Origin of the sequence: Burkholderia aenigmatica (genome assembly GCF_048627025.1) — a bacterium.
Taxonomy (GTDB): domain Bacteria; phylum Pseudomonadota; class Gammaproteobacteria; order Burkholderiales; family Burkholderiaceae; genus Burkholderia; species Burkholderia aenigmatica.
Genome location: NZ_CP184469.1, coordinates 2560875 through 3017525, shown reverse-complemented (window position 1 = coordinate 3017525; position 456651 = coordinate 2560875). Strand labels below are relative to the sequence as shown.

Annotated in this window: 428 protein-coding genes, 5 pseudogenes and 2 riboswitches (2 of these 435 running past the window's edge); of the genes and pseudogenes, 240 read left to right on the top strand and 193 right to left on the bottom strand. The window is 65.3% G+C overall.

The window, feature by feature from the left end; all coding sequences use genetic code 11:
- Positions 1-28: the 3' portion of a hypothetical protein gene (locus ACN8ZM_RS30645; protein ID WP_043186194.1), read on the top strand. 893 nt of this gene lie to the left of the window's left edge; only the last 28 of its 921 coding nucleotides appear in the window; its start codon lies off the left edge, out of view; the stop codon is at positions 26-28.
- Here ACN8ZM_RS30645 and ACN8ZM_RS30640 read toward each other — a convergent pair.
- On the bottom strand, positions 16-1137 hold the full coding sequence (locus ACN8ZM_RS30640; RefSeq protein WP_420211662.1) for a hypothetical protein: 1122 nt from the start codon (positions 1135-1137) through the stop codon (positions 16-18). The genes ACN8ZM_RS30645 and ACN8ZM_RS30640 overlap by 13 nt on opposite strands.
- Entirely contained in the window at positions 1130-1855 is a 726-nt protein-coding gene (locus tag ACN8ZM_RS30635) for a hypothetical protein (protein ID WP_080741718.1), read from the bottom strand. The genes ACN8ZM_RS30640 and ACN8ZM_RS30635 overlap by 8 nt, the downstream gene beginning before the upstream one ends.
- A 122-nt stretch (positions 1856-1977) precedes the next feature.
- Between ACN8ZM_RS30635 and ACN8ZM_RS30630 the strand changes: the two genes are divergently transcribed.
- The 3 genes from ACN8ZM_RS30630 (at position 1978) to ACN8ZM_RS30620 (ending at position 6935) form a co-directional block, all read left to right on the top strand.
- A complete protein-coding gene (locus tag ACN8ZM_RS30630) occupies positions 1978-3402 on the top strand; it encodes a fatty acid desaturase family protein (protein ID WP_420211661.1) in 1425 nt (474 codons plus the stop codon).
- Positions 3403-3781: 379 nt separating this feature from the next.
- Positions 3782-5236, top strand: coding sequence for an aldehyde dehydrogenase family protein (locus tag ACN8ZM_RS30625; protein WP_420211660.1), 1455 nt, complete (start codon positions 3782-3784; stop codon positions 5234-5236).
- Between the two features lie 85 nt (positions 5237-5321).
- Positions 5322-6935, top strand: coding sequence for a GMC family oxidoreductase (locus tag ACN8ZM_RS30620; protein WP_420211659.1), 1614 nt, complete (start codon positions 5322-5324; stop codon positions 6933-6935).
- Positions 6936-7002: 67 nt separating this feature from the next.
- On the opposite strand, the gene ACN8ZM_RS30615 is transcribed toward ACN8ZM_RS30620, so the two are convergent.
- Entirely contained in the window at positions 7003-7890 is an 888-nt protein-coding gene (locus ACN8ZM_RS30615) for a SphA family protein (protein WP_420211658.1), read from the bottom strand.
- A gap of 421 nt (positions 7891-8311) precedes the next feature.
- On the opposite strand from ACN8ZM_RS30615, the gene ACN8ZM_RS30610 reads away from it, so the two are divergent.
- Positions 8312-9286, top strand: a complete 975-nt coding sequence (locus tag ACN8ZM_RS30610) for a helix-turn-helix domain-containing protein (protein WP_244912153.1) — start codon at positions 8312-8314, stop codon at positions 9284-9286.
- 151 nt (positions 9287-9437) lie between these two features.
- Here ACN8ZM_RS30610 and ACN8ZM_RS30605 read toward each other — a convergent pair whose 3' ends face one another.
- The 5 genes from ACN8ZM_RS30605 to ACN8ZM_RS30585 form a co-directional block, all read right to left on the bottom strand.
- Positions 9438-10529 carry a porin gene (locus ACN8ZM_RS30605; protein ID WP_420211657.1) on the bottom strand — a complete coding sequence of 364 codons (1092 nt, stop codon included), beginning with the start codon at positions 10527-10529 and terminating at the stop codon, positions 9438-9440.
- Positions 10530-10704: 175 nt separating this feature from the next.
- A complete protein-coding gene (locus tag ACN8ZM_RS30600; protein ID WP_420211656.1) occupies positions 10705-11427 on the bottom strand; it encodes an SDR family NAD(P)-dependent oxidoreductase in 723 nt (240 codons plus the stop codon).
- The gene (locus ACN8ZM_RS30595; protein WP_420211655.1) at positions 11405-12526 is read right to left on the bottom strand and encodes a 2,3-butanediol dehydrogenase; all 1122 of its coding nucleotides are present in this window, start codon (positions 12524-12526) and stop codon (positions 11405-11407) included. Before ACN8ZM_RS30595 ends, ACN8ZM_RS30600 begins: the two co-directional genes overlap by 23 nt.
- A 1-nt stretch (position 12527) precedes the next feature.
- Positions 12528-13832, bottom strand: coding sequence for an MFS transporter (locus tag ACN8ZM_RS30590; protein WP_420211654.1), 1305 nt, complete (start codon positions 13830-13832; stop codon positions 12528-12530).
- Between the two features lie 18 nt (positions 13833-13850).
- Entirely contained in the window at positions 13851-14384 is a 534-nt protein-coding gene (locus tag ACN8ZM_RS30585; protein ID WP_043186175.1) for a 2,4'-dihydroxyacetophenone dioxygenase family protein, read from the bottom strand.
- A gap of 175 nt (positions 14385-14559) precedes the next feature.
- Here ACN8ZM_RS30585 and ACN8ZM_RS30580 point away from each other — a divergent pair, with 175 nt between their 5' ends.
- Positions 14560-15540: a helix-turn-helix domain-containing protein gene (locus ACN8ZM_RS30580; protein WP_420211653.1), complete on the top strand. Its 981-nt coding sequence runs from the start codon at positions 14560-14562 to the stop codon at positions 15538-15540.
- Positions 15541-15622: 82 nt separating this feature from the next.
- Here ACN8ZM_RS30580 and ACN8ZM_RS30575 read toward each other — a convergent pair whose 3' ends face one another.
- From ACN8ZM_RS30575 to ACN8ZM_RS30560, 4 genes are all read right to left on the bottom strand, one after another.
- A complete protein-coding gene (locus ACN8ZM_RS30575; RefSeq protein ID WP_420211652.1) occupies positions 15623-17188 on the bottom strand; it encodes a GMC family oxidoreductase in 1566 nt (521 codons plus the stop codon).
- A gap of 152 nt (positions 17189-17340) precedes the next feature.
- On the bottom strand, positions 17341-18321 hold the full coding sequence (locus tag ACN8ZM_RS30570; protein ID WP_420211651.1) for a helix-turn-helix domain-containing protein: 981 nt from the start codon (positions 18319-18321) through the stop codon (positions 17341-17343).
- Positions 18322-18802: 481 nt separating this feature from the next.
- Entirely contained in the window at positions 18803-19750 is a 948-nt protein-coding gene (locus tag ACN8ZM_RS30565; RefSeq protein ID WP_420211650.1) for an aldo/keto reductase, read from the bottom strand.
- A 386-nt stretch (positions 19751-20136) separates the two neighbouring features.
- Positions 20137-20757 (bottom strand): LysE/ArgO family amino acid transporter, encoded by a 621-nt coding sequence (locus tag ACN8ZM_RS30560; RefSeq protein WP_043186165.1) that lies wholly within the window; start codon positions 20755-20757, stop codon positions 20137-20139.
- A gap of 119 nt (positions 20758-20876) precedes the next feature.
- Between ACN8ZM_RS30560 and ACN8ZM_RS30555 the strand changes: the two genes are divergently transcribed.
- Positions 20877-21770 (top strand): LysR family transcriptional regulator ArgP, encoded by an 894-nt coding sequence (locus ACN8ZM_RS30555; protein ID WP_043186162.1) that lies wholly within the window; start codon positions 20877-20879, stop codon positions 21768-21770.
- 48 nt (positions 21771-21818) lie between these two features.
- Here ACN8ZM_RS30555 and fnr read toward each other — a convergent pair whose 3' ends face one another.
- From fnr to ACN8ZM_RS30540, 3 genes are all read right to left on the bottom strand, one after another.
- Complete coding sequence (gene fnr / locus ACN8ZM_RS30550; protein WP_043186160.1) at positions 21819-22565, bottom strand: fumarate/nitrate reduction transcriptional regulator Fnr; 747 nt, start codon at positions 22563-22565, stop codon at positions 21819-21821.
- 103 nt (positions 22566-22668) lie between these two features.
- Complete coding sequence (locus ACN8ZM_RS30545) at positions 22669-23136, bottom strand: universal stress protein (RefSeq protein WP_043186158.1); 468 nt, start codon at positions 23134-23136, stop codon at positions 22669-22671.
- Between the two features lie 585 nt (positions 23137-23721).
- Positions 23722-24132, bottom strand: coding sequence for a DUF3005 domain-containing protein (locus ACN8ZM_RS30540; protein WP_043186157.1), 411 nt, complete (start codon positions 24130-24132; stop codon positions 23722-23724).
- A gap of 278 nt (positions 24133-24410) precedes the next feature.
- Between ACN8ZM_RS30540 and ACN8ZM_RS30535 the strand changes: the two genes are divergently transcribed.
- Positions 24411-24644: a hypothetical protein gene (locus tag ACN8ZM_RS30535; RefSeq protein ID WP_043186155.1), complete on the top strand. Its 234-nt coding sequence runs from the start codon at positions 24411-24413 to the stop codon at positions 24642-24644.
- Between the two features lie 137 nt (positions 24645-24781).
- On the top strand, positions 24782-25702 hold the full coding sequence (epsC, locus tag ACN8ZM_RS30530; RefSeq protein WP_043186152.1) for a serine O-acetyltransferase EpsC: 921 nt from the start codon (positions 24782-24784) through the stop codon (positions 25700-25702).
- Between the two features lie 36 nt (positions 25703-25738).
- Here the strand turns inward: epsC and ACN8ZM_RS30525 are convergent, their stop codons facing one another.
- From ACN8ZM_RS30525 to ACN8ZM_RS30515, 3 genes are all read right to left on the bottom strand, one after another.
- On the bottom strand, positions 25739-26542 hold the full coding sequence (locus ACN8ZM_RS30525; protein ID WP_043186151.1) for an SDR family oxidoreductase: 804 nt from the start codon (positions 26540-26542) through the stop codon (positions 25739-25741).
- On the bottom strand, positions 26542-27174 hold the full coding sequence (gene folE / locus ACN8ZM_RS30520; protein ID WP_420211649.1) for a GTP cyclohydrolase I FolE: 633 nt from the start codon (positions 27172-27174) through the stop codon (positions 26542-26544). The genes ACN8ZM_RS30525 and folE overlap by 1 nt, the downstream gene beginning before the upstream one ends.
- Before the next feature lie 377 nt (positions 27175-27551).
- Complete coding sequence (locus tag ACN8ZM_RS30515; protein WP_089454047.1) at positions 27552-28478, bottom strand: LysR family transcriptional regulator; 927 nt, start codon at positions 28476-28478, stop codon at positions 27552-27554.
- A 116-nt stretch (positions 28479-28594) separates the two neighbouring features.
- Here ACN8ZM_RS30515 and pobA point away from each other — a divergent pair, with 116 nt between their 5' ends.
- The 7 genes from pobA (at position 28595) to ACN8ZM_RS30480 (ending at position 35786) form a co-directional block, all read left to right on the top strand.
- A complete protein-coding gene (pobA, locus tag ACN8ZM_RS30510; protein WP_420211648.1) occupies positions 28595-29827 on the top strand; it encodes a 4-hydroxybenzoate 3-monooxygenase in 1233 nt (410 codons plus the stop codon).
- A gap of 143 nt (positions 29828-29970) precedes the next feature.
- On the top strand, positions 29971-30687 hold the full coding sequence (locus ACN8ZM_RS30505) for a 3-oxoacid CoA-transferase subunit A (protein WP_043186141.1): 717 nt from the start codon (positions 29971-29973) through the stop codon (positions 30685-30687).
- Positions 30688-30755: 68 nt separating this feature from the next.
- Complete coding sequence (locus ACN8ZM_RS30500) at positions 30756-31412, top strand: CoA transferase subunit B (protein ID WP_124456744.1); 657 nt, start codon at positions 30756-30758, stop codon at positions 31410-31412.
- A gap of 87 nt (positions 31413-31499) precedes the next feature.
- The gene (locus tag ACN8ZM_RS30495; RefSeq protein WP_420211647.1) at positions 31500-32873 is read left to right on the top strand and encodes a 3-carboxy-cis,cis-muconate cycloisomerase; all 1374 of its coding nucleotides are present in this window, start codon (positions 31500-31502) and stop codon (positions 32871-32873) included.
- Positions 32873-33658 carry a 3-oxoadipate enol-lactonase gene (gene pcaD / locus ACN8ZM_RS30490; protein WP_043186128.1) on the top strand — a complete coding sequence of 262 codons (786 nt, stop codon included), beginning with the start codon at positions 32873-32875 and terminating at the stop codon, positions 33656-33658. Before ACN8ZM_RS30495 ends, pcaD begins: the two co-directional genes overlap by 1 nt.
- A 10-nt stretch (positions 33659-33668) precedes the next feature.
- Positions 33669-34055: a 4-carboxymuconolactone decarboxylase gene (gene pcaC, locus ACN8ZM_RS30485; RefSeq protein ID WP_034206288.1), complete on the top strand. Its 387-nt coding sequence runs from the start codon at positions 33669-33671 to the stop codon at positions 34053-34055.
- A gap of 372 nt (positions 34056-34427) precedes the next feature.
- On the top strand, positions 34428-35786 hold the full coding sequence (locus ACN8ZM_RS30480) for an MFS transporter (protein ID WP_420211646.1): 1359 nt from the start codon (positions 34428-34430) through the stop codon (positions 35784-35786).
- A 60-nt stretch (positions 35787-35846) separates the two neighbouring features.
- Here the strand turns inward: ACN8ZM_RS30480 and ACN8ZM_RS30475 are convergent, their stop codons facing one another.
- The 4 genes from ACN8ZM_RS30475 to ACN8ZM_RS30460 form a co-directional block, all read right to left on the bottom strand.
- Positions 35847-36095, bottom strand: a complete 249-nt coding sequence (locus tag ACN8ZM_RS30475) for a hypothetical protein (RefSeq protein ID WP_043186116.1) — start codon at positions 36093-36095, stop codon at positions 35847-35849.
- 110 nt (positions 36096-36205) lie between these two features.
- A complete protein-coding gene (locus ACN8ZM_RS30470) occupies positions 36206-36820 on the bottom strand; it encodes a LysE family translocator (protein ID WP_043186113.1) in 615 nt (204 codons plus the stop codon).
- A gap of 391 nt (positions 36821-37211) precedes the next feature.
- Positions 37212-37991 carry a hypothetical protein gene (locus ACN8ZM_RS30465; protein ID WP_420211645.1) on the bottom strand — a complete coding sequence of 260 codons (780 nt, stop codon included), beginning with the start codon at positions 37989-37991 and terminating at the stop codon, positions 37212-37214.
- Positions 37966-38994: a type VI immunity family protein gene (locus ACN8ZM_RS30460; protein ID WP_420211644.1), complete on the bottom strand. Its 1029-nt coding sequence runs from the start codon at positions 38992-38994 to the stop codon at positions 37966-37968. Before ACN8ZM_RS30460 ends, ACN8ZM_RS30465 begins: the two co-directional genes overlap by 26 nt.
- Positions 38995-40171: 1177 nt before the next feature.
- Between ACN8ZM_RS30460 and ACN8ZM_RS30455 the strand changes: the two genes are divergently transcribed.
- Positions 40172-41296 carry a porin gene (locus ACN8ZM_RS30455; protein WP_043186104.1) on the top strand — a complete coding sequence of 375 codons (1125 nt, stop codon included), beginning with the start codon at positions 40172-40174 and terminating at the stop codon, positions 41294-41296.
- Positions 41297-43477: 2181 nt separating this feature from the next.
- On the opposite strand, the gene ACN8ZM_RS30450 is transcribed toward ACN8ZM_RS30455, so the two are convergent.
- The gene (locus tag ACN8ZM_RS30450) at positions 43478-43942 is read right to left on the bottom strand and encodes a glycine zipper domain-containing protein (RefSeq protein WP_043186102.1); all 465 of its coding nucleotides are present in this window, start codon (positions 43940-43942) and stop codon (positions 43478-43480) included.
- Positions 43943-44663: 721 nt separating this feature from the next.
- On the opposite strand from ACN8ZM_RS30450, the gene ACN8ZM_RS30445 reads away from it, so the two are divergent.
- The 7 genes and pseudogenes from ACN8ZM_RS30445 to ACN8ZM_RS30415 all read left to right on the top strand — a co-directional run bounded on the left by ACN8ZM_RS30445 (position 44664) and on the right by ACN8ZM_RS30415 (position 54630).
- Positions 44664-45563, top strand: a complete 900-nt coding sequence (locus ACN8ZM_RS30445; protein ID WP_420211643.1) for an MBL fold metallo-hydrolase — start codon at positions 44664-44666, stop codon at positions 45561-45563.
- 7 nt (positions 45564-45570) lie between these two features.
- Positions 45571-45963, top strand: a complete 393-nt coding sequence (locus ACN8ZM_RS30440; RefSeq protein ID WP_420211642.1) for a DUF2345 domain-containing protein — start codon at positions 45571-45573, stop codon at positions 45961-45963.
- A gap of 581 nt (positions 45964-46544) precedes the next feature.
- Positions 46545-49328, top strand: coding sequence for a type VI secretion system Vgr family protein (locus ACN8ZM_RS30435; RefSeq protein WP_420211641.1), 2784 nt, complete (start codon positions 46545-46547; stop codon positions 49326-49328).
- Between the two features lie 23 nt (positions 49329-49351).
- Positions 49352-51600: pseudogene (locus tag ACN8ZM_RS30430) on the top strand (T6SS effector phospholipase Tle3 domain-containing protein).
- 26 nt (positions 51601-51626) lie between these two features.
- On the top strand, positions 51627-53081 hold the full coding sequence (locus tag ACN8ZM_RS30425; protein WP_420211640.1) for a virulence factor: 1455 nt from the start codon (positions 51627-51629) through the stop codon (positions 53079-53081).
- A gap of 386 nt (positions 53082-53467) precedes the next feature.
- Positions 53468-53806 (top strand): PAAR domain-containing protein, encoded by a 339-nt coding sequence (locus ACN8ZM_RS30420; protein WP_420211639.1) that lies wholly within the window; start codon positions 53468-53470, stop codon positions 53804-53806.
- A 440-nt stretch (positions 53807-54246) separates the two neighbouring features.
- Entirely contained in the window at positions 54247-54630 is a 384-nt protein-coding gene (locus ACN8ZM_RS30415; RefSeq protein ID WP_420212693.1) for a c-type cytochrome, read from the top strand.
- A gap of 223 nt (positions 54631-54853) precedes the next feature.
- Here ACN8ZM_RS30415 and ACN8ZM_RS30410 read toward each other — a convergent pair.
- Positions 54854-55873, bottom strand: a pseudogene (locus tag ACN8ZM_RS30410) (IS110 family transposase).
- 479 nt (positions 55874-56352) lie between these two features.
- Here ACN8ZM_RS30410 and ACN8ZM_RS30405 point away from each other — a divergent pair.
- Positions 56353-56892, top strand: a complete 540-nt coding sequence (locus ACN8ZM_RS30405) for a hypothetical protein (protein WP_301768651.1) — start codon at positions 56353-56355, stop codon at positions 56890-56892.
- A gap of 405 nt (positions 56893-57297) precedes the next feature.
- Here ACN8ZM_RS30405 and ACN8ZM_RS30400 read toward each other — a convergent pair whose 3' ends face one another.
- Positions 57298-58422: a M14-type cytosolic carboxypeptidase gene (locus ACN8ZM_RS30400; protein WP_420211638.1), complete on the bottom strand. Its 1125-nt coding sequence runs from the start codon at positions 58420-58422 to the stop codon at positions 57298-57300.
- Between the two features lie 220 nt (positions 58423-58642).
- On the bottom strand, positions 58643-59866 hold the full coding sequence (locus ACN8ZM_RS30395) for an MFS transporter (protein WP_420211637.1): 1224 nt from the start codon (positions 59864-59866) through the stop codon (positions 58643-58645).
- 439 nt (positions 59867-60305) lie between these two features.
- Here ACN8ZM_RS30395 and ACN8ZM_RS30390 point away from each other — a divergent pair, with 439 nt between their 5' ends.
- Positions 60306-60692 (top strand): nuclear transport factor 2 family protein, encoded by a 387-nt coding sequence (locus tag ACN8ZM_RS30390; RefSeq protein ID WP_420211636.1) that lies wholly within the window; start codon positions 60306-60308, stop codon positions 60690-60692.
- 73 nt (positions 60693-60765) lie between these two features.
- On the opposite strand, the gene ACN8ZM_RS30385 is transcribed toward ACN8ZM_RS30390, so the two are convergent.
- The 7 genes from ACN8ZM_RS30385 to ACN8ZM_RS30355 all read right to left on the bottom strand — a co-directional run bounded on the left by ACN8ZM_RS30385 (position 60766) and on the right by ACN8ZM_RS30355 (position 66792).
- Positions 60766-61800 (bottom strand): helix-turn-helix domain-containing protein, encoded by a 1035-nt coding sequence (locus ACN8ZM_RS30385; protein ID WP_420211635.1) that lies wholly within the window; start codon positions 61798-61800, stop codon positions 60766-60768.
- A gap of 406 nt (positions 61801-62206) precedes the next feature.
- The gene (locus ACN8ZM_RS30380) at positions 62207-62677 is read right to left on the bottom strand and encodes a hypothetical protein (protein ID WP_420211634.1); all 471 of its coding nucleotides are present in this window, start codon (positions 62675-62677) and stop codon (positions 62207-62209) included.
- Positions 62678-62757: 80 nt separating this feature from the next.
- Positions 62758-63156: a hypothetical protein gene (locus ACN8ZM_RS30375; protein WP_420211633.1), complete on the bottom strand. Its 399-nt coding sequence runs from the start codon at positions 63154-63156 to the stop codon at positions 62758-62760.
- Positions 63157-63296: 140 nt separating this feature from the next.
- Complete coding sequence (locus ACN8ZM_RS30370; protein WP_420211632.1) at positions 63297-63737, bottom strand: hypothetical protein; 441 nt, start codon at positions 63735-63737, stop codon at positions 63297-63299.
- A gap of 176 nt (positions 63738-63913) precedes the next feature.
- Positions 63914-64960, bottom strand: coding sequence for a bifunctional transcriptional activator/DNA repair enzyme AdaA (locus tag ACN8ZM_RS30365; protein ID WP_420211631.1), 1047 nt, complete (start codon positions 64958-64960; stop codon positions 63914-63916).
- Positions 64947-65720 carry an isocitrate lyase/PEP mutase family protein gene (locus ACN8ZM_RS30360; RefSeq protein WP_420211630.1) on the bottom strand — a complete coding sequence of 258 codons (774 nt, stop codon included), beginning with the start codon at positions 65718-65720 and terminating at the stop codon, positions 64947-64949. The genes ACN8ZM_RS30365 and ACN8ZM_RS30360 overlap by 14 nt, the downstream gene beginning before the upstream one ends.
- Positions 65721-65856: 136 nt before the next feature.
- Positions 65857-66792: an AraC family transcriptional regulator gene (locus tag ACN8ZM_RS30355; protein ID WP_420211629.1), complete on the bottom strand. Its 936-nt coding sequence runs from the start codon at positions 66790-66792 to the stop codon at positions 65857-65859.
- 279 nt (positions 66793-67071) lie between these two features.
- On the opposite strand from ACN8ZM_RS30355, the gene ACN8ZM_RS30350 reads away from it, so the two are divergent.
- The 6 genes from ACN8ZM_RS30350 (at position 67072) to ACN8ZM_RS30325 (ending at position 72413) form a co-directional block, all read left to right on the top strand.
- On the top strand, positions 67072-68292 hold the full coding sequence (locus ACN8ZM_RS30350; protein WP_420211628.1) for a cytochrome P450: 1221 nt from the start codon (positions 67072-67074) through the stop codon (positions 68290-68292).
- 6 nt (positions 68293-68298) lie between these two features.
- Positions 68299-68532, top strand: a complete 234-nt coding sequence (locus ACN8ZM_RS30345; protein ID WP_420211627.1) for a ferredoxin — start codon at positions 68299-68301, stop codon at positions 68530-68532.
- Positions 68525-69514, top strand: a complete 990-nt coding sequence (locus tag ACN8ZM_RS30340; protein ID WP_420211626.1) for a PDR/VanB family oxidoreductase — start codon at positions 68525-68527, stop codon at positions 69512-69514. Before ACN8ZM_RS30345 ends, ACN8ZM_RS30340 begins: the two co-directional genes overlap by 8 nt.
- 85 nt (positions 69515-69599) lie before the next feature.
- Entirely contained in the window at positions 69600-70478 is an 879-nt protein-coding gene (locus ACN8ZM_RS30335) for a fumarylacetoacetate hydrolase family protein (RefSeq protein WP_420211625.1), read from the top strand.
- Between the two features lie 72 nt (positions 70479-70550).
- Positions 70551-71369 (top strand): polysaccharide deacetylase family protein, encoded by an 819-nt coding sequence (locus tag ACN8ZM_RS30330; protein ID WP_420211624.1) that lies wholly within the window; start codon positions 70551-70553, stop codon positions 71367-71369.
- A 114-nt stretch (positions 71370-71483) separates the two neighbouring features.
- The gene (locus ACN8ZM_RS30325) at positions 71484-72413 is read left to right on the top strand and encodes a SphA family protein (RefSeq protein WP_301768636.1); all 930 of its coding nucleotides are present in this window, start codon (positions 71484-71486) and stop codon (positions 72411-72413) included.
- Positions 72414-72532: 119 nt separating this feature from the next.
- Here ACN8ZM_RS30325 and ACN8ZM_RS30320 read toward each other — a convergent pair whose 3' ends face one another.
- Both ACN8ZM_RS30320 and ACN8ZM_RS30315 read right to left on the bottom strand, forming a co-directional pair.
- On the bottom strand, positions 72533-72997 hold the full coding sequence (locus ACN8ZM_RS30320; RefSeq protein ID WP_043186032.1) for a hypothetical protein: 465 nt from the start codon (positions 72995-72997) through the stop codon (positions 72533-72535).
- A gap of 44 nt (positions 72998-73041) precedes the next feature.
- Complete coding sequence (locus ACN8ZM_RS30315) at positions 73042-73260, bottom strand: hypothetical protein (RefSeq protein WP_301768634.1); 219 nt, start codon at positions 73258-73260, stop codon at positions 73042-73044.
- A gap of 262 nt (positions 73261-73522) precedes the next feature.
- On the opposite strand from ACN8ZM_RS30315, the gene ACN8ZM_RS30310 reads away from it, so the two are divergent.
- From ACN8ZM_RS30310 to ACN8ZM_RS30300, 3 genes are all read left to right on the top strand, one after another.
- Positions 73523-73699 (top strand): hypothetical protein, encoded by a 177-nt coding sequence (locus tag ACN8ZM_RS30310; RefSeq protein ID WP_420211623.1) that lies wholly within the window; start codon positions 73523-73525, stop codon positions 73697-73699.
- Positions 73700-73894: 195 nt separating this feature from the next.
- Positions 73895-74500 carry an alpha/beta hydrolase gene (locus ACN8ZM_RS30305; protein WP_420212692.1) on the top strand — a complete coding sequence of 202 codons (606 nt, stop codon included), beginning with the start codon at positions 73895-73897 and terminating at the stop codon, positions 74498-74500.
- Positions 74501-74806: 306 nt separating this feature from the next.
- A complete protein-coding gene (locus ACN8ZM_RS30300; RefSeq protein ID WP_420211622.1) occupies positions 74807-76063 on the top strand; it encodes an MFS transporter in 1257 nt (418 codons plus the stop codon).
- 27 nt (positions 76064-76090) lie between these two features.
- Here ACN8ZM_RS30300 and ACN8ZM_RS30295 read toward each other — a convergent pair whose 3' ends face one another.
- Genes ACN8ZM_RS30295 through ACN8ZM_RS30285 form a run of 3 tightly spaced genes read right to left on the bottom strand, consistent with a single transcriptional unit; the run spans position 76091 to position 78560 of the window.
- Positions 76091-76825, bottom strand: a complete 735-nt coding sequence (locus ACN8ZM_RS30295; protein ID WP_043186011.1) for a polysaccharide deacetylase family protein — start codon at positions 76823-76825, stop codon at positions 76091-76093.
- Between the two features lie 23 nt (positions 76826-76848).
- Positions 76849-77415, bottom strand: a complete 567-nt coding sequence (locus tag ACN8ZM_RS30290; RefSeq protein ID WP_241017500.1) for a hypothetical protein — start codon at positions 77413-77415, stop codon at positions 76849-76851.
- Positions 77415-78560 (bottom strand): glycosyltransferase family 4 protein, encoded by a 1146-nt coding sequence (locus ACN8ZM_RS30285; RefSeq protein WP_420212691.1) that lies wholly within the window; start codon positions 78558-78560, stop codon positions 77415-77417. Before ACN8ZM_RS30285 ends, ACN8ZM_RS30290 begins: the two co-directional genes overlap by 1 nt.
- Positions 78561-79147: 587 nt before the next feature.
- Between ACN8ZM_RS30285 and ACN8ZM_RS30280 the strand changes: the two genes are divergently transcribed.
- The 4 genes from ACN8ZM_RS30280 to ACN8ZM_RS30265 all read left to right on the top strand — a co-directional run bounded on the left by ACN8ZM_RS30280 (position 79148) and on the right by ACN8ZM_RS30265 (position 84114).
- Complete coding sequence (locus ACN8ZM_RS30280) at positions 79148-80452, top strand: dicarboxylate/amino acid:cation symporter (RefSeq protein ID WP_089454010.1); 1305 nt, start codon at positions 79148-79150, stop codon at positions 80450-80452.
- A gap of 57 nt (positions 80453-80509) precedes the next feature.
- Positions 80510-80641, top strand: coding sequence for a hypothetical protein (locus ACN8ZM_RS30275; protein WP_420211621.1), 132 nt, complete (start codon positions 80510-80512; stop codon positions 80639-80641).
- Between the two features lie 343 nt (positions 80642-80984).
- Positions 80985-82919: an SMP-30/gluconolactonase/LRE family protein gene (locus ACN8ZM_RS30270; protein ID WP_420211620.1), complete on the top strand. Its 1935-nt coding sequence runs from the start codon at positions 80985-80987 to the stop codon at positions 82917-82919.
- Between the two features lie 355 nt (positions 82920-83274).
- Positions 83275-84114, top strand: a complete 840-nt coding sequence (locus ACN8ZM_RS30265) for a peptidylprolyl isomerase (protein WP_420211619.1) — start codon at positions 83275-83277, stop codon at positions 84112-84114.
- A 25-nt stretch (positions 84115-84139) separates the two neighbouring features.
- Here the strand turns inward: ACN8ZM_RS30265 and ACN8ZM_RS30260 are convergent, their stop codons facing one another.
- Together ACN8ZM_RS30260 and ACN8ZM_RS30255 are read right to left on the bottom strand one after the other, a co-directional pair.
- A complete protein-coding gene (locus ACN8ZM_RS30260; RefSeq protein ID WP_043186003.1) occupies positions 84140-84577 on the bottom strand; it encodes a GNAT family N-acetyltransferase in 438 nt (145 codons plus the stop codon).
- A gap of 129 nt (positions 84578-84706) precedes the next feature.
- Positions 84707-85612, bottom strand: a complete 906-nt coding sequence (locus tag ACN8ZM_RS30255) for a LysR substrate-binding domain-containing protein (protein WP_420211618.1) — start codon at positions 85610-85612, stop codon at positions 84707-84709.
- 162 nt (positions 85613-85774) lie between these two features.
- Between ACN8ZM_RS30255 and ACN8ZM_RS30250 the strand changes: the two genes are divergently transcribed.
- Positions 85775-86275 (top strand): lipocalin-like domain-containing protein, encoded by a 501-nt coding sequence (locus tag ACN8ZM_RS30250; protein WP_089454008.1) that lies wholly within the window; start codon positions 85775-85777, stop codon positions 86273-86275.
- A gap of 132 nt (positions 86276-86407) precedes the next feature.
- Here ACN8ZM_RS30250 and ACN8ZM_RS30245 read toward each other — a convergent pair whose 3' ends face one another.
- On the bottom strand, positions 86408-87445 hold the full coding sequence (locus ACN8ZM_RS30245) for an LLM class oxidoreductase (protein ID WP_420211617.1): 1038 nt from the start codon (positions 87443-87445) through the stop codon (positions 86408-86410).
- 248 nt (positions 87446-87693) lie between these two features.
- Between ACN8ZM_RS30245 and ACN8ZM_RS30240 the strand changes: the two are divergent.
- Positions 87694-87981, top strand: a pseudogene (locus ACN8ZM_RS30240) (LysR substrate-binding domain-containing protein); the annotation flags it as partial.
- Between the two features lie 245 nt (positions 87982-88226).
- On the opposite strand, the gene ACN8ZM_RS30235 reads toward ACN8ZM_RS30240, so the two are convergent.
- Entirely contained in the window at positions 88227-89183 is a 957-nt protein-coding gene (locus tag ACN8ZM_RS30235) for a hypothetical protein (protein WP_420211616.1), read from the bottom strand.
- 308 nt (positions 89184-89491) lie between these two features.
- Between ACN8ZM_RS30235 and ACN8ZM_RS30230 the strand changes: the two genes are divergently transcribed.
- Complete coding sequence (locus ACN8ZM_RS30230) at positions 89492-90784, top strand: MASE1 domain-containing protein (RefSeq protein WP_089454004.1); 1293 nt, start codon at positions 89492-89494, stop codon at positions 90782-90784.
- Positions 90785-90797: 13 nt separating this feature from the next.
- Complete coding sequence (locus ACN8ZM_RS30225) at positions 90798-91613, top strand: alpha/beta hydrolase (protein WP_089454003.1); 816 nt, start codon at positions 90798-90800, stop codon at positions 91611-91613.
- An 87-nt stretch (positions 91614-91700) separates the two neighbouring features.
- On the opposite strand, the gene ACN8ZM_RS30220 is transcribed toward ACN8ZM_RS30225, so the two are convergent.
- Together ACN8ZM_RS30220 and ACN8ZM_RS30215 are read right to left on the bottom strand one after the other, a co-directional pair.
- Entirely contained in the window at positions 91701-92315 is a 615-nt protein-coding gene (locus ACN8ZM_RS30220; RefSeq protein ID WP_420211615.1) for an FMN-dependent NADH-azoreductase, read from the bottom strand.
- Positions 92315-92764 carry a GNAT family N-acetyltransferase gene (locus ACN8ZM_RS30215; RefSeq protein WP_420211614.1) on the bottom strand — a complete coding sequence of 150 codons (450 nt, stop codon included), beginning with the start codon at positions 92762-92764 and terminating at the stop codon, positions 92315-92317. Before ACN8ZM_RS30215 ends, ACN8ZM_RS30220 begins: the two co-directional genes overlap by 1 nt.
- A gap of 84 nt (positions 92765-92848) precedes the next feature.
- Here ACN8ZM_RS30215 and ACN8ZM_RS30210 point away from each other — a divergent pair, with 84 nt between their 5' ends.
- A complete protein-coding gene (locus ACN8ZM_RS30210) occupies positions 92849-94261 on the top strand; it encodes a PLP-dependent aminotransferase family protein (RefSeq protein WP_420211613.1) in 1413 nt (470 codons plus the stop codon).
- 85 nt (positions 94262-94346) lie between these two features.
- Here the strand turns inward: ACN8ZM_RS30210 and ACN8ZM_RS30205 are convergent, their stop codons facing one another.
- Positions 94347-95372: a MerR family transcriptional regulator gene (locus tag ACN8ZM_RS30205; protein WP_420211612.1), complete on the bottom strand. Its 1026-nt coding sequence runs from the start codon at positions 95370-95372 to the stop codon at positions 94347-94349.
- 208 nt (positions 95373-95580) lie between these two features.
- Here ACN8ZM_RS30205 and ACN8ZM_RS30200 point away from each other — a divergent pair, with 208 nt between their 5' ends.
- Positions 95581-96267 carry a hypothetical protein gene (locus ACN8ZM_RS30200; protein WP_089453998.1) on the top strand — a complete coding sequence of 229 codons (687 nt, stop codon included), beginning with the start codon at positions 95581-95583 and terminating at the stop codon, positions 96265-96267.
- 333 nt (positions 96268-96600) lie between these two features.
- On the opposite strand, the gene ACN8ZM_RS30195 is transcribed toward ACN8ZM_RS30200, so the two are convergent.
- From ACN8ZM_RS30195 to ACN8ZM_RS30165, 7 genes are all read right to left on the bottom strand, one after another.
- The gene (locus ACN8ZM_RS30195) at positions 96601-97224 is read right to left on the bottom strand and encodes a hypothetical protein (RefSeq protein ID WP_420211611.1); all 624 of its coding nucleotides are present in this window, start codon (positions 97222-97224) and stop codon (positions 96601-96603) included.
- The gene (locus tag ACN8ZM_RS30190; protein ID WP_420211610.1) at positions 97224-97985 is read right to left on the bottom strand and encodes a hypothetical protein; all 762 of its coding nucleotides are present in this window, start codon (positions 97983-97985) and stop codon (positions 97224-97226) included. Before ACN8ZM_RS30190 ends, ACN8ZM_RS30195 begins: the two co-directional genes overlap by 1 nt.
- Before the next feature lie 2 nt (positions 97986-97987).
- On the bottom strand, positions 97988-98509 hold the full coding sequence (locus ACN8ZM_RS30185) for a PAAR domain-containing protein (RefSeq protein ID WP_420211609.1): 522 nt from the start codon (positions 98507-98509) through the stop codon (positions 97988-97990).
- Between the two features lie 384 nt (positions 98510-98893).
- Entirely contained in the window at positions 98894-99289 is a 396-nt protein-coding gene (locus ACN8ZM_RS30180; protein ID WP_420212690.1) for a hypothetical protein, read from the bottom strand.
- A gap of 332 nt (positions 99290-99621) precedes the next feature.
- Positions 99622-100707, bottom strand: coding sequence for an ATP-binding protein (locus tag ACN8ZM_RS30175; RefSeq protein ID WP_420211608.1), 1086 nt, complete (start codon positions 100705-100707; stop codon positions 99622-99624).
- Between the two features lie 2 nt (positions 100708-100709).
- Positions 100710-101447 carry a response regulator gene (locus tag ACN8ZM_RS30170; RefSeq protein ID WP_205821198.1) on the bottom strand — a complete coding sequence of 246 codons (738 nt, stop codon included), beginning with the start codon at positions 101445-101447 and terminating at the stop codon, positions 100710-100712.
- A gap of 179 nt (positions 101448-101626) precedes the next feature.
- A complete protein-coding gene (locus ACN8ZM_RS30165; RefSeq protein ID WP_301768614.1) occupies positions 101627-102073 on the bottom strand; it encodes a PaaI family thioesterase in 447 nt (148 codons plus the stop codon).
- 140 nt (positions 102074-102213) lie between these two features.
- On the opposite strand from ACN8ZM_RS30165, the gene ACN8ZM_RS30160 reads away from it, so the two are divergent.
- From ACN8ZM_RS30160 to ACN8ZM_RS30130, 7 genes are all read left to right on the top strand, one after another.
- Positions 102214-102708, top strand: coding sequence for a GNAT family N-acetyltransferase (locus tag ACN8ZM_RS30160; protein ID WP_420211607.1), 495 nt, complete (start codon positions 102214-102216; stop codon positions 102706-102708).
- 133 nt (positions 102709-102841) lie between these two features.
- Positions 102842-103516: a histidine phosphatase family protein gene (locus ACN8ZM_RS30155; protein WP_420211606.1), complete on the top strand. Its 675-nt coding sequence runs from the start codon at positions 102842-102844 to the stop codon at positions 103514-103516.
- A gap of 19 nt (positions 103517-103535) precedes the next feature.
- Positions 103536-104567 carry a phosphotransferase gene (locus ACN8ZM_RS30150; protein WP_420211605.1) on the top strand — a complete coding sequence of 344 codons (1032 nt, stop codon included), beginning with the start codon at positions 103536-103538 and terminating at the stop codon, positions 104565-104567.
- A gap of 58 nt (positions 104568-104625) precedes the next feature.
- Positions 104626-105390 (top strand): SDR family oxidoreductase, encoded by a 765-nt coding sequence (locus ACN8ZM_RS30145; RefSeq protein ID WP_043179052.1) that lies wholly within the window; start codon positions 104626-104628, stop codon positions 105388-105390.
- A gap of 7 nt (positions 105391-105397) precedes the next feature.
- Complete coding sequence (locus ACN8ZM_RS30140) at positions 105398-106156, top strand: SDR family NAD(P)-dependent oxidoreductase (RefSeq protein WP_420211604.1); 759 nt, start codon at positions 105398-105400, stop codon at positions 106154-106156.
- A gap of 33 nt (positions 106157-106189) precedes the next feature.
- Positions 106190-107434 (top strand): acyl-CoA dehydrogenase family protein, encoded by a 1245-nt coding sequence (locus tag ACN8ZM_RS30135; protein ID WP_420211603.1) that lies wholly within the window; start codon positions 106190-106192, stop codon positions 107432-107434.
- A 76-nt stretch (positions 107435-107510) separates the two neighbouring features.
- Positions 107511-108416 (top strand): LysR family transcriptional regulator, encoded by a 906-nt coding sequence (locus ACN8ZM_RS30130; protein WP_043179047.1) that lies wholly within the window; start codon positions 107511-107513, stop codon positions 108414-108416.
- 79 nt (positions 108417-108495) lie between these two features.
- Here ACN8ZM_RS30130 and ACN8ZM_RS30125 read toward each other — a convergent pair whose 3' ends face one another.
- From ACN8ZM_RS30125 to ACN8ZM_RS30105, 5 genes are all read right to left on the bottom strand, one after another.
- Positions 108496-109518, bottom strand: a complete 1023-nt coding sequence (locus tag ACN8ZM_RS30125; protein WP_420211602.1) for an AraC family transcriptional regulator — start codon at positions 109516-109518, stop codon at positions 108496-108498.
- Between the two features lie 100 nt (positions 109519-109618).
- Positions 109619-110815, bottom strand: coding sequence for a porin (locus ACN8ZM_RS30120; protein WP_043179035.1), 1197 nt, complete (start codon positions 110813-110815; stop codon positions 109619-109621).
- A gap of 137 nt (positions 110816-110952) precedes the next feature.
- On the bottom strand, positions 110953-112134 hold the full coding sequence (locus ACN8ZM_RS30115; protein WP_420211601.1) for an MFS transporter: 1182 nt from the start codon (positions 112132-112134) through the stop codon (positions 110953-110955).
- Entirely contained in the window at positions 112131-113537 is a 1407-nt protein-coding gene (locus ACN8ZM_RS30110; protein ID WP_420211600.1) for a D-arabinono-1,4-lactone oxidase, read from the bottom strand. The genes ACN8ZM_RS30115 and ACN8ZM_RS30110 overlap by 4 nt, the downstream gene beginning before the upstream one ends.
- 74 nt (positions 113538-113611) lie before the next feature.
- Positions 113612-114838, bottom strand: coding sequence for an amino acid deaminase/aldolase (locus ACN8ZM_RS30105; RefSeq protein WP_420211599.1), 1227 nt, complete (start codon positions 114836-114838; stop codon positions 113612-113614).
- A 430-nt stretch (positions 114839-115268) separates the two neighbouring features.
- Here ACN8ZM_RS30105 and plcR point away from each other — a divergent pair, with 430 nt between their 5' ends.
- A complete protein-coding gene (gene plcR / locus ACN8ZM_RS30100; protein WP_301768600.1) occupies positions 115269-115982 on the top strand; it encodes a phospholipase C accessory protein PlcR in 714 nt (237 codons plus the stop codon).
- Between the two features lie 66 nt (positions 115983-116048).
- Positions 116049-117425, top strand: a complete 1377-nt coding sequence (locus tag ACN8ZM_RS30095) for a pectin acetylesterase-family hydrolase (RefSeq protein ID WP_420211598.1) — start codon at positions 116049-116051, stop codon at positions 117423-117425.
- Between the two features lie 105 nt (positions 117426-117530).
- Here the strand turns inward: ACN8ZM_RS30095 and ACN8ZM_RS30090 are convergent, their stop codons facing one another.
- From ACN8ZM_RS30090 to ACN8ZM_RS29990, 21 genes are all read right to left on the bottom strand, one after another.
- Positions 117531-118238: a GntR family transcriptional regulator gene (locus tag ACN8ZM_RS30090; RefSeq protein ID WP_301768598.1), complete on the bottom strand. Its 708-nt coding sequence runs from the start codon at positions 118236-118238 to the stop codon at positions 117531-117533.
- Between the two features lie 64 nt (positions 118239-118302).
- Complete coding sequence (locus tag ACN8ZM_RS30085) at positions 118303-119349, bottom strand: proline racemase family protein (RefSeq protein WP_089453964.1); 1047 nt, start codon at positions 119347-119349, stop codon at positions 118303-118305.
- A 15-nt stretch (positions 119350-119364) separates the two neighbouring features.
- The gene (locus tag ACN8ZM_RS30080; RefSeq protein WP_420211597.1) at positions 119365-120846 is read right to left on the bottom strand and encodes an aldehyde dehydrogenase family protein; all 1482 of its coding nucleotides are present in this window, start codon (positions 120844-120846) and stop codon (positions 119365-119367) included.
- 15 nt (positions 120847-120861) lie between these two features.
- The gene (locus ACN8ZM_RS30075) at positions 120862-122154 is read right to left on the bottom strand and encodes an NAD(P)/FAD-dependent oxidoreductase (protein ID WP_420211596.1); all 1293 of its coding nucleotides are present in this window, start codon (positions 122152-122154) and stop codon (positions 120862-120864) included.
- The gene (locus tag ACN8ZM_RS30070; protein ID WP_420211595.1) at positions 122151-123167 is read right to left on the bottom strand and encodes a 4-hydroxyproline epimerase; all 1017 of its coding nucleotides are present in this window, start codon (positions 123165-123167) and stop codon (positions 122151-122153) included. Before ACN8ZM_RS30070 ends, ACN8ZM_RS30075 begins: the two co-directional genes overlap by 4 nt.
- Before the next feature lie 56 nt (positions 123168-123223).
- Positions 123224-124102 carry a dihydrodipicolinate synthase family protein gene (locus tag ACN8ZM_RS30065; RefSeq protein WP_420211594.1) on the bottom strand — a complete coding sequence of 293 codons (879 nt, stop codon included), beginning with the start codon at positions 124100-124102 and terminating at the stop codon, positions 123224-123226.
- 33 nt (positions 124103-124135) lie between these two features.
- Positions 124136-124801 carry an amino acid ABC transporter permease gene (locus ACN8ZM_RS30060; RefSeq protein ID WP_043179023.1) on the bottom strand — a complete coding sequence of 222 codons (666 nt, stop codon included), beginning with the start codon at positions 124799-124801 and terminating at the stop codon, positions 124136-124138.
- A gap of 10 nt (positions 124802-124811) precedes the next feature.
- Entirely contained in the window at positions 124812-125483 is a 672-nt protein-coding gene (locus tag ACN8ZM_RS30055; RefSeq protein WP_420211593.1) for an amino acid ABC transporter permease, read from the bottom strand.
- 10 nt (positions 125484-125493) lie between these two features.
- Complete coding sequence (locus ACN8ZM_RS30050; RefSeq protein ID WP_420211592.1) at positions 125494-126333, bottom strand: amino acid ABC transporter ATP-binding protein; 840 nt, start codon at positions 126331-126333, stop codon at positions 125494-125496.
- A 99-nt stretch (positions 126334-126432) separates the two neighbouring features.
- Positions 126433-127266 (bottom strand): substrate-binding periplasmic protein, encoded by an 834-nt coding sequence (locus tag ACN8ZM_RS30045; RefSeq protein ID WP_043179019.1) that lies wholly within the window; start codon positions 127264-127266, stop codon positions 126433-126435.
- A 419-nt stretch (positions 127267-127685) separates the two neighbouring features.
- Positions 127686-128000: a DUF4148 domain-containing protein gene (locus ACN8ZM_RS30040; RefSeq protein WP_043179016.1), complete on the bottom strand. Its 315-nt coding sequence runs from the start codon at positions 127998-128000 to the stop codon at positions 127686-127688.
- 272 nt (positions 128001-128272) lie between these two features.
- Positions 128273-129388, bottom strand: a complete 1116-nt coding sequence (locus ACN8ZM_RS30035) for a J domain-containing protein (RefSeq protein ID WP_420211591.1) — start codon at positions 129386-129388, stop codon at positions 128273-128275.
- Positions 129389-129496: 108 nt separating this feature from the next.
- Positions 129497-129832: a DUF4148 domain-containing protein gene (locus ACN8ZM_RS30030; protein ID WP_420211590.1), complete on the bottom strand. Its 336-nt coding sequence runs from the start codon at positions 129830-129832 to the stop codon at positions 129497-129499.
- A gap of 155 nt (positions 129833-129987) precedes the next feature.
- Entirely contained in the window at positions 129988-130953 is a 966-nt protein-coding gene (locus tag ACN8ZM_RS30025) for a LysR substrate-binding domain-containing protein (protein ID WP_420211589.1), read from the bottom strand.
- An 80-nt stretch (positions 130954-131033) separates the two neighbouring features.
- Positions 131034-131333, bottom strand: a complete 300-nt coding sequence (locus tag ACN8ZM_RS30020) for a hypothetical protein (RefSeq protein WP_420211588.1) — start codon at positions 131331-131333, stop codon at positions 131034-131036.
- 452 nt (positions 131334-131785) lie between these two features.
- Positions 131786-132733: a transcriptional regulator CynR gene (gene cynR, locus ACN8ZM_RS30015; protein WP_043179008.1), complete on the bottom strand. Its 948-nt coding sequence runs from the start codon at positions 132731-132733 to the stop codon at positions 131786-131788.
- A gap of 113 nt (positions 132734-132846) precedes the next feature.
- Entirely contained in the window at positions 132847-134259 is a 1413-nt protein-coding gene (locus ACN8ZM_RS30010; protein WP_420211587.1) for an efflux transporter outer membrane subunit, read from the bottom strand.
- Complete coding sequence (locus ACN8ZM_RS30005; RefSeq protein ID WP_089453952.1) at positions 134253-135152, bottom strand: efflux RND transporter periplasmic adaptor subunit; 900 nt, start codon at positions 135150-135152, stop codon at positions 134253-134255. The genes ACN8ZM_RS30010 and ACN8ZM_RS30005 overlap by 7 nt, the downstream gene beginning before the upstream one ends.
- Before the next feature lie 2 nt (positions 135153-135154).
- On the bottom strand, positions 135155-135379 hold the full coding sequence (locus ACN8ZM_RS30000) for a DUF1656 domain-containing protein (RefSeq protein WP_043179006.1): 225 nt from the start codon (positions 135377-135379) through the stop codon (positions 135155-135157).
- Complete coding sequence (locus ACN8ZM_RS29995) at positions 135376-137442, bottom strand: FUSC family protein (RefSeq protein ID WP_420211586.1); 2067 nt, start codon at positions 137440-137442, stop codon at positions 135376-135378. Before ACN8ZM_RS29995 ends, ACN8ZM_RS30000 begins: the two co-directional genes overlap by 4 nt.
- 501 nt (positions 137443-137943) lie before the next feature.
- Entirely contained in the window at positions 137944-140328 is a 2385-nt protein-coding gene (locus tag ACN8ZM_RS29990; RefSeq protein WP_420211585.1) for a DNA polymerase II, read from the bottom strand.
- 142 nt (positions 140329-140470) lie between these two features.
- On the opposite strand from ACN8ZM_RS29990, the gene ACN8ZM_RS29985 reads away from it, so the two are divergent.
- Positions 140471-140968 carry a hypothetical protein gene (locus ACN8ZM_RS29985; RefSeq protein ID WP_420211584.1) on the top strand — a complete coding sequence of 166 codons (498 nt, stop codon included), beginning with the start codon at positions 140471-140473 and terminating at the stop codon, positions 140966-140968.
- A gap of 129 nt (positions 140969-141097) precedes the next feature.
- On the opposite strand, the gene ACN8ZM_RS29980 is transcribed toward ACN8ZM_RS29985, so the two are convergent.
- Positions 141098-141394 (bottom strand): hypothetical protein, encoded by a 297-nt coding sequence (locus tag ACN8ZM_RS29980; protein WP_420211583.1) that lies wholly within the window; start codon positions 141392-141394, stop codon positions 141098-141100.
- 214 nt (positions 141395-141608) lie between these two features.
- Here ACN8ZM_RS29980 and ACN8ZM_RS29975 point away from each other — a divergent pair, with 214 nt between their 5' ends.
- Both ACN8ZM_RS29975 and ACN8ZM_RS29970 read left to right on the top strand, forming a co-directional pair.
- Positions 141609-142733: a sel1 repeat family protein gene (locus tag ACN8ZM_RS29975; RefSeq protein WP_420211582.1), complete on the top strand. Its 1125-nt coding sequence runs from the start codon at positions 141609-141611 to the stop codon at positions 142731-142733.
- A 51-nt stretch (positions 142734-142784) separates the two neighbouring features.
- Positions 142785-143705, top strand: a complete 921-nt coding sequence (locus ACN8ZM_RS29970) for a hypothetical protein (protein WP_420211581.1) — start codon at positions 142785-142787, stop codon at positions 143703-143705.
- A gap of 202 nt (positions 143706-143907) precedes the next feature.
- Here the strand turns inward: ACN8ZM_RS29970 and ACN8ZM_RS29965 are convergent, their stop codons facing one another.
- A complete protein-coding gene (locus tag ACN8ZM_RS29965) occupies positions 143908-144123 on the bottom strand; it encodes a hypothetical protein (RefSeq protein WP_420211580.1) in 216 nt (71 codons plus the stop codon).
- 702 nt (positions 144124-144825) lie between these two features.
- On the opposite strand from ACN8ZM_RS29965, the gene ACN8ZM_RS29960 reads away from it, so the two are divergent.
- From ACN8ZM_RS29960 to ACN8ZM_RS29935, 6 genes are all read left to right on the top strand, one after another.
- Entirely contained in the window at positions 144826-145110 is a 285-nt protein-coding gene (locus tag ACN8ZM_RS29960) for a hypothetical protein (RefSeq protein ID WP_420211579.1), read from the top strand.
- Positions 145111-145383: 273 nt separating this feature from the next.
- Positions 145384-145587, top strand: coding sequence for a cold-shock protein (locus ACN8ZM_RS29955; protein ID WP_174914418.1), 204 nt, complete (start codon positions 145384-145386; stop codon positions 145585-145587).
- Between the two features lie 792 nt (positions 145588-146379).
- Positions 146380-146658 carry a hypothetical protein gene (locus ACN8ZM_RS29950; protein ID WP_420211578.1) on the top strand — a complete coding sequence of 93 codons (279 nt, stop codon included), beginning with the start codon at positions 146380-146382 and terminating at the stop codon, positions 146656-146658.
- 47 nt (positions 146659-146705) lie between these two features.
- The gene (locus tag ACN8ZM_RS29945; protein ID WP_420211577.1) at positions 146706-146915 is read left to right on the top strand and encodes a hypothetical protein; all 210 of its coding nucleotides are present in this window, start codon (positions 146706-146708) and stop codon (positions 146913-146915) included.
- Between the two features lie 33 nt (positions 146916-146948).
- Positions 146949-147161: a 30S ribosomal protein S21 gene (gene rpsU, locus ACN8ZM_RS29940; RefSeq protein ID WP_420211576.1), complete on the top strand. Its 213-nt coding sequence runs from the start codon at positions 146949-146951 to the stop codon at positions 147159-147161.
- An 18-nt stretch (positions 147162-147179) separates the two neighbouring features.
- Complete coding sequence (locus ACN8ZM_RS29935) at positions 147180-147377, top strand: hypothetical protein (RefSeq protein ID WP_420212689.1); 198 nt, start codon at positions 147180-147182, stop codon at positions 147375-147377.
- Between the two features lie 368 nt (positions 147378-147745).
- On the opposite strand, the gene ACN8ZM_RS29930 is transcribed toward ACN8ZM_RS29935, so the two are convergent.
- Positions 147746-149320, bottom strand: a complete 1575-nt coding sequence (locus ACN8ZM_RS29930; RefSeq protein ID WP_043178999.1) for an EAL domain-containing protein — start codon at positions 149318-149320, stop codon at positions 147746-147748.
- A 489-nt stretch (positions 149321-149809) separates the two neighbouring features.
- On the opposite strand from ACN8ZM_RS29930, the gene ACN8ZM_RS29925 reads away from it, so the two are divergent.
- Positions 149810-150106: a hypothetical protein gene (locus ACN8ZM_RS29925; protein WP_301768579.1), complete on the top strand. Its 297-nt coding sequence runs from the start codon at positions 149810-149812 to the stop codon at positions 150104-150106.
- Between the two features lie 35 nt (positions 150107-150141).
- Here the strand turns inward: ACN8ZM_RS29925 and ACN8ZM_RS29920 are convergent, their stop codons facing one another.
- Together ACN8ZM_RS29920 and ACN8ZM_RS29915 are read right to left on the bottom strand one after the other, a co-directional pair.
- Positions 150142-150447 carry a hypothetical protein gene (locus tag ACN8ZM_RS29920; RefSeq protein WP_043179279.1) on the bottom strand — a complete coding sequence of 102 codons (306 nt, stop codon included), beginning with the start codon at positions 150445-150447 and terminating at the stop codon, positions 150142-150144.
- 83 nt (positions 150448-150530) lie between these two features.
- A complete protein-coding gene (locus tag ACN8ZM_RS29915) occupies positions 150531-151592 on the bottom strand; it encodes an AraC family transcriptional regulator (protein ID WP_420211575.1) in 1062 nt (353 codons plus the stop codon).
- A 79-nt stretch (positions 151593-151671) separates the two neighbouring features.
- Here ACN8ZM_RS29915 and ACN8ZM_RS29910 point away from each other — a divergent pair, with 79 nt between their 5' ends.
- The 3 genes from ACN8ZM_RS29910 to ACN8ZM_RS29900 all read left to right on the top strand — a co-directional run bounded on the left by ACN8ZM_RS29910 (position 151672) and on the right by ACN8ZM_RS29900 (position 154168).
- The gene (locus tag ACN8ZM_RS29910; protein ID WP_420212688.1) at positions 151672-152691 is read left to right on the top strand and encodes a sterol desaturase family protein; all 1020 of its coding nucleotides are present in this window, start codon (positions 151672-151674) and stop codon (positions 152689-152691) included.
- 36 nt (positions 152692-152727) lie between these two features.
- Positions 152728-153408: an alanyl-tRNA editing protein gene (locus tag ACN8ZM_RS29905; RefSeq protein ID WP_420211574.1), complete on the top strand. Its 681-nt coding sequence runs from the start codon at positions 152728-152730 to the stop codon at positions 153406-153408.
- Positions 153409-153637: 229 nt separating this feature from the next.
- Positions 153638-154168 (top strand): YcxB family protein, encoded by a 531-nt coding sequence (locus tag ACN8ZM_RS29900; RefSeq protein WP_420211573.1) that lies wholly within the window; start codon positions 153638-153640, stop codon positions 154166-154168.
- Between the two features lie 305 nt (positions 154169-154473).
- Here the strand turns inward: ACN8ZM_RS29900 and ACN8ZM_RS29895 are convergent, their stop codons facing one another.
- Both ACN8ZM_RS29895 and ACN8ZM_RS29890 read right to left on the bottom strand, forming a co-directional pair.
- Positions 154474-154908 carry a phosphatase gene (locus ACN8ZM_RS29895; RefSeq protein WP_043178987.1) on the bottom strand — a complete coding sequence of 145 codons (435 nt, stop codon included), beginning with the start codon at positions 154906-154908 and terminating at the stop codon, positions 154474-154476.
- Positions 154909-155240: 332 nt separating this feature from the next.
- A complete protein-coding gene (locus ACN8ZM_RS29890) occupies positions 155241-156599 on the bottom strand; it encodes an NAD(P)/FAD-dependent oxidoreductase (RefSeq protein ID WP_420211572.1) in 1359 nt (452 codons plus the stop codon).
- A 100-nt stretch (positions 156600-156699) separates the two neighbouring features.
- On the opposite strand from ACN8ZM_RS29890, the gene ACN8ZM_RS29885 reads away from it, so the two are divergent.
- Positions 156700-157653 (top strand): LysR family transcriptional regulator, encoded by a 954-nt coding sequence (locus ACN8ZM_RS29885; protein WP_043178984.1) that lies wholly within the window; start codon positions 156700-156702, stop codon positions 157651-157653.
- A gap of 39 nt (positions 157654-157692) precedes the next feature.
- On the opposite strand, the gene ACN8ZM_RS29880 is transcribed toward ACN8ZM_RS29885, so the two are convergent.
- The gene (locus tag ACN8ZM_RS29880) at positions 157693-157893 is read right to left on the bottom strand and encodes a hypothetical protein (protein WP_420211571.1); all 201 of its coding nucleotides are present in this window, start codon (positions 157891-157893) and stop codon (positions 157693-157695) included.
- A 194-nt stretch (positions 157894-158087) separates the two neighbouring features.
- On the opposite strand from ACN8ZM_RS29880, the gene ACN8ZM_RS29875 reads away from it, so the two are divergent.
- Complete coding sequence (locus ACN8ZM_RS29875; protein ID WP_420211570.1) at positions 158088-159005, top strand: helix-turn-helix domain-containing protein; 918 nt, start codon at positions 158088-158090, stop codon at positions 159003-159005.
- A 363-nt stretch (positions 159006-159368) separates the two neighbouring features.
- Positions 159369-160256 carry an NAD(P)H-binding protein gene (locus ACN8ZM_RS29870; RefSeq protein ID WP_420211569.1) on the top strand — a complete coding sequence of 296 codons (888 nt, stop codon included), beginning with the start codon at positions 159369-159371 and terminating at the stop codon, positions 160254-160256.
- 25 nt (positions 160257-160281) lie between these two features.
- On the opposite strand, the pseudogene ACN8ZM_RS29865 reads toward ACN8ZM_RS29870, so the two are convergent.
- Positions 160282-160437: pseudogene (locus ACN8ZM_RS29865) on the bottom strand (benzoate/H(+) symporter BenE family transporter); the annotation flags it as partial.
- Here ACN8ZM_RS29865 and ACN8ZM_RS29860 point away from each other — a divergent pair.
- The 3 genes from ACN8ZM_RS29860 (at position 160373) to ACN8ZM_RS29850 (ending at position 161911) form a co-directional block, all read left to right on the top strand.
- Positions 160373-160504 (top strand): hypothetical protein, encoded by a 132-nt coding sequence (locus tag ACN8ZM_RS29860; RefSeq protein WP_420211568.1) that lies wholly within the window; start codon positions 160373-160375, stop codon positions 160502-160504. The pseudogene ACN8ZM_RS29865 and the gene ACN8ZM_RS29860 sit on opposite strands and share 65 nt — an antisense overlap.
- 228 nt (positions 160505-160732) lie before the next feature.
- Positions 160733-161287, top strand: a complete 555-nt coding sequence (locus ACN8ZM_RS29855; protein ID WP_205822890.1) for a PAAR domain-containing protein — start codon at positions 160733-160735, stop codon at positions 161285-161287.
- A gap of 3 nt (positions 161288-161290) precedes the next feature.
- Positions 161291-161911, top strand: a complete 621-nt coding sequence (locus ACN8ZM_RS29850; RefSeq protein WP_420211567.1) for a type VI secretion system amidase effector protein Tae4 — start codon at positions 161291-161293, stop codon at positions 161909-161911.
- 367 nt (positions 161912-162278) lie between these two features.
- Here ACN8ZM_RS29850 and ACN8ZM_RS29845 read toward each other — a convergent pair whose 3' ends face one another.
- The 3 genes from ACN8ZM_RS29845 to ACN8ZM_RS29835 all read right to left on the bottom strand — a co-directional run bounded on the left by ACN8ZM_RS29845 (position 162279) and on the right by ACN8ZM_RS29835 (position 165202).
- Positions 162279-163481: a benzoate/H(+) symporter BenE family transporter gene (locus tag ACN8ZM_RS29845; RefSeq protein WP_420211566.1), complete on the bottom strand. Its 1203-nt coding sequence runs from the start codon at positions 163479-163481 to the stop codon at positions 162279-162281.
- Positions 163482-163633: 152 nt separating this feature from the next.
- A complete protein-coding gene (locus tag ACN8ZM_RS29840; RefSeq protein ID WP_420211565.1) occupies positions 163634-164065 on the bottom strand; it encodes a hypothetical protein in 432 nt (143 codons plus the stop codon).
- 111 nt (positions 164066-164176) lie between these two features.
- The gene (locus tag ACN8ZM_RS29835) at positions 164177-165202 is read right to left on the bottom strand and encodes a fatty acid desaturase (protein WP_420211564.1); all 1026 of its coding nucleotides are present in this window, start codon (positions 165200-165202) and stop codon (positions 164177-164179) included.
- Between the two features lie 301 nt (positions 165203-165503).
- Here ACN8ZM_RS29835 and ACN8ZM_RS29830 point away from each other — a divergent pair, with 301 nt between their 5' ends.
- Positions 165504-166331: a phosphate/phosphite/phosphonate ABC transporter substrate-binding protein gene (locus ACN8ZM_RS29830; RefSeq protein ID WP_420211563.1), complete on the top strand. Its 828-nt coding sequence runs from the start codon at positions 165504-165506 to the stop codon at positions 166329-166331.
- A 24-nt stretch (positions 166332-166355) separates the two neighbouring features.
- On the opposite strand, the gene ACN8ZM_RS29825 is transcribed toward ACN8ZM_RS29830, so the two are convergent.
- Together ACN8ZM_RS29825 and ACN8ZM_RS29820 are read right to left on the bottom strand one after the other, a co-directional pair.
- On the bottom strand, positions 166356-167111 hold the full coding sequence (locus ACN8ZM_RS29825; RefSeq protein WP_420211562.1) for a GntR family transcriptional regulator: 756 nt from the start codon (positions 167109-167111) through the stop codon (positions 166356-166358).
- A gap of 1 nt (position 167112) precedes the next feature.
- Entirely contained in the window at positions 167113-168801 is a 1689-nt protein-coding gene (locus tag ACN8ZM_RS29820) for a sigma 54-interacting transcriptional regulator (protein WP_420211561.1), read from the bottom strand.
- Between the two features lie 304 nt (positions 168802-169105).
- Here ACN8ZM_RS29820 and ACN8ZM_RS29815 point away from each other — a divergent pair, with 304 nt between their 5' ends.
- The 17 genes from ACN8ZM_RS29815 (at position 169106) to ACN8ZM_RS29735 (ending at position 182901) form a co-directional block, all read left to right on the top strand.
- On the top strand, positions 169106-169318 hold the full coding sequence (locus ACN8ZM_RS29815; RefSeq protein WP_366918937.1) for a phenol hydroxylase subunit: 213 nt from the start codon (positions 169106-169108) through the stop codon (positions 169316-169318).
- 16 nt (positions 169319-169334) lie between these two features.
- Complete coding sequence (locus ACN8ZM_RS29810) at positions 169335-170330, top strand: phenol hydroxylase (RefSeq protein WP_420211560.1); 996 nt, start codon at positions 169335-169337, stop codon at positions 170328-170330.
- A 35-nt stretch (positions 170331-170365) separates the two neighbouring features.
- Positions 170366-170635 (top strand): MmoB/DmpM family protein, encoded by a 270-nt coding sequence (locus tag ACN8ZM_RS29805; RefSeq protein ID WP_043178963.1) that lies wholly within the window; start codon positions 170366-170368, stop codon positions 170633-170635.
- Between the two features lie 38 nt (positions 170636-170673).
- The gene (locus tag ACN8ZM_RS29800; protein ID WP_043178962.1) at positions 170674-172224 is read left to right on the top strand and encodes an aromatic/alkene/methane monooxygenase hydroxylase/oxygenase subunit alpha; all 1551 of its coding nucleotides are present in this window, start codon (positions 170674-170676) and stop codon (positions 172222-172224) included.
- Between the two features lie 80 nt (positions 172225-172304).
- Positions 172305-172661 carry a phenol hydroxylase subunit P4 gene (locus tag ACN8ZM_RS29795; protein WP_043178960.1) on the top strand — a complete coding sequence of 119 codons (357 nt, stop codon included), beginning with the start codon at positions 172305-172307 and terminating at the stop codon, positions 172659-172661.
- A gap of 25 nt (positions 172662-172686) precedes the next feature.
- The gene (locus ACN8ZM_RS29790; RefSeq protein WP_420211559.1) at positions 172687-173751 is read left to right on the top strand and encodes an NADH:ubiquinone reductase (Na(+)-transporting) subunit F; all 1065 of its coding nucleotides are present in this window, start codon (positions 172687-172689) and stop codon (positions 173749-173751) included.
- Between the two features lies 1 nt (position 173752).
- Positions 173753-174109: a 2Fe-2S iron-sulfur cluster-binding protein gene (locus tag ACN8ZM_RS29785; protein WP_205822904.1), complete on the top strand. Its 357-nt coding sequence runs from the start codon at positions 173753-173755 to the stop codon at positions 174107-174109.
- A gap of 18 nt (positions 174110-174127) precedes the next feature.
- The gene (locus ACN8ZM_RS29780) at positions 174128-175072 is read left to right on the top strand and encodes a catechol 2,3-dioxygenase (RefSeq protein ID WP_043178953.1); all 945 of its coding nucleotides are present in this window, start codon (positions 174128-174130) and stop codon (positions 175070-175072) included.
- A gap of 21 nt (positions 175073-175093) precedes the next feature.
- Positions 175094-175543: a GlcG/HbpS family heme-binding protein gene (locus ACN8ZM_RS29775; RefSeq protein ID WP_420211558.1), complete on the top strand. Its 450-nt coding sequence runs from the start codon at positions 175094-175096 to the stop codon at positions 175541-175543.
- A gap of 102 nt (positions 175544-175645) precedes the next feature.
- Positions 175646-177157, top strand: a complete 1512-nt coding sequence (locus ACN8ZM_RS29770; RefSeq protein ID WP_420211557.1) for a 2-hydroxymuconic semialdehyde dehydrogenase — start codon at positions 175646-175648, stop codon at positions 177155-177157.
- Between the two features lie 28 nt (positions 177158-177185).
- Entirely contained in the window at positions 177186-177968 is a 783-nt protein-coding gene (gene dmpE, locus ACN8ZM_RS29765) for a 2-oxopent-4-enoate hydratase (protein ID WP_420211556.1), read from the top strand.
- Between the two features lie 40 nt (positions 177969-178008).
- Positions 178009-178929: an acetaldehyde dehydrogenase (acetylating) gene (locus ACN8ZM_RS29760; RefSeq protein WP_301768561.1), complete on the top strand. Its 921-nt coding sequence runs from the start codon at positions 178009-178011 to the stop codon at positions 178927-178929.
- Between the two features lie 38 nt (positions 178930-178967).
- Positions 178968-180014 carry a 4-hydroxy-2-oxovalerate aldolase gene (gene dmpG, locus ACN8ZM_RS29755; protein WP_420211555.1) on the top strand — a complete coding sequence of 349 codons (1047 nt, stop codon included), beginning with the start codon at positions 178968-178970 and terminating at the stop codon, positions 180012-180014.
- Positions 180011-180799 carry a 2-oxo-3-hexenedioate decarboxylase gene (gene dmpH / locus ACN8ZM_RS29750; protein ID WP_420211554.1) on the top strand — a complete coding sequence of 263 codons (789 nt, stop codon included), beginning with the start codon at positions 180011-180013 and terminating at the stop codon, positions 180797-180799. The genes dmpG and dmpH overlap by 4 nt, the downstream gene beginning before the upstream one ends.
- Before the next feature lie 28 nt (positions 180800-180827).
- Positions 180828-181019: a 2-hydroxymuconate tautomerase gene (locus ACN8ZM_RS29745; RefSeq protein ID WP_043178943.1), complete on the top strand. Its 192-nt coding sequence runs from the start codon at positions 180828-180830 to the stop codon at positions 181017-181019.
- Positions 181020-181055: 36 nt separating this feature from the next.
- Positions 181056-181877, top strand: a complete 822-nt coding sequence (locus ACN8ZM_RS29740; protein WP_420211553.1) for an alpha/beta fold hydrolase — start codon at positions 181056-181058, stop codon at positions 181875-181877.
- Positions 181878-181998: 121 nt separating this feature from the next.
- Complete coding sequence (locus ACN8ZM_RS29735; RefSeq protein ID WP_089453919.1) at positions 181999-182901, top strand: SphA family protein; 903 nt, start codon at positions 181999-182001, stop codon at positions 182899-182901.
- 77 nt (positions 182902-182978) lie between these two features.
- Here the strand turns inward: ACN8ZM_RS29735 and hndA are convergent, their stop codons facing one another.
- A complete protein-coding gene (hndA, locus tag ACN8ZM_RS29730) occupies positions 182979-183929 on the bottom strand; it encodes a 2-hydroxy-1-naphthoic acid nonoxidative decarboxylase (protein ID WP_420211552.1) in 951 nt (316 codons plus the stop codon).
- A gap of 122 nt (positions 183930-184051) precedes the next feature.
- Between hndA and ACN8ZM_RS29725 the strand changes: the two genes are divergently transcribed.
- On the top strand, positions 184052-184936 hold the full coding sequence (locus tag ACN8ZM_RS29725) for a LysR substrate-binding domain-containing protein (RefSeq protein WP_420211551.1): 885 nt from the start codon (positions 184052-184054) through the stop codon (positions 184934-184936).
- A gap of 21 nt (positions 184937-184957) precedes the next feature.
- Here ACN8ZM_RS29725 and dbpA read toward each other — a convergent pair whose 3' ends face one another.
- The 5 genes from dbpA to ACN8ZM_RS29700 all read right to left on the bottom strand — a co-directional run bounded on the left by dbpA (position 184958) and on the right by ACN8ZM_RS29700 (position 189840).
- Positions 184958-186355 carry an ATP-dependent RNA helicase DbpA gene (dbpA, locus tag ACN8ZM_RS29720; RefSeq protein ID WP_011356542.1) on the bottom strand — a complete coding sequence of 466 codons (1398 nt, stop codon included), beginning with the start codon at positions 186353-186355 and terminating at the stop codon, positions 184958-184960.
- Entirely contained in the window at positions 186352-186549 is a 198-nt protein-coding gene (locus ACN8ZM_RS29715; RefSeq protein ID WP_039344264.1) for a hypothetical protein, read from the bottom strand. Before ACN8ZM_RS29715 ends, dbpA begins: the two co-directional genes overlap by 4 nt.
- A 277-nt stretch (positions 186550-186826) precedes the next feature.
- Positions 186827-188488 (bottom strand): malate dehydrogenase (quinone), encoded by a 1662-nt coding sequence (mqo, locus tag ACN8ZM_RS29710; protein ID WP_179258849.1) that lies wholly within the window; start codon positions 188486-188488, stop codon positions 186827-186829.
- Positions 188489-188998: 510 nt separating this feature from the next.
- Positions 188999-189286, bottom strand: coding sequence for a hypothetical protein (locus ACN8ZM_RS29705; RefSeq protein ID WP_089453916.1), 288 nt, complete (start codon positions 189284-189286; stop codon positions 188999-189001).
- A gap of 65 nt (positions 189287-189351) precedes the next feature.
- Positions 189352-189840: an Lrp/AsnC family transcriptional regulator gene (locus ACN8ZM_RS29700; RefSeq protein WP_043178926.1), complete on the bottom strand. Its 489-nt coding sequence runs from the start codon at positions 189838-189840 to the stop codon at positions 189352-189354.
- Between the two features lie 115 nt (positions 189841-189955).
- On the opposite strand from ACN8ZM_RS29700, the gene ACN8ZM_RS29695 reads away from it, so the two are divergent.
- From ACN8ZM_RS29695 to ACN8ZM_RS29680, 4 genes are all read left to right on the top strand, one after another.
- Entirely contained in the window at positions 189956-190993 is a 1038-nt protein-coding gene (locus ACN8ZM_RS29695) for a histone deacetylase family protein (RefSeq protein ID WP_420211550.1), read from the top strand.
- A 68-nt stretch (positions 190994-191061) separates the two neighbouring features.
- Positions 191062-192138: an ornithine cyclodeaminase gene (locus ACN8ZM_RS29690; RefSeq protein ID WP_420211549.1), complete on the top strand. Its 1077-nt coding sequence runs from the start codon at positions 191062-191064 to the stop codon at positions 192136-192138.
- 76 nt (positions 192139-192214) lie between these two features.
- Complete coding sequence (locus tag ACN8ZM_RS29685) at positions 192215-193348, top strand: branched-chain amino acid ABC transporter substrate-binding protein (RefSeq protein WP_043178920.1); 1134 nt, start codon at positions 192215-192217, stop codon at positions 193346-193348.
- Between the two features lie 426 nt (positions 193349-193774).
- Positions 193775-195172 carry a DUF389 domain-containing protein gene (locus ACN8ZM_RS29680; RefSeq protein WP_420211548.1) on the top strand — a complete coding sequence of 466 codons (1398 nt, stop codon included), beginning with the start codon at positions 193775-193777 and terminating at the stop codon, positions 195170-195172.
- A 51-nt stretch (positions 195173-195223) separates the two neighbouring features.
- On the opposite strand, the gene ACN8ZM_RS29675 is transcribed toward ACN8ZM_RS29680, so the two are convergent.
- Positions 195224-196090, bottom strand: coding sequence for a mechanosensitive ion channel family protein (locus tag ACN8ZM_RS29675; RefSeq protein ID WP_420211547.1), 867 nt, complete (start codon positions 196088-196090; stop codon positions 195224-195226).
- Between the two features lie 340 nt (positions 196091-196430).
- On the opposite strand from ACN8ZM_RS29675, the gene ACN8ZM_RS29670 reads away from it, so the two are divergent.
- Entirely contained in the window at positions 196431-197795 is a 1365-nt protein-coding gene (locus ACN8ZM_RS29670; RefSeq protein WP_420211546.1) for a M23 family metallopeptidase, read from the top strand.
- Positions 197796-197852: 57 nt separating this feature from the next.
- Here ACN8ZM_RS29670 and ACN8ZM_RS29665 read toward each other — a convergent pair whose 3' ends face one another.
- The 4 genes from ACN8ZM_RS29665 to ACN8ZM_RS29650 all read right to left on the bottom strand — a co-directional run bounded on the left by ACN8ZM_RS29665 (position 197853) and on the right by ACN8ZM_RS29650 (position 201123).
- Positions 197853-198692, bottom strand: a complete 840-nt coding sequence (locus tag ACN8ZM_RS29665) for an AraC family transcriptional regulator (RefSeq protein ID WP_420211545.1) — start codon at positions 198690-198692, stop codon at positions 197853-197855.
- Between the two features lie 150 nt (positions 198693-198842).
- The gene (locus ACN8ZM_RS29660; protein WP_420211544.1) at positions 198843-199583 is read right to left on the bottom strand and encodes a fucose-binding lectin II; all 741 of its coding nucleotides are present in this window, start codon (positions 199581-199583) and stop codon (positions 198843-198845) included.
- A 193-nt stretch (positions 199584-199776) separates the two neighbouring features.
- Positions 199777-200610 (bottom strand): fucose-binding lectin II, encoded by an 834-nt coding sequence (locus ACN8ZM_RS29655; RefSeq protein WP_043178913.1) that lies wholly within the window; start codon positions 200608-200610, stop codon positions 199777-199779.
- Between the two features lie 123 nt (positions 200611-200733).
- Positions 200734-201123: a fucose-binding lectin II gene (locus ACN8ZM_RS29650; RefSeq protein ID WP_043178912.1), complete on the bottom strand. Its 390-nt coding sequence runs from the start codon at positions 201121-201123 to the stop codon at positions 200734-200736.
- 953 nt (positions 201124-202076) lie between these two features.
- Here ACN8ZM_RS29650 and leuA point away from each other — a divergent pair.
- Entirely contained in the window at positions 202077-203786 is a 1710-nt protein-coding gene (gene leuA / locus ACN8ZM_RS29645) for a 2-isopropylmalate synthase (RefSeq protein ID WP_420212687.1), read from the top strand.
- On the opposite strand, the gene ACN8ZM_RS29640 is transcribed toward leuA, so the two are convergent.
- Both ACN8ZM_RS29640 and ACN8ZM_RS29635 read right to left on the bottom strand, forming a co-directional pair.
- The gene (locus ACN8ZM_RS29640; protein WP_420211543.1) at positions 203704-204759 is read right to left on the bottom strand and encodes a LysR family transcriptional regulator; all 1056 of its coding nucleotides are present in this window, start codon (positions 204757-204759) and stop codon (positions 203704-203706) included. The genes leuA and ACN8ZM_RS29640 overlap by 83 nt on opposite strands.
- 113 nt (positions 204760-204872) lie before the next feature.
- Complete coding sequence (locus ACN8ZM_RS29635; protein WP_080741444.1) at positions 204873-205646, bottom strand: AraC family transcriptional regulator; 774 nt, start codon at positions 205644-205646, stop codon at positions 204873-204875.
- Between the two features lie 134 nt (positions 205647-205780).
- On the opposite strand from ACN8ZM_RS29635, the gene ACN8ZM_RS29630 reads away from it, so the two are divergent.
- The 4 genes from ACN8ZM_RS29630 to ACN8ZM_RS29615 all read left to right on the top strand — a co-directional run bounded on the left by ACN8ZM_RS29630 (position 205781) and on the right by ACN8ZM_RS29615 (position 210483).
- Positions 205781-207199: an efflux transporter outer membrane subunit gene (locus tag ACN8ZM_RS29630; RefSeq protein WP_420211542.1), complete on the top strand. Its 1419-nt coding sequence runs from the start codon at positions 205781-205783 to the stop codon at positions 207197-207199.
- Positions 207200-207246: 47 nt separating this feature from the next.
- Positions 207247-208365, top strand: a complete 1119-nt coding sequence (locus tag ACN8ZM_RS29625; protein ID WP_089453908.1) for an HlyD family secretion protein — start codon at positions 207247-207249, stop codon at positions 208363-208365.
- Entirely contained in the window at positions 208362-209954 is a 1593-nt protein-coding gene (locus ACN8ZM_RS29620) for a DHA2 family efflux MFS transporter permease subunit (protein ID WP_420211541.1), read from the top strand. The genes ACN8ZM_RS29625 and ACN8ZM_RS29620 overlap by 4 nt, the downstream gene beginning before the upstream one ends.
- A 124-nt stretch (positions 209955-210078) precedes the next feature.
- The gene (locus ACN8ZM_RS29615) at positions 210079-210483 is read left to right on the top strand and encodes a hypothetical protein (protein WP_043179268.1); all 405 of its coding nucleotides are present in this window, start codon (positions 210079-210081) and stop codon (positions 210481-210483) included.
- Positions 210484-210655: 172 nt separating this feature from the next.
- Here the strand turns inward: ACN8ZM_RS29615 and ACN8ZM_RS29610 are convergent, their stop codons facing one another.
- The 3 genes from ACN8ZM_RS29610 to ACN8ZM_RS29600 all read right to left on the bottom strand — a co-directional run bounded on the left by ACN8ZM_RS29610 (position 210656) and on the right by ACN8ZM_RS29600 (position 212335).
- On the bottom strand, positions 210656-210976 hold the full coding sequence (locus ACN8ZM_RS29610; protein ID WP_205824401.1) for a helix-turn-helix domain-containing protein: 321 nt from the start codon (positions 210974-210976) through the stop codon (positions 210656-210658).
- Complete coding sequence (locus ACN8ZM_RS29605) at positions 210973-211302, bottom strand: SymE family type I addiction module toxin (RefSeq protein WP_420211540.1); 330 nt, start codon at positions 211300-211302, stop codon at positions 210973-210975. Before ACN8ZM_RS29605 ends, ACN8ZM_RS29610 begins: the two co-directional genes overlap by 4 nt.
- 433 nt (positions 211303-211735) lie before the next feature.
- Entirely contained in the window at positions 211736-212335 is a 600-nt protein-coding gene (locus ACN8ZM_RS29600; protein ID WP_420211539.1) for an NAD(P)H-dependent oxidoreductase, read from the bottom strand.
- A gap of 5 nt (positions 212336-212340) precedes the next feature.
- Here ACN8ZM_RS29600 and ACN8ZM_RS29595 point away from each other — a divergent pair, with 5 nt between their 5' ends.
- Positions 212341-213363, top strand: a complete 1023-nt coding sequence (locus tag ACN8ZM_RS29595; RefSeq protein WP_420211538.1) for a LysR family transcriptional regulator — start codon at positions 212341-212343, stop codon at positions 213361-213363.
- Positions 213364-213400: 37 nt separating this feature from the next.
- Here the strand turns inward: ACN8ZM_RS29595 and ACN8ZM_RS29590 are convergent, their stop codons facing one another.
- The 3 genes from ACN8ZM_RS29590 to ACN8ZM_RS29580 all read right to left on the bottom strand — a co-directional run bounded on the left by ACN8ZM_RS29590 (position 213401) and on the right by ACN8ZM_RS29580 (position 216596).
- The gene (locus tag ACN8ZM_RS29590; RefSeq protein WP_089454080.1) at positions 213401-214210 is read right to left on the bottom strand and encodes a TlpA disulfide reductase family protein; all 810 of its coding nucleotides are present in this window, start codon (positions 214208-214210) and stop codon (positions 213401-213403) included.
- A gap of 565 nt (positions 214211-214775) precedes the next feature.
- Positions 214776-215366 carry a DUF4410 domain-containing protein gene (locus ACN8ZM_RS29585; RefSeq protein ID WP_420212686.1) on the bottom strand — a complete coding sequence of 197 codons (591 nt, stop codon included), beginning with the start codon at positions 215364-215366 and terminating at the stop codon, positions 214776-214778.
- A gap of 222 nt (positions 215367-215588) precedes the next feature.
- A complete protein-coding gene (locus ACN8ZM_RS29580) occupies positions 215589-216596 on the bottom strand; it encodes a hypothetical protein (protein WP_420211537.1) in 1008 nt (335 codons plus the stop codon).
- 183 nt (positions 216597-216779) lie between these two features.
- Here ACN8ZM_RS29580 and ACN8ZM_RS29575 point away from each other — a divergent pair, with 183 nt between their 5' ends.
- A complete protein-coding gene (locus ACN8ZM_RS29575; protein WP_420211536.1) occupies positions 216780-217505 on the top strand; it encodes a class I SAM-dependent methyltransferase in 726 nt (241 codons plus the stop codon).
- Between the two features lie 157 nt (positions 217506-217662).
- Here ACN8ZM_RS29575 and ACN8ZM_RS29570 read toward each other — a convergent pair whose 3' ends face one another.
- Positions 217663-218139, bottom strand: a complete 477-nt coding sequence (locus tag ACN8ZM_RS29570) for a GNAT family N-acetyltransferase (RefSeq protein WP_043178885.1) — start codon at positions 218137-218139, stop codon at positions 217663-217665.
- Between the two features lie 103 nt (positions 218140-218242).
- On the opposite strand from ACN8ZM_RS29570, the gene ACN8ZM_RS29565 reads away from it, so the two are divergent.
- Positions 218243-218593 (top strand): hypothetical protein, encoded by a 351-nt coding sequence (locus ACN8ZM_RS29565; RefSeq protein WP_420211535.1) that lies wholly within the window; start codon positions 218243-218245, stop codon positions 218591-218593.
- Positions 218594-218634: 41 nt separating this feature from the next.
- On the opposite strand, the gene ACN8ZM_RS29560 is transcribed toward ACN8ZM_RS29565, so the two are convergent.
- Positions 218635-219672, bottom strand: coding sequence for an aldo/keto reductase (locus ACN8ZM_RS29560; protein WP_043178881.1), 1038 nt, complete (start codon positions 219670-219672; stop codon positions 218635-218637).
- Between the two features lie 129 nt (positions 219673-219801).
- On the opposite strand from ACN8ZM_RS29560, the gene ACN8ZM_RS29555 reads away from it, so the two are divergent.
- The gene (locus ACN8ZM_RS29555) at positions 219802-220686 is read left to right on the top strand and encodes a LysR family transcriptional regulator (RefSeq protein ID WP_420211534.1); all 885 of its coding nucleotides are present in this window, start codon (positions 219802-219804) and stop codon (positions 220684-220686) included.
- 13 nt (positions 220687-220699) lie between these two features.
- Here ACN8ZM_RS29555 and ACN8ZM_RS29550 read toward each other — a convergent pair whose 3' ends face one another.
- Complete coding sequence (locus ACN8ZM_RS29550) at positions 220700-221818, bottom strand: hypothetical protein (RefSeq protein WP_420211533.1); 1119 nt, start codon at positions 221816-221818, stop codon at positions 220700-220702.
- Positions 221819-221949: 131 nt separating this feature from the next.
- Between ACN8ZM_RS29550 and ACN8ZM_RS29545 the strand changes: the two genes are divergently transcribed.
- From ACN8ZM_RS29545 to ACN8ZM_RS29535, 3 genes are all read left to right on the top strand, one after another.
- The gene (locus ACN8ZM_RS29545; RefSeq protein WP_043178878.1) at positions 221950-222249 is read left to right on the top strand and encodes an ArsR/SmtB family transcription factor; all 300 of its coding nucleotides are present in this window, start codon (positions 221950-221952) and stop codon (positions 222247-222249) included.
- A 20-nt stretch (positions 222250-222269) separates the two neighbouring features.
- Positions 222270-223622 carry a pyridoxal phosphate-dependent decarboxylase family protein gene (locus ACN8ZM_RS29540; protein ID WP_420211532.1) on the top strand — a complete coding sequence of 451 codons (1353 nt, stop codon included), beginning with the start codon at positions 222270-222272 and terminating at the stop codon, positions 223620-223622.
- 560 nt (positions 223623-224182) lie between these two features.
- Positions 224183-225145, top strand: coding sequence for a hypothetical protein (locus ACN8ZM_RS29535; RefSeq protein WP_420211531.1), 963 nt, complete (start codon positions 224183-224185; stop codon positions 225143-225145).
- Between the two features lie 202 nt (positions 225146-225347).
- Here the strand turns inward: ACN8ZM_RS29535 and ACN8ZM_RS29530 are convergent, their stop codons facing one another.
- Positions 225348-225980 carry a TetR/AcrR family transcriptional regulator gene (locus ACN8ZM_RS29530; protein WP_301768530.1) on the bottom strand — a complete coding sequence of 211 codons (633 nt, stop codon included), beginning with the start codon at positions 225978-225980 and terminating at the stop codon, positions 225348-225350.
- Positions 225981-226125: 145 nt separating this feature from the next.
- Between ACN8ZM_RS29530 and ACN8ZM_RS29525 the strand changes: the two genes are divergently transcribed.
- The 4 genes from ACN8ZM_RS29525 to ACN8ZM_RS29510 all read left to right on the top strand — a co-directional run bounded on the left by ACN8ZM_RS29525 (position 226126) and on the right by ACN8ZM_RS29510 (position 229980).
- Positions 226126-226719 carry a DUF4336 domain-containing protein gene (locus tag ACN8ZM_RS29525; RefSeq protein ID WP_241017997.1) on the top strand — a complete coding sequence of 198 codons (594 nt, stop codon included), beginning with the start codon at positions 226126-226128 and terminating at the stop codon, positions 226717-226719.
- Between the two features lie 37 nt (positions 226720-226756).
- Entirely contained in the window at positions 226757-228391 is a 1635-nt protein-coding gene (locus ACN8ZM_RS29520; RefSeq protein WP_420211530.1) for a DUF2306 domain-containing protein, read from the top strand.
- Positions 228392-228592: 201 nt separating this feature from the next.
- Positions 228593-229060, top strand: coding sequence for a cupin domain-containing protein (locus ACN8ZM_RS29515; protein ID WP_089453894.1), 468 nt, complete (start codon positions 228593-228595; stop codon positions 229058-229060).
- A 98-nt stretch (positions 229061-229158) separates the two neighbouring features.
- Entirely contained in the window at positions 229159-229980 is an 822-nt protein-coding gene (locus tag ACN8ZM_RS29510; RefSeq protein ID WP_420211529.1) for an SDR family NAD(P)-dependent oxidoreductase, read from the top strand.
- Between the two features lie 119 nt (positions 229981-230099).
- On the opposite strand, the gene surE is transcribed toward ACN8ZM_RS29510, so the two are convergent.
- The 3 genes from surE to ACN8ZM_RS29495 all read right to left on the bottom strand — a co-directional run bounded on the left by surE (position 230100) and on the right by ACN8ZM_RS29495 (position 232092).
- On the bottom strand, positions 230100-230879 hold the full coding sequence (gene surE, locus ACN8ZM_RS29505; RefSeq protein WP_043178865.1) for a 5'/3'-nucleotidase SurE: 780 nt from the start codon (positions 230877-230879) through the stop codon (positions 230100-230102).
- A 177-nt stretch (positions 230880-231056) separates the two neighbouring features.
- Positions 231057-231365, bottom strand: a complete 309-nt coding sequence (locus tag ACN8ZM_RS29500; RefSeq protein ID WP_011356491.1) for an AzlD family protein — start codon at positions 231363-231365, stop codon at positions 231057-231059.
- Positions 231358-232092, bottom strand: a complete 735-nt coding sequence (locus ACN8ZM_RS29495) for an AzlC family ABC transporter permease (RefSeq protein ID WP_043178862.1) — start codon at positions 232090-232092, stop codon at positions 231358-231360. The genes ACN8ZM_RS29500 and ACN8ZM_RS29495 overlap by 8 nt, the downstream gene beginning before the upstream one ends.
- Before the next feature lie 124 nt (positions 232093-232216).
- Here ACN8ZM_RS29495 and ACN8ZM_RS29490 point away from each other — a divergent pair, with 124 nt between their 5' ends.
- The 3 genes from ACN8ZM_RS29490 (at position 232217) to ACN8ZM_RS29480 (ending at position 234299) form a co-directional block, all read left to right on the top strand.
- On the top strand, positions 232217-232675 hold the full coding sequence (locus ACN8ZM_RS29490; protein WP_006486309.1) for an Lrp/AsnC family transcriptional regulator: 459 nt from the start codon (positions 232217-232219) through the stop codon (positions 232673-232675).
- A gap of 229 nt (positions 232676-232904) precedes the next feature.
- Positions 232905-233474 carry a hypothetical protein gene (locus tag ACN8ZM_RS29485; protein WP_043179265.1) on the top strand — a complete coding sequence of 190 codons (570 nt, stop codon included), beginning with the start codon at positions 232905-232907 and terminating at the stop codon, positions 233472-233474.
- Between the two features lie 144 nt (positions 233475-233618).
- Positions 233619-234299, top strand: a complete 681-nt coding sequence (locus tag ACN8ZM_RS29480; RefSeq protein ID WP_420211528.1) for a YebB family permuted papain-like enzyme — start codon at positions 233619-233621, stop codon at positions 234297-234299.
- Positions 234300-234361: 62 nt separating this feature from the next.
- On the opposite strand, the gene ACN8ZM_RS29475 is transcribed toward ACN8ZM_RS29480, so the two are convergent.
- The 5 genes from ACN8ZM_RS29475 to ACN8ZM_RS29455 all read right to left on the bottom strand — a co-directional run bounded on the left by ACN8ZM_RS29475 (position 234362) and on the right by ACN8ZM_RS29455 (position 237986).
- Positions 234362-234994: a LysE family translocator gene (locus ACN8ZM_RS29475; RefSeq protein WP_043178857.1), complete on the bottom strand. Its 633-nt coding sequence runs from the start codon at positions 234992-234994 to the stop codon at positions 234362-234364.
- Positions 234995-235203: 209 nt separating this feature from the next.
- Positions 235204-236073, bottom strand: coding sequence for a PASTA domain-containing protein (locus ACN8ZM_RS29470; RefSeq protein WP_301768522.1), 870 nt, complete (start codon positions 236071-236073; stop codon positions 235204-235206).
- A 122-nt stretch (positions 236074-236195) separates the two neighbouring features.
- A complete protein-coding gene (locus ACN8ZM_RS29465) occupies positions 236196-236708 on the bottom strand; it encodes a DUF2199 domain-containing protein (protein WP_420211527.1) in 513 nt (170 codons plus the stop codon).
- A gap of 181 nt (positions 236709-236889) precedes the next feature.
- On the bottom strand, positions 236890-237222 hold the full coding sequence (locus ACN8ZM_RS29460; protein ID WP_420211526.1) for a DUF2322 family protein: 333 nt from the start codon (positions 237220-237222) through the stop codon (positions 236890-236892).
- A 53-nt stretch (positions 237223-237275) separates the two neighbouring features.
- Positions 237276-237986 (bottom strand): flavin reductase family protein, encoded by a 711-nt coding sequence (locus ACN8ZM_RS29455; protein ID WP_420211525.1) that lies wholly within the window; start codon positions 237984-237986, stop codon positions 237276-237278.
- Positions 237987-238214: 228 nt separating this feature from the next.
- On the opposite strand from ACN8ZM_RS29455, the gene ACN8ZM_RS29450 reads away from it, so the two are divergent.
- Positions 238215-238541 carry a thioredoxin family protein gene (locus ACN8ZM_RS29450; protein WP_021160574.1) on the top strand — a complete coding sequence of 109 codons (327 nt, stop codon included), beginning with the start codon at positions 238215-238217 and terminating at the stop codon, positions 238539-238541.
- 10 nt (positions 238542-238551) lie between these two features.
- Entirely contained in the window at positions 238552-238971 is a 420-nt protein-coding gene (locus ACN8ZM_RS29445) for a secondary thiamine-phosphate synthase enzyme YjbQ (RefSeq protein WP_043178851.1), read from the top strand.
- A gap of 33 nt (positions 238972-239004) precedes the next feature.
- Here the strand turns inward: ACN8ZM_RS29445 and atsR are convergent, their stop codons facing one another.
- From atsR to ACN8ZM_RS29430, 3 genes are read right to left on the bottom strand one after another with little or no spacing between them, the layout of a single operon-like run.
- Complete coding sequence (gene atsR, locus ACN8ZM_RS29440; protein WP_420211524.1) at positions 239005-240825, bottom strand: hybrid sensor histidine kinase/response regulator AtsR; 1821 nt, start codon at positions 240823-240825, stop codon at positions 239005-239007.
- A complete protein-coding gene (locus ACN8ZM_RS29435; protein ID WP_043178848.1) occupies positions 240822-241325 on the bottom strand; it encodes a molybdopterin-dependent oxidoreductase in 504 nt (167 codons plus the stop codon). The genes atsR and ACN8ZM_RS29435 overlap by 4 nt, the downstream gene beginning before the upstream one ends.
- 42 nt (positions 241326-241367) lie before the next feature.
- Positions 241368-242240 (bottom strand): response regulator, encoded by an 873-nt coding sequence (locus ACN8ZM_RS29430; RefSeq protein ID WP_043178847.1) that lies wholly within the window; start codon positions 242238-242240, stop codon positions 241368-241370.
- A gap of 360 nt (positions 242241-242600) precedes the next feature.
- Between ACN8ZM_RS29430 and ACN8ZM_RS29425 the strand changes: the two genes are divergently transcribed.
- From ACN8ZM_RS29425 to ACN8ZM_RS29395, 7 genes are all read left to right on the top strand, one after another.
- Entirely contained in the window at positions 242601-243188 is a 588-nt protein-coding gene (locus ACN8ZM_RS29425) for a tetratricopeptide repeat protein (protein ID WP_043178844.1), read from the top strand.
- Between the two features lie 119 nt (positions 243189-243307).
- Positions 243308-244135, top strand: coding sequence for a hypothetical protein (locus ACN8ZM_RS29420; protein ID WP_175022744.1), 828 nt, complete (start codon positions 243308-243310; stop codon positions 244133-244135).
- A gap of 115 nt (positions 244136-244250) precedes the next feature.
- On the top strand, positions 244251-245288 hold the full coding sequence (locus ACN8ZM_RS29415; protein WP_420211523.1) for a hypothetical protein: 1038 nt from the start codon (positions 244251-244253) through the stop codon (positions 245286-245288).
- A 352-nt stretch (positions 245289-245640) separates the two neighbouring features.
- On the top strand, positions 245641-248682 hold the full coding sequence (locus ACN8ZM_RS29410) for an ATP-binding protein (protein ID WP_420211522.1): 3042 nt from the start codon (positions 245641-245643) through the stop codon (positions 248680-248682).
- Between the two features lie 109 nt (positions 248683-248791).
- Positions 248792-248974, top strand: coding sequence for a hypothetical protein (locus ACN8ZM_RS29405; protein ID WP_420211521.1), 183 nt, complete (start codon positions 248792-248794; stop codon positions 248972-248974).
- 353 nt (positions 248975-249327) lie between these two features.
- Entirely contained in the window at positions 249328-249999 is a 672-nt protein-coding gene (locus ACN8ZM_RS29400) for a response regulator (RefSeq protein WP_043178832.1), read from the top strand.
- A gap of 111 nt (positions 250000-250110) precedes the next feature.
- Positions 250111-253149, top strand: coding sequence for an ATP-binding protein (locus tag ACN8ZM_RS29395; RefSeq protein ID WP_420211520.1), 3039 nt, complete (start codon positions 250111-250113; stop codon positions 253147-253149).
- A gap of 290 nt (positions 253150-253439) precedes the next feature.
- On the opposite strand, the gene ACN8ZM_RS29390 is transcribed toward ACN8ZM_RS29395, so the two are convergent.
- The 3 genes from ACN8ZM_RS29390 to ACN8ZM_RS29380 all read right to left on the bottom strand — a co-directional run bounded on the left by ACN8ZM_RS29390 (position 253440) and on the right by ACN8ZM_RS29380 (position 261847).
- The gene (locus tag ACN8ZM_RS29390) at positions 253440-256997 is read right to left on the bottom strand and encodes a GLUG motif-containing protein (RefSeq protein ID WP_420211519.1); all 3558 of its coding nucleotides are present in this window, start codon (positions 256995-256997) and stop codon (positions 253440-253442) included.
- Between the two features lie 243 nt (positions 256998-257240).
- A complete protein-coding gene (locus ACN8ZM_RS29385; RefSeq protein ID WP_420211518.1) occupies positions 257241-260102 on the bottom strand; it encodes a GLUG motif-containing protein in 2862 nt (953 codons plus the stop codon).
- A 179-nt stretch (positions 260103-260281) separates the two neighbouring features.
- Positions 260282-261847, bottom strand: a complete 1566-nt coding sequence (locus ACN8ZM_RS29380; RefSeq protein ID WP_420211517.1) for a ShlB/FhaC/HecB family hemolysin secretion/activation protein — start codon at positions 261845-261847, stop codon at positions 260282-260284.
- Between the two features lie 1542 nt (positions 261848-263389).
- Between ACN8ZM_RS29380 and ACN8ZM_RS29375 the strand changes: the two genes are divergently transcribed.
- The 16 genes from ACN8ZM_RS29375 (at position 263390) to ACN8ZM_RS29300 (ending at position 283645) form a co-directional block, all read left to right on the top strand.
- The gene (locus tag ACN8ZM_RS29375; RefSeq protein WP_420211516.1) at positions 263390-263974 is read left to right on the top strand and encodes a fimbrial protein; all 585 of its coding nucleotides are present in this window, start codon (positions 263390-263392) and stop codon (positions 263972-263974) included.
- A 118-nt stretch (positions 263975-264092) separates the two neighbouring features.
- Positions 264093-264833 carry a molecular chaperone gene (locus tag ACN8ZM_RS29370; RefSeq protein ID WP_420211515.1) on the top strand — a complete coding sequence of 247 codons (741 nt, stop codon included), beginning with the start codon at positions 264093-264095 and terminating at the stop codon, positions 264831-264833.
- A gap of 92 nt (positions 264834-264925) precedes the next feature.
- Positions 264926-267571: a fimbria/pilus outer membrane usher protein gene (locus ACN8ZM_RS29365; RefSeq protein WP_420212685.1), complete on the top strand. Its 2646-nt coding sequence runs from the start codon at positions 264926-264928 to the stop codon at positions 267569-267571.
- 151 nt (positions 267572-267722) lie between these two features.
- Entirely contained in the window at positions 267723-268709 is a 987-nt protein-coding gene (locus ACN8ZM_RS29360) for a fimbrial protein (RefSeq protein WP_420211514.1), read from the top strand.
- A 668-nt stretch (positions 268710-269377) separates the two neighbouring features.
- Positions 269378-270661, top strand: a complete 1284-nt coding sequence (locus tag ACN8ZM_RS29355) for an undecaprenyl-phosphate glucose phosphotransferase (protein ID WP_420211513.1) — start codon at positions 269378-269380, stop codon at positions 270659-270661.
- Positions 270662-270798: 137 nt separating this feature from the next.
- A complete protein-coding gene (locus ACN8ZM_RS29350; RefSeq protein ID WP_420211512.1) occupies positions 270799-271929 on the top strand; it encodes a polysaccharide biosynthesis/export family protein in 1131 nt (376 codons plus the stop codon).
- Positions 271926-272411 carry a low molecular weight protein-tyrosine-phosphatase gene (locus ACN8ZM_RS29345; protein ID WP_420211511.1) on the top strand — a complete coding sequence of 162 codons (486 nt, stop codon included), beginning with the start codon at positions 271926-271928 and terminating at the stop codon, positions 272409-272411. Before ACN8ZM_RS29350 ends, ACN8ZM_RS29345 begins: the two co-directional genes overlap by 4 nt.
- A gap of 12 nt (positions 272412-272423) precedes the next feature.
- Positions 272424-274673 (top strand): polysaccharide biosynthesis tyrosine autokinase, encoded by a 2250-nt coding sequence (locus tag ACN8ZM_RS29340; protein ID WP_420211510.1) that lies wholly within the window; start codon positions 272424-272426, stop codon positions 274671-274673.
- Between the two features lie 19 nt (positions 274674-274692).
- The gene (wecB, locus tag ACN8ZM_RS29335) at positions 274693-275871 is read left to right on the top strand and encodes a non-hydrolyzing UDP-N-acetylglucosamine 2-epimerase (protein WP_420211509.1); all 1179 of its coding nucleotides are present in this window, start codon (positions 274693-274695) and stop codon (positions 275869-275871) included.
- 26 nt (positions 275872-275897) lie between these two features.
- On the top strand, positions 275898-277142 hold the full coding sequence (gene wecC, locus ACN8ZM_RS29330) for a UDP-N-acetyl-D-mannosamine dehydrogenase (protein WP_420211508.1): 1245 nt from the start codon (positions 275898-275900) through the stop codon (positions 277140-277142).
- A 19-nt stretch (positions 277143-277161) separates the two neighbouring features.
- Entirely contained in the window at positions 277162-278442 is a 1281-nt protein-coding gene (locus tag ACN8ZM_RS29325) for a hypothetical protein (protein WP_420211507.1), read from the top strand.
- Positions 278435-279751 (top strand): hypothetical protein, encoded by a 1317-nt coding sequence (locus tag ACN8ZM_RS29320; RefSeq protein WP_420211506.1) that lies wholly within the window; start codon positions 278435-278437, stop codon positions 279749-279751. The genes ACN8ZM_RS29325 and ACN8ZM_RS29320 overlap by 8 nt, the downstream gene beginning before the upstream one ends.
- Positions 279741-280871, top strand: a complete 1131-nt coding sequence (locus tag ACN8ZM_RS29315; RefSeq protein ID WP_420211505.1) for a glycosyltransferase family 4 protein — start codon at positions 279741-279743, stop codon at positions 280869-280871. The genes ACN8ZM_RS29320 and ACN8ZM_RS29315 overlap by 11 nt, the downstream gene beginning before the upstream one ends.
- Entirely contained in the window at positions 280864-281676 is an 813-nt protein-coding gene (locus tag ACN8ZM_RS29310; protein WP_420211504.1) for a heparin lyase I family protein, read from the top strand. The genes ACN8ZM_RS29315 and ACN8ZM_RS29310 overlap by 8 nt, the downstream gene beginning before the upstream one ends.
- Positions 281673-282872, top strand: coding sequence for an aspartate-semialdehyde dehydrogenase (locus ACN8ZM_RS29305; protein ID WP_420211503.1), 1200 nt, complete (start codon positions 281673-281675; stop codon positions 282870-282872). Before ACN8ZM_RS29310 ends, ACN8ZM_RS29305 begins: the two co-directional genes overlap by 4 nt.
- A gap of 8 nt (positions 282873-282880) precedes the next feature.
- Positions 282881-283645: a WecB/TagA/CpsF family glycosyltransferase gene (locus ACN8ZM_RS29300; RefSeq protein WP_420211502.1), complete on the top strand. Its 765-nt coding sequence runs from the start codon at positions 282881-282883 to the stop codon at positions 283643-283645.
- Between the two features lie 125 nt (positions 283646-283770).
- Here the strand turns inward: ACN8ZM_RS29300 and ACN8ZM_RS29295 are convergent, their stop codons facing one another.
- The gene (locus ACN8ZM_RS29295; RefSeq protein WP_043178806.1) at positions 283771-284787 is read right to left on the bottom strand and encodes a 1-aminocyclopropane-1-carboxylate deaminase; all 1017 of its coding nucleotides are present in this window, start codon (positions 284785-284787) and stop codon (positions 283771-283773) included.
- A 189-nt stretch (positions 284788-284976) separates the two neighbouring features.
- On the opposite strand from ACN8ZM_RS29295, the gene ACN8ZM_RS29290 reads away from it, so the two are divergent.
- The 3 genes from ACN8ZM_RS29290 to ACN8ZM_RS29280 all read left to right on the top strand — a co-directional run bounded on the left by ACN8ZM_RS29290 (position 284977) and on the right by ACN8ZM_RS29280 (position 287984).
- Positions 284977-285477: an Lrp/AsnC family transcriptional regulator gene (locus tag ACN8ZM_RS29290; RefSeq protein ID WP_420211501.1), complete on the top strand. Its 501-nt coding sequence runs from the start codon at positions 284977-284979 to the stop codon at positions 285475-285477.
- A 243-nt stretch (positions 285478-285720) separates the two neighbouring features.
- Complete coding sequence (poxB, locus tag ACN8ZM_RS29285) at positions 285721-287442, top strand: ubiquinone-dependent pyruvate dehydrogenase (protein ID WP_420211500.1); 1722 nt, start codon at positions 285721-285723, stop codon at positions 287440-287442.
- 101 nt (positions 287443-287543) lie between these two features.
- Positions 287544-287984, top strand: coding sequence for a GNAT family N-acetyltransferase (locus ACN8ZM_RS29280; protein ID WP_420211499.1), 441 nt, complete (start codon positions 287544-287546; stop codon positions 287982-287984).
- A gap of 78 nt (positions 287985-288062) precedes the next feature.
- Here the strand turns inward: ACN8ZM_RS29280 and ACN8ZM_RS29275 are convergent, their stop codons facing one another.
- Positions 288063-288980, bottom strand: coding sequence for a LysR family transcriptional regulator (locus ACN8ZM_RS29275; RefSeq protein WP_420211498.1), 918 nt, complete (start codon positions 288978-288980; stop codon positions 288063-288065).
- Positions 288981-289099: 119 nt separating this feature from the next.
- On the opposite strand from ACN8ZM_RS29275, the gene ACN8ZM_RS29270 reads away from it, so the two are divergent.
- The 5 genes from ACN8ZM_RS29270 (at position 289100) to ACN8ZM_RS29250 (ending at position 294701) form a co-directional block, all read left to right on the top strand.
- A complete protein-coding gene (locus tag ACN8ZM_RS29270) occupies positions 289100-290083 on the top strand; it encodes an aldo/keto reductase (RefSeq protein ID WP_420211497.1) in 984 nt (327 codons plus the stop codon).
- 227 nt (positions 290084-290310) lie between these two features.
- Entirely contained in the window at positions 290311-290901 is a 591-nt protein-coding gene (locus tag ACN8ZM_RS29265; protein ID WP_420211496.1) for a class I SAM-dependent methyltransferase, read from the top strand.
- A 153-nt stretch (positions 290902-291054) separates the two neighbouring features.
- Entirely contained in the window at positions 291055-292491 is a 1437-nt protein-coding gene (locus tag ACN8ZM_RS29260) for an alkaline phosphatase (RefSeq protein ID WP_420211495.1), read from the top strand.
- Between the two features lie 32 nt (positions 292492-292523).
- Positions 292524-293915 carry an alkaline phosphatase gene (locus tag ACN8ZM_RS29255; RefSeq protein ID WP_043178797.1) on the top strand — a complete coding sequence of 464 codons (1392 nt, stop codon included), beginning with the start codon at positions 292524-292526 and terminating at the stop codon, positions 293913-293915.
- Positions 293916-293948: 33 nt separating this feature from the next.
- Entirely contained in the window at positions 293949-294701 is a 753-nt protein-coding gene (locus ACN8ZM_RS29250; RefSeq protein WP_420211494.1) for a hypothetical protein, read from the top strand.
- Positions 294702-294827: 126 nt separating this feature from the next.
- Here ACN8ZM_RS29250 and ACN8ZM_RS29245 read toward each other — a convergent pair whose 3' ends face one another.
- The 4 genes from ACN8ZM_RS29245 to ACN8ZM_RS29230 form a co-directional block, all read right to left on the bottom strand.
- Positions 294828-295976 (bottom strand): acyltransferase family protein, encoded by a 1149-nt coding sequence (locus tag ACN8ZM_RS29245; protein WP_420211493.1) that lies wholly within the window; start codon positions 295974-295976, stop codon positions 294828-294830.
- Positions 295973-296782, bottom strand: a complete 810-nt coding sequence (gene blaOXA / locus ACN8ZM_RS29240) for an OXA-1043 family class D beta-lactamase (protein ID WP_420211492.1) — start codon at positions 296780-296782, stop codon at positions 295973-295975. Before blaOXA ends, ACN8ZM_RS29245 begins: the two co-directional genes overlap by 4 nt.
- 328 nt (positions 296783-297110) lie before the next feature.
- The gene (locus tag ACN8ZM_RS29235) at positions 297111-298100 is read right to left on the bottom strand and encodes an RDD family protein (protein WP_420211491.1); all 990 of its coding nucleotides are present in this window, start codon (positions 298098-298100) and stop codon (positions 297111-297113) included.
- A gap of 504 nt (positions 298101-298604) precedes the next feature.
- Positions 298605-299756, bottom strand: a complete 1152-nt coding sequence (locus ACN8ZM_RS29230) for a porin (protein ID WP_043178791.1) — start codon at positions 299754-299756, stop codon at positions 298605-298607.
- 569 nt (positions 299757-300325) lie between these two features.
- Here ACN8ZM_RS29230 and ACN8ZM_RS29225 point away from each other — a divergent pair.
- From ACN8ZM_RS29225 to ACN8ZM_RS29215, 3 genes are all read left to right on the top strand, one after another.
- Positions 300326-301363 (top strand): ABC transporter substrate-binding protein, encoded by a 1038-nt coding sequence (locus tag ACN8ZM_RS29225; protein WP_011356435.1) that lies wholly within the window; start codon positions 300326-300328, stop codon positions 301361-301363.
- A 70-nt stretch (positions 301364-301433) separates the two neighbouring features.
- Positions 301434-302399, top strand: a complete 966-nt coding sequence (locus tag ACN8ZM_RS29220; protein ID WP_043178788.1) for an ABC transporter permease — start codon at positions 301434-301436, stop codon at positions 302397-302399.
- 14 nt (positions 302400-302413) lie between these two features.
- On the top strand, positions 302414-303235 hold the full coding sequence (locus ACN8ZM_RS29215; RefSeq protein WP_051889691.1) for a quaternary amine ABC transporter ATP-binding protein: 822 nt from the start codon (positions 302414-302416) through the stop codon (positions 303233-303235).
- 50 nt (positions 303236-303285) lie between these two features.
- On the opposite strand, the gene ACN8ZM_RS29210 is transcribed toward ACN8ZM_RS29215, so the two are convergent.
- The 3 genes from ACN8ZM_RS29210 to ACN8ZM_RS29200 all read right to left on the bottom strand — a co-directional run bounded on the left by ACN8ZM_RS29210 (position 303286) and on the right by ACN8ZM_RS29200 (position 305258).
- The gene (locus ACN8ZM_RS29210) at positions 303286-303753 is read right to left on the bottom strand and encodes an immunity 22 family protein (RefSeq protein WP_420212684.1); all 468 of its coding nucleotides are present in this window, start codon (positions 303751-303753) and stop codon (positions 303286-303288) included.
- A 159-nt stretch (positions 303754-303912) separates the two neighbouring features.
- On the bottom strand, positions 303913-304476 hold the full coding sequence (locus tag ACN8ZM_RS29205; RefSeq protein WP_420211490.1) for a hypothetical protein: 564 nt from the start codon (positions 304474-304476) through the stop codon (positions 303913-303915).
- A 74-nt stretch (positions 304477-304550) separates the two neighbouring features.
- Positions 304551-305258 (bottom strand): hypothetical protein, encoded by a 708-nt coding sequence (locus ACN8ZM_RS29200; RefSeq protein WP_420211489.1) that lies wholly within the window; start codon positions 305256-305258, stop codon positions 304551-304553.
- A gap of 109 nt (positions 305259-305367) precedes the next feature.
- Here ACN8ZM_RS29200 and ACN8ZM_RS29195 point away from each other — a divergent pair, with 109 nt between their 5' ends.
- Positions 305368-306270, top strand: coding sequence for a LysR substrate-binding domain-containing protein (locus ACN8ZM_RS29195; protein ID WP_420211488.1), 903 nt, complete (start codon positions 305368-305370; stop codon positions 306268-306270).
- Between the two features lie 39 nt (positions 306271-306309).
- Here the strand turns inward: ACN8ZM_RS29195 and ACN8ZM_RS29190 are convergent, their stop codons facing one another.
- From ACN8ZM_RS29190 to ACN8ZM_RS29170, 5 genes are all read right to left on the bottom strand, one after another.
- Positions 306310-307977, bottom strand: coding sequence for a GMC family oxidoreductase (locus tag ACN8ZM_RS29190; RefSeq protein WP_420211487.1), 1668 nt, complete (start codon positions 307975-307977; stop codon positions 306310-306312).
- Positions 307978-307992: 15 nt separating this feature from the next.
- A complete protein-coding gene (locus tag ACN8ZM_RS29185) occupies positions 307993-309210 on the bottom strand; it encodes a mandelate racemase/muconate lactonizing enzyme family protein (protein WP_420211486.1) in 1218 nt (405 codons plus the stop codon).
- A complete protein-coding gene (locus tag ACN8ZM_RS29180; RefSeq protein WP_420211485.1) occupies positions 309207-310544 on the bottom strand; it encodes an MFS transporter in 1338 nt (445 codons plus the stop codon). The genes ACN8ZM_RS29185 and ACN8ZM_RS29180 overlap by 4 nt, the downstream gene beginning before the upstream one ends.
- 133 nt (positions 310545-310677) lie before the next feature.
- Positions 310678-312102, bottom strand: a complete 1425-nt coding sequence (gene aldA, locus ACN8ZM_RS29175) for an aldehyde dehydrogenase (protein WP_420211484.1) — start codon at positions 312100-312102, stop codon at positions 310678-310680.
- 314 nt (positions 312103-312416) lie between these two features.
- Positions 312417-313355 (bottom strand): LysR substrate-binding domain-containing protein, encoded by a 939-nt coding sequence (locus ACN8ZM_RS29170; RefSeq protein ID WP_011356424.1) that lies wholly within the window; start codon positions 313353-313355, stop codon positions 312417-312419.
- A 182-nt stretch (positions 313356-313537) separates the two neighbouring features.
- Here ACN8ZM_RS29170 and ACN8ZM_RS29165 point away from each other — a divergent pair, with 182 nt between their 5' ends.
- Positions 313538-314413 carry a LysR family transcriptional regulator gene (locus tag ACN8ZM_RS29165; protein WP_420211483.1) on the top strand — a complete coding sequence of 292 codons (876 nt, stop codon included), beginning with the start codon at positions 313538-313540 and terminating at the stop codon, positions 314411-314413.
- A gap of 172 nt (positions 314414-314585) precedes the next feature.
- On the opposite strand, the gene ACN8ZM_RS29160 is transcribed toward ACN8ZM_RS29165, so the two are convergent.
- From ACN8ZM_RS29160 to fae, 6 genes are all read right to left on the bottom strand, one after another.
- On the bottom strand, positions 314586-314939 hold the full coding sequence (locus ACN8ZM_RS29160) for a hypothetical protein (RefSeq protein WP_205821927.1): 354 nt from the start codon (positions 314937-314939) through the stop codon (positions 314586-314588).
- Complete coding sequence (locus ACN8ZM_RS29155) at positions 314936-315706, bottom strand: hypothetical protein (protein ID WP_420211482.1); 771 nt, start codon at positions 315704-315706, stop codon at positions 314936-314938. The genes ACN8ZM_RS29160 and ACN8ZM_RS29155 overlap by 4 nt, the downstream gene beginning before the upstream one ends.
- 63 nt (positions 315707-315769) lie before the next feature.
- Positions 315770-316489 carry a hypothetical protein gene (locus ACN8ZM_RS29150; RefSeq protein ID WP_420211481.1) on the bottom strand — a complete coding sequence of 240 codons (720 nt, stop codon included), beginning with the start codon at positions 316487-316489 and terminating at the stop codon, positions 315770-315772.
- A 263-nt stretch (positions 316490-316752) separates the two neighbouring features.
- A complete protein-coding gene (locus ACN8ZM_RS29145) occupies positions 316753-318204 on the bottom strand; it encodes an NAD-dependent succinate-semialdehyde dehydrogenase (protein ID WP_420211480.1) in 1452 nt (483 codons plus the stop codon).
- A gap of 31 nt (positions 318205-318235) precedes the next feature.
- Complete coding sequence (locus tag ACN8ZM_RS29140; protein ID WP_122948660.1) at positions 318236-319258, bottom strand: aldo/keto reductase; 1023 nt, start codon at positions 319256-319258, stop codon at positions 318236-318238.
- 48 nt (positions 319259-319306) lie between these two features.
- A complete protein-coding gene (gene fae / locus ACN8ZM_RS29135) occupies positions 319307-319831 on the bottom strand; it encodes a formaldehyde-activating enzyme (RefSeq protein WP_043178765.1) in 525 nt (174 codons plus the stop codon).
- 326 nt (positions 319832-320157) lie between these two features.
- On the opposite strand from fae, the gene ACN8ZM_RS29130 reads away from it, so the two are divergent.
- The 3 genes from ACN8ZM_RS29130 to ACN8ZM_RS29120 all read left to right on the top strand — a co-directional run bounded on the left by ACN8ZM_RS29130 (position 320158) and on the right by ACN8ZM_RS29120 (position 322522).
- Positions 320158-321075, top strand: coding sequence for a LysR family transcriptional regulator (locus ACN8ZM_RS29130; protein ID WP_205821932.1), 918 nt, complete (start codon positions 320158-320160; stop codon positions 321073-321075).
- A 394-nt stretch (positions 321076-321469) separates the two neighbouring features.
- On the top strand, positions 321470-321820 hold the full coding sequence (locus tag ACN8ZM_RS29125) for a hypothetical protein (protein WP_043178762.1): 351 nt from the start codon (positions 321470-321472) through the stop codon (positions 321818-321820).
- Positions 321821-321961: 141 nt separating this feature from the next.
- On the top strand, positions 321962-322522 hold the full coding sequence (locus ACN8ZM_RS29120) for a hypothetical protein (protein WP_089453853.1): 561 nt from the start codon (positions 321962-321964) through the stop codon (positions 322520-322522).
- On the opposite strand, the gene ACN8ZM_RS29115 is transcribed toward ACN8ZM_RS29120, so the two are convergent.
- The gene (locus ACN8ZM_RS29115; protein ID WP_006485479.1) at positions 322523-323398 is read right to left on the bottom strand and encodes a LysR family transcriptional regulator; all 876 of its coding nucleotides are present in this window, start codon (positions 323396-323398) and stop codon (positions 322523-322525) included.
- A gap of 92 nt (positions 323399-323490) precedes the next feature.
- Between ACN8ZM_RS29115 and ACN8ZM_RS29110 the strand changes: the two genes are divergently transcribed.
- The 3 genes from ACN8ZM_RS29110 to ACN8ZM_RS29100 all read left to right on the top strand — a co-directional run bounded on the left by ACN8ZM_RS29110 (position 323491) and on the right by ACN8ZM_RS29100 (position 326279).
- A complete protein-coding gene (locus ACN8ZM_RS29110) occupies positions 323491-324543 on the top strand; it encodes an RNA-guided endonuclease InsQ/TnpB family protein (RefSeq protein WP_205821934.1) in 1053 nt (350 codons plus the stop codon).
- Between the two features lie 178 nt (positions 324544-324721).
- Positions 324722-326041 (top strand): DUF3422 family protein, encoded by a 1320-nt coding sequence (locus ACN8ZM_RS29105; protein ID WP_420211479.1) that lies wholly within the window; start codon positions 324722-324724, stop codon positions 326039-326041.
- 34 nt (positions 326042-326075) lie between these two features.
- Positions 326076-326279: a hypothetical protein gene (locus ACN8ZM_RS29100; RefSeq protein ID WP_043178755.1), complete on the top strand. Its 204-nt coding sequence runs from the start codon at positions 326076-326078 to the stop codon at positions 326277-326279.
- Between the two features lie 68 nt (positions 326280-326347).
- On the opposite strand, the gene ACN8ZM_RS29095 is transcribed toward ACN8ZM_RS29100, so the two are convergent.
- A complete protein-coding gene (locus ACN8ZM_RS29095) occupies positions 326348-326803 on the bottom strand; it encodes a DUF3304 domain-containing protein (protein WP_420211478.1) in 456 nt (151 codons plus the stop codon).
- An 85-nt stretch (positions 326804-326888) separates the two neighbouring features.
- Complete coding sequence (cynR, locus tag ACN8ZM_RS29090) at positions 326889-327785, bottom strand: transcriptional regulator CynR (RefSeq protein WP_089453849.1); 897 nt, start codon at positions 327783-327785, stop codon at positions 326889-326891.
- A 113-nt stretch (positions 327786-327898) separates the two neighbouring features.
- Between cynR (ACN8ZM_RS29090) and ACN8ZM_RS29085 the strand changes: the two genes are divergently transcribed.
- The 3 genes from ACN8ZM_RS29085 to ACN8ZM_RS29075 all read left to right on the top strand — a co-directional run bounded on the left by ACN8ZM_RS29085 (position 327899) and on the right by ACN8ZM_RS29075 (position 329633).
- Positions 327899-328558, top strand: a complete 660-nt coding sequence (locus tag ACN8ZM_RS29085) for a carbonic anhydrase (RefSeq protein ID WP_043178750.1) — start codon at positions 327899-327901, stop codon at positions 328556-328558.
- Positions 328559-328588: 30 nt separating this feature from the next.
- The gene (gene cynS, locus ACN8ZM_RS29080; RefSeq protein ID WP_420211477.1) at positions 328589-329059 is read left to right on the top strand and encodes a cyanase; all 471 of its coding nucleotides are present in this window, start codon (positions 328589-328591) and stop codon (positions 329057-329059) included.
- Positions 329060-329165: 106 nt separating this feature from the next.
- Positions 329166-329633, top strand: coding sequence for a nucleoside deaminase (locus tag ACN8ZM_RS29075; protein ID WP_043178747.1), 468 nt, complete (start codon positions 329166-329168; stop codon positions 329631-329633).
- A gap of 162 nt (positions 329634-329795) precedes the next feature.
- Here ACN8ZM_RS29075 and ACN8ZM_RS29070 read toward each other — a convergent pair whose 3' ends face one another.
- A complete protein-coding gene (locus ACN8ZM_RS29070; RefSeq protein WP_420212696.1) occupies positions 329796-330158 on the bottom strand; it encodes a hypothetical protein in 363 nt (120 codons plus the stop codon).
- On the opposite strand from ACN8ZM_RS29070, the gene ACN8ZM_RS29065 reads away from it, so the two are divergent.
- The 4 genes from ACN8ZM_RS29065 (at position 330136) to ACN8ZM_RS29050 (ending at position 333681) form a co-directional block, all read left to right on the top strand.
- Positions 330136-331257: an ABC transporter ATP-binding protein gene (locus ACN8ZM_RS29065; RefSeq protein ID WP_043178746.1), complete on the top strand. Its 1122-nt coding sequence runs from the start codon at positions 330136-330138 to the stop codon at positions 331255-331257. The genes ACN8ZM_RS29070 and ACN8ZM_RS29065 overlap by 23 nt on opposite strands.
- A gap of 10 nt (positions 331258-331267) precedes the next feature.
- Positions 331268-332254, top strand: a complete 987-nt coding sequence (locus ACN8ZM_RS29060) for an ABC transporter permease subunit (RefSeq protein WP_043178743.1) — start codon at positions 331268-331270, stop codon at positions 332252-332254.
- A complete protein-coding gene (locus ACN8ZM_RS29055) occupies positions 332251-333090 on the top strand; it encodes an ABC transporter permease subunit (protein WP_043178742.1) in 840 nt (279 codons plus the stop codon). Before ACN8ZM_RS29060 ends, ACN8ZM_RS29055 begins: the two co-directional genes overlap by 4 nt.
- Positions 333091-333246: 156 nt before the next feature.
- Positions 333247-333681, top strand: a complete 435-nt coding sequence (locus ACN8ZM_RS29050) for a GNAT family N-acetyltransferase (protein WP_043178741.1) — start codon at positions 333247-333249, stop codon at positions 333679-333681.
- Between the two features lie 174 nt (positions 333682-333855).
- Here ACN8ZM_RS29050 and ACN8ZM_RS29045 read toward each other — a convergent pair whose 3' ends face one another.
- Together ACN8ZM_RS29045 and ACN8ZM_RS29040 are read right to left on the bottom strand one after the other, a co-directional pair.
- A complete protein-coding gene (locus ACN8ZM_RS29045) occupies positions 333856-335139 on the bottom strand; it encodes a cystathionine gamma-synthase family protein (RefSeq protein WP_420211476.1) in 1284 nt (427 codons plus the stop codon).
- A 145-nt stretch (positions 335140-335284) separates the two neighbouring features.
- The gene (locus tag ACN8ZM_RS29040; protein WP_420211475.1) at positions 335285-336175 is read right to left on the bottom strand and encodes a LysR substrate-binding domain-containing protein; all 891 of its coding nucleotides are present in this window, start codon (positions 336173-336175) and stop codon (positions 335285-335287) included.
- A gap of 137 nt (positions 336176-336312) precedes the next feature.
- Here ACN8ZM_RS29040 and tam point away from each other — a divergent pair, with 137 nt between their 5' ends.
- Positions 336313-337098 carry a trans-aconitate 2-methyltransferase gene (gene tam / locus ACN8ZM_RS29035; RefSeq protein ID WP_420211474.1) on the top strand — a complete coding sequence of 262 codons (786 nt, stop codon included), beginning with the start codon at positions 336313-336315 and terminating at the stop codon, positions 337096-337098.
- 51 nt (positions 337099-337149) lie between these two features.
- On the opposite strand, the gene ACN8ZM_RS29030 is transcribed toward tam, so the two are convergent.
- Positions 337150-337740 (bottom strand): GNAT family N-acetyltransferase, encoded by a 591-nt coding sequence (locus ACN8ZM_RS29030; protein ID WP_089453845.1) that lies wholly within the window; start codon positions 337738-337740, stop codon positions 337150-337152.
- 178 nt (positions 337741-337918) lie between these two features.
- On the opposite strand from ACN8ZM_RS29030, the gene ACN8ZM_RS29025 reads away from it, so the two are divergent.
- The 3 genes from ACN8ZM_RS29025 (at position 337919) to ACN8ZM_RS29015 (ending at position 340489) form a co-directional block, all read left to right on the top strand.
- On the top strand, positions 337919-338224 hold the full coding sequence (locus ACN8ZM_RS29025; RefSeq protein WP_420211473.1) for a hypothetical protein: 306 nt from the start codon (positions 337919-337921) through the stop codon (positions 338222-338224).
- Positions 338225-338502: 278 nt separating this feature from the next.
- Positions 338503-339666 (top strand): porin, encoded by a 1164-nt coding sequence (locus ACN8ZM_RS29020; protein ID WP_089453848.1) that lies wholly within the window; start codon positions 338503-338505, stop codon positions 339664-339666.
- Positions 339667-339829: 163 nt separating this feature from the next.
- Positions 339830-340489: a M24 family metallopeptidase gene (locus tag ACN8ZM_RS29015; RefSeq protein WP_420211472.1), complete on the top strand. Its 660-nt coding sequence runs from the start codon at positions 339830-339832 to the stop codon at positions 340487-340489.
- Positions 340490-340591: 102 nt separating this feature from the next.
- Here ACN8ZM_RS29015 and ACN8ZM_RS29010 read toward each other — a convergent pair whose 3' ends face one another.
- The 4 genes from ACN8ZM_RS29010 to ACN8ZM_RS28995 form a co-directional block, all read right to left on the bottom strand.
- Positions 340592-343042 (bottom strand): phosphocholine-specific phospholipase C, encoded by a 2451-nt coding sequence (locus ACN8ZM_RS29010; protein WP_420211471.1) that lies wholly within the window; start codon positions 343040-343042, stop codon positions 340592-340594.
- 44 nt (positions 343043-343086) lie between these two features.
- Positions 343087-343224, bottom strand: coding sequence for a hypothetical protein (locus ACN8ZM_RS29005; protein ID WP_226127085.1), 138 nt, complete (start codon positions 343222-343224; stop codon positions 343087-343089).
- A 169-nt stretch (positions 343225-343393) separates the two neighbouring features.
- Positions 343394-344074, bottom strand: a complete 681-nt coding sequence (locus ACN8ZM_RS29000; RefSeq protein WP_301766779.1) for an HAD family hydrolase — start codon at positions 344072-344074, stop codon at positions 343394-343396.
- A 22-nt stretch (positions 344075-344096) separates the two neighbouring features.
- On the bottom strand, positions 344097-345041 hold the full coding sequence (locus ACN8ZM_RS28995) for a choline ABC transporter substrate-binding protein (protein ID WP_420211470.1): 945 nt from the start codon (positions 345039-345041) through the stop codon (positions 344097-344099).
- Positions 345042-345309: 268 nt separating this feature from the next.
- On the opposite strand from ACN8ZM_RS28995, the gene ACN8ZM_RS28990 reads away from it, so the two are divergent.
- The 4 genes from ACN8ZM_RS28990 to ACN8ZM_RS28975 all read left to right on the top strand — a co-directional run bounded on the left by ACN8ZM_RS28990 (position 345310) and on the right by ACN8ZM_RS28975 (position 347877).
- Positions 345310-345990, top strand: a complete 681-nt coding sequence (locus ACN8ZM_RS28990) for an MgtC/SapB family protein (RefSeq protein ID WP_043178727.1) — start codon at positions 345310-345312, stop codon at positions 345988-345990.
- 43 nt (positions 345991-346033) lie between these two features.
- A complete protein-coding gene (locus ACN8ZM_RS28985; RefSeq protein ID WP_301766781.1) occupies positions 346034-346801 on the top strand; it encodes a DeoR/GlpR family DNA-binding transcription regulator in 768 nt (255 codons plus the stop codon).
- A gap of 141 nt (positions 346802-346942) precedes the next feature.
- Positions 346943-347434: a molybdopterin-dependent oxidoreductase gene (locus tag ACN8ZM_RS28980; protein WP_420211469.1), complete on the top strand. Its 492-nt coding sequence runs from the start codon at positions 346943-346945 to the stop codon at positions 347432-347434.
- A 119-nt stretch (positions 347435-347553) separates the two neighbouring features.
- The gene (locus tag ACN8ZM_RS28975) at positions 347554-347877 is read left to right on the top strand and encodes a winged helix-turn-helix domain-containing protein (RefSeq protein WP_043178724.1); all 324 of its coding nucleotides are present in this window, start codon (positions 347554-347556) and stop codon (positions 347875-347877) included.
- Between the two features lie 107 nt (positions 347878-347984).
- On the opposite strand, the gene ACN8ZM_RS28970 is transcribed toward ACN8ZM_RS28975, so the two are convergent.
- The 4 genes from ACN8ZM_RS28970 to motA form a co-directional block, all read right to left on the bottom strand.
- The gene (locus ACN8ZM_RS28970; protein ID WP_420211468.1) at positions 347985-349331 is read right to left on the bottom strand and encodes a DUF2325 domain-containing protein; all 1347 of its coding nucleotides are present in this window, start codon (positions 349329-349331) and stop codon (positions 347985-347987) included.
- A 120-nt stretch (positions 349332-349451) separates the two neighbouring features.
- Positions 349452-349979: a hypothetical protein gene (locus tag ACN8ZM_RS28965; RefSeq protein ID WP_420211467.1), complete on the bottom strand. Its 528-nt coding sequence runs from the start codon at positions 349977-349979 to the stop codon at positions 349452-349454.
- Positions 349980-350217: 238 nt separating this feature from the next.
- Positions 350218-351165 carry a flagellar motor protein MotB gene (gene motB, locus ACN8ZM_RS28960; protein WP_420211466.1) on the bottom strand — a complete coding sequence of 316 codons (948 nt, stop codon included), beginning with the start codon at positions 351163-351165 and terminating at the stop codon, positions 350218-350220.
- A 10-nt stretch (positions 351166-351175) separates the two neighbouring features.
- Positions 351176-352045, bottom strand: coding sequence for a flagellar motor stator protein MotA (gene motA / locus ACN8ZM_RS28955; RefSeq protein WP_089453833.1), 870 nt, complete (start codon positions 352043-352045; stop codon positions 351176-351178).
- Positions 352046-352567: 522 nt separating this feature from the next.
- Here motA and ACN8ZM_RS28950 point away from each other — a divergent pair.
- Positions 352568-353452: a patatin-like phospholipase family protein gene (locus ACN8ZM_RS28950; protein ID WP_043179234.1), complete on the top strand. Its 885-nt coding sequence runs from the start codon at positions 352568-352570 to the stop codon at positions 353450-353452.
- 131 nt (positions 353453-353583) lie between these two features.
- Here the strand turns inward: ACN8ZM_RS28950 and ACN8ZM_RS28945 are convergent, their stop codons facing one another.
- From ACN8ZM_RS28945 to ACN8ZM_RS28935, 3 genes are all read right to left on the bottom strand, one after another.
- Entirely contained in the window at positions 353584-355065 is a 1482-nt protein-coding gene (locus ACN8ZM_RS28945; protein ID WP_420211465.1) for an aldehyde dehydrogenase family protein, read from the bottom strand.
- 22 nt (positions 355066-355087) lie between these two features.
- The gene (gene speB, locus ACN8ZM_RS28940) at positions 355088-356038 is read right to left on the bottom strand and encodes an agmatinase (RefSeq protein ID WP_043178716.1); all 951 of its coding nucleotides are present in this window, start codon (positions 356036-356038) and stop codon (positions 355088-355090) included.
- Positions 356039-356205: 167 nt separating this feature from the next.
- Positions 356206-357090 (bottom strand): helix-turn-helix transcriptional regulator, encoded by an 885-nt coding sequence (locus ACN8ZM_RS28935; protein ID WP_301766793.1) that lies wholly within the window; start codon positions 357088-357090, stop codon positions 356206-356208.
- Positions 357091-357287: 197 nt separating this feature from the next.
- Between ACN8ZM_RS28935 and ACN8ZM_RS28930 the strand changes: the two genes are divergently transcribed.
- From ACN8ZM_RS28930 to ACN8ZM_RS28915, 4 genes are all read left to right on the top strand, one after another.
- Positions 357288-357632 (top strand): cupin domain-containing protein, encoded by a 345-nt coding sequence (locus ACN8ZM_RS28930; protein ID WP_027789860.1) that lies wholly within the window; start codon positions 357288-357290, stop codon positions 357630-357632.
- A gap of 85 nt (positions 357633-357717) precedes the next feature.
- Entirely contained in the window at positions 357718-359175 is a 1458-nt protein-coding gene (locus tag ACN8ZM_RS28925) for an NAD(P)/FAD-dependent oxidoreductase (RefSeq protein WP_089453828.1), read from the top strand.
- A 104-nt stretch (positions 359176-359279) separates the two neighbouring features.
- Positions 359280-360470: an MFS transporter gene (locus ACN8ZM_RS28920; protein WP_420211464.1), complete on the top strand. Its 1191-nt coding sequence runs from the start codon at positions 359280-359282 to the stop codon at positions 360468-360470.
- Between the two features lie 133 nt (positions 360471-360603).
- Positions 360604-361524 (top strand): LysR family transcriptional regulator, encoded by a 921-nt coding sequence (locus ACN8ZM_RS28915; protein ID WP_039353976.1) that lies wholly within the window; start codon positions 360604-360606, stop codon positions 361522-361524.
- Between the two features lie 15 nt (positions 361525-361539).
- Here ACN8ZM_RS28915 and ACN8ZM_RS28910 read toward each other — a convergent pair whose 3' ends face one another.
- Positions 361540-362370: a helix-turn-helix transcriptional regulator gene (locus ACN8ZM_RS28910; RefSeq protein WP_043178701.1), complete on the bottom strand. Its 831-nt coding sequence runs from the start codon at positions 362368-362370 to the stop codon at positions 361540-361542.
- A gap of 238 nt (positions 362371-362608) precedes the next feature.
- Here ACN8ZM_RS28910 and ACN8ZM_RS28905 point away from each other — a divergent pair, with 238 nt between their 5' ends.
- The 4 genes from ACN8ZM_RS28905 (at position 362609) to ACN8ZM_RS28890 (ending at position 368547) form a co-directional block, all read left to right on the top strand.
- Positions 362609-364339: an amidohydrolase gene (locus ACN8ZM_RS28905; RefSeq protein WP_420211463.1), complete on the top strand. Its 1731-nt coding sequence runs from the start codon at positions 362609-362611 to the stop codon at positions 364337-364339.
- A 211-nt stretch (positions 364340-364550) separates the two neighbouring features.
- A complete protein-coding gene (locus ACN8ZM_RS28900; RefSeq protein ID WP_043178697.1) occupies positions 364551-365666 on the top strand; it encodes a polyamine ABC transporter substrate-binding protein in 1116 nt (371 codons plus the stop codon).
- A 97-nt stretch (positions 365667-365763) separates the two neighbouring features.
- Positions 365764-367350, top strand: a complete 1587-nt coding sequence (locus ACN8ZM_RS28895) for a DUF3138 family protein (RefSeq protein ID WP_043178694.1) — start codon at positions 365764-365766, stop codon at positions 367348-367350.
- Positions 367351-367470: 120 nt separating this feature from the next.
- Positions 367471-368547 (top strand): C45 family autoproteolytic acyltransferase/hydolase, encoded by a 1077-nt coding sequence (locus ACN8ZM_RS28890; protein ID WP_420211462.1) that lies wholly within the window; start codon positions 367471-367473, stop codon positions 368545-368547.
- A 69-nt stretch (positions 368548-368616) separates the two neighbouring features.
- Here the strand turns inward: ACN8ZM_RS28890 and ACN8ZM_RS28885 are convergent, their stop codons facing one another.
- Both ACN8ZM_RS28885 and ACN8ZM_RS28880 read right to left on the bottom strand, forming a co-directional pair.
- A complete protein-coding gene (locus ACN8ZM_RS28885) occupies positions 368617-370002 on the bottom strand; it encodes an MFS transporter (protein ID WP_043178690.1) in 1386 nt (461 codons plus the stop codon).
- A 122-nt stretch (positions 370003-370124) separates the two neighbouring features.
- Positions 370125-370403, bottom strand: coding sequence for a hypothetical protein (locus ACN8ZM_RS28880; RefSeq protein WP_420211461.1), 279 nt, complete (start codon positions 370401-370403; stop codon positions 370125-370127).
- On the opposite strand from ACN8ZM_RS28880, the gene ACN8ZM_RS28875 reads away from it, so the two are divergent.
- Positions 370390-370938 carry a YbhB/YbcL family Raf kinase inhibitor-like protein gene (locus ACN8ZM_RS28875; protein WP_420211460.1) on the top strand — a complete coding sequence of 183 codons (549 nt, stop codon included), beginning with the start codon at positions 370390-370392 and terminating at the stop codon, positions 370936-370938. The two genes, ACN8ZM_RS28880 and ACN8ZM_RS28875, sit on opposite strands and share 14 nt — an antisense overlap.
- On the opposite strand, the gene ACN8ZM_RS28870 is transcribed toward ACN8ZM_RS28875, so the two are convergent.
- The gene (locus ACN8ZM_RS28870) at positions 370935-371303 is read right to left on the bottom strand and encodes a hypothetical protein (protein ID WP_420211459.1); all 369 of its coding nucleotides are present in this window, start codon (positions 371301-371303) and stop codon (positions 370935-370937) included. The two genes, ACN8ZM_RS28875 and ACN8ZM_RS28870, sit on opposite strands and share 4 nt — an antisense overlap.
- Positions 371304-371334: 31 nt before the next feature.
- Entirely contained in the window at positions 371335-371727 is a 393-nt protein-coding gene (locus ACN8ZM_RS28865) for a winged helix-turn-helix transcriptional regulator (protein ID WP_420211458.1), read from the bottom strand.
- A 136-nt stretch (positions 371728-371863) separates the two neighbouring features.
- Here ACN8ZM_RS28865 and gstA point away from each other — a divergent pair, with 136 nt between their 5' ends.
- From gstA to arsH, 10 genes are all read left to right on the top strand, one after another.
- Positions 371864-372496 carry a glutathione transferase GstA gene (gene gstA / locus ACN8ZM_RS28860; RefSeq protein WP_420211457.1) on the top strand — a complete coding sequence of 211 codons (633 nt, stop codon included), beginning with the start codon at positions 371864-371866 and terminating at the stop codon, positions 372494-372496.
- Between the two features lie 87 nt (positions 372497-372583).
- A complete protein-coding gene (locus ACN8ZM_RS28855; RefSeq protein WP_420211456.1) occupies positions 372584-372961 on the top strand; it encodes a hypothetical protein in 378 nt (125 codons plus the stop codon).
- A 92-nt stretch (positions 372962-373053) separates the two neighbouring features.
- Positions 373054-374346, top strand: a complete 1293-nt coding sequence (locus ACN8ZM_RS28850; RefSeq protein ID WP_420211455.1) for a TolC family protein — start codon at positions 373054-373056, stop codon at positions 374344-374346.
- 11 nt (positions 374347-374357) lie between these two features.
- Positions 374358-375899, top strand: coding sequence for an efflux RND transporter periplasmic adaptor subunit (locus tag ACN8ZM_RS28845; RefSeq protein WP_420211454.1), 1542 nt, complete (start codon positions 374358-374360; stop codon positions 375897-375899).
- Positions 375896-379102, top strand: coding sequence for an efflux RND transporter permease subunit (locus ACN8ZM_RS28840; RefSeq protein ID WP_420211453.1), 3207 nt, complete (start codon positions 375896-375898; stop codon positions 379100-379102). The genes ACN8ZM_RS28845 and ACN8ZM_RS28840 overlap by 4 nt, the downstream gene beginning before the upstream one ends.
- The gene (locus ACN8ZM_RS28835; RefSeq protein ID WP_420211452.1) at positions 379099-379470 is read left to right on the top strand and encodes a copper-binding protein; all 372 of its coding nucleotides are present in this window, start codon (positions 379099-379101) and stop codon (positions 379468-379470) included. The genes ACN8ZM_RS28840 and ACN8ZM_RS28835 overlap by 4 nt, the downstream gene beginning before the upstream one ends.
- Before the next feature lie 197 nt (positions 379471-379667).
- Positions 379668-380000 carry an ArsR/SmtB family transcription factor gene (locus ACN8ZM_RS28830; protein ID WP_043178668.1) on the top strand — a complete coding sequence of 111 codons (333 nt, stop codon included), beginning with the start codon at positions 379668-379670 and terminating at the stop codon, positions 379998-380000.
- Positions 379997-381067: an ACR3 family arsenite efflux transporter gene (arsB, locus tag ACN8ZM_RS28825; RefSeq protein ID WP_420211451.1), complete on the top strand. Its 1071-nt coding sequence runs from the start codon at positions 379997-379999 to the stop codon at positions 381065-381067. Before ACN8ZM_RS28830 ends, arsB begins: the two co-directional genes overlap by 4 nt.
- Before the next feature lie 20 nt (positions 381068-381087).
- Complete coding sequence (gene arsC, locus ACN8ZM_RS28820; RefSeq protein WP_043178666.1) at positions 381088-381510, top strand: arsenate reductase (glutaredoxin); 423 nt, start codon at positions 381088-381090, stop codon at positions 381508-381510.
- On the top strand, positions 381503-382225 hold the full coding sequence (arsH, locus tag ACN8ZM_RS28815) for an arsenical resistance protein ArsH (protein WP_420211450.1): 723 nt from the start codon (positions 381503-381505) through the stop codon (positions 382223-382225). The genes arsC and arsH overlap by 8 nt, the downstream gene beginning before the upstream one ends.
- A gap of 82 nt (positions 382226-382307) precedes the next feature.
- Here arsH and ACN8ZM_RS28810 read toward each other — a convergent pair whose 3' ends face one another.
- On the bottom strand, positions 382308-383318 hold the full coding sequence (locus ACN8ZM_RS28810; RefSeq protein ID WP_420211449.1) for a sodium:calcium antiporter: 1011 nt from the start codon (positions 383316-383318) through the stop codon (positions 382308-382310).
- An 81-nt stretch (positions 383319-383399) separates the two neighbouring features.
- A riboswitch (yybP-ykoY riboswitch) is annotated at positions 383400-383568 on the bottom strand.
- A 120-nt stretch (positions 383569-383688) separates the two neighbouring features.
- Between ACN8ZM_RS28810 and ACN8ZM_RS28805 the strand changes: the two genes are divergently transcribed.
- The 4 genes from ACN8ZM_RS28805 to ACN8ZM_RS28790 all read left to right on the top strand — a co-directional run bounded on the left by ACN8ZM_RS28805 (position 383689) and on the right by ACN8ZM_RS28790 (position 386774).
- Positions 383689-383964 carry a metal/formaldehyde-sensitive transcriptional repressor gene (locus ACN8ZM_RS28805; RefSeq protein ID WP_039354022.1) on the top strand — a complete coding sequence of 92 codons (276 nt, stop codon included), beginning with the start codon at positions 383689-383691 and terminating at the stop codon, positions 383962-383964.
- Between the two features lie 12 nt (positions 383965-383976).
- Entirely contained in the window at positions 383977-385281 is a 1305-nt protein-coding gene (dmeF, locus tag ACN8ZM_RS28800; RefSeq protein ID WP_420211448.1) for a CDF family Co(II)/Ni(II) efflux transporter DmeF, read from the top strand.
- Positions 385282-385283: 2 nt separating this feature from the next.
- A complete protein-coding gene (locus tag ACN8ZM_RS28795; RefSeq protein ID WP_080741428.1) occupies positions 385284-385469 on the top strand; it encodes a DUF1289 domain-containing protein in 186 nt (61 codons plus the stop codon).
- A 96-nt stretch (positions 385470-385565) separates the two neighbouring features.
- Positions 385566-386774 (top strand): MFS transporter, encoded by a 1209-nt coding sequence (locus ACN8ZM_RS28790; RefSeq protein WP_420211447.1) that lies wholly within the window; start codon positions 385566-385568, stop codon positions 386772-386774.
- A gap of 19 nt (positions 386775-386793) precedes the next feature.
- Here the strand turns inward: ACN8ZM_RS28790 and ACN8ZM_RS28785 are convergent, their stop codons facing one another.
- Together ACN8ZM_RS28785 and ACN8ZM_RS28780 are read right to left on the bottom strand one after the other, a co-directional pair.
- Positions 386794-388203: a heavy metal sensor histidine kinase gene (locus tag ACN8ZM_RS28785; protein ID WP_089453809.1), complete on the bottom strand. Its 1410-nt coding sequence runs from the start codon at positions 388201-388203 to the stop codon at positions 386794-386796.
- A complete protein-coding gene (locus ACN8ZM_RS28780; RefSeq protein ID WP_420211446.1) occupies positions 388200-388871 on the bottom strand; it encodes a heavy metal response regulator transcription factor in 672 nt (223 codons plus the stop codon). Before ACN8ZM_RS28780 ends, ACN8ZM_RS28785 begins: the two co-directional genes overlap by 4 nt.
- Before the next feature lie 244 nt (positions 388872-389115).
- Here ACN8ZM_RS28780 and ACN8ZM_RS28775 point away from each other — a divergent pair, with 244 nt between their 5' ends.
- The 8 genes from ACN8ZM_RS28775 (at position 389116) to ACN8ZM_RS28740 (ending at position 396439) form a co-directional block, all read left to right on the top strand.
- Complete coding sequence (locus tag ACN8ZM_RS28775; RefSeq protein WP_420211445.1) at positions 389116-389505, top strand: hypothetical protein; 390 nt, start codon at positions 389116-389118, stop codon at positions 389503-389505.
- Positions 389506-389595: 90 nt separating this feature from the next.
- Complete coding sequence (locus ACN8ZM_RS28770; RefSeq protein WP_420211444.1) at positions 389596-389877, top strand: hypothetical protein; 282 nt, start codon at positions 389596-389598, stop codon at positions 389875-389877.
- A complete protein-coding gene (locus ACN8ZM_RS28765; RefSeq protein ID WP_420211443.1) occupies positions 389874-391358 on the top strand; it encodes a TolC family protein in 1485 nt (494 codons plus the stop codon). Before ACN8ZM_RS28770 ends, ACN8ZM_RS28765 begins: the two co-directional genes overlap by 4 nt.
- A 1-nt stretch (position 391359) precedes the next feature.
- Entirely contained in the window at positions 391360-392655 is a 1296-nt protein-coding gene (locus ACN8ZM_RS28760; protein ID WP_420211442.1) for a multicopper oxidase family protein, read from the top strand.
- 67 nt (positions 392656-392722) lie between these two features.
- Entirely contained in the window at positions 392723-393070 is a 348-nt protein-coding gene (locus ACN8ZM_RS28755; protein WP_420211441.1) for a copper-binding protein, read from the top strand.
- Between the two features lie 14 nt (positions 393071-393084).
- A complete protein-coding gene (gene copC, locus ACN8ZM_RS28750; protein ID WP_420211440.1) occupies positions 393085-393465 on the top strand; it encodes a copper homeostasis periplasmic binding protein CopC in 381 nt (126 codons plus the stop codon).
- Positions 393462-394403 (top strand): copper resistance D family protein, encoded by a 942-nt coding sequence (locus ACN8ZM_RS28745; protein ID WP_420211439.1) that lies wholly within the window; start codon positions 393462-393464, stop codon positions 394401-394403. Before copC ends, ACN8ZM_RS28745 begins: the two co-directional genes overlap by 4 nt.
- 221 nt (positions 394404-394624) lie before the next feature.
- Positions 394625-396439, top strand: a complete 1815-nt coding sequence (locus tag ACN8ZM_RS28740) for an ExeM/NucH family extracellular endonuclease (RefSeq protein WP_043178641.1) — start codon at positions 394625-394627, stop codon at positions 396437-396439.
- Between the two features lie 247 nt (positions 396440-396686).
- On the opposite strand, the gene ACN8ZM_RS28735 is transcribed toward ACN8ZM_RS28740, so the two are convergent.
- Entirely contained in the window at positions 396687-396917 is a 231-nt protein-coding gene (locus ACN8ZM_RS28735; protein ID WP_420211438.1) for a hypothetical protein, read from the bottom strand.
- Positions 396918-397151: 234 nt separating this feature from the next.
- Here ACN8ZM_RS28735 and ACN8ZM_RS28730 point away from each other — a divergent pair, with 234 nt between their 5' ends.
- Both ACN8ZM_RS28730 and ACN8ZM_RS28725 read left to right on the top strand, forming a co-directional pair.
- A complete protein-coding gene (locus tag ACN8ZM_RS28730; RefSeq protein WP_301766839.1) occupies positions 397152-398996 on the top strand; it encodes a S10 family serine carboxypeptidase-like protein in 1845 nt (614 codons plus the stop codon).
- Between the two features lie 53 nt (positions 398997-399049).
- Positions 399050-399481, top strand: a complete 432-nt coding sequence (locus ACN8ZM_RS28725) for a 2-oxoglutarate dehydrogenase (RefSeq protein WP_420211437.1) — start codon at positions 399050-399052, stop codon at positions 399479-399481.
- A gap of 68 nt (positions 399482-399549) precedes the next feature.
- Here ACN8ZM_RS28725 and ACN8ZM_RS28720 read toward each other — a convergent pair whose 3' ends face one another.
- Entirely contained in the window at positions 399550-400554 is a 1005-nt protein-coding gene (locus ACN8ZM_RS28720; RefSeq protein ID WP_420211436.1) for a helix-turn-helix domain-containing protein, read from the bottom strand.
- Positions 400555-400723: 169 nt separating this feature from the next.
- Between ACN8ZM_RS28720 and ACN8ZM_RS28715 the strand changes: the two genes are divergently transcribed.
- The 3 genes from ACN8ZM_RS28715 to glyA all read left to right on the top strand — a co-directional run bounded on the left by ACN8ZM_RS28715 (position 400724) and on the right by glyA (position 404273).
- Positions 400724-401971 (top strand): D-arabinono-1,4-lactone oxidase, encoded by a 1248-nt coding sequence (locus ACN8ZM_RS28715; protein WP_420211435.1) that lies wholly within the window; start codon positions 400724-400726, stop codon positions 401969-401971.
- 32 nt (positions 401972-402003) lie between these two features.
- Positions 402004-402783 carry an SDR family NAD(P)-dependent oxidoreductase gene (locus ACN8ZM_RS28710; protein WP_175040705.1) on the top strand — a complete coding sequence of 260 codons (780 nt, stop codon included), beginning with the start codon at positions 402004-402006 and terminating at the stop codon, positions 402781-402783.
- A 242-nt stretch (positions 402784-403025) separates the two neighbouring features.
- Positions 403026-404273, top strand: coding sequence for a serine hydroxymethyltransferase (gene glyA / locus ACN8ZM_RS28705; RefSeq protein WP_420211434.1), 1248 nt, complete (start codon positions 403026-403028; stop codon positions 404271-404273).
- Positions 404274-404392: 119 nt separating this feature from the next.
- Here glyA and ACN8ZM_RS28700 read toward each other — a convergent pair whose 3' ends face one another.
- Together ACN8ZM_RS28700 and ACN8ZM_RS28695 are read right to left on the bottom strand one after the other, a co-directional pair.
- Complete coding sequence (locus ACN8ZM_RS28700) at positions 404393-405925, bottom strand: amino acid permease (protein WP_043178631.1); 1533 nt, start codon at positions 405923-405925, stop codon at positions 404393-404395.
- Positions 405926-406256: 331 nt separating this feature from the next.
- Positions 406257-407267, bottom strand: coding sequence for a GlxA family transcriptional regulator (locus ACN8ZM_RS28695; RefSeq protein WP_420211433.1), 1011 nt, complete (start codon positions 407265-407267; stop codon positions 406257-406259).
- A gap of 88 nt (positions 407268-407355) precedes the next feature.
- Here ACN8ZM_RS28695 and ACN8ZM_RS28690 point away from each other — a divergent pair, with 88 nt between their 5' ends.
- Positions 407356-408456 carry a DJ-1/PfpI family protein gene (locus ACN8ZM_RS28690; RefSeq protein ID WP_420211432.1) on the top strand — a complete coding sequence of 367 codons (1101 nt, stop codon included), beginning with the start codon at positions 407356-407358 and terminating at the stop codon, positions 408454-408456.
- 8 nt (positions 408457-408464) lie between these two features.
- Here the strand turns inward: ACN8ZM_RS28690 and ACN8ZM_RS28685 are convergent, their stop codons facing one another.
- The 9 genes and pseudogenes from ACN8ZM_RS28685 to ACN8ZM_RS28645 form a co-directional block, all read right to left on the bottom strand.
- Complete coding sequence (locus ACN8ZM_RS28685) at positions 408465-408884, bottom strand: hypothetical protein (RefSeq protein WP_205821705.1); 420 nt, start codon at positions 408882-408884, stop codon at positions 408465-408467.
- Positions 408885-409091: 207 nt separating this feature from the next.
- Positions 409092-410576 carry an aminotransferase class V-fold PLP-dependent enzyme gene (locus ACN8ZM_RS28680; RefSeq protein WP_420211431.1) on the bottom strand — a complete coding sequence of 495 codons (1485 nt, stop codon included), beginning with the start codon at positions 410574-410576 and terminating at the stop codon, positions 409092-409094.
- A 413-nt stretch (positions 410577-410989) separates the two neighbouring features.
- Complete coding sequence (locus ACN8ZM_RS28675; protein ID WP_205821707.1) at positions 410990-411322, bottom strand: TrfB-related DNA-binding protein; 333 nt, start codon at positions 411320-411322, stop codon at positions 410990-410992.
- A complete protein-coding gene (locus tag ACN8ZM_RS28670; RefSeq protein ID WP_205821736.1) occupies positions 411323-411580 on the bottom strand; it encodes a PAAR domain-containing protein in 258 nt (85 codons plus the stop codon). It abuts the gene before it with no gap.
- Positions 411581-411650: 70 nt separating this feature from the next.
- Positions 411651-411869 (bottom strand): annotated as a pseudogene (locus tag ACN8ZM_RS28665) (virulence factor); the annotation flags it as partial.
- 42 nt (positions 411870-411911) lie between these two features.
- Entirely contained in the window at positions 411912-412916 is a 1005-nt protein-coding gene (locus ACN8ZM_RS28660) for a hypothetical protein (RefSeq protein WP_420211430.1), read from the bottom strand.
- Between the two features lie 172 nt (positions 412917-413088).
- The gene (locus ACN8ZM_RS28655; protein ID WP_420211429.1) at positions 413089-414570 is read right to left on the bottom strand and encodes a virulence factor; all 1482 of its coding nucleotides are present in this window, start codon (positions 414568-414570) and stop codon (positions 413089-413091) included.
- Positions 414558-416807 (bottom strand): T6SS effector phospholipase Tle3 domain-containing protein, encoded by a 2250-nt coding sequence (locus ACN8ZM_RS28650; protein WP_420212683.1) that lies wholly within the window; start codon positions 416805-416807, stop codon positions 414558-414560. The genes ACN8ZM_RS28655 and ACN8ZM_RS28650 overlap by 13 nt, the downstream gene beginning before the upstream one ends.
- 91 nt (positions 416808-416898) lie before the next feature.
- The gene (locus tag ACN8ZM_RS28645) at positions 416899-419661 is read right to left on the bottom strand and encodes a type VI secretion system Vgr family protein (protein WP_420211428.1); all 2763 of its coding nucleotides are present in this window, start codon (positions 419659-419661) and stop codon (positions 416899-416901) included.
- A gap of 808 nt (positions 419662-420469) precedes the next feature.
- Between ACN8ZM_RS28645 and ACN8ZM_RS28640 the strand changes: the two genes are divergently transcribed.
- From ACN8ZM_RS28640 to ACN8ZM_RS28595, 10 genes are all read left to right on the top strand, one after another.
- Positions 420470-421723, top strand: a complete 1254-nt coding sequence (locus ACN8ZM_RS28640) for an MFS transporter (RefSeq protein ID WP_043178624.1) — start codon at positions 420470-420472, stop codon at positions 421721-421723.
- Positions 421724-421868: 145 nt separating this feature from the next.
- Positions 421869-422798, top strand: a complete 930-nt coding sequence (locus tag ACN8ZM_RS28635; RefSeq protein WP_043178622.1) for a LysR family transcriptional regulator — start codon at positions 421869-421871, stop codon at positions 422796-422798.
- Positions 422799-422913: 115 nt separating this feature from the next.
- On the top strand, positions 422914-423408 hold the full coding sequence (locus tag ACN8ZM_RS28630; RefSeq protein ID WP_420211427.1) for a hydroxyquinol 1,2-dioxygenase: 495 nt from the start codon (positions 422914-422916) through the stop codon (positions 423406-423408).
- A gap of 38 nt (positions 423409-423446) precedes the next feature.
- Positions 423447-424466: a hydroxyquinol 1,2-dioxygenase gene (locus ACN8ZM_RS28625; protein WP_043178619.1), complete on the top strand. Its 1020-nt coding sequence runs from the start codon at positions 423447-423449 to the stop codon at positions 424464-424466.
- A 57-nt stretch (positions 424467-424523) separates the two neighbouring features.
- Positions 424524-425990 (top strand): aldehyde dehydrogenase family protein, encoded by a 1467-nt coding sequence (locus ACN8ZM_RS28620; RefSeq protein WP_420211426.1) that lies wholly within the window; start codon positions 424524-424526, stop codon positions 425988-425990.
- An 8-nt stretch (positions 425991-425998) separates the two neighbouring features.
- The gene (locus ACN8ZM_RS28615; RefSeq protein WP_420211425.1) at positions 425999-427066 is read left to right on the top strand and encodes a maleylacetate reductase; all 1068 of its coding nucleotides are present in this window, start codon (positions 425999-426001) and stop codon (positions 427064-427066) included.
- A 28-nt stretch (positions 427067-427094) separates the two neighbouring features.
- On the top strand, positions 427095-427967 hold the full coding sequence (locus tag ACN8ZM_RS28610) for an intradiol ring-cleavage dioxygenase (protein WP_420211424.1): 873 nt from the start codon (positions 427095-427097) through the stop codon (positions 427965-427967).
- 5 nt (positions 427968-427972) lie between these two features.
- Entirely contained in the window at positions 427973-428284 is a 312-nt protein-coding gene (locus ACN8ZM_RS28605) for a YciI family protein (protein WP_043178613.1), read from the top strand.
- Positions 428285-428287: 3 nt separating this feature from the next.
- Positions 428288-428623, top strand: a complete 336-nt coding sequence (locus ACN8ZM_RS28600) for a Rieske (2Fe-2S) protein (RefSeq protein ID WP_420211423.1) — start codon at positions 428288-428290, stop codon at positions 428621-428623.
- 203 nt (positions 428624-428826) lie between these two features.
- The gene (locus ACN8ZM_RS28595; protein ID WP_043178609.1) at positions 428827-429915 is read left to right on the top strand and encodes a porin; all 1089 of its coding nucleotides are present in this window, start codon (positions 428827-428829) and stop codon (positions 429913-429915) included.
- Between the two features lie 50 nt (positions 429916-429965).
- On the opposite strand, the gene ACN8ZM_RS28590 is transcribed toward ACN8ZM_RS28595, so the two are convergent.
- Entirely contained in the window at positions 429966-430625 is a 660-nt protein-coding gene (locus ACN8ZM_RS28590) for a glutathione S-transferase family protein (RefSeq protein ID WP_420211422.1), read from the bottom strand.
- A 127-nt stretch (positions 430626-430752) separates the two neighbouring features.
- Here ACN8ZM_RS28590 and ACN8ZM_RS28585 point away from each other — a divergent pair, with 127 nt between their 5' ends.
- The 3 genes from ACN8ZM_RS28585 to ACN8ZM_RS28575 all read left to right on the top strand — a co-directional run bounded on the left by ACN8ZM_RS28585 (position 430753) and on the right by ACN8ZM_RS28575 (position 434260).
- Positions 430753-431568: a DUF6597 domain-containing transcriptional factor gene (locus tag ACN8ZM_RS28585; protein ID WP_420211421.1), complete on the top strand. Its 816-nt coding sequence runs from the start codon at positions 430753-430755 to the stop codon at positions 431566-431568.
- A gap of 131 nt (positions 431569-431699) precedes the next feature.
- Complete coding sequence (locus ACN8ZM_RS28580; RefSeq protein WP_420211420.1) at positions 431700-432773, top strand: hypothetical protein; 1074 nt, start codon at positions 431700-431702, stop codon at positions 432771-432773.
- Entirely contained in the window at positions 432770-434260 is a 1491-nt protein-coding gene (locus ACN8ZM_RS28575) for a phenylacetate--CoA ligase family protein (protein ID WP_420211419.1), read from the top strand. Before ACN8ZM_RS28580 ends, ACN8ZM_RS28575 begins: the two co-directional genes overlap by 4 nt.
- Positions 434261-434412: 152 nt before the next feature.
- Here the strand turns inward: ACN8ZM_RS28575 and ACN8ZM_RS28570 are convergent, their stop codons facing one another.
- Positions 434413-435606, bottom strand: coding sequence for an MFS transporter (locus tag ACN8ZM_RS28570; RefSeq protein WP_420211418.1), 1194 nt, complete (start codon positions 435604-435606; stop codon positions 434413-434415).
- Positions 435607-435866: 260 nt separating this feature from the next.
- Between ACN8ZM_RS28570 and ACN8ZM_RS28565 the strand changes: the two genes are divergently transcribed.
- The 9 genes from ACN8ZM_RS28565 to ACN8ZM_RS28525 all read left to right on the top strand — a co-directional run bounded on the left by ACN8ZM_RS28565 (position 435867) and on the right by ACN8ZM_RS28525 (position 447468).
- Positions 435867-436778, top strand: coding sequence for a LysR substrate-binding domain-containing protein (locus tag ACN8ZM_RS28565; protein ID WP_420211417.1), 912 nt, complete (start codon positions 435867-435869; stop codon positions 436776-436778).
- Between the two features lie 288 nt (positions 436779-437066).
- Positions 437067-437170: riboswitch (SAM-I-IV-variant riboswitch) on the top strand.
- Positions 437171-437212: 42 nt separating this feature from the next.
- Positions 437213-437545 carry a hypothetical protein gene (locus ACN8ZM_RS28560; RefSeq protein ID WP_420211416.1) on the top strand — a complete coding sequence of 111 codons (333 nt, stop codon included), beginning with the start codon at positions 437213-437215 and terminating at the stop codon, positions 437543-437545.
- A gap of 83 nt (positions 437546-437628) precedes the next feature.
- Positions 437629-437976 carry a hypothetical protein gene (locus tag ACN8ZM_RS28555; RefSeq protein ID WP_420211415.1) on the top strand — a complete coding sequence of 116 codons (348 nt, stop codon included), beginning with the start codon at positions 437629-437631 and terminating at the stop codon, positions 437974-437976.
- Positions 437977-438125: 149 nt separating this feature from the next.
- Complete coding sequence (locus ACN8ZM_RS28550; protein ID WP_420211414.1) at positions 438126-438938, top strand: hypothetical protein; 813 nt, start codon at positions 438126-438128, stop codon at positions 438936-438938.
- Positions 438939-439005: 67 nt separating this feature from the next.
- Complete coding sequence (locus tag ACN8ZM_RS28545) at positions 439006-439179, top strand: hypothetical protein (protein WP_420211413.1); 174 nt, start codon at positions 439006-439008, stop codon at positions 439177-439179.
- 1060 nt (positions 439180-440239) lie between these two features.
- Positions 440240-441850 carry an SIR2 family protein gene (locus ACN8ZM_RS28540; protein WP_420211412.1) on the top strand — a complete coding sequence of 537 codons (1611 nt, stop codon included), beginning with the start codon at positions 440240-440242 and terminating at the stop codon, positions 441848-441850.
- A gap of 283 nt (positions 441851-442133) precedes the next feature.
- A complete protein-coding gene (locus ACN8ZM_RS28535; protein ID WP_420211411.1) occupies positions 442134-443201 on the top strand; it encodes an AbiJ-NTD4 domain-containing protein in 1068 nt (355 codons plus the stop codon).
- A gap of 151 nt (positions 443202-443352) precedes the next feature.
- On the top strand, positions 443353-446796 hold the full coding sequence (locus ACN8ZM_RS28530) for a hypothetical protein (RefSeq protein WP_420211410.1): 3444 nt from the start codon (positions 443353-443355) through the stop codon (positions 446794-446796).
- 90 nt (positions 446797-446886) lie between these two features.
- On the top strand, positions 446887-447468 hold the full coding sequence (locus ACN8ZM_RS28525; protein WP_420211409.1) for a hypothetical protein: 582 nt from the start codon (positions 446887-446889) through the stop codon (positions 447466-447468).
- A gap of 427 nt (positions 447469-447895) precedes the next feature.
- Here ACN8ZM_RS28525 and ACN8ZM_RS28520 read toward each other — a convergent pair whose 3' ends face one another.
- A complete protein-coding gene (locus tag ACN8ZM_RS28520) occupies positions 447896-448108 on the bottom strand; it encodes a hypothetical protein (protein WP_420211408.1) in 213 nt (70 codons plus the stop codon).
- 901 nt (positions 448109-449009) lie between these two features.
- Here ACN8ZM_RS28520 and ACN8ZM_RS28515 point away from each other — a divergent pair.
- From ACN8ZM_RS28515 to ACN8ZM_RS28500, 4 genes are read left to right on the top strand one after another with little or no spacing between them, the layout of a single operon-like run.
- Entirely contained in the window at positions 449010-450032 is a 1023-nt protein-coding gene (locus ACN8ZM_RS28515) for a CBASS cGAMP-activated phospholipase (RefSeq protein ID WP_420211407.1), read from the top strand.
- Positions 450032-451204, top strand: coding sequence for a CBASS cGAMP synthase (locus tag ACN8ZM_RS28510; protein WP_420211406.1), 1173 nt, complete (start codon positions 450032-450034; stop codon positions 451202-451204). The genes ACN8ZM_RS28515 and ACN8ZM_RS28510 overlap by 1 nt, the downstream gene beginning before the upstream one ends.
- 7 nt (positions 451205-451211) lie before the next feature.
- On the top strand, positions 451212-452891 hold the full coding sequence (locus tag ACN8ZM_RS28505; RefSeq protein WP_420211405.1) for a ThiF family adenylyltransferase: 1680 nt from the start codon (positions 451212-451214) through the stop codon (positions 452889-452891).
- Positions 452873-453361 (top strand): Mov34/MPN/PAD-1 family protein, encoded by a 489-nt coding sequence (locus ACN8ZM_RS28500; protein WP_420211404.1) that lies wholly within the window; start codon positions 452873-452875, stop codon positions 453359-453361. Before ACN8ZM_RS28505 ends, ACN8ZM_RS28500 begins: the two co-directional genes overlap by 19 nt.
- A gap of 81 nt (positions 453362-453442) precedes the next feature.
- Here the strand turns inward: ACN8ZM_RS28500 and glmS are convergent, their stop codons facing one another.
- Positions 453443-455272 carry a glutamine--fructose-6-phosphate transaminase (isomerizing) gene (glmS, locus tag ACN8ZM_RS28495; protein WP_043178597.1) on the bottom strand — a complete coding sequence of 610 codons (1830 nt, stop codon included), beginning with the start codon at positions 455270-455272 and terminating at the stop codon, positions 453443-453445.
- A gap of 156 nt (positions 455273-455428) precedes the next feature.
- Between glmS and ACN8ZM_RS28490 the strand changes: the two genes are divergently transcribed.
- On the top strand, positions 455429-455920 hold the full coding sequence (locus ACN8ZM_RS28490; protein ID WP_034181959.1) for an Lrp/AsnC family transcriptional regulator: 492 nt from the start codon (positions 455429-455431) through the stop codon (positions 455918-455920).
- 51 nt (positions 455921-455971) lie between these two features.
- On the opposite strand, the gene panB is transcribed toward ACN8ZM_RS28490, so the two are convergent.
- Positions 455972-456651, bottom strand: partial view of a 3-methyl-2-oxobutanoate hydroxymethyltransferase gene (gene panB, locus ACN8ZM_RS28485; RefSeq protein WP_420211403.1) — the 3' portion only. The gene runs 178 nt beyond the window's last position; 680 of the gene's 858 nt are visible here — the last part of the coding sequence; the start codon falls outside the window, past its right edge — the gene reads right to left on this strand; its stop codon occupies positions 455972-455974.

The following is a 456651-nucleotide window of genomic DNA, read 5'->3' as shown; positions in this document are numbered from 1 at the left end:
AGCGGTCGCGAGCGGTCAGACGAGATAGATCTCGAATCCCGGGATCGCTTCGGCGCCACCCGGATCGAATGCGCTCGCGCCGGGCGTGGATAGCGTGTATAGATCCATCGGCAATGCGGTGTACCGATAGCCGTGCAAGGCGGGCCATAGCGGATCGTGATCGTACAGGCAAAGCTGCAGCAGGGCATAGCGGCTCCGCTCTCGTTGCCAGACCGCATCGAGCAGTGCCTGTGCGATGTCCGGGTCGCGTCCGCTCACATGCAGATGGGTCAGGTAAGTGTCCTGAAGCGGCTGGCCGGGTGCTGCGATGGGAGGGCGTCCGAGCAACGGGGCGATCGCGTTGAAGCCGTAGCGCAGTGCACCGAGGGAGCGCGGCAGACGTTCCAGCATGATGCGTTTGATACGTCCCGCATCCCACGGAGCAACGCAGCCCACGATACGACCTTGCGCGTTGCGTGCGATCATGAAACGTTCGATCCCGAAGTCGGGCCATGCGCTCAGGCGGCGCGCGAATTCGTCCGTCGTAAAGACGCAACCGAAGGGCTGGGAGCGCGATTCATGGTCCAGGAATGCGCGGAGTGCGTCGGCATCCGCGCCCGATGCGTTCGTGATCCTGACGGAGCCGCAGCGTCGCCCAGCGAAACGCCGTGCATAGATCGATACATTACTGTAGCCGCGCCAATGCCGAAATCCGAGCCGGGTCCGCTTGCCCGCCGTCCCGAATAGCGATTGCGTTGCGATCCGGTTGTCGCGGATGACGCAGCAGTACGTATGTTGCACATCCTCGTGCCGGGCGAGATCTGCGAGGCGATCGGCGACATAGTCGACCCATATGCGCGCCAACTCGCGATCGGGTGCGATGCGCAAGTCGCCAAGGTAAGCGATACGCTGTTTCTCACCGACGAGGTAACCGTCGCGAACGACCATGCTTGCCATTCCCTTGACGCGCCCGGTGTGGTCCTCCGCAAGCCAGGTTCGGTAGTCGTCCGAATGACACCGATGTAGCGCGAAGTAATCCGGTGACCGATCGAAGCGAAGCGGTAGCCCGCCGCGCATTGCATATCGCGCTTGAAATGCCAGGAGTCGCTCGTTGTCGGCCACAGTGGCCGGACGGATCCGCGTCGTCGGCTCATTCACCGGTGAAGATCCGCCTCGCCATCGGCCGGAGGTTTTCCGGCGTCAGTTCGCACAGACAGACGAGCTCGTTGCCGCGCGCATAGTCCGGATTACGTTCGAGAAAATACGCGACGTCGGGCATACGCCGGTGTATGTCCGGCACATCGGCAAGGGCGGGGGAGAGGCGGCCTTGCGGTACCGCAAAGTCGAGTATGCCCGACGCGGCGTCGTATGCCTGCCCGAAGCGTTCGACAGCCAGATGATCGAGCAATGCCTGACTCGCGGGTTCAGTTGGCCGATCGAATCGCGGGGAGAAGTCGTGCGCGAACGCGCGCAGGTAGCGGTACGTCCGATGTCCCTTGCAGATGAGAAACCAGTAAAGCGCGGCGTCGGGCGCGCGGCGCTTGAGCTCACCGGCGAGCCGGATCCAGCAAAACGCGAGTTGTTGGCTGCCCCAGCACGCGGGATCCACGATCGTATCGCCGGAAAACAGGATGCGTAGCGTAGTGCCGCGCCACTGCTGTTCGTAGAGTTTGAGCGTGGAGAAGCCGCGCAGCACGCCCGTGTCATCGCGCATGATGACGCAGTGCGTCTTGTCGTCGAGGTCGTGTTCGAAGCGTGCCCGTTCCGTATCCCGGTAGCAGGTCGAGTAGAGCGCATACATATGTGCAACGTCGACGTCGCGCAGTTGCGCACGTTGGATGGAACTGGCTCGAAGCGGCATAGCGTCGTTAATCATGCAAAACGATTTATTATGATACGCGATCGAGCCGCTCCCTTTTTATCATGCGCGCCATACCTCCCGTTTCCGTTTCCCGCGTACCGTCAGCGTTCCATGCGTGGCGCTGGCTCGCAATCTACGTGACCGTCTCGGGCGCGCTGTACTTCTGGGTCACGCACGCACCGATGGCGCCCGTGGCGCTGTTGCGGCCGGGACCGTACGATGCGTTTGTGCCGCACGTACCCGCCAGCGTGCCGCTTTATTTGAGTTACGCGCTCGTGATGCCGTCGATCGTCTGGTTCGGCCGGCGCAGCGATTGGCTGCTGCCCGCCTTTTTCGCGGGTGCGCTTGCGGCAGGCCTGTGCCTCGTCAGTCATCTGTTCTGGCCGACCGCGGTCATCCGGCCACCGGTCGCGACCGGATGGCTCGCTTGGCTGTATCGGATCGACACGCCGCTCGCAGCGAGTCCATGCGGACATGTTGCGCTGCCGGTGGCGGTAACCGTCGTGCTGGCGCTGCTACGTGTCCGTGCCGCGCGCTATTACGCCGCGTGGAGCGTAGTGTTGGCGCTCACGGTCCTGACGACCGGGCAGCATCTAGTCACGGACATGCTCGTCGGTGCCGCGCTCGGCATTGGCGTGGGCTGTGCGACGGCCCTGCTCGTCCGTCTCGACGTTGACTTGCGTACGGCCGGCGCATTGCTGCTCGAATGGCTTTGCATCGTTGTAACGCTGCGCGTTGCGTTATCGGCTGCGCACTGGGGCGGTTACCTCGCCGCGGCCGTCGTTGTCGCGACCCGACAACACGCGCTATTCATTCTGTACCACGATGCGACGCACTATCATTTGACCCGCCGCCGTTTCGCGAACGACTTTCTGATCAACGTCGCAATCGGGGTACCAGGCCTCGTGCCCATCGAATTCTATCGCCCGCTGCATCTCACACACCATCGGCACGTCGGGACTTCGCAGGATCCTGAGCGGAATTATCTCTATCACGCGCAGCCATGGAAGTTCGAGCCGCTCGACACGCTCCCGCTCATTCGACAATTGCTCGGTGATCTGCTCGTCGTCAACATGGTGAAAAACATGCGTGCATACCGGCGTGCGAACGGGCGAGGTGCACCCATGTCGCGCGCGCTGCTTGCGGCGATGGCGACCTGGGGTGTCCTGCTGGCGCCGCTGGTGCATGGATGCACGGTGCGCGAGCTGCTGACCCTTGCGGCGCTTTGGTTCATTCCCCTCGTGACGATCGGGGCGCTGCTGCAGAAAATCCGCAGCATTGCAGAACACAGCGGCGGCCCGGGTGTCACGGCGGGCTGGCACGACTGGACCTATTCGTGGCGCGTCGGGTTACTGGGGCGCTTTTTTATCTGGCCGTACCACATCAACTATCACCAACAGCATCATCGCGAGCCTGGCGTGGCGTGGCATCGCTTGCCCGGATTGCGTGCGGCGGACGAGCCGGTTCTGTCGTCGCGGCAATTGCCGGCGTTGCTCTGGTCCGGCGCATCCAGTGCCGCCCGGGTTGCCAAAGAGGGAAAGGGCTCGGCGACGATGCAGTGAAGTTGCCTGCCGGTCCTCGCACGTCAGGTTGACAACGGTTCGCTGCGATTCATCTGACACCCGCGCGCGCTCCGGACGCGGATCGCGTCACGCCACGGGGGCATGCCGGCGTGCGTCGCAATATGCCCCCGGACTACACTCGAACGGCGCCTTGAACGCCCGCCCGAAACCGACCCATCGTCTATGGGTGAGCACGCCGATACCGTCCGACATGTGTACCCGCGTTCGCCGCCGACGAACACTTCGCACGCGTGTGCATGTGAATCCTGCATCCGGTGCACGGATATCCCAGCGCCGCCAGAACCCGCGTCCTACAGTGGGCCAGATATGCCGATCCGCCTTTCAGCGCGGGATCGGCCTTTAATCTGGAGACAGCCACATGACAGCCGAATACACCCTTCAACACCGGATCGCGGGCGAGGCGTGCGACGCCGCCCAGGGCGAGTGGTTCGAGAAATTCGAGCCATGCACCGGACACCTGCTTGCGCGCGTGGCGGCCGGCACCGGCGCCGACGTCGACCGGGCCGTACGCGCGGCCCGCGCGCAATTCGACGGCGGGCACTGGAGCCGGTTGTCCGGCGCAGAGCGGGCGAAGCTGCTGAACCGGCTGGCCGACCTGCTCGAGCACGACGCGGAGCGCTTCGTCGACCTGCTCGCGCGCGAACAGGGGCGCCCGGCCATGGAGGTCCGCATGATGGACCTGCCGATGTCGATCGACACGTTGCGCTACTTCGCCGGGTGGGCGGACAAGCTCGAAGGCCGCCAGATTCCGACCGGCGGCTTCATGGGGCGCCCGACCCTCAACTACACGGTGCGCGAGGCGGTCGGCGTCGCAGGCCTAATCGTGCCGTGGAATGCGCCGCTGATGATCGCGTGCTGGAAGCTGGCGCCCGCGCTCGCGGCCGGTTGCACGGTCGTGGTCAAGCCGTCGGAGGACGCGCCGCTCGCAGTCGGCGCGCTGGCGGACCTGGCCGTGCAGGCGGGCTTTCCGCCGGGCGTCGTGAATCTCGTGCACGGCATCGGCGCGTCGGTCGGGGCCGCGCTGGTCAATCATCCGGGTGTCGACAAGATCAGTTTCACCGGAAGCACCGAGGTCGGCCGCTCGATCGCACGCGAAGCCGGCGCGCAGTTCAAGCGGCTGACGCTGGAACTCGGCGGCAAGGCGCCGCAAATCATCTTCGACGACGCGAATCTCGAGCAGGCGATCGCCGGCGTCGCGATGGGGCTGTTCGTCAACCAGGGGCAAACCTGCGCGGCCGGCTCGCGCGTGCTGGTGCAGCGCCGTCACTACGATGACGTGGTCGGCGCGCTCGCGCATGCGGCGCGGTCGGTCAGGGTCGGCACGCCGTTCGACCCGGCGACGCAGATGGGCGCGCTGATCAGCGCCCGCCATGCCGATCGCGTGAAGTCGCATATCGCAGCGGCGCTTCGCGACGGCGCGACGATGGTCGCGGGCGACGAGCCGGTGCCGTCGCAAGGCTTCTTCGTGCGGCCGACGGTGTTCGCGAACGTCGATCCGGCGATGCGCATCGCGCGCGACGAAGTGTTCGGGCCGGTCGGCACGATCATTCCGTTCGATACGGAAGACGAGGCCGTCGCGCTGGCGAACGACACCGTCTACGCGCTGTCCGCGTCGCTGTGGACCCGCGATCTCGCGACCGCGCACCGCACCGCTGCCCGTCTGCGGGTCGGCGCGGTCGCGGTGAACGCGTGGAGCCCGCTCGACGCGCGGCTGCCGTGGGGCGGCTTCAAGGACAGCGGCGTCGGGCGCGACCTGTCGCAAAGCGGGCTCGATGCGTACCTCGAGGAGAAGGTCGTCACGATCGCGATGTAGCCGCGCACGTTTCGGCACGGAGACACCACAACAACAAGATAGCGGGCATTGCGTCGCTTGCCCGCCCATCCCTATCGACAGACACATGACTACTCAAGACCTGACCTTCGATTACGTCGTCATCGGCGCGGGTTCCGCCGGTTGCGTCGTGGCCGCGCGGCTGATTCAGCAGAATGCCGGTTCGGTGTTGCTGCTGGAGGCCGGCACGCGCGACGACAATCCGTTCCACCGGATTCCGGGCGGCGTGATGCAGGTGTTCCAGAAGAAATCGTGGCCCTACATGACCGAGCCGCAGCCGAACGCGAACGGTCGCAGCATGATCATCGCGCAGGGCAAGGTGCTGGGCGGCGGCAGTTCCGTCAACGGGATGATCTACATCCGCGGGCAGCGCGAGGACTACGACGACTGGGCGACGCAGTGGGGATGCACGGACTGGCGCTACGACGACGTGCTGCCGTATTTCAAGAAGGCGGAAGCGAACGAAAGCCTGGGGCCTGCGTATCACGGCCAGACCGGCCCGCTGCCCGTCAGCGAGAACCGCTATCGCCATCCGTTGACGGCCGCGTTCATCCGGGCCGGGCAGGAAATGGGCTTGCCCTACGTCAACGATTTCAACGGCGAAGTGCAGCAGGGCATCGGCTATTACCAGACGACGACGCGCAACGGCGAACGCGCGAGCACCGCGCAGACCTATCTGGCATCGGTGCGCAACGACGCGAAGCTGAAGGTGGTGACCGGCGCGCTCGTGCACCGGATCCGGACCGAGGCGGGGCGTGCGGTCGCGGTCGAATTCAGCGAGGGCGGCAATGCGCCCGTGTCGGTGCGCGTGCGCAACGAAGTCGTGGTGAGCGCGGGGGCGATCGGGAGTCCGAAAGTGCTGATGCTGTCCGGCATCGGGCCGGCGGAGCAGCTCGCCGCGCTCGGGATCGAGACGGTTGCCGCGTTGCCGGCCGGCAAGAACTTCCACGATCATCTGCACATGTCGGTGCAGGCGTCGATTCGCACGCCGGCGAGCCTCTACGGCGAGAACACGGGGCTCCGCGCGATGCGCCATTTCCTGCAATGGAAGTGCTTCAGGAGCGGCCTGCTGACCAGCAACATCCTTGAAGGCGGCGCATTCATCGACACGCAGGGCACCGGGCGGCCCGATGTCCAGTTCCACTTCCTGCCGCTGCTCGACAATTTCGACAATACGCCGGGCGAGAAGCCGCCGGCGAGTGAGCACGGCATGTCGGTCAAGGTCGGCCATCTGCAACCGAAATCGCGCGGGCAGGTGGGGTTGCGCAGCCAGGATCCGGCGGACCTGCCGACGATCGATGCGAACTTCCTGAGCGACCCGGCCGACCTCGACGGTCAGATCCGGGCCGTTCAGGCCGGGCTCAGGATCCTGTCGGCGAAGGCGCTCCAGGCGCACGTGAAGGAAATCGTCGCGCCGGCCCGGATCGATCCGGACGATCTGCCGGCGATCGAGCGATTCGTGCGGCAGGACATCAAGACCGTCTATCACCCGGCCGGCACCTGCAGGATGGGCACGGATCCGCGCACGTCGGTGGTCGACCAGAAGACGCTGCGCGTGCACGGCTTCTCCAATCTGCGCGTGATCGATTGCTCGATCTGCCCGCAGGTGCCGAGCGGCAATACCAATGCGCCGGCGATCATGATCGGCGAACGCGGCGCCGATCTGCTGCTCGGACGCTGAAACGGGCGGCGCAGGGATGACCTGCGCCGCCTTCGCGTCGGGCGACGCCGACGCGAATCCATTCGAATCAGAGCGGAAACACGGCCTTGAGCCAGAACGCCGCGCCTTCCGGGCGGTTTCGCACATCGGTTTCCATCTGGTATTTGGCGGTCACGAACCAGCCCTTTCCGCTGTCGTACTTGATCGACGGGCCGATCGCGAACGAACGGCCGCGGTTGCCGGCGATGGTGTGCCCGGCCTGCGAATCGTCCGTCATCTGCCGGTAGACATAGCCGCCCGCGCCGACCGTCAGGCCGTTGCCGAAACCCCAGCCCGCCGAATAGTCGACGATGAATTCCTGGCCGGACTGGTAGTCCGTCGCGTGGTTGCGCTGGTTGAAGGTCCACATGAGCTTCGCGTCGAACACCGGCCCGGTACGGCCGCCATACGAGATGCCGGCGATCGGCTGGATCGCCCAGTAGTTTCGGCCGATGTTGGCCAGATCGCTTTTGTCGTACTGGCCCGTCGGCGCGAAGAAATCGACGGCGAGCAGCGTGTGCAGCGTCGGGGTGACGTGCCAGCCGAGCGCCGGCCCGAACGTCATGTCGCCGACGCCGGTTCGCCGTTGCGATTGCCCGCCCGCATGCACATCGAGCGTCACGAGCGGCAGCAGCGCATGCATGGCCAGCGATGCGCCGGCAAACGTGTAAGGCGTGACCCACACGATCCGCGGCGTTACCGAATAGGCGGTGATGCTGAAGTCCGGCGGCGCGACGTTGCGGCCGTCGTTGTCGCGCAGTTCGCCGGCGTGATAGCGCTCCGCATAGATCAGCGCATAGAGCCCGGGCGGCGGCAGTGCGCAGCACAGGTAGCCTTCTGCCCCGGTCGGGTACACGGAGCCGCCACCTTCGGTTGCGTGGGCGCCGTGCGCGACGGCGAGTGCGCACAGCATCAGGGAAATGGATCGTCGTTTCATCGTTTGTCTCCTGCTGCGGCGCGTGAGCGGCCGCTGTTTGTCTTTGGACGGGGTGCGTGACGGCATGGGCCGGTTGCGTGAAGCCCGGCCGGAAACCGGTTTCCGCCCGTCAGCAGGGTGCCGCGCCAGTTTTCCGCTCGCATGTGTTTGCGTGCAGAGCCATCAGGAGTGCGGTGCATCTAGGTGAAATCTTTACTGCGTCAGGTAGCGTTCCGGTCGCGCATGGGAGTTGTGCGAATGTTCTTTTGCGTCGACGCGCCGTACGCTACGAGCCGATCCCCTCTCATCGATGCTTGCCGAGTGCGTGTCGCCGCACGCGACCGGAAGCCGGGCGAGTCGATCGTCGAGCCCGCTGCCTGCGCATGCAGTCGGCCAGGCAATGGACGTACTTGAAAGCCGGATATTTCTGGAGGCGAACGTCATGATCGATTCGGGATCGCATCCGCCGCTGCGGGAGGGCGCACTATCGTGCTGGTCGGAGCAGATCCGGCATCGGTTCTTTCCGCTGGAGCTCAACGCCGGCGCGTCCGGTGCATTCGACGCCAGCGTCGACGTGTTCGATCATGCGCGCTGCCGCGTGGCGCGCATTGCGGCAAGCGCGCATAGCGCCTCCATCGGACGCGACGCCTGCAAGACGCTGAAGCACCGCTACGTCAAGGTGATCTGGCAATTGAGCGGCGTGGCGAGACTCGAGCAGGGTGCGTGCGAAGTGGTCGTGCCGCCAGGGCATTTCACGGTGTACGAGGCAAGCAGCCCGTACTGGATTCAAAGCGACGCACACGGCGAATTCGTCACGATGCTGTGCGAAGTGGCCGATCATGACGCGCTGCTGACGTTGGCCCGGCACGCGATCGGCCGCGCGATGCCGACGACGGGCGGCGCGGCCGTGGCGCTCGCCAGCCTGCAGGCGATGATCGCCGAGGGCCGGCGCATGAATCCGCGCAGCCGCTTCGGCGTGCTGGAACTGGTGGCGACGTTGCTCGCCGAGGCAATCGATTTCACGGACGGCACGGCGCCCGCTTCGCGGCGCAAGATCCGCGAGACGTTGCTGCGCGACGCGCAGCAATACATGCATCGGCATCTGGACGACGGCGAACTGTCGCCCGATCGCATTGCGGCCGCATTGAAGGTGTGCCGCCGCACGCTTTACCAGGCGTTCGAGTCGATCGGCGAGCGGCCGCAGGCGATGATCCAGCGCCTGCGGCTCGAGAAGTGCCACGAAGTGCTGTCGCAGACCGGCGCCGACGGCGCGAGCATTACGCGTCTCGCGCTGCAGTCGGGGTTCTCCGATCCGGCCTATTTCGCGCGCCTGTTTCGCCGGCGCTTCGGCGTCACGCCGTCGCAATGTCGGGAAGCAGCGATGCAGGACGGGGGCGGCGCGGAATCGTCGGGTTAGCAGCGGCTGCGTGCATCCATGCTGCGCGATCGGAATCGGCGGGTGGCCGGCCGCGTGTGACGACGCGGGCGGGCAGGGAGGCTGGCGCCGCGCCCGTGTCGTCAGGCGATCCGGACGCAGGATCGCCGACCGGATCCGCCGAGGCAGCGGCCTAGAACCGCGTGCTGAACCCGATCCGCGCGATCGATTGCAGCGCGCCGCTCGACGCGCCGTTCGCGTCCATCACGCCGTTGATCTGCGCATTGCTGCTGTGGTTTGCGCGCTGATGCACGCCCGCCACGTAGACCATCGTGCGCTTCGACAGCCAGTACTGGACGGCGGCCAGGAACTGGTGCGCGTGCGCATTGTCGAGCGTGTCGTTGCCCTTCATGTACGTGTAGCTCGCGCCGATCACCCATGCCGGCGCCGGCCGCCACGCGGCGCCGGCTTCCGCAGACCACGCGCCCGCGCCGTTCTGCGCGTTGCGTACGGTCGTGAAGAGCGCTTTCCCCGTGACGGTGCCGAGCGTGTAGTGCACGCCCGCACCCCAGTTGCGCACGCTGGTCGGCGGCAGCCCGTCCGTCGCGCCGTACTTCTGGTTCGTATAGGCCGCGCCGGCGCCGAACGGGCCGTTGTCGTAGCTCGCGCCGACGCTGACCGTGTTGTTCGCGCCGACCGACCCCGCGACGTTCCCGAAACCGTACAGCGCGCCGAAGGTCAGGCCCGACAGCGACGGGCTCGTGTACTTGACCGAATTGGCCACGCGATTGCTGCCCGCGACGCGATCCCAGTCGAATGCGCCGGTCGGGTTGTTCGGCAACGCGAGCTTGTCGAACGGGCCGTTGCGAAAGCCGTACAGGCCGACGAGATCCTGCGCGATCTCGTTGCCGCTCGCGGCCAGCGCGTCGACCATGAACTCGTACTGATTGCCGAGCGTCAGCGTGCCGTACCGGTCGTTCTGCAGCCCGACATAGGCCGTGCGCGCGAACAGCCCGCCGCCGATGATCGAGCCGTTGCCGAGCGAATACTGGTTGACGAGCCGGAAGATCGCGCGCGTGCCCGCGCCGAGATCCTCCTTGCCTTCGAAACCGAGCAGGTTCGGGAAGAAGATGTTGTCGTCGAACTTCGCGGCACCGTGGCCGCCCTGATTGCTGACATAGCTGATGCCGGCATCCATCAACCCGAACATCGTCACGCTGCTCTGCGCGAACGATGCGGCGGGAAGGGCGCATGCCGCAAGCGCCAGAAGGGTCTTTTTCGTCATCTCCAATGTGCTCCTCACATGTTTCCGATCGGGTCGGATATTTTTGATTGGACTACTGATTGATATGAACAAACCTGAGCCGGTCGAATCCCGGTTCGGCGGCAACCAAAGAAAACCGGTGTGCGACGGGCATCGGCGGAATTCACGCGCCTGCCGATGCCCGTCGAGCCGCGCGCTAGACCGTCGAATACCCGCCATCGACCGGCACGACCGCTCCGGTCACGAACGATGCACCGGGCGAGCACAGGAACAGGATGACTTCCGCAACTTCGTCGGCCGTGCCCCAGCGCGCGAGCGGCGTGCGCTCGAGGATGCGCCGCGACGCCTGCGTGTCGGCCATCAGGCCGCTGCTGAGCGGCGTGTCGATCCAGCCGGGCGCGACTGCGTTCACGCGGATGCCGCGATCGGCCCACGCCTGCGCGAGCGAGCGCGTGAGCTGCGCGATGCCGCCCTTGCTCGCGCTGTACGCGGGGCGGTCCTTGCTGCCGAAGTACGTGTACATCGACGCGACATTGACGATGCTGCCGCCGTGCGCCGACAGCGCCGGCCGTGCGGCGTCGGAGGCCCGCATCACCGACGTCAGGTTCACGCTCAGCACGCGCTCGAACTGGTCCATCCGGTATTCGTCCGCGTGCCGGCTGATGCCGACACCGTTGACGAGCACGTCGAGCCGCGGCAGCGCCGCGATCGTGCGCGTCAACGCATCGCTGTCGGTCACGTCGAGTTCCACGCACCGGATGCCCGCATGCACGGGCGCATGCGGGCCCGCCGCATCGAGCCCGAGTGCGACAACCGACGCGCCGGCTTCGGCAAAGCGCATCGCCGTGCGCGCGCCGATGCCCGATGTACCGCCCGTCACGATGACGGACTGGCCCTCAAACGCCCACTGACGACTCATGCTCGACGCTCCCGATGGTGTGCGCGCGACGGGCCGGCCGTTGCGCGGGTGAAACGAGGATCTTGATCTGCGCGCGGTCGGCGAGCAGCGCGTCGAAGCCGTCGGCGACGGCCTCTTCGAGCGACACGGTGCGCGTGACGATGGACGTGAGGTCGAGCGCGCCCGATGCGACGATGCGCAGCAGGTCTTCATACGCGTGCCGGTAACCGACGCTCGTCGTGATGGTCAGCTCGTCGTTGACCGCGCGGAACGCGTCGAAGCCTGCGCGCGGCATCAGGCCGACCATGACGACGCGGCCGCCCTTGCGCAGCGCCTGCATCGCCGATTCGAACGTGGCTGGCAACCCGGCCGCTTCGAAACTCGCGTCGACGCCGAACCCGCCCGTGGCCGCGCGGATCGCGTCCTGCAGCGCGGGGGCGCCGAGTGCGCGCGCATCGAACGTATGCGTTGCGCCGAAGCGTTTGGCTGCCGCGAGCCGTTCGGGCGACACGTCGACGGCCACGAGCGTCGTTGCCCCCTGCAGCTTGGCGAGCATGATCAGCAGCAGGCCGATTGGCCCGAGCCCGAACACCGCGCAGGTCTCGCCGAGCCGCAGTTCGCCACGCCGCAACGCGTGCAGCGCGACGGCGGCCGGCTCCATCACGGCGGCCTGTTCGAGACTCACGCCGTCCGGCAGGCGATGCAGCATGTAGGCCGGCACGACCGCGAAGTCGGCCATCCCGCCGTCGCCCATCAGCCCGGCGAAGCCCATCGACACGCACAGGTTGTACGACCCCGAGTGGCAGTACGCACACTGGTGGCAGCGATACTCGGGCTCGACCGCGACGCGATCGCCCACGCGTAGCGCCGTCACGCCGTCGCCGACTTCGACGACGGTGCCGCTGAACTCATGGCCGAGCGTCAGTGGCGCGGTGCGGCGCGACAGCGGATGCGGCGTGTCGACCGGTATCGCGTGGGGGCCGTCCGCGTATTCGTGCAGGTCGCTGCCGCAGATTCCGCAATACGCGACCGCGATGCGCACGTCGCCGGGGCCGACGCACGGTGTGTCGATTTCCACGAGACGGACGTCACGTGGGCCATGCCATTGAAGTGCCCGCATCTCAGCGCCCTCCGAGGTTGTGTGCATCGAGACGGCTCGCGGCCGTGCCGGCGAGCGCGCGCTTGCGCAGCACGGCGGGTGCGGTCTCGACGAGGCCGAACGACAGCACGCACGCGAGGATCGCGCCGGCAGCCGACGTCCACATCGCAAACTGCAGACCGTACTTGTCCGCCGCGAATCCGGCGACGGTCGGCGCGACAAAGCCGCCGATCAGCTCGCCCGCGCCCATGATCAGGCCAAGCGCGCTGGCGATTGCGCGCGGCGGCACCGTTTCGGCCGGGATCGTCGCCATGAACAGCGTGAAGCAGCCGAGGCCCGTGTACGTGGCGAACACGAGCGCGCCGAGCGCCCAGAGCGAGCCGGCATGGATCAGTACGACCGGGCACACGGCGGCGATCAGCGCGAACGCGATCATCGTCGGCTTGCGGCCGATCCGGTCGGAGATCGCCGGCACCGCGAAGCCCCAGAACACCCAGGCGGCGCCGAGGCAGGTCATCACGACGCCCATGTCGGACGGCGATAGATGGCGGCTTTCCACGAGGAATACCGGCGCGAACGAGATGATCACGATGAACCACGTGAGGAAGAAGCAGCTGATCAGCATGCAGAGCAGGATGTTGCGTTCCTTCAGCAGCGCCCAGCGGCTGACTGCCGCGCCGCTCGTGGCCGGCGCGCCGGCGGTATCGGCCTGCGCGTGCCGCACGCCGCCGGGCGGCACTTCGCGCACCCAGCGCCAGATGCAGAACGCGATCAGGAAGCCCGGAATGCAGGACACGTAGAACGCTTCGCGCCAGCCGTACGTGGTCGCGATGCCGATGACCACCGGCGGGCCGATCATCGCGCCGAGCAGGCCGGCGGCGGAGCCTTGCAGCAGGCCCATGTTCAGCCCGCGGCGGCTCGGCGTCGAGCTTTCGACCATCAGCGATTGCGACAGCGGCAGCACGGGGCCTTCGGCGATGCCCATCAGCGCGCGGAACGCGATCAGGCTCGCGAAGCCGCCGACGAGCCCCGACAGCGCAGAACACACGGAAAAGCCGAGCACGGCCGCGATCAGCAGCGGCTTGCGCGTGCCGCGCGCGTCGGACCACGCGCCGGTCGCAGCGCCCGACAGCGCCCACGTGAGCGCGAGCGCGGACGACACCATGCCGAGCTGCGTGTTCGTCAGGTGCAGCTCGGCCGACATGAACGGGAACAGGAACGACAGCGCGAGGCGGTCGAAGAACACGAAGCCGAACGTCATGAACAGGATCAGCAGCAGCCTGTTTTCATACGTCCAGGCGGATCTGGAGGAGGAAGGGGATGTCATGGTGAGCCTCGCCGCGCGTCAGCGGAACAGCTTCTCGATCGCTTGCGCGCCGAGGCCGACCTTCTCGTAATGCGCCTTGCACATCGCGATGTACGAGTGCACGTCGAAGTAGCCGTCGGGGTTGCCGGCTTCGTCGAGCCAGATCAGCGGCCCCTTGACGATGAAGAACGCGCGCATCGGTTCCGGGTGATCGAACGCGACGAGCGTATGGCCCTCGCCCGGCGTCTCGTACACGAAATCGCCGCGCGTCGCGGTCCATTCGTGCTCCAGATAACCCCACTTTCCTGACAGCGTGTAAGCGAACACCTCGTGCGGGTGATAGTGCCGGTTCACGAGCCCGGCTTCCTTGGCCATCAGGATGTCGCACCATTTGTTCTGCGACGGCGAGATCCACAGCGGCCGCGACGAAACCGTTTCGGTGAACGGAACGTAATAGCGCTCGTCGTCGGTGGCCGCGTTCGCGATGTACGCTTCGGGCAGCGCATCGGGCTTGAACGGATTGGCAATCGGCGGGATGTTTTGCCAGAATTCGGCTACGGCTTTGTCGACCACGGTCTGTCTCCTTGTATGGGTGTCGTGGGCTCGACTTTAGCCAGCCGGTGCGCGCCGCTCTTGACTGGGCTGGACGAATTGCTTGACCGCGCCGGACATTGCATCGCACCAGAATCCAGACGAACCATCCCCCAATCCGTGCCGCTCCGCACGACAGGCGCCAGCAGGAGGCGACGTGACGAATACGACCGTTTTTGCCCGCACGCGAGGCTCGACCGCCGACGTGCCGGCGCGCGACAGGATGGCGTACTGGGATGCGTTCAATGCGGCGACGCTGGTCGGCCTGCGCTGCTCGTCGCTGTCGCCGGCCGGGCTCGAGGTCGAGAAGACCGATCTCGCGCTGCCAGGCTTGGGCATCGCGGACATCAGCGGCCAGGATCACGTGATCGAGCGCAGCCCCGCCTTGGTGCGCCAGTTGCCGAAGGAGTCGCTGTTCGCGTGCCAGATCCTGAGCGGGCGCGCGTATTTCATCCAGCGCGATCGCTGCCTGCTCGCGGACACCGGCGATGTCGTCGTCTACGACACACGCGTTCCCTATCTGTTCGGATTCCTGACGCCGATGCGGCAGCTGCTGATCGATATTCCGATCACGACGTTCGACGATCGGCTCGATGCGGAACTGGCGGCGCTGCCGCTGCGGATCGCGCCGAAGCCGGGCGCGGGCGCGATGCTCGGCGCGACGTTGCGCGCGAGCGTCGAGCGGTTTATGAAGGATCCGGTCGAGCGCGATGCCGCACGGTTCGCCGAACACACGCGCACGCTGATCGCGGAACTCATCGACGCGGAAGTGAATGGTGCGGGCGCGTCGCGGGCTTCGCTGTCGTATCTGCTGACGGCGAAGCAGTACATCGCGACGCACCTCGGCGACCCGGAACTCGGGCCGCAGGCCGTCGCCGACGCGGTCGGGCTGTCGCTGCGGCATCTGAGCCGGCTCTTCGCGGCCGAAGGCGAGTCGATCACGCAGCACATCTGGTCGGAGCGGCTGTCGCATGCGCATCGCGAGCTGACCGATGCGCGGCTGCGCAAGACGAGCGTCGGCGAGATCGCGTTTCGCTGGGGGTTTTCGAGCCAGGCACACTTCAGCCGTGCGATTCGCGATCGCTATGGTGCGTCGCCGATGGCGCTGCGCGAGGCGGCGCGCGCGGCCGGGAGCTGATTCCGGCAGTTGATGTGGCGGCGCGTGTCTCACGCGCCGTTTTTTATTGTCGTGAACGAAAGCGCCCGCGCGCCGCGTTGCGTTATTCCGCCAGCATGAACTCCGCACAGCGCTCCGCGATCATGATCGTCGGCGCGTTCGTATTGCCGGACACGATGCGCGGCATCACCGACGCATCGCAGATCCGCAATCCGTCGACGCCTTGCACGGTGAGGCGCGGCGTCACGACCGCATGTTCGTCGTTGCCCATGCGGCAGGTGCCGGCCGGGTGATAGACGGTTTTCGCGCGATGCCGCACGTAGTCGGCGAGTGCCGTGTCGGTCAGCGTCTCGGCTTCGCGCACGATGCGGGCGAGCGACGGCGCACGGATGATCTGCCGCGCGAGCGCGACGCCGCGCACGAGGCCGTCGACATCGGCCGGGTCGGACAGCGCACCGCTGTCGAACAGAATGGGCGCGGCCGGATCGTTGCCGCGCAGTTGCACGGAGCCGCGCGAGCGCGGCCTGAGCAGGCACGGGTTGATCGACAGGCCGTGGCCGGGCAGCGGCGCGCGATCGACGTCGCCGACGAGCGTCGGCAGCACGTGGAACTGGATGTCCGGACGGCCGCTGCCGGTCGTGTCGACGAACGCGCCGGATTCGACGACGTTCGACGTCAGCAGGCCGGTGCGGCACAGCATCCACTGCAGCCCGTGCCGCACCGCCTTCAGTCCGCGATCCTCGCCCAGCAGGCTGACGGGCGCGTGGCTGCGGCCGTAGATCGAGACTTCGAGATGATCCTGGTAGTTCGCGCCGACGTCGCGGCTGTCGTGCAGCACGTCGATGCCGTGCGCGTGCAGGTGCGCGCCAGGCCCGATGCCCGACAGCATCAGCAGTTTCGGTGTACTCAGCGCACCGGCTGCGAGGACGACGTCGGCGCGTGCGGCAGCCGAACCCGTCGCGCCGCTTTCCGTCCGCCATTCGACGCCGGTCGCGCGCCGGCCGTCGAAGCGGATGCGTGTGACGCGGCAGCCGGTCAGCACGCGCAGGTTCGAATGGCCGAGCGCGTCGGCGAGATAGGTGGCCGCGGTACTGCCGCGTTGCCCGTCGAAGATCGTCGTGTGGTAGAAGCCGGCGCCATGCTGCGCGGCGCCGTTGAAGTCGTCGTTGTACGCGATGCCGGCTTCCTGTGCGGCTTTCACGAACGCGAGGCTCAACGGATGCCGGAAGCGCGTGTCGCCGACCTTCAGCGGCCCGTCGGTGCCGTGAAACGGCTCGGAGAGCCGCAGGTGCGATTCGGCGCGCTTGAACACGGGCAGCACGTCGTCCCAGCCCCAGCCCGTGCAGCCGAGCGCGGCCCAGTCGTCGTAGTCGTCGCGCGTGCCGCGCACGTACAGCATCGCGTTGACCGAACTGCCGCCGCCGAGCGTGCGGCCCTGCGGCACGTAGGTCTTGCGTCCCGCCGCACCGGGTTGCGGCTCGCTTTCGAACGTGACCGTGCGCCGCGTGCCGAGCACGCGGATGAACGTCGCCGGAATCCGGATGAACAGGCTGTCGTCCTTCAGGCCGTCCTCGAGCAGCAGCACGCGCCTGCCGGCCTTCACCAGCCGGTGCGCGACCGTGCAGCCGGCCGAACCGCCGCCGACGACGATATGGTCGTACGTCTCCATCCCGCTTCTTCTCCTTGCTGTCGGGCGGCGAAACGAGTGCCGCCGCGCAGGAAGCCAGCTTAGCGAGCGCCATGCCGCCCCATTTGACCGGGACGGACGCCGTGCTTGCCTCGCAGGGACAAGGCGGCGGGTGGAGGGTGGCAGGTGGCGGACTAGCGCGCGTCGGCCGGTGCCGGCACAGGCGCGCGGGTATCGCTCGGCGTTTCGCCGAAGCGCGCGCGATAGCTGCGGCTGAAGTGCGCGCTGTTGTTGAAGCCCCAGCGGAATGCGATCTCGCTGACCGTCAGGTGCTTCAGCGACCGGTCGCGCAAGTCGGCGCGGCAGCGTTCGAGCCGTCGCGCAAGGATGTAGCGGGTGAGCGGCATCCCTTCGATCTCGAATACGCGCGCGAGCTGGCGCGGCGACAGGTTGATCGCGCGGCTCACCGCCCGGCTGTCGAGGTCATCGTCGGCGAGATGGCTGTCGATGAACGCCTTGGCGCGCGACAGCGTGTGGACGGTCGACTTGGTCGGCGACGCGTCGCCGTCGCGCAGCCGCAGCATCGACTGCACGAGATCGAGGATCGCGGCGGCGCGCCGTTCGCGCGCATCGGGCGTCGGCTCCTGCGGCGCGGCGAGCAGCGCGTAGACCTGCCGCACGGCCCACGACGCGACGCCGTCGTCGCGATCGATCTTGACGAGGCTGCGGTAGCGCCACGGGCCGACGCGCGCCTCGAATACGTCGCGCGGCACGTCGAGCACGGTCATCGCCATGTCGGCGGGAAAGCCGTGACCGTACGGCATCGACGTGTCGTACAGCACGAGATCGCCGGGCCCGTGCTGCATGCAGTCGACGTCCTGGAACGTATAGCCTTGCCCGGCGTGCATCAGGCAGACGAACACGGCGTCGCGCTGGTCAGCATGGATGTTGTGCGGCGTGCGCACGACCGCGTGCCGGTTCGCGACGATGTCGCATGCGCCGAACAGCCCGAGGTCGCGCTTGCGCAGCGTCGCGTCGATGCCTTCGGACGACTTGCCGCTGCATTCGATCCGCACGAGCGTGCGCGCGACATGGTCGACCCAGAAGTCGACGCGCTCGTGGCCGCGTACGGCGCGCGTCGAGATCGTGGCGATCTCCGTGCTGGTGTTCGGCATGACGTTCTCCCAATGACCGCCCGAGCGGCGCAGTCTCGGGTATGGCGGAGGGCATGGTCAATCGGTGAAAGACCGGGGCGGGCGCGTGATGCGCTTGCAGCGGGGCGTTGCGGCTGCAAGCGTGAGCGATGTCCGGCTGAGTCAACACAAGCGGCCGTGCCAGTCAAAACGCGACGACGGTTTTCGTCTATGTGGCGTGCATTTCGGTACGCACTGCAGACAGGTGTCGCCCGCTTATCTCGACGAAGACGACGTCAGCCCAAGCGAAACGTCCTGCTCGTAACCCATCCTGTTGTCGCGGAATTCGACGGTCACATGGCCGGGCCGCGCCGCTGGCCCCCGGGGCGCACGCCATTGTATCCATCCGCCACTCACGAATTACCCGCCCCCGCGAGTGCGGCGACACGGGAGCGCACATGACACCGGCCGGTCGTGGAACCGCACAGACGGCGCGATCCGATCGACCGGCCCGCCACCGACTTCAGCCCGCGCTCGCCTCGTCGATCCGGCGAACGTCGTCCTGATCGAGCTGAACGCGAATCGCTTCGCCGAGCGATTCCAGCTGCGCCAGCGACGTCGCGCTCGCGATCGGCGCGGTGATCGTCGGCCGCGCGATCTGCCACGCGAGCGCAATCGCGGCCGGCTGCGTTCCGTGCTTCTCGGCCACCGCATCGAGCGCCGCGAGGATGCGCAGCCCGCGTTCATTGAGGTACCCGGCGACGCGATCGCCGCGCACGCTCTTCTTCAGGTCGGCCTCACTGCGGTACTTGCCCGACAGGAAGCCGCTCGCGAGCGCGTAGTAGTTGACGACACCGAGCTTCAGGTCGCGCACGACCGGTTCGAGATCGCGTTCGTAGTCGGCGCGGTCGAGCAGGTTGTACTCCGGCTGGATGACCTGATACGCGGGCAGGCCGTCGCGCTTGCTGATGTCGGCGGCTTCGCGCAGCCGTGCGCCGCTGTAGTTCGATGCGCCGATGATCCGCACCTTGCCCGCGTCGATCAGCGTTTGATAGGCGCCGAGCGTTTCCTCGAGCGGGGCCGTATCGGCGAGATCGCTGTGCGAGAAATACAGGTCGATGTAGTCGGTCTGCAGGCGGCGCAGCGAATCGTCGGCGGCTTTCAGGATGTTGTCGCGGGTCAGCCCCGCGCGCGCGGCCAGCAGGCCCACCTTGGTCGAGATCACGACCTGTTCGCGCTTGCCGGAGCGCTTGAGCCACTTGCCGATGATCGTTTCCGATTCGCCGCCGCTGTTGCCGGGGGCCCAGGCCGAATAGACGTCGGCCGTGTCGATGAAGTTGATGCCGGTGTCGGCGAGCGCGTCGAGCAGCGCAAACGACGTGTTCTCGTCGACGGTCCAGCCGAAGACGTTGCCGCCGAACGCGAGCGGCGAAACCTGGATGTTCGACGTGCCGAGGGTGCGTAGTGCCATGTTCTGCTCCGATATCTGCGGGGTGACGGAATGGAACTGCGGGATGGGCCGAGACGATCACGGCGAGACGACGGGGTACGTGGTGCGGTCACGCCGTTGTCGCGGGACGCCGGACATTCTCGCCGATCGCTCCGATTCGTGCAGGCGGCGCGCCGTCGCGATGACGGACGGTTTGACGCAGTTGACGGACGACCTGTCCGTTGCGTGAGCGCTTCGTGTGGCTGCGTTCGATCGGGAACCGATTTTTGTCGCGGCTGGCGCGCCTGAGCGCGGAACCGCATGTGGGCGGGAGCGGGTGGAAGGGCGGGAGGGGAGATGCTCCGGCGTGGTGCCGGAGCGGGCGGGACGACGGGCGGCGAACGGCCGCCCGTGCGACGGTGAACCGGTCAGCGCAACTGTACGGCCGCGAGAAACAGCACCATGCTGCCGATCGCGCCGTCCAGCACGCGCCACGCGACAGCCTTGCGGAACCACGGTGCCAGCAGTCGCGCACCGTAGCCGAGCCCGAGGAACCACACGACGCTGACCGACATCGCACCGATCGCGAACGAGAGCCGCGTGCCTTCCGGCTCGCGTGCGCCGGCCGTGCCGATCAGCAGGAACGTATCGAGATACACGTGCGGGTTGAGCCACGTGAACGCGAGGGTCATCAGCACGATCGCCAGGCCGCTTTGCGGCGGCGGCGCGACCGCGTCGCCGCGCACGTCGAGCGTTTCGTGACCCGGCTTGAACGCGCGGCGCAGCGCGTTGATGCCGAACCATGCGAGATACGCGAGGCCGACGTACAGCACGACGTGGACGAAGGTCGGATAGCGTTCGACGAGCACCGATGCGCCGCCGACGCCCGCGCCGATCAGGATCATGTCGGACAGTGCGCACAGCAGCACGATCTTGCCGATATGCGAGCGCATGATGCCCTGCCGCAGCACGAAGGCGTTCTGCGCGCCGATGGTGACGATGAGCGATCCGCAGAGTGCGGCGCCGTGGGAAAAAGCGAGCCAGTTCATGGAGAGTGACAGCCGTAGAAGCAGTAGAAGCAGTGGACGGATGAATCGGGTAGCGCTAGTCTGCGGTCAGCATGAAAATAAGAGAAGCTAATTCACCTAATGCAGATTAAGGAAATCTAATGCTCGACTACGCGTTGCTCGATGCCCTCGCGGCCGTGATCCGGCACGGCTCGTTCGAGCGGGCAGCCAAGGAGCTGAATGTCACGGCGTCGGCGGTGTCGCAGCGCGTGAAGCTGCTGGAGGAACGGGTCGGCAGCGTGCTCGTCAAGCGCGGGCAGCCGTGCGTCGCGACGACGTCAGGGGCGCTGCTGTGCCGGCATACCGAGCGCGTGCAACTGCTCGAGGCCGAGCTGGGGGGCCGGATGCCGGCGCTGCCGGGTCAGATCGCGAGCGCGTGGCCGACGTTGCGTGTGGCCGTCAACGACGACAGCGTCGCGACGTGGTTCATCGACGCGGTCGGGCCGTTCTGCACGGAGCGCGAGACGTTGCTCGACCTCGTGATCGACGACCAGGATTACACGGCGTCGCGCATTCGCGACGGCAGCGTGCAGGGCGCCGTGACCGCGCAGGCCGAGCCGATCCAGGGGTGCCGGTCGGAGCGGCTCGGGCGCATCCGCTATCGCGCGGTGTGCTCGCCGGCGTTTTACGAGCGCTACTTCGGCGCGGGCATCACGCGCGATGCGCTGCGCCGCGCGCCGTGCGTGATGTTCAATCCGAAGGACGGGCTGCAGGCGCGTTTCATCCGGCGCGTGACGCGCGCGGATCTCGATCCGCCGCAGCACTGGATACCGCACGTCGCGGGCTACCTGCGTGCGTGCGAAACGGGATTGGGATGGGGAATGTGTCCGGACCGGATGGTCGACCGCCAGCTGGCGGCGGGCGAACTGGTCGACATGTCGCGCGGGCGAACCGTCGACATCGAGCTGTACTGGCAGAGCTGGCGCCTGTCGATCGGCTGGCTCGACGATTTCAGCGCGGCGCTGAAGGCGCGCGCCGCGCTGTTTCTCGACTGATCGGTGAGGCGAGGCGGGTGGCGCGCGCGAGGGGCGCGCCGTGTGGCATCAGAGGTGCTGCAGGCCGTCGAAATCGACGATCTGGACGTGGCGGCCCTGCATTTCGATCAGGCCGCGCTTCTGGAATTTCGACAGCGTGCGGCTGACCGTTTCGAGCGTCATGCCGAGGTAGCTGCCGATGTCTTCGCGCGTCATCCGCAGGTTGAACTCCGACGGCGAGTAACCGCGCTTCAGGTAGCGCGACGATACGTCGAGCAGGAACGCGGCGACGCGTTCTTCGGCATTGAGCGAACCGAGCAGCATCGTTTGCGACGTTTCGCGCACGATCTGTTCGCTCATCAGCTTGTGCATGCGCAGCTGCATCGAACCGGCTTCCGAGCACAGCGTCTTGAGCGCGCTGTACGGGATCACGCAGACGGAACTGTCTTCCAGCGCGACCGCGGTGCGCGGATGCGTGTCGTCGCAGATGCCGTCGAGGCCGAGCGCTTCGCCGGCGAGATGCAGGCCGGTGACCTGCTCGCGGCCGTCGTGGCGCGTCGCGACGGTTTTCAGCGAACCCGAACGCACCGCGTATAGGTTGTCGAATGCGTCGCCTTCGCGGAACAGCGCTTCGCCGCGCTTGACGGGGCGCGCCGCGCAGATGACCGACTCGAGGCGACTGAGCGCTTCGGGCGCCAGGCCCTGCGGCATGCACAGATGCCGCATGGCGCACGTCGAGCAGTGCGCAGCCTGGCGAGGAGCCCAACTGCCGGCATGAGGCGTGGCGGCGGGACGTGTAGCGACGGGCGTCAGCATGATCGTTTACTCCGGCGTTGAATCGACGGAATCATTGTCCCACCGCAACTTGCGGCTGTCGGGTGACAAAACGTCGCGACCGGCCGCGCATGCCGAACGCCGTTCATGCAGCCGGTTCGTCGACGTTGGCGGCCGCCGGAATCAGCAGCACGGGCAGCGTGGCGTGGCGTACGCATTGCTCGGCGATGCTGCCGAGCACGAGGCGGCGGAACCCGCGGCGGCCGTGCGTGCCGAGCACGATGAGATCGGCATCGAACGCTTTCGCGCCGTCGAGGATCAGCGACGATACGTCGTTGAGCGACGTCGCTTCGCTCAGCTTCGTCTCGCCTTTCACGCCCGCTGCCTGCATCAGCGTCGTGAAGTCCTTCGCGAGTGCGTTGCCTTGCGCGACGAGCTGATCGCGCAGCACGGACGGATCGTAGCCGGGCACGTTGTAGTAGATCGCGGCGTTCTCGACCACGTAGAACGGTTGCAGCTCGGCGCCGTGCGATTTCGCGAGCGCCAGCGCGGCATCGAACGCATGGCGGGACGTGTCGCTGCCGTCGACGGCAACCAGAATACGCTTGTACATAGTGTCTCCGAGTGGCGGGTTGAAACGAAGTCGGCCGGATGGCCGATCGGGCGGGGCAATGCACACTGCTGCGAGGCAGAGTAAACCAATGACCGGGACTTTGCAGTGAGGTGCCGGCCGTGCCGCGTGGCGGTGCCGCTGCCGTTTCTGCGGCGCACGGCCATGCACGTGGCGCATGCTGCGCCGCGCGCCGTGTGACGCGTGTCGTGCAGCGTGGTCGCCGCCGCCGTCCGCAGCGTCGACCGGATGGCGTGCGCAAGCATCGGTGTTACGTGCGGCACGTGCACCCGCATCGCCGCGCACGCCGGTCGCATCGACACGGCGCGACAGTCACGCGGACGCATCGCCGCCATCGCCATTCAATCGCAACCGTGCCGTTTCGACATGACCTCGATCAACGCATGTGCGTTGGTACGATTCACGGCATGCATGAAATCGCCGGTGCCGCTGCGCGGAATCGTCCGCTGTTGCAGCGCGCGGTTACCCGTGCGCGGTCGGCGCACAGTGGCGCGCGCCGATCCCCGGCCATCGGCCGTCGGCCGATGCCGGTTCGCAAACGAACGATCGATTCAAACGCCGCGCCCGCTACCCCGGTACGGACGTCAGCTCGAATACGCGCTCCGGCCGCCGCTGGTGGCCGGGCCAGTACGCGCTGCCGTACATCCGGTGGACGGGGCCGAACAGCGCATCGCTCATGGGCTGCGGCGCGTCGAAGCCTTTCTCGACCACCATGTAGCCCGCCCGCAGCGCGAACGCCGGATGATTGCCGCCGGGGCGGCTGTCGAAACCGGCGAAGCCGTCGCCGGCTTCCGGCATCGCATTGACGAGCGACGCGTTGCTGCGCGTGATCTCGTCGGGCGAGATCGGCCCGCCGCCGGCGAGGCGCGCCGCCTCGCGGTTCTTGCCGTCGGTGTCGACCGTACTGTCGTGCGTGTCGTCGTTGTCGAGCTCGATGCTGCGCGGGCGCGAACGATCGATTTGACCGGATGTTTCCATCGCGGCTCTCCTCGCGGCGAAGCGTGCCGGATCGAAGCAAATCCCGTTCCGGGCGTGACGGGAAAAGGCGCGCGGGCGATCGCCGCGGTCGCGCGACGCGCACTGATTTGTCATGATTTATTTCAGCTAGAACACCCGTTTTCTACAGAGTATGATTCTTTTCCTGCGAAGCGGCGACAGGGGATTCGGTCGCGCCGCCTCTGCCCGCGCCGGGGGGCCGCAGCACCCTTTAAGACGGGTAGTGAACAACAAAGCAAGGGACTAGAGGTGGCGGATTCATGCAAGCGACTACTGCCTTCACGCACCGCGGTTATCTGTTGAACTGCGCGCCCGCGCGCGCCAGTGACGGTTCGTTCAAACCCTACGTCGTGATCTCCCGATCGAGCGACGGGGAGCTCGTTGCGAACCGGTTTTTTCCGATCGAGCTCCAGTTTCACGACGAAGGCGCCGCGATCGCGCACGCGCGCGACTGGGCCGTGCGGTGGATCGACGCGAGCAGCATCACGATCTGACGCCGCCGCGATTCGGCGCCATCGGCCGTCCGGCCGATCCCCGGCGTGCCGCTGCGGGACAAAAAACGCGGTAATCTTGCGGAACCCGTCACTTTATTAGCGGCCGTGCGACCGAGCGCGGCTGCCTGCATTGGCATATGTCGACATCACCCGCCCGTCAGTGGGGCCTTGAAGAAATCGTTGCCGGCTTGCGCGAGTCGCGCGAGGAACTCCATCGCACGCGCCATCCGCGCGGCATCCGCGAACTGCCGTCGCGCGACGCGATCTGCAAGATTGTGACCGGCCTGCGCGCGTCGATGTTTCCGACGCACTACGGCGCACCGGATCTGACCGACGAAAGCGTCGACTTCTACGTCGGCCACACGCTCGAAAGCACGCTGCGCATTTTGTCCGAACAGATCCGCCGCGCGCTGCCGTTCCTGCCCGAGCATGTCGATACACCGTTCGCCGAGCTCGACGAACGCGCGTTCGAAATCGCGCGCGAATTCGGCCGGCAGTTGCCGGCGGTCCGCGCGCTGCTCGTCAGCGATATCCAGGCCGCGTATGCGGGCGATCCGGCCGCGCAGCACATCACTGAGATCCTGCTGTGCTACCCCGGCGTGCTGGCGATGATGCACCACCGGCTCGCGCACGCGCTGCACCAGCTTGGGGTGCCGCTGCTTGCGCGGTTCATCAATGAAATCGCCCACTCGGCGACCGGCATCGACATCCACCCGGGCGCGCAGATCGGCCCGAGCTTCTTCATCGACCACGGCACGGGCGTCGTGATCGGCGAGACCGCGATCATCGGCGAGCGCGTGCGCGTGTATCAGGCCGTCACGCTCGGCGCGAAGAGCTTCCCGGCCGATGGCGAAGGCGCGCTGGTCAAGGGCAATGCTCGGCACCCGATCGTCGAGGACGACGTGGTGATCTATGCGGGCGCGACGATTCTCGGCCGCGTGACGATCGGGCGCGGCTCGGTGATCGGCGGCAACGTGTGGCTCACGCACAGCGTGCCGGCCGGCACGAGCGTCGCGCAAGGCAAGGTGCGGGAAGGCGGGAGCGCCGAGAAACCGTAACGCGGCGCGCGGCCGCCGGCCGCCGCGCGCGTGCGGTCAGTGCTTGCCGTCGGGCGCGCGGTGCTTGTACAGCACGTCCTGGTCGACGCGGATCAGGTTCTGCCCTGCATCGACGACGAAATCCACGCCGTTGTACGCGTTGCCCGTCAGCATCAGGATCGCGCTCGCGACGTCGTCGGGGCCTGCGATGCGCGCGAGCGGCGTCGATGCGCGGCTCGCGTGTTCGAAGTCGGCCTGCGTCTGGTCGTCGCTCGGCAGCATCAGCCCGGGGAATACCGCGTTCACACGCAGCACCGGCGCGGACGACAGCGCGAGCATCTGCGTGAGGTTGCCGAGCGCGGCTTTCGCGACCGTATAGCTGAAATGGTCGCGGTGAAAGTTTTCCTTGATCTTCTGGTCGACTACATTCACGACGACACCTTGCGTGCCGGCTGCGCGGGCCCGTTCGTAGAACGCGCGCGTGAGCAGGATCGGCGCGCGGCAGTTGACGGCCCACGCCTGGTCGAATGCCGCGAGGTCGAAGCTCGGGAAATGGTCCTGCCAGAATACCGACGCATTGTTGACGAGCACGTCGAGGCGCCCGAAGCGCGCATACACCTGGTCGATCAGCGCGGTGATCTGCGCGGCATCTGACAGATCGGCCTGCAACGCAACCGAATCGTGCCCGCGTTCGGCAATCGCGCGGGCCGCCGCCTGCGCGGCATCGGCCGAACGGTCATAGTGCACCGCGGTGCGATAGCCGTGCGCGGCGAAATACTCGGCGAACGCACGCCCGGCCCGGCGCGCGGCGCCGGTCACGAGCACGACGGGCGCGTGCGCCGCTTGCTTCGTCTGCTCCATTACGTATTCGTCAGGTTCACTGAAGAAGGATTCGCGACGATCGACAGGAATTCGCGCCGCGTCGACGGATCGGTGCGGAACGTGCCGAGCATGCGCGACGTGACCATCTCGACGCCCGGCTTGTGCACGCCGCGCGTCGAGATGCACTGGTGCGCGGCTTCGAGGATCACGCCAACGCCCTTCGGCTGCAGCACGTCGAACAGCGTGTCGGCGATCTGCACGGTCATCTTTTCCTGGATCTGCAGGCGCTTCGCGAACGCGTCGACGAGGCGCGCAAGCTTCGAGATGCCGACCACGCGATGATTCGGCAGATACGCGACGTGCGCGCGGCCGATGATCGGCACCATGTGGTGCTCGCAGTAGCTCTCGAAGCGGATGTCCTTCAGCACGATCATTTCATCGTAGCCGTCGACTTCGCTGAACGTGCGCGCGAGGATGTCGCGCGGCTCCAGCGCATAGCCGGCGAAGAACTGCTCGTACGCGCGCACGACGCGTGCGGGCGTGTCGATCAGGCCTTCGCGCGCGGGGTCGTCGCCGGCCCAGCGCAACAGTACGCGAACCGCGTCTTCTGCTTCATCACGGCTCGGCCGGGATGCGGCCGGCTCGGGCCGCGCGGACTTCTTTTTAGCCATCTATCTGCTCCATCGAATGCCGCCGCCGGGGCGGCGCGGAATCCGGGCATTGTTTCATGCTTTTGCGGGTCGCGTATGAGGCCTAGGGCCTGTTCCCGCTCATAACGGGCTTGCGAACGTGCGTTGCCGGTCGTAGTGCAAGGAGTGAGGCGCGCCGTTTGGCCGAGCCAAACAAGCGACGATCGACGCCGCAATACGGCCGGCAACGCGCGTTCCCCTGTTTGGAAAAATTCATTCGTGGGGCTGGCCGCCAGAAGGGCCGATCGCCGCGTCATGCTCCTCGCGAATACGTCGAGTATTCACTTCGTCGCATTCCTTGCGCTCGGCCCTTCTGGCGGCCAGCGCAAGCCCGTTATGAGCGGGAACAGGCCCTAGACTCACTTCGGCCATTCGTCCTGCTCGTCGTTGAACAGCGACGCGACCACGCCGCGCAGCCACGCGGTGCGCGGATCGTTGTGGTACTTGCGATGCCAGTGCTGCTTCAGGTCGAAGCGCGGCAACGCGAGCGGCGGTTCGACCGGCACGATGAACGCGTGTTCCGCCGCATACGCATAGCCGATCGCGTGCGGCACCGTCGCGATCAGGTCGGTGCGGCTCAGGATGAACGGCAGGCTCATGAAGTGCGGCGTCTCGAGCACCGCGCGGCGCTGCATGCGCTGCTTCGCGAGGTACTTCTCGAGCACTTCCTGGCTGCGGCCTTCGGCGCGCACCACCGCGTGCCCGCACGTGAGGAACTGCTCGACCGTGAACGGCGGCGCCTGCTCGAACGGATGGCCGCGCCGCATCAGGCACACGAACCGGTGCGTGAACAGCCGCTGCTGAAAGAAGTTGTTGCCGTCGAGATCGGGAAAGTAGCCGACCGCGAGATCGAGCGTCCCGGCTTCGAGGCCGCGACCGACCTCGTCGTGCGCGAGCGAGACCGAGCGCAGGTTCGCATGCGGCGCGCGCGTCGCGAACGCCTGCAGCAGCTTCGGCAGGAACACGATCTCGCCGACGTCCGACAGCGCGATCGAGAACGTATGCGTGCTCACGGTCGGGTCGAAGTCGTGCGGCGCGACGAGGCCGCGCTCGATCTGCGCGAGCGCGTCGCGGGCGGCCGGCAGCAGCGCGAGCGCACGCGGCGTCGGCTCCATCCCGCGCGACGTCCGCACGAACAGCGGATCGCCGAAATACTCGCGCAGGCGGCCGAGCGCCGTGCTCACGCGCGGCTGGCTGACGCCGAGCAGGTCGCCCGCGCGGCTCACGTTGCGCGTGTCGTCGAGCGCGACGAGGTAGGGAATGAGGTTCAGATCGAGCGTATCCATCGCCAAGCCAGTATCGTCAAAACGTATACAACATATCTCCTGAATCGCGTTGCCGCATAGTCGGGAAAGCGCTCAAATGTGTTCCACGATTCGAATTAATGTTCAGGAGACGAACAATGCGCACCCAAGTCGCGATCATCGGCGCCGGTCCGTCCGGCCTTCTGCTGTCCCATCTGCTGCGCCTGCAAGGCGTCGATTCCATCCTCGTCGAAGCGCGTTCGCGCGAATACTGCGAGAACCGCATCCGTGCCGGCGTGCTGGAGCAGGGCACGGTCGACACGCTGAACGAAGCCGGCCTCGGCGACCGGATGCGTCGAGAAGGGCTCGAACATCACGGCATCGAGCTGCTGTTCTCGGGCCAGCGCCATCGCATCGACCTGTCCGCGCTCACCGGCGGGCGCGCGATCACCGTCTACAGCCAGCATGAAGTCGTGCGCGACCTGATCGCGGCCGGCGTCGAGCATGGCCACGCGATGCACTTCGAAGTGAGCGACGTCGCGTTGCACGACGTCGAAGGCGAGCACCCGTTCGTCACGTGCAAGCATGCCGACGGCCGCGAAGACCGCATCGACTGCGACTACATCGCCGGCTGCGACGGCTTCCACGGCATCGCGCGCCAGACGATTCCGGCCGAGCGGCTGAACACGTTCGAGCGCGTCTATCCGTTCGCGTGGCTCGGCATCCTCGCCGACGCGGCGCCGTCGCTCGACGAGCTCGTCTACGCGCATCACGACAACGGTTTCGCGCTGTTCTCGATGCGCTCGCCGACGGTCACGCGCCTGTACCTGCAGTGCAAGCCCGACGAAGACCTCACCGAATGGTCCGACACGCGGATCTGGGACGAATTGCACACGCGCTTCTCGAACGACACGGGCTGGACGCCGACCGAGGGCCGGATCACGCAGAAAAGCGTGACGCCGATGCGCAGCTTCGTATCCGAGACGATGCAGCACGGTCGCCTGTTCCTCGCCGGTGACGCCGCGCACATCGTGCCGCCGACCGGCGCGAAGGGGATGAACCTCGCGGTGGCCGACGTCCGCGCGCTGTCCCGCGCGCTCGGCGCGCGCTACCGCAACGGCGACGCGACGCTGCTCGACACGTATTCGGCGACTTGCCTCGAGCGCGTGTGGCGCGCCGAGCACTTCTCGTACTTCATGACGAACATGCTGCACTCGTCGCCGGAGGACTCGCCGTTCGTCAATCGCCTGAAGTTTGCCGAGCTGAAATATGTGACGCGCTCGCGGGCTGCCGCGCAGGCGCTCGCCGAAAACTACGTCGGGCTGCCGTTCGACGATGCGACGGCCCCCGAGGGAACCCGCCTTGACAACGCGCTGTGCGCGACTCTATGATCGGCCCATCGTTCGCTAATCGAATCTAGGTTCGAATAGCGAACAAATACCGGGATCGAGATCGGCCCCGGCGCGGCACGCGGCACGCGCGTGTCCCCTCGACAGGCCGCGCATCGAGCCGCGGGTTCGTATCAGGAAGAGACATGGTCAACAAGATTTTCGAATCGCTTCAGTCGGCGGTAGCCGACATCCACGACGGCGCGACAATCATGATCGGCGGCTTCGGCACGGCTGGCATGCCGTCCGAGCTGATCGACGCGCTGATCGAACAGGGCGCGCGCGACCTGACGATCGTCAACAACAACGCGGGCAACGGCGAGACGGGCCTCGCGGCGCTGCTCAAGGCGAAGCAGGTGCGCAAGATCATCTGCTCGTTCCCGCGCCAGAGCGACTCGCAGGTGTTCGACGGGCTGTACCGTGCCGGCGAAATCGAGCTGGAGCTCGTGCCGCAGGGCAACCTCGCGGAGCGTATCCGCGCGGCGGGCGCCGGCATCGGCGGCTTCTTCACGCCGACCGGCTACGGCACCAAGCTCGCGGAAGGCAAGGAAACGCGCGTGATCGACGGCAAGCCGTATGTGTTCGAGACGCCGATCCATGCCGATTTCGCGCTCGTGAAGGCGTACAAGGGCGATCGCTGGGGCAATCTCGTGTATCGCAAGACCGCGCGCAACTTCGGGCCGATCATGGCGAGCGCCGCGAAGGTCGCGATCGTGCAGGTGTCGGAAGTCGTGCCGCTCGGCGCGCTGAACCCGGAACACATCGTGACGCCGGGCATTTTCGTCCAGCGCATCGTCGAGGTGCCGCAGGCCGCGCATGCGGCCGAGCTGGCCGCCGAACACGCCACGTCCCAAGCCGCCTGAGCGCCCGAACTTTGTATGGGACCGGAGTAAGCGCTGAAGCGCCAACTCCGGTCGACAGGAGCATTCAAATGAAACGACTGACCCGCGATGAAATGGCCAAGCGTGTCGCCCAGGACATCCCCGAAGGCGCGTATGTGAACCTCGGCATCGGCGTGCCGACGCTGGTGGCGAACCACCTCGACCCGAGCAAGGAAATCTTCCTGCACAGCGAGAACGGGCTGCTCGGCATGGGCCCCGCGCCCGCGCCCGGCGAGGAAGACGACGAACTGATCAACGCCGGCAAGCAACATGTGACGCTGCTCACCGGCGGCGCGTATTTCCATCACTCGGATTCGTTCGCGATGATGCGTGGTGGCCATCTCGACTACTGCGTGCTCGGCGCGTTCCAGGTGTCCGCGACCGGCGACCTCGCGAACTGGCATACGGGCGCGCCCGATGCGATTCCGGCGGTCGGCGGCGCGATGGATCTCGCGATCGGCGCGAAGCAGGTGTTCGTGATGATGGAGCACCTGACGAAGCAGGGCGAGAGCAAGATCGTCGCGCAGTGCTCGTATCCGGTTACCGGCGTGCAGTGCGTGAGCCGTATCTATACGGATCTCGCGGTGCTCGACGTGACGGCCGACGGCCTCGCGGTGAGCGAGATCTTCACCGACCTGTCGTTCGACGAACTGCAGAAGCTGACCGGCGTGCCGCTGATCGACGCGACGCAAAAGGCCGCTGCCTGAACCACCGGCGTGCCGGCGCGTGTCTCGCGCGCAGGCCGGCACGCTTGGGTGGACAATAGGCGCACGCCGTTTCCCCAATCTGATGCCATGCTCGAAGACAGCGCCCGCCTGACCTCCCTCATCTGCGGCACCGAGCCGCTCAACCGGATCTGGTCGCCCCGCGCGACGATCCAGCGGATGCTCGACGTCGAGGCCGCACTCGCGCGAGCGCTTGCCGCGCAGCAGGTGATTCCCGCCGCCGCGGTCGCGCCGATCGAACGCGCGTGCGATGCCAGCCGGCTCGACGCCGACGCACTCGCGCACGGCGCGGCGCTCGGCGGCAATCTCGCGATTCCACTCGTCAAGCAGCTCACCGCGCAGGTGAAGGCCGACGATCCCGAGGCCGCGAAGTTCGTGCACTGGGGCGCGACGAGCCAGGACATCATCGATACCGCCACCGTGCTGCAGCTGCGCGACACGCTCGACGCGCTGGAGCCGATGCTCGACGAAGCATGCGCGTCGCTCGCGGCGCTTGCGCGCACGCATCGCGCGACACCGATGATCGGCCGCACGTGGCTGCAACAGGCGCTGCCGATCACGCTCGGCCTGAAATTCGCACAATGGCTCGATGCGCTGCTGCGCCATCGCGCACGCTTCGCCGAATTGCGCGAGCGTGCGCTCGTGCTGCAGTTCGGCGGCGCGGCCGGCACGCTCGCGAGCCTGCGCGAGCAGGCGGCCGGCGTCACGGCCGCGTTGGCGGCGGACCTGAAGCTCGCGGCCCCGGCCGTGCCGTGGCACACGCAGCGCGACCGCATCGCGGAAGCCGCGTCCTGCTTCGGGATGCTGACGGGTACGCTCGGCAAGATCGCGCGCGACGTGTCGCTGCAGATGCAGACGGAAGTCGGCGAACTTGGCGAGCCGGCTGCCGCCGGCAAGGGCGGCTCGTCGACGATGCCGCACAAGCGCAACCCGGTCGGTTGCGCAGCCGTGCTGACGGCTGCCGTGCGCGCGCCGAACCTCGTCGCGACGGTGTTCGCGGGCATGGTCCAGGAACATGAACGCGCGCTCGGCGGCTGGCAGGCCGAATGGGACGCGTTGCCCGATCTCGCGCGCCTGACCGGCGGCGCGCTTGCGCAGATCGCGCAGATCGTCGCGGGCCTCGACGTGAACACCGAACGCCTGGCCGCGAACCTCGGCCTGACGCGCGGGCTGATTCTCGGCGAAGCGGTGATGCTCGCGCTCGGCGACAAGATCGGCCGGCTCGATGCGCACCACGTCGTCGAACAGGCGTCGAAGGAAGCCGTGCGCACGGGCGCGACGCTGTTCGACGTGCTCGCCGCCGATGCGACCGTGTCGGCGCACCTGTCGCGCGACGCGCTCGCGCGGCTGCTCGATCCCGCTCATTACGTCGGCGAGGCGCAGGCCTACGTCGACGCCGTGCTCGCGCTGCACGCGGGCGCGCAATCACCAGGAGAACATTGATGCCTTTCGCCACTGTCAACGGCGTGAAACTGCATTACCGGATCGACCGTGCCGCGCGCGACGACGCGCCGTGGCTCGTCTTCTCGAACTCGCTCGGCGCCGACCTGCAGATGTGGGCACCGCAGATCCGTCCGCTCACGCAGCACTTCAACATCCTGCGCTACGACACGCGCGGCCACGGCCATTCCGACGCGCCGGCCGGTTCGTACACCGTCGAGCAGCTCGCCGGCGACGTGATCGGCCTGCTCGACCACGTCGGCATTGAGCGCGCGCATTTCTGCGGGATCTCGATGGGCGGGCTGACGGGCGCTGCCCTCGCCGCACGCTTCCCGTCGCGCATCGTTCGCGCGGTGTTGTCGAACACCGCCGCGAAGATCGGCTCGCCGGAAGTGTGGGCGCCGCGTGCGCAGAAGGCGCGTGCCGAAGGGATGGCCGCGCTCGCCGATGCCGTGCTGCCGCGCTGGTTCACCGACGCGTTCGTCGAGCGTGAGCCGCGCCTGTTCGATGCGATCCGCGACACCTTCGTGCATACCGACAAGGACGGCTATGCGGCGAACTGCGACGCGCTGAATGCGGCCGACCTGCGCGAAGAGGTGAAAGGCATCGCGCTGCCGGTGCTCGTGGTGACCGGCGCGAAGGACATGTCGACGCCGCCCGACCAGGGCCGCGCACTGGCTGCCGCGATTCCGGGTGCGCAGCACGTCGAATTCGACGCCGCACATATTTCGAACATCGAGTGCACCGACGGCTTCAACCGCGCGCTGCTCGATTTCCTGACCGCGTGAGGCACCGGCGATGGATGACCAGGAACGTTACGAAGCAGGGATGAAGGTGCGTCGCGCAGTGCTCGGCGACGCGCACGTCGACCGTTCGCTCGAGAACCGCACCGAGGTGACCGACGAGTTCCAGAACCTGATCACGCGCTATGCATGGGGCGAGATCTGGACGCGCGACGGCCTGCCGCGCCATACGCGCAGCCTGCTGACCATCGCGATGATGGTGGCGCTGAACCGTGGCGAGGAACTGGCGCTGCACCTGCGCGCCGCGCGCAACAACGGCGTGACGCGCGACGAGATCAAGGAAGTGCTGCTGCAGACCGCGATCTATTGCGGCGTGCCGGCCGCGAATTCCGCATTTCATCTCGCGGACAAGATCTTCAAGGAGCAGGATGCGGCCGGTTAAGTGCCGGACGTAGTTCGATGTTGAGTCGAGGCCCGCTGATGGTTGGCGGGCCTCTGCGATGAATGAACGCGCCGGCAGAGCATCGGCGCGCGGCGTACCGGATGACCGGTGCGCGAACAAAGGCAAGACGCGGTTCCGAGGTCGCGTCGCTTATAAACAATTAGCTATGCATGCGACCAGGGTAGGCGCTAAGGCGTCAACCTGGATCGACCGCGAAGCATGGGATCCAGGTAAGCGCTAAGGCGCCAACCCGGATCGACCGCGTAGCATGGGATCCAGGTAAGCGCTAAAGCGCGAACCTGGATCGACCGCATAGCATGGGATCCAAGTAAGCGCTAAAGCGCTAACTTGGATCGACACAGGAGACTAGCGATGAATCGCACACCCGTGGTCGATGTCCAGACCTTCATCAACGAGCAGCCGTTCGGCGGTTTTCAATGGCTCGTATTCCTCATGTGTTTCGTCATCGTGCTGCTCGACGGCTTCGATACGGCCGCGATCGGCTTCATCGCGCCGTCGCTGCTCGGCGAATGGAACCTCACCAAACCGGATCTCGCACCGGTGCTGAGCGCCGCGCTGTTCGGCCTCGCGTGTGGCGCGCTCGTGTCGGGCCCGCTGTCCGACAAGCTCGGGCGCCGCTCGCTGCTGCTTTGCTCGGTATTCCTGTTCGGCGTCGCATGCCTGATGTCCGCCTTCTCGACCACGATCGGGCACCTGACGATCCTGCGCTTCATCACCGGCGTCGGGCTGGGCGCGGCGATGCCGAACGCGGTCACGATGATGGGCGAGTTCTGCCCGGACAAGCGCCGCGCAACCGTGATCAACCTGATGTTCTGCGGTTTCCCGCTCGGTGCCGCGTTCGGCGGCTTCCTGGCCGCGTGGATGATTCCGCATTTCGGCTGGCGCAGCGTGCTGATCCTCGGCGGCGTGACGCCGCTGCTGCTCAGCGTGCTGCTGTTGCTCAAGATGCCGGAATCGGTGCGCTTCATGGTCGCCAACGGCCACGCCGTCGACAAGATCCGCGCGACGCTCGCGCGCATCTCGCGCGATGCACTGAACGCCGGCTCGTTCGCGATGACCGAAGCCGCACCGCAGACGGGCAGCAAGGGCCTCGGCGTAGTGCTGTCGCGCTCGTACCTCGTCGGCTCGGTGATGCTGTGGCTCGCGTACTTCATGGGGCTCGTGATCTTCTACGCGTCGATCAACTGGATGCCGATCCTGCTGAAGGATGCCGGCCTGACGCCGAAGAGCGCGACGCTGATTTCCGCGCTGTTCCCGCTGGGCGGCGTGGGCGCAGTGCTGTGCGGCGTGCTGATGGACCGCTTCAACGCGAACCGCGTGATTGCCGTGTGCTACGCGCTGACCGCGGTGAGCGTCTATGCGATCGGGCAGGCGGCCGGTAACGTCGGGCTGCTCGTGCTGGTCGTGTTCGTGGCCGGCGTGCTGATGAACACCGCGCAATCGTCGATGCCGGCGCTTGCCGCCGCGTTCTATCCGACCGAAGGGCGTGGCACGGGTGTTGCGTGGATGCTTGGCGTCGGCCGCTTCGGCGGGATTGCGGGATCGTTCCTCGTCGCCGAACTGACGCGCCGGCACTTCTCGTTCGCAGGCGTGTTCGCGACGATCGCCGTCGCGGGTTTGCTCGCGTGTGTCGCGCTGCTGATCAAGCAGATGGCGCGGCCGCATGGCGTGACGCAGCCGGCAGGCAAGATCGAATCGCTCGGGCATTGAGCGCAGCGCGGGCCGGTGCGATGCGCCGGCCCGCCGATACGGCGGCCGTCGGGCCGCCGGCTATTCTTCCGCGTCGTGTTTCTTCACGAAGTTGCGCAGATACGCGCGCAGCGCGGCCTCCCGGCTGCGATGATCGGCAAGGTTCGCGGCGCCCATCTCTTCCTCTTCGCCGAACATCGTCGGCGGCGCGCCGTAGGTGCCGATTTCGATGTCTTCGCGCAGCACGCGAATCTCGTGCGTGAGCGGGTGATATTCGGCGATCCAGTGCATCCCCTCGATGTGTTCGCCCGCCCTCAGCAATGGCTTCATCAGCACTCTCCCGGCAGCAGCGGCGCAACCGGCGAAACGGTTGCGCGCGCCCGTACCAAAAGGGTACGCCTGCATCGGACGAATCTCAACGGGCGCGCGGTGAGCGCTCACTACGCCAGCAGATGCGCGACAAGCGGATACAACGACAGGACGAGCAGCGCGGCCATCGTCATGTTGAAGATGCGCAACGCGCGGCGGTTCGACAGGAACCGGCGCAGGCCGAGGCCGAACGCAGCCCACAGGCTGATGCACGGGAAGCCGATCAGGATGAACACGACGGCCATCCACGCGGCGTTCATCCCGTAGTCGGCGGACAGGCGGATCGTCGTTGCGGCGGTCAGCACCATCATCCATGCCTTCGGATTGATCCACTGGAACGCGGCGGCTTCGATGAACGTCATCGGCCGCGGCTTGCCGCCGTGCGCCTTCACTTCGCCCGATGTGCCGATGCGCCACGCGAGGTACAGCAGGTACGCGACGCTCGCGGCTTCGAGGATCGTGTAGAGCAGCGGGACGCGCTTGAATACCTCGCCGAGCCCGAAGCCGACGCAGAGCATCAGGATCGCGACGCCGATGCTGATGCCGCACAAGTGCGGCATGGTGCGGCGGAAACCGAAATTGACGCCGGACGCGAGCAGCATCGTGTTGTTCGGGCCGGGCGTGATCGTCGTGACGAGCGCGAACAGCATGCCGGCTGGCAGCGCGCTCAGGGTGAGGAATTCCATCGCGGATTCTCCATTCGATGCTGGACTGGGATGGAGGTCAGTTTAGCGACGGTTTTCTGTACAGTACCGGTACAGTTTGTTTGACGATTGCCGGTACGGGGGAAAGGGTGGGATGGTTGCTGTGGGGCGTTGTTGTTTCTCAGAGAAGATACCCCGAGGTCTCAATGTGTTGTCGTTGAATAAAAAACTGCGTTACACGCGCTTTTGATGAAATATAACTCGCTATGAGAGAATATTGTTGTCGATATTTTGCAGTGTTTGATTTTTACGCAATATTAAATCTACATCATCGTGTTGTTGCCGCACTGAGGGTACCCAACCGCCACTTCACTTCGAACGCTCATCGGCAGAGGCAGGAGCGGGGGAGCGTGAACGGCTATCCGACATGGCATCAGGTCACCGTCAGTCGACGGATTTTTCGGCCGTCACGATGAATTCTCGACAAATAGCCGACGAGTGCGTCGAAACACGCCGGATCGACTCTGAATACGTAGTCGAAACTCGAAGCAATCGTATGCGAATCATACTGATAGGTGCCGCTCGCGAACGTTCCCACGTTCGCGGGATCGACGCCCGGCGGAGCGAAGCCGCTCCGGGCGACAACGTTCGCCCATGTCTCGATCGCGGCACATATCGGGGTTGCGACGTCTTTGGCGAGGGGCTGATCGAACTCGACTTGTACTTCACACTCGCGAATCGAATCACGCCCGTCGAGCTTCTGCACGAACGCAAATGGCGCATCAACCGGGGGGCGAGGCCATTCCCCTTGATCCACGACAAGCTCCCGCTCGACCGCATTCGCGTCAGGTTCTTCAATGTGCACGATGCTGGAGCGAATGCCCATCGCCGCCAGTAGATTGGTCGCGACCCGCCACTGCCATGCCGGCAGATGATCCGTGGCAATGCGCCAACGTTGCGTTTCGCTCGCTGGATCCCATGTCGACGACATGACCATCGCCGATGCCCGGCGATTCTCGCGAGCGTCGCTCACATAAAAGCCAAGATCGATGTACCCGGTAAATAACGGCAACGGATCAGACATGACCAGATCGGAAGCCTCAAGCGAGGTCCCTTCTGCATTTTCTTCGAGATAAGCGACGCCCATGCCGCGTCCCGTGATATCGACTCGCATCACGCATACCTCGTCAATGATTCGATCGATCGAAGACATCGAGCCAATCCTGCACCCCGTGCTGTCGAAACTCCCACGGCAGCAGGCCGCCATCCACCGAATCGAGCCTGACCGGCCGCACCAGTTTTGCCACAGGACTGTATGCAGCAACGTAATCGTCGCGAGAGGCGTCTCCGAGTTGCGGCTCCGGCGTGGCCTGCAGGCACACACCATGTTTGAGCCGGCGCATACGCACCGCTGTTCCGGCAATGTGTTGCTCGATCCCGGAAATGCCACCGATCCAGTCGACCTGATTCTCGCTCAGGAAGGTCAACCAGTTCGCCCGTTTCAGATAGGGACGCGCAATGGCTGCCTGATGCCGCTCCGTGAACTCGGGGTCGCGCTGCCGCAACTTGTTGCCAACGCCGACCATGACGCTCGCGACATCGAACCCAGGATATCGCTGCATCAACGCGGCTACCCGATTGCGGGTTTCCGTATCTAGATCGGGGGATGGAAAATTGATGGGAAAGTTGAGCCCGAATCCACAGGATCCCGAAATAAAGCGTCGGTTCGCCACGATATCGAATTCGCACAGCCAGTCTGCGACACGATTGCCGGTCACCAGCGGATGGTCGAGCGGCAACGTCAGATTGAGGATCGTGTGCATCGGGAGCGACCGCTGCTCGGTCGCACGCCATTGCTTGAGTTCGTCAGGCGTCGGTTCGACATACGGACGATGGGCGAAGTCGATTCGCAGGCTGCCGGCCGTCGCCCCCGCATCGGCGCCATTTTCCATCAAGCAATAGAATTTCTTCGGAAAAGGGACGGGTTTTTCGCACCAGGTCTTGACGAGACTTTCCGCCCGCTTGTTGATGGGTTTCCAGCGTCCATCACCGGTGTTGTAGTGCGTCAGGTAATCGCCCAATGCTTCCCGCGCGCGCCTGTAGAAGTCGAAGATTTCAGGACCTTCGTCGAACTCCATCGCCCACTCGAACGACAGGCACGGACTGATCAAAGCGACATCGGCCCTTTCGAAACCAAGATTCATTGCGTCTTGCATCACGCTCCTCACGGAATGACGAATTCGGGAACCATACCCCCAGCCCCAGCCCCAGCCCCAGCCCCAGCCCCAGCCCCAGCCCCAGCCCCAGCCCCAGCCCCAGCCCCAGCTCCAGCCCCAGCCCCAGCCCCAGCCCCAGCCCCAGCTCCAGCCCCAGCCCCAGCCCCAGCTCCGCCCAAGCCAAAAGATGGCAACCCATTGGGAGATTCCAAAAGAGGCATGCCATACATCCCCATCGCCGGAACCTCTTTCACGACCTCTTCTTGTTGGACCTTCGTACCCTTCCCACACCCGCATTTCTCCGGGCCCAGGCTCGAGTCCTCATTGGAGTACGGATTACGCCCGCCGTTCTGCTGCTCGTTGATCGTGTTGTAGTCTTGACGCTGCAATTTGCCATTGCCCGCGCCGGGGTTCGTACGCCAGGTATCGACCGTTCAACTCGGCTCAGGCCTCCAGATTTTGGCACCACCCAAGGCGCTTACCCGGTATTTGTGGTCGCGAAGCACGATTCATTTTAGGAATCCTTATCGGATTGTATCGCACGCCGTCGCACAAAAATGGATGTGGCCGCAGTTCCAGGTTTACATAAACGCAGACTCGTCCAGTCCATCGCGTGAACTTGGTGGATCGATGTCCATCGTGTCCCCGTTATATCACCGCGATTTACCCGGCGGTGCGCCGCTGTCGTTGTGGGTTCGAGTTTTTTCGGAACTACCTCGCGTTCCTAGTCCCGCTGAGGAGGTCAGGACTATCGAGACGATGGATCGACCGTTGCCCAGGGAGTACGTCGGGATGAAGCCGATCAATCTGGGCACGAACAAGCGATCTGGTTGGCTCGGGAAATGTTGAGATTGTGTGGCGTAGTTTTTTGGCTACTGTCAAGGCCTGTGCGTAAGAAAATTGCGGCAAAGATACCTTGTGAATGTTCACGGGGGTGCGCAAATAAATCATTTAATAACAGTGACTTATGTATTTCCGTTAGTTTGCTGTTGTGAGAATAGAAATACACAATTTCTTTTTTGTGGCGAGGGTCGTTGCTTTCTCCGCTCTTACACTCGCGATTCCCAAACGGGCATCTGTCCGGGCATGACCAACAGAACAAGGTCCTCCGGGCGGTTGCAGACCGTTTATGAACAAGGTCGCGAGACCTGCCTCTTTTTAGAAGGGAGCTCCACGAATGAACAAGACTCTGATCGTTGCAGCAGTTGCCGCATCGTTCGCTACCGTCGCTCACGCGCAAAGCAGCGTCACGCTGTACGGCGTGCTGGACGCAGGCATCACCTACCAAAGCAACGTCCAGACCGCATCCGGCCAAGGCAAGTCGCGCTTTTCGATGGGTTCGGGCATTGACCAGAGCCGTTTCGGCCTGCGCGGCTCGGAAGATCTCGGTGGCGGCCTGAAGGCAATCTTCACGTTGGAAAGTGGCTTCAACATCGGTAACGGCAAGTTTGCGAACGGCAACGGCGGCATGTTCAACCGCCAGGCTTTCGTCGGCCTGTCGAGCCAGTACGGCACGGTCACGCTGGGTAAGCAGTACGACGCGACGCAAGACTACCTGGCGCCGCTGACGGCAACGGGTTCGTGGGGCGGCACGTACTTCGCGCACCCGCTGAACAATGACCGTCTGAGCACGAACGGCGACGTCGCGCTGAACAATACGATCAAGTACACGAGCGTGAACTACGCGGGTCTGCAATTCGGCGGCACGTACTCGTTCTCGAACAGCACGAACTTTGCCAACAACCGTGCATACAGCGCCGGCGTGTCGTACCAGTACCAAGGCCTGAAGGTGGGTGCGGCGTACTCGCAAGCGAACAACGCTGGCCTGTCCACGTCGGGCGCGGTGAACCCGTCCGTCGATACGAGCGGCAACGCCTTCGGCATTCAGGGCCGCACGCGTACGTATGGTGTTGCAGCAGCATATGCATTCGGCCCGGCACAAGTCGGCGCGGCATGGACGCAATCGCGCCTCGACAACCAGACGAACGGCCTGGGTACGCTGCGCGCTGACAACTACGAAATCAACGCGAAGTACAACCTGACGCCGGCTCTCGGCTTGGGCGCTGCCTATACGTACACGAATGCGAAACTGAACAACAACAGCACGCACTGGAATCAGTTCGGCGTGCAAGCCGACTACTACCTGTCGAAGCGCACGGACGTCTACGCTCAGGCGGTGTACCAGCGTGGTACGAAGGGCGCCGGCTTGGGTTCGTCGATCTACAACGGCGATATCAACGCGTTCCCGAGCTCGAAGGTCAGCCAAACCGCAGCAACGGTTGGCCTGCGTCACCGCTTCTAAGCGTGACGGCGGGCTAGTCAGTTCCGAAAAAAGCGCCCTCGGGCGCTTTTTTTGACGCCTGAATTCAAGGCTAGAGAATTATAAATATCGCGAAACGCTGGCAAATTGCAGATTTTGATAACTGCCTGTCGTATGAGCTGTTGGTAGTGTGCCCGTGTAGATGCGAACTCTGCTGATCGCAGTGTCTCATGTAAAAAAATGACGTGGCCTGAATTTATCGCATTGCTTTGAGCGATTTGCGTCACTGCGTTTTGGCGGCATGGTGTGCTTTATTCATTTGTGGTCATGTGTGAATTCCCAATGACTTGTTGGTGCCGCTGATGTGCAAGTGTGGATGAATTTTTGTGCGTGGTGTTGGGGCTATCAGAAAGGTGCTGCGACATAAATTCTTAGGATCAGATGATTTCTAATAAAGCGCAGGGTTGTGGGCGCTCAGAAATTTTAGATGGTTTCCTGAAAATTCAGGCGCCAATGCGGCGGGATTGTGACGGCGAAGTGAGGGAGCATGCTTGAGAGATTGCGACAGTGCGTTGCTAAATATGGTTGGCAATGTTTGACGAGTGACTGGATGGGTGTCAATTCACGTCATCAGTTCGCTTGCGCTCGTGGGCACGTTTTTGAGCGTGTGGCATTGACCTTGCTCTATCGAAATAGCGGTGCACCGGTATGCATATTCTGTCAGCAGGAAGATATTCGTGATAGATGGTTGGGTAAATTGGCAGAGCGAGGGGGGACGCTTCTGAGTGGTCCATTCGTTGGATTATTTGCGCGTTACCAAATTCGTTGCGCAGCGGGGCACGAGTGGAGCGTGGAGGGAAGGAAGATCAGTGAGGGGCGTTGGTGTCCGATCTGCGCGCATAGTGACGCGACGCGACGAAGCTGTTGTTCGGATGGTTTGGCCCGGCTTCACGCTAAAGCACAAGAGAGAGACGGAAAATGTCTTTCATCCAACTATACGATCGAAAGTCGTCTATATAGATTCGAATGTGCGAAGGGGCATCGTTGGGAGGCCAGGGCAAACGATATCCTCCGGGGAACTTGGTGTGGTCGTTGCGCAAAATTAACCACCTCCGGGCAGGTGGATCCCAATGGATTGGCACGTCTGCAGGCGGCCGCCCGAGAAAAGGGAGGAGTTTGTTTGACGGATGCGTATGTGGGTTCAGCCGCGAAATACCCTTTTCGTTGTGCGATGGGCCACGAATGGGTGGCAATAGCTAGTCAGATTTGGCTCGGGCACTGGTGTCGGCAATGTGCAGGCCTAAAATTGCGTCAGACAATTGATGACATGCGAGCGCTTGCGACCGCTCGTGGTGGACTGTGTTTATCGAAAGAGTATCAGGGCCGTAGGACCAAATTGACTTGGCAATGCCATCGCGGTCATATCTGGGAATCTCGACCGATAAATATAAGTGCGGGAACATGGTGCCCGCAATGCGCGATTACTAACAGAACTCGCCGTAGAGATAATTGAGCGCGGTACCGGCCTTAAAGCCCAAGGATGTGCATATCCCGTTTGGAAATAGTACAGTTCCCGCACCGCCAACCGTTACCGCGAAGTTCAGCCGCGTCGACCGGACGGTTCCCTGCACGATGCTCATCTCTCCCCTGCAAGACGCTATTTGGCAGCGTAAATGCTTCCGGGACCGAACTTCTCATTTGCGGCGTATAGGTTGTTCAGTCGACGATCGGGCCGACTGATGTGAAGCCTTTCTTGGCGCATCGCGTCATGTCAGTTGAAACGATGTCTATGAGTCACTCCGCTCGCGCGGCAAAGCGCCAGACGCGGTGGTCTCCACCAAACCACGGCGCGATTCACTTTGCTTGAATGCGTTGCGTCCTCGGCGATAGCGATTTCCTCACGCCTTGGCGGAAATGGCGCTGAGCTTCTCGAGATTGCGCTCGGCGTGGCCGCACGCATTGTCGTGCTGTGCGTGATGAACGGATTCCGAAGCGAAGTGTGCGACCGATGTGGTCGAAATGGGGGGCGGCGTTCACGATGGCGCTGCTGGCGACACGCTACCCGGGCTTGCGTAGTGCAAGCGCGAATTCGGCGGAAGCGCTGCATGCTGTCTGCGCGACCTCGGCGGGCGCGCAGACAGCGAAAATGCACCGTGTGACCTGACGGGCGGAACGTGCATTTCATTTCGTCTCATGCGCATTCGCCAGGCGTCAACGAACCGCTCAGTAAGCGTAGCGGTCGTAGTACGCCTCGTCGTCGCGATGCTTGTTGCGACGCATCTTGCGCATGTTGTCGCGGTCCCGTGCATCGTCGCGCTCCCGCGCGTTGCGGCCGAGGTTGCCGCCCAGTGCCGCGCCGCCGCCGCCGCCGAGCGCAGCCCCCAGGAGCCCGCCGTTGCGGCCGCCCATCGCATGGCCGGCCGCGGTGCCCGCGCCACCGCCGAGGGCACCGCCAATGATTGCGCCGTCGCGCTCGTCGCGGTTCGCTGCGATCGCGCCGCCGGCGCCACCACCGATCGCGCCGCCCACCACCGCACCGGTGCGGCCGCCCAGTGCATCGCCGACGGTTGCACCGGCGATGCCGCCCAGCGCACCGCCGAGCGCGTTGTCCCAGTTGTCCGCCGCGGCCGGCAGTGAAATTACCGCAGCCGCGGTGACGATGAATGCGGAGGCGATCTTCTTCAACATGCGAATGCTCTTCCTTGTGCTCAATCTGAAGTCTGGTTTCTTGCGTTGCTGCCGATTCGTTTCAACGAGTCCTTTAAACGAAAGGCCGGCGAAAGATAGCACTCCCATCCAATTCAGGTTCGCCATTGTCGTAACAGATTGTGTGCGCCCGGAAAGCGACACCGGCATCGCTGATTTTTTATCTCGACTCCATTATTTCTCCATCAAACTGCATGAAAACGTCCATCGAAGCCAAGCACTTTCGGCAAGTCTTTCTATGGAATACCGGCTTGCAGCACATACTGGATGCCGTTCGGCGCTGCGCGGTCATCGACCATCTTTGGGCGACGGCGTGAAAGCCGGGAGTAGCGGTTCCAGTGCGGCCCATAGCACATTGCTGATTTTGCGTCTGGACATGTTGCGAAGACATGGCGTTCATCGCTTCATGTCCAGGTTGTGTTAGCGACCCTGACGCTAAATGACTTTGTAGTATGACGAAGTGTCAGGGTATGGCACAGTTTTGGATATTCCGGTCAGGCGGTTTAGCGGTCTGTGTGCAATTAGAAATACGGCGGCTTTTTTGCGACTTGTCGTTAATTGGCAGGCCGACTGCTTCGCGGCAATTGTGCGTGGCGTATGCCACTTAACGACTGCCGGACGAAGCCCTGCTCGACGGGCAAATTGATGTCAACCTGCTGTCCCGCACGTCTCGCGGGATTTCGCTTAATGAGAGAGCCTTCGAATGACGGGTTTCAAGGAGCCGGAAATCAATGTGGTGACCTGCACCTCCGGTGCGCGTACCTTTCTCACCAACGCGTTCTTGGTCGAGCTGTCGAACGGTGTCGTGGCCATCGACGCAATGATGACCGTATCGGATGCGCGCCAGGTGCGTGATCGGCTGGATGCGCTGCGCAAACCCTTGCTCGCAGTGCTGATCACGCACGGGCATCCGGATCACTACAACGGTGTCGGCGAGCTGATTCGCGGTTTCGACAATGTGCCGGTCATCGCCACGCGGGGCGTCGACGAGGCCATGCGCCGTATCGACGATGCCAAGGCCGTCCAGTGGCAGTCGGTGTTCGGCGACGATTGGCCGGCACGGCGCACCTTCCCCAATCGCTTCGTGCGCGACGGCGACGTGCTGCATTTCGATGGCGTGCCGTTCGAGGTCAGGGAGTTTGGCCCGGGCGAATCGCACTGGGATTCGGTCTGGACCGCGGGATGCCAGCGGCGTGTCGCCTTCGTCGGTGACATGGTTTTCAACGGCGTCCATTCCTTCATGAACGACGGCCATACGGCGGACTGGCTGCGCAGCCTCGATGCGCTCGAACGTTTGTCCGGCGACATCGCACTGTTCTATACGGGCCACGGCCCAGCCGGCGAGCCACTCGCCATGATTGCCGCGCAGCGTGCTTATATCGGGTGCTATCGCGCGGCGGTGGCGCGGCTCGCGAACGGCAATCGTAGCCTGGACGATACCGGGAAGGGCGAGCTGGAGGCCGTCATGAAGCGCTTCCTGCCCACGGCCGACCTCGACATCTTCATCAAAGCCGGGGCGGATGCCGTAGCGGCGGAGTTGGCGTTGCAGGTATCGGACAAGTCCATTCCCACCGGCCTGCAGGCTCACGTTGACGCAAGATGAGGCAACCATGCCAGATAGCGCTTGCTATTTGGCGCAACGGAGCATCTCGCACGCACGTGCAACCGCTAGGCATTCGTCGGCCTATCGCCCCATCGAGATCGAGGCCCAGAACGACGCGTTGACGATGCTGGCGCAGCAGGATGTCACGATCGAGAGCGCTTCGAGACGGTTGGTCCTGCGCGCGGAGAAGGGGATGATTTTGAATGTCGGCGGCTCGTACATCGAGATCACACCAGACATGATCGAGAACGGCCCATCGGGCCAGATTCTCGAAAAGTGTGCGTCGTGGGACAAACCGGGGGCGTCGACGACAAAGAGCAAATTCGGCACTGCGAATGGTGCGTCGATAAGACCCTCGCTGAACATCACCGGCGCGTGTTGGGGGCGAGCTAAAAAGTGAAGCGATTTCCGTGAATCGCACACATGAACCGATGCACGGTCCCCGATAGGCACGCCAAATTGATTGTTTTATTGGTGTTCGTGGAGCTGAACTGCGTCAGATTACGTTCCGAAAAGTAAATAATAGATGGCGAGGCACCTGATAGTTCTGTCATCTATGCTCAGGGCAATAGTAAGAAATAAACTGATGGGTTTCGGAGTATTGGTGATGTACTGCAGTTGCCCATCGAGGTGGGGCGCCGCTTATATCGGTGTCAGATGCCTTGCCGTGACCATCCGCCTTCAATTCGAAAATTTTTGTTAATCGTTAAAATTGTCAAACTGCCTTGACAAAAATTAGGGCCATTATTCAAGCCTTGAGTTTGCGATTCTATTATTCTGAGAGCGTTCCTCATTCGGTGCGGGGCGCTGTAGCAACTTGAGGGTACTGAGAGTAGACGACGTGGTTTAATCGTGCATTCGAGAGGGAAGTGGATGCGTTCGATCGCCTTACGGCTGGACGTGTCCAAGACGGGGTATGCAAGCGCAAGTCGATAACGCGCCCGCTGCGCCGGACAATACGACGTTAAAAGAGGGCGCAACATGCAACTCAGCCTTGCGAAAAAACTCCAGGCGTTCGCCACGGGTATCGACGCGAATCGCCGTCCTGTCCGCCTCAATTTTGGAGCCTTGCAGGCTCGACTCGGTCCGCTACTGAATCTCCAGCATGCCGATATAGACGAAGCGTTGATGTCCGGCGTTGCTGGCACGCTGACCTGTGTGTCGACATCCGATGATCTGGACCACCGCGACTTTCTCGGTTTGCCCGTCTCGGTGTGCGTCACAACCGACCAAGGTGCCGAGCACACCATCAATGCCATTGTCGACGGCATGAAGACGGGGCAGTCCAACGGCGAACTCACGTGCTACCAGCTCAGCATCGTGGACGCATATTCATTGCACCGCCGAGGTCGGCGTTCGCGCAAATTTCTGAATCAGAACGCACCGTATGTGATCTCGACCGTATTGAGCGAATGGCGAACGCGCAGCGCTGCGTTTGCCCGTGTTTTCGAATTCGATCTGTCAGGACTTGACTCGTCGGCCTATCCTGCACGATCCCTGATCCTGCAAGAAAATGAATCAGACAGTGCGTTCCTTGAGCGCCTCTGTCGCCGTGAAGGCATCACGATGTTTGTGAAGGCTGGGCCGGCAAAGCAGTCAGAGCATGGCAATCGTGATGGCGAATCACCGATTCATACCTTGGTGTTCTGCGATGGATCGAGCGGGCTTCCCCAAGCGCCGGCAGGACGGGTGCGCTATCACCCGCGCGATGCCGCGACCGAGCAGCGCGACTCGGTTTTCCTGTTTGCACCCCATCGCACGCTTGTGTCGGGGCACGTTGGGCGTTCCTCCTGGAATTTGCAGTCGGCCGCGATGGACGAAGCGGCGCGCGATGCAAGCATCGATCAAGGCGCGGCCGGCAACGACCTGGCGCGCGAGTTGGCTGATATCCAGATCGACATCCCGCGCGCCGGCCATTCATCCGCCGATCACGATCGTCTGACGGCCAATCGCATGCTGGCCTACGACATGCAGGGCGAGCAGATCGACTGCACCAGCAACATTCGAAATCTCGCGGTTGGCTCCTGGCTTGGCATCGATGGCCTGGCGCATCTTGATGCGCAGTCGCCGGAGGAGCGGGATTTCACGATCATCGCGATTCATCATAGCGTTTGGAACAACCTGCCGGCCGGCGTGCATGAGCAGGCAGGTCAGCTTTTCGAACTGAGTCACAATTTCGAGCGCGGCCCCACGGCTCGGAAGCCCTTCCGTCCGGTCGATGATCAGGCTGATACGCGCTACGAAAACAGCTTCTCATGTGTGCGCCGTCGGATTTCTCTCAAACCTGAATACGATCCCTACACGGATCGCCAACATGCTCACCTGCTGACTGGCGTTGTCGTGACGCCGGGCGACGAAGAGGTATGGTGCGACGAACTTGGGCGACCTTCCGTCCAGATCATGGGGCTCTACAGTGAGTACCACACCCACCAGAGCGGCGCCGGCACGAGTGGAACCGCGTCCGACAGTCCGCCGATCCGCGTGTTGACCGCTTGGGCCGGTGAGCGGTTCGGTATATCGATGCCGTTGCGAAAGGGGATGGAAGTCCTGCTCGCGCCCGTTGCGGGAGAGGCCGATCGCCTCGTGATCATTGGCGTGCTGAGTAACGGCAAGCACATCCCCGCACAATTCCACCATACGGGCGACCTGCCGGGTAATCGCGCACTGTCGGGTATCGTCAGTCGCGAGATCAAGGGCGCGCGTGCGAACCAACTTCAATTCGACGATACGCCGCAACAGATCAGCATGCATCTTGGCAGTGATCACGCTGCCAGTGCGGTCAATGGGGGCTTCCTGACGAAGCCACGTGACAACGGGCAGGGCGATCCACGCGGAGAAGGGATCGAGGTCCGCACTGATGCGAACGCTTCGGTTCGGGGTGGCAAGGGCGTTCTTATCTCGGCATGGCAGCAATTGAAGGCGAGCGGGCATCAACTCGATCGCGAGGAGTGCCTTCAATTGATGCAGGAGTGCGTCGACCTGTTCAAAAGCCTCGGCGACTACGCCGCGCAGCATGAAGGCATTGCGGCCGATACTACGCCGCATCAGGATCTCGTTGGAGCCGTTCAGAGTTGGCCGAGCAGTGGGGCTGCTCGGGGCAGTGGTGGCAGTGGAAGCGCGGCGGCTGTCGCGATCACTTCACCGGACGGCGTCGGTGTCGTTACACCGAAAACCGTCGCTACGCATGCGGGCAAGAACGTCGATACTGTTGCGCTGGAAAGCGTCCAAACCGCCGCTGGTCAGAAGATCAAACTGGATGCCGGACACGACGTGGCACTGTTTTCGCAGGGCGGCGACGTATCGGCAATTGCGAACCAGGGGAAGGTCAAGTTGCAAAGCCAGGGCAACGATACGCTGATCGACTCTGCCAAGAATATTCAGTTTACCGCTGCCGGCGGCAAGTTGATTGGCATGTCGAAAGATGAAGTGGTTTTCACGACCGCAGGGGGAGCGTATCTGAAGCTGCATGGTTCGAATGTTGAACTGGGATGTCCTGGACAGTTCATCGTGAAATCTGCCGGTCACACATGGGACGGTCCGGCCAGTATGAGCGCTGACCTGCCGACGTTTAGTCATGCGCCGCTCAGTCGTGTTCCGAAACTGGTGAGAGCGACGGACGGGCAACCTTCGACGGACTTTGTCGGTGAAGTTCAGCGATCGTCTGGTGGCTTTGTTTCCGGGCAGACTGATGCGGCCGGCCGTCTTTCGCAGATCGACACAAACCAGTTCGAAAAGCTGACTTTCAACTTCTTCGAAAAAGAATGACCGAGTAGGAACGAGAGAACCTCATGGCTAATCCATCGACTTCCGCATCCGGCGCCGCATCGGGCAAACGTTTTCAAGTGGCGAGCGGCGAAGGCGTCACGAAGTTTTCTGGCGGAGATGCGCTTGCAATTCAACGTCCACCATTGCCTGGCGTCGTGATCTTTGTACACGGCGTCAATTCCGAGGGGGAGTGGTTTAAGCCCGCCGAAGAAGGGCTGTGCAAAGGGCTCAATCGGCGACTCGGTCGGCTAGACGATCAGATGGCCCACAAGGGGGTCGAGGGAGGGCAGCTTACACCGGCGCAATACATCGACAGTTTGACGCCAGACGGGTTTATCAACCCAAAGATGACTTCCAAAACGTATGTAAAGTCGACGCCGTCGTTTTCTCCGGTTATTCATTTCCGATGGGGCTATAAGGCAAACAAGGAGGAATTGAAGGAGTACGGGGCCAACGTCTTTCTGAACGAACAGAACTACTGGGGTGGCGGGCCGTTTGCGAATGGCTGTTCGAGCCTTCCCGACATGTATCACGAAGGCGTCAACGATCGGTTGTTTGGCTGGCTCAGAGTGCAGAGTCTGAATGCGATAACGGCACGCGAAGTCTACTCGACCCCGGCGCGGCACTACGGTGTGATGGCTGCACTACGCCTTGCAAAGTTGATCGAATCAATCCGAAGAAAGCAGGCGGACATGCCGATTACGGTCGTGTGTCATAGCCAGGGCAACATGGTTGGTCTACTGGCCGCATTTCTCGGCGATCAGCTACAGAACGTGAGCGACGTCAATGGAAAGACCGGGCGCTGTGTAGCCGATACGTATGTGCTGGCGAATCCGCCATACAGCGTCATGACGGATGATTTTGGTGGACGCGCTGCCGACTCATGGACACAGCGCGGCACGCTCGACAAGGACGGTAGACGCGGGCGCGAAACCTATCAGGCTCGCATCACGACATTGGGAAACTTCCTCAGCATCATCCACGAGCGTCGGCCATTCGACATGGATGCGGCGTATATCGACAAGCATATGGCGAATACGCGCCCGTCACCGAGTGGCGGCAAGCCTTTTCAGGCTGCATTGGACCGCCAGCATCATGGGCTAAACGGGTCTACCTACGGCCGGGTAACCTTGTACTGCTGCCCGCACGATCAGGTAATTTCGGCGGTGACCGTCCAGGGCATGGGGTGGCGTGGACTGAGCGACGGGGAACTGCGAGATATTGGCGTGGGGAACGTACTGACCCAGCGAGTTTTCGCTTCCGGCTATTACGTGGGCCTGCCGCCTGGTCCTCGAACAGTCTATCGGTATTGGGAGGACGACTGGCGATACGGGAAAGGTGCGACCCCCGGTTTTTGGTACCCCCCTCGCCGGTCACGAAATTTAGTTTCCGGCGAACCATGTTGGCGGCCAATTCCAACATCGAGAGAGCGAACATTCTATCGACCTTTGTTCTCGGGTCAGGGGTGTTTTCCCTGCTGAGATTCGTCAAAACCAAGGTTAATGGCGATCCGCCGAAAGGTTGGTCGGTGACGATCAGTGCGCCGAAGCTCGATGAGCCGTTCAAACCGCAGGCAATTCAATATGGCGGTAAGGCATGCAAAACAATGGACGGTCCGAATGCGGTCAGCGACTTCAACGAGTATTACGATCCTCCCGCGTCGGCTCGCCAGGCCAAAAAACCTGAAGACCGCAAGCCGGGCGACGCACTCGATAACTACAATGGGAAGGCCCCTGCGCTTGGTGATGCGAAATCCGAGGCTGAGCAACGCTACGAAGATCATGCGATCGTGCGGCAACGGATTCGCCGACTGAACGCAACGGGCTTTATGGATAAGGATGGTCGGGTGAAAACGGAAGAGCCGGGGTGGCAAGACCCGCAACAGCAAGGTGGATTGGCGCCGCTGAACCAGCAGATCCTGACCGACTACCTGAAGGGGACTGAGGAAAATAACCCGACCAACCACTCAACCACGATGACCAATCCGAAGCATGCGGAGAAGGCGCTTGCGTATGATGTGGCAGTTGGCGTGTGCAAATTGTCGGATGACGATTTGCAAAATCTCCGCGTTGAGGCGGATTGGCGCTTTTGGAAGGGGATAGCTGGTCAAAATCCTAATAGAAAATACGGCGAATATTTTTCACTGGGAACAATGGCAAATATAACCCTCGGCGAATGGATATCGCATGATGGTGAGGCGCGGATGCCCGGCAAGATAGTCGACGAGCGCGACGGTTGGATGATCCTCGACGGCTATTTAAAGGGGGCGTAATGATTCTTACGTGGCGAAAAAGGTTGATGATCAGCGCTCTCACCTTTATTGTTGTGGCGATTGCCACTTTTATTTGGTCGCACCACGCGAATGCACCACAACCCGAAGCACTCACATCGGAATCGTTGATGAAGCGTTATGTCCTGCTCCCGTTGCTGGTTGCCGCGATGATGCTGGCATTCACGACGGCTTGGTGGAAGAACCGTGTTCCCGAGATCGGAGCGGTGGCGCCAGCAGTTATCTCTGGTGTACCTGCATCGTCCGATAAGCCCTATATGGCACAGGTGGTCGGGCTGGCGTGGCTCAACCCGCTCCAGCGGCGCGACTATTCGACGGAGTGGCAGCTGCTATGGACCATGGGTCTGGCAAAACCGAACAAGAACGATGACATGGTTCGAACAGACCCAAAAAGTTTTAGTACGCTTCAACCTGTAGCTATCGTTGCCGATGGCAACGACGGGCAGGAAACGCTTTCGGGATTTTATCAAAAATATATTGAGACGCTCACGCCGCTTTTTGGCGAGAAATACGTTATGAATCCGCTTTATTTTTACACTGTTAAGCCGAGTGATAAAAGGGCGTGGAGGGAGGTCGCGGGAGTTCGGGTTGAAATGGCTATTCCAAGTAGGCTTGAGGCGCGAGAGGCGGTTGATTTTTTTAGAAATAGAATGATCAGTGAATTTGAGATTGGGAATCAGTCATTTCCTGATCTTTGGTCTGATCCTACGCCACCAGATGTACGTGCTATTCAAGGTGGGCCGAACGCGGGTTTCACTTCTTTGAGCGCGGCTCTTGATTATCTGCAAGCTCATCCGGACAAAAGTGTTTGGGTAGTAAATTGGGATGCGCCGAGCTTCCCGCCGAAAGACGAGCAGATGAATGAGAACTTGGTGCTCCTCATTCTGACTGGGCCGGAATTCAAAACCGAGCGTGAGCCGCTTGCGTGGATTGCGCGCCCGGCAGTTGGAGATGCAAGCGAGTTTGAAGCGAAGGTGGGCGCTTCGCGTGCCGTGCAAGCTTGGAAAGCAACGATTGAGCAAGCGACCAAGAATGCAGGAATCGGTGTCACGGACCTCAAATTTGTTGTGCATGATGCCGGCCAGGGCGGCGATGTTGCGTCGGCTCGCCTTGCATCATTGTCCCAATCACTGACCGAGAGTTTGCCTGAATACGACCACATGAAGCAGACATTCAATACCGCCGCGGTACTGGGTGACATGGGCGCAGGTTCGGCGCTTACCGATATTGCGTTGGCGATTGGTCGCGCGAATCACTTGGGCGGCGATACGCTGGTTGCCGGTACAACAGATCCGGACCATCCAGTCGCGCTCGTTGTAAAGCCGCCGAGCAAGCTGACACCGATTGACCCCGACCAGAACTGGTTTCGAGCGGCTGGTGAGGGTGACGCGTATTTGCCGTGGTGGGGCAAGCGGTTCGATGGCGACTACCCGGCATGGCGCGGTCAAGGCTTCTCGTACTAGTGTAGCTTGAGGTGTTATGGGGGGCGGTGCGTTGAATACTCATGGACTGCGTCGTCACCGGAACTTGTTGATTGGCGGTGTGGTTGCGATTGGAGGCGGAATTTATTTCGGCCCTTTATTTGTTCTTGTTGTCAGCTTCACGCCAATCGGCCGGATAGAGTGGGTATTTCATTGTTGTGTCGCCGTCCCTTTCGCCGTGGTTGCCGGAGGCGTCGTGTTGATCGGTATGGGGTTGTATAAAGGATTGCGTCCCCCGTACGACCAGAACGACGCTTGGGCGTGTCACACGTCTGAGCAAAATGACGATTACACAATGCTCGACCTCTATCGGCGAATGTATGGACACGATCCTGACGAAATAGACGTCATTCAGGAGTATCGAAAACATGCGCGGGATTATTCGAGTTGGTGATCGGCATAGCCATGGTGGAACCGTAGAAACAGGCGCGCCGAACAGCAAAGTGATGGGGCGTGCGGTTGGGCGTATCGGTGACCGTTGCGTATGTCCTGAGCATGGCGAAGTCGTTATCGCTGACGGCGATGGGAGTTTCAAGGTCGAGGGGGCGAATGCAGCGTTCCACGGACACAAGACATCGTGCGGCGCGGTTCTGTTTTCGAGTCTCCCAACGTCGGGCCGTCCCGGACTTGAATACGATGAGATTCCATTGATCTGGTCCAAGTCTTCTCCGTTCCTCCAGAGGTCTTCGAGGAGGGGCGTGAGATGAACACCTACGGTGATCAGCACGATACGCGGGACGTCTTTAGTTTGTGATGGCGGCATCACTCGAACTGGAAGGCAAGCCCGTTGCATGCCTTGTACCTTGTAGTCGCGCTCTACGCGCCGCAGCCGAAAAGCACGACTTGACTGGCCCGGATTCGACCTTTCGTGGGTTGAAGGAAAAGCACCGGTTCGTGTGCGCTGTGGGTCACGTAACCCGCATCAGTCCTCGAAACTTGATTCGCCAGTGGGAAATCGGATGCAGAGAATGCGTACTTATATGAACGCCGTGATTTAGCAAGCTATCTTTGCCGATAACGGCCCTTGGGCAAGCCGACCCTGGAATCAATGACTGACCGCACTGTCTGCAGTCGGCCAGGGACGTCCATTCCGCGATTGCGGGTTTATACTTCTCGACCCGGCAATCTGCGCGATACGGCAAGACCAATGAAAATAAGCGAATTTTTCATCGCTTCGCTAGGAGCGTTGGTGTTGAATCAACCTTCACTAGCCTTATCGCAAAACATCAATGGTAAAAATCTCTATATACAGAGATGCGCTATGTGCCATGGCGCAGACATCAAGGGCACCGGGCCATTGGCCAAGAAAAGCAATCCTGCCACGCCGGACCTCACAACTGCCGCGTTCAAAAAGCGACTCCATGATTATCCAGGCGTCATTGTTTCGTCGGTAATACTCCGTCCGAACGGGGACCTGATTCCGAGAACTTTGAAGGAGAACGGCGTAAGGCTGGCGCCGCACTCCTGGACCGTTCAGGATTTTCGCGATCTGAATAAATACATGGTCGACGTGATTTCCAAAGGCCGATGATTCCGTGTTGACTGTCTGACCGTAATGGGGCGGAAGCGGTCAAGACGAATTTTCAGATGTGTCGAGACGCCGTGAGCTCGCGCCTGGCCGAATTATCGCGCTATGAGCGCCAGTGCACAGTCAGGTTTAACGAGTCACGGTCCAACCTGCCCTGTCATCTCCTTCTGTTGCTCCGAGCGATCGGATGAACTTCACGCCTCTGTCGTTGCCGTTTAAGGTCGGGCTATGCCGGCTTTGTGCTGACAAAGTCTTGTAGATACGGTCTGCCGCGAGCGTGCACTGCCCAGATTACGCGCGCAAGCTTGTTGGCCAGTGCGACAACCGCGACGTTGTAAGGCCGTCGCTTCAGCAGCTGTTCAACCCAGGGGTGTTTGGATCGAAGTTGCACGCTGATGACGCTCGCGCAATGCACGAGCAGCGTACGTAGATAAGCGTCGCTACGTTTGCTGATCCCCAGCAGCGTTGTCCTTCCACCCGAGCCGACTTGCCTGGGCAACAGGCCAATGGATGCCGCAAACTCGCGACCGGACTTGAATGCTTTCGCGTCGCTGATCGTGGCAACTGCGGCGGTGGCGGTCAGCAGACCGACACCCGGGATCGCGCCGATGGCTTGCGCGCTCAAGTCGGTGCTCATCCACTGCTTAAGCCGTTGCCCGATGTGCGTGATTGGCTCGTCCAGGTGTGTCAAGGCTGCGCACTGCTCCTGGAGGGTATCGATCAGCGGTGCTGCGACGTGGTCGCCGACTCGATCGAGAACGGCTGCGATATTCGCGTCGAAGGCGCGCCGACCCGCCGGCATGACTTCGCCGTATTCGCCCAAGAGTCTACGGATGCAGTTGATCTGGGAGGTGCGGAACTTCACGAGCTGCTGGCGCAGCCGATGTAAGGCCAGCACGGCTTGTTGCGCCTCGCCCTTCACCGCGATCTTATTGCGAGGCTGCTGCACTGCCAGCCAGATTGCCCGTGCGTCCGCAGCATCGTTCTTGTTGCCGATGTTGAATGCTTTGGCAAAGCGCGAAGCCATTAGACGGACCTGGTGCCCGAGCCTGCTGAGTGATCGAGCCCAGTGCTGCGAGCCGTCACATGCTTCCATGCCGATCATGCACGACTCAAGGTTGGCGAAATATTCGAGGAAGCTCGCTCGCTTGAGCGATTTGTTGATGATTTATCCGCTGTTCGGCGCAATGTAGTTGATCTGGAAGACGATCTTGCCAATGTCGACTCCCACAGGGATGGGATTCATAGCCGCCTCCGTTCGGAAGTTCCGCAGGCGCATGATGTGCTCAGCGCGCAGCGGCGTTCACCCCATCGAATTACTTCTACTGTGCGCATGCATCATTTTGCGCAGAAGATCGATTCGGTCGCTCTGAACGTAAAGTAGCGGGGCACGGCTGCTCGATACCGGTTCCGTTGTAATGCCGGGCATACGTGGTCATGCTTGGGCACCCCATTGTTGCGCGGAGCTAGATGGACGACATGTGCTGCTCTGAACGGGCAGTTGACGGGAACGCTGCTTTTAGACGGCCGCCAGTGCGTACGAGATGCGGTAGTGTCAAGCGTGCCGTCGCATGTGCGGTTGCCGAGCCATGCGGCGCAATTTCAGTGGGAGGGGCCGCTGCGGGCGGAATGACTGCTGCTGCGGCAGGCGGGTGACCCGAGTGAGTCATTGGCTTCTCGGTCGAGTGTACCCGAGCATTTGATCCAATTTAGAGTGATGCGATCATGAACGACGAGTTACTTGAGCTGGAAATGCTCTACGAAAATTCCGAGGAATCAGTTCCTCGCAGTGAGCTCTTGAAATTTATGGATAGCGATCAACCGGAGGTACTCGGATCGCTGTACGCCAAGCTTACGAAGAGAAGTTTCACGGAGAAAATTGTCCCTCCAATGGAGTTTGGTGATTGCAAGCGATTATTCTTGAAATTCTATGGATTGTGCATTTCAAATGATTATGTTGAGGCAGACAATCCCCAGTCGTTCTTGATTTCAAGATATATTGCGGCGGTGGATTTCGGGAGATGGTTTGTTTCGATTGTAGAGGACAGAAAGATAGCCAGGAGTGATGTGGCTGATGTGGTGAGGTGGTTGGAAAATTTGTATGTGCAAGGTGATCAGGAAATTCGATCTTGCTTGATTGTTGCGTCGCTGGAGCACATGTTTTCAAGCAATTCAATAAGGAAGTTGTTTTCAGGCTGGAAGTTCGATCCAATCCTTGGGGCTGCGTATCGTGAAGCGCTGCTAAGTCGAGGCATGAATATTTGAATGCGGAAGAAAACGTTGATTATTTCAATAGGCAAGGCAGTAACATGCCCGTGAGACGCGAGTAGCTCCCCTTTTGCCTATCGGAAAATACTTTGTTCTCGAGCGAACGGGAGGAGCGGAGTCCATTGCATGCTTTGCGGACTCATCCCGCTGCTCCGGCCTCCAGTGACGTTATGCAGCGCAGCAGGTCTTCGGTGCGTCGCTTCGATATCGAAGTAGACCTGTATCCCATCGAGCACGCTATTTTGCCGAGACCTTGACCGGCGTATCCCATCAGGGACAGCCGGCCAGTACCGGAATCAGAGTCCGGGCGCATGGTCGCAATCCCGACCTTCAAGCCGTCGCGCAAATGAAAGCTCGGCAAACCGGGGGCGCCCAGATGCCCCACGGAAGGCGCGAAGGGCCTCAGGGCCGCAAGGACGGCGCAAGCGCCAGCGCGGTGTCGAGTACGGCCCGTCCGAACGTGCGGGCGTATGCGGCCGCATCGGCATCGTCGCGCGGTCGGTCAGCGCTCTCCTTGAACGGCAACTCGATGGTCATCGCCAGCGCGTCGAATTGCTCCGCGACCCACGGGATGCACTTCTTCGGGCTCGCATGGTCCGGTCGGTCGACGGAATAGCCACGCGCGGTCTGGAAGACGGGGGAGCGTCGCAGCAGTTCTTCGTCGAACGCGCGGCGCAAGACCTGCAAGCGTGGCGTCCAGGCGGGGCTCCCGTCAGCGCCCACCGAGAAGACGTGGGGCAGAACCTCGTCACCATGGAAGTCGACGAGCAGGTCGAGCCCGAGCGCCTGCATGCGCCGGCGCACGGCGGCCGTCTCGGGCGCGTCCGGATACTCGCGGTCCCAGCAGCGATTGAGGTTGGCGCCGCGCGCGTTCGTGCGCAGGTTGCCCAGGCGCACACCGTCTGGATTGACATTGACGACGACGTGCACGGCGTGGCCACCGATCTCCCAGACGGGACGCATCTCGCCGCACAGTGCCTGCACGAGGCCCTCGAGACAATAGCCGCCCTGCGATTCGCCAGGATGCTGACGGGCCATAAACCAGAGGCGCGAGCGCGGTGCACGGCCCTCGAACGAGAGCATGCGGATCGGCTCGCCGAGCGCGGAGGCTCCGAGAGTCGCCAGCGTCGCGCCTGCTTGCGTCGCCTGGGCGACGAGATTGTCCTCAGCGACGCGGTCGAAGGTCGGGAAATAGGCGAAGCGCAGGCGCGCGGCGGGGCCGGGCGCGTGGAAGGCGAGCGCGTCGCCATCGAAGTTCGTTGGCAGGCGGCACCAGGCCGCCTTCTCGCCGCCGTTGGCGTGCATGCAGACGCGGTAGTCGACCCAGCCTTTAGGGTAGGACGATCCGGCCAGGCCCTCGATGCGTACGTCGATGCCCTCGGAAGGCACATCGACCAGCTCGAAGGCGAACCATTGGGTGAATTCGGCCGCGTTGTCGCTGCGCAAACGCAAGCGCAAGGGCGAGCCGGTGGTGGCATCGGCGACGTGGTCGATCGCGGCGGCTTCGAAGTCGATGTCGATGTGCATGGGGCTGGTCCTTGTACCGTGATAAAAGGCGGGATTCCGCGAATCAAGCATGATATTTGAATCGCCTTGCAAGAAACGGCGGATCAATATTGGGACGCGGCGGCCTTTTACACAATGTTCGATCGACCTCCCCAGGGCGTTGTTGTCGCATCGAGGGCACCCACCGCCACGTCACATCGGACGCTCGGCAGTCCACCTCTTCATAAATTCCATTTGGACATCACGTGCGCGGGCGCAGCGTCGCATACCAGAACAACAGCGCGGTTGCACTGAACGCGGCGCCGAGCGTACAGACGCCGGCCCAGCCGAAGCGCGCATACACGCAGGTCGACGCGATCGAGCCGGACGCGCAGCCTGCAGCATAGAACAGCATGTAGCCGGCCGTCAGGCGGCTGCGTGCATCGGGACGCACGCCGTAGATCAGGCTCTGGTTGGTCACGTGCACCGCTTGCAGGCCGAGGTCGAACGCGATGACGCCCACGACGAGTGCCGCGAGCGAATGCATCACGAGCGCCGTGGGCAGCCATGACACGAGCATCAGCGCGAGCCCGATGCCGGACGTCCATTGCGCCAAGCCGCGATCGGCGAGACGGCCGGCGCGTGCGGCGCCGAGCGCGCCGGCCGCGCCCGCGAGCCCGAACAGACCGATCTCCGTATGCGACAGCGACAGCGGCGGCGCGCTGAGCGGCAGCACCATCGGCGTCCAGAGCGTCATAGCGGCCGCGAAATGCAGGAAGGCGATGAAGGCGCGCACGCGCAGCACGCGCTCCTGCGCGAAAAGTGCAAAGACCGACGCGATCAGGCGCGGATACGGCTCGGCAACACCCGGAAGACGATGAAGCGGGAGGACGCGCGACAGGACGACGGCAAGCAGCAGCATCACGCCGGCCGACGTGAAATACACCGCGCGCCATCCCGCGAGGTCGGCGATCGCGCCCGAGAACGTACGCGCGAGCAGAATGCCGAGCACGATGCCGCTCGTCACCGTGCCGACGACCTGCCCGCGTTCCGCCGGTTCGGCGAGCCCGGCCGCGAATGACACGAGCACTTGCGTGACGACGCTCAGAAAGCCGATCAGGGCCATGCCGGCGAACAGCACGGAGGTGCGCGTGGCCGTGGCGATTGCCAGCAACGCGAGCGCGCAGACGACCGTCTGGATCAGGATCATCCGGCGCCGATTCCACAGATCGCCGAGCGGAACGAGGAGCAGGAGGCCGAGCCCGTAGCAGACGCTCGTGATCGTCATGATGCCGCCGATTGCGGCGCGCGAGATGTCGAACTGGTGCGCGAGCGTGTCGAGCAACGGCTGCGCGTAGTAGACGTTGGCGACGGCGAATCCCGCCGTCGTCGCGAACAGCAGCGTGACCGGACGCGTCAGCGTGGCATGGGCTACCGCGAGGGGCTGCGGGGCGCGCTGTAACGGCGACAGTTGTTCGAGACTCATGATGGTGACGGCTGGCGAACCGGCATGAAGAAAGCGGGCGGGGTGGTGCTGACCTCCCCCGGGAAACGGCAACGCGCATGAGGTCGCCCGTGCTGCGAAGTCAACGATGGAGGGAAATGTACCGAGTGCGATGCGCAACGGTTAGCCGGTGCGTCTCAATGAATTGACGGTGCGTCCCACCCACACGGCGCGCGATGTGGACGAGCGCACAGAAACGGATCGTCGATGCGTTGGGACAAAAGCGCTAACGGTTGTGGTCGCCCCTTTCATACCATCACACGCAGCCACCTCCCGCCTGTCGACGCGGCCGGCTGGACGCATGTCGACGGCACGCTCGCGCGGTTCGAATCCTGGCCGTCGGCATGGCGACATACCGGCGTCGCGGTGGGGGCCGGTCTCGACAATCCCGCTTTGCCATTCACCGATCATGGAGGTTCGTATGGCACTCAATCCGCTGCAACAGTTCTTCTCGAAGGTCGGCGCCCGTGACGTATCGGGCGCGCTCGCGGTCATCGACGACGCGACGGTGTTCGAGCCGCAGGGCCCCGAGAGCCTGCCGATCTACGGGCGCTTCGTCGGCAAGGCCGGTGTCGAACGCCTGCTCGGCACGCTGGCCGAGCAGTTCGAAACCGAGCAGTTCGAGATCCGCCAATGGGCCGAAGCCGCCGACCATGTGTTCGCGTACGGCTACATGCAGCATCGCGTGCGCAAGACGGGTCGGACCTTCAGGAGCGACTTCGCCGTCGTCGCACAAATCGACGGCAACGTGATCCGCCACTATCGGATCTTCGAGGACACGGCTGCCGCCGTGGCAGCGTTCGCCTGACCGCCCGGCAGGATGCCCTCCCGGCCCGGTGCGCCGCGCGCCGGGCCGTCGCGCGTGGTGTTCGCCACGTCGTTCAGCGAATCTGCGCGAGCCAGCCGCTGTAGTCGGTATCCGTGTGTCGTTGCAAGCGATGCTGCGCGTTCCCCGCGACGATGCGCGTGTCGCTCGGTGCGTGACCGAACTCCAGCCTGAACGCGCGGCTGAGCTGCGTGTTGCTGTTGAAGCCGTACCGGTATGCCAGGTCGCCGATCCGGTGCCGTGAGCGCTCGGGCGACATCAGCACGCGGTGAATCGCAAGCAGGCGGCGTTTGCGGATGTAATTCGCGACACCGCCGTCCTGCTCGAATAACCGGTACAGACTGGAGCGTGAGATGCCGATCGCCTTGCAGATTCGATCCGGCGACAGGTCCGGCGATTCGAGGTTTTGCCGGATGTATTCCTTGATCTTCACGTACAGGGTCGACAGCAGCGCGTTTTGTGCATTCGACATCTCTTGAGCGGTCGGGCTGAGCATCGCCTTCGCCAGGCTCAGCGTCGCCTGCTCGGCATGCAGCGTTTCCGATTGCGACAGCGTGCCGATCTGGTCGAGCAGGTTCCTCAGAAAGCTGTCGAGGAGCTGGCTGATGCCGCCACTGAAGAGGGTGCCGTGGACGCTCGACGGCAGGTTCGGCAGCATGTCGCGCGCGACCAGCAGCGTGACCGCGTCGCCCGCCTGGATTTCACGGTGATAAGGACGCGCCTGGTCGACAACGAGGATGTCCCCGGGCTGTACGAACACCGGCCTTCCATCGATTTCCCCGCGCACGACTCCCGCGTCCCGGAGGTTGAACGAATAGTTGTCCATCCCGTCTCGCCGAATGAACGCCGTCGAACGGTTCAGCGTGTACGAGAGCGGAATGGCCGCGCGCCCCGGATGACGGTAGGTCCATTTACCGACCGAGATGTTGCCAAGCGTGTATCCGATAAATTGGTAGTCGATGATCGGGTCAATCGGCGTGGTTAAAGAAAACTCTGCAATCGAATACTGTGTCTGCCATGCGTCGAGCCGGTCGGCAGGTGAATAATCCTGTAAGGAAAAACGGAAAAGTGGATTTGCCGTGCCGCTCATTTTGTGGCCCTCGATGTCGTATTTCCGTTTGCTGAATTATAGGAATGTTTCTTAAAGGAAGGGGGGTGAAGAAGGTTGGGCCGCTATGTAGATTTTCTTATATCTATATAGCTTCTCTGGGGGTTTTAATTGCATTTGGATTAAGGGTGATTCTGTCGCTTTTAATGGGGTTCAACCGCGGGAGATGGCTTGCGGAGTAAGCCTTGTCTTCAAAAATTCCCGACGGTGATCTCGAGCTGTAGCCACGAAAGCCGTGGCGGATGAGGGCTGGAGGACGATCGTTGATCGATGCGCCCGTTGATATGCGGCGGCATTTGGGACAAGTCCAGCGCCCGATAAGCCCTCCGGCACATCACCACCGTGATCCGTCAGGTCGCCCTCGCGAGCCATCGCCGTCATGCAGCGACTACACCGCCCGGTGCTGCTTCACCAGTTCCACGGTTTCGCACGCTCGAAGAATCGTGTCTTGCGAGAATGGCGACAGCGGATGTCCGTCGAGCCACACAATCCACTCGATCACGGCATCGCACTCGATGTCTGTCAGCTTGGGCCAGCGCTGCAGAAAATAGTCATCCCAGTATTCCGCAACCGGCGATCTGTCCAGCGACCCCATCAAGCTCTCGATGACCGTCAGTGCAACCTGATTGTCTTCGACCGAAACGCGGATGATCCCGGGTAGGAAGTAGCAGAATGCTTCGGGCGTCAATCTGTAAATGGCGTCGGCGTATTGTGTCCAGTCGTGAGCCGTCGTCTCATCCCAGCGCAGGTTTGAGAAGTGCAACGCGTCGTCGTAGTCGTTCGTGTGGGATGAGACGGCCGGAACGACCGACGTCGGCCTCATGCGTTCGGAGAAGGCCGTTCTCACCTGTTTCATCACGAGACGCTCGTCGTCAGCTGTGTGCATTTTCGGTCACTGCTTGCTGGTGGAGTACGACGCCGAGTATTGCTTCGACAGCCTCAACTTTGCTTGCGCCATACAAGTGAACGCGCCCAGCCGGCGATCGCGACAAACGTCAGGCCGGGGGAACACGTCAATGCGACGAACAGGTCGAAGCCTTTGGAAAGCTCGGGCTCCGCGGCCCCAAAAATCCAGCGACTGATCGCTCGCGTCACGGCGTACCACACAGCCGCGCCACCTGCCGAATACAATCCGATCAAGAGCCAGGGCTGTGTTTCCGGTTCAACCTTGCGCCAGATATAAATCGCATACACAGCCCACGCGGCGTAGATTGGAACCCACAGAGGTCGAGGGATGTCGGAAGACGGGACGAAAACCGACAGGATCGCCACAAGGATCACGAGAACGATCAAACCAGTGACGTCCGCGAAGTATCGGTTTCTTTGCACCGTGAGCATGGGTATCAGCCTCTCATTCCTTGAATGCTGAATGGCGGACTTGCGCAGGCGTGCTGAAACGACAGAGGCCGGGAGCCTGGCTGGCGACTAGCATACACGGCTGCGACGGCGCCTGGATGGCGATGGCTGGGATACCGCGCCTAGATGATTCGCTTCCACGAACCGTTTTCCGCTTTCTCGGGCTCGACGAATGCCCAGATCGAGCGGCAGCAGGTGCAGCGACAGTACATGACCGAACCTGCCGAATCGGGTGCTTCGGAAGAGAACTGAGGCTGAGGAAGGTTGGCGAGGATGCTGTTTGCGACGGCCGCGTCACGACGATCGGCGTATTGCCGATACTCGTGACGTGATTCGAATGCTTTGGGCTCGCCGATACCGAGACAGCGCACGCAGGCCGGAAGCAGGCGCGCGATTGCCCCGTTGCTTTGCGCCTCGCTTCCGCGCGTAAGCTGCAGCCATTCACCGCGCGGGATTTGTGCGCCCACACGCGTTCTTTCGCCGTCAAGCCACACGCGCAACTGAGGCAGGTCGATATCTCGCTCGCGATAGCGGCGGAGCATGTTCTGAATATCCTGATCCATTGTGGTCGTGCACCTGACTGTCGACGGGCGTCGTCCGCTTGACGCAGCGAGATCGGCATCGCCACCACGATGCCTCTCACAAAATAACCGAGACCCAGTATGCCTCGGGATTCGGAGACGGCGGGTAGCGATTCGCCACCTTGTCCTTGATGGGTTGTACATCCTCCCGACGCTCGCTATGCATGACGCTTCTCATGTTCGAGGAGCCATTGCTTCCGCGCCAGTCCGCCGCCATAGCCGGTGAGCGCCCCGTCCTTCCCCAATACCCGATGACAGGGGATGACGATCGCCACGCGATTGGCGCCATTGGCGCCGGCCACTGCGCGAACCGACTGGGGTTTGCCGAGCCTCACCGCCTGCTCGCCATAACTGGCCGTGCTGCCATACGGAACGGTCTGCAACGCCTGCCATACCGATTGCTGGAATGGGCTGCCGGGCGTGTCCAGCGTCAGATCGAACTGCTTGCGCGTACCGGCGAAGTACTCGCCGATCTCGCGCTCGGCCTGGCGTGTATGCGCGTTCTCTCCCGTCAGGATGCGCGCTCGCAAAAGTCGCTGAAGATCCTTGAATTCAGTCTCGAGCATCCGCCGATCGACGAATTCGAGCAGGCAGACGCCCTGCTCGGTGGCACACACGAACATCGGCCCAAGGGGCGTGGTGAAGCGGTGGATGAGGATGACGTTCGCGGCCTCGGTCGGCGCACGCCCGGTCAGTTTCCGGCAGGTGTAGCCGAAGCCGCTGAGCGAGTCGTAGCCGCTGTCGAGCGCGACGTCGATGGTGCGACGGCCAGCCTTCAGTTCCTCCAGCGCCGTATTGATCCGCAAGGAACGCTGGAACGCCTGGAAACTCATTCCGTAGTGCTGCTGGAACCAGCGGCGAATCCGCTCCGGGCTGAGCCCGCGCTGCCTGAGGTGTGCGTCGCTCAGGCGTTCCTTCGGGTGGGCGCGTACCCAGTCGATGGCCTCGGCCACGTCCGGTGGCGCCGCATGCGCGTTCTCGGTCGGCCGGCAGACTTTGCAGGGCCGAAAGCCGGCATTGAGCGTCTCCCGGAGGTCCGTGTAGAACACCACGTTCTCGCGTTTGGGTTTGCGCGCCCGACAGGTCGCGATGCAGAACACGCCCGTCGTTTTCACCCCGACATAGAAGATGCCGACATGATCCGCCGCGCGCTCGACCAAGGCGCGGTAGTAAGCGTCGACTTGCAGGGTATCAGTGACCAGCATGGCAGAACACCGGATCGAAGGATTGCCCGGCGCGCACATCGCCGAACAGCTGCTGCAGCACGTGGTGCGCCCGCTGGTGCAGGAAATTGCCCATGCTGATGCGCTTGACGCCCAGTGCGGCCAGGCGCCCGAACGACGGCAGGGTCGGCATGCACATGACGTTCAGCGGGAGCGGGACGCCGCCCACGATTGCAGCGATATCCGCTTCGTCGGTCAATCCGGGCACAAAGAGGCCGTCCGCCCCGCTTTCGGCATAGCGTCGACCGCATGTGATGGTTTCCTCGCGCGCACGGTCGACCTCCAGCAGATAGGTGTCGGTGCGCACGTTGAGGAACAGTTCAACGCCGGCAGCCTGCAAGCCCGCACGAATATCGTGCAGGCGCCGCACAAAGGGCTCGACGTCCACCAGCGTACGCTGGCCATCGCGCACCACGCTGTCCTCCAGGTTGACACCGACGACGCCCAGGGCAGCCAGTTCACGCAGGTTGGCGACGACAGCCTCGGACGTCGCGCCATAGCCGGCTTCGACGTCAACGGTCAGCGGCAGGCCGGAAACGGACCGGATGCGGGCAACCAACGCCGTCAGTTCGTCGAAGCCGACTCCCTCGCCATCGGCATAGCCCAGTGAGTCGGCAATGGCGGCGCTGGACGTCCCGATTGCCGTGTAGCCGGCCGTTTCCGCGGCACGGGCGCTGGCGGCATCCCAGACGTTGGCGAGCAACAGCGGTTCGGCTTGTTGATGGAGCTGGGAAAAAGTCATGATGCGTTTCTCGGTTGGGCGGGAGGAAAGTATCGGTTTCCCGTCGCTCGCATCACAACCGAAAACTGGACAACCATTTTTTTATGCGGCGGCGCGACTGCTTGTGGCGTCCATCGGCCCCGGAAAGGCAACGTTATCAGAACGGCGGGGTCGCGCCACCGCGAAACTGACGGGGTTGTACTCCGCTGTATCGCTTGAATGCGATCGAGAATGCCGCTTCGGACTGGTACCCCACCTGCCACGCGATCTTGCCGACCGAAAGCGAGGTACCCGTCAGGAGCCGCGAGGCTTCCTGCATGCGAAATCGTGTGACATAGCGGAAGAGGCCTTCGCCCAGCTCGTGTTGCGCTGCGGCGATCAACCGGGAACGCGATGTCCCGGCCACGCCTGCCAGCATCTCCAGTGTCCAGGGGCGGGATATGTCGCGATGAAACTCGCGCAAGGCCGTCGCTACCCGGGAATGGTCCGGCAGCGATACCCAGGTCGGCAACTGACGGGTATGCGACGCGATGTAGTGCCGAATGACATCGATCACGATCAGTTCGGCCTGACGCGTTGCCACCGACCGGAATCCTGGGCGCTGCCACGTCAGTTCGTCTCGAATGGCGTCCGTCGCGCGACACAGCCACACCGGCAACTCGTCGAAGTTCAACAGCAACACGTCGGGCAACGCATCGAATAGCGAGGGGCTCACGCCTTTTGCTGGCGCCATGCCGAGGAAAAATGTCGACGTCACGCCCTTGTCCGGCGACTCGCCGAACGCGATCGTCTGGAAGCGATCGACATTGGCGGGATTGCGCAAATCGACGGGCTGGTTGGGGCGGGTGAAGAGCGCGTCCTGAACGATGTGTTCCCGTGCGCGAAGGATCAGGCACACGCTTTTGTCGTGCAGCGCATTCCTCTGTCCCGACTGCGTCATGAACAGGCTGCACGCCGCACCGGTAAAGACATACAGCGTGACCGGCCATACGTCGCCGGGCATACGTACGGCCCACGGGCTACTTGATTGTGCGTGACCGGCCTCGATTTCCGTGAAGCGGCAAGTATCGAGCGCAGCAGTTATCGGATCCATTGACCGTACTCCATTCATCCCTGCGTGTCGTCGGACACCGGTTCCCGCACCGGGCGTCCTGCCCCAAGGGAAACACTGCGGGCTGCCGCGCGCAATCCGTAGATGCCTCGATTCGCTGATTTCGCCGCGATGGTGCTCTCGCAAAAGGAAACGGGTCCCTCGGATGGGAGCGGAAAACCATACTGCCACCAGACCGATGTGCGGACGCTTCGAGCACTGGAGACATCAGACCGAAGCGGGCAACGCACGACGGATTGCCTACCCTTTCCGGATAATCAGATGCGCCCTTTCGACACCCCCGATCTGAAGTCGGCGACTTTTCTCGCGGACCGGCACCCGACCTACCGCACGCTGCAAAGCAAGTTTCCGCATTTCGATATCGAGATCAACGGCGAGCGCTGCATCGTCCTGACGCGATACAGCGATGTCGACGAAGTGCTGCGCAACCCGCTGGCGACCGTCCAGCAGGCGCCCGGCACGTTTCCAGAGCGTATCGGCACGGGTGCGGCGGCGCGGTTTTATCGCGAATCGCTGCCGAACATCGACGCACCCGATCACACGCGCATCCGGCGTATCGTTACCCCGGCGTTCAATCCGAAAACCGTCGCGAACATGCGGGGTTGGGTCGAAAAGGTCATCCTCGACCATCTGGACAAGCTCGAAGGCGAAACCGAGATCGATTTTGTGTCCGACTTCGCGGACCCGGTTCCGGCTGAGATCGCTTGCCGGCTGCTGCACGTGCCTGTTTCCGATGCCGGCGAACTCTTCGCGCGGCAGCACGGCCTGAACGCGGTACTGAGCGTGTCGGACATCACGCCGGAGCGTCTGGCCGAAGCAGATGCGTCCGCAACCTTCTATTACGAGTACATGGACGACGTACTCGACGCCCTCAAGGGCAAGCTTCCCGAGGACGACTTCGTCGGCGCATTGATTGCGGCGGAAGGCGCGGACAACGGCCTGACGCGTTCCGAACTGGTCACGACCCTGATCGGCTTCCTGGTCGCCAGCTATCACACGACCAAGGTAGCGATGACCAACACGGTGCTGGCGCTCCTGAATCATGAAAGCGAGAAGGCTCGCCTGATGGCTCAGCCCGACCTCGCCCGCATGGCCTGGGAAGAGTCGTTGCGCTATGACGCCCCCGTGCATTTCGTGCACCGCTACGCGTCGGAGGCGATCGTGGTCGGCGGCACGACCATCGAGAAAGGCACGCGCCTGCTGCTCGGGCTTCACGCGGCAAATCGTGACGAAACCCGCTTCCCGGATGCCGCCCGCTTCGTGATCGACCGCCCCGACAATCGTCATCTGGCATTCGCAGGCGGTGGCCACTTCTGTCTGGGATCCCAGCTCTCCCGGCTGGAGGGCGATGTTCTGCTGCGCACGATCTTCCAGCGTTTCCCCGGGATGCGTCTGGTGGAAACGCGCTTCGAACGCGTGCCGGACCTGACGTTCCCGATGCTGCTTCGCCTGGCGGTTTCGCTTCGTGCGAATGCGGGGTGATCGCTCATGAGTCAGGTCACCGTCCAGATACAGGGCGACATGTGCTGCGGCTTCGGCAACTGCGCGAGCCTGTGCCCTCAAGTGTTTGTGCTCGACTACGACACGAACCGCGCGCAGCTGGTGCTCGATGCACCGGTGGCCGCCTATGCTGCCCGAATCGCGCAGGCCGCTCGTGAATGCCCGACGCAGGCCATTTTTTTCAGTGAATCCGACGACGAAGCGTGGAACTCGCATGCGTGACCCAGCCATACCGGGCGCGATAGCCGAGTGGCGGACGATGCGCCTCGTGGATCGCTACCGGCTCGCCGAGGATATCTTTGCCTTGACGCTCGCGAGCGAGTGCGGGACGCCGCTTCCGGAGATCGCACCAGGCGACCACATCGAGGTTCGAGTGCCCGGAGGCACGCGCGCCTATTCACTGTGCAACCCGCCCGGCGCACGAGGCCACTATCTGCTGGCCATCCACCATGCGACCTCACGGGGTGTCGCACATTACCTGTGCGACACGTGCGGGATCGGCGACACCGTGCAGGTGCGTGGCCCCGGTAATCGCTTTGCCTTGTCGCCGACGCATCGACGCGTCGTGTTGATCGCGGGAGGTATCGGCATCACGCCGATCATCTCGATGGCGGAGCATCTGGTCCTGCGGGGCGTGGATTTCGACATGCATTACTGCGCGCGTAGCCGTGCGGCGGCGGCGTTCGTGGACCGGCTCGACGGCAGTGCATACCGGGATCGGGTTCGCTATCACTTTCGGGACGATCCGCGATGTGAACGGCTGGATCTCGAAGCGCTCTTCAACAGCCTCGATGCCACCCGGAACGTCTACCTGTGCGGGCCGAACGCGATGCTGGCCGAGGCGAGGGCATTGAGCGAACGGTATTCCCTTTCAGACCGTCTGCATTACGAACGTTTCGGGGCGATTCGCCCCGAATCGGATCTGTCTGCGCCGATCGGCAGCTTCGATGTATGGGCGGCCCGAAGCGGCCGGCGTGTCGAAGTGCCGGCGGATTGCTCGATTGCCGTCGCCTTGAACCGGGCTGGCGTCGACGTGCCACTTTCCTGTGAGCAAGGCGTCTGCGGCATGTGCGTGACGCGGGTACTGGACGGCATCCCGGACCACCGCGACGCCGTGCTTTCGGACGCGGAACGCGCGGCGAACGACGTCATCCTGCCCTGTGTCTCGCGCGCGAAGTCGGCCTTGCTCACGCTGGACTTATGAGCTGGCCTTCGCGGCTTCGAATGCCGAATACGCCGATTGCTCGTGTCCCCAATAGGGACACCCCACACAACACTCAGGAGACAAGATGAGACTTGCCATGTTTCGCGAAGGCGGCACCGACCGCATTGGCGTGGTCGAGGCGGACACCGTCATCGACGTGACCGCCGGACTGCCGGCGCTATCGACGGAACTCGCCGACTGGTTGCCCGGACTGGGGACCTCCTGGCGCATGCTCGCGCTGCTGGCACGCGAATCGACCGCGCGCTTGCCGTTGTCGGCCGTCCGCCTTTTGCCGCCGGTACGGCGACCGTCGACGTTTCTGGCGATCGGTGGCAACTACGCGTCGCACCTCCGGGAAGTCGCCCATTTGAACGTGAGTGTGGGGGAGCATCAGATCTGGTTCAACAAGCAGGTCTCGTGCATCACCGGGCCGTTTGACGAGCTCATCGTCCCGGCCGGCATGTCGACGCTCGACTACGAGGTCGAACTGGCGGTGATCATCGGTCTTCGCTGCCGCAACGTTTCGGCACGGGATGCCGTGCATTGCATCGCCGGATATACGGTCTGCAACGACGCGAGTATCCGGGAACGGCACAGCCGCAGTCCGACCATCACACTGGCGAAATCGTTCGACTCGCTTGGCCCGCTCGGCCCCTGGATGGTGACGGCCGACGAGATCCCCGACCCGCACGCGCTTCAGGTCCGCACATGGGTAAACGGCGAATTGCGGCAAGACGGCAATACGTCGGAAATGCGCTTCAACATTTTCGAGCAGATCGAAGAACTCAGCAGCGCCATGACCCTGGAGCCCGGCGACGTATTGGCCACGGGCACGCCGGCCGGCATCGGTGCAGCACGCCAGCCTCCATTGTTTCTTTCGCCCGGCGACGTCGTGCGCATGCAGATCGAAGGTATCGGAGAAATCGAGAATCGGGTAAGCGCCGCACGTCCGGCACGCACCTGATCGACGTCGTCGGGTGTCGTATGGCAATCATGCACCGGGCAGGATCAGTCATTTAAATCAGGATTACAGATCATGTTGTGTATCACATTCGACAATTTCGGCAATGCGGCTGGCGATTCGCTGCCATGGGACTGCCCGGCCGATGTCCCGCCGGTTGAATGGGCCGCCTACAACAGAATCGGTCTCGAACTGGGCCATCCGCGCATCCTCAAGCTTCTTGACGATTTGCACATCCGCTGCACGTATTTCGCGGAAGGGTACGCCGCCGTCCTGCATCCGGACGAGATGAGGATCTGGCACGCCGCAGGCCATGAGCTCGCCGTGCATGGCTGGAAACACGAAATCTGGTCGGGCATTGCCTCGCGAGAAGAAGAGGATCGTCTCGTCGGACTGGCCGTGAAGCGCATGCACGCTGTAACCGGAGAGGCGCCGACCGGCTTTCGGCCCCCGGGGCTCGCCATCAATCCGTGGACGGACGACGTCCTGGCGGCTCACGGCATCCGGTATGTCTCCCGGTTCCTGCCGGTTTCCCGAGCGGGAGCACATGGCGACGATGCGAAGCCAACCGCCGCAACCCGGCTCGATGTGCTGCCCACCGATCCGGCGCTGATCGACGGTGCCGTGATCCACCCGCGGTTCGGCGGGATCTTCGGTGCACTCGATGCGGCCGCGGCCTACGACAAGCTCCACCAACTGGCCGTTGCACATGAGCGCAAGCGCCCGGACGAACCGTGGGTGCTGGTCGTTCATCCGTTCACATCGGGCAACCGGGCGTGGTTCGGGTTTGAGGATTTCATGCGGCGTCTTGCCGGTGAGTTCGGCGCATCCCGCTTCTGTCTGGCGAGAGACGCGGCGTCAATGACGCCGCGCGCCAGCACGGGCATTCGCTGAGGTCGGATGCGACGTCACACGCCGATCGGCTCGTCCCGTCGCACGGTGCGCATCGGGCACGGCCATGAAGGACGCAGTTCAAACAATAGAAAACACGAAAAAAGGAGACAAACCATGAGGCAATTCATCTTTCTCGGACTCTTTCTCTGGGCACTCTCGCGTGGCGCGATGGGCGCGCAAGGTGTGACCTATGGCGGTCCGGTCGGCGGTACCGATATCCAGAACGCCTACCTCCCTCCGGCGCCAGGGCTTTATGGATCGTTCATTGGCGTCGGGGCGTACGGGGATCAGTTTTACGACAACGCGGGGAAGAGCGCCGTGACGTCGGTCAGAATGCCGGGGGGGATTGCCGAGTTCGGCTTGCTTTACGTCTATCCGTTCAAGCTGTTCGGCGGGACGTTGGGCAGTTCCGTCGCCACCGGATACGGGTGGGGCAACATCACCGTCAATGGCAGGCGTCAGAGTTTCAAGGGTATCAACGACATCTATACCGACGTCCTGACGTGGAGCAAGCACCTCGGATCGATTGAGGGAGGCATGCCGCGAGGGTTGACCGTGAAGCTGGGCTATTCGATGGTGATCCCGATCGGGAAATACAACACCACCGATCTGTATACGACCGGACAGAACACGTATTACTACATTCCGAACGCGGCGCTCACCTATCTGACCGGGCCCAATATCCTGGGTGACGGCACCGAGTTCAGCGTGCATTTCTTCCTGGATGTCGCGGGAAAGAACACCGCGACCCATTACAGGAATGGCGTGGTGGCGGATGTGGATGTTGCGATCAGTGAAGTCATCGGCAGATGGCAGGCCGGCGTGGCGGGCTATTACGCACGGCAGTTTACCGACGACAGGGTGAACGGCCAGCCTGTCCCGGGCGGAAACCGGTTTGCAAGTGCGGCTGTCGGGCCGGTCGTTGCATATAACATTCCCGAGTGCAAGTGCAGTGTCAAGTTCAAGGCACAGTTCTCCGTATTCACGCGCAATTCGCTCGCGCCCAACGCCGCCTATCTGTTTTTCAACAAGGCATTCAACTGATCGGGGGGAGGCGTCGGCCGCCGCATGCATTACCGCTCTTCCACCCGAAGAGACGGCAGGCCGAGCAGCACCTCGTCGCGGCGAGCGGCCAACTGGTCGATCGACCGACCGTCTATCCGCTATCGGGAGGACGTAGGGCGATGTAGCGACTGGGCGATCGCTGCGAAGTCGGCCTGAATGACCGCGAACAGGAAGGCGGTGGACATGCCGAACAGCAGCACGCCGTCGGATGACTCGATCGCGCCGAGCATTCGCCAGTTCGGGGTCAGCGAAAGGCCGGACGCGCCGCGGGTGGCCATCGTGTCGAGCGAGAAGAACAGGGCGTCGCTGAACGAGCCGAGCGCGTTCAGGTGAACCAACACGACGGCCCACAGAGCCGCTTCCAGCGTATGCAGCGTGCCGAGCGTGATGCAGATGAAGGTGACGATGCCGACCAGCTTGCGCAGTTGCACGTGAATGGTGTCGTGCTGCATGTCGAGGGCGCGGCGTATTCGACGCGCACCGACAGCCAGGAGGACCATCGCCGCCGCGTGAATCAGGATGTTGGTCATGCTGAGAAGCACACCGATCGTCCAGCTTTCCATGATGAATGGGTTTGTTCAGGAATGGGAAGGAAAACGCAACCGCTTCAAGCCTCGGGCAAGGCGTGTACCGCAGCCTGCTCGTCGGTTGCCGTCATGTGCGCGCGCTGCGCAGCTTGAGCGCGATGTCGAGCTTCGAGATCCAGCCAGGGCTTGACGATCATCAGGGCCTTGTACACGCGATCGACGAATGCGGCGTTGTTCTCGGCGACGCTGGCGGTCCACTGGCGCAGGGCCGGCGAGATCTCGGGGATGGCGGTGGTCATACGAATTCGCTCCTGACGAATGCCTTGCACGATCGGACGGTGCGCCGGGAAGCCTGAATGGTACGTCCGGGAGCGGTCGTGCTGCTGAACTGATTCAACAAAGGTTGGCGGTACAGAGGATTTGCCGCTTGCGTCGCGGCAGTTCGCCGCCAATGCACCCCTTGCGGGACCCCGCGGCAACGCCGCGCAACGGCCGGTTCACGCTACTGTCGTAGCCGTGCCGGCACCGTTGCGCGACGCGCGCGGAAGTTCATTCCATTCAGTGCTTGTCCAGCTGGAGCGCATCGAAACCGTGCTGGGCGCGTCGCTCGACGATCCGGGCTGGATCGCGCAACTCGACATCGCGCTCAAACTGAGGCACGCCACGTCCGGATGCGCGGCACCCGAGCCGACCGAAGCCGAACCGAAACCGCGGCGAGGGCGCGCCAGCGCGAAATGACCGGCCGGGGCGGCGTGTCGGGCTGCGTCACGCCGCGTCACGTTTGGTCGCGCACCGCCATCGCGAGCGGCATCATCGCCGGCCCGATGGAGGCGAGCAGGCGCTCTTTCGATACTCCGTCGCGGGATTGCACGGAAATGCCGTGCAGCTGCGTCGCATAGAAATCGGCCAGCGCCTTGATGTCGGTGCCGCGCGCTGTCGGTCGATTACCGGCTTGCGCCGGAGCACCGGTTTCCGGTCCCGCTGGAGGATTTCTGCGATGCGCTGGACTGGGTAGTCGGCGAGGCGGCCGGCCTGGGGCTGGACCCGGCGCGCATCGCCGTCGGCGGCGACAGTGCCGGAGGAAACCTGGCGGCGGCTGCCTGCCTGGTCGCACGGGAGCGGGGCGGCCCGTCGATCGCGCATCAGCTGTTGCTGTACCCGCCGCTGGATGCGTCGATGAGCACGACGTCCTATCGGACTTGCGGGCAGGGCTACTACCTGACGCAAGAGATCATGCGGTATTGCTTCGACCTGTACCTGGCCGATGCGGACGACGGCAGCTCACCCAGCGTGTCGCCGCTGCGGGCGGCGTCGCTCGAGGGTTTGCCACCGGCCACGTTGCTGGCGTGCGAGTACGACCCGGTGCGCGACGACGCGCACGCGTATGCGGAGCGATTGCGGGAGGCCGGCGTGCCGGTCGATTGCGTCGTGCTGCCGGGGATGATCCATGCGTGTATCCATATGGCCGGCGTGACGCCGGCAGCCCGCCAGGTGTTCGACGTGGCCGGCGCGCAGATGTGCAGGGCGTTGCGGCGGTGAGCGTATGGCCGAAGGGTGCGTGCGCGAAATCGGGAAGACCAGTGCGCTTTCCGTGGCTTCGACGGACCTCCTGTCTGGCAGGCCACGCAGTCGACGTATTGACGTCCGACAGCAGGTTGACTAGATTCGTCACATGAACGCACTTTTCGTCACGACCACGACTACCACCACGACCGCCAATGGCGGGCCGGGAGGAGGTTGCGCGTCGTAGTCCAGTGTGTCGAACCCACCCCAAGCCCCGCCGGAAACGGACGGGGCTTTTTTCATGCTCCGTCTGGCCGGCATCGAACGTCAGCGGAGAACAGGATGGAAGATTGCGATCGCCGGGTGTCCGGCGACAGAGTCGACTCGTTTCGTCAGAAGTCCAACAAGCCGGCCGCGTGGCTCACCGGAATCGCGGAAGGCGTGCCGACGTCGACGCGCGTCCTGCTGATCTTCCAGTTCCTGGTGAACCTGTCGGTGTTTGGATCGCTGCCGCTGCTTGCCGCGTTCCTGGACATGGAGCGTCATCTGGATGCGAGTAGCGTCGCCAGCGTGCTGACGGTGAATCTGCTGGCGAGCCGGCTGCTGCCGCTCGTGCTGGGGGCGTCGACGGATCGCTTCAGCAGTCGCGTGCTGACCACGCTCGGCCTGCTTTGCCGCGCGGCGGGGTTCGTCGGATTCGCGTTTGCGCTGTCGTTGCCGGGCCTGCTGCTGTGGGCATGCCTGTCCGGGCTGGGGGCCGCGCTTTACGAAACGACCGCGTATTCGATCTTCGGCTCGCTCGATGGCGCCGTGCGTCCCAAGGTGTTCGCGCTGAACAATCTGGCGCTCAATCTCGGCGCGTTGATCGGCCCGGCGTTGCTGTTCGTCGTGCCGAACACGAACGGGGCACTGCCGTTTCTGGTGAGCGGCGCGGTGTTCGCGGCGCTCGCGCTGATTGCACCGTGGATCGCGGGGCGAAGCCGGCGCCCCGCGGCCGCAGCGCACCCGCTGCGCGGTGTGCTGGTCGCGTTTGGCGACAGGCGGTTTCGCCGGCTCTGCTGGGCGCTTGTCCCGTTCTGGACCGTGTATACGCAGATTTACGTATTCATTCCGTTGACCTTCTCGCATGGCGCACACGGCTATAACGGCGTGAGGCCGTTCTACATCACGAATGCGCTGATCGGAATCGCCACCGCGTGGCTCGGCATGGGCTGGTTTCAGCGCACGAACTGGCGCGCGATGATGGTGATCGGGCATGCCGCGTTGTGCGGCTGCTTTGCGATGGCGGCACTGCTGTTCGCTCGCGATCGGGGCGCGGATGCGTCGCTCGTGATCCTGATCGTCATTGCGATCGTCTTCACGTTTGGCGAAAGCCTGATTCTTCCCGCGTCGAACATCGCGCTCGCGGACCTGACGACGGACGGCAATGCCGGCAGCTATTTCGGTGCGTCGGCGATTTCGTGGGCGATCGGCGGGTTGCTCGGCAACTTCATCGGCAGCATCGCCGCACGCTGGACGGCGCTCGCGCCGGGATGGATCCTCTTTATGGGAATCGCGCTGGCCGGTCTGCTCGCATTCTGCAGGCAGCGGCCGGCATAGCCAGGGCGACGGTCGATGTCGCGTGAGCTACCTGCGCCGCCGAACCCGCGCCTTTGCGCACTTGAACCACAGTCGCAGCGCACCGACACCGCCCGCGACCGGAATCCGCGGCAACAGGAACCGGTCGTCGTGCGCATCGGCGCAGCCGCGCCGGGTCGTCGTCGCGTGGTGGTAACCCGCGGCGGCGACCTGGTCGCGCACGCGCGGGTCCAGATCGCCGTACGGATAGCAGAACGATTCGACCGGCTGGCCGCTCAACGCTTCGAGCCGCCGCTTCGATTCGGCGATTTGCACCGCCGACACGTGCGCCGGCACGTGCGACAGCGCGACGTGATCGAGCGTATGCGAACCGATTTCATGGCCGCGATCGCGCCAGGCGAGCATGTCCGCGCACGTCATGAGCGGCGAGCATGCGGTATCGGCACCTGCATCCCAGTCGTTCTCGCCGCCGAACCGGCCGGCGACGAAGTAGCAGGTCGCGGTGAAGCCGAGCTCGTCCAGCACGGGCATCGCATGCGTCAGCACGTTGAGAAAGCCGTCGTCGAACGAAATGCCGAAGACCTTCCCGCTGCGCTCGCCGCGCAGATACGGCTGCAGTTCGCGCACGCTCAGGCCACGGTAGCCGAGCCGCCTGAACAGCGTCATCTGGCGGCGGAACGCGTCGGGCGCGACGCTCAGGCTGCGCAGCCGGTCGGGCGGCGGCGGCAGCGTGCGGATCTGGTGATACATCAGGATCGGGTAGCGCGGGGCGGACAGCAGCATGAGCGGCTCGCGAGGTCGGGGAATTAGGCGGCTTTGCGGAAAATCCGCAGGGTCTTGAAGTCGCCGACTTCGACGAAATCGGCATTCGCCGCCCATTGCTCGATGATCGGCTCGGCCTGCCGGTACGCCGACGAGCCCTTGTAGAACAGCAGGTGACCTTCGCGCGCGGTATGGCGTGCGAACAGGTTGAGCACGTCGGCGTCGGTCTTCGCACCGTAAAGGCTGTTCTTCTCGTTGCGGAATTCGCACAGATGGAACAGCGTGACGACGTCGAACGCCGGCAGCAGGTCGGAATTGCTCGTATAGATGTCGCCGAAATAGGCCAGATAGGTCTTGCTGACCTCCGGTAGCCGCGTGACGAGATCGACGTACGACTTGTATTCCTTCGGCGATGCCGTGACGCCGAAGACGGTGTTGTTCAGATGCGGCCGCGCGCACTCGAGGCCGACATGATGGTGGCCGCCGGTGCCGAAGTGATAGATGCGGATGCCGTTGAGGCGAACGGATTCCAGCCATTCGATGAAGTGCACGTCGCACGGGCACTCCCGCGTGCGCAGGTCCCAGTATTTCTTCCAAATGTTCATTGCCATTAAACCGACCTCAAGGATGTTGCTCGACGATAGGGGTTGTGTCGAATCGATTTCTGATAAACGGACAGCGTCGCGTCGACGAATCGTTCGAACGAGAACTCGCGCTTGCCCTTCAGCCGCGCGCTGCGTCCCATCGCGCGCACGCACCCGGGTTCGCGCACGATCGCGCGCAGGATTGCCTCGATTGCCTCGGGCTCGCGCGGCGGAACCACCCAGCCGTCCACGCCCGGTTCGACGTTCTCGGGCAGCCCGCCCACCCGCGTGACGATCGCTGGGCAGCCGAGCGACATCGCTTCGCGGCACGCGTACGACAGGCTCTCGTAGTACGACAGCACGAACGACACGTCGACGATCGAGAACGGCGTCCGCACGTCGTCGACGCGGCCGGTGAAAACGGTGCGCGCGGCCATGCGGTGGTGCGCGACCTGTTCGCGTTGCTCGCCGGACGGCTCCGAGCCGACCAGCAGCACGCGAAACCGCTCGCGCTCGTGTTCGGGCAAGCGGCCCAGCGCCGCGATCAGGTCCATCCAGCCTTTTTCCGGCGCGGTGCCGGCGCTGCTGCCCAGCACGATCGCGTCCGCGGCGGACGGCCCGAACAACGCGATCTTGCGGCGGCGAATTTCGTCACCGGCCAGCCGTTCGGCGGCCTGCCGGCGCACGCCGTGCTTGACGACCGTGACGTTTCCGTACGGCGACTGGAGCGCCAGCATGCCTGCCACGTAATCGCTGACCGCGATGGTGTGGTCGGTGGCCAGCCGGGCGCGCAACACGTTGCCGAAGCTGTCGGCGCGATAGGTGTTGTGCTTGGTGAGCACCACCGCGGGCCGATACCGGCAGCCGAGCAGCGCGAGCATCACCTGCCGGTGATCGGCGGCCCCATTGACATGGATGACGTCGAAGCGCTCGGCGACGATCCGCTGGCGCAGCCGGACGATTTCCTGGCACAGCCGGTTCCAGCGCGGCTTGAATTCCATGTCGAAGATGGCCACGTCGGGACTGTCCTTCAACAGTCGCGACAGGCGGCTGCCTTCCGGCGACGCGACGGTCACGCGATGATGCCGGCTCATCGCGGCAGCGAGATCGCGGACGTAGGTGTCCTGGCCGCCGCCGTAGTCGCCGTGGAAGTTGGTATACAGAATGTTCATCACGATGCCGCCTTTCCTCGCTCATTCATTGAGCAGGACTGCTTATAAAATGAATGCCTCAACCCGTTGAAAGCCATGACTCGAACCCGGTTCCGTGTTGCCGATGCGGGCGTGCGCATCGACGCCCGGGCGTGGCGGCAATGCGAATCGTTTCCAAATATTACAGAAGCATTACGTGCCGTAGTGTCAAGGTCTGCGCATCTTTGTGAGGATGTGTCGTGATCGCTTGCGGTGTCGTCACGTGGTGCGACGCCGCCGGGGAGGCGGGGGAAGTCCGGTGACGCGTGACCCGTGGCGGCCCTGGCGCGAACGACGATAGGGCGCGATTACCCTCCAGGTCGCGCAGGAAGCGGGCTGGATCGCGACAAAACCTGCCTTTTCGACGACATCCGGACGCAGATCAACCTGACTGACTTTCAGATTTGAAAGCCGGGGGGCCATTTGCGTTAGAATGCCCCCCCTTGTCCGCCATGGCGACCGCCAACGGCGGACTTGTCGCACCCAGAGAGACGTGGGTTTCGATTCGTAGCCGGGCGCGAAAGATGTGCCAGCCGTTAGCAACATAAGCTTTGTGATTTGGATTACTAATGAAGAAGAAGCACAACATCACCAAGTACATCGTTGTCGCGATGATTCTTGGTATCGCAGTGGGTTACGCCTGTCATAGCGCGTTTCCCGACCCGAACATGGCGAAGGAGGTCGCCGGCTACGTGTCGTTGCTGTCCGACGTGTTCCTGCGCCTGATCAAGATGATCATCGCGCCGCTGGTATTCGCGACGCTGACCGTCGGCATTGCGCAGATGGGCGACGGCAGCGCGGTGGGCCGCGTCGGCGTCAAGGCGTTCGGCTGGTTCTTCATCGCATCGTTCACGTCGTTGCTGCTCGGCCTGCTGACCGCAACGATCCTGCAACCGGGCAGCCATCTGAGCCTGCCGCTGCCGGCCTCCGATGCGTCCCTCGGCCTGAAGACGGGCGCCTTCACGCTGAAGGACTTCGTGGTCCACCTGGTGCCGAAGTCGATCGCGGAAGCGATGGCGAACAACGAAATCCTGCAGATCGTCGTCTTCTCGATCTTCTTCGGGACCGCGCTGTCCGCACTCGGCGAATCGGGCAAGCGCCTGACCGGCGTGATCGACGATCTCGCGCAGGTGATGCTGAAGGTGACGGGCGCCGTGATGTGGTTCGCGCCGGTCGCGGTGTTTGCGGCGCTGGCGTCGACGATCACGACCCAGGGGCTCGGCATCCTGCTCACGTTCGCGAAGTTCATGGCGAGCTTCTATCTGGCACTGGCGCTGCTGTGGGGCGTGCTGACGCTCGCCGGCGTGGTTTTCCTCGGCAAGCGGGCATTCACGCTGATCCGGCTGATTCGCGAGCCGTTCCTGCTGTCGTTCGCGACGGCGAGCTCCGAAGCCGCCTATCCGAAGCTGCTGGACGCGCTCGACCGCTTCGGCGTGAACCGCAAGATCTCGAGCTTCGTGCTGCCGATCGGCTATTCGTTCAACCTCGACGGCTCGATGATGTACTGCACGTTCGCGGTGCTGTTCATCTCGCAGGTGTACGGCATCCATCTGCCGCTGGGCACGCAGATCACGATGCTGCTGATGCTGATGGTCACGTCGAAGGGGATGGCGGGCGTGCCGCGCGCGTCGCTGGTCGTGATCGCGGCGACGCTCAACCAGTTCAACATGCCGGAAGCCGGGTTGCTGCTGATCATGGGCGTCGACATGTTCCTCGACATGGGCCGCTCGGCCACCAACGCGGTCGGCAACTCGATCGCGGCGGCCGTGGTCGCGAAGTGGGAAGGGCAGCTCGACGATCCGCGCGACGACAACGATCCGGGCAACGGACGCGCCATGCAGGTGAAGGTGCCGGAAACCTCGGCATCGGCATGATGCACGGCAGTGCGGCAGCGCAGCGATAGTGGCGCGTTGCCTGCCCTTTGAGCATGGATGATCGCCGGCCTGGATTCGATACGGATTCAGGCCGGCGATTTTGTTTGGTGCCGTGATTTCGCCCTGAATGCGGCGGTTTTACCCGACTCCCTGAAACCGGCATTCGCCGTTTCAATCAGTCGTCGTTGAACGCGCGGCGATATTCCCGCAGGCACGAGCCTGATTTTTCCCCTCCCGATTCGACGTGTAAGTGACCATTCACTGTCGCGCCGTCGCGCGCGCCGTCAACGTGGATGGGCGCGACCGGCAATGCAGTCGAAGCCGAACCAGTGAAAAGCGCAACGGCGCGTGCAATCCGCAATTTTTTTCGATTTATATAACGCTATTCTCGCGCTGCGCATTATCGAACGCATGCTGCACGTAATACCGACTGCGCCGGATGATTCAGGGGAAGAATTTACGCATCGCGGTTTTCAAGCCATCCGGCCGGCCTTTCAGGTGAAGGTTCGCACCATTCAGGAGAGCATCCGTCATGGTCGCCAGACTACGGTTTCAGGCTGCGCTTCTCGCCGCAGCGATCGCCGCGATTACCCCTTCCGTTCACGCACGCAACACCACCGACTGGCTGGCGAACACGTACGGCACGCTCGCGGCCCACGTCGGCAACGTCGCGCGCGCGATGTGGGTCGCGCCGGAAGGCGTGATCTATACGGCGTCGATGTGGGACGAGGATGAAGGCGGTGTCGCGATCTACCAGAACGGCAAGAGCGCCGGCTCGATCGGCACGCACTCGGAGTTCCAGGGCAGCGCGATCACGGGCAACGCGACCTCGCTGTTCGTCGCGCTGCAGCCCGGCAAGACGTACGGCAGCGGCGCGGTGGGGCGCTACAACCGCGCGACGAAGTATCGTGACCGCGTCATCCAGGTCAGCGCGGCGACCAACCAGCCGCGCATCGACGTCGTCACCGGGCTCGCGACGGCCGGCTCGCTGCTCTATGCGAGCGACTTCTACGGCAATCGCGTGCGCGTGTTCACCACCGACGGCGTGTGGCAGCGGGACATCAGCGTATCGGCGCCGGGCGCGCTCGCGGTGGACGCGGCGGGCAACGTGTGGGTCGCGCAGAAGAGCGCGGGCTCGATCGTCGGCTTCAGCCCGGCCGGTGCGCTGCTGAACACGATCCGGATGCCGGCCGGGTCGCAGCCGTCGGCGCTGGTTTTCGATGCGGCGGCCGGGCAGCTGCTGGTGGGCGACGAAGGCCCCGACCAGAACATCAAGCGCTATACGGTGGCGGGCCGGCCCGCGCTGGCCGGCACGTTCGGCGTGCGCGGCGGCTATCTCGACACGACCACGGGCATCAAGGGGCAGGTCGGTGCGCAGCGCTTCACGCGTATCGTCGGGATCGGCAAGGACACCGGCGGCAATCTCTATGTGCTCAACAACCCGTGGGGCGGCAGCTGGGATCTCGGCCGCAACGGCGCGACCGACATTCATGCGTACAGCAGCGCCGGCAGCCTGCGGTGGACGCTGCAGTCGCTGAACTTCGAAGGGATCGCCGCGCCGGACCCGGTCACCGATGGCGCGCTGTTCTACGGCGCCACGCACGTGTACGGCGGCAGCGCGGGCGGCACGTTCGTTGCGAACACGGTCGATCCGTTCACGTATCCGTCCGATCCGCGCATCAACATGAGCGACACGCAGCGCGACGAGCATTTCGGGCTGCTCACGTCGGTCGGCGCGAACCGGATCCTCGTCGCGGCCGGCCAGAACCCGCCGATTTTCTACTTCTTCCACTTCAACGCGGCGAACGGCTACATCGCGATTCCGGACGGCTCGATTCCAGGCCCCGCGTTCAACACGACGCGGCGCGTGACGAGCGGCTTCAGCATCGACAGCAAGGGCGGCGTGTGGGCCGGCCTCGACAAGACCGGCGCGATTACCCACTATCCGCTGACCGGCTTCGACGCGAGCGGCAAGCCGTCGTGGGGGCCGGGCGTCGCGACTCGCGTGCCCGACAGCATCCAGCCGCTCACGCGCATCGTGTATCTCGCGGACAGCGACACGATGGTGCTCGCGCAGGGCGCCATCGGGAGCAACGACTGGACGTCGATCGGCACGCGCATCGAGGTGTATCACGGCTGGAGCGCGGGCAATACGACGAAGCCGGACCCGGTGATCACGCTGCCGCACAGCGGCGCGAAATCGATCGACGCGGTGGGCAACCATCTGTTCGTCGGCTACTGGTTCAGCAGCAGCGGGCCGCTGTGGCCGAACGTCGACGCGTTCAACCTCACCACCGGCAATCTCGACACCACGCTGGTCAACGCGAGCCCGGCAACCGTCGATACCAGCAGCGCGATCGATGCGATGTACAGCATCCGCGCATACCGCCGATCGAACGGCGAGTACGTGGTGATGAAGAACAACGTGAAAGGGAACAGCATCACCGTGTACCGGTGGACGCCCTGACTTCGATGAGGCGCGCGCGGCCGCCTCGACCTCGGTCGGCGGCCGGGCTCGCGCAGCCATGATGTGATTCACCGCGATTTCGCGGGATTTCCACGGCGTTTCCACAGAATTTCCACATCTCGCGTTCGTAATGACCGGCGTGCGCAATGCGCGCTTCACCGCCCGCCGGGCGGCTGTCCCCAACCACACGACGCGAAAAATCGCTTCCGGGCACAATGACAGCGGCACCGGCAGGCACTGCGCGTGCCCATGACGATGAACCGAATCGACTGGATGGTTGCACCGGCGCTTTGCCGCGCCGGAGCATGTGCGCGGCCGCCCCATGCCGCGTTTTTTGAGCCGAAGTGACGAAACGATGAAGATGAAAACCACACCGAACCGCCTGTTGCTGATCGCTGCGCTGGCTGGCGCGCTGAGCGGTACTGTCCACGCAGAGACGGCGGCGACCACGGCGACCGTTGCGACGGTCAACGGCACGCCGATCATGCAGGCGGACGTCGATACGTTGCTGCGCGCGTCCGGGCAACCCGACTCGCCGCAGATCCGCCAGGCGATCAAGAATCAGCTGATCACGCGCGTGCTGATTCAGCAGGCGGCCGAGAAGGCGAACTATGCCGACAAGCCCGAGGTCAAGGCGGCGGTGCAGCAGGCGAAAGCGAATGCCGAGGTGCAGCTTTACCTGCGCGACAACGTGAAGCCCGAGCCGGTGACCGACGAGCAGGTCAAGGCGCGCTACGACGAGCTCGTGGCCGCGCTTGGCAAGAACGAGTACAAGCCGCGCCTGATCGTCGTCCAGGATCCGATGACCGCCGCGACGGTGCTGAGCGAACTGAAGGCGGGCAAGTCGTTCGACGGGCTGGCGCGCCAGTACAGCATGGCGCCGAGCCGCGATACCGGCGGCGAGTTGCCGTGGGTGAGCTTCAACACGCCGGCGACGGAAGGCAAGACGTCCGGCTTGCCGCTGCCGGTCGCGCAGGCGCTCGAGAAACTGAAGGTCGGCGCTGCGACGAGTGATTCGATTCCGGTCGATGGCGTGCGGGCGATCGTGAAGCTGGATGCGAAGCGGCCGACGCAGGTGCCGGGCTTCGCGACCGCGAAGCCGGGGCTTCAGCAGCAATTGCAGGCGGCCGCCGTGGAGAAGGCGAGTGCGCAGATGATCGGCAACTTGCTGAAGGACGCAAAGATTACGCAGTAATGCGGCGGCGTCGACACGCCGGACGTCACGCGCGCCAGATCATGCTCGCGCTCGTGTCCGTTTCCGATTCGCTGTGGAAACCGAGCCGTTCGTAGAGCCGCCGCGCCGGATTGCCATGCAGCACGCTGAGCGACACGGGCACGTGCGCGTGTGCTGCGTCGTTCAGTAATGCGTTTAGTACGGCTTCGCCGATACCCCGGCCCTGATGCGCGGGGAGGATCTGGATCTGGTGAACGTGCCACTCGTCGGTGGCGCGTGTCACCTTCAGCAAGCCGATTGCTTCGTCGTCTTCGCAGACGATCATTGCGTCGTCGAAGTGCGCACGAATGCGCCGGTCGTGCGCTTCGTCATCGGTTGGCATTCCAGCGCGCTGCAGGTGCTCGGTCATCGTGAGCCGGCGCAGGTTCAACAGGAACGGCAGGTCGGCGGCAGACGCCGGGCGCAGGCGGATTGCGTGTGTCATCGGGCGGACTCGTTCGTTCGGGAATTCGGGATCGTCGACGGGAAGGTCGCCCCCCGCAGCGAATCATTCCCGATGACGGGCAGCCGGTCAAAGGGCACAGCGCCCAATCCGGCGCGCATGCGTGATCGATCATCCGGCGTGCCGGCCGGACGCCTTGTGCGCATCCGCGAGATTGGCGATCAGCGTGTCGACCACCACGCGTTTCAGGCTCGCGAGCGCGGAACGCGCATCGCCTCCGCCCGCATGGACGCACACGTCGACTGACGGCAGCGGCGGCAGGCCGTCGCGCTCGCCGAGCTGCCGCAGCGTCGGCGGCACCCCCACCATCGTTCTTGCCGTAATGCCCAGTCCGCCCGCGACGCCGGCCCACAGGCTTTGCAGGCTGCCGGTCGTGTAAGCGAGCCGCCACGGGATCCCGGCGGTGTCGAGCGCATCGGTGCCGGCCTTGCGGAACAGGCACGGCGATTTGTACAGCGCGAGATCCAGCGGCGCGCCGGCGCGCGGACGCACGTCGATGCCATGCGGCCCGATCCACGCCATCGGCAGCGTGACCAGGTGTTCCGCGTCGGCGCGATGCCCGCGCCCCATCGCGAGCACGATGTCGAGTTCGCCGCCATCGAGCCGGTCGAGCAACGCGCCGTTGCCGTCGACGACGATGTCGACGCGCACGCCCGGGTGCGTGCGCTTGAACTGGCCGAGCGCGACGGGCAGCCACGATTCGGCGAAGTCGCCAGGCAGCCCGAATCGCACGGCCCCCTCGATCGCCGCGCCGCGAATCGCGCCGACCGCCTCGTCGTTCAGTTCGAGAATGCGGCGCGCATAGGACAGCATCAGTTCGCCGGCTTCGGTCGGCACGAGGCCGCGCCCTTGTCGGCGAAACAGCGGCTGGCCGATCTGCGTTTCGAGCTTGCGCATCTGCTGGCTGACCGCCGATTGCGATCGGCCGATCCGGTCGGCGGCGCGGTTGAGGCTGCCGAGCCGATCCGCGGCGATCAGCGTGCGGAGTGCATCCATGTCGAGATTCGGCAGCGTCATGATTCGGTTTTTCTTATAAATCAATTTCGAATTATCGTATTTATTGCACATTCCCGTCGCTACCATCAAGTGAACCGGTCGTTCCGGTTCACGGGGATGCGCGCGATACGCGGCTGCGGATGCCTGTGAGGTGGCTTCCCTTCTTTCCGACAAGGACTGTGAATGAACATCCGCTCGATATTCCGCCAGGGCCTTCCCGGCATGCTGCTGGCCGCATCGATGATTCCCGGCGACGCATCGGCCGCGCCGTCGCTCGCGGGGACGTGGACGCTGGTCGCGGCGGACGTACAACATCCCGACGGCACGGTCGGCCGCGACTATGGTGCCGATCCGAAGGGGCTGCTGCTAATCGACATGCACGGGAACTATTCGCTGCAGATCTTCAGGTCGGAGCGCCCGCGCTTCGCGTCGAACGACAAGGCGACCGGCACGCCGGACGAATTCCGTGACGCCGTGCTCGGCTCGAGTACCCACTACGGCAAGCTGACCGTCGATCCGGCGAACCACTCGCTGGCGTTTCACATCAGCAATGCGTCGTACCCGAACTGGATCGGGCAAACGCAGACGCGAAGCTATCAATTGAAGGATGGTGAGTTGAGCTACCGCGTGCCGCCGCGTGCCAACGGCGACATACCGATCTCGGTGTGGCGGCGAGTGGATTGAATCGGGAGGAGGTTCGACGCAGATGGCATGCGGGCGCGATCGCAGCCGGCCCGCCAGGTGGCGGGTCGCCGGCATTGACCGAATACCGGCGCAGGCCGGGGTTGATTGCCGTGCTGGCCGGCGCGCGCCCGATTACCACGCCGTCGTGATCGCTGCCGGCCCGTCATGCGACGGAAAGTGCGGCAGGACTTCCTCGGCCAGTTCCTGGATGATTTCCGCCGCGGGCCGTTGCGAGAACTGGATACCCAGCGCGACATGATTCACGCCCACGTCGCGCCATTCGTTCAGCAGTGCGATGAGCCCGTTGCGGCCGGTCCGCAGGATGAACCCGCCATGCAGCGGCGTGCGCGGGTGATCGGGATCGTCCACGAGGTCGATCCATTCGTTGGTCATGTGCGGCCGGAATCCACCGTCGGGAATCAGTGCGCGCCACGCGCGGATTTTTTCCGCGAGTCGCAGCGGGCCGGCGCCGGTGTGCGAATCGCCGGGATAGGTCAGCCAGCCGTCCGCGTGCTCGGCGATCCACGTGAGCGGCTGGCCCGATGCGCCGGTGACGATCAGCGGTACCGCGCCGATGGTGGCCTTCGGAAGCAGCTCTGCACCGTTGAAGCTGCCGAGCGGTGATTCGATCGTCAGGTTTCCTGCCCGCATCAGTTTGCGGAAATAGGCGACTGCGTGCGCGAACCGTTCGCCGCGTGACGCATGCGCGAGCCCATAGGCGGGAAACTCGATGGGCCGGTCGCCGGACGCGATGCCCATGACGAGACGGCCGCCCGACAACTGGTCGATGGTGGCCGCGCTCTTGGCCAGGTCGATCGGATGGCGCAGCGAAAAGATCGCGCTGCCGGTGGCGAGCGCAATGCGCGTGGTGCGGGCGGCGAGGAAGGACAGGTACGTGAACGGGTCGAAGACCTGCCCTGCATCGCCGAACGACGGGTCGAACAGCGGCACGTCGCGTACCCAGACGGCGGCAAAGCCGCGGCGGTCGATGTCCGCAACGAGGTCGGCCTGCCCGGTCAGGACGCGCATGTCGCCGCGGTAGGCGCGTAGCGGCAGGAAGATGCCGAGGGTCAGCTGGTCCGCGGCGAACATGCGGCGATAACCGGGGTGGGCGGAAAAAGCCGGATTCGACGCTCCGGCAGGCGCTTGCGAGTCATTCGTGGCAGGCATGGTCAGTAACGGTGTGGCGGTTCGGGACGAGCGAGTCCTTGCGCGCGGTCGCTGCGTTGAAGCTGTCGGGCGACCTGCCGGCGCAGGGATCGAATATCGCGGTTTCGATGTAGGCAGACTAAATCTGATGGCGTGTGTGATTCGTGTGCGCTTCCAGCATGTTCGGCTACACGTCTCGATGGAAAAAGCGATAATTTCTGCCCGATGAGTTTAGGCGAGCTAAATCCAGTGACCGCCGTTCCTCCGCTTGGTTGGCCGCGCATGGTGCGGCGGCCGACCTGCGGGCCGCGCGTGGCTCGGCCTTCGAGGACGATTTCCTGCTGATTCGCGCCGCGGAAGCCGGGCGGGGCCTGGCGCTGGTGCCGGAGCAATACGCTCGTGACGAAATTGCCGAGGGGCGGCTCGAGCAGGTGCTGGATCTCTCCTGGCCCGCGCGGTTCGCCTACTACGCGGTCACGCGGCCCGGTGCCACGCAACGGCCGGAAGTGCAGGCATTCATGGACTGGATCGACGAGGAGTCGGCCGACGACGCGTGAAGGGCGCCGGCCGGTACGCTGCGGCCGTGGATGCGGCGGTCGTGCGCTGCGTCGCCGGTCGGCGCGCCGACCCGTGGCAGGTGCTCGTTCATCGTGAGCCGGCGAAGCATCAGCAGGAATGGCAGGCCGGCGGTAGACGCCGGGCGCAGGCGGACTGCGTGTGCCATCGCGCGAACTCGCTCATTCGGGAAGGTCGACGCGAAGGGCGAACCCTCAGCGGATCCGTTCCGAAGGCGGGAAGGCGGTCAAAGCCCCGGCAACTGAATCTGCAAGCCGGCTGGGCGATGTTCGAGGACATCCGTGACTTCGTATTCGGTTTTTGCTCCGTCCGAGGTTTGCCACTGCTGCATTCGGACATTGCAGACGAGCACGTCGCCCTTGCTGAAGCTGATCTGACTGTTGTTCACGCGCGACAGGAAGCCGGCGTCCGTGATTGCCGCGTGAATCGTCGACGTGCCGTCGTACAGCCGCCACTTGTTGTCGTCCTTGAATGCGAGCGACACGATCGAGAACGCCATCTTGCGATGCTCGTCGAGGATGAGCGAGTCGGCGGGCTCGGGTGCGTGAAACCACGCGATTTCGCAGCGGTCGACCGTTTCGAATATCTCCGTATCGGTGCCGGCCGCAAACATCACGATGCCGTCGCGCGCGAGCGGCGCAAGCACCTGCGCGGTGGCGTGGCGAACGCCGACGTCGCGCAACAGGGTGAGGACGGACAGGTCGATTTCGAGTGCGTCGCCGTCGACGTGCAGGATGGCGGTGTGTTCCTGCATCTGCACCTGCCGGATCTCGCGCCCGCGCAGCCATTTGAGGACGGCGAAGAGCCCCTTTCTCGCCCCGGGCGCGGCGATGCCGAGCGCGGTCAGGATCGTGACCGCATTGGCGAGCGCCGTGCCTTCGTTGCCGCTCAGCATGTCGCGCATGCGGCCGAGCAGCGAAGTCGCGAGCGTGAAGTCGATGCCGAAGCTGCCGGTCTTGAAGCTGCCGCGCACGTTCACTTGCGGCCGAACCTGATTGCCGCACAGCGCGCGGGTCGACGCGTCGAGCAGATCCCCGATGGCAAGCAGCGCGGGCGCGAGTTCGCGCACGTCCATCTCGGACGATTCGAGCGCGGGCCCGTCGTACGTGACGCGGAATCGGCTCATGGCGTCGAGGGGGCCGGGATCGGCCGGGCCGGTACGGTTTTCATGGCGAGCGGTCATGTGGAAAGTTGGCTGATGACGTGGACGATACCCGAAGCGCATGCTTTCGGATGCCTTTCATGTTAGGTGCGAACCACCGGCCGCGGGCGATTTTGGCCGTCCGGCCAAGGCGACGCTCGGACGTGTCCCGGCCGTACCCGGCACACACCGAACTTTTCCGATACTTGCCCGGTCACAACCGCCAGCTTGCGGGCGCGCCGGCACCCGGAACGCGCTTCCGGCCCCGGTATTCCCCGGCCCGCCCCGTCCGCATATCATTCGCACATCGCGCACCTGCCGATCGCAGGCGCAGCACACAGGGATTCTCGATGGACACCAAACGATCGCGGCCGGGCCTCGTCGCCGCGCTGCTCTGGGCGGCGCTGTATCTCGCGACCGGCTACATCTCGCACCAGTTCAACGGCCCCGTCCGGCTGACGGGCTACATCTGGCTGCCGGCCGGCGTGACGGTCGGCGCGTTCATGCTGCGGCCGATGCGCGAATGGCTGACGCTGGCCGGCGCGTTCCTGGTCGGGCAGCTCGCGCTGACCGGGATCGAACACGGCAGCCTGGTCAACGCGGTGCTGTTCACGGTCGACGAGGTCGGTGCGGCCGCGCTTGCGGTGTGGCTCGTCCAGCGCGTGCGCTTCTCGCTCGAAGGGCTGTATTTCCTGCGCTCGGTGATCCTCGCCGGCTTGATCGCGGGCGTGGTCGGCGCGATCGGCGGCGCGGCGTGGTACACGGTGGTCAAGGGCGCGCCGTTCTTCGACGTGTGGTCGGTGTGGGCCGCGTCCGACTTCGTCGGCGTGCTGCTGGTCACGCCGGTGCTCGCGTCATGGTCGCGCTTTCGCGCGCACCGCTCGGGTGACCATGAGCGCTTCGACCTCGTGCTCGGTCTGGTTTCGTTCGTGCTGCTCGCGATCGTCGCGCTCGTGATCTTCGACGGCGACACGTCGCAGAAATTCGGCACGGGCGCCGGCTTCGCGCTGACGTATATCCCGCTGTTCCTCACGGTCGCGGTGACGCTGCTGCTCGGCGGCCGCGCGGGCTCGTCGTCGGTGCTGGTGCTCGCGCTGATCGTGATCGAGCAGACCGCGCAGGGCGACGGCCCGTTCGCGTCGTTTCACGAGCATTACGGCAGTGCGCTGCTCGAGGCGCAGCTTTATCTGGCGGTCGCGTCGCTGCTGGTGCTGACGGTGAGCACATTGAAGACGACGCGCGAACGCGTGCACGAGCATGCGGCGGTCCTGCAGAACAACATGGAGCTCGCGCTCGCGAGCGCCGGCCAGATCGCCTACGTGCTCGATCCGGAATCGGGGCGGATCGAGTGGAGCGGCGACGTCGAGCGCGTGTTCGGCGTCGGCGTCGATGCGGCACAGATCGCAAGTGTGCCGGGCGTGCTCGAACGCGTGCAGCCGGGCGACCGCGATGCGCTGCGCGACTACTGGAATGCGGAGATCGCCGGCGAGGATCGCGCGTCGCTGTCGCTGCGTATCGTGCAGCGCGACGGCGGCACGCAGACGATCACCGATCACGGCGCGCCGCTGCTCGATTCGAATGTCGACGTGACGGTGGTGGCGGGCGTCTGGCAGATCGAGCGCGTGTGGCCGGCGGACGAATGAGCGGAGACGCGTCATGACGGGCCGCACGGGCGTCCTGCTGATCCACGGGCTCGGCGGCACGCAATACGATCTCGGTTCGCTGCACAAGGCGATGCGGCGCGCGGGTGGCGATACGCACATGATCACGCTGCCGGGGCACGGCACGCGCCCCGAGGATCTGGTCGGCGTGCGCGCGGAAGCCTGGCTCGACGCGGTGACCGAGCAGTATCGCGCGCTGGAAAACGAGTACGACACGCTGCATGTCGCGGGCATGTGCATGGGCGCGCTGGTTGCGCTGCTGCTGTGCCATCGCGTGCAGCATGCGCGCGGCCGGCTCGCGCTGCTGGCCACGCCGGTGTTCATCGACGGCTGGTCGACGCCGTGGTACCGCGCGTTGCGGCATGTGCTGTACCGCGTGCCCGGTGTCGCGGAGCGGATGCGCGTCGAGGAAGGCGATCCGTTCGGCATCAAGAACGCGACGATCCGCGCGATCGTGAAGAAGAAGTTCGAGCGGCAGGACAGTTTCCACTATGCGTGGGTGCCGCTCGCATGCGTGCGCCAGGTCGACCGGATGCGCGACTGGGCACTCGAGGCCGCGGCCGGCACGCCGTGCCCGACGCTCGTGCTGCATGCGCGCGAGGACGAATTGACCAGCCTGCGCTCCGCCGATTTCCTGCTGGACAAGATGCCCGATGCGCGCGGGATCGTGCTGGAGAACAGCTACCACATGATCTGCGCGGACAACGACCGCGACGACGTCGCGCGCCACGTGCTCGAATTCTTCGGGTTCGATCCGGTGCATGCGGTCAGCCCGGCGATGGCACGCCGGATGGGGCGGCTGGAGACGTGACGGCGAAGCGCCCGGCGCGGGATGCCCGATATCGGCCGCTCCCGGCGCGCATCGGTTGACGCCTGCGCGCGCCGGGGCGTCGCGCATTCAGGCCGCTTCCGTCGCGCGGCGAGCCAGCAGGGTCGAGGCGGCCAGCTGGCCGCGTACCGCATCGATGGCCGCGTCGTCCGGCGCATGGCCTTCAAGGTAGACGAAATCCACCGTCGAGATGCCGATGACGGCCAGCACCTGCTTCAGGTACGGGGTCAGGAAATCGGGCTGCCGTGCCGCTGCCCCCGTGCAGATGCCGCCGGAGCGCACCAGCACGAGCGCGGGACGATCGGCGAGCAGGCCGAACTTGCCTTCCGGCGTGGACGTGAACGTGCGGCCGATACGCAGCACGTAATCGATCCACTGCTTCAGCACCGCGGGTACCGTGAAATTGTGCATCGGCGTGCTGATCAACAGGCCGTCGCTGCGCTCCACTTCCGCGATCAGTTGTTCGGAGCACGCGAGCGCGGGATCGGAATTCGGCTGCCGCGCGACCAGCGCATGTGCATAGGCGGCCGATATCGCAGGCAACCCGGGTTCACCGAGGCTGCGCGACACGACGCGTGCATGGGGGCGGGCCGCCTGCCATTGCGCGATGGCGTCGCGCGCGATGCGCGCGCCCAGCGAATGACTGCCATGCGGGCTGGCATCGACAAAAAGAAGGTTGTTCATCAGGGCGCCTGCAGAGACTGGCTGAAATGCATGCCGCGGGACAGCATCCCCTGGCGGAAATAGAAGCGCTGCGCGAGCGCGTTGGACAAGCCGGTATCGAGTATCAGGTACATGCAGCCGTGTTGTCGCGCGTCGTCGCGCACCGCATCGAGCAGCCGCTCGCCCAGCCGTTGACCGCGCGCGTGCTCGGTCGTGACCAGATCGTCGACATAGACGAAGCGGCCGTACACCGTGTTTTCAAGGTGACGGTAGCCCGCCAGCGCGACGACCGCATCGTCGGGGCTGGCGTGTCGCGCGGTCAGCAGCACATAACCTTGTTCGGCCTGGCGGCGCATCTGCCGCACGAACCCATCGGCATCGGTCAGGTGCGGGCGCAACTCGCGCATCACGTCGAACGCCGACCGGTAATCCTCGTCCGTCACGGCGCGTTTCAAATGGATCTCTGGCATCACGATTGCTCCAAGGTAACGTCGTTACTTTACGAACCGGATGACGTATCCTGAAGGGTCAAAAAATGACTATTTGACTGGGACATGAACTTCGACGATCTGATGCTGGACCGTCATCTCGACATGCCGGTCTATCGGCAACTGTACCGGCGCTTCCGCGATGCGATCGAAACGGGCAAGCTTGCGCCGGGCAAGCGCGTGCCGTCGGTACGGAGTCTGGCCAGCGAACTCAATCTGGCACGGGGCACCGTCGAAGCGGCCTATCAGATCCTCATCGGCGAAGGGTACCTGGTCGCACGCGGGCCGGCCGGCACCGTCGTGTCGCCCCAGTTGCCGGATGGCCGGCAGCCGCGTGCCAGCGCGCCCAGGCCGGACGAACCGCAGCGCGGCGATCCGGCGGCGCGCGAGCCGAAGCCGTTTCAGATGGGCATTCCCGCGCTCGATGCGTTTCCGCGCATGCCGTGGATACGGTTGACGGGGCGTCATGTGCGGGCGATGGAGACGCCGTCGCTCGACTACGCGCCGCCGCAGGGGCTCGACGCGCTGAGGCGCGCGCTGTCCGCCTATCTCGGCGTGTCGCGCGGCATCGACTGCTCGGCCGGGCAGATCTTCATCACCGCGGGGTATCGCGGCGCGCTGGATCTGATCTGCCGGACCCTGCTGCGTCCCGGCGACACCGGCTGGTTCGAGGATCCCGGCTATATCCACGCACGCCGCCTGCTCGAGCACGCGGGCATGCGGCTCGTGCCGGTGCCGGTCGACGACGACGGCTTGTGCGTGGAAACGGGGCAACACCGTGCGCCCGATGCACGTTTTGCCGTGGTCACGCCGACCCATCAAAGCCCGCTCGGCACCGCGCTGTCGCTGCCGAGACGCCTGGCATTGCTCGACTGGGCCCGTCAGCAGCGGGCCTGGATCGTCGAGGACGACTACGACAGCGAGTTCCGTTACCACGGCCGCCCGCTGCCCGCGCTCAAAAGCCTGGATCGCCACGACCGCGTGCTTTACACCGGATCGTTCAGCAAGGTGCTGTATCCGGGCTTGCGGCTGGGCTATCTCGTCGTGCCCGACGCGCAGGTCGAGGCCTTTCGCGACACCGCCGGGTGGCTCGGCGGCAGCGGCCAGATGCTGATGCAATCCGTCGTCGCCGACTTCATGGAACAAGGGCACTTCGCGCGCCATCTGAAGAAAATGCGCGCGTTGTACGCCACCCGCCGCGCGTGGCTGTTCGATGCGCTGGTCAAGGTCTTCGGCGATACGCTGCATGTGCCACCCCGCGCGGGCGGCTTGCATGTCGTGGCGTACTGGCGCACGGCTGTCGACGATCGCGCCGTCGCACGCATGGCCGACCTGCAGGGGTTTTCCATCCAGCCGCTGAACGACTGGAGCCCGAGCGGGCGGATGCCGCCCGGCATGTTGCTCGGCTTCACGAACCTGACGTCGGCGCAGCAGGCATTGAGCCAGGTTCGACGCCTGCACCGGCTCGTTCGTGCGTGAACTGCGTGTGGCGGTAACGCACCGGTAGGGCGGGCCGCGCACGCCGGTCATCATCGGCGCGTGACGCCGAGCCGGGGCGACGCCGTTACCCGGCCTCCGGTCGCCGCGCGATCCGGGCGCGGGTTGCGGGCGACGCAAGACAGGTGGCCACGGCTTCGTAGCCGGGCGCGCCGGGATACGGTGCGACGCGGGCAGGCGGGCTATGGTTGGCGGGACACAGAATGATCGCTTCGTCGGGCCCGACAGCCGACAGATCCAGAAACGCCGACGAGCGGGTCAGCATGAACAGCGGCCGCATGCCGTCGGCCCTGGCGCGTCGGCGAAGGCACGCAATCAGCGCCGCCTGCGTCGGCTGGTCGAGATCCTGTTCGATCATGTCGACGACCCGAGCGCCGGCGCCGTCCGCCTCGAGGCCGGCGAGCAGCACGGTCAGCGCCGCAGACGCCGTGGCGCCTTCGTCCGCGAGCCATGCCGACGTGCGCTCGACGCGTGCCTTCAGCGCCGGATCGGCCTGCAACGCGGCGAATGCCGCCGCACCGTCGTCGTCCAGCCGATCCAGACCGATGAACGCGGCGCCGGGCAATGCCTCGGCCAGCCGATGCGCGAGACGGGTCTTGCCGCTGCCCAGCGAACCGATGATGTAGTTCAACGGACGGATATCGCGCCACTCGAACCATTCGCCGCCCCACGGCCAGGGGAGGCTGAATGCAACGCCGGTGGCCGCCGGATCGAGCAGGCGAGTCAATTCGCCGTCGTCGGGCATCCGGCCGCGCGCAAGATCGGCGCGGATCGCGCGAACCCTGTCGACCTTGCCGACCAGATCCTGAATGCCGCGCTCGAGCGCCGCTTCATGGGTCGCCAATGCGTCGCTCAGACTGCGGGCGTCGCCGTCCAGCACGCTCGCCACCTGGGCGAGACTCAGACCGAGCGCGCGCAGCGCCGCGATTTCGGCCGCCCGCGCCAGATCGTCCGGGCCGTAGGCCCGGTATCCGGCCTCGGTTCGCCCGGGCGTGAGCAGTCCATGCCGCTCGTACAGCCGCAGCGCCTTGACCGATACGCCGAGCCGCGTAGCGGCTTCCGATGCGCTCAGGCCGCGCGTGACATCGCTCATGGGACACCTTCGGGTCGTCGATTCGTGACGACCAGCATAAAGGCGATCCCAGGGGCCGGGTCAATCGGGTACCGGCATGTTCTGGCCGGCCGCGATGCGGGAACGCGCGCGTCGAGCCGCCGATGAACGGCGCCGCATATCTGGGAGAATGCGGGTGCGCCGGTTCACGGCCGTCGCGGCAACGGCAAGGGATTCAACAGGTGAAGAATTGACCGACAACGAACAACTTTCGCTCCACCGCGAGAGCCGCTTCTGGCGGCTGCCGCTCGTGAGAGCGTGGATCCAGGGACATGGCCGCGACGGCTATTCGTTCCGCCTGCTGCTGTGGCCGCCGGTGATCGTGTTCGTGCTCGAATTCGTCTGCATGATCTTCGATGCGCTGTACACCAGCATCGCCGTCAGCGCCGTCGCGACGCTGTTCCTCGGCTTCGCCGGGTACCACGGCGCGCAGCGCGAATGGCTGGTGCCGTCCGCGACCACGCGCGCGCTCGTGAAGGCACGCATGAAGAAGGCGGCCGAGCGGTTCTCGTCGCTCGGCGTGGGCGCGACCGTGCTCGCGATCTTCGTCGCCGCGACGTCGCTGTCGCTCGTGATGTCGGGTCAGCCGGTGCTCGACAGCGTCTCGAAGGACGCGGTGTCGATCTTCATCGCGCTGGTGTTCCTGCCGGTGTACGTGTCGGGCGCGGTGCGCAAGCTGGCGATCGCGCGGATCGAGGAAGTGGAGGCGCTGCGCAACGCGACCCTCGGCACCCGCCTGAAATTCGACCGGGCCGGCGCCGTGCGCGCGGTCGTCGTGCAGGGCGCGGCCGGGAAAGGGACGGTGTCGGTGCTGGAGTACACGGTGCTCGGGTTCAACCCGCCGCTCGAACAGGTCGGGCGCGAACCGCGGGTGTGACGGTGTGACGGCGGGTGGCGTCTCGATGCAGAAGCAAGAGAAAGCCGCCTACTATATTGCATTTAAAGCGATTTCCCGATTTCGCTTTAGACGAGTGGACGTAAATCTGGACATAGATTCATGTCCTGGCGCTTCGTGGACGACCATGGATAACAGTGGAGATGCCTGATGCCACGGGGAAGCGTGATCCGTGGATACCCAAGTACGGTAGACCATCAGCCGCGAACTTGGACACGAAAGGACGCAGATTACGGCGGTGTATGTGGGGCGGTGACGGGGCCGTGAAAAACGATATGAGTGAAGCTGCCGGCCCTCTAAGCTTCGGCGATCACTTTAGTGATAAAGAAGCAGGAGCGGACTTCCAAGGCATGCTTTTACTTCCTCAATAGGTACGCACTGCGGCCCCATCTGTTCTAAATATTTACTCGTCAATCGAGCAAGGCAAGACGCGTTGGCCATGGCTTGTTTGTATATTTTCGAGTTCTTGGTTTTCGATAGATTCAGCTCATCCACCAAGCCAAATCCCGTTTGAAATGAAGGCTCCAAATCTCTACTTACATCCGTCGCGAACTGATATTTGTCCCAGCACGCCTTATACCCAGGCGGCGCATGCGGAGAGTCGCTATGGAGTGACAGCGTAGTTCTTAGTCTTATGTCGCCGACTATAAAAAAATACTCCGGCCTTGGAATGTAGCCTATAGCATCCTGATAGCCAAGAAAGTAGGCGTGTTCGTAACGACCTTCGAGGAAGTATTTCCTCCCCCTCTCCTCCGCCTTGGTTGCTTGTTCAATATTGACCGTCAAATTGATTTTCCTCTTGTAGTTTTTTACTGTTTTTCTAAAATCCCTCCAATCAATAACAACGCCCCCATTTAAATCTGCCTCGAAAGCATGGGCGTGGAAGGGCACAGAGGAAAGCAAAAGTGAGCAAGCAAAGTGCACTGATCTTTTGATCATTACCGATTCCTTTCGGGTTTGCCTTTGACAATCAGTGTACCCACGCCGTTGCCGTCCGCGCTGCGGTGACTAACGAGCATTTCGTGAATTGAAGACCAGCTACTTAAGCTCAAGACAGTCGCGCAACCTTCAGACACATTGCCCACGTGAACGTATCGACTATTGTTGCCATACGAAATTGGAAACCACACTTGATGGTGGGACAGCCTTGGGTATTCAGCCTTGTACTGATTGGTGTAGTCTTTCTTGTGAGGAAAGTCAGGCAACAAAATCGAGTATGTCCCTGGCGGAATGGGATGGAAGTCGCCGTTCCAACTGGTGTTCATTGCGACTTCAAAATGAATGCTGCCGAGAACTCCGCGCGCTAATTGTTGCTGCAGCTGCTGATTTCGAGACTTTGAGAACCATCGTGGGTCAAAGTGTCCATAGGTCGCAACCAATTCGACAGGCTGCTGCTTGGGAGCTATTTTCCCAAGATACTCATTTGCGTTGTCATCAGACAAGAATGATATTTGTCCTTTCGATTCTCCCTCAAGCACTTTGAAGTAAGTTCGGCCGCTCTTGCTTCCGATGAGCATAACTTTGCAATATTTGAAAAGTGATTTCCACTGAAAACGTGGAAGATCATCACTTCCGACAAGTAACCAACCGCTGTCGGCATCAACTTTGTTGATATATCGAATTACGTCGGCGCTGATTCTTCTGGAGCTTAGCGGAGCAGTATTTGTGGAGGCGTCGCCTTGCCAGGCTGGATTTGCCATCGTTAGTCCTCGCTATGGCTGGTGAGTAGGTGATCCATGTCGGGTTCGATAGAAAGTCCTAACGTCTCCGCAGAAATCACGCGGTCAGTGCGTCCGTTGATATCGATGATTCCGCGAATAACCGCGCCATCTGATGTAGTGATTTTATATGGCATATCCGGAATTGGATTGCCATCCAGATCGTGCAAGATGAATTGTTCGTCGTAGCCCGAACCGCTTGCAAAGGCGGTATGGGCAATTACCAGGCTAGCAGGAGCAGCGCGCGCAATGAGCTTCGCGCCGCAGGTTGTTAAGTGGTCTTCTGTAGCCACTGGTAGTTCATTATCGGTGAAGCTTGCCACCCCTTGGGCGATCTTGAAAATATGCGGTGAGCATTTTGGACATGTAACAAGGTCACCGACGCGCACTATGGGAATGTCGTTCCAAGTATGGAAAGGGCTTCCGGAGATGACGACCCCTCCATGGGTCGTAAGATCTCCAACTACGATCTGAGATTTTCCGTTTATGTTTGTGCGCATGTTCATCGAGAGACCTCCAATTCTTAAGAGAAATCTCCGCCGCAGCCGCCAGCTAGATTTCTGAGTGCAAGTCGTTTTGGTGGGTATTGCAGATATAGGCTGTCACGTTTGACGAACAATTGAATATGGGATGCGTCTGAAAAAATATCGGATACGTCTGTTTTTAGTACGAAGATTGGTTTTTTGTTGCTCGTTATTTTGTGGATATTGCTTTCGACATGAGTACGCTGACGTTCGATTACATCCGAACGTCAGTTTTCCTCATTGGCCCACGTTGAGTCGAACCAAGGGGGGAGCGCTCCGAGTCGATCTCCACGACCGTGCAGCGGCGAGTCCTCGACCTGGCGTTCCAGCTAGCCGGCTTGAGCAAGATGCATGCGCACGGCAGCGTTACGCGCGGGATGGCCATGAAGCGCTGATGGGGTGGACGGTGCCGGTCGTAGGCGGACCTTCAGCGCGGCCGCTGATGCTTAGCGGCAAACGGATCTTGAACTGACGGCGCATGTTGGACAGGTGGACTGCTTGGAGGCACTGCTTGATTTCCTCGGCAGGCAATGCACGTTCACGCGAGAGGGCCTTGTAGACGTGCCGCATCGGTAATGCCAGCACCGGGTTGGCCGAGATCAGCCTGCATGTCACTGCGTAGTCGAGCATGTGTTTGAGCAGACCACGCACCTTGGCGCGCTGTTTCTTCTGAGTGGGCGACTCGCCAACTATTGCCATTTGCGATGTGCCATCGCGCATGAGCCTTGTGTTCTTGAGGGTAAGCGCCGGGTACTTGCCCAGCGTGAGCTTTTCGTATTTGCCGGTCAGTCTGTAGCGGTAGCGCTAGACCATGCCGCCTGTCGGAAATACCTCCAGATACAGGCCGCGATCATCGCTGACGGTATAGGTCTTGTCTCTGGGCGAGTGCCTTCAGGGCGGTGTCGGTGAGTGCCATCTTCTTCCTCCGTATGTCCAAGTAGAGGATGGCTCAGGCCATAAACGTTACTTGGACATAAAACCAGACGGCCTTCGGTGCGCTTCAGCGGAGCTTGATAGGAAAAAGCCTGGTATTCATGCGGGTTTCAAGGGTTTTTGTGGTCCTTGATGGAACCCGGTGGACGTCAGGTCATTTACTAGGCCGGAAAGCGCTCGTGTTCCGCCGCCGGCACGAGGTTGTCGGGCCACTGCACTTCGAACCGCGTACCGCCCGCGCCGGTCGGCACGCAGACGGCTTCGCCGCGATGCGCGTGGGCGATCGCCGCGACGACGGCGAGCCCGAGGCCGCTGCCGCCGGGCTGCGTGTCGTCGGCGCGCCGGAAGGCCTTGAACACATGCGGCGCGAAATCGGCCGCGATGCCGGGGCCGTCGTCTTCGACGCGCAACCGGCACATCCCGGCTTCGATGCGCGTCTGGATCCGGATCGCACCGGGTACCGCATGGCGGCGCGCATTTTCCAGCAGCGCCAGCAGCGCCTGACGGATACGCACCGGGTCGCAGCGCATGCGCCGCGTGTCGAGATCGAGCACCGGATGCTGGCCGGCGGCCTGCAGCGCGTGCGCAAACACGTCGACCACGGCGCGCACCTCGGCGGCGAGATCGGCGTCGCGGATCTCGATGCTCAGGTGGCCGCCATCCGCGAGGCTGACCACGCGCAGATCCTCGATCAGCCGCGTCAGCCCTTCGACCTGCGTGAGCAGGCTGCGGAACTGCGCTTCGTCGGGCTTGAACACGCCTTCGGCGAGCCCCTGCAGGCGGCCGCGCAGCACCGTGACGGGCGTGCGCAGCTCGTGTGCGATTGCGGCATTCCAGATCGCCTGCTCATTCGTGACGCGCTGCAGCTCGTCGGCGAGCGCGTTGAAGTGGTCGGCGAGCAGCGCGGCTTCGTGCAGCGAGCGGTCGCCCGCAACGGCGCGCGCGCCGAGATCGCCGCGCGCGACGCGGCGAATGCTGTCCGTGACCGAGTTGAGCGGCACGAGGATGCGACGCGCGAGATTGATGGCGACCGCGACCGACAGCGCGAGGCCGACCGACGTAGTCGCGATCAGCCACAGCCATTCCGGCGCGGTCGGCAGCAAGTTCTTCGTGTTGAAGTGCGCGGGCCAGTAATTGAACGCGACGTAGTAGAAGACGGTGGCGGTGAGCACCATCAGCAGCGTCACGCCGAACACCATCCCGGCCATCGTCAGCGCGATCTGCCGGCTCAGGCCATCGAGCTTCACGTTCAACTCCAGAGCTTGTAGCCGACGCCGCGCACGCTGACCGGCACGCCCGGCACGCCGAGGTCGTCCAGCTTCTTGCGCAGCTTGCTGACGTGGCTGTCCACCGTGCGTTCCAGCGCGTCGCCTTCCGGCAGGCAGGTGGCCATCAGCTCGGCACGGCTGAACACGCGCCGCGGCGCGCGCGCGAGCTGCGCGAGCAGCTTGAATTCGGTGAGCGTCAGCACGAGCGTGTGCCGTTCGCCGTTCACGTCGAGCGTGGCTTCGTGGTGTTCGAGATCGATCTCGAACGGCGCGACCCGCAGCACGCGCTGTTCTTCCTGGCGGGAGCCGGCCATCGAGCGGCGCAGCACCGCCTGCGCCCGCGCGACGACTTCGGCGGGATTGAACGGCTTCACCACGTAGTCGTCGGCGCCGATGCGCAGGCCGGTGAGCTTGTCGATGTCCTGGTCGAGCGCGGTCAGCATGATGACGGGCGTGTCGCCGCGATGACGGATTTCGGCGAGCACCTTCCAGCCGTCGACGTGCGGCATCTGCACGTCGAGCAGCACGAGGTCGGGTTTGAGCTGCAGGTGCAGTTCCAGTGCGCGGCGGCCGTCGGCGGCGTGCACGGTGCGCAGGCCGCCGCGCGCGAGATAGGCGGTCAGAATCTCGGCGATCTCGGGTTCGTCCTCGGCGATCAGGACGAGCGCCTGGGCGTCCTGGCCGGCACTGGAAGGGGGCGGGAGATCAGGCAGGGCCATTCGTGTGAGTCCATCGGGGTTTCCATCGAGTCGCCATACTACCGCATGGGAAACGCCGTCGAGCAGCCGTCGGGCGGCGGTGCGCGCCGGACAGCGTCAGTGGATTGCTTCGAAGGCGGGGCCTCGCCGAAACCGGTCGGTCGGCTCGCGATTCAACGGGGTGGCATGCCGGTGCCGCGTCACGCGCGATCGCGCTTCCCGTGCATCACCATGATGGTTTGCTGCATAACCGCGCACAGAGTTTCCTTGTCGCCGCTGACGGCGAAGACTTCCGCCTTGGTGACGATCAGCGTGCGTCCCGGCCGGATCACCTCGCCACGGGCGATCAGCTTGTCGCCGGCGGCGGGCGCGACGAGGTTCACCTTGTATTCGACGGTCAGCACCGACGCATCGGCCGCCACCGTGGTCATCGCCGCGTAGCCGGCGGCCGAATCGGCGATCATGCCGACCACGCCGCCGTGGACGAAGCCGTGCTGCTGTTCGATGCCCTGCCAGTGCGGCACGTGGATCTCGGTTCGTCCGATGTCGATCAGCGGCATGCTGGCCTGGATCAGGCGCATCGCGTGCTGCTTGTCGAAACTGGCGGCGACGGATTCGAGGTAGTTCGGGTTGAGGACGTCGGTCATGGCGTGTCGAGCGGGGTGAGCAGGGGCGGGCGCGGAGGCTGGGCGCAAACGGCTTGCGGGGTGTTCGGGAAGCGTAACGCAAAAGGCATTCCGTTCGCCCTAAAATCGGCTGTCCTGTCTCCGACACCTATCCGATCCCGATGCTCACCCTCCACCGGCTGTCCGGCGAGTCGGCCAGCGACCGTGCCAATGTCTGGCGCGTCTTTACCGAAGCGCCTTCGTACACGCAATGCGTTGAAGGCCGTGCGCCGACCGAGGAAGACGTCGACGATTTTTTCGTCGGCAAGCCCGCTGCGAAGGCTGCGGCTGACAAATCGGTGTTCGGATTGTGGGTCGACTGGCACATGATCGGCTGTGCGGATGTCATCCGCGCCTATCCAGACGATGATTGCCTATGGATCGGCCTGCTGTTGCTCTCGGAAGCACAGCAGCGGCGCGGTTACGGGAAGGCTGCGTTGGCCTTGCTCCTCGACATGGCGCGGGAATGGGGCTATCGCGTGGCGCAACTGGCCGTCATTTCGACCAATCCTCGCGCGCAGGCCTTCTGGCAGCGCGAAGGCTTCGACGAGATTCGGCGCACGATGAATCCGCGGTTTACCGGCGACGTGATCGTCATGCAGCGCCCGATCCGGTAACACCGGCGCGTCGATCCGCGGCAACGGCGGCCCGCCGCAATTCACCCAATGAATACCCCCGGATTCAGAAAATAAAGTTTAAAAATGCGTCCCCGCCCCCTATGCTGAATCCTTCTGATCTGGCGGGCATGCGATGGCTGAACTTTTTCTGGTACGGCACGGGCAGGCGTCCTTCGGCACGGACGACTACGACCGGTTGTCCGCAGCGGGCGAGCAGCAGAGCGTCTGGCTCGGCGAATACTTCGCGCAGCAAGCGCTCACATTCGACCGCGTGATCTGCGGCACGCTGAACCGCCACGCGCAGACGGTCGACGCGATCTTGCGCGGGATGGGCCGGGAAGGCACGCCGGTCGACCGCCACCCGGGCCTGAACGAATACGACTTCCACGGCCTGTTCGCCGCCGCCGCGCACGACTACCCGGAGCTTGCCCGCCTCGCGGCCGGCTCGATGAAGGAACATTTCCGCGCGCTCCGGCAGGTGCTGCAGCTCTGGTCGGAAGACAAGCTCGGCGATTCGGCACCCGAGACCTGGGCGCACTTCCAGCAGCGCGTGGCCGACGCCCGCGCGGCGATCCGCCACGGCGGTGGCCAGCGCGTGCTGGCGGTGAGCTCCGGCGGCCCGATCGCGGTCACCGTGCAGCAGGTGCTGGCGGCCCCACCGTCGAGCGCGATCGCGCTGAACCTGCAGATCCGCAACAGCAGTCTTTCGCAGTTTTTCTTCAACGCCGATGCGTTCCACCTCGCGTCGTTCAACGGCATCCCGCATCTGGAGGATTCCGAACGACACGCGCTGCGAACCTACGGCTGACCCACGAACGATCGCGACGATGACGAACCCTACCCAGCAACTCGACGTAGCCCGCCTCACGCGCTATCTGGAAGCGCACGTGCCTGGCTTCGAAGGCCCGGTCGACACGGAGAAGTTCGCCGGCGGCCAGTCGAATCCGACTTTCCTGCTGCATGCGAAGAGCGGCCGCTACGTGCTGCGCCGCCAGCCGCCCGGCGAACTGCTGAAGTCCGCGCACGCGGTCGACCGCGAATTCCGCGTGCTGAGCGCGCTGTCGGGCACCGCGGTGCCGGTCGCGCGGCCGTATCACCTGTGCGAAGACCGCGACGTGATCGGCAGCATGTTCTACGTGATGAGCTTCGAGGATGGCCGGATCTTCTGGGATCCGGCGCTGCCGGAACTGCCGAAGGCCGATCGTGCGGCGTGGTACGACGCGTTGCTGCAGACGATGGCCGCGTTGCACGACGTCGATGTCGACGCGGTGGGCCTTGGCGACTACGGCCGCCCGGGCAACTACTTCGAGCGCCAGATCGGCGTGTGGACGAAGCAGTATCGCGCGGCGGAAACGGAGCGCCTCGATGCGATGGAAACGCTGATCGACTGGCTGCCGAAGGCGTGCCCCGCGGATACCGGCCGGCCGACGCTGGTGCATGGCGATTTCCGGATCGACAACCTGATGTTCGCGCGCGACAGCTATCGCGTGCAGGCCGTGCTCGACTGGGAACTGTCGACGCTCGGCAACCCGCTCGCCGATCTCGCGTATCTCTGCATGTGCCTGCGGCTGCCGACCGGCGGGCAGGTGCGCGGGCTCGCGGGCCAGGATCGCGCCGAACTCGGCGTGCCGGACGAAGCGGCGATCGTCGCGCGCTATTGCGAACTGCGCGGCATCGAGCCGATCCGCGACTGGCACTTCTATCTGGCATTCAGTTTCTTCCGGCTCGCGTCGATCGCGCAGGGCGTGAAGGCGCGCGCGCTGCAGGGCAACGCGTCGAGCGAGCAGGCGCTGCGCGTCGGCGAGATGGCCGGGCGGCTGGCCGAACTGGCCGTCGGCGTGATCGACGCGCATCGCTGACATCGCGGGCTTCACCGCGCGGCGGCACGACAACACATCAATGGAGGAGCACAGCAACATGGCAACGAATCTGTTCGACCTGACGGGCAAGATCGCCCTGGTGACGGGCGCGAGCCGCGGCATCGGCGAGGAAATCGCGAAACTGCTCGCGGAGCAGGGCGCGCACGTGATCGTGTCGAGCCGCAAGCTCGACGACTGCCAGGCCGTGGCCGACGAGATCGTCGCGGCAGGCGGCCGCGCCGAGGCGCTGGCCTGCCACGTCGGGCGGCTCGAGGACATCGCCGCGACGTTCGAGCACATCCGCGGCAAGCACGGCCGCCTCGACATCCTCGTGAACAACGCGGCCGCGAATCCGTATTTCGGGCACATCCTCGATACCGACCTCGCCGCGTACGAGAAGACGGTCGACGTGAACATCCGCGGCTACTTCTTCATGTCGGTCGAGGCCGGCAAGCTGATGAAGACGCACGGCGGCGGCGCGATCGTCAACACGGCGTCGGTGAACGCGCTGCAGCCGGGCGACCGGCAGGGCATCTACTCGATCACGAAGGCCGCGGTCGTCAACATGACGAAGGCGTTCGCGAAGGAATGCGGGCCGCTCGGCATCCGCGTGAACGCGCTGCTGCCGGGCCTCACGAAGACGAAGTTCGCAGGCGCGCTGTTCGCCGACAAGGACATCTACGAGACGTGGATGGGGAAGATTCCGCTGCGCCGCCATGCGGAGCCGCGCGAAATGGCCGGCACGGTGCTGTATCTCGTGTCGGATGCGGCGAGCTACACGAACGGCGAATGCATCGTCGTCGACGGCGGCCTGACGATCTGAGCGCGCGATGAAGATCGACAGCTACGCCGGACAGGCCGTGATGATCACCGGCGCCGCGAGCGGCTTCGGCGCGTTGCTCGCAAGCGAGCTGGCCGCGATGGGCGCGCGCGTCGCGCTCGGCGACCTGAACGAGGACGCGCTCGAACGCGTGGCCGCGCCGCTGCGCGCAGCCGGCGCCGACGTGATCGCGCAGCGCTGCGACGTGCGCGTCGAGGCTGAGGTGGCGGCGCTGGTGCATGCGGCCGCCGAGCGTTTCGGCCGGCTCGACGTCGGCATCAACAACGCGGGCATCGCGCCGCCGATGAAGGCGCTGATCGACACCGACGAAGCCGATCTCGACCTGAGCTTCGCGGTGAACGCGAAGGGCGTGTTCTTCGGGATGAAGCACCAGATCCGCCAGATGCTCGCGCAGCGCGCAGGCGTGATCCTGAACGTCGCGTCGATGGCCGGGCTCGGCGGCGCGCCGAAGCTGGCGGCCTACGCGGCGTCGAAGCATGCGGTGGTCGGGCTCACGAAGACGGCGGCCCTCGAATACGCGCGCCACGGCATTCGCGTGAATGCGGTGTGCCCGTTCTACAGCACGACGCCGATGGTCACCGACAGCGATATCGGCGACCGCCAGGACTTTCTCGCGCAGGGCTCGCCGATGAAGCGGCTCGGCCGGCCCGAGGAAATCGTCGCGACGATGCTGACGCTGTGCGCGAAGGAAAACACTTATCTGACCGGGCAGGCCGTCGCCGTCGACGGCGGTGTCTCGGCCTTCTGACGGAACCGGACGAACGAAATCGAGGAGTCGATCATGGACTTTGGCTACACCCCGAAAGTGGAAGCACTGCGCAGCCGCGTGCGCGCATTCATGGACGCGCACATCGTGCCGCGCATCCGCCAGTGGAACGAGGAAGTGCACGCGGGCCAGTATCCCGTGTCGTTCATGGAGGAGCTGAAGGAACGCGCGAAGGCGGAAGGGCTGTGGAACCTGTTCCTGCCGCACCTGAAGGACGACGAGCCCGGCATGGGCCTGACGAACCTCGAATACGCGCCGCTCGCCGAGATCATGGGGCGGGTGGGCTGGGCGTCGGAAGTGTTCAACTGCAACGCGCCGGACACCGGCAACATGGAGCTGCTGCACATGTTCGCGTCGCCCGAGCAGCGCGAACAGTGGCTGAAGCCGCTGCTGCGCGGCGAGATCCGCTCGGCGTTCGCGATGACGGAGCCGGATGTGGCATCGTCGGATGCGACGAACATCACGACGCGCATCGAGCGCGTGGGCAACGAGTACGTGATCAACGGCCGCAAGTGGTTCATCACGAACGCCGCGCATCCGAACTGCAAGATCTTCATCGTGATGGGCAAGACCGATCCCGAGGCCGCGTCGCACCAGCAGCAGAGCATGATCCTCGTGCCGCGCGACACGCCGGGCGTGACGATCGTGCGCAACATCACGGTGGTCAATCACTACGCGCCGGAAGGGCACTGCGAGATCACGTTCGACAACGTGCGCGTGCCGGCGAGCAACCTGCTGGGCGAGGAAGGCAGCGGCTTCGCGCTCGCGCAGGCACGCCTCGGGCCGGGCCGGATCCACCACTGCATGCGTTCGATCGGCGCGGCCGAGCTGGCGCTGGAGCTGATGGTCGACCGCGCGCAGTCGCGCGTCGCGTTCGGCAAGCCGCTGAACAAGCATGGCACGGTCGGCGAATGGATCGCGCGCTCGCGCATCGAGATCGAGCAGGCGCGCCTGCTGGTGCTGAAGGCCGCGTGGATGATCGACAAGGTCGGCGCGAAGGCCGCGCGCAAGGAAATCGCGATGATCAAGGCGCTGGTGCCGACCGTCTATACGGACGTGTGCGACCGCGCGATGCAGGTGTTCGGCGCGGCGGGGTTGAGCCCCGATACGCCGCTCGCCGACCTCTGGACCTGGGGCCGCGCGCTGCGCTTCGCCGACGGCCCGGACGAGGTGCACCTGCAGGCGATCGCGCGGATGGAAATCAAGGACGGCGAGCCGGGTTCGACGGCCCCGTACCTGACGCCGCCGCTGCGCGGCTGAGCGTTTCGCCACGATGCGCAGGGCCGTGGACGAACGGGAGGCGCACGCCGTAAGATGCCGGCAAGGAGATCCGGCGATGCGCCTTTCGAAGATTGACCTGAACCTGTTCGTCGTATTCGACGCGATCTACACCAAGCGCAACCTGACGCGGGCGGCCGAGGTGCTGAATCTCACGCAGCCGGCCGTCAGCAACGCGCTGGCGCGGCTGCGCAAGACCCTGAACGATCCGCTGTTCGTCAGCACGCCGGCCGGGATGATGCCCACGCCGCTGGCCGAGAACATCGTCGGCCGCGTGCGCGAGGCGATGCAGCTGCTCGATTCGAGTGCGCACGAAGGCGACGTGTTCGATCCGGCGTCGTCGACGCGCGTGTTCCGGATGAGCATGAGCGACCTGACCGAAGCGCTGCTGCTGCCCGCGCTCGGCGAACTGCTGCAGACGCATGCGCCCGGCATGCACGTGCGCAGCTACACGATGGATCGCCGCGAAGTCGCGACCGCGCTCGCGAACGGCTCCGTCGACATCGCGATCGACGCGCCGCTGATCGGCGATCCGCATCTGCACCAGGCACTGCTCGTGCGCGACCGCTATGCGTGCATGATCCGCGACGATCACCCGTTCAAGGGCGACACGCTCACCATGGACGACTACCTTGCGATGGGGCACATCCACGTGTCGAGCCGCCGCAAGGGCAGCGGGCACGTCGACGCGGAACTGACGCGCCTCGGGCTGCGCCGCACCATCCAGATGCGCGTGCAGCACTACATGGTCGCGCCGCTGATCGCGATGCGCGGCGATCTCGCGCTGACGGCGCCGCTGCGGCTGCTGCAGCGCTATCCGGCGCGCATTCTCGAACTGCCGTTCGAGATGCCGGCCCTCGAATACTTCTGCTACTGGCATCGCAGCGCCGATCAGGACCAGGGCAGCCGATGGTTGCGCGAGCAACTGATGACGCTGATGGGCGGGATCGGCGAGGCGGAGTGAGGCGCGTGCGGTGGCACGCCAATGGGGGCGATGCGGCAGCGGTGCGGCGCTACCGCTCGTGCCGGTCGAATGCGCGCCGTCACGGCGCCGTGCGTTGCCCCTCTCTCGGCCCGTGCCCCGTCCACCGCTTGAACGCGCGCCGGAAGTTGTGCGCATCGCTGAACCCGACTTCATGCGCGACGTCCTCGATCGACAGCCGCGGGTTGCTCAGCAGCGTGAATGCGCGCTTGCGGCGGATCGTGTCGATCACCGTCTGGTACGACACGCCCTGATCGGCCAGCCGCCGCCGCAGCGTGCGCTCGCTCATGCACAGTTGCGCGGCAATCGCCGCGAGCGACGGCGCATGGCGCAGGTCGCGCCGCATGATCCGTTCGATCGATTCGAGAAATTCGGTGCCTTCGGGTTCGGGCGGCAGCGCGTCCTGCAGGAATTCGAGCGCCTGGCGATGCGCGAGCGGATCGTGGGTCGCGATCGGGCGGTTGCCGAGCGCGGCGTCGCATGAAAACAGGTTCTGTTCCTGTTCGAACCGCACCGGACACGGGAACACGCGCGCGTATTGCTCCGCATAGGCCGGCGGCGGGTAGCCGAGATCGATGACCTTCGGCTGGAACGCGGGGCCGACGAGCGAGCGCCCGATCTTCATGAAGCTGCCGAACGCTTCCTCGACGAGGAACGCCTCGATGTCCGATTCGATCAGCAGGTTGGTCGCGCGGATCGACAGCGTGCGCGCATCCGAGATCACTTCGAAGCGCATCAGCGGCCCCGTGTGGCGCTGCAGCTCGATGCCGACCACGATCGCGTCCTTCAGCGTCGGGCTCGTCAGCATCGCATAGCCGACCAGGCCGATCGATGCGATCGTCTCGCTCGTGCCGAGTTCGAGGCCGAGCGCCCGCCCCGGCGCCATCTCGAGCGCGCGGCGGATCATCGTGCTCGCCTGGCGCAATGAAATCCGGCACGACGGATTCGACAGGTCCGCGACGTCGAAGCCGAGCCCCAGGCACAGCCGCTTGGGATCGATGCCCAGTTCCTTGCTTGTCTCCGCGAGGCACCGCAACAGATGGACCGGCAGATTCGCCGTCGTATAACGGTCGGGTTCGTCCATGGATGCTCCGTATTTTTTTCCATGGATTGTACTCGTCCCGCCCGGCCGGAGACCCGGTGCCGCCCCGGCCGCGATCGCCCACATCCTGTGCGGCCCCGCTTCAGAAGTAGTGGCGCAGGCCGACCGTCGCGCCGAGCTGCGTGGTGCTCGTGCTCGGCGCCTGCCCGTTCACGCCGACCAGCTGCGCGCCGACCAGGCCGCCGCGATAGATCGCGTAGTCGACTTCCGCATAGAGCATGCTGCGCTTCGACAGGCTGTAGCCGGCGATCACCTGGAACTGGCGCGCGCGGCCGTCGAAGTCCGGCGTGTAGCCCGACTGCGTGGTCCACCATGCGTTGACGGCGGCCGTGAACGCCGACGTGAACTTGTAGGTCAGCCCCGCGAGCGCCATCTTGCGGCGGCGGAACCCGCCGGGCGTCGACGGATCGACCACCTGCGCGGGCGAGATGATGCCGAGCGCGGCGAGATCGGTCGAGCTGAACGGGCCGCTCTCGAACGACGTGAAGTCGTTGTCGCGCGCGTTCTCGATATAGCCGGCGTTGACGGTCGCGTTGCCGAGCGTGACGGAGCCGCCGCCGCCATAGATGTCGAATTTCGCGTGCGTGACGTCATCCCAGCTGCGCATGAACGACGCGCCGACCGTAAACGGCCCCTTGTCCGGCGCGTACGCGATCGCCGCGCCGGCCTGGCTGCCGAGCACGCCGCCGCCCGCCCGGCCGCCCGGCGCGTACTGCGCGAGCAGGTACAGGCTGCCGAGCTGCGCGCCGTACTGGATCATGTTGCTGGTGCGCGCGCCTGCGAGCATCGTCTGCTCCGGCTTGAACAGGTTGAAGTACGGATCCTGCGGGCCGGCCCACAGGTTCGAGCCGTAGGTCAGCGACACCATCTCGAACGGCACGTTGTACTGGCGGCCGAGCGTCAGCTGGCCGAGCGACGTCGACGTGAGCCCCACGTACGCGACCTGGAAGAAGTTCGGCGAGCCGGCCGGCACGATCGCGCCGCTGTTCGGGCCGAAGTGGCTTTCCACGTTGAACTGCGCGGACAGCCCGCCGCCGAGATCCTCCTGCCCCTTGAGGCCCCAGTAGCTTTCCGTCAGGCCGCCGCCGTCGGCCATCGAGATCTTGCGGCCCGTCGACACCGGCGTGCCGTCGGCGCCGTAGGACACGCCGTGCGTTTCGTAGCGGATGCCCGCATCGATCACGCCGTACAGCGTCACGTTGCTTTGCGCGTGCGCGCCGGTACCGGCCAGGACCAACATCGCGCAGCACGCGGCGCGAACGCTATCGTGACGATTCATTCTTATGGACTCCGCATCGAACAGGGGGCGGACGGCTCGCACCGTCGGGAACGACTGTAGAAAGCCAAATTTGCGTGGGCCAAGGCCGCGGCGGCCATTCTCGTGGTGCGTCGCGGCCACGGCATGGCGCACTGCGGTCAGGGCGACGCGCTGGCCACCGCACCGGGCGCCGCGCGGCGCAGCGCGAGCCGCACGAACGGGGCGGCCGCCAGCACGGCCACGCACAGCACGTGGGCGACGCGCGTGCCGCCGAAGCGGCCGAGCAGCGCGCCCGACAGCGCGGTGCCGATGCCGGCCGCGAAGAACGTGACGACGAGCGTGCGCGCGACCAGCGAGCCGTCCGGGTCGACGTCGGACAGCATCCCGGTGAGGAACGGCACGATCACGAAGAACGCGCTGTTCAGCACGAACTGGCTCAGGAAGTACGCGCTGCCGCTGCGTGCGCTGAAGAACCATTCGATCGACGCGATCATCGCGAGCTGGGTGGCCCAGATCAGCGCGAGGCGGTGCCGGTGGCTGGCCGGATGCGACGGAATCGCCGCACCGACGAAGCCGAGCAGCGACGACACCGACAGCAGCACGCCGATCGTCGTGGGCGACAATCCGGCGCGCTCGCCGACGAAGCCGGCGATCGCCCACTGCGATGCCTGCACGCCGTAGACGAGCGCGGTCACGACCCAGATCGCGATGACCGGCCGCCACGGCAGCGTGCCGGCGCGCACGTGGGTCTGCGCGGGTGCGCTCGCCAATGCGTCGATGCCGCGGATCGCGGGCGCCAGCACGGCGACGACGGCCGCCAGCAGTGCGAACACCCAGTGCCCGAAGCCGGCCGGCAACGCGGAGATCAGCACGAGGATGCCGCCGTTGATGACGCCCGCGAGCAGGTTGATTTTCCCCCACAGGCGGTCGGTCGACGCGCGCTGCGATACGCCTGACGCGACGACGACGAACAGCATCCCTTCGAATAGCCCCGTCAGCCCGCGCGCGACCGCCGCCGACGCGATGCCGGGCGCGACCGCGCTGAGCGCCTGCCCGGCGATCGTGCCGACCACGCCGGCCAGCGTGAACGACCGTGCGGCGCGCGCGATCCGGTGCGACAGCAGCGCGCAACTGATCGCGATGCCGAGGATCTCGGCGCTGACGAGCGCGGTCGCCGTGCCTTCGTCGAGCCGGAAGCGCGTCATCACGGCCGCGACGAGGAACGGCGACAGGATCAGGCCGTTGGTGGCGGCGGCGAACGCGAGCGCAAGGCGGACGACGGCGCCGGTCGACGGATCGGGACGCGACTGCGCGGCTACCTGCAGGGTGGCTGTGCTCATGAGGCCTCCGGGTTGGATCGCGGCCGATCCTGCGCGACGCCGGCCGTTTCGTGCATCGGGTGTGTCCCTCGGCGGGCCGGCGCGGCGCGAGCGGCTGCGGCGGCGCTGGCGTGTTGCGGCAGGCCGAACAGCGTGCGCAGGTACGGAGTCAGGAAGCGCCCGTGCGGATCCATCCGTTCGCGCAGCGCGAGGAAATCGTCCCAGTGCGGATAGCACGCTGCCAGCTCGGCGGCCTTCATCGCATGCACCTTGCCCCAGTGCGGCCGCCCGCCGTGATTGCGGCAGATGGCCTGCACGCCCGAGAAGTACGCGTCGAACGGCATCCCGCGATACTGGTGCACCGAGATGCGCACGCTGTCGCGGCCGTAGTCGGGGCTCAGCCAGATGTCGTCGCCGCGCACCCAGCGGTATTCGATCGGGAACATCAGCGGGAAGCTGCGGCGCGCGATGAACGCGCGGATTTCGCGCAGCGCGTCGGCGCCGCGTTCGGCCGGCACCGACCATTCCATTTCGTTGAAGCGCACGCGGCGCACCGTCGACAGCATCGCGTAGCTCGCATCCACGTGCCGGCCGGCCGACACGGTCGATGCGCACAGCCGGCTCAGCGACGGGCACAGCGACGGCACGCGTTTGCCGAGCCCGCACAGCGCGCCGAACACCGTGTTCTCGAGGAACGACTCGGACGCACGGCTCGCCCAGTGCACCGCGTTGGCCGGTTCGTCGGTCATGTCCCACGCCTTGGTCAGCACGGTGTCCGTATGCGGGAACCAGTAGAACTCGAACGAGCGATGCTTCGCGATCAGCGCGTCCGCTTGCGCGAGGCAGTCGTCGAGACGCATCGCGCCGCGTTCGAGGCGCAGCTTGAACGCGGGCACGAGGCGCAGGCCGATCTCGGTCAGCACGCCGAGCGCGCCGAGGCCGATCCGGCCGCCCGCGAACAGGTCGGGATGCGTATCGGCGGTCGCGCGGATCTCGCGGCCGTCCGCGCACATGAAGGTCAGGCTGTCGATCTGCGTCGCCAGGTTGCCGAGCGTGATGCCGGTGCCGTGCGTGCCGGTGCTGGTCGCGCCGGCGATCGACTGCACGTTGATGTCGCCGAGGTTCTCCATCGCGAGGCCGTGCGCGGCGAGCGCCGGGCCCAGCGCCCACAGCCGCGTGCCGGCATGCACGCGCGCGACGCGCCGGTCGCGGTCGACGTCGATCACGCCCTGCATCGCGTCGAGCGACAGGATCACGTCGTCGGTCTGCACGAGCGGCGAGAACGAATGACCGGCGCCGGCCGCGCGCACGGTGGCGCCGGTTGCCGCGGCGTCGCGCAGCACGGCCGCGAGCCCGGCGTGCGACGTGGGCGTCGACACGGTTGCATCAGGACTGCAGACATATCCCGACCAGTTGCGCCACATGGCTTTGTCTCCGTGGTTGTCGTTTGAATGGGGTGATCGTTTTGATCGGTTTGATCGACGGGCCGTGTGGCCCGCTAGAAGAAGCTCTTGCCTTCGCCGCGATAGGTGGGCGCCTCGCCGACCACGCGGCCGCCGCGGATCAGCAGCAGCGAGTTGAAGCGTTCGCACAGTTCGCCGGCCTTCGCGTGGCGGAACAGGATCGGCTCGCCGATCGCCGGCGCGACGCCGCGCGGCACGCGCACGGGCGTTTGCACCTCGCCCGCGCCTTCGTTGTCGATCAGCGTGCAGCCGGCCGGCAGCCACGGCCGCGGCAGGCGGCTCTTGCCGGCCGGGCCCGATGCGATATAGCCGCCGCCCGAGCAGGTCACGATGCCCGGCTGAGGGATCCGTACGACCGGCAGCGCGAAGCCGGCGGCCGGCTGCGCATGAAACGCCGCGTAGTGATCGAACAGCGCCGGCGCGTAGAGGCCGGAGCCGGCCGCAAGCTCGGTGACCGACGCGTCGCCGAGCGTGCTTTCGATACTGCCGGTGCCGCCGCCGTTCACGAAGCGCAACGTATGGCCCGCCGCCGCGAGTGCCTGCACGGCCGCCTGGCGGCGCGCGTTGATCTCACGCGCCGAGCGGCGCTTCAGGTGGCGCACCAGCGCGTTGCGCGCACCGCTGCCCGGCTCCGTGTCGGCCACGCCGGCGATCTGCCCTTCGTAGCCCATCAGCCCGTCGAGCCGCACGTGCTGCCGTTCGCCGATATGGTTCGCGAGCGCGAGGGCGCCGGCCGCGTCGCGCACCGGCGAGCGGTACATGCCGAAGTACAGGCCCGGATAAGCGGACGACATGTCGAGATCGATCGCGAGCGGGATCGTCACGCGTGCGTCGTGCGCGAGGCGGTCGATCGCGTCGACCTGCGCGATGGCGTCGACCATCAACGTGATCGAGCGGCCCCGCCTGAGTTGCGCGGCCACCGCGCGCAGGTCGTCGGGCTCGACGGTCGGATACGCGACGACGATGTCGTCGAACCCGCCGTCCGCGAGCCACGCGGCTTCCGCGGCCGAATAGCACAGCAGCCCCTGCATGAACGGGCCGGCGGCGAGCACTGCGCCGATCAGGTCGCGCGAGCGCACCGACTTCGTCGCGAGCCGGATCGGCAGGCCGCGTGCGCGGCGCTTCAGGTCGGCGAGGTTCGCGTCGAGGCAGTCGAGATCGACGAATGCGGCGGGCAGCCGGTGGCCCGCGAGCGCGTCGCGATAGGTCGGATAGTCGTGAACGGCGGCGGGTGCGCGATGTGGCAGGTCTGCACGGCTCATGGAACGGGCTCGGCTGGGTGGGGTGTGCGTCGCGCCGACCGTTCGGCGCGTGTCGGAAATCAGCATAGGGCGGGTCAAAATGGCGACCAAGCGCTCAGCGGGTCGTTCGACGGGTCTGATCCGGCCATCCGTATCGGCCACGCGCATGCACGGCGGTCGTGCGTCGCACCGCTGGATCGCTGCTTGCTTGGTGTCGCGGCGCCCACGCCACGTACAGGCCCGAACCGCCGCCGGACGGGCTTGGTGCGCGACATCACGCGGTTGGCCGGGCGGCAATGAAATGCGTTTCAAACGTTTTGTCGGACGTGGCCGATGCGAGCAGGTTTAGTGCCTGCGTTCTAGCGCCGCTTTTGACTGCATGCCGGATTCGACCTAGAACCTACTCGCGGATGCAGCGGCGAAGAATGGCGTGACGTGACGAGGAGGCGACGTGAAAAAGAACAGGGCACTCTGGCGGCGCACGGGCGCGATCGCGGCGGTCGGCGTGGCCGTCGTTGCAATCTGGCGATATGAAGCGGCGACACCGGCGCAAGCCGCGTCATCCGGCACACCGGCCGCGATGGCGAGCACGCAGTCCGCCGCGGCCGATACGTTCGGCACCGGCGCCGCGTTGCCCGGCCCCGAGGAGCGGCGGCTCGACGTCGACGCGCTGCGCCGTAGCCTTGACGGGCGCCCCGACGCGGATGCCGAAGTGAAACGCATCGTCGCGTTTGCGCGCTTTCGCGATGAGGTTGCCGCGTATGGGGATCGCCGCAACAGCATGCCGCAAGCCGAGCGCACCGCGCTCGCGCGCCGGATCCTCGACGAACTCCCCGACCACGTCGCGCGCAACGAGATCGTGCCCGTGCAGGCCGAAGCGCTGAGCGCGGCGCTGCTGACCGACACCGAAGCCGACCCCGCGACGCGCAGTGCGGCGATCCGCTCGATGCGTGCGCAATGGGACACGTATGCGCAGCAGACGGTCGGCCCGTCGCCGGCGCAGGACCCGCGCTATCTCTCGTACGAACAGCAAAGCCGCGACGTCGTCCGGCAGGTTCAGGCGAGCATTCCCGATCCCGACCAGCAACAAGCCGTCATCGCGCAGCGCCTGCAGGCTTTGCGCGTCCAGCTGTTCGACGGCGCTTCACCGTCCGGCGCGCACTGAGCGCCGAATCCGCGACGCCGGGACGGAGCCCGGCAGCCGCGTCATGTCCATCGACAAGGAGGGGAGATGTCCACAGCACGATGCCTGCTGCGCGCGGCCGTTGCCGCGCTGCTCGGTTGCGCGGCACTGAACGGCCACGCGGCCGATACGACGATGCCGGATCCGGCCATTCCATATTATTCGTGGTACGAAGTGACGCTGCCGGAGAGTACCGGTGCATCGTGCGGCAACGGCACGCCGATGCGCTTCTACGTCAATCGCGCGCAGTCGGACAACCTGCTGTACATGATGGAACCGGGCGGCGCGTGCTGGGACTACGGCACCTGCACGCAGACGTCGACCGGCGCCGAGGCCGGCCTCGGCGGCTTCAACCCGGACGGCATCCCGCACAACTACATGAACGGCACCGCGAACGAGAGCCTGCTGTCGTCGTTCCTGTCGCCGCTGCTCACGCGCATGGATCTCGCGCACATCCTCGTCGGCGAACCGAAGGTCGAGACGCAGCAGTGGACACAGGTTTTCGTGCCCTATTGCACCGGGGATATCCACATGGGCAGCGCGGTGCGCAACTACACGTCGCCGAGCGGCGACTGGCGGCTGCAGCACTACAGCGGGCTGAAGAACATCCAGGCCGTCGCGCAGTGGCTGACGTCGCACGGCTTCGGCAAACCGAACCGGCTGCTCGTGTACGGGATGAGCGCGGGCGGCTACGGCACGCTCGCGAACTACGCGACGTTGCGCAACACGTTGCAGCCGCAGGCGCATAGTTCGCTGCTCGACGACGCCGGCACGGTGTTCAACACGCCGTTCGATGCGGACGCGGCCACCCATCCGTCGGTCGGCCTGTACGACCGGGTGCGCACCGAGTGGGGAATGACGGGCCCCGACGGGATGATCACCGTGAACAGCCGGCTGACCAGCCATTTCGATCCGGGCAACATGGGCAGCGCGTACGCGGCGCTGTCGGCGACGTATCCGCACGACCGCTTCGGCTTCTCGAGCTACCAGCGCGACAAGATCATCGCCGCGTACCACTATCGCGCGTTCGTGCCGGCCGTGATCGCGGCGCCCGACGACACGACCAAGGATGCGCTGTCGCTCGCGATGTTCGACCAGGAGCTGGACGGGCTGAAGCAGACGCTGAACCCGCTGCCGAACTTCGGCTACTTCATGCCGTGGGCGCGCAACGACTTCATCGACAACCACCAGGTGACGGCGGTCAGCTTTACCGGGTCGGGGATCCACGAGAACGGCATCGACGCGGATATCGGCACGTTCGTCGACAACCTGCTGAACCAGCAGGACCCGGCCGAAACGCCGGTGATGAAGGCGTTCCGCACGCAGCAGTGGTCGGATTTCACGTTCTCGACGTTTCTTGCGTGGATCGACAGTGTGTTCAACCTGACCGGTGAGGCGGGGCCGATCTCGGGGCACAAGGCGTGAGGGGGCGGGCTTGCCCGCCGAGCGGGCAGTGACGACGGGCGGCGGCCTGCCCGCAGGGCCGCTTGCCTGCATCGTTGCGGCGACGCAGGCACCGATGCCGGTGCGTTACAGCACCGCCATCGATTCCGTCATGTTCTGCTTCATGTAGTCGAGGAATCGCTTCTGGAACAGCATCGTGTGCTCGTGCGCGGCGCGTTCGGCGGCATCGGCGTCACGCCGCGCGATCGCATCGATCAGTTCGTCGTGGTCGCGGCCGAGCTTGGCCGCGGTCGGCGAACTGACCGTGAAGTCGAAATGCAGATGGAGCAGGCGCTGCCCTTCGCCGAGCAGCCGTTCGTAGTAGCCGACGAAATACGGGTTGTTCGCGGCGTGCGCGATCGCCATGTGGAGCGCCTTGTTGGTCTCCGACATCGCCTGGAAGTCGCCGCTCGCGACGGCCTCCATGTAGATGTCGTCGGCCTTGCGGATTTTCGCGAGATCGGCTTCGGAGCGCTGCGTGGCCGCGAGCCGCGTGACGGCGCGCTGGATCAGGTCGAGCGCCGAGATGTATTTCGGGAATTCCTCGATCTCGAATGGCGTGACGAGCGTCGTGCGGTTCGGCAGGACCGTGACGAGCCCCTCGCTGCTCAGCCGCGCAATGGCGTCGCGCACCGGCGAGCGCGACAGGCCGAACTGCGCGGCCAGCGAGATTTCGTCGAGTTGCACGCCGGGCTTCAGCTTGAGCGTCAGGATCTGCTTGCGCAATTCCTCATACACATACCGCCCGCCGTGCCGGCGGCCGCCACCTTCTGTTTCAACGGCCTCTTTGCTCATCTCGCCACCCTTCCTGTAATCGGCCCGGGTCGCCGGGCGCGCTCTGGAGTTTAGCATCGCGCCCTCACGTGCCTGACGGTGCCGAAGGCCCGAATCCGTCACCCCACGTGTCGCTCAGCATGAACCCCGCGGCCAGCGGATCGTCGGGATCGACGCCGAGCTGCTGAAACCCGAACACCCACGCGCGCCCGGTCACGCGCGGCAATACCGCCGGCTTGCCGCCCACTTCGGTCGTGCCCAGCAGTTCGACGCGGAATTCCCCGCCGATCGTGGAACGCGACGTGAGGCGATCGCCGACCTGTACACGCCCGCGGGCGGCGAGCGTGGCCAGATTGGCCGAGCTGCCGGTGCCGCACGGCGACCGGTCGACCCGGCCGGGCGGCAGCGTCGTGCAGGTCTGGTACACCGTGTCGTCGACCCGATTGCGGAACATCACGTACGCGACTTCGTTGATGTCCGGGTAAAGCGGATGCTGCACGGCGACCTGCCGGTTGATGATTTCCTTGAGCCGCACGCCGTGCGTCGCGAGCTGCCGTGCGTTGTCCGGCGCGATGTCGAGCCCGATCTGGTCGACGTCGACGAGCGCGTAGTACACGCCGCCGAACGCGATGTCGGCCTTGATCGTGCCGAATTCCTGCGTGTGAACGTCGACGTCGAGGTGTTCGACGAACGACGGCACCATGTCGAGCGATACGCCGACGCAGCGGCCGTCGCGACACGTCGCGCGCGCCGTGACGAGCCCGGCCGGCGTGTCGAGCACGACCGTCGTCTCGGGCGCCTGCATCGGCACCATGCCGAGTTCGAGCAGCGCCGTCACGACGCAGATGCAGTTGCTGCCCGACATCGGGTGTGCCTTGTCGGCCTGCAGCACGATGAAGCCGGCCTGGGCTTCCGGCCGCGTCGGCGGCAGCAGCAGATTGACCGACATCTGCAGGCAGCCGCGCGGTTCGAGTACGACGAGCCGCCGCAGGCTGTCGTCGGTCTCGTTGATGTGGTTCATCTTGTCGAGCATGGTCTTGCCCGGCACGTCGAGGACGCCGCCGGTGATGACCTTGCCGATCTCGCCCTCGCAATGCACGTCGACGAGCTGCAGCGTTTTGTTCCAGCGCATGATCGATTCACCTTCTTACTTGATGTACCAGCCCCACGGCTTGTCGCTGTCGTAGCGCGTGATCTGCTTGATCTCGAGGTAGTTGTTCAGCCCCCACTCGCCGAGTTCGCGCCCGATACCGCTCTGCTTGTAGCCGCCCCACGGTGCTTCCGTAAACGTCGGCTGCGAGCAGTTGATCCAGACGATGCCCGCGCGCATCGCGCGGGCGACGCGTTCGCAGCGCGGCAGGTCGGCCGACATGACCGCCGCGGCGAGACCGAAGCGCGAGTCATTGGCCGAACGCACCGCTTCGTCTTCCGTATCGAACGGCCGCACGCACACGACCGGCCCGAAAATCTCCTCGCGCCAGATCCAGCTGTCTTCCGGCACGTCGGCGAAGACGGCCGGTTCGACGAAGTACCCGCGTTCGAGATGCGCAGGCCGGCCGCCGCCGGTCACGAGTCGCGCACCTTCTTCTCGGCCGCGGGCGATGGCCGTCAACACCTTGTCGTACTGGCCGCGGCTCACCAGCGGCCCGAGCAGCACGCCGTCGTCGCGGCCGTTGCCGATCCTGATTTTGCGCGCTTCCTGCGCGAGCCGCTCGACGAGCGGCGCGTACAGCGAGCGTTCGACGAGCACGCGCGACGTGGCCGAACACACTTCGCCCTGGTTCCAGAAGATGCCGAACAGGATCCATTCGACGGCCGCTTCGAGATCGCTGTCGCCGAACACGATGAACGGCGACTTGCCGCCGAGTTCGAGGCTCACGTTCTTGATGTCGCGTGCGGCGGCCTGCATGATCCGGCTGCCGGTCGGCACGCTGCCGGTGAACGCGAGCTTGTCGATGCCCGGATGTTCGGCGAGCGGCGCGCCGGCGTCCGCGCCGAGGCCCGTCACGACGTTCAGCACGCCGGCCGGCAGCCCGGCCGCGTCGGCGATGCCGGCCAGTTCCAGCGCGGTGAGCGGCGTCAGCTCGGACGGCTTGAGCACCATCGTGCAGCCGGCCGCGAGTGCGGGCGCGACCTTCCACGCGGCCATCAGCAGCGGAAAATTCCACGGGATGATCGCGCCGGCCACGCCGATCGGCTCCTTGCGGACGACCGTGCTGAAGCGCGCGTCGGCCAGCGGCACCGGGGTTTCGGCGTTGCCGTCGAGCTGTTCGGCCAGTCCCGCATAGAAGTCGAAGCAGCCGGCGGCATCGCCGAGATCCCACAGTGCCTCGGGCAGCGGCTTGCCGTTGTCGCGCACTTCGAGCTCGGCCAGTTCCGGCAGGCGGTCGCGCATGCCCTGCGCGATCGCACGCAGCACGGCGGCGCGTTCGGCGCCGGTCATGCGCGGCCACGGGCCTTCGTCGAACGCGCGCCGCGCCGCGGTGACGGCGAGGTCGATGTCTTCGGCGGTGGCGGCCGCCACCTTTGCGATCACGGTTTCGTTGCTCGGGTCGATCGAGTCGAAGGTATGGCCTTGGACGGGCGCTACCCAGCGGCCGTCGATGAAAAGTCGTTCGTAGGTTTGCATGAAAGGTCTCGAATGTCAGGCGAAACGATAGGCACTGAACGGCGACAGATCCTGCCGGGTCGGCCGGCCCGCGACAAGGTCGCCGATCAGGCGGCCGGTCGTCGCGCCGAGCGTGAGGCCGAGCTGGCCGTGGCCGAAGGCCATGTAGGTGTTGGGTAGCCGCTTCGAGCGGTCGATCACCGGCTTCGTGTCGGGCAGGAACGGTCGATAGCCGACGCCGTACTCGACGCGCGCGGTCCGCAGCTCGGGCAGGATGCGTCGGGCCTTTTCCAGGATGATGTCCGCGCGCCGGAAGTTCGGTTGCGCATGGCGACCGGCGAACTCGATCGTGCCGCCGATCTGCAGGCCACGTGTCATCGGACTGAAGCAGAAGCCGCCGTCCGCGTAGATCACCGAGTGACGGAATTCGACACCCGGGTCGGCGAGCAGCGCCTGATAGCCGGCGATGCCTTCGAGCGGCACGCGCACGCCGAGCTGGTCGAAGAACTGCCGCGCGCCGGTGCCGGCCGCGACGACGACATGGTCGGCCGCAATGCGCTCGCCGTTCGCCAGTGTCACGCCCGTCGCGCGTCCGGACGCCTCGTCGATGCGTGCGGCGTTCGCGCGGATGCGGCGTCCGCCTTGCGCTTCGAAGCTGGCCGTCAGCGCCGCGATGAAGCCCTCGGTATCGCTGACCGCACGCCAGTCGGGAAACAGCAGCCCGTGCCGGAACCGGCCGGCGAGTGCTGGCTCCAGGTCGCCGATGTCCGCCGCAGTCAGTCGCTGCGACTGGAACCCCAGCGATTGCCGCAGGTCCAGATGCGGTTGCTCGTGCGTGATGCCGGCCGGATCGTCGAACACTTCGAGCACCGGGCGCTGGCCCAGCAGCGCGCGGTCGCCGCATGCATCGAGCAGCGGCGCATAGTCGGGGTAGACGTCATGGGTCAGCGTGGCCATCGCCTGCGCGATCGATACGATCTTCGCGTGGCGGGCCGATGCGACGAAGCGGAAGAACCACGGCAGGATGCCCGGCAGTGCGCCCGGCCGCAGCGCAAGCGGCCCCTTCTGGTCCATCAGCCAGCGCGGAACCTTCATCAGGATGCCCGGCTTCGACAGCGGGATGACCTCGCTGACCGCCATCTGGCCGCAACTCCATTTCGCGGTGCTGTCGCCAGGGGCGGCCGGATCGATCAACGTGACGGCGTACCCGTCGCGCTGCAGATAGAGCGCGCAGCACACGCCGACGATTCCACCGCCGATCACGACGGCCGTTTCATCGCGTGCCACGCCGGGCGAGGCGGGTGCATGGTCTCGCGGAATCGCGTTCAATTGACGAACTCCTGCAGGCTGAAGCCGTGCGCATACGGTTGAGACGAATCGACGCGATACTGCGCGCGGCCCGTCACCCAGGCGCGCCCCTCGATGCTCGGCCGCACGGCGTCGAGCCCGCTGTCGAGGCGCGTGACCGATTCGACGCAGCCGATGAAGCGGCTGCCGATCAGGCTTTCATGGCAATACGCTTCGCCCGCGTTCAGCCAGCCACGCGCGAAGCGCTGCGCGACGCGTGCCGAACTGCCGGTGCCGCACGGCGACCGGTCGACGAGACTGTCGCCGGCGATCACCACTGCGCGCCCGTGGGCGTCGGCCGCGATCGGCTTGCCGGTCCACATGCAATGCCGGATGCCGCGAATGGCTGGATGGTCGGGATGCACGACGTCGATCGCGTCGTTCACCGCGCGTTGTACATCACGGCCATATGCGAGCAGTTCGTCCGGCGTGAAGTGTTCGCAACCGGGGAAGTTCGGCTGAACCTCGACGATCGGATAGAAGTTTCCGCCGTACGCGATATCGACGGCCAGCGTGCCGAGCGCCGGAATCGCGATCTCGATGTCGCGTGCGAGCAGGAAGCTCGGCACGTTGGTGAAGCGCACCGCGCTCACGCGCTCGCCGTTCATCTCGTAGCGCGCGACGATCTGCCCGGCCGGCACGTCGACGGTGACCGTACCCGGTTGCTTTGGCACGACGAGGCGCTCCTCGATCGCAAACGCGATCGAGCCGATCGTCGCGTGACCGCACATCGGCAGGCAGCCCGACGTCTCGATGAACAGCAGGCTGAAATCGGCGTTGTCGCTGACGGGCGGATAGAAGATCGTGCCCGACATGTGGGCGTGGCCGCGCGGCTCCAGCATCAGCGTGCGGCGAACCCAGTCGTGATGCGCGACGAAATCCTCGCGGCGTGCGTTCATCGTCGCGCCCTGCAGCGCCGGCGCGCCGTCGATCACCATCCGCACCGGCATGCCTTCGGTATGGCCTTCGATACAGGTAAAGCTGTGAATCGTCATGTTGGGATGCCCTCGGTCGACGTACCGGCGCCACGCGGCGCCGGTACGGGTGCGCGTTATGCCTGCGACGCCTCGAAGACCGCGCGGAAGGCCGCCTTCTCCTGGTCGGTCAGCGGCTGCAGCGGCATGCGCGCGTTGCCGACCTTGAAGCCGGCCAGCTCGCAGCCGTACTTGACCTTCTGGATGAACTTGCCCGACTCCATGCTCGCCATCACCGGGAACAGCGAGCGCATCACATTCTGCGCGCCTGCGATGTCGCCGGCCGAGAACTTGTCGTAGAAGCTCACGACCTGTTTCGCGAAGCAGTTCGCGGGCCCGCAGATCCAGCTCGTCGCGCCCCACAGGAAAAAGTCGAGCGCCTGGTCGTCCGAGCCGCACGACAGCTGATAGTGATCGCGGTACTTGCCGCCGATCTCGATCGCGCGCAGCAGATTGCCGCTGCTTTCCTTGATGCCGATCACCCGCGGATGATCCTTGAGCGCGTCGAGCACGCCAAAGCCGACCTCGACGTTCGTGCGCACCGGGTAGTTGTACAGGATCACGTTCACGTCGGTCACCGCGGCGAGAATCGCTTCGTAGTGCCCGATCAGTTCGTCCTGCGACGGCAGCGCATAGTACGGCGGCGCGATCAGGATGTTCGTGTAGCCGGCATCGCGCGCCTGGCGCACCTGCTCGATCACTTCCCGCGTCGACGAGCCATTCGCGCCGGCGATCAGCGTGCCGCGGTTGCCGACCACTTCGCGCACGGTCTTCATCACCGCGCGGCGCTCGTCGTGCGTGAGCGCGTAGTATTCGCCCGTCGAGCCCAGCGGTACGAAGCCGCTGACGCCCGCGGCGAGCTGATATTCGAGGATCGACGCGAGCGTGTCGTGGTCGACCGCGCCCGATGCGTCGAACGGCGTAACGAGTGCGGGCAGAATGCCTTTCAGTTGCATGAGATTTCTCCGGCTTGATGAGAGCGTTGCGAGTTAATAGGCATAGCGCCTGAGCATCCTGGACTCCACTACGCCGACCAGGCGGGTCAGCGGAAAGGCGACGAGGAAATAGATGACGGCAACCGTCGTCAGGAACTCGACGGGGCGCGCCGTGCTGTTCGATACGTTCTGGCCGACGAACATCAGGTCGGCGATCCCTACCGACGAAATGAGCGCGCTCTCCTTGAACAGGCTCACGACGTTCGACAGCAGCGGCGGAATCGCGCGCAACAGCGCCTGCGGAAAGATCACGTAGACGATCTTCACGTGCGGCGACAGGCTGAGCGCGATGCACGCGTCGTGCTGCTCGCCGGCGATCGATTTCAGCGAGCCGCGGAACGTTTCGCTCGTGATCGCGGCCATGTACAGCGTCAGCGAGATCAGCACCGACAGGTACGGCGGGATCGGCAGCCGCAGCACGACCGGGAAGCAGAAGAACACCCAGAACAGCTGGATCAGCAGCGGCGTGCCGCGGAAGAATTCGACGAACGCGGTGACCGGCCCGCGCAGCCAGCGCGACGGCGACATGCGCAGCAGGCTCAGCACGAAGCCGAGCAGGCTGCCGACGATCGCGCAGGTCACGGTGAACGCGAGCGTCAGCCCGAGGCCTTTCGCGAGCACGAGCCAGTACGGCCAGACGACGGAAAAATCGAGGTTCACGACGGGCTCCTCAGCGCTGGACGGCGACGTCCTGACGGCGCTCGATGACGTGGACGAGTTTCGCGATCGGCAGCGACAGCGCGAAATACACGAGCGCGACCACCGAGTAGGTTTCGAGCGGCCGGTACGCTTCGGTCGCGATGCTCTTCGCGACGTACATCAGGTCGGCCACCGCGACGATCGCGACCAGCGCGCTTTGCTGCAGGCTGCCGATGCCGTTCGTCAGCAGCACCGGCATCGCACTGCGCAGCGCTTGCGGCAGCACGACGTAGATCGTGCGTTGCCACGGCCGCAGGCCGAGCGCCACCGCGGCGTCCAGATGTTCCTTCGGCACCGCCTGCACGCCGGCGCGATAGGCCTCCGCGTTGAACGCGGTGAGGTTCAGGCCAAGGGCGAGCACGCCCATCGTGATCGGGTCGATGAAGACGTCGACCATCATCGGGACGCAGTAGAAGAACCAGATGATCTGCAGCAGCGCAGGCGTACAGCGGAAGAATTCGATGAAGAGCTGGGCCGGCCAGCGCACGATCGTCCAGCGGCTCATCGCGAGCAGACACAGCACGAAGCCGAGCACGAGGCCCATCGCGTTCGCCGCGACGGCCAGCACGACGGTGACTTTCAGCCCGTCGATCAGCGCACCGATACTGCCGGCGAGGAAACTGAAATCGAAGTGGTAGTTCATGGCTTCGGCCTCAGTCGAGATGCAGGACTTTTTCGAGGAATTCCCGCGTGCGGGCTTCCTTCGGACACTTGAAGATCTGGTCCGGCGCACCTTCCTCGACGATCTTGCCGTTCGCGCAGAACACGACGCGCGTCGCGATGTCCCGTGCGAAGTGCATGTCGTGCGTGACGATGATCATCGCCATCTTCTGCTCGGCGAGCTGCAGCATCACGTTCTGAACTTCGACGACCATCTCCGGATCGAGCGCGGACGTCACTTCGTCGAACAGCATCAGCTTCGGTTCGAGCATCAGCGCGCGCGCGATTGCCACGCGCTGTTTCTGGCCGCCGGAGAGCTGGCTCGGATAGGCGTGCAGCTTGCTTTCGAGGCCGAGGCGCGCGAGATACATGCGCGCGCGCTCGGTGGCTTCCGCCTTCGACAGCCCGCCGACGCGCACCGGTGCGAGGATCAGGTTGCCCAGCACCGACAGGTGCGGAAACAGCGTGTAGTGCTGAAACACCATGCCGACCTGCTTCTGCAGCTTCGCGTCGATGCGCCACCCGCCGCGCGCGTCGCCGCCACGGATGTACGGCGCGCCCTGGAACGCGATCTCGCCGTGCTGGATACCTTCCAGCCCCATCATCACGCGCAGCAGCGAGCTCTTGCCGCTGCCGCTCGGGCCGATGATGACGAGCCGGTCGTCGGCGCGCATGTCGAGGCTCATGCCGTCCATGACGACGAGGTTCGCGCCGTATGACTTGTGGACGTCGCGCAGCCGCACGAAATCGCTCGCCGGCGCGGACGCGGCGAAATGCGTCGTCGAAAGGGGATGCATGGCCGACCTGACGGCCGTCGTTTGAGGCGACAACATGACTGTCTCTCCTGTGGCGCCCGATGTCGGCGCGCCAGGTGCGAATCGGAAAATCGAAGCCCGTCGACGGTGCGCCAGGCCTGCTTGCGCGACGCTCGCTTACTTGCCGGGAACCAGCATGGCTTGTACGGAGGTCTTGATGAGGCGGTTCACCGCACCGGATTTGATCTGTTGTGCGAGGTAGCCGTTGAGCACGTCGAGGTCGGCTTTCGGCGTGTCCTTGCGCAGGCCGAACGCGACTTCCTGCTGGGCGAGGGGCGGCGCCGGGTTGAAGCTGGCCGACCAGTCCGGATGCGCTTCCGTCAGCAGCATGTTGGTGATGTTGGCGTCCGCGAGCAGGTCGGCGCGCTTCGAGATCAGCGACAGGCGCGTCTCGTCGTTGCCGGGCAGCCGCATGATCCGCGCCTGCTTCAGTTCGGCGGAAATCGCCTTGTCCTGCGACGTGCCCGACATCACCGCGATCGTGAGGGTCGGCTTGTCGATGTCGGCGATCGAGCGAAGGTTCTTCGGGACCCGCGGGTTGTTCTTGTTGTAGACGAACGAGACGTTGTAGTCGGTCGCCGGCGCGGAGAAGGCGACCGCCTTTTCGCGTTCGGGCGTGTCGTTCAGCGCGAGCGACAGGTCCCACTTGTCCGACTGCAGGCCGGCCACGATGTTGTCCCAGCTCGTGTCGACGAACTCGACCTTCACCTTCAGCACGTTCTGCCCGAAATCGCGGCACAGATCCGAGAAGAAGCCGCTGTACGCGCCGGTTTTCGGGTCGCGCATCACGTACGGGGGCGCGACCGCGGCGCCGCAGCGCAGGACGCCTGCCTTTTTCACGCCGGCCCACGCGTCGGGCCCGGCGGCATGCGATGCGGTGGCGGCGAACAGCGATGCGGCCACCGCCGTGCACACGGCGATTTGACGAGAGAAACGAGACAGTCGATTCATGGTGTCCTCACTGGAGATGGGTAAACCCGCATGCCTGCACTATCTGACACACAATTCTGTGTGTTTTATTGTGTACAACATTGTGTGCATATTAGAAGGGCAAAAATCGCTGTGTCAACGAGAAGTTGTCCTGTGGGGAGGCGGGGTTTTCCCCGGGTGCCGGGCGCGGGTTGCGTGGGGCCGGTGGGGGGGCGGTGCGCCGGAGCGCGAGGGAAAGGGGGCGAGACGAGGGGCGGGCGGGGTGCCCGGTGTGCAGAAAGGCCAGCCGGTGGCGGTGGCGGGCGGGCGAGTGCGGGGTGTGGTGAAACCGCTGTCGCGGTGGAGAGGCGGTCGGATGCCGTCGCGTTGTCCGCCGACGGCGTCGTTGTTTCAGGTTGGCGGCGGGGGAGAGAGCTCTCCCCGCAGCGACTTGCGGCGCGTTATTGCTTCACCGCCGGCGCACCCGCCTCCACGCCCGGCACACCGTTCGACCCGTAGGCTGCTTCGGCGCTCTTGTGCTCGGCGAGCCGCTTGGCAGCCAGACGCTCCTGCGCGGCGACGATGTCGCCCGGATAGTTGTCGCCGTCGCCGGCGGTCGGCTCATAGCCGACCGACTCGAGATCGAACAGCTCCTGGCGCACCTGTGCACGAGTGAGCGTCGAGTGCGACGACTGCGCGTACGAGACAGTCGGTGCGGCGAGAAGAGCGGTGGCGGTAGCGGCAACGGTGGCGATGGTGACGATGATGGATTTCACGATTTCCTCAGACGGTTTCGTTGCGGTTCGGCGTGTTTGCTGGCTGAACCGACGAGACAAGTTTAGGAACCCGGAACGGCCGGATAAACGGCGATTCCTGACCAGCTGTGTTCCTGAATACGTGAGAGTGGGTGACGCGCGATGTCCGGGGTAGCCGCTTGTTGCCTGGTTTTTTAGCGCGGAATGCCGATCGATGAGGGGCGCGCAGCCATTCCGTCAGGCTGGCTATGCATTCGATGTTCTGCGGGCAGACGCATGCCTGCCCGGCACGGCTAATCGTCGAAGCGCGGGAATGCCCGCTGGCGCTTCATGTCCTTCAGCCAGTCCTTGACGTTGGCCGGATCGTCGAACTCGCGCAGCGTGAGGTTCAGGTCGTGGATGCTGCGCTGAGTGCCCGCGATGTCGCGCGTGAGCATGCGCATGATGGTATCGGGCGCGACCTTGACGGACGGCGCAATCCCGTAAGTCCGCCGGAATCCGGTCTCGACGTCCTGGATCTCCTGATCCAGCTCGCGAAGCTGATCTTCCAGGATGCCGTTGTAGCGCGCGAGCCGATCTTCGCCGAGGCCGTTGATCGCGTGCCGGTCGATCTGTTCGATCTCCAGTTGCAGCTCCAGCAGTTGCAGGAGCTTGCCGTTCGCATAAGCGTGGTTGACCCGCTGCATCAGCACGGTCTTGCGTTCCTGTTCCCGGGGATCGGTCTCGCGATCGGGGTGCAGCGCGCTCGCCAGCTTGCGATAGACCTCGCGGATCGACCGGCTCGCTTCGGCCTGCTCGGCTTCGCGTTTCGCCAGCGCGGCGGATTGCCGGGGTGCTTTCTTGCGCTTGGCGCGCTGGGCCTCGCGGGCCGCGTGCTCGGCCATGTCCCGCTCGAACTGTTCGTCCAGTTCGGCCTGCATGCGCGCCATGAGTTCTTCGGGCGACAGCGAATCGAGATCGTCTGCCGCTGTCACGCCGGGCGTCGATTCCGATTCGGCCTTCGGTTCCGGCTCGTCTGCTACGTTGCCGTCGTGCTCGGCCGCGCTGTGCCGGTCGTGGATGGCCTTCAACTGCGCGTCGTCGCTGAAGTCGAGCAAGTCGCGAGCCATGTTGGCAATCATCCCGGAAAGGGTACGCTGCTCGGCCTTGCTCAATCCCTTCTGCAGGTATGCGTCGTCGAGCTGATTCAGCAACCGGATCCGCAGCGCGGTCGACGTCTGTTCGAGCGGTAACAACTCGTCGACGAATTTCTTCTGGAAGACCGGCATCACGGCTTCCCACGCGCCGAGACGCTCGCGCCGCTTCTCGATCTGCTGGACGAGCGTATTGAACGCTTTCTGGGCTTTCGACAGGCTGGCTGTCTCGTGGCCGGGCGCGATGGCGACCGCTGTTCCGCGACGTGCGGTCATGTGAATGTCCTCCGGCCGCGGCAGGACGCGCAGCAGGCCGGTATTTTAGCCGGTTGTCCTGCGGGGTAGCCCGGATGGGCGTGCTCCCCCGCAGCGACCGGCCGCGCGTCAGCGCTTCACCGTTGCGACCGCCGGCGCGCCCGAATACGTGCCCGAATACGTGCCCGGCGCGCCACTCGACCCGTAGGCCGCTTCGGTGTTCTTGCGTTCGGCGAGGCGCTTGACGGCCAGGCGTTCCTGCGCGGCGACGATGTCGTCCGGATAGTTGCCGCCGTCGCCGGCCGCGGGGTCGTAGCCGACCGATTCGAGATCAAACAGCTCCTGGCGTACCTGGTCGCGCGTGAGCGTCGAGTGCGACGACTGCGCGTACGACGCGGACGGTGCGGCGAGCAGAACGGTGGCGGTAGCGGCAACGGTGACGATGGTGACGATGATGGATTTCACGATTTCCTCAGATGGTTTCGTTGCGGTTCGGCGCGACTGCGGCAGGCCGGACCGATGGGGTGGGTTCAGGTGCCCGGAACGGCCGGATCCACGGCGATTCCCGGCGAGCTGTGTTGCAGAAGGCGCGAGCGTGAGCGACGCGCGCGCCGATGCGATCAGGCATCGGCGATCGCCGCGATGGCCGTTCCCGCCTGCACGGCCCCCGACGACCGCGGTGCGGCGAGCGACGGCAGCCTGAAGCGTGCGGCCGTCAGATCGACGAATGCGCGGACCTTGCCGGGCAGGAATTCGCGGCCCGGATACACGAGCGAGACGGTGACGCTGTCGTTCACGATCCGGTAGTCGTCCAGCACGGGGGTCAGCGTGCCGATGCGCAGGTCGTTCGCGACCATGTACTCGGGCAGCAGCGCGACACCGCTGCCGGCCAGCGCGAGCTGGCGCTGCATCAGTGCGCTGTTGACCGTGATCGGCGCGTCGAGCGCGATCGTGTCGATCGTGCCGTTCGGGCCGGCCCACCGGTAGGTGCGTGCACCGGTCGCCAGGCCGACGATGCGGTGCGCGGCCAGATCGACCGGCCGGCGCGGCGCGGCCGCGTCCAGCAGATAGGCGGGTGACGCGACGGCGACGAGCGGTGCATGGACCAGCGTGCGCGACACGACGGAAACCGACGTGATCATCGTGTCGGCGACGATGCCGGCGTCGAATCCGCCGCCGAGCAGGTCGACTTCCGATTCGGTCAGCGTGATGTGCAGCGACACGTCCGGATGGCGCGACTGATAGTCGGCGAACAGGCCGGCGAGCTCCGGCGACATCACGCTGTGCAGCACGACGACGTTCAGGTCGCCCGCGATCCGGCTCGATTCCTGCGTGGCGCGCGATTCGATTTCGGCGAGGTCGCTCAGCAGCGCACGGCACGCTTCCGCGTAGCGGATCCCGATCCCGGTGAGCACCGTCTTGCGTGTCGAGCGTTGCAGCAGCTTGACGCCGAGGTGCGATTCGAGATCGCCGACATAGCGTGTCACCAGCGACGGCGAAAGATTCAGCTGATGGGCTGCATGAGAGAAATGGTGCGTGTCTGCAACCTTGAGAAAGACCCGCATCGCACTGAACAGATGATTCACGTCGGTTTCCGGGGAGGCGTTGAAGGGAGAGGCGTGGCGTGCCGGCGGCGTCCGCAGCGGGCCGGATGACGCTTGCGGGTTCAGCTGCCGAAGTAGACGTTGCAGAAGCTCGCCGGGCCGACGCAGTCGGCATCCGGCGCGGCCGGATGGCTTGCCGGCGCAACGCGAAGCGGAACGACGGTCTTGGTCGCGGCGGAGGCCTGCGTGCCCTTGTCGTCGCTCGAACGCGCGGCGAGTTGCGCGGTGTAAGCCGGGGCGGTGGGTTGCGCCGCCTGGCGAACCGCCGGCGCAGCCGGTTGCTGCTGCGCGCAGGCACTGGCGGCGACGCCCGAGAAAGCGATCAATGCAACGGCGAGACGGGTCAGGACAGGATGTATCATTTAGGATTCCGATAATAATTTGATATGGTGTTCCAGATCGACCTGGCATGCCGGGGCAGTCGAATCGTCCTGTCGATGCCGGGGAGCGTGTCGGACCTTCTGTCGAGTCGGGTCGACGTTATCGACGTCATCAACGTAGTGCGGAAGGTGTCTGCGACACAAGATCCGGAGTCTCGACGCCGGGATTCGGCGCGACCGATTCACCTGGAATCGATAGTGAAAGAATGAAGGAAATCCCTGATCGCGTCCAAGGCGAATTTCCGATCCTGTCGATAAGACAAAATGATGACTCATTCGCATCTGAATCCATTTGATATGGATTGCGAATCAAAATTTATAAAAATGGAAGTGTGAGGTGACGGTCATCGCGCTCGTCGAGCGAGCGCCGGCGTCAAGCGCTTGTGCGGGGAGTATGCCGGTGCGTCGTCACGCGGACGACGCACCCTGCAAGATCAGGCGTGGTCGAGCGTCGTGATCGTGCGCAGCGATGCCAGGCTGCCGTGCTCGAGCATCTCGTGAACCAGATCGGCGAACGCGGTCGACGCGACGGTGCGATAGGCGCCCTTGCGGCGCAGCAGCGCAACGGTCCGCACCGGGAAGGGCGGATCGAGCGGCACGTACTGCAAGTCGCGGTGCTCGAATTCGATGGTGCCGGGCAGGATCGTCGCGATCTTGCCGCGGCTCACGATCTTCAGTACCGCGCTGATCGAATTCGCCTGCAATGCGACATCGGGCTGCATGTCGTATGTCTGGAAATAGCTGTCGACATAGAAGCGCGACACGAAGCTCGTCGTCAGCAGCGCGAGCGGCGTGTCGGCGAGTTGCAGCGGCGTGACGGGCTCACGCTGGGTGGTCAGCGGATGCGACCGGCCGACCACGAGCATCAGGCGCTCGGGAAACAGCGCTTCGGCCTCGATTTCGTCGTTGCGAACATCGACGAACCCGAACGCAAGGTCGACCTGGTCGTCGCCGAGCGCCGCCTCCACCGCGTCGAGCGACATCTCGTTCATCTCGATCACGATGCCCGGATGACGCTCGTGGAACAGCTCGATGACGGGCGCGACCAGATACTCGGTGAAAGTCGGCGTGAAGGCGATCCGCAGCTTGCCGCGCGACAGGTCGTGCACGTCGTGCAGCGCGCGCTGCGCGGTGAGCAGGTCGTTGTGCGCGCGGCGCACGTATTCGAGGTAGACGCTGCCGAAATCGGTGAGCTGGACCATGCGTCCGCTGCGGTCGAACAGTTGCGCACCGAGCTCGTCTTCGAGCTGGCGCACCTTCTGCGACAACGCCGATTGCGACACGCTGAGCGCCTCGGCCGCGCGCGTGAAATTGCGGTGCTCGTCGATCGCGAGCAGATAGCTGATGTTGCGAAGCAGCGGGCTGCGTTGGGTGAACTTCATTTTTCGCGGAATGGGTCGCGGGTCACGTAGGTCCGGCATCTCGCCATTATGCGCCGGAAGGCGGGCGGCGGAACGCGATGGGGCCGGGTATTCGGCGACGATGTCACGGTTGGTCATTGCCAGCCGCCTCCGAGTGCGAGGAACGTGGTGATCTGGTCGTTGTTCACGTCCTGCCGGGCCGCCGCAACGGCCGTTTCGGCCGCGAGCCAGGTGCGCTCGGCGTCGAGTGCCGCGAGTCCGCCGACCCGCCCGCCGCGCCGCAGTTCTTCGGTTCGCGCCATCACGTCGCGCGCCGCGTCGCGCGATGCCTCCAGGCGCTGCAGCCGGTCGAGCGCGCCCGCGTAGGTGTCGAGCGACGTTTCGGTTTCGCGCAGCGCGGTGAGGACGGTTGCATCGAAATGCGCGAGGCTCGCACGGCTGTCGGCCTGTGCGGCGTCGATGCGGTCGCGAATCGTGCTGCGATGGAGATTCCACGTGACCATCGGGCCGATCGCGAAGCGGTTCGTCAGCGGCGTGAAGAACGCGGCCGCGCCGCCGGTCGAACCGATGCTGGCACCGAGCCTGATGTCCGGATACAGCGCGGCCGTTTCGACGCCGATGCGCGCGGTCGACGCGGCGAGCCGGCGCTCGGCCGCGCGGACGTCGGGCCGGCGCTTCAGCAGCGCGCGCCCGTCGCCGGACGGAATCGGCGTCGACAGTTCGAGCGGCTTGTTACACGACAGCAGCGCGCGATCGTAGTTTTCCGGCGGCTGGCCGGTCAGCGTCGCGAGACGGAACGCTGCGTTCAGTCGGCGCGCACGCAGCGGCGCGAGCTGCGCGCGGCTGTTCTCGATGCCGCCCTGGTCGCGCTGCTGCTCGAAGGTCGGCGCACGTCCGTTCGAGATCAGCTGGCGGGTGAGGGCGAGGCGGCGCTGCTGGACGTCGATCGAGCGCTGCAGCACGTCGATCTGGTTGCCGGCGTTGCACAGGTCCGAGTACGCACGCGTGACTTCCGCGCTGACGTTCACGCGCACGAGATCGCGCGCAGCGGCGACGGCCTCGTTGTCGGCGGATGCCGCTTCGATCCCGCGCCGGATCCCGCCGAACAGGTCGAGGTCGTAGCTCATCTCGAGTCCGATGTTGTAGATCTCGTGCCGCGGCGGCTCGACGTGCGACAGGACCGACGCCGCCGATTGCTGCGTGTAGTTCGTCGATGCGTCGACGCCGGCGCTCGGCTCGCGCGCGGTGCGCGTCGCCGCGAGCAGCGCATTGCTGCGTTCGAGGTTCGCCTGCGCGGCGCGCAGGTCGACGTTGCTTGCCAGCGCCTTTTCGACCAGGCCGTCGAGCGTCGGGTCGTTGTAGAGGCGCCACCAGTGGTCGGGCAGCGGGTCGCTCGACGCAACCGATGCACCCGCAACGAACGCATGGTTGGCGGCCGGTGCGTTCACGAGTGCGTTCGACGGCACGCGATAGTCGGGGCCGACCTCCGCGCATGCGGCGAGCGCGATGCACAGCGCTGCGATGGCAGTCGTACGCAGGCTTACCATGGCAGGCTCCGGTGTACCGTGACGTCGCCGGCCCGCGCATGAATCTCGACCGACGCGGTCTGCCCCGGCACGAGCCGCACGCCGGGCGGCACCGAATCGATCGCGATCCGCACCGGGATGCGCTGCGCGAGCCGCACCCAGGTAAACGCCGGGTTCACGTTCGCGAGCTGGGCATCGCCTCCCGCGCGCTCGCGGTCCTCGACGCCGCCGGCGATGCTCTGCACGTGGCCGCGGATCTCGCTCGCCACACCCATCAGATAGATGCTGGCCGGATCGCCGACATGAATCGCCGGCAGCTTGGTTTCCTCGAAGTAGCCTTCGACGCGCAGCGACGTGTCGTTCACCAGCGCCATCGCACCCTTGCCGGCGCTCAGATAGACGCCCGGCAGCAGCCCGACGTTGGTCACCGTGCCGTCGATCGGTGCGCGGACGAGCGTGCGTTCGAGGTTCAGCGCGGCGAGGTTGCGTGCGGAGCGGGCCTGCGCGAGCGCGGCGCGCAGCTTTTCGACGCGTGTCGTGCCCTGCTGGGTCGATTCCTCGGCAACCACGTCCGGCATCGCGCGATTGCGGCGGTCCTCGCGAATCGCTTCGTCGAGTTCGGCCTGCTCGCTCGCGACGTTCGCGTCGGCCTGTTCGAGTGCGATCCGGTAGCGCGACGGGTCGATCACGAGCAGAACCTGGCCCTTCGTCACTTTCTGGTTGTCGTGTACGCGCACGTCGGTGACGAGCCCGCTGACGTCCGGGGCGATCGGCACCACGTCGGAGCGCACCTTGCCGTCGCGCGTGAGCGGTTCGATCTGGTAGCGGACCCACAGCCCGTAGATCGCGCCGAGGATGCCGAGGATGATCGCGACCGTCAGCACGGTGCGTAACAGGGGAATGATTCGCTTCATGTTCAGGAAAGGAGGCGATACGGAAAATACGCGTCGGCGAGACGGGCGATGCCCCACCACAGCAGGAAGAAGGCCGCCAGTTCGAGCAGCGCCGGTTGCCAGAGCAGCACGCGCAGCGGCAGGCGAAGCAGCACGCCACGCAACAGGAACGTGACGATCAGCGCGACGACGGCCCACGCCAGCGCGGACGGCAGGTAGATGCCGAAAATGTGGATCTCTTCGATCATCGCGTCGTTCCTTCGACGAGTTGCACATGCGGGAACAGGTTGCAGCGCATGCCGACGAGCGCGAGCAGCGTGGCGTCGTCGCGGCCGGTCGTATTGCGCGCGGCGGCACCGATCGCGCGGTTCAGCGTGCGCATCAGCGATGCGGTGGCGGGAACCGGATGGTGCGCGTCGGCGCGTGCGCGATACAGCGCCGACACGGCCTCGAGCGCGGCCTCGATCGCGACACGCGTCTGCGCATCGCTTCTGTCGAGTCCTTCTCGCACCTGGATGATGTTGCGGCCGATGCGCAGGTCGCTCAATCCGTCGACCGCATGCAGCGCATCACCCGGATTCGCGAACGCCATGCGCGCGGCGACCTGGCCGAGCCGGTCGACCGCGCGCGCGGTCCAGGTCGGCGCGTCGAGCGGCCGGTGCGGGTCGGCCATCTGCGCGAGATCGGCCCAGTTCTGGCGCACGATCCGGTAGGCGGTCCAGCGCGTGCTGGCCGAGCGGAACAGTTTGGTCACGACGAGCGTCGTGACGATGCCGCCGACCTGCGCGAGCCCCGTATTGAGGAACAGCGCGAAGTCGGCCTGGAAGCGATCGAGAAAGCCCATGGCGACGATGAAGCAGGAAAACATCGGGAGGGCGCGCGCGGTGCGCGCCGGATCGGCCTGGATGTAGCCCATCCAGATCAAGGCCGGTGCAAGCGTCAGGATCAGCATCCCGGCGCCGTCGACACGCGGCAGGATCACGAACAGGTACAGCGCGGCGAGCGGAAAGGTGACGAGCGTCGAGACGAGGTAGCGGCCGATCACCGGTGCGGGATCGTCCTGTGCCGCGAACGAGCAGGTGACGAGCGCGGCGAACGCGGCGGTTGCCGAGCCGTTTGGCCAGGCAAGCAGGATCCACACCGCGCAGTAGATGACGATCGCGGTGGTCGTCGCGGCACCGGCGAGCAGCGCGAGGCCGTGATCGCGCGCGAGCTTGAAGCGGCGCGTGCCGTCGGCGGGCGGCAGGTGGCGTTCGAGCTCGGCATCGCTTTCCGCGAAGGTCCGCACGAGCCCGCGCGCCGCGTGCAGCGTGTCGATGAAATCGGCGGTGCGGTCCAACAGGTTCGCGGCGAGCAGCGACGTCCAGGCCGGGTCGGCCAGGCGCTCGGCCGCCAGCGCACGGCAACGCGCGGCGAGGCCGACGTCGAGCGCTTCGCCCACTTCCTGCGACGCGTGCAGGTCGTCGATCACCGCATCGACCAGCGCGGCGGTTTGCGCATCGACCGCGTTCAGCGAGCGCAACTGGTCGAGCCGGTTCGCGGCGGCCGATGCGATCGACAGCAACGCCGCGAGGCGATGCTGCAATGCCGTGACGGTGTCGCGCGTGGCGAGTGCGAAGCGCTGGTCGAACGGCAGCGTCGTCGCGATCATCCCGAGTTCGGTGACGTCGGCCGCGAGCTTGCGGCGATGCTCGTGCTCGAGCCGCGTGTGATGCGTGCCGAACGCTTCGGCGGTCCAGCGGCACGCATCGCCGAGAAACGACAGCGCGCGTTCGTGGATGACCGGCCGGCTGTTCGCGGGCTTCAGCAGCATGTGCGTGATCGTCACGCACAGGATCGCCACCGTCATTTCCTCGACGCGCGACACCGCGGTGATGAAGATGTTGGTCGGATCGTCGAGATACGGAAAGCAGATGACGGCCGAGCTGAACGCGGCCATCTGGAACAGGAACGCGCGCGGCGTGCGGTCGAGCACCGCCAGATAGATGCAGAAGCCGATCCACAGCGCGAGGCACAGCACGAGCAACGCTGGCGAATTCTGCAGGTTCGGGGCGACCACCACCGACACGACCGCGCCCGCGGCGATGCCCGCGAGCCGGTAGATCGTCTTCGGACGGAAGGCGCCGGCCATCGGCTGCGAGGTCACGTAGACGGTCAGCAGCGCCCACCACGGGCGCGGGAAGCTGACCGTGAACGAGATCAGCAGCACGAGTGCGGCCGCGATAAACGTGCTGATCGAGAACAGGAGCTTTCTCGGATCGATGGAGAATGGGTCGCGCGGCCGAAGCGGCGCGACAGTGGCTTGCGACACGTCGGGTTCCTTTGGCGAGACTGGCGAAGGGGATTGCAGCGATTGCGCTAGGGCGCGGGAGGCGGAGCGCCGCACGTCATGTCGTGCGGCGCCGTTTTGCGGCGTGTGCGACGCGGGAGGGCGGCGGGGTGCATGGAAAAAAGCGTCCACGCGAAGCGGGGTGTTGTGGCAGGCATGTCAAGCACGAGTGCGCGCCTTTTCCTTGTTATTCAAGCACATGGCCACGCGTTGGGGGGACGGCGGGTGCCACGGAAACTCGGGTAGGAAGGATCAGGGTTTCATTCGATTGCGATGCCCGAAATTGTGCGCTGCGGCGCGCGCGGCGTCCAAGTCGGATTTCTGACCGGGGCAATCGGTTTTACTTATCGTGCGGCGTGCCGGGGCGCAAGAATGCCGATTGATGTCGACGCGGACGAATCGGCAGACTCATCGCGGGCGCGTGATGGGCGACGTGCGGGGAATCGGTTGTACGCGCAACCGGGCAGGCCGGATCGCGTTCCGTCAGTCGCCGAACAGCTGCCCCTGACCGGAGATTACGCGCTCGAAGTCGTCGCGCAGGAACGGCAGGATCGCGTCGGCGACGGGCTGGAGCTGGCGGCTCACGTAGAACGCATAGTCGATCGGCGAGCGCATGGTTTCGAGCGGCTCGGGGCCGGCCGTCGTCATCACGTAGCTGATCCAGCCGCCGCGCTGATACTGCAGCGGCCGGCCCTGTGCCTGGTTGAACTCGTCGGCGATCCGTGCCGCACGCACGTGCGGCGGCACGTTGCGCTCGTACTCGCGCAGCGGCTGGCGCACGCGCTTGCGGTAGACGAGCTGGTCGTCGAATTCGCCGGCCAACGTGCGCCGCACGGTGTCGCGGATGAAATCCTGGTACGGCTCGCGGTTGAACACGCGCCGGTACAACTCGCGCTGGAACTGCTGCGCGAGCGGCGTCCAGTCGGTGCGCACCGTTTCGAGCCCCTTGAAGACGAGATCCTCGCCGCCGCCGGCGGCCGCCGCGAGGCCCGCGTAACGTTTCTTGCTGCCTTCTTCCGCACCGCGCACGGTCGGCATCAGGAAGCGGCGGTAGTGCCGCTCATACTGCAGCTCAAGCGCGCTCTCGAGCCCGAAGTGGTCGCGCAGGTGCGCCTGCCACCAGCGGTTGATGTGTTCGACGAGTGCGCGGCCCTTCGTGCCGGCTTCGTCGTCGTCGTGCGCGCGACCGAGCCACACGAACGTCGAATCGGTATCGCCGTAGATCACTTCGTAGCCCTGAGCTTCGATCAGCTCGCGCGTGCGGTGCATGATCTCGTGGCCGCGCATCGTGATCGACGACGCGAGGCGCGGGTCGAAGAACCGGCAGCCCGTCGAGCCGAGCACGCCGTAGAACGAATTCATGATGATCTTCAGCGCCTGCGACAGCGGTGCGTTGCGCTGCCGCTTCGCCTCGTCGCGGCCTTCCCATACGCGGCGCACGATATCGGGCAGGCAGTGCGCGGTACGCGAGAAGCGCGCGCCGAGAAAGCCGGGCACCGACGCGTCGTCGCCGGGATTCGCGAGCCCTTCGATCAGCCCGGCCGGATCGATCAGGAACGTGCGGATGATCGACGGATAGAGGCTCTTGTAGTCGAACACGAGCACCGAGTCGTACAGCCCGGGGCGCGAATCCATCACGAAGCCGCCGGGGCTGTTTTGCCCCGTCACGTCGCCGAGGTTCGGCGCGACATAGCCGAGCCGGTGCATGCGCGGCAGGTACAGGTGCGTGAAGGCCGCCACCGACCCGCCGGTGCGATCGGCCGCGAGGCCCGTCACGCTCGCGCGTTCGAGCGCGAAGGACAGCAGGTCGGCCTTGTCGAAGATGCGCGTGACGAGCTCGCAATCTTTCAGGTTGTAGCGCGCGAGCGCGGGCTTGTCGTGATCGAAGCGGCGCTGGATCTCGTCCATCCGCTGGTACGGGTTGTCGATCGACTTGCCTTCGCCGAGCAGCGACTGCGACACGTATTCGAGGCTGAACGACGGGAACGTCCACGTCGCGGATTTCAGCATGTCGATGCCGTCGAGGATCAGACGGCCCGCCGCACCCGCGAAGAAGTGGTCGGGCTGCTGGCCGTGCGCGCGCCAGTCGAGCACGCTGCCGCCGCGCCCGAGCTTCAGCGGCACGCCGTATTGCTCTGCGTGCGCGTGCAGGATGCGCAGGTCGAACTGCACGAGGTTCCAGCCGATCACCGCATCGGGATCGTGTTCGTCGAACCAGTCGTTGAGCCGCGCCAGCATCGCGGGCCGGCTGTCGCAGTAGTCGAGGCGGAAGTCGATGGCGCGGGCTTCGTCGCTGTCGTCTCCGTTCGGCGGGCCGAGCATGTAGACCTGCCGTTGCCCGCAGCCTTCGAGCGCGATCGAATACAGCTCGCCGTGGACGCTGGTTTCGATGTCGAGCGACACGCAGCGCAGCGCCGGGCGATAGCCGGTCGCGGTTTTCAATTCGGCGCCGGTCAGCGTGCCGTCGCGGCCGGGCTGGCCGCGAAACTGCACGCAGGCCGTGATGAAGCGCTCCATCGCGTAGCGGTCGGGCGGCTGCACGTCGGCTTCGTAGACGTCGACGCCGGCCGTCGCGAGGCGCTTCTGCAGCCCGGACAGATGACGGTAGCGCTTGCAATAGAGGCCGACGACCGGGCGCTGCCGGAAGTCGCGCAGCGCGAGCGGACGCAACTCGATATCGCGCTCGCCGGCCAGCGCGCGTTCGGCGAGCCCCTGCTGTTCGGCCGGAATGAATGCGACGGCTTCCTGCGGGCGCAACTGCACACGGCGCGGACCGCGTTCGGTTGCCAGCCAGAACTCGATCTCGATGCCGGTCGCGGTGTCCCGCCAGTGGCGGGTGAGGATGAAACCCTGCTCGAACTCCGTCAAAACGCTCGCTCGTCGTGGATGCCCAGGCGGCGGATTTTAGCGCTTGAGCGGGTGGTGTGCCGGGATGGGGGCGATACCGTCCCGGCGTCCTGGCCAATGATCGTATGATTCGGAGTCGAATGAACCAATCCGGAATCGTTTAATGAAACTCGCGATCGATCGCATCGCACGTGTTGCCGGTTACGTTGTTGCTGCGGCCTGCCTGGGTGGAAACGGGAGCGCGATATTCGCGGCCCCGACATCGAAGGGTCTGCCGGCCGCCACGGAAGCCAACTGGATACAGGCGGTCAAGCGGCATCGCACCAAGGATGGCGCGACGGTTGCCGAAGTGCTCGCCTATGCGGAAAAAATGCGGCCGCGCATCTTCAAGGCCGGACGATTCGACGTGGGTTACAACGGCGCGACCGGGGCTGCCAGCTCGGTTTCGATCGGCTACTGGATCGGATCGAAGCGCGCACCGGACGATGCGTTCGTCGATCTCGGCTATTCGATGTCGCCCGATGGCCGCGTGATGCCGGTTTCGCCCGACGAGCATACGGCAACGGCACTGGAGAATGGGCGGAAGGCATTTCTGCGTGCCGTCGACGACGCCTATCGGGACACATGCCTGTCCGATCCCGATCATCCGCCGGCATGCTGACAGGCATCGTTCACTACTGTCGTCACCCGATTTGCACGACCTGATACATGGCGGGTCACGTGCATTCATCGTTCGCATCGCGTTCACCGCCGGCGCGTGTTCTGCGCGCGCCTGCTGTTCGGCGCGGAATCAGGCAACGGTGAGCCGTTGCGCGACACGCCACTCGGTGCGCGCGGTATTGAACGGCTGGAGCAGCCAGCGGCGCGCGGCGACCGTGTGCCGCTTTTGCGTCACATATGCGTCGACGGAGAGTTCGAGCGCGTCGTCGTCGACGCGGGCGAGCGTGGCGGCCGCGCCCGATCCGTCGGCGAATTCGATCACGGCCGGATGCGGCTTCGCGGAACGCGGCGCGTCATTGTCGAAGGTCACGACGCTGCCGGGATACAGGTGCGAATGGGTTGCGCGTAGCAGCAGGGCGGTGGGCATGGCGGGCGTTCCGGACGGTGTAGTGCGGCAGAGGCCGGTGACGGCTGACGGCCTTCATGAGCATGAGCATGCGTGGCGCATTCAGGTTTTCAATGATTTGAATACCGCCCGATTGACGTCACGGAATCATCGTTCGTAGAATCGCCGGTCAAGAACAACATCATTCCGAGAGAGGCGCTATGGTTGCGCACCGTATGGTCGTAGCGATTGAGCCATGAACCGACACCTTTGGGTGGTTGTGTTGCCCGTTCTGTTGTGTGCATGCACGAAACGAGCGCCCCAGGCGACCTCATCGCCTGACATGGGTGCCGTGCGCGCCGATCTTGCGTTCACCTGCACGCATCAGGCGGACCGATTGCCGCCACTCGATCCGCAGGCCGACAGCCTGTTCCGTTACGCGCGATACCTGGAAAAGAAGAACGGCCCCAGGGACTTCAATGATGTTGCCCGCTACTACAGGATCGCAGCGGCGCACGATCATTACAAGGCCAACCAGAACCTGCAATCGCTTGTGTCACAGGGGTTGGCCAACTCCCCCGATGCGCCGGCCGAGGTTGTCGGCCTGGGCATGGAACTGGTCAAGCAAGGTATCCCGAGCGGCTACTACGATATCGGTCACGCTCTCGAGACAGGCTATGGTTTGAAGCAGGATGCCGAGGGCGCACTGCGCTACTTTCGCAAAGCGGCCGATCTTGGCAATCCAGAAGCCCAGTTCTATGTTGGAAACCTGCTGTTGCCCAACGATAAAGCGCCCGCTATCGCGAGACAAATGTTGGCCTGTGCAGCCGATCAAGGATCCGGTCAGGCTGCCAACTTGCTGGGTGTCGATCAAAAGACAGGGGGTTTGTATCCCGATGCTGCCAGGACCTTCCAGAAAGGGGTAAGCGCAGGCGATACCCTGTCTGCCTCGTTCCTGAGAGATGGATTCAAAGGACCGCCGCCGTCGAATCAGCTCGATTACCTCGCGCTGCAAAGCGATCCTGAACGGACCCGGCGATACGATCTGATCGGGAAATTTCTCGATGCCAACGATGGCCGCAACCCGACCGTACCCGACATCGACAAGATCGTTCCATTACCGCCCGCCAGGCTCCCGCCATGGGACGGCACGTTCCAGTGGCAAAAGGAACGGGATGCGGCCACGCCGCCGAAGCAACCGACGGACGCGCTCGTCAACGAGATGGCGAAGGCCAGGCATCTCGATCCGGCGACAGGGCTGCCGCTCCCGGGATCGGCAGACAACACCTCGCACACCGAGCAACCTGACAACGCCGCGTCCCGTTTGCCGTTGGGTACGGTGGCACGAACCGGTCAACCCGGCCCGGAACAATTCACCTGACGGTCTGGCGCGACACCATTGACTGATCACTCCATTTACCCAGGAATCCCGATGACCTCACCCTCCCGGAAACGCTCGTTACCCGGCGCCGCCGCACTCATCGCAGCGGCCATTACCACGGCGCAGTTCCTGATCGTCCTCTACGTGTGGTCGACGAGGTCATCACCGTCCGTGGGTGTGCTGGCTGTGCAACTGTCCAGTTTCATCCAGAGCCTGGTATTTCGAACCGGCCTGGTCTTCCTGATCGTCCGATGGCACGGAGAGCATCGCGATCGGCTTGCATTCCGCCGTCCCGTGCGGCCGTTGACAGCCTACGCGTTATGCCTGCTGCTCTGGCAGGCCGCGCAGATACTGGTATACCAGGCGCTGACGGGACTGTTGGATAGTGGTGCCCTTAGCCTTGCGCAAATGGGGACGATCATCGCCCCGGTGAATGCCGTCCTCTATGCGCTGGTGGCCGGGCTGGCGTGGTGGTTTGTCGCCTACCTGTTCCGCAACGATGCGTTGCCCGGGGCGGCGCGCGGTAATCCACGACGGTCCATTGCGGGTCTCGCGGCCTGGCTGTATGCCAGCGCACTGCTGCTCTTCATGCCGCAAGCCGTGCTGATGTCGCTCAACTACTATGACGACAATCTCAAGCTTGTGATGTTGAACTATGTCGGAGGCCTGGTCATTTGCGCCGCGGTCGTCTTCGCCGGCGCGATGTTCGGCCTGCCGCGCGAACTCGGTCGGCTGCACGTCTGGCGTCTGCTGGGGGCGTCGCTCGCGTCGATGGTATCTGTATTGCTGGTGGCTTACGGGGTGCTGAGCGTGGTGGGCGATACGCTCGGGATAATCAGTTTGCTGTCCGGAGTGATGCCGATCGTTGCTCTTGCCGGAACCGGCGTGGCCTACTGGGTATGGTTCCGCGTGTTCTATGCCGCTGCGCGTCGCGAGGCCGCCGAAACGTCACAACGCATGCCGTCTGCATGAAGGCCGCAAGTGGATAGATCTGCTCTCATCTTCTGACATCCCTGGAACGGTCTGATCGAGGTCGCTTGATGCCGATAGCAGCGCACCGGCCGTTACCGGTAACCCATTCGTTCCCCAGACCGGTTGCTGGCTGGCACGGTATTGCCTCGGGTCTGCATGCGTTGCGCGTGACGTCCGGTGCGGCACGAGCGAACCGTCCTGTTCAACCAAACTGGGCGGTCAGCCATCGTTCGGCCCATTTTGTCGCGTATGCAACCGCGTCATCACGCGCATCGAAGCCGGCCAGATCGCCGCTGGTGTGTACTTCCTGTTCATCTCCGCCCAGAAGAATCGTGGTGATCCTCGCATGCGCGATGTACTCTCCATCTGCCCTGCGAGGGGTGGGATCGATTTGGAACCGTGTCAAGTTGAATAGCATGGCTTCCTCCCTGTCGGGTTACCGCGAGCCAGGCTGTCGCGGGCGCAGCGCAAGAAACAGTCAGACATCAAGACGTGCGACGACCTGGCACGCTTCCTGACCGGAATCACGACCTGCCGACCCGTTTTCGCAGCGTGGCGCGCGACCGGGCACGAACGTCGGGAAATCATCCGTATCGACCTCGCGGCGAGGGTCACGGACAGGCTGGCGAATGACATGTCGCCTTGGGGGGAGGGGGGAACCCGTTGCTTCGGCAACCCTTCGGAGCAACGCTCAGGCGGCGGGACAAGAGGGGGAGCGCGGGCGCCATCCAATGGTGCACGGACGCTGGGTCACGGTGAGGGGCCAGACCGCATTCAGCGGGTATGCCGAGCGATGCGCGGGAATCGGTCACCGGTCATCCGACGGTTTGATCGTACGCCGTTCCATACGTTTGTATAGCGAAATTTCGAGCAACGCCTGCAGCCGCAGCCGGCCTTCGGGTTGCCGCGAAGGTGTGCGCGACGGCGGCAGCGCGTATAGTGGGGCTAGCCTTGTCGCCGGTTCCGTGGATCAGTCCTCGCATTCAGGGGCGACATCGTCCGGGCATCGGGCCGTGCAAGGGCGTCGATGCTTCAGGTTGGCATTGCGAATGTGTCGTCGACTTTGAAGCAGGCCGTGCCCTGGCTTGCACGAACCGGATCCGGACGAAACGGCGCCCCCATGAAAATCGATCACAGTTCCATTCCCTGCTACCTCGTCCTTCGTACCGGCTGGCCACCCTATGTATTGAATGCGGACCGCCTGGTGCTCCGCCGCGAAGCGAGCCCGTTGCTGTGCGCGTTTGCGCGAGCCCGCGGAGGGTTTGCGCATGTCGATGACGTCGCGTGGAACGGCTTCTCCGCCGCCGAGGGTCTTTCGGTGGTCGAGCGTCAGGAGACCGGGTTCTTTGCGTTGATCAATGGAACCGAGACCGAGCATCAATTGCGTTTGCTGGCCACGCTCTGATGTTGTCGCCGAGGTGGCCATGGTCGTCGAGTGCTCTGCCAGTTTGATCGTCGATCGGTGAGGACCGGACGACGGCCGCGTGGTCTGCCCGTCCGCCGAAAGCGCTTGACACACTCTGTGATGCCACGTACTGTCAGTCGCTGAAGTATTCAAGAAGCGCGATTGCTGCTCATCATCGACCGTAGCCTGCGGTATTCGTTGTCCTCTCCCTCCTTGATTCTTTTCCCGCGTCCGCGTGGGCGCATGCGCTCGTCCATTTTCAGGAGATCTAACATGGATACCGGTACCGTCAAGTGGTTCAACGACAGCAAGGGCTTCGGCTTCATCACGCCCGACAAAGGCGGCGACGATCTGTTCGCGCACTTCTCCGAGATTCGCGGCGACGGCTTCAAGACCCTCGCCGAAGGCCAGAAAGTCAGCTACGAAACAAAGAACGGCCCCAAAGGCCTGCAGGCGTCGAACATCACCCCTCTGTAATCGGCCTGAGTCGTTCGCCTCGTTCACGGAGCGGCACGTAACCGCCGCTTCTTGCGCTACGCGCCGTCGTCGCGGGTGCCACGTGTCTCGATGCAGGTCCGAGAGGGCCTGCCGTTTCGCATCGGGACGTCGCCCGCATGCAGGCCGGTGCGCCAACCGCCTTCGTAGCGCATGCGTGATCGGACGAGTAGCGCTCATCGGATCGTGCAAGCGGCGTAGCAGGAGAATTCGCATGACTCGAGGTCAATCTCGCAGCAACAAGGCACCGCCGCGCGTCAAGCCGGCCATCGTGCTGCCCAAGCTTGGCACGGCATTGAACTGGGTGCCGCCCAAGCCGGCCTCGGCCACGAAATCGCGTCCGAAAAAGCGCACGCCGGCTCCGCAATAGCGATCGGGATCATCCCGCGTGACGAGGGGAGCCGCCGGCCGCTTCGCCAGGAAAGCGAATCGTGCGACGCTGGCCGGATCGTGCCCGCCTTGGTCTGGACAAGGCGACGCCTTCCGCCCGCGATACCTCGCAACCCGACATCGTGCGGTTGCCGACCCTCCGTCCGCTGTTGTACGCAATCCGGAATAAGTTGGACGCTCGGCAAGCGATGCGCGTATGATGGGTTCATCCGGTCGACCCTGGTACGCCGGTCGCTCGCCCCTCCATCTACCCGCTTGCTGCATCGCCCCGCCTCCGCGCTGCAACGTTGTCCCTTTCACCCTACTGGCCCGTCCCGCAACGGGGATACCGGCCGGCCGTGTTCGCCCGTGCGATTCGTTGCGGCCGAACGCCAGGAGCTTGTCATGAGCATGCATGTCTACCGTGGATTCGAGATCTATCCACTGATTTACCCTCACGTGCCGGTGCTGGATGGCTGCCCGCACAACTACGATGCCGGTTTCGATGCGGCAGTCAAGATTTGCCTGCGCGGCGATACGCTGACGCGCAGCCAGACTTTCCGGTTGCGCGACAACGCCCCGTTCGGCAGCGCCGGCGATGCACGTCGTGCTTCGCTGCGCTATGCCGAGAACATCATTGACGACAATCGCGACAAACAAGGCTTCTTTTCCGGCACGCCTTGAGGTGAATCGTCAAGGTCACGCGATGTGTCATCCATTCGGAGAACGAAATGATCATCGACGAGCTGCTCGGCTTGATCAGGCGGCATGAGGTCATCCGGACCGACGCCAACCTGCCGGCCGGAATAGCCGATTCAGCGCAGTGTCGTCAGCCGGAGCTGCAAATGTTCGTGGCAGTGCGCGCATTGTCGATCGGGGCTGGATATTCGGAGTTCGAATCCGACGAGATAGCGAGTGCCGTCATGACACGACTCGGCTAGTTTTCCGTTCAACCATTTGAAAACAGGATCACGATGACAACCATTACGCTGAAGATTAACGAACCCATCGATGTCGCGCTGCGACGGTTCCGGCGCAACATCGAGAAAACCGGGCTGATCCGGGAGTTGCGCAGTCGCACCGGCTATGAAAAGCCCACGACGGAACGCAAGCGGAAAAAGGCGAGCGCCGTTGCTAGACAGCGCTTGCGGGCGAAGCGCATGTTGCCGCCGCGCAAAATGTACTAGGAGCGCATCGTGTACAAGATGCCGGACGAGGAGCCCCCGTTTTTCCCGCTGACGAAATGCGAAGTCGATTTCGATCGGCAGAAGGACATGGTGACGCTGCTGCCGAGCTTCTATGCGTTCGGATGCGAGTACACCAGCCGCGGTTTTCTGATCGGACGCGACGATGCGTTCAAGTTGATCGCCGCGATAGAGAAGGCGCTCAGCATTCAGGGATGAGCTGACGACGACACACTCGCGAGCATCGACAACCCAAAGATGAGCCATGCGCGTCGCGACCAAGTACGTGGCCCTGCTTCCTGTTCTTGTTGAGCTGCAACTCGCCACGCAAAGGCAGACTCGCGAGTGGCTCGATCATGTCCGGATAGGCCATGCTTCACGTCGGGTAGCGGAGTCGGTTCACCCGGTCGACAACGCTGCATTTGCGGAGACGGGCTCTCGACGGGATGCCCGGCAGACCGGTTGAGTGTGCGGATGAAGTGCGGCCCCTACCTTCGAGCGTAGGTCTGACGTGGTCGCGCTGGCATAGGGGCAGGCAGGTTCCGCGCCGGCGGTGGTCATGCAGCATTGAGCATGCGGCAACGCCGCTACACCGACACCGACGCGAAATCCTGCTTCAAATGCTCCACACGCTGCGGCCGCTGATACAGGTAGCCCTGCGCGTACTGAATCCCGACCGCATGCAGCGCGCGATGTTGCGCTTCCGTTTCCACGCCCTCCGCGATGATCTTCAGGTCGTAGTGATGCGCAACGGTCGCGATCCCCTCGATCAACCCCGCGTTGCCGCCGTTCAGCGGCGACACGAACTGGCGATCGATCTTCACGTAGTCGAACGGAAAGCGCGACAGCATGTCGAGATTGCTGTGATGCGTGCCGAAATCGTCGATCGCGAACTTCGCACCTTTCGCTCGCAGCGCATGGAAGATCGCGGTGGTTCGCGCGTTCTTTTCGAGCAGGATGCGCTCGGTGACTTCGAGCACCAGCGTAAAGCCTGGCGGCAGCGCGCGAATTGCCTCCTCGACGACGGACACGAACTGCGTGCGCTCGAGGTCCTTCGGCGCGATGTTGATGGCGATGCGCAGCGGCATGGCCGGCGTCAGCGCGGACAGTTCCGACACGGCTGTCCGCAGCACGAATTCCGTCACTTTCGGCAGCACCGCGCTCGATTCGACCTGCGGGATGAACACGGCCGGGCTGATGGCCCCCCACTTGGGATGCTGCCAGCGCAGCAGCGCCTCGACGCCGACGGTCCTGCGCGTCTCGACATCGACGATCGACTGGTACACGACATGAAGTTCGTCGCGCCTGAGTGCGTTGCGGACGGCCTTCAGCAGCAGGCGGCGCGGCGCCATCGCCAGCAGGTAGGCCGCCATCACGAGGCCATCCGCCAGCAGCACGATCGTGATGCCGATCAGCCGGTAGTGGTGCTGGACTTGCGACGCATAGTGCGCGGAGGCGGCAACCGACACCGTGAACGGCCAGCGAGGCGACGCGATCGTGCTGCCGCCTGCGGGTTCCGCGGCCGATTCCGGCGTGAACGTCCCGTGCTGATCGAGATGGCCCGAACCCGCGATCGACAGCGTCGCGGTTTCCGTCCCGTAGCGGGCGCCGTGCGCGAGCGCGTCGGCCACATAGTCGCCTTCGATCAGGTAGAGCACGCCCGCGCCGGGCGCGATGGCGTAAAACACGGGCAGCACCGGGATGCCTTGCTGGAATGGCGTCTGGCGCAACAGCGTGACGAGCGTCGAGCCCGGTTCCGGTTCGTGTGTGTAGGCGCCGAGCGGCAAGTCGATCGCCCCCAGCGCGGACGAGCACATGACGCGGCCGTCGTTCACCAGCGCGACGGCGCGCAGGTAGCGCAGGCGCGTGCCGATCTCGGCGAGGGTCCGGAATACCGTCGGGCATGGCCGCCCGACGAGCGCGGTGAGTTCGTCCACGTGTCGCAGGCGGGCACCGTCGAGGATGCGATCCACCGATGCCACGATGTCGTTCGCGATCACGCGTTCATGCTGGGTGACGGTATCGCGCGCGTAGCGGTCGGCAAGCACGATTGCGCACGCCGGCACGAGCACGCAAACGATTACGGCGACGCAAAAGACGACTCGCGGCCACGCGCCGCTGCGCTGGAAAACGGGCTTCGAGCCTGGCGTGAACGCCAACATTCCCGCGGTCGCCTTTGGTGTTGTGTGTATGAAGCAGCCAGTCGAACCGGTCGATCCACCCACGTCGCGCATGCGTCATGCCGGGTTCGGGCAAGGTGGTGTGCGCGCCGGGTTCGCGATGCGATCGATTCTACGGTCGCGACGGGCATCTGCGGCAGCCCCGTCGCAATCGGCCATGTATTCCGGAGGCTGGCCGCTATAAACATGTGCATGCAGCGCATGGTTATCGACGTAGCACACCGAAAAAACCCCCGGCCGCAGGGTCGTGCGGCCGGGACGAAAAAACACCGTCTCTTGGCACGAGGATGGTGCGCGGCAAGTATAAGATGTGACGAGAGATTGTGAAATATTGTTATTCAACAATTGGTGTAGTTTTGTCATTGTGTCTCGACGAGAAACATTCCTGCGAAATGTTGTTTTCGTCGACCTGCCGCCGGCTTGCAAGCGGTCACCGCGCGTCACGGTCGTGCGTCTCGCCGGAGCGTTGAGATGGAAGAAAACACCGTGCCCACGGTCGTCGTGACCGACGGCGCAGCCGCAACCGACGGCGGCTCGCTGTGGATCCGGATTGCCGTGAACGGGCAAGCCCACAACTACCTGCTCGATCGCGCGCTCGCTTCACGCGGGACGCCGCGCTACAACACCATCAGCGGTGCGCACGGGCCACTTTCGAAAGCTGAACGAAAGATATTGCTCGCGCTGCTGCGCCGCCTTGCCGACCCCGCGATGTGTGCCGGCATCGTCGGCACGTTCGTGCAGGTGCTGCAGGAATCTGGCGGTGAATGAACGATGCGGTCGCGATGCATCGCGCGAGCCGCGAGTCAGAAATCGTTGCGCATCTTGCGGAGCAGATCGCCGGCCGACTGGTGCGTGTCCACCGCGGTGAGGACATCGGTCAGGAACCACGGCAGGTTCAGTTGCGTATTGGAATCGCCGACGCATACGCGGATCGGCGGCGCCTTCGACGGCGAGCGGGCGTCGGGTGTGGCATCGCGGGACGGAACGCAGTTTTTCGCGTGCGCTTGAACGGGAGCCGGCTCGGCGCTACCGGATGTTGCGCCGGCGGCTGCCGGCAAGCTGATGGCGGCAAGCAGGGTCAGGACAGCGACAGGGGCAACGCGTTTCATGGGATTCTCCGGCGATGCTCGTTCGACCGCGCGGGCGGACGCGAGTTCGTCGGCGGCGCGGTGGCCATGGCGGCGCGCCGCGCTCAGCCGCGCGCGACGTTCGCCGCTCGCGCAGGTTGCCGGCTGCGCCACTGCTGCGGCGATTCGCCGGTCCAGCGCCGAAAGGCGCGCGTAAAGGCGCTGTGTTCCGAATAGCCGAGCAGCCACGCGACTTCCGCGAGCGTCAGCCGCGGATCGTTCAGGTGGTCGATCGCGAGCCGCCGCCGCGTGTCCTCGCGCAGTATCCGGAAGTTGAGCCCGAGTTCGGCAAGCCGTCGATGCAGCGTGCGCGACGACACGTGCAGATCCGACGCGATCTGTTCGATGCTCGCTTCGCCTTGCGTCAGCAGGCGCGCGACGGCTTCGCGCACCGACTGTTCGAGATCGTCCGTCTGCCGCAGCTCGGCAAGCAGCGCGCTCGCCTGGCGTTCCATCATCTGCAGCAGCGCGTCGTCCGGTTGGCGCAGCGGCTGCGTGAGCAGGTGCAACGGGAACGCGAGCCGGTTCACCGGCTGGCCGAACCGTACCGGGCAGCCGAAGTAATCGGCATACGGCCGTTCGTTGGCGGGCGACGGGTGTACGAAGCAGACCTCGTCGGGCCCATGACGCGTGCCGGTGATGTTGCGCGCGAACTGGACGATGGCCGTCAGCGCGACTTCATCGACGAGCGGGCCGAGCGGCTCGGGCGCGTCGTGCCATTCGATCGCGACCGAGGCCGCCTCGACCCGCACTTCCATGCGCGCTACGTTCGCGATCAGGTGTTCGTATTGCTGCCAGCGTGCGAGGGCGGCGCCGGCATCGCGGCACGCATGCAGCGCGTAGCCGAGTGCACCGAGGTGGGCGGGCGTGATCCGTTGGCCGACGTGCAGGCCGAGCAGCGGATCGTCGAGCGCACGTACCGCGCATTCGAGCAGGCGCCGCCAGTGCGCGCTCGCGTACAGCGTGAGCCCGCGATCGTCCTCGGGCGGCCGCGCCTCGCCGAGCACGCGCGCGGCATCCTTGCCCTGCTCGGACAGATAGTCGAACAGCAGCCGCACGTAGGTGCTCGAGTAGTAGACGCGCTGCGTCGATAGCGGGGAGGCGGCGGGCATGGCGGAAAGTGTCAAGTAATCGTCCGCAAGTGTCAACGCGGGGCGACCCGTGCGCGACCATACTGCCGGTCAGTTCTTGATCGAGGCCGCGACCATGCCGACCGAGTTGATGACGTGGCTCCACGCGTTCCTGGGGAACGACGTGGACTGGAAGCAGGTGCTGCTGATCGGCATGACGCCGGTCTTCCTGATCGCGTTCGCGATCGAATACGCGGTGATGACCGGGCGCGGCCGTCGCGAGCCGTTTCGCTGGAAGGAGATCGTCGCGAACCTGTCGCTCGGCGCCGGCTATCAGGTGGCCGAGACCGTGATGGGGCTCCTGTTCACGGGCGCGATCTTCGCGTGGGTTTACCGGCACCGCTGGTTCGACGTGCCGGTGAACGGCTTCTCGATCGTGCCGATCTTCGTCGTCGTGGAGTTCTGCTACTACTGGTTTCACCGCACGTCGCACCGCGTGCGCTGGTTCTGGGCCGCGCACGTGCCGCATCACAGCGGTGAAGTGATGAACTTCACGACGGCGATGCGGCAGTCGTTGCTGAACGCGTTCGTCGGCGTGTTCGTGTTCTATCTGCCGCCGGTCTGGTTCGGCATCCCGCCCGCCGTCGTGCTGTTCCTGCTCGCCGTCGATCTCGCGTACCAGTACTTCGTGCATACCGAAGCGATCGGGCGGCTGCCGCGCTGGTACGAATACGTGTTCGACACGCCGTCGAACCACCGCGCGCATCATGGCCGCAATCCGCGTTACATCGACAAGAATTACGGCGGCGTGCTGATCGTCTTCGATCGCCTGTTCGGTACGTATGTCGAGGAAACGGAACCGGTCGACTACGGGATCACGCAGCAGATTCGTTCGTACAACTTCCTGGTGCTGAACCTGCACGAATTCGTCGACATGTGGCGCGACGTGTTCGCGCCCGGGCCCGTCCTGCAGCGGCTGAAACATCTGTGGATGCCACCCGAGTGGGAGCGGCCGGGGCATCGGCCGATTCATACGTGGAGTGTCGAGCGCAAGGGCGAGGACGCGACTGCGGCAGCAGCGCGCGCCGTGCCTGACGAGGCGGCGCTGGCGCCAGGGCGCAAGATCGTACAAGCCACCCGCACGCGATCCGGCTAACCTGCGAGCTTTCCTCGGCGAAAGGCACGGCGGGCAATGACGAAGAAAGTATTCTGGGACGATCCGTACCGGACCACGCTGGATACCGTCGTGAGCCACGTCGACGGCGCTCGCGTGCGGGTGGACGCGACCATCTTCTTTGCGTTTTCGGGCGGGCAGGAAAGCGACGCGGGGTCGCTCGGCGGCTTTCCGGTCATCCAGGCCGACAAGCAGGGCCTCGATATCGTCTATACGCTACCGCACGATCATTCGCTGCGCGTCGGCGATCGCGTGACCTGGCACATCGACTGGACGCGCCGTTACCGGCTGATGCGTCTGCATTTTGCGGCCGAAATGGTGTTGCAGCTGGTCTATCGGCTCAGGCCCGGCATCGAGCGCATCGGTGCGCATATCGGGCAGGACAAGGCGCGCATCGACTTCGCGAGCGACACGAGCGTGGCGCCGCTGTTTCCCGAGATCGAATCGGCCGCGGCCGATCTGTCGATGCGCGACCTGCGCATCGTGACCGACTTCAGCGATGTCGACGCGCAACGCCGATACTGGACGGTCGACGGCTTCGCGACGATGGCGTGCGGCGGCACGCACCCGGCCTCGACCGGCGAGATCGGCATGCTGACGCTCAAGCGCAGGAATACCGGGAAGGGCAAGGAGCGGATCGAGGTCATGCTGGTCGAGCCGGAGAGGGCCGGCGGGCAGCGGGGCGAGCGGGTTTCATGATCGTCGGAAGTGCGGGCTCGAAAGGCTGAACGCCGTCGCCGATACGCGATTCGGCAAAGCGCTTGTCCCGGGCATGTATATTGACGATCCATGCATCGAGTGGCCGGCGATTTCGTGTGGCTTCGATTGCAGGTCTCCCTGCGCACGCATCGCCGACTGTCCGGATCGCGGCGCTTGCGGTGAAACATCCAGTACAAGCATAAAAACAGCGAACATTCCGAGCCCGCGCATGAGCGATACCGAGATCGTATTTCAATTGACCGTGGAAGATCTGGTCCACGCTTACCGTCTGAATCTTTGGCGCAGATACAACTGGAAATATCTGCTCAAGACATTCGCGATCATGTTGATTGCGTACACCGTCCTTTTTTTCGGTGGCCTCCGGGTGGCAAGCGACATCTTGCCGGCATGGCGCAATGTCTGGTGGATCGCGGGCATTGCAGCGTTGGTCGCGATCGGCGTGCCGCTGTTCTATCATCTGATGTTGCCTCGTGCCGCCCGCAAGATCTACAGCCAGCAAAAGACACTCCATCAGCCGCACACGGTCGTCTGGCGCAGCGAATGTTTCATCGTCGAATCACCGACTTCGCGCGAGGAACTCCACTTTGCCGATCTCGTTCACTGGAGCGAGGATCGTTATGTGGTCCTGCTTTACCAATCGGTGGTGATGTTCCGCCTCATACCGAAGCGGGTGCTTGGGGAGCCGCAATTGGCCGTGCTGCACCGAACGCTGCTTCAGAACGGCGTCCGCAAGATCTAGCGAGCGGGCGAGTGCATGCTGAAGCCCGGACGCGTTGAGTCGCCCGGGTTTCGAACGTGCTTGTTGCAGAACGCGGCTGCCGCGTCACCTCACGGATGCGCGTAACACGGCTTCGAGCCTCTGTAGTCGTAGAAGTGGCTGCTTGGCGCGATCTTCGCACCGCCGCACGCGGCCTGGAAATCCGTTTCGCGCGCGTTATCCTGCAGATAGGCGAGATACCATGCTCGCGTCGTGCAGATTGACTTTTCCGTCGTGACGCCGCCGGATCGCCGAAGGCCGGCCACCGCCGGCCCGTGTGCAGGCGTTCAGTGCAGGCCGGCCGATGCGATCGAGCGCACGGTGTCGGTGATGTTCACGCAGCGCGACAGCCCGAAATGCTCGGCTTCGCGGCGCTCCGGTTCGCTGCTCGCGATCGCCACCGCGCGTTCGGGCGGCACGCCGAGTGCCTGCAGCGCGACGTCGAAAGGATGCTGGTTTGATCCGGAGTCCTGCTGATTGGCGTCCGTGACGACGACCGAGAAGCGGTCGAGGTTCGCGCGGCCGAACTGGCCTTCGAACATGTCGCTGAGCCGTGCGGCCGGCAGCGTCGTGACGAGACCGAGTCGATATCCTTCTTCCGATGCTCGGTCGAGCCACTGGATGATCGCGTCGCGTTGATGGCGCGATTCGTGCGAGTCCGGTGTTGCTTCGATTTGCGCGAATGCTGCGTCGAGACGGGTGACGATGGCTTCGATAACCACGGTGATTCCTCTTCAGAGACGTGATGATCCGTTCGCCGACGGGAATGCCACACACCTTAGCGTCGATCCTGAAAACACGACTAATTAATATTTTTATCCGACCCATACGATTTGGCTAATGAATCGGGTGGCGAGCCAATGTGGGCGCGGGATGCGTGTCGCACGTCGTATTCCGTGCGAACGACATCGTATCGACGGTCTTCGATGTGATGCACCAGATTCGCGCACGCAGTGAATGCGTCGCACCGTGCATGTGCATCCAAAAAAAACGGCATACCGGGCGATGCACGCCCGATATGCCGTCTTGCGATACTGCGCGCGAACCGGCGCGATCAGTGCAGCTTGATCGACGGCTGGTTGCGGCTTTGCAGCCAGTGGCTCAGCGACTGGAACAGCGCACGCTTCACGCCGACCACGCTGAACAGGTGCTTGCGATACAGGAACTTGTACAGGCCGATCGCGGCGAGCCCGTCGACGATCAGCGAGCGCGAACGCCCGCGGAGGTCGGCCTGGTACACGGCGCCCGCGTGCCCGAGCGACACGACGGTGCCCGCATCGTGGAACGTGAAGCCGGCCACCGGCTTGCCGGCGACGCGGCGCGCGAACGCGTTGACCAGGTACACGGCCTGCTGGTACGCGACCTGCGCGCGCGGCGGCAGGAAGCCGCTCGCGCCGGCCGTCGGGCATGCGGCGCAGTCGCCGAACGCATACACGTGCGGGTCGTCCGGCGTCTGCAGCGTATCGGTCACGATCACCTGGTTCGAACGATTGAGCGCGATGTCGCCGATCTCCCGCAGGATCGCGGGGCCCGCCACGCCGGCCGCCCAGATCGTGATGTCGCTTGCGAGCCGTTCGCCGGTCGCGGTCGTCACGGCGTCCGCGCCGACTTCGGCCACGCGTGTATCGGTCAGCACGTCGACGTTCAGCGCGCGAAGCTGCGCGTGCATCTTGCCGGACAGCCGCTCGTCGAGCGCCGGCAGGATACGCGGGCCGCCTTCGATCAGCCGGATGTGCACGTCGCGCGCGGACACCAGCGCCTTGAAGCGGTACGTCGTCAGCTGCTGGATCGCGTGCCGCAGCGCGGCGGCCAGCTCGACACCCGTCGCGCCCGCACCGATCACGTTGATGCAGATCGGCGCCGCGCGCTGCGCGGGCTGCTGCTCGGCCAGGTGATTCGCCTTCGTGCACGCCGCGAGGAACTTCCGGCGGAAATCCTCGGCCTGGTCGAGGTTTTCGAGCGGCAGTGCATGGCGCGCCGCGCCCGGCACATTGAAGAAGTTCGTCACGCTGCCGACGGCGAGCACGAGGTCGTCATAGCCGAGCTCGCGCTGCGGCAGGATCTCCGTGCCGTCCGCGTCCTGCACGGCCGCGATCGTCGCCGTGCGTGCCGCGCGGTCCACCCGCTGCAGTGCGCCCTGCACGAAACGGAACCCGTGGCGCTTCGCTTGCGCCGCGTATTCGATCGTGTGGGACGCCGGGTCGCGATGGCCCGATGCGGCTTCGTGCAGCAGCGGCTTCCAGAAGTGCGTCGGATAGCGGTCGACGAGCACGACTTCGGCTTGCCCGCGACGTCCGACGGTATCGCCGAGACGCGTGGCGAGGTGCAGGCCGCCGGCGCCGCCGCCGACGATCACGATGCGCGGCAGGCGCGGTGCGCGGTCCGTTGCAAGGTTGGGCGTGGTGTTGTCCATGGTGGGCTCCCGCTAGATGACGATTCGGATGACATTGCTCAAGAACCGACGATATAGTTTCGAACCCACTCGAACAATTTAATGTTTATAAGCGACTCATATGTATTCACTTATAGGAAAGACCGCGACGTTCCGGCAACTGAAGGCGCTGGACATGATTGCGCGGCTCGGCAGCGTGTCGCGGGCGGCCGAGGAGCTGAACCTGACGCAGCCGGCCGTGTCGCTGCAGGTTCGCCTGCTCGAGGAGGCGGTGGGCGCCGCGTTGCTGCAGCGGGTGGGGCGCGGCGTGCAGCTGACCGCGGCCGGCGAGATCGTGTCGCGCTATGCGCGCGAGATCCTGCATCTGTGGACCGAAGCGGGCGACGAAGTGGCCGCGTTGACGGGCGATCTGGGCGGCACGCTGCGGATCGGCGCGATCACGACGGCCGAATACCTGATTCCGCCACTGCTCGTGAAATTCACCGCGACGCGTCCGCATGTGAAGACGTACTTCAAGGTCGGCAACCGCGACGACATCATCCGCATGCTCGCCACGCATGAAATCGATCTCGCGGTGATGGGCAGCGCGCCGAAGGAGCTGCGCACGCACGCGGTCGAGTTCGCGAAGCATCCGATGGTGTTCGTCGCGGCGCCCGGCCATCCGCTGATGCAGCGCAAGCGCGTCGCGCTGAAGGATCTCGAATCCGCGCACCTGCTCGTGCGCGAACGCGGCGCGGGCACGCGCTCGACCGTCGAGAGCCTGTTCAAGACGGCCGGCTACCGCTTCCATGTGGGCTCCGAACTGTCGAGCAACGAGGCCATCAAGCAGATGGCCGAAGCCGGGCTCGGCATTGCGTTCCTGTCGTTGCACGCGTGTGCACTCGAACTGCGCGCGGGGCTGCTCGGGCAACTGCCGTTCCCCGGCAACCCGATCGAGCGCGAATGGTATGTGGTCACGCTCGCCGACCGGCGGATCTCGCAGGTCACGGGTTTGTTCCGCGATTTCCTGATCAAGCAGGGCGCGCCGGTGATCGACGGCGCGACGGTGGCGCCGCACGAGCGGCGGCGCAAGTAGGCGGCGTACTGGGTCGAACGACGCCGGCTGCGTGGCCGGTCAGACGAGCCCGAAATCGTCGTTGCTGTCGGGGATCGATGCGAGCAGCCGTTCGAGCCGGTACCAGCCGACGACGCGCCGGCACCAGGCGGCGATCGCGGTGCGGTCGTTGCGGGAGCGGGGGCCTGATGACGGGCGGGGCGTGGCGGAAGGCGAGGACGCAGTGAGCGCGACGCGTTGCGCAAGGCATTGATGGGGCATGACGGTCTCCGTAGGTGTCGGATGGGGCCATCGTAAGCGGCGCCGCGCCCGCCGGCGCACACGCAAGGATGCCCCTGAGCAGAAACGGATGATCTTTTTCTGCTCGGCCCGGGCGTGCCCCCGGCAGGCCCGGCAGGCGGCCCGAAAACGCGTCACAATGCGCGTTCGACATCCCCATCCACGGGAGGAAGGCCATGAGCGATGCGATTCTCGCGGCGCCGACGGACAACGGCGTCCCGGTCAGCCTGCGCACCAGCCGCGGGCTCGGCTGGCAGGGCTTCGGCGCGTCGCTGCTGGAGATTCGCGCGGGCACCTACCGGATTCCGGCGGCCGACCATCACCGGATCGGCGTGCATATCGGGCCGCCCGTCCGCGCGGATTGCGCGTGCGACGGCGAGCGCGTGTCGCGCATCCAGGCACATGGCGACGTCGACGTGATTCCGGCCGGCCTGCCCGGCCAGTGGACCGACAGCGCCGACTGCCGGATCCTCCATATCGCGCTTACCGACACGTTCGTGCGGCGGACCGTCGAACAACTCGAACTGAAGCCGTCGCAGGGGCAGATCCGCCGCCGGCTGCAGGTGCGCGATCCGCGCCTGCAGCACATCGCGTGGGCGATGGCCGCCGAACTCGAAGCGGAAGACGCGTCGGATCCGCTCTATGCGGAAAGCCTGTGCACGGCGCTCGTCGCGCGACTGGTCGACGGCCAGCCGGCGTTTCGCGAGCGTCGCCGCACCCTCGCGCCGAAAGCGGCCGCGCGCGTGATCGACTATGTCGAAGCGAACCTCGACCAGCGCATGACGCTGGCCGAACTCGCGGCGCTCGTGTCGATCAGCGTGCCGCACTTCAAGGTGCTGTTCCGTGAAACGCTCGGGATGCCCGTGCACCAGTACGTCGTGCGGCGCCGGGTCGAGCGCGCGAAGGCGTTGTTGCTCGAAGGCCGGCTCAGCATCAGCCAGGTCGCGCTCGAAGCCGGGTTTGCACACCAGAGCCACATGGCGAACTGGATGAATCGCGTGCTGGGTGCGACGCCGACCGAGATTGCGCGGTCGGGCGAGCGGGGCGGGCTGCGGCTGGCTTATGACGGCGAGGGCAGCGGGAGTGGGGCATAGCGGAGCGATGGCGCCGCGCGGGATATGCGTTGTCGCTTCGGATCTCGCGGCCCTTGTCCGACAGGCTGTTGGACAATGACCGCGATCGTCCTCATCCAGAAAGCGCTGCACTGTCCCCGGTCTCGACGAGCCTCCTGAAGCGCAGCGCCTTGGGCGTGAGCGGCTCATCCATCGCCAGTGTGTCGTCGTTGCCCGTCATCGGCAGACCGCAGGACGCGAAGCGACTAGCGAGGCAGCGGACGACTCGCATGGCCGCCGCCCCCAAACCCATCATCCTTTCCTGCTGGTTTCATCCCTCCCTGCGCGCCGTTCCCTCCGCCCAACCCGACAATCACCCCACCTTCACCCCCTCAGGAGCGAATCGTGTTCGTGATCTTCGGTGCATCCGGCAACGTCGGCCAGTCGACCGTGACGGCGTTGCGCAACGCCGGCCATCCCGTGCGCGCGGTGTTGCGCGACGCACGCCATCGTGAACGTTTCGCGCAGCTCGGCTGCGACGTCGTGATCGCCGAGCTGACGGACGCGAACGCGATTGCTGCGGCGATCGACGGTGCGCGGGCCGTGCAGATACTGTGCCCGGTACCCGTCGCGGACCCCGATCCGGCCGCGACGATGACGCGGACGATCGATGTCGCGACCGCCGCGCTCGCCGCCACCCCGCCGCCGGTGCTGCTCGCGCTGTCGGACTACGGCGCGGAGCGTGACGGCAATACGGGCATCACCCGCCTGTTTCATCACTTCGAGGAACGGCTGAAGGCGATCCCGACGCACCTGACGCTGCTGCGTTCGGCCGAGCATCTGCAGAACTGGGCGCGCATCCTGCCGGTCGCGCTCGGCACCGGCGTGCTGCCGAGCTTTCACCATCCGGTCGGCAAGGTGTTCCCGACGGTCTGGGCGCCGGATGTGGGCGTCGTCGCGGCGCGGTTGTTGGTCGATGCGCCAGAACGCGGCAACGGGCCGCGCATCGTCAGTGTCGAAGGGCCGCGGCGGGTGAGCGTGACGGCGATTGCCGATACGCTCGGCGCAGCGGCCGGCCGGGCAATCGTCGCGCATGAACTGCCGCGCGACACTTGGGCCGCGACGCTGCTGCGCGCGGGCCTCAGCGAACGCCATGCGCAGTTGATCGTCGATCTGTACGACGTGCACAACGCCGGGCAGATCGACGTCGAGGACGGTGTGTCGGAGCGGCTTTACGGGACGACGACGCTGACCGACGCACTCGCACAACTGGTGCGCCAGCACGCGCGGTAACGGCGCTGGCGACTGGCATTGCACATCACGCCGGTCGCCGCACCTTGTTCAGTACAGCATACGAAAGCGACCCGATCACGATTCCCCAGAACGCGGAGCCGAGCCCGAGCCACGTCATGCCCGATGCGGTCGCAAGGAACGTGATCAGCGACGCCTCGCGGTGGTTTTCGTCCTCGAAGATCGCCCTGTACGAACATGGCGAAATCGTGTCGGTGAGTCTGGAGGACGATTGGGGCGACGGGATGTGATCGGTTGCCAGGGAAACGAAGTAACCGCTTGCAGGCGGCGCGTGTAGGGCATGCGCCGCTGCTGGTCCGGTCGCAGGGCAGGTTCAGGACGCCGGCGTCGAAGTAACGAAGCGCCGTGCGTCAGATACTCCCCGGCACGGGGCGTTTATGTTTTATGTAGTACGAATGTTATTGAGATGAGTCGATGCGTGACGCGATTAGGATTGACATTTTCGAAAGGATCAGTCAATGAAGCGACGCATTGCAGTTGTTGGCGATAGTCTTTCAAGTGGTGGGGCAATTCAGCCATACAGCGGACCACCGTTTCTTTTTCATGGGCATCAAGCAGCTCTGATTGGCGGAAGCGCATTCTGCGAGGCATGCAAAGACACCGGTATCATCGCAAAGGCGGGTGGTCCGTATCGGCTCAAGTTTCAAGGCGAGGTCGCACTAGACCAAGACATCGTACTGTGCGGTTGCTCGGCGCCTCCGCATATCATGGCTTCACTTGCCGGCGAAGCATGGTGCAGTGATGGGCTAAAGGGCCTCGGGGAAGTCGTTTCGAGCCGCACGGCAACCGGTGGCGTCGCATCGGTCAAGAAAGGCGCATACGACGAACGCGTGAAGGCGACCGAGCATGCGACGGAAGGCATGCCGTACTACATCGAAACTTCGGATGGCCGCGTGCATTACGGGAGGCTTGACGCGAGCGGCCGGCTTCCCCGCATCCACACCGGTGACAACTCCGACGACTACACCATCTATTGGGGTGATGACGCTCTCGTGAAGCAACACGGAGAATGACACGTGCCACACCCTAAGCCAATCAAAATCCGTTCGAACAACACGCAAGGTTCAGAGAGGGAAGTACCTCTTTCAGGCGTCACGTTTAAAGAGCTTTGGGATAACTTCCCCTCGGGAAAGCCATATGACAACCCCGCCTACACAAATCAATGCGCCATTCGGATGAGCGTCACATTGCATCGCGTAGGCGTTGGCATGAAGTCATTCAACTCGAAGACGATAAAGCCCGTGTCGGGTGCAAAGACTATCGGCCGAATCTTTCTCGATGATAAACCGACCGCAACGCGTGCCGAAGAGATGGGAAAATGGTTGCAGCTGCAGCCCTTCGCCGGTCTTCCCAAAGCAGAGGACATCACTGGGTCGGAATGGGAGTCGAAGGTCAAGGGGCGCACCGGTATCATACAGTTCTCCAGGTACTGGACGCGCGACGGCGAATCGACCGCGAATGCGAGTGGTGGCCACATAGATTTGTGGAACGGTTCGCGAATGACGATCAGCAGTGTGCCTGGTGTGATATCAACGTTCGGCAGAGTTTTCGGCCTGCACGAACTTCTCCCCGACACGGATTTCGGTTGGTCAGACCTGCGCAACTCCAAGCAGATACTCTTTTGGGAAATCAAGTAATGCGCCGTTTCTTTGGGACCGCAGGATTCGGGCTCACTGGCGTCGCTAGTGTTGTCATATGGACGTTGATTGACAGTTACTTGTGCTCAGTCTTTTCGAGCCTCTGCGTCCCGCGCGCGGGCGAGTGTGGCGGCGGCGTGGATGCTTGCGCTATAACCATACAGAGTACGATCAAACTGTTCTCATACGTCTTTGGCCCGATGATTCTGTTTGCAGCGTTGGGTTTCTACCTGTTTGCGCGGCGCCGCCCGCCGCTCGTCATTGCCGGATATCTCGTTGGCGTGGTCGCTGCCCATTGGCTCTTGGCGTTTCTGTGCGTGCGCATATTGCACACCTGACTAGCCGAGGCTGCGACTGGCGTTGCGCATCACGCCGGTCGCCGCACCTTGTTCAGTACCGCATACGAAAACGACCCGATCACGATTCCCCAGAACGCGGAGCCGAGCCCGAGCCACGTCATGCCCGACGCGGTCGCAAGGAACGTGATCAGCGACGCCTCGCGGTGGTTTTCGTCCTCGAAGATCCCGTGTACGTTCGCGCCGATCGCACCGATCAGCGCGAGCCCCGCGAGGATCGCGACGAATGCCTTCGGCAGCGCGAAGAACACCGTGACGATCGTGCCCGCGAACAGCCCGCCGACCAGGTAGATCGCCCCGTTCGCGAGCCCGGCGATGTAGCGCCGGTCCGGGTCCTCGTGTGCGTCCTTGCCGGTGCACAGCGCGGCCGTGATCGCTGCGACGACGATCGTGATCCCGCCGAAGCACGCGACCACGAGCGACATCACGCTGGTCGCCGTGATGATCGGCCGCGCGGGGGTGTGATAGCCGGACACCCGCAGGATCGTCATGCCCGGCAGGAACTGGCCGGTGAGGCTGACGACGACGAGCGGCAGCGCGAGGCTGAGCGTCGTGCCGAGCGTCCATTCGGGCGCGATGAAGATCGGGTGCGCGAGGCTCGCCGACACGTTGCCGAGATGCGTCATCCCGAGCAGCGTCGCGAGCGCGGCGCCCGTGAGCAGCACGAGCACGATGCTGTAGCGCGGCAGCAGGCGCCTGAAGATCACGTAGGCCGCGATCATCCCGAACGCGAGCGCGGGCTGCTCCGACGCGGCGGCGAACGCATGCGTGCCGAACGGCAGCAGGATGCCGGCCATCATCCCGCACGCGATACCGCGCGGAATATGGCGGACGAGCCGGTCGAAATAGCCGGTCACGCCGATCAGCAGGATGATCAGCGCGGCCGTGAGGTACGCGCCGACGGCCTGGTTGAGCGTCAGTTGCGGAAACAGGCCGACGAGCAGCGCGGTGCCGGGCGCCGACCACGCGGTGATGACCGGCACCTTCAGCTTCCAGCTCGCGAACAGGCCCGATACGCCCGCGCCGATCGAGATCGCCCAGACCCACGACGACACCATCGCGTCGGACACATGGGCGGCCTGTGCGGCCTGGAAGAAGATCGCGAGCGGGCCCGCATAGGAAATCAGCACCGCGAGAAAGCCCGCGGTAATCGCGGAAACGGACCAGTCGTTGCCGATCGCGCGGATCGTGCCGGGCGGGGTGTTCGGTTGCATCGTCGTGGGGAAGTGCGGCGCGCGGCCGGGGGCAGAGCCGGGGCGAATGATTGTTGGAAGCCCCGGACGAGCCGTCATTCTGGGCATTGCCGACGCAATTGGCAATGCGCGGGTGTGAGCGGTGTCGTCGGTATTTTGTAAGGTGTCGGCCGTTAGCGAGCCGGATCGACGGAGATCGAATCGACTTGCTCCACGACCTTGACCGCCTGTGTCAGATCGCCTTCGAGCGTGCGGCCGTGGCTGTCGTAAAAGATCTGCGTCGTGTAGATCGTCAGCGTGGCGGGAACCGGCTTGCCGTGATCGCGCCAGTCGACGGGCACCGTGTAGGGGCCGATTCTCGCGCCGGACAAACCGGGGATGGCGGCACCCGAGATGCGAATGCCGACCGCGGCGCCGCGCATCTCGAAGGTTGCCAGAACGAAGCGCTCCAGCGCCGGCTTGTTGCGGAACAGGGGCAGGATGTCGTCGCGGAATCCGACCGTGCCTTCCGCGAATCCGGTCAGTGGAAGCAGGGTCAGCAGCAGGGCCGCCAGGACGCGCCGGATCCCGTTACGCGTGCGTGATGTCGATTCTGGTGCGTGCATGCTTGACGTCTCCTCCTGCCGGATGTCCGTGGCCCGTTTTCCCGGTGGAGACTGTACCGGAAGCGGCGGGATCGGCGCGTTTTCGCCGCGACGACGAAGATCGCTCCAGGGTCACGTACTGACCTGCAACACCTCGTCGACCACCGCCACCTTCGCGCCCCGCCCCGTCGACAACGACGCCGTGCCCCGCTCGAACGGATGCACGGGCGTATCGGTCGGCGTCCACGCATGGCGCGCCAGCAGTTCGCGATATCCGCCGCGAATCACGAAGCCGCCGCATTTCTCCGCATACGCGTCGCGGCGCATCCGGTACGCGCGCGGCAGGTCGTACCACGGCAGCTTCGGCAGGTCGTGATGGACGAGGTGGTAGTTGTTGTTGAGATACAGCAGGCGCATCGCGAAGCCGGCTTCATTGATCGCGATGCGGGCCTTCGGATGGGGCGCGGCGCGGTGCTCGTACAGCGAGCGGATCATCGCGATCGACAACGCGGGCCACGTGATCGCGAGCAGGTAATACCACCACGGGATGCCGATCGCCCACTGCAGCCACGCGAGCAGCGCAACCACGCAGGCGACGTGCGTCGCCCACATCGGCAGGTAGCGGAAATCGCCGCGCCGGAACGCGGCAAAAGCGTCGACGCCCATCGCGGCGATGCTCAGCGGCGGCCCGGCGATGAAGCGTCCAACGAAGGTCTTGCGTGCGAGCGTCAGCACGCGGCGCCAGCGCGGCAGCCGCGCCCAGTGCTCGCGCGTGACGTAATTCGTTTCGGGATCGACGCCCGGCACGGTCAGGTCTTCGTCGCGATGATGGTCGAGATGCGTGTCGCGATACAGCGTGTACGGATACCAGACCGTCAGCGGCGGGTAGCCGAGCAGCTTGTTCATGCGCGCGGAGCGCGTCGGGTGGCCGTGCAGCAGCTCGTGCTGCAGCGACAGGTGCCAGGCGCCGAGCAGGATCAGCGGCGGCGTCGCGGCCGCGCGCGACAGGGTGCCGTCGCGCACGAGCAGCAGCACGGCGAGCCAGCCGCCGTAGATCGCGACGACCAGCAGCCAGGTCGGCCACTCGGTGCGGGCGGTGAAGCGGGTGTCGAGCGCGGCGATCGCACGCGCGTGGTCGACGTCGAAGTATTCGGCCATGGCGTTGAGGCGGGATTGAACGGGCGGTGCGGGGAACGCGCGGTTGAACCGGCAAGCTCGGCCCGGGTGCGCAGGTGTCTCGCGGATCACGGTCGGCCTGTCCGGCATCACGCGCGGTGGCGATGCGCGAGCAGGCATCAGGACGGTACCGGGATCGCGCCGCGCGGCCAACCAATCGATTCGGATTTGCTTATCGTCGCGGGGCCGATAAGCTTCGGGCGTGCCGTGCCACGTTCAGCCCCTGTTTTGGCGCGATCGAACCGCGTTCCGCTACGCGAGCGTCGATGCGTAGAATGCCCGCATGAGCTCATGGATCGCCGCCCTGCCGATGTACAACGTGACGCCGCGCCACGACGCACTGTGGCGCGCACTGCTGCGCGATGCACTCGATGCGTTCGCAAACGCGGGCGGGCCCGCCACCGATGTCACGCTTCCCGATGAATCCTTCGACGATCTTCACGCGCTGTGGCGGCGCGACGATCTGCTGCTGTCGCAGACCTGCGGCTACCCGTACCGGATGCTGGGCCTGCGCGATGTCGTGCGACTGATCGCGACACCCTCGTTCGATGCCGACGGCTGCGACGGCGCGCACTACAGCAGCGTGCTGGTCGTGTCGGCACGTGCGCATGCGGGCGGCGCGACGACGCTCGCCGCATGCCGGGGGCTGCGGGCCGCATTCAACGGTCGAGATTCGCACAGCGGGATGAACGCGCTCCGGTATGCGGTTGCGCCGCATGCGCACGACGGACGATTCTTCGGATCGGTGGCGGCGTTCGGCTCGCACCTGAACGTACTGCGTGCGCTGGCTTCTGAGGACGCCGATTGCGCGGCGATCGACTGCGTGACGTTCGCATACGTGAGGGATGCACTGCCAGAATTGCTGGAGGGCATCCGGATCATCGGGATGACCGCATCCGCGCCGGGGTTACCGTTCATCGCCTCGCGGGCACTGGAGGACACACAGGTCGCTGCGTTGCAGGATGCGCTCGATCACGCAGTGACGGCCGATGCGGAACGGGCGCGCGTGCTGCGGCTGAAGGGATTCGAACGGCTGTCGCCAGCCGACTACGACAGGATTGCGCGGTTCGAGCAGCAGGCAGCCGCGCACGGTTATCCCGCGCTGGCCTGAGCGCCGCGAGCGCGCGTTGAAGCGCTAGAACGGCAGCGTGCCGGGCGGCGCGTTGCGCACGACGGCGAGCGTCGTGCCGATATGGTCTTCGAGCGCGAGCGCCGCGCGCGCATCGGCGCGCCGCATCGCGGCGTCGAACAGGCACTTGTGCTCCGCATGCACGTCGCGCTTCGAATCGCCGAGCCCGATGCACACGCGCCGGTAACGTTCGCTTTGCTGCGACAGCATGCGCAGGATCAGGTAAGTCCACGGCGTCGCGGCTGCCGAGATCAGCGCTTCGTGAAAGCGCCGGTTGCATGCTTCCCACGCGGTCCGGTGTTCGATCGATACCGGCTGCTCCCAGGCCGACAGCATCTCGAAGCTTTGCCGCACTCTTTGTTCCCACGCATCGTCGCCGCGCCGCACGGATTCGCGCAGCGCATCGACCTCGATATGGATGCGCAGCCGCGTGATCGCTTCGAGATCGTCGACCGACATCGGCGTGACGCGAAATCCGCGCTGCCCTTCGGCGACGACCAGCGCATCGCTGACCAGCCGCGTGAGCGCCTCGCGCAGCGTGCCCGCGCCGACGCCGTACACGTTCTTCAGGTGCTCGACGCGCAGCTTCGCGCCGGGCGGGTAGTGCCCCTCGATGATGTGCTGGCGAAGCTGGTGGTACGCATGCTCGCTGAGCGTGCGGGCATGCGGTTCGACTGCGTCGTCGGCGGCCGGCTCGATCGCCGGCGGCGTGTCGTCGGGCAGTGCGTCGGTGAACGGGTGGGTGGGCAGGATGGTATTCATGTCACGCGTCCTCCGAATCCTGTTTGCGGTTGAGGCGATAGCTGAGCTGCGCGCGCGTCAGCCCGAGCAGGCGGGCGGCGGCCGACAGGTTGCCGTTCGCGCGATCGACGGCCTCGTGCAGCAGCGCGCGCTCGAGGCCGTCGAGTCCGCCGCCACCCTGCAACTGGTCGAGGATCGTCGCGCAGTCGATCGATAGCGCGGCGGCCGGCTTGATCTGCCCCGCACGGTCGACGGTCGCGCCGCCAGGCAGCCCGACACCGGGGAACAGGTCCTTCGCGTCGACCGGCCGGTTGGGGCGCGACAGGATCACCGCGCGCTCGATCAGGTTCTCGAGCTCGCGCACGTTGCCGGGCCACCGGTAGCCGCGCAGTGCGTCGTACGCGTAGTCGGTCAGCGTGGGCGCCGGCTTGCCGTGCAGCGACGCGAAGCGTTCCAGCATCGCGTCGGCGAGCAGCGCGATGTCGTCCTGCCGGTCGCGCAGCGGCGGAATCAGCACCGGGTAGACGTTGATCCGGTAGTAGAGGTCGGCGCGGAAGGTGCCGTCGCGCACGGCCTGTTCGAGATCGCGGTTGGTCGCCGCGACGACGCGCACGTCCACCTTCCTGCCGTCGGTCGCGCCGAGCCGTTCGACCTCGCCTTCCTGAAGCACGCGCAGCAGCTTGGCCTGCACGTCGAGTGGCAGCTCGCCGATTTCGTCGAGGAACAGCGTGCCGCCGTTCGCGCGCTCGAAGCGCCCGGCCCGCGCGACCTGCGAGCCCGTGAAGGCGCCTTTCTCCGCGCCGAACAGTTCCGACTCGATCAGCGCGTGCGGAATGGCCGCGCAGTTGATTGCGACGAACGGCTTGGCGGCGCGTGGGCTGAGGCTGTGCAATGCGCGCGCAAAGCGCTCCTTGCCGACGCCCGTCTCGCCGGTGAGCAGGACGGCCACCTTGGTCGGCGCGGCAGTCTCGAGCAGCGCATAGGCGGCGCGAAACGCGTCGGAGCGTCCGACGAGCCGCGTGCGGCCATCGTCGGGTGCGATCTCGAGGCGCAGCGACTCGACCTCGGTCTGCAGGTCGCGGATCGTGTTGATCAGCGAATCGGCCTTGAACCACGACGAGATTTCCTCGGCATCGGGCCATTCCTCGGCCGGCTTGCCGACGATCGTGCAGTGCGGGTCGTGCATGCCGACGCAGCTCGTTTCCTTGAACAGGATCGTCCGGCCGATGAACGCGCTCGTATAGCCGGTCGCATAACCGATCAGCATCCAGCACACCGGCTCGGGCTGCGGCCCGAACGTGCGACGGTGCACGTCGGCCTCCCATGAATGTTCCCAGCGGTATTCGCAATAGAACGCGCCCGTCGCGGGATCGGCCTCGAAGCGCAGTGGCGTGACCTGCACGGCGCCTTCGAGCATGTGCAGCTGCGGGCCGACATGAAACATGTCGAACAGCGACGCGCCGCTGCGGATCTCGCGGGCGAGCGCGGCGTCCCGTTCGCCGGCGGCGAAGCCGACGCGCGTGAAGAACCGCCGCGTCTGCGCGGGCCCGACGCTTTCCATCAACTCCTGGCGCAGCGTCGCCAGCGCGCCGGCATGGAGCAGCACCATCCGCTGTCCGGCGAGCCAGATGCGGCCGTCGCTCGCCGAAAAATGGATCAGCTTGCGCAGGTCGGTGTCCGGCGGCAAGGGGGGCAGGCTGGGCCGCGTCATGTCTCCTCCGTCGAGATTTCTCGTGATTTTCGAAATTTCCGCAAGCGGCGCCCCAACCCGGGCGACCGTTTGATCATTTCATCAAATGCGTACCGCCGGGTTGCTCAAATGATGAAGAGGGCCGCCGAATCAGGCGTTTGGCGCAATGGCTCGGGCGCGTTTTCCCTTCTGGTTAACCGCCATTGTGGTTCGCGAATTTTAACTTTGCGTCAGGGCTTTCCCTGAATTATCGAGATTTTTTGCGGAACCGGCCGCGCGTGGCACGGATGCTGCATTGAAGGACGGCATGGAGGCGACACCGATCATGAATCCAACCGAACCCGATCTTTCCCCACTCGACCCGGGCCGCAAGTGCGTCCGCGTCACCGGCACGAACCCGCGCGGCTTCGTCGAATTCGAGTTGTCGATCGGCGGTGCGCCGGAGCTGTGCGTCGAGCTGACGTTGCCTCCTGCCGCCTTCGACGCGTTCTGCCGCGAACAGCAGGTCACGCGGCTGGACGTCGAAGCGAACCCATGACCTTGAGGAGCAAGAAGTGACCATCGAGCTGAAGACAGTCGACATCAAGCCGCTCCGGCACACCTTTGCGCACGTGGCGCAGAACATCGGCGGCGACAAGACGGCGACGCGCTACCAGGAAGGCATGATGGGCGCGCAGCCCCAGGCGAACTTCCATTACCGCCCGACGTGGGATCCCGATTACGAGATCTTCGACGCGTCGCGTTCGGCGATCCGGATGGCGAACTGGTACGCGCTGAAGGACCCGCGCCAGTTCTACTACGCGTCGTGGGCGACCACGCGGGCGCGCCAGCAGGACACGATGGAAGCGAACTTCGAGTTCGTCGAGTCGCGCCGGATGATCGGCCTGATGCGCGACGACGTCGCCGCGCACGCGCTCGACGTGCTGGTGCCGCTGCGCCACGCGGCCTGGGGCGCGAACATGAACAACGCGCAAGTCTGCGCGCTCGGCTACGGCACCGCGTTCACGGCGCCCGCGATGTTTCATGCGATGGACAACCTCGGGGTCGCGCAGTACCTCACGCGGCTCGCACTCGCGATGGCCGAGCCCGACGTGCTCGACACCGCCAAGGCGGCGTGGACGAGCGGCGCCGCGTGGCAGCCGCTGCGGCGTTATGTCGAGGACACGCTGGTGATTGCCGATCCGGTCGAACTGTTCGTCGCGCAGAACCTGGCGCTCGACGGGCTGCTGTACCCGCTCGTGTACGACCGCTTCGTCGATGAACGGATCGCGCTCGCGGGCGGCACGGCGGTGGCGATGCTGACCGCGTTCATGCCCGAATGGCACACCGAATCGAACCGCTGGATCGATGCCGTCGTGAAGACGATGGCGTCCGAATCCGACGACAACCGCGCGCTGCTGGCACGCTGGACGCGCGACTGGTCCGCGCGGGCCGACGCGGCACTCGCGCCGGTGGCGGCGCTGGCGCTGCAGGACGACGGCCGCGCCGCGCTCGACGAAGTGCGGGAACAGTTCCACGCGCGTGTCGCGAAGCTCGGCCTCGCGCTCTGACGCCGGGCCGCCCACCTTTCACCCAGGAAACCAGCATGTCCAACGTATTCATCGCCTTCCAGGCCAATGAGGAGTCCAGACCAATCGTCGAGGCGATCGTCGCCGACAACCCGCTCGCGGTGGTGGTCGAGTCGCCCGGCATGGTCAAGATCGATTCGCCCGACCGGCTGACGATCCGCCGCGAAACGATCGAGGAACTGACCGGCACGCGCTTCGACCTGCAGCAGCTTCAGGTCAACCTGATCACGCTGTCCGGCCACATCGACGAGGACGACGATCAGTTCACGCTGAGCTGGTCGCACTGAACGCCGCGCCACGCGCACCGACAACACCGGAGACACGAATGGACACGCCAACGCTCAAGAAAAAACTCGGCCTGAAGGACCGCTACGCGGCGATGACGCGCGGCCTCGGCTGGGAGACGACCTACCAGCCGATGGACAAGGTCTTCCCGTACGACCGCTACGAGGGCATCAAGATTCACGACTGGGACAAGTGGGTCGACCCGTTTCGCCTGACCATGGACGCGTACTGGAAATACCAGGGCGAGAAGGAAAAGAAGCTGTACGCGGTGATCGACGCGTTCACGCAGAACAACGCGTTCCTCGGCGTGACCGATGCGCGCTACATCAACGCACTGAAGCTGTTCATCCAGGGCGTGACGCCGCTCGAATACCTCGCGCATCGCGGCTTCGCGCACGTCGGCCGGCACTTCACCGGCGAGGGCGCGCGCATCGCGTGCCAGATGCAGTCGATCGACGAATTGCGGCACTACCAGACCGAAACGCACGCGATGTCGACGTACAACAAGTTCTTCAACGGGTTCCATCACTCGAACCACTGGTTCGACCGCGTCTGGTACCTGTCGGTGCCGAAGTCGTTCTTCGAGGATGCGTACTCGTCGGGGCCGTTCGAATTCCTGACCGCCGTGAGCTTCTCGTTCGAATACGTGCTGACGAACCTGCTGTTCGTGCCGTTCATGTCGGGCGCGGCCTACAACGGCGACATGTCGACCGTCACGTTCGGCTTCTCCGCGCAGTCGGACGAATCGCGCCACATGACCCTCGGCATCGAGTGCATCAAGTTCCTGCTCGAACAGGATCCGGACAACGTGCCGATCGTGCAGCGCTGGATCGACAAGTGGTTCTGGCGCGGCTACCGGCTGCTGACGCTCGTCGCGATGATGATGGACTACATGCAGCCGAAGCGCGTGATGAGCTGGCGCGAGTCGTGGGAAATGTACGCGGAGCAGAACGGCGGCGCGCTGTTCAAGGATCTCGCGCGCTACGGCATCCGCGAGCCGAAGGGCTGGCAGGACGCATGCGAAGGCAAGGACCACATCAGCCACCAGGCATGGTCGACGTTCTACGGCTTCAACGCGGCGTCCGCGTTCCACACGTGGGTGCCGGCCGAGGACGAGATGGCGTGGCTGTCCGCGAAGTATCCCGACTCGTTCGACCGCTACTACCGCCCGCGCTTCGACCACTGGGGCGAGCAGGCGAAGGCCGGCAACCGCTTCTACATGAAGACGCTGCCGATGCTGTGCCAGACCTGCCAGATCCCGATGCTGTTCACCGAGCCCGGCAACCCGCGGAAGATCGGCGCGCGCGAATCGAACTACCTCGGCAACAAGTTCCATTTCTGCAGCGATCACTGCAAGGAAATCTTCGATCACGAACCGCAGAAGTACGTGCAGGCGTGGTTGCCCGTGCACCAGATCCACCAGGGCAACTGCTTTCCGCCCGATGCGGACCCGAGCGCCGAAGGCTTCGATCCGCTCGCCGCCGTACTCGATTACTACGCGGTGGGCATGGGCCGCGACAACCTCGATTTCGAAGGCTCGGAAGACCAGAAGAACTTCGCGGCATGGCGTGGCCAGGCCACGAGCAACTGATCGATACGCAACACCTACGCAACCTTGAACGAGACCGGCGCGCGCGCGAACGCGCGAACGCCGGCCGACAGGAGACAAGCATGGCCGTCATCGCGCTCAAACCCTACGACTTCCCGATCAAGGACGCGGTCGGGAAGTTTCCGGCACCGCTGCTCTACGTGTGCTGGGAAGACCACCTGATGTTTCCGGCGCCGTTCTGCCTGCCGCTGCCGCCGGACCTGCCGTTCGGCGCACTCGCGCGCGACGTGCTGCCGCCCGTCTACGGCTACCACCCGGACTTCGCGAAGATCGACTGGGATCGCGTCGAGTGGTTCCGCTCCGGCGAGCCGTGGACGCCGGACACGGCGAAGAGCCTGGCCGGCAACGGCCTCGGGCACAAGGACCTGATCAGCTTCCGCACGCCGGGCCTCGACGGCCTTGGCGGCGCGAGCTTCTGACCGCGACGCGGACGGGCGAACCATCATGAGCCACCAACTAACCATCGAGCCGCTGGGCGTCACGATCGAGGTCGAGGAAGGACAGACGATGCTCGACGCGGCGTTGCGCCAGGGCATCTACATTCCGCACGCGTGCTGTCACGGGCTGTGCGGCACCTGCAAGGTCGCGGTGCTCGACGGCGAGACCGACCTCGGCGACGCGAACCCGTTCGCGCTGATGGACTTCGAGCGCGAGGAAGGCAAGGCGCTCGCGTGCTGCGCGACGCTGCAGGCCGACACCGTGATCGAGGCCGACGTCGACGAGGAGCCGGACGCGGAGGTCATCCCCGTCAAGGACTTCGCGGCGGACGTCACGCGCATCGACGCGCTCACGCCGACCATCAAGTCGATCCGCCTGAAGCTGTCGCAGCCGATCCATTTCCAGGCCGGCCAGTACGTGCAGCTCGAGATTCCGGGGCTCGGGCAAAGCCGCGCGTTCTCGATCGCGAATTCACCGGCCGACGTGGCCGCCACCGGCGAGATCGAGCTGAACGTCAGGCAGGTGCCGGGCGGGCTCGGCACCGGCTACCTGCACGAGCAGCTGGCGACCGGCGACCGCGTGCGGCTGTCGGGCCCGTACGGCCGCTTCTTCGTGCGCCGCTCGGCCGCGTTGCCGATGATCTTCATGGCCGGCGGATCGGGCCTGTCGAGCCCGCGCTCGATGATCGCGGACCTGCTCGCGAGCGGCGTCACCGCGCCGATCACGCTGGTCTACGGCCAGCGCAACGCGAAGGAACTCTATTACCACGACGAATTCCGTGCGCTCGCCGAGCGTTACCCGAACTTCACGTACGTGCCGGCGCTGTCCGAAGGGGCGGCCGATGCCGGCGGCGGAATCGCGCAGGGGTTCGTGCACGACGTCGCGAACGCGCATTTCGACGGCGACTTCTCGGGTCATCAGGCGTACCTGTGCGGGCCGCCCGCGATGATCGACGCGTGCATCACCGCGCTGATGAAGGGCCGCCTGTTCGAGCGCGACATCTATCACGAGAAGTTCATCTCGGCGGCCGACGCGCAACAGACGCGCAGCCCGCTGTTCCGGCGGGTGTGACATGGACGCGGGGCGCGTGTGCGCCACGGTGACGATCGCGCAGACCGACGAGCGCTATGCGTGCGCGTCCGGCGAATCGTTGCTGGCCGGCATGGCGAAGCTCGGCCGGCGCGGCATTCCGGTCGGGTGCCTGAACGGCGGGTGCGGCGTGTGCAAGGTGCGTGTGCTGCGCGGCGCGGTGCACCGGCTCGGGCCGATCAGCCGCGCGCACGTGAGCGCCGACGAAGAACTCGACGGCTATGCGCTCGCGTGCCGCGTCGCGCCGGACGGCGACGTCGAGCTGGAAGTGGCGGGCCGGCTGAGAAAGCCGTTTTTCTGCGGCTCGGCGTGCGCCGGGACGCCGGATCTCAACAAGTAACCAAGGAGGAGACTCACCATGGGTGTGATGCGTATTGGTCATGTCAATCTGAAGGTGATGGACATGGAAGCGGCGTTGCGTCACTACATCCGCGTGCTCGGCATGCAGGAGACGATGCGCGACGCGGCCGGCAACGTCTACCTGAAATGCTGGGACGAATGGGACCGGTATTCGCTGATCCTGTCGCCGTCCGATCAGGCGGGGCTCAAGCATGCGGCCTACAAGGTCGAGCACGACGCCGATCTCGACGCGTTGCAGCAGCGTATCGAGGCGTACGGCATCCCGACGGAGATGTTGCCCGAGGGCGCACTGCCGGCGGTGGGCCGCCAGTTGCGCTTCCTGCTGCCGAGCGGGCACGAGCTGCGCCTGTTCGCGAAGAAGGAGCTGGTCGGCACCGCGGTCGGCTCGCTGAATCCCGATCCGTGGCCCGACGACATTCCGGGTTCGGCCGTGCACTGGCTCGACCACTGCCTGCTGATGTGCGAGCTGAACCCGGAGGCCGGCGTGAACCGCGTCGAGGAGAACACGCGCTTCATGGCCGAGTGCCTCGACTTCCACCTGGCCGAGCAGGTCATGGTCGGCCCGGGCAACACGATCCAGGCCGCGACGTGGATGTTCCGCAGCTCGACGCCGCACGACATCGCGTTCGTCGGCGGCCCGCGCAACGGGCTGCATCACATCGCGTTCTTCCTCGACGACTGGGCCGACGTGCTGAAGTCGGCCGACGTGATGGCGAAGAACAAGGTGAAGATCGACGTCGCCCCCACGCGGCACGGCATCACGCGCGGCACGACCATCTATTTCTTCGATCCGAGCGGCAACCGCAACGAAACCTTCGCGGGGCTCGGCTATCTCGCGCAGCCCGATCGCCCCGTCACGACGTGGACCGAGGACGAGCTCGGGCGCGGGATCTTCTTCCATTCAGGTGAACTGAACGAAGCGTTCACGACCGTCTACACCTGACTCGCACAGGAGCGCAGCGTCATGGCTTGCAACGATTCGACCCGCAGCGTCGTCACGCGCACGATCGACTGGCCCGTCGCGTCGCGCGCCGCGCAGGCGGCGGCAGAGGCCGCCGAGCGGCTCGGCGTGCGCGTGAACGTCGCCGTCGTCGATGCGGCCGGCCTGCTCGCGGCATTCGTGCGAATGCCCGGCGCGCCGCTGCATTCGATCGACATCGCGATCGACAAGGCGTACACGGCCGCGAGCTTCGGCTTGCCGACCGGTGCATGGCACGACGCGCTGGCCGCGCATTCGGCGGCCGTGCGGCAGGGGCTCGTGTTGCGCCCGCGCTTCGTCGCGTTCGGCGGCGGGCTGCCGATCGTCGACGACGGCGCGCTGATCGGCGGCATCGGCGTATCGGGCGGCAGCGAGGTGCAGGACGAGCGCTGCGCCCGCGCGGGGCTCGACGCGGCCGGCGTCGGCGGCGGGTGACGGGCGACAGACGAAACACGGCACGCGGCGCGCGGACGTTCTTCACGAACGTCCTTCGCGACCGCACCGGATCACGGATTCACGACTATCGGCAACCACATCATGTACGACACGGAACCTCTCGCCGCGACACGCGGCCCCGCCGGCGGGCAGCCGGAACCGCGGCGCGTCCGCAACTTCATCGACGGCGACTATCGCGCGGGCGATCGCTGGTTCGACAAGCGCTCGCCGCTCGACAACGCCGTGATCGCCCGCGTGGCCGAAGCGAGCCGCGCGGACGTCGACGCGGCCGTGCAGGCGGCGCGCGCGGCGCTGTCGGGGCCGTGGGGCGGCCTGACCGTCGCGCAGCGCGTCGAGATCCTGTATGCGGTGGCCGACGGCATCACGCGCCGCTTCGACGACTTTCTCGAAGCCGAAGTGGCCGACACCGGCAAGCCGGTCAGCCTCGCGAGCCATATCGACATCCCGCGCGGCGCGGCGAACTTCAAGGTGTTCGCCGACGTCGTGAAGAACGTGCCGGGCGAAACCTTCGAAATGGCGACGCCGGACGGCGCGGGCGCGCTCAACTATGCGATCCGCCGTCCGGTCGGCGTGGTCGGCGTGATCTGCCCGTGGAACCTGCCGCTGCTGTTGATGACGTGGAAGGTCGGCCCCGCGCTCGCGTGCGGCAACACGGTGGTCGTGAAGCCGTCGGAGGAAACGCCGCAGACGGCCGCGCTGCTTGGCGAAGTGATGAACGCAGCGGGCGTGCCGCGCGGCGTCTACAACGTCGTGCACGGCTTCGGGCCCGGCTCGGCCGGCGAATTCCTGACGACCCATCCGGGCGTGAACGCGATCACGTTCACCGGCGAGACGCGCACCGGCGCGGCGATCATGAAGGCGGCCGCCGACGGCGCGCGGCCCGTCAGCCTCGAGATGGGCGGCAAGAACGCGGCGATCGTGTTCGCCGACTGCGATTTCGACGCGGCCGTCGAGGGCACGCTGCGCTCGTGCTTCGCGAACGCGGGGCAGGTGTGCCTCGGCACCGAGCGCGTGTATGTCGAGCGTCCGTTGTTCGAGCGCTTCGTCGCCGCGCTGAAGGCCGGCGCTGAACGGCTGCGGCCGGGCCGACCGGACGCGGACACGACCGGCATCGGCCCGCTGATCAGCCAGGAGCACCGCGACAAGGTGCTGTCGTACTACCGCCAGGCGGCCGAACTCGGCGCGACGGTCGTGACGGGCGGCGGCGTGCCCGACATGCCGGACGACCTGCGCGACGGCGCGTGGGTGCAGCCGACGATCTGGACGGGCCTCGGCGACGATTCGCCGATCGCGCGCGACGAGATCTTCGGGCCGTGCACGCTCGTGATGCCGTTCGATTCGGAAGCCGAGGTGATCGGCCGTGCGAATGCGAACGCGTACGGGCTGTCGACCGCGATCTGGACCACCAACCTGTCCCGTGCGCATCGTGTCGCCGCGTCGATCGACGTCGGCATCGCGTGGGTCAATTCGTGGTTCCTGCGCGACCTGCGCACGGCATTCGGCGGCGCGAAGCAATCAGGCATCGGCCGCGAAGGCGGCGTGCATTCGCTCGAGTTCTACACGGAACTGCGCAACGTCTGCATCAAGCTCTGACCCACCCGTTACTGATCGGAAGACTCTTATGGACTCCACGTTGATTACCACGCTGGGCGACCGGCTGTACGACGCGATGACCTCGCGCACGCCCATCGCACCGCTGACGTCGCAGCACGAGGACCTGTCGGTCGACGACGCGTACCGGATCCAGCAACGCTTCGTGCAGCGTCGCCTGGACGCCGGGGAAACCGTGATCGGCAAGAAGATCGGCGTCACGTCGAAAGCCGTGATGGACATGCTCGGCGTGTACCAGCCCGATTTCGGCTACCTGCTGTCGGGGATGGTTTACGGCGACGGCGCGTGCATCGCGCTCGACACGCTGATCCAGCCGAAGGCGGAAGGCGAGATCGCGTTCGTGCTGAAGCGCGACCTGCTCGGGCCCGGCGTGACGAACGCGATGGTGCTGGCCGCGACCGAATGCGTGATGCCGTGCTTCGAGATCGTCGATTCGCGGATTCGCGACTGGAAGATCCGGATCGGCGACACCGTGGCCGACAACGCGTCGTGCGGCGTGTTCGTGCTCGGCGACCAGGCGGTGAGCACGCGCCGCGTCGATCTCGCGACCTGCGGGATGGTGCTCGAGAAGAACGGCGACGTGATCGGCACCGGCGCCGGCGCGGCTGCGCTCGGCTCGCCGGTCAACGCAATCGCGTGGCTCGCCAATACGCTCGGCCGGCTCGGCATTCCGCTGAAAGCGGGCGAAGTGATCCTGTCCGGCGCGCTCGCCGCGATGGCGCCGGCCGGGCCCGGCGACAACTTCCGCGTGTCGATCGGCGGGATCGGCGCATGTTCGGTGCGGTTCGCGTGAGCGGCGCCGTTCCCCTTTACTGGCAAACGAGGAATTCCCCATGACCCGAAAGATCCGCTGCGCGCTGATCGGCCCCGGCAACATCGGCACCGACCTGCTCGCCAAACTCATGCGCAGTCCTGTGCTCGAACCCGTCTGGATGGTCGGCATCGATCCCGAATCCGACGGCCTGAAGCGCGCGCGCGAACTTGGGCTGAAGACGACCGCCGACGGCGTCGACGGCCTGCTGCCGCACGTGCAGGCCGACGGCGTGCAGATCGCGTTCGACGCGACGAGCGCGTACGTACATGCGGAGAACAGCCGCAAGCTCAACGCGCTCGGCGTGCTGATGATCGACCTGACGCCGGCCGCGATCGGCCCGTACTGCGTGCCGCCCGTCAACCTGATGGACCACATCGGCTCCGGCGAGATGAACGTGAACATGGTCACGTGCGGCGGCCAGGCGACGATCCCGATGGTGCGCGCGGTGTCCCGCGTGCAGCCGGTCGCCTACGGCGAGATCGTCGCGACCGTGTCGTCGCGCTCGGTCGGCCCCGGTACGCGCAAGAACATCGACGAATTCACGCGCACGACGGCTGCGGCGGTCGCGCAGGTCGGCGGCGCGAAGGAAGGCAAGGCGATCATCGTGATCAACCCGGCCGACCCGCCGCTGATCATGCGCGACACCGTGCATTGCCTGACCGAGACCGCACCCGACGAGGCACGCATCGTCGAATCGGTGCACGCGATGATCGCCGACGTGCAGCGCTACGTACCCGGCTACCGGCTCGTCAACGGACCGGTGTTCGACGGCAACCGCGTGTCGATCTACCTCGAAGTCGAAGGCCTCGGCGACTACCTGCCGAAATACGCGGGCAACCTCGACATCATGACGGCCGCCGCCGCGCGCACCGCCGAGATGTTCGCCGAGGAGCTGCTGGCCGGCCGCCTCGCGCTCCAGCCGACCGCGCAGGCAGCGTGACGCGCGCATCCCACGACCGGACGAACAAGGAAACGGCAATGAATCTCAAAGGCAAGCGAATCACCGTCCACGACATGACGCTGCGTGACGGCATGCACCCGAAGCGTCACCAGATGACGCTCGACCAGATGCGCGCGGTGGCGACCGGGCTCGACGCGGCCGGCGTGCCGCTGATCGAAGTCACGCACGGCGACGGGCTCGGCGGCTCGTCGGTCAACTACGGCTTTCCCGCGCACACCGACGCCGAATACCTCGGCGCGGTGATCCCGCTGCTCAAGCGCGCGAAGGTATCGGCGCTGCTGCTGCCGGGCATCGGCACCGTCGACCACCTGAAGGAGGCGCACGCGCTCGGCGTGCATACGATCCGCGTCGCGACGCACTGCACCGAGGCCGATGTCTCCGAGCAGCACATCGCGATGGCGCGCAAGCTCGACATGGATACCGTCGGCTTCCTGATGATGAGCCACATGAACAGCCCGGAAGGGCTCGTGAAGCAGGCGAAGCTGATGGAGTCGTACGGCGCGAACTGCATCTACATCACCGATTCCGCCGGCTACATGCTGCCCGACGACGTGAAGGCGCGCCTCGGCGCGGTGCGCGCCGCGCTGCAGCCGGATACGGAGCTCGGCTTTCATGGCCATCACAACCTCGCGATGGGCGTCGCGAACTCGATCGCCGCGATCGAGGCCGGCGCGAACCGGATCGACGGCGCGGCGGCCGGGCTCGGCGCGGGCGCCGGCAATACGCCGCTCGAAGTGTTCGTCGCCGTGTGCGAGCGGATGGGCATCGAGACCGGCGTCGACGTGTGGAAGATCCAGGACGTCGCGGAGGATCTCGTCGTGCCGATGATGGACTTCCCGATCCGGCTCGACCGCGACGCGCTGACGCTCGGCTATGCGGGCGTGTACGGCTCGTTCCTGCTGTTCGCGAAGCGCGCGGGCGACAAGTACGGGATCCCGGCACGCGACATTCTCGTCGAGCTCGGCCGGCGCGGGATGGTCGGCGGGCAGGAGGACATGATCGAGGACACCGCGCTGACGCTCGCGAAGGCGCGCGCGACGCAAGCCAAGCAGGAGGCCGCATGAACCTGATCACCGATATCGTCGAATCGCTCGCCGCGCATCTCGACGGCTGCATGCGCGACGCGCGCGACACGCCGAAGATCACCGACCGCCATCCGGAGATGGACTGGGACGATGCCTACGCGGTGCAGGACGCCATCCGCAGCCGGCAACTCGGGCGCGGGGCGCGGATCGTCGGCTACAAGGCCGGCCTGACGTCGCACGCGAAGATGCGCCAGATGGGCGTCGACACGCCCGTGTTCGGCTTCCTCACGGACATCTACGACCTGCCCGACGGCGGCGAGTGCGACACGTCGGCACTGATCCATCCGAAGGTGGAGCCCGAGATCGCGTTCGTGACCAAGGCCGAGCTGAAAGGGCCGGGCTGCCATATCGGTGCGGTGCTCGCCGCGACCGATTTCGTCATCGCCGGCATCGAGGTGATCGACAGCCGCTACCGCGACTTCAAGTTCGACCTGAAGAGCGTGGTGGCCGACAACACGTCGGCCGCGCGCTTCGTCGCGGGCGGGCGGCCGCTCGCGGTGGAGGGCGTCGACCTGCGCACGCTCGGCGTCGTGCTCGAGAAGAACGGCTCGCCGGTGGCGTTCGGCGCCGGCGCGGCGGTGCTCGGGCATCCGGCCGCCGCGGTCGCGATGCTCGCGAACCACCTGGGCGCGCGCGGCGAATCGATTCCCGCGGGCAGCCTGATCCTGTCCGGCGGCATCACCGAGGCGGTGGCCGTCGAAGCCGGCGACAGCGTGACGCTGCGCGTGCAGGACATCGGCTCGATCGGCCTGCGTTTCATCTGAACGAAACACGACCCAACAGGAGGCCATCGTGCCGGTTGCTCATCTCTACATCCTCGAAGGCCGCGACGACGACAAGAAGGAACGCCTGATCGCCGAGGTCACGCAGGCCATTCATCGCTCGCTCGACGCGCCGGTCGAATCGGTGCGCGTGATCATCACCGAGATGCCGAAGGCGCATTTCGGGATCGGCGGGCAGAGCGCGAAACAGCGCGGGCGGTAACACGCCACGTCCCCACGAATCGACTGAAGGAGCGTCATGTCATCCAATCCTGAACTCGGCCGCCGGATCGTCGCCGGCGGCATCGACACGAACTATCACGACAGCGGCGACGGGCCGCCCGTGCTGCTGATCCACGGCTCGGGGCCAGGCGTGACCGCCTATGCGAACTGGCGGCTCACGATGCCCGCACTCGCGCGGCAGTTTCGCGTGATCGCGCCGGACATGGCGGGATTCGGCGAAACCGAGCGCCCGGCCGGATACCGCTATTCGATGGACCATTGGGTCGATCACGCGCTCGGCCTGCTCGATGCGCTCGACATCGAGCGCGCGCACGTGGTCGGCAATTCGTTCGGCGGCGCGCTCGCGCTGGCACTCGCGATCCGGGCGCCCGAGCGGGTCGGCCGGCTCGTCCTGATGGGCGCGGCCGGTACGCGCTTCACGCTGACCGAAGGGCTCGATGCGGTGTGGGGCTATACGCCGTCGATCGCGAACATGCGCGCGTTGCTGGACGTCTTCGCGTTCGATCGCACGCTCGTGAACGACGAACTCGCGAAGCTGCGCTACGACGCGAGCGTGCGGCCCGGCTACCAGGAAGCGTTCGCGAACATGTTTCCGGCGCCTCGCCAGCGCTGGGTCGATGCGCTCGCAAGCGATGAAGCGAAGCTGCGCGCGCTGACGCACGACACGCTGATCGTGCACGGGCGCGAGGACCGCGTGATTCCGCTCGAAAGCTCGATGAAGCTGCTCGATCTATTGCCGAATGCCCAGCTCCACGTGTTCGGCCGGTGCGGGCACTGGACGCAGATCGAGCACGCCGCGCGCTTCAACCAGCTCGTCATCGACCATTTCAGCGCGTAGTCCATTGGCAGGACGGGTTGCCGCCGCGTCGCGAGCATCGGCGCAAGCGGCGGCAACACGGGTGCTCATGACAGCACCCCTATAAAAAATCAATTCAGTAGAACGAATATTGGAGACATCGATGAAACGGAAGTCTGCATTCGGGTTGTGTTCGCTCGCCGCATGCGCGGGCCTCGCATTGAGCACGGGCGCATGGGCGACGGAGGGCGGCGGCGACACGATCGGCGAGGGCGCCGAGGCGTTTTTTGCCGGCGCACTGCCGCCGGCCGGACTGTATGCGCTGCTGTACTACACGCATTACCACGCGTCGCGCTTCAACGATTCGCACGGCAACGGTTCGGTGCCGGGCTTCAAGCTCGATGCCGACGTGCTGATTCCGCGCGTGGTCTGGATGTCGAACCTGTCGGTGCTCGGCGGGCGCTATGGCGCGTATGCGGTGCTGCCGATGCAGCATCTGGCGCTGGATGCAGGCGGCGCGTCGTTCGACCGTACCAATCTCGGCGACCTGATCGTCAGCCCCGCGCTGATCGCGTGGGGTTCGGGCGCGCTGCGCACGGTCGCGGCGATCGAATTCGTGTTTCCGACCGGGCAGTACGACGCGCAGTCAGCGCTGAACACCGGCAAGAACTACTACACCGCGCGGCCGGTGTTCGGCGTGTCGTGGCTGCCGAACGACAAGGTCGAGGTGTCCGCGAAGATCACGTACAGCTTCAACTCGCCGAACAACGACACCCACTACCACTCGGGGAACCTGTTTCACGTCGACTATTCGGCGAGCTATGCGGTCACGCCGAAGGCGCGGGTCGGCTTGTCGGGCTACTTCGTCAAGCAGACCACGGACGACATGCAGAACGGGCAGCCGGTCGCGGGCGACGGCTTTCGCGGCCAGACGTTCGCGATCGGGCCGGGGTTTCGCTACCAGTTCAGCAAGATCAGCGTGGAAGCGCGCGTCGTGAAGGAGTTCTTCGTGCGCAACCGGCCGGCCGGGGAGGCCGTGTGGGCGAAGGCCGTCATTCCGTTCTGACCTGACGGCGCGGCGCCGGTTGCGCGCGTGACGCCGCCGTGGCGGGGCCGGGGCGTCACGCGACACGGCGTCGTGCGTTACCGCGCGAGCGCCGCGAGACGCGGGAACAGCGGCAAAGCGTTCGCATGGTTGATCGCGGCGTGCCGGTCGGCGCCGAGCGCCGCATACGCATCCTGCGCGTGGGTGAACGACGTGCTGACGGCCGGCGGCGCGTACGGGAAGTCGCTGCCGTACAGCACGCGATCGGGTTGCGCGAACGCGGTGAGGCTCGGCAGTGCGGACGGCGACGACAGCGCGGTATCGAAGTAGAACGTGCGCAGCAGGTCGAGCAGCCCGTCACGATTCGGCACGTCGTTGCGCACGCCCGGCGCGAGTTCGGCAAAGCGGTACGCGGTGTACGGCAGGAAGCCGCCCGCGTGCGACAGGATGATGCGCACGTTCGGATGCCGCGCGATCACGCCGTTCAGCACGAGCTGGACGGCCGTGCGCGTCGTATCGAACGGATAGTCGAGCAGCGGGCCGGGCATCCCGGGCACCGCGTCGATCGCGGGCTTCGCCGGGTGGATGAACACGACCGCGCGGCGGCGGTCGAGTTCTGCCCAGACGGATTCGAAGGCCGGATCACCCAGATAGACGCCGCCGTAGTTGCTGAGCAGCACGACGCCGTCGGCCTTCAGCGTGTCGAATGCGTGGCCGATTTCGGCGAGCGTGCCGTCGACGTCGGGCAGCGGCAGCGTCGCGAAGTTGCCGAAGCGGGTCGGCCGTTGTGCGACGAGGCCGGCCACGTATTCGTTGACCTGGCGCGCCATGTCGCGCTTGGCCTGGCCGTTCCAGCCCTGGACGCCGGGCGCCGTCAGCGACAGCACGCCGGTCTGGATTTCCAGCGAATCCATGAACGCGATCGCGCTTTCCGGGCTCCAGGCGGGGCTGCCCCAGCCGGACGGGTCGCCGCCGTGGGCGGGCAGCGCATCGGCCCAGAACGGCGGGACGACGTGTTGGTGGACATCGATACGGTTGCGGTCGGACATGATTCGGCTCCTGTGGAAGTGCGCTGCGGTGCAACGTCTGACCGTCAGGATGCGCGTGGTTGATTTTTCAATCCAATAGATTAAATTTCAGGATTGATTGTTTTAAGTGATGAATTGACCGTATGGACCTTCGCCATTTGCGTTACTTTCTCGCGGTTGCCGAAGAGGGGCATTTCGGCCGTGCGGCGGAGCGGCTGCATATCGTGCAGCCCGCGCTGAGCATGCAGATTCGCGCGCTCGAGGAGGAACTCGGTACCGCGCTGTTCGAGCGCAGCACGCGCAAGGTGGCGCTGACGGACGCCGGCCGGCTGCTGGTGACCGAGGCGCGACACACGCTCGAGCAGGCCGAGCGCGCGAAGACGCTGGTGCAGCGCGCGGCGCGCGGCGAGACGGGCATGGTGCGGATCGGCTTCGTCGGCAATGCGGTCGCGACGGGGCGGCTGTCCGACGACCTGATTGCGTTTCATGCGGCGTGGCCGGAAGTGACGCTCGACCTGCACGAGATGGCGCCGGCCGCGCAGCAGGACGCGATCCTCGCGGGCCGGCTCGACATCGGCTATTGCCCGGCTTTCGGCTCGGCGTTCGATCCGAAGCTGGCCGTGCGGACGGTCGGCAGCTGGGCGTGGGACGTGATGATGAGCGACCGGCACGCGCTGGCGAAGCGGCGCACGGTGAGTGTCGCGGCACTCGCGGACGAGCCGTTCATTTTCTACGCGGCGGACGGTGACGACGAAGGACAGCTTGCGATCCTGCGGCGGGTGCTCGGCAAGACGCCGCGCATCGCACACAAGGTGAGCAGCACGCTGTCGGTGCTGGCGTTGACGGGGGCTGGGCTCGGCGTGGCGCTGGTGCCGTCGCCGCTGAGCCGGATCGCGGCGCCGAACATCGTGTACCGGACACTCGCCGGCAGCGTGCCGGGCTCCGAACTCGTCGCGCTGAGCCGGATCGGCGGGGAATGGGGGGCGGTACAGCAGTACCTGGCGATGCTGGGCGAGCGCGCCGCGTGAGGGTCGCGGCGCGCTTCGGTATTACTCTTCGTCCATCAACCGGACCTTGACCCGCTTGCCCTTGATCTTCCCCGCATTGAGCTTGCGCAGCGCGTCGTGCGCCACGCCGCGCTCGAGCGCGACATAGGTCGAGAACTCGGTCACGTTGATCTTGCCGATCTGCTTGCCGTCGAACCCGGCGTCGCCGGTCAGCGCGCCAAGCACGTCGCCCGGGCGGATCTTGTCCTTGCGCCCGCCGAGGATCTGCAGCGTTTCCATCGGCGGCAGCAGCGTGTCGGTGCCGGTCGGCGTCAGCTCCGCGAGCGGATGCCATTCGACCTCGCGCTTCTGCGCCTGCTCGATCCCGCCGACGCGGCCCATCTCGTCCATGCTCGCGAGGCTCAGCGCCCAGCCGTCCTGATCCGCGCGGCCCGTGCGGCCGATGCGGTGCACGTGCACTTCGGGGTCGGGCGTCACGTCGACGTTGATCACCGCTTCGAGCTGCGCGATGTCGAGCCCGCGCGCGGCGACGTCGGTTGCCACCAGCACCGAGCAGCTGCGGTTCGCGAACTGGATCAGTACCTGGTCGCGCTCGCGCTGGTCGAGCTCGCCGTGCAGCGCGAGCGCGTGGAAGCCCTGCGCGTGCAGCACGTCGAGCAGGTCGCGGCACTGCTGCTTGGTGTTGCAGAACGCGATCGTGCTCACCGGCCGGTAGTGGTTCAGCAACTGGCCCACCGCATGCAGCCGCTCGTCTTCCGTCACTTCATAGAAGCGCTGGCGGATCTTGCTGTCGTCGTGGCGCTCCGCGAGTTTCACTTCCTTCGGGTTGCGCAGGAACTGCTGGCTCAGCTTCGCGATGCCGTCCGGGTAGGTCGCCGAGAACAGCAGCGTCTGGCGCGTGGTCGGGCACATCCGTGCGACCTTCGCGATGTCGTCGAAGAAGCCCATGTCGAGCATCCGGTCGGCTTCGTCGAGCACCAGCGTATTCAGCGCGTCGAGCTTCAGGTTGCCGCGATCGAGGTGGTCCATGATGCGGCCCGGCGTGCCGACGACGATATGCGCGCCGTGCTCGAGGCTCTGCGTCTGCGGGCGCATCGGCGTGCCGCCGCACAGCGTCAGCACCTTCACGTTCTCTTCGGCGCGCGCGAGGCGGCGCACTTCCTGCGTGACCTGGTCGGCGAGTTCGCGCGTCGGGCACAGGATCATGGCCTGCACGTCGAAGCGGCGTGCGTCGAGGCGCGCCAGCAGCGCGAGCGAGAACGCGGCGGTCTTGCCGCTGCCCGTCTTCGCCTGCGCGATCAGGTCCTGGCCGGCCAGCGCGATCGGCAGGCTCGCGGCCTGGATCGGCGTCATGTCGACATAGCCGAGCTGCGCGAGGTTGGCGAGCGTGGCGGGCGTCAACGACAGCGCGCTGAACGGCGTGGCGGTCGGCTGGGTCATTCCAGGTCTCCGAGGTAAGGGCGGCCTTCCATCTGCTCGTAGACGACCTTGCCTTCGTCGTCTTCGAAGCGTTCGAGGTAGTTGCGCGCGCCGCACAGCGGGCAGCGGAACAGCAGCCCCTGGCCTTCGTCCTTGATGACGACGTCGGACTGCTCCCACTGCGTGCCGCAGCTCTGGTTTCGGCAGGTAAACACGGTCTTTCTCCAGCTGAATTCGGTTGATGGCGCGCCCGGGCGGGCGCGGCAACGGCGGGCGGCGCTCGCGCGGCTTGGGCGCGGGCCGCACCGGGCGTCGCTTGGATTGCGTCGATGCGGATGATGGATCGGGCGGCGACAGGGTCGCGCGTGCCGCAATTCTAGCGGAAGCGGGCGACCGGCTGGGCGGTTCCGCCCGGGACCCGCCAAGAAAAACGGCCGCCCCGGAGGGCGGCCGTGTCATGCGGCGCAACGGTGTCGCGCGGCGCTTGGCGCGTTACAGCGCCATGTCGGCCGAGGCCTTCGCCGGGCGGGCCGGCGCGGTGCCGGTGGCCTGCGACGGCGTGTTGACGTCGATCTTCGGCGGCGGCGACAGCTGCAGCACGTCGCTGGTGGTCGTCCATTCCTCGACGACCTTCGCCGGGCTGTCGTTCAGCTTCGTGCCGTAGCTCGGCACGATCTGGCGGATCTTCTGCTGCCACTCGGGCGTCGCGACCTTGTCCTTGAACACCTTCTTCATCAGGTTCAGCATGATCGGCGCGGCCGTCGACGCGCCCGGCGATGCGCCGAGCAGGCCCGCGATGCTGCCGTCCTGCGACGCGACGATCTCGGTGCCGAGCTTCAGCACGCCACCCTTCACCGGGTCGCGCTTGATGATCTGCACGCGCTGGCCGGCTTGCCACAGGCGCCAGTCTTCCTTCTTCGCGTTCGGGAAGTATTCCTTCAGCGCGTTGAAGCGGTCGTCGTCGGACAGCATCAGCTGGCCGGCGAGGTACTGGACCAGCGGGAATTCGTCCACACCCACGCGCATCATCGGTGCGACGTTGTGCGTGTTGGTGCTCTTGAGCAGGTCGAAGTACGAGCCGTTCTTCAGGAACTTGGTCGAGAACGTCGCGAACGGCCCGAACAGGATGATCTTCTTGCCGTCGATGATCCGCGTGTCGAGGTGCGGCACCGACATCGGCGGCGAGCCGACCGACGCCTTGCCGTACGCCTTCGCGAGATGCTGCTTCACGACTTCGGGGTTCTCCGTCACGAGGAACGAGCCGCCGACCGGGAACGCGCCGTAGTCCTTCGCCTCGGGGATGCCCGACGCCTGCAGCAGGTGCAGCGCACCGCCGCCCGCGCCGATGAACACGAACTTCGCGTCGACCGATTGCGCCGGTTCATCCGAGTGCAGCTTGACCCACGTCACGTGCCATGTGCCGTCGGCATTGCGCGTGATCTCGCGCACTTCGCTCGACAGCGACAGCGTGAAATTCGGCTGCGTTTTCAGGTAGCCGACGAACTGGCGCGTGATCTCGCCGAAGTTCACGTCGGTGCCGATCGGCGTCCACGTTGCCGCGACCTTCTGGTTGCGGTCGCGGCCTTCCATCATCAGCGGCACCCACTGCTTGATCTGGTCGTAGTTTTCCGAATACTGCATCCCGCGGAACAGCGGGCTCGCCTGCAGCGCTTCGTAGCGCTTCTTCAGGAAGCGGACGTTGTCGTCGCCCCACACGAAGCTCATGTGCGGCGTCGAGTTGATGAACGAGTGCGGGTTCTTCAGCACGCCCTGCTTGACCTGCCACGCCCAGAACTGGCGCGAGATCTGGAACGACTCGTTGATCTCGATCGCCTTCGAGATGTCGATCTTGCCGTCCGCCTTCTCCGGCGTGTAGTTGAGTTCGGCGAGTGCCGAGTGGCCGGTGCCGGCGTTGTTCCAGCCGTTCGAGCTTTCCAGTGCGACGCCGTCGAGGCGCTCGACCATCGCCATCGACCAGTCAGGTTGCAGCTCGTGCAGCCAGACGCCGAGCGTCGAGCTCATGATGCCGCCGCCCACCAGCAGGACGTCGACCTTCTTCGTATCGGCGGCGTGCGCGGACGACGCGGCGACGCACAGCGCAAGCGCCGACAGTATTACCCGTAACGTTTTGATCACAGCAGATCCCTTTTTCAACTTGGATGCATCGGTTTGCCACGCCGCCCGGCGCGTGTGTCGATCGCGGCGACACGCGGATCCGGAGATCCGGATCGCGAATCCGGAATTCCGGATCGACGCCGCGCGCCGTTGCATTTGCGCACGCGAAGCCGTCGGCAAGGACACCTTCGGATCGGCTTCCTGCGGGCAGGCAAGCGCCTGCGTCACAGTGGCGCACGACGCGCCCGGGCCCTTGCGGCAAGCCTGAGCGGAAGGCGCTTCGGGCTGCGTGGAAAGAGGCCGCGCGCGACGCGTTTTGCGGGGGCGGGGTGGCAAGGGGCGCGTAATGTAACCGAACTCGTTTGCTGTGTCACAAACGAAAAATACCGTTGTTTTCGTGGGGTTTTTTGCGTGTCCGGGTTTCCGGAATGACGGTCGCGGGAACCGGGAAAGAGGGGGATAACTGCGCGGGATCGGGAGGGGTTTTCGGAGGCGCTGCATCGTGTCGCGGCAGCGCGCCGCGACACGATCGCGTGACGTCACGTCACTTTACTTCGCGGCGCCGTTCCGGCAGAACTGGTCGTACGCTTGCGCCGAATTCGCGAAGCCCTTCTGTTTCGCGAGTTCCCACGGGCGCTCGCATTGCTGCGTTGCTTCGCACCACGAATAGCCGGCCGACGGGATGCAGCCGTGCGCATCGCGATCGCTACCGGGCATCGGCGGGACGGCCGGCGCCGACGATTGAGCCGGCGGCGTGGATGGCGCGGCACAGGCGCTCAGTGCGAACGCGCAGGCCAGCGTGGCGGCCAGCGACACCGAAGGGAGGAAACGCTTCATTGGGTAGTGCTCCATGGGATGAGTTTCGGAGAGTCGGGCGGCGGCCTGCACGTTCGCCGCATCGTTCAGTCGCCGGGCACCGGCACGCGCGACGAGAACTTCACTTCGCGCAACGCGAGGCTCGACTGGATCGACGACACCCCGGCCTGCTTGCGCAGCACGCGCTCGACGAATTCGGCATACGCGTCGAGATCGGCCGCGACGACCTGCAGGATGTAGTCGGCCGCGCCGGTGATCTTGTGGCAGGACGTCACTTCGTCGTGACGCCGCATCACGTCCTCGAAGTGATCCGAATCCTGGTCGGAATGCATGTTGAACGTCACCAGCACGAACGCGAACACGTTCATGCCGAGCGCGCGCCGGTCGAGATTCGCCTGATAGCCGGTGATCACGCCCTCGTCCTCGAGCCGCTTGCGGCGCCGCCAGCAGGGCGTGACGCTCAGCGACAGCTTCTCGCCGAGCGTCGCGTTCGACAGCGCGCCGTCGTCCTGCAGCAGGCGCAGCATGGCGCGGTCGACGCCATCCAGTTCGGCCGAAGCGCGATTTTTGCTCATTTCCGGGATTCCGTAGGCGGTTTTCTCAAAATTGTATAAAAGCCGCGCGTCGAAAGCAAAGCTATTGCCGGTTGCCGTCAATAAACTGTTGCCACCCTCACCGCAACAGTCAACCATGCTCACGGTCTACAGCAGCGATCATCAACTGCATCGCGGCGTCGAACTGAAGGACGGCGCGATCACCGATTCGTTCGAAAACCCCCTTCGCGCCGAAACGGTGCTCGCGCAGGTGCGCGCCGCCGGCCTCGGCGACGTGATCGCGCCGAAGCCGTTCGACCGCGCCCACTACGCGGCCGCGCACAGCGCCCGCTACGTCGATTTCCTCGCCGGTGCGTGGGACGAGTGGACCGCGACGGGCCGCACCTGCCAGGCGCTGCCGCTCGTGTGGCCGGTGCGCGCGATGCCGGCCGCCGCGACGCCGCCCGCGTTCATCGACGGCAAGCTCGGCTTCTACGCAATGGACGCCGGCGCGCCGATCAACGCCGGCACGTGGGATGCCGTGAGCGCGAGCGCGAACTCGGCGCTCACCGGCGCCGACCTGCTGTCGAGCGGTGCCGCGCGCGCGGCGTTCGCGCTGTGCCGCCCGCCCGGCCATCACGCGGGCCGCGAGTACATGGGCGGCTATTGCTATCTGAACAACGCGGCGATCGCCGCGCAGCACTGCATCGCGCAGGGCGCCGCGCGCGTCGCGGTGCTCGACGTCGATTTCCACCACGGCAACGGCACGCAGGACATCTTCTACGACCGCGCGGACGTGCTGTTCGCGTCGATCCACGGCGAGCCGCCGGTGTCGTACCCGTACTTCTCCGGCTATGCGGAAGAACGCGGCATCGGCGCGGGCGAAGGGTTCAACCTGAACCTGCCGCTGCCGAAGGGCACGCTGTGGGACACCTACTCGGCGGCGCTCGACCAGGCGGCCGCCGCGATCGCCGCGCATGCGCCCGACGCGCTCGTCGTGTCGCTCGGCGTCGATACCTTCGAGCACGACCCGATCAGCCATTTCCGGCTGCGCTCGCCCGACTACCTGCGCATCGGCGCGGCGCTCGCGCGCCTGAACGTGCCGACGCTGTTCGTGATGGAGGGCGGCTACATGGTCGACGAGATCGGCATCAACGCGGTCAACGTGCTGCTGGGATTCGAAGGGCGCGCGTAACGCGCGGCGCCGACCGTTTCAACGGCGGCCGTGCTCCGTGCCGGCCGCCGCAACCGTGGAGCAAGGGCATGACGCGATATCTGGATGTGACGAGCGTGTCGACGCTCGTGGCCGAAGTCGGGATGACGCAGATCCTGACGACGATGGCCTCGACTATCGAGCAGGACTACCGGCGCTGGGAGACGTTCGAGAAGACCGCGCGCCTCGCCAGCCATTCGACCGACGGCGTGATCGAGCTGATGCCGACGTCTGATGCGCGGCTGTATGCGTTCAAGTACGTGAACGGCCACCCGAAGAACACCAAGGCCGACCTGCTGACCGTGATGGCGTTCGGCGTGCTGGCCGACGTCGACACCGGCTATCCGCTGCTGTTGAGCGAGATGACGCTGACGACCGCGATCCGCACCGCCGCGACCTCCGCATTGGTCGCGCGCTTTCTTGCGCGCGCCGATGCGCGTTCGATGGCGCTGATCGGCAACGGTGCGCAGAGCGAATTCCAGGCGATCGCGTTCCACGTGATGCTCGGCATCGACGAACTGCGCGTGTTCGACATCGATCCGGCCGCGACCGACAAGCTGATCCGCAACCTCGCGTCGTTCGAGGGATTGCGCGTGATCCGCTGCGCGTCGGCGGCGGACGCGGTGCGCGGCGCGGATATCGTGACGACGGTCACCGCCGACAAGACCAACGCGACGATCCTGACGCCCGACATGATCGAGGATGGGATGCACGTGAACGCCGTGGGCGGCGATTGCCCGGGCAAGACCGAGCTGCATGCGGACGTGCTGCGCCGCGCGCGCGTCGTCGTCGAATACGAGCCGCAGACGCGCATCGAAGGCGATATCCAGCAGATGCCGGCGGATTTCCCGGTGACCGAGTTCGCGCGGATCGTGTCGGGTGCCGAACCGGGCCGCGAATCGGCTGCGCAAGTGACGGTGTTCGATTCGGTCGGCTTCGCGCTCGAGGATTTCTCGGCGCTGCGCTACCTGAACGCGGCCGCGCGCGAGCGCGACATCGGCATCGAGCTCGACCTGATTCCCGCGCCGCGCGATCCGAAGGACCTGTACGGCGTCGCGACGCGCGGCGAGTCCGCCGTGCTGCCTGCCGGGATCGGCCGGGCGGTGCAGGACGCGCTGCGTCACTGACCGTCCACGCTTCGTCATCCGAACCACAACACGTCCCGCATTGAACGGGGCCCACAAGACTGACCAGGAGACAGACATGCTTCGACATTCCATGACGGTATTCGCGGCAGCGGCGGCGCTCACGTGCGCGCTGTCCGCACACGCGGACGAAATCGTGCGCATCGGCCACGTCGCGCCGCTGACCGGCGCGATCGCGCACCTCGGCAAGGACAGCGAGAACGGCGCGCGCCTCGCGGTCGAGGAAATCAACGCAAAAGGCCTGACGATCGGCGGCAAGAAGGTCACGCTGCAGCTCGACGCGCAGGACGACGCGGGCGATCCGCGCACCGCGACGCAGGTCGCGCAGCGGCTCGTCGACGATAAGGTGGTGGGTGTCGTCGGCCATCACAATTCGGGCACGTCGATTCCGGCATCGCGCGTCTATCGCGACGGCGGCGTCGTGCAGATCTCGCAGGCCGCGACCAATCCGACTTACACGCAGCAGGGTTTCAAGACGACCTACCGCGTGGTCGCGACCGACGCGCAGCAGGGCCCGGCGCTCGCGATGTATGCGGCGAAGAACATGGGCATCAAGACGGTGGCCGTGGTCGACGATTCGACCGCGTACGGGCAGGGCCTCGCGACCGAATTCGAGAAGGCCGCGAAGGCGGCCGGGATGAAGGTCGTGTCGCGCGACGCGACCAACGACAAGGCGATCGACTTCCGCGCGATCCTCACGAAGATCAAGGGTGCCAACCCGGACGCGATCATGTACGGCGGCATGGACGCGACGGGCGGCCCGCTCGCGAAGCAGGCGCGCCAGCTCGGCATGCGCGCGAAGATCCTCGCCGGCGACGGCGTGTGCTCGACCGACCTGCCGAAGCTCGCGGGCCCGGCGTCCGACAACGTCGTGTGCTCCGAGGCCGGTATCGCGCTCGAGAAGATGCCGGGCGGCGCGGCGTTCGCGAAACGCTACGAAGCGCGTTACCACCAGCCGATGCAGGTGTACGCGCCGTTCTCGTACGACGCCGTCTACATCATCGTCGACGCGATGAAACGCGCGAACTCGACCGACCCGGCGAAGGTGCTGGCCGCGATGCCGGCGACCGACTACAAAGGCGTGATCGGCGAGACGAGCTTCACGCCGCAGGGCGACCTGAAGCATGGCGCGATCTCGGTGTTCACGTACAAGAGCGGCAAGAAGGCGCTGCTCGATATCGTGAAGATGTAACGCAGCACGCGCCGGTATCGCGCGCTCGCCGCAGGCACCGACCTCGGAGCGCGATACCGGCGATCACGTAGAGAACGGTCGCACGTTCTTTCATGATGGCTTCCTGCCCGCGCGTCGAATCGACGGGCAACGAACGCCGCCTGCAACGGGCGGCAACGCACGGAGCCATTCGCTGCCAGGGTGCCGGACGGGATGTCTGTCTCGCCCGGTCGGGCCGTGTCGCGACGTCAGGCGATGCGGTGCATCGGACCGGCCTGGTCCGATGCGCGACAGCGGGCGAAATCCCATCGCACGGACTCGACATCGCAGGGGTGGCCCAGCCGCGAACCTTGCGGCACAATCCGTTCACCCGGCTCGCCTCTGCGCCTCAGCGCTGCTTCGCGCCGTGTGTCGCGCACCGCCCCCGACCGTTTTCCGGAAACCGACATGAACAATATCGAAGGCAATCGGCCGCCGCGTCGCGCATCGAAGATGCGGCTCGTGCTGCGCCAGTACTTCAGCCTGCGCGAAGGGCAGGCCGATCACACATCGATCGATCGCGACCTCCGTGCCGGTATCGGGCTGCGCGGGACGAATCTGTGGATCCTGATGTCGGCCATTGCCATCGCGTCGATCGGCCTCGACGTCAACTCGACGGCCGTGATCATCGGCGCGATGCTGATCTCGCCGTTGATGGGGCCGATCATGGGCCTCGGCTACGGGATCGGCATCTACGATTTCGGCCTGATTCGCCGGTCGCTGCAGAATCTCGGCGTCGCGACGCTGATCAGTCTCGCGACGTCGACGCTGTACTTCTCGTTGAGCCCGCTCACCGGCGCACACTCCGAACTGCTCGCCCGCACGTCGCCGAGCATCTGGGACGTGTTGATCGCGCTGTTCGGCGGGCTGGTCGGCATGGTCGGCGCGACGCGCAGCGAAAAGACCAACGTGATCCCGGGCGTGGCGATCGCGACCGCGCTGATGCCGCCGCTGTGTACGGCCGGCTACGGGCTCGCCCATGGCAGCCTGCAGTATTTCGCCGGCGCGTTCTACCTGTTCTCGATCAACCTCGTGTTCATTGCTTTCGCGACGGTGATCGTCACGTGGGTGATTCGCGCGAAGCCGGTGGCGCCCGTGGATGCCGCAGTCCAGCGCAATGTCCGGCGCTTCGTGCTGGCGGCGGTGCTGGCGACCGCGGTGCCGAGCGTCGTGCTGGCCTACCGTCTCGTGACGCAGGAAGTGTTCAACGCGCGCGCCGAGCAGTTCATCAAGGCCGAGCTGTCGTTGCCGTTGAGCGTGGTGGCGAGCAAGCACATCGACCCGGTGAAGCGGACCATCGACGCGGTGCTCGTCGGCCAGCGCGTCGACCAGCACCGGCTCGATGCGCTGTCGTCGAAGCTGCCGGGTTACGGGCTGGCGGACGCCACGCTCGTCGTGCGCCAGGCCGGCGACGAGCGGATCGATGCGCGCGCGCTCGAAACGTCGCTGAAGGCGACGCTCGCGCAGCAGCTCGTCGAGGCGCAATCGGCCGCGCAGCAGGACGCGCAGGACAAGGACGACGCGATCGCGAAACTGCAGCGGCAGCTCGACGCGCAGTCCGCCGACCGCGCGGAACTCGACCGGGTCGCGCATGAGCTGAGCGTGCAGTATCCGCAGGTGCGGCAGGTTCGGTATGCGAATGCGTTCGAATGGGATGGCGCCGCGAGCGCGCCGGGTGCGGACGCGGTGCCGACCTTCGTCGTGTCGACGGCGAAGCCGATGCCGCGCGCGGAACGCGCACGGCTCGAAGCCTGGCTGAAAGTGCGGCTGGAGCCGAAGCCGGTGCGGCTCGTTGTGGCGGGCTGACGCGGCGCGGCGCCGGGTTGATGCGTCACCGGGCCGCTGCATGAGCAGGCGCTAGGCCTGCTTGCCGAGGGTTGCGGGTTGACGGTCGGTGCCGTGCACGATGTGCAGCTCGCGCGTACGGATCGGCAGCGTGCAGCTCGCGTCGGCGAGCGTCTTGCGCACCTGGCGCGCGAGTCGCCAGCGCATCGCCCAGAACTTGTCGGTGTGCGTCCATACGCGCATGTTCGCGACGACCGTGCTGTCGTCGAAGCGCATCACCATCACGTCCGGCGCGGGATCCTGCAGCACGTCGGGATCGGCCGCGGCCAGCGCGCGCAGCGCGTCGAGCGCGCGATCGATATCGTCGTGCACAGACACTTCCACTTCGAGATCGAGGCGGCGCGTCGGGTTGCGCGTGTAGTTGCGGATCGAGCTGCCCCACAGCGCGCTGTTCGGCACGTATTCGCAGATGCCGTCCGGCTTCGTCAGCCGCGTCATGAAGAGCCCGACCTCGTCGACGGTGCCCGCGACCCCCGTGCCGCCGTCGATATAGTCGCCGACCTTGAACGGCCGCAGCAGCAGAAGCATGATGCCGGCCGCGATGTTCTGCATCGTGCCCTGCAGCGCGAGGCCGATCGCGAGGCCGGCGGCGCCGAGCACCGCGACGATGCTCGCGGTTTCGATGCCGAGCTGCGACAGCGCGCCGACGATCGCGACGATACGGATGCCCCACACGGCGACGTCGCAGAGGATCGGCCGCAGCGTGTCGTCGACGCGCTCCTTGTTCGAGAGCAGACGGTTCAGCCAGTTGCCGATGCGCTTCGACAGCCACCAGCCGGCGACGAGCAGCGCCAGGCCGGCGCACAGCTTGATGGAGAGCGTGGACAGCGCGTTCCACAGGAACGTCCAGCGTTCCGGATGCAGGTGATCGAGCAACATGACGGGATTCCGGTTTGAAGAAACGGTGCGCGACGCGTGGCGTGCCTGCCGTGGTCGGGCAGGCTTGCGCTGACGTGCGGGCAGCGTTCGACCGTACACGGGGCGAGATGGTTCGCGCGAATGGGTGGGGGCGAATGCCGCATGGCCATGCCGCCAGGCCGCGAAATCGCGATTTCGATTTAGTACGAAGCGGCTTTTCCATCAAATAGGACTTGTCCTATTCAGCCATTTCGATCGCGCCGATACACTCGTTTTCACGTTGCCGGGTCGCGACGATCGTTCCTCCGCGATACCCGGTTCTCTCCCGATTTTTCACTGACAGACAGCGAGTGACGACGTCATGCGGTTAGACCTGCGTTTCCGTCTCGCACGCGAACAAGGTCAACCCGCGCCGCGCGGCGTTCACGCTTTCCCGATGCGCCGCGCGCTGCTGCGCGGTGTCATCGCGGCGGCCTGTGTGGCCGGCGCACCGGGGGCGGTGGCCCACGCGTCTCACGACGCCGCGCCGTTTTCGCCCGTGATGGCTGACCTTGTCGACGTGCCCTTTTTCAATGCCGCGCGCACCACGTGGGGCGGTTTGCACGCATCGACGGCTGCGCCGCTCGACGTTGCCTATGCGTCGCATGCGTTGGCCGTGCCGACGACCGGCGAACGCGACGACCCCGTTGCGCGCTTCGGTGCCTGCGTGGCTTACCGCGTGCTGTGCGATGCGGCGCGCGTGGCGGTCGAACGCGCGTACGCGTCGAGGTTCGATTACGGTCTTGCGTCGCCGTTGCCCGTGGTGGGCGCGCCGGCTGCGTTCGAGCGGCGTCCCGTCGATCTGGCCGCCGCCGAGCCGTTCGTGCTCGCGGAAGCCGAACGCGGCGCGCGGGCCGGCGCGATCGTCGGCAGCCTGCAGGCGTCGCTGGCACGCGCCGATCTGCCGGCCGGCGTTGCCGCACAGATCACCCGCATGCTCGCCGGTCGCGTCGACCCGAAGCAGCGCGGTGTACTCGGCGACACGTTCCGCGTTGCATACGAACCCGACGGCAACGCCAAGCGGCCGGGCGGCGTGCGCGTGACGGCGCTCGAGCTGCGCTTTCGCGGCCAGCATGTCGCGGGCGTGTGGTTTGCGCCCGATGCCGGCTCGCCGGGCGCCTATTACGACCTCGGCGGCGTGCCGCTCGCCGGCGCGCGGTTTGCGATGCCGGTCAGCGCAACGCGGATCAGCTCGCATTTCGGTACGCGCGTGCATCCGGTAACCGGTGCGCGCCATGTGCATTCCGGCGTCGATCTCGCGGCGCCGTCCGGGCGTGCGGTTCATGCGTCGGAGCGCGGCGTCGTCACGTTCATCGGCACCGAGCCGCGCGGCTACGGCAAGTACGTGGTGATCCGCCACGACGGCGGCTATGCGTCGTACTACGCGCACCTGTCGGCATTCGAGCCGACGCTGCGAACCGGCATGCGGATCCCGCGCGGCGAGCGGGTCGGCGCGGTCGGCAGCACGGGCACGGCCACCGGGCCGCATCTGCACTTCGAGGTCCGGCGGCATGATCGTCTCGTCGATCCGGTCGCGCTGGTCCAGGCGGGCAAGGCGGCGAAGCTGACGGGCGAACGGCGCGTCGCGTTCAATCGCGTGGTGCTCGGCGCGCGTACGCATCTGGCGTCGGCTGCGTGGTCGCAGCCGGTGGCGATGGCGAAGCCTGCCGGGTCGCTTGCTGGCTGACCGTTGGCGAGGGGCGAGCCGAGACGAGGCACGTCGCGGCCGATCAACGCAAACCGCTTACACGGCGGGTTCGACGGGCAACCAGATTTCCAGCACGCCGGTGCCAATTACTGGATCGTAGTCCGCGCTGTAGCGCTCGAATTCGGGCGCGTCGACCGCCTTGAATCCCGACGTCGGCAGCCAGCCGTTCCAGATGCTGTAGAACGTCTGGTGCAGCGTGGAAATATGCCCGCTGTGTTCGAAGACCGCATACCGCTGCGGTTCCAGTTCGATGCAGCGAAAGGGGGCGGGCAGTCGATCGCGGCTGGCGACTTCCACGCCCGCGATGTATTCGAAGCTGCCATCCGCATCGGGGTTGCAGCACACGCCGTAGGTCACATCGTCGACCTGGCCGGGAAGGGTACCGATGTATGGGATGAACGCTTGCCACAGCGCCGGAATGCCTTCGTTGGTGTCGAAGGTGTAGCGGTCGCTCATGCCGGCGATCAGCCGCTTGCCGGTGGTTTCGAAGCGTGACGGTGCAACGTCGATGATCTTCAGCTCTTTCATGCGTAGCGGCTCCACAAGAGACAACCCGTCGAGGGTGCGCCGTGCCCGCACGTCCTCGGGCGTCATGCCGAAGCAATCGCGGAAGGCGCGCGTGAACGCCTCATGGGAGCCATAGCCGGCATCGAGCGCCACATGCAGGATGCCCGGCGCACCTTGTGCCAACGCGCGCGCCGCACGCGTGAGCCGTCTCGACCGGACATAGCGCATCACCGGCCAGCCGGTATTCATCGAGAACAGGCGCGAGAAGCCGAAACGCGTCATGTCGCAATTGGCGGCAATCCTGTCGAGCGTCAATTCCCTGTCCAGCTGGGTTTCGATAAACCAGAGTGCTTGTCCAACCGGATTCATGGCATTCCAATGAGGGTGTCGGGCGGACTATATGGTATCGGCGGCGGGGGCATTTGATCGTTCTTGCGCGACAGGCGGGGCGTGGGCGGACGACGCGCCAAAGCAGATCGCCACGCCGGGCGGCGTGGCGAGGGGGCAGGATGGCGCTGCTTAGCCGAGCGGCCAGTTCAGGATGGCGATCCCGTCGTTGTAGTCACCGTCCGTGCCGTCTTCCGAGCCGACCAGACCGAAGTAGGTTTTCTTGAAGATGTCGACCTGGCGCGAGCCGATCTTCGACGGCTTGCCGTTCGCCGTCACGACCACGCGCACCTTCCCCTTGCCGGAGTTCACGATCTGCGTGTTCAGGTTCGCGTCCTGCGTGCCGGCGCCCTGGAACGTCGCGGCCGGTTTCGCGTTGTCGTCGACGAAGACCTCGATCGTCTGCGGCGCCGACGAATTGACCAGCGCGGTCACGCCGAACGCGATGTTCGGCGGCAGGTTGAAGACGCCGTCGCGTTCGCCGCCGCCGGTCGTCGTGGTATCCGGCTGCGTGGGCTGCGGCTGCGGCGTCGCCTTCGAGAAGTAATTGACCACCGCACCGACGCCGAACTTCGCCGCGGCCCCGGGCAGCACGCCGGGCGCGCCGGCCCACGTCACCGTGCAGGCGACCAGCTGCCCGGCCGCATCGGTCTTCACCTTGTTTTGCCAGCTGCCGACGTCGAAGCTGTACGGGATGGTCGCGATGTCGACGAACACATCGTATTGCGGCAGCTTTTCCACGAGCTGTGCGGTCATGAACTGGCGCATCCGGTCGAGCACCGCCTGGTCGCCGTTCGCCTGTACGGCGCTGGCATCGTTGCCCGCGAGTTGCAGCAGGGCGTACAGATCGTCATGGGTAAACGGTTGTGACATGTCGTCCTCGTCTCGATGAAAGGGCTCGCGTCGCGCGGCCGGTGAATGGGTTTCGCCGTTGTCGCGCACGGAGTACAGCGTGAGACTGCAAGTGACTGCTCGAATGCATCGGTTCGCCATGTGTGGTTGGCCCCGTCGCCATGGCGGGATCGACGGCGGCGCGCGCACCCGGCCGCGCCGCACGTCATCGTGCTCAGCCCAGCGGCCAGTTCAGGAACACGATGCCGTCGTTGTAGTCGTCGTCGCTGCCGTCTTCCGAGCCGACGATCCCGAAGTAGGTCTTCTTGAAGAGGTCGACCTGCCGCGAGCCGAGCCGCGACGGCTTGCCGTTCGCCATCACGATCACGCGCACGCGCCCCTTGCCGGAGTCGAGCACTTTGGTGCCGAGGTTCTGGTCCTGCACGCCGGCGCCCTTGAACGTGGCGGCCGGTTTCGGGTTGTCGTCGACGTAGATGTCGATCGTCTGGTCGTTCGCGGCGTTGGTGAGCGCGGTGACGCCGAACTTGATGTTCGGCGGCAGGTTGAACGTGCCGTCGCGCTCGCCGCCGCCGCCGATCGTGCCGCTACCCGTGCCGCCCGGGTTGCCGCCCGCGCCGGTGTCGCCGCTTCCGCTGCCGGGCGACGACGATTGCGCGGCTGTATCGCCGATCGCGGACAGGCTCGCGTACGAATCGATATGCATCGCGCTGCCGCGCACGCTTTTCCACTGGCCCTTCACGAACGTGACGCCGGCGCCGGCGTCGATCGTCGCGACGAGCGTGAACGGCATGCGCCCGGTGGCTTCGGGCACTTTCGACGAATAGGTGAAGCAGCCGTCCGCGACGACGCCCTTGTCGGTCGCGATCGCGAAATAGATGCCGGGGAAGTTGTTGCCGGTCGCGTACGGCGTCGGCACGTTGAGGATGACTTGCAGTTTCCCGTCTCGAATCTCTGCTTTGGCGATGTCGATGGTCAGGCCCGGGATGTCGACGTAGGTTTCCGATGTCGTCACGGGGGCGCTGTTGATCGAAGCCGAAAGGAGGGGCATGGAGGTCTCCGTTGGTAGGGCGGGTTTCGATGCAAAGAGGGTGAGGTGCCGCCGAATGCGGCGAGCAACCGCCGGCCGGCCTGGAGGCGGGCGGCGGTGGTGAGTCGTCGGGTGCGCGTCAGGTCAGCCGATCGGCCACTGGAGCACGACGATGCCGTCGTTGTAGTCGCTGTCGTGGCCGTCTTCCGACACGACGATCCCGAAGTTGACCGTGTACGGCGAGCCGTCCGATTTCTTGCCGTTGATCGGCGCGAGGCGCGCGTCGGTGGCCGACGGCTTGCCGTTCACCGACACTTCGAAGCGGATCTTGCCGTTGCCGGAATTCAGCGTCGCTTCACGCGTGCCGTCGCGCGTCGTCAGCTTGTGATACGCGGCGGGTTCCTTGCTGTCGCCGATAAACAGCTTGATGTGCTGCTGCTCGGCGGCATTCGCGAAGAAAATCGCGCGGAAATCGGTATTCGGCGGAATCGAAAACTCGCCGGCGCGATTGGAAGACGTTTGAGAATCGGCCATGCTTTCCTCCTGAGGAATGATGGGTAAGGCTTCGAGCTGTGTCGCGCAAACGTTTGCAGTTTGAAGCACGACGAATCGAGCATGCCGAAAAATAAATAAAAAAATATTCGATGAGGAATGGCTATTGTTCAGTAAATCGAAAACGGAGGTTAATCGATTTAATGAAATGTGTTTAATCGAGGGTATTTCAATATATTCGGGAAACTATATCGACGCGCGTATCGATTTTTTGAACGATGCGCGGTTGCGCAGGCGGGGCGGATGGGGAGGCTGGGGGCAATCGGGTTTCGGCGCGGACGCTCGGCGTTCGCATATGGCAGCGTTAGCGTTTCAACACCATCTTTCTCTGTCGTGGCCGCGCCCACCGACCACCACCGAACGCCCACGCCGAAACCCGATTGAATGCAACAGGAGGGGGTGCGGCAACCGGCGAAGTACGTAGACCAACTCACTCCGAACGTGAACAGGGGCCTCACCGGCACCGCACCCGTGAAGCATATCGACGGGGCCGCATGCCGCCTATCGGACAGGACTGATTCTGCGCGGTCAAATTCGGCGCCATTTGCACTCAGCCCGTTGACAGCCCCCATCGCCCTGTGATTTGATTTCGGCCATGCAAGCCGCCCAGCCCCGCTTCTCGCTACGACTACTAGCCCGTTTCTCCGGGCTGGGTCTGCGGCTGCGCGCTTTCCATCTGCTTCTTTCCTGAAGCGCCAGATTTCCCCCGCATCACCGACCTGGCCCCGGTTATCGACCGGCGCCTGAGTTCGTCCTTCTTCCGAATCGCTCCGCTCCGTCCCGGTCGCTCAACCGCCAAGGCTGTCGTTCGCCGTACCGCTTAGCCGTTGTGCCGTTTTCACCCGTTTTTACCGCTGCGCGCGCAGCCGGCCGCCACGACCGATGGCCGCCGCGCCGCGGTTTCCCGACAAACCGACCGAGGACCGACCATCATGATGCTGAAGAACCCCGCGACGAAGTACCGACCGTTCACGCCCGTCAACCTGCCGAACCGCATGTGGCCGACGCGCACGATCACGCAAGCGCCGATCTGGATGAGTACCGACCTGCGCGACGGCAACCAGTCGCTGTTCGAGCCGATGGACGCCGCGCGCAAGATGCGGATGTTCAAGATGCTGGTTGCGATCGGCTTCAAGGAGATCGAGGTCGCGTTCCCGTCGGCGTCCGAGACCGATTTCAACTTCGTGCGCGAGCTGATCGAAGGCGGCCACATTCCCGACGACGTGACGATCGAGGTGCTCACGCAGGCGCGCGACGACCTGATCGAGCGCACCTTCGAATCGCTGCGTGGCGCGAAGCGCGCGATCGTGCACCTGTACAACGCGACCGCGCCGGAATTCCGCAAGATCGTGTTCGGCCTCGACCGCGACGGCGTGAAGGCGCTCGCGGTGAACGCCGCGCGCACGATCAAGCGCTGCGCCGACGCCGCGACCGATACGCATTTCACGCTGCAATACAGCCCGGAAACCTTCACGGCGACCGAGCTCGATTTCGCGAAGGAAGTCTGCGACGCCGTGTTCGACGTGTGGCAGCCGACGCCGGAGCACAAGGCGATCGTGAACCTGCCGGCCACCGTCGAAGTCGGCACGCCGAACTTCTACGCGGACCAGATCGAATGGATGCACCGCAACCTCGCGCGCCGCGATGCGCTGATCGTGTCCGTGCATCCGCACAACGACCGCGGCACCGCGGTCGCGGCGGCCGAGCTCGCGGTGATGGCCGGTGCGGACCGGATCGAGGGCTGCCTGTTCGGCAACGGCGAACGCACCGGTAACGTCGATCTCGTCACGCTCGCGCTGAACCTGTACTCGCAGGGCGTCGATCCGGGACTCGATTTCTCGCAGATCAACGAAGTCGCGCGCACGGCCGAGGAATGCACGCAGTTGCCGATCCATCCGCGCCATCCGTATGTCGGCGATCTGGTGTTCACCGCGTTCTCCGGCTCGCACCAGGACGCGATCAAGAAAGGCTTCGCGGTGCAGCGCCCCGATGCCGTGTGGGAAATGCCGTACCTGCCGATCGATCCGAGCGACGTCGGCCGTACGTACGACTCGATCATTCGCGTGAACAGCCAGTCGGGCAAGGGCGGTATCGCGTACCTGCTCGAACAGAGCTATGGCGTCGCGCTGCCGCGCCGCCTGCAGGTCGACTTCAGTGCGGCCGTGCAGCGCCTGACCGACGACAGCGGGCTCGAGGTGACGAGCGCGCAGATCTGGTTGCTGTTCCAGCAGGAGTACGTGGAAGGCGATGCACCGCTGCGTTATGTCGGCCATGAACTGACCGAGCGCGACGGCCGCGAGACGATCGTGCTGACCGCCGACGTGCACGGCGAGCGCCGCGTGCTGCGCGGTGAAGGCAATGGCCCGCTCGATGCGCTGATGCACGCGTTGCGCACGCCGCTGCGGATCCAGCACTACGAGGAGCGCGCGTTGTCGCAGGGCGCCGATGCGAAGGCGATCGCGATCGCCGAGCTGGCCGGTACGGGCGTGCGCGGCAGTGCGTTCGGCGTCGGCATCGACGCGAACCTGACGACCGCGTCGATCCGCGCGGTGATCAGCGGCATCAACCGCGCGTATGCGCGCGCGGACGAAGCAGCGCAGGCGACGTTTTTTGCCGCGCAGCCCGCGGTGAAGGCTGTCGCGTAAGCGGGGCGTTGGCGGCCGCGTCGGCGATGTCCGGCGCGGTCGCGTCGTTGCCCGGGCGGTTGCCTCCGCGCGGCCCGTCGAGCGCGGCGCACAGCTCCGCCTTCATGAAATCCACCCACGCGCGCGTCTTCGCGTCGAGATGCCGGCGCGACGGATACACCAGAAACACGCCCACGTCCTCCGCGCGGTAATCGCGCAGCACGCGCACCAGCGCGCCTGAACGCAGCCCGTCGTCCGCGACGAACTCCGGCAGCAGGCCGATGCCCGCCCCTTCCCGAACCGCGATCTCGAGCGATGCCGCGACGTCGGCCGTCATCGTCGGCTCGAACGCGACCGTTTCCGAATCCGCACCGCACGTCAGCGTCCATTCGCGCGCCGGGTAGGCGGGTGCGACCAGTTGCAGGCAGCGATGCCGCGCGAGCGCGCGCGGCGTATCCGGCATCCCGTGCCGCGCGACATACGCGGGCGACGCGCACAGCACGCTGCCGATCCGCCCGACGTCGATCGCGACCTGATCGGAACTCGGCAGGCTCGGCATCGCAATCACCGCGACGTCGTAGCTGTCGCGGATCAGGTCCGGCACCTGCGGCGCGAGCGTCAGGTCGACGCTGACGTCCGGATAGCGCGCCTGGAAGCGCGCGACGAGCGGAATCACGAAACGATTCGCGATGCTGGCGCTGCAGTGCGCGCGCAGCCGGCCGTGCGGATGCAGCCGCGCGCCGCGCGCTTCGCGTTCGCTCGCATCGACGGCGAGCGTGATGTCGCGTGCGCGCGCGAGATAGCGTTCGCCGGCTTCGGTCAGGCACATCGAGCGCGTCGTGCGGTTCATCAGCCGGATGCCGAGATGCGCTTCGAGCGACGCGATCGTGCGGCTGACATACGCGGTCGTGAGGTTGAGCCGCTTGCCGGTTTCGGTGAAGGTCCCCGCGTCGGCGAGCGTGACGAAAACCTGCATGCTTTGAATGAGATCCATCGTCGGGGCGGGCGCGTGGCGCCGGTGTCATGCGATGCCGTTACTGTAGCGAGCGGCCTGCCGTACCGCGCGCGCACGTCAGCGAACGATCGTCGCGAAACGGACAGCGCGGTTCAGCGTCGCGAGAAGTATTCGCTCGGCGGCACGCCGAGTGCCTTGCGGAACATCGCCGCGAACGCGCTGGGGCTGTCGTAGCCGTGTTCGAGCGCGAGTTCGAGGATCGGCGTGCCGGCGGCCAGGCGCGGCAGGCTCAGCAGCAGGCGCGCATGGCGGCACCACGCGCCGTGCGTCATGCCCGTTTCACGCTTGAAGGTGCGCGCGAGCGTGCGCTCGTTCATGTGCGCGTCGCGCGCCCACGACTGCAGGGTGACGACCGACGACGGGTCATTGATGAGCCGCGTGCACAGCGCGGCGAGCGCCGGATGGCGCGGCATCGGCACATGCAGCGACAGCAGCGGCGCGATCTCGATTTCGTCGAGGATCAGCGCGAGCACGCGGCCCGCGCGATGCGCGAGGTCGTAATCGGCCGGCAGTTCGCATGCGGTCACGATCAGCTCGCGCAGCAACGTGCCGACCTCGATCACGCGGCATTCGCGCGGCAGGCTCGGCCGCACTTCGTGCGCGACGAATACCGTGCGCATCTGCACGTCGCCGGCCATCCGGATTTCGTGCTGGGTGCCGCCCGGCACCCAGACCGCGCGCCCCGTCGGCACGACCCAGCTGCCGGCATCCGCATGCACGAGCATCACGCCGGAAATCGCGTGAATCAGCTGGCCATGCCGGTGCGAATGCGGCGGATACGCGATGCCGGCCGCCGCGTCGGACGCGACGACGGCGATCTGCTTGTGCTTGTCCTTGTGCTCGAGCGCACTGAAAAATTGATCCACGTGTCCTTTTCTCGACGACGAATGCGCTTTGCGCGCGAGATCGACCGAATGGGTCGAAATTACCATAGGCCCATCGTTTGTTCGACTGCCATTGCACGATGCACGCCACGTTATCTCCTCCGGTTTCCTTCCGTTTGTCTGTTGCCGCCGCGCTGCTGAGCGCCGCGATGCTTGCCGCCTGCTCGGTCGGCGATCCGTACCGTCCGCCTGCGGCCGATGCGGCGCGCACGGCGCCGTTCGACGCGGCGAGCGATGCACCCGTTGCATCCGGCGGCGCGTTGCCCGATCGCTGGTGGCAACTGTTCGACGATCCGGCGCTCGACGCACTCGTGCGTGAAGCGCTCGCGCAGAACCGCGATCTCGCGGTGGCCGCGGCACGGGTCGCGCGTGCGCGGGCCGTGCTCGACGAAGCGGGGGCCGCGCGGTTGCCCGAGACGACAGCCGGTTTCGGCGTCGACTACGGCAAGCACACGCCCGACCAGATCGTCGCGAGTGCGAAGGGCACCGATGCGCGTACGCGCTGGGGGTTCGCGCCGTCGTTCGCGGTGTCGTGGGAAGTCGATCTGTGGGGGCGCGTCGGTCATCTCGTCGATGCCGCGCGCGCCGATTCGGAGGCCGTGCAGGCGGCGTCGGATGCGATGCGCGTCGCGGTGGCCGCCGAAACGACGGCCGCCTATGCGCAGGCGTGCGCGTACGGCGAGCGGATCGACGTGGCCGAGCGCTCGGTCGCGATCGCCGACCGCCTCGCGTCGCTGACCGCCCGCCAGCGTGCGCACGGTCTCGTGTCCGATCTCGAAGTCGCGCGCTCGCGCGCGTTCGCCGACGATACGCGCGCCGAACTGCCGGCGCTCGCGGGCGCGCGCCGCGCCGCGTTGTATGAGCTGGCCGTGCTGACCGGTCATGCGCCTGGCGCGATTCCCGACGCGGCCGCGCGCTGCCACGCGACGCCCGCGCTGGCGCGGCCGTTTCCGGTCGGCGACGGCGCCGCGCTGCTCCGGCGCCGGCCCGACCTGCGCGAAAGCGAGCGCCGGCTCGCCGCGTCGAACGCGCGGATCGGTGCCGCGACGGCCGAGTTGTATCCGTCGATCGTACTCGGCGGGTCGGTGAACTGGCTGTCGACCACCGGCGATCCGTCGTCGCTCGGCGACAAGTATGCGATCGCGTGGGGCGTCGGGCCGCTGATTACCTGGCGTTTTCCGAATCTCGCGGCAAGCCGCGCGCAACTCGCGCAGGCCCGCGCCGACGATGCCGCCGCGCGCGCGTCGTTCGATGCGCAGGTGCTGCGCGCACTGAAGGAAACCGAGCAGGCGCTCGCCCGCTATGGCGCCGAGTGGCGCCACAAGGCCGCGCTCGAAACCGCGCGCGCCGAGCACGCACGCGCCTACCGGCTCGCCGAACTGAACTACGACGCGGGTGCGCTGGATTTTCTCGGCGTGCTCGATGCGCAGCGCAGCCTCGTCGCGGTCGATGCGGCACTGGCCACGTCGACGCAGCAGGTCGCACTCGATCAGGTCGCCGTCTTCAAGGCACTGGGGGGCGGCTGGCAGCCCTAGCCGGCCGTTCGTGAATCCGCACGCACTCAACCATTCCGATTCCGATCATGAGCACCACAGCCGTACCCGAGAAATCCGCCCGTTTCGCGCGGCGCCACTGGATCGCCGCCGGCGCCTTCATCACCGTCATCGCGCTTGCCGGTTTCGGCTGGCACTGGTGGACGGTCGGCCGCTTCATCGAGCATACCGACGACGCGTACGTGCGCGCCGACATCGTGACCGTCAGCCCGCGCGTGGCCGGCTATGTCGCACGCGTGGCCGTCGACGACAACCAGCCCGTGAAGCGCGGCGACGTGCTCGTCACGCTCGACGATCGCGACTACCGTGCGAGGCTCGACGATGCGCAGGCAGCCGTCGCCGCGGCCGATGCGACGCTGCAGGCCGAGGAAGCCGCGGCCGCGACGCTCGACGCGCAGGTCGGCCAGCAACGCAGCGTGATCGAGCAGGCGCAGGCCGATGCGGCCGCCGCGCGCGCCGAAGCCGCGCGGCGCGATGCCGATGCGGTGCGCTACAAGCAGTTGCTCGCCGAATCGGCTGCCAGCGGGCAGCGCTGGGAACAGGCGCATGCCGATGCGCTGAAGGCGCGCGCGGAACTGGCCCGCGCGAGCGCGGCCGTGCGCGCGCAGGACGACCAGCAGACGGTGCTGCGCCGGCGCCGCGCGCAGAGTACGGCCGCGATCGAGCAGGCGCGTGCGCGACTCGCGGCGTCCCGCGCGAAGCTCGCGCTGGCGCAACTCGACCTCGAACACACGGTGATCCGGGCGACCCGCGACGGCACGATCGGCCAGCGGGCGGTGCGCGCCGGACAGTACGTCGAGGTCGGGATGCCGTTGCTCGCGGTCGTGCCGCTGCGCGATGTGTACGTCGTCGCGAACTTCAAGGAGACGCAGCTTGGCGCGATGCATGACGGGCAGCCGGTCGAGATCGATGTCGATACCTACGCGGGCCGCACGCTGCACGGCCGCGTGCTCGGACTCGCGCCGGGCTCGGGGGCCGAATTCGCGCTGCTGCCGCCCGACAACGCGACCGGTAACTTCACGAAGATCGTGCAGCGCGTGCCCGTGAAGATCCGCCTCGATGCGCCGCCGTCGGGCCTCGTGCTGCGGCCCGGCATGTCGGTGATCGCGCGTGTCGACACGCGCGGCGTACCGGGAGCCGGATCGTGACGGCCGCAACCGGGCAGGCTACGCAGGCCACGCACGACGAAACCGTCTCGCTGCGCGCGTGGGTCGCGGTGCTCGGCGGCGTGTTCGGCTGCTTCATGGCGGGGATGAACGTGCACGTGACGAACGCGTCGTTGCCCGACATCCGCGGTTCGCTGGGCGCGAGCTTCGAGGAAGGCTCGTGGATCTCGACCGCCTATCTCGTCGCCGAGATCGTCGTGATTCCCCTCACCGGCTGGCTCGTGCAGGTGTTCTCCGCGCGCCGCGTGCTGCTCGTCGGCGCAACGGGGTTTCTGGCGTTCTCGATCGCGTGCTCGGTCGCACCGACCATCTCGTCGATGATCGTCGCGCGCGCACTGCAGGGCGCGTTCGGCGGCGTGCTGATTCCGCTGTCGTTCCAGCTGATCGTCACCGAGCTGCCGCCGTCGAAGCATCCGTTCGGCATGGCGCTGTTCGCGGTCGCGAACAACGTCGCGCAGGCGGCCGGGCCATCGCTTGGCGGCTGGCTCACCGACATGTATTCGTGGCGCTGGATCTTCTATCTGCAGATTCCGCCCGCAATCGCGCTGATCGTGGCAATCGCGTGGGCGATCCGCCCGGTGCCCGTGCAGTTGTCGAAACTGCGCCAGGCCGACTGGTTCGGGATCGCGACGATGGCGCTCGGCCTGAGTGCGCTGCAGATCGTGCTGGAAGAGGGCGGTCGCAAGGACTGGTTCGCGTCCGACCTGATCGTCGAGCTGTCGATCGTCGCGGTGGCGGGGCTCGTCGCGTTCGTCGCGATCGAGTTGCGGCGCAAGGAGCCGTTCATCAACCTGCGGTTGCTCGGCCGCTACAACTTCGGGATCGCGAGCCTGATGCAGTTCCTGTTCGGCGCGGTGGTGTTCGGCGTCGTGTTTCTCGTGCCGAACTACTTCGCCGAGCTGCACGGCTACAGTGCGCGCGACATCGGCCTCGCGATGATCCCGTACGGGATCGTGCAGTTCGTGATGTCGTTCCTGACGCCGCCGCTGATGCGCCGCACGAGCCCGCGCGCGACGATCGTGCTCGGCTTCGTGCTCGTCGCGGCCGGCTGCCTGATGAACATCCACCTGACTGCCGACGCCGCATCGAACGTCATCGTGCCGTCGCTCGTCGTGCGCGGGATCGGGCAGTCGCTCGTCGTGATCGCGCTGTCGGTGATGGCCGTCGACGGGATCGAGAAGGCGCAGCTCGGCTCGGCGTCCGGCGTGTTCAACATGGTGCGCAACGTCGGCGGCGCGATTGGTATCGCGGTGGCGAGCCAGATCGTCGTCGAGCGGCAGAAACTGCACGCGATGCGGATTGGCGAGGCCGTTTCGCCGTTTTCGGCAGCCTTTCAGGAACGCATGGCGATGCTGGCGCGGCTGTTGTCGCGCGTGCACGGGCCGCGTGCCGATGCGTTGCCGGGTGCGTCGACCGGCGGCGTGCACGAGCTGGCGCTCGCGCTCGTGAACCAGCGCGTGATGCGCGAGGCGCTGCTGATGGCGTACAGTGACACGTTCCTGATCGCGGGTGTCGCGATGGCTGCGTGTACGGCGGCGGCGTTCGTGTTGAAGGGGAAGAAGAAAGCGTGATGGGGACAGACGCCCGATGTTGAAGCCTGATAGTGCTGACAGGCGTCGAATTCCTGCAATGCGCGTATCGTGCATGCGGCGCGCGAGGTTGTTCTCCCGCGCTGATCACCATGAGGAGTGTGGCATGTCGAAGGATGATTCCCTGAGAGGACAGATCAAGGAGCAGGCCCAGGCAGCGGACCGCCACAACCTGGCGCGGCCGGCGGCGAACGGCGCGCTGTGGGCGCGCGGCCTCACGACGCAACGGGTCGCCGACCTGTTCAGAACCCTGCAGGGGTTGCCGGGGCACTGGATGCAGTTGCAGAACGAAGTCAATGCCGGGAATCGCTATTTTTACGGTGTGCAGAATGGCAGCGTGACGACCGAGGAAGGGAAGGCGCTGATCCGCTGGATCGCCAAGGCGGTCGTGAGCGCCGCCGGGGAGGCGCAGTTCGACTTCCCGCTGCAGCAACTGCGTTTCACTGCCGACATGGGCTGGCTCAAGCTCCAGCGTGTGCAAGGGCGTGTGATGGTGTTTTCGCAGCCCTGACCGTCAGTTCCGGGGCGTCGTCGGAACCCGGGGCCGTTCATGAATACGGTGTCGGTGTATCGAGGATGATCGCGGCGAGCCGGCACTTTGCGCCGGCTCGCCGGTGATGGGCATTCGGTGGCGGCCGGACCCGGCCGCCACACAGACGCCCTTCCGTCCATTCCGCCGGCTGTCAGACCGACACCGTGATGCCTGCCGAATGCGGCGGCCCCGCAGGCCGCACCACGATTTCCACATGCTGGCCCAACGACGCCAGCGTCTGCATCAGCAGTTCCAGCGAAACGTTCCGAAGCCTTTCGCGTTGCTCGGGCGTGACGACCGGCCGGGCCATCTCCGAGAGCGCCGCAGCCTCGTCTTCGCTCAGGCCGCGCGAGACGATCAGCGCATTGAGTTTCAGTACGAGCGCAGACTTGGCCGAGAGTGCGCCTGCATCGTCGAGGCCGAAGTCATCCGGCAACGGGTAGGCGCGTTGGCGCGAGTCGTTGTAGTTCATTCCGCTCCTCCCGTGATCACTGAAAACTGCGGCCTGGGTTGTCTTGTCGCGCGATCGGCATCCTGTCCGACATCGTCGCCGTGCCCCTCATCGATCGGCGTGATCACCAGCCGCTTGTGCGTGACCTCGATCTGCAAGCGCTGCTCGGGTTCGAAGCCCGCTGCCTCGATCCAGCGGCCGGACAGTTTCATCCACAGATGGAGGACTGGCGGTGCCATGTCGCTGAGCCTGAGGTGCGGGACGATGCGGCGAGTCTGAAGAGACATTCGAGAGGGCACGAAACAATCGTGAAAACTAACCGGTGCGTTATGATTCGCGTCAGCCATGACTGACTCCCATGATGAGTGGGTTGTGGTTAGCGGCCCGCAGGTGTTAGCGCATCTGCGGGCCGCGCTCGTTTACGCAGCGGAATTCGATCGTCATCCATTCACATATTTTGCATATCGAAATGAAATGACATTCCACGCGAAAACGTGCAACCACTCTAGCCGAGATCGGCCACTGTCAGGTGCGGGTCTGGAGTGTCTTCGTCGGCACTGACGGTCACCCCGATATCGTGATGCTTGCTGCGCAACGATTCCACGGCGATTGCGCTGGCGGGACGCATCGTCGCTTCATGGCCGATATGTCAGAAAGCGTGTCGGTCGAATGTTTCGATTCGCCGGCCGCAGGTCACACGACGATGTCGTTCGCGTCGTGCCGGCAACACCCAAACTTGTGCGGGGACGCCACCGTGCTGTCCGCCACGCCGGCCCCGACTCACGCGTGCAGCGCGTCCATCTGCCGGCGTGCGTTCGCGAGTCCCGCGTCGAAGCCGTGCGGCTTCATGTCGAGCCCTTCCGCATAGACGAATTCCACATCGGAGATACCCATCAAACCGAGCACGGCACGCAGGTACGGCGTGACCGCATCCGTTTTCTGGCCGACGTGCACGCCGCCGCGCGAACTGAACACGATCGCGCTGATGCCTTCGACGAGTCCCACCGGGTAAGTCTCCGTGTACCGGAACGTCACGCGTGCGCGCGCGACGAGGTCGAACCAGTTCTTCAACTGGGTCGGCACGTTGAGGTTGTACATCGGCGCGCCGATCAGCAGCAGGTCGCTGCCCTTGAGCTCGGTGATCAGTTCATCGGACAGCACGATCGCGCGCTGCGCGCGCTCGCTCGGATTGGCCGCGCCGCGCAGCGCGTGGAACAGCTCGCTGTCGAGCATCGGCAGGTCGGTGTCGACGAGATTGCGCACGATCACGTCGTCGGCATGGCCGTTGGCCTGGCGCTCGGCCAGGAACGTGTCGATCAGCGCGCCGGTTTGCGACTGACTGCCGTTGATGCTGGATTTGAGGACGAGGATCCGGGCCATGCGGGGTGCTCCGTTGCGAATGTGAGGACTGGAATCGATCCTATCAGCCACCTTTTATCTCCAAAAGCGATAAGATCGATGCACTGTGTAGCGTATTTATCCCCAATTGCATGCGAAACAACCTGAAGGGCATCGACGTCTTCGTCGCCGCCGCGGAAGCGAGCAGCTTCGCGCAGGCCGCCGACAAGCTGCACATCACGCGCTCGGCGGTCGGCAAGAGCATCGCGCGCCTCGAGGAGCGGCTGGGCGTCGTGCTGTTTCAGCGGACGACGCGCAGCCAGAGCCTGACCGACGAAGGGGCATTGTTCTACGACCATTGCCTGCGCGCAATGGAGCAGATCCAGGCGGGCGAGGCGCTGCTGGAAACCGGCAAATGGCAGATGAAGGGGCGCTTGCGCGTGTCGATGCCGACGCTCTTCGGGCATCTTTGCGTGGCGCCGATCCTGATCGAACTGGCGAAGGCGCATCCCGAGCTCGATCTCGACCTGTCGTTCAGCGATCGGTCCGTCGACCTGGTCGAAGAGCGTTTCGATCTGGCGGTGCGCGTCGGCACGTTGCCGAACAGCAGCGAGCTGGTGGCGCGTCCGCTGGGCGAGCATCGGATGGCGTTCTGCGCATCGCCGGCGTACCTGAGCCGCTGCGGCGAGCCTGCGACCTATGACGAACTCGAACGGCACAAGGCGCTGGCTTATACGCGTTTCGGCCACGTGCATCGCTGGCGCGTGATCGTCGACGGTCAGCCCGTGGAGCTGCAGCCCGCCGTTCGCTTGCTATCCGACGATTTGAGCGCGCTGATGGATGCGGCCGTCGCGGATCTCGGTGTTGCCTGGCTGCCGTACTGGCTGGTGCGCGACGCGTTGCGCGGCGGCACATTGCGTGAGCTGTTGCCCGATCGGTCGGGTGTGATCTTTCCGATCCAGGCGGTGTGGCCCTACACGCTCCATCTGCCACTGAAAGTCCGGGCCGCCGTCGATGCGCTGCGGGAACATCTGCCGGCCCGGCTGGCCGCGGTCGAAGCCCGGACGTGACGAAGCGGTTGCCGCGGTTCTTTGGACGAGACGCGCGTTACTGGCCGAAGCGGTCCGCCACGGCATCCTTCAGCCGCGCGGCGGTGATCTCGCCCATGTGCGATTCGACGAGGTTGCCTTTGGCATCGAAGAAGAGCGTCGTCGGCAACCCGCGCGAACCGTAGGCCTTCATCGCGTGCAGCGTGCGGTCGAGCAGCACGTGATCGAAGCGCAGCCCTTTCTGTTCGAGGAACGCGCGCACCGTTTGCGCGTCTTCGCCCTGGTTGACCATCAGCACCGTCATCCCCGGATGATCCTGCTGCGCTTGCGCGAGGATCGGCATTTCGCGCTGGCACGGCGGGCACCACGTGGCCCACAGGTTCACGACGACGGGCTTGCCCGCGAAACGTTGCACCGGTACCGGCGTGGCGTCGAGCGCTTCGAGCTGCAACGCGGCAAGCGGCGGCGCGCCGTGCTGCAACGTGGCGAGCGTGCCTTGTGCGATGCCCCAGGCGGCAACACCGGCGAGCATGCCGGCCATCACCGGGCGGCGCAGCGCGGGCAGGCGGCGCAGGCGCCAGCCCGCGAACACGATTCCCGCCGCGAGGCCGATGCGCCAGTCGAAGCCGCCGTCGCCGAGCGCGATGATCGAGCGCGGCGCGGCGGCGTATTCATGCCACCACTGGGCGACGTAACCGATGCGCGCGGCGAGCAGGCCGAACAGCAACGCATCGAGGATCAGGCTCGACGCGGTCTTGTGATGTCCGTCCGGCGGGCGGCGTTGGATGAAACGGGCGACGAGCCACGCGAGCAGCGCGGCGACGGCCACCGCGACGACGCGGATCGAGAAGGGACCAATGCTCAGCATGAAAGGGTGGGACGTGATCGAGCGGGGCTGGAGAGGAGATTGTCCGCCACGGCGATGAAGCCGTCGACGGTCGTGCGGCGATTCGACAGGTCGCCGCGTATGGGGGTTCCCTTCGAGAACGTAACGGCGCGTTGCGGATTCGGTGAACGCGCGTGGATCGGGACTGCGTGATTTTCATGCGGAAGGGCCGCGAATCAGACCAGTCTGATGGTCAGCGGAATAGCGGTCATCAACAATACGCATACCGGTGAGATGTGGTGTCCTCCGGCATCCCGAACAGGGATCTTTCCTTGACGGCCGCTCCTCCCGCGAGCGGCCGCTTTTTTATCGCCGTGCGTGCGGGCGGGCGTGAGTGTCTTATGGCGGTCGGTGGGCGCGGCCGCATCCGATGTCTATCGGCTGGTTCAACGGAATAGGGACGCTGCCAGATGCGAGCACAGGGCATTCACTCGCGCATCGCATGGCGGTCGGTTCGCGACCGACGAGACCATTCGCTGGCGGTGGCATGTGATCCACCGCCGTTACCCGACGAGCCGCGCATTCGCGATCCGTCGGGCGTCGGGTCTTACAGCTTCTTCGATGCTGCCGGTGCCGTGTCGGCCTGCGTGGCCGCGGCTGCCGGATCGAGTGTCGCGAGGGTCTTCTCGGTGAATTTCTCGTACAGCCAGTCCATGCGCATGCTGTCGATGCCGGCGATACCGCCGAGCGCATACGACGCCGACACCTTGAAGCGGTCGACCGGATGATTGTCGGCGTCGGCGAGCGTCACGGTGCCGTCGACATAATCGCTGCCGGCCATGAAGCCGAACATGACGGCGGTGAAACTCGATCGCGTGCGAATGCCGGTGACCTCGACATTCAGGTGCATTGCATCGGTAGAACCGGCCGTTGCCAGCAGCTTGCGTGCGGCCAGTGCGCTTTCGATTTTCCCTTTCAGGTTCTCGGGGCTGAATTTCAGATTGTCTTTCAGCGCTTCCTGCGCGGCATTGTCGAGCGTGACTTGCACGATCACGGGTTTCGTGCCGAATTTGGGCGTCGATGCAGTTGCGATGGCCCCCGCCTGATCGCTGGCGTCGCGTGTCACGCTGCTGGCGCAGCCCGACAGGAAGCCGATCGTCACCAGTGCCAGAGCGGCATGACGGAATACAGATTTCATGATTTGGTCTTTTTTAGTTCGGGTTATTTGAGATGGCTCTGTGGCCGGGCGGGAATCTAACACCGGACGATTCGATTCAAAAGGTCGAATGAATCGAAAATCGATTCGGCATTCATTGATCGCGGTGTCATACGCGGATGAAACACCGGCTGACCGCGTTGCGAGCGCGCGCGGGTATTGGCGATCGGGCACTGCGGTCACGGCGCTGACCCGCGCAGGCGATCACGGTCCGTTGCCGGACACCGCGCCGCCGAGCCGATACGCCGTGAAGAACTCGTACCAGGGCGACCCTTCCGCGACCGGCACGTTGAGCGCCGCCGTCCGCCGCTTCAACGCGCCGAACACGTCGTTGATACGCGCTGTCTGCTCCGAATCGTGGAACGGATAAGGCCGCGCCCGGCCGGCCGCGAATGCGCCGTACGCGATCGCGAGCAGGCGCGCGCTGTCGTCGGTCGCGGCGATCGAGCCGTTGATCGTTTCGACGAGGCGCGGCCGGTCTTCGTCGCGCGACCCGGACAGGCACAGGAACACGAGCGCCGACAGTTCGTGCAGATCCTTCACCCGCAACAGGCCCGGCAGCCGCGCGACGATCCGCCCGACCGGCTCGTCGCGCAGTGCATCGCCGAAGTCGAGCACGGCGGTCATCGGATTCGTGTCCGCTTTCATGCGGTCGAGCGCCGACGGCGCGGCCGACGCGCTGGCGCCGTCCGGTGACGCGGAGGGCGCGGACCGCAGCGCATCGGCCACCTGCTGCGTCCATTCCGGAAAGATCATCCGCACGTTGCCGAACTGCTCGCCGCCTTCCGCCGCCGGATTCCAGCGATAGACGATCGTGCCGCCGCGAATGAACGGTGAATACAGGTGCTCGGGCGTTTGCGGCAGCGGCCGCCGGTTGATCGGCAGCCAGGTGAGCGTCAGCCAGTCGTAGCGGCCGGTGGCGGGCACGGACGGGCTCGAACTTGCGACGACCTGCCACGTGCCGCGATTCGCATAGCGGCGCCGCGCGTCGGGTACCGCGACGGTCTGGCCTTTCGCGGTATCGAAGTACGTCGTGCCGGTCACGTTCATGCCGCTGTCCGCGGCCGGCGTGAGGGTGGAGATGACCCACGATGCGCCATCCGCCGAACGGTAGTCGGACGGCTTCAGCGTCGCGACGTCGTGCACCATGCGCGTTTCCGCCGCGACGGGGCTCGGAGGGACATTGGCGGGCGAGGCCAGGATGCTCGGCATGGGATTTCCTCGGAATCGGGTGCGCATCGTCGAGCGGCGGCGACGCAGATTGTTTTATGTCACTGTAGAACGTCGCAGCCGGAAACGGAAACCGGCTGCGCGGCGCGCCCCGCCGACGTGTTCCGCCGCTTCGGCTTACCATGCGCATCCTGAGCCAACGACGCACACCGGGCGGGAGCGCACATGACCGACACGACAGCCATCACCGAACACTGGACACAGGTCGCCGACCAATGGATCGACTGGGCCGGCAAGCCGGGGCACGACGCATTCTGGAAATACCGCGCGGGGCTTGCGGCGTATATCGGCCGCGACACCGGCCGCGCACTGGAGATCGGCTGCGGCGAAGGCCGCGTGAGCCGCGAGCTGAAGGCGCTCGGCTACGACGTGACCGCGACCGACGTGGTGCCCGCGATGCTCGACGCCGCGCGTCACGCGGATTCCGCGCATCGCTACAAGCTGGCCGACGCGGCGTCGCTGCCGTTCGACACGGCCAGCTTCGATCTGGTGATGGCGTACAACGTGCTGATGGATCTGGACGACATGCAGCGCGCGTTGACCGAGGCGCGTCGCGTGTTGAAGCCGGGCGGGACGCTGTTCGTCTCGCTCGTGCATCCGTTCCGCGATCGCGGCAGCTTCGCGGGGCCGCAACCCGATGCGCCGTTCGTGCTGACGGGCAGCTATTTCGGGCGCGAGCACTTCGATGGCGTGGAAACGCGCGACGGGCTGTCGATGCACTTCGCGGGCTGGTCGCTGCCGTTGCAGGCGTACATGGAAGCGCTGGAAGCGGCCGGCTTCGCGATCGTGTCGCTGCGCGAGCCGCCGCCCGATCACGCGGATACGGACCAGTTGAAGCAGTGGGCGCGCGTGCCGCTGTTTCTGTGGATCAAGGCGCGGCCGGTGGGTTGAATGGGTAGCCCCGGGGACACAACAATCGGCCGAAAGGATGATCTTGTATCCCCGGGGCTACCAAGTTTGTCGAAGAGGCCGTTCCCGGGAGGGACCATGGCCTTCAATCGGGCGGGGCGATCGGGCAGTGGCGCTTGTCCACATCTCGCCGTTCAACTCAGCGCGACAACTCCTTCCGGTAGAGCACGGCGCCCGGTTTTGCCGCGACGGTGTCATAGAGCCGCATCGCCGTGTGATTCGTCTCGTGCGTCTGCCAGTACACGCGTTCGGCGCGGTGAGCGCGCGCGGCGTCGTACACGGCTTCGATCAGCGCGCGGCCCACGCCCTTGCCACGCTCGCTGTCGAGCGTGAACAGGTCCTGCAGGTAGCAGGTCGGCCCGATGTGCGTCGTGCTGCGGTGATAGAGGAAATGCACGAGCCCGACGAGCCGGCCTTCGCGCTCGGCGACGAGCGCATGCACGGGTTCGTAGCCGTCGAAGAAGCGCGACCAGGTGCGCTGCGTGACGGCCAGCGGCAGCGCGGTATCGTCGAAGCGGCCGTAGAAGCGGTTATAGCCGTCCCAAAGCGGCAGCCATTGGTCGTAGTCGTCTTCCCGGACCGTGCGTACGGTCAGGCCGGCTTCTGCAGCGTTCATGTTCGTGAACCTTTCGATGAGGAGGGCTGGACGCGTTGCCGGCCTGGGCCGGAAACGACGGAGGCATCCACGATAGGCAGTTCGACGCGCGGCGGGTAGGCCCATGACACCGGCGCTTTCTGGTGCCACGACCGGCCGCGCGCCGCCACCGCCGCGCCGCCCGAACGCCGCCACGGCATTCCTTTTTACTCTGGTGGGCTTTTTTCGCCCATCGCTGCCATCCGGGCTGCGTCGTGCCCGGTTCATCGCGTCATTGAACGAGACGCGTGCGCCGCATCCGGTCACCGAGGGCCTGCGGGCCGACTGGAAGGCCGATCGCCCGATGTTGCTGACGGGCGTCGCGGTGGTCGTCCTGTCGAGCGCGAGCGCGGTCGTCGCGATCACGCACCGGCGCTCGGTCATCGGGCCGGACGACAAGGTCGTGCGGCTCGGCGACGCGCGCGTGCCGGCTTAGGGCCGCACGATCGCGTCCGCAGGTTTTGCAGGCCGTCGCCGTTACCCGCGCAGCGGCGGATTGAGTTGCGCGAACGCCTGCTGGCGGCGATACGGGAAGTACGGATAAGGCGCTTCCACCGCGCTTGCCGCGTCGAGCTTCGCGACCTGCGCATCGGTCAGCGCCCAGCCGACCGCGCCGAGGTTCTGCCGCAGCTGCTCCTCGTTGCGCGCGCCGATGATCACCGACGACACGGTCGGGCGTTGCAGCAGCCAGTTCAGCGCGATCTGCGGCACGGTCTTGCCGGTTTCCTCGGCGATCGCGTCGAGCGCGTCGACCACGTCGTACAGGCGCGCGTCGTCGACCGGCGGCCCGTAGCTGGCCGTTTCATGCAGGCGGCTGCGTTCGGGCAGCGGCGCATTGCGCCGGATCTTGCCGGTGAGCCGGCCCCAGCCGAGCGGGCTCCAGACGAGCGCGCCGAGCCCCTGGTCGGCGCCGAGCGGCATCAGGTCCCACTCGTAGTCGCGACCGACGAGCGAGTAGTAGACCTGGTTCGCCACGTAACGCGACCAGCCATGCTGATCGGCCACTGCCAGCGATTTCATGATCTGCCACCCGGCGAAGTTCGACACGCCGATATAGCGCAGCTTGCCCGCGCGCACGAGATCGTCGAGCGTCGACATCACTTCCTCGACCGGCGTGCCCGCATCGAACGCGTGGAGTTGCAGCAGGTCGATGTAGTCGGTGTCGAGGCGACGCAGTGCGGCGTCGACGGCGCGGACCAGCCGCGCGCGCGACGTGCCCGCGTCGTTCGGGCCGTTGCCGGTCGGCAGGCCCGTCTTCGTCGAGATCAGCACCTGGTCGCGACGTCCCTTGAGCGCGGCGCCGAGCACGCGCTCGGATTCGCCGTCCGAATACACGTCGGCCGTGTCGAACAGGTTCACGCCCGCTTCGAGGCAGATGTCGATCAGGCGGCGCGCTTCGTCGACGCCCGTGTTGCCCCATGCGCTGAACAGCGGGCCCGTCCCGCCGAACGTGCCGGCGCCGAAGCTCAGGACGGGAACCTTGAGGCCGGAGCGGCCGAGGGTGCGGTATTCCATGGCGGGTTTCCTTTGGGTGATCGAAGTGCCGGGTGGCGGCCGCGAAGCCGGTGTTGCCACACTGTATCGCTTGCGGATATTTCGGATAATTGGGCAGACTTCGAAAATATCGTTCGGAAGAGGCGAATAATGCTGCTGGACAATCTCGCGCTGTTCCTGCGCATCGTGGAGAAGGGCGGGCTGGCCGCGGCGGGCCGTGAGGTCGGGCTGTCGCCGGCCACCGTGTCCGAGCGTCTGACGGCGCTCGAGCGCCACTACGGCGCGGCGCTGCTCACGCGCACGACGCGCGCGATCAGCCTGACCGACGAAGGTCGCACGCTCGTCGACGGCGCGCGGCGCCTGCTGGCCGAGGCCGACGAACTGGAAAGCCGCGTGCGGCTCGGCGTGCAGACCCTGTCGGGGCCGGTGCGCCTGAGCGCGCCGGCCGATCTCGGCCGCGAGCGCGTGGTGCCGGTCGTCGACGCGTTCCTGGCCGAGCATCCGGGCGTCACGGTCGACCTGCATCTCGGCGACGGTTACGTCGATGTCGTCGGGCAGGGGCTCGATTTCGCGATTCGCCGCGGGGTGCTCGCCGACAGTTCGCTACGCAGCCTCTCGCTCGGCCGCGCGCGGCGCGTGGTGTGCGCGTCGCCCGCGTATCTCGCTGCGCACGGCACGCCGCAGCATCCGGACGATCTCGCCGCACACGACTGCATCGTGATGCGCTTCGGGCCGGACCTGTATGCCGAATGGCCGTTCAGCATCGACGGCGAACCCCGGCGCGTGACGGTGCGCGGCCGGCGTGTGGCCAACGACGGTGCGCTCGTGCGCGCGTGGTGCGTCGCCGGGCACGGCGTTGCACTGAAGTCGCTGGTCGACGTCGAGCAGGATCTGGCGTCCGGCGCGCTCGTCGAAGTCCTGCGCGCGTTCTCGCCGGGCGACGTCGACTTGCAGATCGTCTATCCGGGCAACGCCGTGCAGCCACGGCGCGTGCGCGCGCTGATCGACAGGTTGGCGCAGGCGCTCGCGGCGTGAACGCGGATCGACGTCAGTCCCACTTCGACGGGTAGTCGGGACCGCAGTCGATCTTGGCCGCGCTCAGCTCCAGCATCGCGCGAGGGGTGAACCTCTTGACCGGCGGCTGGGCGGCGACCCACTCGGGATAGACGTTGCGCCACTTGTCGAGCAACTCGCCGCGGCGGGTTTCGCTGATGCTCGCCTGATACAGGTCGTTTTGGCTGTATGGCATCGGGGCCGGCATCGCGAAGTCGGGAAGCGCGGGCGCCTGTTCGAGCCGGCTGCCGACGAGCGGAACGGCCGTCAGGTTCGGCAGCAGGCTCGACGCCTTGCGCATCCGGCGATAGGCGCAGACGGGCGCATCGGCGACTGATGCATCGCCCGTCGCCGGTTCGGCGGGCGGCGCTTGCGTCGCGGCCGGCAGCGCGACCGCGAACAGATAGACGGGCCCGCGTTTCAGCGCGCCGATCTTGTCGATGGGCCGCCGCACCTCGATCCCTTCGGGCCACGTGTAGGCGCGCCCGAGCGGTGTCGTGTGCTCGACGGCTTCGCCCGTCGACAGGACGATCATGTCGCCGCGCCACCCGTTGACGCGCACGAGCGGCTTTGCGTCCCCGCCCGCCGCGACATACAGGATGCCGCGCTCGACGACCATCGCCGGTACCGGAAACGGCGGCGTGCCACCGTGCCTGCCGGAGTTGTTGGAGATGGAGTGAGCGAGCGCGGGCAGGTCGATTTCGCGGCGCTGGAAGTGCTGCCCGCCGTCGGTCGAGAGCAAGATGGTCAGGCGCGGGCACGCCTGGCCCTTGGCGACGCCGGAGGTGCATCGTGCGACTGCATTCTGTCCCGCATAAATAACGATCGTGTCGGGATTGTCGCTGCGGAACGTCATGTATTGGATCCCCGCCCCGGACGGGAAGGCGGTCGACGTATGCCGTGCGCTGTCGACGAAGCGCCAGCGGGTCTCCGGGCCCGTGTACGCGACGGCTTCGGCCAGCAACGTGCGTTGCGCGTCGAACTGCATGAACGGGTAGGCCGGGCCGACGACGGGGCGCGGCTTGATAGTCGAAGTGGTCGCACATGCGCCCAGCAACAGGGAGACGGTCAGCGCTGCCACGACGCGCGCAGGCTGCGGCTTTCGATCGATCATGAATGGCCCCGGTGGAATGAATGATCTTGTTGTTCGACGAAGAGCGGGCACTTTAACGCATCGTCCGACCCGGTTGATCACGTTTCGTCATTTAGCTAATATTCGAAACGTTAATCGAGCTCCGCATTCTCATGGACGACGTCACCCGCATCAGCGCACTGGCCAACGAAAGCCGCCTGGCCGTGATGCGCTGGCTCAAGCAGCCGCGCAAGCATTTCCCGCCGCAGCCGCACGGCGATGTCGACGAACTCGGCGTGTGCTGCACGTACATCACCGAGAAGCTCGGCATCGCGCCGGCCACGACCACGCGCCATATGCGCATCCTCGCGGATGCCGGGCTCGTGCAGGCGACCCGCGTCGGCAAGTTCACGTACTACAAGCGGATCGACGGCGCGCTGCAGCAGCTCGGCCACGATCTCTCGCAACTCTGACGCTTACCGAGGCAACCGACATGGACGAACTTGCATTGTTGACCGACGCCGACCGGCGCGCGCATGCGTACCTGGCCGCGACGAACGAGCGGCGCGCGTTTCCCGACGCGGCCGCATTGGCCGGCCTGGCGGCGTTCGACGAGCCGCTGCCCGACACGGGCCGCCCGGCCGACGACGTGCTGCGCCTGCTCGACGAACGCGGGTCGCCCGCGACCGTCGCGTCGAACGGCCCGAACTACTTCGGCTTCGTGATCGGCGCCGCGTTGCCGGCCGCGGCGGCGGCCGAGCGGCTGATGCTGGCGTGGGACCAGTGCGCGTCGTCGTATGCGAATTCGCCGGTCGCGGCGACGATCGAGCGCCAGGCCGCGCGCTGGGTCGTCGACGTGCTCGGGTTGCCCGAAGACAGCGCGGTCGGCTTCGGTACGAGTGCGACGGCCTGCACGCTCGTCGCGCTGGTGGCCGCGCGGCGCGCGTTGCTCGCGCGCAAGGGCTGGGACGTCGACGAGGACGGCCTGATCGGCGCGCCCGAAGTGAAGGTCGTGATCTCCGAGCTTGCCCACATCACGGTGAAGAAGGCGCTGCGCGTGCTCGGTTTCGGGATGAAGCGCGTCATCGTCGCGCCGGTCGACGCGCACGGCCGCATCGACCCGGCGCAATTGCCGCCGCTCGACGACATGACGATCCTCTGCGTGCAAGCCGGCGAAGTGAACACCGGCGAGTTCGATCCGTTCGCGGCGCTGATTCCGCCTGCGAAGGCGGCCGGCGCGTGGGTACACGTCGACGGCGCGTTCGGCCTGTGGGCCCGCGCATCGTCGAAGCGCGCGCTGACGGACGGCATCGACGGCGCGGACAGCTGGACGACCGACGGCCACAAGTGGCTCAACACGCCGTACGACGGCGCGATGGTGATCTGCCGCGACGCGGCCGCGCTCGCGACCGCGATGAACAGCGACGCCGTCTACCTGAGCGGCGCGCAGGACGCGCAGAAGAACCTGAACCTCGAATTCTCGCGGCGGGCGCGCGGCATTCCCGTGTGGGCCGCGCTGCGTTCGCTCGGCCGTGCCGGCGTGGCCACGATGGTCGAACGGCATTGCGCGCAGGCGGCGCGGGTCGCGGACGGCCTGCGTGCCGCCGGCTACGACGTGCTGAACCGCGTCGTGCTGAACCAGGTGCTCGTGCGCGCCGGCACCGACGATGAAACGGCTGCGATTCGCGAGGCCGCGCAGGCGTCGGGCGAAGTATGGTTCGGCGCGACGGTGTGGCAAGGGCGGCCGGCGTTCCGGATCAGCGTGTCGTCGTGGCGTACCGAAGACGCGCACATCGATCGTCTCGTGGCCTTGCTGACGCAACTGCGCGGCGTGCACGTGCGCTGAGCGGTGGCGCTTCGAAGGGCTCGCAGAACGCCTGGCTCGCGAACCTGATGGGCCTCTGAAAAGGGAATGTCGAGGCCCTCGAAAGAATGGCCGCAAACGCCCTGAATGGAGACTTTGACAAGGCGGGCAAGAAGGCGCTCCAGCTCGCCCCGCTTGACCAACAACGCCAGATGATCTCTCGAATGCTGGCGGCAGACCAGTAAGTACGCAGCCTGCTATTCATTTTTTGCCGCCGATCACCCATCTGCGCGGGACGCATCATGTCGTAGCGGGGAACTTCAACTCTGGCTAGAGCAGGCTACTCTGGCAGAAGACACCCCCGATCCGACAAGCAATACATGTATCGGGACGCACTGTGATTGCAAATTCATCTGGTCGCTCGCTCAGCCATATACGATGGCTCAGTTGGATACGCGCACACCCATCCTGAAAGATGGAACAGTTGACTATCGATTCAGCTCGCACACCATTTCGAGACGAAAATTGAGCCTGGGGATGCCGACTTCGTCTCCAGGCACTACGGTGCGAGAGCTCGGTGAGTTGCCTCAAGCTATGCGCGGATGTTCCTTGAAGAGTTCGATCTCGACGAGAAGGACAAACTAAGGTGGGATTCAATGAAGTCGAGTAAATTGCGCTGGTTGTATGTTTCGATGATCGCTCTGTGCATTGCGTTTCTCGCGCTACTGAGTAATCACGACAAAAAGAATGAGAGGATGTCGAGTCGAGTCGTCACGATCAAGTTCGGAGCCGAGGGTAGGTCAGATGCCACGGCTCAGGGGTTTTCCTTGATGAATCACCCATCTGGTGTGTATGCATATACGGCTCATTGGGATGATCGGCATAAGCTTGGGTTGGTAAAATATGTGCAAGGAAAACATTCTTTCGATCTCGACAATGCCTTGATCGTGACAGGCCTAGGGGATAAGGATAGTCCGGAGGATGGGGTTGATAATTGGGATATCAGTTTTAATCCATCTTCATCGCGACTCATCTCATATGAAGAAGCTCGAGATAAGATAGCTGGCCTGCTTGATAGATTGCGATCTGCGGGGTGGGTGCGATACATAGAAACCTCGGAGCCTCGTCTGGTTGGAAAGGAGGCCATGACTTACGCATTAACAAGTTCTGGTGTTCTTTATTCGATAGATTCAACCTATACGCCAAGCATAGCGGAGTGGAAGCGTTTGATGGCTGTTGAGCCGAGGTGGTATTTTTATGCGGATGGTATATTTTTAACGCTGTCGGTGTCATATCTTTCATCCGGGGCTGATGGTATGGGATATTATTTGTCGGATCTTCAAGTCAGTACTGCATCCGATAATTACAGCCCTTATTTTTCGGACAGCGTCGAGCGTCGAAGGAACTGGAAGAAATATCTGTCCGATGAACTGAGGCCGGCAGTGAAAGAACGATCGAAGCGCGAGGCTGAACTGAAGGCTCAGGGCTACTCGATCGACATGACGTATCAGGCTCCGCCGTTCGAGGCACCGGACTTCTCGGCCATGGCCGGTGACGCACATTGACCGGGAGGAGAGATCGATGCAACGAGCGAGCTTGCATGGACGAGCGCAGATCGTGGTTGGCGACGCGACCCGACGAGCCATCGCGGCAAGGTGATTTCGGGGAGTCCGTCTTCGACCTGGAGCGCGGCCCTTGAGGTGGCGGATACTCCTTGCAAGACTCACGTGCGCCGGGGCCCCCGCAAGCACCGCATCCGCCGCATCGTCAGCGCACCGACTCGGGAAACGCGTGCATCGAGAATTCGAACGCGGCTTCCGCCAGTGCCTCGATCTCCGCCTCGCCACCTTCCAGGTGACCGTCGATCCACAGCATGGCGAAGCCATGCACGAAGCTGCGCACGCCGACGCTGAACGCGCGGATCTGCTGCTCGTCGAGGGTGGATCCGACCATCCTCCGGATCGCTTGCGTCGTCACCTCGCTGTTCTCGCGCCGGGCCTGGACGAGTTCGGCATCGTCCCGGTGCTGGACCGCAAAGCCGCCGTACATGAGCCGGAACAACTCGGCATGCGCGTGCGCGAACTTCACGTGGGCCAACCCGCCGGCCCGAAACGCGTCGCGCGCCGACGCGCCGCGTGAAATTTCCGCGGCGAACGCGTCGATCTGCACTTGCGTCAGGCGCCGGAAGCCGTCGACCACCAGCGCGACCAGCAGCGCATCCTTGTTGACGAAGTGGCGATAGACGGCCGAATCCGACACGCCCAGCTGCGTGGCCAGATGGCGCACGCTCATCTCCCGCCCGTTTGCGTGCTCGAGCGCGGCAAAGGCCAGATCCAGCACGGCCTGCCGCAGGTTGCCGTGGTGGTAGCCCGCTTTCTGATTCCCGGGGTTTCTACTCATTTGACAGTGTTCAATGTCACGTTCGACAATGTTTGCAACTCAAACATTGTCGGTTCTGGCGATGCCCGCCCTTGATGCGTTGACGAAGGATATCTGGACTGCATCAGTCCCTCATTCTTTCATGGGGCTGCATGTCGGTACGCGCATGACCGTCGTCCGGCTGTCGTCGGGCCGGCTGCTGCTGCATTCGCCGGTGCCGCTGGATGCCGGGTTGCGCGCGGCAATCGATGCGCTCGGCGAGGTCGGCCACATCGTCTGCCCGAACCTGTTTCATCACCTCTATGCGGCCGGCGCCGTCGCCGCGTATCCGCGCGCATTGCTGCACGGCCCGGCCGCGCTGCAGCGCAAGCGCAAGGATCTGCGCTTCGACGCGGTGCTGACGGAGGTGCCGCATCCGGAATGGGGCAACGACTTCGAACTGCTGACGATCGAAGGCTGCCTGCTGGGCGAGACGGTGTTCTATCACCCGGCCAGCCGCACGCTGATCGCCTGCGATCTCGTCGAGAACTTTCACGCGTCGCCGCATTGGCTGACGCGGCACTACCTGCGCCTGGGCGGCGTGCTCGGGCAGGTCGGCTGGCATCCGTTGCTGCGCGTGGTCTATCGCGACCGGCGCGTGGCCCGCGCATGCATCGACCGGCTGCTGGAATGGCCGTTCGAACGCGTGGCGCTCGCGCACGGCGACCCGCTGACCGAGCACGCGCACGACGCGGTGCGGCAGGGCATGGCGTGGCTTTGAATCCATCGATAACGACGCACGATCAGGGAGAGACGGGATGGCAGGATCGAATGACATCGGGCGCCCGGCGGCGCAGGCGTCCGCCATCGCGGCGCGTGCCGGCGACGTGCCGGGCTGCCGCTTGCGCACGTGGGCCATCGTGGTGTTCGTGGCGTTTGCCATCGTCACCGTCCTCTACGCGCTGACGGCCATCGCGACCGGGCAGGCGAATTTCGGCGCGGTATCGGGCGACGCGCTCCTGCATGCGCGCGAACAGCTCCGCGCGATGTCGATCGCCGGCGGCGATCCCGGCTGGGGGCAGGTGTTCGGCACCGACGATCCGTTCATCTGGATCGCGGCCAGGCTGACGTCGGCGCGGCTCATGTTCGGCGAGAACGGCTTCTACGACACCGTGCTCTATTACGCGCAGATGCCGAAGGCGAACATCGTCATCCTGTCGCTGCACAACATCATGGGCGGCACGTGCATGCTGCTGGGCGCGCTGCAGTTCTGGCCGGCGTTGCGCCGCAACTATCCGCGCTGGCATCGCACGGCCGGCGTGATCTACATGGTGTCGTCGCAGATCGCGATGATCGGCGCGATGACCTACATGGTGCGCACGCCGGTCGCGATGATGTACGACACGCTGACGTTCGCGACCGGCCTCTGGTTTCTCGCGCTGGGCGTCACGGCCTCGCTGTGGATGTCGATCCATCACCTGATCCGCCGCGAGATCGCCCAGCATCAGGCCTATATGGCGATCAACTACGGCTTCCTGCTCACGGCGCCGTTCACACGCATCGACTGGATCTGGGCCGCGATGGTCTATCCGGACGTCAACCAGAACACGTCCAATTTCTCGGCGGTCGCCGTGCTGATCGCGCAATGCATGCTCTTCGGCTACCTGCTGCTGTGCATGAATCGCTGGTTCCAGAAGTCTCGCCCGGCCACGGGCCGCGCCGGCCCGGTGTTCCCGGTCGCGTTGACGGAGGCCGTCGCCAAGGTGGGCGTCGCGGTGCTGTCGGTGTTGAGCATCGCCGCGCTGGCCGCTGTCGTCGATCACTACCTGGTGACGCCCGGCCTCGACCAATTCCAGGCCGGCCAGGACTGGATTCCGGCCGGACTGGCCGCGTTCCAGGGCAGCGTGCTGCGGGCGGCGCCCGGATCTCGCTGGCTCTATGCCGTCAGTGCGATCGGCGTGTGCGCGCTCGCGCCGTTCCTGCTGCGCGTCGCGTTCATCGGGAAAGCGCAGCCGGCGCGGACGATGCGGCTCGCGACGGCGACCGGTGTGCTGACTGCCGCAAACGGCGCCGTGTTGCTGTACTGGGGGCAATTGCTGGGCGGCCCGACCGCGATCACGTCGTCCGGCGGGACACCGTTCCAGATGAACGGGGCGTTCGAACTGTTCTTCGCGGTGCTGCTGCTGTGGGGCGTGATGCGTGAGCGCCATGCGCTCGTCAAGGAGTGGAGCCTGTTCGCCATTCTCTGCGTGCTGGCGCTGCCGAGTTTCTATGCGCTCGTGCCGCTGGTCGGGTGGATCTATCTTCAGATCGGCATGCCGGACCTTCAGCACTACGTCGAGATCACCAGCGTCTATCGCGTCGCGATCAGCGTCGGCCTGATCCTGGCGATGCTGGCGGGCTCGCTTTACGCCGTCTATGGCAGCGCGACGCAGGAGAAATTTGCGCGCTAATTGCGCTCGCCTGTTCGCGCGAAGCAGAGGGGATGGGCGGGCAACGGGGCGGTGTGTGCGGATGAGGATGGACCGCCTGTCGTTTTTCCGTCGAACCGCGCCCCTTGCCCGCAGGAAAATATCGGACAATGGCCGGCACGCGCGCCGTGCCGGCCTGGGTGGCTCGCTCAATCGAAGCATGATGCCAACGAGAGAACCCCCATGTCGACCCATTCCCCCCGTGAACTGCTGAAGGCCGCCGATATCGCGAAGATGGAGCCGACGCGCGCGGTGCATTCGCTGAATCCCAATGCCGTTCGTCTCAAGCGACAACTCAGCGACCTGACCGGCCTGACGCAATTCGGTGTTCACCTGCTCACGCTGATGCCCGGTCACGAATCGGCCGAGTATCACCGTCACCTGTACGAAGAAGAGTTCGTGTACGTGCTGTCCGGCACGGGCGCGGTCACGATCGGCGAACGCACCGATGCAATCGGGCCCGGCGATTTTCTGGGCTTTCCGCGCGGCGGTGAAGCCCATACGGTGCAGAACACCGGCGATACGCCGCTGGAACTGCTCGTCGGCGGGCAGCGGCTCGAACACGACGTCTGCGAATACCCGCGCGTCGGCAAGCGGCTCTATGTCGCGGGCGAGCTCGAGGATTATGTCGATCTGCCGAAGCAGGCCTGACCCGGCCCGTTTCCGCTCGCTCGACGACGCGCTCCGTTCGTGCCAGCGGGGTTCGTGGCGCTTATGATGCGGGAACGCCACTGACAGGGTTCCCCGATATGGACGCGCCGCTCCCGCCGATGTCTGCCCCGATTCCCGAAACGGAACCGGAAACCGAAGCCGTTGCCGAGCCGCGCGCGTCGCGCCTGCATCGGCCGGTCGCGCTCGTCACCGGATCGACGTCGGGGATCGGCGCGGCAATCGCGCGCCGCCTGGCGGCGGACGGCTATGCGGTGATCCTGCATTCGCGCAGCTCGGCCGACGTGGGGCGCGCGATGGCGCGCGAACTTGGCGCGGCCTACGTGCAGGCCGATCTCGCCGACGATGCCGAACGCGTGCGGCTGATCCGCGCCGCACTGGCCGTGCACGGGCGGCTCGACGTGCTCGTCAACAATGCGGGCGTCAGCCGCGTGATTCCGCATGACGATCTCGCCGCGGCGACCCCCGATGTGTGGCGCGAGATGCACGAGATCAACGTGATCGCACCGTTCCGGCTCGTCGCCGAGGCGGAGGCCGCGCTGCGCGAGGCGGCGTCGCACGGGCGGGCCGGGTGCGTAGTGAACGTCAGCTCGCATGCGGGCGTGCGGCCGAAGGGCGCGTCGATTCCGTATGCGGCGGCGAAGGCCGCGCTCAATCACACGACGCGGCTGCTCGCGCGTACCCTCGCGCCGGCGATTCGCGTCAATGCGGTTGCGCCGGGGCTCGTCGATACGCCGCTCACGGCCGACTGGACGGATGCGCAGCAGCTCTGGCGCGAGCGCGCGCCGATGCGCCGTGCGGCGACGCCGGACGACATCGCGCAGACGGTCGCGATGCTCGTCGCGTCCGATTACGTGACGGGCGAGATCGTGATGCTCGACGGGGGAATGAACTTGACGTGATGCCGCGATTCAATGAAGCGGTGAAGCGGTGAAGCGGTGAAGCGGTGAAGCGGCCGCGCACCCGCGCGCCGTTGTAACGCGCGCGATTACCTCGACCGCTTGCTTGCCGAACTACGCGCTTAGCCGAGGCGCGACCGCAGTTGCGCGAGTGCCTGGTCATGCGTGCGCTCGAACTTCAGCGGCGTGACCGCGACATACCCTTCTCCGAGCGCGACCGTTTCCGAATTCGCATCGTCGTCCCGCGGCGCGCGCGAGAGTTTCAGCCAGTGGTAGTCGTTGTTGCGCGGGTCAAGTCCCGACACGATCTCGACGCCCTGCAGCGTGCCGGCGCCCTGGTTCGTCACCTTCAGCCCTCGCACCTCATCGGCGGGCCGTGGCGGGAAATTCACGTTCAGGCACGCGTCACTGTCCCAGCCGGCGGCCACGAGCCGGCGAATGACGTCCGGCGCATGCGTGCGTGCCGTGTCCCACGGCACCGCGTTGCGATCGGTGAAGGCCTGGCTCAGCGCGATGGCCGGCACGCCGACCAGCATGCTCGTCATCGCGGCGCCGACCGTGCCGGAAAACACCGTTTCGGTGCCGAGGTTCCCGCCGCGATTCACGCCGGACAGCACGATGTCGGGCCGCGCGTCCTTCATCAGATGGCTGATCGCGATCGCGACGCAATCGCCGGGCGTGCCGCGCACCGCGAAGCGGCGTTCGCCCTTGCGATGCACGCGCAGCGGGTCATGCAGGCTCAGCGAATGCGACGTGCCGCTCTGGTCTTCCGCCGGCGCGACGATCCACACCTCGCGTGCCAGTTGCGTGGCGACCTGTTCGAGCACGTCAAGGCCGGGGGCGTCGAATCCGTCGTCGTTGGTGAGCAGGACACGGTCGAACAGCGGGCGGGTTTCTTGCATCGGGACGATCCTCGTGGAGATGAGTGATGAGACGGAAGTGCAGCGTGGCGCAAGCCACAAGGCTAGCATTCCCGCGTGAGGATCGTCGTGTCGCGCGCTCGGTGCGGAAGTGAAAACGGGCGCATTGCGCGCCCGTTCGTTGGTGGCCGTGCCGCGTGCGCGGCGGGTCGGAACCGCTCAGCCGAGCAGGTGCCGCAACAGGCCGGCCGACACGACGCCGACGATGACGGTCGGCAGGATCGACAGGCGCGTCGCCGCGATCAGCGTAATGGCCAGCGCAAGCAGGTCGGCCGGGCGCGTCGACACGAACGCCGGCGCGATCACCGAGATCAGCACGCAGCCCGGCACGTTCTCCATCACCGACGCCATCCGCGGGCTCAGCGTGCGGTTGCGGAGCAGCACGTAGCCGAGGATGCGCGACAGATACGTCGTCGACGCCATCAGCACGATCGTCGCGACCGTGCTGAAATCCGGGAAATCAGGCATCGCGCGGCTCCCACAGCAGCGCGGCGATCAGCCCTGCGCAGGCGCCGGCCGCGACGTACCACGCGCCGGGCACGGCCAGGTGCGTGGCCGCTGCGACGACGAGGCTCACGAACCACGGGCGGCTCGCGCGCATCCCTTTCCACATCCCGCGCAGCAGCACCAGGAACACGGCCGTGAACGCCATGTCGAAGCCGTATTGCTCGACGTTGCCGATCGTCGGGCCGACCGCCGCACCGAGCGTGGTCATCGAGATCCACGTCAGGTAGAGCCCCATGCAGATGCCCGCGTAATAGGGCACGCTGATGTGCGTGGCCGAGCGCGCCCGGGCGTCGGCGAGCGACATCGCCCAGCTTTCGTCGCACATGAAGAACAGCGCAAAGAACGCGCGGCGGCGCGGCAGGCGGCGGATATACGGCTCGAATGCGGCGCCCATCAGGATGTGGCGCGAATTCACGAGGAACGACATCGCGACGATCAGCGCGATGTGCGGCGGCGATGACCACAGATGGATCGCCGCGAATTCGGAGCCGCCGCCGAAGTTCATGCCGGTCATCATCGGCACTTCGAACAGGCTCAGCCCTTTCTGCGCGGCCTGCGCGCCCAGCACGAGCGCGAACGGCACGAAACCCAGCATGACGGGCAGCGCCGCGCGCAAACCACGACCCATCTCGGCGACATAGGCGGGCTTGTCGCGAAGCCCTGACGACGTTGAAACGCTACTGCTCATTACTCCTCCTTCGGGGGAGGAATTGTCTGCTTTTTTGACTCGAATCGGGTTGCGTTGTCGCCAGATTTTTCTGAGAATTTGGCATTGAACGCGTGATACGCGATTTTTTTGGAATTGAATGCCAATGAAACTTGATGCCATCGACCGCCGGATCCTGAGCGCGCTGCAGCGCGACGGCCGCATGCAGAACGTGGAGCTCGCGCACGAGGTCGGGCTGTCGCCGTCGCCGTGCCTGCGGCGCGTGCGACTCCTCGAGGAAGCCGGCGTGATCGAGAAATACGTGGCCGTGCTGAATCCCGCGAAAGTCGGCAAGGGGCTGACGATCTTCACGCGTGTGTGGCTGAAAGGGCAGGACGCGGAATCGGTGAACCGTTTCGCCGAAGCTGTCCAGCAGATGCCGGAAGTCGTCGAATGCCACCTGATGGCCGGCGATTGCGATTTCCTGCTGCGCGTCGTCGCGGCCGACATCGACGACTACCGGCGCTTCCAGATGGAATACCTCACGCGCATTCCGGGCGTGCTGAGCGTGAAGACCGACATTCCGATGCAGAAGGTCAAGCTCACGTCGGCGCTGCCGACCTAGCGCGACGCGGGGGCGCGGCTACGCGACGGACGGGTCGACGAGCGGTCACGGCTCGGTGACAATCGTCCGATAGACTGACGAATCACGCCGCTTCGAACCGGTCGCCGGTGTCGTCACGCGACGTTCGATGCGCAAGCAACTAACGGTCAATGCCGCCGCGATCGGGCGGGCGGCGCTGCGCGCCGGGTCATGCACCGGCGCGGATGCGTTTCTTCTTGTCGGGCCATTCATGCAGCCAATCAACAATCCGTGGAACTCGCTGGAAATCGTCAAGCTCGTGCTGGGCGTGCTGACGCCGTTGTCGGTCGCGTGTCTCGGCTGGCTCGTCGCGCGCCGGCTGAAGCGGCTCGAACTCGTGCAGTGGACCAACCAGCGACTGATCGAGAAGCGGCTCGCGCTGTACGACGCGGTCGCGCCGCAGCTCAATGCGTTGCTGTGCTTCTACACGTGGATCGGCTACTGGAAGGACATCTCGCCGGACGACGTGATCCGCGCGAAGCGCGACCTCGACCGCACGTTCCACATCTACCGTTACCTGTTCGACGACGACGTGTACGACGCGTATCACACGTACATCCACGCGCTGTTCGACGTGCATACGGGCCCGGGCCGCGATGCGCGGATCCGCTCGCTGATCCAGGCGCCCGACGGCGATCGCAGCGTGCACGGCTCGTATGAGTGGAAACCGGCGTGGTCCGATCGTTTCGCGATCGCGAATGTCGTGCCGAAGGACGACGTGCTGCGGCACTACACGCAGTTGATGGAGCAGCTGCGCGTGGCGCTGGGCGCGACGCGCTGAGGGCCTCGGCACCTGCGCACCGCTTCACGCCGGTATCGAAATCCGCCACTGGGCGGCGCGAATACCCGCCCTCGCACATGAAGCGGATGCGCAGCCCGGCGGCTGCTGACATGCTCGCGCCATCTCCACTCGCGCGAGGTCCGTATGGTTGTCGATACCGGCTGCCAGCCGCTCATGATCCGCTCGCCCGAAGCGGGCCGGCGGCGTCTCTTCTGCGTTAATTCTCTCGATGCGCATCACATGCCGTTGCCGGTCGAGCCGGAGATCGGCGACATCGTGTTCATCCGCGTGACCGTGCGGCCGTTTCTCGAAGTGGCGAGCGCGACGCGCTCGTGGACGAATCACGTCGGGATCGTGGTCGGCGAGCGCGGCGGCGAGCCGCTGATCGCGGAGAGTACGTTTCCGCTCTCGCGCGTCACGACGATGTCGCGGTTTCTTGCGCGCTCCGATCGCGGCGCGTGCGTGATCGCACGGCTGAAGCAGCCGCTCGATGACGCGCAGCGGCGCCGGCTCGTGGAGGCTGCGATGCGCCGGATCGGCGTGGTCTACGACACGGGGTTCAATCTCGCGTCGCGCCGGCAGTTCTGCTCGCGGTTCGTGCGCGAAGTCGTGCGCGATGCGACGCGGATCGCGCTCGGCGACGTCGAGACCTTCGACATGCTGCTGCGCCGGAATCCCGATCATCCGCTCGGCTTCTGGAAGATCTGGTATTTCGGCCGGATTCCGTGGCGCCGCCGCACGGTGACGCCGGCGAGTTTGCTCGATAGCAGGGCGTTGCGGGTGGTGGTGGATACGCGCGAGCCGGCGACCGATCGCGGCGACTGAAGGCCGCGTGTGTCACCGGGCCGCGCGAGGTTTCATGCGTGACGCGCAGGTGATGCGTGTCCTCAGTTGCGCCCCGCCACCGCCAGCCGCGCTGCCAGCCCCACGAACACCGAGCCGAGCAGGTACTGCGGCAGCTTCGACGGGCGGCGGCGCGCGCCGATCCGCTGGCTCAACCTGCTCGCGGAAAGAATGACCGCGCCGTTCACGACGATGCCGATCAGGTTCAGCACCGTCGCGAGCACGAGAATCTGCACGGCGATCGAGCCGTGTTCGGGCCGCACGAACTGCGGAAACAGCGCGAGCACGAACAGCGCCATCTTCGGGTTCAGCAGGTTCGTCGTCAGCCCCTGGCGGAAGATCGTCGCGGTCGAGTGGCGACGCTGCGAGGCGACGGGCGACAGCGCGGTCGCATCCGAACGGAACGTCTTCCACGCGAGATACAGCAGATAGGCGGCACCGGCGAAGCGCACAGCGTCATACGCGAGCGGCACCGCGACGAAGAGCTGCGACAGGCCGAGCGCGGCCGCCAGCGCGTGACAGTAAGTGCCGGCCTGGATGCCCGCGAGTGTTGCGAAGCCGGCGCGCCGTCCCTGGCTCACGCTGCGGGACGCGATCAGCAGCATGTCGGGGCCAGGCGTGGCGGTCAGTGCGAGACACGCACCGGAGAACAGCGCGAGCGTGGAGAGGTCGATCATGGGGAGCCTTTTGTGGATGCAGCGCAAAAGGGATGCCAGTTTAAGAGGGGGCGTGAAGCAGGTCAATCGAACGAACGGACGACCATTTATTGGGCCGTCGAGGCCGATCGCCAACACGCGTGCGCTGCCTTTGGCACGCAGCGAGTGCCTGGTGCCGCGTCTACGGCATCCGCTGATGCAGCGTCTTGCGTGGGCGATCGCCGCCCCGCTCAAGGCTTGCGGCAGGCCACCTGATAATCGATCACGGTGTTCTCCGCTGGCTTGTCCGGCTCGCCGCCGGCCGTCGTTACGCCGAGCACGCCGGCCGTGCTCCGGTAGCGCAGCGCGCAATATCCCATGCCGGTGCCCGAACACGCTTCGGCTTCGATGATGCCGTGCCTGGCGAGCGTCGCCGCGCCGTCCGCCGGGTCCGGTTTCTCGCGCGGGCGCAGCGGTTGCCAGCCGTGCGCGATCAGGATCCGACGTGCCGTGTCGAGCGGCTTGCCGTACACGTTGGGCACGACGGCGCGGCCTTGGCAGTAAGTGCTTTCAGCCGCTACCCGGGTCAAGCGCAGGCCGCCGTTCTCTTCGCGCAGTTCGCCGACGGGTGGCGCGGGGCCGTCGCCGCCCCAGATCAGCAACGCGCCGCTTTCCAGCCGATCGGCCGTACCGAGTTGCCAGCCTGCCTTGCGCGCCGTGTAGCCGAGCGCGACGAGCGTCGTGCCGTCGAACACGCCGAGGTTGGCGTGACGCGCGAAACAGATCGCGCTCGTGCCGGCACCGAATCCGCTCGCGAACGTGACGACCGTGTAGCGGCCGAGCGGCGCCTCGGACGTCACGATCCAGTCGCGCTTCGCGACTTCGCGGCCGGCCGCGGTGGTGGTCTTCGCGCGATATTGCGTGCAGAACGGGTCGAGCGAGCCGTTCTCCGGCGAGTGCGGCAGCACGCCGAGCGGCACCAGCGACGCACCGGCGAGATCGGAGGCCGTCCGCAGCGGATCGGCCGATGCCGTGCCGCCGAGCGCGGTACACGCAACGGCCGCGCTCGAAACGATCGACGCAAGACGGCGGGCAAACGGCAAGGCAACGAAACGGGACACGCTGGCGGTCTCCGGGGAAAGAGGGACGGGCGCGATGATCGCGGGTTTTCGGACGCGTGTCACGGCTGGGTGTCACGGTCGCGCGCACCGGCCGACGGCACGCAGTGTGCCTGCCGGGGAAGTCAGTGCGTCGATCCGTCCGGATGCAGCACTTTCTCGAAGAGCGCTTGCGCGCGTTCGGCCGACATCCCGTTGTGGAAGTCGATCGACAGCGGATGATCGGTCGTTTCGAGTTCGACGAACGGCCGCTGGCCATCCAGTTGCGGATGCATGCGCGATTTCAGGCCGTCGAGCGGCGGATAGCCGGGCAGGCGATTCGCGAGCCAGCTGAAGTACGGGCCGCTGGCGTTGCCGGCTTCCTGGTTCTCCAGGTAGTCGTCGAAACTGCGTTCGCTGAGCGAGACCCAGAGCCCCCACAGAAACGGTTCGTCAGCGCCGATGATGGGCACTTCGAGGCACGCGCGCACGAAGAAGTACTGGTGGTCGACGACGCACAGGTCTTCGTCCCACGTCGCCCGCGCCGCGCGTTCCGGTTCGGGAATGTCCAGCAGGTAGTCCGGGAACTGGAATCCGACGCTCGGCTCGCCCTCATGCCATTCGTCGCATTGCGCACATTGAAACCGGAACGTCGTCATGTGTGGCCTCGCTTGGGCGGTAGGGTCGAACGAGCGCGCGATCGCTGGATGCTACGTCGACGCAAGTCGCCGGGGCCGCCGCGGCGTATCGCGCGCCGCTTCGCGGTTGCATCGATGGTCGGCGCAAACGCAGGCCGCCCCGGCGCGTCTGCCGGTGGCGTGCCTGCATGTCACGGGCGATTCAGCCCTTCGCGACGACGTCGATCCGCAGTGCTTCGCCGCCGTCGACGATCGCCAGCAGGCGATCGACGTTCGGATGCACGCCCGGGCGGTTGCGTGCGTCGGCGGTATGTTCGGCGAACACCGCAAGGCCGTGCTCGGCGGCTTTCGCGTCGAGCGTGCCGAATGCCTGCTTCAGGTAGTGGTACACCGCGAGCGAGCCTTGCTTGCCCGGCTGGTTCTCGATGGTCGCGACCACGTCGCCGTTCGCGCCGACGAGGTCGATGCGTGCGACGCCGTCGATGGCCGGCAATTGCGCGAGGTTGTCCTTGAATACTGGGGTCGGTTGAATCACTGAAAACACTCCGTCGGTTCGGTCATGGGCCAATGAGCATGGCCGGCCGTATCTTATCCGATCGGCCTCTGCGCACCGGCCGGCACGCCCGCCTCACGCGAGCGCTCGATGTCGGGGCTGCGATACGCGCGCTCGGGAATCTCGGCGAGCCGCGATGCGTGCACCTGATGCGGCGTGAGCCCGTAGAACTTCTGGAAACTCATGATCAGCGGCGACCACTTGTCGGGATCGATGCGGTCCGCATGACCGTCCATCAGCAGGTCGGGATGCACGTGCACGCGCTGGATGCGCAGCTCGAACACGCGGATGCTGCCACGCACGTCGGGCGCTTCTTCACCGATCCCGTGCGTCGCCGCGACGACCGCTTCCAGGTGTACCGGGCATTCGAGCGCACGCGGCGGCGCGACGGTTTGCGAGGCCGCCTCGGTGAGCCCGGCCGTGCCGAACTTGTCGGGTTCGTACACGTAGCCCCTTGTGAGCTTCCTTGCGGGTACCGGATACGTGCCGGTCGTGCGCGCGATCCGGTCGACCGCGTGCGCCTGCGCCGACGACGGCAGGTTCAGCACGCATTCGCCGGTACGCAGCAGGTTGCGGGTGGTCTGCGAACCGGCGCCGATGCCGATCACGCCGCGCCAGCCGAGCCAGAACGCGGACGAGATCGGTGCGAGATTGGCGGTGCCGTCCTCGTTCAGCGTGCTGACCAGCACGACGGGCGTGCCGAAATAGAGGATGTTCGGTTCGGTGACGCGATGCGGAGCGTTCATGTCGGCGCCTTCGTTGAGGGATCAGTCCGCATGCTGATCCTGTCGCGGCGGCGCGGCGCTCCGAATCTTGTCGTGTCATTCCGGAAGGGACGCGAAGGCCGCGTGTGCACCGGCCCGAACCCGCCGGCATCGCGCGCGCTTTTCCGCTACAGTGGGAGATTGCAGGCCGCGTCCGCCGCACCGCACGGGCGCGCGCGGTCCTGTTCCGCCAACGCACACGAGGGCCTGATGGATACCGAGCAACGCTACACCGCCAACGCGCCGACGCGCGCGGAAGTCGACGCACTGGGCGGCGCAACCGTCATCGAATTCGGCGCGAACTGGTGCGGGATCTGCGCGGGCGCGCAGCCGGCGATCGTGGCGTCTTTCTCCGCGCATCCCGCCGTGCGCCACCTGAAGATCGAGGATGGCCCGGGCCGCCCGCTCGGCCGCTCGTTCGGCGTGAAGCTGTGGCCGACGCTGGTGTTCCTGCGCGACGGTGTCGAAGTCGCGCGCGTCGTGCGCCCGGCCGACGCAAAGCAGATCGAAGCCGACGGCTTCGCCGCGCTGGCCTGAGGTCACGGCGATGCAACAGGCGATCACGCACATCGGCATCGACACGCACGGCAGCGGCCTCGTTGAGTTCACGTCGCAGGTGCGCGCGTTCGTCGACCAGCAGGCCATCGGTACGGGCCTGCTCACCGTGTTCTGCCGCCATACGTCGGCGTCGCTGCTGATCCAGGAGAATGCGGATCCGTCGGTGCAGCGCGATCTCGAGCGCTACTTCGCGACGCTCGCGCCCGAGGACGCCACGCGCTACGAGCACGACACCGAAGGCAGTGACGACATGCCGGCGCACCTGCGCACGGCGCTCACACAGGTGCAGCTGTCGATCCCGGTCGAACACGGGCGCATGGTGCTCGGCACGTGGCAGGGGATTTACCTGTTCGAGCATCGCCGCGCGCCGCACCGGCGCGATATCGTGCTGCATCTGATCGGCGAGTAAGCGGGCGCACGCGGCGCATCGCCGGGCACCGGCTCAGGCGAGCAGCTTCTCGACGAGCGCGCCGAGTTCGCGCAGGTGGACGGGCTTCGGCAGGAATGCGTCGAATACCTGCTTGTTCTCGCGCAACGCGGCCGATTCATACGCACTGACGCCGAGGATGGCCGGATGCCGGCCGTCGTCATCGGGTACCGCGACCGCACGCATGCGCCGCGCGACCTCGAAGCCGCTCAAGTCCGGCAGCTCGAGATCGAGCACGACGATGTCGTAGCGGCCTGCACCGAAGCACGCGACGCCTTCCTGCCCGGTGCCGCACAGATCGGCGTCGATGCCGAGCGCCGACAGCATCGCGCCGAGCGTTTCGCGCGCGTTGTCGTCGTCGTCGACCACCAGCGCGCGCCGGTCGCGGTGCGCGGCCGCGTGCTGTAGCGCGGGCGCGTCGCCGGCCGCGTTGCCGGCGGTGTCGCTGCCGGGCACTTCGGCCGGCAGCGTCACGACGAACTCGCTGCCTTCGCCCACCGTGCTGCGCACGTCCACATGTCCGCGCAGCGTCGTCACGATTTCGCGCACGACGGCGAGCCCCATGCCGATCCCGTCCACATGCAGCCCGACCGCGTCGTTCGCGCGATAGAACGGCTCGAAGATCTTCGACAGGTGCTGCTTTGCGATGCCGGCGCCCGTGTCGCGCACGGCGATCTTCAACTGCTGGCCGGCCGGCGCGTCGGCGAGCGTGATCGACACGTCGATCGATCCGCCGACCGTGTACTTGACCGAGTTCTCGATCAGGTTCGACAGCACCTGACGCAGCAGCTTGCGATCGGAACGGATCGCGAGGTCGTGCGGCTCGACCTGCTGCACGATCGCGATCCGCTTGGCCGCGATCTTCTCGCGCAGCGGGTCGAGCACCTCGGCGAGCAGCGACGCGATGCCGACGGTTTCCCGTTCGGCGAGGCGCTTCGTCGAGCGCAGCTTGATGTAGTCGGTCAGGTCCTTGACGAGCGCTTCGAGCGACAACGCGGAATTCTGCAGCCGCCGGATCGTCTTCAGGTTCGCGTCCGACTGCGGGCGGGCGAGCAGGATCTCGATGGATCCGCAGATCGCCTGCAGCGGCGTGCGCAACTCATGGCTGACCATCCCGAGGAACGCGTTTTTCGCCTCGATCATTTCGAACGCGCGGTCGGATGCCTTGCGTTCGGCGTCGAGTGCCGCGTCCTGCCGTTCGAGCAGGTCGTCGCGCGTACGCATCGTATAGAACAGCAGCAGGAACAGCGCGCACAGGATCACGCCGAGCACGATGCCGAGGATCAGGATCGCGCGCTGCTTTTCCTTCAGCTGATGGAACGTGAAGTCGCGCTGCGCCATCTCGATCGCGCGGAAATAGTTCGCGAGGCCGTTGACCTTCGGCCAGTACGCATTGACTTCGTCGAGCACCTGCTGCGCGTGCTTCGGCGAGTCGCGCAGCAACGGCACATCGCGCTTCAGGCGCGTCATGAATTCGCCGAGCGTGTCGATCTCGTTGCGCGCGCGCGGGATCCGCAGCCAGTATTCGGACACTTCCGACGGCCGTTGCAGAAAGCCGAACGACACCGACAGGCTGTCGAGCTGCATCTGCACGTGATCGAAGTCGTCGTCCGCGCGCGTCGCGTAGAGGATCAGTTGCCGGTCGAACCGCGTATAGACGTTCCGGTATTGCGCGGCGGTCCAGAACACGCCTTCGCGCGGCCCTTCGAGCACGCCCTCGTTGACCGAGGTGGCGAGGAGGTCCCACAGCAGGAACGCCCACGCGGCGAATCCCGTGATCCACAGCGAGCCGAGGATCAGGATGATTTTTCTGTTCTTCCGCCGCCGGCGTTTCATTTCACCGTCAGGCCGATGATCTGCCACGCGAACTTGGCTTCGCCGAGCGGCGTCTTCAGTTCGTCGGGATACTGGTCGCGCGGGTACATGATCCACAGCGGGCCGTAGTTGTCGTTGCCGAGCACCTTGCCGTTCATCGTCCGCGCGAGGATCACGCCGTAGCGATCGGCGTCGGACACGGGAATCGTGAACGTGTACTCGTCGATGCAGCGGAACTCGATCTGCGTGCCGTGCGCGCCGACGGTCTTCAGGATGTCGGACAGGCGCGGGCCGGTGAAGGTCGCCTTCGGCGTCCAGCTGGTCGACGTGACGATCGTATGCTGCGGCAGCGCCATCAGCGCCTGCTCGGAAAACACGTACGCTGTCTTGCCCTGCTGGTTGTGCTTGTCGATCTTGCCGTCGACGGTGAACGTAAAGGACGAAGCGGCCCAGGTAGCGGCCGCCATGCCGAGCAGGCAGGCCGTCAGCAGGCTCTTGGTCCAGGTGGTCGAAATTCGCATGTCTTGCCCTCGGTCGTACGGGAGTGGTGTGTCGCTGTGGTCTCAGTTCGCGGCGGCCGCGGCCGGTAGCGTGATCTTCAGTTCGCGCGCCACTTCGGCGAACAGGATCGGCAGGCGCACCGGTTTCTCCTCGCAGCGCGCGTTGTAGTGCGACACGATGTGCGCGATCTCGTCCTCGCTGGCTTCGCCGGTCGAGATCTTGCCGGTCAGCAGGAAGATCGGCGCGCCGCTGTTCTCGCTCGAGCGGATGCCGCGCACGAGTTCGGCGGCCGTTTGGTCGCCCAGCATCCAGTCGAGGATGTAGCCGTCGAAATCCTCGACCTCCAGTGCCTTGCGGAACGTCGCACCGTCGAAGTACGGAATCGCGTTCACGCCTTTTTCGATGAAATATTCACACACCGTTTCGGCGACGTCCTGCGAATCGTCGACCACGGCGATCCGCGCCGCATACACGTTCGGCTGGGTCGAGCGCAGCTCGATGACGTCGACCGGATACGTGCGGCCCTCGCGCGCGTGCTGACGCTCGGTGATGAGCCATTCGCCCTGCCACTGCAGCGCGACGAAGTCCGTCTCGCTCTGGCTGCTGGCCTTGGTCGAGATCGCGGCGCGGCAGCGGAAGCGCCGCGACTCGATCACGAGCGTCGCGTCGATCATCTCGGCGGCGGCCGGCTGCGTGCCCTTGTCGTCGAGCAGGATCGCGGGCGGCACGCCGAAGTGCGTCGCGATGTCCTGCAACTGCGACAGGTTCCACGGGATCAGGCCTTTCATCTTGCGCGTGACGACCGAGAAGCTGAGGCCGAGCACATTCGCGATCGTCGTGTTGTGACTTCGCTGCGGAATGCCGTTCCGGTTCAGTAGGTCGCGCACCTTGTTGGCGGTGATGAGATCGACGTTGGCCTGCTCGCTGTTGGACATCTCGATGGGGTCTCCAGGGGGTTTTGGCGAGGGAGAGCATATCAAAACTGACGTGACACGCAAACTTTGAAAACGCGAATCACCTTGACATGCCTTTTTTCTTCATTATTATTGCTCACCACGTCACTATTGTTTGTCGCGTCATGTTTGGAGATCGAGGCCGGCAACAGTCGGACCAGCGAAAAGCGACAACAATGAAGCAGTGACTGAACGATTCGAAGCGAGAACCTGAGAGAGCCTAGGGGTGCGTGTCGGCGTTGGCGGATTGTATCCGCTGCGCCGCGCGCCACCGGGTGCGCGCTCGCGGGGGTGGGATAGCGCGAAGAATTGCGGCGCCAATAAAACATGAGGAAGGTAACAATGTACCGCCGTTTACTCGCACCGGGGCTGCTGTTGCTACTGGCCGCGTGCGCGCAGGATCCGTCCATCACCAGCAACACGGTGCGGATCTGCGACGACACAGGTTGTTCTGACCGTCCTAAAGATCAGGTGTCCTATCAAAAAAGGGACGATTCGGAAGACCGTGAAGATCCGCGCATCGCTGCGTTGAAGCAGACCGCGAAGACCCAGCCGAAGGCTGCCTACGACCTCGGCCTGCGTTATTTCCGCGGCGACGGCGTGCGCCAGGACAGCTACCAGGCACTCAAGTGGATGCGCGAGGCCGCCGAGCGCGGCGACCTGCAGGCGCAGAAGGCGCTCGGCAGTTTCTACCTGTTCGGCCTCGAGGAAATGGGCTCCGATGCGCGCGAAGCGGAGAAGTGGCTGTCGATCGCGGCCGGCCGCGGCGACAAGGAATCGAAGAAGCTGCTCGAGCTCGCCCGCCAGGCCAAGAAGGAAGACGAAGAAGACTGGAAATGGCGCACGGAATGGCGTGACCGCTATTACGGCTACTGGTACTCGGGCTATCCGTACTACGGCGTCTGGCAGCAGACGTACTGGTACTACTGACCGGGCCTGAAGCAACGGGGGCAGCCGCGGGGAGACCACCATCGCGCGCCAGCCGGGGGGCTTATCGAAGTTCGCACGAACACATAAGCCGAACAACGACTCTATCGATCGACAACGACATGAAGACCATCCTTTCCCATCGTCTCACTCAAGGTGCGCTGGTTGCAGCGCTGTGCGCGTCCGTGGCCGGCTGCGGCGGCATCGTCAACGCGGGCGGACAGAACGCCGGCGTGACCGGCGCGGCGGCAGGCGGCGCGAGCGCCGGCGCCGATTCGGGGCTGCAGCGCTGCGCGTCGCCGCTCGGCACGATCGCCGTCGACGACGGCCGCAACGCCGACTGGTGGGGCCCGTTCGGCAGCGCGACCAAGATGACGACGATCGACCCGCTGCTGCGCCTGGCGGTCCAGCAGTCGAACTGCTTCGTGATCACGTCGATCGGCAACCAGAAGAGCGACGCGCGCCTGTCGCGCATCACGCAGCTGCAGCGCAACTCGGGCGAGTACCGCACGGGCTCGAAGCAGCAGAAGGGCCAGCGGGTCGCGGCCGACTACTACATGGAGCCGCAGATCGTCATCAACGATTCGCCGGTCGGCGGCATCGGCAGCATGATCGGCGGGCTGATCGGCAACAGCGCGGTGGCGGCGGTGGCCGGCCATCTGCAGACGAAGGCGTCGGTCGTCACGCTGACGCTGTTCGACGTGCGCTCGGCCGTGCAGATCGCGGCGTCGGAAGGCAGCTCGACGGCGACCAACTACGGCGCGGCGCTGGGCGGCTTCGGCGGTGGCGTGGGCGGTGCGCTCAGCGGTTTCTCCGCGACGCCGGAAGGCAAGGCGACGGTCGTCGCGTTCATCGACGCGTACAACAAGATGGTCGTCGCGCTGCGCAGCTACAAGGCGCAGGACGTCAAGGGCGGCCTCGGCCGCGGCGGCCAGCTCCAGGTCAACTGACGCACCCGGGCCGGCGGTGCGCCGCCGGCCGATTCCTGATTCGTGTCTGTCTGTGCGCGCGGCGTGATCCGCGCGTACCGGCTTCGTTCGTCCTTTTTGCATTGAGGTGATCCCGATGAAAGCCGTTGCATTGATCGCATTGACCTGTCTGGCGCTGACCGCTTGCGGCGGCGACGATTCCTCACCCGCAGCGTCCGGCGGCGGATCGGGCACGAGCAACAACGGCGGCAGCGGCGGAACCGGCGGCACGGGTTCGGGCGGGACGGGAAGCGGCGGCAGTGGCGGTTCGGGGGGCTCTGGTGGTTCGGGTGGTTCGGGCAGCGGCACGATGACGTGGCGCTACGACGCGCAGCCTGTTGCGGTGGATCAGGCGAGCTTCCTGACGCTGGTCAACAGCGAAGGCGCGAAGGGCTACCGCTACCTGGGCGACTTCTACTACAACGTGGCCAACGGCGGGTCGCAGGCGATCTTCGTGAACGACGGCACCGCACAAACCTACACGTACCAGCTGCAGGCGACGCCGGCCGACATGACGGGCTTCGTCAATCAGGCCAACGCGCAAGGCGCGAGCGGCTACCGCTTCGAAGGTCCGCTCACGCTCGGCTATCTCTACCGCAAGGACGGCGGCTCGTCGGCCACCTACACGTACACGACGACGGGCCTGCCGGCCGACACGAACGCATTCCTCACGCAGGCGAACGGCCAGGGCCAGTCGGGCTACTGGTTCCTCGGCCCGATGGCCGTGGGGGCGGTGCAGGCGAACGTGTACATGAAGAACAACGCGTCGAACGCGACCTATACGTACGATGCGCTGGTGCCGACGGCGACCGTCAGCGACTTCATCGCGCAGGCCAACAGCGAGGGCGCGAAGGGCTACCGTGCGAAGGGCGAGATGCTGTTCGGCAGCACGATGTCGTGGGTCTACGTGAAGGACCAGACCCAGTCGCCGACCTTCACGTACCAGTCGGCCGCGATCCAGGGTTCCGGCGCGAGCTTCGTCCAGCAGTCGAATACGCTTGGCGCGCAGGGTTCCGCGTACCTGAGCGATCTCGCGCTCGGCTCGCCGACTCCCGTGCTGGCGTCGTTCTATTTCACGCCGAAGAACTGCACGGGCTTCCTGTGCACGACGCTGAATCCGCTTACGCAGAACTGAGCGAACGAGGCGGCGGGTGCCCCAGCGCTCGTCGCTTCGGCGCCCGATGCTTCAGGACGGCGCGCTCCGTTCGGCGCCGATACCGAACGCGTGCGCGAACGGCATCGCCGGTGTCCCCATTCCGTCCCGATTCCGTCGGCGTTCGATGACGTCGATTCGGATGGGGATTTCGTTCAAGTTCAAAAATGTAATTCATTCATATTGGACATGTACTAAACACGTCGCATCGGCCTGATTTTTGGCGGGCCGTTTGGCATGATCGGACCACTTCAATCGTCCACGGCCACATTCGTACGCGACGTCGGAGCCCGGCGAGAACGCGAGCCGGCAGCCGGCATCGTCGTCTCGCGACATGTCTTACAGTCCACTCCAGTCCCTCCGGCGTTACCAGAACATTTCGATGTTCGGCGGCGGAATCGTCGTCACGGCCCTGATCCTGACCGCCTGCGCGCTCGGGATGGGGTCGATCGTGTACGGCTACCTGGACGGCGAGCGGCACAATTTCCTCACGGGGCTCGTGCAGACGCTCAACGAGATCAAGGTCAGCGAGACGTCGTTCCGCAACGGCGTGACCAATGCGCAGCTGATCTGGCGCGAAACCGGCCCGGCGCCGGACCTCGTCGTCGATACGTTCTTCGCCAACGACGAGCAGGTCACGATCAAGCCCTATCCTTCCGTCGTGCTCGGCGTGCCGGGCCAGACGGCCGACCGCACCGAGATCGCGCGCTACCTGTCGCTGTCCGTGCTGCTGGCGCGCATCTGCGCGGCAAGCTCGATCAATCGCGGGAGCACGCTCGTCGGCTATCACTACAGCACGCGCACGGGCCTGCTGGGCCTCGTGCCGGGTTCGGGCCCGGGCGCGACCTCGCTGGCGACGCCGGAAGGGCGCGCGCGTGCGATGGACGCGTTGCGGATCGATTTCGGCGACACGAATCCGGCGGGCGCCGGCGCGAGCGGCAAGCCGCATGTGCGCTGGCTGCCGCCGTTCGTCGATCCCGTCTCGGGCGATGCGCGCATCCGGATCGCCGCCCGGGCCGAGGTCGACGGCGAGCCGTTCGCGGTCCTCGTGACCGAATATGCGCCGGAGCGATTGCTGTCGTGGCAGCTCGCGCATCCGGCGGACGGCGTGTTCCTCGTGACGACGGCGGACAACCGTCTGGTCACGGCGAGCCCCGACATCTCGAGCGACGCCACACTGATCGGCCGCCTGCTGAGCCTGAACATGCCGCGCGACCGGGCCGCGCTGGAGGAAGCGTCGTACCGCGACGGTTTCGTGCTCTTCCACGGCAAGCTCGATTCGACGGGCTGGACGCTCGTCTATGCGTTGCGGTGGACCGACGTCGCCGCGAGCATCGCGCTGCGCGCGGGCCTGTTGCTCGGCGCGTCGCTACTGACGATCGCGATCATGTGGGTGTTGCTCGTACGCCTCCATCGGCGCGTATTCGCGTCGATCTACGCACGTTCGCAGCGCGTGTTCGACAGCGAGGCGCTGTGCCGCAGCGTGATCGAGACGGCGCCGATCGGGCTCGGCCTGATCTCGCGCGTCGATGGCCATTTCATGCTCGTCAGTCCCGCGCTTGCCGAAATGATCGCGCGGCTCGGTAGCGACTATCGGACGCTGTCCGCCCAGGCGGTCGCCCGATACAACGCCTTTCTCGAGGGCGGCGCGTCCGGCGGCCCGCTGCAGGCCGATTTCGTGCTGCCCGATACCGGCGCCGATACGGCGCCGCTGCAGCTCGAGATGAACGTATGCGGCGCGCGCTATCAGGAAATCGACGTGCTGATCGTCGCGGTCGCCGACGTGACGGCCCGGCGGCAACTCGTGCAGAAGCTCGAGGAAGCCGTCTGCGCGGCCGATTCGGCGAATGCGGCCAAGTCGTCGTTCCTCGCGGCGATGACTCACGAAATCCGCACGCCGCTGAACGTGATCCTCGGCAATCTCGAACTGCTGGAGCGTTCGGCGCTCGATGGGTCCCAGCACGATCGCGTGCAGACGCTGAAAGCGGCCGCGTCCGGCCTGCTCGGGCTGGTCAGCGACATTCTCGACTTCTCGAAAATCGAAGCCGGCGCAATGTCGGTCGAGTCGATCGAATTCGACGTGATCGGCGTGATCGAGCGGGCGCTGACCGCGTTCGCACCGGTCGCGAAGGCGAAAGGGTTGCCGTTGTATTGCGTGTTTGACGCGAGCGGCGAGCAGCGCATGCGCGGCGACCCGACCCGGCTCGCGCAGGTGCTCGGCAACCTGCTGAGCAACGCGATCAAGTTCACCGCCGACGGGCACGTTACCGTGCGCGTGTCGGTCGCGTCGGCCGGGTGCGGCGACGCGGAATTGTCGATCGCGGTCGAGGATACCGGCGTCGGCATCGCGGGCGTCGATCGGCACAAGCTGTTCAAGGCGTTCTCGCAGGTCGATGCGACGATCACGCGCCGCTACGGCGGCACGGGGCTCGGACTCGCGCTCTGCGATCGGCTGGCCTCCGCGATGGGCGGCCGGATCGAGGTCGCGAGCGCGCCGGGCACCGGCAGTTGTTTCACGCTGACGGTGCCGCTCGGCATGCGTGTCGTGCCGCTCGCCCCGCATGCCATGCGCGGCTCGCAAGTGTCGCTGATCGTCGTCGCGCGGCCGGAATGGCAGCGCTTCGCATTGCCGCATCTGCGCGCATGGGGTTTCGATGTCGACGCGTTCGAGCGCCCGACGCGCATTCCGGCGGATCGGCACGCGCGGGCGGACGCGGTCGTGCTGTTCGGCGAATCCGATACCTGGTCTCGCGAGGAACTGGACAGCCTGTGCGGCGAGATACCGGTCATCCTTGCAATGCCGGACGGGCCGCTGCAACCGTATCGGGCCGGCAGGACGATACGCATCTCCAGCTATGCGCTGAGCGGATTCAGGATGGCGCTCATGGACGCGATCCCGGAGGCCGGTACGCGGGCCGCGCGGTTGCCGGCGCCGACGCGTGCCACGCCGCGTCGCGCATTGCGCGTGTTGCTGGCCGACGCCGATGCCGTCAACAGCACGCTGCTCCGGGAGCAACTCGACGTGCTGGGCTGCGAGACGCGTACGGCAGGCTCGGCCGAAGCAGCGCTCGACCTGCTGACGGCCCGCGAGTGGGATGTGCTGCTGCTGGATGCCGGCCTGCCCGGCATACCGGCGGGCGCGATGCGGGATCTCGGCATGGCTTGCGAGGTGGTGGTGGTGACGTCGCATGTCGGGCCCGACGACATGCGTCGGTACGCGGGCGCGGGAATCGGCTGCGTGCTGACCAAGCCCGTGACGCTCGCGCATCTGCGCGGTGCGCTGGCGGGCATCGCACGGCGGCGCGGTGTGTCGGCGATGGAGGGAAACATACAAGAACAGGATGTCGCGCACGTCACGCGTAGCGACACGGCGTGACGTGCGCAGATCGCAACAGGTTACGGGCCATCAGCCTCAAGGATGGTAGGCAGCGCGTCGCCTCGGCACGGGGCGGCGCGGTTTATTCAGGTGAGAAGAGGGGGAGACCGTGAGCTATACGGTGAAAGTCTTCGCACTGTTGCTCGATTTCGCCACGCTTCCCGAGAAATCCCGGAAGGATTTTCTCGCGAGGATGAACGAATTCCTGATCATGTCGCCGATGCAGAAGCGGCGCGCGATCAGCGAGTGGAGGCAGGCCACGGAAGAGCGTGGCGAATCGGGTGACAGATAGCGTGCAGCGACAGTAACGACGACGTGGTCGCCGCGAGACTCGCGCAGCGGCGGGGAAGCGGCCCTGTCCGATGGTGGCCTGGACCCTGTCAGGCTGCGGGACGTTCCGAGCCCGTTCGCGTTGGGCGTGCCGGGGGCGACGCAATGCCGCGCGCAGACGAAGCGGCGCGCGCATATGCCTGACGGCCAATACTTACGGCCTCGACGGCGTTTTATCTTAAAATTGAATCGCGCGTGCATCGGAAGGTGCACTGAGTCGACGCCAGCCGGCAGGATGGAACGAAGCCGGAGACGGCTCGTATCCTGCGGCGATCAATGGCGGCGCGGTCGAAAGCCTCGGGGAGAACAGGGACCATGAATGAATTTTTTGTGCGTGTGATGGTGGCCGACGACCACCCATCATCTGCGATCGGGATGTCGCAGGCGCTGGCTGACAGCAGCACGGTCCGGCTCGTCGGCTCCGTTTCCAATTCGACCGATCTCGTGGCGGCACTCGACGAAACGCCGAGCGACGTGCTCGTCGTCGACTACGTGATGCCCGGCGGGAAATTCGGCGACGGTCTCGTGCTGCTGTCGTTCCTCCAGCGCCGCTATCCCGCGCTACGCCTCGTGACGATCACGATGATCGACAACCCGAGCGTGCTGCATGCGATCCGCAAACAGGGTGTCGGCTGCATTCTGAGCAAATCGGATGCGATCTCGCATCTCGTCGGCGCTGTGCATGCGGCTTTCGTCGGCGCCAACTACCTGTCGCCGCATATCAAGCAATTGCTCGAGTCGACCGGCACGTCGCCGTCGGTCCGTCCGTTGACGACGCGCGAGATCGAAGTGGTGCGCCTGTTCAGCGCCGGCTATACGGTCGGCGAGATTGCGGTACAGCTCCATCGCAGCAAGCAGACGATCAGTTCGCAGAAGACGAGCGCGATGAAGAAGCTCGGCATCGTGCGTGACGCCGACCTGATCCGTTATGCCGACGAGGGCAAGCTGTCCGAGGTGTCGGCCGATACGCCGACGGAGGACGAGTAGCCCTGGTGCACCGCATGGCCGATGCGCATTGACGGCCGTGGCGCATCGGTACGCGGCGCGCGCCGTGCGAAAGCGCTGGCAGCACGCCCTTCAGCATCACGATAACGACCCATGCCCGCAAGAACGAAACGACTCGCTGCCCACGCGGCCTCGGTAGGCCGCAAACCGTTCGACCCGGGTCGGGTCCGGCGCGAGCAGCAGGTGCTGCTGTATGGCAGCGGTGCGGCGATCACGATCTTTATCATCGTGTGCACGGTGCTCGCGCTGCGGCTCGAGGTGCTCGATCATTTCGCGGAGCTGCGAGGCAGCTTCCTGCGTCGCGAAACACAACTCCAGGGCGAGCTGCAATCGACGAAAGTGCTGCTTGGCCAGTATGCGAACAATTCCCAGGGCCTGTGGAACGCCAGGGCACGCGTGTCCGGGGATCTGCTGGCAGAGTTCACCGGGCAACGCGGGCGTGTCGTGCGGGAGCGTCTGGGCGAGCTCGCCTTTGCCGGGTTTGCCGACCTCGCGCCCGATCGTCCGGCGAGCGACTACTCGCCGTATCTCGCGCTGATCTATCGTCAGCTCGATCCCATGGCCACGCAAGCGCCGGTCGACGGCGGTGGACTGTCCGGTTATCTGGTCAGCCAGAATGGCGGCTTTGTGGCCGTGTTCAACCCGCTGCTCGTCCGGCGGGCCCTGGCGTTACCCGAAGGATTCGATGTAGGGAAGCTGATTCGTGGCGTGTTGCCGGTGGACGCCGCCTCGTTGCCTGCGACGCCGGGCCTGGGCGATCCGGTCCGGATCGAGACACGGGTCGATCCGCTGCTCGGCCGCCCGGTCGTGCGGTTCGTGCGGCGCCTGTACGACACGGACGGGCGGCCGTTCGCGTGGATCGTCATCAACGGCCGCGCGAACATCGACCGGATCATGACGCCGCGCTCGGCCGACGAGCAGTATGCGCTGGTCGATGCGAACGGCACCGTGCTGATCGGCGAGCAGCGCAGCATGCCCCTGATCAGGCTGGCGCTCGCGCATGCCGATGAACCCGGTGTCGAGCATGCCGTGCGGCGCGTCGGTACGCGCTTCGTCATCAGCGATCGCCTGCCGGGAAGCGACCAGGTTCTGATGGCGACCTATTCGTGGCGCGATCTCGCGGCGGCCGTTGCGCCGCAAGCCGGCATCACGATCGGGGCGGCGTTGCTCGCCGTCGTGGCATTGTGGAGCGCCTGCGTCTTTTTCGACCGCCGTGCGTTGCGCCCGGCCAACCGTCGTGCAATCCGGCTGATCGAGAGCGAGGCGTTCAACCGGACGCTGATTCGTACCGCGCCGGCCGGATTGCTGCTGTTGTCGGTGGCGGACGGCGAGACGGTGGTGCGCAACGACGCCGTGCTGGCCTACGACAGCGGCGCAACCGGGTTGCCGCTCGGCAAGCGCATCTGGCAGGCCTACCGCGAGCGCAACGTGGGCACCGCCGAGCGGCGTGTCGTCATGCAGCAGGAACTGGCCGTCGAGGGTGTCGAGGGCGCCAACGGCGAGACGACCTATCTCGCGGCCCACGTTGTCCAGACCCGCTTCCGCGGCGCCGAGGTGCTGCTGTGCACGCTGACCGACGTCACCGCACGCAAGCTGACCGAGAACAAGCTGAGGGAAGCGCGGACGGCGGCGGAGCAGGCGAACAAGGCGAAGTCGACGTTTCTGGCGACGATGAGCCATGAAATCCGTACACCGCTCAACGCGATCGTCGGCAACCTCGAGCTGATGGGGCGGGCCCGGTTGCCCCCGATCGAGCAGCGGCGCCTGAAGACGGTCGTGTCGTCGTCGGATGCGTTGCTGCGCGTGATCAACGACGTGCTCGACCTGTCGAAGGCCGAGTCGAACCAGATGGCGCTGGAGCATATCCCGTTCGATCTGCGGCATCTGCTGCAGGACGTGGCGGCCGTGTTCCGGCCGCTGGCGGAGGCGAAGGGGCTGGCGCTGGGATGCGATGTCGCGGCGGAGCTGGCCGACGGGTACGTGGGCGATCCGACGCGACTGCGTCAGCTCGTGTCGAATCTCGTCAGCAATGCGATCAAGTTCACGGAGCGGGGCGGCGTCACGATCGAAGCCCGGCTCGCGCAAAGCGCGGGCGGGGTCGGCGGCGTCGAGATCGCCGTGCGCGATACGGGCGTCGGCATTCCCGACGAATCGTTGCCGACGCTGTTCGACGTCTACATGCAGGCCGATCCGTCGATCTACCGACGCTTCGGTGGCACGGGGCTCGGGCTGCCGCTGTGTCGCCGCATCGCGCGGCTGATGCAGGGCGAACTGATGGTCGAGAGCCGGATCGGCGAAGGCTCGAGGTTCGTGGCGTGGCTGCCGATGCCCGCGGCGATGGGCGGCTGGCGCGGCGAATCTCAAGGGTTGGATACGGGGGTCGACCATGGGCCGGGCCCGGCGGCGACCCGGCCGGATGGCGTGCCTGCGCTGCGCGTACTGGTCGCCGAGGATCACCCGGCGAGCCGCGCGCTGCTGGGGGATCAACTCGATGCGCTCGGCTACGACGCGACGATCGTCGAGAACGGCGTCCAGGCGATGCGCGCGTTTTTCGAAGCGCCGTTCGACGTGGTGTTGACCGATCTGAGCATGCCCGAGCTCGACGGCTTTGCGCTGGCGAATTTCCTGCGCGAGCAGGGCGCGGCCGTACCCGTGATTGCGATGACGGCACATGCGACCGACGACGATTACCGGCGCTGCGCACAGGTCGGGACGGCCGAAGTCGTCCTGAAGCCGCTGTCGATCGACGTGCTCGACGCGGTACTGCGGCGGCATGGCGGCGAGCGCACGGTGAAAGCGCGCGCGGCGGACGCCGTATCGAAAGCGGACGCGCGCAGGGCGGTGGTCGTGACGGACGAGATCCGGCGTACGCTGCGCGCGGCTACGCTGCATTCGCTCGATGCGATCGAGGCGGCGCTGTCGACCGGTGGACTCGATCCGATCCGGATCGAACTGCATTCGCTACGCGGCGGCTTCGCGCTGGTGGGCGACACGGTGGCGCGCGATGCCTGCGCGGAGATGGAGGCCGTGGCCGGGCAAGACCGGGCGCTCGATGCGCTCGGCGCACGCTGGCCGGATTTCCGGGACCGGATGAGACAGGCGCTCGACCGGCTGACCGCGGACAAGGGCTGACGGGTCGTCGTTCGATGTCGCGTCGGGCGGTCGCGCGCTGCCTGACGATTCCGGGTCAATGATCGACACTTGTCCGATTGGGCGATATTGGACAAGGCGGGGCAGAAACCGGTATACAGCGATTCGTGATCGATGCGACGAGCAGGCGTGGCGAGGCACGCATGTCGGGCAGACGGGTAGTACGCCGTTGCCCGACACTGTGCAATCGGATGGTCTTCCGATCGACGAAGGAGCCGCGGAAGCCGGCATGATTCAGTTGCGCATCATGCGACTTCCGCGGTCTTCATCGATCAGTTGATCGGCTTGCGGCCCGAACCGACGAGCGGCATCGACGGATCGCGCTGGGAAGCGGTGTTGCCGATCAGCGTGCCCGCGTTGAAGCCCACCAGTGCACCGTAGTTCTGGCCGGCGTTCGCCGCGACGACGATCCGGCTGGCGGTCGACGATTGGCCGATGTAGCCGAAGCTACTGCCGGCGAGCCCGCCGAGCGTCGCCGAGACGCCGCCCGAAACCGTGCCGCTCGACGACGCGCGCAGGATGGTGCCGTAGTGCTTGCCGGCGACGCCGCCCACGTGGCTGAAATCGCCGCCATGGACGTTGCCGGTGGCACTGGAGTCGGTGACGGTGCCGGCCAACTGGCCGACCAGCCCGCCAACCGCGCTGTCTGCGCCCGCTTCGACGTTACCGGCGGCCTTCGATTGCGCCACCTGTCCGACGTTCATCCCGATCAGTCCGCCCGCAGACGACGACCGGCCGGCCCGCACATTGCCCGTTGCGGAGGACGCGGCGATCGTGCCCGTGTTGTGGCCGACCAGCCCGCCGGCCTCGCCGTTGTTCCCGGCCGTCACGTCGCCCGATGCCTGCGATTGCCGGACCGTGCCGCGGTTGTCGCCCGCGAGGCCGCCCACGAGGCTGTTGTCGCCGGCCAGAACCGTGCCGGATGCACGCGACGCGTTGATGCTGCCGCCGTCGTTCGTACCCACGAGCCCGCCGGCCGAGCTGCGGTTGGCCGCGTGCACGTTGCCGGTTGCGCGCGACGCGTCGATCTTGCCCCGGTTGAAGCCGGCGAGCCCGCCGACGATGCTGTCGTCGTTCGCGCTGACGCTGCCTTCGGCCGATGCCGTATCGAGGTTGCCGCTGTTCCAGCCGACCAGACCGCCGGCCCACGAGCGGCGGCCGGCCGTCACGTTGCCGTGCGCCTGTGCCGCGCGGATCTGCGCCGTGTTGATGCCGACGAGGCCGCCGGCCTTGCTGTCGTCGCCTGCGTTGACGTTGCCCGTCGCGGTTGCCGTATCGAGCATGCCGTTGTTGTTCCCGACGAAGCCGCCGGCACTGCTCGAGCGGCCCGCCGAGACGTTGCCGTGCGCCTGCGACGCGCCGATCGTGCTGCTGTTCGAGCCGGCGAAGCCGCCGACCCGGGCGCGATCGCCCGCCACGACATCGCCGTCGGCGCTCGACGCTTCGATTTCGCCGAAGTTGTAACCGGCGAATCCGCCCGCGACGCCATCGTTGCCGATCGTGACCTTGCCGGCTGCCTGGGCGTTGCGAACGAGGCCGAAGTTGAGCGCGACGAGGCCGCCCGCGCCGGCGTTGTTGCGCGCCGTGACGGACGAACGGGACGACGAGTTGGAAATGACGCCGTTGCCTCCGTTGATGCCGACCAGGCCGCCCGCCATCCCTGAGTCACCCGTCGCGATTACGTTTCCGGCGCTGGACGAGGCGTCGATCAGGCCGTCGTTGTTGCCGACGAGACCGCCTGCCGTGCCGGTGCCGTCGATGGTGACGCGCACGTTCGCGTGGCCGTCGCGGATCGTCGCGACCTTGCCGTTCCGCTCGACGTTTTCGCCGACGAGGCCGCCCAGCGAAGCCGTATTGTTATCTCCATAGACCTGCCCGGACGCGCTGACGTGCTCGAGCGTGCCGCCGCGGTTCGCGCCGACGAGGCCGCCTGCGGCCGACAGGTTGTAGGCATGAACGGACACGTCGTGTGCGGCGACGTTCGTGATGGTGCCGGTGTTGTAGCCCGCCAGCGCACCGACGGTTCCACCCGTCCCGCCGGCCGTTGCCGTGATGTCGCGGAGCGCCAGATTGGCGATCTGCCCCGTGTTGGCGGCGAACAGGCCGACGTTCGCCGCGCCGTTGTAGATCGACAGCCGCCGGATCGTGTTGCCGAACCCGTCGAACACGCCGGAGAACGCGTTGTCGCCGCCGATGCTGCGGAATTTCGCGTTGGCGCCGTCGACCGCATTGCCGAGTACATAGCGGCCGTTCAGGTTCGTGTCGACGTTGCGCAGATCGTCGAGCGTGTGCAGCACCTTGTAGTCCTCGCCGTTCGAGCGATACGACGCGTTCTGGCCGGACAGCGTCACGACGGCCTTGTCGTTCGAGAGGGTGTGGCCGTCGCGCGCATTCAGCTCGAGATGCGCATCGCGGCCCGTGAGGTTCACCGCGTCGTCGATCCGGATCTGCTTCGCCGCGTTCACCAGCAGGCGTGCGCCGTTCCCGGACGCGGACACGTTCTGGCGCAGGTTCACGTCGCCCGTGGTCGACGTCAGCGTCAATGCGTGGTCGCTGTTCCACGCGACCGGGCCGCCGACCGTCAGGTCGTGCCGCGTGTTCGTCAGGGCGACGTTCGTCGTGCCGAGATTGCGCGACAGCGCATCGGCGCCGATCGACAGGTTCGAGGCGTTCGAGCTATTCGAGCTGCCGCCGTTGCCGATGCCCTCGTTGCCGGTGATGTTCGTATTGTTGTTGAAGCCCCGGGTGTTCGGTGCCGTGCCGCTTGCATCGACGCCCGCGTTGGCGGCCTCGATCGTCCACGTGCCCGCGCCGTTGCCTGCGCGCGTATCGACTTGCGCGTCGCCTGCGACGTTCACACGTTCGCCGCGCGTCGTGACCGAGCCGGCCGGCGCGCCGGATTCGGCCGCGCTCGCGTCAAGCTTGCCGCCGACCTGCACGGTGCCGCCGTCGAGGGTGATCTTGCCGCCGCGCGCGTTCAGGCCGCGCGCTTCGATCGTGCCGGTGTTGTTGACCACCGCGTCGAGCAGGTTGCCCGCTGCACGCGCGGTCATCAGCACCTGTCCGCCGTCGGCCTTCAGCAAGCCGCCGTTGCTGGCCTGCGCGTCGACCGCGCCGCCGTCGACCTGCACGTTGAGCAGGCCGTTGCCGTCGAAGTTGACCGTGAACGCATTGCCTGCGCCGAGCGCGACGCTGCCCATGTTGGCCTGGATCACGCCGTTGTTGGCCACGCGCGCGCCGAGCAGCGCGATGCTGCCGCCGTCGGCGGCGGTGAGCGTGCCGTGGTTGACCACGGCCTGCTTCGACGCGCCGGAGAAGCGGTAGTTGCCGGCGAGGAAGTCGGCGTCGGAGAGGTTCTGGGTCGACGCGACGAGGCCGCCGACGTTGACCTGGGCGCCGGCACCGAACATCACGCCGTTGGGGTTGACGAGGAAGACGCGGCCGTTGGCGCTGATCTGGCCGTCGATCTGGCTGCCGTTGCCGCCGATCACGCGGTTCAGCGCGAGGGACTTGTCGGTGGGCTGGTGGAACGCGACGCGCTCGCCGTTGGCGACGCTGAAGTCCTGCCAGTTGGTGATGAGCTTGTCGGTATGCTGGTTGATGTTCATCGTGCGACCGTCGTCGGTGCGCACGATGTCGGCCTTGCCGGAGGTGATCGCTTCGCCGGAAGGCAGCGCGAAGGCGGGCAGGGCGACGAGGCCGAGCAGCGACGCGGTGGCGGCGGCGAGACGCTTGCCGCTGCCGGGCTTGCCGCGACGTCGGGCGGTTTCCCCGACGGCAGCCCAGCATCGCTGGGTCGGGTTCCATACCAGTGCATAGGTCTTGTTCATCGCTTTGTTTTCCTTATGGTTGGGTGGGTGAAACGATGGGATGTCGTTCGAATAAAGGATCGAGGATCGAAACCGGTCGCCGCGACAGTGGCAGTCGCTCCCGGGATGTCGGATCGATTGGTGCGCAGGGGCGACGGCTGTTCGCCAACGCGCCGCGACCGGAAAAGCGGCCGGTCGCGCGAGGGCGGCGGCGCGGGCATGCGATGAACCGCGAACCCGCGCCGCCGCTGGCAGGCAGGGCTTTTACTTCACGGGGCCCGTGATCTTCTCGCCGTCGATCGTGCCGTTCGGGCTATTGGTGCCGATCGTCATGACGTTGGCCGCCGGACCGGAAGTCGAGCTCGACTCGATGCTGCCGTCGTTGAACCAGACGAGGCCGCCAGCGAACGGCAGATTGCCGGTGAAGGTTGCCGTCGACGTCGAGTGGCGGATCGCGCCATAGTTGGTGGCGACGAGGCCGCCGACCGCCGCATGGGTGCCATTGATCGTCGCCGACGACGATGCGTGCTCGATGCGACCGTTGGCTTCGTTGGTGCCGACGAGACCGCCGATCATCGAGAGGGGCATCGTGTAGTTGCCGCTCGACGTCAATTTGCCGCTTGCCGATGCGTATTCGATTGCGCCGTTGTTGCGTCCGACCAGTCCGCCGAGATAGCTGCCAGGGCCTGTCGAAGCCGTGACATCGGCCGAAACGTTGCGCAGCGTGCCGTCGTTGTTGCCGGCGAGGCCGCCGACCACCGAATGGGTGCCGTTGATCGTCGCTGACGACGACGCGTGCTCGATGCGACCTTTGGCTTCGTTGGTGCCGACAAGGCCGCCGATCATCGAGCGAGGCATCGTGTGGTCGCCGTTCGCCGTCAATTTGCTGTTTGCCGTTGCGTATTCGATTGCCCCGCTGTTGCGTCCGACCAGTCCGCCGAGATAGCTGTCCGGGCCTGCCGAAGCCGTGACATCGGCCGAAACGTCGCGCAGCGTGCCGTAGTTGCTGCCGACGAGGCCGCCGACGTTCATGTAGCCGGCGCCGGTCACTCGGCCCTGGCTGGACGAGTGCTCGATGGTCGCGCTGTTCATGCCGACGAGCCCGCCGATGTTCTGCGCATGGGCCGCCATGTAGCTGGCATGCCCGAGCGAGACGTCGGCGTTGGCATGGCTGTTCGTGATGGTCGATTTGCCCGTGTTCTCGCCGACGAGGCCGCCGATGCTGAGCGTGTCCGGCCGCCCGGACACCCGGCCGTCGAAGCGGAGGTTGTCGAGCGTGCCGTCGCGGTTGAGGCCGACGAGGCCGCCTACCATGCCGTACTCGCCGGCGTTGTTGGCGACGGTCATGTTCTTCGCATCGACGTTCCGGATCCGGCCGCCGATGTTGATGCCGACGAGGCCGCCGAGCATGGGGCTGAAGTTGCCCGCGGTCGTGCTCGCGGTGATGGCATCGAGCTTCAGGTTCCCGATCGATCCGGTGTTCATCGCGAACAGACCAACCGCCATATTGCCGGGGTTCGTGACGTTCAGGCGGCTGAGCGTGTTGCCGAGACCGTCGAACACGCCGGTGAAGTAGCGATTGCCGCCGATGCTGCGGAAGTTCGCGTTGGCGCCGTCGATCGCATTGCCGAGCACGTAGCGGCCCTTCAGGTTCGCGTCGACGTTGCGCAGGTCGTCGAGCGTGTGCAGCACCTTGTAGTCCTGGCCGTTCGAGCTGTACGACGCGTCCTGGCCGGACAGCGTCACGACGGCCTTGTCGTTCGAGAGGGTGTGACCGTTGCGCGCATTCAGTTCGAGATGCGCGTGGCGGCCGGTCAGCTTGATGGCATCCTTCACGTCGATGCGATTTGCGGCGTTGACCGACAGACTGGCGTTGTCGCCGGTTGCGGCAATGGCCTGCTGGAGATCGACGCTGCCGTTCTTCGACGTCAGCGTGAGCGCGTTGTCGCTGTTCCACGCGACCGGGCCGCCGACCGTCAGGTCATGCTGCGTATTCGTCAGCGCGACGTTGGTCGTGCCGAGGTTGCGCGACAGCGTGTCGGCCGCGATCGACTGGTCGGCGCCGCCCACTCCCGCATTGGCGGCTTCGATGGTCCAGGTGCCTGCGCCGTTGCCTGCGCGCGTATCGACTTGCGCGTCGCCTGCGACGTTCACGCGTTCGCCGCGCGTCGTGACCGAGCCGGCCGGCGCGCCGGATTCGGCCGCGCTGGCGTCGAGCTTGCCGCCGACCTGCACGGTGCCGCCGTCGAGGGTGATCCTGCCGCCGCGCGCGTTCAGGCCGCGCGCCTCGATCGTGCCGGTGTTGTTGACCACCGCGTCGAGCAGGTTGCCTGCTGCACGCGCGGTCATCAGCACTTGCCCGCCGTCGGCCTTCAGCAGGCCACCGTTGCTGGCCTGCGCGTCGACCGCGCCGCCGTCGACCTGCACGTTGAGCAGGCCGTTGCCGTCGAAGTTGACCGTGAACGCATTGCCTGCGCCGAGCGCGACGCTGCCCATGTTGGCCTGGATCACGCCGTTGTTGGCCACGCGCGCGCCGAGCAGCGCGATGCTGCCGCCGTCGGCGGCGGTGAGCGTGCCGTGGTTGATCACGGCCTGCTTCGACGCGCCGGAGAAGCGGTAGTTGCCGGCGAGGAAGTCGGCGTCGGAGAGGTTCTGGGTCGATGCGACGAGGCCGCCGACGTTGACCTGGGCGCCGGCGCCGAACATCACGCCGTTGGGGTTGACGAGGAAGACGCGGCCGTTGGCGCTGATCTGGCCGTCGATCTGGCTGCCGTTGGCGCCGATCACGCGGTTCAGGGCGAGGGACTTGTCGGTGGGCTGGTGGAACGAGACGCGCTCGCCGTTGGCGACGCTGAAGTCCTGCCAGTTGGTGATGAGCTTGTCGGTGTGCTGGTTGATGTTCATCGTGCGACCGTCGTCGGTGCGCACGATGTCGGCCTTGCCGGAGGTGATCGCTTCGCCGGAAGGCAGCGCGAAGGCGGGCAGGGCGACGAGGCCGAGCAGCGACGCGGTGGCGGCGGCGAGACGCTTGCCGCTACGGGTCTTGCCGTGACGGCGCGCGGTTTCCCCGACCGCGGTCCAGCATTGCTGCGTCTGGTTCCATACCAGTGCATAGGTCTTGTTCATCGTTCTTGTTTCCTCAAGGTTGAATCGATTCCGTTCATGAGTATGTTCTGCATACCTTATGAATCGATGAGGCGGGCTGGAGTGATCGCCCTTTCGAAGTGCGGGCGGCCCGGTAAGGACCGTCCGGCGCTACTGTCCGGCAGAGTGAGGCTCGTTACCGGACAGTTCTTGCCGGTCGCTCAGAAATACTGTGCGGCCTGTAACCAGATGCTCGGCCCTCGCGTGACGGTGGGTACGTCGTCGGCGGCGCCGAGCGGCCACGCCGCCGTCAGGCTGGCCTGACGACGCGCGGCATACCAGGTCAGCCCGACCCCCGTGGCGGAGAGTTGCAGCGTATTGAGATCGTTGCGCCATGGCTGCTTGTTGATCTGCATCCGTCCGGTGTCGACGAACGTACTCAGTTGCCAGCCCGGCGCGGCGAGGTAGCGAAGCTCGGCCGTGGCCTGCCAGCCCTGGTCGCCGCTGCCTGCGCCGAGGGCGTACGCGCGCACGCCGTAGGGGCCGCCCAGGATGAACTTCTCCGACGCGTCGAGATTGCGCGATGCGAGTTGCGCGCTGAACTGCGTATAGAACTGGAACCGTGCGCCGAGCGATTGCAGGCGCAGCGCATTCAGGTTCAGCTTCGTGAAGCTGCCGTGCGTTTTCGCGAAGGTGTTCATTTCGAGCGGATCGTTGCCGCGCATCCGGCCGACGCCGAGCGTGGCCGAGAACGAATTGCGACCGCCGCCGAATGCGTCGTCCTCGTTGTAGCCGTTGACGGAGAACGACCACAGGCCCACATTCTTGTCGCTGACGAACTCGAACACGCCGTAGTCGTCGTGGAGATTCTTGTTTTCGTAGAGCACTTGCGCGCTGACGCTCGCGCGGCGACTGCGCACCAGCGGCTGCGTCACGAATGCGCTCTGGACGCTCGCGCGACCGTGATAGCCGAACGGACGGAACGTGCCGTTGAGCCGGTAGGCCATTTCGGAATATCCCACGCCGATCTGCGTCGACGCCGGACCGACCGGGAGCTGGTAAGCCGCGCGGTAGTAGCGCTGGTTCGTATTGCTGGTCAGCCCGCGCAGCGAGAGTTGATCACCGAGTTTCAGCGGCGAATTGACGGTGAGGCTGCCGGTCGCGCGATAGCGACCCGTGAGCAGATCGCCGAAATTGTCGAGTTCCACCGAGCCGGTGGCGAAGCGGCTGCGTTCCGCATCGATCACGAGGTCGGTCGTGCCGGGTTGCGTGCCGGCGCGAAGCGTGCCTCGCGCATCGACGCCCGGCAGTTCGTCGAGCAGCATCAGGCTGCGCTCGAGATCGGCGGCACGCACGGCGTCGCCGGGGTGCAATGCCGTGATCGGCTGGCGCAGCACACCGTCGAGCACGCGCGAGCGGTTGTGCAGTTCGATGTGTCCGTAGCGGCCTTCGGAGACGGCGATGCGGATCGTGCCGTTCTCCACGTCCTGGCGCGGCAGATACGCTCGGGCCAGGACGTAGCCGTGTTCGCGGTAATAGGCCGTGATACGGCCGGTTGCCTGTTGCAGCTCGGCGAAATTCAGGTCACGGCCGACGAAGTCGGCGAGCAGCGGCCGCAGGCGCGCGGTGTCGATCACGCGATTGCCTTCGATGTCGAACGCACGGACCGGCACGCGCGGACCTTCTTCGAACGCGGCAGGTGCCGACTCGTCGCGCCCGGCCGGGACCGCAAGATCGGGCGCGGCCGGAGCCGGCAGTGCCGGGCGAACCGCTTCGACGTCACGCAACGACTGGCTCGCGCCCGGTATTTGCGCATGCGCCACGCCGTGCAGAGAAAGGGCGGCGCCGGTTGCGCATGCCGCCAGGACTGCGGCGCGGGTGAGCCGGCCGGCGCGCAGCCCGGTCGGGGCGCGATGCGATGGCGAGCGGACGGCGCGCGATGCGTGCGCCTGTTTCGGGTCATTGCGGTCGCCAGGCAAGGCGATGACAGATCGGACGGAGCGGATTTTCCACCTCGGGTGCGTTGGCCTGCGAGCCGGTGCGTGGATATTCGCCCCGGTCGATTGATATGCCGGGGATGTTACGGATCGGTGCCGCTCGTGAATATTGAACAAGTACGAGCGCGATACGACGATTCGTCAGTTTTGTCGGATTTTTTGAACTTCGAGGCGATTCGCTGACGGGGCGCCGGCACCGAGGACCGGGACGGGACCGATACGCAGCACCAACGCGGGCGCCGTCGGTAGCCGTATCGCGAGGATGGGGCGTTCGGGCCCGCCTGCGACAGGCCCATCCGCACGTCGATGCCGAGGTGCGCGGCGACCGCGACATGGCCCGCTGTCCCGGGATGGGCGCGCGCCGGTCCGCCTGCCCGTTGTAGACGAGTCGTCGGTTTTGACGGCACCGCGCGGAGCGCCATCCGAAGACGATCCACCCGTTGCGTCCGATCGGGCTACCGGCGGCGCGGGCCGGCCCGACCGATGCGTTGGCGATCGCGCTCGCCGTTCGGATGATGCGCCGGTCGTTGGCGACGACGCTACCCGCCGAACCCGGTTGCCTTCGAGCACGTCGCCCGATGCGGTGGGCATCGCAATACGGTCCGAGCCAAACCCAGCGAAGCGACCGACGCGATGGATGCCCTGCAACGGATGCGCTGCGCGTTGACTGGCCATTCGACATTTCAGGCGACGCGCGACCGAATACGGCGCTCGCACGTGTGCCGACAGGGTGTCCGGTCGGGGCCGTGCGTCATAAATCCCGGCGACGCCTATCCCTGATCGTCTCGAATTCATCGCACTGGAAACCAGCATCGATGCGTGGCCGATATGCCGATTGGCGGGGCGTGTACCCGGCGAATATCTCGTGGTCGCGGGGTTGAATTAATTGTGAATAGATTTTGCGCGAGATGATTGTCTGATTTATTTAATCCGGCGTTGGACGTTGTCGCGGCGTCGGTGTCGGGATTTAACCGCTTTGATGTTTGGTACGCGTCCTAGCGGTTTGTTTATTCCATTAGTACTTGTCTTATTTTTGGGGGCGGTGGTTGTCAGTAAAATCCTATCACTGACTCGGGATGATTGTTTTTATAAGAAATATTGACCGGTGATCGTGATTGAGTTGGTGGTCACGGCTGAAAGTATCGAGTGCAGATGATTGGGCGTGTTTGGTATTTTGCCTGATTTTGTTTTGTATGGGGAATCGGTTTTTTTGAATTTGAAGGAGAGGGTGCGGCGCGAATATCTACATTTGTTTTTGTTGGTGGTCTGGCGGTGTGAGTGTTTTTAAAAATGCCGCTGATAATTATCTATTAACGTTTGGATGAAATCGAAATGAAAAAAATCTCGCTGATGATGTCGGCTGCCGGTCTGGCACTCATGACCATGAATGCTGCCCATGCTTCGGACGGCACGATCAACTTCACGGGGTCGGTGGTTGCGTCGACCTGCCAGATCAACAACGGCACGAATGACCTGACGGTTCCGCTGCCGAAGGCAGCCACCAACCAGCTTTCCAAGGCTGGGGCCACCGTCGGCCGTACGCCGTTCACGCTCGCGCTGTCGGGTTGCACGACGGACAAGAAGGATGGCGAAAACACCATTCCGGCGCCGGTGAAGAAGGTTTCGGTGGCGTTTGAACCCGGTCCGAACGTGAACCTCGCAACCGGCCGACTGAAGCCGACCGGTGCCGATGCGGCAGGTGGCGTCGAAATCGCGATCCTGAACGACAAGTACGAGCCGATCAAGATCGGTGCGGAAAGCTCGACCCAGGGCTCGCAGATCGTCGATATCGACACGGCAGAAGGCGGCACCGGCGGCGCGACGCTGCAATTCGCTGCCCAGTATGTTGCAACGGGCGGCGACCTGTCGGGCGGTTCCGCGAACTCGTTCGTCACGTACTCGCTGGTCTATCCGTAAGCACCCGATGTGCTGAAGGAGTGTGCCGGTCGCCGGAAGGCGACCGGCACGGAAAGCGATTCGCCGTGTTCATCAGCGCCAGATGATTCGCACTACATATTGAGGAGCCATTTCGAACATGAAGATGAACCGATCGTATCGATTTCTGCCGGTGCTGATGTCGCTGCTGTTCTGCGTGAGCGCTCATGCGAGCGTCACCCTGTCCGGCACGCGCGTCGTGTTCGACGCGGCCGACAAGGAAGTCACGCTTCAGCTCGCTAACGACGGGAAGTCGCCAGCGCTTGTCCAGGCATGGCTCGACAAAGGCGACGAGCGGGCGGCGCCGGACACGATCGACGTCCCGTTCGTGGTGACGCCGACGATCTTCCGCGTCGAACCGGGCAAGGGCCAGACGCTGCGCATTATCCATACGGGCGAGCCGTTGCCGAACGATAAGGAATCGCTGTTCTGGCTGAACGTGCTCGACGTGCCGCCCAAGGCGACCGAGAAAGACGATGTGAACCGGCTGCAGTTCGCGTTCCGCACGCGGGTCAAGCTGATGTACCGGCCCACCGGGCTACCGGGCAGCGCAATGGATGCCCCGCCGCAGCTGAAGTGGACGCTCGGCACCGATGACCAGCACCACCCGGTGCTGAAGGCCGTCAATCCGACCGCCTACGTCGTCAATATCGCCGGCATCGAATTGAAGTCCGGCGGCAAGGCGTTCGACGCAGGGGTTGGCTATGTGCGCCCGGGCGAAACGGCGTCGTTTCCGATCAAGAACGCAACGGGCGCGAATCTGGCAGGCGCAATGATCCTGTTCAGCAGTGTCGACGACTGGGGCTCCAGTCATTCCCACCAGGCGACGGTTGCCAAATGACGCCACGCCGGGAGCGATGATCTCCCGCGATGGGTGGCAGGTCGTGCAGTTCAACTAACAAAAACCGAATAATCGACGGGAACCAGTCCATGATGGAGAGGCAACACAACGGTCTGCACGCGGAGGTGAAGCTCAGGCTGAAACCGGTCTGCGCGTTGGTCCTCTCGATCATCGCGGGGTGGCAGGCCGATGCGCGCGCCGCGCATCCGGATCAAGGCGCGGGGCTGCAGGTCGCGCAGACGGATTTCGCGCAGGTGGAGTTCGAGGGCGGCTTCCTGAACCACAGCGGCGGTGCGATCGACGTGTCGCGCTACGGGCGCGGCAACGTGATTCGCGCCGGCATGTACAGCCCGGACATCTACGTCAACGGCGGCTGGGTCGGCCGTAGCGAAGTGCGGTTCAAGAGCGCGCCGAACACGGTCGATGCGCAGCCGTGCTTCGACAAGGCCGCGCTGGAGCGGCTCGGCATCAATATGACGCGCTTGTCGCCGGACGTTCTGGCGACGCTCGATCAGGACGGCGCCTGCTTGCGCATCGGCCAGGTCATTCCCGAGGCGTCGGTCGATTTCGATTTCAACAATCTTCGGCTGGATCTGAGCATTCCGCAGATCTCGATGCGGCGTCAGGCGCGCGGCTACGTGAGCCCGGATCAATGGAGCGAAGGCGTGCCGGTCGCGATGGTCGGCTACAACGCGAACGTATACAACGCTCAGGCGAGCGGCGCGAAGGGCCGCACGCAGGGTTACGTCGGCGTCGACGGCGGGTTCAATTACCAGCGGTGGCACTTCCGGCACAGCGGCTCGTTCAACTGGGACGATCGCGGTAACCGGCGCTACGAGAACATCGCGACCTACCTGCAGCGCGATCTGGTTTCATGGTCGTCGCAACTCGTGGTCGGCGATACGTACACGTCCGGCGACCTGTTCGATTCGACGTCGTTTCGCGGCGTGCGGGTGTTCACCGATGACCGGATGCTGCCGGAATCGCAGCGCGGGTATGCGCCTGTCGTGCGCGGCGTGGCGAACACCAATGCGAAGGTCACGATTTCGCAGAACGGCGTGAAGCTGTACGAGACGACGGTTGCGCCCGGCGGGTTCGTGATCGACGATCTGTATCCGACCGGTTATGGCGGCGACCTGAAGGTGCTCGTGACCGAGGCCGACGGCTCCGAGCATTCGTTCTCGGTGCCCTACGCAGCCGTGCCGATGTCGCTGCGTCCGGGACAGCATCGCTACAGCTTCACGGCCGGTGCGGTCCGCAACCTGTTCAACACCACGCCCGTCTTCACGCAGGCGACCTGGCAGTACGGCTTCACCAATTCGCTGACCGGCTATGGCGGCGCGACCGTCGCGCAGGGCTATTTGTCGGCGATGGCCGGCGCGGTATTGAACACGTCGTGGGGCGCGTTCGGTGTCGACGTCACGCATGCGACGACGAGGATTCAGAACGAGCGGTCCTACTCGGGGCAGAGCTTTCGCGTCAGTTATGCGAAGACGGTTGCCGCAACCGGCACGAACGTCGCGATCGCTGCGTACCGCTATTCGACGAACGGCTTTTTCGGGCTGAACGACGCCATGATGGCGCGCGATCAGGCGAAGATCAGCGGGTCGTCGGACGGTCTCTACCGGCAACGCAATCGCGCGTCGCTGACGATGAGCCAGCCGCTCGGCGAGAAGGGCGGCAGCGTCAACTTCACCGGATCGACGTCGACCTACTGGAACCGCAAGGGATCGGACACCGATTTCACGATCGGCTACAGCAATTCGTTCCGGTCGGTGTCGTACAACGTGTCGGCCACGCGCCAGCGCGATGCGTGGGGCAAGGCCAGCACGATGGTCTATGGCGGGTTGTCGATTCCACTCGGCCGCACGCGGCCGGCAACGCTGTCGACCAACCTGAACCACGACTCGCGCGGTTCGACGCAGGTGATGACGAGCCTGAGCGGCTCGCTGGGTGTCGACAGCAACCTGTCGTATGGCGTGAACGTGAATCACAACGCGGCGTCGGGCAGCTCGCAGACCAGCGGCGGCGCGAACGTCATGTATCGCGGTGCGCTTGCGGAGGTGAACGGCAGCGTCAGCGCGAGCAGCGACTATCAGCAGTATTCGATTGGCGCACGCGGCGCGCTCGTGGCGCACCCGGGCGGCCTCACGCTGTCGCAGCCGCTGTCGGAAACCTTCGCGATCGTCGAGGCGAAGCATGCGGAAGGCGCGCGCGTCACCAATTCATCGGGTGTGCGCGTGAACAGCAACGGTTATGCGATCGTGCCGTTTCTGACGCCGTTCTCGATGAACGACGTGTCGCTCGACCCGAAAGGCTTGTCGACGGACGTCGAACTGAAGGAAACGAGCCAGCGTGTCGCGCCGCTCGCGGGCGCTGTGCCGCTGCTGGTTTTCAAGACCGAGTACGGGCGTTCGGCGGTGATTCGCGCGCGTCAGGCGGACGGCGCCCCGGTGCCGTTCGGTGCGACCGTGACGGATGAGGCAGGCAAGGACATCGGCGTGATCGGGCAGGGCGGCAAGCTGCTGGCGCGCGGCCTTGCCGAGAAGGGCGAACTGAAAGTGCAGTGGGAAAAGGATGGCGGCAAGGCGGTATGCAGCCTGTCGTATTCGCTGCCGGTGCGCAAGCGCACAAGCGGATACCAGCCGTTGCAGAGTTTCGAATTGCCTTGCGTCGCGGGCGGTGCCGCCGAGCATGCGCCAGCCGTGTCGCAACAGGCCGCACCGGCACAGGGGTAGTGAGTCGACGCGCTTGCTCTTGCGGCCGGTCGAGCGCCGATGCGCAGGCGCGGCGGGACGGACACGCGGTGCCCGGCGCTGTATCTGCTTCGGCATCGGCCCTGGAAACGAACAGAACAGGACGGGATCTTTAATGAGAAACGTAGACAGAATGACGATACGTGCAATCACACGAACGACCGTCGTCTTTGCATGCGTGCTGAGTAGCGCGCCGGCGTTGGCGCGTTGCTTCGTCGATGGTTCGACATCGAACACGATACAGGACACGATTACGTTCAGCGACGCCACCTATGTTCGCGACACGGTGATCGGCACGAAGACGACTCAATACGCAAGAGCCGGAGCTTACAGCTATCTGAACTGCGATATCTCCAACTACTCGACCAAGACGACGGCGACGGTCATCAACGGCGAACTGGTTCCGGGTTACTCGAATGTCTATAAAACCGGCATCGATGGCATCGGCATCAAGTTCTTTGGCGTTGCCTTCGGTTTCGCCAATACGCGCGAAGCGCCGTTCGAGCTGTCCGCACCGTCGAATACCACGGATGGGTCATGGTTCTCCGCGGCAGCCCAGTTGATCGTGATCGGGCCCGTTCACGGCGGAACGATCAAGACGCTGCCGAAGCTGCAAGTCGTCTACAAGCAGGGACCATACGAAGCGCAGACCTACACGCTGTCCGTGAACGGCAACATATCGATCGTCGCCAAAGCGTGCAAGCTGACCGGTTCCCCGATCAACGTCAAGGTGCCTCAGGTGCGTTACTCGACGATGGAAGCACCGGGATCGGTCGGCGGGGAGACCGGTTTCAATATCGGCCTGACGGATTGCCCCGCGGGTCTGTCGGTTTACGCCACGCTGGCCGACGCAACGGACCCAACGAACATCTCGACAACCCTGAAGCCGACCAGCGAGTCGACCGCGCGCGGCATTGGTTATCAAGTGTTGTATCGCGGCGCCCCGATCGCCTTTGGGCCCGATTCCTCCGCGCCGGGAACGAAAAATCAGTTTCTCGTGGGGCGATCGACAGGACCATCGCTCGATATTCCAATGTCGGTTCGCTACATTCGCACCGCCGATGCCTTCTCTTCGGGCACTGTGAAGGGGCGCGTCATTTTGAACATGTCGTATCAGTAATCCGGACGATCGGGAAGTCCGGCTGCCCGAGTCGATGCCGGCCCGTGTGCCGACGGACATCTGCGCGCCATATGGCGGGCCGGATCCAGGGGGCGCGATATCACGCAGGTCGAGGCTGGCGATGCGACTGGCGTAGTGCGAGTCCAGGCTGCCGCGCTTGCGGCTGAGTGTGGTCGATGGACTGCTTGAAAAGTGTCCGCTATTTGAGCGGAAAGCACGATTCATATTTGAATAGAACGAGACCTACATTTATATCAAATTGTTTAGGACGTGTCCGATTCAAAGCCACGGGTTGCGATGGCACTATCGAGGCATGCATTGAGTAGGGTGTGACAGCATTTCGGCGATCCGTTGGGTCGCAACATTGAAGCCTGATATTTAACAGTTTATGAAGTTGATCTGGGTTGATGTCAGTTGGTAAAACTATGCATTACTAAATAATAGGATAAGGCCGAAAGTCGATTCGTACCGGCGCGTTCGGACGGCGTGAACGCATGCTGCCGTGTCGTCGAGATTCGCTTGCGACGGATGGCCGGTCATGTGTTATGCGATCTTTCGACCACGCAAGTTACACGCCCGTCATTCGGGGGAAGGTCTCCTGGTTTCGGCTGGCGGATGCCGGCCTGCTTGCTGCTACGGCATGGGCCGCGAAAAACGGGTTCGGTCCTGTGCCGCATACCCAATCCGATTCCGTGCTGATCGCCATTTCGATCGCGTGTGCGCTGGTCCTGTTTCCTTTGATCGGCCTGTACGGCGACCCTGAGCGTCGCCTGACGTGGCGTCGCATTTGGCTCGCGCCGGCAGGCGTGGCCATGGTCTTGTGTATCGGTGCGATTTTCGTCGCCGCGCTCGACTGGCAATCCGGTACGGAGCTTGGCTGGGTGTTCGTCTGGTTCGCGTTGTCGGCGGTCGCGCTGATCGCGTCGCAGGCATTGCGGCGCTGGCTTTGCGTTCGAGCGGCGGCGCGACATGCACGGCGCAAGCCGGTCGCGCTCGTCGGGCATCGCGAACGTTGCCTTGCGCTCGCGGGCCGCGACGCCCGGGGCATGGGCGTGCCGGTTCCCGTGGTCGCGATCTTCGACCTGTCAGACATGCCGGCAGTCGAGCCGGGCGACGCGGAAGTCCATCGCGATCTCGGGGCTTTCGTCGAGTGCGTGCGTCGCACGCAGGTCGGGGAAATCTGGATCGTGCTCCCGCTGTCGGAAGCCGATCGCATCGGCGCGATCGTCCGGGCGTTCGACACGGATCTTGTGGACATCCGGTTCGTGCCGGACCTGGCAGGCATGACGCCGCTGCATCCGCACCGGGCGCTTCGCGGCCGCGCACTCTATCTCGTGGCGTCGCCGCTGTCGGCTCGGGCGCTCGCGGGCAAGGCCGTGTTCGATCGCATTTTCGCGGGTCTGGCACTGCTCGCGACTGCGCCGCTGATGGCCGCGATCGCGATCGCGGTCAAGTGCTCGTCGCCGGGGCCGGTGCTGTTCCGCCAGCAGCGCAGGGGGGCGTATGGACGCATCTTCACGATCTACAAGTTCAGGACGATGCGCCAGCACGACGCAGGCGTGCCGGGCGAAGTGCGGCAGGCGACGCGGGGCGATCCGCGCATTACGCGCGTCGGCGCGCTGCTGCGGCGGACGAGCCTCGACGAGTTGCCGCAGTTCCTGAACGTGCTGAAGGGCGACATGTCGGTGGTCGGGCCGCGTCCGCATGCGGTGGAGCACGACCACTTCTACCGGCACCGGGTCGACGGCTACATCCAGCGCTACAGGATCAAGCCGGGCATTACGGGCTGGGCGCAGGTCAACGGGCTCCGTGGCGAAACCGATCAGGTCGAGAAGATGCGGAAGCGGGTCGAACACGACCTCTACTACCTGAACAACTGGTCGTTCTCGCTGGACATGTGGATCGTGGCGGCGACCGTTCTGTGCGGATTCACACATCGCAACGCTTATTGAATGACGCGTCGCAGTACGCGGTTTGGATAACAGGAATGGAAACTGGAAAAAGATCCCGCTTCCGGGCGCGATGCGCGCGGTCGGCGATCGCACTTCTGTCTGTCACGGTGTTGTCCGCATGCGCGGTCGAGCCGGGCATGCACATGAACCTCACGCAGGATGAGCGGCAGGACGGCGGCATCGCGGCGCAGGCTCACGAAAGCGGCTTGACCGTGTCGCTGCATCGCATCGATGCGGCGTCGTTCGACCGGCCGCGACGCGAGCCTGCTTCGGACGACACGGCGTCGGTACCGATCGGGCCGATCGACGGTGCGCTGATCGCGGCCCAGCGGCGCGATGCTCGTGTGCAGGGAGAGCGTACGCGTGCGGCGCTCTTCGCAATGCCGGCGCCCTACACGATAGACGCGGGCGATGTGCTGCAGATCACGGTTTGGGATCACCCGGAACTGGCTGCTGCACAGGGCAATCCGGGCAATCAGACGATACGTCCCGCCGATCCCCCAGCGGGCTTCGTCGTCGATCAGGCGGGCAATCTGGCGTTTCCGTACGTCGGCGACGTGCATGTCGCAGGTATGAGCACGGGCGAGATTCAGGCCGTGCTTCGCGAGCGGCTGGCAAAGTGGTTCGTCGCGCCGCAACTGACGGTGCGCGTCGCATCGTATCGCGCGAATCGTGTCTATGTCGACGGCGAAGTCCGTGCTCCGGGCGCGCAACCGCTCAACGACATGCCGATGACGCTGCTCGAGGCCGTCACGCGCGCAGGCGGCTTCACGCCCGATGCCGACCAGAGCCGCATGACGCTCGTACGCGACGGTGCCGCCTATCCGATCGACCTGCCTGGGCTGATCCGCGATCGTCTCGATCCGTCGCGCATCGTGCTGCGCAAGGGTGACCTGTTGCAGGTCGGCGCGCGCGACCAGTTCGGCGCGTACGTGATGGGCGAAGTCAACCGGCCGACGACGGCACTGCCGCTGCGCAACGGGCGGCTCACGCTGGCCGATGCATTGGCTCAGGCCGGCAGTGTGAACCAGAGTACGGCCGATCCGAAGCAAACCTACGTGATTCGCGCAGGCGCGGACCGGCAGGCACAGGTGTTTCATCTGGACGGCCGTTCGCCGGTGTCGATGGTGCTCGCCAACGAATTCGAGCTGCAGCCGCACGATGTCGTGTACGTCGACAGCACGAAGCTCGCACGCTTCGGTCGCGTGCTTGCGCAGTTGCTGCCGGCCATCAACGCCGGCCTGACCGCCGCGATCGTCACGAAATGATGAAGCGAATCCTGATGGTATGTGCCGGCAACGTCTGCCGCAGCCCAGCCGCGCAGGTGCTGCTGTCTCGCGAGCTGCCCGGCTGCACGATCGAATCGGCCGGCATCGTGGCGATCGGCGGGATGGCGATCGACCCGGTGATGAGCGAGGTGCTGACCGCGCGCGGATTCGACCTGTCCGGGCATCGCGCGAGACGCGTCGACGACCGGGCCTGCCGATGGGCCGACCTGATCCTCGTGATGGAGGTCGCGCATCGCCACGCGATCGAGCGGACGTATCCGATGACGCGCGGCCGCGTGTACCGCCTCACTGAGCGTTACCAGACCGACGTTCCGGATCCGTATCGCCGAAGTCGCCATGTGTACGACTACGCGATGAGGCTGATCGAGCACGGCGTCGTCGATTGGGCCGCGCGGATTGCCCGTCTCGAACCGAACCTGACGCGACATCCGGATACCGACGCGGTACGCCGGAACACTTGAGGTGAACCTCATATGAACGGATCAAACCAAAGCCGGCGCCTGTCACGCGACGCCGACGAACTCGACGTGCGCGGCATTCTGGACGTGCTGATCGCGCACGCGGGTCGCATCGTCGCTGTCACGGCCGCGTGTGCCGCACTCGGTGCTGCCTATGCGCTCGTTGCGAAGCCGGTCTACAAGGCGGATATTGCCGTGCAGGTGGAAAGCGGTGGATCCGACCTGCGCAGCATGGCGGAAGGCGGGCTCGTCGGCGGCCTCGGCGCGCTGTTCGACGTGAAGTCGACCGACGACGGCGAAATGGAGATCCTGCGTTCGCGGCTCGTGACCGAGCCGGTCGTCGATCTTCAGCGCCTATACATCGAAGCGATGCCCCGCCGCGTTCCCGTGGTCGGTGCCGCCATTGCACGCTTCAATCGCGGGCTGTCGACGCCCGGCCTGCTCGGGATCGGCGGGTTCCTCTGGGGCCGGGAGCACATTGATATTCCGGCGTTCCAGGTGCCGAGCGCTTTTTACGAGCATACGTTCATCGTCACGTCGCGGGGCGACGGACGCTATCGCCTGTCCGGTGCCGATCTCGATCGCGACGCGGAAGGCCGGATCGGCGAGCCGCTGCGCGTGAAGACGGCTGCCGGCGACGTGATCTTGCAAGTGGCCGGAATCAAAGCCGCGGCAGGCGCGCAGTTCGTCGTGAAAGCCGACTCGAAGCAGGTCGTGCTCGCCGAGCTGCGGAACAAGCTGAAGATCGCGAATCGCGGCAAGGATCAGTCGGGTGTGATCGGCGTGTCGTACGAGAGCCACGACCCGGTGCGCGCGGCGGCCGTGCTGAACGCGATCGCCGACAACTATGTACTGCAGAACGCGAACCGCAAGGCGGCGACCGCCGAGAAGTCGCTGGCGTTCCTGAGCGATCAGGTGCCGACGGTGGAGCGCCAGTTGCGTGCGGCCGAGGATCGCCTCAACGCATATCAGGCTCGCCATGAAATCGTGGATCTAACCGAGCAGGCGAAGGCGATGCTGACGCAGTCGACGGATGTGCAGACGTCGCTGTTCGAGCTCGAGCAGAAACGGCTGGCGTTGACGTCGACGCTGACGCCGGTGCATCCGGAGCGGGCGGCGGTCGAGCGGCAGATCGCCGCCGCCAAGGCGCAGATCGGGATGGTCAACGATGCGATCCGCCGCTTGCCCGACGCACAGCGCAACGTCGTGCGCCTGCGCCGCGACGTGACGGTGCAAACCGAGATCTATGTCGGCCTGCTGAACAGCATCCAGCAGCTTCGCGTCGCGACCGCGAGCAAGATCGGCAACGTGCGTGTGATCGATCGCGCGATCGTGCCAGACGAGCCGGTGCGACCGAGGCCGGCGCTGGTGACGGTGATTGCCGCGCTGGTTGGGCTCGTGCTCGGCACATGCGGCGTGATTGGCCGTGCCGTGCTGTTCGGCGGTGTGACCGATCCCGCCGAGATCGAGCGCGACACGAACATGAATGTGATCGCGACGATTCCGCACAGTGCCGCGCAACGACGGTTCGCGCAGCGCGACATGGCGCGCCGCGGCGTGCCGGTCCTGTCGCTTGCGCGACCGAACGAACCTGCCGTCGAAGCGCTACGCAGCCTCTGCACGGCGCTGCGGTTTCAGTTGCTGGACCGGCCCGAAGGCAACCGCGTACTGATCACGGGCCCGTCCGCCGGTGTCGGGAAATCGTTCGTGTCGGCCAACGTCGCCGTTTTGCTCGGCCAGTCGAGCCTGCGTGTGCTGTTGATCGATGGAGACCTGCGCCGCGGCGAGCTTGCCGAGCGTTTCGGCATTCGGCCGGAGATCGGATTGTCGACGGCCCTGCGCGGCGGCGTGATCGCCGACGACGCGATCGTTCGCGACGTCGCGCCGAACGTCGATCTGTTGCCGGCCGGCCCGCGCGCCGACCGGCCTGTCGAATTGCTGTCGTCGCAGCGACTGGCGGCGTTGCTGGCGCACGTGACACGCGATTACGACGTCGTGCTGCTCGACGCACCGCCGCTGCTGCCGGTGACGGATGCCGTCGTGCTGGCCGCGCACGCCGATGCGATCCTGCTCGCCGCGCGTTCCGGCGTGACGACCATGGGCGAGCTGCTCGAATCGGCGAAGCGAATCGAGCGAGCGGGCACGCGCGCGACAGCCGTCGTGTTCAACGGCTTCCGTCCGGGGCTGCGTTCCGTGCAGTACGGCAACTACGGTGCTTACGCGTACGACGGCGCCGCTTCGCAACCCTCCGCTGATCGCGCCTGACAAGCCGATGGAGAATCCAATGACCCCTCGCCACGAAAACATTCTCGTTACCTTCGGTACTCGCCCGGAAGCCATCAAGATGGCGCCGCTCGTCCACGCGCTGCGCGCCCGCGATGGCGTGCGCTGCGGCGTCTGCGTGACGGCCCAGCATCGCCAGATGCTCGATCAGGTGCTGGATCTGTTCGGCATCACACCGGATTTCGATCTCGACCTGATGCGCGCCGGGCAGACGCTCGGCAGCCTGACCGGGCACATCCTCAATGCGCTCGACCCGGTGCTCGAATCGTTTCGTCCCGATCTCGTGCTCGTGCACGGCGATACGACCACGACGCTGGGTGCGACCCTCGCGGCTTACTACCGGCGCATCCCGGTCGGTCACGTGGAAGCCGGCCTGCGCACCGGCAATTTGTATTCGCCTTGGCCGGAGGAGGCGAACCGGAAGGTAACGGGCGCGCTCGCGCTGCATCACTTTGCGCCGACTGAGACATCGCGTGCGAACCTGTTGGCCGAGGGTATCGACCCCGGTCGCGTCCACGTCACGGGCAACACGGTGATCGACGCATTGCTGACGATTACCGAACGTCTGAAGCACGACCGGGCGCTGGTGCAGCAAATGCGCGAACGGTTCCCGTTCCTCGACGACGCGCGACGGATGATCCTCGTGACCGGCCATCGCCGCGAGAACTTCGGCCGCGGGTTCGAGCAGATCTGCGAGGCGATCGCGACGGTCGCGAAGCGCTATCCGGAATCCCGGATCGTTTATCCGATGCACTTGAATCCGAACGTGCGCGAACCCGTCACGCGGCTGCTCGGCGATATCGACAACGTGGTGCTGATCGAACCGCAGGAGTATTTGCCGTTCGTCTATCTGATGAGTCGTGCGTGGCTGATCCTGACCGACTCCGGCGGGATCCAGGAGGAGGCCCCGTCGCTGGGCAAGCCGGTGCTCGTGATGCGCGACACCACCGAGCGGCCGGAGGCCGTCGCGGCCGGCACGGTGCGATTGGTCGGCACCGAGGTCGAGCGCCTGGTCGGCGCCGTGGTCGAGCTGTGGGAAGACGGCAGCGCCTATCGTGCGATGAGCCGCGCACACAACCCGTATGGCGACGGTCGCGCGAGCGAGCGGATCACGGATCTGCTCGTTTCGCCACCGGTCCGCACGCAAGGGCTGGCATACCTGACCGGCTCGCTCTGCTGAATCCCCGACGTCTGGAGAACCCATTCATGTCATTCGAAACCGTTTCCGTCATCGGGCTGGGCTACATCGGCCTGCCCACCGCGGCGGCCTTTGCCGCGCGTCGTAAAAGCGTGATCGGCGTCGACGTGTCGCAACACGCGGTCGATACGATCAATCGCGGCCGTATTCATATCGTCGAACCTGAACTCGACATGCTCGTGCACGCAGCCGTGACGCAAGGCTACCTGCGCGCGACGACGGTGCCCGAGCCGGCCGATGCGTTCCTGATCGCGGTGCCGACGCCGTTTGCCGACGGCAACAAGCCGGACCTGAGCTATATCGAGGCCGCGTGCCGGTCGATCGCGCCGGTGTTGAAGAAAGGCGACCTCGTGGTGCTGGAGTCGACTTCGCCGGTAGGCGCGACCGAAAGGATGGCCGCATGGCTCGCGGCGCAACGCCCGGACCTGACGTTCCCGCAGCAGGCGGGCGAGCGCTCGGACATTCGTATCGCACATTGTCCCGAGCGCGTGCTGCCGGGCCATGTGGTGCGCGAACTCGTGGAAAACGACCGCGTGATCGGCGGGATGACGAGTAAATGCGGCACGCGCGCGCAGGAGCTGTACGCGGTATTCGTGCGCGGCGAGTGCATCCTGACCGATGCGCGCACGGCCGAGATGTGCAAACTGACCGAGAATTCGTTCCGCGACGTGAACATCGCGTTCGCGAATGAGCTGTCGGTGATTTGCGACCAGCTCGACATCAACGTGTGGGAGCTGATCCGGCTGGCCAACCGCCATCCGCGCGTCAGCGTGCTCCGGCCGGGGCCGGGCGTCGGCGGGCATTGCATCGCGGTCGATCCGTGGTTCATCGTCGATTCGGCGCCGGAGCACGCGCGGCTGATCCGTACCGCGCGCAACGTGAACGACGCGAAACCTCATTTCGTGTACGAGCGCGTGCGGCAGGCGGCGAGCCGGTTCCGTGAGCCGGTGATCGCGTGCCTTGGCCTCGCGTTCAAGGCGGACATCGATGATTTGCGCGAGAGCCCGGCGATGGAGATCGTCGAGGCGCTGGCCGAGAATGCAGACGCGACGCTGCTGGTCGTCGAACCCAACATCACCGCATTGCCGGCAGCGCTCGAAGCGAAGACCCGGCTGTGCGACCTGCACACCGCGCTGGCCGAAGCCGACGTGATCGTCATCCTGGTCGATCACGCGCCGTTCCGGCGCATGGACCCGGTGCGGCTGCAGGCTAAGGTCGTGATCGACACGCGCGGCGTGTTGGCTCGCGCGTGACGGCCGGAGCGTGAAAGCGATGTGGCGGAACGTCGATGCCGGAAAGCTGCTGGGCCGTATCGAGGCGCTCGTCTGTACGGGGGCGCCCGGCCTTTATCGCGTGCTGACGTTCTGGGTCATCCAGCGGGTCTATTCGCTGGACGAGCTCGGGCATGCGGCGTCCAACATGTCGATCGCGCAGATGATCGGCTTCTTCACGGCGATTGGCTGGGCGACGCTGATCCTGGTGCGCGTGCCGGCAAGCGAGGGGTCGCACGCGGCACGCGGCGTGTTCTATTCGCTAGTGTCGATGGCGGTTTGGACTGCCGTGGCGGCGACGCTCGCGTGCGTGCTGGTGTCCGCGACCGGTCTCGTCGCGTTCGATCTCGCCGGCGTGATCGCGCTGATGTGGGGCTGGACCGTGTATCAGCTCGCGCGGCATTTCTTCGTGTCCTATCGTCGCTATCGGATCACGATCGCGTTCGACTGCCTGCTGATCGCGGGATCGTGCGCGATGCTCGGGGTCGGCGAGCGTCACGGCTATGCCGCGTCGCTGTGCCTGGCACTTTCGCTGGCCGTGGTGGCCGTCGCGATGTTCGTCGCGATCGGCGCGCCGGCGCGCGGCACGTTTTCGATCCGAATCGACTTGAAGGGCTTGCAGTTCGGGTTGACCAATTTCCTGTCCGGCGGTATCGCGCTGGTAATCGTGCCGGCCGCGAAGGCGATGTGCGGTGCGTCGTTCGCGGGGATGTTGTCGTTGTTCTCGTCGGTGACGGCGGTCGGCAACCTGCTGCCGCGTGCGATTTCGATCGCGCAATTGCCCGATCTCGTGAAGCGGAAGAAGGACAAGGCGCCGCTCGACACGACGCTGAGCACGATGCGGCGCAATATTGACCTGTCGAATCTGATCGTGCTCGCTGTGAACCTGGTGATGGTGGCGGGGTTGACGTATCGGGCGGGGTTGGATGGGGAGGATGAAACCCTTGCGCTCGCGGCGGGTGTTCTGTTGGCGTTCCAATGTGCCGCTGGTGTCCTCGGCGCCGTCAGCAGCAATGTGATGATGGCATTCGAGAAAAGTGCGACGACTTCGCGGATCAACATCGGGACTTCGCTGCTATTTATTGCGCTCTTCGGCGCGAGTGCTGCGATCGGCGGCGAGGGTGGGCTCTTCTGTCTGCTTGCGGCTTCCGTATCGGTGACGTTGATTCGTACCCGGATCGTGGTGATTCACGCAGAACGCGTGTGCGCAGTCTATGCGGCATCAGTCGATGCAGGGCAGCCGGGCAAAAGACGACCATTGATGGCAGGCCAGCATGATTGACGCCTTCTCTTCGCGTTCGAATACGCCCCCCGTGCAACGGTTTGGCGAGCAGTCGGTACGATTCTCGGCGACCTTGGTCTGGGTCATTCTGGGGCTCGGGTTGATCCTGTCGCCGGTCGGTGATTTCCTGTCCGTGTACGCGAAAAGCAGCGAGGCGGTGCAGGGTGGCGACACACGGGTATCACTGGCTGTACGTGGACTGATCGTCGCCGGGTTGCTGACGGCAACGCTGTGGGGCCTTCGCGTGCGGGTCTCCGACATGCGCGTGGCGATTGCCTCGTCGCTGGCGCTCTGCGTAACGCTCATCGCCTACGCAGTGGGTTCGATGTCCCCTCGTGAAGCGATCGAACAGATCATTTACGTACTCAAGATCTTCTCGTTCTTCGTCTACCCCGCGGCGATGACGCGACTTGACGACAGACGTCTGGCACAGATCGAAACGGTCGTGTTTGCATCGTTGCTGGCCTACGGTGGAGCGATTGTACTTGGAGCGACGTTGTCGATCGAGATGTTCCGCAGCTACCAGGCTCAGACCCATATTCGATCCGGGTACAAGGGAATCATCTATGCGCAGAACGAAGCCGCAGCGCTTGTCGTTGTATCGATCGCGTTCGGCTATCTGCATGCACTGGTGCGAGGCTGGAGTTCACGCAGCGTAGCGCTGGTTTGCTGCATGCTGATTGCTGCGCTGTTGACCGGCACGAAAGGGGCGGTGGTCGGGGTGCTGGGTACGACTTGTGCCTATTTCTATTCGCGTCACAACGCGTTCAAGGCCACACGCTATGCCGCAATCGTAATCGGCGGACTGGCGGTATCGGCGGTGCTGGCATATCTGTTCATTCCGCAGGTCAGCCAGGCAGTCGAACTCAGCCAGCGTTATTTCTCTAGTCAGGGAAGCCGGATCGGCGGCGACAAGCTCGTCACGCTTCTGCTGTCGGGACGTAATCTGAAATTCGCCGCCATTTGGGACGACCTTCGCCAGCAAGACTTTGTCTCGTTGCTGACGGGCGGATACCCGGTCGTGAGATACATGGTCGAGATCGACGTACCCGACCTCATCCTGATGTTCGGTTTGCCGATTTTCTTCATCTACTTCCTCGCGCTGACTCGAGCATTCGTCCGTCGCGGCCCTCGAACTCGAAGCCGGCGGTTCGGCATCCTCTTTTTCATTGTGCTGATCGCGATGGCTTCGAGTGCCGGACACGTGCTCGGATCGGCCGTCATTGCTCCGTATCTCGCATTGATTGCTGTGATGATCCAGCGTGACATACGCAATGCCCATGAGCAAAGGGACACATATGATCATTGAAGGACGCAACCCTTCGCGCGGCTCTGCTATCTCATGCCTCTCGGTGTTGCACGTCGGGCCTGGGCGCGGGCAGCGCGGTGGCATCGCTTCGGTTCTCGATGAACTGGCTGAACAACGCGAGCGCTTCACCGAATGCGGAATTCGCCTTGCATTCTTCGAAACGCAGGGGTTTCAACACATCGGTAGCGTCATGCGATTCTTGGGGCTCGACCTCGCACGTTTTGCGATCGCCATTCGTGCAACCGATGTTGTCCATTTCCACGTGTCCGAGCGCGGCTCCTTCTATCGCAAGTGGGCGCTATCGTTGCTTGCAACGCTTATGCGAAAACAGGTGGTGTTCCATTTGCATTCCGGCAACTTCGGGCGGTTTGCGTCGCAGTCAGGCAGGTTGACGCGGGCATCGATTCGTTGGTTCGTTGGACATGCCGATGCGGTGGTCGGTGTTTCTGAATCTGGCGCTGCGATCCTGAACCGATTCAGGGCGGGAGCAGAGGATGCCATGGTGATCGCCAATTCGGCTGGCGCCGCGCAGCGCAATGCGACGCGAACGTCGAATCACGAGCCGGATGCATCAAACCCCTATATCGCGTTCGCAGGACGGCTGTCCCAGCAAAAGGGCGTGGGTACGTTGATCGAAGCGCTGGCTCTGTTGGTGACGCAAGGGTGCGATGTCCATCTGCGACTGGCCGGCGATGGAGATGTCGGCCAATGGCACGCCCGCGCCGTTGAACTTGGCGTGGCCGAGCGTGTTCATTTTTGCGGCTGGCTCGACGAGGCTGGCAAATCTTGGCTTCTCCGTGGGGCCTCTGTCTTTTGCCTGCCTAGTCGGTTCGAGGCATTCGGCATTGCGGCGCTCGAAGCGATGTTTCTTGGTGTTCCCGTCGTGGCGAGCCGAGTAGGCGGTCTGTGCGATCTGGTTGAGGATGGTGTATCCGGCTGCCTTGTCGATCCGGGTGATGCCAGCGCACTTGCGGACAGTCTCCGCGATCTCTTGTGCGATGCGGGGCGCAGGAAGCGAATGGGCGCGGCTGGCCGGGATCGCGCCTGTCGTCTTTATGCCGTCGAGGTTGTGATGGCGCAGTACGTCGATTGTTATCGGGGAATGGCAAGACATGATTGATAGGGAGAAAAGCGTCGACACGAGTGCTCGCAGGGCCATGGTGCTGGCCGGTCTGGCATCGATCGTTCTGACCGGTTCGGCAATCGGACATGAGCCCGATATTCGCCCGACTTCTTATCGTCTGATTTACTGGAATGACTGGCAGGCCGGAATTGGGGACCTGGAGTTCCAGAAGGCGCAACGTTCGGACATCGTCTGGATACGGGACCCGGTGGTGGCGGGCCGGCACGCGATTCGAGTGCAGTTGCGTAGAGGCGAGAACTTCACGCGTCTCGTGAATACGTTGCCGCGAGCCGAGTTCCTGTTGCCGCGTGACATCGTGCTGGCGCCGGGACAGGAATACTTGATCCAGTGGCGAACCTATTTGCCGAACGACTTTGTGTTTGATCGCGAGCAAATGGAAATCATCACGCAGATCCATCAGAGCGGACTGACTGGATCGCCGCCGTTCATGTTGACGCTGCTTGGCCAGGAGTATGCATTTTCCGTCCGCGGCGGTGTCGATACAGCACACGGGTTCGGTGCACGGCTGTGCTGTGTCGGTGCTGATCTGGGCAAGTGGGTCGAGTGGGCCTTGCAGTATGTGCCTGATGCGAGTGGCCGTCAGGCCGTGACGCATTTGTGGAAGGACGGCGTAAGTGTGTTTGATGGCAGCGGCCGACCGAATGCTTATCCAGGCGACATGTATGCGTATGTGAAATTCGGCGTGTACAAGCCCGATTGGTTGAAATCGCCGTCGGATATCGACTCCGTCACGCTTTACTTTGGCGAGGTGTCGGTCGGCATGAAAGAGGAGGGACGGTGAAAGAATATCGAGACCCCGCTGCCGTCGCCGACGCATTGCTCGATCATTGCAAGCGCTACGATTACGCCGGATACGATCCGTTCGACGGTCTGAACAGCCGCCTGTTCCACCACGCCGGGTTGTCGTGCGTGCCGCTTGCGAGCATCGCGTGGCTGCAGTTTCACAAGCGCAGTCCGATCAATCTGCGCGGGCTCGTCGGCGTGCCGCGAAAGCGCAATCCAAAGGGCATCGCGCTGATGGTTTTGGGCCTGCTGGAGCGCGAAAAGCGCATCGGAGACGAGCAAAGTCTCGTAGAAGCGTGCGAACTTGGCGATTGGTTGCTGGGCCAGCGCGTCGATCGGGCACGATGGCAACACAGTGCTTGGGGATATCACTTCGATTGGGCGGCGCGCGCATTCTTTGTGCCGGTCGGCACGCCGAATGCGATCACAACCTGCTATGCGGCACGCGCGCTCCATGCGCTTGGCGAAGCGACCGGTGAAGCGAGATTCAGCGACGCGGCGGTGGATGCCGGTTACTTCCTCGATTCGCTTTACATGCCGTACGAGGGGGCCGGTTACTACGCATACATTCCAGGCGAGACCGCGTTCGTGCATAACGCCAGCCTGTGGGTGGCAGCGTTCGTCGCCGAGGCAGCCCGTCGCACCGGTTCAGCCTCCATGCGCGAGCGCGCGCTGAATGCTGCGGAACTCAGTGTTTCGATGCAGCGTGACGATGGCGCCTGGGCCTACGGGCTGCGAAGCCATCATGGTTTCGTCGACGGATTTCATACCGGATACAACCTAGAGGCGCTGCGGTTGCTTCAGCGCTCCGCGAATACGCATTGCTTCTCCGATGCGATCGGCCGCGGGCTGGAGTACTACCGGAATACGTTCTTTCTTGCCGATGGAACCGTCAAATACTACGACACGAATGTTTGGCCGATCGACATGCACTCGGTCGCGCAGGCGTTGATCACGCTCCTGACGGTTTCAGGCACGGAAGACGATCGGATGTTGGCGAAGCGCGTGTATGAGCGGGCGATGCAGACGCTGTATCTGCCTGAGGAGCGGCGGTTTGCGTATCAGAGAACCGCACGATTCCTTAATCGGGTCGACTACCTGAGATGGACGCAGGCATGGGCTTTTTATTCAATCGAAATACTTGCAAACAGTCAGTCAGGTCGTTTCAAACCCGAAGCTCCAGTTTCTGAATGAAATCCGGTATGAAAAAAATCGAACTCTTCGGATGCCCGATGGACGTTGCCACCGTATCCGAGACCGTGGATGCGATCCGCAGCCGTATCGCACATCGGCAGTTTACGCAACACGTCGTCGTCAACGTCGCCAAGATCGTCAATATGCAAACCGATCGAGAACTGGCCGCTTCCGTTCGCGCATGCGACATCATCAACATTGACGGCATGGGTGTGGTTTGGGGTGCGCGAGTGCTCGGCTTTCCGGTCCCTGAGCGTGTTGCCGGTGTCGACCTGTTCGATACTTTGCTCGGGATGGCGCAGGAAGAGGGGTGGCCGATCTTCATGCTTGGTGCCACGAATCCGGTGGTTCAGCAGGCGTCGGTCGTGGTGGCGGAGAAGTACCCGCAACTGCGGATCGCCGGCGTTCATCACGGGTATTTCTGGGATGACGAGCGGGCGGTAGTCGAGCGCATTCGTGAATCGGGTGCCCGGTTGCTTTTCGTCGCGATTACCTCTCCACGGAAGGAAAATTTCATCAACCAATGGAAAGCGGTTCTCGGCGTCGATTTCGTAATGGGTGTAGGCGGGACGTTCGATGTCGTGGCGGGGAAGGTGAAGCGTGCGCCGCAGTGGATGCAGCGAAGCGGGCTGGAATGGGCGTACCGAGTGATCCAGGAACCGGGACGGATGTGGAAGCGCTACCTGTCGACCAACAGCCGATTCCTGGTGATGTTGACCGGCGCATATGTGTCCCGGATGTTTCGGCGCAAGAACGCTGTCAATAGCCGATAGATCCGTTCCAACCGAACCGATCGACGGAGCGGCGCATCTGCGGAGACACGCCGTTACCGATCGAGCCTGGAGATCAGATGCCTTGGCGGCGGATGAGCCGGAATGTATCGGCCTCGGGGGCGTCTTCAACCCTCCCTGAAAATCCCGCTATACGCACTCAACGCCGGCACCCCGCCGAGATGCGCATACAGCACCTTCGACCCCGGTTCGAATTCCCCGAGCCGTACCTTGTCGATCATCCCGTGCATCGATTTCCCTTCATAGACCGGATCGGTCAGCATGCCTTCGAGTCGCGCGCACAGGCGAATCGCTTCGAGCGTGCCGTCGTTCGGCAGCCCGTATTCGGGGCCGGCGTAGCGGGTGTCGAGCACCACGTCCGCTGCGGTGATCGGGCGGCCCAGATCCACGAGCTCGGCCGTGTGCCGCGCAATGCGCGTGATCTGCTCATGCGTGCGCTCGGGCGTCGCCGACGCGTCGATCCCGATCACGCGGTCGGCGCGCCCGTCGGCTGCGAAGCCGACGACCATCCCCGCCTGCGTGCTGCCCGTCACCGAGCAGACCACGACGTAATCGAACTTGAACCCGAGTTGCGCCTCCTGCGCCCGCACTTCTTCCGCGAACCCGACGAAGCCGAGCCCGCCGAGCGGATGCTCGGAACAACCGGCCGGAATCGGATAAGGCTTGCCGCCCGCCTGTCGCACGCTTTCCATCGCTTCTTCCCAGCTGCGTCGAATGCCGATGTCGAAGCCGTCCGACACGAGCCGCACGTCCGCGCCCATCATGCGCGACAGCTGGATGTTGCCGACGCGGTCGTATACCGGATCGTCGTAGTTGACCCAATGCTCCTGAACGAGCACGCATTTCATCCCGAGGTGTGCGGCGACGGCCGCGACCTGCCGCGTCTGGTTCGACTGCACGCCACCGATCGACACGAGCGTATCCGCGCCCTGCGCGAGCGCGTCGGGGACGAGGTATTCGAGCTTGCGCGTCTTGTTGCCGCCGAACGCGAGGCCGCTGTTGCAGTCCTCGCGCTTCGCATACAGCTCGACCTTGCCGCCGAGGTGCTCGCTCAGGCGCTTGAGCGGCTGGATCGGCGTCGGGCCGAACGTGAGCGGATAACGGGGAAAACGTTGCAGGTTCATCGGCGAGCTCCGGAGGGCGGTGAAAGTGGCTGCTGCGTCCGGGGCGCGGCCGGCGGCGGCATCCCGATGGAAAAATGATAGGGAGGACGGCGAGAAATGAGCTTGCGAAATAAAGCTTCGCGGCCTACGTTATCGAAGGAGATAACGCATTCAAAACAATTTGAATGCGCTGAAACGGAGATTGACGCAATGAAATTAGAACGAAGCGGCGCCGCGCTGGCCGACGCCCCACCGGCGCTCGATCGCATCGACCGCGCGATCCTGCGGCAACTGCAGCAGGATGCGTCGATCTCCAACGTGAGCCTCGCGGCGAAGGTGAAGCTGAGCGCGCCGGCGTGCCTGCGGCGCGTCGAGCGGCTGAAGGAAATGGGGCTGATCCGCGGGATCGTCGCGTTGCTCGACCCGAAGCCGCTCGGTGCCGGCATGCTGGTCGTGATCGGCTTCGTGCTCGATCGCTCGACGCCCGAAGCGTTCGCGGCGTTCGAGCAGGCCGCGCAGAAAGTGTCGGGATGCGTCGAGTGCCACGTCGTGACCGGCGAATTCGACTACTTCATGCTCGTGCGCACGCGCGACAACGAGAGTTTCAACCGGCTGCACGCGGAACAGCTGCTGTACCTGCCGGGCGTGCGGCAGGTGCGTTCGTTCATGGTGCTCAAGGAGATCCTGTCGACGCATGCGCTGCCGCTGTAAGCACGCGTGTTCGGTGAATGCACATCGGACCGGTGCCGGGCAACCCGCCAACCCGTTCGTTTGCCGACGAAACCGCGACAGTCTTCCGACGCAGCCGACAGGCACTGAACGAATCGTGCGCACGCGCGTCGCACCTTCACGACGCGGCGCGAACCGATCGCGTATGCTCGTCCCGTCGGCGGCGCGAGCAGGCCGCCGGAGCCGGTTCATGCATGTGACGACCCATCAACGAGCGAGGACATCATGGCAAGACAGACGATGGCGGAGTACCTGGCGAAGACGCTGGCGGCAGCGGGTGTCGAGCGCATCTGGGGCGTGACGGGCGACAGCCTGAACGGCCTGTCGTTCAGCCTGAGCCAGATCGGCTCGATCCGCTGGATGCACACGCGTCACGAGGAAAGCGCCGCGTTCGCGGCCGGTGCGGATGCCGCGTCGACCGGGCGGCTCGCCGTGTGCGCGGGCAGCTGCGGCCCCGGCAACCTGCACCTGATCAACGGGCTGTACGACTGCCACCGCAATCACCAGCCGGTGCTCGCGATCGCCGCGCACATTCCGTCGACCGAGATCGGCCTCGGCTATTTCCAGGAAACCCATCCGCAGGAGCTGTTCCGCGAGTGCAGCCACTTCGCGGAGCTCGTGACGAACGCGTCGCAGTTCCCGCGCGTGCTCGCGCGCGCGATGCGCACCGCGATCGACGAGCGCGGCGTCGCGGTGATCGTGCTGCCGGGTGACATCGCGCTCGGCGACGGCCCCGAAGAACTGCCGGCATGGAGCGAATCGGCGCCGCCGTCGATCCTGCCGGCCGACGCCGATCTCGACCGGCTCGCGGCGCTGCTCAACGCGTCGGACGCGGTCACGCTGTTGTGCGGCAGCGGCACGCGAGGCGCGCACGACGAGGTGGTCGCGCTGGCCGACACGCTCGGCGCGCCGGTGGTGCATGCGCTGCGCGGCAAGCAGTTCGTCGAATGGGACAATCCGTTCGATGTCGGGATGACGGGGCTGATCGGCTTTAGCTCGGGCTATCACGCGATGGAATCGTGCGACACGCTGCTGATGCTCGGCACGGATTTCCCGTACCGGCCGTTCTATCCGTCGAACGCGAAGGTCGCGCAGATCGACTGGAAGGGCTCGCAGCTCGGCCATCGCGCGCCGCTCGCGCTCGGCCTCGTCGGCACCGTGAAGGAAACGATCGCGGCGCTGCTGCCGCGCCTCACGCGCAAGACGCAGCGGCGTTTCCTCGAGAACGCGCTGAAGCACTACGCGGCGGCGCGCAAGGGGCTCGACGATCTCGCGGTGGCCGAGCCGCCGGGCCGCGCGATCCATCCGCAGTATCTGACGAAGATCGTCGATGAAGTCGCGGCGGAAGACGCGATCTTCACGGCCGACGTCGGCACGCCGACGCTGTGGGCCGCGCGCTACCTGACGATGAACGGCAAGCGGCAACTGCACGGCTCGTTCAATCACGGCTCGATGGCGAACGCGATGCCGCAAGCGCTCGGCGCGCAGGGCGCGCATCCGGGGCGGCAGGTGGTGTCGCTGTCCGGCGACGGCGGGCTGTCGATGCTGCTCGGCGATCTGCTCACCGCGCGGCAGCTCAAGCTGCCGATCAAGATCGTCGTGTACAACAACAGCCTGCTCGGCTTCGTGTCGATGGAGCTGAAGGCGGCGGGCTATCTCGACACGAACGTCGACCTGAGCCCGACCGACTTCGCGGCGATCGCGAAGGGCGCGGGTATCTTCAGCGTGCGCGTCGAGCATTCGGAGAACGTCGAAGAGGCGCTGCGCATGGCGTTCGCGCACGACGGGCCGGCGGTGGTCGACGTCGTCACGTCGAAGTACGAGCTCGCAATGCCGCCGAAGATCGAACTCGCGCATGCGAAGGGCTTCAGCCTGTTCATGCTGCGCGCGATCCTCAGCGGGCGCGGCGACGAGATCGTCGAGCTGGCCAGAACCAATCTGCGGTGAAACGGCGCCGCGCTGCTTCGCGCAGCGCGCGCGGCGTACCGTCTCGACGAACGCAGCGGGGTGCGATCGTCCCCGCAGGACGCATTGAACAACACGAAAACATGGCAATCGAGATTCGCGCCTACGAGGCATCCGACCTGCACACGCTGTCGGCCATCTGGTTCGACGCATCGCTGCTTGCGCATTCGTTTCTCGGCGAGGCGCGGCTGCGCGAGCAGCGCACGCTGATCGAACAGGTTTATCTACCCAAGGCGGAAACCTGGGTCGCGTGCCGGGCCGGCGAACCGGTCGGCTTCATCGGCCTGCTCGACGCGTCGATCGGCGGCTTGTTCGTCGCGCCGGCGATGCAGGGCCACGGGATCGGCCGCGCACTGGTCGAGCATGCGCTCGCGCTCAAGGGCACGCTCGATCTCGAGGTGTACGCCGACAATCGCGATGCCCATGCGTTTTACGCGCGGCTCGGCTTCGAGGAAGTGTCGCGGCGTGACGAGGACGATGAGGGCTTACCGCTCGCGAATATCCTGATGCGCGCCACGCGTTAAGCGTGCGGGCAGGTGCCGTGTGCCGCGCGGCACGGAATCGGCTGTGAGGATGTTCCGGTGCGTGTGAGCGTGCCGCGCTCAGGCCGGCACCGCTTCGCGCCCGGCAGCCACCCACTCGCGCACGGCCTCGACGAACAGCCGCAGCGCCGCCGGCGGATGCCGGTTCGCCGGATAGTAGAGGCACAGCGCGCCGAAATCCTGGCTCCATTCCGGCAAGACCTGCACGAGCCGCCCGGCGGTGACGTGATCGGCCACGCGCGACGCCGTCACCCACGCGATGCCGATACCGGCCAGCGCGGCCTCGATCATCAGCCCCTGGTTGCCGAGCGTCATCGGCCCGTCGACATCCACGCTGACGCGCTTGCCCTTGCGGATCAGATCCCATCGATAGAGGGCGCCGCTCTCGAACCGGTAGCGGATGCACCGGTGCTGCACGAGATCCTGCGGACGCGCCGGCGGCGTGTGCCGCGACAGGTAGTCGGGCGACGCCACCGCGATGAAGCGGATCGTGTCGCCGAATTTCACGGCGATCATGTCGCGTGGCACGTCTTCGTGCACCCGGATGCCGGCGTCGAAGCCGTGCTCGACGATGTCGATCAGCCGCGAATCGGTGACGAACTCGACGTGGATGTCCGGATAGCGGGCGACGAACGCGGGCAGCACATGCCGGATCAGCGGGCGCGCCGCCGCTTCCGACGCGCTGATCCGGATCTGGCCGGACGGGCGGTTGCGGGCGGTGGCCGCGTCGTTCAACGCATCTTCGAGATCGGCCACCGCGGGCCGCACGCGCAGCAGCAACTGCTCGCCGGCCTCCGTCAGCGCGACGGAACGCGTCGTACGGTTGAAAAGGCGCACGCCGAGCCGCGCCTCGAGGTGGCGCACCGCATGGCTCAGCGCCGACGGCGACACGCCCAGGATGCGTGCCGCGCCGCTGAAGCTGCGCTGCTCCGCGATCGTGATGAAGGTCGTCAGTTCGCCGATGCCGGTGCGGACCATTTATGAATTTTCCTCAGTAACGCATGAAAGAGTACGCCGATTGTTGAGCGGTATCCATCAACCTACACTGGGTTCCTCGGCATCCCGTCGATCCTTTTCATCTTCAGCAGGAGAACGTCATGCAAAAGCGCATGCTGGGTAAGAGCGGCCTCGAAGTCTCGTCAATCGGGCTCGGCTGCATGGGATTGAGTTACGGCTACGGCCCCGCCACCGACAAGGCGAGCGGCATCGCACTGATCCGCGCCGCGTTCGAGCGCGGCGTGACGTTCTTCGACACGGCGGAAGCGTATGGCCCGTTCGTCAACGAGGAACTGGTCGGCGAGGCGGTCGCGCCGTTTCGCGACCAGGTCGTGATCGCCACCAAGTTCGGTTTCGAGGACGGCCAGCCGATGAAGGGCGTCGACAGCCGGCCGTCGCATATTCGCGACGTGGCCGATGCGGCGTTGAAGCGGCTGAAGGTCGATCGCATCGACCTGTTCTACCAGCATCGCGTCGATCCGAACGTGCCGATCGAGGACGTGGCCGGCACGGTCAAGGACCTGATCCGCGAAGGCAAGGTCGCACACTTCGGGCTGTCGGAAGCCGGTGAGCAGACGATTCGCCGCGCGCACGCGGTGCAGCCGGTCGCCGCGCTGCAAAGCGAGTATTCGCTGTGGTGGCGCGAGCCGGAGGCGCGGATCCTGCCGACGCTCGAGGAACTCGGGATCGGTTTCGTGCCGTTCAGCCCGCTCGGTAAAGGTTTCCTGACCGGCGCGATCGATGCGAACACGACGTTCGCGGAGAACGATTTCCGCAATGTCGTGCCGCGCTTCTCGGAGGAGAACCGCAAGGCGAACGCGGGCCTCGTCGACCTGCTCGGCCGGATCGCGACCGACAAGGGCGCGACGCGCGCGCAGATCGCGCTGGCCTGGCTGCTGGCCCGCCAGCCGTGGATCGTGCCGATCCCGGGCACGACGAAGCTGCACCGGCTCGACGAGAACGTGGGCGCGGCCGCCGTCGTGCTGACGGCCGACGATCTCGCCGCGATCGAAACCGCGCTGCAGCAGATCAGGATCGTCGGCGAACGCTATCCCGCGCACTTCCAGCAGCGTATCGATCGCTGATCGGGCACGCGCCGGACGATCGGGCACGAATTGATCAGCGGAATCAGGGACAATCTTCACGTCGCCTTAAGTTTGCGTTTCCTAGAATCGATTTGAACGTCGCTCTTCCTGCGACGGACCGATTCGTCCAGGAGGATGCGCATGCCAAAACCCCGTGTCGCCGTAGCCCTGTTCAACGAAGCCATCGGCACGTCGCGGCCGACAGCGCAACCGTTCGAGGGCCGCCCATGATGTGGCCGAACGCGTGGCGTGTCTCGGCACTGTTCGTGCGCGAGTGGGTCGGCCGTCCGGCCTCGGTGGGCGCGTTGTGCCCGAGTTCGCGACAGCTGGCGCGCGAGATGGCCGACGCGGTGCCGGACGGCGACGGGCTGGTCGTCGAGCTCGGCGGCGGCACCGGCGCGATCACCGCGGCCTTGCTCGAGCGCGGCGTCGCGCCACGGCGCCTCGTCGTGGTCGAGCGTTCGCCGGCGTTCGTCCAGCATCTGCGGCGACGCTTTCCAGGCATCTCGATCGTGTCGGGCGACGCGCGGCAGCTCAGCCGGCTGCTGCCGCCCGATGCGCGCGTCGACGCGATCGTGTCGTGCCTGCCGCTGCGCACGCTGCCGCGTCAGGACGTGGCAGCGATCATCGATCAGTGCCATCGCGTGCTGTCGGCCGATGGTGTGATGATTCAGTTCACGTACGACCTGCGGCCGCCCGGCCGTCATCCGCTGGGCGATTCGGCATTTGTTGCCAGTGGCAGCCGGATCGTCTGGGCAAACATTCCGCCTGCGCGCATCGTGACCGTGCGCAACGTCACAGCCGAACACGCGGAATGATGCCGCCGCATGCGGGGCGCCCGACCGTGGCGCCTCGCCGTGTCCTTTCATAAATCCTTCGAATCCTTCCAATTAGCATTCATATTGCCGTCACATCAGGTTCCTACCATCGCCTTTCATTTCGAAAGCATCAATGGCGGGGGACCGGGCAACATGAATCGAATCAAACTGGCGGCGCTGCTGTGTGCGGGCGCCTTTGCACTGGCCGGATGCGGCAGCGACGACGACCCGACCAGCACGGCGCCCGGCCCCACGACGCCGCTGGCCGCGCGCAACGTGATCTTCTTCCTCGGCGACGGCATGGGGATCACGACGCTGACGGCCGCGCGCATCTATGCGGTCGGTGAAGACGGCGCGCTGACGATCGACACGCTGCCCGAATCCGCGTTCGTGAAGACCTACTCCAACGATGCGCAGGTGACGGACAGCGCGCCGTCGATGTCGGCATACATGACCGGCGTCAAGACCAACAACGAAGTGATCTCGATGTCGCCCGACACGAAGGCGATCGAGCCGACCGCGAGCCTCACCGGCAACTGCGGCGCGAACAACGGCAAATCGGCGACGACGCTGCTCGAGATCGCGAAGGCGCAGGGGCTGGCCACCGGTGTCGTGACGACCACGCGCGTCACGCATGCGACGCCGGCCGCGACGTACGCGCACGTGTGCCATCGCGACGCCGAGAACGACATCGCCGCGCAGCTCGTGCCGGGCGGCGCGGGCTACAACGGCGCGCTGGGCAACGGCGTCGACGTCGTGCTCGGCGGCGGCACGCAGTTCTTCGTGCCGAAGGACGGCGGCGGCAAGCGCACCGACGGCCGCAACCTGGTCAACGAGCTGAAGGCGAAGGGCTATGCGTTCGCGCAGAACCGCGACGACCTGCTGGCCGCCGATGCGACGAAGAGCGGCAAGCTGGTCGGCCTGTTCTCGTCGAGCCACATGAGCTACGACCTCGACCGCGGCGCGACCAAGGAGCCGAGCCTCAGCGACATGGCGACGCGCGCGCTCGACGTGCTTCAGCAGAACCCGAACGGCTATTTCCTGATGGTCGAGGGCGGCCGGATCGACCACGCGCTGCACGACACCAACGCGAAGCGCGCGCTGCAGGACACGGTGGCGTTCGACAACGCGATCAAGGCCACGATCGACAAGGTGCGCAAGACCGATCCCGACCTGAAGAACACGCTGATCGTCGTCACCGCAGACCACGACCACACGCTGGTGCTGAACGGCTATGCGGCGCGCACCGGCAAGACCGAGGCAGGCAAGCCCGGCGTGCTGGGCGTGCTGCGCAACTACCAGACGGGGACGGTCGCGAAGGACGCGGACGGCGCGCCGTACACGATCATCGGCTTCGGCAACGGCGAGAACCGCGTGCAGGGCAGCCGCGCGGGCACCGCGCTCACCGATGCGGTGACCGGCGCCGACGACTATCGCCAGGAGGCGGTCGTGCGGATGGACAAGGGCAACGAGACGCACGGCGGCACCGATGTGTTCCTCGGTGCGATCGGCCGCGGCGCGGATGCGTTCCACGGCGTGATCGAGAACAACAAGGTCTTCGAGCTGGTGCGCAACGCGGTGCAGCTGTGAGCGCCGACCATACGGGTACAGGGGAATACAGGATGTCGACCATCAAGTGCATCGCGGCGGCGCTGGCCGTCGCGGGTTTCGCGTGCGGCGCGGCGCAAGCCGCCGGCCAGGCGAAGAACGTGATTTTCTTTCTCGGCGACGGCATGGGGCCGACGACCGTGACGGCGAGCCGGATCTACAAGGTCGGTGAGTCGGGGCAGTTGACGATGGAGAAGCTGGCCCGCACCGCGCGCGTCAAGACCTTCTCGAACGACGCGCAGACGACCGACAGCGCGCCGTCGATGGCCGCGTACATGACCGGCGTGAAGATGAACAACGAAGTGCTGTCGATGTCGTCCGACACGCGCGCGGTCGCGCCGGGCAACGACGCCAACGGCAACAAGACCGTCAACAACTGCGCGCCGGGCAACGGCCAGCCGGTCGCGACGCTGCTGGAGCTGGCGAAGGCGCGCGGCAAGGCGGTCGGCTCGATCACGACGACCGAACTCACGCACGCGACGCCTGCCGCGACCTATTCGCACATCTGCCATCGCGATGCGCAGTACGACATCGCCGCGCAGGCGGCGCCGGGCGGCGCGGGCTACAACGCGGCACTCGGCGACGGCGTCGACGTGCTGATGGGCGGCGGCCGCAACCACTGGACGCCGTTCGATCCGGTGGCCAACAAGCGCGGGCGCGCGGACGGGCGCAACCTGCTCAACGAGATGAAGGCGAAGGGCTACACCGTCGTCGCGACCAGGGATCAGCTCGCGCAGGCCGGCAACGGCAAGCTGATCGGCCTGTTCAGTTCGACGAGCCATCTCGAATACGAACTCGACCGCGTGGCCGGCAAGGGCGAAGGGCCGTCGCAGCCGAGCCTCGCCGAGATGACGTCGAAGGCGATCGACGTGCTGTCGAAGAATTCGAACGGCTACTTCCTGATGGTCGAGGGCGGCCGGATCGATCACGCGCTGCACGGCACCAACGCGAAGCGCGCGCTCGAAGACACGGTGGCATTCGACGAAGCGATCCGCGTCGCGCTGTCGAAGGTCGACCTGTCGAACACGCTGATCGTCGTGACGGCCGACCACGACCACACGATGACGATCAACGGCTATTCGAAGCGCGGCAACCCGATTCTCGACATCAGCCGCAACTATCGTGACGGCCAGCCGAGCAAGGACGCCGACGGCAACACCTACACGACGCTGGTGTTCGGCAACGGCGCGAACCGGCCGAACGTGCGCGCGTCGGTCGATTCGGCCACGGCGACGAACGAAGCGTATCTGCAGGAAGTCGGCGTGCGGATGGGCAGCGCGGGCTCGGAGACGCACGGCGGCGGCGACGTGATGCTGTTCGCCGACGGCGCAGACGCGAAGGCGTTCAAGGGCACGATCGACAACACGAAGGTGTTCGGTCTCGTGCGCTCGGCGTTTGGTTTCTGAATCCGTTGACTGCATGAGGAACGGGAACGCCCGATGAAACGTCAGCTTCTCTGCGCACTCGCTTGCGGGTGGGTTGCGCTACCGGCCCTTGCAGCGGCCGATTTCGATGCCGTGCTGCTGCACGAGAGCCGCACGGTGTCGGCCGACGGCGTGACGCGCACGACGCTGTATCGCGAACGGATGGTGCGGCGCGACGGGCACGTGTGGGTCGAACGCGTGCTGCCCGTCGCGGCGGCAGGCGGTCACGGCGACGATCACGACCATGACCACGACGCGGGCGGGGCACGCGAGACGCCGCCGCGTGCCGGCGTGCAGCCGGCCGCCGCCCACGCCGGCCACAAGCACTTCAACTTCCAGGCGGCCGCGCGGCACGTGACGAATGACGGCAAGACGACGCGCATCGAGTATGTGGACGCGGCGAACCGGACGGTCGTCAGCGTGCCGCCGGCCGAGTACGAAACCACGGGCTTCGACGGCTCGTGGGACAACGCGTACTACGTCACGCCGCCGTCGCAGTTGAAGCGGCTCGCGGTGGCGAAGCGCGGCGACGCGCCCGGCACCCGCTGGTACGAGCAGGCGGTCGACACGCCCGGCGCGCGCGGCGTGAACCGGATCCTGTGGAGTGAGAAGTGGCAGGCGCCGCTGTCGGTCGAGTACCGGAGCGCCGACGGCCGCGTCGTGCGCAAGCTGACGCTCACGCCGACGCCGGCCGCGCGGCGCGAGACGTTGCCGTGGCAGACGCTCGCCCGCTATACGCGCAAGGAATACGCGGATTATCTCGACTGATCGACGATTTCGACCCTCTGTACGCGGGGCTTGCGGTCAGGCCGGCCGGTATCGTCAAGCGATACGGCCGGGCCCTGGCCGACTTTTTCTTTCTTCTCGTGGCGCCGCAGCGATCGCCGATGCGGACTAGAAGCGCGCGCCGTCCGGCACGCGCGCCGAAGGCCGCGACGCGACCCGCTTGATGAAGCGGTCGAGCGGTGTCGCATAGCCGCGCCCGATCGCCGCGCTCAGCGCCACCGACAACGCCAGATACGCCATCAGCAACAGCAGCTTCGTGTCGCCATGCGTGGCCGACGGCGGCCAGAACGTGCGCAATCCGCCGAGCACGATCAGGTGGAACAGGTACAGCTCGTAGCTCAGCTTGCCGGCCCGGCACAACGGCGCGAGCAGGCGGCCCGGCACGCGTTCGCCGTTGACGTGCGCGCCGATCAGCAGCACGGCCGTGCCGAGCGCCATCGCGGTGACGCCGGCGACGTGGCTGGCCGCGATCGGCCAGGCCAGATAGAGCACGGCCATCGCCGCCGCGACGGGCCACTGCACGAGCGGCGCGGCCAGCCGCTGCCAGTTTGCGCGTTCGGCCAGCAGCGCGGTACAGCAGCCTATCGCGATCCCGTCGAACGACGCGAAGTACGCATAGAGGAACCCGCCTTCGTCGCCGGCGTGCGTGAAGCGGTACACGGGCCCGATCGCGGCGATGACCACCCAGAACGCGACCAGCCGCGCATCGCGGCGCAACGCGACGCACAGCAGCGGGAACGACAGGTAGAACACCTCTTCGACCGACAGCGACCACAGCACGCCGAGCGCGTAGTTGACCCACCCGTAGGCACCGATCAGCACGTTCATCCAGAACGTCAGCGACGCGAGATTCACGAGCCAGAACGACACCGCGATGCCCTCCGGCGCATGGTTCTGGAAGATCGGCACGCCGGCCGCCGCGAGGCCGTTGACGAGTGCGAGCAGCAGGAGCAGGCACGGGACGATGCGCGCGACGCGCGACACGTAGAACGCGCGTACGTCGACCGCGCCGAGGTGGCCCCAGCGGCGCCGCGCATTCGACGTGATCAGGTAGCCGGAGATCACGAAGAACATCGTCACGCCATAGTTGCCGTTGCGCGCCACCGCATGCACCGCATGCACCGCATCCCAGCCGACCAGGCGTGCGAGCGACGTGTCGCGCAGCGAGTAGGGGATGTTGAAGTGATGCAGGAGGACCAGCACGATCGACACGCCGCGCAGCAGGTCGATCCGCGCGTTGCGCGGGCCCGCGCTCATTGCGGCCTGCCCGTTTCGGCGAGGGCGGGCAGCGTCGCCAGGAACGTATCGCGTGCGCGCAGGCCGGCGTTCGGCGTCTGCCGCTTGTCGTCCTGGATCAGATACGCGAACACGAGCGTGCGCGGCCCCTTGGCCGCCCAGCCGACGAACCAGCCATACGCGTGCGACGCATCGTACTTGCGCCCCGGCGACCCGGTGCCCGTCTTGCCGTGCACGATCCAGCCGTCGGGCTGCGTGTCGATCAACGTGATGCGCTCGGTCATGTCGTACGCGTGCGCGCTGACGGGCAGCGTGCGGTTCGCGATCTTGCGCATGAAGCCGACCTGCTCGAGCGGCGAGATGCGCAGCGACGCGTTGACCCATGCACCCATGACGCCGTTCAGTTCGCCCGCCTGACTCGTCGCGTCCGCGTTGCCGTAGCCGAATGCGTTCGTGTACTGCTGGAAGCGCGCCTGCCCGAGCGCCTGCGTGACCTGCTGCGAGTACCAGAAGATCGACAGCTTCATCCAGCGTGCCGGATCGGTCGGCTCGCGCCACGGTGCGCCGCCCCAGTCGGGGTAGCTGGTGTGGAAATCGAGCGTCGGTGTGTGCTCGTCTTTCAACACGCCCGCATCGAAGCCCATCAGGCTGATCGCCACCTTGAACGTCGATGCCGGCGTCACGCGCGCCGCGCAGTCGCCTTGCTGCACGAGCACCTGCCCGGTGGCGGCGTCGGCGACGACGGTGCAGATCGGACGGGCATGGGAAGAGGCAGCGGCCAGCAGGCCGGCGGCGAAGGTGAACAGCGCGCGACGCCAGTGTTTCAAGTGACACTCCTCGGGGATGTGCGACTTGCGCGCGGTGCGGGCGGAAGGCGGCAGGCCGTGCGCAATGAAGGCGACGGCCGGCATCGAGGATCGGGTGGATGGCGTCCGTTGCGGAGGCTCACAGTGTATCGACGGATGGCCGTCCGTTGACCTGTCACGGTTGACGGGGCAATTGCACGGCCTTTACCGGTTTCGGCCGCATCGACCGGCCACGCACGGCCGCGCCCATGAAAAAGCCCGCCGGCAGGCTGGCGCTTGCGGGCGGGCAAAGACACCTCGGGCCGACCTGCGCGGCAGGTCGATGCCGATGTCGCTCATTCCTGCTTCGTCACGTCGACTCGGTGCCGGCTGCCGCAGCCCATTCGGCAGGCGAGCGACCCATGAAGAACTGGCTTCGCCACGTCGCAATGCCAAGATTGACCGAGCGGACGCTCATCACGTTGACGAGAGCCTGATTTCGCAGCCAAGGCGATGCGGAAAGCGCTGCGTGCGCGACAGCGGTCGCCCCGGCCTTGTTCAGCAGGGTCGGCGTGCTCGCGAGCACGGTGATGGTGGCGATCGCCTTCTGCGTCTGGCCCGCCGGGCCGCCCACCCGCATGGTGCCGATCCAGACGCCGCTCTGGATCACGCCCGGAACGGTGGACGTTGCACGCTGGATCTGACGGATATCGGCCATGCGATCGTCATCGATCAACCGCGTTTCCGCAAAACGACTGCCGGCGAACATCAGCAGGCCAAGGACGGCCAGGATCGCCCAGTGCTTCCGGCCGACCGGAGCGGCATTCTCGACGGGGGCCGCGACGTGCACGACCCGGCTGGCGGTGAGCAGATCATGTACGGACTGGCGGCTCGGCCGGTTGAAAACGAACAGATACAGCAATGCCAGGCACCAGAAGAACACGACCGCGCCGTTCGCGGTGGCGAGCCATTCCATGTCCGGATCGTGAAGCGCGGGCAGGTCGATAAAGCCGATGCCGCCGAGTATCAGCGGAACGGCGATCAGCGCGTACCGTGCCCAGGCGCGAACGTACCCGGGACCGGACCCGTCAGGGGCGGCGCTATCGGCAACACGGATCTTCATCACCCGCTTGCCGAGCGACTGGTGCCGGTTTCCACCCTCGAGCAGGCCAAAGTAAAGGGAGCCGATCAGGAAGCCGATCAGTCTTCCCCATTCGCCAATCGTCGAAAGGGCATCGAAGAACGGGATTGCGATTGCCAGCCCGATCAGTCCGAGCAGGATCGAATCGATCGAAAAGGCGGCGGTGCGTCGCCAGAAGCCGGCGGCGCCGTGTGATTGTTGGTCTTCATTGCGCTCCATTGCCGTCGCCCCCGATGCGTTATGTTCGTCGAGCCGTTTGGGCTCTTTGCGGCGCGTGGCCGCAGGATTGCCTATGCCGACATCGATCCGATCGTGACAGGCAGATCATATCGACCGGCTTGCCGCAAAATTGCAAACTATTGTGAGCAGTGCGCAAGCGCGAACGGGCTTCATGCCGGCTGCGACTGGTCGACGCTCGACCCGAACGCGGCGAGGCGTGCGCTGCCGGACGGGCAGCGCACGCGCTGCGCGCGTATCGGCCGGGCGAGGGATCGAGACGGGCCCCAGCGGGCATGAAAGGCTGGCAACGATTGTCGGGGATTTTCGTGAGGCCGTCGAACGCGTGTGCCCGGTTCGACGCGGTAGCCGCTGACGCGCACGCGCGCCGCAATGCGGCGAGGACCCATGAAAAAACCCGCCGGCAGGCTGGCGCCTGCGGGCGGGCAAAGACACCTCGGGCCGACCGGCGCGGGTGTCGCGTGAAGAACGGAGAACCGGGTTGCGTCAGAACTTGTGGCGCAGCGCGAGGCGCACGGCCACCTGGTTCGACGTCGACGACGGCGCGTCGGTACCGGGGATGAACGCGTTGTCGAGGATCGAGTTCGTCTTGTCGCCGGCGATGTGCTGGTAAGCGGCCTGCACGTACACGTCGGTGCGCTTCGACAGGTTGTAGTCGGCCATCAGCCCGGCCGAATGGATCTTCGGCTTCGCATTGCCGGTCGATGCGTCGTACTTCTCGAGCGACAGCACGTATTGCGCGCCGACCATGAACGCCGGCGTGATCTGGTACGAACCGTTCAGCTCGAAGTTCTGGTACTTGATCGCGCTGACCGTCGCGCCCGGTGCGATGATCGCGCCCGGGTTGCCGAGGTAGCCGTTGCCGGTCGGGTTCTTGTAGTTCGAGTTCGTGTACGCGAAGCCGACCGTCGCGGGCCCGAACGTGTAGTTGATGCCCGCGCCGAACACGCGCATGCGCTCGGCGATGTAGCTCGCGTCGTTCGCGGTGATCGCGCCGGCCGAGCCGTCGCCCGGGCGGTTCGCCTGCAGGTACGCGGCGCCGATCAGCAGGCCGTTGTTCTGGTACTGCGCGCCGAAGCTGTACGCGCGGTTGTCCGAGAAGTTCGTGCTGTTGCTGAAGCTGTATGCGCCGCCGAACTGGAAGCCGCCGAAGTTCGGGCTCGCGTACTTCACCGTGTTGTCGAGGCGGAACGAGTTGTCGGTGTTGTCGTTGTCGAACGGGTGAGCGAGCAGGTAGCCGCCCCAGTTGCCGTTGGCCGTGGTCGGCGCGAGATAGTCGACTACGGAGTCGTACTGGCGGCCGAACGTCAGCGTGCCGTACTGCGTCTGGCTCAGGCCGACGTACGCCTGGCGGCCGAACATGCGGCCGCCCTGGTTGAGCCGGCCGGTGTTCACGTCGAAGCCGTTTTCGAGCTGGAAGATCGCCTTCATGCCGCCGCCCAGATCCTCGCTGCCCTTCAGGCCCCAGCGGCTGCCCTGCGCGTAGCCGCTCGCCATCTCGTAGACGTGTCCGGTGCCGACGTTGTTCGTGTAGTTCAGGCCTTCGTCGATCACGCCGTACAGCGTGACGCTGCTTTGCGCGAACACAGGGGCTGCGAAGGTTGCCGTTACGGCGAGCGCCGTCAGGGTCTTTTTCATTGAGAGATCTCCGGGATATCCAGCTTGTATCGATTGTCGTGAGCGCGTCCGGCGAGGCGCGCCCCGTCATCCGGGGCGACCCGGCGCAGCGCGCGGCGCCGGATCGCGCAAGGCGCGGCGGCGCGGCAACCGGCAGCGTCGGGTCGTGTCTCCTCCGATGACTCCGCGCATTCTTCCCAAGCCGAAAAGGAACCGAAAGCGAGTAATTTCGATGATTGCAATCGGGTTCGCCAATGGGGTCGCGACAGGCCGTTTCGACAGTCGAAACAGGGTGCGTTGCACCACGGTTCAGGGCCGCTCGCGCAACGGTCAAACGAGTGCGCGATACCACCCGCGCAGCGCCGTGAGTGGGCGGGTGGAACAGGCTGAGAAGCCCGTCCGGCGGGCTTGCAGGGGTGTCCGGAGATCGATTGGCGCTGCCGATTGCAATGATCGGAATTACTCGTTTCCCTAAACATATTGGCGGCTGAAACATGCAGGCTGACCGGACGTGGCGGGATTCACGATGCGCCGGTCGCCGCGCATGCCGCGACGCACAAACAACAGATTCGATTTGGAGACGACCCACCATGCAGATTCGACGACTGAAAACGGTCCTTCTCGCCGCCGCGGCGATCCTGTCCGCGCCCGCGGCCCACGCGGCCGGCGGCGCGTGCGCCGACGGCAAGACGGTCCATTTCGCGGGCATCACGTGGGAGAGCGGGTCGTTCGCGACCGAGGTGCTGCGTCAGATCATGGAGAAGGGCTACGGCTGCAAGACGGACGTCGTGCCGGGCAGCACGGCTGCGACCGAAACGGCGCTCGCGCGCAACGACCTGCAGATCTGGGCCGAGCAGTGGACGGGCCGCAGCGAGATCACCGCGAAGGCCGTCTCGTCGGGCGCCGTGAAGCTGATCGGCGATACGCTGCCGGGCGGCACGACGGAAGGCTGGTTCGTGCCCGACTACGTGGTGAAGGGCGATCCGGCGCGCAACATCAAGCCGGTCGCGCCGGGGCTCGTGTCGGTCGACGATCTGCCGAAGTACAAGCAGGTGTTCGCCGACGAGGAGGAACCGGACAAGGGTCGCTTCCTGAACTGCCCGACGGGCTGGGACTGCGAGCGCGTGAACACGCGTCTGCTGCGCGTGCTGAAGCTCGACCAGTCGTATACGAACTTCCACCCGGGCACCGGTGCGGCGCTCGACGCGGCGATCGCGTCCGCGTACCAGCGCGGCGCGCCGATCGTGTTCTATTACTGGGGCCCGGCCGCGCTGATGGCGAAATACAAGTTCACCGCGCTGAAGATGCCGGCCTATAACGAAGCATGCTGGAAGACGTTGCGTGACGAGAGCAGCACGCACCAGTGCGCGTCGTCGTACATGGTGTCGCGGCTGACGGTCGGCGTGTCGAAGCCGTTCGCCGATGCGAATCCCGATCTCGTCGGCGTCTTCGGCAAGGTGCGTTTCCCGATGGACTTCCTGAACCAGACGATCCTCGAGATGACGACGAAGAAGATCGACGGCGCGGCGATGGCCACGCAGTTCCTGAAGACCCGCCAGGACATGTGGAAGCAGTGGGTGCCGGCCGACGTCGCGCAGAAGATCGCTGGCAGCCTGAAGGGCGCGTAACCTGCGCGCGGCGGCGGGCCCGCGCCCGCCGCCGCCGTCACGCGCCTTCGCGGCGCGACGGAGAACCAACATGAACGGCTTCTTTCTGCACCTGTCGATCGCCGACTGGGTCAACAGCGCGCTCGAGACGTTCGTCGCGCAATACGGCGACGGCTTCCATCACTTCAGCGTACTGGTGCTGCGCTACCTGCTCGTGCCGCTCGAAGGCGCGCTGCGCGTGGCGCCGCCGTGGCTCGTGCTGCTGGTCGTCGGTGCGATCGCGTGGAATGCGACGCGCCGCCTCGGCCTCGGCGTGCTCTTCATGCTGCTGCTCTACGCGATCGGCTGCTTCGGGCTGTGGGACAAGCTGATGCAGACGCTCGCGCTGATGCTCGTCTCGACGGTGCTGTCGGTCGCGATCGGCGTGCCGGTCGGCATCCTCGCGTCGCGCAGCGCCTGGCTGCGCCGGATGCTGCTGCCGGTGCTCGACGTGATGCAGACGCTGCCGAGCTTCGTGTACCTGATCCCGGTGCTGATGCTGTTCGGGCTCGGCAAGGTGCCCGCGATCCTCGCGACGATCATCTATGCGCTGCCGCCGCTGATCCGCCTGACCGATCTCGGCATTCGCCAGGTCGATCCGGACGTGACGGAAGCGGCGCGCGCGTTCGGCACGACGCGCTGGCAACTGCTGGTCAACGTGCAGTTGCCGCTCGCGCGGCCGAGCATCATGGCCGGCATCAACCAGACGACGATGATGGCGCTGTCGATGGTCGTGATCGCGTCGATGATCGGCTCGCGCGGGCTCGGCGAGGACGTGCTCGCGGGCATCCAGACGCTCGACGTCGGCAAGGGCACGCAGGCCGGCCTCGCGATCGTGATTCTCGCGATCGTGATCGACCGGATCAGTCAGGGCTTCGGCCAGGAGCGGCGCGCCCGGCGGCGGCTCGCGCAGCAGCGCCGGCAGAAGGGTGCATCGCGCGTGCCGTACCGGCTGCCGCGCAAGGCGCAGTCGGCGGGCGTCGATTCGAATCAGGCGACGCAGTCGTCGCGTGCATAGGAACGGAGACAGACATGGCGACCATCGACGTCAAACACGTGTACAAGCTGTTCGGGCCGCCCGCCGCGCATGCGCGCGTGCTCGACCTGCTGCGCTCGGGCAAGCGCAAGGCCGACGTGCTGGCCGAAACGGGCTGCAACGTCGGGCTCAACGACGTGAGCCTCGGCATCGAGTCGGGCGAAATCTTCGTGATCATGGGGCTGTCGGGTTCCGGGAAATCGACGCTCGTGCGGCACTTCAACCGGCTGATCGAGCCGACGGCCGGCGAGATCGTGATCGACGGCAGCGACGTGATCAAGCTCGACGCGCACGGGCTGCGCGAGCTGCGCCGCTTCAAGGTCAGCATGGTGTTCCAGAACTTCGGGCTGCTGCCGCACCAGACCGTGCTCGACAACGCCGCGTATGCGCTGCGCACGCGCGGCGAGAAGCGGCACGACGCGGCCGAGGCCGCGCGCAACTGGCTGACGAAGGTCGGGCTCGACGGTTACGGCGATCACTATCCGGACGAGCTGTCGGGCGGGATGCGGCAGCGCGTCGGGCTGGCGCGTGCGCTCGCGGCCGATACCGATGTGCTGCTGATGGACGAGGCGTTCTCCGCGCTCGATCCGCTGATCCGTACCGAAATGCAGGATCAGTTGCTCGAACTGCAGGCGACGCTGTCGAAGACGATCGTGTTCATCACGCACGATCTCGACGAAGCGCTGCGCATCGGCGACCGGATCGCGATCCTGCGCGACGGCACGCTCGTGCAGGTCGGCACGCCGGACGACATTCTGTCGCGGCCGGCGGATGATTATGTGAGAAGGTTCGTGGAGAAGCGGACGAGTGTGAATTGAGGCGGGAAGCGAAACGAGAAAGGGCGGCACAGGGTGTCGCCCTGTTTCGTTCATGCGGGTCGGGCCGACGTCAGGCCGGTGCGCGTATCGAATTCATAGGCACCCACGTAGTCGAGCGAAGCGTTTTCCGGCGTCGTGACGATGTTGGGCGAGTACACGCCGATTGCACTGTCGGCGACGAGGTCGGCAGGAACGGCATGTACCCATGCCGATTCCCAGGAAACACCAAGCAGCAATTGCCGGACCGGAACGGGACTGCCGCGATGAATGGCCTCGATGCATCCTGGCTCGTAGTCGCGCAGTCCGACTTCCGTCATGAACGCGGACGGAATACCGTCGCCGTCCTCGGTGTACTGCTCGTCGATGAACGCGCGCATCTCCGCGAACGAGCGGAATCGGCCGCTGGAAACGAACAGGTGAACGGTAACGATCATCGGTGACCTCGTCGGGCGTGAGATGGCCGGCGGGGAGCGCCCGCGCAAGCGCACGATGATACGCGTGTGTGCGATGCCGGGCACCTCACTCAACGATCGTCTCGCCCCGCAACACGGGCGCCGGAATCAGGTCAGTGCCTTGCTTCGAGACTGTCACTGCCGGCGCGTTGATGTTGCCTGACGGGATGTCGGGGACCACCGATGCATCGCCGGTCGGCGAGCCCGGACCGGTGCGAAGCAGTATTACTGGCCGCTGCCTGCCACGGTCGACTCGACGACGGTCATGTCGAGATGTCGCACGCCATAAGGGCCGACCAGTTCGTTGACGCGAACGACGCCCGACACCGCGCCGTCGGGAAGGTCAAGGTCGCGATTGCAGACGAGCGCAGGCGAGCCGAGGCCGGGGTCGGCGAAGGTGATGCGATACCCGCAGCCTTTCGTCTGGTGGGCGCCCGGCACGAACGCGGCGTCGAAGGACTGCGGCGAATGCGCGGTTGCCCTGACCAGCAGCAGGAGCGAGAGCTCGCCGGATATCATGCCGAGCCCGCAGGACATGAAAGCGGCGATCAGCAGATCCTTGATCGAGCTCTTCGTTCTGAGATCGCGCGAGAAATACACCCCGAGCAGGGCAAAGGCGATGACGGTCGCGATGCGAATACGGTTTGCGCCGGGCCAGTCGCCGACCGTGCAGTGCCACGTCAGTGGCAGCGTAACGAACCCCACCAGCATCGGCACCAGGACCATGGCGGGGAAGGCAAGCGCGTGCCATCGCTTGATGTCTTTTTTCGGGGTTTGCCGGGTGGCCATCGGAGCTGGAGCTTGCCGCGTCTGATCGGAATGATCGCGCATTATGACCGACGGGCGGCGGTGACCCGGTGCGGCTACGGCTCGATCGACCCATACCGCGGATAGCGCCCGCTTCTGTAATTCTCAGGCATCCTGCATTTCTGGTAACTCTGCATCAGCCGGAACGCGGACTTCTCCCGGTCCGTCTCGTCGCCCTCCTGAAGCCAGAGCGCATGGCTTTTCTCCGCGAGCACGATGAGCAGGCGCCGTCTGGCGGCCGACAAGGCCGAACGATCCAGCAGGTCGCAGACCAGATTGGCCGTGACCACGCCGAACAGCTTGCGGTACTCGTGGCAGTCGGTCGACGCGAGCAGGTGCATCGCTTCGGCGACGGCCGTCTCTGCTTCCGCCACCGATCGCTGCAGCGTGATCGCGGGAAGCGCGAGCGCCGTGATGTAGAGGCGATCGTTGGCGTCGAACCGGTCGAGTGACGCATTCACGTCCTCCAGTCGTTCGAGCACCGCATGCTGGCGATCGATACGTCGGAGCGATTCGGCCGGTGCGCCGTCGTGCGCGTCGATGAGTTGGTCGAGATAGCCCATTCCCGCTTGCCAGTCGCCGAGATGCTCGCCGAACACGTGCGTCGCGAGCGCCGCCAGTTCGACGAGATCCTGCGCACCCATCGGGAACGCCAGCCGCTCGCGCAGTCGGGCCGCGACCACTGTCGGCTGCTTCGTATGATCCTGCCAGTCCCGTAGCAGCGACTCGCGCAACTGTTCGTCGTCCACCTGCGTCGTCTCCATGCGTTCCTCCGTTCGGTTGCCCGAATGGTAGGAGCGAGGATGGCGTGTGTACAGTGCAGGTTTGGAAGATATATGATGCATCCGATGCAAATCTGCGGGGAGCGTGGCGTTGAACCGGATCGACCTGAACCTGCTGCTGGCGCTGAAAGCGCTGATCGACGAGGAAAGCGTGTCCGGCGCGGCACGCAGTCTCGATCTGAGCCCGTCCGCGATGAGCCGGACCCTTGCCCGGGTCCAGGACGCGATCGGCGACAAGGTGCTGGTGCGCGCGGGAAAGGGCATGGTGGCGACCGAAACGGCGCGGCGGTTGAAGGAGCCGCTCGACCGGATCCTGCAGGATGTGGCGCTGCTGCTCGGCGCACAGCACCGGTCGATCGATGCGCAGCGCGTGTTCAACATCAGCGCGAACGACGGGTTCATCGATTCGTTCGCGGTACCGATCATCGCGCAGGCGCACGATGCATGGCCGCATGCAAGGCTGCGCTTCCTGCCGAAGCACGAGAAGACCGTGGCGCGCCTTCGCAGCGGGGACGTCGATATCGAAATCGGCGTGGTCGGCGAGACGGGGCCGGAGATCATGATCCGCAAGCTGTTCGACGACCGCATGGTCGGCGTGCTGCGAAAGGGCCATCGGCTGGCGCGGCGCCGGATGACGCTCGATGCTTATCTTTCCGTGCCGCACATCAGCGTGTCGCGCAAGGGGCGCTTTCACGGGCCGATCGACGATGCGCTGAGCGAGCAGGGGCGCGAGCGCAACGTCATCGCGGTGGTGCCGAACTTCAAGTCAGGCATCGAGCTCGCCCAGCGCTCGGACTGGATCGCTCACGTGCCCGAGAAGCACACCGCCCAGGCCCGGCAAGACGTCGTGACGTTCGATCTGCCGGTCGCGACCCCCGCGCTCGCGATCTCGATCATGTGGCATCCCCGCTTCGAGCGCGACGCGATGCATGCCGGGCTGCGGGACCTGATCGTGAACGTGTGCCGGCAGGTCGTGGACGGCACGAACCGCTAAGGTTGGGCGGTGGCGACCGTCGAACCTGCCGGCACCGCGTCACTGTACGACCGTTTCTCGTGGCTTCGATTGCACGCCTGCCGTCTCCGCCGTCAACGCGTCCGCCAGAATCAGATCCGCGCCTTTCTCCGCGACCATCATCGTCGGCGCGTTGATGTTGCCCGACGTGATGTTCGGGAACACTGATGCATCGACGATCCGCAGCGCCTGCAGCCCGTGCACGCGCAGCGATGCGTCGACCACCGACATCGCCGCGTCCGGCCCCATCGCGCATGAGCCGCACAGGTGGTAGATCGAACCCGACTGCTCGCGGAAGTACTGCAGCATTGCCTCGTCGGAATCGACCTGCGGCCCCGGCGAGATTTCCTCGACGGTCATCGATTTCAGCGCGGGCGCGCGCATCAGCGCACGAATGACCTTGCTGCCCTGCACGGCTTCGTCGAGATCCTTCTGCGTGGTCAGCGCGTTGATGTGAATCTTCGCGGCATCTTCCGCGCGGTTCGACGCGATCTCGATCGTGCCGCGGCTCGTCGGCCGGCACGGGTTGAACGCGATCAGGAAACCCGAATACGGCTCGGGCTTGATGCTCGCGCGATCGCTCTTCGGGATCCGGTACGACAGCGGGTTGAAGTACAGCTGGATGTTCGGTTCCTGCGTATCGGCCGTGCCGCGGAAGAAGCCGCCCGCCTGGTTCACGCTCATCGCGAGCGGGCCGCGCTTCGTCAGCAGGTAACGCAGCCCGATCTTCATCTTGCCGATGAGCGTACCCATCTCGTCGTTCAGCGTCGGACGGTTCGCCTTGAAGTAGAAGCTCACGCACAGGTGGTCCTGCAGGTTGCGGCCGACGGCCGGCAGCGCATGCACGAGCGGCACGCGCTGGCGCGCGAGCAGCGCCGGATCGCCGACGCCAGACAGTTGCAGCAGCTTCGGCGTATCGACCGCGCCGGCCGCGAGGATCACCTCGCGCGCGGCGACGAGCGTTTCGTCGCCGTGCTCGCCCGCGACCACCACGCCGGTCGCACGCGTGCCGTCGAAGGTCACGCGTCGCACGAGCACGCCCGAGCGCAGCGTGAGGTTCGCACGGCCGAGCGCGGGGCGCAGGTACGCGAAGCTGCTGGAGCAGCGTTCGCCGTGCTTCGTGTTCAGGTCGTAGATGCCCGCGCCTTCGAACTGCGCGCCGTTGAAGTCATCGGTGCGCGGCAGGTTCAGTTGCCCGCACCCCTTCAGGAACTCGTGGACGATCGGATGCACGTCGGCCTTCATCGACGTGATGTGGATCGGCCCGGTCGCGCCGTGATGCAGCGGATCGGTCGTGCCGGCCGCGTGCGTTTCGAGCTTGCGGAAGTACGGCAGCACGTCGTCGTACGCCCAGCCCGGATTGCCGGCGTTCGCCCAGTCGTCGTAGTCGCTGCGCTGGCCGCGCACGTAGACCATCGCGTTGATCGAGCCCGACCCGCCGACCACCTTGCCGCGCGGGCAATACAGCCTGCGGTCGGCGAGCTGCGCTTCGGGTTCGCTGTAGTACATCCAGTTGTAGCGGCGGTTGTAATAGGTCTTCGTGAAGCCGACCGGCACCTTGAACCAGAACGACGCGTCGCGCTCGCCGGCTTCGAGCAGCAGCACCGAGTGCCGGCCCGATTCGCTCAGGCGGTTCGCGAGAATGCAGCCGGCCGAGCCCGCGCCGACGATGATGTAGTCGTAGCTCATGTCTGTCCTTTGCGCTCAGCCCTTCGCGGGGGCGAGATCCTTCACGTCGACGGGGTGTTCGCCCATCTGCAGGTGCAGCCGCTCGCCGGTGTACGGCGTGTGGCGTTTCACGACGTCCATGTCGAGCTCGATGCCGAGGCCCGGCTCGTTCGACGGGATGATGTAGCCGTCTTCCCAGCGGATCGGCGTCTTCACGACTTCCGCGTGGAAACCGCCCCACGTCATGATGCTTTCCTGGATCAGGAAGTTCGGCGTGCAGGTCGCGAGCTGGATGCTCGCGGCCGCGCCCACGGGCCCGTTGTACAGGTGCGGCGCAATCTGCGCGTAGTGCACTTCGGCGAGCGTCGCGATCTTCTTCGCTTCGAGCAGGCCGCCGACGCGCGCGACGTTCAGTTGCAGGATCGATGCGCCGCCCGCCTGCAGCAGCTTGTGGAATTCGTACTTGGTCGTCAGGCGCTCGCCGGTCGCGATCGGGATCGACGTGTGCTGCGCGACTTGCGCGATCGCCTCTTCCTGGCCGGGGGGAACCGGCTCCTCGAACCACAGCGGGTCGTATTTCTCGAGCCGCTTCGCGAGCCGGATCGCCGACGACGGCACCATCTGCCCGTGCGTGCCGAACAGCAGGTCGGCCTTGCTGCCGACGGCTTCGCGCACGCGGCGGCAGAACAGTTCGCAGCGGTCGAGCACTTCGAGCGACAGCTGGTGGCCCGAGTAGGCCGTGTACGGGCCGGCCGGGTCGAACTTGACGGCGGTGAAGCCGAGCTTCACGTTCTCGGCCGCGCATTCGGCCGCGAGATCGGGATCGTCGTAGTCGTATTCGCCCTTCGCGTTCTTCGGATAGAGATACGTGTACGAGCGCAGCCGCTCGTGGATCTTGCCGCCGAGCAGCTCGTACACGGGCTTGCCGGCGGCCTTGCCGATGATGTCCCAGCACGCCATTTCGAGGCCGCTGACGACGCCCATCATCGTCAGGTCGGGCCGCTGCGTGAAGCCGCTCGAATACGCGTGGCGGAACAGCCGCTCGACGTGATGCGGGTCGCGGTTCAGCAGATGGCGTTCGAACACGTCGTCGATGATCGGCGCCATCGCCTTCGGGCCGAAGGTCGCCGAGTAGATCTCGCCAACGCCTTCGATGCCGTCGTCGGTCTTCAGCTTCACGAAGATCCAGTACATCCCGCCGACATGCGGCGGCGGCACGGCGACGATATGGGTTTCGAGCGAAACGATCTTCATACGGACTCCTGGATACGGTTGAGGCGGAATTTGAGGAACGCAGCGGCGCCCGCGCCGCACAGCGCGATGGCCGCGATGTAGCCGAAATAGAGCTGGTAGCCGTGCGCACCCGGGTAGGCCTGCGTCACGTAGCCGTTGATCAGCGGCACGAACACGTCGGGCGAATAGCCGAGCACCGAGATCAGGCCGATCGCGAGGCCCGCGCAATGGGTCGGCACCTTGCAGTCGTCGAGCAGCGACCAGTACAGGCCGCGGATCGCGTAGGTCAGGATGCCGATGAACAGCACGAGCACGACGAGCATCGCCTGCGGGCTGTGCGCAGGCGCTGCGATCAGCCCGACGAGCGACAGCGCGGCGAGCAACAGCGCCCAGAACAGCACGGACACCTTCGACACGCGATCGCCGAGGGAGCCGCCGCCGATGCCGCCGACCGGGCGCATCCACAGCTTGAGCGTCGTGATGAAGCCGGCCGCCGTCGCGCTGAGACCGAAATTGCCTTCGTGCAGGTACGCAGAGAAGCTGTAGGTCGCCCAGAACACCTGGTAGCCACAGAACACGATCGCCGCGACGAGCCACAGCTCGGGGATCGCTGCGAGCGTCTTCAGGTCGGCCAGCACGTTGCCTCGGCGGTCGCTACCGTGCCGGCGATCCTTGGCCGTCGCACGCTCGCCCGTGCTGGCCTGATCCTTCACCAGCGCGAGCAGCACGCCGAGCGCGATGCAGAAGAACGCGTACAGGTGTACGACGAGCCGGAAGCCGGCTGCATCGGTGCCGCCGTGTGCCCGCGTCACGTATGCGAACAGCGTGATCGCGATCGTCGCGAGCAGCGCCTCGACGAGGCCGCGGCCGCCGTCGAGCAGGCCGAAGAAGCGGCCCTGTTCGTCGGGGCCCGCGATCATGTTCACGCGCTTGATCACGGCGGCCCAGAACGTGAGGCCGGTGGTCAGCCCCCAGCCGCCGAAGATCAGCACGAGCGTGTCGAACGACGGCCCGGTCGCATAGACGAGCCCGAGCGCACCGGTGGCGAGCAGCGAGAAGCAGATCAGCCAGCGCGGCGACAGGCGGTCGGCGAGCCAGCCGCTCGGCAGATAGCTGATGAGGAAGATCGTGCCGAGCGACGAATACAGGTAGCCGAGCTGCACGTCGTCGATACGGAAGAACTGCAGCATCGTCGGCTGGTACACCTGCCGCAGATACAGCATCGGGTAGATCGCGCCCGCGGCGATCACGAGCAGCAGCAGTTGCAGGTAGCGTTGCGAGCGCGAGCTTTGCGACGCATGTGCGTCGTCGTGCAACGCGAGCGACGCGGCGTGCGTCGACGGTTGGGTCGGCATGATGTCTTCCTCCATCAGACTTCCGTCATGCGGAGGTCTGCAGATTTTTTATGTGTTCGGTCGGATCAGGGGCGGCGCGCGCGGCGTGGTGTCGTGGTGCGCGCGCCGGAAACGGCGCGTCGGCGCAGCGGCGTCAGTACTTCATGACGACGAGGCGCGTCTGCGTGAATTCGAGCATGCCGTGCTTGCCGTCGTCGCCGCCGAGGCCCGAGCGCTTCCAGCCGGCGTGGAAGCCCTGGTACGGATCGGCCGGCGTGCGGTTCACGTACAGCTCGCCGGCTTCGATCGCGTTCGCGACGGTCATCGCGGTGCGGTAGTGCTCGGTGTAGAGCACCGACGACAGGCCGAACTGGTGGTCGTTCGCCTGCGCGATCGCTTCGTCGATCGTCGTGTAGCGCAGCACGGGCATGACCGGGCCGAAGGTTTCCTCCTGCACGATCTCCATGTCCTGCCGGCAGTTCGTCAGCAGCGTGGCCGGGTAGAAGAAGCCGGGGCCGGCAGGAATCGCGCCACCGGTTTCGAGCGTCGCGCCGGCCGCGACTGCGCGTTCTACCATCCCGTGGATGTGCGCGCGCGCCGATGCGCTGACGAGCGGGCCCATCCGCGTCGCGTCGTCCGCACGGTCGCCGCTGCGCACGGCCGCCATCTTCTCCTTCAGCAGCGCGACGAAGCGGTCGTGCACGCTGTCGTGCACGTACACGCGTTCGATCGCCGTGCAGAGCTGGCCGCAGTGCGTCGTCTTCGACGCGACGAGTGCCGCGGCCGCGCGTTCGAGGTCGGCGTCGGGCTCGATGATCGCGGGCGTCTTGCCGCCGAGTTCGAGCGACGGCTTCGCGATGTTCGCCTTGCAGTAGTCGAGCACCTTGCGGCCCGCGTTCACGCTGCCGGTCAGCGTGATCATGCCGACTGCCGGATGCGTGCACAGCGCTTCGGCCGTCGCGTGGTCCATCGTCAGGATGTTGATGACGCCCGGCGGGAAGCCGGCATCGTCGGCCGCTTTCGCGATCTCGAAGGCGGATACCGGCGTGTGATTGCTCGGCCGCACGACCACGGTGTTGCCGGCGATCAGCGCGGGCGCGACCTTGCGAAGCAGCGTGTAGACGGGATAGTTGAACGGAATCAGGCACGCGACGACGCCGATCGGCTCGCGCTGCAGGAACAGGTTCTCGTCGGGCGTGTCGCTCGGGATGATCTCGCCCTCGATCCGGCGTGCCCACTCGGCGTGGTAGCGCGTGATCTGGCCCGCGTAGACGGCTTCGTTCGATGCGTCCTCGACGCTCTTGCCGGATTCCTGCGCGAGCGCCGCGCCGATCTCGGGCGCGCGTGCGGTCAGCGCGTCGGCGAAGCGGTGCAGGTACGCGGCGCGCTCGGCGCTCGGCAGCTTGCGCCATGCCTTCTGCGCGGCGGCTGCGGCGTCGACGGCGGCGAGCGCGTCGGCCGGCGTCGCGGCCGGCACGCGCGCGAACGGCGCTTCGGTGGCGGGATTGTGGACGACGATGAACGTGTCGCTTTCCGGGGCGACGAAACGGCCGTTCACGTAGTTGCGTTCGGTGCGCATGAAGTGACTCCTCCGATGAATGCAGGCGGATCGCTTCGAGTGGCGACACGCGCGGTACGGGACAGAGGCCATTCTGTTCATGCGTTTAGCGCACGACAAACGACTTATTTTCGCGCCGGGCATGAGAAAAACGCACGTTACTCGGGGAGTCGGTCGGAGTCGCCCGTCCGGCAAGGCTGCCGTGGCGCGGGCCTTGGGCGGGGCGGGCGGCGGCCGGGACGGATTTTCAGACGGGGCCGGATGCGGACGGGCGTGGAAGCCGGTAAGGTGTCGCCCGCGATGGGTGGTCGAGGGCGATCGGGGCAGATCGCGTGCTAGGCCAGCGGCACTTGCGGCAGCGGCGACGACGGTTCGAGATGGCGCTTCGCGAGCCAGACTTCCTGCTGCAGCCAGTCGCGGAACTGGACGATGTGCGGCAGGTTCGTCTGCTCGGGCCGCGTGACGAACCAGTACGACTGGTGGCCGTCGACGTGCACGTTGAGCACCTGCATCAGTTGCCCGGTCGCGAGTTCGCGCGCGACCATGTGGCGGTCGGCGATCGTGATTCCGAGGCCGTCGATCGCCGCGCGGATCGCATGGTCGAGCAGGTCGAATTCGTAGCCGCCGCGTGTGTCGACGTCGGCGATCCCGGCGGCCTTCAGCCAGTGCTGCCAGGTCAGGTAGCGCTGGTCGTCGGTGGCGAGCACGTGCAGCAACGTGAAGCGGTTCAGGTCGATCGGCGCGCCGTCCTGTCGCAGCCGCGCATACAGCGCGGGTGCGCAGACGGCGATATGCTGCTCCTGCATCAGCAGTGCGTTGTCGAAGCCGTCCCATTCGCCGTCGCCGAACCGGATCGCGCAGTCGAGCACGCGCGATTCGCCGAGACTGTCGTGAATGCGGGTCGTGAGGCTCAGCTCGAATTCGGGATGCGCGTCGCGCAGCCGGCCGAGGCGCGGCATCAGCCAGCGCGCGGCGAAGGTGGGCGGCACGTTCGCGCGCAGACGGTTCAGGTGGGTTTTCTCCTGCAGGCTGCGCACGGTCAGCTCGATCTTGTCGAACGATTGCTGCAGCGCGCGCAGCAGCACGCGGCCGGCCGCCGTCAGTTCGAGCTGGTGATGGCGGCGCTCGAGCAGGGTTTCGCCGAGCTGGCCCTCGAGCTGGCGAACCTGGCGGCTCACCGCGCTCTGCGTCACGTTGAGCAGTTCGGCCGCGCGCGTGAAGCTGCCGGTGCGGCCGGCCATCTCGAAGGCTTTCAGCGCATTCAGCGCCGGCATCTTGCGTCTCACGGGGCGGTGTCGTGTTTGGTGCGGGATGCTTATTGTAGGCGGGTGGCGCGGGCGCGGGGACGATGAATGGAGACGGCGGGTGTGCTTCGTTACGACGAGGCTGCCCGCAGGATGGCCGGCGATGCCGGCCGGCAACAACACGAACGATACGAACGAAAGGGACACACATCATGCGACGCCTGCCATCGTTGATCGCATTGCGATTTTTCGAGGAGACCGCGCGTCACCTGAGCTTCAACCGCGCGGCGGTCTCGCTGTGCGTGACGCAGGGGGCGGTGAGCCGGCAGATCCGGCTGCTCGAGGAGGCGCTCGGCGCGCGGCTGTTCGAGCGCGATCACAAGGGCGTGCGCCTGACCGATGCCGGCCAGCGGTTGCTGCCGTTCGTCGGGCAGGCGTTCGACACGATCGAGCGTGGTGTCGGCGAAATCGCTGCCACGCGGCCGGGCGCGAAGCGGCGCTTGACGGTGTCGCTGCCGCCGACGTTCGCGACGCAGTGGTTCTCGCCGCGGCTCGGCACGCTCGCGGAGGCGCTGCCCGACGTCGAGTTGTCGATCCGCACCGAGCCGGCCGACGATTGCCATTGCCACATCCGCTTCGGGCGCGCGGCGCGCGCCGGGATGCAGTCGGAGCTGTTGATGATGGAGCGGCATGCGCTCGTCGGCGCGCCGCGCTATCGCGGCGATACGCTCGACGTGCTGCTCGGCCGGTTGCCGGCGCTGCATGTGCTGCACGAAGGCAAACGCCTGACGCTGTGGGCCGACTGGTGCGAGCAGGCGGGCGTGCCGCTGGCGCGGATCGGCGACGGTATCGAGTTTTCCACGCTGGAACAGGCGATCCGCGCGGCGCGCAAGGGCGCGGGGCTCGTGGTGGTCGATCTGAACATGATCGAGGAGGAGATCGGCGAGGGCAGCCTCGTGCGGCTGTCGCCGGTGCAGCCGATCGGGCCGTTCGGGTATTGGCTCGATGTCGAGCCGGAGAGTGTCGCGGTCGAGCCGGTGGTCGCGTTTGCTGCGTGGTTGCGGGAGCAGGCGGGGAGGCGGGGGTAGGGGGTGTGGACTGTGGGACGAGGCTGATCTTTCTTTGGAAACAGTCGGATCCGTCCGCACTTGTCCCTGCTGTTCTCGCGGTGGTGGCATCTGTCAACGATCGTTACCGGGAATGGCAATAGTCACGATCGTTGACGGCCCGGGCCATGCGGTTTCTTCTTGTCGTTGCCGGCTATCGGTCGGGGTCGTGCCCGAAGTGCATGAGTGTTTCCCGGCGCCCCCAGAATTCTATGTCGGCGATCGTTTCGACAGGCATCTGGCACTTCGAGAGATCGATACGCCCGACGTTGAAGACGGCGCGTCGCGGCGGGGATACCGGCATGTCGGCCGGCCGCGTATCGTGCCCGACGGCGGACTTGCGCATGACGCGCGCCAGGCTGTGATGGAGTTCGGTTGTGACGAGCGCATCGAGGAGGTGCCTGGCTTCGGCGCTGAGGGCGAGACGATGCCGGATCGCCTGCCGGCCGCGCTTCGCCGTGGGGCGCGTGATCCGGAATCCGGCAATCGGCGCGTGCTTTGCATTCATTCGTAAATCCCCTTTTCGATCAAGTATCTTTGCAGCGCCTGCACGGACCTGCCGTGCGGTGTGACGTCGAATGTCATCCAGCGATGTGATCCCGTTACGCGCCAGAAATCTCGGCCGAATCGCGTCGCATAGAGCGCACGCAGCGACCGGAGCGATCCGTCGGCAAGACCGACCGGGTGCCCCTGGAAATACTGGAACAGTGCCGCTTCATCACCGCACTTGTCGGGAATGGGCGCGTCGAAACCGAACCGTGGCCACGCGTAATACCCGAATAGCCGGCGGCCGCCCGGTTTTGGCGCTGCCTTTCGGCCCCCCGCTGCGAATGCAATGATTCGGGTGATGCCCAACTTATCAGACGCCCTGACGATCCGCCACAGCATCGCCGCGCCGAATCCCGCGACTGCGTGATCGACGAGATCGATTGTCATGAGTTCGAGTAGGGATGTGTCCGATTCTCGACGGACCGATACGCGGTTTTCGGATCGGATCCAGGTGGGATTCGTGACCGAGAAGGTCAACTGGCCTCTGCTGTCGAGATAGGCTTGAATGGCCGATCCGGCAGGCGCTCCGCACAACGAAACGAGCAGTTCGTCGGGGACGTCGCTGTTCACACCAAGAAACGCGGCGATATCCAGATCGTTTCGATCGACCTCGAGCCGATCGTCGAAGTACGTCGTCTCGTACGGCAGGACATGACTGAGATCGACAGGTTGAGCGGGCATGGCTTCCGGCGATGAATGGAAAGCCCTCAGCATATCGGCGCTCATCCCGCGGGCAGAGTCCGCCAAACGGCCAATCGCGAGACGGAGCGATCGCCCGTCCCGCCCGCCTCACGACCAGTCGAACGTCAGCAGCGCGACGCGGCTGACCGGCTCGTAAAACAAGAGAATCGAGTCCGCACCCATCGCGCGGTATTCCCAGCCGGTGACGCTGGCGACGAAGCGAAAGCGCGCACCGTCTGGGCCGATCGGCCGGATGTTGTCGGGATCGCTGTCGTCGATCGGAAAATCGGACGTGCCCGACCAGTTGCCCCAGCCGACCGTTCCGCCGAGCTGGTCGATCAGGTTGCACGGTTCTTCCTGGCTGAAATCGCGCTCGTCCGGCGCGTACTGGTTGGACGAGTAGAGCACGCCGTATTCGGCGAACCGCTGGCGCGCGGTTTCGATGCTGGCCTGTTGCTCCGCGTAGTGCGCTTCCAGTTCCTCGCGATAGCCCGTGTCATGCGCGCCGGGCGGGTTTTCCAGATAGAAGTAGCGCGGGTCGCCGAGCAGCGTGTAGCGGTTGTTGTCGTCGAGCCGGAATGCGATCCAGTTCGCGCGCAGATAGTCGTTGTGGTACGCGGCCGTGTCCTGCCCGACGAGCCCGTCATAAGGTTCGATGGGGCTGAGCAGATGGATCCAGCCTTCCCACGACGGATTGACCGCCGACAGGTCGATCGACACGAGCGGATGCAGGTGGCGCGCGAGTGCGGCGTCGGGCTCGGCAAAGACGTCGGCGTCGGGCGGGTAGACCTTCAGGCTAGGTTGTGGCGTGACGATGTTTTCAATCATGATCGGTGTCCGCACGGTGAGGGTCCGGTAAGGCTACACGAGTGAAGGCGAAAACTGGATGAATGCCGGCGCCGGGCAGCCGGTTCGACACGCATCCGATTCCGTCCATCCGCCCGATCGGCCCTTCGAACGCATTCGCGTCGATTCTGTTCTGAACGAACGATGCGCATCGCATCGCGTTCGGAATGAAAAAACCCGGCCACGGCCGGGTTCTTTCGAATCGCGCGCAGCGGCGCGCGGCGCGGATCGACCGCGGGGAGCGGTCAGCGGCCGAGGCCGGCCATCAGCGTGTACTTGAGTTCCACGTATTCGTCGAGGCCGTACTTCGAGCCTTCGCGGCCGAGCCCCGATTGCTTGACGCCGCCGAACGGCGCGACTTCGGTCGAGATGATCCCGTCGTTGACGCCGACCATCCCGCTCTCCAGCGCACCCGACACGCGCCACGCACGGCCGAGGTCGCGCGTGTAGAAATACGCGGACAGCCCAAACGGCGTGTCGTTGGCCGCAGCCACGGCCTCTTCCTCGGTCGTGAAGCGGAAGCAGCCGGCGACGGGGCCGAAGGTTTCCTCTTCGGCGATCAGCATGTCGGCCGTCATGCCGGTCAGCACGGTCGGTTCGTAGAACGTGCCGCCGAGCGCGTGACGCTTGCCGCCGGTGAGCGCGTGCGCGCCCTTCGCGGTGGCGTCGGTCACGTGCCGCTCGACCTTGCCGAGCGCCGCCTCGTTGATCAACGGCCCCTGGTCGACTTCACCCGCGAGCGCGTTGCCGACGCGCAGCTTGCGCACGGCGTCCGCGAGCTTGCGCGTGAACGCGTCGTACACGGCGTCCTGCACGAGAAAGCGGTTCACGCATACGCAGGTCTGGCCGGTATTGCGGAACTTCGACGCGATCGCGCCTTCGACGGCCGCATCGAGGTCGGCATCGTCGAACACGATGAACGGCGCGTTGCCGCCGAGTTCGAGCGACAGCTTCTTCAGCGTATCGGCCGACTGCTTCGCGAGCAGCTTGCCGACCCGCGTCGAGCCCGTGAACGACAGCTTGCGCACGACGGACGAATGCGTGAGCGCCTCGCCGATCGCCACCGCATCGCCCGACACGACGTTGAACACGCCGGCCGGCACGCCCGCACGCTCGGCGAGCACCGCGAGCGCGAACGCCGACAACGGCGTTTCCTCGGACGGCTTCAGCACCATCGTGCAGCCGGCCGCGAGCGCGGGGCCGGCCTTGCGCGTGATCATCGCGAGCGGGAAATTCCACGGCGTGATCGCCGCGACGACACCGACCGGTTCGCGCGTGACGACGATCTGCGTATTCGGCTTCGGGCTCGGGATCACGTCGCCGTACATGCGCTTCGCTTCTTCCGCGAACCATTCGAGAAAGCTCGCCGCGTACACCACTTCGCCGCGCGCTTCCGCGAGCGGCTTGCCTTGCTCGCGCGTCAGCAGCTCGGCGAGCGCATCACGGTTTTCGAGCATCAGCTCGCCCCAGCGCTTCACTCGGGCGCCGCGTTCCTTGGCGGTCAGCGCGCGCCATGCCGGAAACGCGTGCGCGGCGGCGTCGATCGCGCGCTGCGCATCGTCGGCGCCGCCCTTCGCCACCTTCGCGATCGTTTCGCCGGTCGCCGGATTCAGCACCGCGTAGGTCGCGTCGCTCGCGCCGTGCGCTTCGTGCCATTCGCCGCCGATGTAATGGCCGGTCCTCAGAAATTCGCTCATCGTGTCCGTTCCTTCAGTGCTTCACTTCGATTCAGTCCGCCGCGAAACTGCCCTGCGCCGGACGCGACTCGCGCGCGATGCGCTTGCCGGCCGTGTAGTCGTTGATCAGGTCGCACGGCGTGTAGTTGCGTTCCAGCTCGTGCAGCTCTTCTTCGGTGAGCTGCGTCTCGAGCGCGCCGAGCGCGCTGTCGAACTGCGCGACGGAATCCGCGCCGACCAGCATGCTCGCGACGCCGGGGCGGCTCAGCACCCACGCCTGTGCGATCTGCGCGGGCGGCACGCCGCGGCGCTTCGCGACCTTCGCGACCGATGCGGCAATCGCGAGCGACGACGCATCGCCGTACATCTGCGCGGTGAAGAAGTCGGTCTGGTTGCGCGTCGATTGCGGCTCGCAGGTGAGCAGGCCGCGCGCGAGCGGGCTGAAAACCGACACGCCGACGCCCTGGTCGATGCAGTACGGCACCATTTCGCGTTCTTCCTCGCGATACGCGAGGTTCAGCTGCAGCTGCATGTTGATCGGCTTGTCCCAGCCGTTTCGTTCGCAGGCCTGCATGATCTTCGCGAACTGCCACGTGTACATCGTCGATACGCCGATATAGCGCGCCTTGCCCGCGCGCACGATGTCGTGCAGCGTGCTCATCGTTTCCTCGACGGGCGTGTTCACGTCGAAGAAGTGCAGCATGAAGATGTCGACGTAATCCATGCCGAGGCGCTTCAGCGATCCGTCGATGCCGTCGAGCACGTGCTTGCGCGAATGGCCGCCCGCGTTCGGATAGCTGCCCATGTCGTAGCCGACCTTGGTCGTCACGACGAGTTCTTCACGACGCGCGTTGCGCTTCAGGATGCGGCCGACCACTTCCTCGCCGACGCCGGTCGAATAGAAATCCGCGAGATCGATGAAGTTCACGCCGGCGTCGAGCGCACGGCGCACGATTGGTTCGCTTTGCGCTTCATCGAAGATCCAGGGCTTCCATTCGGGGGTGCCCATGTTCATCGTGCCGAGACACAGGCGGGACACCTTCAGGCCGGACTGGCCGAGGCGGACGTATTCCATGTTTCCTCCAGGTGCGGCCGTCCGTCGCGCGTCGGCCACTTGTCGTCGTCAGATTTTCTTCGGGGTGTAGAACGGGTTCGACACGTCGCGCGCGGCGGCGAACACCGCGTCGCGATGCGGCAGCCCTTCCATCGCGGCGACGATCGCGTTGCGGCACGCGCGGTAGTTGTTCTCGAACACGGCGTCGAGATCGTCGGTTTGCGGGTTCACCCAGTTCGCCGACACGACGACCCAGTCGTTCTCCGCTTCGGGCGGCAGCGTGCCGTTCTCGAGCGCTTCCGCCACGGCTTTCGCGATGCCGGCCTGCGATGCGCCCCACGTGGCATTGCCGTGGAAATCGCTGGCGATCTGCGCCTTGTTCACGTACAGCGTGAGCGGCTTGGTCGGTACGCCCGGCTGCGCGATCACGACGAACGGCGCATGGCCGGCCGACGGCGTCGCGAGCGCGGTGGCGAACGCCTGCCCGGCCGGGCCGTTGCGCGGGCCGACCAGCACGTTGATGTGCGCGAGGTTGACGCCGGGGCCTTCGAAGCCTTCGCCGATGTAAAGCTGCCTGGGTTGGGATGCGGTCATTGCGGTGTCTCGTCGATGAGGTTGGGTGTGAGGCGATTGTGGTTGGCCGTGGCGCGGCCGGTGAATCGATGTTTTCTGATCGGGCTATGAGTTTTCGTCGTCTCCGGGAAAGCCCTGAATCCGGCACGCGAATGCCCGCCGGGCGGGCCTCGGCCGTGCTCGTGACGGCACGCGGGGCGGGATCGGCGGGTGGGCATTCGCTTACCGGCTCCGGGTTTGTCATACCCGGGCAGGGGTTGGAGGGCCGGGCGCATCTGGACAACAATCGGCGTACTCCGAGCCCTATCTTTCGTCTTCCCTTCTTTTTTCGAAAGCGAGTAATTCCGATGGCTGCCATTCAAAGGCCCGATTGGTCGAAGCTCAGTTCGCTCGATCCGGAGCTGATCCGGGCATTCGTCGCGGTGGTCGAGAGCGGCGGCTTCACCGCGGCGGCCCGGCAACTGCATCGCACGCAATCGACGATCAGCCTGCGCATCCGTACGCTCGAGGAGCGGCTCGACACGCACCTGTTCATGCGCAACAGCCGGCGGCTCGAACTGTCGCGCGACGGCGAGAATTTCCTGATCCACGCGCGCCGGATCATCCAGGTGCAGAACGACGCGATCCTCGCGCTGAAGCAGGCGAGCAGCGACCGTGGCGTCGTGCGCTTCGGGCTGCCCGAGGATTACGCGGAGCTGTGGCTGCCCGACCTGCTGAAATCGTTCTATGCGATGCGGCCGGGTGCGCGCTTTCACGTGCATTGCCGCACGTCGCTCGAATTGCTCGAACGGCTGCAGGCCGGCGAGCTCGACGTCGCGCTCGTCGTGCGGCACGGGCCGAACGCGGGCGGGCGGCTGCTTGGCCGTCACGACGTCGTGTGGGCCGCGCACCAGGACTTCGTGCTCGGCCCGCAGGCGTCGGTGCCGCTCGCGCTGTTTCCGGAGACGTGCTGCTACCGGCAGCGCGGGCTGCAGGCGCTCGCGACGGCCGAGCGGCCGTATCACGTCGTCTACACGAGCCAGAGCCCGACCGGCATCAAGATCGCGGTGAACCACGGCGCGGCCGTGACGATGATCGACCGCTGCACGCTGCCCGAGAACTGGCGCGTGCTCGACGAGACGGACGGGCTGCCGCCGCTGCCGGCGGCCGATCTCGAACTGCATCGCTCGCCGGGCATCTGCGATCCGCTGACCGACGATCTCGTGTCGCTGATCGAATCGATGGTCGACGAGCGGCGGCGCGCGTCGCTCGAGGCGTTCGCGTAGCGGGGCTGCCGGGGCGCATGCACGGCTGGCGCGAGTCGTGGTGCGGGATTACCGCGTGCGCATGACGACCGCAGGGCCAGTTGCGAGCCGCCAGCCGCCAGCCGTCAGCCGTCAGCCACCAGCCACCAGCCACCAGCCACCAGCCACCAGCCACCAGCCACCAGCCACCAGCCACCAGCCACCAGCCACCAGCCGCGAGCCACCAGCCACCAGCCGCGAGCCGCGAGCCGCGAGCCGTCAGCCGCGAGCCGCCATCCGCCATCCGCCAGTCGGCGCCGCGTTGCGCCCCGCATGCCGTTTTTTGCACCGCCGCGCCGTTTTTTTGCACGACGTTTATGCGGTCTCTTCTAAGCTGGGGATGTGTCGAACAGCCGAGACGGCTTCCGTCCGCTCCATGACCTTCATTCATCCCGTTCCCGCCTTCGATGTCGCCGGCCGCCGGTTGCGCGCCGGCGCACCCAGCAACGTCATTCCGTTCCCGCCGCCACGCCCGCGCCTGCAGTTGCCCGTCACGCTGACGGCCGATTCCGGCGAACGCGCGCACGCCCGGCTCGCGGCGCTGCTGCATTCTCCGCTCGGCGTGTACGTCGTCAGCGCGCGCGCCGTGCGCGACGTGGTTCACGTGCACTTCGACATTGCGCCGGAAGACCTGGATTTCACGCTGCACATGCTGATTGCGCAGCAGGCCGATGCGGTGATCGGGCCGGTCGCGCGCTGGTTGCGCGTCGGGCCGAAGGCGCGGTAACGCGGAGGCGGGCGGGTGCCCGCTTGCCGATGGCGCGGGTGATTCGCGGTCGGGGCGCCAGTCGCCGCGCCGGCCGCGAACAGGTGGCGGATAGGCGTGTATCGCGTCGCGCGCGGCGCCGATCCTGAATACGGAGCGTTCATGTACCTCACGGAAGAAATATCTGTCGCGCGGCCGGCCAGCCGTCGCGTCCGGACGGCGTCGCTGCCGTCGGGCCAGCAACTCGCGCGTCAGCTCGTGACGACGGTGCGCGTGGCCGAAGTGCTGCTGCATCAGGCGATCGTCGTGCCCGACGGGCATCAGTGGTCGGTCGACACCGAGCGGGTCGACGCGGACGGCGGGCCGCTCGCGGCCTGGGAGACCTGCGTGACCTGGCGGATCGGCAAGGTGTTCGCGCCGACGGTGAGCCCGGCCGCGCGCGTCAACGATCGCGATCAGGTCGCGGTCGAGATCCGGCTCTGTCTGCCTGAACAGGACTACGTGGCCGAGCGGTGCGTGAGCACCTTCGGCCGCCGCCACGGCAACCGCTTCGGCGCGACGCTGTCGGTCGCGTCGGGCGCGCAGTGGGGCTGGCAACGCACCGAGCACGTCGCACCGGAGCGTACGCAGGTGCGCGGCGATACGCTGGAGGCGCTCGTCGATGCGGTGGCCGCGAACGTCAACGCGGCGCTGGGCGCGGCCGGATTCGGCGCGACGCGCTGATCACGCGTCGCCGGTCTGCCCGGTCTGGCGCTGCAGATCCTCCATCAGCTGTTCCGCGAGAAAGTCGCACGGCGGCCGCTTCGATTTCGTGCTGCGCGCGAGGATCAGCTCGAGCGGCGGCAGGTCGGGCAGCCCGTGCGAGCGGCCGAGCATCGACAGTTGCGCGGGAATCGCGCAGCGCGCGAGCGGCGCGACCGCGAGGCCGGCCTCGACCATGCTGAGCAGCCCGAGCAGGCTCGGGCTTTCATAGGAGGTGCGGTACGGCACCTTCGCGCGTTCGAGGCTGCGGATCGCGTTCTCGCGGGCGACGCTGCCCGGCATGAACACCGCGATCGGCAGCGGCCGCTCTTCCCACACGCGCGGCCCGTTCGTCATCGCGGCCCACGCCATCGGCTCGTGGCGGATGAAGTCGCCGGACAGCCCCTTGATCCGCGTACCGCAGACGAGGTCGACCGTGCCTTCCTTGATCAGCGGCGCGAGCGCGCTGCTCGGCAGCCCCATCACCTGGATCTCGACCTTCGGGTAGGTCGCCGAGAATTTCTTCAAGACCGACGGCAGCAGCGACGACGCATAGTCGTCCGGCACGCCGATCACGACCTTGCCGGTCACTTCCGGCCGCACCACGGCCGCCCACGCCTCGTCGCGCAGCGCCAGCATTCGTCTGGCGAATCCCAGCAGCACCTCGCCCTCGCGCGTCAGCACGATGCTGCGCGGCTTGCGCACGAACAGCGGCCGCCCGATCGCGTCTTCCAGGCTCTTGATCTGCATGCTCACGGCCGACTGCGAGCGGTTCACGGCCTCGGCGGCGCGGGTCATGTTGCCGGTCTCCGCGACGGCGACGACGGTGGCCAGCACGTCGTGATCGAGCATCTTCATCAGAATTTACTCCGAGAGACCCCGCCATTGATGGCGGGAAGGAAAGGAGCGCAGTTGACAGGCAGCTTCTTCCACGAGTTAGGATCACCTGCATGATCCTTGTCTACCGCTACCGCGTGAAGTCGCTCAACGGACTGCTCAACAAGCAGAGCCGTGCGGTGAACTACGTCTGGAACTTCTGCAATGACACGCAGAAGCACGCGCTCAAGTGGAGCAAGAAGTGGCCGACGGGTTTCGACTTGAACGTGCTGACGACGGGGAGCAGCAAGGCACTCGGCATCCACTCCGGCACGATCAACGCGACGTGCGAGCAATATGCGAAGTCGCGCAGCCAGCACCGTCGGCCCTACCTGCGCTATCGCGGCAGGAAATCGCTGGGCTGGGTGCCGCTGAAGGGCCGTGACCTGAAGCGCGAGGGTGACGCGTTCCGTTTCGCCGGTAACACGTTTCGCGTGTTCAACAGCAGACCGCTTCCCGAAGGCAAGATCAAGGATGGAACCAACTTTGCTCAGGATGCGCGCGGCAACTGGTTTCTCAACATCGCGATCGAGATGCCCGATGTTCGGGCCCGCCCGGTCCGTTCCGGTGTTGGTATCGATCTCGGCCTGAAAGACTTCGCCACACTTTCGACCGGCGAAAAGTTGCCTAACGACCGGTATGGTCAGCGTGCGGCCGAAAAGCTGGCGAAAGCCCAACGCGCGCGAAAACACAAACGGCATATCGCGAAGCTGCACGCGAAGGTGGCGAATGCCCGAGCCGATTTCCAGCACAAGCTCGCGCTCAATCTGGTGCGGCGCTTCGATTACCTCGCGGTCGGCAACGTGTCGGCTGCCAAGCTCGCCAGAACTAGGATGGCGAGAAGCGTTTACGACGCATCCTGGTCGTCCTTCCGCAGCAAGCTCCGCTACAAGGCGATCGCGCACGGGGCCACGTTCGAGGAAGTCGACGAAAGCGGTTCTACCCAGTCCTGTTCGGCGTGCGGATCGAAAGACAGCACGACGCGGCCGAAAGGCATCGCGGGACTGAGAATAAGAGAGTGGACCTGCAGTGACTGTGGTGTCGAGCATGATCGAGATACCAACGCTGCGCTGAACATTCTCCGATGCGGACGTGCATCGCCAGATGTGGGAATCCTCCGCCTTTAGCCGGAGGAGGACGTCAAGGGTATCAGGAAAACTGAACGTAACGATCAGCATTATGCGTTTTTATTGTTGCTGTGTGTCTGCCATAGTGAGCTCACGCTGACGTTTCGCCCGAGGGCGGCGCGGCGCTCCGGCCGGTCGATCCGGCGTGCAGCACTGAACAGGAAAGCGTGGGGTATCGATGATGGACCATCCGTTGCGCGCCGCACTGGCCGCGGAATTGCATGCCCGGCCGTTCCTGCGGCTCGCTGAAGCCGTGTCGCTCACGCATTACGCGATCTACGCGGACGGCCAGCCCGACATCCACGAAACGCTGCTGCACGCGCTGTGCCGCGATACCGGCATTGCCGCGCCGCACGAAGGCGCGACGCACTACGCGGTGCAGTCGCCGAGCGGCTGGCACCTGAAGTGGGAACGCCACACCGAATTCTCGACCTTCACGTTCGTCGCACCGCGTCGCGACACCGGCTATTTCGACGATCTCGCGATCGAAGGCATACCGGCCGCGTGGTTCGCGCGGCTGGCCGGCATCCGCTTCGTCGCGGTGCGCATGGAGCTGCTGACGGGCGACGCCGCGCGGCTCGTCTGCGGCGACCTGCGCCGCTGGATCGACGGCCCCGCGCTCGTCGGCAGCAACGTGCTCGGCGGCGGCAAGGTGTTCTGCGACTGGCATGTGCGCGACGACGGCTTCATGCGCTTTCTCGTCGTCGACGAGGATTTCCGCGAGGAGCAGGGCGGCCGGCTGCTGCAGCGCCTGTATGAAATCGAAACCTACCGGATGATGGCGCTGCTGGCGTTGCCCGTCGCGCGCCGGATGAGCCGCGAGCTCGACGAAGTCCACGCGGCGCTGCACACGCTGATGCAGCGGATGGACGCGAGCGGGGCCGACGGCGACGACACGGCCCTGCTCGTCAAGCTCACGCATCTCGCGGTGCGGGTCGAATCGCTGTCGGGATCGGGCGCGCGCTTCAGCGCGTCGCGTGCGTACGAAAAGCTCGTGCTGGCGCGTATCCACGAGCTGCGCGAGGAGCGTATCGAAGGGATGCCGACGATCGCCGAATTCATGGAGCGGCGCTTCGCGCCGGCGATGGAAACCTGCCGCAGCGTATGGGCGCGCCACGAGCAGATCGCCGCGCGGATCGCGCGGGCGGTCGACCTGCTGCGCACGCGCGTGAATCTCGCGCAGGAAAAGGACGTGACACGCCTGCTGGCGGGCATGGAGCGCACCGCGCGCAATCAGCTTCATCTGCAGCACGCGGTCGAAGGGCTGTCGGTGGCGGCCATTTCGTACTACGTGCTGTCGCTCGCGACGGCGGCGTTCAAGGCGCTGCACGTGATGAACCTGCCGGTCGATCCCGAACTGGCGGAGGGCCTGCTGATCGCGCCGGTCGTGTTCGCGGTGATTCACATCACGCGGCGCACGCGCGCGCAGCTGGCGCGATCGGAGGCCGCGCATGACGGCGCGCCGGTGCAGGCGGCAGTATTGAAGCAGGTTGGTTAGAACATCAAAAACACGATCAGGTAAAGGAGTGGAGATGACTTTTTCGCAGACCCAACCGGGGTTTTACAGCGGTTTCGATGCCGCGTTCGACGAACCGGCACTGGATGAGCCGGGCGCGCAGGAAGCGCCGCGCGTGACGTCGTATCAGGCCGTGCTGCAGGAGCCGATGACGTCGCTCGTCGGGAATACGACCGATCGGCCGGACGTCGCGGCGGTGGCGATTCTCGGGTACAACTGACGAACTGACGCAACGCCGGGCGCGTATCCTGCCCGGCCGAGCGGCGTCCGCACGCTGCCGCTGCCCGGTCAATCGCCGGTGCGCATGCGCGGCATCGTCGGGTACGCGACCCATCGGGCCTCGATCTGGCGGCCGGGCAGGAAATGAAACTCGATATAGCCGTCGTGCCGGTTCGGTAATGCCGGCACGGCGACGTCGGTTTCGATGACTTCAGGCGCCTGGTTCCGGGCGTCTTCGTCGGGCGTCAGATCGTACGTGATCCTCACGTGCCAGGTCTTCTTGCCACGCGGCACGCTCATGCAGCACACGGTGCCGCCCCCGCCGCCAAACTGGCGCGCGTGCACGCTGCCGGCGCCGAAGCCGTCGACCACGAAGCTGTAGACGCCACGATCGGTGTAGTTGAATCCCACGACCCGATACGGGCCGTCGGCGCGCGTCTGTGCATGGACCCACCAGGCTGCACCGACCAGCAGCGTTGCGATGGCAAGCGGGTTGAGCGTCATGCGGCGTATCAGGTTCGACATGTCGATGTTCCCGTGATTCGAATCGTGTGTGACGAACGGTTGCTGGCGGTGCCCGGGCGCGTGACGCGCGCCCCGGCGGCCGAGGTCATCGCGCGCGCCTGACCGGCCCCGCCCCGTGGGCCAACGCCAGTTCGACGAACGCGCGCGCGGCCGCGCTCCGGTACGCGCCCTTGCGCTGCAGCAGCACGGCCGTGCGCCGCAGGACGGCCGGATCGAGCGCAATGGCGACGAGATCGTCGTGCCCGGTCGCGATCGTCGCGGGCAGCAGCGTCGCGAGGTTCGTCCGGCGCACGATCTCGATCACCGCCCCCAGCGAATTGGCCTCCATCAACACGCGCGGGCGCACGTCGTGCTCGCGGAAATAGCGGTCGATCTGCACGCGTGTCGCGAACTCGGCCGTCAGCAGCACGAGCGGCGCATCGTGCAGCGCGCGCAGGCCGGCCTTGCGTTTCGCGGCGAGCGCATGCCGGCGGCTCACGACGAGCGCGAGCGTTTCGACCAGCAACGTTTGCGCTTCGATATCCGCCGTCTGCACCTCGTCGAATGCGATCCCGACATCGAGCTCGTCGTCGACGAGCAACGCCTCGATGCGCTCCTGCGACATCTCGCGCACCGACAGCGACACGTCCGGGTAGCGGCCGTGAAACGCCTCGACGAGCGGCCCGACGAGATAGCTCGTGAAGGTCGGCGTGACCGCGATCCGCAGCGCGCCACGGCTCAGATCCTGCACGTCGTGAATCGCGCGCCGGCCTTCCGCGAGATCGTGCAGCGCCTGCCGCGCATAGCGGAAATACACGTCGCCGGCGTCGGTCAGCCGCGTCACGCGCCCGGTGCGGTCGAACAGTTGCGCGCCGAGCGTTTCCTCGAGCTGGCGAATCTGCTGGGACAGCGCGGGCTGCGACACATGCAGCGCGGCGGCCGCGCGCGTGAAGCTGCGATGCTCGGCGACGGCCAGGAAGTAGTGGATATGGCGCAGCAGCATGGCGGTTCCTATAAGTCCTGCTTATCCGGTGGATCATAAATCAGTCTTTTACGTTATTGGAAGTGCGGCGTAACCTGCCCTTCATCGATTTCACCCGCACCGGAGAACACGCGATGAAGGACATCATCGAAGGCTTCCTGAAGTTCCAGCGCGATGCGTATCCGGCGCGCGCCGCGCTGTTCCGCGATCTCGCGCGCAGCCAGAATCCGCGGGCGCTGTTCATCTCGTGCTCGGACAGCCGGCTCGTGCCCGAACTCGTCACGCAGCGCGAACCGGGCGACCTGTTCGTGATCCGCAATGCCGGCAACATCGTGCCGTCATATGGCCCCGAGCCGGGCGGCGTGTCGGCGTCGGTCGAATACGCGGTGGCCGCGCTGCGCGTGACCGACGTCGTGATCTGCGGCCATTCCGACTGCGGCGCGATGACCGCGATTGCCACCTGCCAGTGCATGGATCACATGCCGGCCGTCGGCCACTGGTTGCGCTACGCCGATTCCGCGCGGGTCGTGAACGAGGCGCGCACGCATCGCAGCGAACGCGAGCGGATCGACTCGATGGTGCGCGAGAACGTCGTCGCGCAACTGGCCAACCTGAAGACGCACCCTGCCGTGCGGCTCGCGCTCGAAGAAGGGCGGCTCGCACTGCACGGCTGGGTCTACGACATCGAATCGGGCTGCATCGACGCCCATGACGGCGCGACCGGCCGGTTCGTCTCCCTGGCGGACCATCCCGAGGTCCGCGCGACGCCCGCGACGCTCCCCGTCGCGGCCTGAATTGCTCCCACCCCACCACGAGGAATTGCCATGATCCAGTCCCAGCACAGTCAGACTGCCCGCCACGCGCTTGCCGAGACCGTCGTGCTCGCGAAGGCGCGCAAGAACCTGTCGTTCGCGCAGCTCACCGAAGGCACGGGCCTGAGCGAAGCGTTCGTGACGGCCGCACTGCTCGGCCAGCAAGCGCTGCCGGCGGACGCGGCGCGCAGCGTCGCCGACAAGCTCGGCCTCGACGACGACGCGGTGCTGCTGCTGCAGACGATCCCGCTGCGCGGCAGCATCGACGATCGCGTGCCGACCGACCCGACCATTTATCGCTTCTACGAAATGCTGCAGGTGTACGGCACGACGCTGAAGGCACTCGTTCACGAGAAGTTTGGCGACGGCATCATCAGCGCGATCAATTTCCGGCTCGACGTGAAGAAGGTCGACGATCCCGAAGGCGGGTCGCGCGCGGTGATCACGCTCGACGGCAAGTACCTGCCGACCAAGCCGTTCTGACGCCCGAGCGGCGCCGCGGCAGCGGTGCCGCGCAGGTTTCCGCCCGACGTGCGTCGGCTGCCGGCCGGCGCACGGCCCGCCATTCCGTTTCAACGAGGACGCAGTCATGGATTTTGTGAAACGCACGATCGATCTTGCGATGAAGAACGTGGAAGAGGGCGGCCGCCCGTTCGCGACGGTGATCGTCCGCGACGGCGAGGTCGTCGCGGAGAGCCCGAACCTCGTCGCGCAGACGAGCGACCCGACCGCGCACGCCGAGATCCTCGCGGTGCGCGACGCGTGCCGCAAGCTCGGCACCGAGCACCTGACCGACTGCGAGATCTACATTCTCGCGAGCCCGTGCCCGATGTGCCTCGGCTCGCTGTACTACTGCAGCCCGAAGCGCGTGATCTACATCACGACGCGCGAGGACTACGCGCCGTTCTACCGCGACGACCGCCAGTATTTCGAGCTCGACACGTTCTATGCCGAATATGCGAAGCCGATCGACGAACGCCGGTTGCCGATGGTGCAGCAGAAGCACGGCGATGCGATCAATGTCTACCGGCGCTGGAAGGAACTGAACGCGAAGTGACGTGATCCGCGCGGCGCATCGGCCGCGCGTGGCAGCCGCCCGGCTGCTCGTTTTCCCCACCCTCCGTTTTACCCGGCGGCGCCCGTGCCGCCGGGCGCCCGCGCTGCTGCTCGGGGCCGGCTCGTGCCCCCGTTTTTCTACCTCCCCAAACATCGATCCCGTTCAATGTCCGGAACGGAAATCCGCGATCCAAAAGGTTTTTGACGGGTTTAAAAATTCGCACTGGAGACGACAGAAACGTGCGGAAAGCCCGATGAAAACCGATGAAATCCTGATGACAGGCAGCGCGGCGACCCCGGCCGGTCGCGACTGATTGCCGTCGATCGCCGTGCGTTCCCCCACACCTGTTTCGTTGCGCCATTCGTTCCGGACGAGGAATCGCTCGATCCCTCTCCGCCAGCACCGCGCGACCGCCCGACCGGTTGCGCCTGACGCCTGAGATTCGCTGACCTGCTTAAAACGGACCATCATGAAACGGGATTCATTCAGTACACCTGATGCGATGCATCGTCCGGCGACGGACATGCTCAAGCCAAACGACGCGTTCGTGCGCATCGAAAACGTCGTGAAGAAATTCGGCGACAGCACGGCCGTCGACAACGTGAACCTGACCATCGCCAAGAACGAGCTGTTCGCGCTGCTCGGCAGCTCGGGCTGCGGCAAGTCGACGTTGCTGCGCATGCTCGCCGGGCTCGAGACGGCCACCTCCGGCAAGATCTTCGTCGACGGTGAAGATCTCGCGTCGCTGCCGCCGTACCGCCGCCCGGTGAACATGATGTTCCAGTCGTACGCGCTGTTCCCGCACATGACGGTCGAATCGAACGTCGCATTCGGCCTGAAGCAGGAAGGCACGCCGAAGAACGAGATCAAGGAGCGCGTGGCCGACGCGCTCGCGCTCGTGCAGATGAGCAAGTACGCGCAGCGCAAGCCGCATCAACTGTCGGGCGGCCAGCAGCAGCGTGTCGCGTTGGCCCGCTCGCTGGTCAAGCGCCCGAAGCTCCTGCTGCTCGACGAGCCGATGTCCGCGCTCGACAAGAAGATCCGCCAGAAGACCCAGCTCGAACTCGTGAACATCATCGAGAAGGTCGACGTGACCTGCGTGATGGTCACGCACGACCAGGAAGAGGCGATGACGATGGCCAGCCGCCTCGCGGTGATGAGCGAAGGCAAGATCGTGCAGATCGGCGCGCCGGGCGAGGTGTACGAGTTTCCGAACAGCCGCTTCTCGGCCGAATTCATCGGTTCGACCAACCTGTTCGAAGGGCGCGTGGTTGAAGACGAGCCCGACCACATCTTCGTCGAAAGCGACGACCTCGAAGCGCGCATGCACGTGAGCCACGGCATCACGGGCCCGCTCGGGATGCCGGTCGGCATCTCGGTGCGCCCGGAACGCATTCACGTGTCGCGCGAGAAACCGAGCTCGAAACACAACTGGGCGCGCGGCGTCGTGACCGACATCGCGTACATGGGCAGCTACTCGCTGTACCACGTGCGCTTGCCGAGCGGCAAGACGGTGGTGTCGAACCTGTCGAGCTCGCACCTGATGAACGACAGCGCACCGGCGTGGAACGACGACGTGTTCGTGTCGTGGTCGCCGGCCAGCGGCGTCGTGCTGACGCAGTGAGGACGCCACGATGAGAACCTCCGCCTCCAATCCGTCCGCGCCGGTGCCGACCGGCGCCGCGAGCGCCGGGACCGGCCGCGCCCGCCCGGGCCGCTTTGCCGCGCTGTCGCGCTTCCTGCCGTCGGGCCGCAGCGTCGCGATCGGCGTGCCGTTCCTGTGGCTGGCCGTGTTCTTCGCGCTGCCGTTCGTGCTGGTGCTGAAGATCAGCTTCGCCGACCAGGTGATGGGCATCCCGCCGTACACGTCGCTCGTCGAGATCAAGGACGGCGTCGTGCACTTCGCGCTGCAGCTGTCGCACTACGCGTTCCTGCTGCAGGACGACCTGTACATCGCGACCTACCTCAGCTCGCTGAAGATGGCCGCCGTGTCGACGGTGCTGTGTTTGCTGATCGGCTATCCGATGGCGTACTACATCGCGCGCTCGGAACCGAACCGCCGCAACGTGCTGATGATGGCCGTGATGCTGCCGTTCTGGACATCGTTCCTGATCCGCGTGTACGCATGGATCGGCATCCTGAAGGATGACGGCCTGCTGAACCACACGCTGATCGCGCTCGGCATCATCCACACGCCGCTGCGCCTCTACCACAGCGATGCCGGCGTCTACATCGGGATGGTCTATTCGTACCTGCCGTTCATGGTGATGCCGCTGTACGCGCACCTCGTGAAGATGGACCTGACGCTGCTCGAAGCCGCGTACGACCTCGGTGCGAAACCGTGGGTCGCGTTCACGCGGATCACGCTGCCGCTGTCGAAGAACGGGATCATCGCCGGCAGCCTGCTGGTGTTCATCCCGGCGGTGGGCGAGTACGTGATTCCGGAACTGCTCGGCGGCGCCGACACGCTGATGATCGGCCGCGTGATGTGGGATGAATTCTTCAACAACATGGACTGGCCGATGGCGTCCGCGGTGACGGTCGCGATGGTGCTGCTGCTGCTGGTGCCGATGGCGCTGTTCCAGTACTACCAGGTCAAGGAACTGGAGGACGCGAAATGATCAAGCCGAGCAAACCGCTGTCGACGGGCGTTCTCGCCTTCGGCTTCCTGTTCCTGTACATCCCGATCATCAGCCTGATCGTGTACTCGTTCAACGAGTCGAAGCTGGTGACGGTGTGGTCGGGCTTCTCGCTGAAGTGGTACTCGGCGCTGCTGGACGACGACGAGCTGCTGACCGCCGCGTGGCTGTCGCTGAAGATCGGCCTGCTGACGGCCACCGCGTCGGTCGTGATCGGCACGTGGGCGGGCTTCGTGCTCGCGCGCTTCGGCCGCTTCAAGGGCTTCACGCTGTACACGGGGATGATCAACGCGCCGCTGGTGATTCCGGAAGTGATCCAGGGCATCTCGCTGCTGCTGCTGTTCGTGGCGCTGGAGCAGATGTTCGGCTGGCCGAAGGGCCGCGGGATGGTGACGATCTGGATCGGTCACGTGATGCTGTGCGTGTCGTACGTGGCGATCATCGTGCAGTCGCGCGTGAAGGAGATGAACAAGTCGCTCGAAGAGGCAGCGCTGGATCTCGGCGCGACGCCGCTTAAGGTGTTCTTCGTGGTGACGCTGCCGCTGATCTCGCAGGCGCTGCTGTCCGGGTGGCTGCTGTCGTTCACGCTGTCGATCGACGATCTGGTGCTGTCGGCGTTCCTGTCCGGGCCGGGCTCGACGACGCTGCCGCTGGTGGTGTTCTCGCGCGTGCGGCTGGGGCTGAACCCGGAGATGAACGCACTGGCGACGCTGTTCATCACGGCCGTGACGATCGGCGTGATCGTCGTGAACCGGATGATGATCGCGCGCGAGCGGCGCCGCATGGCCGACATGAAGGCGGCGTTCGCGGTGGCGTGAGGGTGGGTGTCATGGCGTGACGAAAGCGACGGCGGGCGCGTGACGGGCCCGCCGTTTGCGTGGGGCGCTCGCTTGCAGGGCGGGGTAACCGGTCAGTCGTGCGCCGCGCGCTTTGCTGGCATCATGTCGGACAATTCAACGACGTGCATTCTCCCGATGACAACCGTTCCCGACGTTACGCTTCAACTGACCGACACCGAGCAGCCGGCCGCACACGATCTCATCAGCCGCAAGCTCGGCGAATTCAATCACGCGATGACGGGGCGCGCCGACGCGGCCGCGCTCGACGTGTACGTCACCGATTCCGCGACTGGCGAGATCGTGGGTGGCCTCACGGGGCGCACGTCGCTCGGCCTCTTCTTCATCGATCTCTTTTACCTGCCCGAATCGCTGCGCGGCGGCGGCTTCGGCAGCCGGTTGCTGCGCGAGGCGGAAGCCGAAGCGAAACGACGCGGATGCGCGCGTGCGGTGCTCTACACGATCTCGTTCCAGGCGCCGGATTTCTACCGGAAGCAGGGTTACGAAGCGTTCGGCGAAGTACCGTGCGAGCCGGAAGGCACGTCGCGCGTGTTCATGGTGAAGGTGCTTTGAATCGTTTCAGCCGGTTCGCGCCGCGCGGCACGCAGGCCGACGCAGCGCGAACGACGGCGTTCGGGCGTCGGCGTCCGGGCGTCGGCCCCGCGCGAGGGCGGCGTCACTGAATGCTCGCCGCGCGCCGGCGGAACGGCTCCCGTGCGAACCGGCGCGAGGCGCATGCCGTCCGCGTCAGCAATGCTCCAGCGCGTAAGACAGGTCGGCGATCAGGTCGTCCGGATGTTCGAGCCCGACTGACACACGAATCAATCCTTCCGACACGCCCGCCGCCGCACGCGCCTGGGCTGGCACGCCCGAATGCGTCGTCGACGCCGGATGGCAGATCAGCGACTCCGTGCCGCCGAGGCTGACGGCCGACTTGAAGAGCGTCAGGTGGTTGATGAACCTGAACGCCTGCTCGCGGCCGCCGTCGAGGATGAACGCGAAGGTCGAGCCGGGCCCGCTGCACTGGCGCTGGTAGACGGCCTGGTAGACCGGATCGTCGATGAGCTCGGGGTGCAGCACGCGCACCGGACGATGCGGATTGCCGGCGAGCCAGCGGGCGACGGCGCTGCCGCTGCGTGCGGCCTGCTGCATGCGCAGCACGAGCGTTTCCATCGAGCGGGTGATCATCCACGACGAATGCGGGTCGAGCTGCGAGCCGAGCGTGCTGCGGATCGAGCGAATCTTCGTGATCAGCTCACGCGTGCCCGTGACGCCGCCGGCGACGAGGTCGCTATGCCCGCCGATGTATTTCGTCAGCGAGTACACGCTCAGGTCGATGCCTTGCCGCGACGGCTTCTGGTACAGCGGCCCGAGCAGCGTGTTGTCGCAGACCGACAGCGGGCGATAGCCGTGGCGTGCCTCGAATGCATCGATCTCGCTGCGCAGCCCGTCGAGGTCGAACAGCGCGTTGGTCGGGTTGGCGGGCGTCTCGATGTAGCACATCCGCACGTTGCCCTTTTGCGCGGCCGCTTCGAGCGCGGCGCGGATCGCGTGGGTGGACAGCCCGTCGGCGATCACTTCGGAGCGGATGCCCCACTCGGGCAGGAACTTCGAGATCAGCGTTTCGGTGCCGCCATACAGCGGCACGGACTGGACGACGCAGTCGCCCGGCCGCAGGAACGTCAGCAGGATCGCGGCGATGGCCGACATGCCGCTCGACGTCACGACGGCCGCTTCGGAATCGTCGAGCAGGGCGAGGCGATCCTCGACGATCTCCAGGTTCGGGTGATTGAAACGGCTGTAGACGAGGCCCGCGCCTTCGCCTTCGGGCGAAGGCTTGCGCCCGGCCACGACGTCGAAGAATTCGGCGCCGTCCTCGGCCGTGCGGAACGCGAAGGTCGACGTGAGGAACACGGGCGGCTTCACCGATCCTTCCGACAGGAACGGATCATAGCCGTACGACATCATCTGGGTTTCGGGATGGAGTTCCCGGCCTGCAATCTTGCGCTTGTGATAGTTGTGATAGGCCATGCAGTGCTCCGTGCAGGGTGGTGAGGAACGGCCGTTGCAGCGGTGGCATGATGCGTGCGGTGCCGGGTAGGCACCGGGCGTCGCGACCGCGTGTGGCGATACTACTCCGAAGGCGCTGCTTCGTGACGCACCCCTGACACGATCGTCAGGGTGTCGCCTGTTCGACGATCATGTCGTACAGGGCACGGGCGGCCGGCGACAGTTGCGCACTCTTGCGCGTGACGAGCACGAGCGTGCGCGATACCGCCGGCTCGACGAGCGCGATCGTGCGGATCATCGGATACGCGTTTTTCTGGATCGCGAGCTTCGGCACCACAGCCGCACCGAGCCCCTCCGCGACGAGCCCGAGCGCCGTCGAGCTGCGCTGCACCTCGTAGAACGAATGCAGCGACACGCCGCTCGTCTTCAGTGCGCCGTCGAGCAGCCCGCGATTGCCGCTCACTTCGCCGGCGAAGATCAGCGGATGCGGTTGTAACGCCGCCCAGCGAATGCGCCGCCGCTTCGCGAGCGGATGATCGTCGCGGCACACCAGCACATAGGGATCGCTCGTCAGCGGCACGTTGACCAGTTCGGGATGCTGGTCGCCGGCAATGCCGATGCCGAACTCGGCCTCGCGATGCAGCACGGCCTGCAGCACCGACGCCGACGCGTGATCCAGGATCTTCACGCGATCGTGCGGCCGGTGCGCGGAGAACGCGCGCAGGATGCGCGGCAGGTATTGCACGCCGACCGTCGGCACGCACGCGATCGTGACGTCGCCGCGCTGGCTCAGGCCGGTTTCGCGAATTTCGGTGAGCGCGTCGGACAGCTCGTTCAGCAGCCGGCGTGCTTGCGGCAGGAAGCGGCGGCCGATTTCGGTGAGTGTGGTGCGGCGCGTGGTGCGCTCGACGAGCGCGACGCCGAGAAAAGTTTCGAGCTTGCGCAGCCGCTGCGTGATGGCCGTCTGCGTGACGTGCAGCGTGTCGGCTGCCTGCCGGAAGCTGCCGCCGTCGGCGATCGCGACGAAGGTCTGGACACCGAGCGTATCGATTTTCATTAGAAAGTTGAATCAATCACGATATTAAATTCATTTTACTGAACGCCGTGGCGATCGCAGAATGCGATGGTTCGACGGCTAGCGGCATCCCATCCGCGTAGAAGGCAAGGCCGTCCACGCCGACCAGGAGAAACGACATGACGACCCCACTCGATCGATACGCCGCCCAGTATGTGCAATTCGAGGACGAACGCACGCGGCCGATCCGCGATCTGCTGGCCGCCGTGCCGGACACGCCGATCCATACCGCGATCGACATCGGCTGCGGGCCCGGCAATTCGACGGAGGCGCTGATCGCGCGTGCGCCGGACGCCACGGTTCACGGGATCGATGCCTCGGCGGACATGATCGACGCCGCGCGCAAGCGCCTGCCGGACTTGCGTTTCGATGTCGTGGATATCTCCACCTGGGACGATCCGGGCGGCTACGACCTGATTCTCGCGAATGCGGTGCTGCAATGGGTGCCTGCGCACGATACGCTGTTTCCGTCGCTCGTCGGCCGGCTTGCATCGGGCGGTCATCTTGCGGTGCAGATGCCCGACAACCTCGACGAACCCGCGCACCGGCTGATGCGCGAGGTTGCCGCGGCCGGGCCGTGGGCGGACAAGCTGAAAGGCGCGGCACGCACCGAGCGGTTCGACGCGCGTTATTACCACGCGCTGCTGTCGCCGCTGTGCTCGCGGGTGGACGTGTGGCGCACGACCTATTACCACCCGCTGCGCGGTGGTGCCGACGCGGTCGTCGAATGGTTCAAGGGCAGCGCGCTGCGGCCGTTCCTCGCAGCGCTCGACGACGGCGAGCGCGCGGCGTTTCTCGCGCGGTATCGCGAGGTGATCGCAGGGCCGGGCGGCTATCCGGCGCTCGCCGACGGCACCGTGCTGTTGCCGTTCCCGCGTCTGTTCGTCGTCGCAACGCGGACGTGATGCGGCCGTGACTCAGCCATGACCCGGCCATGAAGCGCGGGCGGCGGTGCGTCAGCGCGCCGGCCGCATCGATTCCGGGTCGACCGTGCGGATCCGCGCGGTCTGCCCGTCGCGCAGGTCCTTGTACCAGAACAGCGCCACTTCACCGTCGTTCTCGTCGTCCGCGTACAGCAGGCGATCGTGTCCGCCCAGCACGAAGCCCGAGCGCGCATACGTGCTGCACGCGGCGACATTGTTCGACTGCGTCTCCAGCCGCATGAAGCCGAACCCGTGGCTGCGGGCCCAGGCTTCGGCGGCCGCCAGCAGCAACTGCCCGATGCCTTGCCGCCGGCAGTGGCGGTCGACGGCCAGCTCCGCGATCTCGGCCATCCCGTTCCAGCTCTGGCCGATCGCCACGAACCCGGCGAGCCGGTTGCCGGCCGTCGCGCGAAAGAGCGCCGTCTTGCCGGACGCCTCGTCCGCCCAGCCGGCCGGATCGAAGCCGTAATTCTTGCGCCGCGCCGGCAGCGCGCGGAGATCGAGCAAGTCCTGATACGGCGCGTTCAATTCCCAGGCGATGTCGAACGAGAAGTCGCATCGGTCCAGTTCGTCGGCGGGCAGCCCGCTCGTCTGTTCGATGCTGATGTGTTCGGCTCGGTCCATGTGTCGGTGTCCTGTCTTCTTCGGGATGGCGTGGTGTCGTCCGTCACGCGATCGCGGTCGTCGTGATGGGCGCCGCATCGCGTTTGTTCTTGTGTCGATTGTTTGCGCCCGCACAATTCGCCGTGCGCGAGACCGGTACAGACTGACTGCGTCCGTGACCGCGGAACGCGGGCCAGCCATGAACCGGACGGCGACGCAAACGTGTGCGGGGTTCGCGCGCCGGCTGCGGCGCTCGTTCAACCGCCTGATTATGCGGGATTTCGGCGTTGGCCCGGCACCGGCATCGGGGCAGAGCCGGCTGCCGCGCGTCTTGCTTCCGATCCGCATGGCCGTCGATCGCATGTGGATGAAAGACGACAGGAACCCGAATAAATGTTTACCGTTGCGTGACAACTCGATATATTCCGAAAAACATATCGAAGGTCGTGGCGTCGTCTGGCGCCACGTCGTCCACCCGCTCCACGAAAGCCGGAAGAGATTCTGACCGGCATCGCCGGAGCAACGCGTCGTCGCGGCATGCGCAACCGGTGCGCACGCTTCCCGACGCCGCAATACGAGCGGCCGCCCTGCGGCATGCCGCTTCCGCAAGCCCACACTGGCATCGAAACGACGCATCGTGCACGTGCATGAGGGGTAGGTGCGTGCGGCGATCCCGTGGCTTGCGCTTGTTCGTCAGTCGGTTCTTCGTCAACACGCCGCGCGTCGCGCTGCGACGCAGGCGCGCGCGTCAACAACGTGCGTCAACAACAAAAGGAAGTGAACGTGAAAAAGACCATCGTGGCCGCGGCCGCACTCGGGATGTTCGGCACCGCCGCGCACGCGCAAAGCAGCGTCACGCTCTACGGGCTGATCGATGCGGGTATCACGTATTCGAACAAGGTCGCGACGTCGGGCGGGCACGGCAAGCTCGTCAAGTACGGCGACGGCGTCGCGTCGGGCAGCCGCTGGGGCATCCGCGGCACCGAGGATCTCGGCGGCGGGCTGAAGGCGCTGTTCGTGCTGGAAAACGGCTTCAGCAGCGGCGACGGCACGATCGGCCAGGGTGGCGCGCTGTTCGGCCGGCAAGCGTTCGTCGGCCTGTCGAAGAACGGAATCGGTTCGCTGACGTTCGGCCGCCAGTACTCGTTCTCGACCGACTACATCGGCGCGAACTACTCGATGGGCAGCCAGACGCCGGCCGGCAACTACGCGTATCACATCAACGACCTCGACCAGCTGACGTCGAGCCGCATCAACAACGCAGTGAAGTTCCAGAGTGCGAACTTTGCGGGTCTCACGTTCGGCGCGATGTACGGCTTCTCGAACTCGACGCAGTTCGCGGGCACGCCGACCACGACCGGTGCGAACGGCGCGCAGGGTTCGTCGAGCGCGTACAGCTTCGGTGCGAACTATGCGCAAGGGCCGTTCGGCATCGGCGCCGCGTACACGAACATCCGCTTCCCGAACGGTGCGACGCCCGCGTTCGGCGTGAGCATCGCGAACATCAACACGCAAGGGCTGCGCGACCTCGAGACGGTCGGCGTCGGCGCGCGCTATGCGATCGCGGCGGCGCTCGTGTGGGCGAACTGGACGCATACGAAGTTCGTGCCGCTGTCGGGCGAATCGTCGAAGCTGAACAACTACGAAATCGGCGGCCGCTATGCGTTCACGCCGGCCCTGAGCGGCGGGCTCGGCTACACGTTCTCGAAGCTCGACGGCCGCTTTGACGGCAAGTGGCACCAGGTCAACGCCGCGGTCGACTATGCGCTGTCGAAGCGTACGGACGTCTACGTGAGCGCGGCCTATCAGAAGGCGTCGGGCAGCAACACGATCAACGGCCGCGCGGTGCCGGTCCAGGCCGAGATCGGCTCGTCGGGGTCGTTCATCGGCAACGCAGGCGCGAACACGCAGTTCGTCACGCGGATCGGTCTGCGTCACAAGTTCTGATCGACCGCACACGCGAGCGGGCGCTCCATCGGGGCGCCCGTTTCGCTGTGGCGTGCGGAGAAGTGCGACTCGGCACCGGTTCGCGAATCGATATATTCTCCTGTGCATATCGAAACGACGAACGACGGAACCCACCCCCTTTCACCCGTACGGGAGCACCATCTTGAATTCGACGCACCGCGAAGCCGTCGGCGAAGCCTTTTCGCTCGACGCGATGCAGCACGCAAGAACCATGACCTGGCAGGCCGTCGACGCGATCGCCGCGGGCATCCGGCCCGGCATGCGGGAATCGGAGGCCAACGCGCTGGGGCTGAGCGTGCTGAAGGATCTCGGGATGGACCGGATCTGGCATCCGGTGCTCGTCCGCTTCGGGGAAAACACGCTGCGCACGTTCAAGGAGCGCTCGGTGGCGGACCCCGTCCTCGCCGCCGACGACATCTTCTTCATCGACCTGGGCGCGGTATGGGCGAAGCATGAAGGCGACGCGGGCGCGACGTTCGTGTGCGGCGACGATCCCGACATGCATGCGTGTGCGCGAGCGGCGCGCGCGATCTACGACGAAGTCGAACATCACTGGCGCACCACCGGCTGCGCGGGTATCGCGCTGTACGAATTCGCCGCGCAACGCGCCGACGCGCACGGCTTCCGGCTGAACGTCGACATCAAGGGGCATCGCGTCAGCGACTTTCCGCATGCGATCTACAAGGCCGGCAATCTCGGTGACTTCGATGCCGCGCCGGCGGCCGGGCTGTGGATCCTCGAAATCCAGATCGCGCACCCGACACGGCCATTCGGCGCGTTCTACGAGGATCTGCTCGTATAACGCATCCCCATCGGCTGGAAAAGCATTCGGGCGCAACGTGGTACGTCACGCCCGAATGCGTGCCGGCCCCATGCGAGGGGCCGGCACGGTCTGGCCAGGCCGTCAGATGTTGATCGTGACGGGGCCCGCGAGCGGCGTGTAGCCGTCGTCGAACAGGTACCACGCATCGTACTGCCCCGACGCCAGCGTACTGTTGGCCGTGGACGAGAACAGCAGCGAGCCGGTGCTCTTCGGCAGGTAGGCCCACGACTTGTAGCTGCCCTTGGTCGGCTGCGCGCCATGCGCAAAGATGCCGACCCAGTTCTTCGGGCTGTGACTCCACGGCGGTGCGACGTAGTCAAAGCGCAGCGTGCCGAACGTCGAGCCCTGCGACGCGAGCGACGCGACGAATTGCTTGCCGGTATTGCCGATCGCCGAATCCGTGAGCAGCGCGCCGGATTGCGTCTGCACGCAGCCGGCCACACGGCGCAGGAAGTTCGGATCGTTCGCGTCGCGGATGCTGGCGTCGTACCAGCCGCCGTCGCCATACCACGTGACCGCTTGCGTCGCACCGGCCGCGACGGTGAACGACTGCCGCGTGTTCATCCCGTATGCGTTGTCGGTGAGCTGGAACGTCGTCGCGTTGGACCCGGCGGAATTGTCGAGCGTGATCTGCACGTTGCCGTTCGCGACGTCGTAGCACAGGCTGATTTCGGCGGTCGATCCCGTGTTGCCGGACGAACCGATGCTGCCGCGGAACGTCTGCAGGAAGCCGTTCGGCCCGTAGACGGAATAGTCGTAGCTGCCGCCGCTGTTCAGCGCGAGCGAGTCCGACAGGTTCGCGCACTGGGTCGCGCCGGCCGCGATCGTGTAATGCCGCGGGATCGTGCTCGTGCCGTCGACCCACGCCTGCAGGTGGACGCCCGCGGTGCCGGTGTTGGTCATCGTCAACGCCAGCGCGTTGCCGGCGCGGTTGACCTTGCCTTGCACGAAGAACTCGTAGGGCAGGCGGCACGCGGTGCTGCGGCCGGTGGTCTGCGCCGGCACCGCGGTGGTGGTCGGGTAGGGGATCAGGACGGCCGGGCCGTTCGGGTTCATGTTGCTCGCCGGCGGCTGGATCGCGGGCACCGTCTGGTCGGCGTTCGAGAAATCGAAGGCCGACGTCAGGTCGCCGCACACCGCGCGTCGCCACGGCGAGATATTGGTTTCCTGAAACCCGAAGCGCGCTTCCAGGAACCGGACCACCGACGTGTGATCGAAGACCTGCGAATTCACCTTGCCGCCCTTCGACCACGGCGAGATCACGAACATCGGCACGCGCGGCCCGAGCCCGATCGGCACGTCGCCGCTGGCCGAGCCGTCCGATGCGCTGCCGCTGCTGGCGACGAATTCCGCGGCCGTCGAGACGGTCGACTGCCCGGTGCCGGCCGCGGAGCTGGCCGGGACGGCGGGCGGCACGTGATCGAACAGGCCGTCGTTCTCGTCGTACATCACGAGCAGGACCGTGCTGGCCCAGACCTTCGGATTCGAGGTCAGCGCATTCAGCACGTTGCTCACGTACCATTCGCCGCCGCTCGCGGCCCACGACGGATGCTCGCAGTACGCGTAAGGCGCGGCGATCCATGACACTTGCGGCAACGTGTCGTTCGCGACGTCGGCCTGCAGCTGGCTGAACAGGTTCGTGTCGTATTCCTTGCCGCCGCCGCTCGGGTCGATCTGCGTGCCGTTGAGCGCGGGCGCGAGCGGATCGTTGGCGCCGAGGTTCTGGTACTGCTTGAAGTTGAGAACGATGTTGTCGCCGTAGTTCCCGTTCCACCACAGCGTGCTGCCGGCGCTGTTGGAATTGCCGTACGCATGGCCGGAATCCAGGCCGTTGCCCTTGTCCTGATAGAACTTCCACGTGACGCCGGCCGCGTTCAGCCGTTCCGGCAGGGTCGTCCAGCCGGTGCCGGTCATCGTGTTGTCCGTGTACGGCGAATAGCCCGCCACGTTGCCGCAGCAGCCGGTCCACAGATACAGCCGGTTCGGGTCGGTCGGGCCGAGCATCGAGCAGTGGTAGTCGTCGCACACCGTGAACGCGCTCGCCAGCGCGTAGTAGAACGGGACGTCGTTCTGCGTGAAGTAGTACATCGTGCCGCTGGTCTTCGCGCCGGTCCAGTTGTCGTAGCGGCCGTTGTTCCAGGCGCTGTGCGTGGTGCCCCAGTCGTGAGGGAGGTCGCCGTAATAGGTGTCGCCGTTCGCCGTGCCGGAGGGCGGCGACGGGTTGAACGGGAACACGTAGGACAGCATCCAGGGTTGGCGCCACACCGGATACCCGCTCGAAATCACGACCGGCCGCGGATCGCCGAAGCCGCGCGCGCCGCCCAGCGTGCCGAGGTAGTGGTCGAACGAGCGGTTTTCCTGCATCAGGATCACGACGTGCTTCACGTCCTGGATCGTGCCGGTGACGGTGGCCGCCGGAATGGCCTGCGCGTGCGCGATGCTTTCGGGCAGCATGCCCGTGATCGCGGTGGCACCGGCGAGCTTCAATGCATCGGCGAGGAACTGACGTCGGGTTGTGGGTTTGTTTTGCATGATCGCTCTCTGTCTTGGATGGCTGGCCTTGCGGCCGGCGTCGGTCAGTGGCACGCGCTCGCGCAGTGCAGGACGGGCGTGGACGCCGAGCCCGGTGCGGCCGCACGCGCGGCCGCCACGTTGGCCGCGGTGCCCGAGTCGCCATCGCCGCAAGCGGCCAGCGTGCACAGGAGCGCGATCATGAAAACGCCGCGCCAGTGCGGAAAGCGACTTTCCGACTGGTGCGAGTTGACGATTGGCTTTCTATTTGATTCGAATCGGATTCCTGAATGATCGGGACGGTTGCTGCGTGCTCCGTATTTCATTACCCCTCCAGACATGAAAAATGAATCGCAGAGAATAGCGCCCGAATCAGAACAACTTCATGACAGGCCACCCGCGCGTGCCTGCCACTTGCAACAGCCTGGAGTCGGGATTGGTGGCGACCGGGTGCGTGACGTAATCCAGCAGCGGCACGTCGTTGAACGAATCGCTGTAGAAGTAGGTGCGTTCGAAATCGGACGGCGCGTAGCCGAGTGATGCCAGCCACTCGGTGGTGCGCACGATCTTCCCTTCGCGGAAGCTCGGCACGCCCGTACTGCGCCCGGTAAACGCACCGTCCGGCGTGCCGTCATCGGTATCGAGCTCGATGCCGAGCAGGTGCTCTATGCCGAATTCCGCCGCGATCGGCCGCGTGACGAAGACGTTGGTCGCCGTCACGATGCAGCAGAGATCGCCGTTCTCGCGATGGCGGTCGACCAGCTCGCGCGCCTGCGGCGTGATCGCCGGACGAATCACTTCGTCCATGAATCGCGCATGCCAGCGTTCGAGCACCTTGCGCGGATAACGGGTGAGCGGCGCGAGCGTCACGGCGAGATACGCGTCCATGTCGAGCGTGCCGGCCGCATAGTGGCCGTAGTGCTCGTCGATCAGCGCCACATGCGCGTCGTCTTCCCGCCAGCCCACTCGCGTGATGAAGCGGCTCCAGGCCTGGTCGCTGTCGAGCGGCAGCAGCGTGTGGTCGAGGTCGAACAGCGCGAGATTCTTGTACATGGGGGCTCCTTGTGTTGCGTGTTCATGCGCCGATGAGCTTCTCGATCGCGTCTTTCGCGTTCTTGCCGTCGATGGTCGCGACGCCGTCGAGCCACTTCGACAGCACGCCGGGGTTTTTCTTCGCCCATTCCTTCGCGACCGCGACCGGATCCGCGTGATTCATGATCGGCACCATCAGCTGGTTCTCTTCGTCGGTCGTGAACTTCAGGTTGGTCAGCAGTCGGCCGACGTTCGGGCAGCGTTCGAGGTAGCCGGGCGTGACGAGCGTATAGACCTTCGCCGAGCCGTAGTTCGGGCCGAACACGCCGTCGCCGCCGTCGAGATAGGCGATCTTGTAGTTGATGTTCATCGGATGCGGCTCCCACGCGAGGAACACGATCATCCGATGCTCCTGCACCGCGCGTGTGACCTGGACGAGCATCCCGGCTTCGCTCGATTCGACCAGCTTGAAGCCGCCGAGCCCGAACTCGTTCTTGTCGATCATCCGCTGGATCAGCGCGTTGCCGTTGTTGCCGGCGCCGATCCCGTAGATCTTGCCGTCGAGCTGGTCGCGGAACTTCGCGATATCGGCAAAGCTCCTGAGGCCCTTGTCCGACGCGTATTGCGGCACGGCCAGCGTATAGCGCGCGCCGACCAGGTTCGGTTGCGGCAGCTGGTGGACGGCGCCGGCATCGACGAACGGCTTCACCGTCGGCGTCATGCTCGGATCCCAGTAGCCGAGGAACGCGTCGATCTGTGCCTTCTTCACGCCGGCGAGCACGATCGGCGGCGACGCGATCGTCTTGGTCGCCTCGTAACCGAGCCCGTCGAGCAGCATCATCGCGACGCCGGTGGTGGCTGCGATGTCGCTCCAGCCGACATCGCCGAGCGTCACCTTTTTGCAGACGTCGCCTTCCGACGCGTGAGCGGGGGCCGTCGCCAGCGCTGCCAGCAGTGTTGCGGCCAGCATCCATGCCTTCTTCATCATGTTGGTCTCCTAATCAAGTGTTCCGGATCGTGTTGCCTGAATGGTCTGACGATTGATCGTACTGATCGGATGAAACAAACGAACTTGGGTCTGGCTTTGTAGTTTTGCGTACCGTATATTAGAACGCACAAATTCGCAAGATCGCACAAAAATACAACTCGCCGGTTGCCGGGCTTGGCAACCGGCGGGCGAAGGCAAGGAGAGTCGGGCGGCGGCCCTCGCGGGCCGTGCTTCATCAGGTAGACCAGGCAAAGCAAGGAGACCTCGCATGATCAGTCAGCTGGAAATCATTTCTCGCCTGTTGCTGGCGGCATTGCTCGGCAGCATCGTCGGCATCGAGCGGGAGCGCCTGTCGTGGGCGGCCGGCTTGCGCACGCACATGCTGGTGGCCGTGGGCGCCGCGCTCGTGATGATCGTGTCGGCGTTCGGCTTCGCGGATATCCAGAACGCGAAGAACGTGTCGCTGGACCCGTCGCGCGTCGCCGCGCAGGTGGTGTCGGGCATCGGTTTCCTCGGTGCCGGGTCGATCATGCTGCGCGGCGAGATCATCCGCGGCCTGACGACCGCGGCGAGCCTGTGGGTCGTGGCGGCGGTCGGGCTGGCGGTGGGCGGCGGCATGTATGTGGCTGCGATCGCCGCGACGGCGATCGTGCTCGCGATCCTGGCCGGCCTGAAGCCGATCGAGAAGCGCTTCTTCGCCGCGCGGCAGCGCTGGGGCGTGCGCATCCTCGCGAGCCGCGGCGCCGTGAAACTGACGTCGCTGCAGGCGATGCCCGGCATCGACCAGGCGCGCATCGTCCAGTTCATCATCGAACAGGACGATGCAGCGCCAGACGACGACCGCATCCACGTGGTGTTTTCAAAGATGACGAGCAGCGAGGTCCAGGCGGTCCGTCAATCCCTGCAGACCCTCGTCGGCATCAAAAAGATGGAGGAGAGCGCAGCATAGTTCGCCGTTCGAATAACATTGACGTTCATTCCGAGGACATTCCATGTGGCAAGAAGAGCGATACCAGAGGATCCGGCTTCTGTTATCGAAGATGCAGCGCGTTTCCACCGACCGGATCATGGCCGACCTGAACGTGTCGCGGGAAACCGTGCGCCGCGATCTCGTCGACCTCGAGGCGCTCGGTGAACTGAAGCGCGTACACGGCGGCGCGGTGCAGGTGGGCGACGAAGCGCCGATCGCCGAGCGCGCGCAGACGCACGTGAAGGCGAAGCTGGCGATCGCCCGCGCGGCGGCCAGGCTGGTCACGGGCTCGCAGACGTTGTTCATCGACGCGGGCACGACCACGACGCTGCTGGCCGAGGAACTGGCGAAGCTGTCGGGCCTCACGATCGTCACGAACTCGATCGACGTCGCACTGAAGATGCGGTCGAGCGACCCGGCGCAGGCGAATAACGAAACGATCCTGCTCGGCGGGATGATCGGCAGCCGCGCGGCCGCGACCGTCGGCGACGGCACGGTCGCCGAAATCTTTCGCTACCGCGCCGATCTCGCGCTGCTGTCGCCGGTGGGCGTCGATGCCGTCCGAGGCGCGACCAACTACGACCGGATGGAAACCGAAGTGGCGCGCGCGATGGTCGGCAACGCGGCGGACGTCGCGATCCTGGCCGATTTCAGCAAGCTCGGCACGAACAGCCGGATCAGCTTCTGCGAGCCGGCGCGGATCGGTGCGCTGGTGACGGACTCGAAGGCGGAATCGGTCGACAGCTTCAAGAGCCTCAAGAAAGTCATCAAGAACATCGTGCTGGCGTAGTGCCGGGCAGCGTGGGGCACGATCGGCCGCCGTTATGTCGCCCATGCGGCGCGCATGCTGTCGGCCGGTTTTTTAGCGGCGTAATATATCCATCGATACAACGCAGGCACGCCTACCGGCGGGCCGTCATGGAGGCGGGCGATGGAGATGGCAGGGACGGCGGCGCCTTCGGCGCATCAAGCGGCAACGGGCTCGATCGCGCTGACGGGCGCATTCGAGCGGCCGATGACGGTGACGCTCGACGACCTGCGCCGGCACGCGAGCGCGACGGCCGAGCCGTTCGACCTGCGCTGCTTCACGACCAACCGCTTCATCCGCTCGGTCGCGCCGTATCGTGGCGCACGGCTGAAGGACCTGCTCGATGTGGCCGGGCTGCGCAACGACGCGCCGGGCGACTTCAAGCGCATGGTGTTCATCGCGCATGCGCATGACGGCTACGCGGTCACGTTTTCCTGGCATGAACTGTTCAACACGCCCGTCGGCGAACACGTGATCGTCGCGTTCGAATGCGGCGACGCGCCGCTGTCGATCGACGACGGCGCGCCGCTGCTGTTCTCGGGCGCCGACCTCCTGCCCGCACCGCGCCACGTGAAGCGACTGGCCGGCATCGTCGCGCGCGTGCTCGAGGTCTGAGCCGGCACGCAGGCGGCCGCGTGCGCTGCACCGGCCATCGTGTATGCTTGCCCGCATCGTTCAAAGGGCGGGACAACATGAAGACACCGGCACACCCCAAGCCTGAGGTGCGGTTCAGGATGCGTATCCAGCAAGCCGACACGATCGCGCTCGGCCCGGGCAAGGTCGCGCTGCTCGAAGCCGTGCGCGAGCACGGGTCGATTTCGGCGGCGGCGCGCAGCCTGAAGATGTCGTACCGGCGTGCGTGGTTGCTGATGGACGAGCTGAACCGCTCGCTGAAATCGCCGGCGACGGTATCCGAGCATGGCGGGCAGAGCGGCGGCGGCAGCGTGCTCACACCGGTCGGCGAGGAGATCATCCGCCTCTATCGCGAGATCGAGGCGCGTGCTTACGCGGCTTGCGCCGACGAAATTACCGCGCTCACGAAAATGGTGCGGCGCTGAAAGTGCGCGGCATGTGCGCTTGCCCGGAGGCCTGTTCAGGCTGACGGCGGGCTTTCACTGGCCCATGAAGGGCAGCGCGCAAGGACAGCGGCGACGCGAACCGGGCCCTAGCCGTGCCGCAGGCAGAAGCGCGGCGTGTCGCCCGTGGCGGCATCCGGAGCCATCACATCGCGCGCCTGCGCATCGAGCCGCCCGATCAGCTCGACGAAGCTGGCGACGCTCGCAGTCCGCAGCGGGTAGTACGCGATGTGGTGGCGTTCGCAGATGCGCTTGAGCAGGTTCATCGAATCGTGGTCGATACAGTCGACCGGGAACACGACCATCTGCGCGCCCGGTAGCGCCGCGGCCAGCAGGCCCTTGCGATCCTCGATGCCGCCGTCGTGCAGCGTCATGTCGCCGCCCGCCGTTTCGACGATCCGCTTGATCGCCCGGTTCGAGCCGGGGCGCCCGCCGACGTACACCAGACGCGTGCCCTGAAGGATCGACAGCGGATCGGCCGCGCGTTCGGCCGGGTCGTCCGCCGACGCCTGCACCGCCTGTTCGATCGCGCTCGCTTCGGCGCGCAGCGTCTTCACCATCGCCATCAGGTCGTCGAGCCGCGCGCGCATCGCGCGGGCGCTCGCCTGTTCCGCGGCGATCCGCTGCTCGGCCGCCTCGCGGCGGCTCGTGTGCAGCGCGAGCCGTTCGTCGCGTGCGGCCAGCGCTTCGCGCAGTTCGTGTACTTCGTCGCGCAGTACGCTTTCGGCCGCCAGCGGCTGCGCGTGCTGGCGTGCGGCGAGGGCATCCCGTTCCTGCAGTGCCGCGTCGCGCTGCGTGCTCATGTCGTGCAGGCGCACCTGCTGCCGTTCGAGCTTCGCGTGCAGCGCCGCATTCTCTTCCTCGAGCGCGACCAGCCGCCGGATATCGGCGCGATTGGCCGCGCCGACCAGGTGCGACAGCATGTGCAGGTCGCCGAACGCGGCCTGGCGCACGCCCATCGTCGTGCGCGGATGCGTCATCAGCGCCCAGTACGCGGGCGGAATGTCGCCGCTCTTCAGCGCTTCCTTCCAGCGCGCGAGGAGTTCGTCCGCGTCCTTCGCGCTGTCGAATGCGCGGATCGCGCCGGCGTAGCGTTCGTCGAGCGCCTTGTGCAAGGCCTTGGCGCCAGCGGTGCCGCCGATCGCGAGCTCGACGGCTGCGTGATGGATGTCGAGATCGGTCGCGTGCTGACGGTCGAGGTCGGTGAACTTCGGTACGAGCCTGCGCAGTTCGTGGGTGGTCAGGCAGGTGCCGATGATCGAGCAGTGCAGGTTCGCATCGAGCTCGGACAGGCGCGCGCGGCGCTTCAGCTCGGTCAGTTGCGCGCGTGACGGCGCACAGCATGCGTCGACCCGCGTGCCGGTTGCCGCGGGCAGGTTACCGCCGGGCGACGAGAGATCCGCCGTGCGGGCAAGGCGAAAGGGCGGAGCGTGCATGTTGACCTCTGTCCGGCGTGGTCGGGCCGGAGACGGATGCGCGAAAGATTCGCGAAATATACCACGGAATATAACGCACGAAATTCCGGGGAAATCACGGAGCAAGGCCGCGTCGCGCGGTCAGCAGAGCGCGCTTGAATGGTCGGTGAGCGATAGTGCGGACGGGGCCTCGGACGAAACGGGGAGCGATGCCTGCGCATGACGCGCCATCACGTACTCGACGCACAGCCCGACGAACAGCAGGTCGACACGCTCCAGCGCGGCGACCGCGTCGCGCATCGCGGCCGGGTCGTTGCTGAACGAATCGGAGAACACGTCGTCGCGCGTGCGTTCGAGGCGGCGCGCGTGGCCGATCGCCCGTTCGAGTTCGGACAGACGCGTGAAGCGGGCGGTGCGAGCATGGTCTTCGAGCGTCGACAACAGGTCACGAAAGCCCAGGGCGGACAGCGCGTCGTCAGCATGCGCGGCCGAGAACATCAGGATGAAGCGCACGACGCTGCCGCGCAGGCGCCGGAACGCGTCGACGACATCCGTGACCTGCTGCGCGCGCGCGTCGCTCGACAGCGGCCTGAGCGCGCGGATCTTGCGCGCGAGCGGCTGTTCCCGTGCGGTGCGCTGCGGGGCGCGATCCGTCGGCGTGCGGGGCATGGTGAGTCTCCGGAAATGCAGGTATCGATATATTCTACGGAATATATCGAGTGCGCAGAAAAAGACGGCACCGTCGATGAGACACGGTGCCGTCAACGGCCTGAACGGCCGACTGGTCAGTCGATGTTGCTCACGGCCGTTCCGAACGCGGCCGTGAAGCGGAGGTACGCGCCGTCGGGCACGAGGATATGCACGGTGGCCGCGCACATCCGGCCCGCGTGCGTGAACGCGCGTACGCCTAATGCTGCCGCGTGAGCGCCGCCGGCAGCACGGCGGCCCGGGCGCCGGCCGTTTCGTCCATCGTCGTCCGGCCGCCGTCCCGAAAGAACCCCTGCTCGGCGGTATTGTTCATCACGAGGATGCTGATCCGGCGATTGGTCGGCTCGTCCGCCACATTCTTGTCGAGTGGCAGGACATCCGCGAGCCCGCGCACCTGCAGCAGCTTGTCTTCCCGCAACCCGCCCGCGACCAGCGCGCGCCGCGCGGCGTTCGCACGATCGCTGGAGAGCTCCCAGTTCGAATAGCCCGTGGGGCCGTCGGGATACGGCGTCGAGTCGGTGTGCCCGGCAATCGACACGCGGTTTTCGACATCGTCGAGTGCCGTACCGATCTGGGTGAGAATCGCGGTGGCATAGCCTTCGGGTTGCGAACTGCCCGACGCGAACATCGGGCGCTTGAGCGAATCGACGATCTCGATGCGCAAGCCCTCGTTGGTGATCGCGATCCGGATCTGGTCCTGGTACGCGCGCAACGACGGGCTTTGTGCAATCGCCGCGGTCAGCTTCGCCTTCAGGCGTTCGAGCTTGTGCGTGTCGACGATGCCGGCGAGTGCCGCAGGCGCGCTGGCTGGCACCGGTTGCGTTTTCGAGTCGATCGCCGGTGCGGGATCCGACAGGTCGCGGCCGCCTCCTTGCACGACGCTCGGACGCGGTGCCTGCGCGTCCTGCCCGCCGGACAGGAGCGTCGACAGCGGCGTGTTGAAGTAATCCTCGATCCCCTGCTTGTCGTACTTCGAGACCGAGCCGAGCAGCCACATCAGCAGGAAGAACGCCATCATCGCCGTGACGAAATCGGCGTAGGCGATTTTCCATGCACCGCCATGGTGGGCGTCGTGGTCTTCGCCTTTCCTGCGGCGCACGACGACGAGCGGGGCCTGTTTCGACGGATTGGAGCGACTGTCGGCCATGGCGCCTCCGTTACGCTGCCTTGGGCGACTTCGTCGCGCGGACGGCCTCGTCGAGCTCCTTGAAGCTCGGGCGATCGGCCGTGAACAGCACCTTGCGGCCGAATTCCACTGCCACCGCCGGTGCGTAGCCGCTCATCGACGCGAGCAGCACGGCCTTCACGCACTGGAACGGCTTGGCCGCCGCGCGGCCTTTCGCATGGAGCAGATCCGCGAGCGGGCCGACGAAGCCATACGCGAGCAGGATGCCAAGGAAGGTGCCGACGAGCGCGCCGGCGATCATCTTGCCGAGCACGGCGGGCGGCGCGCCGACCGAGCCCATCGTATGCACGACGCCCATCACCGCGGCGACGATGCCGAACGCCGGCAGGCCGTCCGCCATCTTCTGGATCGCGTTGGCCGCGACCGACGCCTCCGCATGGTGCGTATGCAGCTCTTCATCCATCAGGTCCTGCATCTCCAGCACGTTCACGTTGCCGCCCGACATCATCCGCAAGTAATCGACGATGAAGTCGAGCAGGTGATGGTCGCCGAGCACATGCGAATACTTCTGGAACAGCGGGCTTTGCTCGGGCGCGTCGACGTCGGCCTCGAGCGCCATCATGCCGTCCTTGCGGGCCTTCTGCAGCAGCTCGTACAACAGGGCGATCAGTTCGACGTATTGCTGCTTCGTATAGCCGCCGCCCTTGAAACAGGTCGGCAGGCTCTTGATCGTCTTCTTCAGCGTCGTGACCGGATTGCTGACGACGAACGCACCCAGCGCCGCGCCGAAAATGCATAGCAGCTCGAACGGTTGCAACAAGGCCGGCACATGGCCGCCTACGCCGACAAAACTGCCGATCACCGACCCGATCACGACGATCCACCCGATGGCTACAAACATGATTCCCTCATCCGCGACTTGCGCTGCTGTATCCGTTGTTCAAAAGCGAGCGGGGCGCCTGGCTGTCCCGCTCCGTGCCCGCGATGGCCTCGGGTCGCTGCGTGTCGGATGCGAACCGGGCCATCGTCCCGATGCGCTGCAAAACGACGCCAATCGGCGGGTGTTGATGCAATAACGGCGATCGTCCGGACAACTGAACCCGTGATTCCACGTATCAAGGGCGTCGCATGCGTTGCATACGTTTGCGCGTGCCGATGTGTGCGGCTTTCTTGATCGAGGTCAAATAATGCGTTTCCGTCGCGAGAATTTCCGTATGAATGCGACCCGGAAAGAGGGTCGCCAATGACGTCACCCTCCCCAAAAGACGCTCACGCCGGGATGCCGGGATGCCGGGGCGCGCAGCGCGCATCGTCGTCCGCGGCTGGATCCGCGTGCCGGCAGGGTTTTCAGCAGGACATCCGGGGCGCCGCACGATCCATCATGGCGAAAGCACTGTCGCAGCCAACTGCAGGAGGGCGCACCGTGACGTCCGATCCCACTCCCTCGACCGCCTTCGTGTTCGCCGGCGGCGGCAGTCTCGGCGCGATCGAGGTCGGCATGCTGCGCGAGCTGGTCGCGAGCGGCGAACGGCCCGATTGCGTCGTCGGCGCGTCGGCGGGCGCGATCAATGCCGCCTATTTCGCCGGCCGGCCGGACGCGGACGGTGTCGCGATGCTCGCCGCGCTGTGGTGCAGGATCCGCCGCCAGGACGTCATGCCGTTCTCGTTGCGCAGCATCATCGCGATGCTGCTGCGCAACCGGCCGCATCTGGTCGACGCCGATGCGCTGCGTCTGCTGCTGGAAAAGAATCTGCCGTACCGGCGGATCGAGCAGGCCGCGCTGCCGCTCCACATCGTCGCGACCGACGTGCTGAATGGCCGCGAAGTCGTGCTGTCCGCCGGCTCGGTCGTGGATGCCGTGCAGGCCAGCACGGCAATTCCCGGCGTGTTTCCGTCGGTCAGCATCGGCGGCGTGGAACTCGTCGACGGCGGCGTCGCGAACAATACGCCGATCTCCGTTGCGATTGCGCTTGGCGTCAAGCGGATCGTCGTGCTGCCGGCCGGGTTCGCCTGCGCGTTGCGGGTCCCGCCGCGCAGCCCGATCGCGCATGCGACGCACGCGCTGACGCTCGTGATCGCGCGGCAACTGGTGCGCGATCTGGCGCTGTACGCGGCACACGCGCACATCCATGTCGTGCCGCCGCTCTGTCCGCTCGACGTCTCGTCATACGATTACTCGCAGTGCGCGCAGCTGATCGACAAGGCCGCGGAACGCACGCGCGCATGGATCGACGCGGGCGGGCTCGCGGAGTGTGCGATTCCCGGCGAGCTGCGCGAGCACGATCATGCCGCGGCGCGGTCGCATTGACGGTTGCGCACGCGCCGTGCAAACGCATGGCTGACGAACGCCGGCTGCCGGGTCTCTCCCCGGCAATCGGCAAAAAAAACGGCACCGTGCACGTGACACGGTGCCGCCAACGGCCTGAACGGCCGCCCTGGTCAGTCGATCGCGCGCATCGCGTGGCGCAATTCCTGGTAGCTACGCAGACCTGCAACGCCGAGTTCGCGGCCGATGCCGCTGAGCCCGAAGCCGCCCCAGCACACGTGCGGGTAGATGAGCTGCGGCGCGTTGATCCATACGAGCCCCGCGCGCACGCGCTGCTGGAATTGCTTGGCGATGGCCGCATCGCGCGTCACGACGGTTGCGACGAGCCCGTAGCGCGTGTCGTTCGCGAGCGCGATCGCTTCGTCGTCGGTACGGAACGATTTCACGCACGCGACGGGGCCGAACACTTCATCGGTCCACAGCGGGTTGTCGGCGGCCGGTTCGGCGATCACGACGGGCGCCATGAAGAAGCCGTCGCCGCCGGCATCCGTCACGCGGCCGCTGAAGGCGACGCGTGCGCCCGCATCGATGCCGTGCTGGAGCATCGCTTCGACGCGCGTACGCTGCGCGGCCGAGATCAGCGGCCCCATCGCGACCTGTTCCGCCGCGGGCGGCGCGACGACGAGCGCGCGCACGGCGGTCTCGAACGCGGCCATGAAGCTGCGGTACACGCTGTCGTGCACGAGGATGCGCGCGGTGGCCGAGCACATCTGGCCCGCGTTCGTGAAGGCGCCCGCGACGGCGAGCGACACCGCGACGTCGAGATCGGCGTCGTCGCGCACGATCAGCGACGACTTGCCGCCGAGTTCGAGCGTCACGCGCTTCATGTCGACGGCGGCGGCCTGCATGACCTTGCGGCCGGCCGCCGTGCTGCCGGTAAACGAGATCTTGTCGATCAGCGGATGCGCGGTCAGCGCCGCACCGACCTCGGCGCCGCCGTTCACGACGTTGACGACGCCGGCCGGCACGCCGGCTTCGGCGACGATCTCGAGCAGTGCGTGTTCGGTCGGCGACGTGAGTTCGGACGGCTTCAGCACGACCGCGCAGCCGGCCGCGAGCGCGGGCGCGAGCTTCCACGCGGTCGTGACCATCGGGAAGTTCCACGGCATGACGAGCGCCGCGACGCCGACGGAGTCGTAGAAACGCTCGGCCGTGACGGCATCGCTCGGCAGCGCGACCGGCTCGGCCGCGAACAGCGCCGGGTCTTCGCACAGCGTCGCGTAGTACGCGAACGTCGCGGCGACGTCGCCGACATCGGCGTCGGCCTCGAACGGCGGCTTGCCGCTCACCTGCATCTGCAGCGCGGCAAGGCGATCGCGCGACGCTTCGACGCGCTCGGCGATCGTCGCGAGCATCCGGCCGCGTTCGGCGGGCGGCGTATCGCGCCAGCCAGCGAACGCGTCGCGCGCGGCGCGCACCGCGGCGTCGACGTGCGCGGCCGTCGCGAATTCCTGCCAGCCGATCGCAGCCCCCGTCGACGCGTCGAAGATCGGCGCGCCGGGCGCGTCGGCCTGCGCGCGCACGGGCTGGCCGGCGATGTGCGCCGCGGGCAGCACGAACGTGGCGGTGGATCGGGAAAGCTCGGCGGTGGACATGAGGGTCATCCTGTCGGTCGGGTTAGCGGTAGGCGACGCCCGGCATCACGCAGAGCATCTCGAACGCGAGGTTCGCGCCCGTGAGCGCGGTGGTGCCGGTCGGATCGTACGGCGGCGCGACTTCGACGAGGTCCGCGCCGACGATGTTCAGGCCCTTCATCCCGCGCACGATCTCGAGGCCCTGTTGCACGGTGAGGCCGCCGATTTCCGGTGTGCCGGTGCCGGGCGCGAACGACGGATCGAGGCCGTCGATGTCGAAGCTCAGATAGACGGGCGTGTCGCCGACGCGTTCACGCACCTGCGCCATCAGCGGCGCGAGCGACTTGTTCCAGCATTCTTCCGCTTGCACGACGGTGAAGCCCTGCTGGCGGCACCAGTCGAAATCGTCCGCGTGGTAGCCGGTGCCGCGCAGGCCGATCTGTGTGACCTTGTCGCATTGCAGCAGCCCGTCTTCCACCGCGCGGCGGAACGGCGTGCCGTGCGCGATCTTCTCGCCGAACATCGTGTCGTTCACGTCCGCGTGCGCGTCGACGTGCACGACGGCGACCTTGCCGTACTTCTTGTGCAGCGCGCGCAGGATCGGCCACGCGATCGTGTGATCACCGCCGAGCGTGATCGGCCGGCAGCCGTTCGCGACGATCTCGTCGTACGCCTCTTCAATGCGGCGCACCGAGTCCTTCAGGTCGTACGGATTGGTCGCGACGTCGCCGATGTCGGCCACCTGCAGCGAATCGAACGGCGCCGCGCGCGTGGCCATGTTGTACGGGCGCAGCAGCACGGATTCGGTGCGGATCTGGCGCGGGCCGAAGCGCGAGCCCGAGCGGTTCGACGTGCCGAGATCGAGCGGCACGCCGACGAAGCACACGTCGAGGCCGTCGGTCGTTGCGGCTTGCGGCAGCCGCATCATCGTGGCGATGCCGCCAAAGCGCGGCATTTCGTTGCCGCCCATCGGTTGATTCAGTTCGCGGGGCATGGGCCGTCTCCTTTTTCTGAGGTAAAGCGATCGGCCGATGGTAGAGGAGAACGTCCGCGCGAAGATTTTGAAGTCGCAACGTTTACATCGACGGCTCTCGATGCAAGTGGCGCCGCCGCATCGACGCGGCGCAACCGAACGCGGCCGCGCGGGTGCGGCCGGGCGGTTCAGCGCGGGATGGCGGGCGGCGCGGTGCCGTCGTGCGAGCCGGTGGAAGGGAACGCGGTGGTGGCCGAACCCCACGCGGCGAGCTCGCGCTTCGTGCGCACGCCGAGCTTTGCGAACGCGCGCTTCACGTACGACTCGGCCGACGCGACGCGCACGCCGAGGATCTCGGCCGTTTCGGGCACGGTCTTGCCGGAGAGCAGGTGCTTGCAGGTTTCGTATTCGCGTTTCGACAGCTTCACGCCGTCGGCCGCGATTCGCGTATCGAACTGCGCGAGCGGATGGACCTCGGGCGTCGGGTGTGCGACGCGCCGTGCGGCCGTGGTCGACGCATGCAGTTCGAGCAGCGGGAACAGCATGTCGCTGATGCTGCGAAAGCGGTTCATCTCGGCGAGCGTGAACGGCGGCCGGTCGCGGCCGCGCTCCAGCGCGATCGAATGCTGCGCATAGCGGGTGCCGCGTGCGAGCACGCATTCGTGCCCGATATGCACGTCGTCGAACAGCCGCTGCCGGAATTCGCCGGGCGGGATCGCGGCGATGTCGCGAACCACCAGCATCGTGCCGGTCTTGCCGCGCAGCCCCGCGAACAGCGGGTCGCTGTCGAGAAAGCGCTCGTAGTAGAGCGTCATCACGTCGGAGATTTCGGTGGATTCGGTATCGATGCCACTGCTGCCGATCCATTCGCATCGATAGCCTGTGGGCATCGAGCCGTCGACGCGCGAACGTTCGACATGCGCGACGTCGAGCGGCACCACGTCATTGAGCAGTTGCGTGAGGCGCGGCACGAAGTGCGGCGTGCCGACCGTCTCGATCAGCTCGCCCAGCGCCTTGAACGACACGTTGAAACGGTCGTTGTCGCGGTGGAAGGGGTTCACGTTGAGCAGCATGCGGTTCCCCGGGTGAAAGGCGGGCGCGATTTTAGCGGTTGCAACGGAAAACGTCATTAGGGGAAACACCGTCGGTTGTCCTGCCGACCCGTTTGCCCCGGAAAACACCGCTTGTCCCCCCTGGAGGGGGGCATACCGGGGCAGTGTAAATGAGTAACTTTGTCTCTGCTTTTTCAATCAAGAGACGAAAGATTCAGATGACCAAACTGATCAAGGACATCCTGCCGCTCGGCGCAGGCATCGGCGAATTCACGAAGCTCGACTTCGGAATGGACGAAAGCGACTGGCGCGCGGCGGAAGGCAAGAGCGGCAACTACCTCATCGGCTGGTGGGAAGGGAAGGTCGGCTCGGTGGAGTTTCCGGAAACCGCGGCCGACGAGGCGGTGTGGCTCGTCGAGGGCCGGATCGCACTGACCGACGTCGAAGGCAACCGCAAGGAATTCACGCCGGGCCAGGGCTACCTGCTGCCGGCCGGCTTCGCGGGCCGCTGGGAGACGATCGAGGACGCGAAGAAGTTCTACGTGCTGCTCGAGAAGTCGTGATGTCCGAAGCCGCCGCCGTGGTGTCGTCGTCCGTGTGACGCGCACCCGGCGGTGGTTTCGTTTTTCGCGTGTGATGGCTGGGATCATGGAAATGGAAGTCAAAGCAAGAGAGACTGCGCCGGTGCAGGCGCACGCAATGCGTGGCGCGCCGGTCGCACTGGGCGTCGAGGCGGCGCTCGCGAATACGAAGCTGTTCCCGTACTGGCTCGACAACCCGGCGGCGCCTGCGACCGAGCCGGAGCTCGTCGGCGACGTGACGGCCGATCTGCTGATCGTCGGCGGTGGCTTCACGGGGCTGTGGGCGGCCGTGCAGGCGAAGGAACAGATGCCGCACCTGAACGTGGTGCTGATCGAGGCCGGCAAGGTGGCGCACGGCGCGTCGGGCCGCGCGGGCGGGATCATCTCGACGTCGGTGATGCACGGGCTGCCGAACGCGGTGCGCGTGTTCCCGAACGACATCGCGCAGCTCGAGGCCTTCGGCCATCACAACCTCGACGGCTTCGAGGAGACGCTGAAGCGCTACGACATCGACGCCGATATCGAGTGGAACGGCGAGATGACGGTCGCGGTCGATCCCGAGCACATCGCGCACCTGAAGGGCGATTACGACCTGCATCGCGAGTACGGCCACAACGTCGTGCTGCTGAATCGTGAGGAAACGCTCGAACAATTGAATTCGCCGCTGTTCGCGGGCGCGCTGTGGTCGCGCAACCGCAGCGGCATCGTGCATCCGGCAAAGCTCGCGTGGGGGCTGAAGCGCGCGGCGCTGAAGCTCGGCGTGAAGCTGTATGAACACACGCCGCTCGTGACCGTGACCGACGAAGGCAGCACGGTATTCGTGAAGACGCCGAAGGGCAGCGTGCGTGCGCCGCGCGTCGTGTTCGGCAGCGGCACCGCGAAAGTCGGGATTCCCGACATCAACCGTCGCGTGATGCAGGTGCGCGACCACGTGCTCGCAACCGAGCCGCTCACCGACGAACAGCTCGCGCGGATCGGCTGGAAGAATCGCCAGGGCGTGTACGACACGCGCACGCAGCTCAACTATTTCCGCCTGACGAAGAACAACAACATCATCTTCGGCGGGCTGGTGAGCTATCACTTCGACGGCGATCCGGAACCGCACCAGGACGGCCAGCGCGAAACGTACTACCGGCTCGCGGAAGCGTTCTACCGCACGTTCCCGCAACTGTGCGACGTGCGCTTCTCGCACGCGTGGGGCGGCCCGATCGACTACTGCTCGCGCGGCTCGGTGTTCGCGAAGCGCTATCTCGGCGACAAGGCCGTGTTCGTCGCCGGCTATACGGGCTTCGGCGTCGCGGCGAGCCGGTTCGGCGCATTCATGGGGCTGAACATCCTGTTCGATCGCGACAGCCCCGAGCGCAAGCTCGACATCGCGAACCAGAGCCCGAGCTACATCCCGCCGGAACCGATGCGCTGGATGGCCGCGAAGATCACGTTCCATGCGTTCGATGGCGCGGATGCGGAAGGCGGCTGGAAGCGCGCATGGATCAGCGGCATCAAGGCGATGGGCTTCCCGATGTAAGCGACGACGGGGCGGCCCCGCGCCGGGCCGCCCCGTCGTAGCGACACCCAAAAACGATCCCCAGAGGAGACGGTCCGCGCCGCGGACACGGAGAGAGACACCAGATGAATGTAGTCAACCTGCAGGATGAGGCGCGACAGGAAAACGCGCTGTTCGTCGTCGTGATGCTGCTGCTCGGCATGCTCGGGCCGACGGTCTTCCTCGGCCTGCCCGCGATCGTCGGGCAGGTCGAGCGTCATTGGGGCTTCGGCGAAGCGGCGCTCGGGCTGTCGAGCTTCATCGAGGTGCTCGGCGAATCGACGGGCACGCTGCTCGTCGCGTTCGTGCTCGGCCGCCAGCCGGTCCGGTGGGTGCTCGCGGGTGCGGTGACGCTTGCGGCCGGCGCGAACCTCGGCACGCTCGCGACGCACGGGCTCGTCGCCTATTCGGCGTTGCAGTTCATCGCGGGCGTCGGCTCGGGCGGGCTGAACGGCATCGCGTTGCGCTACCTGTCGTATTCGCGCGCACCGGAACGCAATCTCGGGATCATGCTGATGGGGCAGGTGACGTGGAGCATGGTGCTGCTCGCCTACATCTTCCCGATGCTGAGCGACACGTGGGGCGCGCACGGCGTGTTCGGTTTCGTCGCGTGCGTGCTCGGCATGTTCGTGCTCACGACGCCGCTGTTTCGCCGCGGCGAGACGATGGCCACGCCAGCGCCGGCCGGCGTCGCCGGCCGCATCGACCGCAAGGGCGCGATGCTGGTGCTGTGCGCGCAGCTCGCGCTGTACGGCGGCGTCGGCGTCGTGTGGACCTTCCTCGAGAAGATCGGCACCGCGGCGGGCCTGAGCGGCAAGTCGGTGTCGCTCGTGCTCGGCATCGCGAACATCGCGAGCCTCGTGATCTGCGCGGCGATGCCGAAGCTCGGCGCGGGCGCGGGCCTGCGCCGCTGGGCGCTCGTGAATCTCGGCGGCTGCGCGGTTGCGGCCGTGCTGCTCGCGCTGCCGGCATCGGCGGCGACGTTCACGCTCGGCGCGATCGTCTTCATCGGCTGCTGGACCGGTGGCGCGCTGCTGATCTACGCGACGATTCCGCAGTACGACCTGGTCGGCAAGTCGGCCGCGCTGTCGCCGGGCTGCGTCGCGCTCGGCTATGGCGTCGGCTCGGTCGCAGGTGGCTCGCTGATCGAGAGCGCAGGCACGCAGTCGGCGCTGATCGCGGCGATCGTGCTGTGCGCGGTGGCGTTCCTCTGTTACCGGCGGCTGCGGCCGGCCGTGTTCGGGATGGCGCCCGTGCTCGCAGCGGCATCTGAATGAGGGTGGCGACGCGTGCCGCTGCCGATGGCGGCGCGCGGTCGGTCTGGTTCATCGGCGCAGGCGGCGGGCGTGGCGTGCGATGCGCGTCGTGCTGGCCGGCCGGGTAACGCGCACACGCGCAGCGGCTTGAAGCATGTTCTCGAATACTTCCGATCTCGATCTCCGGCTCATCCGGGTCTTTCTGGCCGTCGTCGACGCACGCGGCATCACGGCCGCCGAGGCGTCGCTCGGCGTGCGGCAGTCGACGATCAGCACGCAGCTGTCGGCGCTCGAAGCGCGCGTCGGCTTCAAGCTGTGCGATCGCGGGCGCGGCGGCTTTCGCCTGACGTCGAAGGGCGAACGCTTCGCGGCCACCGCGCGCACGCTCGTTGCGGCAACCTCCGAATTCGTCGCGCGCGTGCGCGACATCGATCGCAAGCTGGTCGGCACGCTGTCGATCGGCCTGATCGGCCAGGCGCCGCTCGTCGAGAACGCGCGCGTGGCCGATGCGATCGGCGCATTCCGCAAGCGCGACCAGGCCGTCACGTTCGCGATGAAGGTCGCGTCACCGCAGGAGCTGGAGGAAAGCCTCGTCAACAACCAGCTCGATCTCGCGATCGGCTATTTCTGGCATCGCGTGCCCGGGCTGCTCTACACGCCGCTCTTTACCGAGCAGCAGGTGATCTACTGCGGGCGCGGGCATCCGCTGTTCCATGCGTCGCGGCCCGTGACGGCGGACGACCTGCAGCTTCACGACTGGGTATGGCGCACCTATCCGGTGCCGGAGGAGCAGTATCCGCTGCCCGAGCGGCGCGTGACCGCGAGCGCGGACAGCATCGAGGCCGCGACGATCCTGATCCTGTCGGGCGGGCATCTCGGCTACCTGCCCGCGCATTACGCGGAGCCGTTCGAGCAGCGCGGGCTCGTGAAGGCCGTTGGCCGCACGACGTTCAGCTTCGACGTGCCGCTGCATCTCGCGATGAAGCGCAGCGCAAGCGACAAGCCGATCGTCGACGCGTTCTGCGAGGACCTGCTGCGCGCATTCAACATCAAGGCGGCCGCGCTGGCCGCGTAAGCACGCGCCTGGCGTTCAGCAGTCGACCAGCACCCAGTCGAACAGCTCGCGGCGCGTGCGCACGCCGAGCTTCGCAAACGCGCGCTTCACGTACGACTCGGCCGTCGACAGCTTCACGTCGAGCTGCTGCGCGGCCTCGGGCACCGAGCGCCCGCACAGCATCAGCCGGCAGATCTCGTGCTCGCGGCGCGACAGCTGCACGTCCTGCCGTTCGAGACGCGCGTCGAAGCTCGCCTGCGACGCGGCATTCACTGACACCGCCGCCACCCGCCGCGCCGCGCAGGTGCGCGCATGCAGCTCGAACATCGGGAACAGCAGGTCGACCATCTGCCGGAAGTGGAACAGCTCGTCCGTCGTGAACGCGGCCCGGCCGACGGTGCGCGCGAGCCCCAGCGCGTATTGCAGATGTGCGTTGCCGTGCACGAGCAGGCATTCCTGCCCGATACCGGGCTCGTCGAAGATCCGGCGGCGGAACTCGCCCTGCGCGATGCCGTCGACATGGCGCTGCACCAGCAGCGTGCCGGCCTTGCCGCGCAGCGGCGCGACCAGCGGATCGACCTGGCAGTAGTCCTGGTAATAGACATCCATCACGCGCAACGTATCGGCCGCGAAACGCAGGCTGCCGCTGCCGAGCCATTCGACGACGAAACCCGACGTGCTGCCCGTATCGGCGCGCCAGCGTTCGAGATGCACGGCATCGGCGTCGATGCTGTCGTTGACGAACTCCGTGACCGCGCCGACGAAATCCGGCGTGCCGACTGCGCGCAGCGTCGCGCCGAGCGTGTCGGGGCGCACGCCGATCAGGTAGTGGCCGCGGGCGGCCGGGTCGGGCTGGAGAAGTCGCATGGTCGGGCGTGGGCGGTCAGGGGACAGCGCGACGTTACGCGAACGCCGTGCACGCGTCAGCCGGGAATTCACCGGATTCGCGCGGTGGATTTCGCGCGTTGTCCCCAAAACGATGACAAGACCGTGCGCGCGGTGGCCGGAATTCGCCCGAGCCCCCGCGGCGGGGGGGCATACCGGCGCGAATCGTCTGCCTATAGTGAAAGCACTTCGAAAACCTGATCACCAGAAAGGACAGGCCATGCAGATGCAACCGACGCACGCCGCGAAGGATTCGACACCGGCGGATTTCATCCTCACCAACGCGAAGGTCTACACCGTCGACCCGCACAAGCCCTGGGCTCAGGCCGTCGCCGTGCGCGGCGGCCGGATCGTCCACGTCGGCGATACGGCGGCCGTGCAGGCGTACATCGGTGCGGATACGAAGGTCGTCGACGCGGCCGGCCGGCTCGTGCTGCCGGGCTTCGTCGAATCGCACTGGCACTTCGAGACGACCGCGTTCGCGTTCCAGGCGTTCGTGAACTACGAGGATCCGCAGCAGGTGCTCGGCGCGCTGCGCGACTACGTCGAATCGCATCCGGACGAGCCGGCGATCACCGGGATGGGCTGGATCCAGGCGACGATTCCGCCGGCGCTGCTGCGCAAGGAGACGCTCGACGCGATCTGCGCGGATCGCCCGGTGTGCCTGCTGTCGACCGATTTCCATTCGATGTGGGTGAACTCGAAGGCGCTGGCGATCGCCGGCATCGACGCATCGACGCCGCCCGTGCAGGAAGGCGCGAGCTGGTTCGAGAAGGACGCCGTGACCGGCGAGCCGACCGGCCTGATCGTCGACGGCGCTGCGTATTCGCTGGTGTTGCAGCGGATCAGCGCGGCCGGCTTGCTGCCGACCGGCATCGACCTGTACCTGAAATCGATCCCGCCGTGGCAGAAGAAGCTGTGCGCGGCCGGCGTGACGACCGTGTTCGATGCGGGCTTCTTCGACGCGAGCGGCGACCAGTCGCTGCTGTACGAGACGCTGCAGACGATGGAGCGCGCGGGCGACCTGAAGCTGCGCGTGGTGGGCAGCGTCGCGGTGATCGGCGAGATCGACGATCCGGTCGGCACGCTCGTCAAATACCGCGAGCGGTACGATTCGCCGCTCGTGAAGGCGCGCGCGCTGAAGCTGTTCCTCGACGGCACCGAGGCGAACCACACCGCCTACCTGCTCGAACCGTATGCGGACCGCCCCGACACCTGCGGCGCGCCGACGATGCCGGCCGATACGTTCAACCGCTACCTGGTCGAAGCCGATCGCGCGAACGCGAACGTGATGGTGCATTGCGTGGGCGACGCAGCCGTGCGGATGGCGCTCGACGGCTTCGACGCGGTCAACCGCACGAACCCGCCGCGCGACCGCCGCCACGTGATCACGCATGCGTTCCTCACGCATCCGGACGACATCCCGCGCTTCCGCCGCACGGGCGTGATGGCGAACACGCAGCTGCAGTGGGGCGTGGTCGACGCGTACACCGAGCAGTTGCGCGACCACTACGGCCACGCGCGCTGGAGCAACATGTACAAGTTCCGCACGTTCCTCGACGAAGGCGTGACGGTGTCGATCGGCATGGACGGCCTCGCGTGCCAGTGCCGCTGCCAGCACAAGCCGCTCGAACACATCGAGTCGGGCCATACGCGCCAGCTCGCGGGCGAGCCCGATGCGCCGGTGTTTCCGGACCTCGCCGAGCGCCTGAGCATTCCGCAGCTGATCGCCGCGTACACGATCCACGGCGCGTACCAGCTCGGGATGGAGCACGAGGTCGGCTCGCTCACGCCCGGCAAGCGCGCGGATCTGGTCGTGCTGGAAAACGACCTGTTCGAAGTCGGCCAGTACGACATCGGCCGCATCGACGTCGCGCTGACGATGATGGACGGCCGCATCACGCACGTGGGCGAGGACTTCGGCGTGCGCACGGGCGTGCAGGCCTCCTGAGCGGTTTTACGCTGACGAAGCGGCAGCGGAAGCTTTCAAATCGCTTCCGTGTTGTGCCGATCGGGGCCGCCGTCCGGAACCGGAGGCCCCGATTGTGCGGCGTGTCCCCCTATTGGCAGGGCAGACCGGCCAATTTCCTCTGGCTACATTTTTCCGGACCGAAGCACACACCGTTCATCGCGAGCGGATCATGATATCGACGGAGGAAACCATGGCAGGGGATTGGAGCAAGCATCTGAAAACGGCATGCGCGGCGCTCGCGCTGGGCGGCGTCCTGTGGACCGGCGCGCCGGTCGCGCACGCGGCGGACGTCGTCAACGTGTACAACTGGGGCAACTCGATCGGCAAGGCGACGATCGCGAACTTCGAGAAGGCGACCGGCATCAAGGTGGTCTACCAGGAGTTCGATTCGAACGAGACGCTGCAGGCGAAGCTGCTGTCGGGCACGTCGGGTTATGACGTGGTCGTGCCGTCCGACATCTTCTGGGCGCGGCAGTTGCAGGCCGGCATCTACCGCAAGATCGACAAGAGCCAGGTGCCGAACTACGGGCTGCTCGATCCGGAAATCATGAAGGTGCTCGCGAAGGACGATCCGGGCAACCAGTTCGGCATTCCGTGGACCTGGGGCACCGACGGGCTCGGGATGAACGTCGAGAAGGTGAAGGCCGCACTCGGCAACGACGCGCCGCTCGACAGCTGGGCGCTGCTGTTCGACCCGAAGTATGCGCAGAAGCTGAAGCACTGCGGCATTTCGGTGCTCGATTCGCCGGTCGATGCGTTCGGGATGGCGTTCGTCTACCTGAAGAAGGACCCGAACACGACGAACCCGGCCGACTACCAGGCCGCATACGAGCTGCTGAAGACGGTGCGGCCGTACATCACGCAGTTCAATTCGAGCAGCTACATCAACGATCTCGCGGGCGGCGACATCTGCCTCGCGCTCGGCTGGTCGGGCGACGTGAACTCCGCGCGGATCGCGGCTGCTTCCGCGAAGAAGCCGTATCACATCAAGTACGTGATCCCCGCCGAGGGCAGCGCGATGTGGTTCGACATGATGGCGGTGCCGAAGGATGCGCCGCATCCGGACGCCGCGCTGAAGTTCGTCAACTTCGTGTTGTCGGAGAAGGAGAGCGCGAACCTGACCAACGACACGTCGTACCCGTCGGCCGTGCCGTCGTCGAAGCATCTGGTGCGCGCCGAAGTGACGAGCGATCCGGCCGTGTTCCCGCCCGCCGACGTGATCCGCAAGCTGAGCCTCAGCAAGCCGGTTCCGCCTGAGCTGATGCGTCTGCAGAACCGTCTCTGGACGAAGCTGAAGACCGAGTAAGCCGGCCGCCGCTCTCCCCACTCCCGTCTACCTTTCGCGCGCCCCGCCGCTCATCGCGGCGGGCGGGGGCGCGCTCGTCCCGACGACCACCCACGACATGAAAATCAAACACATGACGGCGCTGTGCGTGCTTGCGTTCGAAGCCGCCTCGGCCTTCGCGCACACGCCGCAGGCGACCGACGCGAGCAAGATGAAGGCGCTGCAGGCACAGGTCACCGCGCTGCAGCAGCAGGTGAACGAGCTGCGCGCGAGCATGCTGGCGGCGAAGCCTGCCGGCGCGGCAACGACTGCCACTGCCACCGCCGCCTCGGGCGGCGCGAAGATCGGTTCGATCAACACGGCAGCGGCTGCCGCGCCGGCCGCCGACTCGGCGCCCGCATTCACGAACGACGACCTGCAGCAGATGCGCGAGCAGATCGCGAACGCATCGCTGAAGGTCGACTCGCTGCAGGAAGCGGCGACCACCGGCCCGCTCGCGGGCCTGAGCATCACCGGCTACGTCGATCCCGTGTACCTGTTCAACCGCGCGCAGCGCACGTCCGGCTTCCAGTTCCTGAACCACGATCCGGGCGCGTACGACTACTTCAACAGCACGATCGGCGACGTCTACCTCGACATCAAGAAGACCTTCGGCGTCGGCCCGATGGCGCCGTCGGCGGAGGTCGTGATCCAGCCGAACCGCGGCTTCGGCAACGTGTTCAGCAATTCGCACGGCGGCATCGGCAACAACATCATCACGCAGGCGGTGGTCACGGTTCCGCTCAGCACGACGCGCACCTTCGAGGTCGGGATGATGCCGAGCCTCGCCGGCTACGAGGTGCAGCCGTCGAACCAGATGCTGACGCTCACGCACGGGCTGCTGTACGACTTCAGCGAACCGGGCAACCTGATCGGCGTCGGGCTGAAGGGCTCCAACGCGGCGATGACGCGCTTCTGGCAGGTCGTGATCGGCAACGAGGTGCTGCGCACCGCCGGCGCGATCGCGAACGCGGCGAACAACACGACGAAGACCAACTGGACGCCGACGATCACCGCGCGCTTCGACAACGCGACATCGACCGCCTTCGACTTCGGCATCTCCGGGATGCTTGGCCGGCAGTCGCTGTTCTCGCCGTGCGCGACGCCGGGCGGCTACGGCTATCAGTGCAACGGTTCGTCGCCGACTGGTCTCTACAAATACGTGGAGGCCGACGTGACCTATACGCACGACAAGACTCAGGTCAACGCGCAGGTCGATTACGGCGAGCTGCAGAAGGGCGCATGGAACGGCGGTACCGCCCGCTGGTACGGGATGTCGTTGCTCGGCCATACGAAGTGGACGACGTCGTGGGTCGGCCGCATGGGCGCGACGCTGCGCTTCGACTACCTGAACAACACGTCGAACGGCGGCGGCGGCACCAACATCCAGTACGGGCTCGCGGGCGGCAATCCGTCGGTGAACGGGTCGAGCGGCTTCGGCATCGATCCGGCGTGCTTCCACGGCTCGTCGACCAACGGCACCGAGTGCAAGGGCGCGCAGCGCTACGCGATCACGGCCGACCTGTTGTTCTATCCGACGCAGCAGATCACCGTGAAGCTCGAATACCGCCACGACGCGGCGAACCATCCGGTGTTCCTGAAGAGCAACGGTACGTACTCGCGCAGCAACGATCTCGCCGGAATGCAGTTCATCTATTCGTTTTGAGCACAGGGGCCGCGCCGCGCGACGCGGCGCGGCTCCGCTTTTTTCATTGTCGTCGCTCGCGACGCGTGACATTCTGGGCCGGGCATCCCTCGGTCCGCATTCAACCCAGGAGAAACCATCGTGAAACTGCACACCTTCGTGACCGACACCCGCGACTCGCGCGAGCGCGGCCGCCAGATCGGCGAGCGTTTCGCGCCGGAGATCCGGCAGACCGTCGCGCTTTATCTCGCGTTCTTCCCGAAGCTCGGCATCGATCCGCAACGCGCACGCGAGATCGGCGAGGCGAGCCTTGCGTCGCTCGAGGCGTGGGCGCCTGACCTGGCCGGCGAAATTGACGCGATCGCACATGCCGTCAACCTGCCGCGCTGGCAGCTCGCGTGCCTGAACGCGCGCACCGAGATTCTCGCGATCGCGCCGGCGTCGACGGAAGGCGAATGTTCGACGACCGTCTACGCGCCGGCCGGCCCGCAGACGCCGCGCACGCTGCAGACCTGGGACTGGCACGACAGCCTCGCGCCGCAGGGGCTGCTGATGAAGCTGGAGACGCGGCACGGCCGCACCGTCAAGCTGTTCTCCGAATTCGGGATGCTCGCGAAGCTCGGCGTGAACAGCGCGGGGCTCGGGCTGCACTTCAACATCCTGCACCATACGAGCGACAACGGCAGCGCGGGCGTGCCCGTGCATGCGATCGCACGGTGGATTCTCGAAGAAGCGACGACGGTTCAGGAAGCGATCGAACTGGCACGCACCGCGCGCGTGAGCGCGTCAACGGTGCTGACCGTGTTCACGCGGCATGACGCGAACCCGCGTGCGGCCAGCATCGAGCTGAGTCCGTCGGGCATCGGCGTGGTGGTACCGCGCCCGGACGGCTGGCTGCTGCATACGAATCACTTCCTCGACCCAGCGCTGAGCAGCGGCGAGTGCATGCCGGACAGCTCGACCACGCGCGAACGTTTCTCGCACCTGAACGACGTCGTGAACGGGATGACGAGTGCCGATGTGCGCGAACGCGCGGCGGCGATGTGCGGGGCGGCCGGCGACCAGGCCGTCGTGTGTTTCCATCCGGACCTGTCGATGCCCGACACCGAGCGCTGGGAAACGCTGCTGACCGTCGGCATCGATACCGATGCGTGCGCGCTCGACTACGTGGCAGGCAATCCGCACGATCTGGCGCGCGACGGGTTTCAGCGGTTCTGACGCGACGCGCATTCAGCGGTAGCGGTAAAGCAGGGCGGCGTGCGCGGGCCGCCCGTGCGTTGCCGACGCTTATGCGTCGATGCGCTCGACCTTGCCGACCAGCAGCCCGTACGACAGGCTGCCCGCGAGCGCCATGGCGGCGATGTAGGTGATCGCGCGCGAGAAGTCCGCGCCGTCCACCAGCAGCCCGATCACGATCGGCGTCGCGATCGCGGACAGGTTGCCGATCAGGTTGAACACGCCGCCCGTCAGGCCGAGCAGCCGCGCGGGCGCGAGCCCCGACACGAGCGACCATGTGATCGACGCGAAGCCGTTGCCGAAGAACGCGATCGTCATGAACGCGATCACCCAGCCGGTCGACGTGACGTAGTTCGCGCCGATGATGCAGGTCGAGATCAGCAGCCCCGAGATGATCGGCAGCTTGCGCGCGAACCCCTGCGATGCGCCGCGGCGCATCAGCCAGTCCGACAGTACGCCCGAGCACAGCACGCCGACGAACGCGGCGAGGAACGGCAGCGACGCGAGGAAGCCCGACTTGATGAAGTCCATCCCGCGATACTTCACGAGGTAGGTCGGGAACCACGTGAGGAAGAACCACAGCGTCGAGTTCAGCGCGAACTGGCCGAGATAGATGCCCCACAGCTTGCGCCGGCCGAGCACGACGCCGAGGTCGCGCCATGTCGATGGTGCGCGTTCGCTGCGTGCCGCGACGCGGTCTTCGAGATCGACGAGCCCGCCGCCGTCGCGGATCAGCGCGATCTCGGCCGCGTTGACGCCGCGAAACGCGCGCGGCTCGCGGTACACCGCGTACCAGATCGCGGCCCACGCGATGCCGGCGAGGCCGGTCGCGACGAACACCATGTGCCAGCCGAGATGCACCTGCAGCCATGCGAGCACCGGCGTGAGGAATGCGAGGCCGACGAACTGGCCTGACGTGTAGCCGCCGATCGCGCTCGCGCGTTCGCGAGTCGGGAACCACGTCGTCACCACGCGGTTGTTGATCGGGTAGGCCGGCGCCTCGAGCGCGCCGACCGCGAGGCGCAGCACGATCAGCCCGACGAACGAGCCCGCGAAGCCGAGCAGCAGCGTCGCGGCCGACCACAGCGCGAGCGCACCCGCGTACAGCACGCGCGGCGACACCTTGTCGACGAGCCAGCCGCCCGGGATCTGCATCAGCGCGTAGGTCCAGCCGAACGCGGAGAACACGAGGCCCGCGCGCACCGGATCGATGTTCAGCTCCTTGAACAGCGCGGGCGCGGCGATCGACAGGTTGCTGCGGTCGAGATAGTTGATCACGACGGTGACGAACAGCAGCGCGAGGATCAGCAGCCGCTTGCGGCTCGGTGGCGCGGCCTGCGCCGCGGCCGCGCGGGCGGCGGAATCGGCTGCGATGCCGGTGTGTGCGGGCCGCTGTTCCGGCGGGTTGGCGTGCGTGCGTGACGCGGAATGGGCCACGGTTGTCTCCTGTGTTCTGTGCTCGGCCGTCGCCCGCGAGCGGGGCGGCCGAATCTAATGGCGTTGGGGCGAACGTTAGAGCCGTGGCGCGCAGTGCGTCAACATTTGGACAGGTATCCCTATTAATGGGACGAGCGGCGCTCAATATGTGGGAAAGGGCGGCGATCGTGGCGCGAGACGCGCTTGCCGTTTGCGTCGCAAGTCAGCCGCACCGACGACGGGCCGGAATCGATGTCGAACCGGTCGCGCAGGTCGTCCGGTATCGCTTCGCCGGACTGGCCGGCCTTTGCCGGGTAGTGGCGATACCGGTACCTTTGCTCGCCTTGTTCGGGATCGGCGCGATTGCAAGAATGGCCGTTCCATTCCTGCTCGCTGGTGAGATTGACGATGAAGACACTCAAGCCCGGTTTCGCCCTGTGTGCCGCCATGATCGCCGTCGGGACGGCGCGGGCCGGCGATTTCTCGATCGCCAGCGTGGAGCTGGCTGGCGGCGCGTTCGATCACGCGCAGGTATCGGGCAGCTTCGGCTGCCACGGCGAGAATGTTTCGCCATCCATAAGATGGACGGATGCGCCGGCGGGTACGCAAGGCTACCTGCTGACGATGTTCGATGCCGATGCACCGACGGGTTCGGGGTTCTGGCACTGGGTCGTCGCCGATATACCGGCGTCGGCTCACGGCATCGTGGCTGGGTCGGGCAATGACGTTGCGAGGCTGCCGGCGGGTGCCGTTCCGATGAAGAACGACACCGGCCACGCCGGCTATCTCGGCCCGTGCCCGCCGCAAGGCGAGACACATCGCTACGTCATCACGCTGACCGCGCTCAAGGTGGCGAAGCTGCCGGTCGAGCGTGATGCGACGCCGGCGGTCGTCGGCTTCACTGCGCACGACCAGGCCATCGCGCAGGCGACGATGACCGTACGATTGAGCCGTTAGCCGCGCGTGCTGTCGTCCTGAAAGCCGCTCTTGCCGACGAAGATCTCCTTCAGCGCGGCGCGTAGCGCGACCGGATCGTATTGACCGGGCGCGAGATGGATCACGTAGCGCGTCTGGCCGTCGAGACGCGCGGCGAGGGCGGGTTCGATCTCGACGTCGATCGTGTCGTCCGTCAGGCGCACCGACAGATCCTTGACGCGCACGTTGATCTGGTCGCGCACCATCACTTCGATCAGCGCGTCGTCCGGGAAGCGCGACAACGCGAAGCAATAGTCCTGCTCGGCGTCGTGACAGTAGATGTTGGCGAAGCTTTCGTCGTCGTCGAGATCGGACGTCGCCGCGCCGATCGTGGCGTGAAGTTCCATGAAGGTGGGTTCCTGCGTAAGGGAGTAGGGGTTATCGGGTTGAATGGAGGGCCGAGTCGATCGCGGCTGCCGCGCCGGGCGTCGTGCCGGTGGCGCACGCCGCATCGGCATCGCGCGCCTTCAGCCACAGCCCGAATTCGCGCATGACGTCGACGACGGGCCGCAGCCGGTCGCCGTCGGCGGTCAGGTCGTACTCGACCCGCACCGGCACTTCCGGGTAGACGGTGCGCCGCACGAGCCCCGCGTCTTCGAGCGCGCGCAGGTCGAGCGTCAGCATGCGTTGCGAGATGCCGGGCATGTCGCGCCGCAGGTCGCTGAAGCGCCGCGGCCCGTCGAGCAGATACGACACCAGCAGCAGCCGCCAGCGGCCGCCGAGCAGGCGCATCGCTTCTTCAACGGAACATCCTGTCGCACTCGATTTCATCGTGCCGAATCCTGGTCGGTAAATTTTTTGTGACTACGGCACAAACGACTGCCGTCTTCTCAGCCCTGCGCCAATGCGAGATATTAGCGCCCGCGTCGCGGCGAATCGATCCATGAACCACCCACGAAGGACACGCATGAAGCTCTATCACGCTCCCGGAAGCTGTTCGCAGGCCATTTGCATCGTGCTGCGCGAAGGCGGCGTCGACGCGGAGATCATCCAGGTCGACGCGCGCAAGCATGTCATTGAAGACGGGCGCAATTACTACGATGTGACCGAACTCGGCTACGTGCCGCTGCTCGAACTCGACGACGGCACGCTGCTGCGCGAAGGGCCGGTGATCGCGCAGTATCTCGCGGATTTGCGTCCGGATGCGGGGCTCGCGCCCGCCTACGGCACGCTCGCGCGCTATCGGCTGATGGAGTGGCTCAACTTCCTCGGCACCGAGATCCACAAGGGCTTCATCCCGCTGCTGTATGCGGTGCAGGCGGGGAAATACGTCGACCCGGCCAGAACGAAGCTCGACAGCCGTTTTGCATGGATCGACCGTCAGCTCGACGGCAACGCGTTCCTGACGGGCGACACGTTCACGGTTGCCGATGCGTACCTGTTCGCGCTGACGGGCTGGGGCAAGGCCGAATGGATGCGGTCGGTGTACCACGCGGATATCGACCTGACCCGGTATGCGCATCTGCGTGCGTGGTACGAGCGGGTGCGGGCGCGGCCGGCGGTGCGGGCAGTGCTGGAGGCGGAGGGACTGGCGCGGTAGCAGGCGACGGCGGTCGCGGAGTCGGCGCGTCTTTCCGCTTCATCGGCGCGCCGCCACACAGCAAAACCCCGCGCTATAATCCCCGCCATGAAATTCCTCCGGACCATCGTCCTGCTGCTGCTCTGCGCGGTGCTGCCCATCAGCGGGCTGGCAGCCAGCGGCCTGGCCGGGGAATGTCCGATGATGCAGCAGGGCATGTCGATGGACATGGACGCTGGCATGTCCGCCGACATGCCGGGCTGCGATTCGATGAAGCCGTCGCCTGCCGGCAAGGCCCACGCGAAAGCGAAGGGCATGGCCTGCAAGCTCACGGCGCAATGCCAGTTCGGCAGTCTCTATCATCCGGCCGCTCGCGCCGAAGTCAGTCGTCCCGCTGCCTACGCCAGCACCGTCGCGTTCCACTACGCGCAACTCCTCCCGGTCCGCGATCCGAACGGGTTGTGGCGCCCTCCACGCATCAGCTGATCCCGATCCGATAGGTTCGCCGCATGCGCGGTGAGGTTCGTCCTGTATCAGGACGTGGAATCCCTATGGGGTTCCGCCGTTGGGGTTAAACCATGTCATTCCATTTCGGCACGCCGCTTGCGCGGCGTGCGCGTCGGCGCGCGCCCATGCTTTGGGCGGCGCTGCTGGTTGCGGGCGCCGTTCACGCGCAGCCAGCCCCTTTCACGCTGGACGCCGCGCTGCAGTCCGCCACCGATCATTCCGCTTCGATGCAGGCCGCGCAGGCGTCGGTGCGTGCCAGCTCGGAGGTGGCCGTGAAGGCCGGCCAACTGCCCGACCCGATGCTCAAGGCCGGCATCGACAACCTGCCGGTCAACGGCGGCCAGCGTTTCACCGTCGGCCAGGACTTCATGACGATGCGCCGCATCGGCATCGAGCAGGAGTGGGTGTCCGGCGACAAGCGGCGCTTGCGGTCGGCGCTCGCCAACGAGCAGGTCGGGCGCGAGCGCGCCGGTTATCTCGCGCAGCTCGCGAGCGTACGCCAGCAAACCGCGACGGCGTGGCTGAACGCCGTCTACGCGAAGCAGGCGCTCACGCTGCAGCAGGCGTTGCTCGATCACATGAACCATGAGCTTGAAGCGACGAAGGCGTCGTATCGCGGCGCGAAGGCGAGTGCGGCCGATGTCGTCCAGGCGCGGGCCATGCTCGCGCAGACGCAGGATCAATTGCTGAAGGCGGAGCAGGTCTACCAGACTTCACTCATTGCGTTGTCGCGCTGGACCACCGTGCCCGTCGACGACGTCACGGGCGCGCCGCCCGCGCCGGAGTCGTTCGTGTCGTCGCTGCCGCCGGACGAGTTGCGGCTGTCGCAACCGGCGCTGATCACCGCCGCCGACGATATCGCCGTCGCCGAAGCCGATACGGCTGTCGCGAACAGCGAACGCAGCCCGAACTGGACGTGGGAAGTCGCGTACCAGCAGCGTGGAGGTGCGTATTCGAACATGGTGTCCGTCGGCGTCACGATCCCGCTGCCGATCAATCGCAAGAACCGCCAGAACCGCGACGTCGCCGAAAAGGCCGCGCTCGCGACGAAGGCGCGCCTGATGTACGAGGACACGCTGCTCCAGGTGCAGGCCGATATCCGCACGCAGTCCGCGACGCTCGCGAGCGGTCGTGCGCGCATCGCGAATCTCGGCGACGCGTTGCTGCCCGCCGCCGACCAGCGCGTGCAACTGGCGAATGCCGCGTACCGCGCCGGCACGGGTTCGCTCGCGGATACGTTCGCCGCGCGCCGCGCGCAACTGGATGCGCAATTGCAGGTGCTCGATCTCCGGCGCGAGGTCTCGCAGACCTGGGCGCAGCTCGAATACCAGGTCGTGCCGTCGACGCTGGCCGCCGCGCAATAAAGGAGAACGACATGATGAAGCAAACACTGGCCCGCGCGGCCCTGCTGGCGTTCGCCGGTGCTGCGCTGCTCGGCGCGGGCTATTTCGCGGGCGCGCGCCATGCGGCGACGGCCGCGGCCGCAACGGATACCACCGCGGCGGCATCCTCCTCGCCCTGCAGCGCCGATCCGAAGATCGGCCGCAAGGTGCTGTACTGGCACGACCCGATGGTGCCGAACCAGCACTTCGACAAACCGGGCAAGTCGCCATTCATGGACATGCAGCTACAGCCCGTCTACGCCGACGAAGGCGGCGGCGCGTCCGGCATCCGGATCGATCCGGGCCTGCAGCAGAGCCTCGGCATCCGCTATGCGACCGTGCGCCGGCAGCAGACGGCGGCCGGATTCGATGCGGTGGGCACCACGCAGTTCGACGAATCGCGCGCGGATGTCGTCCAGTCGCGCGTCACCGGCTACATCGATCGTCTCTATGCGCGCGCGCCGATGCAGCGCATCGCGAAGGGCGCCCCGGTCGCATCGCTGTTCGTGCCTGATTGGCTCGCGCCGCAGGAGGAATACCTCGCGCTCAAGCGCGGCGGGATGGACGGCAGCCTGCTCGATGCGTCTCGCGCGCGGATGCGGGCGCTGTCGATTCCCGACGGCATGATCGCGAGCCTCGATCGCACCGGCAAGGCCCAGACGCATGTCGTGCTGACCGCGCCGGAAACCGGCGTCGTCAGCGAGCTGAACGTGCGGGACGGCGCGATGGTCGCACCCGGGCAGACGCTCGCGAAGATCGCGGGGCTGTCGACGCTGTGGCTCATCGTCGAGGTGCCCGAGGCGCTTGCGCTGAACGTGCAGCCGGGGATGTCGGTCGACGCGACGTTCGCGGGCGACCCGTCGCAGCATTTCACGGGGCGTATCCGCGAAGTGCTGCCCGGCATCAGCACGAGCAGCCGCACGCTGCAGGCGCGCGTGGAGATCGACAACGCCGCGCTGAAGCTCACGCCCGGCATGCTGATGCGCGTGCAGGTCGCCGCACGGCAGACCGTATCGCGCCTGCTCGTGCCGTCCGAAGCTGTGATCGCGACCGGCAAGCGCTCGATCGTGATCGTGAAGAACCGCGATGGCCGGCTTCAGCCCGTGACCGTGACGTTGGGCAACGACGTCGGCAGCGACACCGAAGTGCTCGGCGGGCTGAACGAAGGCGACACGGTCGTCGCATCGGGGCAGTTCCTGATCGATTCCGAGGCGAGCCTGAAAAGCGTGCTGCCGCGGCTGGAAAGCGGCACCGGCGCGAGCGGGGCAGCGGCGACACCCGCGTCGGCATCGACGGCGGCGGCACCGATCTACGAAACCACCGGCAAGGTCGAACAGGTCACGGCCGACGACATCACGTTCTCGCATCAACCCGTTCCGGCGCTCGGCTGGGGCGCGATGACGATGGCATTCGGCAAGCCGTCGCCCTCCGCGTTCCCGGACGTGAAGCCGGGCGAGACGGTGCGCTTCTCGTTCACGCAGGGCGACGATGGCTACCGGCTGACGAAGGTCGAACCGCAGGGAGGCGAACGATGATCGCGCGCATCATTCGCTGGTCCGTCCACAACCGCTTCCTCGTGCTGCTTGCCACCGTGTTGATCGCCGCATGGGGTGTTCACTCGCTGCAGCAGACGCCGCTCGATGCGTTGCCTGATCTGTCGGATACGCAGGTGATCGTGAAGGCGTCGTATCCGGGCAAGGCGCCGCAGATCGTCGAGGATCAGGTGACCTATCCGTTGACGACCACGCTGCTCGGCGTGCCCGGTGCGAAAACGGTCCGCGCGTATTCGTCGTTCGGCGACGCGTTCGTCTACGTGCTGTTCGACGACCGCACCGATCCGTACTGGGCGCGTTCGCGCGTGCTCGAATACCTGAGCCAGGTGCAGAGCCGGCTGCCTGCGGGCGCGACGGTATCGCTCGGGCCGGATGCGACCGGCGTCGGCTGGGTATACGAGTACGCGCTCGTCGATCGCACCGGCCGTCACGATCTCGGGCAACTGCGCGCGCTCAACGACTGGTTCCTGAAGTTCGAGCTGAAGGCGGTGCCGGACGTGTCGGAAGTCGCGAGCATCGGCGGCATGGTGCAGCAGTACCAGGTCGTGCTCGATCCGGACAAGCTGCGCGCGTACGGCATCACGCAGGCGGAAGTCGCGAACGCGCTCGGCAACGCGAACCAGGCGTCCGGCGGCTCGGTCGTCGAGCTGGCCGAATCGGAATACATGGTGCGCTCGACCGGCTACCTGCGCACGCTCGACGACTTCCGGCACGTGGTGCTGCGCACGAACGACGCCGGTACGCCGGTGCTGCTCGGCGACGTCGCGCGCATCCAGGTCGGCCCGGCGATGCGGCGCGGGATCGCCGAGCTGAACGGGCAGGGCGAGGTGACGGGCGGTGTCGTCGTGATGCGCTCAGGCAAGAACGCGCTGACCACGATCGATGCGGTGAAGGCGAAGCTCGCCGACCTGAAGCGTTCGCTGCCACCTGGCGTCGAAATCGTCACGACCTATGATCGCTCGCAACTGATCGAGCGCGCGGTGGGCAACCTGAAGGACAAGCTGATCGAGGAGTTCGTGATCGTCGGGATCGTCTGCGCGGTGTTTCTGTTTCATCTGCGCAGCGCGTTCGTCGCGATCCTGTCGCTGCCGCTCGGCGTGCTGGCCGCGTTCATCGTGATGCGCTACCAGGGCGTGAACGCGAACCTGATGTCGCTCGGCGGGATTGCAATCGCGATCGGCGCGATGATCGACGCGGCGATCGTGATGATCGAGAACGCGCACAAGCATCTCGAAGCGTACGACCACGCGCATCCCGGCGAGCCGATCACGGCCGCGCGCCGATGGGAGCTCGTCGCGATGTCGGCTGCGGAAGTCGGGCCCGCGCTGTTCTTCTCGCTGCTGATCATCACGCTGTCGTTCATCCCGGTGTTTTCGCTGGAAGGGCAGGAAGGCAAGCTGTTCGCGCCACTGGCGTTCACGAAGACCTACACGATCGCCGCCGCCGCCGGGCTGTCGGTGACGCTGGTGCCGGTGCTGATGGGGTATCTCGTGCGGGGTCGCATTCCGCACGAGCACGCGAACCCGATCAACCGCGTGCTGATCCGCGTGTACCGGCCGCTGCTCGAAGCGACGCTCAGGCGCCCGTGGCTTGCGATCGGCATCGCGGTCGTCGCGCTCGTGCTGACGGCCGTGCCGTTGTCGCGGCTCGGCGGCGAATTCATGCCGCCGCTCGACGAAGGCGACCTGCTGTACATGCCGACTGCGCTACCGGGCATTTCGGCCGACAAGGCGAGCGAACTGCTGCAGCAGACCGACCGCCTGATCAAGACGGTGCCCGAGGTCGACACGGTGTTCGGCAAATCGGGCCGCGCCGACACCGCGACCGATCCCGCGCCGCTCGAGATGTTCGAGACGACGATCCGGTTCAAGCCGCGCAGCGCATGGCGCCCCGGCATGACGCCGGAGAAGCTCGTCGACGAACTCGATCGCACGGTGAAGGTGCCGGGCCTGTCGAACGTGTGGGTGCCGCCGATCCGCAACCGGCTCGACATGCTGTCCACCGGCATCAAGACGCCTGTCGGCGTGAAGATTTCCGGGCCGGACCTGGCCGGGATCGACGCGATCGCGAAGCAGGTCGAGGCAGCGGTGAAGCCGGTGCCGGGCGTCACGTCCGCGCTCGCGGAACGGCTGAACGGCGGCCGCTACATCGACGTCGACATCGACCGGCTTGCGGCCGCGCGCTACGGGCTGTCGGTGGCCGACATCCAGTCGGTCGTGTCGTCGGCGGTCGGCGGCGACGACGTCGGCGAAGTGATCGCGGGGCGCGAGCGCTTCCCGATCAACCTCCGCTACCCGCGCGAGGTGCGCGATTCGGTCGAGAACCTGCGGCAACTGCCGGTCGTCACCGCGCGCGGCGCGCAGATCCGCCTGGGCGACGTCGCGCGCATCGCGATCGCCGACGGTCCGCCGATGATCCGCAGCGAGAACGCGCGACTGTCCGGCTACGTGTACGTCGACATCCGCGGCACCGATCTGCAGCGCGCCGTGCGCGCGATGCAGCAGGCCGTTGCGCAACGGGTCGCGTTGCCGCCCGGCTATTCGATCGCGTGGTCGGGGCAGTTCGAGTATCTCGAACGCGCGGCGGCCAAGCTGCGTACCGTCGTGCCGGTAACGCTGGTGGTGATCTTCGTGCTGCTGTTCCTCACGTTCGGCTCGGCGGCCGATGCGCTGCTGCTGATGTCGACGGTGCCGTTCGCGCTGGTCGGCGGCTTCTGGCTCGTGTGGGCGCTCGGCCATGCGGTGTCCGTCGCGACGTCGGTGGGCTTCATCGCGCTCGCGGGCGTGGCCGCCGAGTTCGGCGTCGTGATGCTGCTGTACCTGAAGGGTGCGCTGCAGCGCCGGCTCGATGCCGGCGAACCGCTGACCGATGCGCTGCTGCTCGACGCGATCCGCGAAGGCGCGGTGCTGCGCGTGCGGCCCAAGGCGATGACGGTGGCCGTCGTGCTCGCCGGCCTCGTGCCGATCATGATCGGGCACGGTGCCGGTTCCGAAGTGATGCAGCGCATCGCTGCGCCGATGGTCGGCGGCATGGTCACGGCGCCGCTGCTGTCGATGTTCGTCATTCCCGCCGCATGGCTCCTGCTTCAGCGCCGTCGTGCCCGAAGCATGGGCCATGCGCGGCATTCCGAAGCAGTTCCTCACGGCACGAACGTGCCATCCATCCCAACCGGAGAATCCCGATGAAGAAATTGATTACCGTTACCGTTGCGACTGCCGCCGTTCTTGCTGTCGGCGCGTTCGTTACCCCCGCCTTTGCCGCCGGCGACATGGCCGGCATGGACATGTCCGGCATGAAGATGTCGTCGGGCGGCGCGGGCGAGTCGAATGCCGCGCTGACCGACGCTGAAGTGAAGAAGGTCGATGCCGCGAGCGGCAAGATCACGCTGAAGCACGGTGCGCTCGAGAACGTCGGGATGCCACCGATGACCATGGCGTTCAAGGCGAAGGACGCCGCGATGCTCGAACACGCGCGTGCGGGCGACAAGGTCAAGGTACGGATCGAGAAGGTCGACGGCACGCTGACGATCGTCAAGCTGGTGAAGGCGTCCTGACCTGAGGATGCGCCGGTGCATCGCCCGCCCGTGAACCGGGACGGCGGTTGCACCGGCGCCGCGCATGTCGAGCCGGAAGCGGCTCGTGCGGCGGCGTTAGACGGCGCACGACGGGTTGGATACAGCTCGGCATGGGATCGGCATCTATATTTCAACAATGCTTGAAATGTCGAAATGATGGCGCTATCCTTCGCGCCATGGACTCCAATCTCGTCGTGCGCGCCCTGGGCGCGCTTGCTCATGAAGCGCGCCTGGCCATCTTCCGCGCACTGGTCGTGGCCGGGCCCGAAGGGCTGTCGGCCGGTGCGATCGCCCAGCAGATCGGGCTGTCGCCATCGAGCCTGTCGTTCCATCTGAAGGATCTGTCGCACGCCGATCTGGTCACTGCGCGTCAGGACGGCCGGTTCATCTATTACGCGGCGAATTTCGAATCGATGAGCGGGCTCATCGGGTTCCTGACCGAGAACTGCTGCGCCGGCGCTGCCTGTGGCGTACCGGCCGCACCCGACTGTTGCGGAGGCGGCGCATGACCGGCTCGAACGTTGCCCGGCCGCAAGCCGTGGTGGCCCCGCCCGCCATCGGATTCTTCGAGCGCTACCTGACCATCTGGGTCGCGCTTTGCATTGTGCTCGGCATCGCGCTGGGCCTGGCGCTGCCGGAACTCTTTCAGCGCATCGGCCGCATGGAATACGCGCAGGTCAACCTGCCCGTCGGACTGTTGATCTGGGTGATGATCGTGCCGATGCTCGTCAAGGTCGACTTCGGCGCGTTGCATGAGGTTCGGCAGCATGTGCGGGGGATCGGCGTCACGCTCGTCGTGAACTGGCTCGTCAAGCCGTTTTCGATGGCGTTGCTCGGCTGGCTGTTCATCCGGCACCTCTTCGCGCCGCTGCTGCCGGCCGACCAGATCGACAGCTATATCGCCGGCCTGATCCTGCTGGCCGCCGCGCCGTGCACGGCGATGGTGTTCGTGTGGAGCCGGCTGACGGGCGGCGATCCGCTGTTCACGCTGTCGCAGGTTGCCCTGAACGACAGCATCATGGTGATCGCTTTCGCACCGCTGGTCGGCCTGTTGCTGGGGATGTCCGCGATCACGGTGCCGTGGGCGACGCTGCTCACGTCGGTCGTGCTCTACATCGTCATCCCGGTGATCCTCGCGCAAGTGTGGCGCAGGCTGTTGCTCGCCAGGGGGCAGGCGGCGTTCGACCGCGCGATGGCGAAGATCGGCCCGTGGTCCATCGCCGCGCTGCTGGCCACGCTGGTGCTGCTGTTCGCGTTCCAGGGCGAGGCGATCCTGAAGCAGCCGCTGGTGATCGCGCTGCTCGCGGTGCCGATCCTGATCCAGGTGTTCTTCAACGCGGCGCTCGCCTATGGGCTCAATCGCGTCGTCGGCGAGAAACACAGCATCGCTTGCCCGTCGGCGTTGATCGGCGCGTCCAACTTCTTCGAACTGGCCGTGGCGGCCGCCATCAGCCTGTTCGGCTTCCACTCCGGTGCAGCGCTCGCGACCGTCGTCGGCGTGCTCATCGAAGTGCCGGTCATGCTGCTCGTCGTGCGCATCGTCAACCGTTCGAAGGGCTGGTACGAGTGCGCGTGACATTATTCAGGAATCCGGAAATGACCGACATCACGATTTATCACAACCCCGATTGCGGCACGTCGCGCAACACGCTGGCGATGATTCGCAACACGGGCGTCGAGCCTCGCGTCGTGCTTTATCTGGAAACGCCGCCGGGGCACGAGGCACTGCGCGCGCTGATCGCGGCGATGGGCGTGCCGGTACGCGACGTGCTGCGGCGCAAGGGGACACCCTATGAAGCGCTCGATCTCGACAATCCGAAATGGAGCGACGACGATCTGATCGGTTTCATGGTCGCTCACCCGATCCTGATCAATCGCCCGATCGTCGTCACCCCGCTCGGCACGCGGCTGTGCCGCCCGTCCGAGCAGGTGCTCGATATCCTGCCCGATCCGCAGAAGGGGCCGTTTGCGAAGGAAGACGGTGAAATCGTGATCGATGCGGAGGGCAAGCGTGTCTGACTACCTGAACGATCTGCCGCAACTCGACGCCACGCTGTTTCGCATGCCGGACGCGAGCCGGCTGCAACCCGCGCAGCCGTCGACGCATCCGCCTCGAATCGTGCTGCTCTACGGGTCACTGCGCACGCGCTCGTTCAGCCGGCTGCTGGTCGAGGAGGCGGCGCGGCTGCTGACGGCCATGGGCGCCGAAGCAAGGATCTTCAATCCGGCCGGACTGCCGTTGCCTGACGATGCGCCGGACAGCCACCCGAAGGTGGCGGAGTTGCGCGAGCTCGTGCAATGGTCGGAGGGCATGGTGTGGTGCTCCCCCGAGCGGCACGGCGCGATGACCGGCGTGATGAAATCGCAGATCGACTGGATTCCGTTGTCGGTCGGCGCGGTACGGCCGACGCAGGGCAAGACGCTGGCGGTCATGCAGGTCAGCGGCGGATCGCAATCGTTCAACGCGGTCAACCAGATGCGCGTGCTCGGGCGCTGGATGCGCATGCTGACCATTCCGAACCAGTCGTCCGTCGCGAAGGCGTTCATGGAATTCGGCGACGACGACCGGATGAAACCGTCCGCGTATTTCGATCGGGTCGTCGACGTCATGGAGGAGCTGGTCAAGTTTACGCTGCTGACGCGCGACGTCGGCGCGTACTTGACCGATCGCTACAGCGAGCGCAAGGAAAGCGCCGAACAACTGTCGCAGCGTGTAAACCAATCGCGAATCTGAGCCGCTTTCCGGTGGGCGGCGCGATGAGGCGTCGCTCCCGCCGGCGCGGCGGGAGCATGCTCTACGCGCGAGATGGGCACGATCAGCGCGCCAGCGTCATGAACAGATAACCCGCATAACCGGCGCCATTCGCCAGCAAGGCCCAGATCGCGAGCCCGCGCGTGCGCGCATTGAAGCGCAGCCACGCTGCCGCCGCGAGTGTGATGATCACGCCGGTCAGCACTTCGGGCCGTGGCTCCCACGGCGTCAGCATGATGCCGATCGCCGGCAGCAGCGTGCCCTGGAACACCATCGCGCCGGTGATGTTGCCGAACGCGAGCGTGTCCTTCTTGCGGCGGATCCACAGCACGCTGTTGACCTTCTCCGGCAACTCCGTCGCGATCGGCACGATGATCAGCGACAGCAGCAGTGCCGAGACACCGAGCACGTGCGACACGCCTTCCACGCCGTGAATGAAACCCTTCGCACCGCCGACCAGCAGCGCGAGGCCGAGGAGCAACTGCAGCGCAATCGTCGCGAGGGTGGTCGGCAGGCCCAGGCGTGACAGGAACATCTTGTGCGGCGCTTCGGTGCCGTGCCCGGCATCGACGAGCTGGTTCGACGCGCGGAACGTCATCACGACATACATCACGTAGATGCCGACCAGCATCGCGGCGAGCAGCGCGCGCACGGCCCAGTTGTGATGCGGGACGAACATCGCGGCGGTGGCCAGCGAGAACGCGGCGAGGAAGTAGTTCAGGTCGCGCACGAAGCCCGTGCGTTCGGGCGCGATCGTGCCGCGCAGCCCGCGCGAGCGGATCACCGCGAGCGTCATCAGGAAGGTGGTGAGCGTCGCGAGCATCAGCGGCGCGCCGAGAATCGCGCCGACGCCGATCTCCTCGTTCACGGTCTGGTTCGCCGTGCCCCCGGCGAGCGCGAGCAGCGGCACCATCGTTTCGGGCAGCGCGGTGCCGACGGCCGCGAACAGCGAGCCGGTGACGCCTTCGGAAATCTTCAGGCGTTCGCCGAGATGTTCGAGCGCATTGGTGAAGACCTCGGCGGCGACGAGGATGACGATCAGCATGAACGCCAGTTCGAGGAACATGAAGGTCATGCGGCACCTCCGCAGGCATGCGCGCGGACGGCGGCGAAACGCGGGGAAAAGGCGGTGGGGAACATGGGGACTCCGTGGTCGGACGCTGACGAACCATGGCGCATCCGACGACGTCCGACCAGGAACGACGCGATGCACCCATGGTCTCGCCAAGCCGATCAGGCTGAACGCGCCACGGCCGCAGGCCGAGTGTGTTGACGGCGTTCGCTTTCCGGGGATGGAAAGCAGGCTACTCCCCAAAGACGAAGGGCAGTCTAGCCGAGCGGATTGCTTTCGACAAGCCTTCATCTCAAAAAAATATACCCCTCTCCCCTATAGGGGAAACCTTCCGGATTTATACTCCCCCCCACTATCCAGGAGTCAGTCGTCGATGAGTCATACCGTTCGTGAAAAACAGAAGCTGCTGAACCGCGTGCGCCGTATCAAGGGCCAGGTCGAGGCGATCGAGCGCGCGCTCGGGGAGGAACGCGGCTGCAACGAGGTGCTGCAATTGATCACGAGCTGTCGCGGCGCGATGAACGGGCTGCTGGCCGTCGTGCTGGAGGACCACATTCGCGAGCACATGGTCGATGCACATGGGCCGGATGAGCACGAAGGCAGCGCGACCGAGCAGCTGATCGACGTGGTGCACAGCTATTTCAAGTGATCGGGGTGGAACATGGGCAATTTCACGAATGACGCGTTCGGCGCGGGGCACGACCATATCTTCCTCGGCGCGGCGCACGAGCAGAACGAGCGGCGGACGTGGATGGTGATCGGCCTGTGCGCGGCGATGATGGTGGCCGAGATCGTCGGCGGCACGCTGTTCGGATCGCTGGCGCTCGTCGCCGACGGGCTGCACATGTCGACACACGCAGGCGCAATGCTGATCGCAGCGCTGGCCTACACCTATGCGCGCAGGCACGCCGACGATCCGCGCTTCGTGTTCGGCACCGGCAAGCTGGGTGACCTGGCCGGGTTCACGAGCGCGATCGTGCTCGCGATGATCGCGATCCTGATCGGCTACGAGGCCGTCGCGCGATTCCTGTCGCCGGTGCCGATCCATTTTGGCGAGGCGATTCCGATCGCGGTGCTCGGCCTCGCGGTCAACCTGGCGAGCGTGTGGCTGCTGAGCGGCGGCCATCACGGGCATGATCACGGCCACCATCATGGGCATGGCCACGGCCACGGCCACGGACATGGGCACGCACACGGCGATCACGCCGATCACGCGGACGAAGCCATGAGGGTCTTCTCGACAGCCGGCGTGTTCGACGTATCGGTGTTCGAGGACGGCGTGCCGCCGGTGTTCCGGATCGCGCCGGCAACCGGCGAGTCGAGCCTCGACGGGGTGTCCGCCTCGATTACGACCGTTCGCCCCGACCAATCGCGACAGCATTTCACGATGGTCGCGCGCAACGGCTTCCTGGAATCGCGAGAGACCATTCCCGAGCCCCATGCGTTCGATGCGATCGTGACGCTGAACGGCAACGAGCACGCGCTGACGTTCGTCGAACACGATCATCACGAAGGCGCGCACGCTGCCGCCGCCCGCGATCACAACATCCGGTCGGCCTACGTTCACGTGATCGCCGATGCCGCGGTGTCGGTGCTGGCGATCATCGGGCTGCTGCTCGCACGTGCGTTCGGCTGGGTCTGGATGGATCCGCTCGCGGGCATCATCGGCGCGCTCGTCATCGCGAACTGGTCGTACGGGCTGATGCGCGATACGGGCGGCATCCTGCTCGACGTCAACGTCGATCGCAAGCTGGCGGAGCGTGTACGCCAGGCGATCGAGGCGTTTGGCGACAAGGTCAACGATCTCCACGTGTGGCGTGTCGGTCCCGGGCACATGAGCGCGATCGTGTCTGTCGAGACATTCGACGCGGCGCGTGACGCGCGCTTCTACCGTGCGCTCGTTGCGCGATTTGACGGCGTTTCCCACGTGACCGTCGAAGTGATGGCGTCGGCGAAGGCGGCCTGATCGTGGCCGTGAAATCGCCGTGCGTCGAGCTGTGCGCGTTCGACGGCCGCACCGGATTCTGCGTGGGCTGCCTGCGCACGCGTGACGAGGCGCGCGACTGGAAGAAGATGACCGACACTCGCCGGCACCAGATACTGAACGATCGCGTGCGCCGGCAAGCGAAGATCCGGCGCGACACGGGGAAATAGCGTGCTCGCGTGACGGCCGGCACGTGCGGTCGTGTCACTGGACTGCAGTAGTATCACCGGCATCCAGTGTCAGGATTCCTGAACCGGGAGCGACCCATGCAGACCGAACCGTCGACCGGCATTCTTCGCCAGATTCCTCGCAGTGTCTGGGTGCTGGGCTGCGTCAGCCTGCTGATGGACGTGTCGTCGGAAATCATCCACAGCCTGTTGCCGATGTTCCTGATGGCAGGGCTCGGCGCGAGCGCGACCGCGATCGGCGTCATCGAGGGGATCGCCGAAGCGACAGCGCCGGTCGTCAAGATGTTCTCCGGCACGCTCAGCGACTACCTGCGCAATCGCAAGTGGCTGGCGGTCGCCGGATACGGGCTCGGCGCGCTCAGCAAACCGTTGTTCGCCATCGCGCCGACGATTGGCATCGTGGTGACGGCACGGATCGTCGACCGGATTGGCAAGGGAATCCGTGGTGCGCCGCGCGATGCGCTGGTGGCGGACGTCACACCGGTCCACTTGCGCGGTGCCGCCTACGGGCTGCGACAGTCGCTCGACACGGTGGGGGCGTTTCTCGGGCCGCTTCTGGCCGTCGTCATCATGCTGATCTGGCACGACGACTTCCGTTTCGCCTTCTGGCTCGCCGTGATTCCGGGCATGCTGGCCGTGGCGCTGCTCGCGTTCGGTATCGACGAGCCGGCGCGTGCGCCAGGCGAGCCGCGTGTCAACCCGATCCGCCGCGATGTCGTGAAGCAACTCGGTGCGCGCTATTGGTGGGTCGTCACCGTCGGCGCCGTGTTCGCGCTGGCCCGCTTCAGCGAGGCGTTCCTGGTGCTGCGCGCGATGGGCAGCGGCGTGCCTGTCGCGCTCGTACCGCTCGTGATGGTAGCGATGAACGTCGTGTACGCACTGTCGGCCTATCCGTTCGGCAAGCTCGCCGACACGACGAGCCACACGAAGCTGATGACGGCCGGGCTCGTCCTGCTGATCGCTGCCGATATCGTGCTTGCGCTTGGCGCGCATTGGGGAACCGTCCTGGTCGGTGTCGCGTTGTGGGGGCTCCATATGGGGATGACGCAGGGGTTACTCGCGACGATGGTCGCGCATGCCGCGCCGTCCGAATTGAGAGGCACGGCGTTCGGCGTGTTCAATCTGCTCAGCGGCGTCGTGACGCTCGTATCGAGTGTCGTCGCGGGCATCCTGTGGGACCGGGTGGGCGCCGCGGCTACGTTCTACGCAGGAGCAGTGTTCAGCGCGGTGACCATCATGTTGCTCGTCTGCATTCGCACGTCGTTCGCCGCCGTTCAGGATCGCTAGCCGGAAGGCGGCGAACGGTCTAGCTATCCGTGTCGCGCGGAAAATAAAGCGCAAACGTCGTGCGCCCGTCGCGGCTCGCGACCTCGACCTTGCCGCGATGCAGCTCCATGATCGACTTGACGATCGCGAGCCCGAGCCCTGCATTGCGCGCGGCGCCGTGCCGCGACGAATCGATCCGGTAGAAGCGTTCGAAGATCTTGTCGACCTGCTCGGGCGGAATCGCGGCGCCGCGATTCGTGACTTCGACGACCGCGTAGCTGCCTTGCGCCGAAACCGCCAGCTCGATCGTCGACGCGGCCTCCGCATGTTCGAGCGCGTTCGACGCGAGGTTACTGACGGCGCGCCGGAACAGCGTCGCGTCGGCGACGACCGGCGCTTCGCCATGCACGTCGATGCGCACGCCGGCTTCGTCGGCCAGTGCCTGGAAATACGACGCGAGCCGGCGCAGCTCGCTGCCGGCGTCGAGCTCGGCGGTCTTCAGGTGCTGCCGCGCATTGTCGGTGCGCGCGAGAAACAGCATGTTCTCGATCATCCGCTGCAGCCGTTCGCATTCCTCGATGTTCGAATCGATCAGCGCTTCGTATTCCTCGGTCGTGCGCGCGCGCGACAGCGTGACCTGCGACGAGCTGATCACGTTGGCGAGCGGCGTGCGCATGTCGTGCGCAAGATCGGAAGAGAATTGCGACAGCCGCACGAACGCGCGTTCGAGGCGATCGAGCATCCGGTTGACCGACGTCGCGAGTTCACGCAGCTCGACCGGGCCGCCGCGCGCGTCGAGCCGCGCGTTCAGGTTGTGCGCCTCGATGCGCGACGTCTGCCGGCCGAGGCTCTCGACCGGGCGCAGGCCGCGCGATGCGACTGCGTAGCCGAGCGCGCCGACCAGCAGCGCGCCCATGGCCGCCGCGAGCCAGATGTCGACGCGATAGCTTTCGAGCAGCGACTGGCGATCGGTTGCCGTGCGTGCAAGTGCGACCTGGATCGCGTCGCCGGACGGGAGTGTGGCGCGTGCGTAGACGCAACGCGACGTGCCGATGCCGGGCGGCGAGCAGGTGAACGGCCCGCTGGCTCTATCGGCCGGATGCGGTGCTGCGATCACCGACGCCAGCGTATTCCCGGCTTCGTCGGAATGCTCGACGATCGCGCGGTTCTGCGCATCGTAGATGCCGAGATACACGCCCGGGTGCGACAACAGCACCTCATGAAACACGGCGGGATCGGCACGCAGCGCGGCGATCGATCCGCTCGCGTGCGCGAGTTGCAGGAACTGGTTGAGCTTGCCGGAGATCTCGATATCGTCGCGCCGCGTCAGCTCGGCGGACAGCGAGCGATACAGGTACGCGCCGGTCAGTGCGAACACGAGCGCGGCGACGACGGCGAACGCGAGCGTCAGGCGCCGCAGCAGCGAATACGAGCCGGGGCTGCGCGTCACGAACGATCCTCGAGCACGTAGCCCATTCCGCGGATCGTGTGGATCAGCTTCTTCTCATAGGCGTTGTCGATCTTCGCGCGCAGGCGCTTGATCGCCGCATCGACGACGTTCGTGTCGCTGTCGAAATTCATGTCCCAGATCTGCGACGTGATGAAGGTGCGCGTCAGCACTTCGCCCTCGCGCTCGGCGAGCAACTGCAGCAGCGCGAATTCCTGCGCGGTCAGGTCGATGCGGGTGTCGGCACGGCGCACGCGGCGGCGGATCAGGTCGACTTCGAGATCGGCGACCTGCAGGAGGTCGCGCACGTTGCGCGGCGCGCGCCGCAGCAGCGAGCGGATGCGTGCGAGGAACTCGGCATACGCGAACGGCTTGAGCAGGTAGTCGTCGGCGCCCAGTTCGAGCCCGGCGACCTTGTCCTCGATCGCCTCGCGCGCCGTGAGCAGCAGCACGGGCGTCTGCTTCTGCGCGCGCAGCCGCTTGAGCACCTCGAAGCCATCCAGTTCCGGCAGCATCACGTCGAGCACGACGAGATCGAAATCCTCGTGCAGCGCGAGGAACAACCCGTCCTTGCCGTTTTCCGCGACGTCGACCGTGTAGCTCGCCTCCATCAGCCCTTTCCGGAGGTACGACGCCATCTTCGGTTCGTCTTCGACTATCAGTATCCGCATGGTGAGGCAGGCTGTCCGTGATTCATCCGTGATTCCAGCCGGTCAGTGTAACGCCAGAGCTTACGGCGCCGCGCGTGCGCGAAGGATGACCGCGGGATGACGGAATTGTCATGAAACGCCGGTCATGTTTCGGCCATGTCGTCGTCACCGCGGCGGCGATAAGCTGCGGCCGTCGTGTCCCCGGAGCGCGCCGTCGCGGCGCTGCGCCGGCACATCCGGTCGTTGCCTGCGTGATTCCGCATCCATGTCGTACTGGCGCAAATTCGTCCTCGTCGTGCTGCTGGCGCTGAGCCTGCCGATCCAGTCGTTCGCGGCTGTGTCGATGGCATGCGCGGGCGCGGTCGTCGCCATGCCGCATGCGGAAGGCGGGGCGAGTGCCGTTGAAGCAGCGCCACATGCAATGCCGAGCGCGCAGGGTGGCCAGCATCGGCACGAACACGACGATCATGCGCGACATACACAGCCGTGCTCCGCGTGCGGGTCCTGCTGCTTGGGCACCGGCATGGCGGATCTCCCCGCGATGTCCGTCACGTCGAGTATCGGTATCGCGATCGTCTCTTTCGCACCGACGCCGGTCGTCGTGTCGTTCCTGACCGGCGGCATCGACCGGCCGCCGCGCCGGCATCTCGTCTAGACCCTGCCCGCGGCCCCGACCGGCCGCGCTCTGCAATCCGCTCCGGCGGCGGCATCACGCCCGCCGGACGACTCACGACGAGACCCATTCATGCGATTGATTACTGCGGCGCTGCTTGGCGCGGCGGCCCTCGTGCCGTCGCTCGCGCCTGCGCAAACCCCGCTGCCCGATCCGGCGGACGCCGCCGTGGCGGTGCCGGATGTGACCGTGACGTCAGCATTCGACGGCTATCGGCCGTATCGGGACGAAGAAGGCCCGGGCTGGAAACAACTGAACCGTGACGTGATGGAGCGGCCCGCGAAAGGACGTACGACGGGCGGCGCGGCCGGAAGCGGCGCCGCGCATTCGAAGCACGGAGGCGCCGCGCCATGACGATGCTTGCGATATCGCCGAGGATCGGCGCGGCTGCGGCCGTGCTGGCCTTCCTCGCGGGCTGCACGACGTTCTCGAAGGACGGCGGGTTCGACGCGGTGTCGTCCGCCGCGTCGGAACGCATCGGCAAAGACGCGGTCGTGGTCAAGACCGACGCCGACCGCGAAGCCGTCGACAAGCGGACGAAGGAACTGCTGGCCAAGCCGCTGTCGATGGACGACGCGGTGCAGGTCGCGCTGCTGAACAACCGTGGGTTGCAGGCGTCCTACGCGGAACTGGGGCTGTCGGAAGCCGATCTCGTCCAGGCGGGCCGGCTGCCGAACCCGCGCTTCGCGTTCAGCCGCACACGCGCCGGCGACGGCGAGCTGACGCTCGGCCGCACGTTCTCGGCGAACGTGTTCGCGCTGCTGACGATGCCGCTCGCGACGAACATCGAACGCCGCCGCTTCGAGCAGACCAAGCTCGAAACAGCCGACGCGATGCTGAAGGTCGCAGCCGACACACGCCGCGCGTACGTCGAGGCCGTTGCCGCCGAGCAGGCCGCGAACTACGCGCAACAAGTGCGCGATGCCGCGAGCGCGGCCGCCGAACTCGCGCTGCGCATGCGGCAGGCCGGCAACCTCAGCCGCCTCGATTACGCGCGCGAACAGGCGTTCCATGCCGATGCGGTCGCGCAGCAGGCGAAGGCGCGCCAGCAGGCTGTGGCCGCGCGCGAGAAGCTCACGCGCGCGATGGGCCTGTGGGGTGAACGCACGCGGTACACGCTGCCCGAGCGCTTGCCCGACCTGCCGAAAACGCGGCCGAACCTGCCCGATCTCGAACGTTTCGCGATGAGCAACCGTCTCGACATCCAGGCCGCGAAGCTGCAGACGCAGGGCGTCGCGTCGTCGCTCGGACTCAGCAAAGCCACGCGCTTCGTCAATGCGGTCGATCTCGGCTACGTGAACAACTACGAGACCGGCAAGGGCCACGAGCACGGCTACGAGATCAGCGTCGAGATTCCGCTGTTCGACTGGGGCGGTGCGAAGGTCGCGCGGGCCGAGGCCGTCTACATGCAGTCGGCGAACCGGCTCGCGAAGACGGCGATCGATGCGCGCTCCGACGTGCGCGAATCGTATGCGGCGTACGTGACGAGCTACGACGTCGCGACCCACTATCGCGACGAAGTCGTGCCGCTGCGCAAGACGATCTCGGACGAGCTGCTGCTGCGCTACAACGGGATGCTCGCGAGCGTGTTCGAGCTGCTGACCGATGCGCGCGAACAGGTGGGCGCGGTCAACGGCTACATCGATGCGCTGAAGGACTACTGGCTCGCCGAAACCGATCTGCAGATGGCCGTCGGGGGCCGGTTGCCGTCGCCGGGCGCGACGCCATCTACCGAACCCGAAGCCACTTCAAACGCCGACGCTGCACCGCAGCCGGCTTCCACTCCCGCGGCGCAACCGGCGTCCGCGACGCAACCGCATCCGGAAGGTCATTGACATGGTGTCCCGTCGACAATTTCTCAGCGGCTCGGGCGCCGCGCTGCTTGGTGCGGCGATGGTCAGCAAGGCCGGCGCCGCGTCGCTGCCCGAAGCGCCCACGATGGCGAAAACCGCCACGCAGCCGCCGCTCGTGCCGCCGAACGGCCGCCCATACACGCCCGTCGCGACGCTGAACGGCTGGACGCTGCCGTGGCGGATGAAGAACGGCTGGAAGGAATTCCACCTGACGGCCGAGCCCGTCGTGCGCGAGATGGCGCCGGGCATGAACGCGAACCTGTGGGGCTACAACGGCCAGTCGCCGGGCCCGACGATCGAGGCCGTCGAGGGCGACAAGGTGCGCATCTTCGTGACCAACCGGCTGCCCGAGCACACGACGATCCACTGGCACGGGCTGCGGCTGCCGAACGGGATGGATGGCGTCGGCGGCCTCACGCAGCCGCATATCCCGCCCGGCAAGACTTTCGTCTACGAGTTCCAGCTGCAAGCGCACGGCACGTTCATGTACCACCCGCACGCCGACGAGATGGTGCAGATGGCGATGGGGATGATGGGCATGTTCATCGTGCATCCGAAGGACCGCGGCACGATGCCGGTCGATCGCGACTTCGTGTTCCTGCTCGCCGCGTACGACATCGAACCGGGCAGCTACACGCCGCGCGTGAACGAGATGACGGACTTCAACATGTGGACCTTCAACTCGCGCGTGTTCCCGGGCATCGATCCGCTGCCGGTGCGCGCGGGCGACCGCGTGCGGATTCGGTTCGGCAACCTGACGATGACGAATCATCCGATCCACCTGCACGGCTACAGCTTCGAAGTCGCGGGCACCGACGGCGGCTGGATTCCACCGGCCGCGCGCTGGCCGGAAGTGACGGCCGATGTCGCGGTGGGCCAGATGCGCGCGATCGAGTTCACCGCCGATCGTCCGGGCGACTGGGCGTTCCATTGCCACAAGTCGCATCACACGATGAATGCGATGGGCCACCAGGTGCCGAACCTGATCGGCGTGCCGCAGAAGGATCTCGCGAAGCGCATCGGCAAGCTCGTGCCCGACTACATGGCGATGGGCAGCACGGGCGGCGCGATGGGCGGCATGGAGATGCCGCTGCCCGACAACACGCTGCCGATGATGACGGGCACGGGCCCGTTCGGGCCGCTGGAGATGGGCGGCATGTTCACGGTCTGCAAGGTGCGCCAGGGGCTCGGCCGCAACGACTATCGCGATCCGGGCTGGTTCAGGCATCCGAAAGGCACCGTCGCGTACGAGTACACCGGCGAACTGCCGGACGGCTGAGCAGCAGCATGCGGCGGCTGCACGCAGGCGGCCGCCGGTTTCATTTCATTCACTGGGAGTCGACACGATGAAGAAGGGACTGGTTCTGATGGCAATGGGCGGTGCGCTGGTGTTTTCCGCGGCGTCTTACGCGGCCGGCGACATGGCCGGCATGGACATGAGCGGCGGCGCGAAGCAGGAAGCCGCGGCGCAACAGGGCATGTCGCACGGCGAGATTCGCAAGGTCGACACGGCCACCGGCAAGCTGACGATCAAGCACGGCCCGCTGGAAAACCTCGGGATGGACGCGATGACGATGGTGTTCAAGGTGAAGGACCCGGCGATGCTGTCGCAGGTGAAGGCCGGCGACAAGATCGACTTCGTCGCGGAAGACGTGGACGGCGCGCTGACCGTCGTCGAGCTGAAGAAGCCGTGACGCGGAGCGTGAACATGAAGATCCCGAACCTCGCACGGCTGGCCGCGTGTGCCGTGGCCGGCGCGATCGTCGCGGCCGCACCGGTTGCGGCGTTGGCGCACGGCAAGCTGGAAAGCGCCGCACCGGCGACGGGCAGCACGGTCGATACGGCGCCCGACACATTGCGGCTCACCTTCAACGAAGACCTCGAACCGGCGTTCAGCTCGGTGAAGGTATCGGATGCGAACGGCAACGCCGTCACGCAGGCAAAGGCGAAGATCGATACGGCGAACCCGCGCGTGATGACGCTCGCGATGCCGAAGCTCGCGCCCGGCGCGTACACGGTGCAGTGGGCGGCGATGACGGCCGACGCGCATCGCACGAAGGGCACTTTTACGTTCAGGGTGAAGGGATGAACGACGGCCTTGTCGGCCTCCTGCGGCTCGTGTCGGTGGCGATCCAGAACGCCGGGTTCGCCGTCGTCGTCGGCGCGCTGCTCGGCAGCCACTGGCTCGCGCGTGGTGCGTCGGCGTGGCAGCACGGCATCGGGCGGCGGCTCGTTGCGACGCTGCGCATCGCGTCGGTCGTATCGCTGGTCGCGAGCGTTACCGCGTTCTGGGCGCATTGCGCGCTGATGAGCGAGGTGTCGTTGCTCGAAGCGGGGCCGGCCGTCTGCGCGATGCTCGCGGGCACCGGGTTCGGTCATGCGTGGCTGGCTGGTGCGGTGTTCATGCTCGTCGTCGTGGCGCTGTCGTTCGTCAGGCGCGCGAACGAGTCGCGCTTGCCGTTCGCGATGTGGGCCGCGCTCGCCTGCGTCGCGCTCGCACGCAGCAATGGCGGGCATCCGGTGGATGCCGGATGGTTCAGCGTGCCGGTGTGGATCGACTGGCTGCATCTGCTGGCGATCAGCGCGTGGGTCGGGCTCGTGCTCGTGACGGCATTCGGCGTGATGCCGAGGCTGTCCGCGATGCCCGCGAACGAGCGCACGACCGGTGCATCGTTCGTGCAGTCGCTGTCCGATGCGTCGACCTACGCATTGATCGTGCTGTTCGCGACCGGCGCGTACAACGGCTGGCGCGGCGTCGATACGCCCGCCAATCTGATCGCATCGACGTACGGGCAGATCCTGCTGCTGAAGTTCGCGCTCGTGCTCATCGCGGCGGCGCTCGGCGGACACAACCGCTTCTTCGGGATGCCGACGTTGCTGGCTGCGCTGAAGGATCCGGCCGCGTCGATGCCGGCCAGCGCGTTGAAACGGTTCGGCACGGTGTTGCGGATCGAGGCGGTGGTGCTCGGCGGCGTGCTGATGGTCGCGGCCGTGCTCGTGTCGAGCGCGTTGCCGGGCACGGTGTAGCGCGTCGGCGCGACGCTGTGGCAGCGAACGCGCGCGGGGCAATCGTCACGGGCACGGCGGATTTTCATCAGACGATTTCCCCGCTTTTTCAGGCGTAAACGCGCGCTCGACGGCGATCGCAGCGCGATAACGACAATTACATCAACCTGTCTTTCAATTACCAAAAACTGTCATTGAGCGCCGCTAAGCTTTCGCCACCCTCACAACCGGGATTCCCCGTCATGCGCTCGACAATCCGCCTCATCACCCCGCTATTGCTGCTCCCGACGCTCGCCGCGCCGGTTTTCGCCGCCACTGCCGCGCCCGTCAGCCCGAACTGCGGCGGCAGCACGACGCCGATCGCCGATATCCAGGGGCCGGGCGCGCCGTCGCCGCTCGCTGGCCAGAACGTGTCGATCGAAGCGGTCGTCACCGCCGATTTCGGCGGCACGGACGGCTTCGGCGGCTTCTTCGTCCAGCAGGCCGATGCGCAGCGCCGCAACCAGCCGGGCGTGTCCGAGGGCCTGTTCGTCTATGCGCCGAAAGTGCGTGCGAAAGCGGGCGACCTCGTGCACGTGACGGGCAAGGTCGAGGAAAAATACGGGCAGACGCAGCTCACGCAGTCGGGCGCGATCGCGGTGTGCGCGAACAACCAGACCGTCACGCCGGCGACGCTCACGCTGCCGGTCGACAGCCCGAACGCGTTCGCCGCGTATGAAGGGATGCTGGTGCGCCTGCCGCAGACGCTGAACGTCACCGACAACTACGAGCTCGGCCGCTACGGCAGCGTGATGCTCAGCAACGGCCGCCTGCGCACGCCGACGAGCGTCGTGCCGCCCGCGCAGGCGCAGACGCAGATCGATGCGAACGCACGCAACCGCCTGATCCTCGACGACGGCTCGAACAAGCAGAACCCCGCGACCGTGCCGTACCCGGCGCCGGGCCTGTCGGCCGCGAACACGCTGCGCGCGGGCTACACGGTGCGCGACATCGAGGGCGTGCTCGAAGTGCGTTACGGCGCCTGGCGCGTGCAGCCGCTGCCGGGTGCCGCCGTGCCGGCGTTCGAAGCCCGCACGAACCCGCGCACCAACGCACCGGCGCGCGATCCGAAATCGAACCTGCGCGTCGCGTCGTTCAACGTTCTCAACTACTTCAACGGCAACGGTCTCGGCGGCGGCTTCGACGATCCGAACAACCGCGGCGCGAAGAACTACCAGGAATTCCAGCGCCAGGAAGCGAAGATCGTCAGCGCGCTGAAGGCGATCGATGCCGACGTGATCGGCCTGATGGAAATCCAGAACAACGGCTACGGTGAACTGAGCGCGGTGCGCCAGCTCGCGGCGAAGCTCGGCAACAACTGGCGCGTCGTCGATCCGGGCGTGTCGCGCCTCGGCGGCGATGCGATCACGGTCGCGATGATCTACGACAGCCGCAAGGTCGAACCGGTCGGCCGTGCGGCGACGCTCGCGATCGACGACAAGAACCGCCAGCCGCTCGCGCAGTCGTTCCGGATGATCGGCGGCAACAAGCAGTCGCTGACGGTCGCGGTCAACCACCTGAAGTCGAAGAACTGCCCGGATGCCGCGAACGACGATCTCGACCAGGGCGACGGCCAGGGCTGCTGGAACCCGACGCGCACGCGCGCGGCGGCGAAGGTGGCCGACTGGCTCGCCGGTAATCCGACGGGCGTCGCGGGCCAGGGCGTGCTGCTGATCGGCGACTTCAACAGCTACACGTACGAAGACCCGATCCGCGCGCTCGAATCGCGCGGCTACCGCAACCTCGTCGCGCGCTGGATCGGCGCGAACGCGTACAGCTACGTGTACAACGGCGAAGCCGGCTATCTCGATCACGCGCTCGCGACGCTGCCGCTCGCGTCGCACGTGAAGGCCGTGCACGAATGGCACATCAACGCGGATGAGCCGCTCGCGCTGCAGTACACGCTTGCGTACAAATCGGCGGAGCAGCAGAAGACGTTCTACGCGCCGGATGCGTATCGCTCGTCGGATCACGATCCGGTGCTGATCGATATCGCGATGCCGGGCGGCGGGAAGTAATGGCGGATTGAACGCGAATGAAGCGCGGCGAGCGGCGAGGCTGCACGCCGCGCTTCATTTTCACCGCACGGGCCGGCTGGATCGCGGGTAAATAATTCCGCTGAAATTTTCGTGAATTAGCAAAATCGGTATTTTATGGATGGAGTGATGCGGATAAGCGCCTCGATTGAAGAATGGTTGAAGTGACTTGAATCATTGAGTGGCGGTCTATGCGTAATGTCACGCTGAATTAATCGATGGCCGATAATTAAAATGAAAGAATAATTCCGGCGATCTGAAGGCTTTCGAGGCGCTGCATCAGCGCCAGTAAAGGATGCCTGCTTGTGCGAGAAAAGCGGCGGATTCGGCGGATTATTGCCCACAAAGCGCGCAATGCACAAATAATCCCGCTTTCTTTCAATTCCCAGACACTGTCCGCCGTTAGCATCATTGCGGGATTTTTAATATCCGAATGATCTTTGACAACGCGGCGCAGCACCGCCTATTTTTGTGTTGTCGTAAATTTGGGTCATATAAAAGTTGTCCAAACTGCAGGGGGCGTCCGAGCACCATTCTCGCCAGCAGTTTGCTGTGTCTGTATCAAGTTCAGTCTCTTAGAAGTCCAATCCCCAACCGCCGACTGCCGACCGTGCAACGCGAGTGGCGGGTCGGTCTGCGCGTTTCGCAGGCGTTGGCGGCCTTTGTGAAGCGGTATCCGAATCAAAGGACAGAGATGAAACCAGACAGGAGCTGTACCGGCAGCCGCCGTGGCCGTCACGGCCGGTTGACCGGGCTAGGTGCCTTGACCGTCATGACCTTGGCGCTCGCGGCCTGCGGCGGCGACGATTCGTCGTCCGTCGGTGCGTCGAGCCTCGCGCAGGCCACCGCCAGCCAGCAGGCCAGCGCGCAACAGGCGGCCGGCCAGACGCCGGCCAACCAGCCGTACGTCGACCCGGTCGCGTATTCGATGAATGCGGGCGACGGCCTTGCCCCCGGGCAGGTGTCCGAGAAAACGGCCGTCATGCATTACCAGTGGAAAAACGGCGGCACGACCGTCAACTACACGACGACCACCGGCCACCTGACCGCGCAGGACGCGAACGGCAATGCGGAAGCGTCGATGTCGTATGTCGCGTACACCGCGCCGAGCACGAACGGCAAGCCGCGCCCGGTCACGTTCGTCTATAACGGCGGCCCCGGCTCGTCGTCGATCTGGCTGCGGCTCGGCTCGTTCGCACCGACCCGCGTGGCCACGCCCGATCCGCTGTTCGGCGCCAACTGGCCGAACTATCCGCTCGTCGACAACGCCGAAAGCCTGATCGACACCACCGACCTCGTGTTCATCGATCCGCCCGGCACCGGGCTGTCGGAAGCCGTGTTGCCGAACACCAACCAGAAGTACTGGGGTTCCGATGCGGACGTGAACATCATGCGCGACTTCATCCAGCGCTACCTGAACGTCAACAGCCGCAGCACGTCGCCGATCTACCTGTACGGCGAATCGTACGGCACGCCGCGTACCGACATGCTCGCGCTGGCGCTCGAATCGGCTGGCGTGCACCTGACGGGCATCGTGCTGCAGTCGGCGATCCTGAACTACTTCGCGGATGCGGTGGAAGCCGTGGCGATCACGCAGTCGACCGAAGGGCTGCTGCTCGAAACCGATACGGTGGCCGGCTACCTGCCGGGCTACGCGGCGGTCGCGGCGTACTTCAACCAGGTGTCGCCGGCCCCGGTGAACCCGGGTCTGTACGCACTGCAGACGGAACTGTTCACGACGCTGATCTACAACCAGCTGCAGAAGTATTCGCAGTCGTGGGTGTTGAGCCAGCTCGGCATTCCGGATGCGCTCGGCACGCCGGTGTTCCCGAGCGATGCGACGCTCAAGCTGTGGTCGATCCCGTCGAGCCTCACGCAACAGGCGCTGAGCGGCTACTTCAACGCGAATCCGTTCGGTACGAGCCTGCTGCCCGGGACGACGATCGGCCGGTATGACGGACGCGTATCGTTGCCGAACTCCGATCCGCGCCTGCAGAACGACGGCGATCCGTCCGACATCCTGATTTCGCAGCCGTTCACGAACGCGCTCGCGACGCAGATGCCGGATTACCTCGGCTACACCGCGCCGAACGCGACGTACCTGCCGCTGAACGACAACATCATCGGCGTCTGGGACTTCACGCACGACGGCCAGCCGATGCCCGACACGATCCCCGATCTGCTCGGTGCGCTGCAGCTCAACCCGAAGCTTCGCGTGCTCGCGGAGAATGGCTTCCACGATCTCGCGACGCCGTTCTTCAACACCGAGAAGCAACTCGCGCGACTGCAGACGGTGAAGGGCTTCAATCCGAAGCTGCAGGTGAACTTCTTCCAGGGCGGCCACATGATCTACCTGGACGACGTCGCCCGGCCGCAGATGAAGCGGGACCTGAAGACGTTCTACAAGGGCGCGCGGATTCCGACGGCGCTGACGCTGCACACGCTGCCGCCGCCGTGGCCGGATGAAAACCCGCCGAGCGTGCCGACCGGCAGCGTCCCGGGCGCAACCGCCGCGACGACGCTGGCGGCGGCCCCTTGAGCGACCGTGAGCGACGGACTCCTTGTCAAAGGAACCCTCTATTCATCCATTGAATGCGAGTGATCATGTCCCTAATCAATTTGATGCGGCGTATGTCTCCGTTGATCGTCCTCGGTGCCGTGACGAGCAGTGCCTACGCGTTGCCGCCGCAGGCGGTGGCGCCGGTGAAGCTGCCGCACGGCGGGCACGGTGTCGACGGTCCGTTCTTTCCTGCCACGAAAGCGGCGCCGGTGTTGCCGTCGACCGGCGCGACGCTGCAGCAGCAGGCGCAGCAGCGGGTCGATGCGCGGCTCGGCGCCAATACGGTGCTGAGCAACGGCGCGGCCGTGACGAAGGCGCAGGCGCAGAGCAGCGGTCTCGGCTTCGTGTCGAAGCACTTCGACGAGATCGATGCGAAGCACACCGGCCGCGTGACGATGAGCGATGTACGGCAGTTCATCCAGCAGCGGCAGGTGCAGGCGCAGCAGGAACAGCAGGACGAGTGACGTAGCAGGCAGGGCGGCGGCCGGTGCGGGATGATTCGCACCGGCCGCCGGAAGGTGCGCGACAGGCGCTAGCCGGCCTGGCGCGCGTAGCGCTTCGCGGTGGCCGACGGCAGTTCGCCGAACATCGCGCGATAGTCCTGCGCAAAGCTGCTCAGGTGCCAGAAGCCCCATTTGGTGGCAGCGGACGTCACGGAGTCGCCGAGCCGAAGCTCGCGGCGCACGTGATTCAGCCGCACGGCCCGCAGGTAGGCGATCGGGTTCAGGTTCAACGTATCCTGGAACGCGTATTGCGCGGTGCGCCGGCTGACGCCGAGCTCCACGCACAGCTCGGCGATCGACAGCGGGCAGGTCGATGCGTCCTGCAGCCGCTCCCGTACCGCATTGACCAGCGACCAGTATTTCGTCGGGCGTACGATCTGTGCGCCGGCGTCCGGCGTCGCGGCCGTCATCACTTCCGAGATCGCGTACAGCACGGTGCGTTCGAGCAGTTCGATCCGGTCCTGCGTCGTCACGTCGTCGACGTGCGAGCTTTTTGCCGCGGCGGCGAGTGTCTGGCGCAGCAGGTCGCGCAGATGGTCGGCCACACCGGTTGCCATCGGGATCACCGGCGCGTGGGTTTGCGCATGCAGCGACGCGGCCACGGTGCGCATCGCTTCCGTCGACAACGTCCCGGGTTCGATCTCGACATTCACGAGCACGTGCCGGTCGGGCGAGTAGAACTCGAATTGCGGCTGGCTCGAGAACACGTGCAGGCTGTCGCGCCCGCTCTTCTCGCCGCACAGGCGCGCGTGCCCTTCCAGTTCCAGCGGCACGGCCACGGCGATCCGTTCCGACGGCACGGCGCCTTGTTGCAGGATGACCTTGTCGAGGTCTTCGACCAGCAGCTTGATGCCGCCCAGCGACATGATCGACGACGAGCCGTGAAACAGCCCGCCCGAGATCTGCGTGTAGTTCATGTTCCAGCCGTCGAACGAGCGCGCCTGTTCCTCCACATCGGTGAACGCGCAGAACGCAACGGTTCGCGCGAACAGCGGGGCGCCAGAGAAATCGCTCGGGTGGGCAGACGGCGTCATCGAGGGCGGGAAGGGGCGGGCCGGATCGATTCATTGTAGCCGCTCGCCGCGCCGGTCAAAAAGGCCGGCCGGGTATCGCCTCGTCAAAACCCTAACTTGCCGAAATCCGATAGTGGAAAACCTTTCGACACCCTACCTTTGGCACCAATACGACGCTGGAGAGACGGTAATGGAACTTCCCCGTGGCGGATTCTGGAGAAACTGGGTCGGCAATCAGTCGTGCGTGGCCGCGCACCTGGCGTCGCCGACCAGCGAGGCCGAGATCGCGGCGCTGGTGCATACGGCGACGCGGCAGGGCAAGCACGTGCGGTGCGCGGGGTCCGGGCACTCGTTCACGCCCGTCGTGGCCACCAGTGGCCTGCTGCTGTCGCTGCAGGATTACCAGGGCATCGTCGATGTCGACGAAGCGCGCAAGCGCGTGACCGTGAAGGCCGGCACCAAAATCAATGCGGTGACACGGCACCTGAAGGAATGCGGCCTGTCGCTCGTCAACCAGGGCGACATCGATTCGCAGGCGATTGCCGGCGCACTGGCCACCGGCACGCACGGCACGGGGACGACGCTGAGCAACCTGTCGTCGCAGGTCGTCGGGATGCGCATCGTGCGCCCGGACGGCTCGATCATGAAAGTGAGCGACCGGCAGGACCTCGACTTGCTGCATGCGACGCAGGTGAACATCGGGATGTTCGGCGTGGTGTCGGAGATCACGCTGCAAGTGACCGATGCGTTCTGGCTGCACGACCGGGTGTGGCGCGAGGACTTCGACGCGTTGATGGAGCAATACGACGACCTGGCCGCGACGCACCGGCATTTCGGTTTCTTCTGGTGCCCGACGTCCGCCAGCCGCGATCTCTACTGCCTGCCCGACACCACGAAGGTATCGAAGTCGAAGAAGGACTACGACGTGTGCGAGATCAAGGTGATGGATGTCACCGACGCGCGCACGTTCCATGAAGGCGAGCACGAGAAGATCGCGTACAGCTCGGAGGTGTACGCGATCCACTACGTGCCGAACTTCCACGAACTCGAATATGCGGTGCCCGCGCAGCACGGCAAGGAAGCGCTGCGCCGGGTGCGCGAGCTCATCCTCACGAAACACCGCGATTGCATCTTCCCGGTCGAGTACCGCTTCACGAAGGGCGATCCAGCGTGGATCAGCCCGTTCAATCACCAGGACAGCGTCACGATTTCATGCTCGGGCGGCCCGAACGGCGTCGACTACTGGCCGTTCCTGAAGGACGTCGACACGATCCTGCGCGACTACGGCTCGCGTCCGCACTGGGGCAAGCTGCATTTCACGAACCGCGAGGACGTCGATCGCTGGTTCCCCAAGGCCGAAGCGTTCCGCGCGCTGCGCCGCAGCGTGGACCCCGAAGGCACCTTCCTCAACGATCACCTGCGGACGCTGTTCAGTTGAGCAGACGAACGCACCAGACTGGAGAACGCAACATGAATGTCAAGATTGACGGCCGCCTGGCCGGCAAGGTCGCCATCGTGAGCGGCGGCGCCGGCGGCTGCGGCGGCGCGGCGTCCGAACTGTTCGCCGCGCAGGGCGCGAAGGTCGCGATCATCGACCGCGACGGCGACGCCGCCGAAACGCTCGCGTCCCGGCTGCGCGACGCAGGCCTGCAGGCGATCGGCCTCGGCGCCGACGTGTCGAAACAGGCGGAGGTTCAGCAAGCCGTGAGCGCCGCGCGGGAGCAGTACGGCAACGCGGACATCCTGTTCAATCACGCGGGCACGCTGATCGTCAAACCGTTCCTCGACATCGAGGAATCGGAATGGGACTGGCTGATGGGCGTGAACGTGAAGAGCATGTTCCTGATGACGAAAGCGGTGCTGCCGCAGATGCTGGAGAAGGGGCGGGGCAGCATCGTCTGCACGTCGTCGATTTCGGCGGTGTGCGCGACGCCGGGCGAGGTGCTGTATGACGCGACCAAGGGCGCGTGCCACATGTTCGCGCGGGCGATTGCGGTCGAGTATCGCGATCGCGGCATTCGTTGCAATGCACTCGCGCCGGGGTTCATCCGCACGCCGCACGGGATGCGCGAACTGAAGGACCTGCAGGCGATGGGCGTCGATGCGACCGAGGCGGCGATCGCGGTGCAGCAAGGCCGCCTGTGCGAGCCGTCGGAAGTCGCGGCGGCCGCGCTGTTCCTCGCGTCCGACGAGTCGAGTTTCGTCAACGGCACCCATCTGTTCGTCGACAACTGTTTCTCCGCCGTCTGATCGCTTTGCTCGCAAGAAGCTGAAGGGCAGGCTTCATGCCTGCCTGATCGGCAAGTTCCGTCGAAGGTGTCGCAGCGATGCGACCCTTCGTTTTTTTTTGCGTATCCGGCGCGCGGTGTGTCCCAGCGGAATGTCGGAATCCTTCTAGCTGAACGGGAGCCGGTCTGGTGGAATGCGAAGGCCGAAACACCAAGCAGCCGGCAAGCCGCGGTCAGTCATTCACTCTCAACTGGTCAATCAACATGTTCAACCGCACCACCAGCACCGTTGCCAACGTCGATCCGGAACTTTTTGCCGCGATCGAGCAGGAAAACCGTCGCCAGGAAGATCACATCGAGCTGATCGCGTCGGAAAACTACACGAGCCCGGCCGTGATGGCTGCGCAGGGTTCGCAACTCACGAACAAGTACGCGGAAGGTTATCCGGGCAAGCGCTACTACGGCGGCTGCGAATACGTCGATGTCGTCGAGCAACTGGCGATCGACCGCGTGAAGCAGCTGTTCGGCGCTGAAGCGGCGAACGTGCAGCCGAACTCGGGTTCGCAGGCGAACCAGGGCGTGTTCTTCGCGATGCTCAAGCCGGGCGACACGATCATGGGCATGAGCCTCGCGCACGGCGGCCACCTGACGCACGGTTCGCCCGTGAACATGTCGGGCAAGTGGTTCAACGTGGTGAGCTACGGCCTGAACGAGAACGAAGACATCGATTACGAAGCAGCCGAGCAGCTTGCACAAGAACACAAGCCGAAGCTGATCGTCGCGGGCGCATCGGCGTTCTCGCTGAAGATCGACTTCGAGCGTCTGGCGAAGATCGCGAAGTCGGTCGGTGCGTACCTGATGGTCGACATGGCCCACTACGCGGGCCTGATCGCAGCGGGCGTGTACCCGAACCCGGTGCCGCACGCGGACTTCGTGACGACGACGACGCACAAGAGCCTGCGCGGCCCGCGCGGCGGCGTGATCCTGATGAAGGCCGAGTACGAGAAGCCGATCAACTCGGCGATCTTCCCGGGGATCCAGGGTGGCCCGCTGATGCACGTGATCGCAGGCAAGGCAGTGGCGTTCAAGGAAGCGCTGTCGCCGGAGTTCAAGGCGTACCAGGAGAAGGTGGTCGAGAACGCACGCGTGCTGGCGGAAACGCTGGTGAAGCGCGGTCTGCGGATCGTGTCGGGCCGTACGGAGAGCCACGTGATGCTGGTCGACCTGCGCGCAAAGCACATCACCGGCAAGGCAGCGGAAGCGGCACTGGGCGCGGCGCACATCACGGTGAACAAGAACGCGATCCCGAACGATCCGGAAAAGCCGTTCGTGACGAGCGGCATTCGCCTGGGTTCGCCGGCGATGACGACGCGCGGGTTTGGCGTGAAGGAAGCCGAGATCGTCGGCAACCTGATCGCCGATGTGCTGGAAGCGCCGGAAGATGCGGCCACGCTCGAGCGTGTGCGCGGGCAGGTTGCGGAGCTGACGAAGCGTTTCCCCGTCTACGGTTGATGCAAGAGAAGTTCGGCTGCCGCAAGGCGGTCGAACCGCGTCGCTTCACGTTCCAACAAAAAACCGACTCGCGGCACGGAGCCAGCGAGTCGGTTTTTTCAGCCTGCTTCGAAGACGCTTCAGACAGTCGGATCGACGTTCGCCTCGAGTTCGCGGATGCGGTCGAGATTGCGCGTGTCCTTCAGCACCGGCGGGCCCGCGAACGTGTTGCGCACGCCGAAGCCGTACCAGATCACCATCAGCACCACGACGAAACCGACGAGCACGTACAGCACCTTCTCGTTCGGCGGCTGGATGCCGACATACGCGAGCACACAGGCGCCGACCAGCGCGAGCAACGCACACGGCTTCGACCAGATCCCCAGTTGAAACGGGCCCTTGTCGGTCCACGTGCGGCCTTCGGCCAGCATCCCGGAGCCGATCGGCATCGCATACGAGATGAACAGGAACACCGCGCTGCCGGCACTCAGCACCGAGAACGCGTCGCCGTACAGCGTGACGACGATCGCGAGCACCGCACACGTCCAGATGGCGGGGCCGGGCGTCCGGTGCGTCGGGTTCACGCTGCGCAGCAGCTTCGATGCCGGCAGCCCGCCGTCGCGTGCGAACGCATACATCATCCGCGACGTCGACATGATCGCGGCGAGCCCGCACACGTAGTTGATGAAGAACATCGCGAGTTCGAGGATGACGCGCAACGTTTTAGGAATCGGCGCGAGGATGGCTTCGAAAAAGCCGGTGCCCTGCTTCATGCTGGCGGTCAGGTCGGGCATCACCAGCACGAACGCGCACACCATCACGTAGCCGAACACCGCGGACCAGAACACCGACCCGATGATGCCGCGCGGCACGTTTTTGGCCGCGTCGTGCGTCTCTTCCGACGTGTGCGCGGAAGCGTCGAAGCCGGTGATGGTGTAGGTCACGAGCAACAGGCCGGACAGGAACGCGAGCGGCGTGGCCTGCTTCGGCCATGCACCGCCGTCGACGCCGGTGAAATTGGTGAACGTCACCAATCGGTGCGCATCGAACGCGACCGGCGAGTAGTAGAGCAGCGACACCACCAGCGCGATCGTCACCACGAAAATGAGGTAGCCCGACAGGTCGGTGATCTTGCTCGCGATCTTGATGCCGCGGGCATTCAGGATCGCCTGCGAGATCGTGATGAACGCGATGAACGCCGTCTGATGCCACCACGTCAGGCTGTCCGGGCTGACGCCGAACATCGGCGCGATCAGCGTCTTGAAGAACGGATCGTAAGTGCCGAAGTTGATCGCGGCGATCACGAAGATCAGCCCGATCAGGTTGAGCCACGCCGTCATCCACCCCCATTTCTTCCCGCCGAGGATCGCGCCCCAGTGGTAGAGGCCGCCGGCCGTCGGAAACGCGGACGCGATCTGCGACATCGACACCGCGACGATCAGCGCGAACAGCGAGCCCAACGGCCAGCCGAGGCCGATCGACGCGCCGCCGGTGGCGGAAAACGCGAGCTGGAACGCGGTGATGCCGCCCGACAGGATGCAGATCACCGAAAACGAAACTGCGAAGTTCGAGAAACCGCTCATACGTCTCGACAGTTCCTGCGCATAGCCCATCTTGTGCAGCAGGCTTACGTCACTGTCGGTGCCTGAATCAGGCTGGAATTTTGCATCCATGGTCGCTCCGTCACGAATGTCCTGCGTGGCAGGACCGTCATCGCCGCCCGGGCCGTGCGATACGGCCCGCTCCTGGGATTCGTCGGCGGCTCGCGATGCCGTGGGGAAATCGGCAATCGCTTTCCAGTCCGATGCGTGAACGGTATGAAATCAAATCTCCCCGCTCTATCAGATTTCGGCAACGTAGTGAAATTCCGGATGCGGGCCGGCTGGCCGGTCTCGTCGTCCGGATGACCGGGGGCGCGACGGATGCACCGCATGTGCCGCCTGTGCCGACAGGCGATTGCCGCCAGGATAGCGGCCCCGCACGAACACAGAACCCGGTGGCGGTCTATTCCGCCTGCGGCTTGTCGCGTCGCGGTCCGAAGCGCGCGCGATAGTCGCGCGGCGATACGCCGACCTGCTTCGCGAACGCGCGCTGCAGCGCGTCGATACTGCCGAATCCCGATCGCTCGGCGATCCGTTCGATTGGCCAGTCGGCCCGCTCCAGCAGCGCCTTCGCGCGCTCGATGCGCGCCGCCAGCACGTACTGCGCGGGCGACAGTCCGGTCTCCTTGAGGAAATGGCGCGCAAACGAGCGTTCGCTCATGTGCATCCGTGCGGCCAGCGCGGCGACGCCGAGGTCGCCGGCCGGATCGTCGGCGATCTCGGCGAGCAGGGCGCGCATGCGCGGCGTCGCGTGGGCCAGCGAGCCGAGCCCGACGCTGAACTGCGCCTGTCCGCCGGGCCGGTGCATGAACAGCACGAGTTCGCGAGCGACCGCGAGCGCGGTCGGCGCACCGCAGTCCGCCTCGACGAGTGCCAGACACAGATCGATGCCGGCCGTCACGCCGGCCGACGTATGGAACGGCGGATCGCTCACGTAGATCGCGTCCGGTTCGATTCGCGCACCGGGGCAGAGCGCCTGCAGCGCCGCGCACTGGTTCCAGTGCGTGGTCGCGCGCTTGCCGTCCAGCCATCCGCCCGCGGCGAGCACGAACGCCCCCGTGCAGATGCTCGCGATGCGCCGCGTGCCCGCGATCCGCGCGCGCAGCCACGGCAGCACGCCGGCTTCCGACGCGGCGTGCTGCAGCGCCGCTTCATCGCCGCCGGCGACGACGATCGTGTCGATCCGCTCCGGCAGCGCCGCCAGCGCGACGGTACCAGCGAGGCGCAGGCCGGCGTGCGTGACGATGTCAGCCCCGTGTTGCGACGCGAGCGTGAGCCGGTACGGCACGGCGTGGTCGGGCAGGTAACGGTTCGCGACCGCGAACACTTCCATCGGCCCGGTGATGTCGAGCGACTGGACGCCTTCGAAGCCGACGACGACGATGTCGCGTGCCGGGCAGGTTGACTGGGACATGGCGGAAAGTGCGGTGGAGTTGTCCTTGTGACCGCGAGCATGATCCTTGTAATTTTCCGGACGTGCAATCGACGGATGCGGGTGGACGATGCGGGTATGGAAGACAGGCGGGGCAGTACTGCTCGCGGGCGCGATGCTGGGCGCGTGTGCAGCGGGGCGGACGGCACCGGCGATGGCGGAGGACACAGCGCCGGTCGCACGCCCGCTGACGATCGGCGCACCGAAGGCGGGCCGCACGCGGCCGCTCGTTGCGATCGTCGCGGACAACGCGGGAACGGAGACGACCGATTTCATCGTGCCGTACGCGATGCTGAAGACGTCCGGTGCGGCCGATGTCGTCGCCGTGTCGGCCGACGAAGGTGAGGTCGAACTGATGCCCGCGCTGCGCATGCTGGCCGACACGACCTTCGAACGGTTCGATGCCGCCACGCCAGTGGGGGCCGATGTGGTGATCGTGCCCGCGCTGCATCGCGCGGACAGCCCCGCAGTATTGGCGTGGTTGCGCAAGCAGGCCGGTGCCGGCGCGACGATGGTGGCGATCTGCGATGGCGCGGAAGTCCTCGCGAATGCGGGCCTGCTGCGGCATCGCACGGCGACGTCCCACTGGTATTCGCGCGATGGTCTGCGCCGCCGCTTTGCCGATACGACCTGGATCGACGATCGCCGCTACGTGATGGACGGCGACGTCATGACGACGACCGGCGTGTCGGCGTCGATGCCCGCTTCGCTGGCCTTGGTGAGTGCGCTGGCCGGGCCGGCAGCGGCACGCGAGACTGCGCGGCGCGTCGGTGCGCAGGCATGGAGCGATGTTCACGACGGCAGCCGGTTCGCGTTGACCGCGCGTGCGGTGGCGGTCGCGTTGACGAACCGCGTCGCGTTCTGGCGGCACGAGACGTTCGATCTTCCGGTCGAAAACGGCTTTGACGAGCTTCCGGTTGCGTTGACCGCCGACGCGTGGGCGCGAACCTGGCGCAGCGACGTCGTCGCGACGGCGGACGCGCGCGTGATCGTGTCAACGCACGGGCTGCGGTTGCTGGCGCAGCCGGCGAATGTCCGGCATGCGCGCGTGACAATGCCGGCCGGTCGACGTGGCGATGCGGTGCTTCCCGGCGTGCTCGACGATATCGCGGCCCGCTATGGCGATGCGACATCGGGCTGGGTCGCGCTGCAGCTGGAGTATCCGAAGTAGCGGCCGGCTTACTTCACCCACTCTGCGAGCCGCGGATCGGGAATGGGCAGGATGTCCCGCGACTCGGTGGGCTCGGCCACCCATTTCGTCCCGTTCCAGTGGAAATCGGCCTGCGTCTCCGTCCCGTGGCCGTTCGCGCGGATGACCAGCGTGCAGGCCGCCTGGATCGGGTAAGTCGGGTTTTTCGCGCCGATGCAGGAGCCGAGAAACACCATGACGTCGCCGAGGCCGAACCGCTCCTTCATCGCGTAGGTCGCGTCGAAGTCCGAGAGTCGATCCGGTACCGGCGTCGCGTCGCACGCGGCGACGCTCGCGGCAAGCAGCAGCGCGGCGGCGCGGCTGGCACGCCGCCAGTGCCACGGGCTGTTGGCCGAAGGTGCATCAGCGTCGGCGCGCTTCCACGCGCGGGAATGTGACGGGCAGGGCATTCGGGGTTCGGGTGACGGACACGACGGCCATTGTGACGGATTTCACCGGCGCCCGGGCTGGCCGACCAGGGCCCCGACCCGAATCCCGCGCGCGAACGCTACGGCGCAATCACCGTCATCCTGAACGGCCCGCCGTTCGCCGCGCATCGAACTATCGGCTTCGTGCGCGAACGCCGGAGGCGGAGCGTAACGGGGCGGTGTTCCCGGTCAGGCCGAGGCCGTGCGCCGGGCGGACCAACGATTCCACAGCATGCCGGAGCGGCTGCCGCTGCGGCAGTACGCGAGCACCGGCTTCTGCAGCGTGTCGACCAGCGCACCGAATGCCTCGATTTCGGCATCGCCGATGCGGTCGCGCTCGACCGGCAGGTAGCGCGCTTCGAGGCCCAGTTCGCGCGCCGCCGCGGCGATTTCATCGAATGCCGGATGCGCGTCGCCTTCGCCGTCCGGCCGGTTGCAGATGACCGAGCGGAAGCCGGCATTGCGGATCGCCTTCAGGTCGGCCGGCGTGATCTGCCGTGAAGCGGAAAACCCGTTCGACGCCGTCGCGCGACATTGTTCGAGTGCCTGGCGGAAACAGGCGATCGCGAAGTCGACATCCTCCTCCGTCGTAAAGCGGCCGAAGCTCACGCGCACGGTGCGGCCGGCCGTCTCCGCATCGAGGCCGATCGCGGTCAGCACGTGGGACGGCGCGCCGCTGGTCGAGTTGCACGCGGACGTCGACGACACCGCGAGCGCTTCGCCGAGCATGAACGGGAAGAAGCCGGGCGCATTCACGGTCAGGCTCAGCGTGTGCGGGATGCGGCGCGCGGTGGCCGCGTTCTGCGTGATATCGCCGAGCGCGACCAGCGCGCTCGTCAGGCGTGCGCCGAGTGCCGCGATCCGCGCGGCTTCGCCGTCGAGCTTTTCGGCGGCCAGCTCGCATGCAACGCCCATGCCGACGATCTGATGCGTCGCGAGCGTCCCCGAGCGCAAGCCGCGCTCATGCCCGCCGCCGTGAATCTGAGGGGCGATCCGGTCCGCGATGTCGCGGCGGACGAACAGCGCGCCGATGCCCTTGGGGCCGTACAGCTTGTGCGCGGACATCGACAGCATGTCGATGCCGAGCGCGCGCACGTCGATCGGCGTCTTGCCGAGCGCCTGTGCGGCGTCGACGTGGAGCAGCGCGCCCGCGGCATGCACGATTCGGGAGATTGCGCCAATATCGGTCAGCGTGCCGAGCTCGTTGTTGACGAGCATCAGCGATACGAGGCCCGTATCGGGGCCGATGGCGGCCGCGACCGCGTCGGCGGTGATCTCGCCGTCGCGGGTGGGCGTCAGGTACGTGACCGACGCGCCGTGCTTCGACAGGTTCGCCATCGTGTCGAGAATGGCCTTGTGCTCGATGCGGCTCGTGATCATGTGGCGCTTGCCGGTCGCGTTTTCCGCGTAGCCCTTCAGCGCGAGGTTGTTCGATTCGGTGGCACCCGACGTCCAGACGATCTCGTCGGCCTCCGCGCCGATCAGCGCGGCGACTTGGGCGCGTGCCTGCTCGACCTTGTCTTTTGCCAGCCGGCCGGCGGCGTGCGAACTCGACGCGGGATTGCCGAAGATGCCGTCGAAGCCGAGGCAGGCCGACATCGCTTCGATCACGCGCGGATCGGCGGGCGTCGTGGCCGCGTAGTCGAGGTAGTGCAGCGTGGTGGTGTCGCTCATGTCCTTCTCATACTCTTTTCTTTCGGAATGGAAGAAATGATACGGGGGACAGGCGGGAAAAAGGATCCAAAGTTGGTCGTGTATTCAGCTTGATATGGAATAACGTTTTATCTGAATGTGGATTGGGAGAATTTGTTTTTCATCTCGACGGCGCCCGACAGTGGCGGTTTCGGCAGGTGGACGCACGCATGGCCGGGCTGGTCGATCGACCGACGCATCACGCGCAGACGTGTTGTGGGCCGAAGTGATGCCGCTGTACGTCGCGGTAACGTGAATATTCCGGTGCTTGAGGTCCCGGCTCTTGATCGGATAGCCGGGCGGGCCGCTCGTCTTTGCCGGCGTGGTTTCGTCAGGCCGGGCAACGGCGGCCAGGAGTGAATCGGGGTTGAGTGAAGCTCCGGGACGGGAATCGATCAGGTTGCCGTAATTGGGTCATTCTGAGTCGCCAATCGATACGCATCACGCACCCATGCGTGGAGTGCGGGCTCATATCTGGCCGGGATCGTGATCGTGAGGGTGGTGACGCGCGTACAGTTTCCCGGTAGCTCCAGATACCGCTGCCACGCCTTTCGTACCAGCTGCGACATCGCGGAACACGTCATGCCGAGTTCAGCCGCCACAGCCCGTTGTGAGCGACCCTTGACGAAAATCTCGTGCAGGGCCCACTGGTTCAAAGGCTTGATTCGCGTATCTTGCATGCGCAACAGGCGGAATTGTTCGGCAGTCATGCGTCGGGTCTTTTGCATTCAAACTCGCCCGGAGGTGTGAAGTGAAGAAATCAAGGTCGCGCCGCATGAAGTCTTGTGTCCATCGAACGCGGCGTCTTGACCTTCGACATTGAATGCGGTGTCGCCTTCGGCAATCGTGCCGGGACCGTGAAGCGGACACGAACACACGTCGCCGATGCGGGCGACCGAGCGCCCCATCACCTTGCTCGTTCCGGCTCCGGATTCGACCCGGCCGCCGTGGGTATGGACGTCGCCTACCCGGATAATTCCTCGCATATGACTCATCCCCTGAATGATTGGTGTGGTGCCCACGTTCGCACGCGACGTGCCGTCGCGTTGGTTTGCATCACCATGAATAGCCCTGCATGCCGTAGTTGGTATCGTGCCGGCGTCCCCACCACGGCAGATAGGCGTTGTTGCCACCGCGCGCGCGGAACCAGTCCTTGTCGGGATCGATCGGCGTGAGCTTCGACGGCGGCAGGACGACGACCGCGACCGGGTGATCCGGATCGGTCGTGCCGGCGACGAGTGCGTTGCCGCCGAAGTGGTTGATCCGGCCGATGGCGAAACGCAGACGATCCGACACAATAATTATTTGGCATCCAGACTATTGAATTGGCTCGCAATTCTTCCGATCTTCCTCCGATGGTCCGCTGTTTTGGGCCGCATCCATCCAACCCAGATTAAATTGGGTATAACTGTAGTGACATAACAGCGTGGGCTTTCCAGCGGCGCTTTTGTCATCGACGGTTAAGGCATCAAGTGTGAGGGGTACAGAAGGAAATGTAACATCGGCTAACGCGATTTGATGAGCTCTGTACTTGATGTTGTAATCGCCAACCCAATATTCCGCCGCCTTGCCTGATACAACGCGATAGCCGATCGGTGCTGTTTTTGGTGAAACATAATACAAGGCCATCGATTGATGTAGCCGCACATCATCGCCTCCCGAAAATCGAAATAGGTCGCTAGGAACGAATAGATCGGTCGGATAATCCTTTCTTCTCGAATCCGGCTTCGGTTGTCTGGCAAAAATCCATTGATGTTCGTCATCGTAAACGATCAACTGAATATCTATAGCCACAGGGCTGGCGAGAGAGTTGTAATCTTCAATCTGACTGTAACGCCGCGCCCAGCCCGGATCGCGATTCCTTTTATCGGCAACAAGGTCATCGGGAATTGCAAACACGATTTCCGGGTAGTTATCGAATGCACCCATGAAACGATATTTGGTGCCGGGTACATAGGCGGAGATCGGGCGGCGCATGGGTAAATTCGTACCTTGGACTTTCCAGCTAATCGGACGTGCATCCAGAAGGATTTTCCAATCGGGCTTTGTTCCGCTCTTCAAGGCGACCAGATTTTGCCATTTACAGTCGCTGCTCCGATCATGGCAACTATTATAAAAATAAAGACTGATGCCCTCGCTTTCCAGCGTCAACCACGGACGTGGTTCAGCCGGAAAGCTATAAATTTTCTCGTAAGATTTTGTTGAAAAATGCGGCACAATCATCGGCGGGCAACCGGCTAGCAACACACTTATCGGCAGCGCGACGATCAATCTTATCTTTTTAAAATATTTTGATTTTAATTTCCCGGGCATGCTATTCATACCATTCCGCTATTTTCATATCGTCATTGTTAATCTGGAGTCATGGTGGTGACGAAAGGAAACACCATGAGCGCCACCAAACCGGGCGCGATAGTAAATGGCTGCACTCGATCTCCTGTTACTAGACGCGGCGGTTACGTTCACATGCAGCGCGCCGCCAAGCCGATGTGCATCACCACGAATAACCTTGCGTGCCGTAATCGGTATCGTGCCGACGCCCCCACCACGGCAGGTAGGCGTTATTTCCGCCGCGTGCGCGGAACCAGTCCTTGTCGGGATCGATCGGCGTGAGCTTCGACGGTGGCCGGACAACGACCGCGACCGGGTGATCCGGATCGGTCGTGCCGGCGACGAGTGCGTTGCCGCCGAAGTGGTTGATCCGGCCGATGGCGAGCGCGACGTTGGTCAATGCGCTGCCAGTTCCCATGTCGCCGAGTAGGGCGGCCGTGTTGAACGTCTGTTTGTGGTGGTCGTATTCGGGAAGCGTTTCCGTCAAGGTCTGCGCGAGCGCGGCAAGACGTGCCGACGATGCGTCGCTGCCTTTGCCTGCGTCGTGAACGATGTAGTTGAGGTCGGGGGCCGCGATGCCGGCGTTGCGTGCGGCTTGATCGATCGTTGTCTTCCAGGCCTGCACGATTCGCGTCGTACCGGTCTTCTTCGGAAAATCGAGCGTGTTACCGGTCGCGGCCTTGCCGATCCATGCGAGCGGTTCACGCTCCGTGTTGAACGTCGGACCGGCGAGGAACAGCACGACAAGGTTCTCGTTGATCTGTGCGTCCGTGGGCGGGAAGTTGGGTGCATCCCAGTTCACTACCCAGACGGTCTTGTCAGGGTTCGCCTGCAAGTAGTCCAAGGCTTTGTTCAGCGATGTGAATCCGGCGTTGGCACCGCCTTGCGTGATTTGTACGTCGGGGAGCGTGCTCTTACTCCACATCGTTGGAAAATGCGTATTCCCGATCGAAAACGTCCTTCGAATAGAGTCCTGCAAATAGCTTTGCGATTCGGCTGCGTCGAGTCGCTCCGGAATTGCAAGTTCGACACGGATGCCAGCCAGCTCACGCCAGCTCTTCTTATCGTCAGGTTTGACCGTGTAGAAGTATTTCGCATTGCTCGCATAGCGTGAGTGAAGCAGCAGCGGGAACTTGGTCATGTACTTGCTATAGAAACCTTTGAATGTTTCTGTGCCTTCGTTTCCGTATGCAATACCTGCTACCGACTGGAGCGTCGTAAAGGACTTCGGATCGGTCCGCACCATGTCGTCGTTCTTGTTCGGAGACGCGAGTCCTTGCGTCCACAGCAATTGCCATTCGGTTGGATAGTCCATGCGTTGCAACGGATTCAACCAGATCAAACCCACAACCTGCGCGACGAACGGCTTCGCCGCTTCTTCCGCGGATGGCCCTGCATGCGTTACCGGTTCCGTCGCGGGTGCCGCGTGCGCTGACCGTATCGTGGCCGTGGTGAACAGGAGCACCATGAGCGCAGCCAAGCTGGGTACGACTACAAATCGTTTCATCCAATCTCCTATTTCCAGTTGTGTCGGATCTGGTTGTTCTACGTGTGCCATCATCGACGCCATGAGTACGGCCGCGATCATCCACGCTGCGATCGCAATGGCGACACGTCGCGGCCATGTAGCGATCAGTGCTTCCATATCGACCCCCCTACCTTCAGATAGAACTGACCTTCTCGTTCATCCGTGATCGTGCCCGGCATCTTGCCTTCACTGCTCTCCGCATGTACCCATTCATGCATCGGAAGCCCGTCAAGCTCTCCGCGCATAAAGTACTCGGTGTATCTCTTGTTTAGGCTATTGTTGGGAATACCGTCTCCCATCCGCCAATCGGCTTCAATCCGTAGCGCTTTCATTTGCTCGGGCGTCAAATAGGAAACCCCGATCGCCACATCGTACGCAAGTGCCTTTTCCGCATGCTCCGGATTGGTCATCGTCGTGGAATGGTTCGTCGGGCTGTTGGTCGAACCACGATCGAGCCAATCGACAATCTGCTTATCGCGCCATTCCTTGTAGCCCTCCGGCATTTCGCTCTTGCCGTCCTCGCCGATCACGTGGCCATCACCATCGAGCCATTCCGTATTCAGCGTGCGCCGTGCCTCCATCCGCATCAACGCGCGGTCCTCATAACGCTGTCCGGCTTCGCTCTCCGCCGTACCTTGCGCGACGCTATCGCCGTTCTTCGCGTGGTACTGGTCGTAGGGATCGTCCGCACGTTTGTCTGCCTCGCTCTTGCTTGCGTCGCGCCATGCGGCCGGCGGATCATTGCCTTCGTTGAAGTCGCTTGTCGCTTCGCCGTCCTTCGTTTCAATGGGCTTGCCGAACCGCAACGCCTTCGGCGCGAACGGTTCGTCGAGTGCCGGCGCGTCCGCCACCACGGTCCAGCCCTTCGGCGGATTGGCGTTCACGCGGAACATATTCAATGCCGAGCTGATCTGGGTCACGAAAAACATGATCGGCGCGGATGCAAGCGTGGCCGCCACCCCGAACACGGACTCGTTTCCCTTGAGTGCACCGATGAGATTGAATTTGGCAGGTGGCGAAGGCGGATACCAGAATCCCGACGTCGTTCCCTTTTTGCCATGCCGCCAGTCATCCTCCCGATACCGGTAGCACTCCTGCACGCCAACCTGGAAGCCGGAGGCAAAGACGCGCTGCGTCAGCACGCCGGGGACACCGATATCGTTCAGTTCGTTCTTGTCGATGCCGCGCCAGCCGATGCCTTGAACCGTGACCGCCGAAATCACCTGGTCGTGCGGACAGCAATACGCGGTGACGCGACCGTACGTCAATTCGTTCAGGCCGTGGCGAACCCGATCCTCTTGTGCCGCAAAAGACCGCTTGCTGGTCGGCGATACCCGTTCGTTGGCCATGTCTTCATCGATCTTGTCGGCGGAGCGTTCGTAGGCTTTTCGCGTGCCGATGATCGACAGAAACTTGCCGAACGTTTTCGTGCGCGCGGCGTAGGTCTGCCGTCCTCGACGGCCCTCGCCGTCCTTGGTCGCGCGTTGCGACCAGGTATCCATGAACGTATCGGATGGGTTCGGACCGTCTGCGCGCGCAAGGCTGTACGGTGCATTCGCCAGCACGTAGGCGTCTGCCACGCAATGCCCGTGGCGTCCCCACGGATCTTCGACGTCGGGCAGCGCATCGCCGAAGAATGCCGCCGTCAGGCCCACGATGTTGCCCTGGCTATGGCACACGACGGTAATCGGTACGTCGGCCTGCATGCGGCGAATCGACTCGATCAACTTCGCAAGGCGCAACGCCGCGAGCACGCCGTACGCGCGGGGCGGCGCGCGGTACAGCGGGCGGTTGGTCGGATTGATGCCCTGCACGGTTATCCACCCGGCCGCCCGGTCGTCGAGGCCGCCGTGCCAGAGGTCGGGCAGGCTCGCGCAGCCGTTCGTGAACGGACCGCCGCCCCAATAGTCCTTCTCGTTCAGGAAAATCTTGTCGCCGTACTCTTTCAGTTCCTCGGCTGTCGCCCGATAGCCCCATCGGAAATGAATGACGGGCGAGAAGGACGCATCAGATTGGATGTAGTTGCCGGGCCAAAGCTTCGGATTCAGGAACCCGTCCGGCGTCACGCTTTCCGTGTACTTCACGGGCACCAGCTGCCCGGCATCGATGCCGTGATACTTCAGTTGATCGTCCAGCCGCCCGAGCCGGCGGTTCAGACCGTCGCACAGCCCCCGCTCTGAGGCCTCGAACCATTCGCCTTCGGAGTTCACGCCGTGTACGAAGATGACGATACCGGGCAACGGCAGTTGCTTGATGCAGATCAGCCGGGTGCCTTTCGTCCACATCGCGACACCTTCGCTCCGGCCGACGACGATCTGCGGCGGCTCCGGGCGCGGTGCCGCCGCGTCGGACATGTCGTTCTCCGCGGCGTGCTCGTTGGTGCGGGCGTCCGCAGCCGGCCGAGGATCGAGAGATGAATGGGACATCCGGACTCCTGCGCTTGCATTAAACATTTTTCTTGGTGAACTGCACCGCCAGCCTCTCGAACCGGTCGGTATCGACCGCCGGCAGTTCCCCGGCCCTGTCGGTCGTCAAATCCGACAGCGTTCCCGATGCCTTTCGAATCTGGCCTTCGAACCCCGGTGCCGCGTTACCGTCCGTTGGGCGGATCAGCTTCGGGACGCGGCCGAGCGTACGTTGATCGAATGTCGGCAGGTCGACGCTCATGCTTGCGGGGCCGTCCCATGCATGACCGTCCGATTTCACGGTGAACTTGCCAGGGCATCCCAGTTCGATATCGCTGCCATGCAGCTTGAGATACGCGCCGCCGGACGTGACGAATACGACTTCGTCGCTTGCCGTGCCGGCAAGCTTGCCGTCGGCCGCAGTCAGCTGGATGTTTTTGCCGGACTCGATTTGCGTGTCGTCGTTCTGCGATTGAATGGCCACTTTCCCCTGGTTCGCGATCGCCGATACGCCGTTGCTGTGCGCGAACATCGCGACGCCATGCCCGGCATGCAGATTGATCCGCTCGCCGCTCGTGATTTGCATGTGCTGCTGCGCAATCTGATCGATGTTCTCGCCCGCATACATGACGTGCGTTTTCGGTGTGACGTTCAGCGACCCCGCTTGCGCGCCGAACGCCATGAACGCGGATGCGTTGCCCGCGGCGCCGGATTCCGAACCGCCGGGGTTCCAGTGGCGGAATGCGCTGGCGATGTTGTCCTGGCCGGCCGTGTCGGCGGATTGCCCGCCATGCTGGCCGGCATGATCGCCGAGCGACTTGAACAGCGCCGTGCATCGATCGAGCAAGTGAATCAGTTCATCGCGATCGAGCTGACCACCGGTCGCGTGCGAACGCGCATAGGTCGTCAACAGCATGCCTTGGGCGGCGCGCAACGCCGCAGCGGCGTCGGTACGCAGCTCCGCGCCTTCGCCCCGATCATTCCCGTGTCCGTCCACACGGGGCTGCGTCAGATAGCCGAGATTCAACTGGGTATGCGCATGTTCGCTTGCCAACTGCGCGGAGATTTGCGACGGCGTATCGTCCAGGCGTAGCTGGTTGTGCCGGCGGCCCCTGATTTCCCTCGTCTTGATCCCGGACACGTAGCGATTGCCCGGAAGCGTGCCGGTATCGCTGAAAGCTGCGGGCGGGTTCGCGCCGTTGCTCAACACCCCGATGATCACCAGACGGTCCGGATCGCCCGACAGGCTACCGAGCAGGACCTCCATGCCGACACGCGGCAGGAACAGCGCACCGAAGCATTCGCCCGCGAGACTTGCCGCGACGCGAATCGGCGCGCTGTCGCCGGCCAGACCGTTTGTTCCGGCGCCTTGCGCGTGAGCATGGTCCGTCGGATCCAGCCCATGAATCAGCACACGGACGCGGCCAGCCTTGTCGCAAAACACCTCCTCGCCCTGCGTGCCGACGATCGTGCCGGTCAGCAGGTGAACCGGCGGCACATCGATCGTCGGATCGTAGGACGGCCTGAGCGGTACACCGCGTTGCACGCACGTGAAACTGTTCTCGTAGCGCGTGTCCGTTTGTCCCGATGCATCGGGCGGCGGGACGGTCGGCGTCAGGTTGGGGCTTGCCGCGAATAGCCTGCATGCGTGGCCCGACAGGTCTTTCGGCAGGTTGTTGCGGATGACGTGTCGAATCGAGGTGACGACAAATCGACGATGATCGATCGACTTCATATCCAGCTCGGGGTCGCCCGCCAGCGTGAACCCGTGCCCAACCAGCATGTCGCGCACGGTGCCGATGCCTTCGAAGCGCGCGGCTTCGAACTGATGCGCCAGCATCCGGTCGTGCGTGATGCGCGCGTGATCGTTCCACGAGTCGCCGACGTGCGGGATATCGATCGCGACGTCGGTCAGCAGGCGCGCAAGATCATTCCCCGACTCGCCCTGATCGATGCCGGTGACGGCCGCGCAATCGTCCACACGAGCGGATTTGTAATCCCATGACGGGCGGCGGACTTTGCCGGGCGAAAGACGCTGGTCGTACGCAAAGAGGGTGACGGTGTCGCTTTGCTCGACGCCGCCGTCGCGCGGGTGAAGGCGTACGGTGCCGGCGGGTGCGTCCGGCAGACGATGCGGATCGTCGCAGAACACGAGTGTGTGAATCGGCCGCTCATCGGTCACGCCGCGTATCCCTTCGATCGGGCCGGCTTTCGCAAAGACCGTGATGCCTTCCCGGCGCAGCAGGCGTCGAATGAAGCGTGCGTCGGACTCGTTGACCTGCCGCGTCAGTTCGCGTGCCGGATAGCGTTCGGCCTGCAATGTCGACAGGTCGAAATCGAACGCTCGCGCGAGGGCGGGGCTACGCTGTTTCCACTCGCTCATCAGCGTCGCCAGAATGTCCGGCACGCTGCGCGAGCGGAACAGGCGGGCGTTCGTGCGCCGGTCCATCAGCGACAGGGCGTCGCACACTTGCAGCTGATACACGGTCAGTTCGCCGTCGGATTGACCAGTTCGCACTTCGTGCACGATCGCGTTGATGGCCCGGAGGTTGCCCCGATCAGTCGTCAGCCGGACCGATACGGGCAAACCGAGAAACAGCGCAGGCGGCAGATGATCGTAGGTGGACACGCAGGTCAGTTGCCCTTCGATGCCCGACATCAGGCCCTCGCGGATATCGGCGTGATGGAGCGCCAGCAGATGGCCGACTGCGCGTTGCGCCTGTCCGAAATGGAGATCGACCGGCCGCCTGTTCCCGACGGCCAGACCGGACGCAAAATCCCGGAATGTTTTTGTTATCGACATCACTACGATCTCATGATTTATGTTCTTGATTCGTATTAGTTCGAACGGGTCTCTCGGTGTAATAAACGAATGCGCTCTGAAATATTCGGTTAAGAATATCGATGTCGTGCTGGATATGAAATGAATTTTTATTTTTAGATAACGTTTTAATCTTGATGAAACGGTATTTGACGTTTTTGATGATTATTTTATTTAATAAAAGTCTTGCTTCGAGGTGTGTTGGCCGCGTCCGAAAGGTCGGTGTGGCAATCGGTCAGAAGTATTCTTGTTGATCAGATCGAAGTTTGATTATTCGGAAATAGTATTTGTCCCATATCGAACGAAGCGCGCTGCCATTTCAACAGACGAAAAACTCGCCCGCCGAGAGGTTTGGCCCCGATTGCCCCTTCGGGCGATACAGGATGAATCGCACCATCTACCGGCTTGAAGAGGCCAGTGCCCAGCCTGTCGGATGGTGTTGCATGGCCCGCGTGGGCGATTGCGATGTCTATCAGGGATTCCCCCGTCACGCCCGAGCGAGCGCCATGTCTACCTTGTGCGCACCCGCTCCACGCCCTCCTGCCGCCCCTTTCTGCCCGCTCCACCCGATTATTTGCGTTTCGCGAATGGCGCGTTCGCCGGTTGTTCCATACCCGATTGGCGGCCTTGCACCTATCGTGGTGACGTCGGCTGACTGAATTCCGCGCCACGAACCGGAACGGCAGCCGCCACTTCCTCGCGATTCGCGTCGCACACAAAAGACATCGGACCTGGCTCATGCGCAGGCGCTCCGGCGCGCGCAGGCGAACCTGTGTCCACGGAGACGGACATGAAAGCAAACGAGTGGGATACCTCATACGAGTGGAAGGCGGTCACGCTGCTGGCGCTCGGCTTCGGGCTGGTCGGCCTCGATCGCTGGCTGATCGCGCCGCTGTTCCCGTCGATCATGAAGGACCTCAACCTGAACGCGCAGGACGTCGGTAACTGCATCGGCGTGCTCGGCCTGTCGTGGGGCATCTTCGCGGCGCTGATGGGCGGCATCTCCGACAAGATCGGCCGCAGGAAGGTGCTGATTCCGGCCATCGTCGCGTTCTCGCTGCTGTCGGGCTTCTCGGGGCTCGCGGGCGGGCTGCTCGGGCTGATGGCGATTCGCGGCCTGATGGGCGTGGCCGAAGGCTCGTTCTGCCCGACCAGCTTTGCCGCGACGGCCGACGCGTCGCATCCGCGGCGGCGCGGGCTGAACCTCGGCCTGCAGCAAAGCGGCTTCGCGCTGTTCGGGCTCGCGCTGTCGCCGATCATCGCGACGCAACTGCTCGGCTTCGTGTCGTGGCGCTGGGTCTTTGCGCTCGTCGCCGTTCCCGGCCTGATCCTCGGCGCGATCATGTTCTTCGTCATCCGTGAGCCGAAGGTCACCAAGGCCGTTGCGTCGGAGCATGCGCCGGCGTCGCTCGGCCATGTGCTCAAGAGCCGAAACATCCTCGTGGCGATGGCCGCGCTGTGCTGCGCGATGACGGGCGTCTTCGTGCTCGGCGCGCTGCTGCCGCTGTACCTGACCGATTACCTGGCGCTCGGCACGCAGAAGATGGGCCTCGTCGTGTCGGCGATCGGCTTCGGCGGTTTTCTCGGGCAGTTCGGCTTGCCGGGCCTGTCCGACCTGGTCGGCCGCCGCCTTGCGAGCATCGTCGGCTTCGCGGGAACGGCCGTGATGCTCTACATTTTCCGCGGCCTCGGCCCGCAGCCGCTCGCGCTGTTCGGGGTCCTGTTCGTCGCGTCGTTCTTCACGCTCGGGCTGGTGTCGCTGCTGTCCGGCCCGGTGGCGACCGAGGCCGCGCCGATCGGACTCGTGTCGACGTCGATCGGCGTGGTGGTCGGGGTCGGCGAGATCTTCGGCGGCGGCATCGCGCCGGCGCTGGGCGGCTACGTCGCCGCACACTTTGGCATCCAGAATATTCTGTGGCTGCCGATGTGCGCGGTCGTGCTGGGCATCGTGGTCAGCCTGCTGCTGAAGGAAACCGCGCCGGCCGTGCTGCAGCGTCGCGTGGCCGTGCAACCGGAACTGGCGGCCGGCGAGCAATCGCGGTAAGGCCCGCGCGGGCAGGGCGGTGCATGCGGGGGCCGATGTCCTCGCGATTGACATCGATTGGGGGACACAGTGACGCCTCCCGCATGACACAGCCCGATACCCGCACAGGTAGACTGCCGGTTTCGCTGTCGAAAAAGGGCGCGGTATGGACCGGTTTCTGAGCATCGAGGCATTCGTCAGGGTGGCGGAGGCGAGCAGCTTCGCCGAGGCGGCGCGGCAGCTCGGCGTGACCAGCTCGGTCGTGACGAACCGCATCCAGCAGCTCGAGAAGTTCGTCAACGCGCCACTGTTCCATCGCAGCACGCGCCACGTGCGTCTGTCGGAAGTGGGCGAGGCGTTCTATCGCGAGTGCGCGGAGGTGGTGGGGCGCGTCAACGAGTTGACGGACCAGATGCGCGAGCTTCGCGCGACGCCGACCGGGCGGTTGCGCATCCAGGTACTGCCCGGTTTCGCCCTCGATCACTTCGGTGCGCCGCTGATGGAATTCAACCGGCGCTACCCGGGCATCCAGCTCGACGTCATCGTCAACGACCGCGTCGTGGATCCTGTCGAAGAAGGGTTCGACATCGCGTTCCAGATCTTCCCGCCGATCTCCGAGTCGCTGATCGAACGGCGGCTGTTCACCGTCAGGCGCCTCTTTTGCGCGTCGCCCGCCTACCTCGACGCGCATGGTGCGCCACAACATCCGCGCGACCTGCTGCAGCACACCACGGCGCTCTATTCCGGCTATCCGTCGCGCAACCGCTGGACGATGACGCGCGGCGACGAGGTCGTCGAAATGGAGCTGCCGGGCATGATCCGCTCGAACTCCGTCCACCTGCTGCGCGAGTACGCGCTGTCGGGCGGCGGCGTCGTGTGCCTGCCGACGCTCGTGGCGAGCGACGCGCTCGTCGCGGGCCGGCTGGTGCCGATCCTGACCGACTTCCAGCTCGCGCCGCTGAGCTTTGCCGCGGTTTATCCCGCGACGCAGCGACAGGCGTTGAAGGTGAAGGCGCTCGTCGAATTCCTCGCGGAAACCATCGGCGACGAATCCCCGTGGGATCGTCCGCTTTTGGAGCGTGGCTGGGTGCGTTGAAGCGCGCGGATTATTCGCGAAACGCAAATGCCGTAGTCGTCGTCCCGTGCCTTGTTGCGGGGGTTCCTTGCCCCTAGAGTTGAATCCAACAAGCGGTTCAACTCAGGAGACAGAAATGACCGACACGGCATTCCACACCGTATTTGGCTCGCTCGACCGTTACCGGAAGGGCGAGATCGAAATCACCAGCGGCAGCGCCCGCCACTACGCCTTCTCGAATGTCTTCGAGGTGGCATCGAAGTCGGCCCCTTATGAAAAGGTCGTCGCCGGCAAGAACCTCGAATACGTGATCGAAGTGCTGCGGACCGACGGCCAGTCGCCGTGGTTCGCCTGCGCGCACGACGAGTTCGTGATCCAGATGGATGGCGAAGTCCGGATCGACTTCATCAAGCTCGATACGCCGCCGACATCGGGGCGCGGCACCGTGAGCGCCGGCACCCAGCCGGCCGGCCGCAAGATGGGCTACGTCGTGCTGCGCCAAGGCCACCAGGCGCTGCTGCCGGCCGGCTGTGCGTACCGCTTCACCGCGAGCCAGCCGGGCGTCGCACTCGTGCAGACCGTCCTGGGTGAGCTGTCCGTGGAGAAGTGGGCCGACATCTGCCTGCACTGATTCGACCGACCTCATTCGACTATTCCAGGAGACACGTTATGGCCACCCTCGACACCCTCGACCTTTCCGCGGGCTTTGCCGCCGATCTGGTGCAAGCCACCGAAGCCGATGCCGTTACCGGCTACCGCCGCTTCCGGCTCGGTGAATTCGAATTCCAGCGCGACGAATATTTCGTGAAGATCTGCTGGCCCGCGAAAGGCCAGACGCGCACGCATGCGATGCCGGCGGACGCATTCCTGCGCGCGATGATGCGCGACGTGGCATGGGGCTTCTTCTACGGCTGGGTGAACTTCGACCACGTGTTCGGCACGCGCAATCACTACGGCAAGGTGGACATGTATGCGGGCACCTTCAACGGCATCCTGAAGGACGCCGGGGTCGACTACACCGAGACCTTCGACACGCCCACGATCATGGCGACCTTCAAGGCGATGCTGCACGACTGGACCAACGAAGGCTTCGACCCGTTTGCGGCGCCGGAGGAAACGGGCACGGCGTTCGGACGCAAGCACGGCGAAAACGGCTCGGCGATCGAGCGCACCCGTATCGCGACGCGCCGCATGCCGGGCCTCGAAGGCGATTCGCCGCTGCGTGACGACCTGCCGGTCAACCGCGCGTTCGTCGACGTCGCGCAGGACGAACCGGAAGTGCACGTCGAACCGGGCTTCGAAGGCGAGCTGCACGCGTTCAACCTGTTCAAGTACCTGTCGCGCTCGGACGTGACGTGGAATCCGTCGGTCACGTCGGTGTGCGGGCGCAGCCTGTTCTGCCCGACCACCGAGGAATTCATCCTGCCGGTGTTCCACGGCAACGACCGCGTCGAATGGTTCCTGCAACTGTCCGACGAAATCGTGTGGGACATCGGCGACAAGAACACCGGCGCGCCGCGCGCACGCGTGACGATGCGCGCCGGCGACATCTGCGCGATGCCTGCCGACATCCGGCATCAGGGCTATTCCACGAAGCGGTCGATGCTGCTGGTCTGGGAAAACGCGACGCCCGACCTGCCGCAACGCTACGAGAGCGGCGAGCTCGCGCCGTATCCGATCGCGTTCTGAGCGGCGCGCCAGTTTCCGCTTCCGCATCCGCTTCAAGCCATACACCGAGGACGATTCATGCAAACCCAACTCTTCATCGACGGGCGCTTCGTTGACGCCGTCGACCGCGGCACGATCGACGTGCTGAACCCGCACGACGGCTCCGTCATCACGAAGATCGCGGCCGCCACCGCGGCCGACGTCGATCTGGCCGTCGAAGCCGCGACGCGCGCGTTCCCCAAATGGTCGGCCCTGCCGGCCGCCGAACGCGGCCGGTTGCTGCTGCGCCTGGCCGACGCGATCGAGGCCAACGCCGACGAGCTGGCGCAGCTCGAATCGCTGGACACCGGCCACCCGATCCGCGATTCGCGCTCGCTCGACGTGCCGCGCACGGCCGCCTGCTTCCGCTACTTCGGCGGCATGGCCGACAAGCTGCAAGGCTCGGTGATTCCGGTCGAAACCGGCTTCCTGAACTACGTGCAGCGCGCGCCGATCGGCGTCGTCGGCCAGATCGTGCCGTGGAATTTCCCGCTGATGTTCACGAGCTGGAAGATGGGCCCGGCGCTCGCCGCCGGCAACACGGTGGTGCTCAAGCCGTCGGAAATCACGCCGCTGTCGACGCTGCGCATCGTCGAGCTGATGGCCGAGGTCGGGTTCCCCGCGGGTGTCGTCAACATCGTCCCCGGCTACGGGCAGTCGGCCGGCCAGCGGCTCGCCGAGCATCCGGGCGTCGGCAAGATCGCGTTCACGGGATCGACGGCCACCGGCCGCCGGATCGTCGAAGCGTCGCAGGGCAACCTGAAGCGCGTGCAGCTCGAACTGGGCGGCAAGGGTGCCAACATCGTGTTCGACGATGCGAACCTCGACGCGGCCATCAACGGCGCCGCGTGGGCGATCTTCCACAACCAGGGGCAGGCGTGCATCGCCGGCTCGCGTCTCGTGCTGCACGAGCGCATCGCGGATGCGTTCCTCGAGCGCTTCGTTGCGTTGGCCGCGTCGATCCGCATCGGCAACCCGCTCGACGCCAATACCGAGATGGGGCCGCTGACGTCGAAGCAGCACCTCGATCGCGTGCTGTCGTTCGTCGACGTCGCGCGCGAGCAGGGCGGCCGCGTGCTCACGGGCGGCAGCGCGCCGCAGGATCCGGCGCTCGCCAACGGCTACTACGTGCGCCCGACGGTCATCGAGGCAAAGAGTGCGACCGACCGCGTCGCGCAGGAAGAAGTGTTCGGCCCGTTCGTCACGGTGCTGCGCTTCGGCAGCGACGACGAGGCGCTGGCCATTGCCAACGCAACCGAATACGGGCTGGGCAGCGGCCTCTGGACCAAGGATCTCTCGCGGGCACACAAGATGGCATCGCAGATCAACGCGGGCATGTGCTGGATCAACTGCTACAAGCGCGTCAATCCGGGCAGCCCGTTCGGCGGCGTCGGCCAGTCGGGCTACGGCCGCGAGATGGGCTTCGAGGCGATGCACGACTACACGGAAGCGCGGTCGGTGTGGGTCAACGTCGACGGCAACGTGCCGCCGCACTTCAAGCGCTGAGGTTCGCCATGGATCGCTTCGTCTATCAGGGCACCCCTTCCCGCGTGGTGTTCGAATGGGGCGCGCTCGACAGGCTGCCGGACGAGCTGTCGACGCTCGGCGCCCGCCGCGCGCTGATCCTGTCGACGCCCGAGCAGCGGCCGCTCGCCGAGCGCGTGGAGGCGATCCTGGGTGAGCGGGCCGCCGGCATCTGTGCGCAGGCGGTCATGCACGTACCGATCGAGGTCGCGCACGCGGCGCGCGAGATGGCCGGCGAGCTCGACGCGGACTGCTGCGTCGCGATCGGTGGCGGGTCGACGATCGGGCTCGGCAAGGCCATTGCGCTTGAATCGGTGCTGCCGATCCTGGCCGTGCCGACGACGTATGCCGGCTCGGAGATGACGCCGATCTTCGGGCTCACGGAAGGCCGGCTGAAGCGCACCGGGCGCGACGCGCGCGTGTTGCCGCGGACGGTGCTCTACGACCCGTCGCTGACGCTGTCGCTGCCGCCGGACATTTCGGCGGCATCGGGCATCAATGCGATGGCGCATGCCGTCGAGGCACTCTATGCGGAAGACGCGAACCCGGTGATCAGCCTGATGGCCGAAGAATCGATCCGCGCGCTCGGCGAAGCGCTGCCCGTGGTCGTGCGCGATCCGGGGAACCACGAGGCGCGCAGCCGCGCGTTGTACGGCGCATGGCTCGCGGGAACCTGCCTGGGCGCGGTCGGCATGGCGCTGCACCACAAGCTGTGCCACACGCTCGGCGGCACCTTCAACCTGCCGCATGCACAGACGCACGCGGCGATGCTGCCGCACACCGCGCACTACAACCACGCTGCCGCGCCCGATGCGCTGCGCCGCGTGGCGCGCGCATTGGGCGGGAACGACGCGGCCGAAGCCGGCCCGCTGTTGTTCGCGCTGAACGCGCAGCTCGGCATCGCGCCGGCGCTCGCCGACCTCGGGATGCCGGAGGCGGGCCTCGACGAAGCGGCCGACCTTGCGTGCCGCAATCCGTATGCGAATCCGCGGCCGATCGAACGCCCGGCGATTCGCGCGCTGCTTCAGCACGCATGGGAAGGGCGCGCGCCGCAATGAACGGCCCGACGCGTCAACGGAGACAGAGATGAGCCATGACCCCCATGACGACGACGCCAGGCTGACCGGGCAGGTCGTCGCCAGCTTCGACGGCACGCCGAGCCCGCGCCTGCGCGCGCTGATGCAGAGCCTCGTGCGGCATCTTCACGCGTTCGTCCGCGAAACGGAGCTGACGGAGGCGGAGTGGATGGCCGCGATCCGCTTCCTGACCGAGACCGGGAAGCGGTGCGACGACGCGGTGCGACAGGAGTTCATCCTGCTGTCGGATACGCTCGGCGTCTCGATGCTGGTCGATGCGATCAACCATCGCTTCGCGACCGGTGCGACGGAAACGACCGTGTTCGGCCCGTTCTATATCGAGGGGATGCCCGAGCGCGCGTATGGCGAGAACATGGCGTGCACGCCAGGCGAGCCGGCGGTCGTGCGCGGCCGGGTGCTGACCACGGACGGCAAGCCGGTGGCGAACGCCGTGCTCGACGTGTGGCAGACAGCGGAAAACGGCATGTATTCCGGCCAGGATACGGCGCAACCGCACGGCAACCTGCGCGGCCGCTACCGCACCGACGCCGAAGGCCGCTACGCGATCACGACGATTCTGCCGATCAGCTATCCCATTCCGACCGACGGCCCGGTCGGGAAGATGCTCGAAGCCACCGGGCGTCATCCGTGGCGGCCCGCGCATCTGCACTTCATGATCGACGCGCCGGGCTGCCGTACGCTCGTGACGCACCTGTTCGACGAAGACGATCCCTATCTGAAGTCGGACGCCGTGTTCGGCGTGAAGCCGTCGTTGATGGTGGCGTATCGCCGGTGCGACGCGGATGACGCGCTCGCCCGTCAGTTTGGCCTGACCGGCCCGTATCGCGAAGTGACGTACGACTTCGTCCTCGACCGGAGCTGACTGTCATGGCGCGATTTTTCGCGGTGTTTGCAACGGACCAGCCGGGCATGCGCGACGTGCGCGATCGCGTGCGGCCGCGTCACCGGACTTACCTGCGCTCGGCCGACCAGCACGGCGTGGTGGTGCGGCTCGGCGGCCCGACGCTGGACCCGCACGGCGACGCGATGAACGGTACGCTGCTCGTCGTGGAGGCGGACGACATTCAGGCGGTGATGCAGTTCATCGGCAACGATCCGTATGTGAAGGAAGGGCTGTTCTCGCGCGTGGAGGTGCGGCCGTGGGACTGGAGCCTCGGTAATCCCGAGCAGCGAGTGTGAGACATGGACGCACGACAACTCTGCCGGTTTTCCGATGTGCCCGACGGCGGCGCGCGGGTCGTCGATGAAGCCTGCATCGGACGTCCGGTGATCGTGGTGCGACGCGGTGATCGGGTATGGGCGTACGTGAATCGTTGTCCGCACTTCTCGGTGCCGCTCGATTTCGTACCGGGCAACGTGTCCTGTTACCGGTCGCAGGTATTGATGTGCGCCCATCACAGCGCGCTGTTCCGATTCGACGATGGCGTGTGTATCGACGGGCCGTGTTCGGGATCGGCGCTGGAGGCCGTGGTTGTCGAGGTGGACTCCGCTGCGTGGATCATCTATCGGGGCGCTTGATTCGAGTGCTTCGATGCGTATGGGCGGGGCCGATCGATAAGACGGTAATCGTATTGATCAATCAGTAAGACTAATCATGTTTCGGGTGCTGGTCAGTCAACGCCGGACACCGGAATGAAGGCGATTTCTTGTGAAGCATCGAACGAGCACCTGCCACGTAGCGGGTGGCAGCCTCGCATTTTCATAAAAAAGACGGAGACGCAATGAAACTCAGGTTTGGAGCAGTGGCGATTCTCGCCGTGGCGCAGGGCGCATGGGCGCAAAGCAGCGTGACGATGTTCGGTCTGATCGACGCCGGCATCTCTTATGTCAGCAACGAGGGCGGCGGAAAGAACGCCAAGTTCGACGACGGCATCTACGCGCCCAATCTGTTCGGCTTTCGCGGTACGGAAGATCTCGGTGGCGGATATCGCGCGACGTTCGCGCTCGTGAACCAGTTCTCGATGGCGAACGGCAGCATCATCGGGACGGGGATTTTCGGGCGCAATGCGTACGTGGGCCTCGAAAGCGACCGGTTCGGCAGCATCACGCTGGGCAATCAGTACGACTTCATGGTCGATTCCCTGTTTTCAAGGAACAACGCGATTTCACGGGATATCTCGGGGCTGTACGGCTTCCGGAATGGCCCGTTCCAGCGCCTCGCGCTTCCCGGTAATCCGACCGGTGCATTCGATTGGGATCGCACGGCGGGTAGCAAGCCGATCGCGAATTCCGTCAAGTACAGTTCGCCGACGGTGTCGGGTTTTTCCGGCGGCGCGATGTACGCGTTCGGCGGGGTGGCCGGATCAATCGGGGCGGACAATGCGGTCAGCGCAGGGCTGAACTACGACATGGGGCCGTTCGGGGTGGGCGCGGCCTACACGAACGAGAAATACGGCCCCGCCCCCGGCGTGCCGTCCACCAGCGTGCGCAACTGGGGCGTGGGGATGCACTACGACTTCGGTGTCGTGACCGCGGATGCGCTGATGACCACCGTACACAATTCCTTCAACGACGCCGGGGTGTGGATGGCCGAAGCGGGCGGGCTGTGGCACGTCAGGCCGGATGTCGTGCTGGGCGCGAAGTACATGTACATGAAGGGCAATGAAGCGGTGAACAACAACCACGCTCACCAGGTCAGCGTGGCGCTTCAGTATCTGTTCTCGAAGCGGACGATGGTTTACGTGTCGGCCGACTACCAGCGCGCGAACAATGGCGCGAATGCGCAGGTCAACGGCGTGCTGGATCCGAACGGGGCGTCGAGCTCCGCGAGCCAGACGGTGGCGCGGATCGGCTTGCATACGGTGTTCTGACGGGGCGGGCGGACCGGGCATCCCGTTCCGCCCCGCCTTGTGCCTTTGCGCTATCTGGCAGGCGCGGCGGCCGTCTTCGCGTTGTCCTGCGCTGCCGCCAGCGCCGCGTCGGCCGCTTGCGCGCGCTGGATCGCCGGACGCGCGAGGATGCGGTCGATGTACGCGCGCACCGTCGGCGTCTCGGGCATCAGCTTGAACAGCGTGATCCAGTTCAGCGCCGCGCCCCACAGTACGTCGACGGCCGTAAAGCGCTCGCCCAGCAGATAGGGCCCGTTGGACAGTTGCGCGCCGATCGTGTCGACGACGGTATCGAAGTCGCCATAGGGCGACGTGGCGTACGGTGCGGGCGGGCGGTTCATCGAGCGATCGACGATGGCCGGCTCGAAACACGAACCGTAGAACACCATCCAGCGCAGATAGGGCCCGCGCAGCGCATCGCCTGCCGCCGGCGAGAGACCGGCTTCCGGATACAGCTCGGCCGCATACAGGTAGACGGCGGCCTGTTCGGTGACGATCACGTCGCCGTGGCGCAGGGCGGGCACCTTGCCCATCGGGTTGGTGCGCAGGTAGTCGGGGTCGTGATGCTTGCCGATCGACAGGTCGAATGTGTGCAGTTCATAGTCGGCGTTCAGTTCTTCGAGCAGCATGCGGGCGCCGGCCGAGCGGCTGCGCGGCGCGTGGTAGAGGATCAGGTGACGGTCGGGTTGCATGGCGGGCTCCGGAATGCGGTCGGGGAGAGGGAACCCAATGTAGGACGTCCGGGCTCCGCCGTCTTGGAAAAATCCGCTGTGGCGGTGCATCATCGTGACATCGCCGCTACCGTCTACCGTCCACATCATGTCCGACTTGCGCAAGGTGACCGATACCCCGAAGGGCGTGGTCGGCCCACGGGCCGCCCGGCAGCGCTTCCGCCTGAATCGCTACTACCCGTGTACGGAACTGGCCGGCGTGCTGGATCACCACTGGATCGTCGAATGGGATTTGCGCGACCAGCCGCCCCATGTGCAGCGCACGCTGCCGTATCCGTGCGTGAACCTGGTGTTCGACCGGCGGCGCACGGGCATCTTCGGTGTGGTGTCCGGTGCGTTTGAAACCACGCTGGCCGATGCGGGGCGCGTGATCGGCGTGCGCTTCCGGCCCGGCGCCTTTCGTGCGTTTTTCGGCAAGCCCGTGCACTGGATGACCGACAAGGTGCTGCCGGTGTCGACGCTGTTGGGTGGCAGCGATGCGGAAGCCGAGGAGGCGGTGCTCGGTGCGCCGGACGATGCCGGCATGGTGTCGGCCGCGGAGTCGCTGCTGCTGCGGGCGCTGCCGCCGCCCGATCCGCAGGTCGAACGCATCCACGACATTCTGCAGATGCTGCAGCAGGATAGCGGTCTCACGCAGGTGCGTGACCTGGCCGAACGTGCCGGCCTGAGCGAGCGCACGCTGCAGCAGCTCTTTTCCGGCCATGTGGGCGTGACGCCGAAGTGGGTGATCTGTCGGTATCGGCTGCATGAGGCCGCGGACAAGCTCGCCAGCGGCGATGCGGTGGATCTGGCGGAGTTGGCGCATGCGCTCGGCTACTTCGACCAGGCGCATTTCACGCGGGACTTCCGCAAGCTGGTGGGCAAGGCGCCGGCCGAATACCGGCGGGACGACTCGCAGCAGTGAGGTCGCCCGGGCATCCGTGGGGGAGCCTCGGCCCTCATGTAAGATGCGCACAGCTTTACCCGGTCTTGAGAGGGGCCGGTTCTCGCGCAACAACGGCAATCAGCCGCACAACAACAAGGAAGCCACGAGATATGCCGGGGATTCCCGCTGAAGACTTTTCTGTCTGGCACACGATCCTGACCGTGGCCCGACACGCACCGTCGCCGCACAACGTTCAGCCGTGGCGCGTGCAATTGATCTCGGACGATTACGCCGAGCTGTTCATCGACGGCACGCGCACGCTGCCGAAGGAAGACACGACCGGTGCGTTCCTGTTGTCCGCGATGGGCATGTTCATCGACGCGATCGATCTGCTCGCGGCGCCGCACGGCTTGCGCGTCGAATGGCAACTGCATCGCCCGGTGCAGGCATTCGCGGCCATGCTGTCGCAGCCGACGCCGCCGGGGCTGATACCGTTCGCCGCGTTGCGGCTCGTTGCCCAGGCGAACGCGGACGCGTCGCGCGACGATCCGTCCGCGCTGATGCTGGCGCGCCGCACGTCGCGCGTTTCGATGAACCCGACACCGGTACCGGACGCGGCCGTCGCGCAACTGGCGGCGCTGGCCGACGAATGGGGGCATCGATATACGCACCTGTCGGGTGCGGAACTGATCGAGCCGATCATCGCGACGAACATCGACGCCGTGTTCCATGACATGAACGTCTCGGACTACCACGACGAAATCACCGGCTGGTTTCGCTTCACCGACCGTTCGACGGCCCGGCACCGCGACGGCCTCGACTGGCGCTGCATGAACCTGTCGCGGGTGGAGTTCTGGATGTCAGCGCGGCTGTCGAAGATCCTGACGTTCAAGCCGACGCGCTTCTATTTCAAGCGCCGCTATCGGTCGCAACTGGGCCACGTACCGGCGATCGGCGTGTTGAGTGGCGATTTCTTCAATCCGGAGAACGCGATCGAGTCGGGTCGCTTCCTGCTGCGCTTCTGGCTCGCGCTGACGAGCCTCGGCCTGTACCTGCATCCGTATGGCAACCTGGTCACGAACCCCGATGCCGCCGCGTGGTTCAGCGCGCATACCGGGGTCGACCGGGCGTGGCTCGTGTTCAAGGTCGGCTACTCGCGTACGCCGCCGCAGAGCCAACGCAGGGCGCTTGCCGACATCCTCGTCGATGCGCCGGTTCCGTTCCACTCGCCGAGATCCGCATGAACACGCTCATTCGTCTCTTTCTCGAAGCCGTCCTCTGGACGCTCTGGTTCCTTCGCCGCGTGATCAGCGTCGACGGACGTCTCTATGTATTCCTCAATGCGCCGATCTTTCAGCCCTATCTGGCCTATGTCGGCCGCATGCGCGCTCGCGTCGCGTTCCTCAAGGCGAGCACGTCGTGCCCCGCGTATATCGAGTTCCTGAAGGCCGAAGGCTACAAGGCCGGCGGCACATGGCGGCTGTCGGACCTGCCCGCCATGACCAAGGAGAACTACATCAAGCGCTATTCGATCGAGCAGCGCTGCTATGGCGGCGCGATTCCGAAGTCGGGCGTCGTCATCGACGAATCGTCGGGATCGACCGGCCAGCCGAACAACTGGGTGCGCAGCGCGGCCGAACGCAGCGACGTCAAGCGCATCCTGCAGCTGAACTATCAGCTGGTGTTTCGCGACTCCGGCAAGATGTTGCTGAACTGCTTTGCGCTCGGGCCGTGGGCGACCGGCATGAACGTGTCGATGTCGCTCGTCGACGTCGGCATCATGAAGTCGATCGGCCCGGACAAGGCCAAGCTGATCAACACGCTGAAGCTGTTCGGGCCGAAGTACCAGTACCTGATCTTCGGCTACCCGCCGTTTATCCGCTCGGTGGTCGACGAATGCGACCTCGACCTGACGCCGTATCACATCGATTTCATCGTCGGCGGGGAAGGGTTATCGGAAGCGTTGCGCGACCATCTGCTGCGCAAGGCGAGCACGGTGATCTCGTCGTATGGCGCGTCGGACCTCGAGATCAACATCGGCGTCGAGACGCCGACGACGATCGGCTTGCGGCGTGCGCTGCTGAGTCGCCCCGAGTTGTGCCGCGAATTGTTCGGGCGCGATACGCCGCCGATGATCTTCCAGTACAACGCGCTCGATTACGTGATCGAGACGAATGACGACGGTGAACTGCTGGTGACCATCGGGCGGCAGTCCGGTGCGGCGCCGAAGATCCGGTACAACATTCGCGATTCGGGTGGGACGTATAAATTCCGCGAGCTGAACAAGCGTCTGTCGGCGCATGGCATGCGCCTGACGGACTTTGCGTCACGCACCAGCCATTTCCCGTTTCTGTTCGTGTACGGGCGTAACGATTCGAGCGTGCCGTTTTATGGCTCGAAAGTGTTCCCGTCGGATATCGAGCAGGTTCTGTCCGCGTCGCCGGTGCTGCATGACGCGATCAGCACGTTCCAGCTCGCGACGACCGAGGATGCGCAATTGACGAGCTTCCTGCATGTCCATCTCGAACGGGCTTCGGGGAATGGGGCGATGCAGCTTGATGATGCAGCGCTGCACGGCGAGGTGTTCGAAGGGATGAAGCGCGTGAATCAGGATTTTCGCGAGGTGTCGCGGCTGTTCGATTCGAAGCAGGTGATCGTGCATGTGCATGAGCACGATACCGGGCCGTTTCAGGGGCGGGATATTCGGATCAAGAACAAGTACATCGCGTGAGGGGCGGGGCGTGCTCTCGTGCAGCCGGTGATGTTGCACGAGGGTTTTCGTACCGTGAATCCTGAGGTGGTCGCGCGACGCCCATGCTTTCCAGATGCGGGGCGCTGACACATCAGCCGATCCGCACCCTGCGTGGCAGCTTCATGATTCGCCTATCCTTGCCCCTTCGCCGTCAGGAACGCAGGGCGCCGCATCTGCCAAAGCATCCAGACACTCCCCAGGCCCACGGCAACCGCGCCGACCCATGCCGTACTGGTGAGCCCCATCGCTTCCAGGCTGGCTCCACCCAGCAGCGAACCCAATGCGATACCGCCATTGAAGCCCGCGATGTTCAGGCCGGCCGCAACCGCGGGCGCTTGCGGTGCATGGACGTGCGCCAGCCCGATGACCCGCGCCTGCAGGGCCGGCACCGCGGCATAGGTCAGCGCGCCCAGCAGGCCGGTCAGCAGCGCCATCAGCGGCAGAGACGGTGCCGATAGCCGGATCGCCAGCAGTACCACCGCCAGGCTAGCCAGCACCGTCATCACGGCCGCATCCGCGCCCTTGCGGTCGGTCAGGCGGCCGCCCCACACATTGCCCATGGCCGCCATCACGCCGTAACCCAGCATCAGCAGACTGGCCGTTCGCTCTGAAACGTGCGTCACCTGCAACAGAATGGGCGAGATGTAGGTATAGAGCGAGAACGACCCCGCATAGGCCAGCACGGTGATACCGGCCCCAGCGAGCAGGGGCGGATTGAACATGGCATGCAGGCCGTCCATCGCATTGGCCTGAGCCGAGACATCGTTGCGATCGGTCGGCATCAGGGCCAGCAGGCCCAGGAAGCCGATCGCACCGCTGGCGGCCACGGCCATGAAGATGGCCTGCCAACGCCACACGCTGCCCAGGTAGGTGCCAAGCGGCACGCCCAGCGCCAGGGCCAGCGTGAGGCCACCGAACACCACGGCCACCGCCGCGCCCGCGCGATGCCGGCCCGCCAGTTGCGTGGCCACGCTGGACGCCACGGCCAGAAACACGCCATGCCCCAGCCCCGACGCGAAGCGGGCCACCAGCATCGGCGCCAGCGCACCGGACAGGCTGACGACGGCATTGCCCAGCGTGAACAGTGCCATCGCCACCAGCAGCAGGCGTTTGCGCGGCCAGCGCGTGGCCAGTGCCGTCAGGCCCGGCGCACCGATCACAGCACCCAGTGCATAGGCCGTTACTGCTGTGCCCACGTGGCTGACGCTGGCATGCAGGTCAGCGGAAATGATGGACACCAGGCCGATGGTGACGAACTCGGTGAAGCCCAGGGCGAATGCGCAGAGCGCGAAGACATAGATGACGAAAGGGATGCGCTCGTTCATGGCTCAGTTCCGCGCTGCCGATACTGCTGCCGGCAGCGGCCGGATCGCTGCGACGGAATCGGCCGGCCCTGTGCTGTCATGGCGGGTCGGGATGAAAAGAATGTGTTGGATCATCAGCAACTCCAGTTGGGATAGGCCGGCGAGTGCAACTCCCGGGGGAGTGAGGCGAGGCGGCACCGGACGAAGCGTGTCAGTCTCGCGGACTCGCTATATCCTTTGAATGACCAAAATAGCCAAACACTTTCTACGAAACGACCCAAATGACCCTGCGCAATCTCGACGACCTGTCGGTGTTCGTGCAAGTGGTGGAGCGCCAGAGCTTCTCCGCCGCCGCGCGCGACCTGCACCTGGCGCCCAAGACTGTGAGCAAGCAGATCGCTCGGCTGGAACAGGCGCTGGGCACCACGCTGTTCGAGCGCAATACCCGCCATCTGCGGATTACCGACGAAGGCCGCGCGATCGCCGAACGGGCGCGGGTGGCGCTGGGTGTGCTGGAGGAATTGCAGGAACTGGCGACCGGCGGTAGCCAGGAACTGAGCGGCATCATTCGCCTGACCGCGCCCACGCCGTTTGGCCGCAAGTTCGTGGCAACGGCGATTCAGGATTTCTGCCGCCTGCATCCCAGGGTCGGCTTCGACCTGCGCCTGTCCGATCAGGTGCAGGATCTGTATGGCGGCGACCTGGATATGGCGATCCGCATGGGCGAACTGGCCGACTCGCGACTGGTGGCCCGGCGCATCGCCGACAACCGGCGCGTCCTGGCAGCGTCTCCCGCCTACCTGAAAGCGTATGGCCGGCCCGAAAAACCGGAAGACCTCGCGCAGCACAACTGCCTGGTATTCGCCTATCCCGGCTTGCTGCAAAACACCTGGCCTCTGCGCAAGGGCGGCCGGGAGCATGCTGTTGCGGTCAGCGGCACCTTGTGCAGCGACAACGGCGAGGTGCTGCATGCGTGGTGTCTGGCCGGATTGGGCATCTCGCTGCGTGAGACCTGGGATATCCATGAGGAATTGCGCGACGGACGGCTGGTGCGCGTACTGCCGGAATGCGAAGCCACGCCCTCGAAGATCAGCATCGTGCGGGCGCGGCGCGAACCCGTGCCGCGCCGGCTGATGGCGTTCAGCGATTTTCTGTTCGAACGTTGGCGGCATGCGCCGTGGGACGCAATCTGACGATCCAGCATTGAGGGAGGGAGCCGCATGCACATGGACGAAGCACCGACCCATCGTGCGAGCGAACAGCACGGCGCCTGGTTCTCGTTCCAGCGCCTGGGCGGCTTTGGCCCACCGATCACCGCCAACAAGTCCATGCCTTCGGCCGATGAACGTCCGCGGGCGCCCCCGGCACATGGGGCGGATGGGGCGGAGCCATCCGGCCGGAATGCGACTCTCCCGGCACTGCTTGCCCGATGCCGGGTATTCGGTATAATGAACCAGCGTTCGAAATGTCGAACGCGAGAAATCAAGCATCCAGAGTCGGACTATCCGACGCCAACCTGCCCTCCCGGGCAAGGTGGACGCCTTCGAGGCGATGCGGCCGATTTACGGCAACGAAACGGGAGCAGCATGGCTGGCACCGGTTCGATAACCACTCATCCGGAGCAACCATGCGTCAAGCTACCTCTGCTTCCCACCCGGCAGTCTGTGAAGACTGGTCGCAGTTCCTTCCTGGTTTCACGCTGACGCATACGGTTCATCTCGTGTCGAGACCGAATCCGGGCATCGTCTCGACCGCGGCTGCCGTGCTCGAAGGTGAGACCGCCACGGTCGACCGTTGGGCCATCACCCGCTGTGGTGAAGTGCTCGAGCAAAAGATCGTTCTCGGGGAAATGACGGAAGGGCAAGCGGTGCGACTGCGCGAACGACTGGCCGCGCTCGATGGTGTACTGCGCACGAGGGTGGAGCATCATTTCGTGCGGGCCGGGTCGGCTGCCTCCTGAAATTCACCGGTGCCAATCGCGGCCTGGGTCTGGCTTTTGCGCGAGAGGCACGTCGTCGCGGGGCGGCGAAAGTCTATGCGGGCATGCGCAACACGAGCGGTTTCGACGAGCCGGGCGTTGTGCCGGTCAGGATCGATGTCACGGATCCAGCGTCGATCGCCGAGGCCGAGAAACTGGCTATCGAACGAACGGTGATGGGGAAAATGGTTGGCTTCCTGGAACGCGACGGCTTCGTCACGATCAAGCCGTCGCCCAAGGACGGCCGAAGCCGCCTGATCGAGCTCGCCGAGGAAGGGCGGCGCCTGCACGAAAGGGCGGCCCCTCTCTGGCGGGAGGCGCAGCGGGAGTTTGAGCAACTGAATGTCACTGCCCCAGCCCATCGCGCCGCTGCTCGCTTGTCGTGGATTGTTGTAGTCTGGGCACTGCGATAGTGCGGCGCGCCGGCCTGCTGCCGAACTGACAATGAACCTATGATGTGTCGCGCAGGCGACCGGTGAACTCGAACGGTTGGACCGTTACCGATCGCTTGATCCCGCCGATCTCATAGTCGACCGATCCGCCAGAAAATCAGGAGTTTGTCGTGTTTCACCGGAGATCCATGTTGGGCCGTCTGAATGTCGCGTGTGTCGTCGCCGTGGCGATCATGCTGGCCCCGGTCGCGTCGCGTGCAGCGGCCGACAATGTCAACGAAACGGCGAGCGTCGCGCCTGCCGTTTCGGCCAACACGTCGCTCACGCGGCCGATTGTCGGCGACGATCCGGTTGCGATTAGGGAAGCACTGGAGAAGCTGCACGTCAAAAGCGCGTCCCCGTCCCTGAGCGATCGCGTTCGCAGCCTGATCCCCGGCGTGGCCGACAAGCATGGCCAGAACGCCGACCTGGCCGCGGTCAACCTGGATCGTGAGGTAACTTTCCTGGTGCCGGTGTCGTACGGGCTGCGATATCAGTCGCAGAAGCATTTGTTGAACGTGGACGTCGACCTGGTCGACGCCGACGGTGAAGGCCGGACAGGCATCCTGCTCAGAAAGGTCATTACCGGGCCGCGAGGGCGAGGGCTCGTGATCGCACCCGAGGCGAAGGCAAAAGGCTATATCCAGCAGATCGACATCATCGAACTCGATCCCGGAAAAGGCCGGAAGTCCACCGTGCGCGGCCGCGTGAGGCTGTCACCCGCTGCGTACGCGCAAACGCATGGCGGGTTCGTGTTCGCTCTTTCCGGGCACCTGGTCCGGCCGTACCTGACCGAACACATCGAGCACGCCGAGCCGAGCAACGACGAGCCGACCGACATCACGACGAGGACTTCGAGGTTGTACCTGGATATCGAATCCATTTCGCTCGTGAGTCCGGCGAGTGGTGCGGTGTTGTTGAAGAAGCTGAGTCTCTCGCAATAGCGGGTTTCTAGCGCGAGTCTTTGGCCGGTAAAGGGGCTCCGCAACGGAACATTTCGAGCGTGCGGGGTTGAGCGAGCGCACGCTGCAGCAGCGTTTTTCCAGCGATGTGAGCGTGACGCCGAAGCGGGGGATCTGTCGATACCGATTGCATGAGGCCACCGACCGGCTCGCCGGCGGCGAGCCGGTCGATCTCGCGGAACGGGCTCATGCCCTCCCGGGTATCTCGATCAGGCTCGCTTGACGCGCGATATCCGCAAGCTGGCGGGGAAGACTCGGGCGGAGTATCGGCGGGAGCATGGTCGCGGGTGACGCCGCTGCACATGGCGGCGGCGCCACGTCAGGCCGGATCGTGCCGCTGCGGAAACAGGGCGACGTCAGCCTGACCGTTGCTCGGCTGCGATGCGGGCAAGTCATTCCGGAAAACTTCTCGCGCTGCGCGTCGTCATGCCCGACCTGCTGAAGTGCATTAATTCTGGTTACGCGTCACCGCTGGTTCTGGTTACGCCCGAACTCTCTCGGCAAATCAATGGCTTCCGTGGCCGACCCGACGACGTCAAATCGTACGTATGTTTGCGTGACCACCGTCAACATCCGAACACTCGCTTTTGCAATACATTGGATTACGTACGCTGGGAACCGCGGGGAGGCCCCTAGACCGAGTCTCCCGTAACGCCTTGACACACACTTCATTCGCGAATCGAAGCGAGTTGCTTAAGTTGCTTCAGAGTTCGGCGCTGTTCAAATTTTGGGGTTACGAAATCTCAGCGCGTTCGAGATGGCAGATGCGGAACTCAAACTCATTGCAAGCGCAGCAATCATCGGCGACCCCGGGCAATGCGGCGGCCGAAGCTTCAAGGTCGACATTGAGCGGGTAGCGCCTGAGCGGGCACATTGCCATCGTCTGAATGAGGTCGCAGACGGTAACCTCGTCGGCATAGGGAAGACCCTATGCAGGCAATATGACAAGCACAGCCGTGCGCCCTCTAATCGAGGGGGAGATAATCCACGAGAATTGTGCTCTATCTCGAAATAATTTAGCTTCGGATGAGTGGCTTCCTATTTTTGTCGAAGGGTAGCAGCGGCGAGCGCTTAAAATCGCGTGTGGCCTCGTGCCATGGCCTAATTTCGTTTGAACGTGCAACCTTCATAGATTGGGGACTCCTGTGCTCGACCCACTGATTTCACTGTCATTCTCGGTCCAATCGAATAAGGGCGTGTATGCCGCTCTCTTGGGGTCGGGCGTTTCACGGTCCTCGCGAATCCCAACTGGCTGGGAGATTGTCCTAGAGCTAGTACGGAAGGTGGCGAAGCTGAAGGGCGCAGACTGTGAACCCGACCCGGCTGCGTGGTATCTCGACGAGTTTGGCAAAGAGCCCGACTACGGAGAACTGCTCGACGCGGTCGCACGAACTCCGGACGAACGGCAGGCGCTGCTCCGTAGCTATTTTGAACCGAGCGACGAGGAGCGAGAGGAAGGCGCAAAGATGCCCACCAAGGCGCATCGAGCCATCGCGAAGCTGGTCAGCGGAGGCTATATCCGCCTTATCGTTACGACGAACTTCGACCGCCTGATGGAACGTGCACTTGAGGATGAGGGCATCGCTCCGGTGGTGGTGAGCGGGCCGGACCAACTTGCCGGGCTACCTCCGCTGGCTCATCTTGGGTGCTGTGTAGTCAAGGTACACGGTGACTATCTCGACACGCGCATCAGGAACACGCCCGCGGAACTTGCCGACTACTCGCCGGAGATGAATCGTTTCCTCGACCGTGTGTTTGACGAGTTCGGGTTGGTCGTGTGTGGATGGTCTGCCGATTGGGATGTGGCGCTTCGCGCCTGCATCGAGCGCGCTCCGTCGAGACGCTATTCGATGTATTGGGGCTATAAAGGGTCGCTGGGGAGTGCCGCACAGGGGTTGATGAGGTTGCGAAGCGGCCTTGCTCTGCCAATCGATGGCGCAGATAGTTTCTTCGACCAGTTGCAGACGAACGTCCAGTCCATCGAGGAGTTCAGCAAGCCGCATCCGTTGTCCAAGGGTATTGCCGTTGCGTCGGCGAAGCGTTTCTTGAGCGACCCGGTGCATCGTATCCGCTTGTCGGACCTGATTGAGAATCTCGGACGGGACCTTGCTGCACAATTGACTGCAGGGCCATTTGCAGACACATCGACGACCTTCACTGGCGAGTTGCTGACAAAGCGCGTAAAGACATACGAGTCGATGGCTTCGACGCTCATCTGCGTTGCCGCAACGTGCGGCAGATGGGGCAACGCTCAGGTTGCGAGACTTTTGCGAGGTACGCTGGAGCGTGTCTATGCAGGCCGGAAGATAGATGGATTGGTGGCGTGGCTCGGCTTCCAGAATTATCCTGCAACGCTGATAGCGTATGCCACCTTGCTCGGTGCATCATTGAGCGACAACCTGGTCGCAATGTCGGGCATATTCAACGGCAGTGCGCGACTGAACAACGATGATTTGGCGTTCGCCGTCGTGTTTCCTCCGGCCTGCTTCTTGCAAGATGCACAGGGCTTGGGGCGCCTTCTCAAAGGAATGGAAAGGCGGTATGCGCCCGTGAACGACTGGATGCAAAATACGTTGTGGGATGCCCTCGGCGACCAGTTCGTTTCCAACGAAGACTTCGAACGGCACTTTGACTGGGTCGAGATGCTACTAGCCCTTGCGTGTCACTGGCGCGCAGGTACCGGTGCATTTGGAGATTGGTTCCCGCCCGGCAGTTTTGGCCACCGGACGAGAAACCGACAGGCTGTCGCCGCGCGAATTAAGGCTTCTCTGGATAGTGATGGGAACAATGCACAGTATGTAGCGTCTGGACTATTCGGACGCACGGTCGATGAATGTAAAGCGGAGTTGGATGGCTTGGAAACCTTCAGCCAAAAGCTTAGGTGGAGCTGGTGAATCTCTAAGGCTGTCCAACTGCGCGGCCGGGGGCGCTCAAAGGTGCTTGATAGTACATGCGGCTTGCACTGCGGCGCAGTCGGCCATCATGGCCAATGACGGAGCCCGTTTCAGTAGCAATGCATCAACAAAGACAGGCGCCGCGACGACATCCATAGGGGCTTCAGCTATAGCGCAGACGTGCAGAGCGGACGAGGGTGAGACACTAACAGAATTTCATGCTGTTGGTGTCCTACGGCAGTGCTTTCAAGGCAGTTAAACGTCAAATCATCAAAGCAAACTCATGCTCACAGATATCTTCGCGTACCGATATCTCAAATATCCTATCTGGACGGCGTACACCGAAGCGGAGCGGCGGCTGCTAAATCAGACTATCTCGTTGGCTAAGGAAATGTTTCCTTGCTACAGAGGCAGCGGGAGCGAGCGAAAAAAGATTGAAACGAATGAAACCAAGTGGCAACTCATCCATGACCGACTTGCACGCGAGCTTGGTGTCGGTGAGCTTTCCCCCCTCTACTATTCGGGCCAGCAAAAGAATGGTTTCGGGGTTGACGTCCCTGTCTCTTGGGCGTTCGATTGGGAACACGTGTGCGCTACCTTCGTCAGTGCTCCGCCTACTGCCAGCACGTTGGACGTTGATATGTTCATCAAGGAGCGGATAAGTTTCATCGAGTTGACGATGCGTCTGCGTGAAGAAGAGCTCACCATGCCGGACCCGCCTTTGGCCAAGACTATGGCGGAGTTGGACATAAAGCACCGTTTGGCCAAGGGGCCGCAGTTGCCTGCGAACTTAGTCGACAGACTAACAATTGCGAAAATGCAGCAACGCGCCATATTTGAGGCTCAGGTTGACGAGCTTAACGAGCGCTTTCGCCGTGCGGGTGCCCCCCTTACCTTCCACAACGGATTCATCCAAGTATCGCAAGACGAGCTAGTCGAACAGCAGATTGCAACTCCGTTTTGGCGCCTCGTGGCTGACTCAATGTGGGCGAATGTCGACGTCGACATGAAAGAGGCCTTGGACCGCCGTGATTCGAACGACAAGGACCCTGCAATCTTTGCGGCGAAGGCCCTCGAAAGTGCCATAAAAATCGTGTCTGGCCACAAGGGGTGGACCCGGGGCATTGAGAACGGTGCAGCTGCGTACATCGACAACCTCGTGAGCAAGAATAACGAGGGTTTCCTCGCCGTCTGGGAGGGGGATATTCTCAAAGATTACTTCCGTAAAGTGCGGAATTCCTTGGGACACGGCCCAGGCCCCGAGCGGATGCCGGAGTTGTCGCCCGCACAGACAGACTGGGCAATCGAGACCGCGATGTCCTGGATACGTTCGCTAATTCGCCGGATGTGACGTTGCCGAGCTGCGCTCGCCGCTAGAGAAAATGAACCGATTCGAGAGCTTGAATTTTGCGCCAGCGCAAACCCGCATAACGCTTCGGGACCGATTCACTCGGCTCTTGCAAGTCAACGACCAGTCCCGCCCGGAAATTCCGGAGAGCACGATGAGTGACGAAGTCGTGCTGGAGTTGCTTCGTCACCTAGGCATCGTGAGCAACAGCGACGAGACGCGAGCAAGACCCGCTTACGACCTCGAACGGCAGCGACATACGAACCAACCTGCGTTCGAGCAACTCGTAGCCCGAGGCATGGTGCTGTCCATATGGGGTAACGTCCATATCGCACACGAAGTAGTTCGGGCGCTCCAAGCCGAAGAGAAATGCAGCCTACCGGCTCTTCTGGAGTGGCAGAAAGAGCGGTTTGCGGTAACGTATTCCTGGAGTGGCGAAACGTCGAACGATGATGAGCTTCGGACGCTGGTCAACTCCGTGCTGGACAATACGGTGCGTCCAGAGACCATCGTTTGCCAAAGTCCAGAGTGGGTTGCTGCCCGTCTCTGGGAGCGCCTGGACAACGGCGTTACGCCCGAATCTCGAATCAAGCGGTGGTGCAAGCTGTGGTCAATCCTGCGATATCCCACAGTCGTTCCCCAGCAAGCATGGGCACCGGCGCAGCGCGAGCAGTTTATCGAAACGGCATTGGCCGTCCTTGCGGACGGTCAGGGCCTCCCGGACGTGACCGAGTCCAAGCAACGGTATCTCCAGGTGATGGCCAATGCATCGTTGCGAGACCCCGCCGATTACCAGCGCTCCATCCCTGACTGCCCCGAGACGTTGGTAGACCGTGCGGTGTGGCTCCGGTCGGCTACCGTGGAGCGCTCTGCCTATGAGTTGATGCATGCTGCCGGAATCTTGTTCTGCCTCTCCAGCATGCTCGTCGCGGACATCTGCGCCACGGAGCACTCGGGCGTACCTAACCCGGTGGCGCAGCGGTTGTTCGAGTTAGCCGCAAAATATCCGGACATCTTGAACTCAATTCTCCATTGGGCTGACGAGCGGCCAAAGCTGCTTGCAGACATGGTGCTCGCGCCCAAATTTTCGGCACTTGCGTGCCTCTTGATTTCAAGATGGCGAATCCGCCCATCCGCTTGGGACAAGGACGTCATTGCTCCCCAACTGCATGAGGCTCGCGATACAGCCTTCTCTGACGCAGTAGCGTTGATGGAGCATCACCTCAAGCTGGGCGCGCTGGCTCCGGCCGAAGCTGCAGCCTTGTTTCGCGCGCTGTATTCGCAAGTCAAACCAGGAAACATTGCCGATGTTCAGGACAGTGAGACTCAACTGGCCGTCCTGAGGTCTGCCCTGCTGGCGCAAGAAAAAGATGTCCAGCTACGCATCTTCGAGTGGCTCGTGAGCGCTACCGATGCTTTTCGGCTTGGCACCGCCGAGTTCTCGGCAGCGTTGGACCTGCTGGACAGCGGGCAACTGGTCGGCGATATAGCACCAGAGCCACTCGTATCAGGTTACGTCGCGTCTGTCGTCTCTGACGAATTCCTGCTCTCTGCTGCTCGCGTCTCTCCCGGCGCGGCAACGGCGCTCTATACCCTCGCGCAACAGTGCGAGCCAGCTCTTTCCGCCAAGTTTCTATTTCCGTTCGAACTGGTACAGCGGCTAGAGACCGCCGAAAACATCTTCATCGCGAGAGATAAGCTCGCTCGCGGGGTGCAGGTGCATATGCGGGTCCTCGCGCGTGTTGTGGTTGAACACCCACAACCAATCCCTGCCGACTTGTTTGAAGCATTCTTGAAGACGGTCAAAGCTGGGGCCATCGAGGATGACGACGAGGGGCGAGTTGCGGCAATGGCTGTTGGGCACGAAACGGACCCTTATCGCGGGCGAGGCGACCGCCCGCTCGCCACGGACCTTTCAGCGGCCGTGACCATTCTGGAGCCCACGGAAGCCGTTGAATTGTTGGGAGCCATCCTCGAGACGAATGAACCTGCATTCCTCGCGCAATTGCTTGGTGCACTACCGATGAAATTCCGCAAGCTGGTTGAGCGACGAATCTCGGAACTCGCGCCCCAGGATGCCGGCGCGACCCACTGGCTGACGGACCGGTTTGTGCGCATTGAGGAGTTGCTTAACGTTGGCGCGCTTGAGGCGGCCGAAGCCTACATCGCAGCAGACGACGACAAGCCGGAAGCGTTCCACCAACGAGTTGCCTTGTCGCGGTTGCGAGCAAAGCTGAGACTTGCATTCCTTAAGAAGGATTGGGACGCAATCCATACAGCCGAGATGCCTAAGGAAATTCAGCAAGCAGAGCGCGATGAGGCGCGGGACAGCATTCTCTTCTATCAAGGTGCGGCTCATTTGGCTCGCGACGATGGCGACGCGAACGCAGCGGAGAAAATCTTCGCATATCTCTATCAAAAAAAGCGTACTAGCTCCGCGTATGCTACCAATCACTTTGCCGCACGAGTACAAGTTGTCGTAGGGGCTAATCCGTTCGAGCGGCTGCGTGGCGCGGCTCTCACGCAGGCAAGCCAGTATCTTTCTGAGGCGAAGCAAATCGAAGCTGCCGTCGCATTCAGCACGGCGGAGTCCGACATATATTTCGCAAACAAAGCAATTCTGCTCCTGGCTGTTGGCAGAAGTGACGAAGCCGCGCGACTTCTGCGCCCCATGCTGAGCGTACGATTGAACGACAGAATCGCAGCGTTCCATGCTGTCGCGCTCGCTCGTGCCGGACATCTGGAGAAGGCACTTGCGGCGTTAGACTGGGCCGAAGCAGAGCTCGGAGGTGGCGCCATGATTGAGATTGCCAGAGAGCACCTCGGCGGCGAGCGGTCCTCAACCTTCCGAGTCGGCCTAAGCGAGGATGATAATCCGCTTCCCCGGATAAAGGAGGCCATCGGCGACATGCTGCGGCTGGACCCGGAGGAGCAAGCGCGTGTCTGGCGAGGCAATCCCAGAGCGTTCGAGCGATTCGTCATTGAGCACGTATGCCACGCCAGCGCCAGCCTAACATCACTTGTCGCCCGGCTCAAGACGGTGAAAATCGACTCAAAGGAGGACGACGTTAGCGCGATGGTCCGCGAACTCTTGCGCTCAAGGCTTGCCTTTGTTTCTTGGGGCGTGTCGGACCAGTCTACGGGGAGCTTTACTGCAGCTGAGAATCCGGCTGAGCGAGATTTGGTCATCTCAAAGGATGGCTCGGACCTTGTGCTTTTCGAGGCCGTGGTCTGTCGCCGGTCACCGAACAGTGCTTGGATGGAGGCCGACCTCAAAAGTCACTTCCAGAAGCTCTTGGCATCGTCGACTTGCCACTTGTTTTTCCATCTGACGTACGCCTATGTGCGACCAATCAGTGCAATCCTCGAGCAGCTTGAAAATATGGCGCGCGACCACGCTCCTGGCCATTGCTCTCTGAAAAGCATCCGTCCTATAAAGCCTATGGGTACCTGGCCACCCGGATTCGAGGCTCGCTATTCAACGGACGTCGGCGAAATTCTCGTGGTCTTTCTTGTGCTCGACTTGGCGCAGGAGCACATGCGCGACGCTGCGAAGCTTGCGGCGAGCAATGAAGCTCGGGGACGACGAAACGTGTAACTTCGTGACGGAGCCGAAAATTGCCAAAAATCCGATGTAGCCAGGCGGTACGAGATTGAGGATTGGGCGCATCGCGCCAGAAGGGATGATATGAGCTTCCAGAACGAATTCGCCGTTGTCGACATCATTAAGAGCTCCGGCGCAGCAACGCTCGGCGTCGACGCACTGACTCTCTCCATTGTGAAGTTGGAGCGCCAGTTGCGGCGCCTCTTTACACACTTGGTCTTCCAGTGCGATGCTTTTGACGACCAGAGTATCCCCGACCTTCTGGTCACACTGGAACAATTCGGGAACGTGAACGTCACTGGCTTCATCAAGGGGATTGACACCCTGGCCCGTTTCTCAGTTGCCGACATGGTGGGTGAGACGTACGGCGAAATGCGCGCCAAGCTGAAGGAAATCTACAAGGTCAGAAATAAGGTATTCCATGGTCAGCTGAGTGGTCTCTGCCTTGAGCAAGACCAACTGCTCGAGATGGGCGCAACGGTTAGAGGGTGGTGTGAACTGCTCGCAGCCGGCGCGCTTGACCGGGTCGGATATGATGGGTTTGAGCGTGATTCCTTTCGGAAATCGGCCAATGCATTGGCGGTGGACTATCGACTGCAACTCGATAGCGTCGATGCTTATAAAGCCTTTATTCGAGAGCACGTTGCTGGAACCACGAGATGGTAGTTCTACGCCCTTCGTAATAGCCCTCTCCATAATGAACCATCGTAATCTGCCCGTTCGTCTCGCTCATATGGCCTGCCGCTCTATCGGTGGCCGCAACCTCGATGAGCCTATCAAGCACTTCTACCGAGGAGGTAGATATGTACACTGGCTTAACTAGCGAGAGTGCTGACTCCATGCCATTTACGACTAATTCGTTTATGGCAGTCAAGTCCACGACGAGCGGTCCCTCCCATGACTTGAGTAATCCCTCAGAAGCGGCCTGTTCCTCGAAGGCTCCGCTACAGGCGTAGAGTTTTGGTCCGGGCTCTGCAGGCCAGTCAGCAGCCATGACGAGAGGGGACACTCCGAGGAGCTTGGCAACGACTCCGATGGTGGCTTGACCTTGGGCGTATCCGTCGAGCGCTAGCTTTATTCGCTCGGTGCGTGCTCACAGCATCGATTGCATCAGGCTGAGGTCAAGCTGACCGTCCTCGAGCGTCTGCATTTCGATGGACGTTATTGGTCCCCCGGGGACGACCGACTCGCGAACAAGTTTCTCGGCGTGCGCAGCGAGAGCCATATACCCGGAATTGATGTCGACGACGGTACGCTCCAATGTCGCGATGTCACCAGTCTCGGCCGCCATTTCGGCGACCATCATTTGTCCCTGTTCGTCGAGGACCTCGACATGTTCGGAGCCGAACTTGTAGCCAGCGGGGATATTGCCGTCGGCTTTGACTATTCCCGCTAATGCTGCTCCATGTACACCATGAGGTCCTGCATCGAAGTTGCCGGGCTCAGGTGTTCGTGGCGCTCGTAGCGCACTATCGCCGCAACCGTGCGAGGCCCAATGTTTCCATCCGCTTGCAAGCCCTGCAAATCGGCGAAAGTGAGGCTACCAAAGTCCTAGACGACCTCCTCGTGTCTAGCCAGCATGAGGGCACGTCAACTTCGACCAAACGCGACCAAATTCAGAAATCTGTTTTCGCGCTTCAGGAGAGGCTCGACGAACACCGCGAGGCGCCGCATGCGCCGGATGCTGGTCCTGCGAAGCCCGTTGTAACCTTCAAGAGGCGGCATAAGATGGTCCCCGATGTCGTGCGGCCGAGAGGGCACTAGCGACTGCTTCCCCGTTACCGGCGTCCTCATGAGGGGGCGAAAACGCTCGCGTGTTCAGCCACACGTCGATGAGTCGTGAATGCAGCGCCCCCGGGCGCTGCACCAAGATTCACCGCTTTGCTTCCATCATGACGGCTTTCAAAACCGATTGCTTCCGCAAATCTGAAAGACCGCCGACATCAAAAAATATGGACTCTTTTGTAAGCAAACGTTTGCGTACGTCAGGCCAGGAGTGGGTTGCACCAAAGATGCGTCTATCAACGCATCAACACTATATCTAGTGCCTTGACCATGTATGACATGGCGCATATAGTATGGTTAGCACTTGTGGTGCTAGAGTGCCAATTCGTTGTAAGCCACGGCATCGCGTGGCGGCAGTCCCTAGTTCGTGTCAAAAACTGGCGCGGCCATTCTGGCCCGCGTTATTTGGTCAGGGATAGTGGATGGATAAGGCAAAGTCGCGATTTCAAGTCCTCGCCTTGTCTGGTGGCGGCTATCGGGGACTGTTCACGGCTCGAATCCTGGCGGAAATCGAGCGGCATATCGAAGCACCTATTGGCTCGCGCTTTGACCTCGTTACGGGTACGTCCATCGGCGGCATCTTGGCACTCGCGGTTGCGCTTGAGATTCCGGCGCAAAGGATGGTCGAGCTTTTCCAACGACACGGAGAAGCCATCTTCCGCAAGCGCTTCTCCGTCCGAGGTTTTTTCCGCTCCCAGTACAGTAGCGACGCGCTTTTTCGTTACCTTTCAGGTGACGATGTTTTTGGTCAGCGCTTGATTGGCGAATGCCTGCACCCCGTTATCGTGCCGGCTATCAATTACACGCGCGGCCTGCCGGTAGTCTTCAAAACCCCGCACCACGAAGACTTCAAGACGGACCATCGCCATCGCATTGTGGATGTCGCGATGGCGACTAGTGCGGCGCCCATCGTGTTTCCCCGTTATGTTTTCAACGACTGCCAGTATGTCGACGGCGGGCTCTTTGCAAACGCTCCTGGGCTGCTTGGCGTCCATGAGGCTTACAAGTTCTTTGGCGTTTCTCGGGCGGAGAGCGATGTTCGGGTGCTTTCTATCGGAACGATGTCCTCCAAATTCACGGTCAATCCCAAACGAAATCGCTCCGGCGGCACGATGGATTGGGGTGGCTGGTGGCCGGTCAATGCGCCGAAACGACTTTTCGGGCTGAGCATTTCGGCACAGGAAGCGATGACGAACAAAGTGCTCGAGCATCAGTTTCCCGAAGGCAAGTACGTGCATATCGATGACGTGCTGACGGACGAACGTGCACAGGCTGTTGCCCTCGATAAGGCCGATGCAGCGGCCCGTGAAGTGCTGCTCGGGTCGGCAGCTGAAGCTGCAAAGGATTTCGTAGGTAGCGCTGCCTTCAAGAATTTTATGGATTACACGGCAGCTTCGCCGGTCTATCACTATGGCCCTCGCGCCAACATTCTTAAGGTGGCGTAATGCTGAAACTTCATCGCTTGCTTTACTCGTCAGTGCAGAGCGGCACTTTTGCCGCCAACATTGCCGTTTCCCCTGAGCAACGCCGGTTTCTGGTGTCGTGCAAAAACAAGATTCGTGACCATCTGCGCCCGGCTATCGAGAAGGTCTCTACGACAGTGCTCGGTATGGACCGACAGGTTACGCCGCGGTTTCGCACTCAAGGGTCCTGGGCCTATGGAACCTGCGTGCATCCCTGCACGTTGCCGCCGCAGGAAATGGATTGGGATTTCGGAATCTACCTCCCAGTTACCGTTTGGGAAGAGAACGGTCCGCCTATCCACATGGCCAAGGCGTACTTCATGCTGGTGGAGCGGCTTCTGAAAGAGCTTTGCGACGACGAGGGGTGGACGCTGGACAAGTCCAAAGGGACTTGTATTCGCGTCAATGTGTCGGCTTGGGCACATATTGACGTACCGCTCTACGCCGCGTCTGAAGCTGAATTCAAGAAGGTATATGAGGTCCGCGTGGCCGCAACCGTGCGAAAGTCCTTTGCGATGGATTCGGCGGATTTTGCTGAAAGCGTCAATCTGGGCGACCTGGTTGGCCAATCCTGGGATGAGATGGAAGGCATCGTGCTGGCAACCCGGTCTGGGGAATGGGTGGCTTCGGACCCGAACGACGTGGCCAAGTGGTTCTTGGACCGGATTGAAGAGCACGGACCGCAGCTTCAGCGAGTGTGCCGCTTCTTGAAAGCCTGGCGGGATTATCGTTGGGATAAAAAAGGTCCGACTTCCGTATCTATCATGATTGCCGTGGCCCAGAACTTTGAGCCCGTCCTATCTCGTGATGACTTGGCGCTTGAGCGTGCTGCACTGGCACTCGCTAAAGCTATCCTGGCTGACATTCGGGAGCCGGGTATCGACAACGGAGCCGACGATTTCAATCGACTTGACGCGAACGAGCGCCTTGAAGCGTCTGGTCTTGCACAGGAGTTGGCAGATTCGCTGAAGCACGCCCGTGAGCATAGCGTTGTGCAGGCGCCCCGAGTCATCATGATTTTGAAAGGCCAACTGGGTGACCGGCTGCCGAATCAACCGGGCTGGATTGACGTCGACTCGTCAGGCGATGACATTCGTCGGGTTCCGGCGGTAACGGTGCCTCCCCCAGTGGTTGGGGCCACGAGCGCGGGCTGACCAGAGGATGCAAAGCGCGTACGGCCGTGCTCTGGCCCTGTTGACGCAATATGGGCTGCGGCCGGTCAAAGCGCGCTCTGGCGTTCGCGCTTTCGAGGGGCGCCTTAAGGTAGACACAGGGGAAGTTCCAATTCGATTTGAAATTGAAGACTGGGACTTCTTGCACTACCCGCGTATCACACTGCTCGAGCGGCCAGTTGGCACGCCGCAACTGCTGGAACATGTCGACGCGCTGGGTGGCTTGTGCTACCTAGCGCCGGGCTCCGTTGTGCTCGACCGGTTTCAACCCGACGTGGCTATCCATCAGTGCCTCCACGCCGCCATTGATGCGCTGAACCGTATCACGCGGGGGCAAGGGCGAGAACACGGTATTACCAATGAGTTCGTCGCGTATTGGACCGTGGGACAGGCACCGGCGGCTTATCCTGTATTGGTCGACGAGCTCGAGCCCAAAGCCGAATCTGCGATGTATTTCCTGCTGGACCAGGCCGGCCAGGAACGAAGAGCACTGATTGCGCAGAATATCTTTGCGGCGCAACGGATTGCCACGGGTGTTGACGCTGAGAGGCTGGTCAAGGGAGCCTTCACGTGTCTTCTGTTCAAAAGCGATAAGTCACCTGGCGCATCAGTCGATTGCTTACCAGCAACTATCAAGCAGTTCTTTACATGGGTTAAGTTGTGGGACGGCGACCTAGCCAATGCGATTCAGCATCGCCTGGGTTCCGACAAGACGTACCTTTCTCGCGAAGGTTGTGTTCTTGCTATCACGACTCCAGTCGGGCGTTTTGGCGTTGCGTTTTCGTTGGACAGGCAGCATCGCATTGGTTACGCCAACACGCCGAAGCACTATCGGAACTACCTGCACAACGGTGGTGGTAACACAGCGGTCTTGCGACTTCAGCTCGATGAAATTGGCCCATCCTACATCCACTCGCGAAACCTGGAATTTCCCAGCCTGGTCGGAAAACGGCTGACACTCATAGGCTGCGGAGCGATTGGCGGGTACCTGGCGCAGGCGTTGGTACGGCTGGGTGCTGGTACCGGGAAAGATGGCTTGTTGCGACTCGTCGACGTAGGGCAACTTGAGCCTGACAATTTAGGACGACACGCCTTGGGATTTCCGTCCCTGTATCAAAACAAGGCCTTAGCACTTCGCGAGGAGCTTATTCGGCAGTTTCCGTATCTGCAGGTCGAGGTTCAGTCGGACGCGCCTAGATTGAACGACCAGTTTTTTGTGACGGACCTCATCATTGAAGCGACCGGGGAAGAAGCCCTGAGCAGTCTCGTGAACGCCTCGCACATGGGGCATCGGCTTGGACCCGTTCTGTACGTGTGGGTAAAAGGTAACGGTGAGTGTGTTCAGGCGCTGTGGTCGGACTCATCGAAGTTCGGCTGTTTTCAGTGTCTGCGTAAGGGAATCGGGCCCAACTATCGTCAGGACCGGTTCCCGGTCCTGACGAATCCGCCTCGGACGAAATTTCGGGGCTGTAGCTCGTTCACGCCCTATGCGGTTTCCGCTCCCATGTCTGCTGCGGCATTAGCTGCCGATATGGTCAGTGATTGGCTGAAGGGGGCAGTCAGCCCAAGATTTCGTACGCGTTATCTGGAAACGGCCGATGCCCAACGCATCAAGAATCAGGATATCGCCCCGACGAACGGATGCCCCGCATGTCAGCAGCAGCCCTGATTCTTCGACACCCATTCCACGAAGACGCGCGAATTCTGATTGAACCGTTCGTGCTGTCGACGTTGATGCGCTTTCGGCAAACGGACCCTACAGCGCCAGAGTCCGGTGGCATCCTGCTGGGCTATCGGAGGGGCATGCATCTTCACGTGTCGATGGTAACGACTCCGCAATCAGGTGATATCCAACACCGTTACGGTTTTCGACGACAGGCACATGGGCATCAGAAAATAGCTCTTGACCTCTGGAAAGCCGAGCGCGAGACAATGGACTACCTCGGTGAGTGGCATACCCATCCGGAAGCTGTCCCTACACCGTCGTCAATCGATACCGGGGAATGGCGAAAGATTTGCGCAAAAAAAAGCGACTTCATGATGTTTCTGATTCTAGGTACTCGCAACGTGCTGTGGGTCGGAGCGGGCCGACGTGGCGAACTGCGTGGGGAAACCGCCGACGTGCCTAGCGAAAGTTGAACTGAATAGCGGACGAATGCTCCCCGCAACCGTGAAGCCGCAGGACGCCCCTCAAAGTGGAACAATGACGGTCGGAGGCCCTCACTCCACCGTCACCGACTTCGCCAGATTCCTGGGCTTATCGATATCCGTCCCCCGCGCCAGCGCGGCGTGATACGCGAGCAGTTGCATCGGCACCGTATGCAGAATCGGCGAGAGCGGTCCGTAGTACTCATTGAGCCGAATCACCTCGATCCCTTCACTCGGCACCAACCCGCAGTCCACATCCGCAAACACAAAAAGCCGGCCATTCCGCGCACTGACCTCATGCATGTTCGACCGTAGCTTTTCAAGCAGCATGTCGTTCGGCGCAACCGCAATCACCGGCATTTCATTGCTGACGAGCGCCAGCGGCCCATGCTTCAGCTCCCCCGCCGGATAAGCCTCCGCGTGAATATACGAAATCTCCTTCATCTTCAGCGCGCCCTCGAGCGCGATCGGATAATGCATCCCGCGCCCGAGAAACAGCATGTTGTCGCGTCGCGCGAGCAACTCTGACCACGCCATGATCTGCGGCTCCAGCGCGAGCACCTTCGACATCGCATCAGGCAGATGCCGTAGCGCCCGCAAATGTTCCTTTTCCTCGTCGTCGCTCAACCGCCCGCGCACCTGCGCAAGCGACAACGTCAGCAGGAACAACGCAACGAGCTGCGTCGTGAAAGCCTTCGTCGAAGCCACCCCGATCTCGATCCCCGCACGTGTCACGAACTGCAGCGCACATTCGCGCATCAACGCACTCGTCGCGACGTTGCAGATCGCGAGCGTATGCATCATCCCGATACGTTTGGCGACATGCACCGCACCGAGCACGTCGGCCGTCTCGCCGCTTTGCGACACCGCGACGACCAACGTGCGCGGATTCGGCACACTGTCGCGATACCGGAACTCGCTGGCAATTTCCACGCTGGCCGGCAGCTTCGCGATGCTCTCGATCCAGTATTTCGCGGTGAGCGCCGCGTGATAGCTACCACCGCACGCGAGCAACAACACCGAATCGACGTCATTGAAAACCCGCCACGCGCCGTCACCGAACAACTCCGGCATGATCGAAGACACATCGAGCAACGTATCGGCCACTGCCTGCGGCTGCTCGAAGATCTCCTTCTGCATGTAGTAGCGATACGACCCGAGATCGGCCGCGCCGCTATGCGCGGCGACCCGCTGCACCGCGCGCTCGACGCGCTGGCCCGCGGCGTCGACGATCCAGTAGCGATGCAGTTGGATATCGGCAACGTCGCCGTTCTCGAGGTAAGCGATCCGATCGGTGATCCCCGACAGCGCAATCGCATCGGACGCCAGAAAATTCTCGCCTTCACCGACGCCAACGACGAGCGGCATCCCGTCGCGCGCGCCGACGATCCGGTGCGGTTCGTCGCGACACATCACCGCGATCGCATAGCTGCCGCGCAGTCGCGCGACCGCGCGTCGCACTGCATCGAACAGATCGCCGTCATACAGGTGGTCGATCAGGTGCGCGATCGCCTCGCTGTCGGTCTGGCTCGCGAACACGTAGCCATGCGCCTGCAATTCCGCGCGCAGTTGATCGCAATTCTCGATGATCCCGTTGTGCGACAGCGCGATGCGCGCATTGGCGTCGCTCGGCGAGAAGTGCGGATGCGCGTTGAGCGTGACGGGCGCGCCATGCGTGGCCCAGCGCGTGTGCGCAATGCCGGTATAGCCCGACAGTGCTTGCTCGGCGATCTCGCGCTGCAGGTTCGCGACGCGGTCGACGCTGCGGGCGCGCGCCAGCGCCCGGTCGCGGTAGACCACGACGCCGCACGAATCGTAGCCGCGGTATTCGAGCCGCTTCAGGCCGTCGACCAGGTTCGGCAGGATGTCCCGCTGGGCAACCGCCCCGACAATTCCACACATATCGCGCTCCGTAAATGTCCTGTCTGGATCAGTGAGAGCGATGGTAGAGCGGCCTAAATGGAATTAAATTTCAAAATACAAGTACAAATGAAATGAATGGCAGATCGTCTATCATGTTGAAATTAAATTTCACGCCCTGACCGGAAGGAGCCGCCGATGGCCGGCATCACCCTCGACGATCTCGATCTGCGCATCCTCGCGATCCTGCAGGACGACGCGTCGGTGTCGAACCTGCAACTGGCCGAGCGCGCGCTGTCGTCGCCGCCCACCTGCATGCGCCGCGTGCGGCGGCTGACGGAGGCCGGCGTGATCCGCCGGCAGGTCGCGGTGCTCGATCCGGTGGCGATCGGCACGGCCGTCACCGCGCTGATCGAGATCAGCCTCGACCGGCAGACAGCCGAAGACTACGACGCGTTCGAAGCGTACGTGTGCGCGGAGCCGGCCGTCACGCAGTGCTATCGGGTGTCGCCGGGGCCGGATTTCGTCGTGGTGGCCGATCTGGCCGACGTCGCCGAATACGACGAATTCGCGCGACGCTTGTTCACCGGTGCGTCGAACGTCCGCAACGTGCGGACGTTCTTCTCGACGCATCGCGCGAAATTCGAAGCGAACGCGCGGGTTGCGCATGCGATGCGCAAGCGCGCATGAAGTGATCGCACCATTGTTCGCAAAGCGTTCGCGAATGCCTTCGCGACGGCATCACGCAGCCGCGTCAGCCGCATCCACCAATTGCAGTGGCTTGCCGTACCCGAAGCAATGCGCGGGTTCCGGGAACACACGCTGCCGCACGTCGTGCGCGTACTGACGGATCGCATCGCGCATCACCGCGTTCGCATCGGCATAACGCTTCACGAAGCGCGGCGTGTACGCATCGAACGCGCCGATCATGTCCTCGGTCACGAGCACCTGCCCGTCGCACGCGGGCGATGCGCCGATGCCGATTGTCGGGATCGTCAGTGTTTCGGTGATATGGCGCGCGAGCGCTTCGGCCGTGCCTTCAACGACGACGCTGAACGCACCGGCCTGTTCGGCCGAGCACGCGGCGTCGAACACCTGCGCGGCCGAACGCGGATCCATCCCTTGCGCGCGGAAGCCGCCCGTCGCGTTGGCCTGCTGCGGCATGAGGCCGACGTGCGCCATCACGGGAATACCGCGCTCGGTGAGGAAGCGGATCGTGTCGGCCATCTCGCTGCCGCCTTCGAGCTTCACGGCCTGCGCGCCGGTTTCGGCGAGCAGGCGCGCGGCGGAGCGATACGCTTGCGCGGGCGATTCCTGGTAAGTCGAGAACGGCAGGTCGACGACGACGCAGGCCTGCGCGGCGCCGCGCACGACGGCCGCACCGTGTGCAATCATCATGTCGAGCGTGACGCGCAGCGTAT

Bases quoted from the DNA above. Each gene is read 5' to 3' on its own strand.
- ACN8ZM_RS29150 (WP_420211481.1), bottom strand. From the start codon at position 316,489: ATGATTGAAAACATCGTCACGCCACAACCTAGCCTGAAGGTCTACCCG.
- ACN8ZM_RS29265 (WP_420211496.1), top strand. From the start codon at position 290,311: ATGATGTGGCCGAACGCGTGGCGTGTCTCGGCACTGTTCGTGCGCGAG.
- dbpA (WP_011356542.1), bottom strand. From the start codon at position 186,355: ATGACCCAGCCGACCGCCACGCCGTTCAGCGCGCTGTCGTTGACGCCC.
- ACN8ZM_RS29365 (WP_420212685.1), top strand. From the start codon at position 264,926: ATGGAGAGGCAACACAACGGTCTGCACGCGGAGGTGAAGCTCAGGCTG.
- ACN8ZM_RS29555 (WP_420211534.1), top strand. From the start codon at position 219,802: ATGCTGCTGGACAATCTCGCGCTGTTCCTGCGCATCGTGGAGAAGGGC.
- ACN8ZM_RS30235 (WP_420211616.1), bottom strand. From the start codon at position 89,183: ATGACCGCTCGCCATGAAAACCGTACCGGCCCGGCCGATCCCGGCCCC.
- ACN8ZM_RS29945 (WP_420211577.1), top strand. From the start codon at position 146,706: ATGATCATCGACGAGCTGCTCGGCTTGATCAGGCGGCATGAGGTCATC.
- ACN8ZM_RS28530 (WP_420211410.1), top strand. From the start codon at position 443,353: ATGAGTGACGAAGTCGTGCTGGAGTTGCTTCGTCACCTAGGCATCGTG.
- ACN8ZM_RS30575 (WP_420211652.1), bottom strand. From the start codon at position 17,188: ATGGAGACGTACGACCATATCGTCGTCGGCGGCGGTTCGGCCGGCTGC.
- ACN8ZM_RS28635 (WP_043178622.1), top strand. From the start codon at position 421,869: ATGGACCGGTTTCTGAGCATCGAGGCATTCGTCAGGGTGGCGGAGGCG.
- ACN8ZM_RS28585 (WP_420211421.1), top strand. From the start codon at position 430,753: ATGTCCGACTTGCGCAAGGTGACCGATACCCCGAAGGGCGTGGTCGGC.
- ACN8ZM_RS30625 (WP_420211660.1), top strand. From the start codon at position 3,782: ATGACAGCCGAATACACCCTTCAACACCGGATCGCGGGCGAGGCGTGC.
- ACN8ZM_RS30515 (WP_089454047.1), bottom strand. From the start codon at position 28,478: ATGGATACGCTCGATCTGAACCTCATTCCCTACCTCGTCGCGCTCGAC.
- ACN8ZM_RS29815 (WP_366918937.1), top strand. From the start codon at position 169,106: ATGAATCCAACCGAACCCGATCTTTCCCCACTCGACCCGGGCCGCAAG.
- atsR (WP_420211524.1), bottom strand. From the start codon at position 240,825: ATGAAACGCCGGCGGCGGAAGAACAGAAAAATCATCCTGATCCTCGGC.
- ACN8ZM_RS29965 (WP_420211580.1), bottom strand. From the start codon at position 144,123: ATGCTATTCAACTTGACACGGTTCCAAATCGATCCCACCCCTCGCAGG.
- ACN8ZM_RS28710 (WP_175040705.1), top strand. From the start codon at position 402,004: ATGAATGTCAAGATTGACGGCCGCCTGGCCGGCAAGGTCGCCATCGTG.
- ACN8ZM_RS30455 (WP_043186104.1), top strand. From the start codon at position 40,172: ATGAACAAGACTCTGATCGTTGCAGCAGTTGCCGCATCGTTCGCTACC.
- ACN8ZM_RS30360 (WP_420211630.1), bottom strand. From the start codon at position 65,720: ATGACTTTTTCCCAGCTCCATCAACAAGCCGAACCGCTGTTGCTCGCC.
- ACN8ZM_RS29340 (WP_420211510.1), top strand. From the start codon at position 272,424: ATGAACGGATCAAACCAAAGCCGGCGCCTGTCACGCGACGCCGACGAA.
- ACN8ZM_RS29030 (WP_089453845.1), bottom strand. From the start codon at position 337,740: ATGGACCGAGCCGAACACATCAGCATCGAACAGACGAGCGGGCTGCCC.
- ACN8ZM_RS29615 (WP_043179268.1), top strand. From the start codon at position 210,079: ATGTCGAAGGATGATTCCCTGAGAGGACAGATCAAGGAGCAGGCCCAG.
- cynS (WP_420211477.1), top strand. From the start codon at position 328,589: ATGATCCAGTCCCAGCACAGTCAGACTGCCCGCCACGCGCTTGCCGAG.
- ACN8ZM_RS29420 (WP_175022744.1), top strand. From the start codon at position 243,308: ATGAAGACCATCCTTTCCCATCGTCTCACTCAAGGTGCGCTGGTTGCA.
- ACN8ZM_RS30000 (WP_043179006.1), bottom strand. From the start codon at position 135,379: ATGATCGAAGAGATCCACATTTTCGGCATCTACCTGCCGTCCGCGCTG.
- ACN8ZM_RS28845 (WP_420211454.1), top strand. From the start codon at position 374,358: ATGATGAAGCAAACACTGGCCCGCGCGGCCCTGCTGGCGTTCGCCGGT.
- ACN8ZM_RS29735 (WP_089453919.1), top strand. From the start codon at position 181,999: ATGAAACGGAAGTCTGCATTCGGGTTGTGTTCGCTCGCCGCATGCGCG.
- ACN8ZM_RS28670 (WP_205821736.1), bottom strand. From the start codon at position 411,580: ATGCGAGGAATTATCCGGGTAGGCGACGTCCATACCCACGGCGGCCGG.
- ACN8ZM_RS29690 (WP_420211549.1), top strand. From the start codon at position 191,062: ATGACGCGATATCTGGATGTGACGAGCGTGTCGACGCTCGTGGCCGAA.
- fnr (WP_043186160.1), bottom strand. From the start codon at position 22,565: ATGCTGACGCCCGTCGCTACACGTCCCGCCGCCACGCCTCATGCCGGC.
- ACN8ZM_RS29905 (WP_420211574.1), top strand. From the start codon at position 152,728: ATGACGAAGAAAGTATTCTGGGACGATCCGTACCGGACCACGCTGGAT.
- ACN8ZM_RS29695 (WP_420211550.1), top strand. From the start codon at position 189,956: ATGCTCACGGTCTACAGCAGCGATCATCAACTGCATCGCGGCGTCGAA.
- ACN8ZM_RS29510 (WP_420211529.1), top strand. From the start codon at position 229,159: ATGGACGCGCCGCTCCCGCCGATGTCTGCCCCGATTCCCGAAACGGAA.
- ACN8ZM_RS30495 (WP_420211647.1), top strand. From the start codon at position 31,500: ATGCTCGAAGACAGCGCCCGCCTGACCTCCCTCATCTGCGGCACCGAG.
- ACN8ZM_RS28805 (WP_039354022.1), top strand. From the start codon at position 383,689: ATGAGTCATACCGTTCGTGAAAAACAGAAGCTGCTGAACCGCGTGCGC.
- motB (WP_420211466.1), bottom strand. From the start codon at position 351,165: ATGGCCGACAGTCGCTCCAATCCGTCGAAACAGGCCCCGCTCGTCGTC.
- ACN8ZM_RS28900 (WP_043178697.1), top strand. From the start codon at position 364,551: ATGGCAGGGGATTGGAGCAAGCATCTGAAAACGGCATGCGCGGCGCTC.
- ACN8ZM_RS30130 (WP_043179047.1), top strand. From the start codon at position 107,511: ATGCGCCTTTCGAAGATTGACCTGAACCTGTTCGTCGTATTCGACGCG.
- ACN8ZM_RS30250 (WP_089454008.1), top strand. From the start codon at position 85,775: ATGAACATCCGCTCGATATTCCGCCAGGGCCTTCCCGGCATGCTGCTG.
- ACN8ZM_RS30105 (WP_420211599.1), bottom strand. From the start codon at position 114,838: ATGAGCCGTGCAGACCTGCCACATCGCGCACCCGCCGCCGTTCACGAC.
- ACN8ZM_RS29880 (WP_420211571.1), bottom strand. From the start codon at position 157,893: ATGCCCCATCAATGCCTTGCGCAACGCGTCGCGCTCACTGCGTCCTCG.
- ACN8ZM_RS28575 (WP_420211419.1), top strand. From the start codon at position 432,770: ATGAACACGCTCATTCGTCTCTTTCTCGAAGCCGTCCTCTGGACGCTC.
- ACN8ZM_RS28740 (WP_043178641.1), top strand. From the start codon at position 394,625: ATGCGCTCGACAATCCGCCTCATCACCCCGCTATTGCTGCTCCCGACG.
- ACN8ZM_RS30395 (WP_420211637.1), bottom strand. From the start codon at position 59,866: ATGAGTCTCGAACAACTGTCGCCGTTACAGCGCGCCCCGCAGCCCCTC.
- ACN8ZM_RS28700 (WP_043178631.1), bottom strand. From the start codon at position 405,925: ATGGATGCAAAATTCCAGCCTGATTCAGGCACCGACAGTGACGTAAGC.
- ACN8ZM_RS29660 (WP_420211544.1), bottom strand. From the start codon at position 199,583: ATGTCACAACCGTTTACCCATGACGATCTGTACGCCCTGCTGCAACTC.
- ACN8ZM_RS29515 (WP_089453894.1), top strand. From the start codon at position 228,593: ATGTCGACCCATTCCCCCCGTGAACTGCTGAAGGCCGCCGATATCGCG.
- ACN8ZM_RS28520 (WP_420211408.1), bottom strand. From the start codon at position 448,108: ATGATGGTCGCCGAAATGGCGGCCGAGACTGGTGACATCGCGACATTG.
- ACN8ZM_RS29835 (WP_420211564.1), bottom strand. From the start codon at position 165,202: ATGGCCGAATACTTCGACGTCGACCACGCGCGTGCGATCGCCGCGCTC.
- ACN8ZM_RS28570 (WP_420211418.1), bottom strand. From the start codon at position 435,606: ATGAACGAGCGCATCCCTTTCGTCATCTATGTCTTCGCGCTCTGCGCA.
- ACN8ZM_RS28850 (WP_420211455.1), top strand. From the start codon at position 373,054: ATGTCATTCCATTTCGGCACGCCGCTTGCGCGGCGTGCGCGTCGGCGC.
- ACN8ZM_RS30355 (WP_420211629.1), bottom strand. From the start codon at position 66,792: ATGGATCCGATAACTGCTGCGCTCGATACTTGCCGCTTCACGGAAATC.
- ACN8ZM_RS30470 (WP_043186113.1), bottom strand. From the start codon at position 36,820: ATGGAATTCCTCACCCTGAGCGCGCTGCCAGCCGGCATGCTGTTCGCG.
- ACN8ZM_RS29650 (WP_043178912.1), bottom strand. From the start codon at position 201,123: ATGGCCGATTCTCAAACGTCTTCCAATCGCGCCGGCGAGTTTTCGATT.
- ACN8ZM_RS29085 (WP_043178750.1), top strand. From the start codon at position 327,899: ATGAAGGACATCATCGAAGGCTTCCTGAAGTTCCAGCGCGATGCGTAT.
- ACN8ZM_RS30135 (WP_420211603.1), top strand. From the start codon at position 106,190: ATGGACTTTGGCTACACCCCGAAAGTGGAAGCACTGCGCAGCCGCGTG.
- ACN8ZM_RS30165 (WP_301768614.1), bottom strand. From the start codon at position 102,073: ATGACCGACGTCCTCAACCCGAACTACCTCGAATCCGTCGCCGCCAGT.
- ACN8ZM_RS28535 (WP_420211411.1), top strand. From the start codon at position 442,134: ATGCTCACAGATATCTTCGCGTACCGATATCTCAAATATCCTATCTGG.
- ACN8ZM_RS29485 (WP_043179265.1), top strand. From the start codon at position 232,905: ATGCAGCCAATCAACAATCCGTGGAACTCGCTGGAAATCGTCAAGCTC.
- ACN8ZM_RS30540 (WP_043186157.1), bottom strand. From the start codon at position 24,132: ATGGAAACATCCGGTCAAATCGATCGTTCGCGCCCGCGCAGCATCGAG.
- ACN8ZM_RS29055 (WP_043178742.1), top strand. From the start codon at position 332,251: ATGATCAAGCCGAGCAAACCGCTGTCGACGGGCGTTCTCGCCTTCGGC.
- ACN8ZM_RS28695 (WP_420211433.1), bottom strand. From the start codon at position 407,267: ATGTCCCAGTCAACCTGCCCGGCACGCGACATCGTCGTCGTCGGCTTC.
- ACN8ZM_RS29250 (WP_420211494.1), top strand. From the start codon at position 293,949: ATGAAACGTCAGCTTCTCTGCGCACTCGCTTGCGGGTGGGTTGCGCTA.
- ACN8ZM_RS28765 (WP_420211443.1), top strand. From the start codon at position 389,874: ATGACGATGCTTGCGATATCGCCGAGGATCGGCGCGGCTGCGGCCGTG.
- ACN8ZM_RS28500 (WP_420211404.1), top strand. From the start codon at position 452,873: ATGTCAGCAGCAGCCCTGATTCTTCGACACCCATTCCACGAAGACGCG.
- ACN8ZM_RS30125 (WP_420211602.1), bottom strand. From the start codon at position 109,518: ATGGACGAACCCGACCGTTATACGACGGCGAATCTGCCGGTCCATCTG.
- ACN8ZM_RS30005 (WP_089453952.1), bottom strand. From the start codon at position 135,152: ATGAAGCGAATCATTCCCCTGTTACGCACCGTGCTGACGGTCGCGATC.
- ACN8ZM_RS28875 (WP_420211460.1), top strand. From the start codon at position 370,390: ATGAAGACACTCAAGCCCGGTTTCGCCCTGTGTGCCGCCATGATCGCC.
- ACN8ZM_RS29160 (WP_205821927.1), bottom strand. From the start codon at position 314,939: ATGAATGCAAAGCACGCGCCGATTGCCGGATTCCGGATCACGCGCCCC.
- dmpG (WP_420211555.1), top strand. From the start codon at position 178,968: ATGAATCTCAAAGGCAAGCGAATCACCGTCCACGACATGACGCTGCGT.
- ACN8ZM_RS30435 (WP_420211641.1), top strand. From the start codon at position 46,545: ATGCAACTCAGCCTTGCGAAAAAACTCCAGGCGTTCGCCACGGGTATC.
- tam (WP_420211474.1), top strand. From the start codon at position 336,313: ATGACGACCCCACTCGATCGATACGCCGCCCAGTATGTGCAATTCGAG.
- ACN8ZM_RS30350 (WP_420211628.1), top strand. From the start codon at position 67,072: ATGCGCCCTTTCGACACCCCCGATCTGAAGTCGGCGACTTTTCTCGCG.
- ACN8ZM_RS29200 (WP_420211489.1), bottom strand. From the start codon at position 305,258: ATGGAGACGACGCAGGTGGACGACGAACAGTTGCGCGAGTCGCTGCTA.
- ACN8ZM_RS30405 (WP_301768651.1), top strand. From the start codon at position 56,353: ATGAACGACGAGTTACTTGAGCTGGAAATGCTCTACGAAAATTCCGAG.
- ACN8ZM_RS30505 (WP_043186141.1), top strand. From the start codon at position 29,971: ATGGTCAACAAGATTTTCGAATCGCTTCAGTCGGCGGTAGCCGACATC.
- ACN8ZM_RS29385 (WP_420211518.1), bottom strand. From the start codon at position 260,102: ATGAACAAGACCTATGCACTGGTATGGAACCAGACGCAGCAATGCTGG.
- ACN8ZM_RS28840 (WP_420211453.1), top strand. From the start codon at position 375,896: ATGATCGCGCGCATCATTCGCTGGTCCGTCCACAACCGCTTCCTCGTG.
- surE (WP_043178865.1), bottom strand. From the start codon at position 230,879: ATGCAAGAAACCCGCCCGCTGTTCGACCGTGTCCTGCTCACCAACGAC.
- ACN8ZM_RS29050 (WP_043178741.1), top strand. From the start codon at position 333,247: ATGACAACCGTTCCCGACGTTACGCTTCAACTGACCGACACCGAGCAG.
- ACN8ZM_RS29760 (WP_301768561.1), top strand. From the start codon at position 178,009: ATGACCCGAAAGATCCGCTGCGCGCTGATCGGCCCCGGCAACATCGGC.
- ACN8ZM_RS29465 (WP_420211527.1), bottom strand. From the start codon at position 236,708: ATGACGACGTTCCGGTTTCAATGTGCGCAATGCGACGAATGGCATGAG.
- ACN8ZM_RS28725 (WP_420211437.1), top strand. From the start codon at position 399,050: ATGCGAGTGATCATGTCCCTAATCAATTTGATGCGGCGTATGTCTCCG.
- ACN8ZM_RS29830 (WP_420211563.1), top strand. From the start codon at position 165,504: ATGAGCTCATGGATCGCCGCCCTGCCGATGTACAACGTGACGCCGCGC.
- ACN8ZM_RS30090 (WP_301768598.1), bottom strand. From the start codon at position 118,238: ATGAGCAAAGAGGCCGTTGAAACAGAAGGTGGCGGCCGCCGGCACGGC.
- ACN8ZM_RS28605 (WP_043178613.1), top strand. From the start codon at position 427,973: ATGGCGCGATTTTTCGCGGTGTTTGCAACGGACCAGCCGGGCATGCGC.
- ACN8ZM_RS29590 (WP_089454080.1), bottom strand. From the start codon at position 214,210: ATGCTGAGCATTGGTCCCTTCTCGATCCGCGTCGTCGCGGTGGCCGTC.
- ACN8ZM_RS29390 (WP_420211519.1), bottom strand. From the start codon at position 256,997: ATGAACAAGACCTATGCACTGGTATGGAACCCGACCCAGCGATGCTGG.
- ACN8ZM_RS30155 (WP_420211606.1), top strand. From the start codon at position 102,842: ATGGCTGAACTTTTTCTGGTACGGCACGGGCAGGCGTCCTTCGGCACG.
- ACN8ZM_RS28720 (WP_420211436.1), bottom strand. From the start codon at position 400,554: ATGACGCCGTCTGCCCACCCGAGCGATTTCTCTGGCGCCCCGCTGTTC.
- arsC (WP_043178666.1), top strand. From the start codon at position 381,088: ATGACCGACATCACGATTTATCACAACCCCGATTGCGGCACGTCGCGC.
- ACN8ZM_RS29955 (WP_174914418.1), top strand. From the start codon at position 145,384: ATGGATACCGGTACCGTCAAGTGGTTCAACGACAGCAAGGGCTTCGGC.
- ACN8ZM_RS28650 (WP_420212683.1), bottom strand. From the start codon at position 416,807: ATGTCCGACGCGGCGGCACCGCGCCCGGAGCCGCCGCAGATCGTCGTC.
- ACN8ZM_RS28910 (WP_043178701.1), bottom strand. From the start codon at position 362,370: ATGCGACTTCTCCAGCCCGACCCGGCCGCCCGCGGCCACTACCTGATC.
- ACN8ZM_RS29910 (WP_420212688.1), top strand. From the start codon at position 151,672: ATGCCGACCGAGTTGATGACGTGGCTCCACGCGTTCCTGGGGAACGAC.
- ACN8ZM_RS28980 (WP_420211469.1), top strand. From the start codon at position 346,943: ATGGAGATGGCAGGGACGGCGGCGCCTTCGGCGCATCAAGCGGCAACG.
- ACN8ZM_RS30095 (WP_420211598.1), top strand. From the start codon at position 116,049: ATGTCCACAGCACGATGCCTGCTGCGCGCGGCCGTTGCCGCGCTGCTC.
- ACN8ZM_RS29205 (WP_420211490.1), bottom strand. From the start codon at position 304,476: ATGGCCACCCGGCAAACCCCGAAAAAAGACATCAAGCGATGGCACGCG.
- ACN8ZM_RS29805 (WP_043178963.1), top strand. From the start codon at position 170,366: ATGTCCAACGTATTCATCGCCTTCCAGGCCAATGAGGAGTCCAGACCA.
- ACN8ZM_RS28625 (WP_043178619.1), top strand. From the start codon at position 423,447: ATGGCCACCCTCGACACCCTCGACCTTTCCGCGGGCTTTGCCGCCGAT.
- ACN8ZM_RS29890 (WP_420211572.1), bottom strand. From the start codon at position 156,599: ATGGACAACACCACGCCCAACCTTGCAACGGACCGCGCACCGCGCCTG.
- ACN8ZM_RS30140 (WP_420211604.1), top strand. From the start codon at position 105,398: ATGAAGATCGACAGCTACGCCGGACAGGCCGTGATGATCACCGGCGCC.
- poxB (WP_420211500.1), top strand. From the start codon at position 285,721: ATGGCAAGACAGACGATGGCGGAGTACCTGGCGAAGACGCTGGCGGCA.
- ACN8ZM_RS29070 (WP_420212696.1), bottom strand. From the start codon at position 330,158: ATGTCCGTCGCCGGACGATGCATCGCATCAGGTGTACTGAATGAATCC.
- ACN8ZM_RS30320 (WP_043186032.1), bottom strand. From the start codon at position 72,997: ATGGAAAGCTGGACGATCGGTGTGCTTCTCAGCATGACCAACATCCTG.
- ACN8ZM_RS30215 (WP_420211614.1), bottom strand. From the start codon at position 92,764: ATGCCAGAGATCCATTTGAAACGCGCCGTGACGGACGAGGATTACCGG.
- ACN8ZM_RS29500 (WP_011356491.1), bottom strand. From the start codon at position 231,365: ATGCCTGATTTCCCGGATTTCAGCACGGTCGCGACGATCGTGCTGATG.
- ACN8ZM_RS29665 (WP_420211545.1), bottom strand. From the start codon at position 198,692: ATGAATCCGGTTGGACAAGCACTCTGGTTTATCGAAACCCAGCTGGAC.
- ACN8ZM_RS29790 (WP_420211559.1), top strand. From the start codon at position 172,687: ATGAGCCACCAACTAACCATCGAGCCGCTGGGCGTCACGATCGAGGTC.
- ACN8ZM_RS30070 (WP_420211595.1), bottom strand. From the start codon at position 123,167: ATGACGATTCACAGCTTTACCTGTATCGAAGGCCATACCGAAGGCATG.
- ACN8ZM_RS29120 (WP_089453853.1), top strand. From the start codon at position 321,962: ATGTACCTCACGGAAGAAATATCTGTCGCGCGGCCGGCCAGCCGTCGC.
- ACN8ZM_RS29675 (WP_420211547.1), bottom strand. From the start codon at position 196,090: ATGTTGCTCGATCACCTGCATCCGGAACGCTGGACGTTCCTGTGGAAC.
- ACN8ZM_RS28870 (WP_420211459.1), bottom strand. From the start codon at position 371,303: ATGGAACTTCACGCCACGATCGGCGCGGCGACGTCCGATCTCGACGAC.
- ACN8ZM_RS29190 (WP_420211487.1), bottom strand. From the start codon at position 307,977: ATGAGCTACGACTACATCATCGTCGGCGCGGGCTCGGCCGGCTGCATT.
- ACN8ZM_RS29625 (WP_089453908.1), top strand. From the start codon at position 207,247: ATGAGCACCACAGCCGTACCCGAGAAATCCGCCCGTTTCGCGCGGCGC.
- ACN8ZM_RS30500 (WP_124456744.1), top strand. From the start codon at position 30,756: ATGAAACGACTGACCCGCGATGAAATGGCCAAGCGTGTCGCCCAGGAC.
- copC (WP_420211440.1), top strand. From the start codon at position 393,085: ATGAAGATCCCGAACCTCGCACGGCTGGCCGCGTGTGCCGTGGCCGGC.
- ACN8ZM_RS30115 (WP_420211601.1), bottom strand. From the start codon at position 112,134: ATGAGCACAGCCACCCTGCAGGTAGCCGCGCAGTCGCGTCCCGATCCG.
- ACN8ZM_RS29700 (WP_043178926.1), bottom strand. From the start codon at position 189,840: ATGAGCAAAAATCGCGCTTCGGCCGAACTGGATGGCGTCGACCGCGCC.
- ACN8ZM_RS29395 (WP_420211520.1), top strand. From the start codon at position 250,111: ATGCCCGCAAGAACGAAACGACTCGCTGCCCACGCGGCCTCGGTAGGC.
- ACN8ZM_RS30265 (WP_420211619.1), top strand. From the start codon at position 83,275: ATGAAGATGAAAACCACACCGAACCGCCTGTTGCTGATCGCTGCGCTG.
- ACN8ZM_RS30460 (WP_420211644.1), bottom strand. From the start codon at position 38,994: ATGCAAGACGCAATGAATCTTGGTTTCGAAAGGGCCGATGTCGCTTTG.
- ACN8ZM_RS29490 (WP_006486309.1), top strand. From the start codon at position 232,217: ATGAAACTTGATGCCATCGACCGCCGGATCCTGAGCGCGCTGCAGCGC.
- ACN8ZM_RS30615 (WP_420211658.1), bottom strand. From the start codon at position 7,890: ATGAAACGACGATCCATTTCCCTGATGCTGTGCGCACTCGCCGTCGCG.
- ACN8ZM_RS28905 (WP_420211463.1), top strand. From the start codon at position 362,609: ATGCAGATGCAACCGACGCACGCCGCGAAGGATTCGACACCGGCGGAT.
- ACN8ZM_RS30345 (WP_420211627.1), top strand. From the start codon at position 68,299: ATGAGTCAGGTCACCGTCCAGATACAGGGCGACATGTGCTGCGGCTTC.
- ACN8ZM_RS29115 (WP_006485479.1), bottom strand. From the start codon at position 323,398: ATGAAGATGCTCGATCACGACGTGCTGGCCACCGTCGTCGCCGTCGCG.
- ACN8ZM_RS29935 (WP_420212689.1), top strand. From the start codon at position 147,180: ATGCCGGACGAGGAGCCCCCGTTTTTCCCGCTGACGAAATGCGAAGTC.
- ACN8ZM_RS28565 (WP_420211417.1), top strand. From the start codon at position 435,867: ATGACCCTGCGCAATCTCGACGACCTGTCGGTGTTCGTGCAAGTGGTG.
- dmeF (WP_420211448.1), top strand. From the start codon at position 383,977: ATGGGCAATTTCACGAATGACGCGTTCGGCGCGGGGCACGACCATATC.
- ACN8ZM_RS28755 (WP_420211441.1), top strand. From the start codon at position 392,723: ATGAAGAAGGGACTGGTTCTGATGGCAATGGGCGGTGCGCTGGTGTTT.
- pcaC (WP_034206288.1), top strand. From the start codon at position 33,669: ATGGATGACCAGGAACGTTACGAAGCAGGGATGAAGGTGCGTCGCGCA.
- ACN8ZM_RS29920 (WP_043179279.1), bottom strand. From the start codon at position 150,447: ATGAAACGCGTTGCCCCTGTCGCTGTCCTGACCCTGCTTGCCGCCATC.
- ACN8ZM_RS29545 (WP_043178878.1), top strand. From the start codon at position 221,950: ATGGACGACGTCACCCGCATCAGCGCACTGGCCAACGAAAGCCGCCTG.
- ACN8ZM_RS29435 (WP_043178848.1), bottom strand. From the start codon at position 241,325: ATGCGAATTTCGACCACCTGGACCAAGAGCCTGCTGACGGCCTGCCTG.
- ACN8ZM_RS29570 (WP_043178885.1), bottom strand. From the start codon at position 218,139: ATGAACGCTGCAGAAGCCGGCCTGACCGTACGCACGGTCCGGGAAGAC.
- ACN8ZM_RS29980 (WP_420211583.1), bottom strand. From the start codon at position 141,394: ATGCCCACCGCCCTGCTGCTACGCGCAACCCATTCGCACCTGTATCCC.
- gstA (WP_420211457.1), top strand. From the start codon at position 371,864: ATGAAGCTCTATCACGCTCCCGGAAGCTGTTCGCAGGCCATTTGCATC.
- ACN8ZM_RS29575 (WP_420211536.1), top strand. From the start codon at position 216,780: ATGACCGACACGACAGCCATCACCGAACACTGGACACAGGTCGCCGAC.
- ACN8ZM_RS30150 (WP_420211605.1), top strand. From the start codon at position 103,536: ATGACGAACCCTACCCAGCAACTCGACGTAGCCCGCCTCACGCGCTAT.
- wecC (WP_420211508.1), top strand. From the start codon at position 275,898: ATGTCATTCGAAACCGTTTCCGTCATCGGGCTGGGCTACATCGGCCTG.
- ACN8ZM_RS29535 (WP_420211531.1), top strand. From the start codon at position 224,183: ATGTTCCTTGAAGAGTTCGATCTCGACGAGAAGGACAAACTAAGGTGG.
- ACN8ZM_RS30330 (WP_420211624.1), top strand. From the start codon at position 70,551: ATGTTGTGTATCACATTCGACAATTTCGGCAATGCGGCTGGCGATTCG.
- ACN8ZM_RS29530 (WP_301768530.1), bottom strand. From the start codon at position 225,980: ATGAGTAGAAACCCCGGGAATCAGAAAGCGGGCTACCACCACGGCAAC.
- ACN8ZM_RS29775 (WP_420211558.1), top strand. From the start codon at position 175,094: ATGGCTTGCAACGATTCGACCCGCAGCGTCGTCACGCGCACGATCGAC.
- ACN8ZM_RS30440 (WP_420211642.1), top strand. From the start codon at position 45,571: ATGCCAGATAGCGCTTGCTATTTGGCGCAACGGAGCATCTCGCACGCA.
- ACN8ZM_RS29065 (WP_043178746.1), top strand. From the start codon at position 330,136: ATGCATCGTCCGGCGACGGACATGCTCAAGCCAAACGACGCGTTCGTG.
- ACN8ZM_RS29235 (WP_420211491.1), bottom strand. From the start codon at position 298,100: ATGGAGCGCAATGAAGACCAACAATCACACGGCGCCGCCGGCTTCTGG.
- ACN8ZM_RS29740 (WP_420211553.1), top strand. From the start codon at position 181,056: ATGTCATCCAATCCTGAACTCGGCCGCCGGATCGTCGCCGGCGGCATC.
- ACN8ZM_RS30295 (WP_043186011.1), bottom strand. From the start codon at position 76,825: ATGCTGCTGTCCGCCCCGCGCTACCCGATCCTGATGTATCACCAGATC.
- ACN8ZM_RS29350 (WP_420211512.1), top strand. From the start codon at position 270,799: ATGCACATGAACCTCACGCAGGATGAGCGGCAGGACGGCGGCATCGCG.
- pcaD (WP_043186128.1), top strand. From the start codon at position 32,873: ATGCCTTTCGCCACTGTCAACGGCGTGAAACTGCATTACCGGATCGAC.
- ACN8ZM_RS30335 (WP_420211625.1), top strand. From the start codon at position 69,600: ATGAGACTTGCCATGTTTCGCGAAGGCGGCACCGACCGCATTGGCGTG.
- ACN8ZM_RS30260 (WP_043186003.1), bottom strand. From the start codon at position 84,577: ATGACACACGCAATCCGCCTGCGCCCGGCGTCTGCCGCCGACCTGCCG.
- ACN8ZM_RS28965 (WP_420211467.1), bottom strand. From the start codon at position 349,979: ATGCCCCGCACGCCGACGGATCGCGCCCCGCAGCGCACCGCACGGGAA.
- ACN8ZM_RS29820 (WP_420211561.1), bottom strand. From the start codon at position 168,801: ATGACGCGGCCCAGCCTGCCCCCCTTGCCGCCGGACACCGACCTGCGC.
- ACN8ZM_RS29275 (WP_420211498.1), bottom strand. From the start codon at position 288,980: ATGGTCCGCACCGGCATCGGCGAACTGACGACCTTCATCACGATCGCG.
- ACN8ZM_RS29410 (WP_420211522.1), top strand. From the start codon at position 245,641: ATGTCTTACAGTCCACTCCAGTCCCTCCGGCGTTACCAGAACATTTCG.
- ACN8ZM_RS29060 (WP_043178743.1), top strand. From the start codon at position 331,268: ATGAGAACCTCCGCCTCCAATCCGTCCGCGCCGGTGCCGACCGGCGCC.
- ACN8ZM_RS28685 (WP_205821705.1), bottom strand. From the start codon at position 408,884: ATGCCCTGCCCGTCACATTCCCGCGCGTGGAAGCGCGCCGACGCTGAT.
- ACN8ZM_RS30045 (WP_043179019.1), bottom strand. From the start codon at position 127,266: ATGAATCGACTGTCTCGTTTCTCTCGTCAAATCGCCGTGTGCACGGCG.
- ACN8ZM_RS29525 (WP_241017997.1), top strand. From the start codon at position 226,126: ATGACCGTCGTCCGGCTGTCGTCGGGCCGGCTGCTGCTGCATTCGCCG.
- ACN8ZM_RS30050 (WP_420211592.1), bottom strand. From the start codon at position 126,333: ATGTTGTCGCCTCAAACGACGGCCGTCAGGTCGGCCATGCATCCCCTT.
- ACN8ZM_RS30120 (WP_043179035.1), bottom strand. From the start codon at position 110,815: ATGAATCGTCACGATAGCGTTCGCGCCGCGTGCTGCGCGATGTTGGTC.
- ACN8ZM_RS29345 (WP_420211511.1), top strand. From the start codon at position 271,926: ATGATGAAGCGAATCCTGATGGTATGTGCCGGCAACGTCTGCCGCAGC.
- ACN8ZM_RS29605 (WP_420211540.1), bottom strand. From the start codon at position 211,302: ATGGCTGACGCGAATCATAACGCACCGGTTAGTTTTCACGATTGTTTC.
- ACN8ZM_RS29425 (WP_043178844.1), top strand. From the start codon at position 242,601: ATGTACCGCCGTTTACTCGCACCGGGGCTGCTGTTGCTACTGGCCGCG.
- ACN8ZM_RS29520 (WP_420211530.1), top strand. From the start codon at position 226,757: ATGGCAGGATCGAATGACATCGGGCGCCCGGCGGCGCAGGCGTCCGCC.
- ACN8ZM_RS30635 (WP_080741718.1), bottom strand. From the start codon at position 1,855: ATGATTAACGACGCTATGCCGCTTCGAGCCAGTTCCATCCAACGTGCG.
- ACN8ZM_RS29010 (WP_420211471.1), bottom strand. From the start codon at position 343,042: ATGCAAAACAAACCCACAACCCGACGTCAGTTCCTCGCCGATGCATTG.
- ACN8ZM_RS30400 (WP_420211638.1), bottom strand. From the start codon at position 58,422: ATGCACATCGACATCGACTTCGAAGCCGCCGCGATCGACCACGTCGCC.
- wecB (WP_420211509.1), top strand. From the start codon at position 274,693: ATGACCCCTCGCCACGAAAACATTCTCGTTACCTTCGGTACTCGCCCG.
- ACN8ZM_RS28690 (WP_420211432.1), top strand. From the start codon at position 407,356: ATGCGGGTATGGAAGACAGGCGGGGCAGTACTGCTCGCGGGCGCGATG.
- ACN8ZM_RS28780 (WP_420211446.1), bottom strand. From the start codon at position 388,871: ATGCGGATACTGATAGTCGAAGACGAACCGAAGATGGCGTCGTACCTC.
- ACN8ZM_RS30055 (WP_420211593.1), bottom strand. From the start codon at position 125,483: ATGAACTACCACTTCGATTTCAGTTTCCTCGCCGGCAGTATCGGTGCG.
- ACN8ZM_RS29320 (WP_420211506.1), top strand. From the start codon at position 278,435: ATGATTGACGCCTTCTCTTCGCGTTCGAATACGCCCCCCGTGCAACGG.
- ACN8ZM_RS29315 (WP_420211505.1), top strand. From the start codon at position 279,741: ATGATCATTGAAGGACGCAACCCTTCGCGCGGCTCTGCTATCTCATGC.
- ACN8ZM_RS30280 (WP_089454010.1), top strand. From the start codon at position 79,148: ATGAAGAAGAAGCACAACATCACCAAGTACATCGTTGTCGCGATGATT.
- ACN8ZM_RS28715 (WP_420211435.1), top strand. From the start codon at position 400,724: ATGGAACTTCCCCGTGGCGGATTCTGGAGAAACTGGGTCGGCAATCAG.
- ACN8ZM_RS29580 (WP_420211537.1), bottom strand. From the start codon at position 216,596: ATGCCGAGCATCCTGGCCTCGCCCGCCAATGTCCCTCCGAGCCCCGTC.
- ACN8ZM_RS29045 (WP_420211476.1), bottom strand. From the start codon at position 335,139: ATGGCCTATCACAACTATCACAAGCGCAAGATTGCAGGCCGGGAACTC.
- ACN8ZM_RS30290 (WP_241017500.1), bottom strand. From the start codon at position 77,415: ATGGCAATGAACATTTGGAAGAAATACTGGGACCTGCGCACGCGGGAG.
- ACN8ZM_RS29230 (WP_043178791.1), bottom strand. From the start codon at position 299,756: ATGAAAAAGACCCTGACGGCGCTCGCCGTAACGGCAACCTTCGCAGCC.
- cynR (WP_089453849.1), bottom strand. From the start codon at position 327,785: ATGCTGCTGCGCCATATCCACTACTTCCTGGCCGTCGCCGAGCATCGC.
- ACN8ZM_RS30035 (WP_420211591.1), bottom strand. From the start codon at position 129,388: ATGACCGCACGTCGCGGAACAGCGGTCGCCATCGCGCCCGGCCACGAG.
- dmpE (WP_420211556.1), top strand. From the start codon at position 177,186: ATGGACTCCACGTTGATTACCACGCTGGGCGACCGGCTGTACGACGCG.
- ACN8ZM_RS30365 (WP_420211631.1), bottom strand. From the start codon at position 64,960: ATGCTGGTCACTGATACCCTGCAAGTCGACGCTTACTACCGCGCCTTG.
- ACN8ZM_RS30300 (WP_420211622.1), top strand. From the start codon at position 74,807: ATGGAAGATTGCGATCGCCGGGTGTCCGGCGACAGAGTCGACTCGTTT.
- ACN8ZM_RS29280 (WP_420211499.1), top strand. From the start codon at position 287,544: ATGGCAATCGAGATTCGCGCCTACGAGGCATCCGACCTGCACACGCTG.
- ACN8ZM_RS28610 (WP_420211424.1), top strand. From the start codon at position 427,095: ATGAGCCATGACCCCCATGACGACGACGCCAGGCTGACCGGGCAGGTC.
- ACN8ZM_RS29565 (WP_420211535.1), top strand. From the start codon at position 218,243: ATGACACCGGCGCTTTCTGGTGCCACGACCGGCCGCGCGCCGCCACCG.
- ACN8ZM_RS29455 (WP_420211525.1), bottom strand. From the start codon at position 237,986: ATGAACGCTCCGCATCGCGTCACCGAACCGAACATCCTCTATTTCGGC.
- ACN8ZM_RS30450 (WP_043186102.1), bottom strand. From the start codon at position 43,942: ATGTTGAAGAAGATCGCCTCCGCATTCATCGTCACCGCGGCTGCGGTA.
- ACN8ZM_RS29140 (WP_122948660.1), bottom strand. From the start codon at position 319,258: ATGGAATACGTCCGCCTCGGCCAGTCCGGCCTGAAGGTGTCCCGCCTG.
- ACN8ZM_RS30065 (WP_420211594.1), bottom strand. From the start codon at position 124,102: ATGCAACTGAAAGGCATTCTGCCCGCACTCGTTACGCCGTTCGACGCA.
- ACN8ZM_RS30170 (WP_205821198.1), bottom strand. From the start codon at position 101,447: ATGGCCCTGCCTGATCTCCCGCCCCCTTCCAGTGCCGGCCAGGACGCC.
- ACN8ZM_RS30605 (WP_420211657.1), bottom strand. From the start codon at position 10,529: ATGACGAAAAAGACCCTTCTGGCGCTTGCGGCATGCGCCCTTCCCGCC.
- ACN8ZM_RS30560 (WP_043186165.1), bottom strand. From the start codon at position 20,757: ATGAACTGGCTCGCTTTTTCCCACGGCGCCGCACTCTGCGGATCGCTC.
- ACN8ZM_RS30535 (WP_043186155.1), top strand. From the start codon at position 24,411: ATGCAAGCGACTACTGCCTTCACGCACCGCGGTTATCTGTTGAACTGC.
- ACN8ZM_RS29495 (WP_043178862.1), bottom strand. From the start codon at position 232,092: ATGAGCAGTAGCGTTTCAACGTCGTCAGGGCTTCGCGACAAGCCCGCC.
- ACN8ZM_RS30465 (WP_420211645.1), bottom strand. From the start codon at position 37,991: ATGTCTTCGATCGATCGAATCATTGACGAGGTATGCGTGATGCGAGTC.
- ACN8ZM_RS28590 (WP_420211422.1), bottom strand. From the start codon at position 430,625: ATGCAACCCGACCGTCACCTGATCCTCTACCACGCGCCGCGCAGCCGC.
- ACN8ZM_RS28655 (WP_420211429.1), bottom strand. From the start codon at position 414,570: ATGGAAGCACTGATCGCTACATGGCCGCGACGTGTCGCCATTGCGATC.
- ACN8ZM_RS28895 (WP_043178694.1), top strand. From the start codon at position 365,764: ATGAAAATCAAACACATGACGGCGCTGTGCGTGCTTGCGTTCGAAGCC.
- glmS (WP_043178597.1), bottom strand. From the start codon at position 455,272: ATGTGTGGAATTGTCGGGGCGGTTGCCCAGCGGGACATCCTGCCGAAC.
- ACN8ZM_RS28730 (WP_301766839.1), top strand. From the start codon at position 397,152: ATGAAACCAGACAGGAGCTGTACCGGCAGCCGCCGTGGCCGTCACGGC.
- ACN8ZM_RS28810 (WP_420211449.1), bottom strand. From the start codon at position 383,318: ATGACCTTCATGTTCCTCGAACTGGCGTTCATGCTGATCGTCATCCTC.
- ACN8ZM_RS29110 (WP_205821934.1), top strand. From the start codon at position 323,491: ATGATCCTTGTCTACCGCTACCGCGTGAAGTCGCTCAACGGACTGCTC.
- cynR (WP_043179008.1), bottom strand. From the start codon at position 132,733: ATGAAGTTCACCCAACGCAGCCCGCTGCTTCGCAACATCAGCTATCTG.
- ACN8ZM_RS30220 (WP_420211615.1), bottom strand. From the start codon at position 92,315: ATGAACAACCTTCTTTTTGTCGATGCCAGCCCGCATGGCAGTCATTCG.
- ACN8ZM_RS29025 (WP_420211473.1), top strand. From the start codon at position 337,919: ATGAACCGGACGGCGACGCAAACGTGTGCGGGGTTCGCGCGCCGGCTG.
- ACN8ZM_RS28595 (WP_043178609.1), top strand. From the start codon at position 428,827: ATGAAACTCAGGTTTGGAGCAGTGGCGATTCTCGCCGTGGCGCAGGGC.
- ACN8ZM_RS29185 (WP_420211486.1), bottom strand. From the start codon at position 309,210: ATGAAGATCGTTTCGCTCGAAACCCATATCGTCGCCGTGCCGCCGCCG.
- ACN8ZM_RS30555 (WP_043186162.1), top strand. From the start codon at position 20,877: ATGCTCGACTACGCGTTGCTCGATGCCCTCGCGGCCGTGATCCGGCAC.
- ACN8ZM_RS29885 (WP_043178984.1), top strand. From the start codon at position 156,700: ATGTATTCACTTATAGGAAAGACCGCGACGTTCCGGCAACTGAAGGCG.
- ACN8ZM_RS29680 (WP_420211548.1), top strand. From the start codon at position 193,775: ATGAACAATATCGAAGGCAATCGGCCGCCGCGTCGCGCATCGAAGATG.
- ACN8ZM_RS28990 (WP_043178727.1), top strand. From the start codon at position 345,310: ATGATCAGTCAGCTGGAAATCATTTCTCGCCTGTTGCTGGCGGCATTG.
- ACN8ZM_RS29855 (WP_205822890.1), top strand. From the start codon at position 160,733: ATGAAGCGACGCATTGCAGTTGTTGGCGATAGTCTTTCAAGTGGTGGG.
- ACN8ZM_RS30595 (WP_420211655.1), bottom strand. From the start codon at position 12,526: ATGCGGGCACTTCAATGGCATGGCCCACGTGACGTCCGTCTCGTGGAA.
- ACN8ZM_RS29480 (WP_420211528.1), top strand. From the start codon at position 233,619: ATGGTTGTCGATACCGGCTGCCAGCCGCTCATGATCCGCTCGCCCGAA.
- ACN8ZM_RS28675 (WP_205821707.1), bottom strand. From the start codon at position 411,322: ATGCAAAAGACCCGACGCATGACTGCCGAACAATTCCGCCTGTTGCGC.
- ACN8ZM_RS30210 (WP_420211613.1), top strand. From the start codon at position 92,849: ATGAACTTCGACGATCTGATGCTGGACCGTCATCTCGACATGCCGGTC.
- ACN8ZM_RS29960 (WP_420211579.1), top strand. From the start codon at position 144,826: ATGAAAATCGATCACAGTTCCATTCCCTGCTACCTCGTCCTTCGTACC.
- ACN8ZM_RS28855 (WP_420211456.1), top strand. From the start codon at position 372,584: ATGAAATTCCTCCGGACCATCGTCCTGCTGCTGCTCTGCGCGGTGCTG.
- pobA (WP_420211648.1), top strand. From the start codon at position 28,595: ATGCGCACCCAAGTCGCGATCATCGGCGCCGGTCCGTCCGGCCTTCTG.
- ACN8ZM_RS30255 (WP_420211618.1), bottom strand. From the start codon at position 85,612: ATGACGCTGCCGAATCTCGACATGGATGCACTCCGCACGCTGATCGCC.
- ACN8ZM_RS28630 (WP_420211427.1), top strand. From the start codon at position 422,914: ATGACCGACACGGCATTCCACACCGTATTTGGCTCGCTCGACCGTTAC.
- ACN8ZM_RS29005 (WP_226127085.1), bottom strand. From the start codon at position 343,224: ATGATCGCGCTCCTGTGCACGCTGGCCGCTTGCGGCGATGGCGACTCG.
- ACN8ZM_RS30415 (WP_420212693.1), top strand. From the start codon at position 54,247: ATGAAAATAAGCGAATTTTTCATCGCTTCGCTAGGAGCGTTGGTGTTG.
- ACN8ZM_RS28745 (WP_420211439.1), top strand. From the start codon at position 393,462: ATGAACGACGGCCTTGTCGGCCTCCTGCGGCTCGTGTCGGTGGCGATC.
- ACN8ZM_RS28975 (WP_043178724.1), top strand. From the start codon at position 347,554: ATGCGTATCCAGCAAGCCGACACGATCGCGCTCGGCCCGGGCAAGGTC.
- ACN8ZM_RS30475 (WP_043186116.1), bottom strand. From the start codon at position 36,095: ATGAAGCCATTGCTGAGGGCGGGCGAACACATCGAGGGGATGCACTGG.
- ACN8ZM_RS30545 (WP_043186158.1), bottom strand. From the start codon at position 23,136: ATGTACAAGCGTATTCTGGTTGCCGTCGACGGCAGCGACACGTCCCGC.
- ACN8ZM_RS28640 (WP_043178624.1), top strand. From the start codon at position 420,470: ATGAAAGCAAACGAGTGGGATACCTCATACGAGTGGAAGGCGGTCACG.
- ACN8ZM_RS28865 (WP_420211458.1), bottom strand. From the start codon at position 371,727: ATGAAATCGAGTGCGACAGGATGTTCCGTTGAAGAAGCGATGCGCCTG.
- ACN8ZM_RS30420 (WP_420211639.1), top strand. From the start codon at position 53,468: ATGCGCGGGATTATTCGAGTTGGTGATCGGCATAGCCATGGTGGAACC.
- rpsU (WP_420211576.1), top strand. From the start codon at position 146,949: ATGACAACCATTACGCTGAAGATTAACGAACCCATCGATGTCGCGCTG.
- ACN8ZM_RS29825 (WP_420211562.1), bottom strand. From the start codon at position 167,111: ATGAATACCATCCTGCCCACCCACCCGTTCACCGACGCACTGCCCGAC.
- ACN8ZM_RS28835 (WP_420211452.1), top strand. From the start codon at position 379,099: ATGAAGAAATTGATTACCGTTACCGTTGCGACTGCCGCCGTTCTTGCT.
- ACN8ZM_RS29610 (WP_205824401.1), bottom strand. From the start codon at position 210,976: ATGAACTACAACGACTCGCGCCAACGCGCCTACCCGTTGCCGGATGAC.
- ACN8ZM_RS29145 (WP_420211480.1), bottom strand. From the start codon at position 318,204: ATGAGCGAATTTCTGAGGACCGGCCATTACATCGGCGGCGAATGGCAC.
- ACN8ZM_RS30205 (WP_420211612.1), bottom strand. From the start codon at position 95,372: ATGAGCGATGTCACGCGCGGCCTGAGCGCATCGGAAGCCGCTACGCGG.
- speB (WP_043178716.1), bottom strand. From the start codon at position 356,038: ATGCCCCGCGAACTGAATCAACCGATGGGCGGCAACGAAATGCCGCGC.
- ACN8ZM_RS28645 (WP_420211428.1), bottom strand. From the start codon at position 419,661: ATGTCGATAACAAAAACATTCCGGGATTTTGCGTCCGGTCTGGCCGTC.
- ACN8ZM_RS29295 (WP_043178806.1), bottom strand. From the start codon at position 284,787: ATGAACCTGCAACGTTTTCCCCGTTATCCGCTCACGTTCGGCCCGACG.
- ACN8ZM_RS29220 (WP_043178788.1), top strand. From the start codon at position 301,434: ATGAACGGCTTCTTTCTGCACCTGTCGATCGCCGACTGGGTCAACAGC.
- ACN8ZM_RS28920 (WP_420211464.1), top strand. From the start codon at position 359,280: ATGAATGTAGTCAACCTGCAGGATGAGGCGCGACAGGAAAACGCGCTG.
- ACN8ZM_RS29180 (WP_420211485.1), bottom strand. From the start codon at position 310,544: ATGCCGACCCAACCGTCGACGCACGCCGCGTCGCTCGCGTTGCACGAC.
- ACN8ZM_RS30425 (WP_420211640.1), top strand. From the start codon at position 51,627: ATGATCAGCGCTCTCACCTTTATTGTTGTGGCGATTGCCACTTTTATT.
- fae (WP_043178765.1), bottom strand. From the start codon at position 319,831: ATGACCGCATCCCAACCCAGGCAGCTTTACATCGGCGAAGGCTTCGAA.
- ACN8ZM_RS29130 (WP_205821932.1), top strand. From the start codon at position 320,158: ATGGCTGCCATTCAAAGGCCCGATTGGTCGAAGCTCAGTTCGCTCGAT.
- ACN8ZM_RS28760 (WP_420211442.1), top strand. From the start codon at position 391,360: ATGGTGTCCCGTCGACAATTTCTCAGCGGCTCGGGCGCCGCGCTGCTT.
- ACN8ZM_RS28560 (WP_420211416.1), top strand. From the start codon at position 437,213: ATGCGTCAAGCTACCTCTGCTTCCCACCCGGCAGTCTGTGAAGACTGG.
- ACN8ZM_RS29100 (WP_043178755.1), top strand. From the start codon at position 326,076: ATGACTTTTTCGCAGACCCAACCGGGGTTTTACAGCGGTTTCGATGCC.
- ACN8ZM_RS28985 (WP_301766781.1), top strand. From the start codon at position 346,034: ATGTGGCAAGAAGAGCGATACCAGAGGATCCGGCTTCTGTTATCGAAG.
- ACN8ZM_RS29930 (WP_043178999.1), bottom strand. From the start codon at position 149,320: ATGTTGGCGTTCACGCCAGGCTCGAAGCCCGTTTTCCAGCGCAGCGGC.
- ACN8ZM_RS30620 (WP_420211659.1), top strand. From the start codon at position 5,322: ATGACTACTCAAGACCTGACCTTCGATTACGTCGTCATCGGCGCGGGT.
- ACN8ZM_RS29670 (WP_420211546.1), top strand. From the start codon at position 196,431: ATGCGGTTAGACCTGCGTTTCCGTCTCGCACGCGAACAAGGTCAACCC.
- ACN8ZM_RS29415 (WP_420211523.1), top strand. From the start codon at position 244,251: ATGAAAGCCGTTGCATTGATCGCATTGACCTGTCTGGCGCTGACCGCT.
- ACN8ZM_RS29550 (WP_420211533.1), bottom strand. From the start codon at position 221,818: ATGATCGATCGAAAGCCGCAGCCTGCGCGCGTCGTGGCAGCGCTGACC.
- ACN8ZM_RS29925 (WP_301768579.1), top strand. From the start codon at position 149,810: ATGGAAGAAAACACCGTGCCCACGGTCGTCGTGACCGACGGCGCAGCC.
- aldA (WP_420211484.1), bottom strand. From the start codon at position 312,102: ATGCGCACCGAACGCAACTACGTGAACGGCCGTTTCGTCGCCCCGGAA.
- ACN8ZM_RS30270 (WP_420211620.1), top strand. From the start codon at position 80,985: ATGGTCGCCAGACTACGGTTTCAGGCTGCGCTTCTCGCCGCAGCGATC.
- ACN8ZM_RS28995 (WP_420211470.1), bottom strand. From the start codon at position 345,041: ATGATGAAGAAGGCATGGATGCTGGCCGCAACACTGCTGGCAGCGCTG.
- ACN8ZM_RS29540 (WP_420211532.1), top strand. From the start codon at position 222,270: ATGGACGAACTTGCATTGTTGACCGACGCCGACCGGCGCGCGCATGCG.
- ACN8ZM_RS30445 (WP_420211643.1), top strand. From the start codon at position 44,664: ATGACGGGTTTCAAGGAGCCGGAAATCAATGTGGTGACCTGCACCTCC.
- ACN8ZM_RS29600 (WP_420211539.1), bottom strand. From the start codon at position 212,335: ATGGCCCGGATCCTCGTCCTCAAATCCAGCATCAACGGCAGTCAGTCG.
- ACN8ZM_RS30480 (WP_420211646.1), top strand. From the start codon at position 34,428: ATGAATCGCACACCCGTGGTCGATGTCCAGACCTTCATCAACGAGCAG.
- ACN8ZM_RS29770 (WP_420211557.1), top strand. From the start codon at position 175,646: ATGTACGACACGGAACCTCTCGCCGCGACACGCGGCCCCGCCGGCGGG.
- ACN8ZM_RS30370 (WP_420211632.1), bottom strand. From the start codon at position 63,737: ATGGATCAGGATATTCAGAACATGCTCCGCCGCTATCGCGAGCGAGAT.
- ACN8ZM_RS29900 (WP_420211573.1), top strand. From the start codon at position 153,638: ATGAGCGATACCGAGATCGTATTTCAATTGACCGTGGAAGATCTGGTC.
- ACN8ZM_RS28830 (WP_043178668.1), top strand. From the start codon at position 379,668: ATGGACTCCAATCTCGTCGTGCGCGCCCTGGGCGCGCTTGCTCATGAA.
- ACN8ZM_RS29255 (WP_043178797.1), top strand. From the start codon at position 292,524: ATGTCGACCATCAAGTGCATCGCGGCGGCGCTGGCCGTCGCGGGTTTC.
- ACN8ZM_RS28680 (WP_420211431.1), bottom strand. From the start codon at position 410,576: ATGAGCGACACCACCACGCTGCACTACCTCGACTACGCGGCCACGACG.
- ACN8ZM_RS28580 (WP_420211420.1), top strand. From the start codon at position 431,700: ATGCCGGGGATTCCCGCTGAAGACTTTTCTGTCTGGCACACGATCCTG.
- ACN8ZM_RS29040 (WP_420211475.1), bottom strand. From the start codon at position 336,175: ATGAAAATCGATACGCTCGGTGTCCAGACCTTCGTCGCGATCGCCGAC.
- ACN8ZM_RS29260 (WP_420211495.1), top strand. From the start codon at position 291,055: ATGAATCGAATCAAACTGGCGGCGCTGCTGTGTGCGGGCGCCTTTGCA.
- ACN8ZM_RS28555 (WP_420211415.1), top strand. From the start codon at position 437,629: ATGCGCAACACGAGCGGTTTCGACGAGCCGGGCGTTGTGCCGGTCAGG.
- ACN8ZM_RS29360 (WP_420211514.1), top strand. From the start codon at position 267,723: ATGACGATACGTGCAATCACACGAACGACCGTCGTCTTTGCATGCGTG.
- ACN8ZM_RS28915 (WP_039353976.1), top strand. From the start codon at position 360,604: ATGTTCTCGAATACTTCCGATCTCGATCTCCGGCTCATCCGGGTCTTT.
- ACN8ZM_RS29655 (WP_043178913.1), bottom strand. From the start codon at position 200,610: ATGCCCCTCCTTTCGGCTTCGATCAACAGCGCCCCCGTGACGACATCG.
- ACN8ZM_RS29095 (WP_420211478.1), bottom strand. From the start codon at position 326,803: ATGTCGAACCTGATACGCCGCATGACGCTCAACCCGCTTGCCATCGCA.
- ACN8ZM_RS29450 (WP_021160574.1), top strand. From the start codon at position 238,215: ATGGATACCGAGCAACGCTACACCGCCAACGCGCCGACGCGCGCGGAA.
- ACN8ZM_RS30375 (WP_420211633.1), bottom strand. From the start codon at position 63,156: ATGCTCACGGTGCAAAGAAACCGATACTTCGCGGACGTCACTGGTTTG.
- ACN8ZM_RS29860 (WP_420211568.1), top strand. From the start codon at position 160,373: ATGCCCGATGCGGTCGCAAGGAACGTGATCAGCGACGCCTCGCGGTGG.
- ACN8ZM_RS28935 (WP_301766793.1), bottom strand. From the start codon at position 357,090: ATGCTGCTCAACGTGAACCCCTTCCACCGCGACAACGACCGTTTCAAC.
- ACN8ZM_RS30190 (WP_420211610.1), bottom strand. From the start codon at position 97,985: ATGGCAAATCCAGCCTGGCAAGGCGACGCCTCCACAAATACTGCTCCG.
- ACN8ZM_RS29950 (WP_420211578.1), top strand. From the start codon at position 146,380: ATGAGCATGCATGTCTACCGTGGATTCGAGATCTATCCACTGATTTAC.
- ACN8ZM_RS29245 (WP_420211493.1), bottom strand. From the start codon at position 295,976: ATGAGCGCGGGCCCGCGCAACGCGCGGATCGACCTGCTGCGCGGCGTG.
- ACN8ZM_RS28970 (WP_420211468.1), bottom strand. From the start codon at position 349,331: ATGCACGCTCCGCCCTTTCGCCTTGCCCGCACGGCGGATCTCTCGTCG.
- ACN8ZM_RS28620 (WP_420211426.1), top strand. From the start codon at position 424,524: ATGCAAACCCAACTCTTCATCGACGGGCGCTTCGTTGACGCCGTCGAC.
- ACN8ZM_RS29780 (WP_043178953.1), top strand. From the start codon at position 174,128: ATGGGTGTGATGCGTATTGGTCATGTCAATCTGAAGGTGATGGACATG.
- ACN8ZM_RS30245 (WP_420211617.1), bottom strand. From the start codon at position 87,445: ATGCCTGCCACGAATGACTCGCAAGCGCCTGCCGGAGCGTCGAATCCG.
- ACN8ZM_RS30315 (WP_301768634.1), bottom strand. From the start codon at position 73,260: ATGACCACCGCCATCCCCGAGATCTCGCCGGCCCTGCGCCAGTGGACC.
- ACN8ZM_RS29430 (WP_043178847.1), bottom strand. From the start codon at position 242,240: ATGTCCAACAGCGAGCAGGCCAACGTCGATCTCATCACCGCCAACAAG.
- ACN8ZM_RS29685 (WP_043178920.1), top strand. From the start codon at position 192,215: ATGCTTCGACATTCCATGACGGTATTCGCGGCAGCGGCGGCGCTCACG.
- ACN8ZM_RS28490 (WP_034181959.1), top strand. From the start codon at position 455,429: ATGGCCGGCATCACCCTCGACGATCTCGATCTGCGCATCCTCGCGATC.
- ACN8ZM_RS29125 (WP_043178762.1), top strand. From the start codon at position 321,470: ATGACCTTCATTCATCCCGTTCCCGCCTTCGATGTCGCCGGCCGCCGG.
- ACN8ZM_RS30225 (WP_089454003.1), top strand. From the start codon at position 90,798: ATGACGGGCCGCACGGGCGTCCTGCTGATCCACGGGCTCGGCGGCACG.
- ACN8ZM_RS29970 (WP_420211581.1), top strand. From the start codon at position 142,785: ATGACCTCACCCTCCCGGAAACGCTCGTTACCCGGCGCCGCCGCACTC.
- leuA (WP_420212687.1), top strand. From the start codon at position 202,077: ATGCTGAAGAACCCCGCGACGAAGTACCGACCGTTCACGCCCGTCAAC.
- ACN8ZM_RS30340 (WP_420211626.1), top strand. From the start codon at position 68,525: ATGCGTGACCCAGCCATACCGGGCGCGATAGCCGAGTGGCGGACGATG.
- ACN8ZM_RS29170 (WP_011356424.1), bottom strand. From the start codon at position 313,355: ATGCCGGCGCTGAATGCGCTGAAAGCCTTCGAGATGGCCGGCCGCACC.
- glyA (WP_420211434.1), top strand. From the start codon at position 403,026: ATGTTCAACCGCACCACCAGCACCGTTGCCAACGTCGATCCGGAACTT.
- ACN8ZM_RS28660 (WP_420211430.1), bottom strand. From the start codon at position 412,916: ATGAATAGCATGCCCGGGAAATTAAAATCAAAATATTTTAAAAAGATA.
- ACN8ZM_RS30525 (WP_043186151.1), bottom strand. From the start codon at position 26,542: ATGGAGCAGACGAAGCAAGCGGCGCACGCGCCCGTCGTGCTCGTGACC.
- ACN8ZM_RS30275 (WP_420211621.1), top strand. From the start codon at position 80,510: ATGATCGCCGGCCTGGATTCGATACGGATTCAGGCCGGCGATTTTGTT.
- ACN8ZM_RS29155 (WP_420211482.1), bottom strand. From the start codon at position 315,706: ATGAGCGCCGATATGCTGAGGGCTTTCCATTCATCGCCGGAAGCCATG.
- ACN8ZM_RS29310 (WP_420211504.1), top strand. From the start codon at position 280,864: ATGATTGATAGGGAGAAAAGCGTCGACACGAGTGCTCGCAGGGCCATG.
- ACN8ZM_RS29985 (WP_420211584.1), top strand. From the start codon at position 140,471: ATGAAACTCGCGATCGATCGCATCGCACGTGTTGCCGGTTACGTTGTT.
- ACN8ZM_RS28945 (WP_420211465.1), bottom strand. From the start codon at position 355,065: ATGTCCACCGCCGAGCTTTCCCGATCCACCGCCACGTTCGTGCTGCCC.
- ACN8ZM_RS29975 (WP_420211582.1), top strand. From the start codon at position 141,609: ATGAACCGACACCTTTGGGTGGTTGTGTTGCCCGTTCTGTTGTGTGCA.
- ACN8ZM_RS29705 (WP_089453916.1), bottom strand. From the start codon at position 189,286: ATGAAGCGTTTCCTCCCTTCGGTGTCGCTGGCCGCCACGCTGGCCTGC.
- ACN8ZM_RS28515 (WP_420211407.1), top strand. From the start codon at position 449,010: ATGGATAAGGCAAAGTCGCGATTTCAAGTCCTCGCCTTGTCTGGTGGC.
- ACN8ZM_RS29795 (WP_043178960.1), top strand. From the start codon at position 172,305: ATGGCCGTCATCGCGCTCAAACCCTACGACTTCCCGATCAAGGACGCG.
- ACN8ZM_RS29640 (WP_420211543.1), bottom strand. From the start codon at position 204,759: ATGGATCTCATTCAAAGCATGCAGGTTTTCGTCACGCTCGCCGACGCG.
- ACN8ZM_RS30085 (WP_089453964.1), bottom strand. From the start codon at position 119,349: ATGCGCTGGAACAAAACGCTGCAGCTCGTCGACGTGCATTGCGAGGGC.
- epsC (WP_043186152.1), top strand. From the start codon at position 24,782: ATGTCGACATCACCCGCCCGTCAGTGGGGCCTTGAAGAAATCGTTGCC.
- ACN8ZM_RS30010 (WP_420211587.1), bottom strand. From the start codon at position 134,259: ATGGTAAGCCTGCGTACGACTGCCATCGCAGCGCTGTGCATCGCGCTC.
- ACN8ZM_RS29270 (WP_420211497.1), top strand. From the start codon at position 289,100: ATGCAAAAGCGCATGCTGGGTAAGAGCGGCCTCGAAGTCTCGTCAATC.
- ACN8ZM_RS29400 (WP_043178832.1), top strand. From the start codon at position 249,328: ATGAATGAATTTTTTGTGCGTGTGATGGTGGCCGACGACCACCCATCA.
- ACN8ZM_RS30195 (WP_420211611.1), bottom strand. From the start codon at position 97,224: ATGATCAAAAGATCAGTGCACTTTGCTTGCTCACTTTTGCTTTCCTCT.
- arsB (WP_420211451.1), top strand. From the start codon at position 379,997: ATGACCGGCTCGAACGTTGCCCGGCCGCAAGCCGTGGTGGCCCCGCCC.
- ACN8ZM_RS29000 (WP_301766779.1), bottom strand. From the start codon at position 344,074: ATGTACAAGAATCTCGCGCTGTTCGACCTCGACCACACGCTGCTGCCG.
- ACN8ZM_RS29840 (WP_420211565.1), bottom strand. From the start codon at position 164,065: ATGCACGCACCAGAATCGACATCACGCACGCGTAACGGGATCCGGCGC.
- ACN8ZM_RS29875 (WP_420211570.1), top strand. From the start codon at position 158,088: ATGAGCGATGCGATTCTCGCGGCGCCGACGGACAACGGCGTCCCGGTC.
- ACN8ZM_RS28615 (WP_420211425.1), top strand. From the start codon at position 425,999: ATGGATCGCTTCGTCTATCAGGGCACCCCTTCCCGCGTGGTGTTCGAA.
- ACN8ZM_RS29075 (WP_043178747.1), top strand. From the start codon at position 329,166: ATGGATTTTGTGAAACGCACGATCGATCTTGCGATGAAGAACGTGGAA.
- ACN8ZM_RS30390 (WP_420211636.1), top strand. From the start codon at position 60,306: ATGGCACTCAATCCGCTGCAACAGTTCTTCTCGAAGGTCGGCGCCCGT.
- ACN8ZM_RS30565 (WP_420211650.1), bottom strand. From the start codon at position 19,750: ATGGCACTACGCACCCTCGGCACGTCGAACATCCAGGTTTCGCCGCTC.
- ACN8ZM_RS29300 (WP_420211502.1), top strand. From the start codon at position 282,881: ATGAAAAAAATCGAACTCTTCGGATGCCCGATGGACGTTGCCACCGTA.
- ACN8ZM_RS29215 (WP_051889691.1), top strand. From the start codon at position 302,414: ATGGCGACCATCGACGTCAAACACGTGTACAAGCTGTTCGGGCCGCCC.
- ACN8ZM_RS29800 (WP_043178962.1), top strand. From the start codon at position 170,674: ATGGACACGCCAACGCTCAAGAAAAAACTCGGCCTGAAGGACCGCTAC.
- ACN8ZM_RS28600 (WP_420211423.1), top strand. From the start codon at position 428,288: ATGGACGCACGACAACTCTGCCGGTTTTCCGATGTGCCCGACGGCGGC.
- hndA (WP_420211552.1), bottom strand. From the start codon at position 183,929: ATGTCCGACCGCAACCGTATCGATGTCCACCAACACGTCGTCCCGCCG.
- dmpH (WP_420211554.1), top strand. From the start codon at position 180,011: ATGAACCTGATCACCGATATCGTCGAATCGCTCGCCGCGCATCTCGAC.
- ACN8ZM_RS29725 (WP_420211551.1), top strand. From the start codon at position 184,052: ATGGACCTTCGCCATTTGCGTTACTTTCTCGCGGTTGCCGAAGAGGGG.
- ACN8ZM_RS29445 (WP_043178851.1), top strand. From the start codon at position 238,552: ATGCAACAGGCGATCACGCACATCGGCATCGACACGCACGGCAGCGGC.
- ACN8ZM_RS29845 (WP_420211566.1), bottom strand. From the start codon at position 163,481: ATGCAACCGAACACCCCGCCCGGCACGATCCGCGCGATCGGCAACGAC.
- ACN8ZM_RS28775 (WP_420211445.1), top strand. From the start codon at position 389,116: ATGTCGTACTGGCGCAAATTCGTCCTCGTCGTGCTGCTGGCGCTGAGC.
- ACN8ZM_RS30570 (WP_420211651.1), bottom strand. From the start codon at position 18,321: ATGCCGAACACCAGCACGGAGATCGCCACGATCTCGACGCGCGCCGTA.
- ACN8ZM_RS30285 (WP_420212691.1), bottom strand. From the start codon at position 78,560: ATGAACATTCTGTATACCAACTTCCACGGCGACTACGGCGGCGGCCAG.
- ACN8ZM_RS30020 (WP_420211588.1), bottom strand. From the start codon at position 131,333: ATGATACATCCTGTCCTGACCCGTCTCGCCGTTGCATTGATCGCTTTC.
- ACN8ZM_RS30600 (WP_420211656.1), bottom strand. From the start codon at position 11,427: ATGAGTCGTCAGTGGGCGTTTGAGGGCCAGTCCGTCATCGTGACGGGC.
- ACN8ZM_RS29375 (WP_420211516.1), top strand. From the start codon at position 263,390: ATGAAAAAAATCTCGCTGATGATGTCGGCTGCCGGTCTGGCACTCATG.
- ACN8ZM_RS28505 (WP_420211405.1), top strand. From the start codon at position 451,212: ATGCAAAGCGCGTACGGCCGTGCTCTGGCCCTGTTGACGCAATATGGG.
- ACN8ZM_RS30110 (WP_420211600.1), bottom strand. From the start codon at position 113,537: ATGTGGCGCAACTGGTCGGGATATGTCTGCAGTCCTGATGCAACCGTG.
- ACN8ZM_RS29785 (WP_205822904.1), top strand. From the start codon at position 173,753: ATGGACGCGGGGCGCGTGTGCGCCACGGTGACGATCGCGCAGACCGAC.
- ACN8ZM_RS28790 (WP_420211447.1), top strand. From the start codon at position 385,566: ATGCAGACCGAACCGTCGACCGGCATTCTTCGCCAGATTCCTCGCAGT.
- ACN8ZM_RS29475 (WP_043178857.1), bottom strand. From the start codon at position 234,994: ATGATCGACCTCTCCACGCTCGCGCTGTTCTCCGGTGCGTGTCTCGCA.
- ACN8ZM_RS28925 (WP_089453828.1), top strand. From the start codon at position 357,718: ATGGAAATGGAAGTCAAAGCAAGAGAGACTGCGCCGGTGCAGGCGCAC.
- ACN8ZM_RS29290 (WP_420211501.1), top strand. From the start codon at position 284,977: ATGAAATTAGAACGAAGCGGCGCCGCGCTGGCCGACGCCCCACCGGCG.
- ACN8ZM_RS30080 (WP_420211597.1), bottom strand. From the start codon at position 120,846: ATGCAAACCTACGAACGACTTTTCATCGACGGCCGCTGGGTAGCGCCC.
- ACN8ZM_RS30385 (WP_420211635.1), bottom strand. From the start codon at position 61,800: ATGAGCGGCACGGCAAATCCACTTTTCCGTTTTTCCTTACAGGATTAT.
- ACN8ZM_RS30145 (WP_043179052.1), top strand. From the start codon at position 104,626: ATGGCAACGAATCTGTTCGACCTGACGGGCAAGATCGCCCTGGTGACG.
- ACN8ZM_RS30610 (WP_244912153.1), top strand. From the start codon at position 8,312: ATGATCGATTCGGGATCGCATCCGCCGCTGCGGGAGGGCGCACTATCG.
- ACN8ZM_RS29165 (WP_420211483.1), top strand. From the start codon at position 313,538: ATGCGACGCCTGCCATCGTTGATCGCATTGCGATTTTTCGAGGAGACC.
- ACN8ZM_RS30325 (WP_301768636.1), top strand. From the start codon at position 71,484: ATGAGGCAATTCATCTTTCTCGGACTCTTTCTCTGGGCACTCTCGCGT.
- ACN8ZM_RS29560 (WP_043178881.1), bottom strand. From the start codon at position 219,672: ATGGAATACCGCACCCTCGGCCGCTCCGGCCTCAAGGTTCCCGTCCTG.
- ACN8ZM_RS30590 (WP_420211654.1), bottom strand. From the start codon at position 13,832: ATGACATCCCCTTCCTCCTCCAGATCCGCCTGGACGTATGAAAACAGG.
- folE (WP_420211649.1), bottom strand. From the start codon at position 27,174: ATGGCTAAAAAGAAGTCCGCGCGGCCCGAGCCGGCCGCATCCCGGCCG.
- ACN8ZM_RS28930 (WP_027789860.1), top strand. From the start codon at position 357,288: ATGACCAAACTGATCAAGGACATCCTGCCGCTCGGCGCAGGCATCGGC.
- ACN8ZM_RS30160 (WP_420211607.1), top strand. From the start codon at position 102,214: ATGCTCACCCTCCACCGGCTGTCCGGCGAGTCGGCCAGCGACCGTGCC.
- ACN8ZM_RS28770 (WP_420211444.1), top strand. From the start codon at position 389,596: ATGCGATTGATTACTGCGGCGCTGCTTGGCGCGGCGGCCCTCGTGCCG.
- ACN8ZM_RS29585 (WP_420212686.1), bottom strand. From the start codon at position 215,366: ATGAAATCTGTATTCCGTCATGCCGCTCTGGCACTGGTGACGATCGGC.
- ACN8ZM_RS30230 (WP_089454004.1), top strand. From the start codon at position 89,492: ATGGACACCAAACGATCGCGGCCGGGCCTCGTCGCCGCGCTGCTCTGG.
- ACN8ZM_RS28525 (WP_420211409.1), top strand. From the start codon at position 446,887: ATGAGCTTCCAGAACGAATTCGCCGTTGTCGACATCATTAAGAGCTCC.
- ACN8ZM_RS30185 (WP_420211609.1), bottom strand. From the start codon at position 98,509: ATGAACATGCGCACAAACATAAACGGAAAATCTCAGATCGTAGTTGGA.
- motA (WP_089453833.1), bottom strand. From the start codon at position 352,045: ATGTTTGTAGCCATCGGGTGGATCGTCGTGATCGGGTCGGTGATCGGC.
- ACN8ZM_RS29370 (WP_420211515.1), top strand. From the start codon at position 264,093: ATGAAGATGAACCGATCGTATCGATTTCTGCCGGTGCTGATGTCGCTG.
- ACN8ZM_RS29225 (WP_011356435.1), top strand. From the start codon at position 300,326: ATGCAGATTCGACGACTGAAAACGGTCCTTCTCGCCGCCGCGGCGATC.
- ACN8ZM_RS29105 (WP_420211479.1), top strand. From the start codon at position 324,722: ATGATGGACCATCCGTTGCGCGCCGCACTGGCCGCGGAATTGCATGCC.
- ACN8ZM_RS28510 (WP_420211406.1), top strand. From the start codon at position 450,032: ATGCTGAAACTTCATCGCTTGCTTTACTCGTCAGTGCAGAGCGGCACT.
- ACN8ZM_RS29325 (WP_420211507.1), top strand. From the start codon at position 277,162: ATGTGGCGGAACGTCGATGCCGGAAAGCTGCTGGGCCGTATCGAGGCG.